The sequence below is a fragment of the Enterobacter asburiae genome (genome assembly GCF_024599655.1).
Classification (GTDB): Bacteria; Pseudomonadota; Gammaproteobacteria; order Enterobacterales; family Enterobacteriaceae; genus Enterobacter; species Enterobacter asburiae_D.
The window spans coordinates 3946883-4408255 of sequence record NZ_CP102247.1; the positions used below are offsets into that span (position 1 = coordinate 3946883).

Sequence of the window (461373 nt, forward strand, 5' to 3'; positions counted from 1 at the left end):
ACAGCATGGCGCCCGCTGAGGACCGAACCGGAAATCAGGCGGTTTTCCCCCTCTTTCGTTTCCCCCATCAGCAGTTCCGTGATGTCTGCGCCCAGCAGCGTTTTTACCAGGCGCGGGTTTGCGGCCTGCGGTCCGCCGATGGCGACGATCCGTTCAGCGCTGAGTTCACCCGTAGTAAAAAGCTTACCGATGGCGATGACGTCCTGATAATTAAGATGCCAGACCCGCTTCGTCAGGCTTACTGGCTCAAGGAAATGGATGTGCGTCCCGACCAGACCTGCCGGATGTGGACCAGCAAACTCATTAAACGTGACCTGCCCCTGCGGATGCCCGCCGAGCTTGCCGCCGCCGGCCTGGCAAACGTGGACTTTCCCGGACGTGAGGCGGGTTAAAACGGTCAGCCCGGCATCGAAGGCTTTTCGCTGTGCCAGGATAACCGGCTGCGGGTCCACGCTAAGCGGGTTGGTGTCGATTGCCGTGACGAAAACCGCGGCCGGTTCCGTGCCCGGAACAGGAGATTTGCTGAAGGGACGTGTACGAAGCGCGGTCCATAAACCGGACGACAGCAGTTGAGCCTGAACGGCGTCGCGGTTCAGCGACGCGAGCTCTGCGGCGTCGTAATGGGCAAATTCACGCTGTTCATCGCCTTCGATGCGGATAACCACGGATTGTAGAACGCGCCGTTCGCCGCGGTTGATCGCCACAACGGTGCCGCTCGCGGGTGCCGTGAACATCACGCCGGGATTTTTTTTGTCCTCGAAGAGCGCCTGTCCTTTGATAACGCGATCGCCCTCCTGTACCAGCATTGAAGGACGCATTCCCAGGTAGTCGTCGCCCAAAATGGCGACATGACGGACGATTGCGCCTGTCGAAACGTGCTGCGCTGGCACGCCTGCAATCGGCAGATTAAGTCCTTTTTTGATTTTAAACATGTGGTTAGCAGGTTTCCATGAACAACAATCCAGTGGGCGCAAAGTGTAACATTTTCACCTCCTCGCGGGCAGAGAATCCGCCGTCGCGCGCGCCAAATTGCGAGCTAATGCGCAAAGTTCCTGGAGCCATCGCAATTTTGATGGTTTATAAAGTAAAACTAATTTGTAAACTCACCGCCCGGCTCTTGCGAAAATCTATAGCGGTGCTAATGTGAGCGCTCCTAACAGAATAATCTGATTTCGGGTCTCTTTTGCCGTCCTGGCAAGTTGGTCATGGTTTTATCAAGGAACTAGTAGTATGCGTAAAATCGCATTGTTCATTGCGATGCTTCTGATTCCGTGCATGTCGTTTGCCGGACTGCTCAGCAGTAATAGCTCAACGACGCCGGTCAGCAAGGAATATAAACAGCAGTTAATGGGATCGCCGGTTTATATTCAAATCTTCAAGGAAGAACGCACTCTCGATCTGTTTGTGAAAATGGGCGAGACATATCAGCTGCTTGATAGTTACAAAATTTGTAACTACTCCGGCGGGCTGGGGCCAAAACAACGCCAGGGCGATTTCAAAAGTCCGGAAGGGTTCTACAACGTTCAGCGCAGCCAGCTCAAGCCTGACAGCCGCTTCTATAAAGCCATTAACATCGGCTTCCCGAATGCCTATGACCGTGCACACGGTTATGAAGGTAAATATCTGATGATCCACGGTGCCTGCGTGTCTATCGGCTGTTATGCGATGACCGACTCCGGCATTGATGAGATTTTCCAGTTCGTGACGGGCGCACTGGTCTTTGGGCAGCCTAACGTACAGGTCAGCATCTATCCGTTCCGCATGACGGACGCCAACATGGCGCGTCACAAGTACTCATACTACGCGGATTTCTGGAAACAGCTGAAGCCAGGTTACGACTACTTTGAGCAGACCCACAAGCCACCGGTGGTCTCTATCGTCGATGGCCGTTACGTGGTCAGCAAACCGCTGAGCCACGAAGTCGTCCACCCGCAGCTGGCGTCAAATTACACGGTCCCCGAGACAAAATAGCACCCACTCGCCTGGCATAATCTTTTGCCAGGTTTCGTTGCCCGTCAGCGGCTGCGTTGCGATAACAGTGACCACATCGTTCGGTGTGGTCTCCTTCTGAAAGTCTATTTCCACATCCTGATCCAGCAGCGTCGCAACGCCAAACGGTGCGCGGCGGGTGATCCAGAACAGATTCGTCGAGCAGAACGCCATCACGTAGCGCCCGTCAGAGAGCAGCATGTTGAACACGCCTTTTTCACGCAGTTCTGACGCCAGCGTCGCGATGTATTTGAATACGGCGGCCATGTTGCCGGGCGTGCGGGGATAGCGCTCCGTCAGCTTGTGCAGCAGCCAGCAGAAGGCTTTTTCACTGTCCGTTTCGCCGACCGGGCGGAAATTGCCCGTCTCCAGCGACTTATAGCCCGTGAGTTGCCCGTTGTGCGCGTATGTCCAGTTACGGCCCCACAGCTCGCGGGTAAACGGATGGGTATTTTCCAGCGCCACTTCGCCGCGGTTTGCCTGCCGGATGTGGGCGATCACCGAGCGGGACTTGATGGGGTAGTCCTGCACCAGTTTGGCAATCGGTGAGTTAAAGCTGGGCTGTGGATCTTTGAACGTGCGACACCCTTTGCCTTCGTAGAAGGTGATGCCCCAGCCGTCTTTATGCGGCCCGGTTCCTCCACCGCGCTGAACCAGCCCGGTGAAACTAAAGCAGATATCGGTTGGCACATTGGCGCTCATCCCGAGCAGTTCGCACATACGTCACCTCCACAACAGCGGGGGCAAGAGTGCCCCCAGCGAAGTCTTACTTAACCATCTCTTTTTCGATCAGCTGGATCAGGATGTGGATCACTTTGATGTGAATTTCCTGAATACGGTCAGCATAACCGAAGTGCGGAACGCGAATTTCGACATCCGCTGTACCGTCCATCTTACCGCCATCTTTACCGGTCAGGGTGATGACTTTCATCCCTTTTTCACGCGCGGCGGCGATCGCTTTGATCACGTTGCCGGAGTTGCCGGAGGTAGAAATCCCCAGCAGCACGTCGCCTTCGCGGCCTACCGCTTCAACGTAGCGGGAGAAGATGTGGTCGTAACCGAAGTCGTTGCCTACGCAGGAGATGTGGCTCACGTCGGAAATCGCAATCGCCGGGTAGCCCGGGCGGTTTTCGCGATAGCGTCCGGTCAGCTCTTCTGCGAAGTGCATAGCGTCACAGTGGGAACCGCCGTTACCGCAGGAGAGCACTTTGCCACCGGCTTTGAAGCTGTCGGCCAGCAGGACCGCTGCGCGCTGAATAGCGTGAATATTGGCATCATCTTTCAGAAAGTTCGCCAGCGTTTCCGCCGCTTCGTTCAGTTCGTTACGAATAAGATCCTGGTACATGAGGATAATCCTTCAGTATTGATGAAATAACACAGTGGAGTGTACCGGATAGCGGGAAAAGCGAGAAGCTAAAGCCATGCGAATCGTCCGGCGTTTTGATTTTTTGTGCCGGCTAAAACACGAACAATGTGAACCAGGTTGTAATTATTTTGTAAACACATTGCTAAAGGAATTCACATCAACTACAACCATAGCATCACAAGTGGTCAGACCTCCTACAAGCAAGGGAGCATTTCTTTATGATGATTTTGAGCATTCTCGCAACCGTTGTACTGCTCGGTGTGCTGTTCTATCACCGCGTAAGTTTATTCCTGAGCAGCCTGATTCTTCTGGCCTGGACGGCTGCGCTTGGCGTCGCAGGTCTCTGGAATATCTGGCTTTTAGTCCCTCTTGCCATCATTCTTCTGCCGTTTAACCTGGCGCCGATGCGTAAATCAATGATCTCTGCGCCGGTGTTCAAAGGCTTCCGCAAAGTGATGCCGCCCATGTCGCGTACCGAGAAAGAAGCGATTGACGCGGGTACCACCTGGTGGGAAGGCGATCTGTTCCAGGGCAACCCGGACTGGAAAAAGCTGCATAACTATCCGCAGCCGCGCCTGACCGCTGAAGAGCAGGCCTTTATTGACGGCCCGGTGGAAGAAGCGTGCCGCATGGCAAACGACTTTGCCATCACCCATGAAATGGCCGACCTGCCGCCAGAGCTGTGGGCGTATCTGAAAGAACATCGCTTCTTCGCGATGATCATCAAGAAAGAGTACGGCGGTCTGGAATTCTCCGCTTACGCTCAGGCTCGCGTCCTGCAAAAGCTGGCAGGCGTTTCCGGGATCCTGGCCATTACCGTTGGCGTGCCTAACTCCTTAGGCCCGGGCGAACTGCTGCAGCATTACGGTACCGAAGAGCAGAAAGATCACTACCTGCCGCGTCTGGCACGCGGTCAGGAAATCCCTTGCTTCGCGCTGACCAGCCCGGAAGCAGGCTCCGATGCGGGCGCGATCCCGGATACCGGCGTGGTCTGCATGGGTGAATGGCAGGGCGAGCAGGTACTGGGCATGCGCCTGACCTGGAACAAGCGTTATATCACCCTGGCGCCTATCGCCACCGTGCTGGGTCTGGCCTTTAAACTCTCTGACCCGGAAAAACTGCTGGGCGGCGATGAAGATCTGGGCATTACCTGTGCGCTGATCCCAACCTCTACCCCAGGCGTTGAAATTGGTCGCCGTCACTTCCCGCTGAACGTGCCGTTCCAGAACGGTCCGACCCGCGGTCAGGATATCTTTGTGCCGATTGATTACATCATCGGCGGTCCGAAAATGGCCGGCCAGGGCTGGCGTATGCTGGTGGAATGTCTGTCGGTCGGCCGCGGTATTACCCTGCCGTCGAACTCAACCGGCGGTCTGAAGTCGGTCGCGATGGGGATTGGTGCTTACGCTCACATCCGCCGTCAGTTCAAAATCTCCATCGGCAAGATGGAAGGTATCGAAGAGCCGCTGGCGCGTATCGCGGGCAACGCATACGTGATGGATGCCGCTGCTTCTCTGATTACCTACGGCATTATGCTGGGCGAAAAACCGGCCGTGCTGTCCGCGATTGTGAAGTACCACTGTACCCACCGCGCGCAGCAGTCGATCATTGACGCGATGGATATCGCAGGCGGTAAAGGCATTATGCTCGGCGAAGGCAACTTCCTGGCGCGCGGCTATCAGGGCGCACCGATTGCCATCACCGTGGAAGGGGCAAACATCCTGACCCGCAGCATGATGATCTTCGGTCAGGGCGCAATTCGCTGCCATCCGTACGTGCTGGAAGAGATGGCCGCTGCGCAGAACAACGACGTGGATGCCTTCGATAAGCTGCTGTTCAAGCATATCGGTCACGTGGGCAGCAACAAGGTGCGCAGCTTCTGGCTGGGCCTGACGCGCGGTCTTACCAGCGCGACGCCGACCGGCGATGCGACCAAACGTTATTACCAGCATCTGAACCGTCTGAGCGCCAACCTGGCTCTGCTGTCTGACGTCTCCATGGCGGTGCTGGGCGGCAGCCTGAAGCGTCGCGAGCGTATCTCTGCTCGTCTGGGCGATGTGCTGAGCCAGATCTTCCTGGCCTCTGCGGTCCTGAAGCGCTACGACGACGAAGGCCGTCAGGAAGCGGATCTGCCGCTGGTGCACTGGGGCGTTCAGGATGCGATGTATCAGGCTGAACAGGCGATTGACGACCTGCTGGCGAACTTCCCGAACCGCTTCGTGGCGGGCGCTCTGCGCGCGGTGATCTTCCCGACCGGTCGTCACCACCTGGCGCCGTCCGACAAGCTGGACCACAAGGTGGCGAAGATCCTGCAGGTACCGAGCGCAACCCGCTCCCGTATCGGTCGTGGTCAGTATCTGACGCCGACGCCGCATAACCCGGTGGGTCTGCTGGAAGAGGCGCTGCTGGACGTGATGGCTGCCGATCCGATTCACCAGAAGATCTGTAAACAGCTGGGCAAAAACCTGCCGTTTACCCGTCTGGACGAACTGGCACAACAGGCGCTGGCCGGTGGCATTATCAATAAAGATGAAGCCGCTCTGCTGGTGAAAGCCGAAGAGAGCCGTCTGCGCAGTATTAACGTGGATGATTTCGAACCGGACGAGCTGGCGACGCAGCCGGTAAAGCTGCCGGAGAAGCACCGCAAGCCTGAAGCGGCGTAACGCGTTTCGCTCTGACAAACCCCGCCCTGAGCGGGGTTTTTTATTGCCACATTTTCTCGTAATGACGTGCTACAGTGTCAAAAAGCGGTCGTTTGAGGAGTCTGAATTGTGCCTGGTCTGAAGATTTCTATTTTGCAGCAACCTTTAGTGTGGATGGATGGCCCCGCCAACCTGCGCCACTTCGATCGTCAACTGGAAGAGATTACCGGGCGTGATGTGATTGTCCTGCCGGAGATGTTCACGACCGGCTTCGCCATGGAAGCGGCACAACAGTCAATGCCGCAGGATGAGGTGGTCGCCTGGATGCATGCCAAAGCGCAGCAGACCAACGCGCTGATCGCGGGTAGCGCCGCCCTGCAAACGGAGCGCGGGCCGGTGAACCGCTTCCTGCTGGTGGAGCCCGACGGGAAAGTGCACTTTTACGATAAGCGCCACCTGTTCCGCATGGCGGATGAGCATCATCACTATGAAGCGGGTCACGAGCGCGTGGTGTTCGAGTGGCGCGGCTGGCGTATTCTGCCGCTGGTTTGCTACGACCTGCGCTTCCCGGTGTGGTCGCGCAACCGCAACGATTACGACCTGGCGCTGTATGTCGCCAACTGGCCTGCGCCGCGCTCCCTGCACTGGCAGTCGCTGCTGGTGGCGCGCGCGATTGAGAACCAGGCGTACGTGGTGGGCTGTAACCGCGTGGGAACGGACGGCAACGGACATCACTACCGCGGCGACAGCCGGGTGGTGAATCCGCAGGGCGAGATAATTGCCACCGCCGAGCCGCATCAGGCGACGCGCATTGATGCTGAGCTGTCGTTGACGGCGCTGAAGGAGTATCGGGAGAAGTTTCCGGCGTGGCAGGATGCGGATCCGTTTAGCATTGGGTGAATAAAAGCCGGGTGGCGGCTACGCCTTACCCGGCCTACAAAGAGCACAGAGTAGGCCCGGTAAGCGCAGCGCCACCGGGCGTTATTTAGCTCACCAACGCCTGCCCGTCTTTGCGGCTTTCCGTCGCGGCCACGTAGTGCCCTTCCGGCAGGCGGTAAATCACCTGCGCCCCGCCGAAGTTGTAATCCTGAAGCGGATCTTCCACCACGATCTGATGCCCGCGTTCGCGCAGCGCGGCAATCGTATTACGATCGAACGTCGATTCAACGATCACTTCCCTGCCCTGCACCACGCGCCAGCGCGGGGCGTCGATTGCCGCCTGCGGGTTTTGTCCGTGCAGCATAATGCGCAGCGCCATCTGCATGTGCCCCTGCGCCTGCATCGGGCCGCCCATCACGCCAAAGGACATCAGCGGCTGGCCGTTACCGTCCATCGCAAAGCCCGGAATGATGGTGTGGAACGGACGCTTGCTGCCCGCCAGCGCGTTCGGGTGATTGGGATCCAGCACAAACCCGCAACCCCGGTTTTGCAGGCTGATCCCCGTATCCGGCACCACGATGCCTGAACCGAAGCCCATATAGTTGGACTGAATAAACGAGACCATCATCCCGCTGGCGTCGGCGGTGCTGATGTAGACCGTGCCGCTCTGCGTCGGGGAACCGTAAACGAAGTCTGAGGCCTTATCGTGATCGATAAGCGCCGCACGCGACTCCAGATAGTGGTCGCTCAGCAGCTCTTTCGCCGCGAACGCCATGTGTTCTTCATCCGCCACGTAGCGGTCGAGATCCGCCAGCGCCAGCTTCATCGCCTCGATGGACAGGTGCAGGGACTGCACGGAATCCGGGTGATGCTTCTCAATACCGCACTGCTCCAGAATGCCGAGCGCAATCAGGGTGGCGATCCCCTGGCCGTTTGGCGGCAGCTCCTGCACCGAGCCGCCCGCGAAGTCGCGCGACAGCAGCTCTACCCAGTCCACGCGGTGGTTTGCCAGATCTTCAGCCGTCAGGTGCGCACCGTGTTCTTTGGCAAAAGCAGCAATTTTCTGCGCCAGCTCGCCGCGGTAAAAAGCGTCGCCGTTAGTTTTAGCAATCAGCTCCAGCGAGTTCGCCTGCGCCGGGTTACGGAAAATTTCCCCCACGCGCGGGGCGCGGCCTTCCGGCGCGAAGCAGGCGCTAAAGCCCGGCTGATCTTTCAGCTTGCTATAGCCGCGCTGCCACAGATGGCCGATCAGCGGGGAGACCGGGAAACCGTTGCGCGCGTAGTCTATGGCAGGCTGCGCCAGCGTGGTCAGCGGCAGCGTGCCGAAGCGTTCCGCCAGGGCGACCCAGCCGGAGACCGCGCCCGGCACGGTCACCGCGTCCCAGCCGATTTCCGGCACAGCCGTTTTACCGGCAAACAGATCCGCATGCCAGCTGGCAGGCGAACGGCCGGACGCGTTGAGGCCGTGCAGCTTTTCACCGTCCCAGACGATGGCAAAGGCGTCGCTGCCAATCCCGTTGCCGGTCGGCTCAACCACCGTTAGCGCCATCGCGGTGGCAATGGCCGCATCCACGGCATTCCCGCCAAGCTGCAGCATTTTCATGCCTGCCTGCGCCGCCAGTGGCTGCGACGTGGCAACGGCGTTATGGCCCAGCATCGGCGGGCGTCTAGAATCGTAACCGGACGTAAAATCAAGCGCTTTGGTCATCATGACTCCTTAGTCGTGGCGAGGATCGAGCGCGTCGCGCAGCCCGTCGCCGAGTAAATTAAAGCCCTGCACGGCGAGGAAAATCGCCACGCCGGGGAAAACGGACATCCACGACGCCTGCTCAAGAAACCCTTTCGCGGTGTTGAGCATGGAGCCCCAGGACGGATTGGGCGGCTGCTGTCCCAGCCCTAAAAACGACAGGCTGGCTTCGGCGATAATCGCCGAGGCAATCGCCAGCGTGGCCTGCACCAGGATCGGCGACATCACGTTCGGCAGGACGTATTTAATGATGATCCAGCGGTCCGGCAGGCCAATCGCCCGCGCGCCGTCGATGTACTCTTCGTTGCGAATGGCGATCACCTGGCCGCGCGTCAGGCGGGCGAAAATCGGCATTGCCGAAAGACCGATGGCGATCATTGCGTTGGTCAGGCTTGGGCCCAAAAATGCCCCCAGCGCGATCGCCATGATCAGGAACGGACAGGCCAGCAGCGCCTCAATAAAGCGCGAGATCACCCCGTCCCACATCTTCTGGAAGTAGCCCGCCACCAGCCCCAGCGGCACGCCGATAACCACCGCGATAACGACCGACATACAGCCCGCCATCAGCGAGGTACGGGCCCCCCAGATAATGCGGGATAAAATGTCGCGCCCCAGCTCGTCGGTGCCGAACCAGTACATCGCCGACGGCGCTTTGCGCACCGCCAGGAAGTTGGCTTTCACCGGGTCGAACGGGGCGATCCACGGCGCCAGCAGCGCCACCAGCACAAAGAAGCCCACCACCACCGCGCCAATCACCGCGCTTTTATTGCCGAGGAATTTCTTCAGCACCCGGTTCTGCGCGCGCGGCAGCGCGGGCGTAACGGTTTGCGTCGTCAGTTCCGCCATGGTTAACCTCGCATTTTCGGGTTGATAAGGACGTAGAGCACGTCGGCCAGCAGGTTGAGCATCAGGAAGCCAATCGCCACGATCAGCACCACGCCCTGCACCACCGCGTAGTCACGGTTAAATACCGAGTCGACGATCATCTTGCCGAAGCCCGGAATGGTGAAGACCTGCTCGGTCAGCACCGCGCCGCCCAGCAGCTCGCCAAACAGCAGCGTGGTGAGGGTGATGACCGGCACCAGCGCGTTGCGAAACGCGTGCTTCAGGATCACCGCTTTCGGCAGCAGCCCCTTAGCCCGCGCGGTACGGATGTAATCCGCCTTCAGGACCGCAATCATCGAGGCACGGGTGTGGCGCATCAGCGTTGCGGCGAGGCCGGTTCCGAGCACTGACGCGGGCAGCAGCAGCGTGCGCAGGTTCTGGATCGGATCTTCACTGAACGGCACGTAGCCGGAGGCGGGCAGCCACTGCAGGTTCACCGAAAAGACCAGAATCAGCAGGATCCCCAGCCAGAAGTGCGGGATCGAGATCCCCGAGATCGCCACGAAGTTCGCCCCGTGATCGACCCAGGTGTTTTTGTTCACCGCCGCGAGGATCCCCATGCTGATGCCAAACACCAGCGCGATAATCATCGCCAGCAGCGACAGCTCCAGCGTGACCGGCAGCTTGCTGGCAATCAGCTGCGTTACCGGTTCGTGCGTGCGTAAGGAGACGCCCAGATCGCCCTGCAGCGCCCGCGTCAGCCAGTGGAAATACTGCACGGGGATCGGCGCATCGAGGTTCAGCTCCGCGCGCAGCTGGGCGATGACCGCCGGATCGCGCTCCTCCCCGGCCATGGCAATCAGCGGGTCGCCGGGCAGCAGCTTTTGCAGCCCGAACACCATCATGCTCACCAGCAATAGCGTCGGGACGGCCAGCAGCAGACGTTTGCAAATCAGTTCCAGCATGGGTTCTCCTCAGGACGTTTATTTCGCCAGCGTCAAACCCGCCAGACGCACGATGCCGTCCGGGTACGGCTTAAAGCCCTGCACGCTTTTGTTCAGACCGAAAATGCGCGGCTCGAAGTAGAGGTAGGCAATCGGCATGTCGGTTTGCAACTGCTTCACCACCTTGTCGTACAGCGGCTGGCGTGCGGCCTGATCGGTGCTCTGGCGCGCCTGGGTCAGCCATTCGTCAACCTGCGCGTTGCTGTAGCGGCCGTCGTTAAGCGTGCCTTTGCTGTTGATAAAGCCGTAGATGCTGCCGTCCGGATCCGGGCGTCCCGACCAGCCAGAGAAGCTCAGCTGATAGTCACCGCTCTGCTGGCGATCGAGCAGCGTGGCGAATTCGGTCATCTGCAGGTTCAGGTTAAATCCGGCCTCAGCGACCATCGCCTGCAATACCTGGCCCACCTGCTGCGAGGTTGGGTTGTTCGGCACCAGCAGGTTGACGGTCAGCGGCGCGGTGACGCCTGCCGCCTTCAGCAGCGCTTTGGCTTTGTCGACGTCACGCGGCGGAACCGGCAGGTTAACGTGATACGGGCTGACCGGTGAAAACGCCTGGTTGGCCGGGGTGTAGAGCCCTTCAAAGACCACCTGGTTTAACGCATCGCGGTCAATGGCCTGAGAAAACGCCTCGCGCACGCGGGCGTCCTTGAACGGATCGTTGGCCGGCACTTTGCCGTTGTTGATGTTGAAGGTGATGCCCTGATAGCCCAGGCCGGTTACCTTCGCCAGCGCCAGCTTGCTGTCGGCTTCGACGGTTTTAACGTCACTGGCGGCGATGCCTTCGGTCAGGTCGAGATCGCCCGCGCGCAGGTTCGCGAGGCGCACGGAGGCATCCGGGATCGGCAGATAGATAATTTTGTCGAAGTGGTAGGCGTCTTTGTTCCAGTAGTTGTCGAAGCGGGTCAGCACGATGCGGTCCTGGGACACGCGGCTGTCGAACTTGTACGGGCCAGAGCAGACCGGGTGGGCGGCAAAGTCAGGCTTTTTCGCCGCCTCGGGGGCCATCATTGCGCCCGCGCGGTCGGTGAGCTGCATCAGCAGCGCGGCATCGGGCGTTTTCAGATGCAGGGCAATCTGCATCGGGCCGGTGACCTCGACCGATTCAACGGAGGAGATCTCGCTCTTACGCAGGGAGCCTTTCAGGGTCAGGGCGCGGTCGAGGTTGTATTTTGCCGCGGCGGCATCGAATTTCTCACCGTCGTGGAAGGTCACGCCGTCGCGCAGATTGAGCGTCAGGGTTTTACCGTCCTCACTCCACGCCCAGTCTTTAGCCAGACCGGGAACAACCTTCAGGTTTTCATCCACGTCCACCAGCCTGTCGCACAGGGAGGCAAACACGAAGCGGCCATAGTAGGTGCGCGCCAGATGCGGGTCGAGCATGTCCGGGTCAGCGCCGAGACCGATTCGCAGCACGCTTTCAGAATGGGCGGGCAGCGCCGCGCCAAGCAACATAACACTTCCCAGTACGGTCAAAAGAGAATTACGCATTGTCATTATCATGAGTTCCTTGAAGGAAGGGACGAGTGAGTGGCCGCGTGTTCAAACAGCGCGCGGCGGCGCAGAAAAGCGGCGGATGGCGGTGCTACCTGGATAACGCTGCGATCGCGGTTGATCTCCTGCCAGCGGTGGCAGACAACCTGACGTCCGCCGTCGAGCACCTGATTGATCGGCTCGACCTGGCGGCATTCATCGGTAACGTACGGGCAGCGGGTGTGGAAACGGCAGCCGGACGGCGGGCTGGCCGGGTTGGGTAGATCCCCCTGCAGCAGCGGCGCATCTCGCTCAACGCCCGGCTGCATCTGCGGCGCCGAGGCGATCAGCGCCTGGGTATAGGGGTGCAGCGGCGCGTCGAAGATCTCGTCGACGGTGGCAAGCTCGACGATTTGCCCGAGGTACATGACCGCCACGCGGTCGCTCATATGGCGGATCACCGCCAGACCGTGGGCGACAATCACCATCGTCAGCCCAAGCTGGTGCTTCAGGCTTTCCAGCAGGTTGACCACCTGCGCCTGAACGGACACATCCAGCGCGGAGACCGGCTCATCCCCCAGCAGCAGCTTCGGTCCCGAGGCCAGCGCGCGCGCAATGCCGATACGCTGGCGCTGCCCGCCGGAAAACTCGTGCGGATAGCGTCCGGCCCAGGCGGCAGGCAGGCCAACGGTTTTAAGCAGCTCGGCAACGCGGTACTGGCGATCCGCTTTTTTCATGTTCTGATGCAGCCACAGCGGCTCCCCGACGATCTGCTCCACCGTCATGCGCGGGTTGAGCGAGGCGAAGGGATCCTGAAAAATAATCTGCAGCTCGCGCCGGAGCTGGTTCAGGCGGGCACCGGAGGCATCGGTGATCTCCTCCCCCTGGTAAAACACGCGCCCTTCGCTGGCGGCCAGCAGGCGCAGCAGCAGACGACCGAGCGTAGATTTCCCGGAGCCGGACTCGCCGACGATCGCCAGCGTTTCGCCCGGCATCACGGAAAGCGAAACGCGATCGACCGCCGTGACAAACCGTGCCGGAGTAAAGAGCTTTTTGGGGCCGGGGAAAAGCTTGCTGAGGTCACGGGCTTCAAGAATGGGCGTGGTCATGCGATTTCTCCCAGGGCAATGTGCTGTTCGAGCGGCACGCGGAAGCAGGCGACCTGATGGCCCGCGCCGAGCGCGGTGAGCTGCGGTTTTTCATCATGGCAGCGGGACTGTGCAAACGGACAGCGGGTGGCAAAACGGCAGCCTTTCGGCATGGATTCCGGGAGCGGGACCGATCCGGGAATGGTGGAGAGCTGGCCCTTGCGTGCGCCAAGAGAAGGAATCGAGCCCATCAGGCCGATGGTGTACGGATGCTGCGGGTCGGCGAATATCGCCTCCACGCTCCCCTGCTCCACCACCTGCCCGGCATACATCACGGCGACCTGCTGAGCGACTTCCGCCACGACGCCTAAATCGTGGGTGATCATCAGCACCGCCGTGCCGGTTTCCTCTTTTAAGGCGTTGAGCAAGGCGAGGATTTGCGCCTGGATGGTGACGTCGAGCGCGGTGGTGGGTTCATCAGCAATCAGCAGTTTGGGATGGTTAATCAGCGCCATCGCAATCATCACGCGCTGGCGCATGCCGCCGGAAAGCTGGTGGGGATATGCTTTCAGGCGCATCTCTGCCGCGGGGATCTGTACCTTCTCGAGGATCTGCAGCGCGATCTTCATCGCCTCTGCGCGCGAGACGTTCTGGTGTCGCATCACCGCTTCGCTGAGCTGGTCCCCCAGCGTGAACGCCGGATTGAGCGAGGTCATCGGCTCCTGGAAAATCATCGCCAGCTCGCTGCCGCGCAGATCGGCATATTCGCGCGGTGAGAGCTTTCGCAGGTCGTGGCGGCGAAACTGCATCTCACCGCTGACAATCTGCGCGCTGGCAGGCAGTAACCCCATCAGCGCCAGTGAGGTGATACTTTTCCCGCAGCCGGACTCCCCCACCAGCGCCAGCGTTTCGCCCGCTCTGACGGTCAGAGAAATACCATCCAGCACGCTAACCGGCGAGCCAGCAAACGTAACGTTGAGGTTTTGCACTCGCAATACGGGCGTGGCGTCCTTAAAGGGTATTGTCGTCATGGCGTGAAGTCGTCCTCGAGGTGAATCGCCTGAATCAGGGCGGTTTGCAGGCTGAGCAGGTGTTCGCGCATGGCGGCCGCGGCTTCATTAGGCTGGCGATGGATAATCGCAGACATGATCTTATGGTGGTGGTCGTTATAGCTGTCGACGCGTTCGGGGGTGCGCGCCAGCTCGCGCAGATGCTGCCAGCCCGGTTCACGCCGCACGGCATCAATGGCATCAAACAGGCCGAGCATCAGACGGTTCCCCGCCGCCTCGGCAATCGCCCGGTGAAAGGCGCTATCCCAGAGTTCGTTGAGATCGCGGTCATCCGGGCTGACCTTATCGATGCGTTCCAGCATGCGCTGCATCAGCGCGAGGTTTTCCCTGGTGGCACGCAGTGCCGCAAGCCGGGCTAAGCCGGGTTCGAGCTGTAGACGAGCTTCCATCACTTCCAGAAGGTTGGTTTGCTGAACCAATCCCTGAAGGGCCAGCGGTTCAACAGGTGCCGCCGGGCCAATAAAGGTCCCTTTGCCCTGCTTACGCCAGATGCGCCCCTCTTCTTCCAGCACGTCCAGCGCGCGACGCACTTCACGTCGTCCTACGCCGAGAGTGTCCGACAGCTCACGTTCCGTGGGCAGCGGTATGCCTGGTGTTGACTCATGCTGGTTGATAAGCCCGCGCAGCTGCTCAAGCGCGGTGCTGGAATTTGCCAGAAACCGTGACGGTTTTTCCATATTGGTTCGCTCGCTTTCATCATTGCTTTATTTTTATTAACGATAAGTTATTGATATGGAATGAAGCTTATCGTGCTAATGATTAAGCAATAACCAAACCAATACGAAATTGGTTCGCTAATTTTTTGGAAAGCGGGAGATAACCAAATGATTCTGCGTGAATTATTTTTACAGAAAGAAACATTCTGACTTCGGTCTGAAGAGAGGAGTGGTGATGAAATGCACAATATCAGTGCAAATAACGCACTACAACCGTGCAATTGTTAATTAATTGCACCATATGTATTAACTTTTTGTTAACGATAGATGGGGGGAAGAGATTACAGCTCGCTGAAACGACGAAGGCCTGAATCATTTCTGATTCAGGCCTTCTGAATAGTGGCGGAACGGACGGGACTCGAACCCGCGACCCCCTGCGTGACAGGCAGGTATTCTAACCGACTGAACTACCGCTCCACTGTTCCCGTTTGGGGAACGAGGCGCATATTACGGTGCGCCTCCGATCTCGTCAACGCTTTTTCTCACGTTTTGAATCGTTTGCTGCAAAAATCGCCCAAACGATGATTTTACAGGCATTCAGGCGTTTTTTCAGGCGCGCCACATACAGCTGCCGCCCTTCTTCTGGACCAGATCAAGCCGGGATTCGTGGTTATGAAGCTCTTCATCACTGGCTAAAACAACCCGCAACCGGCTTGCCTGGCGGACAACACGCTGAATGCCCGCTTCGCCCTGCGTCTGCTGGGATTCATTTTCCATACTGAACTTCATTGACGTCTGCCCGCCGGTCATAGTCAGATAGACATCCGCCAGGATCTGGGCATCGAGCAACGCCCCGTGGAGCGTTCGCTTGGTATTGTCTATCTCGTAGCGCGAGCAGAGCGCATCAAGGCTGTTACGCTTGCCGGGAAACATCTTCCTTGCCAGCGCCAGGCTGTCCGTCACCTTACAGAAGGTGTTCGTCTTCGGGATATCACGATTTAGCTTGCTGAACTCATAATCCATAAAGCCGATATCGAACGATGCGTTATGGATGACAAGCTCGGCGCCCTTGATATATTCCAGGAACTCGTCAGCGACATCCGCAAAAGTCGGCTTATCCAGCAAGAACTCATCGGCAATCCCGTGAACGCCGAACGCTTCCGGATCCACCAGCCGATCGGGTTTGAGGTAGACGTGGAAGTTGTTCCCCGTAAGACGACGGTTCACCACTTCAACGGCGCCGATCTCGATGATCTTATGCCCTTCGTAGTGCGCGCCGATCTGGTTCATACCGGTGGTTTCGGTATCGAGGACAATCTGGCGAGTAATTGCAGTGCTCATAGCGGTCATTTATGTCAGACTTATCGTTTAACTGAACGTTTCGAATACAGGAAGTCTACCAGAGATGCGTAAACAGGTAGAAATTTTCACCGATGGATCTTGTCTCGGTAACCCAGGACCCGGCGGCTACGGCGCGATTATGCGCTATCGCCAGCACGAAAAAACTTTTAGCGAAGGCTATTTTCTGACCACCAACAACCGAATGGAGTTGATGGCGGCCATCGTGGCGCTGGAGGCGTTAAAAGAACATTGTGACGTGGTGCTAAGCACCGACAGCCAGTACGTGCGTCAGGGGATCACCCAGTGGATCCATAACTGGAAAAAACGCGGCTGGAAAACCGCCGATAAGAAGCCGGTCAAGAACGTCGATCTCTGGAAACGTCTTGATGCTGCGCTGGGCCAGCATCAGATTAAGTGGGAGTGGGTTAAAGGCCACGCAGGCCACCCGGAAAACGAACGCTGCGACGAACTGGCGCGTGCTGCGGCATCCAATCCCGCACATGAAGATGCGGGATATCAGCCCGACGTTTAATCTGTTTTTTTGTACTGCCGCGTGGCGCCGACGGTCTGGCGGATGGGCGTTTTCGACTTGCTCTGCTTCATGGGGTTAAGCGTAAGGGGAATGGTTCGCTTACGCGCGACGATAAACTGCAAACAGCCCAACGCCGGGAGATGGGTGCTCAACACGACGCCCCCCTGCCGCGCCCAGGGCAGCACCTGAAAACCTCCGTAGCAGAGCACCTCAAAGTTCAGCAGCGAAAGCCAGTCGAGCTGGCGCATCATGGTGAACATCCGGCTGTTGTAAGGTGGAGCCCGGCGTAGCACCGGTACTAGCTTACGCAGGCCCATCAGGCTTAGCGGATTGAATCCGCTAAGTACCAGCCAGCCGTCATCAATCAGCACGCGATCGGCTTCGCGAAGCAGACGGTGCGGATCGCTGCACCAGGGCAGCGTGTGGGCGAGCAAACACGCATCGACGGATTTTTCCGCAAACGGCAGATGCAACGGGTCTGCTTTTACCTGAACCGGCGATCCACCGAGAGAGACGTTGACCTGATGCGAGATAGCGCAGCTTTCGGTATTGATTTCCGCGCTGAGATTGCCAATCTTAAGCAGGTGAAAGCCATACATTTTCGCGAGCCAGGGCTTCAGCTGTTGTTCTAACGCTTCGCGATAGTATTCACCCCAGGGCAATTCCGCCCAACGTTCCGGTGCTGCGACAGTCTGAGGTATCCTTGCCGGTTTCATCAAAACACCCGCCACGCTATAAGAGGTAATGTATGAATCTTATCAGTATTCCAGCCTTTGAGGACAATTACATCTGGGTTTTGGTTGACGACGATCGTCGATGCGTCATTGTCGATCCCGGCGAATCGGCCCCTGTTCTGCGTGCCATAAAAGAGAACGGCTGGCAGCCAGAAGCCATTCTGTTGACGCATCACCATCACGATCATACTGGCGGCGTGCCTGAACTGCGCGCCCATTTTCCGCATCTGGTGGTTTACGGACCGGCAGAGGCACAAGATAAGGGCATCACGCAAGTAGTCGAAGAAGGCGAAACTATCCTCATACGCGAGTGGGAGTTTTCCGTATTTGCTACACCAGGTCACACTTTGGGACATCTGTGTTTCTACAGTAAGCCTTATCTTTTTTGCGGCGATACGCTGTTCTCCGGAGGCTGTGGAAGACTGTTTGAAGGTACGCCAGCTCAAATGTACCAGTCTTTACAGAAGATTAACGCACTGCCCGATGAAACAATCATTTGTTGCGCACATGAGTATACATTAGGAAATATGAAGTTTGCTGTGAGCCTCTTACCCGAGGATCGAGCGATTCAGGATTATTATCACAAAGTGAAGGAGTTACGTGCAAAAAACCAAAAAACACTACCCGTAATTCTGAAAAACGAGCGCCAGATTAATTTATTTTTACGAACAGATGATATTGATTTAATTAATAAAATTAACCAAGAAACAAATTTGCAACAACCAGAACAGCGATTTGCATGGTTAAGGTCAAAGAAAGATAACTTCAGATAATTGCGGGTTGCCTTTTCAAAATTTCGCCGTTATCATCGCTCGTCTTTTAAGCAACTATTGACACACACATGAAGGCAAAAGCGATATTACTCGCCTCTGTCCTGCTTGTAGGTTGCCAGTCGCAGAACGGCAGCAACGTACAACAGCACGCACAGAGCCTTTCTGCAGCTGGTCAAGGGGAAGCAGGGAAGTTTGCAAGTTCGGCGCGCTGGATGGACGATGGAACATCTTTCGCGCAGGATCAAGACTTGTGGACCTCTATTGGCGACGAGCTAAAGATGGGAATTCCGGAAAATACCCGGATTCGCGAACAGAAACAGAAGTATTTAAGTAATAAGAGCTATCTCCACGATGTAACGTTACGGGCAGAGCCGTATATGTACTGGATAGCCGGGCAAGTTAAGAAACGTAACATGCCTATGGAGCTGGTACTCCTACCCATAGTGGAGAGCGCTTTTGACCCACACGCGACGTCTGGCGCCAATGCCGCAGGCATTTGGCAGATCATTCCGAGCACCGGGCGAAACTATGGTCTGAAACAGACCCGCAACTATGATGCGCGTCGCGATGTTGTCGCTTCAACGACAGCCGCTCTCGACATGATGCAACGTCTGAACAAGATGTTTGACGGCGACTGGCTGTTAACGGTCGCAGCGTATAATAGCGGCGAAGGTCGTGTACTGAAGGCAATGAAAGCGAATAAAGCACGGGGTAAATCCACCGATTTTTGGTCGCTCTCACTGCCACAGGAAACAAAGATTTACGTACCGAAAATGCTGGCATTGAGCGATATTCTCAAGAACAGCAAGCGTTACGGTGTACAACTGCCAACACCAGACGAAAGTCGTGCACTGGCGCGCGTTCGCCTCAGCAACCCGGTTGATATTCAACGGGTCGCTGATATGACGGGTATGTCGGTAAGTAAATTGAAAACCTTTAATGCTGGCGTTAAAGGCTCAACCCTGGGGGCAAGTGGCCCGCAGTATGTAATGGTTCCGCAGAAACATGCTGAGCAGTTACGTGAGTCTTTAGCTTCTGGTGAAATCGCCGCCGTTCAGTCAACGCTGATCGCGGATGCATCATCAGTTAGCAGCCGCAGCTATAAGGTTCGTTCAGGTGATACGCTTTCGGGCATTGCTTCACGTCTTGGCGTGAATGCGAAAGATCTGCAGCAGTGGAATAATCTGCGCAGCTCCGGCTTGAAAGTGGGTCAGACTCTGACGGTAGGTGCAGGTAGCAGCGCACAGCGTCTCGCCCGCAATAGCGATAGCATTACCTATCGCGTGCGCAAGGGCGATTCACTGTCCAGTATCGCAAAACGACACGGCGTAAACATCAAGGATGTGATGCGCTGGAACAATGATACTGACAATCTGAAACCTGGCGACCAGCTGACGCTGTTTGTGAAGAACAGCGCTACGCCAGACTCCTGATAGCACGATCGAAAGATAAAAAGGCACCGATTCCCCTCGGTGCCTTTTTTGTTTATCCCGCTTTTTGCGCTTCAGCCATGATGGTATCGCTGGTAAACGAGCCGTCGTCCTGCAGTTCAAAGTACGCCTTCACCTCTGCGGACGCACTCTCCTGATACAGCCTGATCGCCTGGCTTAATGCTTCCGGGGTGCGCATACGCGCAATCCACGAGCTGAACTCCAGCGGTAAGCGGTCTGTTATTAATGAGCGCGCAATCAGGCCTGCTTCAGTGATAAATGACAACCACTCTCCGCTGGCGTAGTTTTGTACGTGCGAGGTATCGCGCAGCGCTTCGACCGTCTGCAGCCAGATATTGCGCACCGGATGTCCAGGGGACATCACATCCATAATAATGAAGATGCCACCCGGCTTCAGAACACGTTTGACTTCGCGTAATGCCTGGCCGACATCATGCCAGTGGTGCGCGGAGTAACGGCTGATAACCACCTCAAACGACGCATCGTCAAAAGGTAAGGATTCGGCATAGCCCTGGCGCGTATCAATGTTGTCCAGCCCCTTCGCTTTCGCCGCCTCGGCAACAACGTCCAACATCTGGCTGGATAAGTCATACGCGGTAACGTGCGCGACCTGCTGCGCAGCCGCAAAGCTGGCATGCCCTGCCCCGCAGCCTAAATCCAGCACGTGCGCCTGCGGAAACGCCGCCAGACGCTCACCGAGACGCACCAGATCGCGGCCAGAAGCATGCACGGCGCTGCTCAGATAGGCACTTGCCTGAGAACCAAACTGTTTTTCTACGTTGTCATGATGGGAATGTGCTGTTGTCATCGTACTGTCCTTTGTTGGTTAAAAATAAAAGGGCAGCACCCGCGCAGGTCTGCCCCACGGCAGACCTGACACACCATTATTTATCAGGTTTGCCGGGACTGAATTCAACTAGTAGAGGATTGTGATCGGAGGCGCGCGTCACCAGAACAGAGGCGTCATGCACGCTCAAACCACGATAGAAGACAAAATCGAGAGGACGACCAAAGGCTTTTTTGCGCTGGTCATCGCTAAAACGAACTTCACGCAGCGACATTTCGCGCGCAAAGCGATACAGCGCATTCATGCGCGGACGGCTCCAGGCATTGAAATCGCCTGCCATAATGATGGGGCCGCTGTGATGGGCAATCTGATCGCCAATCGGAAGTAACTGCTTACTGTAGACATCCACGCCCAGGCTGAAATTGACCGCGTGGATATTCACGACCATCAGCATTCGGGTATCCGGCAGCGGATAGACCGTCACCAGCGCCGATTTCGCCAGACGCAGGATAGGCTCACGTTCACGCAGAGGACAACAGTAGACCGGATGAGCTGCTGAAAGTGTCATCACACCTGAGGGGTGTTGTGGCAGGACAAATGCAGGCACCTGGTCGGCGGCAAGATAGTTCGTGGTGGCAAACCGTACCAGCTCAGGGGTGGTTTGCGCCTCCTGGAGCAGAACCAGGTGGGCATCTTTTCCAAAATTCTTGAGTACCGATAACCACTCGGCACGCTGCTGCTTAAAGATATTCCACACCAGTACACGGATTTTCTCGTCGCTGCTTAACGGTGTGCCGGCGGGTAATGCCTGGCTTATGCTCGCAAATGACCCCGGAGGCAAGATCCTCTCCGCGGGCATTCCGGCAACATAACGCATGGCATAGGTATTTTTTCGCACTTTTGGAAACAGCCTCTGTAACATGAACCAGCCCGGAAAACGGACTGGTTCTAATGTTATAGGGACTTTAGGTCATACTTTCAACGCAATTTCTGAGAAACCGCTTTCCAGTTTTGTAAGCAAGCACTTACTGATGTTAACCCAGCGCGACGCGAGCAGGTTTATCAAGGCGCCCACTCAGGCCAATCAGCAGGAAGGCCACCAGGACAATCACCGCGCCAATCCACGGAGTCTGGGTTAACCCAACATGCGCTACGGTTTGCCCGCCAATGATGGAGCCCAGCGCAATGCCAATATTAAATGCGGCAATGTTCAGACCCGATGCCACATCCACCGCATTTGGCGTATAGAGCTCGGCTTTCTGGACAACGTAGACCTGAAGCCCGGGCACATTACCAAAAGCAAAGATCCCCATGACCAGCACCGTGACCAGCGCGGCGTAGTGTAGCGAAGCCGTGAACTGGAAAATCATCAGCAGAACAACCAGGGCGGCGAAGATGAATTTCAGCGCCGGTACCGCACCATGCTTATCTGCAAGCTTGCCGCCCCAAATATTGCCAATAGCAACGGAAATACCGTATCCCAGCAAAATCCAGCTCACGGCATTAGGGGAAAAGCCCGCCAGGTCCTGCATCATCGGCGCCAGGAAGGTGAAAGCGGTGAATACGCCGCCATAGCCCAGTGCCGTGACCGTGTAGATGATCAGCAAACGCGGATGCGTGAGCACCTTCAGCTGATCGCGCAGGCTCGCGCTCGCCCGGCCCGGAATATTCGACGGTACCAGCAGCAGGCTGGTCACCAGGGCGATGACACCCAGCAAAGAGACGGCAAGGAACGTTTCGCGCCAGCCGAAGTGTTGAGCAATGAACGTTCCCAGCGGTACGCCCGTAACGAGTGCAACGGTCAGCCCACCAAACATGATCGCAATGGCTGAAGCCGCTTTCTCTTTAGGTACCAGACTGGTTGCAATAGTGGAACCAATCGAGAAGAACACACCGTGCGCAAGGCCGGTCAACAGACGAGCGATAACCAGCGTGGTGTAGTCCGGCGCCTGCCAGGCCAGCACGTTGCCGGCGGTGAACAGCACCATTAATGCAACTAACAGCTGCTTACGTGGGAAGCGTCCGGTCAGGGCCGTCAGCACGGGGGCACCGACGGCAACGCCCAGGGCATAGATGGACACCAGTAATCCGGCGGAGGGCAATGAGATTGCAAGCTGGTTAGCAATAGTGGGAACCAGACCCACGATAACAAATTCGGTCGTGCCAATTGCAAAGGCACTGATCGTCAGGGCAAGTAGCGCCAGTGGCATAAAATACTCCGTATCATCAGGATTAAGATGACAGGCAGTATGCGCCAGTGCTTAAATAACAAAAATGGTCAAAATCTCAATAGAATTTTGCAGGTGGTGCAACAGTGAAAGCAACATCAGAAGAGCTGACAATCTTTGTCGCCGTCGTTGAAAGCGGCAGCTTTAGCCGCGCGGCCGAACAGCTGGGTCAGGCTAATTCGGCCATCAGCCGTTCGGTAAAAAAACTGGAGATGAAGCTTGGAGTGAGTCTGCTCAACCGAACGACGCGGCAGCTGAGCCTGACGGAAGAAGGAGAGCGTTACTTCCGCCGCGTGCAGTCGGTACTGCAGGAGATGGCCGCAGCGGAGACGGAGATTATGGAGACCCGCAGCACGCCGCGTGGATTGCTGCGCATTGATGCGGCCACGCCGGTGGTGCTTCACTTTCTGATGCCGCTGATCAAACCTTTTCGCGAGCGCTATCCGGAGATGACGCTCTCGCTGGTCTCCTCAGAGACGTTTATCAACCTCATCGAGCGTAAAGTGGATGTGGCTATCCGGGCGGGAACCCTGACAGATTCAAGCTTGCGTGCCCGCCCTCTGTTTGCCAGCTACCGCAAAATTATCGCATCACCAGAGTATATTGCCGAGCATGGTAAACCGGAGACGGTTGAAGAATTGAAGCAGCATCTGTGCCTGGGTTTTACGGAGCCGGTGTCGCTAAACACCTGGCCTGTCGCCTGTCATGATGGTCAACTTCATGAAATTACCTGCGGATTATCCTCCAACAGCGGCGAAACGCTGAAGCAGCTGTGCCTTACCGGGAATGGCATCGCCTGTTTGTCGGATTACATGATTGATAAAGAAATTGCGCGCGGTGAGCTCGTGGAGTTAATGGCCGATAAGCGTCTACCGGTAGAGATGCCTTTTAGCGCGGTGTATTACAGTGACAGAGCGGTGAGTACGCGCATTCGTGCCTTTATTGACTTCCTGAGTGAACATATAAAAACAGCTCCCGGAGGAGCTGTGTGAGGGTTCAGGTTACAGAGGGTGGGTCAAACTTAATCCCAGTTAGGAGCTAAACCTTCCGGGCTTACCAGGCGATCGTTGCACTCCAGTGCTGCGATCGCTTTTTTATCGTCAGCATCCAGATGAAGATCCGTTGCCAACAGGTTGCTGGCCAGGTTTTCACGCTTAGTTGATGATGGGATAACGGCATAACCTTCACCCATTGCCCATGCCAGAATCACCTGCGCAGCAGTGGCGTTATGTTTCTCTGCGATACGCGTAATCACTTCATCTTTCAGCGCCTTACCGTAGGCCAGCGTCATGTATGAGGTGATGTGGATCCCGTGCTGTTTTGCCCAGTCCACGACTTTGCGGTTTTGCAGGTAGGGAGACAGCTCAATCTGGTTGGTCGCAATATTTTCTGCGCCAACAGCGGCAATGGCTTTTTCCATCAGCGGGACGGTGAAGTTGGAGATCCCAATTTCGCGGGTTAAGCCCTGCTTTTTCGCTTCCAGCAGCGCCTGCATGAATTCTTCTACTGAGACGGCATCATTCGGTGATGGCCAGTGGATCAGCGTCAGATCTACGTAGTCAGTACGCAGTTTTTTCAGGCTCTCTTTCAGGCTAGGGATCAGCTTATCTTTGCTGAGATTCTCAATCCAGATTTTCGTGGTAATAAACAGTTCGTTACGCGGTACGCCACTCTCTTCGAGAGCTTGTCCAACGGCAGCTTCGTTTTCATAGATCTGTGCCGTATCAACTGCACGATAGCCCAGTTCGAGTGCGGTTTTAACTGATGCGATAACAACGTCGTCTTTCAGGCGGAAGGTGCCCAGACCAAATGCAGGGAGAGTCATAATATTCCTCAATCGTTATGTTCGTAAACTGAGGAAGATTATCGCTGGCCTTGTTATAGAGAAAAAGATCGCAAAACGCAGAGGATTTTTGCTAATTTCGCAATAATTAAACGGCAGATAAGAAAAAAGCCCTGAGCGTTAGCTCAGGGCTTTTAATAAGTGGCGGAACGGACGGGACTCGAACCCGCGACCCCCTGCGTGACAGGCAGGTATTCTAACCGACTGAACTACCGCTCCACCGAAGACTGCTTGTAACCACCGGATTTATGCACCGGCTTACTACTTAATTTGATGCCTGGCAGTTCCCTACTCTCACATGGGGAGACCCCACACTACCATCGGCGCTACGGCGTTTCACTTCTGAGTTCGGCATGGGGTCAGGTGGGACCACCGCGCTAAAGCCGCCAGGCAAATTCTGTTAAATCTGTATCAGGCTGAAATTGATTGTCTGTCTCTTCGCCGAAACAGCTTCGGCGTTGTAAGGTTAAGCCTCACGGTTCATTAGTATCGGTTAGCTCAACGCATCGCTGCGCTTACACACCCGACCTATCAACGTCGTAGTCTTCAACGTTCCTTCAGGACTCTCAAGGAGTCAGGGAGAACTCATCTCGGGGCAAGTTTCGTGCTTAGATGCTTTCAGCACTTATCTTTTCCGCATTTAGCTACCGGGCAATGCCATTGGCATGACAACCCGAACACCAGTGATGCGTCCACTCCGGTCCTCTCGTACTAGGAGCAGCCCCCCTCAATTCTCCAGCGCCCACGGCAGATAGGGACCGAACTGTCTCACGACGTTCTAAACCCAGCTCGCGTACCACTTTAAATGGCGAACAGCCATACCCTTGGGACCTACTTCAGCCCCAGGATGTGATGAGCCGACATCGAGGTGCCAAACACCGCCGTCGATATGAACTCTTGGGCGGTATCAGCCTGTTATCCCCGGAGTACCTTTTATCCGTTGAGCGATGGCCCTTCCATTCAGAACCACCGGATCACTATGACCTGCTTTCGCACCTGCTCGAGCCGTCACTCTCGCAGTCAAGCTAGCTTATGCCATTGCACTAACCTCCTGATGTCCGACCAGGATTAGCTAACCTTCGTGCTCCTCCGTTACTCTTTGGGAGGAGACCGCCCCAGTCAAACTACCCACCAGACACTGTCCGCAACCCGGATTACGGGTCTACGTTAGAACACCAGCCATTAAAGGGTGGTATTTCAAGGGCGGCTCCACGCAGACTGGCGTCCACGCTTCAAAGCCTCCCACCTATCCTACACATCAAGGACCAGTGTTCAGTGTCAAGCTATAGTAAAGGTTCACGGGGTCTTTCCGTCTTGCCGCGGGTACACTGCATCTTCACAGCGAGTTCAATTTCACTGAGTCTCGGGTGGAGACAGCCTGGCCATCATTACGCCATTCGTGCAGGTCGGAACTTACCCGACAAGGAATTTCGCTACCTTAGGACCGTTATAGTTACGGCCGCCGTTTACCGGGGCTTCGATCAAGAGCTTCGCGTTGCCGCTAACCCCATCAATTAACCTTCCGGCACCGGGCAGGCGTCACACCGTATACGTCCACTTTCGTGTTTGCACAGTGCTGTGTTTTTAATAAACAGTTGCAGCCAGCTGGTATCTTCGACTGATTTCAGCTCCACCCGCAGGGGCTTCACCTACACATCAGCGTGCCTTCTCCCGAAGTTACGGCACCATTTTGCCTAGTTCCTTCACCCGAGTTCTCTCAAGCGCCTTGGTATTCTCTACCTGACCACCTGTGTCGGTTTGGGGTACGATTTGATGTTACCTGATGCTTAGAGGCTTTTCCTGGAAGCAGGGCATTTGTTACTTCAGCACCGTAGTGCCTCGTCATCACACCTCAGCGTTAAAAGAGTTCCGGATTTACCTAAAACTCCCGCCTACATGCTTAAACCGGGACAACCGTCGCCCGGCTAACATAGCCTTCTCCGTCCCCCCTTCGCAGTAACACCAAGTACAGGAATATTAACCTGTTTCCCATCGACTACGCCTTTCGGCCTCGCCTTAGGGGTCGACTCACCCTGCCCCGATTAACGTTGGACAGGAACCCTTGGTCTTCCGGCGTGCGGGCTTTTCACCCGCATTATCGTTACTTATGTCAGCATTCGCACTTCTGATACCTCCAGCACCCCTCACAGGACACCTTCAACGGCTTACAGAACGCTCCCCTACCCAACAACACATAGTGTCGCTGCCGCAGCTTCGGTGCATGGTTTAGCCCCGTTACATCTTCCGCGCAGGCCGACTCGACCAGTGAGCTATTACGCTTTCTTTAAATGATGGCTGCTTCTAAGCCAACATCCTGGCTGTCTGTGCCTTCCCACATCGTTTCCCACTTAACCATGACTTTGGGACCTTAGCTGGCGGTCTGGGTTGTTTCCCTCTTCACGACGGACGTTAGCACCCGCCGTGTGTCTCCCGTGATAACATTCTTCGGTATTCGTAGTTTGCATCGGGTTGGTAAGCCGGGATGGCCCCCTAGCCGAAACAGTGCTCTACCCCCGAAGATGAGTTCACGAGGCGCTACCTAAATAGCTTTCGGGGAGAACCAGCTATCTCCCGGTTTGATTGGCCTTTCACCCCCAGCCACAAGTCATCCGCTAATTTTTCAACATTAGTCGGTTCGGTCCTCCAGTTAGTGTTACCCAACCTTCAACCTGCCCATGGCTAGATCACCGGGTTTCGGGTCTATACCCTGCAACTTAACGCCCAGTTAAGACTCGGTTTCCCTTCGGCTCCCCTATACGGTTAACCTTGCTACAGAATATAAGTCGCTGACCCATTATACAAAAGGTACGCAGTCACACCACGAAGGTGCTCCCACTGCTTGTACGTACACGGTTTCAGGTTCTTTTTCACTCCCCTCGCCGGGGTTCTTTTCGCCTTTCCCTCACGGTACTGGTTCACTATCGGTCAGTCAGGAGTATTTAGCCTTGGAGGATGGTCCCCCCATATTCAGACAGGATACCACGTGTCCCGCCCTACTCTTCGAGTTCACAGCAAGTGTGCTTTCGTGTACGGGGCTGTCACCCTGTATCGCCGGACTTTCCAGACCGTTCCACTAACACACAAGCTGATTCAGACTCTGGGCTGCTCCCCGTTCGCTCGCCGCTACTGGGGGAATCTCGGTTGATTTCTTTTCCTCGGGGTACTTAGATGTTTCAGTTCCCCCGGTTCGCCTCGTTAACCTATGTATTCAGTTAACGATAGTGTGACGAATCACACTGGGTTTCCCCATTCGGACATCGCCGGGTCAAAGGTTCATATCACCTCGCCGGCGCTTTTCGCAGATTAGCACGTCCTTCATCGCCTCTGACTGCCAGGGCATCCACCGTGTACGCTTAGTCGCTTAACCTCACAACCCGAAGATGTTTCTTTCGATTCATCACCGACTTGCGAAAATTTGAGAGACTCGAACACACCATTAAAGATGTGTCGTTTCAATTTTCAGCTTGATCCAGATTTTTAAAGAGCAAAACTTCGCAGTGCACCTTTTCAGGTTCACTCTGAAGTTTTCTTGTGTTTGCAGTAAAAGATGGTGGAGCTATGCGGGATCGAACCGCAGACCTCCTGCGTGCAAAGCAGGCGCTCTCCCAGCTGAGCTATAGCCCCATCGTTTTGCCAACCTCTTCAAATTTGCTTCGCAAATTTGGTAGGCCTGAGTGGACTTGAACCACCGACCTCACCCTTATCAGGGGTGCGCTCTAACCACCTGAGCTACAAGCCTGTAGAGGTTTTTTACTGCTGTTTTTCATCAGACAATCTGTGTGAGCACTACAAAGGCAGGTTCTTTAAGGTAAGGAGGTGATCCAACCGCAGGTTCCCCTACGGTTACCTTGTTACGACTTCACCCCAGTCATGAATCACAAAGTGGTAAGCGCCCTCCCGAAGGTTAAGCTACCTACTTCTTTTGCAACCCACTCCCATGGTGTGACGGGCGGTGTGTACAAGGCCCGGGAACGTATTCACCGTAGCATTCTGATCTACGATTACTAGCGATTCCGACTTCATGGAGTCGAGTTGCAGACTCCAATCCGGACTACGACGCACTTTATGAGGTCCGCTTGCTCTCGCGAGGTCGCTTCTCTTTGTATGCGCCATTGTAGCACGTGTGTAGCCCTACTCGTAAGGGCCATGATGACTTGACGTCATCCCCACCTTCCTCCAGTTTATCACTGGCAGTCTCCTTTGAGTTCCCGGCCGGACCGCTGGCAACAAAGGATAAGGGTTGCGCTCGTTGCGGGACTTAACCCAACATTTCACAACACGAGCTGACGACAGCCATGCAGCACCTGTCTCAGAGTTCCCGAAGGCACCAATCCATCTCTGGAAAGTTCTCTGGATGTCAAGAGTAGGTAAGGTTCTTCGCGTTGCATCGAATTAAACCACATGCTCCACCGCTTGTGCGGGCCCCCGTCAATTCATTTGAGTTTTAACCTTGCGGCCGTACTCCCCAGGCGGTCGACTTAACGCGTTAGCTCCGGAAGCCACGCCTCAAGGGCACAACCTCCAAGTCGACATCGTTTACGGCGTGGACTACCAGGGTATCTAATCCTGTTTGCTCCCCACGCTTTCGCACCTGAGCGTCAGTCTTTGTCCAGGGGGCCGCCTTCGCCACCGGTATTCCTCCAGATCTCTACGCATTTCACCGCTACACCTGGAATTCTACCCCCCTCTACAAGACTCTAGCCTGCCAGTTTCGAATGCAGTTCCCAGGTTGAGCCCGGGGATTTCACATCCGACTTGACAGACCGCCTGCGTGCGCTTTACGCCCAGTAATTCCGATTAACGCTTGCACCCTCCGTATTACCGCGGCTGCTGGCACGGAGTTAGCCGGTGCTTCTTCTGCGGGTAACGTCAATTGCTGAGGTTATTAACCTCAACACCTTCCTCCCCGCTGAAAGTACTTTACAACCCGAAGGCCTTCTTCATACACGCGGCATGGCTGCATCAGGCTTGCGCCCATTGTGCAATATTCCCCACTGCTGCCTCCCGTAGGAGTCTGGACCGTGTCTCAGTTCCAGTGTGGCTGGTCATCCTCTCAGACCAGCTAGGGATCGTCGCCTAGGTGAGCCGTTACCCCACCTACTAGCTAATCCCATCTGGGCACATCTGATGGCAAGAGGCCCGAAGGTCCCCCTCTTTGGTCTTGCGACGTTATGCGGTATTAGCTACCGTTTCCAGTAGTTATCCCCCTCCATCAGGCAGTTTCCCAGACATTACTCACCCGTCCGCCGCTCGTCACCCAGGAGCAAGCTCCCTGTGCTACCGCTCGACTTGCATGTGTTAGGCCTGCCGCCAGCGTTCAATCTGAGCCATGATCAAACTCTTCAATTTAAGTTTGATGCTCGTGAATTAAACTTCGTAATGAATTACGTATGTTCACTCAGAGACTTGAGTATTCATTTATTGTCCGAAGACATTAAGAATCCATGTCACTTTGAGTGCCCACACAGATTGTCTGATAAATTGTTAAAGAGCAGTGCAACGCGGCTTTCACTCACCGTTGCGAGGTGGCGTATATTACGCTTTCCTCTTTCAGAGTCAACCCGTTATTTCAGAATTTTTTCTCTTCAACCGAACCGCTTGTTGTGTGAAGTGATTCACATCCGCCGTGTCGATGGAGGCGCATTATAGGGGGCCGCCGAGGAATGACAAGCGGAAAAATGCATTTTTATTTCAACCGCTCATCTTTTCGCCAAAAAGGCTATTTTTGGTACTTTTTAATCTCTTTTGGCAGATCGGCCAGACTATTAATCACCCAATCCGCTGCATTTTCTGCTTCTGGCGTCACTGGCTTACCGGTGCGAACTAATATTTTGGTCCCTACACCCGCTGCGGCGGCTGCCTGCATATCTTCCAGTTTATCGCCCACCATATAAGAAGCAGACATATCAATGTGCAGGAACTCCTGCGCAGAGATGAACATCCCCGGATGCGGTTTACGGCAGTCACAGGTCTGGCGATACGCTTCTACCGTTCCCTGCGGGTGGTGCGGACAATAGTAGATACCGTCGAGATCCACGCCGCGGTCGGCCAGCGACCAGTCCATCCATTCCGTAAGCGTTTCGAACTGCGCTTCGGTGAATTTACCGCGTGCAATACCAGACTGGTTCGTCACCACCACCAGCGCATAGCCCATCTCTTTCAGCTGGCGCATGGCATCTATTACGCCCTCGATAAACTCGAACTCATCAATCTCATGGACATAACCGTGATCCACATTAATAGTGCCGTCACGATCGAGAAAAATTGCGGGTACTGATTTTGCCACCGGTTTGCTCCTGAAAAAGGCATGTTCGACTAGTATCTCATGAATCGCAGCGCAATAAAGTGCTCATCGTACAGAGTTGGATTGATTTAGACGTCTGGATGCCTTAACATCCGTTTTGTTTACGGTCATCACCCGTATCTGGCAGAAGAAAATGCCACGGCTAACTTACATACGATAAAAATAATCTAATGATTAAACTTTCCAATATCACCAAAGTGTTCCAGCAGGGGAACCGAACCATTCAGGCGCTGAACAACGTCAGCCTGCATGTTCCTGCTGGTCAAATTTATGGCGTCATTGGCGCATCGGGTGCAGGTAAAAGCACGCTGATTCGTTGTGTTAACCTGCTTGAGCGCCCAACTCAGGGCAGCGTAGAAGTTGGCGGCCAGGAACTTACCGCCCTCTCAGAGAAAGAACTCACCAAAGCGCGTCGCCAGATTGGCATGATCTTCCAGCACTTTAACCTGCTGGCCTCCCGCACCGTGTTCGGCAACGTTGCCTTACCGCTTGAACTGGATAACACGCCAAAAGAAGAAGTGAAGCGTCGCGTCACCGAACTGCTCGACCTCGTGGGTCTGGGCGACAAACATGATAGCTACCCGGCAAATCTGTCCGGTGGACAAAAACAGCGTGTGGCCATTGCCCGCGCGTTGGCAAGCAATCCTAAGGTGCTGCTGTGTGATGAAGCCACCAGCGCACTCGATCCGGCAACCACGCGTTCGATTCTGGAACTGCTGAAAGACATTAACCGTCGCCTGGGCCTGACGATCCTCCTTATTACGCACGAGATGGACGTGGTGAAACGCATCTGCGACTGCGTGGCGGTCATCAGCAACGGTGAGCTGATCGAGCAGGACACGGTAAGTGAAGTGTTCTCGCATCCGAAGACGCCGCTGGCACAGCAGTTCATCCAGTCCACCCTGCATCTGGATATCCCGGAAGATTATCTGGAGCGTTTGAAAACCGAACCGACGGCAGACAGCGTCCCGATGCTGCGCATGGAGTTCACCGGTCAGTCCGTTGACGCTCCTCTGCTTTCCGAAACCGCGCGTCGCTTTAACGTGAACAACAACATTATCAGCGCGCAGATGGATTACGCCGGTGGCGTGAAGTTCGGCATCATGCTGACAGAAATGCACGGCACCCAAGAAGAAACCCAGGCCGCGATTGCCTGGCTGCAAGAACACCACGTAAAAGTAGAGGTACTGGGTTATGTCTGAGCCGATGATGTGGCTGCTGGTTCGCGGCGTTTGGGAAACGCTGGCAATGACCTTTGTCTCTGGCTTCTTTGGTTTTGTGATTGGCCTGCCGGTCGGCGTATTGCTGTACGTGACGCGTCCGGGTCAAATCATTGAGAACGCGAAGCTGTACCGTACGCTCTCTGCGCTGGTGAATATCTTCCGTTCCATCCCCTTCATTATTCTGCTGGTGTGGATGATTCCGTTTACCCGCGTGATCGTCGGAACGTCTATCGGTCTGCAGGCGGCCATCGTTCCGCTGACCGTAGGCGCAGCACCGTTTATCGCCCGTATGGTGGAAAACGCCCTGCTGGAAATCCCGACAGGTCTGATTGAAGCCTCCCGCGCAATGGGTGCCACGCCGATGCAGATCGTGCGCAAAGTCCTGCTCCCGGAAGCACTGCCAGGCCTGGTGAACGCGGCAACCATCACGCTCATCACGCTGGTCGGTTATTCCGCAATGGGCGGTGCTGTTGGCGCTGGCGGTTTAGGTCAGATTGGTTACCAGTACGGCTATATTGGATATAACGCTACCGTGATGAATACCGTTCTGGTATTGCTGGTTGTTCTGGTTTATTTAATCCAGTTCTCTGGCGATCGCATCGTCCGGACCGTTACTCACAAATAACGTTACACACAACACAAACTCTACGAGTTAAGGATAAAACATGGCGTTTAAATTAAAGACCTTTGCAGCAGTAGGCGCGCTGATCGGCTCTCTGGCACTGGTGGGTTGCGGTCAGGACGAAAAAGATCCAAACCACATTAAAGTGGGCGTTATCGTGGGTGCAGAACAACAGGTTGCTGAAGTTGCTCAGAAAGTGGCAAAAGAGAAGTATGGCCTGGACGTTGAGCTGGTGACCTTCAATGATTACGTTCTGCCGAACGAAGCGCTGAGCAAAGGCGATATCGACGCTAACGCCTTCCAGCATAAGCCATACCTGGATCAGCAGATCAAAGATCGCGGCTATAAACTGGTGGGCGTGGGTAACACCTTTGTCTACCCGATTGCTGGATACTCGAAGAAAATTAAATCGCTGGACGAACTGCAGCCGGGCTCTCAGGTTGCCGTGCCTAACGACCCAACCAACCTTGGTCGTTCCCTGCTGCTGCTGCAGAAAGTGGGCCTGATCAAACTGAAGGACGGTGTTGGCCTGCTGCCAACCGTTCTGGATGTCACCGAAAACCCGAAAAATCTGAAAATTGTTGAACTGGAAGCACCGCAGCTGCCACGCTCTCTGGACGATGCACAGATTGCTCTGGCCGTGATCAACACCACTTACGCCAGCCAGATTGGTCTGACGCCAGCCAAAGACGGTATCTTCGTTGAAGATAAAGACTCCCCGTACGTCAACCTGATCGTGACTCGCGAAGACAACAAAGACGCGGAAAACGTGAAGAAATTCGTTCAGGCTTATCAGTCTGATGAAGTTTACCAGGAAGCCAACAAAGTGTTTAACGGCGGCGCTGTTAAAGGCTGGTAATCTCACCTCAGTGTAATATCATCAGGACGGGCTTATGCCCGTCTTGTCATTTGTGCAGTCAACTGATTCAATATCTGACGTTTTGATTATCCATTGAGGAAATATTATGCGTGCTTTACCGATCTGTCTTTTAGCACTCATGCTGAGCGGCTGTTCTATGCTAAGCAGATCTCCCGTTGAACCTGTTCAAAGCACGGCAACCCCGCCAAAAACCGAGCCTGCGAAACCGAAAGTGGTTCGCCCTGCGCCGGTTCGCATTATCACGAAAGCAGACGAACTCGTCGGTAAACCGTTCCGTGAACTGGGCGAAGTGAGCGGTGAATCCTGTCAGGCGACCAATCAGGACTCACCACCGAATATTCCGACAGCGCGTAAACGTATGCAGATTAATGCCGCAAAAATGAAAGCCAACGCGGTCCTGCTGCACAGCTGTGGAGTCACCAGCGGCACGCCGGGCTGCTACCGTCAGGCGGTTTGCATCGGTTCTGCGCTGAACATCACGGCGAAATGAGTGCATTTCAGTTCGAGCAGATAGGCGTTATCCACTCTCCTTATAAAGAGAAGTTCGCCGTCCCCCGCCAGCCCGGTCTTGTGACCAGCGGAAGCGGTGAGCTTCACCTGATTGCGCCTTACAATCAGGCCGATGCGGTACGCGGGCTCGAGGCTTTCAGCCATTTATGGGTGGTGTTCGTATTTCACCAGACGATGGAAGGCGGCTGGCGTCCGACCGTGCGCCCTCCTCGTCTTGGCGGAAATGCGAGAATGGGCGTGTTTGCGACTCGCTCGACCTTCCGCCCAAACCCGGTTGGCATGTCGCTGGTTGAACTGAAAGGCATACGCTGCCAGAAAGATCGGGTGATACTGGAGTTAGGTAGCCTGGACCTGGTAGACGGCACGCCGGTAATCGACATCAAACCCTATTTGCCCTTCGCAGAAGCCCTCCCGGACGCGCGTGCAAGCTATGCTCAGGACGCGCCGCAGGCGGACATGCCGGTTTATTTTACGCCTGAGATAACCGCGCAGCTCGGTCAACTGGAGAAACGCTATCCTCGCTTACGGGATTTCATCACTGAAGTTCTGGCACAGGACCCTCGTCCAGCCTACCGTAAAGAAGAGGAAGCAGGAAAAACGTACGCCGTCTGGCTGATGGATTTTAACGTTCGCTGGCGCGTCACCGGGACAGGTTTTGAAGTGTTTGCCCTTGAACCCAGGTAATTTTGTTCTCCTCTCTTTTGGCATCTTTGCCACACTGGTAAACTAAACCACTTTTTTTGTGTCAGGCTGGTGTTTCAGCCTGTTCCAATCGTCGAAATGGAACCGTAACAACATGCGTACTAGCCAATATCTGCTCTCCACTCTGAAGGAGACGCCTGCCGACGCCGAAGTGATCAGCCATCAGCTGATGCTGCGCGCCGGGATGATCCGCAAGCTGGCCTCCGGGTTATATACCTGGCTGCCGACCGGCGTGCGCGTCCTGAAAAAAGTCGAAAACATCGTGCGTGAAGAGATGAACAACGCCGGTGCTATCGAGGTGTCCATGCCTGTGGTTCAGCCCGCTGACCTATGGCAGGAGAGTGGCCGTTGGGAACAATATGGTCCTGAACTGCTGCGCTTCGTCGATCGCGGCGAGCGTCCGTTCGTTCTTGGCCCAACGCATGAAGAAGTTATTACCGACCTGATTCGTAATGAGCTGAGCTCTTACAAACAGCTGCCGCTGAACTTCTTCCAGATCCAGACCAAGTTCCGTGACGAAGTTCGCCCACGTTTCGGCGTTATGCGCTCTCGCGAATTCCTGATGAAAGATGCCTACTCTTTCCATACCTCTCAGGAATCACTGCAAGAGACTTACGACGCAATGTACGCGGCTTACAGCAAAATCTTCTCCCGCATGGGTCTGGATTTCCGTGCTGTGCAGGCTGATACCGGCTCCATCGGCGGTAGCGCATCCCATGAGTTCCAGGTACTGGCGCAGAGCGGTGAAGACGATGTGATCTTCTCTGACTCTTCAGACTATGCGGCGAACATCGAATTTGCAGAAGCGCTGGCACCAAAAGAACCACGCGGCGCGGCAACGCAAGAGATGACGCTGGTTGATACGCCAAACGCGAAAACCATCGCCGAGCTGGTTGAGCAGTTCAATCTGCCAGTCGAAAAAACCGTGAAAACGCTGCTGGTGAAATCCGCCGAAGGTAGCGCTTACCCGCTGGTTGCCCTGCTGGTGCGTGGCGATCACGAGCTCAACGAAGTGAAAGCCGAGAAGCTGCCGCAGGTAGCCAGCCCGCTGACGTTCGCAACGGAAGCGGAAATCCGCGCCGTGGTGAATGCGGGTCCAGGTTCACTGGGTCCAGTCAACCTGCCGGTGCCGGTTGTTATTGACCGCACGGTTGCTGCAATGAGCGACTTCTCCGCAGGTGCGAACATCGACGGTAAACACTACTTCGGCATCAACTGGGATCGCGACGTGGCGACGCCGGAAGTGGCTGACATCCGTAACGTGGTTGCAGGCGATCCAAGCCCGGACGGTCAGGGTACCCTGATGATTAAGCGCGGCATCGAAGTCGGTCACATCTTCCAGCTGGGTGATAAATACTCTCGCGCGCTGAACGCCGCAGTTCAGGGTGAAGATGGCCGTAACCAGATCCTGACCATGGGCTGCTATGGTATCGGGGTGACGCGCGTGGTGGCTGCGGCAATTGAGCAGAACTACGACGAGCGCGGCATCGTCTGGCCGGACAATATTGCGCCGTTCCAGGTGGCTATTCTGCCAATGAACATGCACAAGTCTTACCGCGTGCAGGAGCTGGCCGAGAAGCTGTATGCCGAGCTGCGCGCTCAGGGTATCGAAGTGCTGATGGATGACCGTAAAGAGCGTCCAGGCGTGATGTTTGCCGATATGGAACTGATCGGTATCCCGCACACCGTCGTCATCGGCGACCGCAACCTCGACAGCGATGAGATTGAATACAAATACCGTCGCAGCGGCGAAAAACAGATGATCAAGACCGGCGACATTCTTGATTACCTGGTGAAAGCCATCAAAGGCTAAACAAAAAACCCCGCTCAGGCGGGGTTTTTTAATGGCTCAACGTCAGCTTATTTACTGCTACAGTCTTTACCCGCGACAAACTTCGCGTCTTTATCTGTCACCAGCGTTTTCACCATCTCTCCGCTATCCGGGTTTGGCTCCAGCGTAAAGTGACCGTCAACCGTCAGCAATACCGGCTTGCTGTCATTGCCGCGTGCCACAGCGTAATCACGTTCAAGCTGCGCATTGTTTGCCACGCTGACCTTCCTGCCGGTTGCGCAGTCGGTAAAGATCGCCGCATCCGCCATATAGAAGTACATCCCCCGCATTGCCATCGGCGTCGCGGGCAGAGCCGCTTTTACCGGCGCAAGCGTGTAGTTGAACTGGGATTCAATCGGGTTGCCTTCGCGGTCAAGCATCTCCATCCCCTCACCTTTGGCGCGGAAAAAGGTTTTCTCACCGGTGGTATCCGTCAGGACCAACTTCTCCGCCGTACGCGCCCATGTTCCATAAGTCGCAAAAGAAGAAGGCTCTTTAGCGCCCTGATAGCGCTGGTTCATCACCCAGGTGCCGTCTTTTTGCAGGAACAGAGACGTTTCAATGCCTTCGCAGTCTGCGCAAGGCAATACGCCGCGCCAGCTTTGCTGCATCGGTTTTAATTCTTCCGTTTGCGTGGGTTGTAAAACCTGCGTTTCAGAGCGGTTGTTACACCCAAAAAGCGCAAACAGCGTACTCGCTGCCAGCGCTGACCATAATACTTTTTTCACAATGAATTCCTTATGAAAAGTGTGTTCCCTTTCGTCACTCTGTCGGGCGACGAACTTTACCGCGTAGTGCTTTCACTGTGGATTTTTGGGCCTTCGAGGACAACCGACGCTCTTTCGATGCGCGGGTTGGTCGCGTTGCCCGGCGGCTTTTTTGTACTGCCGTTAACTCTTTAATGACCGCCACCAGCCTGGCTATCGCCGCTTCCCGGTTGAGCTCCTGGCTACGGTACTCCTGGGCTTTTATCACCATCACGCCATCGCTGGTGATCAGGTGATGGCTGGCGGCAAGCAGGCTTTCTTTATAATACTCTGGCAGGCTTGAGGCCCGAATGTCAAAACGCAAATGGATAGCCGTCGACGCCTTGTTGACGTGCTGCCCACCAGCACCCTGCGCACGAATGGCGGTGATCTCCAGCTCGTTGTCAGGAATGCTGACGTTTCGGGACAAGACGATCATGACGCGGGTTGCCACGCCGTTAAATGAATTTCCAGATTATTCTGAGAATCAGAGAGCCAGATGGCGCCGTCCTGAATCGTCGCCTGCAAAACCATGGTTCGGCTGGCAAACTCGCTCAACTGCGCCAGCTGCTCATCATCCAGATACCAGACCGTGAGATTTTTAAACTGTCCGCACTTGCTCTTGTTTTGCTGCCACCAGATCTCCGCAGCGCGCTGATTATACGCGAATAAGGCCACTTTAGCGGACTGGGTGCAGGCCTTCTTAATTCTGCGCTCGTCCGGCAGTCCGAGTTCGATCCACAAATCGATACCCAGATGATCGTTGCGCAGCCAGGCTTCAGGCTCGTCTTCTGCGCTTAACCCACGGGTAAACTGCAGACGCTCGTCGGCATACTTAATCCACGCCAGCAGGCGCAGCATCATGCGCTCCTGGGTTTCGGAGGGGTGGCGTGCCAGCGTAAGCGACGCGTCCAGGAACTGGTTGCGATCCAGATCGGCCACATTGACCACTGCTTTATAAATTGTCGCTTTCAGCGCCATGAGAGAACTCCATTCGAATCAGGCGCACATTGTAGCGAAAACCGCGGCAAAAGGCTGTTACAGGGTGTTAAATACACCGCTATCAAGGCTCTGATATTGCTTAAATGAGTATGGTATAGTCACCTTGCTAAACCGAGTTTATCTTCGTAGGCTTAATGATATCTCACAGTAAGTCAGTGCGCTGGCGGGAGGGGATGTGAATAATTATTGTGAGTTAATTCGCAAACGGTATGCGGAAATCGCCAGCGGAGATCTGGGGTATGTCCCGGACGCGCTGGGCTGTGTATTGAAGGTGCTTAATGAAGTGGCCTCTGATGAGAGCCTTTCAGAGTCGGTCAGGGAAAAAGCAGCGTATGCTGCGGCGAATTTACTGGTGAGCGATTATGTCGATGAATGATACTTATCAACCCATCAACTGTGATGACTATGACAACCTCGAACTCGCCTGCCAGCATCATTTATTACTGACGCTGGAGCTAAAAGATGGCGAAGTGTTGAAGGCGAAAGCCAGCGATCTGGTTTCACGAAAGAATGTGGAATATCTGATAGTGGAAGACGCCGGTGCGACGCGTGAGCTGCGTCTGGACAAAATAGCCAGCTTCAGCCACCCGCAAATCGGCACCGTCGTGGTGAGCGAATCCTGATGACACTAACGGGCAGCCTGGCTGCCCGTTACGCTTTCTGCCACTCGAAACGGACACCCTCTTCTGACCACCCCTCCTCCGTGATGAAAACCCCTGCCGCAGCGATAAGCGTTTCACCGTAGAACAGTAGCGGCGTGGTGTCGCGCAGCCACGGCGGCACGTTACACTCCTGCCATATTTTCTTCAGCTTCCGTCCCCCGTTGCGCCCGACGATATGCAGCATGCCGCCAGCCTTAAAGCGCACGGTGACCGGTTCACCGGGCTTCGGCAGCCGCACGTGACCAGACGGCAGGAGAGAGACGCGTCCTGCCTCACAGGGCAATGTCAGCGGTGCGTCAGGAGAAAGCCAGTCGAGCACCACATCGGTCAGTGAGGGCGTGGATTTTATCCACCAGAGTTCGCCTTTATAGCGTCTCACCTCAAAACCGTTCAGATGGACGCACGGGGAAGCATCATCCCGCGCCAGGGCGACTTCGTCCCAAATACGGCTCAGCATTGTCCGCGACGGCATCGCGGCGCGATGAAAGGCCAGCCAGCGTCGTAACAGCGCGGCGCGACGTACCGGGCTCATCGCTTTCATCGGTGCGATCGCCAACGCCCCGTCGGCAGAAATGAGTCCAGCCAGCTCGTCGCTCAGCAGCTCATCCAGCAACGACTCCTGTTCGGCGCACAGCATGGCGCTTCTTGCCGTCGCGTCGGCGAAATGCGGCCAGCGCTCGCCTAAAAGCGGGAGGACGCGCAGGCGCAGGAAGTTACGGTCATAGCCGTCATCCTGGTTACTCTCATCTTCGATCCAGTTCAGCTGATGTTCTCGCGCCCAGGCTTCCAGTGAGGCACGCGTCTCGCCAAGCAGCGGACGCAGTAGCGTTGTGCCGGCAAATTCAGAACGCGCTGGCATGGCAGAAAGCCCCGCCGGGCCGCTGCCCCGCTTAAGCGCCAGCAGAAAGGTTTCACACTGATCGTCCAGATGCTGGGCCGTGACCAGCGCTTCTCCAGTACGTAATGCCCCGGCAAATGCGGCATAGCGGGCTTTACGCGCCTGCGCCTCGATGCCCAGCCCTTCCTCCGCAAGCGTGACGCGCTCAACGATGAGCGGGATCGCCCAGGCCGCACACAAGGCTTCACAGTGCGCCACCCACTCCTCTGCGTGAGGACTTAATCCGTGGTGGATGTGTATAGCCCGAAGCTGGACGTCAGGTTCCCGATCGCGCCAGCGCTTAAGGCGATGCAGCAACACGGTGGAATCCAGGCCACCGCTAAACCCCACCAGCAGCTGGCGGTACGGTGAAACGGCTTGTGCGATAGCGGGTAAGGTCATAGGAGATTACACATAAAAAATGCCCGAACTGAGCGGGCATTATCACACAGGACAACCATTACTGCTGATAAAGCTCCAGCGGCAGGCTATCCGGGTCGTTGAAAAAGGTAAAACGCTTGTCAGTGAACGGATCGACGCGTATCGCTTCGCACGTCACGCCGTGCGCCTCCAGATGTTTTACCGCGCTATCCAGGTCATCGACGCTGAAGGCAAGATGACGCAGGCCACAGGCTTCCGGGCGGGACGGACGCGCAGGCGGAAAAGGAAAAGAGAACAGCTCAATCACATATTGCCCGTTTAACGCCAGGTCGCCCTTCCAGGAGTCACGCTCCTCGCGGTAGGCCTCGCTCATGAGCGTAAAGCCCAGGATGTCGCAGTAGAAGGCCTTACTTTTCGCGTAGTCGGTCGCAATGATCGCAATATGATGAACAGCTTTTAAACCCAGCATAGCTTCTCCTTTTTATGATGCCTGAACGTTACAACCGAAAACCCGCACCTGGCAAGCGGTCCCCCTTATTTTAGGACTCGCACCCAGTAAACGCCGTTCTCGTCGCGCTTCGCACCGTGGATATCGGTCTCAAAGCCCGGATAATGGCGCCCGACAGAGCAGAGCATCAGCAAGAAATCGAGCACGGCCCGACTCTCTTCGGTGATCATCTCTCCCGGCATCAGGAGCGGTACGCCCGGCGGATAAGGCAGGATCATGTTGGCCGATACGCGTCCGACCAGGTTTTCCAGCTCGACGGTTTCGACCTCCCCTTTCACCTGGCGCTGCCACGCCTTGTGCGGAGTAAATTTCATCTCCGGTAATACATCGAACGCCTGAAGCATCAAACGCGGCAGATCGTGCTGACGGATCAGCCTGTGGATCCCCTGAGCCAGATCCTGAATGCGCATATTTCGATAGAAGTCAGGATCCTCCGCGTAGAGATCCGGGAGCATATTCTTCACCCGCAGGTTGAGATCGTAGGCGCGCTTAAACTCCATCAGGCCGCGCAACAACCCCATCGCCCGGGTTTTATCAATGCCAATGCTGAACAGGAAAAGCAGGTTATAGGGACCGGTTTTCTCCACCACCACGCCACGTTCATCAAGGAATTTCGCCACCAGCGCGGCCGGAATACCTTCATCGCCCATCCTGCCCTGCTCATCCATGCCCGGCGTCAGGATCGTCACTTTGACCGGGTCGAGGAACATATGGTCGCTATCGGCATCCCGGAAGCCATGCCAGTCTTCGCCGGGCGAGACGGGCCAGCATTCGGCTTCATCAATCTCTTCCGGCTGCCAGATATCAAAGAACCAGCCGTCGGCTTCATCTTTCAGCCGCTGCACCTCTTTGCGGAAATGCAGCGCGCGCTCCACCGAACGATTGATGAGGCGTTTGCCCGGATTGCCGCGCAGCATCGCCGCGGCCGTTTCAATGGAGGCCACCAGCGGATAGCTCGGCGATGTGGTGGTATGCATCATAAAGGCTTCGTTGAACGTGTCTTCGTCGTACTCGCCTTTGATGTGAATAAGCGAAGCCTGGGAAAACGCCGCCAGCATTTTATGCGTCGACTGCGTTTCGAAGAACACTTTACCCGGCACGCGTTCACCGCTCATGCCACTTTTACCGGCGTAAATCGGGTGGAAATTGGTGTATGGCACCCATGCGGAATCGAAGTGGATCGACGGCACGTCCAGCGTCTTTTTGATCCAGTTCGTGTTGTACAGCAGACCGTCGTAGGTCGAGTTGGTGATGACCGCATGAACAGGCCAGCTTGCTCCAGGAGTTGCCGCGACCTTACTTTCAATAGCGTCATGGGTGAACTCCCGGCGCGGAATGCCGCCAAGAATACCGAGCGCGTTACGCGTGGGTGACAGCCAGATCGGTACGACGTCGCTCATCATCAGCAAGTGTGCCAGCGATTTATGGCAGTTACGGTCAATCAGCAAGGTGCTGCCAGCAGGCGCAGCGTACATCCCGACGATTTTGTTCGAGGTCGAGGTGCCGTTGGTCACCATATAGCTCTGCTCGGCGCCAAAGGTGCGGGCGATATACTCTTCAGCTTCCAGATGCGGGCCGGTGTGATCCAGCAGAGAGCCTAATTCGGTGACTGAAATTGACACGTCCGCTTTCAGGGTGTTGCCACCAAAAAAATCATAGAACAGGCAGCCCACCGGGCTTTTTTGATAAGCCGTTCCCGCCATATGACCCGGCGTACAGAAGGTATATTTGCCCTCCTTCACGTAGGTGAAGAGCGCGCGGGTAAACGGCGGCGTAATGTTGTCGAGGTACTCACCGGTATATTGCTGAATGCGGGTCGCAATATCATCCGCCACGCCGAGGGAATATTCAAAAAACCACAGCGCCATACGCATATCGTTGGCGCTGACGTCCATGGTGGAATGGGTATTAATAAACGCGTACAGCGGGAGATATTCGTTCAGCTTGTTGATATCGCTGCACAGTTCGAGATCGTATTCGTCCCAGTCGAAGATCACGCCGCAGATACGCGGATTATGCTCGATGAACTTCAGCAGGTCGGCGCTGTTGTGCGGCCAGATTAGCTGATACCCGCGCGACTGCAGGGATTGCTCCAGCTCCTTAATTGGCTCATCTTTATAAAAGACGCCGTGCGGCCCCATAATGGCAATGATATTCATGGGCTTCCTCCTTAAAAAACATTAGCTAAGCATAGTCCGGCTAAACCGCAGGTATAAAAAAAGCCGCAACAGTGTGCGGCTTTTCAGATAATTGTGAAGCTTACGCGTAACCGTAGGTCATCAGACGCTGGTAGCGGCGGTTGAGCAGATCGTCTTTGCTCAGCACGTCCAGATCCGCCAGGTCAGCCAGCAGCTGCGCTTTCAGGGAAGCCGCCATCACTTCCGGCTTACGATGCGCACCACCCAGCGGTTCCGGGATGATGGAATCGATCAGCTTAAGCTCTTTCAGGCGTGGCGCAATGATGCCCATTGCTTCTGCAGCCAGCGGCGCTTTGTCGGCGCTTTTCCACAGAATGGACGCGCAGCCTTCCGGGGAGATAACGGAATAGGTGCTGTACTGCAGCATATTCACTTTATCGCCCACGCCAATCGCCAGCGCACCGCCGGAACCACCCTCGCCGATAACGGTACAGATGACCGGCACCTTCAGACGAGACATCTCGCGCAGGTTGCGCGCGATGGCTTCAGACTGACCGCGCTCTTCCGCGCCCACGCCAGGGTATGCACCCGGGGTGTCGATGAAGGTGATGATTGGCATGTTGAAACGCTCAGCCATCTCCATCAGACGCAGGGCTTTACGGTAGCCTTCTGGTGCTGGCATACCAAAGTTACGACGGATTTTCTCTTTGGTTTCACGACCTTTCTGATGACCAATGATCATCACCGGGCGTCCGTCCAGACGCGCGATACCGCCAACGATAGCTTTATCGTCAGCGTATGCGCGATCGCCTGCCAGTTCGTCAAATTCGTCAAACGCCAGGCGGACATAATCCAGGGTGTACGGACGCTGTGGATGGCGAGCCAGCTGGGCCACCTGCCATGCGCCGAGATCGGCAAAGATTTTGCGCGTCAGCTCTACGCTTTTCTCGCGCAGACGATGCACTTCTTCGTCGATGTTAATATCCAGTTTTTCATCCTGACGGCTTACCGCTGTCAGAGAATCGATTTTCGCTTCCAGCTCAGCAATCGGCTGTTCGAAATCAAGGAAATTCAGACTCATAGTATTCCTGTATTAGTCAAACTCCAGTTCCACCTGCTCCGAACCAATGAGGCCACGGAGATCGTTCAGTAAACGATCGCTCGGAGAGACACGCCACGTTGCACCAAAGCGCAACCGCGCACGTGCATCCGCCCTCTGATAGTAGAGATGTACTGGAATTGTCCCCGAGCGGTGGGGTTCCAGAGACTGACGGAGTCGGTTTAAAAGCTGGTCATCAATTTGCCTGTCCGTCAGCGAGATAGCAAGCCCGCGAGCATATTTTTCCCGGGCTTCGTCAATGTCCATCACTTCGCGGGCGGTCATTTTAAGCCCCCCGCTGAAGTCATCAAAGCTGACCTGTCCGCTGACGATAAGTATGCGGTCTTTTTCCAGCAATTGCTGGTATTTATCCAGCGCGTCGGTGAACAACATCACCTCCAGGCGCCCGGAACGGTCATCCAACGTACAGATGCCGATACGATTGCCGCGCTTGGTGACCATAACCCTTGCGGCAATCACGAGCCCCGCAGCCGTGGTGATTTTACCACGTTCTGTCGGATGCATGTCTTTAAGCCTGTGGCCGCCGACATAGCGCTCAATTTCTTTGATGTACTGGTTGATCGGGTGCCCCGTCAGGTACAAGCCTAACGTCTCACGCTCCCCATCCAGTACCACCTGTTCTGGCCACGGCTGGCAGTTGGAATAAGACTGCTCGATCTGCTCCGGCTCTTCCGCCAGCACCCCGAACATATCCGCCTGACCAATGGCTTCCGCTTTTGCATGCTGATCCGCCGCTTTCAGCGCGTCGCCCAGCGAGTTCATCAGCGCGGCGCGGTGCGGCCCCAGCCTGTCAAACGCGCCGGACATGATCAGTTTTTCCAGCACGCGACGGTTCAGTTTTTTGGTGTCGGTACGGGCGCAAAGATCGAACAGCTCGCGGAAATACCCGCCGTTGTTACGCGCTTCGATGATCGCCTCGATCGGACCTTCACCTACGCCTTTGATCGCGCCGATCCCGTAAACGATCTCCCCGTCGTCGTTGACGTGGAAGTGATAGAGACCTGAGTTAATATCCGGCGGCAGGATCTTAAGCCCCATGCGCCAGCACTCGTCCACCAGGCCTACCACCTTCTCGGTGTTGTCCATATCGGCCGTCATTACCGCCGCCATAAATTCAGCAGGATAGTGCGCTTTCAGCCACAGCGTTTGATACGACACCAAAGCATAGGCGGCGGAGTGGGATTTGTTAAATCCGTACCCGGCGAATTTCTCTACCAGGTCAAAGATCTTAATCGCCAGCTCACCGTCAACGCCGTTTTTTCTCGCGCCTTCTTCGAAAGTGCCTCGCTGCTTGGCCATCTCTTCCGGCTTTTTCTTACCCATCGCACGACGCAGCATATCCGCGCCGCCGAGGGTATAGCCGGAAAGCACTTGGGCAATCTGCATGACCTGTTCCTGATACAGGATGATGCCGTAGGTTGGCTCCAGTACCGGCTTCAGGCTTTCATGCTGCCACTGAACGTCCGGGTAAGAAATCTCTTCGCGCCCGTGCTTACGGTCGATAAAGTTATCTACCATCCCTGACTGCAGCGGGCCCGGACGGAACAGGGCAACCAGTGCGATCATATCTTCGAAGCAGTCGGGCTGCAGACGTTTAATCAGATCTTTCATGCCGCGCGATTCAAGCTGGAAGACCGCGGTGGTCTCCGAGCGCTGCAGCATGTCGAAACTTTTCTTGTCATCCAGCGGGATGGCGGCAATGTCTATTGGCTCAAGGCCCTGCTTCTCCCGGCGCGGGTTGATCATCTTCAGCGCCCAGTCGATGATCGTCAGCGTACGCAGGCCGAGGAAGTCAAACTTCACCAGCCCGGCGTATTCCACGTCGTTCTTATCAAACTGAGTAACCGGATGCTCACCCGCTTCATCGCAGTAGAGCGGTGCGAAGTCGGTAATTTTGGTCGGCGCGATAACCACGCCCCCCGCATGCTTACCGGCGTTACGCGTGACGCCTTCCAGCTTGCGCGCCATGTCGATCAGCGCTTTAACTTCTTCGTCGGCTTCGTAGATTTCCGGCAGCTGAGGCTCGGCTTCAAACGCTTTTGCCAGCGTCATGCCCGGATCGGGCGGCACCAGCTTAGAAATACGATCGACAAACCCGTACGGGTGGCCCAGCACGCGGCCGACGTCACGGATTACCGCTTTTGCCGCCATCGTACCGAAGGTAATAATCTGCGATACCGCATCACGGCCGTACATATCGGCGACGTGCTCGATCACCTGGTCGCGTTTTTCCATGCAGAAGTCGACGTCAAAGTCAGGCATGGAAACACGTTCCGGGTTAAGGAAACGTTCAAACAGCAGGTCGAACTCCAGCGGATCGAGGTCGGTAATTTTAAGCGCATAGGCCACCAGCGATCCTGCACCGGAGCCACGCCCCGGTCCGACAGGTACGCCGTTATCCTTCGACCACTGGATAAACTCCATAACGATCAGGAAGTAGCCCGGGAAGCCCATCTGGTTGATGACCTGGAGTTCAATATCCAGACGTTCATCGTACGGCGGCCGCTTCTCTTTGCGAACGGCCTCATCCGGGAACAGGAATTCCAGACGCTCTTCAAGACCTTCTTTTGATTTCACGACCAGGAAATCTTCCGTGGTCATATCACCCGTCGGGAACTGCGGCAGGAAGTATTCGCCGAGGCGGACGGTAACGTTACAGCGCTTGGCGATCTCCACGCTGTTTTCCAGCGCTTCCGGGATATCGGAGAAGAGTTCACACATCTCCTCCTCGCTGCGCATGTACTGCTGAGCGGAGTAATTACGCGGCCGTTTGGGATCGTCCAGCGTGAAACCATCGTGGATCGCCACGCGAATTTCGTGGGCGTCAAAATCCCCCGGCTCGAGGAACCGCACATCGTTTGTCGCGACGACGGGCAGCCCGCGTTCTTCCGCAAGTGCGACCGCCGCATGCAGATAGCTCTCTTCATCCTGGCGACCGGTGCGGATCAGCTCCAGATAATAACGATCCGGGAAATACTCTTCATAGAACGAGACGCATTGATCCACCAGCGCGCTATTGCCGCGCAGCAGACATTTGCCGACATCACCCATACGGCCACCGGAGATCAGCAGCAGCCCTTCGTTCAGCTCAGCCAGCCAGTCCCTGTCGATCCACGGGCCCAGCGCACCGTATCCGCGCTGATAGGCTTTTGAGATAAGCAGAGTGAGGTTTTGGTAGCCCGTGTTGTTCATTGCCAGCACGGAGATTTGCGTCATTTCATCGCCGATGAGATCGCTCTGCACATGAAAATCTGCGCCGACGATAGGCTTCATCCCCGCGCCGTGCGCCGTTCCGTAGAACTTCACCAGGCCACACAGGTTGGTAAAATCGGTGATCGCCAGCGCGGGCATGCCAAGGGAGGCCGCCTTTTTTACCAGCGGCCCGGTCTTCGCCAGCCCATCGATCATGGAGTAGTCGCTATGCACCCGCAGGTGTACGAAACGTGGTTCAGCCATCTTCAGATTCCGCGTTACTTAATTGCTTGCGTATTGATTCAGGACACCCGTCCCAGCGCGCGCTTCACCGGGCCAAAGCTGCGACGGTGGTGTTCGGTTGCGCCATGTTCAGCCAGCCTTTCCAGATGGAAAGGTGTGGGATACCCCTTATGCTGGGCGAAACCATACTGAGGGTAAGTGAGGTCCAGCGCGGCCATTTCGGCGTCGCGCGTCACTTTGGCAATAATAGAAGCTGCGCTAATTTCTGCGACCCGGCTATCACCTTTGACGACCGCCATTGAAGGCATGGGCAATGCAGGACAGCGGTTGCCGTCAATCAGGACATATTCCGGGGAAATTTTCAAACCCGCTACCGCACGCTGCATCGCCAGCATCGTGGCATGCAAAATATTCAGTTCGTCTATTTCATGCGGTTCAGCGCGCCCCAGGCTCCAGGCCAGCGCCTTCTCCTGAATCTCATCAAACAGCGCCAGCCGGCGCTTTTCAGACAATTTTTTTGAGTCGTTCAGCCCGATTATCGGGCGAGCCGGATCGAGGATCACCGCGGCGGTCACCACGGCCCCGACTAACGGGCCACGGCCCACTTCGTCCACGCCCGCCACAAGACGAGTGTGAGGATAAACAAATTCCATCATTTTGCTAGCTCCAGCACCGCATCCGCCGCTTGCTCATCGGCATTACAGCGGATCAGTTGATGCAGTTCGCGGAAAGTATCGTGCATCTGGTGGCTGGTCTTGCCGTCGGCGAGCAGCGGCAGCAGTGCATCGGCAAGCGCCTGCGGCTGGCATTCGTCCTGCAACAGCTCTTTCACCAGCTCGCGCCCGGCAAGCAGGTTTGGCAGGGAGACATAATCCGTTTTCACCAGACGTTTTGCCAGCCAGAAGGTGAACGGCTTCATGCGATAACCGACCACCATCGGGCATTTCGCCAGCATACATTCCAGCGCCGCCGTGCCGGAGGCCAGCAGTGCGGCATCGCTCGCATACATCGCTTCCCGCCCTTTCCCGTCCAGAAGACGAACGTGGAGATCCGGGGCGACTTCCGCTTTGATGCGCTCAAACTGCTCGCGGCGTTTGGCATTCACCAGGGGAACAACCACTTCAAGGTCGGGATAGGTCTGGCGAAGAATTTGCGCTGTTTTGAGAAAATCGGCGCTCAGCATCTCCACTTCGGCACCGCGGCTGCCAGGCAGCAGTGCCAGACAGTGCACATCATGCGGGATGCCCAGCGCGTCGCGCGCCGCGTTTTTATCCGGATCCAATGGCATCGCATCCGCCATGGTATGACCGATAAAACGGCACGGCACATTAAATCTGTCGTAAAACGCTTTTTCGAAAGGCAGGAAAGCCAGCACCAGGTTGGTGGACCGTCCGATTTTGAAAACGCGTTTCTGTCGCCACGCCCAGACGGACGGACTGACGTAGTGAATGGTTTTAATGCCCTGCTTTTTCAGATTCCCTTCGAGGGTAATGTTGAAATCAGGTGCATCGATACCGACAAACACATCGGGTTTGAGTTCGGTAAAGCGGCGGGTGAGATCGGCACGGATGTGCAGCAAACGGCGTAACCGTCCCAGCACCTCAACGATGCCCATCACGGCGAGCTCTTCCATTTCATACCAGGCTTCACAGCCTTCGGCCTGCATCAGCGGGCCAGCAACGCCGACAAAGCGAGCATTGGGTACACGCGCCTTAAGCGCGCGGATGAGACCTGCACCAAGAATATCGCCGGAGGTTTCTCCGGCGACCAGGGCTATCGTAAGCGGACGACTGTCGACCATTAACGAATCAGACCCCTTGTTGAACGGTCAAAGAATTCCATGAACGCGTTCACTTCCGGGTGCTTATTCGCCAGCTCGGCAATTTCCGGCTTCGCCTCTTCCAGCGTTTTACCGCTACGGTACAGCTGTTTGTACGCGTTGCGGATGGCAGTAATCGCTTCGCGACTAAAACCACGACGCTTGAGGCCTTCGATGTTCACGCCAAACGGCGTGGCATGGTTGCCCTGCGCAATCACATACGGTGGAACGTCCTGCGCCACACCGGAGCATCCGCCAACCATCACGTGCGCACCAATGATGCAGAACTGATGGACTGCGGTCATGCCGCCAATAATTGCGAAGTCATCAACCGATACGTGTCCTGCCAGCGTTGCGTTGTTGGCAAGAATACAGCGGTCACCCACGGTACAGTCATGCGCGATATGCGCATTAACCATAAACAGGTTATCGCTGCCCACCTTCGTCAACCCACCACCTTGTACTGTTCCACGATGAATGGTGACGCTTTCGCGAATACGGTTACGATCGCCAATTTCCAGACGGGTCGACTCACCAGCATATTTCAGATCCTGGTTAACTTCGCCGATGGAGGCGAACTGATAGATCTCGTTATTGCAGCCAATGGTCGTGTGACCATTCACGACAACGTGAGATTTCAGTACTGTACCCTCACCAATTTCGACATGGGGTCCAACAATACAAAACGGGCCAATGTGGACGTTAGCGCCAATGATGGCACCGGTTTCCACAATAGCGGTAGGATGAATAAAGGCGGATTTATCAATCACGTATCAGGACTCCCGGCTACGAGCACACATCATAGTCGCTTCGCAAACAACTTTGCCGTCAACCAGCGCTACGCCTTTGAAGCGAGTCAGGCCACGACGCGTTTTTTCAAAAGTGACTTCCATGATCATCTGATCACCAGGCACGACAGGGCGCTTAAAGCGCGCTTCATCAATACCCGCGAAGTAATACAGCTCACCTGGCTCCAGTTTGCCGACGCTTTTAAACGCCAGAATACCGGTAGCCTGAGCCATCGCTTCCAGAATCAACACACCCGGGAAGATAGGCTTACCAGGGAAGTGCCCCTGGAAGAACGGCTCGTTCACGGAAACATTTTTCACTGCGCGCAGAAAACGACCTTCTTCAAAATCCAGCACACGGTCTACCAGCAGAAACGGGTAGCGGTGCGGCAGAAGTTCTAAAATCTCTTCAATATGCAGAGTATGAGTGTCAGTAGTCAAAATACTCTTCCTGTCAAAATGTACTGATAACAATAATAACACGGCCTGCCGGTTTATTAGAAAGCCGACAGGCCGGGAAAAATAGCGTTAAACGGATGACGCTTAATCTTGTTGATCGATCTTACGCTCAAGAGACTTGAGGCGCTTGCTCATATCATCAATGTTCATCACCAGAGCTGCTGTTTTACGCCATACCTTGTTGGGTTGTAGCGGAATGCCTGAGGAATAAACGCCAGGTTCAGTGATAGGACGCATTACCATGCCCATTCCCGTCACGGTCACCTTGTCGCAGATTTCCATATGGCCATTAATCACGCTCGCACCGCCAATCATGCAATAACGGCCAATTTTCAGGCTGCCCGCCATGATGACGCCACCCGCAACTGCGGTATTGTCGCCAATCACAACGTTATGCGCAATCTGGCACTGGTTATCGATGATAACACCATTGCCAATGATCGTGTCGTCAAGCGCGCCACGGTCAATGGTGGTACAGGCGCCGATCTCCACGCGATCGCCAATAATAACGCTACCAAGCTGCGGGATCTTCACCCAGTTACCGCGATCGTTAGCGTAACCAAAGCCGTCAGAACCAATTACGGTGCTGGACTGGACGAGGCAATTTTCGCCAATTTCAACGTCATGATAAACGGATACGTTGGCCCATAAACGGGTCCCGGCGCCGATTTTCGTATTTTTCCCAACGAAGCAACCAGGGCCAATGACGACGTTATCGCCCAGCACAACGCCGGATTCGATAACCGCATTCGCGCCAACGGCGACGTTGTTACCAAGCCGGGCCGTCGCATCAATCGCTGCACTGGCAGCAATGTTCTGGGCCGGCTGCGGCGTGGTATCGAGAATTTGAGCCATGCGTGCATACGTCAGGTAGGGGTTTTTCACTACCAGCGCGCTTACAGTGGCAAATGGAAGATCGTCCTGCGTCAGTACAACAGCTGACGCCTGGCATTGAGCCAGTTGCTCACGGTACTTAGGGCTTACCATGAAGGTAATCGTGCCAGCTTTAGCAGATTGCATGGACGCAACAGCGGTGATGACGATATCGCCATCACCGTGTAATTCTGCATCCAACTGCTGAGCTAAATCAGCCAGTCGAATTGAAGGCATTACTTATTTAACCTGTTTCAGAACATCAGCAGTGATGTCTTTAACATCTTTGCTGTTAAAAGCAACGGCGTTCGCATCTACAACCAGATCGATACTCTGATCGGCAGCCACTGCTTTAACAGCAGTCTGAATGCGAGTTACCAGCTTGCCGCGTTCTTCGTTAGAACGACGCTGACGATCCTGCTCGAAAGCCTGCGCTTTCTGGGAGAACGTCTGGCGCTGAGCCATTACGTCTTTTTCCAGCTTGCTACGGTCGCTTGCTTTCATGGTAGAACCATCACGCTGCAGACGCTGCATTTTGGACTGAAGATCGTTTTCCATACCCTGCAGTTCGCTTGCACGGCCTTTGAATTCGTTTTCCAGAGTCGCAGAAACACCTGTTTTCTGTGCAACCTGCTGGAACAAATTACCCATGTTGACGATTGCAATTTTGTCTGCTGCCTGAGCAGAAGTTGCCATCGCTAAACCGAGACCTGCAGCTAATAACCACTTTTTCACAATTAACTCCTTACCATCCCATTGGCACCAGAAGGTACCGTTCTTTGCGTGGCAAGGCGACCATTTTACCGATCGCCAGTTGTCAGCGCTACACTGCCAACGCATTCCTTTGCAGCGGATTATTACCAGGTTTTACCAATGTTAAACTGGAATTGCTCCGCTTTGTCTCCATCGTATTTCTTAAACGGCTGGGCGTAAGAGAAGACCAACGGCCCCAGCGGTGACATCCATTGTAATGCGATACCGGCAGACATGCGAATATTGCTCGGATCGCTGTAGTCTGGAACGCCCTCTGCGCGCATCTGGGCAGTATTCTGCCAGTTGGTATCCCACACGGTACCCGCATCCCAGAAGAAGGACGTACGGACCGAGTTCGCGTATTTATCACTGATAAACGGCGTTGGCGTGATGAACTCCAGGCTGGCAACGGCCATGGCGTTACCGCCCACCGCGTCATCAGAGCTACAGACCTCGGAAGAGGAGGCCTTATTACAGTTATCTTTGTCGTTCCCGCCGTAGTAAACCGCTTTCGGACCAATGTTGTTGGACTGGAAACCACGAACGGTGCTGGAGCCACCCGCATAGAAGTTTTCATAGAACGGCAGTTCTTTGCCACCCAGACCATCGCCATAGCCCCAACGGGTACGGCCCAGAACCACCCACTTATGATCGTCATCGATCGGGAAGTAGGACGCGGTATCCAGCGTGACCTTATAGAACTCGTTATCGGAACCCGGCACGGTCACTTTACCGTTCAGGTTGACGCGAGAACCTTCGGTTGGGAAGTAACCACGGTCGAGACGGTTATAGGTCCAGCCGTAGTTAAAGGTGAAGTCATCCGCCGCGAAGCCATTGTCATTACCATTTTTACTGGTTGACTGGCCGATAGAGTCCAGATAACGCCACATCGCCACCTGCGGTTGCATGTTTGACAGGTCGTTATGCACGTAACCTAAGCCCGCACGCAGGGTGTTGTATTCGTTGACCGGGAAGCCAAGCGTACCGTCTACACCGTAACTCTTGTTGGTGTATGAAGACAGGTCCGCGTCATCTGCTTTAAAGTCGTTATAGAAAATACGACCGCCCAGGCTTACACCGTCTACGGTGAAGTATGGGTTAGTCACTGAGAACTCAGAGTAGGTCTGGTAGTCGTTTTTGGTGCCGTTAATACCGACAGAATAACCCGTACCCAGCCAGTTATCCTGCTGCACGCCGACCTGGAAGCTCACGCCACTTTCAGTACCATAGCCCACACCGAAGTTGAAGCTACCGGTGTTGCGCTCTTTCACTTTATAAACGACATCAACCTGATCCGGGCTGCCCGGTACGCGCTGGGTATCGGTATCCACCGTTTCAAAATAGCCCAGACGGTTCAGACGCTCTTTACCCTGATCAACGAGATCGCTACCCAACCATGCGCCTTCCATCTGACGCATTTCGCGACGCAGAACGGAATCTTTGGAAGTGTCGTTACCGACGAAGCGGATCTTACGCACGTAGAAACGGTTGCCCGCATCAACATTCACATGCAGCTTAACGGTTTTATCCGCGTCATTGATTTCCGGCTGAGTCTGTACGCGCGGATAGGCATAACCATAGCGGCCGAGCAGCTTCTTAATGCTGTCTTCCATTTTGGTTACCTTGGAACCGCTATACAGGTCGCCTGGCTGAATTTTGGTCAGCGATTCGATTTCAGCAGAATGCCCCGCAAGGTTACCACTCACTTCAACACCCGAAAGCTTGTACTGCTCGCCTTCAGTGATGTTGACTGTAATGTAGATCCCTTTCTTGTCCGGCGTCAGGCTTACCTGAGTCGAGTCGATGTTGAAACGCGCATAGCCACGATCGAGATAGTAGCTGCGCAGGGTTTCAAGGTCGCCCGCCAGTTTCTGTTTCTGGTATTTGCGATCGCCTACCACGTTCCACCATGGCACTTCATCGCGCAGCTGGAAGGTGGAGATCAGTTCGTCGGTGCTGAACGCGTGGTTGCCGACAATGTTGATCTGCTGGATCTTCGCAGAAACACCTTCCTGGAAGACCAGCTTCAGGTCAACACGGTTGCGCGGCAGCGGAGTGACAACCGCTTTCACGCTGGCACTGTATTTACCGACGCTGTAGTAGAAATCTTCCAGACCTTTTTCAATGTCTGAAAGGGTTGTGCGGTCCAGGGATTCACCCACACGAACACCGGATGCTTCAAGGTTCTGCTTGAGCATGTCATCTTTCACCGACTTGTTCCCGGAGAAAGTGATACTGGCAATCGTTGGACGTTCTTTTACCTGTACCAGCAGCGTATCACCATCGCGCAGGACGCGAACGTCCTCAAAGTTGCCGGTGGCAAACAGAGCACGGATGGTGTTACTGATATCATCATCATTAACCGTATCGCCGGGGCGTACAGGCATACTGAGGAGGGCCGCACCAACGGCGACACGCTGGAGGCCTTCGAAATGAATGTCTTTCACTACGAACCCGTCAGCACCGTATACGGTGGCGCTGCTAAACAGCAGCGACGCTATGAGCAACTTTTTCATCGCCATCGTTATTATGCGTTCTTCCTAACACTCTCTTACAACCGAGAGAAATCATTGAAAAGTGCAAGCCCCATTAACAGCACCAGCAAAATCGAGCCAATGCGATAACTAAAGTCTTGAACTCGCTCGGATACCGGTCCGCCTTTTAGCTTTTCAATCGCCAAAAACAGCAGATGACCCCCGTCTAAAACGGGAAGCGGGAACAGGTTGATTATCCCAAGGTTCACGCTAATGAGCGCGAGGAACATGAGATAGTAAATCACCCCGAATTCCGCTGACATCCCAGCCCCCTGAGCAATCGAAATTGGCCCACTGAGGTTGTTCAGTTTCACATCACCGGTTATCAATTTCCCCAACATGTTGACCGTCAGCTTCATCAGTTGCCATGTTTTATCCGTGGCTTCAAGGATGGCGCTGAACGGCCCATACTGGCGTATTGTCTTGTACTCATCTGGCAGCGGGATCACTTTAGGCACAACGCCTGCGAACCCTTCTGCCTTTTTGCCGACCGACTTCGTATCCGGGATCAGCGTCAGCGAAAGCGGACTGCCTTGCCTTTCAACTTCCAGCGCGAGAGACGTTCCCGGATTATCGCGCACCAGAGTAACAAAGGTCATCCACTCTGTTAATGGTTGACCATCGACTTTAACGATCCTGTCGCCCGCTTGCAAACCCGCTTTGCTCGCCGCCGAATTTGCCTGTACTTCGGCCAATACCGGCTCGATCTGCGCGCCGCGTGGACGAATGCCCAGCGCAGCGACGGGATCTTCTTTGTCTGGCTCGAAACGCCAGTGACGTAAATCGAGTACTTTGTCCTGACGCGTATCTGAACCAAACGGCGATACGCTGATGGTGGTCTGCGGATCGCCGATTTTGGCTACCAGCTGCAGTCGCACGGCATCCCAATCAGGGGTTTCGATGCCATCAATCGCTTTAAGTTCCATCCCGGATGTAATTTGCGCACTCGCCGCGATGGAGTTGGGGGCAATTTCACCCACCACCGGACGCACGCCAGGGACGCCGATGATAAACACCAGCCAGTAAGCGAAAATCGCAAAGATGAAGTTGGCTACCGGTCCGGCAGCAATGATGGCGGCGCGTTGTCCAACGGTTTTATTGTTGAATGCGCTGTGTCGCAACTCAGGAGCGACAGGCTCGACGCGTTCGTCGAGCATTTTGACGTAGCCGCCCAGCGGGATAAGGGCGATGACAAATTCCGTGCCGTGACGGTCGGTGCGCGTCCAGAGTGATTTACCAAAACCAATGGAAAACCGCTCTACGCGCACGCCACAGCGGCGAGCAACCCAGAAATGGCCAAATTCATGCACGGTAATCAGTACACCCAGTGCAACAATGAACGCCGCCAGATTCCAGAGAATGCTCAGCATAAAACCTTCCGTTAAATCGTCCCGAATACCAGTAAAAGCAAACACGCAAACACTGGAACAGCCGCTGTCAGGCTATCAATGCGATCCAGTATACCGCCATGCCCTGGAATCAGGTGTCCGCTGTCCTTAATCCCTGCTTCACGCTTAAACATACTTTCGGTTAAATCACCGAGCACGGAGGCAAGCGCAGCAAAAATCGAGCACACCAGCAGTATTGACGGTGCCACTTCAAGATTCGCCCAGACGCCGTAGCCCCAGGAGATGATCGCTGCCGTAAACAGGCCGCCGATGAATCCTTGCCAGGTTTTGCCCGGAGAAACCTTCGGTGCCAGCTTATGTTTGCCAAACAGTTTACCAAACATATAGGCCCCGGAGTCAGCCCCCCAGACCAGAATCATCACATAAAGCAGCCAGATCGCACCGCTGTAGTGGTTTTCGTCGTAGTGCCAGGCTCGCAGCGCAACCATACCCCAGAAAAAAGGAATAATTGTGAGCAAACCAAAAATCAGTCGCAGCACTTTTGAATTGCGCCATAACGCCGCGGAGCCTGGATAAAAAAGAACCAGCAACAGCGCGGCAACCCACCAGGCCAACGATATCCACAAGGAACCGGCAACCAGGGGCTGATGAATATCATGGTGATATTCAGGCAACGTAAACAGCATTATGGCCAGAATAAAGCCACAAAGTACCGCAAGCCATACTCGCTGAGTACGCGAGGTAAAGCCGCTAAACTGTCCCCATTCCCACGCGGCGAGCATGCACACCACCAGCGTGATAATAGCGAATCCCACCGGGGGCAGTAAAAACAGCGCCGCAATGACAATGGGTATTAATACAAAAGCGGAAATCAGGCGATACTTCAGCAAAAGCTACCCCCATCAGGCTTTGTCGCCACCAGGCTCGGTGCCGCCGAAACGACGCTCTCGATTGGCAAAGGCATGCAGCGCACCTTCAAAGTCTTGTTCATCAAAATCGGGCCAAAGAACATCCGTAAAGTAAAGTTCGGCATAGGCAATTTGCCATATCAAAAAGTTACTTATGCGATGTTCCCCCCCTGTCCTAATTACCAAATCCACAGGCGCCTGTTCATTCATGCAGATTTGCTTGCTCAGCGCCTCTTCATCAATTTGGTCGGGTCTCAACAGCCCTTCCTGAACCTGTTCGGCCAGATGCCGAACGCCCTGGATAATATCCCAGCGTCCGCCGTAATTCGCCGCAATATTCAGCGTCAGACCGGTATTATTTTCCGTCAGCGCTTCTGCTTTGCGAATCCGTTCCTGCAAACGTGAGTTGAAACGACTGGTATCGCCAATGATACGCAGGCGGACGTTGTGGCGGTGCAGGCTTTTTACTTCGCTGTCTAGCGCCCACACAAACAATTCCATCAACGCAGTCACTTCCTGCAGAGGTCGATTCCAGTTTTCACTGCTAAAAGCATAGAGCGTTAACGCATCAATGCCGTTGTTGGCGGCAAAAGAAACGGCGCGACGAACGGATTTCGCCCCCGCTTTATGCCCAAAGGCTCGTATCTTCCCTTGTCTTTTCGCCCAGCGGCCATTGCCATCCATAATGATTGCTACATGACGGCAGCCATGAGCTGGCAAATTTTCGCTTATTGGTTGATTCGCAGACAACATAACGCGTTTTTTGTCCCTGAAAAGGATTTAACGGTACTCAGGAATACTGAAGCCTATACATAAAAAAGCCGTGTCAAACCACGGCTCACCTGACCACATAAAGTCAAATACCTGCGATCAGGTGGCGCAGACTATATCACTGAAGCCCAACGCTAACAAATAGCACGACGACTAGTGCTTGCTTTATCACCAGCTTGCGAGACGTGTCACCTGCTGGCGCGCAATATTACGCGCAGCTGCATCCACCGCCAGCACCTCTTCCACGCTTTGTGGTTCGCGCAAATCCATCATCTCCAGTACCGATAAATTTAACGACGCGATATCGGTAAAACGAATTTGCTGATTAAGAAATGCTTCAACGGTAATTTCATTGGCTGCATTAAGTGCCGTCGTCGCCGCCTGCCCCTGGTCGAAGGCATTCATCGCAAGCTTCAGACATGGATAGCGGTCGTAGTCTGGTTCACTGAACGTCAGGGAACTTAGCTTGCAGAAATCAAGCGGCTTCACGCCGGACTTCACTCGATTTGGCCACGCCATTGAATGGGCAATCGGCGTACGCATGTCCGGCTCGCCCAGCTGTGCCAGCACGCTGCCATCCTGATAACGCACCATCGAGTGAATCACCGATTGCGGGTGAATCAGTACTTCCATCTGTTTCGCTGACGCATTAAACAACCAGCGCGCTTCAATGTATTCCAGACCTTTGTTCATCATGGTGGCTGAGTCAACGGAGATTTTACGCCCCATCGACCAGTTCGGATGACGGCACGCCTGATCCGGCGTCATGGCGCGCAGTTCAGACAGTGGCGTTTCACGGAACGGGCCACCAGACCCGGTAAGCAGAATAGACACTACGCCATTCTGCTCCAGGTCAGCGTACCCCAGGTTCTGTTGAAAAGGTTGCGGTAAACTCTGAAAAATCGCGTTGTGCTCGCTATCGACCGGCAAAAGACGCGCGCCGCGCTGCTTCACCGCGTCCATAAACAGGCGTCCGCAGGTGACCAGAGACTCTTTGTTGGCCAGCAGCACATCCTTACCGGCATCAATCGCGGCAAGCGTGGGCAATAATCCTGCCGCCCCAACGATAGCCGCCATCACCTGATCCACCTCATCCAGCGCCGCCATCTGGCAGGCCGCCTGTTGGCCACTCAGCACCTCGGTTCGGCTGCCCTGTTCACGCAGCTGTGCTTTCAGCAGACGCGCGCTCTCTTCGTCATCCATTACCGCATAGCGGGGCGCAAACTCCAGGCACTGCTCGACCATTCGCTGCACATTCTTACCGGCCACCAGCGCTGTCACGGTGTAAAGTTCAGGATTATGGCGAACAACGTCGAGAGTGCTGCAACCGATAGAGCCGGTTGAGCCGAGGAGTGTTAAATGCTTCATGAGATGCCCGAAAAAAGTTAGACCAGATAAAAGCAAAACGCCGCCAGCAAGACCCCAAGTCCCTCTGAACGGCGTTTATCAGTGTACGACAGAAATCAGAACTGCATCAGTTCCGCTTCTTTATCTGCCAGCGCCGCATCAATTTTCTTGATGGCAGCGTCGGTCATTTTCTGAATGTCGTCCTGAGAACGACGATCGTCATCTTCACTGATCTCTTTTTCTTTCAGCAGCGCTTTTACTTTATCGTTCGCGTCGCGACGGACGTTACGCACGGATACACGACCCTGCTCAGCTTCGCCACGAACCACTTTGATCAAATCTTTACGACGCTCTTCCGTCAGTGGAGGCAGCGGAACGCGGATGTCAGCGCCCGCAGAGCTTGGGTTCAGTCCGAGGTCAGAGGCCATGATCGCTTTCTCAACGGCCGGGCTCATAGAACGATCGAACACGTTGATTTTCAGCGTACGGGTATCTTCTACCGTTACGCTCGCCAGCTGACGCAGAGGGGTTGGCGTACCGTAGTATTCTACGATGATGCCATCCAGCAGGCTTGGGGAAGCACGGCCAGTACGGATTTTGCTGATTTGGGTTTTGAACGCTTCTACGCATTTTTCCATGCGTACTTCAGCATCTTTTCTGATGTCGTTAATCACGTTACGAATCCTTGAAAACTTGTCTCAGGCAGACTATCCGCCAGCACAGCGCTACAGGTGTGCTAAGTATAGTCGCGTTTAATTCATGACAACGCCAAAGGCGCGCCCGGGTAAGATACCACTACAAAATAAAGCGGAATCTTACCTGTATTTGTCGTCAACGGAAATTATTCCGTGATCAAAGTGCCTTCTTTTTCGCCCATGACCACGCGACGCAGTGCGCCAGGCTTGTTCATGTTGAAGACACGGATCGGCAGTTTGTGGTCGCGAGCCAGCGTGAAGGCGGCAAGATCCATCACTTTCAGCTCTTTATCCAGCACTTCGCTGTAGCTCAGCTGATCGTACATGGTGGCAGAAGGATCTTTTGCCGGGTCGGCAGTAAACACGCCGTCTACTTTGGTCGCTTTCAGTACCACATCGGCTTCGATCTCGATACCGCGCAGGCAGGCAGCGGAATCGGTAGTAAAGAATGGGTTACCCGTACCGGCGGAGAGGATCACCACGCGGTTATTGCGCAGCAGGCTGATGGCTTCTGCCCAGCTGTAATTATCGCAAACGCCATTCAGCGGAATCGCGGACATCAGGCGGGCATTAACATAGGCGCGGTGCAGGGCATCACGCATTGCCAGGCCATTCATGACGGTTGCCAGCATACCCATGTGGTCGCCCACAACGCGGTTCATCCCCGCTTTCGCCAGACCAGCACCACGGAAAAGGTTGCCACCGCCAATGACCACGCCAACCTGGATACCCAGTTCGACCAGTTCTTTGATTTCCTGTGCCATGCGATCAAGGATGCTTGCGTCAATACCGAAGCCTTCCGATCCCTGCAGCGCTTCGCCACTCAGCTTAAGCAGAATGCGTTTGTACACGGGTTTTGCATTGGTAGCCATGTTTCTTTCCTGAGACTGTCAACGATTAAGATGGGGGTTAATTCTGGCGACATGATATGCCGCAAATCAGCACAGCGATACTGGAGCCTGTCTGATTTCCTGTGACGGGTGACAAAAAGAAGCCGCCCTCAGGCGGCTCCTTTTCAATCATTAAGACTGCTTAGACATTGCAGCAACTTCTGCTGCGAAGTCAGTCTCAACTTTCTCGATGCCTTCGCCCACTTCGAAGCGGATGAAGCCAGTTACGTCAGCGTTGTGCTCTTTCAGCAGCTGAGCAACAGACTTGCTTGGGTCCATTACGAATGGCTGGCCAGTCAGAGAAACTTCGCCGGTGAATTTCTTCATGCGGCCTTCAACCATTTTCTCTGCGATTTCTTTTGGCTTACCAGACTGCATCGCGATGTCCAGCTGAACCTGGTACTCTTTCTCTACCACTTCAGCAGACACGTCTTCTGGCTTAACGAATTCTGGTTTGCTTGCAGCGATGTGCATAGCCAGCTGTTTAACCAGCTCTTCGTCAGCGCCTTTAGCCGCAACCAGAACACCGATACGTGCACCGTGCTGGTAAGAGCCCAGAACGTCGCCTTCCAGAGAAGATACGCGACGGATGTTGATGTTCTCACCGATTTTAGCAACCAGCGCAACACGTTCTTCTTCGAACTGTGCTTTCAGAACTTCAACGTCAGTGATTTTACCAGCTACAGCTGCGTCCAGAACTTTGTTAGCAAATGCCTGGAAACCGCCATCTTTAGCAACGAAGTCAGTCTGGCAGTTAACTTCCAGAATGATGCCGTAGTTGCCGTCGATCTTAGTGATGATCACGCCGTCAGCAGCAACGTTGCCTGCTTTCTTAGCTGCTTTGATCGCACCGGATTTACGCATGTTTTCGATTGCCAGCTCGATGTCGCCGTTCGCTTCAGTCAGCGCTTTTTTGCAATCCATCATGCCTGCGCCAGTACGCTCGCGCAGCTCTTTTACCAGGGATGCGGTAATTTCAGCCATTCTTAAATCCTCGGGAGATGTGAACTGCCCGGCCGGGGGCCAAACAGTGTAAATTGAAAAAAGGGGCCGGTAATGGGCCCCTATTCATACACGGTACTAATAAGGGGTAAAACCTTATTATTCAGCTTCTACGAAGCTTTCTTCCGCCTGAGAAGCCAGATCCTGGGAACGGCCTTCACGAACGGTAGCAGCTACAGCGCTCAGGTACAGGCTAACAGCACGGATTGCGTCGTCGTTACCCGGGATAACGAAGTCAACACCGTCCGGATCGGAGTTGGTATCAACGATAGCGAATACCGGGATACCCAGGTTGTTAGCTTCTTTGATTGCGATGTGCTCGTGGTCTGCATCGATTACGAACAGCGCGTCTGGCAGGCCGCCCATATCTTTGATACCGCCCAGGCTGTTTTCCAGCTTGTCCAGTTCACGAGTGCGCATCAGCGCTTCTTTCTTAGTCAGCTTGTCGAAAGTACCGTCCTGAGACTGGGTTTCCAGATCTTTCAGGCGTTTGATGGACTGACGAACAGTTTTCCAGTTGGTCAGCATGCCGCCCAACCAGCGATGGTTCACGAAGAACTGGTCGCAGCTGTTAGCAGCATCTTTCACAGCTTCGCTTGCAGCGCGCTTAGTACCAACGAACAGAATCTTACCTTTACGGGAAGAGATCTTGTTCAGCTCAGCCAGGGCTTCGTTGAACATTGGTACAGTTTTCTCAAGGTTGATGATGTGAACTTTGTTACGTGCGCCGAAGATGAAAGGCTTCATTTTCGGGTTCCAGTAACGGGTCTGGTGACCAAAGTGAACACCAGCCTTGAGCATGTCGCGCATGGAAACAGTTGCCATGTTTAAAACCTCTATATTGAAAGTTGGGGTTATGCCTCCACGTATCCCATATTACCGACCCCGAAGGGCACCCCGGAATATGTGCCGATACGTGTGTGTTGTTACACAAAGTGAGATTTGTCGCTTCCGTCCAGCCTGTGTATCTGAAATGGATCGGAAGTCCGGCGCGCTTTATACCACAAAACACGACCAGAAACCAACAGTTGTTGGCGGAGTGTGCTGTTAATGATTCTCAATTTGGCACGGGGTGTGCCTGACTGATACCATTGACGACACTTAGACTAGTATTGTCGAAAAAATCGACACCGATGGACAGATTACATGGCTATCTCTATTAAGACACCTGAAGAAATTGAAAAGATGCGCGTCGCCGGTCGTCTGGCCGCGGAAGTGCTGGAAATGATCGAACCGTTCGTGAAGCCGGGCGTCAGCACCGGTGAACTGGACCGTATCTGTAACGACTATATCGTGAACGAGCAGCACGCGGTTTCCGCCTGCCTCGGCTACCACGGTTTCCCGAAATCCGTCTGCATCTCTATTAATGAAGTGGTTTGCCACGGCATCCCGGACGACGAAAAACTGCTGAAAGATGGCGACATCGTCAACATCGACGTGACCGTCATTAAAGACGAGTACCACGGTGACACCTCAAAAATGTTCATCGTTGGCAAGCCGACTATTCTTGGCGAGCGTCTATGCAAAGTGACGCAAGAGAGCCTCTACCTGGCGCTGAAAATGGTTAAACCGGGTATTCGCCTGCGTACCATCGGTGCGGCAATCCAGAAGTTTGTGGAAGCAGAAGGTTTCTCCGTGGTGCGCGAGTACTGCGGTCACGGCATTGGTCGCGTCTTCCATGAAGAGCCGCAGGTCCTGCACTATGATGCCGATGACGGCGGCGTGGTGCTGCAAAAAGGCATGACCTTTACCATTGAGCCGATGGTCAACGCGGGTGATTACCGCATCCGCACCATGAAAGACGGCTGGACGGTGAAAACCAAAGACAGAAGCTTGTCTGCGCAGTACGAGCATACTATTGTGGTAACGGACAACGGCTGCGAAATTATGACGTTGCGCAAGGATGACACCATCCCGGCGATACTGACGCACGATGAATGATAAAAAAGCCGGCAAATGCCGGCTTTTTTAATGGCTATAGCTTTTTCTTATGGGTGGCGCACGATGAGTAATCTTTTACCCGAACAGTATGCTAACACAGCACTTCCCACCCTTCCCGACCAGCCCGATAACCCGGGCGTCTGGCCGTCGCACGAGCTGACCTGCGCGCATATTAAAGCCCATATGGATGTTTTCCATCGCTGGCTGGGCAGCGCGTTCGACGCGGGCGTGTCGGCCGAGCAGCTCATTGAAGCGCGCACCGAATTTATCGACCAGCTCTTGCAGCGCCTGTGGATCGATTACGGGTTTGGGCAAATCAGTGATGTTGCGCTGGTTGCCGTCGGGGGCTATGGCCGCGGTGAGCTGCATCCGCTTTCCGATATCGATCTGCTGATCTTAAGCCGCAAAAAGCTGCCGGACGAACAGGCGCAAAAAATTGGCGAACTGCTGACGCTGCTCTGGGACGTGAAGCTGGAGGTCGGCCACAGCGTGCGCACCCTGGAAGAGTGTCTGCTGGAAGGGTTATCGGACCTGACCGTCGCCACCAACCTGATTGAAACCCGCCTGCTGATTGGCGACGTCGCCCTGTTTCTGGAGCTGCAAAAGCACATCTTCAGCGACGGCTTCTGGCCGTCAGAAAAGTTCTTCGCCGCGAAGGTCGAGGAGCAAAACCAGCGCCACCAGCGCTACCACGGCACCAGCTATAATCTTGAGCCCGATATTAAAAGCAGCCCCGGCGGCCTGCGCGACATCCACACCCTGCAGTGGGTCGCCCGCCGCCATTTTGGCGCCACCTCGATGGACGAGATGGTTGGCTTCGGCTTCTTAACCGAGGCCGAGCGTAACGAGCTGAACGAGTGCCTGCACCTGCTGTGGCGCATCCGTTTTGCCCTGCATCTGGAAGTCACCCGCTACGATAACCGTCTGCTGTTTGACCGCCAGCTCAGCGTGGCGCAGCGCCTGAATTATCAGGGCGAAGGCAACGAGCCGGTTGAGCACATGATGAAGGATTTCTTCCGCGTCACCCGCCGGGTGACCGAGCTGAACCAGATGCTGCTGCAGCTGTTCGATGAGGCCATTCTGGCCCTGACGGCGGACGAGAAACCGCGCCCGATTGATGACGAATTCCAGCTGCGCGGCACGCTTATCGATCTGCGCGACGAAACGCTGTTTATCCGCGAGCCGGAAGCGATTCTGAGGATGTTCTATACCATGGTGCGCAACAGCACCATCACCGGGATCTACTCCACCACCCTGCGCCATCTGCGCCATGCACGCCGTCATCTGACGCAGCCGCTGTGCTATATCCCGGAAGCGCGCTCGCTGTTCCTGAGCATGCTCCGCCACCCGGGCGCCGTCAGCCGCGGGCTGCTGCCGATGCACCGCCACAGCGTGCTGTGGGCCTATATGCCGCAGTGGTCGCACATTGTCGGGCAAATGCAGTTCGATCTGTTCCACGCCTACACGGTGGATGAACATACGATCCGCGTGATGCTCAAGCTGGAAAGCTTTGCGAAAGAAGAGACGCGCTCCCGCCACCCGCTGTGCGTGGAGCTGTGGCCGCGCCTGACCCATCCGGAACTGATCCTGATTGCCGCCCTGTTCCACGATATCGCCAAAGGTCGCGGCGGCGATCATTCGGTGCTGGGCGCGCAGGACGTGCTGAAATTTGCCGAACTGCACGGCCTGAACTCGCGTGAAACGCAGCTGGTGGCCTGGCTGGTGCGCCATCACCTGCTGATGTCGGTCACCGCGCAGCGTCGTGACATTCAGGATCCTGAGGTGATCAAGCAGTTCGCGGAAGTGGTTCAGACGGAAAACCGCCTGCGGTATCTGGTCTGCCTGACGGTGGCCGATATCTGCGCCACCAACGAAACGCTGTGGAACAGCTGGAAGCAGAGCCTGCTGCGCGAGCTGTACTTCGCGACCGAAAAACAGCTGCGTCGCGGGATGCAAAACACCCCGGACATGCGCGAGCGCGTGCGTCATCACCAGCTGCAGGCGCTGGCGCTGCTGCGGATGGACAACATTGATGAAGAGGCGCTGCATCAGATTTGGGCCCGCTGCCGCGCCAACTATTTTGTCCGCCACAGCCCAAACCAGCTTGCGTGGCACGCGCGGCACCTGTTGAAGCACGATCTGTCCCAGCCTATGATCCTCCTGAGCCCGCAGGCCACCCGCGGCGGGACGGAGATTTTCATCTGGAGCCCGGACCGGCCTTATCTGTTTGCTGCGGTCTGCGCCGAGCTGGACAGGCGTAACCTGAGCGTTCACGACGCGCAGATTTTCACTACCCGCGACGGCATGGCGATGGACACCTTTATCGTGCTTGAGCCGGACGGCAGTCCGCTCTCGTCGGACAGGCATGAAGGGATACGTTTTGGTCTGGAACAGGCGATTACCCAGCGCAGCTGGCAGCCTCCGCAGCCGCGTCGCCAGCCGGCAAAATTGCGCCACTTTACCGTCGATACCGAGGTCAATTTCCTGCCGACCCACACCGACCGTAAATCGTTCCTGGAGCTGATCGCGCTCGACCAGCCGGGGCTGCTCGCCCGCGTCGGCCAGGTTTTTGCCGATCTGGGAATTTCGCTCCATGGGGCCCGAATTACAACGATTGGCGAGCGAGTAGAAGATTTATTTATAATCGCGACAGCGGACCGGCGTGCCCTTAATAATGACCTGCAGCTTGAAGTGCAACAACGGTTGACAGCAGCCCTCAATCCAAACGATAAAGGGTGATATGTTTTTTAGTGAAATGGAAAGAGTAAACAATGCAGCAGTTACAGAACGTTATTGAGTCCGCTTTTGAGCGTCGCGCCGAGATTACCCCGGCAAATGTGGATACCGTGACCCGTGAAGCGGTAAACCAGGTGATTTCCCTTCTGGATTCCGGCGCGCTGCGCGTGGCAGAAAAAAACGACGGTCAGTGGGTCACTCATCAATGGCTGAAGAAAGCCGTGCTGCTCTCTTTCCGTATCAACGATAACCAGGTTATCGACGGAGCTGAAAGCCGCTACTTCGATAAAGTCCCTATGAAATTCGCTGACTACGACGAAGCGCGTTTCCAGAAAGAAGGTTTCCGCGTGGTACCGCCTGCGGCAGTGCGTCAGGGCGCATTCATCGCGCGCAACACCGTGCTGATGCCATCCTACGTGAACATCGGTGCCTACGTTGACGAAGGCACCATGGTTGACACCTGGGCGACTGTCGGTTCATGCGCGCAGATCGGTAAAAACGTTCACCTGTCCGGCGGCGTGGGCATCGGTGGTGTTCTGGAGCCACTGCAGGCCAACCCGACCATCATCGAAGACAACTGCTTCATCGGCGCGCGCTCTGAAGTGGTTGAAGGCGTGATCGTTGAAGAAGGCTCCGTGATCTCCATGGGCGTTTACATCGGTCAGAGCACCCGTATTTACGACCGCGAAACCGGCGAAGTTCACTACGGTCGCGTTCCGGCGGGCTCCGTGGTGGTTTCCGGCAACCTGCCGTCAAAAGATGGCAAATACAGCCTGTACTGTGCGGTTATCGTGAAGAAAGTGGATGCGAAAACGCGCGGTAAAGTGGGCATCAACGAATTGCTGCGCACCATCGATTAATCGGGTATAACAAAAAGCGGGGGCAACCCCGCTTTTTTTATATCTGAGGGTGGCGAAAATAGATTTTTTCGTTAATTATTCAAAGGTTATGTTGAGATCAAGGGTACCGCTATGTACGATAATCTGAAAAGTCTGGGCATTACCAATCCTGATGAAATTGATCGTTACAGCCTCCGTCAGGAAGCCAATAACGATATTCTGAAAATCTATTTTCACAAGGACAAAGGAGAGTTTTTCGCCAAAAGCGTGAAGTTTAAATATCCACGCCAGCGTAAGACCGTTGTCGCTGACGGTGTAGGACAGGGATACAAAGAAGTACAGGAAATCAGCCCTAACCTGCGCTACGTGATCGATGAACTCGATCAGATCTGCCAGCGCGACCGCACCGAAGTCGATCTCAAGCGTAAGATCCTTGACGATCTGCGTCACCTTGAAAACGTTGTAACGAATAAGATCAGCGAGATTGAAGCGGATCTTGAGAAATTAACGCGGAAATAAAAGCAAAACGGCAATCCTTGATTGCCGTTTTTAGTGTTTACGCCCTCTCCCCGTGGGCTGAGGGTTCCCCAGAAAAATGAAAAGCACGATGAAGTGTGATCTACTGGTTGCGCTAACAAATCAGAAGAGACCTCATCGTGCCTTTACAGACAGTCTGCCAGAAATTTTTCTCCGCGTCTTTACCTGACATTCACAGCTTCCGGGTCAATGTCCTTGTTTCCATGGCCGTCGCCCTCACGCACGGGGCCAACCTGACCCTGACCAGCCTTGGACGTACCCTTCCCGGCAGGGCGCACGTCAAAAATAAAATTAAACGTGTCGACCGTGCCCTGGGTAATACCGCCCTTCACCGTGATATTCCCCGTATTCAGCACCTGCTCACACATACCATCACCTCCCTGATGCCCTTCTGCATAATTGCTGTCGACTGGACAGGCTGGCATGACAGGAACTGGCATCTTCTGCGGGCAAGCCTGGTCTGTAATGGGCGTTCACTTCCGCTTATGAGTGAGGTTGTTCCCGCAGAGCTGGCACAGAACAGTGATGTCCAGTGCCGCTTCCTTGACCGCCTGCATGATGCCATCCCGAAAGATAAAGCCGTCACCATCATTACGGATGCAGGCTTCCGGACAGACTGGTTCCGGCATGTGAGCCTGCTGGGCTGGCGCTTCACCGGCAGGGTCAGGGGCTGTATCAGCTTCCGGCTGGAGGATGAGAAAAAGTGGATGAAAATCAGTGAGCTTGAGGCTACCGGACAACCGGTCTGCGTGGGTTACGGTGTCCTGTCCCGTAAACCACGAACGCCCTGTTACGGCCGGTTTTATCTGCACAGGCGCCCGGAAGCAGGGCGTCACGGAAAGGGAGGAATGCCAAAAACACAGCGGGAACACCGCAGCAGCGCCCGTGAGCCCTGGCTGCTGTTCAGTAATGCAGAGGGACTGGAGCCACACCAGATAATGGCGCTGTACAGCCGCCGAATGCAGATAGAACAGAACTTCCGGGACGACAAAAGTCCCCGCTTCGGGTTCGGTCTGAGGCTGAGCCGGAGTCAGGGAAAAGGGCGGCTGGAAGTGCTGAATATGGTCGCGGCAATGGCAAGTCTGGTGATGTGGCTGGCAGGTTACAGGGCAGAAAGACAGTGTTTACACTGGCACTATCAGGCAAGCAGCATCAGGCACAGGCGGGTGCTGTCATACCTGAGTCTGGCAGAAGAAGTCATCCGGCATGAGCCTGGAAAAGTGAGACGGCTAAATATAGGTAACGAGATGAAAAAGCTGGGAAAAGAGTACAGTAATATGGTCATGGTGGCATGACCATATTACTGGGGATCCCTCAGCCCCGTGGGAGAGGGATGGGATGAGGGCACCAGACCGCACTCAGCATGTAGGCCGGGTAAGGCGAAGCCGCCACCCGGCAAAAAGCATCATCTCTGCTCGTCCAGCTGCAGCGCCACATACAGCAGCAGCCTGTCGTCAAAATTCCCCAGGTCCAGCCCCGTCAGCTCCGAAATCCGATTTAACCGATACTCCAGGGTATTGCGGTGAATAAACAGCGCCTTCGAGGTCGCCAGCGGCTGCACGTTATGGCGGAACCACGCCTGCAGCGTCCGGCGCAGCAGGCCGTTATTATCCATGGCTTTCAGACGCGCTAATGGCCGCGCCAGCTCATTGGCCTGCCAGCCGCCGCGCAGGCTGTCGAGCAGCACCGGCAGCATCAGATCCTGATAGAAATAGCTGCGGCTCTCCGGCATCCGCTGCTTGCCCACCATCATGGTGGTGCGCGCGGTACGCCAGGAGCGGGCAATACTGCCCGGCCCGGTAAAGTAGTTGCCCAGCGCAACGCGAAAACGCAGCTGACCATTCTCCTTCATCCGGGAGATAAGCAGCTCCACGCGACGACGATGATCTTCCGCATCCCAGCGGCCGAACGCGTTAAGCGCCGGTTTGAGCACTACCATTTCCGTCAGAGATACGATCGCCACCAGGTTATCGCGTTCCGGCGTCGCCAGCGCATTTTGCAGCTGCTGCAGTTCGGCCATCGCGCTGTCTACGCCAAGCTGGCCGCTATCGACCTCAATGACCGCCACCACGCGCGGCTGGTTCAGATCGATCCCCAGACGCTGCGCCCATTCGCTGAGCGCCGGCGTATGCTCTTCCGCCTGAATAAGGTTCATCACCAGCTCTTCACGCAGGCGGCTGTCCTGGGCGAGCAGGTGCATCAGGCGCGACTGCTCCAGCATCATCTCTGCCGTCATACAGACCAGCTCACCGTATTTACGCAAGGACTCCGGCTCGCCGGTCAGGCCGATTACCCCCACAATCTCGCCTTCAAGGCGCAGCGGTAAATTGATGCCCTGACGGACGCCGTGCAGGTGTTTCGCTACCGCATCGTCGATATCGACGACCCGCCCCTGGGAAAGCACCAGCAGCGCACCTTCGTGCAATTCCCCAATACGCTCGCGATCGCCGCTGCCAATAATGCGCCCGCGGGCATCCATCACATTGATATTGGTATCAATGATGCGCATGGTGCGCGCCACGATATCCTGCGCCATTTTGGTATCAAGATGCCAGCCAGCCATAGAACCCTCCCGTGAGCAGAGCTCAAGCATAGGGAAGTTCAGCGACGGCTGCATTGTGCGAATGCACAAAGAGAGAGGGAGAAGTATGGAGTTGTGGCAAGAATCACAGAAAAGAGAAAGCCCCTGCGAACAGGGGCTTTAAAGGATTACTGCATCAGCAGATAAAGCGAGGTATCACCACGCTGAATATTCAGCGCCAGCACGGAAGGCTTGCTGTCGAGGATCTTGCGCAGTTCAGCGATGTTCTTCACCGGCTGCTGGTTAGCGCCCATGATCACATCGCCTTTTTTCAGGCCGATACGGGCTGCCGGTGAATTCGCTTTCACGTTATTCACCACCACGCCTTTGTCTGCGCCTTTATTGCTCATCTCGGCACCTTCAATACCGCTGAAGATCGTGCTGGAATCCACCTGATTCTGGCTGCTCTGCTGCAGCTCCAGGCTCACGTTAACCGGCTTACCGTCGCGCAGCAGGCCGAGGGTCACTTTGCTGCCAATCGGCATTGAGCCCACTTCGGCACGCAGGGCGGCAAAGCTGCTGATCGGCTTACCGTTCAGGGAGGTGATCACATCCCCCGCTTTAATGCCCGCTTTCGCCGCGGAGGAATTCGGCATCACCTGGCTGACGAATGCCCCGCGCTGGGCGTCAACTTTCATCGCCTTAGCCAGTTCGGAGTTCAGCTCAGTCCCGAGGATACCCAGCTCGCCGCGTTTCACCTGGCCATACTGCACCATCTGTGCGGTCAGGTTTTTCACCATGTTACTTGGGATAGCAAAGCCGATCCCGATGTTGCCGCCGTCCGGAGCCAGGATCGCGGTGTTGATACCGATCAGCTCACCGTTCAAGTTCACCAGCGCACCGCCGGAGTTACCGCGGTTGATCGCCGCATCCGTCTGGATGAAGTTTTCATAGTTCTCAGCATTCAGGCCGCTACGACCCAGCGCAGAGACGATACCGGATGTCACGGTTTCACCCAGACCGAACGGGTTACCGATCGCCACGGTGTAGTCGCCCACGCGCAGCGCGTCAGAGTCGGCAATTTTAATCGCCGTCAGGTTTTTCGGATCCTGGATCTGGATCAGCGCGATGTCGGAGCGCGGGTCTTTACCCACCACTTTGGCGTCGAACTTGCGGCCATCGCTCAGCTGAACCTTGATGCTGTTAGCGTTATCGACAACGTGGTTATTGGTGACGACATAGCCTTTCGCCGCATCAATAATCACACCCGAGCCAAGCGCCATGAATTTCTGCTGCTGGCCGCCGCCCTGGCTGTCATCCCCTGCACCACCGCCCTGACAGAACGGTGAACTCTGGAATGGCGAACCGTCCTGGCAGAACGGCGAGTTGTCGCCGAAGAACTGCTGGAAGTTACGCGGCATACGCGGCGTATTGACGGTCGTACTGCCCTCAACGTTAATACTCACCACCGATGGCATCACTTTTTCGAGCATCGGTGCCAGGCTTGGCATCTGCTGCGCGGTTGCTGCCGACGACGCGGTCTCGGCTGCAGTAGCAGTCAGAGGAGACAGCGCTAAACCTAAACTCAGAGCCAGTGCACTCATTGCTAATGTGGTTTTTTTCATGTTTCTCAATCTCGATTTACAGATAACGCAAAATTGCTGTGTAACTCAGATTCGTTTTATACCGCTTAGTTCCGGCGATAAGTTTATGGAAAAGGTAAAAATTTATTGGCCGTCTTTACAAAACTCCGGAATTATTCCACCGCCATCAGCTTGCGGTATTCATCCCAGGCATACAAATCCGTCATGCCGCTGATATAGTCCTGGATAAGACGGCAGCGATAATAATATTCCATCACCGGCCATTGGGAAGAGTGGCGATCCAGCTTGCCAATCGCTTCGACATACGCCAGACGGTGCCGGGTTGAGAGTTTCTGATAAAGCCGCGATTCGATAGGTATTCTGCGCACGCGCTCGTGTTCCACCAGCTCGCTGAAGTCGTCGACCGACAGCTGGAGCAACGGGGCATAAATTTCCAGTAACCCACTGATAACCCGATAGCCCTGCAGTTCCAGCTGCTCGACATCCGGATGGCTAAATACATGCCGCATCGCCACATGTTTATAAAGCTCAAGGAGTTGACTGAAACTGCTGTCATCTTCCAGCAGCGCGTGGTTGAATTCCCCGCTGAAGATGAGCGGCAAATTATCAATAAAGCGCGACGCCGCATACGGCACCAGTTTATTTAATGTATTGACCCGCAAATACATAAAAAACTGGTCTTCCGTACTGCGGCTTAATGTATTTGAGCGCGATTTTTCCCAGGCATTTTCGACAACCTGCGCAAACAGCGAGCCTTTTTCATGGGCACCCCAGGCCGCATGAAGATGCTGGTAAAGTTCCTCGACGCTGAAGATTCTTTTCTCAACGGCATCTTCCAGATCGGCCACGCAATAGGAAATATCATCGGCGGCTTCCATAATCCAGGTCAATGGAAAGCGGCCGTTTGGCGTCAATGAAAGTTCTTTACGTAGCCGTTCAATATAGGCCTCTTCGGAAAGGTAATAGCCCGGCTTTTTCATTAAATAACTGTGGGACGCGGGCGTCTCCCCCATCCACCACGCGGGGCGAGTATATTTCAGAATACAGCCGACCTGTGCCCAGGTCAGGTTCATGCGCATCAGGGAATGGACCAGCCGGATCCCCTGAGCGTTGCCCTCAAAGTGACACAAATCCTGGCGCACTTTGCGACGCAGATCGTTCAGCCCCTCTTCACCTTCACGCAGACGTAAATCGCGTACGATGCAGCGGTCATCGCTGAGGGGCTGGCTTACCGCATCCGAAGGATAAAGCCGCTGCTTAAACCAGTCATTGATCGCCGCCTCACCAAAGTGGCCGAAAGGCGGGTTGCCGATGTCATGCATCAGGCAGGCCATCTCAACGATGCTTTCAAACGGCCCGGTCAGTTCATCCAGACCATAGGTTTCCAGTAAACGCTGCTCTTTGAGGCGGCTCAAAATCTCTTTGGCAATGTAGCGCCCGACCTGCTGCACTTCCATGGAGTGGGTTAAACGGGTGCGCACCGCGGCGTTACGCTCCAGCGGGAACACCTGCGTCTTTTGCTGCAGACGCCGGATAGCGGGCGAGTTAATGATCCTCCCGCGATCGCTTTCGAAGATACGCAGGATCTCATGTTCGCTCTTGTCGCCCTGCGGCGAACGGAAACGTCGGTGCCAGTTAATTTTGGTGCGAAAATCGATTGGTGCCATGTGCTCCCCCGCGTGAGAATGCGTTTCCCCTTAACCGCATGATAGACTATGCATCTTAACAAGGCACATCGCGAGTAAATCTATGAAAATCGGCATTATTGGTGCAATGGAAGAAGAAGTTACGCTGCTGCGTGACAAAATTGAGAACCGTCAGACGCTCTCTCTGGGGGGTTGTGAGATCTACACCGGCCAGCTGAACGGTGTTGACGTGGCTCTGCTGAAATCAGGCATCGGTAAAGTGGCTGCTGCGCTGGGTGCAACCCTGCTGCTTGAGCGCTGCAAGCCGGACGTGATCGTGAATACCGGCTCTGCGGGCGGCCTGGCGCCGACGCTGAAAGTGGGTGATATCGTTGTCTCCGACGAAGCGCGCTACCACGACGCCGACGTCACCGCGTTCGGTTACGAGTACGGTCAGCTTCCGGGTTGCCCTGCTGGCTTTAAAGCTGACGACAAGCTGATTGCGGCGGCAGAGACCTGCATCGCAGAACTCAACCTCAACGCGGTACGCGGTCTGATTGTCAGCGGTGATGCGTTCATCAATGGTTCCGTGGGTCTGGCGAAAATCCGTCATAACTTCCCTCAGGCGGTTGCCGTTGAGATGGAAGCGACCGCGATCGCTCATGTTTGCCATAACTTCAGCGTACCGTTCGTGGTGGTTCGCGCCATCTCTGACGTGGCAGACCAGCAGTCCCACATCAGCTTCGACGAGTTCCTGACCGTTGCGGCAAAACAGTCCACCGTGATGGTGGAACGCCTGGTGCAGAATCTGGCACGTGGCTAAACATACCGTCAGGGCGCTGGCCGCCCTGCTTCTTCTCGCACCGCTGTGGCTCTATGCTGTACCGCGTGTGATTACGCTCTCTCCCGCGAATACGGAACTGGCATTTGCCGCCGGGATCGTGCCCGTTGGCGTGAGTAGCTATTCGGATTACCCACCGCAGGCCGCGGATATTGAACAAGTGGCAACCTGGCAGGGGATGAACCTTGAGCGCATCGTGGCGCTTAAACCGGATCTCGTGCTAGCCTGGCGCGGCGGTAACGCCGAGCGGCAGGTCAACCAGCTCACCTCGCTTGGCATAAAGGTCATGTGGATTGATGCCGTCAGCATTGAGCAGGTCGCTCAGGCGCTACGCGCCCTGGCACCCTATAGCCCTACCCCCAAAAAAGCCGAGGCTGCGGCGAAACAGATGCTGAGCGACTATGCCGCGCTTAAATCCCAATACGATACCCCTGTTAAAAAGCGCATCTTCCTGCAGTTTGGCAGCCAGCCGCTATTCACCACCGGCAAAGGGTCGATTCAGAACCAGGTGCTGGAAGTCTGCGGCGGTGAAAATATCTTTGCTGCCAGCCGGGTGCCCTGGCCTCAGGTCAGCCGTGAACAGGTCCTGGCGCGTCAGCCGCAGGCCATCGTCGTGGTCGGAAATGCGAGCGAAATTCCCAAAATTGAGCAATTCTGGCAAAAGCAGCTAAAAATTCCGGTAATACCCCTCAACAGCGACTGGTTTGAACGCGCCAGCCCGCGTATTATCCTCGCCGCAAAACAGCTCTGTGCCGCGCTGGCAGAGAGTCACTAACATAAGACCCTTTTCGAGGATTTAACGATGCTCGTTTATTGGCTGGATATTCTTGGCACAGCCGTTTTTGCTATCTCCGGCGTCCTGCTCGCCGGAAAACTACGCATGGATCCGTTTGGCGTGCTGGTGCTGGGCGTCGTGACCGCCGTCGGCGGCGGGACTATCCGCGATATGGCGCTGGCGAATGGCCCGGTGTTTTGGGTGAAAGATCCTACCGATCTGGTGGTCGCGATGGTCACCTGCCTGTTAACCATTGTACTGGTTCGCCAGCCCCGCAGATTACCTAAATGGATATTGCCGGTGCTGGATGCCGTCGGTCTGGCCGTGTTTGTCGGTATTGGCGTCAATAAGGCGTTTAATGCGGGTACCGGTCCAATGGTGGCAATCTGTATGGGTGTATTAACCGGCGTGGGCGGTGGGATCATTCGCGACATTCTGGCGCGTGAAGTGCCGATGATCCTGCGTACTGAAATTTACGCAACGGCCTGCATTGTGGGCGGGATTGTTCACGCGACCGCGTACTACACCTTTGCCCTCCCGCTGGAAAATGCCGCGATGCTGGGGATGGTCGTGACGCTGGTGATACGTTTAGCGGCGATACGCTGGCACCTGAAGCTGCCGACGTTTGCGCTGGATGAGAATGGCAGATAAATGCAAAACGGTAACCACCAGGTTACCGTTTTTAGCGTTTTGCCGGGGTGAGGGCATCAGCCCGCACCCTCTTAAATACTGAACGAAGAACCACACCCGCAGGTGCTTGTCGCATTCGGGTTAGTGACCACAAAGCGCGAACCTTCCAGACCTTCGGTGTAATCCACCGAACCACCCACCAGATACTGCAGGCTCATCGGGTCAACCACCAGCGCGACGCCCTGTTTCTCGATAGTCATATCGCCATCGTTAACCTGGTCGTCAAAGGTAAAACCATACTGGAAGCCGCTGCAGCCGCCACCGGTAATATAGACACGCAGTTTCAGATCCGGATTGTCTTCATCGGCAATCAGGACTTTCACTTTTTTGGCTGCTGCTTCGGTAAATTCGAGCGGTACAGCTACTACGTCATCACTCATCTTATGCTCCCATGAATACTGCTATTGGGTAAAATTCACCCAATTCTTTATCTCATTATCTAATACCCTGGTAATTCATTCAAGTATTCTGCGTGGCGGCCCGCTCAGCCTCTTGTTTTGCCAGGGTACGCGCAAGGATGGTGGAGTATAGCGGTTTTCCACCCAGGAACTGGGCTAATAGTGTCGCGCCGAGACAGGTAATGATCATTGGCAAAATGAGCTGGTAATTGTCCGTCATCTCCAGCACCAGCACGATCCCGGTCAACGGCGCACGCAGGGACGCGGCCAGCAGCGCCCCCATTCCGGCGATGGCAAAGGTCCCGGCGTCAAGATGATAGGCGGGAAACCCCGCTTCCGCCGCCATACCAAACGCGGTGCCGAGCAGCGTACCCAGCGCCAGCATCGGGGCGAAAATCCCGCCGGGCGCGCCGGAGGAGAAGCACAGCACCGTCGTGATGACTCTTGAAATAAACATAAACAGCAGCAGACCCACGCTGAAATTCCCCGCTGCCGCAATGGGAATCAGCCCGAACCCGCCGCCTGCGGCATTCGGCTCGATAAACCCGAGTACGCCGCACATTCCACCCAGCAAACCGCCCATCAGCACCCATTTCGTGGTGTTGCCGCCGTGAATGCGCTGGAACATATCCTGAGCTCGCAGGATAAAGGCGTTAAACAGCGGTCCCACCACGCCAAAAATCATACCGAGGATCAGGTAAAGCCACAGGGTGTTGACCGGCGCGTTGGTGAGTTTACCCACCTCAATGACCGCGCCCTCGCCATTAAAGAGGCGAAAGACGATGCTCGACATAATAACGCCGGTAAATACCGCTTTAATCGAGATCAGGTTGTAGCGAAACTGCGCGCGCATCTCTTCGATAATGAACAAAATGCCCGCCAGCGGCGCGTTAAACGCGGCGGAAAGCCCCGCCGCCGCACCGGTTGCCAGCAGCGTATGGCGCGCTTCGGCGCTTCGCATCCGAAACAGATCGCCCACCATGCGGCCGACGTTTCCCCCCAGCTGTACCGTGGGCCCTTCCCGGCCAAGCACCATACCCGCGCCCAGGGTCCCCATGCCGCCGATGAATTTAACCGGAATCACCCGCCACCAGCGCACCGGACGCAGCTCCTCCAGCGCACCTTCAATTTCCGGGATGCCCGACCCGCCCGCCTCCGGCGCGAATTTACGCACCAGAAAATACCCCACCATGGCAAACAGCGCAGACAGCCCGAATGCCCAAACCCAGACCAGCCATTCGCTATCGGCGAAACCGGCCACGGTGCCCACTCGCCAGTTGAGTACGGCATTAACCGCTTTTTCAAACGCCACGCCAACCAGACCCGCGAGCGTCCCCACCACGGCTGCGGCCAGCAGGATCGCCAGCGGCGTTTTATCGCGATTGAGCAGCCGCCGAATACTGATTCGGTGCTGGGCGCGCGTAAACTGTTGTTCTTCAAAAGACGGAGAATCTGATTTCATGTCCTGTTCTTATTCGTCATACAAAAAGCCGCAAGGATTTTACCAGAGACTGCCCTACCGTCTCCTGAAAATTACTTAACAAATCTTAAAGCATTACCCGGCTAAAAATTTCATAACCTTCCCCGAATCACTTAGAATAGTGGGCTTAATCATTTTATACGAACCAGGAACGACGCCATGAGCAAGTCTGAAAACCTCTACAGTGCAGCCCGCGAGCTTATTCCGGGTGGCGTGAACTCACCTGTGCGCGCCTTCACCGGCGTGGGCGGTACGCCGCTGTTTATCGAACGTGCTGACGGCGCGTATCTGTATGATGTCGATGGCAAAGCCTATATCGATTATGTGGGTTCCTGGGGTCCGATGGTGCTGGGCCACAACCACCCGGCGATTCGTAACGCGGTAATCGAAGCCGCGCAGCGCGGCCTGAGCTTCGGCGCGCCAACCGAAATGGAAGTGAAAATGGCGGAGCTGGTGACCGAACTGGTGCCTACCATGGACATGGTGCGCATGGTGAACTCCGGCACCGAAGCCACCATGAGCGCCATCCGCCTGGCGCGCGGTTTTACCGGTCGCGATAAAATCATCAAATTCGAAGGCTGCTACCACGGTCACGCCGACTGCCTGCTGGTGAAAGCCGGTTCCGGCGCGCTGACGCTCGGCCAGCCAAACTCACCTGGCGTACCGGCGGATTTCGCGAAGCACACCCTGACCTGCACCTACAACGATCTTGCTACCGTTCGCGCGGCGTTCGAGCAGTATCCGCAGGAGATCGCCTGCATCATCGTTGAGCCGGTTGCGGGCAACATGAACTGCATCCCACCGCAGCCTGAGTTCCTGCCGGGCCTGCGCGCCCTGTGCGACGAGTTCGGCGCGCTGCTGATCATTGACGAAGTCATGACCGGCTTCCGCGTGGCGCTGGCGGGTGCCCAGTCTTACTACGGCGTTGAGCCGGACCTGACCTGCCTCGGCAAAATCATCGGCGGCGGCATGCCGGTCGGCGCATTCGGTGGGCGTAAGGACGTGATGGAAGCCCTGGCACCAACCGGTCCGGTTTACCAGGCGGGCACGCTCTCCGGTAACCCTATCGCCATGGCTGCGGGCTTTGCCTGCCTGACCGAAGTGGCTCAGCCTGGCATTCATGAAACCCTGACCGACCTGACCACGCAGCTGGCAAACGGTCTGCTGGAAGCCGCAGAAGAGGCCGGTATCCCTCTGGTGGTTAACCACGTGGGCGGCATGTTCGGGATTTTCTTCACCGATGCGAAAACCGTGACCAGCTATCAGGACGTGGTGAAGTGCGACGTTGAACGCTTCAAGCGCTTCTTCCACCTGATGCTGGAAGAAGGCGTGTACCTGGCACCGTCCGCGTTCGAAGCGGGCTTTATGTCCGTGGCGCACAGCGAAGAAGATATCAATAACACCATCGACGCGGCGCGTAAGGTGTTCGCGAAGCTCTAAGATGTGCGGCTTGATGCCCTCACCCCAACCCTCTCCCACGGGGAGAGGGAGCAAACACTAAAACGGCAATCTAAGGATTGCCGTTTACTTTTATTACCGGCTCTGCTTCCTCAACAGATAAATAAAGTACGGCGCACCGATAAAGGTCGACAGCAGACCCGCCGGGATCTGATACGGGAACAGCACCATTCTTCCGCACCAGTCCGCGAACACCAGCATCACCCCGCCCGTCAGGGCCGACATGACAATATGCGGCATCGTCCGGCGGAATCCCATCATTCTGGCAATGTGCGGCGCCATTAATCCGACAAAACTCAGCGGTCCAATCGTCAGGGTTGCCACAGCCGTCAGGCACGCCGCAAGCAGCAGCAAGGCCACGCGCGCTGGCGTCAGCGCCATTCCCACCGCACGCGCGGTTTCGCCCCCGAGCGGCAGAATGGTCATCCAGCGGCGGCACAGCGGCACCATCGCCAGCAGCACGAGCATCACCATCCCGGACCAGATTACCTGGCTGCCGGTGGCGTTGTACGTTGAGCCGGAAATCCAGGTCAGGATCTTCGCCATACGCGGATCCCCGCTGGCCTGCAGCATCATCAGCAGCATCGTAAATGCGGTGCTGAGCGCCATCCCGGCCAGCAGCATGCGGTGCGGAGAAAACCCGCCGCGACCGGCGGCAATCAGGATAATCATCAGCGTAGCTGCCGCGCCGATACTGCCGGCAGGCATCAGCCAGCCAAACGCATTGCCCGGCACAAAGAACAGCATCAGCACCACGCCAAAGGCGGCGCCAGAGCTGATCCCAAGCACTTCGGGGCTCGCCATCGGGTTGCCGGTCAGACGCTGAATAATGCACCCCGCCACCGCCAGCATTACCCCTGCGATCAGCGCAGCGAAGATACGCGGCCAGCGCCACTGCAGCAGTTCATTGAGTAAATCACCCGTTGCCCAGTGCCAGCCCGAGGCATCGCGTCCGAATGAGAGCGCCGCGAACGAGGCGATCATCAGCACCGCCAGACCGGCAAGGCTAAACCACAGCACCGACCGACGTTCAGCGTAGACTTTATCGCCCGCGTCCATCGCCGGCGCGCTCATGCTGCGCAGGCGTGGGAGCAGCCACAGCAGCAGCGGCGCCCCGATAAGCGCGGTCACAGAGCCGGTGGAGACTTCCCTCCAGACCTGCGCCAGCCAGAGAATAAGCTGATCGGAAAGCCAGAGGATCAGCGCCCCAATCAGCGGCGCCAGCATCAGACGCGTCAGTAAACGACGCGCCCCGAGCATTTTCGCCAGCAGGGGCGCAAACAGGCCGATAAACCCGATGATGCCGACCGCGTTCACCAGCAGGGCGCTTAATACAATCGCCAGCGTGAGCGCCGCCAGCCGAGCCAGCGACAGCGCCAGCCCCAGGTTACGCGCCACGCCATCATCCAGCCCCATGAGCGTCAGAGGACGCAGCAGCAACAGCGTCAGCACAACACCGCCAGCCAACTGCGGCCACAGGCGCTGCACAATGCTCCAGTCGGTTTGGGTGAGCGTGCCGGTACTCCACAGGAACATGCTTTGCAGCTGATCGTGGTGGAACAGCACCAGCAGCTGGTTAATCGCGCCACAGTAGAGGCTCACCACCAGCCCGGCCAGGATAAGCGTTACCGGAGAAAGGCGCTTGCCCCAGGCCACGCCAAAGACCAGCGCGCCCACCACGCACGCCCCCGCGAGTGCCGCAAACTGCGAGGTTAACGCTCCCGGCAGCGCCCACAGCGTGGTGACGGTGATCCCAAGCTGCGCGCCGGTCGCGACGCCGAGCGTGGTTGGCTCTGCCAGCGGGTTACGCAAAACCTGCTGGAACAGCACGCCCACCAGCCCTAAACCGGCGCCGACTAAAAGGGAGATCGCCAGACGCGGCAGCAGGCTGTAGTGGAACAGCATCTGCTGAATATTGTCGATATCCGGCGAGGCCAGAGCGGCCCCCCACTGCGCGCGGGGTAACGCCGTCGAGAGGTTGAACCCGGTTAATACCAGCGCAACCAGAAAAAGCAGGGATAGCAGCAGCGCCGGGAAGCGGGCGATACGCGTACTCATGCTTTACCTCCCAGGGCGTTATCCAGCACGCGGGCAAAATGCATGGCCGACAGCGTCGCGCCGTAGAACCAGACCGCCGGGGCGCGCTGGAAGCGCTGCTCACGCACAAACGGCATCGCCTGCCAGAGCGGAGTCGCCATCAGGGTTTGCATGGCGCGTTCGTTGCCGTGGTCGAAACACAGCACATCGACGTCGCGAAACGCCGCCAGACGATCGATACCCACGGCGGTACTGCCCCAGAACGTCATCTCCCCTTCCCAGGCATTGCGAATGCCGAAGCTGTCGAGCACTTCCTGGAACAGGCAGTTTTTACCGAAGACCAGCATATGGCGGGCATCCAGCAGCGTCACCATCAGCAGCGGACGATCGCCCCGGTTGGCAAAGCGCGGCTTCAGGGAGTCGATCAGGGCATCAAATTCGTCGAGATGTTTTTTGGCCTCGACCTCGCGGTTGAGGAAACGCGCCATCTCGTTAATCGAGTTTTTTGCCATCGCCAGCGGTTTTTTACCGTCGCTGAAGGCGAATCCACGTCCCGGCGCAATGCGCGCCATGATCTCCTCTGACGGACCGTAGCCCGCGGACCAGAACATGAACGAGGGTTTCATCTGGGTGAGCAGTTCAAGGTTTGGCTCCGTACGCAGGCCGATGTCGATCACCGAGTCCGGCAGCTTCGGCTCGTTCACCCAGAGGTTATAGTTAGGAATGTCCGCCACGCCATAGGGCGTGACGCCAAGCGCCATCATCAGCTCGACCGGCAGCCACTCCAGGGCCACAATACGGTGCGGATCGACGGCGGCGGCACGCGCCGTATTCATTTTTAACAGCAGCGGTGAGAGCGCCATCGCCGTCAGCAGGCGACGGCGGCTAATGCGTGTGTTATCCAACATCAGTAGACAAAGCTCACCGGTGCAGCCCCGGCAGGGTGAGGCAGAATACCCATCGGAATACCGTAAATATGTTCCAGCGTCTCGCTGCGCATCAGCTCTGCCGGTGTGCCCTGGGCAATCATCTCGCCCCCGCGCAGCGCAACGAGGTAGTCACAATAACGCGCGGCCATGTTGATATCGTGCAGGACCGCAATGACCGTCAGACCACGCTGCTGGCTCAGGCGATGCACCAGCGCCAGGACGTCGACCTGATGCGCGATATCCAGCGCGGAGGTTGGTTCATCCAGCAGCAGACAGCGGCTGTCCTGCGCCACCAGCATCGCAATCCACGCGCGCTGACGTTCGCCGCCGGACAGGCTATCCACCAGACGGTGCGCCAGCGGTTTTAGCCCGACCAGCGCAATCGCCTCTTCCACCTTCTCTCTGTCGGCGACGCCGAAGCGCCCAAGCGCCCCGTGCCACGGATAACGGCCAATCGCCACCAGCTCACGCACCGTCATCCCTTCCGCCTGCGGCAGTTGCTGCGGCAGATAGGCCACTTTGCGGGCAAAGGCTTTACTGCTCCAGCTCTCCAGCGGTTGGTCATCCAGCAGAATATCGCCCTCTGAAGGCGGCTGATGGCGCCCCAGCATCTTGAGCAGCGTGGATTTACCGGAGCCGTTGTGACCAATCAGGCCCGTCACTTTACCGGCAGGGAACGTCAGAGAGAGCGGATGCAGCAGCGTGCGCCCGGGTACGCGAAAGGAGAGATGGTTGAGCGTAAAGGTGGTGTCGGGTTGCGTTTGAATATCCTGCATATCAGCCAACTTAAATAAAAAGGGCACGGCGAACCGTGCCCGAAGAGAGATTAGAAGCGGAAGGTCGCGGTGGCAACAACCTGACGTTCAGCACCCCAGAAGCAGCCGTAGGTATTGAAGCAGCTGGCAACGTACTCGCGATCGAACAGGTTGTTCACGTGCAGCGCCACGTTTGAGCCCGCCATGCCAACGCGTGCCAGATCGTATCTGACCAGCGCATCGACAACGGTGTAGCTGCCCACCTTGAAGGAGTTCGCCGGATCGCCATAGCTTGAGCCCGTGTAACGCACGCCAGTACCCAGCGTCAGGCCAGACAGCGCACCGTCAAACAGGGTGTAATCACCCCACAACGATGCCATGTGTTTTGGCACCTGGGCAGGCGTGTTGCCTTTGTAGGTGGTGTCCGTGGTGTATTCCGCATCGGTATAGGTATAAGAACCCACCAGGTTAACGCTCGCAGACAGGGCCGCTTTCGCTTCCACCTCCACGCCACGCGCGCGGATTTCACCGCCCTGAACCGAGAAGAAGGAGCCAGCCGGGTCCGCCATCAGGTTGTTGGTTTTGGTCAGCTGGTACAACGCGCCGGTGACGACGATCGGACGATCGTTCGGCACGTATTTCACGCCCGCTTCGTACTGTTTGCCTTTAGACGGCGCGAACAGCTTGCCCTGGGCATCGCTCTGCGAAGCCGGTTCAAACGATTCGCTGTAGCTAAAGTACGGGGTTACGCCGTTATCAAACAGATAGTTAACGCCACCGCGCCATGTGAACTGGGTATCATCACGTTTGGAGGTGGTGTTCGTCACGCGGTTGTAGGATTCCTGATCGGCCCAGTCATAACGACCGCCCAGGGTTACCAGGACTTTGTCCCACTCGATCTGATCCTGAGCGTAAACGCCGGTCTGTTTTTGCTTGTTCAGCACCTGATAGGCACCTGACGGTCCAGGATGTGAACCGAAATCGAAATCGCTGCGATCGAGGTTATAGATATCAGATGGCGCAACGGAACCGGCATAACCGAACCACGAGTCGATGTCATTACGCATGCGCATGAAATCCACACCCGTCAGCAGAGTATGATCGAGTGAACCCGTCGCGAACTTGCTCTGCAGTTGCGTATCAACAGTGAAATTTTCCAGCTTCTCGTTATCGATCACATACTGGCGAGTCAGCGTATGGCCCCACTGCGACTGAGGAACGCTCGCGCAAGGGCTGGATGCCGGATTACTCGAATAGAGCGGATCGGAACACATACCGTAGCCGTAAACGCTGTTTTGCGAGGTCTTATTCTGCGCATAGCGCAGGTTCTGACGCACGGTAAAGGTGTCGTTGAATTCGTGGTCGACGCTGTATCCCACCATTTTCTGGTTACGGGAATAGGTATTGTTCTTCGCGCCTTCGTTGAAGTTCGTCGGCAGACGATCGCCGTTCGGCAGCGGATCAACCGTCCCCTCTTTTGGCAGCCAGCCGTAATAGCCCGTTTCAGGCTCGTTCTGGAAGTAGGAGAGGAAGGTGAAGGTGGTTTTATCATCCGGACGCCAGGAGAAAGATGGCGCGATGGCGTAACGCTGCTCACCCTTACCTTCCTGCTGGGAATTATTCGAACGCGCCACGCCCGTTAAGCGGTAAGAGTAAACGCCGTCATCGTCGATTGCATCGCTAAAGTCGAATCCGGTCTGGAACAGGCTATCCGTGCCGACTTTAAACTGGATCTCTTTCAGCGGCTCGGTTGTTGGGCGCTTGCTGACCATGTTAAGCAAGCCGCCTGGGCTGCTTTTGCCGTACAGAACGGAAACCGGACCGCGCAAGATCTCGGCGCGCTCCAGCATGTAAGGATCAATCACCGCGTCGTTATAGAAGTTCCCCTGCATTTTCATGCCGTCGAGGTAGTTATTCTGCGTCTGACCATCGGCCGCAAAGCCGCGGATAATCAAATAGTCATAGGTGTTAGACGCGCCGCGTGTGCCTACCGCAACGCCAGGCGTGTAGCTCAGGGCTTCTTTTACCGAGCGCGGCTGATGCAGTGCCATCTCTTCGGCCGTGACCACAGAAATAGACTGAGGAACCTTCTGAATCGGGGTGTCCGTTTTGGTCCCGGTCGCGGATTGCCTTGCGGCGATGGTCGCAGCAGGCCCCCAGGCACTTTCCTGCGCCGCAGGTGCTGCTGTTACCGTAATGGTTTCTTCTTTTTTCGGGGCTTCGGCCGCATGCGCATAAGCAGACATACCGGCAACCGCTGTGGCAACGACGATCGCGATTTTACGTCGCGACGTGTTAATAGGCTGAGCTGTATTGAAAAGCGCCATGTTGTTCTCTGATGGAAAAGTGAATGATAACGTAAACGAGAATTATTATTATGAGCGCCAGAATAATATGCGAAACGCTGGTTGCATAGCAAGCAGTAAGCGGCCCTACAATATTTAAGGGTTTAAGAATTAACCAGATGAAAAGAGAGGGTTAATGAGGTTAGCGAAATGATCGCTAAAGCCCGCCGAAACGGGCAGAGGATTAACGGTAAAACACCTCGAACGTGGCGACGGAGTCGACTTTGCCCGCTTTAACCTCCCCCGTTTTGACATAGCGCGCCTTAAGGGGAATTTCGACAGGAACCTTGTCCTGCGTACTGGTTATCGCCGTGTAGTTCTGGTCAAACTGCAGCACCGTATTGTCCTTGTCGAGAATTTGGATGCCGACACCCGCGGCGGCGGAATCTCCGGCAGCGATGCCAAGGATATTGCCGTTCGTCACGCCCGTCGAACCCGCGCTGGTGAACTGATAATCGACCTTTGTCCCCGCCGCGCAGTCGGTGATTTCAATCTTAAAGCTGCCGTCGGTGAGAATGTCTGAGTACTGACCGTCAAAATCCTGCACGTTGACCGTTTTAAGAGGGACATAAATGTTGCGATCGACCAGATTACAGGTGTTGGTCGTTATGTGAACGCTGGTGGGAGAAAACCGCATTTCACCGATCACCGCGTTGCCCAGCATATCCACTGACGTTAATCGCGAGGTATCCAGATACCCCTCCTGGATATCACCTGTGACGACCAGCTGTGCGGCGGCGCGAAATACAGATGTACTCTGCGAAGAACCGTGTATCGATCCCAGATAGTATATGGGCCGGACAAGATCCGCTTCATTGTAGTTAGGGAAACGCTCGCTCGACGAAGCCGCACGGATGCCAATACCCGGTACGTTGGTTTGATAAACCCCGGGCATTACATCTTCGCGCGCATCGGTATCCGTCAAATACACATACCCACGACGAACTTGCGCGTCACCGTAACAATCCACCTTAACTTCTTTACTCTCGACGCTGGCATCATAAATCACGGTGCCGACGGGCGTATCGGGCTCAACCACGATCATTGGCGGAAGTTGAAACGTCACCACGGCGTCTACGTCAGAGCTGCCGTTAAAGGTACAGTCCGCATGGGCTGAATGGAAAAAGGCGCCCGCGAGCAAGAGCAGCAGTGGTGAGAGCAACGTTTTGGCTGAACAGCATTGACGCATGAAATACCTCTGTTAATGACAGTTGACCGTGGCTTTCACGATCCCTGCTGAACCCTGAGAGGGAAGATCCAGTACTCCCTGACACTGACGATCGCGTTCTTCCCCCCACTGCACGCTAAACGTTGTTTTGCCGGACAGCCCCGTGAGGTAAACCTCACCGTCATCCCCGACGATGGCGGAGGTACTCTCCAGCGCCACCACGGCTCCAAACGGAACGGGCTTGCCCGCATAGAGCAAGGTCACCAGCGCGCGTCGTCCAACGCGAGCGTCGAACGTAGCGTGCAGCGCCGCCCCTTTCGTCGGCACGAGATCCAACGTTGCCGCGTCGATATCAATGTCTTCCCGGTCCTGGGTATTTACGGTGATGACGTTGTGCCGATAGGCCGTCAGGGAGGGCACAATGGCGTTACCAAAACGGTCTGTAGAGATGCCGCGCCCGTTTTGCACTTTGACGTTATCGCCATCCTTAATGTGCACAATGGCAAACGCGTCGCGTACGGGTTGCCCCAGCGTCACGCCATGCTCGTGAGCCACGATCGACCCCTGCGCGCTGTAGTTCCACTGCCGATTATCGCCACCGTAGCTATACCCCATCCCGACCTCACCGGAAGCGCCACGGTAACGCCCGGACAGGCTGCCGCCGTAGCCGGTGTTCTGATTGGCATAGCTCTGCTGGAGGTTGTAGCTCAGCTTATTGTCCTCCAGCGCGGTGCCGCCGAGCCCGACCTGATGCGAAACAAACCCACCGCTGGCAGTGTTAGCGCTGTAGGTTGCCCATGAATCAGGCAGCCACTTTGATAAAGGAATGTTGACCGTCAACGCCATCTGCCGGTCGGTATCAGCGTCCGGCGTGCGGGTCAGGTTGTAGCTTATCGACCAGGTGATATCGCGCCAGCTGGAGCTCAGCCCCGCGCTGACGCTGCGCTCATGGCCGTCCATGTCCCAGTAATCCTGCTGATAGCCGTTGAGATAAGCCGAGCCCCAGTCTGAAATGCGCTGGGAAAGGTTTAGCTGCATGCGGCTACGCCGGTTGTTGGTTCTGCGGTAGGTATAGATACCGTCATCGATCTCGCTGTCCCGCTGATCGATAGCCTCCTGAAAGGTATAAAACCCTGAGGTGGAGTAGCGGTAGCTGGCAAGCGTGACGGTCGTATCCGTGTCAGGGATATCTTTGGAGTACTGGGCCCGCCACGATAAACCGCTGGCATCGTCACGCCCGTCATCAAACGCGGTACGCGCAGCCGTAAGATCGACAGATGCGGAGCCAAAGTGCCCCAGGTCGGCACCAAGCCCCAGCAGCAGCGCATGATACAGCGACGCTCCCAGCGCGCCGGTATAGGCCGTGACGCCGTAAGGCAGACCATAGATAGCCGTACCTTGCGCAAAGATGGGTTCATCTTCACCTTCGTTACCGCGATAGCGCCCTGCTGCCAGCGAGTACTTAAAACCGCCTTCTCGCTGTAGCACCGGCACTGACGCGCTGGCCTGTATAAAGCTGTGTTCGCTGCCATCCGCCTCTTCGACGGTCACTTCCAGATCGGCGCCGGAAGTCACCTGGCTCAAGTCGCGGATCTCAAAAGGCCCCGGCGAGACGTTTGTTTGATAGATGGTGTAGCCGTTTTGCTTGATGGTGACTTTCGCGTCGCTATTGGCAATACCCCGCACAACGGGCGCAAAGCCTTGCTGGCTGACGGGCAGCATAGCGGTGTCCGTTTCAAGCTTCACGCCGGTCATCTGGACGCTGTCAAAAAGCTCGCCATTGGTATACGTCTGCCCCATCTCAAGCTGGCTTTTCAACGTTTTAATGTCACGCTGTAACGTGCTGGCGATGGCCTCCCAGCCGGAAGCGTCGCTCCAGGTGCTGTTATTACGCAGTCGCCACGCGCCAAGATTCATCCCCGACTCCAGACCCAGCCAGGTCGAAGAGCTGTTGCCCGAGCTGTAGTGCTGCTGAGAGCCGCTGAACTGATAGCTTGTCCAGGCGGCAGGCGCGCCGTCATCCCAGAATTTCGGGTTAATCGCCCCGGCAACGGCGCAATCGCGGTAGATCTGCGGAATGACCAGCTTCAGGGTCTGGTTATCCTGATCGTAATCGTAGCGTGCGTTTTCAATGAAATGAGAGATATCCCGTACGTAAGCCTCATCGTCCAGTTCTTTCAAATCCGGGATCGTGTCGACCTTAACGCCGTATTCGCGCAGGTCCGCTTTGGTCAGCTCCGGCAGCAGATGCTGTTTGTCGTCAGAAAGCATGTAGGTGAGCGTACGGGTATCCAGCACGTCCCGATCCCACATAATCGTCGTGGGGTAGCTTCCTGCAAGTAAGCCATTATCATTGATGAAGTTTTTGAGCGTGGAGGTATTTTCGAGAGGGGTATCCAGCTCAAGGATCCGCAGGTTGAATTCGTCATCCGCACTTGCAGGCTGGATCGCGGCGAGCAGCGCCAGCGCGATCCCGGACAGTACCTGTTTGTGAAGTAAAGATGACGACATAACATACCAACATGATCGATTTAAAGAGCCTGCTTGCGTGGAGAGGTCTGGGCGCCGAAATCATTAATAGCCGTCCAGGTCACCGCGCCATTTGCCGCTTTTGGTAGCGCGAAACTCTGCTTGCTAAAGGGTGCAACCATCATTGAAATGGCACCCGGCGTGGTTTTGGTCTCTTTCACCGGCACACTTTTCCCGCCAACGGCCAGTTCGCCAAATGAGACGTAAAAAGGCGTGGGATTGTTTGCAATTAGCGTGTCACCCTGACGATGGAACGTGATTTTTTCATAGGCTCCCAGCGCATCGGCTTCCTTCAGCTGAGCGGGACGCCAGAAAAGCTTCAGGCGCGTTTTCATTGCGAACTGCAGCGTGTTTTTCTCTTTCAGATCGGGAGAGAGAGCAGAGACGGATTTCACATTCGCCAGAAACAGTGATTCGCGGTCTGCCGGCAGGCTGTTTTTATCGCCGGTAAAAATAACGTGTAACAGCGTCTGACGATTTTCCTGCAACTTATAGACAGGCGGCGTAATAATAAAGGGAGCCTTTGCATCATTGGGATAACTGACCCAGCTTTGCACCAGATAACGCGTATGAGGATCTTTATTTTTAAGTGCGATTTGTACTTCAGATTTATTCGATGGATAAATAATTCGCGTACCACCGAGAACAACGCTGGCCTGCACTGAACAAAAGGAAATAATTAAACAACCACATAACAATTTAAATAACGTCTTCATACAGCGTTCCAGAAGGCAGCCGTTCAGGCTGCCGATAATTGCTTAGCGATAGACAACCTCGAATGTTGCAGAGGAAGAGTAATGACCCGCGGTTGGCGCGGTATCACCGACCTGAATCACTTTCGCGGTGTAGTTAAAGACAGAAGCCGCTGCGCCGGTCGCATCGTTATCCACGTCGGTGCCTGCATCCGGTACTGAACCGTCAAAGAGCACATCGCCTTTGCCGCCGTTTTCATTGCTGACAGTGATGCCAACGTTAGTGGCATTGCCTGCGCCGGAGAGGTCGTTCTTCAAACGCTTGTATGCCGCGTCCGTCGTTGTGCCGCTGAACTTGAGGTTCAGTTTGGCGACCAGCGGGTCACATTTTTTCACTTCAATCTTGAAGGCTTTGGATGTTCCCACGGTACCGTCAGCGCCAAAGTCCGAAGGATAGGTATCCGCGAACGTGACGGTTGATGCGTTGGTACCTGAGCCATCAACGTTAATTTCGCAGGTATCGGCAACAATTTTTCCGGCGAAGTTCACCGTACCGGAATCGTTAGAAGCGAATACAGGCAGAGACACCGCAGCCATAAGACTTCCGGCCAGGAAAGAAGTAACAACATATTTATTCATGATAATATCCTTATATACAAATGTAGACATCCATTCCCGCTAAATAACGAGCGTCAGAATGTTATGCAAATTTTCACGCCACTCACGACCAAACATCTACCAATGAAATATTCTATGAGCGTTGTGGATTTCTTGAGGCGATTAAATCAGATTATTCTTCAGTGTGTCCAGCACGTGCAAAGCGGAATAAAAAACACTTTACTCCAACTGACTGTTTTGTTTGAAAAATACAACCACTTAAAAATTCTAAACTCTGAATTTAATTTTATTAATAAATTACAAACTGTAAAAAACAAAAAAGCCGCTTTATATTAAAGCGGCCTTTTATTCAGGAAACTAATTAGTTCCCGCCAAACATGTCCTTAATCCAGCCGGCTACGCCATCGCTGTCTTTCTTCTCATTCTGCTGCTGCTGCTGCTGCGGCTGCTGTGGCTGAGAAGACTGATCGAACGGGTTGCCCGTCGGCTGTTCAGGCTGGCTTTGCTGGCACAGCGAGTCCGGGTTGGCCGTCCAGACCGGCAGGGTACGCATTCCCCCGCCGCAGACGAAGTTACCGGAACTGTCCACGCCCATATCCACGATATCTTCCGGCGCAACCAGATTCAGCGGAACCGGAGACTGATTGGCCAGATAGCGCTGGTAAATCGACATCGCCCCGCTCGCCCCGTACAGTTTGGTCGGCTGGTTGTTGTCGCGCCCTACCCAGGTGATCACCACTTCACGGCCATCGATACCGGCAAACCAGGTATCGACGTTGTTGTTGGTGGTCCCGGTTTTACCCGCCAGATGCAGACCCGGATACTTCGCACCCAGCTGACGTCCGGTACCGCGCTGCACAACCTGCTGCATCGTCCACAGCGTCATATAGGCGGCCTGAGCAGGAACGGCACGCTCCGCCTGCGGGAAGCTCTGATACAGCACGGAGCCATCTTCGGCAATCACCGAACGCAGGGCAGACAGCGGTGCGCGGTTGCCCCCGCTGGCAATGGTCTGGAATGCCTGCGCCACTTCGATCGGCGTCAGGTTAAGCGCGCCGAGGATCATCGCTGGCACCGGGTGCAGCTGATCTTTCGACACACCCAGTTTTTGCCAGGTGTCGACAATCGCAGGCAGTCCCAGCGACATGCCCAGGTTCACCGTTGGTACGTTCATGGAACGCGTTAACGCATCCACCAGCATCACCTGACCGCTGAACTGTTTGTCATCGTTCTGCGGTGACCAGACCTGGCCGTTAGGCTGGCGCAGGGAGATCGGCGCATCCGCAATCCAGGTATTCAGGCGATACTGATTTGGCTGACTCAGGGCAGTCAGGTAGGTTGCCGGTTTTGCCAGAGAGCCGATTGAGCGACGCGCCTGCATGGCGCGGTTGTAGCCTGCAAACTGCGGCTCGGCACCGCCCACCATGGCGCGCACTTCACCGGAGTTACGGTCAACCACCACCATCGCGGTTTCAAGATCGGAGAGCTTACGCTGTTTCTTCAGCGCCGGAATGCCCTCAACGGCCGCTTTTTCCGCCGCATCCTGCGCCACGGAGTCAAAGGTGGTGAAGATCTTCACGCCGGAGAGATCTTTGACCTTATCGCCGAGCTTGCTTTGCAGCTCCTGACGCACCAGCTGCATAAACGCAGGCTGAGGCGAAATCACGCCGCCGCGCGGCTGAACGCCGAGCGGACGCGCGCTCAGCATGTCGTACAGCTCCTGGTCGATCACCTGCTGTTGCTGCAGCAGACGCAGAACGAGGTTACGACGCTCCAGCGCCAGTTTCGGGTTACGCCACGGGTTATAAATGGACGCCCCTTTCACCATGCCCACCAGCAGCGCCTGCTGGTCCAGGCTCAGCTCCTCCACCGGACGACCAAAGTAGTACAGGCTCGCCAGCGGGAAGCCGCGGATTTCGTTATCGCCGCTCTGACCGAGGTACACCTCGTTCATGTACAGCTCAAGGATACGATCCTTGCTGTAGCGCGCATCCATCAGCACGGCCATGTAGGCTTCGTTCGCTTTACGCCAGTAAGAGCGTTCGCTGGAGAGGAACAGGTTCTTCACCAGCTGCTGAGTCAGCGTACTCGCCCCCTGCACGGTGCGACCGGCCGTCAGGTTAGCCAGTACCGCACGACCAATCGAGTAGAGGCTGATGCCATCGTGCTCGTAGAAGTGACGGTCTTCGGTTGCCAGCAGGGTATCGACCAGCAGATCCGGGAAGCCGTTACGCGCCACGAACAGGCGCTGCTCGCCGTTTGCCGACGAAAGCATGGTGATCAGACGCGGATCGAGACGGAAGAAACCGAACTGGCGGTTGTTATCCATGTTCTCGATGGTGTCCAGACGATCGCCGTCAAAGGTCAGACGCGCGCGCACCTGCCCCTCTTTGCTGTCCGGGAAATCAAACGGACGACGGATCATCTCAATGCTGTTGGACTGCACGGTAAATTCGCCAGGCCGCGTCATTTTTGACACCTGACGATACTGGGTGGCTTCCAGCAGTTTAACCATCTCGTTCTTCGTGATGGACATATCTGGCTCAAGGTTCACCATACGGCCATACACTGCCGCAGGTAGCTGCCAGACTTTACCGTCGATACGGCTGCGGATCTTCTGATCCAGATACACGCCGTAAATCGCCATCAGCACGACAAAAACAATAAACAGCTTCAGCAGCAGCCAGAACCAGCCGCGTTTGCCCCGAGGCTTACGCCCTTTGCCTTTTCCATTACGCGGCATCGGTTCTTCATCCTCATAATCGTCTTCATAGTCATCGTCATAGTCCTCATCTCTGAGGCGACGACGGCTTACTTTTTCTTTCGCCGGACGCGTTGGTTTTCCCTTACGTCCTATTGGCTCGCGGTCATTCCCCGCCATGCTTTTTCTCCGCAACTTTCAGGCGCAAAGGCCAGATTTTCTTTTCTTTCACAGGCCTGTGAAAGAAGAAATCTCTCAAAATAAACAGTAAGACTTTCCTGACAGGAAAGTCTTTAGTGTTTTCTCCCTCTCCCCGTGGGAGAGGGCCGGGGTGAGGGCATCAGACCGCACTCATCTAGCCGCACTCCCCTTTCACGAATATTTCTTCGTTCGCCGCGTCGGCGCCGTATTCGCCGGATCGTCCGGCCAGACATGTTTGGGGTATCGCCCCTTCATCTCTTTCTGCACTTCACGGTAGCTTCCCGCCCAGAACGCCCCCAAATCTCGGGTGATTTGTAATGGACGATGCGCAGGCGACAGCAGCTCAAGCACTAACGGCACGCGCCCTTTCGCAATGGACGGCGTGGTGGCTTCACCAAACATCTCCTGCATCCGAACCGCCAGCGCTGGCGGATTATCCTCATGATAACGGATGGCAATCCGGCTTCCGGTCGGCACAGTGTAATGCCCTGGCAGTTCACTATCCAGACGTTGACGTAATGACCAGTCCAGTAAATTCTGTAACGCTGTCTTAACATCAAGCGCCTTAAGGGCTCGCAGGGAGTGCACGCCGCTCATTTGCGGCAGTAGCCAGCGCTCAAGCGAAGCAAGCAGCGTCTCGTCATCCACCGCGGGCCAACCGTATTCCGGTAGCCACTTCGCGGCGCAGTGCAGACGAATGCGGTACTGCTCGGCTTCCGGCGTCCAGTTCAGGGCGTTCAGCCCTTTTTCCCGAATGCCGTTCAGCATGGCCTGATGAAGCTCTTCTTCCGACGGCTTCGCCAGCGGCTTCGTCCCTAGCGTCAACTTACCAATCTGGCTGCGACGAAACGCCTTCAGCGTGCCCTGAGCGTCATCCCATTCCACGGTATCAGATTGCTGAAGCAGCTGCGGACAAGCACGCGTCAGGGCGTCAATCTCTACGGCAATCGCCTGCAGGATACGCGCATCCGGGGAATGGCTGCCCTGCAGTAATAGCGGTGCAATCAGCCATTCATGGCGCGTCAGGGCGTTATCGCTGTCCAGCATCGCCCCCATGCCGTTTGCCAGCTGATAACGTCCGTCCAGTCCGCGACGGCGGGCGATCCTGTCCGGGAAGGCCTGGGCCAGCAGGAAGACAATCTTATCGCTGTCAGGCGATCCTCCCCGGCTATTCAGGCGCTTGCACAGCTGCTGCGCCCGCTGCTGCCAGTTCCCCTGACTGCGCGAAAACGCCTGCCCCAGATCGCTGCTGCCACCGCGAGGCGGCTCCTCAAGAATAGCCGCCAGTTTTGCCGCCGTGGCAATTTCATCATCCCCTTGCGCGGCCACCAGCATCGCGGCCAGACGCGGATCGTTGCCCAGCGCCGCCATTTTCTGGCCGCGCGCCGTCAGACGCTCGCCTTCCAGCGCGCCGAGCTGGGTAAGCAACGTGCGCGCAGCGGTGAGGTTTACGACAGGGGGAGGATTAAGCCAGGTGAGCTGATCAGGGTTCGGGCAGCCCCACTGAAGCAGATCCATCACCAGGCCAGACAAATCGCTTTGTAAAATTTCCGGGGTGCTTTGCTGTGCAGCGCGTTCAGCCTGTTCCGCGCTGGTCAAATGCAGGCAGATACCCGGTTCAAGACGCCCCGCACGGCCCGCGCGCTGCACCATCGACGCCTGGCTAATGCGCTGCGTCAGGAGTTTAGTCAGCCCGGAACGCGGGTCAAAGCTTGCCACCCTCTCCTGCGCGCTATCCACCACCAGGCGAATGCCTTCAATGGTCAAACTGGTTTCAGCAATGTTGGTTGCCAGCACCACCTTGCGCTGCCCCACCGGGGCCGGAAGGATGGCTTTACGCTGATCCTGTAGCGACAACGCGCCGTAGAGCGGGCAAAGCAGCACCTCGCCGCCTACGCGGGTAGAAAGCTGCTCCTGCACGCGCTGGATTTCACCGACGCCCGGCAAAAACAGCAGCAGGGAACCGGGCTCCTGACGCAGCAGCTCAGCGGTGGCAATGGCGACGGCCTCGTCAAAACGCTGATGGGCGGGAAGCGGCTGATAGCGGCGATCAACCGGAAACGCCCGCCCTTCTGAGCTGATGACCGGCGCATCGGGTAATGCCTGTCGTAGCCGCTCGTTATCCAGCGTGGCCGACATGATAAGCAGCCGGAGATCGTCGCGCAGCCCCTGCTGCACATCCAGCAACAGGGCGAGGGCCAGATCCGCCTGCAGGCTGCGCTCGTGAAACTCATCGAGGATCACCAGCCCGACGCCGGTAAGCTCCGGATCGTTTTGCAGCATGCGGGTGAGAATCCCCTCGGTGACCACTTCAAGACGCGTGGTCGGGCCAACGCAGGTTTCGGCACGCATCCTGTAACCTACCGTTTCGCCCGGTTTTTCATTCAGCAGTTCCGCCAGACGCTGCGCCACGTTGCGCGCGGCCAGCCTGCGCGGCTCCAGCAGGATAATTTTCCCGCTGATGTTTCCGTCTTTCAGAATCTGCAGCGGCAGCCAGGTTGACTTGCCCGCGCCCGTAGGGGCATTCAGCAAAACCTGCGGGGCATGGTGTAAGGCAGCGAGAAGCTCAGGAAGAATGACGGCGACCGGCAATGAGGACACTAACAACTCCAGAGGGTTAACATTAGTCGGCGTACATTGTAGCATCGGCGCATATCATTACCGAGTCCTCCGTATGCCTGAGTCGAAACGGCTATTTTTTGCCATTGAATTGCCCACCGCGATACAGCGTCAAATTGTTCGCTGGCGCGCCGATTGCTTCCCGCCGGAGGCAGGCCGCCCTGTCGCGGCGGCCAACCTGCACCTGACGCTGGCCTTTTTGGGCGACGTCAGTGCTGAAAAGCAGCGGGCGTTAGCCGCAATGGCCGGGCGTATTGCCCAGCCGGAATTTACGCTGCACCTCGACGACGCGGGTCAGTGGCTGCGTTCGCGCGTGGTCTGGCTGGGCACGCGCCAGCCTCCGCGCGGATTATTGCAGCTGGCGAATATGCTGCGCGCGCAGGCGGCGCGCAGCGGCTGTTATCAGAGCCCACAGCCGTTTCATCCACATATCACGCTGCTGCGCGATGCCGGTCAGGCCGTTGCCATCCCGCCGCCGGGTTTTCACTGGGCCTTTCCGGTCAACGGATTCGCGCTTTACGAATCCGTCTTTGCACAGGGACGCACCCGCTATACGCCGCTACAGCGCTGGACGCTGGGCAACACCGAAAGGAATTCTGATGAAGTTTAGTCCTCTCCTGCAGCACGCTACGCTTATCCAACGCTACAAACGCTTCCTCGCCGACGTGATCACCCCCGAAGGGGTACAGCTCACCCTGCACTGTCCCAATACCGGTGCCATGACGGGCTGTGCGACGCCGGGTGACAGGGTCTGGTATTCCACATCAGAAAATACTAAACGCAAATATGCCCATACCTGGGAAATGACCGAAACCCAAAATGGGGCATTTATTTGCGTTAACACCCTGCGCGCAAATCAACTGGTTAAGGAAGCGCTGACCCACGGCACAATTCCTGAACTGGTAGGATACGGCACGCATAAAAGTGAAGTGAAATATGGCGATGAAGGCAGCAGAATTGACTTCATGTTACAGGCGGAAGACAGGCCGGAGTGCTATATTGAAGTGAAATCAGTGACGTTAGCGGAACAGGAAAATGGCTACTTCCCGGATGCGGTAACGCTACGTGGCCAGAAGCATCTGCGAGAGCTAATGAGTGTTGCGGCGGCGGGCAAACGCGCCGTATTGCTGTTTGCGGTGTTGCATTCAGCCATTGAACGTTTCTCCCCTGCCCGCCATATTGATCCTAAATACGCGCAATTGTTGAATGAGGCACAAAAGCAGGGGGTAGAGGTTTTCGCTTATAAAGCGGAACTTTCTGCCGATAATATGACTCTGAGATCCTCTCTTCCCATTGTCTTATAAGGGATTAGACGATTGACGATTAAGTGTTCTGGCCGCGTGCGCAAATACGCTTTTCCTCACAGGCTTGTCAAGTGTTACGTTTAGATAATTGCCATCCGGAAAAGCATCTGCTATTTATAGCGACCTGATTTTTCCCCCAACACGGGGATCGATAGTGCGTGTTAAGGAGAAGCAACATGCAAGAAGGGCAAAACCGTAAAACATCGTCCCTGAGTATTCTCGCCATCGCTGGGGTGGAGCCGTATCAAGAGAAGCCGGGCGAAGAGTATATGAACGAAGCCCAGCTGTCGCACTTCAAGCGTATTCTTGAAGCATGGCGTAATCAACTCAGGGATGAAGTCGATCGCACCGTTACTCATATGCAGGATGAAGCTGCTAACTTCCCGGATCCGGTAGACCGTGCCGCTCAGGAAGAAGAGTTCAGCCTCGAACTGCGTAACCGTGACCGCGAACGCAAACTGATCAAAAAGATCGAGAAAACGCTGAAAAAAGTCGAAGACGAAGATTTTGGCTACTGCGAATCCTGCGGTGTTGAAATTGGTATTCGTCGCCTGGAAGCGCGTCCAACCGCCGATCTGTGCATCGACTGTAAAACGCTGGCCGAAATCCGCGAAAAACAGATGGCCGGTTAACACCAGCGCTGTTTACACACTTCAAAGGCGGGAGTCTCTCCCGCCTTGTTACTGTTGATATGTCTGAATCACACTATATCGGGCGCTTCGCGCCATCTCCTTCCGGTGAATTACACTTCGGTTCATTAATTGCCGCGCTCGGCAGCTACCTGCAGGCTCGCGCCCGCCTGGGAAAATGGCTCGTACGCATTGAAGATATTGACCCTCCACGTGAAGTTCCCGGTGCTGCAGAGACGATTCTGCGTCAGCTGGAACATTACGGTCTTCACTGGGATGACGAGGTGCTCTGGCAGTCAACACGTCACGAGGCTTATCGGGAACGTCTGGCCTGGCTTCGCGATCGGGGGCTTTCCTATAACTGCACCTGCACCCGCGCGCGTATCCAGAGCGTGGGTGGCGTCTATGACGGCCACTGCCGCACGCTTAATCTTCCCCAGGAAAATGCCGCAGTACGTATAAAGCAGCGTGCCCCGGTGACGCGCTTTACCGATCTCCTCTCCGGTGAGATTCATGCCGATGAACGCCTGGCACGTGAGGATTTTATTATTCACCGCCGTGACGGCCTGTTTGCCTATAACCTGGCGGTGGTCGTCGACGATCGTTTCCAGGGCGTGACGGAAATTGTGCGCGGAGCAGACCTGGTCGAACCGACCGTGCGACAAATATCGCTCTATCATCAGTTTGGCTGGACGGCACCGGACTACATTCATCTCCCGCTGGCGGTCAATGCGCAGGGCTTTAAATTGTCAAAGCAGAACCACGCTCCGACCCTGCCAGACGGCGATCCGCGTCCTGTTTTGATCGACGCGCTGCGATTTCTCAACCAGAATGTAACCAACGAATGGCAGGATCTGCGTATTGACGAACTGCTGAAAATGGCCGTTGCCAACTGGACGCTCGCGGCAGTGCCAAAAATCCAGCATTCTCAAATGCGTTGCGCTGAGCTATGATTAGCCGCTTTTTTCATAACAAAACACACTACGAGGTGTACCATTTTTACCCGAGTCGCTAATTTTTGCCGTAAAGTGCTAAGCCGCGAAGAGAGCATGGCGAACGATGCTATTGCACAGCCACACATGTCGGTTATTCCGCGTGAGCAGCACACTATTTCCCGCAAAGATATCAGTGAAAATGCCCTCAAGGTGCTCTATCGTCTGAATAAAGCGGGCTACGAGGCCTACCTCGTGGGCGGTGGAGTGCGTGATTTACTGCTGGGCAAAAAACCAAAAGATTTCGACGTGACGACCAGCGCCACGCCTGAGCAGGTGCGCAAATTATTCCGTAACTGCCGTCTTGTTGGCCGCCGTTTCCGTCTGGCTCACGTGATGTTTGGGCCGGAAATCATCGAAGTGGCGACGTTCCGCGGCCACCACGAAGCGGGCGTATCGGATCGCACGACGTCCCAGCAGGGCCAGAACGGCATGCTGCTGCGGGATAACATCTTCGGCTCTATCGAAGAAGATGCCCAGCGCCGCGATTTCACCATCAACAGCCTTTACTACAGCGTGGCGGATTTCACCGTACGCGATTACGTCGGCGGCATGCAGGACCTGAAAGAAGGTCTGATCCGTCTGATCGGCACGCCGGAAACGCGCTATCGTGAAGATCCCGTGCGTATGCTGCGCGCCGTGCGTTTCGCCGCCAAGCTGGATATGCGCATCAGCCCGGAAACGGCAGAGCCGATTCCGCGTCTGGCGACGCTGATTAACGACGTGCCGCCTGCCCGCCTGTTCGAAGAGGCGCTGAAGCTGCTGCAGGCCGGCCACGGCTTTGAAACCTATAATCTGCTGCGCGAATACAACCTGTTCCAGCCGCTGTTCCCGACCATTACCCGCTACTTCACCGAAAGCGGTGACAGCCCAATGGAGCGGATGATTGCGCAGGTGCTGAAAAATACCGATACCCGTATTCGCAACGACATGCGCGTCAATCCGGCGTTCCTGTTTGCGGCGATGTTCTGGTATCCGCTGTTGGAAACGGCCCAGCGCATCACCCAGGAGAGCGGGCTAGCCTACTATGATGCCTTCGCGCTGGCCGCAAACGACGTGCTGGACGAAGGGTGCCGTACGCTCGCTATTCCGAAACGTATTACCACGCTGGTGCGCGATATCTGGCAGCTTCAGCTGCGCATGTCCCGTCGTCAGGGCAAACGCGCCTGGAAGCTGATGGAGCATCCAAAATTCCGCGCCGCTTTCGATCTGCTTTCGCTGCGTGCTGAAATTGAACGCAATCAGGAGCTGCAGCGCCTGTCCCAGTGGTGGGCCGAATTCCAGGTTTCCGCCCCACCGGAGCAAAAAGATATGCTTACCGGGCTGGATGAAGAGCCGGAACCGCGTCGCCGCCATCGTCGTCCGCGCAAACGCGCGCCGCGTCGTGAAGGGACAGCATGACCCTCGCGTATATCGCCATCGGCAGCAATTTAGCCTCTCCGCTGGAGCAGGTTAACGCTGCCGTACAGGCGCTAGGCGAGATCCCGCAGAGCCGGGTCGTGGCGGTCTCCTCTTTCTACCGTACCCCGCCGCTGGGTCCGCAGGATCAGCCTGATTACCTCAATGCCGCCGTGGTGCTTGAAACCGCTCTTAGTGCCGAAACGCTGCTGGACAATACCCAGCGCATCGAACTGCAGCAGGGCCGCGTACGTAAAGCCGAGCGCTGGGGACCGCGCACGCTGGACCTCGACATTATGCTGTTTGGTCACGAGACCATTAACACTGAACGTCTCACCGTTCCGCATTACGACATGAAAAATCGCGGGTTTATGCTCTGGCCGCTCTTTGAAGTCGCCCCCGATCTCCTCTTCCCGGACGGCACCCCACTTAAGTCCATTCTGGACGGCCTCAACGCCGAAAGACCCGCCCGCTGGTGATCCGGTTTCCCTGTCGATTAGCCCCAAAATAATTGTGGCTAATCGGTTGCCTAAAATCATTGTTCCCTCGAATGTTACTGTTAGAATGCGCAAAGATTCGCTTTTGGGCTATCAGGAAACAGTATGAAACCAACCACCATCTCCTTACTGCAGAAATGCAAACAGGAAAAAAAACGCTTCGCCACCATCACCGCGTATGACTACAGCTTCGCCAAACTCTTTGCCGAAGAGGGTATCAACGTCATGCTGGTCGGAGATTCGTTAGGGATGACGGTACAAGGACATGATTCCACCCTTCCGGTCACGGTTGAGGATATCGCTTACCATACCCGCGCCGTGCGCCGTGGTGCCCCAGCCTGCCTGCTGCTCTCCGATCTGCCGTTTATGGCCTACGCCACGCCGGAGCAGGCATTCGAAAACGCGGCAGCGGTGATGCGCGCCGGGGCCAATATGGTCAAAATTGAAGGCGGTGCCTGGCTGGTGGAGACGGTGAAGATGCTCACCGAACGCGCCGTGCCGGTGTGCGGCCATTTGGGCCTGACGCCGCAGTCCGTCAACATCTTTGGTGGCTATAAGGTGCAGGGCCGCGGTGACGCCGCCCAGACGCTGTTTGATGATGCCCTGGCGCTGGAAGCCGCAGGTGCACAGCTGCTGGTGCTGGAGTGCGTGCCGGTTGAGCTGGCGAAGCGTATTACTGAGGCACTGTCGATCCCGGTGATCGGTATTGGCGCGGGCAACGTAACCGACGGTCAGATTCTGGTGATGCACGACGCCTTTGGCATCACCGGCGGGCATATTCCGAAGTTTGCCAAAAATTTCCTCACCGAAGCGGGCGACATGCGCGCTGCGGTCAGGCAGTATATTGCCGACGTTGAATCCGGTGTTTACCCGGGTGAAGAACACAGTTTCCATTAAGGAGTCTCGTTGTGCTAATCATTGAAACCCTGCCGCTGCTGCGCCAGCATATCCGTCGTGCGCGTCAGGAAGGTAAACGTATCGCACTGGTCCCGACCATGGGCAACCTGCATGACGGCCATATGAAGCTGGTCGATGAAGCGAGAGCCCGTGCAGATATCGTGGTGGTCAGTATCTTCGTTAACCCAATGCAGTTTGACCGCGCCGACGATCTGGCACGCTATCCGCGCACCCTGCAGGAAGATTGCGAGAAGCTCAAAAAACGCCATGCGGATATTGTCTTCTCTCCGGCACCGTCGGACGTGTATCCGCAGGGTACGGAAGAGGCCACTTACGTTGACGTACCGGGCATTTCCACCATGCTGGAAGGCGCAAGCCGCCCGGGTCATTTCCGCGGCGTGTCGACCATCGTCAGCAAGCTCTTTAACCTGGTACAGCCAGACGTTGCCTGCTTCGGTGAGAAAGATTTCCAGCAGCTGGCGCTGATCCGCAAAATGGTCGCGGATATGGGGTACGATATTGAGATTGTCGGCGTGCCGATTGTACGTGCCAAAGACGGTCTGGCGCTCAGCTCGCGAAATGGCTACCTGACCGCTGAACAACGTAAAATCGCGCCGGGCTTAAGCAAGGTCATGAACGCCATGGCGGAGCAGGTTCTGGCAAAAGAGTTGACCGTCGAAGAGATCGTCGCCCTCGCCGAACAGGCGCTGAACGATAAAGGTCTTCGCGCTGACGACGTACAAATTCGTGATGCCGATACGCTGCTGGAATTTACTGAAACCAGCAAACGTGCGGTGATCCTGGTAGCGGCATGGCTTGGCCAGGCTCGTCTGATTGATAATAAAGTGGTTGAGCTGGCGTAGTTCTCGCCCTTGATAATGAAAGGTAAACGTAATGATTCGCAAAATGCTGCAAGGTAAGCTTCACCGTGTGAAAGTCACCCAGGCCGACCTGCACTATGAAGGCTCCTGCGCCATTGACCAGGATTTCCTTGATGCTGCGGGCATCCTTGAAAACGAAGCGATTGATATCTGGAACGTGAATAACGGTAAACGTTTCTCAACCTATGCCATTGCCGCCGAGCGCGGATCTAAAATCATCTCCGTTAACGGCGCGGCTGCACACTGCGCGGACGTGGGTGACATTGTGATTATCGCCAGCTTCGTGATGATGTCCGACGAAGAAGCGCGTCGCTGGCAGCCTAAAGTCGCCTACTTCGAAGGCGACAACGACATGAAACGTACTGCGAAGGCGATTCCGGTTCAGGTGGCTTGAGTCTCTATTGGGTTGAATGATTTATTCAGCCCAATAATTCACGTGCATTATCCTTTCCCGACATTAATTTAACTTACCTTCTAAAACATACCTCATTAATCATTCACTTCCCGTATCAAAGAAACCCTTACTTTCTTTTTTTTATCATAAATCATATCTCCACCAAATACATTTATATAAAAATACGCATAAAAATTCATGAGCAGATATCGCTTCACTCACAATTACTTCCTGCGTAATATTTACTAACAAAACCACACCTCCAATAGACAAATCGAACATTGCACTCAGTTACAAGCTGATATTAAAGACATTTTTCACAAGGATAATTACTTTCAATATCATCAAAAACAACGTTAGTTAAACTACAAAATCATTCAAGCACTTCTTAATATATTTTCCCGAAAAACAATATTATATTCACCTCGCTTTATTTCTAAGCGCAAAAATTGAAGATTTTTTTCTAATAACGAATAAATGGATGTTATAAATATGTTTAAGAAAACTATTCTGGCTACTGCTGTAGCTGTAATGGCAATGGGTTCTGTATCAGCAATGGCTACGGATGTTGGCCTGATCACCTTTGATGGGGCAGTAACTGACACCACGTGCGTTATTACAACGAATAATGGTATTGATGCAAACAATATCACTATTTCTCTGCCTGTTGTTAAAAAAGCCGATCTGGAAAAAACCACTGTAGATACCGGTATCGGTTCTAAAGAGTTCGCACTGCATATGAGCCAGTGCCCGGAAACCCTGACCAAAGCGTCAGCAAACTTCACCTCTCAGCAGTTTGCCGATCTGTCTAACGGTACCCTGAAATCTGATGCGACTGTTGCAGGCCACGCGGATAACGTCAACCTGGCGCTGTTCAACAACACTGCGACCAAGACTGACCGTATCAAAGTGGGCAACCCAAGCAACAACACTCAGGTTGCTGACCTGACCAGTGGCGAAGGTCAACTGTCTTACCGTGTTGCCTACGTTCCAAGCGCTGCCTGGGTTAAAGGTACCAACGACATTACTGCTGGTAAAGTCAGCAGCAACGTTACCTTTACCATGAGCTACGAGTAATCAATAGCTTTTGAATTTCTCATGCGCTCACAGTTGACGTGGGCGCATTTTGTTTAAGGATGAATAATATGCGCCTTTTTAAATCTGCTCTCGCGACATTCATGCTGAGTGCCACCCTGTCAGTTTCCCACTCCGTCTTCGCGGATATCGTTATTTCCGGAACCCGCGTCATTTATCCGGAGTCGGCAAAAGATGTCACCGTGAACATGGAAAACCGCGGTAATAAACCTCTGCTGGTACAAACCTGGCTGGATGATGGTCGTGACTCAACCGACCCACGCGAATTGAAAGTTCCTTTCGTTGTAACACCACCGGTTTCCCGTATCGATCCCGCAAAAGGGCAAACTGTACGCATCAGTTGGCTCGGCCAGACCATGCTCCAGGATAAAGAGACCATGTACTGGTTCAACGTTCTGGAGATCCCACCGAAAGCAAAAACGGAGTCTTCGGAAAATATCCTGCAGCTGGCCTTCCGTACCCGTATCAAAATGTTCTTCCGTCCAAAAGGACTGAAAGGCGATCCTGCCATCGCAGCAAAAGAACTAAAATGGACCCAAAACGGCAGCATGCTGGTGGCGCGCAATGATTCCCCTTATTACGTCTCCCTGGCGAAAATCGATGCAACTGTAGGCGGTAAACACATCGCCATCGATCCACATTATGTGGAACCGTTTGGCAGCCAGTCTTATGTACTTAAGGAGTCTGGTACCGCACACGTTAGCAAAGTAGCGTTCACGGCAATCAATGATTTTGGCGGTGCCGACATCCATGAAGTGACGCTCAAATAAAACAATAAGATTTTTATTTTAATTAGCAGCTAACGGATTAGTGATAGCAATGTTATTCAAGCGTTCAATACTCTGTATTATTATCAGTACCGCGCTTCAGTCGCCATCTTTTGCAAAAGATGGTGCTGTGCAAAATACGTCTGATGAAAGCGAGATAGAATTTAACGATCAATTTCTCTTTAACACCGGTGCGAAAATCGACGTTAGCCGCTTTGCAAAAGGTAACCCTATTGTTCCTGGCACGTTTAAAATGCAAATTGCGATAAACGGCCAGAAGAAATTGTTGACCGAATTTACATTCAAAGAGAATGGAACAACGCGTGCAACCCCCTGCTTTACGACTAAGCTCCTTTTACAGCTGGGCATAAAGCAAGAGGCCCTGAAAGATATTGGGGAAAAAAGCGAAGAGTGCCTTGATATCGCCAAATTATTACCAGGCGCATCATGGGATTTTGACTCTTCGAATCAGCAACTCGATCTCGTTGTACCACAAATTTATATTGAGCATCGTCCAGGGGGTTATGTCGATCCGTCCTTGTGGGATGATGGCATCACGGCGGGTTTGCTTTCTTACGATCTGAATGCCTGGCATTCAGATTCGCCGGGGTCAACCCATGAAAGTGCCTATGCTGGCCTGAAATATGGCCTGAATATGGGGGCGTGGCGCCTGCGTTCACGCGGCAACCTGAACTGGGATCAGGACAGCGGCAGCGAATATTCAAGCCAAGATATCTATTTACAGCGCGATATCACGCAGCTGCGCGCACAGCTGCTGTTAGGAGACTCCTACACGCGAGGTGACACGTTTGATGCAATCAGTCTCCGTGGCGCACGCATGTACAACGATGACCGTATGCTGCCTGGCGGTATTTCTACTTATGCGCCAGTGATCCGCGGCGTGGCCAAAAGTAACGCGAAAGTTACGATAAGCCAAAGTGGCAATAAGCTGTATGAAAGTACGGTGCCGCCGGGTGCGTTTGAAATCTCCGATCTCAGTACCACAGGCTACGGCAGCGATCTGGTTGTTACCATTGAAGAAACAGACGGCAGCATACGTACGTTTTCCATTCCTTACTCTTCTGTAAGCCAGATGCTCCGACCGGGTTACAGCCGCTGGGATATTGGCGCTGGCGAACTGAATGATAATGGGCTTCGCGATAAACCACGCCTGGGCTACGCCACGGGCTATTACGGTTTAAACAATACGTTCACGGGCTACTCCGGTATCGAGTATATGGATACCGGATATGTTTCCGGCTTGCTGGGTATTGCTATGAATACCGGCATTGGCGCATTCGCGCTGGATGTGACGCATTCCAACGCGGATATCGATGGCCTGGGTACGCTGACGGGTCAAAGTTATCGCGTGTCATGGAGTAAGCTGCTGGAAGATACCCGCACCTCCTTCAACGTCGCAGCCTATCGATTCTCAACGAAGGATTACCTGACGTTGAACGATGCGGCGTCGCTGGCTGAAGACATTAAATATCACGACCGGTCACGTAATCCCGATCACAACGGAAAAGATATTTATAGCACCTTCCAGCGCATGAAAAACCAGGTGCAGCTTAACGTGAGCCAGCCGATTTCTGAGGGCAAAAATAACTACGGCTCGTTATATGCAACCGGCAGTTGGCAGGACTACTGGACGCAGTCCAGCTCAACGTCTCAATACTCGGTGGGTTACAACAACAGCTTCTGGCTGGGAAGCTACAGCGTGTCCGTGCAGCGCAGTTACGACGAGTACGGTGAGAAGGATGACAGCATCTATCTGAGTCTGAGTATCCCTCTGGAAAACCTGTTTGGCCACACCAAACGTCCGGGGGGCTTCTCAAGCATTAACAGCAGCGTGAACTCAGACTTCAAGAACAACATGGCGGTGAATACCAGCGCTAACGGCAATACCGATGATTATCGGTTTAGCTACAGCGTGAATACCACCACAACGCACAGCGAATCCGGTGATGTCAATCAGATTGGCGGCTACGGTAGCTATAACAGCCCTTACGGTCCACTGAGCCTATCTGCCTCGGCGGCAGATGATAACAGCCAGCAATATTCACTGAGTTACAGCGGAGGAATGCTTGTGCACGCCGGCGGTGCCACCCTGGCACCGGGTAGTATTGGTGATACCGATACGCTGGCATTGGTCAGCGCGCCGGGCGCGAAAGGCGCGCATCTCTCGCTGGGTGATGGCGTGATTGGCGATTCTGGTTATGCCGTTATGCCTTATCTCTCTGCATACCGGGAAAACACCGTCGGCCTGGATATTTCCAAACTGGAGTCTGACGTAGAAGTCAAAAACACCAGCATGGTCGCCATTCCACGCAGCGGTGCCATTATCAAGGTGGATTTCGAAACCGATCAGGGTCGTTCTCTCCTGCTTGATCTTCATCGTTCAGATAATGGTTTTATTCCGCTTGGCGCTGATGTGCTCAACGAAAACAGCGTCAGCGTAGGGTCGGTTGGTCAGGCAGGACAGGCCTATGTTCGTGGTATCGAAAACAATGGAAAACTTCGTGTGGTGTGGGGAAATGGTGCCGACGGTGAGTGTACCGTAACGTATCAGATCTCCGATACAGCGAAGAAAGTAGGGTTAACCACCCTTCTCAATAATCAAGTTTGTCAGATGTAATATTTTTATAACAGGGAGTTATCTTTTAATGAAAAAGACAGTTCACGTGGCACGTCTTAGCGCACTGCTGGCGCTGGCGTTAAGCTCACAGGCAATGGCAGGATCAATCCCGCTTGATGTCACCTTCACCGCAACCCTTCGCGAAACAACCTGTGACATGAAGGTTGAGGGCGGGACTGGCGATGGCTCCAACAACACCATTCCTATCGGCACTGGCGGTGCCGTACAGCTGAGCGACATCGCTGGAGGTGCAGAGGCTGCCACCGCAAACTTTAAGCTGAAGATTACCGAATGTCCTTCCAGCTTAAGCGGACTGAAAACCACCGTTTCAGGAACGAAATCTAGCTACGCTAACACGGCGATTATCAACGCTGCAACCAGCGGAGCAGCAGATTACCTGGCAGTCACTATTGCCCGCTCTTCCGCGCCAACCGCGCCGTTTGAGATAAATTCAACGGATGACAGCAAACGCCTGGTCTGGACTGCAACTGAAATCAGCGCCAAAGAGGTTCCGCTTGTTGCTCGTCTGATTGAAACCCAGGCAGGCAAAGGAACCACTGGTGCCTTCAGCGCCACGGCCACTTTTAACTTTACCTACGAATAAGCGAAAGGACACGCAATAATGAAAACAATCGCCCACTCTACGCTCATTGCACTTGCCATCGCAGCAGGAGCGACATCCGGCTCCGCGAGCGCCATCACCGGCACCTCCAGTGTACAGGCAACATTTACCTCCACGGTGACTGCAGGGACCTGTACCGCTCAAATACAAAATACGGGCGGTCAGCCTATCAGCACCCTTGCTTTTGGTGACGTATTTAAATCAGACCTGGTGACGAACAGCCGAAGTGAGGCGTTCAAAATCGCGTTCAGCGGTTGCGCCGGGGTGAAAAGCGCTACGGTCCAGGCGACGCCTGGCACTGGAGGCGAGTGTACCGGCTCGGCCAAAGATGGTGACTCCTTCTCGGCAGGCCTGGGGGCAGGCTTTGAGGTCTGGAAAGGCGCAGCCGCCAGCGGTACCTTGCTGAGCTGTAAAACTAAACCGACGCAAACGGTGAACATTAGCGGCGCTACCGCCAAACTGGATTTGGCGGCACGTATCGTCCTCGGCAAAGGTAAGACTATTGCGGATGTCACCACTGGTGACGTCAGCGCACCAGTAACCTTCGTTGTAACATACCAATAATGCTTTGCAGGGGCAGAACGGTAATGTTAACGCCAAATAAAAATAATCGTCTGAAAGGGTCACTGATAGCCCTGGCAGCAATCATGAATTGGTGCTGGTCTGCCCCATGCCAGTCAGCTGACGCTGGCATGGATGTTACCTTTAACGCCAAAATTATTGAAAATACCTGCCAGATTTCCCTTGCTAACGACGGGAAAGTCTCAATACCAATGGTCAGCAAAAGCTGGTTTTATAACGCAGACGGCTCAACGCGCCTCCATCCCACGGATGACGCTGGCGGCACCCCGTTTGCTGTAAAAATAGAGAACTGCACCGTGGGCAGCCAGGCACCGCAGAAATTTATATTCAGCTTCCAGCCGCAAAATAAAGAATGGCCGACTTCGACGCGACAGGTCTTTATTAATGAAACCGACGAAGCCGCAGGCGGTGCCGCAAATACCGGAGTGGTTATTTTTTCTAAGACACTCAATACCAACGTGTTGAATAGCGACGGTAATTCGAGCGTTGAGCTTATTGCCAACGAAGAGTGGGGAACGGATTACCCCTTCTATGCGCGCCTGCAAAACACGGGTGTGGTGTCCGCAGGTAAAGTAACCAGCCACGTGGTGGTTAACGCAACGTATGAATAAACAGTGCAGGCAATACAGGATGAAAATGCATAAGAGAATAACAGGATGTTTAAATACGCTCTTTTTTGTTGGGCTAACTGCCGCTGGTTGCCTGGGCTATCAGGAGCAAGCCGCGGCCAGGGAGTGTCAGTTTGGCGATGGTTCCGGCGGTACCACGACGCTGGCAAACAGCACCTACGATACGGGCATCCGTTGGTATCCCAGAAGTAATAACAGCATGTGGTTGCTGGCCTCATTCGATGTGGATCTAAGCCCCTCTTTGACCTCGGATTGCAGCGCGGGAGATGATGGACGCCAGCTGGCCTACAAAAATGCAGAGGGTAATATGCTTGGCCGCGGTCCGCAGCCAGACGGCGGGATAGGAAACTATTACGTGACCAATATTCCCGGCATCTACTTTTCCGTTAAAATCTTCTCCAGCGCCGGAGGGGGATATTTTGGGGATGGTAATACGATGGATCAGAGTGGCTGGAGCGATCTCGTCAGCGACCCTGGCGAAGATATCTGGGCGGGTAAAACGTGGAAAGCACACGTCAACGTTTGGCAGGATACCGGTGAATTTTATAATCTCGGCGGCAATACCAATCAGGCGACCTTTATCTCCCCCAGCGGGGCTTATTCGCTGGGGCAGATGACCATAGGCAATCCGTCTGACAGCGATAACAGGCCCTGGACGTTTAACGTCACACCATCGTCGTTCCGAGTCCCGATTATTGCCTCAACCTGCGAATACGCGCAGCTGGACTCGGGCAGTAACACCGTGGATCTGGGCGAGTATATGCTCTCGGACTTTAACACCTCCCCCGTGAGCCATCAGTTCAGGGTTCAGTTGCTCGGCTGCAACAATGTGTATTCGGTGAAATACAAGATGACTGCCAGCAAACTCACCGGACCTGACAATAACTTACTGGGAAATATGTTAAATAATGGCGCTGAAGGTATCGGTGTGAAAATTTTAGGCGATCATAATCGTATGCAATTTGAGCAGATTAACCCTAACGAGGAGAGTGATGTGCTTTTTAGCCCAGATACCGGCTCAGGAGTAAATTTAGGCCTGATGAATTTTGAAGCTCAATTGGTTAAGGATGGCAATCCGCTTAAAGCCGGTAATTTCACCGGCATGACCACCTTCCAGATTAGCTATTACTAATTCATCCCTGCGGCTGATTGCTTATCAGCCGCGACATGGTCTCCAGCGAATCCGTTCTTAAAATATACAGGCGCTTCAATAAGAACGGATTATCCCCCGGCTTCACCTTTCCTTTCACCGTCGTCACCGCCAGATGAAAACCGGCGTCATTCGCCGCCTTTATCGCTTTATTGTCGTAGCCGCCAAACGGATAGGAAAGATAGAGCACGCGTGGATTAAACTGCGCCAGCGCGCGACGAGAACGCTCAAAATCAAACAGGATCACGTGATAGCTGCGGCTCAGTAAAATCGGATGCTTATTGCCATCCACGCGGTGCAGGAAATGGGTGTGAGACTGAATGTCGAACACGTCCTGAATACCCTTAATCTCCTGCACGCTCATAAACTGCAGCGATTTCGGGTCCCACTTCTGCGGATGGCCTTTTATGCGGGAAGAGATAATAAACGCCGTGGCCTTGAAGCCGTACTCCTTCAGCACAGGGTACGCATAGCGGCTGACCGATTTCAGGCCGTCGTCAAAGGTAATCACCACCGATTTTGCAGGCAGGTTCATCTTGTTACGCACGTACCCTTCAAGCTGGTACATCGTCAGGGTGGTATAGCCCTGATCGCGTAGCCACGCCATCTGGTTGTTGAACGCGCGTACGCTGGTGGTCGTGGAGGTATGTCGAAAACGGGTGTTCTCTTCATCACGCAGAATATGATGGTAGGTCAGAATCGGAAGTCCGTTATCTTCCTGCGCGTCCAGGCTGCTGATCCATGCCAGACGGTTGCCGATGCGGATCTGGAACCAGGTCTGATTCAGACGGTCTTTCAGTTTGCTCAGTATTGGATAGCGCAGATTGGCGCTTAACGTGCCGAACGGTGCGCTGCCGCTGGAAGGCGCGTTATAAACCGGCGTGTCTTTCCAGGTAATCAGGTTCTGATTGCTGAGGGGCTTATTGAGATCCCCGAGGCTGTCCTCGACGCGCTGTTTCCCCTGAACCGGCTCCAGGTGTCCCTTGTCGATAAACCCCGTACCAAAACCGAAGCGAAATTCGTAGTAGTCCGCCGCCGCGGGCACAACGGCCAGGATCTGCCCGGCGCGCACGTTACCCACGTTGATGACGCTGTTCCCCACCTGCGCCCAGATCGCCGCATCTTCGGTGGTTTGCATATACTGGGCAGGCAGCGTTTGCTGGCTGAGTAAACTGGCTGAGCTGACGCCGGAAATGAGCATCAATAGCAGGAAAAGAATACGCGGTAGCATGGTGTCTTAATCGGTGCGGGAAACTGCCGCTATTGTAACAAATGAGACATCAATACCAACGTTTAATTCTTATACAGGTCATGGAGCAGGACGAAGGGGGGATTTTTTTGCTGCTGATGCCACAAGCTGCTGACGCCCGGCACGCCCTGCGCCACGATGGCATGGCGAAACTCAGCGCTGCTTAATAATTCACGCTGTGGATACATTACCGCCAGCAGGGCGAAGTTGATTCCCGAGATGACTTCACAGCACGCATGCTTATGGCTCAGCAACGCGGCTGCGCGGTAAGGCGCCGCGCCCGATTTATCGGTCAAAAAAATCACGCCATCGCCGGTGTCCGTTTCATGCAGGGCATCGCACATCATGCGGCTCAGCATGTTGGTGCTCAGCCCGCGCCAGTAGTTTACCGCCCGGCACTGCGCCAGCGGGCCAAATTTGGCTTCAAGCTTATCCAGCATTTCCTGCGCTTGTTCATCGTGGCAGGTGATAACCCATCCCAGCATAACTCTCTCCTTAGCAGGCAAGTAGTTTAGCGGAGTGAAGGTTAGCTTTCGGTGATAACTGTCAAAGAAAGTGCCCGGCAAACAGAACGTCGCCGGGCAGAAGATTAGCTGCGCAGACCGCGTCCGCGCTGGATCAGATACCAGCACAGCAGGTAGAAGGCGATGATAAACACCACCAGCACCGCCACCGTGGTAAACAGCGGCACGTCAGTGATGCCGAGGAAACCAAAGCGGAAGCCGCTGATCATATAGACAATCGGGTTCAGGTGCGACAGCGCCTGCCAGAACGGTGGCAGCAGCGTCAGGGAGTAGAACACCCCGCCGAGATAGGTCAGCGGCGTCAGCACGAAGGTTGGGATCAGGCTAATATCGTCAAACGTTTTGGCGAACACGGCGTTCAGCAGACCGGCCAGCGAGAACAGGATCGCCGTCAGGAGCAGCGTCAGCGCGACAAACAGCCACGAGTGGACCTGGAACGGGACAAAGAACAGCGAAATCGCCGTGACCAGGATCCCCACGCACAGCCCGCGCGCCACGCCGCCGCCGACATAGCCCGCGATAATGACGTGCGTCGGCACCGGCGCGACCAGCAGCTCTTCAATATTGCGCTGGAACTTGGCGCTGAAGAATGACGACGCCACGTTGGCATAGGCGTTGGTGATCACCGCCATCATAATCAGGCCCGGCACGATAAACTGCATATAGGTAAAGCCGTGCATCTCACCAATCCGGGAACCAATCAGGTTACCGAAGATAATGAAATAGAGCGTCATCGTGATGACCGGCGGCACCAGGGTTTGCACCCAGATGCGCATAAAGCGGTTAATCTCTTTCGCCCAGATACTTTTCAGCGCGACCCAGTAAAGATGCGTCATGCCTTGTCTCCTTGTTTGTCATGTACCAGAGAGACAAACAGCTCTTCCAGTCGGTTCGCTTTGTTACGCATACTTAAAACCTGAATCCCCTGCGCGCTCAGCTGCGAGAACACGCTGTTAATCCCCTGCTCGCGCAGCACTTCCACTTCCAGCGTCGAGGTATCCACCAGACGATAGTTGTAACCTTCAAGTTTTGGCAGCGCGCTTTTCGCCGCCAGATCGAGAATGAAGGTTTCGGATTTCAGCTTGGAGAGCAGATTCTTCATCGAGGTGTTCTCCACCAGCTCACCGTGCTGAATGATGCCGATGTTGCGGCACAGCATTTCAGCCTCTTCAAGGTAGTGGGTGGTCAGAATAATGGTGGTGCCTTTGTCGTTGAGATCCTTCAGGAAGCCCCACATGGAACGGCGAAGTTCGATATCCACGCCCGCGGTCGGCTCATCGAGGATCAGCAGCTTTGGCTCGTGCATCAGCGCGCGGGCGATCATCAGGCGGCGCTTCATCCCGCCGGACAACATGCGCGCACGTTCGTTACGCTTTTCCCACAGATCAAGCTGCTTGAGGTATTTTTCGCTACGCTCCAGCGCCTCTTTACGCTCAACCCCGTAATACCCCGCCTGGTTAACGACAATCTGCTGCACCGTCTCGAACGGGTTGAAGTTGAACTCCTGCGGTACCAGCCCCAGCTGGCGCTTGGCGTTCACCACATCTTTTTGCAGGTCGTACCCAAAGACGCTCACCCGACCGGACGTTTTATTGACCAGCGAGCTGATAATCCCAATGGTGGTCGATTTCCCCGCCCCGTTCGGCCCCAGAAGCGCGTAAAAATCACCGGCCTCTACTTTAAGATCTATTCCGCGTAGCGCCTGAACGCCACCCGGATAGGTTTTTTTAAGCTGCTCAAGCTCCAGTGCAATTGCCATGAAATTAACTTACCTTCAGTTCTTACACACGTTGTGTGGTTTCATTAAAAGTCGGGTTACCCTATAGTAGCGCAACGCAATAACTCGGTTACAGGTCGCTAACCTCCATGAACAACATAGATACACTCATCAGCAACAATGCACTATGGTCAAAAATGCTGGTGGAGGAAGACCCCGGATTTTTTGGAAAACTCGCGCAGGCTCAGAACCCACGCTTTCTCTGGATTGGATGTTCCGACAGCCGCGTACCGGCGGAGCGCCTGACCGGCCTTGAACCCGGCGAACTGTTTGTTCACCGTAACGTCGCCAATCTCGTGATTCACACCGATCTCAACTGTCTTTCTGTTGTTCAGTATGCCGTGGACGTTCTGCAAGTCGAGCACATCATCATTTGCGGCCATTATGGCTGCGGCGGCGTGCAGGCGGCGGTTGAAAACACGGAACTGGGGCTCATTGATAACTGGCTACTGCACATCCGCGATATCTGGTTCAAACATAGCTCACTGCTGGGCGAAATGCCGCAGGAGCGTCGCATGGATACCCTTTGCGAACTCAACGTGATGGAGCAGGTGTATAACCTGGGCCACTCAACGATCATGCAATCAGCGTGGAAACGCGGACAGAAGGTCTCTGTCCACGGCTGGGCATACGGTATTCACGATGGTCTGCTGCGCAATCTGGAAGTGACCGCCACCAACCGCGAAACGCTGGAGCAGCGCTACCGTTCGGGGATTGCCAACCTTCAGCTTAAGCACGTCAATCATAAATAAGTGCCCGTTAAAAAGCCGGGTGGCGGCTGCGCCTTACCCGGCCTACATGTGCCCATTCGTAGGCCCGGTAAGCGTAGCGCCACCGGGCAACAAACAGCAACTACTCGTCCAGCAATACCACTTTCCCAACATACGGCAGATGACGATAACGCTGCGCGTAGTCAATGCCGTAACCGACGACGAATTCATCCGGAATCGAGAAGCCCACAAACTCTACCGGCACCTGCACTTCACGACGGTCAGGTTTATCCAGCAGCGTACAAATCGCCAGAGATTTTGGCTCACGCAGGCTCAGGATCTCGCGTACTTTAGAGAGCGTGTTGCCGGAGTCAATAATGTCTTCAACGATCAACACATCTTTGCCACGAATATCTTCATCCAGATCTTTCAGGATTTTCACATCACGGGTGGTGGACATGCCGCTGCCGTAGCTGGAGGCGGTCATAAAATCGACCTCATGGGGCACATGCACTTCACGGCACAGGTCTGCCATGAACATGAAAGAGCCGCGCAACAGACCGACCAGCACCATTTCGCTGCCGCTGTCCTTGTAATGTTCGGTGATTTGACGACCCAGTTCGGCGATACGCGCTTTGATCTCGGCTTCCGGGATCATCACTTCAACAGTATGTTTCATATTACTAACCAAATGATTTTAATGAAAATCTCTCAATGCAGGTGAATGTATTTCCGGCATCGATACGCAAGCCCGCCATTATATCAGCAAATGGATAACCCTGGCGTATGAGTTATAAAAAGCAAATATTGTGATTCCGATCACACTTGTTAATACCTATAATTAGTTGCTAGCAAATTATTAACAAAAACTGACGAGTACACTTTCTATGGCTGAAACAAACTCTAAACAGCCGCGTCTACTGGTGACATTAACAGCCGCATTCGCAGCCTTCTGCGCGCTGTATCTGTTAATCGGTGGCGTCTGGCTGGTCGCTTTAGGCGGCTCCTGGTACTACCCGATTGCGGGTCTGGTTATGGTTGCCGTAACCGTCCTGCTGTTGCGTAGAAAACAATCTGCACTGTGGCTGTATGCCGCCCTCCTTCTTGCCACCATGATCTGGGGCGTCTGGGAAGTCGGGTTCGACTTCTGGGCACTGACGCCGCGCAGCGACATCCTGGTCTTCTTTGGCATCTGGCTGATCCTGCCGTTCGTGTGGCGTCGACTGATTGTGCCTTCCAGCGGTGCGGTGGCGGGCCTGGTTGTTGTCCTGCTGATTACCGGCGGCATTCTGACCTGGGCAGGTTTTAACGACCCACAGGAGATCAACGGTACGCTGAACGCGGAATCCACGCCTGCTGCGGCTATCTCTCAGGTGGCGGACGGCGACTGGCCTGCGTATGGTCGTAACCAGGAAGGTCAACGCTACTCTCCGCTGAAGCAGATCAACGCGGACAACGTGAAGAACCTGAAAGAAGCCTGGGTATTCCGTACCGGCGATGTGAAGATGCCGAACGATCCGGGCGAGCTGACCAACGAAGTGACGCCAATTAAAGTTGGCAACATGCTTTATCTGTGTACGGCGCACCAGCGTCTGTTCGCGCTCGACGCGGCCACCGGTAAAGAGAAATGGCACTTCGATCCACAGCTGAACTCCAACCCGTCCTTCCAGCACGTCACCTGCCGTGGCGTCTCTTACCACGAAGCGCGTGCCGATAATGCCAGCCCGGAGGTCATTGCCGACTGTCCTCGCCGCATTATGCTGCCGGTGAACGATGGCCGTCTGTTCGCCATCAATGCCGAAACGGGCAAGCTGTGCGAAACCTTTGCTAACAAAGGTATCCTGAACCTGCAGACCAACATGCCGGACACCACGCCGGGTCTGTATGAGCCCACCTCACCGCCAATCATCACCGATAAAACTATCGTGATTGCCGGTTCGGTAACGGACAACTTCTCCACGCGTGAAACCTCCGGCGTTATCCGTGGTTTCGACGTAAACACCGGTAAACTGCTGTGGGCCTTCGACCCGGGCGCGAAAGATCCAAACGCGATCCCGTCGGACGAGCACACCTTTACCTTTAACTCGCCAAACTCCTGGGCACCAGCGGCGTATGACGCGAAGCTGGACCTGGTCTACCTGCCAATGGGCGTGACCACGCCAGATATCTGGGGCGGTAACCGCACGCCGGAGCAGGAACGCTATGCGAGTGCTATCGTGGCGCTGAACGCGACCACCGGTAAGCTGGCGTGGAGCTACCAGACCGTTCACCATGATCTGTGGGATATGGATATGCCGTCCCAGCCGACGCTGGCGGACATTACCGTTGACGGCAAAACCGTGCCGGTGATTTACGCCCCGGCCAAGACGGGTAACATCTTCGTGCTGGATCGCAGCAACGGTAAGCTGGTTGTCCCTGCCCCGGAAAAACCGGTTCCACAGGGTGCAGCGAAAGGCGATTACGTCAGCAAAACCCAGCCGTTCTCTGACCTGAGCTTCCGTCCGAAGAAAGACCTCAGCGGGGCAGACATGTGGGGGGCCACCATGTTTGACCAGCTGGTGTGCCGCGTGATGTTCCACCAGCTGCGCTATGAAGGCATTTTCACGCCGCCGTCTGAGCAGGGCACGCTGGTCTTCCCGGGTAACCTGGGGATGTTCGAGTGGGGCGGGATCTCCGTCGACCCGAACCGTCAGGTGGCGATTGCCAACCCAATGGCGCTGCCGTTCGTTTCCCGTCTGATCCCACGCGGTCCGGGCAACCCAATGGAGCAGCCGAAAGACGCGAAAGGCAGCGGTACCGAAGCCGGCATTCAGCCGCAGTACGGCGTACCGTTTGGCGTGACGCTGAACCCGTTCCTGTCTCCGTTTGGTCTGCCGTGTAAACAGCCGGCCTGGGGTTATATCTCCGGTCTGGATCTGAAAACTAACCAGATCGTGTGGAAAAAACGTATTGGTACGCCACAGGACAGCATGCCGTTCCCGATGCCGGTTCCTGTGCCGTTCAATATGGGTATGCCGATGCTGGGTGGCCCAATTTCCACCGCCGGTAACGTGCTGTTCATCGCGGCAACCGCAGATAACTACCTGCGCGCGTACAACATGACCAACGGTGAAAAACTGTGGCAAGGCCGTCTGCCGGCCGGTGGACAGGCCACACCGATGACCTATGAGGTGAATGGCAAGCAGTACGTTGTCATCTCTGCGGGCGGTCACGGTTCGTTTGGCACGAAGATGGGCGACTACATCGTCGCGTATGCGCTGCCTGACGAAAACAAGTAACTGAAAAAGCCGGGTGGCGGCTACGCCTTACCCGGCCTACGGAAAGATGCAAAACGGCAACCTCGGTTGCCGTTTTTGTGTTTATTCCCTCTCCCCGTGGGAGAGGGCCAGGGTGAGGGCATCAGGCCGCACTGTTTTAAACAGTGAACCCGAGCATCATCCCCGTATCCTCATGCTCCAGCAGGTGGCAGTGCGCCATATAGGCAAACTCCTTCGGCGCGTCGTGGTCAAACTTAACCAGCACCTCGCTGACGCTGCCTTCCACTCTCACCGTATCTTTCCAGCCCGCGCGATGCGCATCCGGCGCTTTGCCGTTCTCTGAAAGAATGCGGAACTGGGTGCCGTGGATGTGGAACGGGTGCAGCATCATGTCCCCTTCGCCTGAAATCACCCAGCGCTCAAACTGGCCCTTTGTCGCAGCAAACATCGGCGTGTTCATGTCGAACGCTTTGCCGTTGATCGTATTGGCGTTGTGGAAATCAAAGCCATGGTCGCCGTGATTCATATTCCCCATGCCGCCCATTTTCCCATGGTCCATATTCATATGGCCCATCATCTGCCCGTGGTGCATCCCCGCCATCGCCTTATCGCCATATTTCGCCATCAGCGCCTGCATGCCCATCATATCGAGCATCGGGTTCATGGAGAGCTGCAGCTTGCGCTGCGTAAGCCCGTCAAGCGACGGGAGCGCTGGCAGCGTGGTTAACGTATCAGGCAGCGTGCCGGAAGCGGCCACCAGCAATGGCTGAATACGCAGCACCGGATGCGGCTTATCAAACGGTGCGACCGCCATCCCCATCTGGCTTACCGGCAGGGTTACGAGGTCAAACGGCTTGCCGTCGCTGATGTCCACCAGCACCTCAAAGCGTTCGCCCATCAGCATCGGCAGCTCGCTCACCTTCACCGGCTCCGGCAGCAGGCCGCCGTCGCTCGCTACCACGTACAGCGGGCGCTTATCGCTGGCGGCGAAATTGAGAGAGCGGGCATTACAGCCGTTGAGCAGGCGCAGGCGCAGCCAGCCTTTCGGCGCGGCGTGCTGGGGGTAAATGGCGCCGTTGGTCAGCAGCGTGTCGCCAAACCAGCCTACCGCCGCGCTCATCACGTCCAGCTGATAGTCAATTTGCCCGTCAGCGTTGAATTTCTTGTCCTGCACAATCACCGGAACGTCGTCGATGCCCCACTGTTTCGGCAGGCGCAGCATGCGGCTTTCGTCGTCTTCAATCAGCACCAGCCCCGCCAGCCCCATCGCCACCTGATGGCCCGTTTTGCCATGCTGATGCGGGTGGAACCAGCAGGTCGCCGCGCGCTGGTCAGGCGTAAAGGTGACGCTGCGCGTGCCGCCCGCTTTGATGATGCCCTGCGGGCCCCCGTCCACCTCGCCCGGCACTTCCAGCCCGTGCCAGTGCAGCGTCGTCTCTTCCGACAGCGTGTTATGGATATCGACGGTAACGGTTTTTCCTTTGCGCAGCTGGAGCGCCGGGCCAAGGAGATTTCCGTTATAACCCCAGGTTGTGGCGGTATTTGCACCAAAGGTCGTTTTGCCCGATTGCATCACAAGCTGGATACGGCTTCGCGCATCAGCGGTCACTAAGTCAGGGATAGGTAAGGCAGGCCTGTCAGCCGCGAAAACCGCGCGGCTCCAGAGAGGTAATGCGCTGGCAGCCCCCAGCACAGCGGAATATTTTAAAAAATCACGACGTTGCATGTTCATTTCCTTATTTCCAGCAGGCGATCTTTTGAGCATAAACCCTCCCCTTACCGGAAGGTCAAGTCAAGCGGCAATAATAAAGATCGTCGCACCGGCATCAAGTATGCTAACGTTAATTTTCCGTGAAGAAGTGGTAGAAGCAATGAAGATGTTTTTCAGGACAATTTTGTTCGGTAGCCTGATGGCGATGTGTGCGAACAGCTATGCGCTAAGTGAAAATGAAGCGGAAGATATGGCCGATTTAACGGCGGTTTTTGTATTCCTGAAAAATGATTGTGGCTACCAGAATTTACCCAACGGGCAAATTCGCCGCGCGCTGGTCTTTTTTGCCCAGCAGAACCAGTGGGATCTCAGCAACTACGACAGCTTCGACATGAAGGCGCTCGGCGAAGACAGCTACCGTGACCTAAGCGGTATTGGTATTCCCACGGCCAAAAAATGCAAAGCGCTGGCTCGTGATTCACTCAGCCTGCTCGCCTACGTCAAATAACCTTCCCGACGCCTCCTGTTGAACCTCTGGCCGTGCAACCACGGTTAGAGTTAGCTATCATGTTTCGCTCATTTTTTGTGAGCGTAATGGATGTTTACACAGGAGGAGTTCGCTATGGCCGACCACACGTTGTGGCATGAAACACTGCATGACCAGTTTGGTCAGTACTTTGCCGTTGATAACGTGCTCTATCATGAGAAAACCGATCACCAGGATCTGATCATCTTCGAGAATGCCGCCTTTGGCCGCGTCATGGCGCTGGACGGCGTCGTGCAAACGACCGAGCGAGATGAGTTTATCTATCATGAGATGATGACCCACGTCCCGCTGCTGGCGCACGGTCACGCGAAGCATGTCCTGATTATCGGCGGTGGCGACGGCGCAATGCTGCGTGAAGTGTCCCGCCATCGTTCCATTGAAACCATCACCATGGTGGAAATCGACGCGGGTGTCGTCTCTTTCTGCCGCCAGTACCTGCCCAACCACAATGCCGGTAGCTATGACGATCCGCGCTTTAATCTGGTTATCGACGACGGCGTCAATTTTGTTAACCAGACCACGCAAACGTTTGACGTCATTATCTCCGACTGCACCGACCCTATCGGCCCCGGCGCGTCGCTGTTTACCTCATCCTTCTACGAAGGCTGCAAGCGCTGCCTGAACCCGGGCGGGATCTTCGTCGCACAAAATGGCGTCTGCTTCCTGCAGCAGGATGAAGCGCTCGACAGCCATCGTAAGTTAAGCACCTATTTCGATGATGTCAGCTTCTATCAGGCGGCCATTCCGACGTATTACGGCGGGATCATGACCTTTGCCTGGGCGACGGATAACGACGTATTACGCCATCTCTCCACCGAAATTATTCAGGCCCGCTTCCATCAGGCCGGTCTTCAGTGCCGATACTACAATCCGGCTATTCATACCGCAGCGTTTGCGCTGCCGCAGTACCTGCAAGACGCATTATCCACTAAGGGGGTGAGCTAATTGAAAAAGCTTAAACTGCATGGCTTTAACAACCTGACGAAAAGCCTGAGTTTTTGTATTTACGATATCTGCTATGCCAAAACAGCGGAAGAACGCGATGGTTACATCGCCTATATCGACGAACTCTACAACGCCAACCGTCTGACCGAGATCCTGTCAGAAACCTGTTCCATTATTGGCGCAAACATCCTGAACATCGCCCGGCAGGATTATGAACCCCAGGGCGCCAGCGTGACCATACTGGTCAGCGAAGAGCCGGTCGATCCTAAGCTTATCGACAAAACTGAACATCCGGGCCCGCTGCCGGAAGTGGTCGTGGCCCACCTGGATAAAAGCCATATCTGCGTACATACCTACCCGGAGAGTCACCCGGAAGGCGGGCTGTGTACGTTCCGCGCCGATATCGAAGTGTCGACCTGCGGCGTGATTTCCCCGCTGAACGCGCTGAACTATTTAATTCACCAGTTGGAATCGGATATCGTCACCATTGATTATCGCGTGCGTGGTTTCACCCGTGATATCAACGGCATGAAGCACTTCATCGACCACGAGATCAACTCCATCCAGAACTTTATGTCCGACGACATGAAATCGCTGTACGACATGATGGACGTGAACGTGTATCAGGAAAACATCTTCCATACCAAGATGTTACTTAAGGAATTCGACCTTAAGCACTATATGTTCCACACGAAGCCGGAAGATTTGAGCGAAGAAGAGCGTAAGGCAATTACTGACCTGCTCTGGAAAGAGATGCGCGAGATCTACTACGGCCGCAATATTCCGGCCGTGTAAAAGCAAACCGGAGCAGGGATGCTCCGGTCTGTTATTTCTGTTTCATGAAGTCACGGTAGGCATTTACCACCTGAAGGAAATCCTCTACGCCGCACATCGACAGGCTCTCTTCGTCGTAGTAGCTCATCCCCTCTTCCATCTCGTCACCTGAAAACTCGAGCTGGTTGGCACGCACCATGACCTCTTCACCGTCCATCCACAGCGTGTATTCATGCCCGGCGCGCTGCCAGGAGCGTTCACTGCCTTTCACCGTATTTGCCGCCTGTTCAACCTCATCAAGAAGTGCGAGATTTTCTTTCACCTCTTCGTTAAACCAGTGTCCAACGGCTTCGTGGCCCATCGACATACGCACTTTCACCACTCCGGTGATGTCGCGCAGAAATTCGTAATCCATAGTGTTTTCCTCTGCAAAGCCATTAGGGTAATTATCGCAGCAGCGAGGAAGAAAAAAAGCGTGAGAGGTGGGAGGAATGAAAATAAAAAAGCCCCTCACCTTAACCCTCTCCCCAAAGGGGAGAGGGAACTGGGCTCCCCTCGCCCCTTCGGGGAGAGGGGCTGGGGGTGAGGGGTTGGTTTTTATACTGCCGTCTGGAAGATAACCCCGTCGGCCTTCTCGGTGTACTGAGAGAGCTGGTCGAAGTTCAGATAGCGATAGGTATCCACCGCAGTCTTATCCACCTGAGCCACAAAGGTCTGGTACTCTTCCGGCGTTGGCAGTTTGCCAATCAGCGCCGCAACCGCCGCCAGCTCCGCAGAGGCCAGGAAGACGTTTGCACCGGTACCTAAACGGTTCGGGAAGTTACGGGTAGAGGTGGAGACCACCGTCGCACCGTCCGCTACGCGCGCCTGGTTGCCCATGCACAGGGAACAGCCAGGGATTTCGATACGCGCGCCGCTCTTACCAAACACGCTGTAGTAGCCCTCTTCGGTCAGCTGAGCCGCGTCCATACGGGTTGGCGGCGCCACCCACAGACGGGTTGGCAGCTGGCCTTTGTGGGTATCCAGAAGCTTACCGGCGGCACGGAAGTGACCGATGTTGGTCATGCAGGAACCGATAAACACTTCGTCGATCTTCTCGCCCTGCACTTCAGACAGCGGACGCGCGTCGTCCGGATCGTTCGGTGCACACAGGATTGGCTCTTTGATATCCGCCAGATCGATGTCGATCACCGCCGCGTAGTCTGCGTCAGCATCAGCTTCCAGCAGCTGCGGATCGGCCAGCCATTTTTCCATGCCCTGGATACGACGCTCCAGCGTACGACGGTCGCCGTAGCCTTCTGCAATCATCCACTTCAGCAGCACGATGTTAGAGTTCAGATACTCAATAATCGGCTCTTTGTTCAGCTTGATGGTACAGCCCGCCGCAGAACGCTCGGCGGAAGCATCGGTCAGCTCGAACGCCTGCTCCACTTTCAGATCCGGCAGACCTTCAATTTCCAGGATGCGGCCAGAGAAGATGTTTTTCTTCCCTTTCTTCTCAACGGTCAGCAGGCCCTGTTTAATCGCATACAGCGGGATCGCGTGAACCAGGTCGCGCAGGGTGATACCCGGCTGCATTTTACCTTTGAAGCGCACCAGCACCGATTCCGGCATATCCAGCGGCATCACGCCGGTCGCAGCAGCAAACGCCACCAGACCGGAGCCCGCCGGGAAAGAGATACCGATTGGGAAACGGGTATGGGAGTCACCGCCGGTACCCACGGTATCCGGCAGCAGCATGCGGTTCAGCCAGGAGTGGATGACGCCGTCACCCGGACGCAGAGACACGCCGCCGCGGTTCATGATGAAGTCTGGCAGCGTGTGGTGCGTGGTCACGTCAACCGGCTTCGGATAGGCCGCCGTGTGGCAGAAGGACTGCATCACCAGATCAGAAGAGAAGCCCAGGCACGCCAGGTCTTTCAGTTCGTCACGGGTCATTGGGCCAGTGGTGTCCTGAGAGCCTACGGAGGTCATTTTCGGTTCGCAGTATGCGCCCGGACGCACGCCGGCGACGCCGCATGCGCGACCGACCATTTTCTGCGCCAGAGAGTAGCCGCGGCTGCTTTCCGCCACATCTTTCGCCTGACGGAACACGTCGGAGTGCGGCAGACCGAGCGCTTCACGCGCTTTGGTAGTCAGGCCACGACCGATGATCAGCGGGATACGGCCACCGGCGCGCACTTCGTCGATCAGCACGTCGGTTTTCAGCTCGAAGCTTGCCAGCAGCTCGTTGGTTTCGTGGTTACGCACTTCACCTTTGTACGGGTAAACGTCAATCACGTCGCCCATGTTCAGGTTAGAAACATCCACTTCAATCGGCAGTGCGCCCGCATCTTCCATGGTGTTAAAGAAGATTGGTGCAATTTTGCCGCCAAGGCACAGGCCACCGCCGCGCTTGTTCGGCACGTGCGGAATGTCGTCGCCCATGAACCACAGCACGGAGTTGGTTGCGGACTTACGGGAAGAACCGGTACCCACAACGTCGCCCACGTAGGCCAGCGGGAACCCTTTTTTCTGCAGGGCTTCGATCTGCTTGATCGGGCCGACGCTGCCCGGCTGATCCGGCTCAATACCTTCACGGGCGTTTTTCAGCATCGCCAGGGCGTGCAGAGGGATATCCGGGCGAGACCACGCATCCGGCGCCGGAGAGAGGTCATCGGTGTTAGTTTCACCGGTCACTTTAAAGACGGTCACGGTGATTTTTTCAGCCAGAGCAGGACGGTTCAGGAACCATTCCGCATCAGCCCATGACTGCATCACCTGCTTTGCATAGACGTTACCTGCTTTGGCTTTTTCTTCTACGTCGTAGAAGTTATCGAACATCAGCAGCGTGGAAGAGAGCGCTTTAGCGGCAATCGGTGCCAGCTTGTCGTTATCCAGCGCGTCAATCAGCGGATGAATGTTGTAACCACCCTGCATGGTGCCGAGCAGTTCAATGGCTTTTTCAGGAGTAACCAGTGGGGAGGTGGCTTCGCCTTTGGCGATAGCAGCAAGGAATCCGGCTTTTACATAGGCAGCTTCATCTACGCCAGGCGGTACGCGGTTGATCAGCAGATCTAACAGGAATTCTTCTTCGCCCTTAGGCGGGTTCTTCAGCAGCTCGACGAGCGCGGCCATTTGGGTTGCATCTAAAGGTTTGGGTACAATTCCCTCGGCGGCACGTTCTGCTACGTGCTTACGGTATTCTTCTAGCACGACGGTTCTCCTCGCTCTCATTGTCATATGCGGCGGGCGTTCTCTTCACGCTCCTGTGAGACAGCAGTTTGTAGGGTAAATGCCCGATACCGCGTCGGGCAGCATAGCAGGATTTCTGCACAGTGTTAATCCGTTTACAAAAAAGCAACATTAAAATATTTGCTGAATCGTTAAGCATGGTGTAGCGGGGAGACAAGACGAATTTTGGGGACAAAAAAACCGCCTGATAGCGGTTTATTTGTTGCCTTGCGGTGGTAGCACACCGTGTTGGCAGATTTGCGGCAACATCAACGTGAAATATTGTGCATCACCGCCAGTGAGCTTGCAAGCCACTATCACGATTTTGCGTAGCGCCTTCCCATTTCGTATGAAAGCCCATGTAATTGCATTTTTTGCCTTCTTCAGAACCATTGAATTGACTATTCTTCTCCGCGGCCTGCTCCGCTGGTGTAGCAACCAGTCACCGGGCCCGGGAGCAGTTCCGTCATCTACGCGGCAACGTCAACTTGCCTGGTTCTGCCTTTCCCGGTGGAGAATGAACCCGCGTAGCCTGTACAGGAACGCACGCAATGGAGATGCGAATCACTGCGCTGATCGTTGTGACCGGTTTACTGCTAACCGCGCTGCACGGTGGCTGGAACATATCCGACATCACGGTGCTGTTTGTCGTCAACCTCGGCAACTAGCTGCTGGCCGCTCGTAAGAGCGGCCTTCTGAATCCCCTGCGGTTTTTCCCGCATCGCATATAATTGTGTAATAAATACTCACACTCTTTATCCGGGCGTCCCGGACGCTTCCCAATAAAAGTCAAAACAGTAAAAGACGGGTGAATAATACTCACGCCAACCGTAACGCCTCACGGCACAGCGCTTGTCTCGTTGGAGTCATTTTATGAAGTTGCCCTTTAAGCCACATCTGCTCGTCCTTCTGTGCAGTGCCGGGCTGTTTGCCGCCTCAGGCGTCATGTTTGTCAAAGGTCGCGCAACGGAGCCCGCTGCGCCGGCCCCCGTCGCACAACAGCCGGCTACACCGGCAGCGCCTGCCGCAGCCCAGCCCGCCCCTGCTGTCGCGCCAGCCTACACTGCCGCGCAAATCGATCAATGGGTTGCTCCCATCGCGCTCTACCCGGATGCCCTGCTGTCGCAAATTTTAATGGCGTCGACCTATCCGGCCAACGTGATCCAGGCGGCGCAGTGGTCTAAAGACAACCCTAAAATGGAAGGGGACGCCGCGATTCAGGCCGTTGCCAGCCAGCCCTGGGATCCCAGCGTAAAATCGCTGGTCGCGTTTCCTCAGCTTATGTCCCTGATGGGTGAAAACCCGCCGTGGGTACAAAATCTGGGTGATGCGTTTCTCGCGCAGCCGAAGGACGTGATGGATTCCGTGCAACGCCTGCGCGCGCTGGCACAGAAGACCGGCGCTTTACAATGCACGCCTCAGCAGACGGTCACCACCGTGACAAAACCGGCGCCAGCGAAAACCAGCACCGCTGAGACAACGACAGCCACGACGTCCGCCCCAACGGTAATCAAAATTGAATCTGCCGATCCGCAGGTTGTTTACGTCCCTACCTATAATCCCAATACGGTTTACGGGACCTGGCCAAACACCGCCTATCCGCCCACCTATCTCCCGCCTACACCCGGGGAGCAGTTTGGTAACAGCTTCGTAAACGGTTTAGGCTTCAGCCTGGGCGTCGCCACCACCTACGCCATCTTCAGCAATATCGACTGGGATGATGATGACGACTGGGATCATCACCATGACGACTGGGATAATCACGGCGGCTATAACCGCAACGGTGATAACAACATCAATATCAACGTTGAGAACTTCAATAAAATCAGCGGACAGCGCCTGACGGACGCCAACCGCACCTGGCAGCACAACCCGGCCTATCGGGAAGGCGTGCCCTACCCGACCAACCAGCTCAACACTCGCTTCCACGCCACCAACACGGCGACAGGGCTCAGCTCAGCGCAGCAAAAACCGGTTAACCGCGATAGCCAGCGTCAGGCCGCGCTGAGCCAGATGGAGAAATCCACGGGCAAAACCTTCCCCCAAACGGCGCGAACCGGAACGAAAGACGTGCAGCGTCAGGCCTCAAGCGAACAGCTGAAGCAGATTTCGCAGCGCAATAACTACCGTGGCTACGACACCAAACCACAGACGGCGAAACGTACCACCACGCAGCAGCGAGAAAATCGCCAGACCACCGCCCAGAGACAAGAGAAACGGGTTTCGCAGCAACGCCCTCTCCAGCAGCGAAACAGCCAGCCGCGGGCCAATGCGCTGAGCGGTAACGACAGCCGCTCCGCGAACTGGCAGGCGCAGCAGCAGCGCGGCGCGCAAAGCAGGCAGCTTGCTGCTCGCCAGCAGCAGCCGCGTCAGGCGTCTGGTGGACGTGCTGAACGCCGTGAAATTCGACATCGCTAAGGGAACCGACATGAAAAGTAAATTACTCAGTGGAATGGTGTTGTTCATGCTTTCGGCCTCGGTGATGGCGCAGCAGTCCTTTAGCACACCCGCTCAGGCAACCGATGCGCTAACCAAAGCCATCAGTGAGCAAAATGAGAGCGCGATGAGCAACCTGCTCGGAGAGAACTGGCGCGATTTTCTGCCCCCTGAAGGCGTTGATCCGGATGCTGTCGACCGCTTCCTGCGCGACTGGAACGTCCGTCACAACACGGTTGTCGAAGGGGATACGGCGCATCTGGTTGTGGGAGACAGCGGCTGGCAGCTACCCATCCCGGTGATCAAAACCTCTGCCGGCTGGCAGTTCGATATCAAAGAAGGGGCTGAGGAGATCCTGACCCGCGAAATCGGACGTAACGAGCTCGCCGCCATTGAAGCCTTACATGCCTATGTTGATGCGCAGCAAAGCTATTTTGCGATGAACCAGACATACGCGCAGAAGATTGTCAGCTCGAAAGGGAAAAAAGACGGTTTGTACTGGCCAGCCTCCCCCGGCGAAGCGCCCAGCCCGCTCGGCCCGGCGTTTAGCCCGAAAGAGCCGGGTACCGGCTATCACGGCTATCGCTTTCGAATTCTGCCGGATAATCACGGTTTCGCGATGGTTGCCTGGCCGGTCAGCTATGGTCAGACGGGCGTAATGAGCTTTGTGATAAATCAGGACGACAAGGTGTACCAGTCCGATCTCGGCAGCGATTCAGAGCAGAAAGCCCGGGCGCTAGCCGCCTATAACCCTGATAAAACCTGGCAGCCGGTGGCACCCTAAACGCAGCGCATAAAAAAAGCGGCCATTGGCCGCTTTTTTTTATCTGAAGAAACTTATTTCTTCTTCGCTTTCGCGTTTGGCAGGTCGGTGATGCTGCCTTCAAACACTTCTGCCGCCAGACCCACGGACTCGTGCAGAGTCGGGTGAGCGTGGATGGTCAGCGCGATGTCTTCAGCGTCACAGCCCATTTCGATAGCCAGACCGATTTCACCCAGCAGCTCGCCGCCGTTGGTACCGACAATCGCACCACCGATGACGCGGTGAGTCTCTTTGTCGAAGATCAGTTTGGTCATACCGTCAGCGCAGTCGGACGCGATAGCACGGCCAGAAGCAGCCCACGGGAAGGTGGCGGTTTCGTAGCTGATGCCTTTCTCTTTCGCTTCTTTCTCGGTCAGACCCACCCATGCCACTTCTGGCTCGGTGTACGCGATAGATGGAATGACTTTCGGATCGAAGTAGTGCTTCATGCCGGCGATAACTTCAGCGGCAACGTGACCTTCGTGAACACCTTTGTGCGCCAGCATTGGCTGACCGACGATATCGCCGATAGCAAAGATGTGCGGCACGTTAGTGCGCAGCTGTTTGTCAACGCGGATAAAGCCACGGTCGTCCACTTCCACGCCAGCTTTGCCCGCGTCGAGGTTTTTACCGTTCGGCACACGGCCGATAGCCACCAGCACGGCGTCGTAACGCTGTGGCTCGGATGGGGCTTTTTTGCCTTCCATGGAAACGTAAATACCGTCTTCTTTCGCTTCAACGGCAGTCACTTTAGTTTCCAGCATCAGGTTGAATTTCTTGCTGATGCGTTTGGTGAAGACTTTAACGATGTCTTTGTCGGCAGCCGGGATAACCTGGTCGAACATTTCAACCACGTCGATCTCTGAACCCAGCGCATGGTACACGGTACCCATTTCCAGACCGATGATACCGCCGCCCATGACCAGCAGACGCTTAGGAACGGTTTTCAGCTCCAGAGCATCGGTGGAATCCCACACGCGTGGATCTTCATGCGGAATGAATGGCAGTTCGATTGGACGAGAGCCTGCCGCGATGATCGCGTTGTCGAAGTTGATCACGGTTTTGCCGTTTTCGCCTTCTACTTCCAGGGTGTTCGCACCGGTGAATTTACCCAGACCGTTTACCACTTTCACCTTACGGCCTTTGGCCATACCCGCCAGACCGCCGGTCAGCTGAGTGATAACTTTCTCTTTCCAGGTACGAATTTTGTCGATATCGGTTTTCGGCTCGCCGAAGACGATACCGTGTTCAGCCAGCGCTTTGGCTTCTTCGATAACTTTCGCTACGTGCAGCAGCGCTTTAGAAGGGATACAGCCGACGTTCAGACAAACACCGCCGAGGGTGCTGTAACGTTCTACGATGACGGTTTCCAGACCTAAATCCGCTGCACGGAATGCTGCGGAGTAACCTGCCGGGCCTGCCCCAAGTACTACGACCTGAGTTTTGATTTCTGTGCTCATCATGACCTCTTAATTTATACCCGTCGTCCACCGGGTCGTTCTATCCGCCCGCAGTTTACAAAATTGTTAACAATTTTGAAACAACAAACGGCTCACGAATTGTCGCTTTCGCCAATAACCTCACAAATACCATGAGATTACCAGAAAAAAGCCGGCCGACTGGCCGGCTTTTCGATTACATCACCAGGCGGCGAATGTCGCTCAGGGTGTTGTTGATGATGGTGATGAAGCGCGCACCATCAGCACCGTCGATCACGCGGTGGTCGAAGGACAGAGAGATTGGCATCATCAGACGCGGCACGAACTCTTTGCCGTTCCACACCGGCTCCATCGCGGATTTGGACACACCGAGGATAGCCACTTCCGGCGCGTTCACGATCGGCGCGAAGTGGGTGGTACCCAGGCCGCCGATGCTGGAGATAGTGAAGCAGCCGCCCTGCATTTCGCCGGCAGTCAGCTTACCATCACGCGCTTTCTTGGAGATCACGGTCAATTCACGGGACAGCTCAGTGATGCTCTTCTTGTTCACGTCTTTGAAGACCGGAACAACCAGACCATTTGGCGTATCAACCGCAACACCGATGTTGATGTATTTCTTCAGCGTCAGCTTCTGACCGTCTTCGGACAGGGAGCTGTTGAAGCGTGGCATCTGCTCAAGGGCAGCGGCAACGGCTTTCATGATGAAGACCACTGGGGTGAATTTCACGTCCAGTTTGCGCTTCTCAGCTTCAGCGTTCTGCTGTTTACGGAACGCTTCCAGATCGGTGATATCGGTTTTGTCGAAGTGCGTAACGTGCGGGATCATCACCCAGTTACGGCTCAGGTTAGCACCAGAGATTTTCTGGATGCGGCCCAGCTCCACTTCTTCGATTTCGCCGAACTTGCTGAAGTCTACTTTTGGCCATGGCAGCATGCCCGGGATACCGCCGCCAGCGGCTGCAGCAGGTGCAGCTTCGGCGCGTTTCACCGCGTCTTTCACGTAGGTCTGAACGTCTTCGCGCAGGATACGACCCTTACGGCCGGTTCCTTTCACTTTCGCCAGGTTCACACCGAACTCGCGCGCCAGGCGACGAATCAGCGGGGTCGCGTGGACGTAAGCGTCGTTTTCAGCGAACTCAGATTTTTCTGCTTTAGCAGCAGGGGCAGCGGCTGGCTTAGCAGCCTGAGCCGGTGCAGCAGCAGGGGCTGGAGCAGCCGCGGCTGCCGGAGCTGCGGCAGGCGCAGCGCCTTCCACTTCGAAGACCATGATCAGAGAGCCGGTAGACACTTTGTCGCCGGTGCTGATTTTGATCTCTTTAACGGTACCCGCGAACGGCGCAGGGACTTCCATAGAAGCCTTGTCGCCTTCAACGGTGATCAGTGACTGTTCAGCGGCAACTTTGTCGCCCACTTTCACCATCACTTCGGTGACTTCAACTTCGTCACCGCCGATATCCGGTACGTTAACGTCTTTCGCGCCGCCAGCCGCTGCTGGTGCAGCAGCCGGAGCCGGAGCAGCGGCCTGTGCTGGCGCGGCGGCGCCTTCTGCACCCGCCACTTCGAAGATCATGATAAGCGACCCGGTAGACACTTTGTCACCAGTGTTGATCTTGATTTCTTTAACGGTACCCGCGAACGGAGCCGGCACTTCCATAGAGGCTTTGTCGCCTTCTACGGTGATCAGTGACTGCTCGGCCGCAACGGTGTCGCCCACTTTCACCAGGATTTCAGTGACTTCAACTTCGTCACCGCCGATGTCAGGCACGTTCACTTCTTTCGCGCTCGCGGCAGCTGCTGGAGCAGCGGCGGCCGGAGCGGCTTTCTTCTCTTCCTGCGCAGGTGCAGCAGCTGCTGCACCGTCGGCGGAATCGAAAATCATGATCAGTTTGCCGGTCTCGGTTTTATCGCCAACAGAGACTTTGATCTCTTTAACGATGCCAGCCTGAGGAGACGGGACTTCCATAGAGGCTTTGTCGCCTTCTACAGTGATCAGCGACTGTTCAGCTTCAACTTTGTCGCCTACTTTGACCAGGATCTCGGTGATTTCAACTTCATCAGCCCCGATGTCCGGTACATTGATTTCGATAGCCATTATTCTTTTACCTCTTACGCCAGACGCGGGTTAACTTTTTCTGCATCGATGTTGAATTTGGTGATTGCGTCCGCAACCACTTTCTTATCGATTTCGCCACGTTTAGCCAGTTCGCCCAGTGCTGCTACAACCACGTAAGAAGCATCAACTTCGAAGTGGTGACGCAGGTTTTCGCGGCTGTCAGAACGACCGAATCCGTCAGTACCCAGAACGCGATAATCATCAGCTGGAACGTAAGTACGAACCTGCTCAGCGAACAGTTTCATATAGTCAGTAGACGCCACCGCTGGCGCGTCGTTCATCACCTGAGCGATGTACGGAACGCGTGGAGTTTCCATTGGGTGCAGCATGTTCCAACGCTCACAATCCTGGCCATCACGCGCCAGTTCAGTGAAGGAAGTCACAGAGTACACGTCGGAACCCACACCGTAGTCTTTCGCCAGGATCTGCGCTGCTTCACGTACGTGACGCAGGATAGAGCCGGAGCCCAGCAGCTGAACTTTACCTTTGCTACCTTCGAGGGTTTCGAGTTTGTAGATACCTTTACGGATACCTTCCTCGGCACCTGCTGGCATTGCCGGCATGTGGTAGTTTTCGTTCAGGGTGGTGATGTAGTAGTAAATGTTCTCTTGCGCTTCACCGTACATGCGCTGCAGACCGTCATGCATGATGACTGCCACTTCGTACGCGTAAGACGGGTCGTAAGAGATACAGTTAGGGATAGTCAGAGACTGAATGTGGCTGTGGCCATCTTCGTGCTGCAGACCTTCACCGTTCAGAGTCGTACGACCGGAGGTACCGCCTACCAGGAAGCCGCGAGCCTGCTGGTCGCCTGCCTGCCAGCACAGGTCACCGATACGCTGGAACCCGAACATGGAGTAGTAGATGTAGAACGGGATCATCGGCAGGTTGTTGGTGCTGTAAGAGGTCGCAGCAGCCAGCCAGGATGCGCCTGCGCCCAGCTCGTTGATACCTTCCTGCAGGATCTGACCTTTCTCGTCTTCTTTGTAGTATGCAACCTGCTCACGGTCCTGCGGGGTGTACTGCTGGCCGTTCGGGCTGTAGATACCGATCTGACGGAACAGACCTTCCATACCGAAAGTACGCGCTTCGTCGGCGATGATTGGAACCAGACGATCTTTGATCGACTTGTTCTTCAGCATCACGTTCAGGGCACGAACGAAAGCGATAGTGGTAGAGATCTCTTTGTTCTGCTCTTCCAGCAGCTGAGAGAAGTCTTCCAGCGCTGGCAGTTCCAGCTTCTCGGTGAAGTTTGGCTGACGAGCTGGCAGGTAGCCTTTCAGCGCCTGACGACGTTCGTGCAGGTACTTGTGCTCTTCAGAACCTTCCGGGAAGGTGATGTAAGACAGGTTTTCTACCTGCTCATCGGTCACTGGAACGTTGAAACGGTCGCGGATATAACGCACGCCGTCCATGTTCATTTTCTTAACCTGGTGAGCGATGTTTTTACCTTCTGCGGTATCACCCATGCCGTAACCTTTGATGGTATGGGCCAGGATTACAGTCGCTTTACCTTTGGTTTCGCGCGCTTTTTTCAGTGCAGCGTAGACTTTCTTCGGATCGTGACCACCGCGGTTCAGAGCCCAGATCTGCTCATCAGTCCAGTCTGCAACCAGTGCTGCGGTTTCAGGATATTTACCGAAGAAGTGCTCACGAACATAGGCACCGTCTTTGGATTTGAAGGTCTGGTAGTCACCGTCAACGGTTTCGTTCATCAGCTGGATCAGTTTGCCGCTGGTGTCTTTACGCAGCAGCTCATCCCAACGACCGCCCCACATGACTTTGATCACGTTCCAGCCAGCACCAGCGAAGATGCCTTCCAGTTCGTTGATGATCTTGCCGTTACCGGTTACCGGACCATCCAGACGCTGCAGGTTACAGTTGATGATGAAGCACAGGTTGTCCAGCTTCTCACGGGTAGCGATGGTGATCGCACCTTTGGATTCTGGCTCATCCATTTCGCCGTCGCCCAGGAAGGCGTAAACGGTCTGCTCAGAGGTGTCTTTCAGACCACGGTGTTCCAGGTATTTCAGGAATTTAGCCTGATAGATCGCACCGATTGGGCCCAGACCCATAGATACGGTCGGGAACTGCCAGAATTCAGGCATCAGTTTAGGGTGCGGGTAAGAAGACAGACCTTTACCGTGAACTTCCTGACGGAAGTTGTTCATCTGCTCTTCAGTCAGACGACCTTCCAGGAATGCACGTGCGTAGATGCCCGGAGAGATGTGGCCCTGGAAGTACACCAGATCGCCGCCGTCTTTCTCGTTCGCTGCACGGAAGAAGTGGTTGAAGCACACTTCGTAAACGGTTGCAGAAGACTGGAAGGACGCCATGTGGCCACCCAGTTCCAGGTCTTTCTTGGATGCGCGCAGAACGGTCATGATGGCGTTCCAGCGGATTGCAGAACGGATACGACGTTCCAGATCCAGATTGCCCGGGTATTCCGGTTCGTCTTCGACGGCAATCGTGTTTACGTAGTTGCTAGCCCCTGCACCTGAAGCAACCTTCACACCGCCTTTGCGGGCTTCAGAAAGCAGCTGATCAATCAGATACTGAGCGCGCTCAACACCTTCTTCACGGATGACCGATTCGATCGCCTGTAGCCAGTCGCGAGTTTCGATCGGATCCACGTCATTTTGGAGACGTTCTGACATGGGGGTATTCCTTATCTATCTAATACGTTGATTTGTCTGGAACCTGTCCCATTGTGCTCTTGGGTAAGAACACAATAAGACAGGTTCTGCGTTTAGTTGCCGCGCTCTAAAAGTACCTGGCGCTTAATCCTTTCGTTGCTGTATGCGGCGTAATGAACGTTCGCGACGCGATTGTTCACGGCTGCGGTCCAGCAAGATTTCCTCAATGAAAGCCAGATGGCGGTGCGACGCTTCGCGCGCCTGCTCCGGTTCCCCGGCCATTATCGCCTCGAATACTCGGGTGCGATGGTTGCTTACCAGTGGGAGCATGTCCCGACGGGCATACAACAATTCAAAATTCTGACGAACGTTCTGGGCCAGCATGGGCTCCATGCAGCGTAGCAGATGGAGGAGCACCACGTTGTGGGCCGCTTCGGTGACGGCAATTTGATACTGGACGACGGCGCTGGACTCGGCGTCTAAGTCGCCGGACTGCTGTGCCCGTTCAATGGCCTGATGCAGCTCGCGGATACGCACGCGATCTTCATCAGTGCTGCGAAGGGCGGCGTAATAGGCCGCAATACCTTCAAGCGCGTGACGGGTCTCAAGCAGGTCAAACTGGGATTCTGGGTGGTCAGAGAGAAGTTCTACCAGCGGATCGCTGAAGCTCTGCCACAGGCTGTTTTGCACAAAGGTTCCGCCGCCCTGGCGACGAAGCAGCAAGCCCTTTGCTTCGAGACGTTGAATCGCCTCACGCAGAGAGGGACGTGAAACGTCGAACTGTTTTGCCAGCTCGCGTTCTGGCGGAAGTTTCTCACCCGGGCGCAGAGTCCCTTCGAGGATTAAAAACTCCAGCTGCTGCTCAATCACATCAGATAGTTTTGGTTGGCGAATTTTGCTGTAGGCCATATTCCCTGTCTTACGCCTTTTTGCCCGGAGTCAATTGGTCTTACCAATTTCTATTTCGTATCGCTAAAGTAACAAAGTATTCACCTTCTGTCCATATTGGTTTTGATTGAAATCAGTAAACCCTGCACATTTTAACAACCTTACAGAAATAACGTTTCAGAAATGTAACTTTGCACAAATGAGTTGATTACTCCTTAAGAGGGAGTTTTAACCATAATGAAACGAGGGTTTTTGCAATCTGAAGCGATTCAACAAGGCAAATAATGAAAATTCGCCCACTTATGGCGCATTTCTATTCTATAGGTTGGGTTAGGAAGAATAAGCGGGACGATTTACAAATGCTTTCTTTTTATTCAAGTCGTCATCACCCCTTCATAAAGCAGGTGCATTCACAGGCGCTTACCACTATTCTTTCGCTTACGGAAGTCATCTCCGCTTTTTTCGGTCTCGTTAACCGTAAAGAAATAAATACAGAATATGGATTTTCATAATTACACACGCACAGCGTGAATATAACAACCACACACGAGGTTTCAAATGGAAGCTCAACAGCACGGCGATCAGCTAAAGCGCGGGCTTAAAAACCGCCATATTCAGCTCATCGCACTGGGCGGTGCGATTGGTACCGGCCTGTTTCTGGGCAGCGCGTCCGTTATCCAGTCAGCCGGTCCCGGCATTATTTTGGGTTACGCGATAGCCGGTTTTATTGCCTTTCTGATTATGCGCCAACTGGGTGAAATGGTCGTTGAAGAGCCGGTCGCAGGCTCCTTCAGCCACTTTGCCTATAAATACTGGGGCAGCTTTGCCGGTTTCGCATCGGGCTGGAACTACTGGGTGCTGTACGTTCTGGTTGCCATGGCTGAGCTTACCGCCGTCGGGAAATACATTCAGTTCTGGTACCCCGAGATCCCAACCTGGGCCTCCGCAGCGGCTTTCTTCGTCATTATTAACGCCATTAACCTGACCAACGTAAAAGTATTCGGGGAAATGGAGTTCTGGTTTGCCATTATTAAGGTGATTGCCGTAGTGGCGATGATCATCTTCGGCGGCTGGCTGCTGTTCAGCGGCAACGGCGGCCCGCAGGCAACCGTGCGCAACCTCTGGGAACAGGGCGGATTCCTGCCTCACGGCATGACGGGCCTGGTGATGATGATGGCTATCATTATGTTCTCCTTCGGCGGCCTGGAGCTGGTGGGCATCACCGCCGCGGAAGCCGACAACCCGGAGCAGAGCATTCCAAAAGCCACTAACCAGGTTATCTACCGCATTCTGATCTTCTATGTGGGCTCGCTGGCCGTGCTGCTCTCCCTGCTGCCGTGGACCCGCGTGACCGCCGACACCAGCCCGTTTGTGCTGATCTTCCACGAGCTGGGCGACACCTTTGTCGCTAACGCCCTGAACATCGTGGTGCTGACCGCAGCGCTCTCCGTTTACAACAGCTGCGTGTACTGCAACAGCCGCATGCTCTTCGGCCTGGCCCAGCAGGGCAACGCGCCAAAAGCGCTGCTCAACGTCGATAAGCGCGGCGTGCCGGTAAACACCATTCTGGTTTCGGCAGTCGTGACCGCGCTGTGCGTGCTCATTAACTACCTGGCACCGGAATCGGCGTTTGGTCTGCTGATGGCGCTGGTGGTCTCAGCCCTGGTCATCAACTGGGCGATGATCAGCCTGGCGCACATGAAGTTCCGCCGCGCCAAGCAGCAGCAGGGCGTCACCACCCGCTTCCCTGCCCTGCTTTACCCGCTGGGCAACTGGGTGTGCCTGGTGTTCATGGCGGCCGTGCTGGTGATCATGCTGATCACCCCGGGTATGGCGATTTCCGTCTACCTGATCCCGGTCTGGATTGCGATCCTGGGCGTTGGCTATCTCTTCAGCCAGAAAAGCCGTAATGCCATGAAGGCCCACTAAGCCTCTCTCCGCGGCGCCTGCTTTTGCGGGTGCCGCGCGTTGTTACCTCCCTCACACTTTCACGCCCACAGCGCATTTATCCATATCACCGCCCTGATACTGCAACGCATATATTCCTTTGCCAGCAAATAATTCTCTCCATACCGTAAACCGGAGAGCTGTCGATGGATAACAACAAACTGTCTGTAAAAGAAAAGATCGGCTATGGAATGGGTGACGCGGGATGCAACATCATCTTCGGCGCCATCATGTTGTTTGTTAACTATTTCTATACGGATATTTTTGGCCTCGCGCCTGCGCTGGTCGGCGTGCTGCTGCTGTCCGTCCGCGTGATTGACGCCGTAACGGACCCGATTATGGGGGCGATTGCCGACCGTACCCGCAGTAAATATGGCCGGTTTCGTCCATGGCTGCTGTGGATTGCGTTCCCCTACGCGCTGTTCAGCATCCTGATGTTCACCACGCCAGAGTGGAGCTATAACAGCAAAGTTATCTATGCCTTTGTCACCTACTTCCTGTTGTCGCTGACCTACACGGCAATCAACATTCCCTACTGCTCGCTCGGCGGGGTGATCACCAACGATCCGAAAGAGCGCGTCGCCTGCCAGTCGTATCGCTTCGTGCTGGTCGGCATCGCCACGCTACTGCTGTCTCTGACGCTACTGCCAATGGCCGACTGGTTTGGTGGGGACAACAAGGCCAAAGGCTATCAGATGGCGATGACCGTGCTGGCGTTGATTGGAACCTGCATGTTCCTGTTCTGCTTCACCACCGTGCGCGAGCGCGTGCGCCCGGCGGTACAGACCAACGACGAGCTGAAAAACGATCTGAAAGACGTGTGGAAGAACGACCAGTGGGTACGCATTCTGCTCCTGACCCTGTGCAATGTCTGCCCGGGCTTTATCCGCATGGCGGCCACCATGTATTACGTCACCTGGGTGATGGGCCAGAGCACCCACTTCGCCACGCTGTTTATCAGCCTGGGCGTAGTCGGCATGATGCTCGGCAGCGTGCTGGCAAAAGTGCTGACCGACCGCTGGTGTAAGCTGAAGGTCTTCTTCTGGACCAACATCGTGCTGGCGATGTTCTCCTGCGCCTTCTACTTCTTCGACCCGAAAGCCACCGTCACCATCGTGGTGCTCTACTTCCTGCTGAACATCCTGCACCAGATCCCGTCACCGCTGCACTGGTCGCTGATGGCCGACGTGGACGACTACGGCGAGTGGAAGACCGGTAAACGCATCACCGGGATCAGCTTCTCCGGCAACATCTTCTTCCTGAAGCTGGGGCTGGCGATTGCCGGGGCGATGGTCGGCTTCCTGCTCTCCTGGTACGGCTATGACGCGGGCGCAAAAGCGCAAAGCGCGGACGCCATTAATGGGATCGTGCTGCTGTTTACCGTTATTCCCGGCGTTGGATACTTGATTACCGCGGGCGTGGTGCGCCTGCTGAAAGTGGACCGCGAAACCATGAAGCAGATCCAGTCCGATCTGGAAAAACGCCGCAGCAACTATCGCGAGCTGAACGACTATCAGGAACTTAAAGCCGCTGAGACTAAATAAGGAAAGCCGTATGCATAACTGGCCTAACCCGTTTATAGAACAACGCGCCGACCCGTACATTCTGCGTCATGAAGGGCAATATTATTTTATCGCCTCTGTGCCGCAGTACGACAGGCTAGCGATCCGCCGCGCCGACACGCTGGAAGGGCTACGCGACGCTGAAGAGATCGTTGTCTGGCGTAAACCCGAGAGCGGCCCGATGAGTCAGCTAATCTGGGCGCCGGAACTGCACCACATCGACGGGAAGTGGTACATCTATTTTGCCGCGACGCACACCCAGGCGCTCGACGCGCTCGGGATGTTCCAGCACCGTATGTTCGCCATTGAATGCGCGGACGGCGATCCGCTCACTGGCGCCTGGGTGGGAAAAGGGCAGATCAAAACGCCTTCCGACACCTTCGCCCTGGACGCCACCACCTTTGTTCATCAGGGGAAACGCTGGTATCTGTGGGCGCAAAAAGCACCGGATATCACCGGCAACTCCAATCTTTATCTGTGCGAAATGGAGAATCCCTGGACGCTGAAAGGCGAGCCGGTGATGCTCAGCAAGCCGGAGTATGACTGGGAGCGTCGTGGGTTCTGGGTTAACGAAGGCCCGGCGGTGCTGGTTCACGGCGATAAGCTGTTTATCAGCTATTCCGCCAGCGCCACCGACGAGAACTACTGCATGGGGCTACTGTGGATAGACCTGAATGCCGATCCGCAAAACCCGGCAAACTGGCACAAATTCCCGCGTCCAGTGTTCGTTACCAGCTATGAGAACCGCCAGTTCGGCCCGGGACACAACAGCTTTACGCAAACGCAGGAAGGGGAAGATGTGCTGGTGTATCACGCGCGCAATTACACCGAAATTGAGGGCGATCCGCTGTACGATCCGAATCGCCATACTCGCCTGAAGCTCGTCCGCTGGAATGAAAACGGGATGCCTGATTTCGGCATCCCGCCCGCGGATACGCTTTAGTTTTTGCGGCGCGCTGGCCTACACCAGCGTGCCGTAAATCGTCAGCAGTGCCACGATCACCACCACCACAAACGACGTTTTCTTCGCCATGGAGACAGCCGCTTTCGGCGTTACAATCTTGTCGGTATGCGGCTCACGCGCCAGCGAGAACTGCGCCAGACGCGTTAGCACCTGGTACTGCGACGTATGGCGATCGGCAAGAGACGCGAACCATGCGGGCAGCGCTTTTTCACCGTGACCAATTAACGCGTACACCACGCCCACCAGACGCACCGGAAGCCAGTCGAGCACGTGCAGGATGGCATCAATGCCTGACTGCAGGCGTTCATGCGGCGTCAGATAACGGGCAAGCCAGGTCTGCCAGGCGCGCAGGAATGCATACCCCATCAGCAGTACCGGCCCCCACGGGCCGCCCACCACGAACCAGAACAGCGGTGCCAGGTAGTAACGGAAGTTAATCCACAGCAGCGCGTTTTGCAGCTCGCGCAGAAATTCGCGTTCGTCGCAGTCCGGCGGCACGCCGTGGATCATGGTCAGTTCGCTCGCCATGGCACCGCGCGCATGGGCATCGTCACGGGAGGCGGCTTTCAGGTATGCGTGATAGTGCAAACGCACCTTGCCCGCACCAATGCACAGCACCCCAAGCAGGATCCACACCACCAGCAGCGGCACGTTGAAAAAGAGTCCGTACAGCGCGCGCAGGAGCAGGAACGTAATGACCATCACCCCTGCCATCATCAGCAGCGTGCGCAGCATAGAAAAGTGCTTAATCCGGCGGAATAACACCTCCAGCCGGTGATCCAGATGCCAGTGCTCACCGAGCTTGAACAGGCGTTCAGCGATGATAACCAGCAGCATGGTAAACAACGTCATGGTATCTCCTTATTCTGACGACGCGGTGAGCATGGCGCGAAACCGGGGCCAGTCAAAGGCCGGACCGGGATCGGTTTTTCTCTCCGGGGCGATATCACTGTGTCCCGTGATATTGTCGGCGATAGCCGGGTAGAGTCCAATAAGCGTGCGGGTTACAGCCGCCAGCTGTTGATACTGTGAATCGGTGTAGGGCGTCGTATCCGTGCCTTCCAATTCAATCCCGATGGAAAAATCGTTGCACCGTTCGCGCCCGTGATACATCGACACCCCGGCATGCCAGGCGCGCTTATCAAAGGGAACATACTGAACCACTTCACCATCGCGACGAATCAGGCAGTGAGCCGATACGCGCAGATGTGCAATTTCAGCAAAGAAAGGATGAGCATCGGGATCAATCGTTCCTGTGAATAACGCATCGATCCACGGGCCGCCAAATTCACCCGGCGGGAGACTAATATTATGAACCACCAGCAGTGTGGGCTTTTCATCCTCCGGGCGGCAATCGTGGTGCGGCGAGGGCACGTGCCGCGCATCCACCAGCCATCCGTTTTCTAACAACATGCTGGAACTCCTTCTGTATGGTGCAATGACTCGGTTCAGAGTAGCATGTTTCAATATTATGATTCGTTACCAATTTGGAGTTTTATCATGCCGCCTCGCCGCTACAACCCCGACCACCGACGTGAAGCGCTTCTGGAACGTATTAATATGGATATTCCGGCAAGCGTCTCCCATGCTTTGAAAGAAGATCTGGGCGGTGACGTTAACGCTGATAAGGATATTACCGCACAATTATTGCCAAAAGAGACACGCTCCCACGCGGTTATTATCACCCGTGAAGACGGCGTCTTTTGCGGCAAGCGTTGGGTTGAAGAGGTCTTTACCCAGCTGGCAGGCGATGATGTGCAGGTGACCTGGCACGTTGAAGACGGCGACGCAGTCACGGCCAACCAGCCGCTGTTCGAACTGGACGGTCCTTCCCGCGTCTTGCTGACCGGCGAACGTACCGCGCTCAATTTTGTACAAACGCTCTCAGGCGTGGCCAGTGAAGTGCGTCGCTACGTTGACCTGCTGGCCGGTACCCGAACCCAGCTGCTGGATACCCGCAAAACGCTGCCGGGCCTGCGCACCGCGCTGAAGTATGCCGTGCTCTGCGGCGGCGGCGCAAACCATCGCCTGGGCTTATCCGACGCCTTCCTGATTAAAGAGAACCACATTATTGCCTCTGGCTCCGTGCGTCAGGCGGTTGAGAAAGCCTTCTGGCTGCACCCGGACGTGCCTGTTGAGGTGGAAGTCGAAAGCCTGGAAGAGCTGGAGCAGGCGATTAAGGCCGGGGCCGATATCATCATGCTCGATAACTTCGAAACAGAGCAAATGCGCGAGGCGGTAAAACTGACAAACGGCCGGGCCCAGCTTGAAGTGTCCGGGAACGTCACTTTCGAAACGATCCGTGAATTCGCCGAAACCGGCGTGGATTACATCTCCGTCGGCGCGCTGACCAAACACGTTCGCGCTCTCGACCTCTCAATGCGCTTCAAATAACGCATTCTTCCCTCTCCACCCGGAGAGGGGAATTTCAGCCCCGCTCGCAGATCCGCTGCTCTTCCCTGCAACACTGAATAAATTCTCTGAAGACCCCTTCCCGTTTCCTTTCTTGCCTCTCGTTTCTGCTCTTTCCTGCTGACAAAGTAGCGCCACTTTGCATAAGGAGCAGATATGGACAGACAACAAGGTTTCACACTCATTGAGCTGATGGTGGTCATTGGCATCATTGCGATTCTGAGCGCCATCGGCGTTCCCGCCTATCAAAACTACATGCGCAAGGCGGCGCTGACCGATATGCTGCAAACCTTCGTTCCCTACCGCACGGCCATCGAGCTTTGCGCGCTGGATCACGGTGGCGTGGAGAGCTGCGATGCCGGCAGTAACGGTATCCCTTCCCCCACCACGACACGCTACGTTTCAGGAATGAGCGTGGCGAAAGGGATCGTGACCTTAACAGGACAGGAGAGTCTTAACGGGCTGACGGTAACCATGACGCCACGGTGGAGCGACGGCAACGGTATGACGGGCTGGACGCGCGACTGCAGCATCGGTGCTGACAGCCCCCTGAAACAGGCCTGCGAAGACGTTTTCCGCTTCGACAACAACTGAGGAGCGGATAATGAATACCGAACAACTCGTGGCGCTTTGCCTGCGCCATCACGCTCTGCTGCTCACCAGCGACAGTGACATGGTCAGCATCGCCGTCGTGGGCAGCCCCGCGGCTGAACTGATGGAGGCGCTGCGCTTCGCGACCCAGAAACGGATTGATATTGAGTGCTGGAGCGCCGAGCGCATGGAAAAACACCGGCAGCTAACGTCACAATCGCATCTGCCCGTTGTTTCACAAACGCACTCAACGGTGGATATTCTCAACCACACGCTGCAGCAGGCAGTCAACCAGCGCGCCTCCGACATTCATATCGAACCGATGGAGCACGCGTGCCAGATCCGTTTACGCATCGACGGGGTTCTTTGCCCCCAGCCTCCGCTTTCCGCCTCGCTGGCAAGCCTGTTCAGCGCACGTTTAAAAGTGCTGGGTAACCTGGATATTGCAGAACGTCGTTTGCCTCAGGACGGTCAGTTTACGATTGAGCTGGCAAACGCGCCGGTCTCGTTTCGAATCGCGACGCTTCCCTGCAGCGGCGGCGAGAAAATTGTGCTGCGTCTCCTGCATCAGGTTCAGCAGGCCCTTGAGCCAAACGCGCTTGGCATGAGTGCTGAACAGCTGGCCTGTTTTAATGGGGCCCTCCACCAGCCGCAGGGGCTGATTCTGGTCACCGGCCCTACCGGCAGCGGTAAAACCGTGACGCTGTATAGCGCACTGCAGGCGCGTAACACCCCTGACGTCAACATCTGTAGCGTGGAGGATCCCATTGAGATCCCCCTTGCGGGATTAAACCAGACGCAGATTAATCCCCGGGCGGGCTTAACATTCCAGAGCGTGCTGCGGGCGCTGCTGCGTCAGGATCCAGACATCATTATGGTCGGCGAAATCCGTGACGGTGAAACGGCAGACATTGCCATTAATGCCGCCCAGACCGGGCATCTGGTGCTGTCAACGCTGCACACCAACTCGACGACGGAAACCCTGGTTCGCCTGGAGCAGATGGGCGTCGCCCGCTGGATGATATCTTCCGCGCTGTCGATGGTGATTGCCCAGCGTCTGGTCCGGCGTCTGTGCCCACATTGTCGTCGGGAAGCCAGCGAGCATGCTGAACTACCGCGCGCCGTATGGTCCAGACCGCTTCCTCGCTGGCAGCCCATCGGCTGCGATCGTTGCTATCACGGTTTTTATGGCCGCGTGGCCATTTTTGAAGTACTCGCGATCGACAATGCCCTGCGGCAGGCCATTGCCAGCGGGGCGGGAACAGAAGTGATAGAGGCGAGCGCCCGGCAGGCGGGAATGATTTCTCTTTTCGAGCACGGCTGCATGGCCGTCGAACAAGGGCTGACCACGCTCGAAGAGCTGGTGCGCGTCCTGGGCATGCCCGATGGCTGCTAATCGGCTCTGGCGCTGGCGAGCGCTCACCCAGGAAGGAGAACCCCGAAGCGGAACGCTCTGGGCCACAGACCGCAATGCCGCCTTCACCAGGCTGATGCGCAGCAACCTCCATCCTCTGGCGTTGACCCGATGCGCTCAGCGACACCGCTGGCGGCCACATCACTGCTACGAGATGTTTCGCCAGCTCGCTACGCTTCTGCAGGCCGGGCTGACATTGTCCCACAGCCTGCAGATGCTGGCAGAGCAGCATCCGTTAAAACCGTGGCAGGCGCTGCTGCAAAGCATTGCCGATGAGCTCAGTGAGGGAGCCCCCTTTTCTGAGTCGCTAAAAAAGTGGCCAGCCGTTTTTAGCCCACTGCATGTCTCGATGGTGAAAACCGGTGAGCTCACAGGAAAGCTGGAGGAGTGCTGCCGTCAGCTCGCGCAGCAGCAAAAAGCGCAGCAGCAGCTCAGTGCGAAAGTGAAAAAGGCGCTGCGCTACCCGGCGATCGTCCTGACGCTGGCCGTGCTCGTGGTGCTTGCGATGGTCACCCTGGTATTGCCCGAGTTTGCCGCGATCTACAAAACGTTTAACACTCCGCTTCCGCTGCTGACGCAAATGGTCATGGGGATGGCCGCATTTATGCAGTCATATGCCCTTGCGTTGTTCGCCGCGTTATTAGCGCCCTTAGCCACCGCCTGGGCTCTGCGGCAGAACCCTCGCTTGCAGCGCATGCTAATGCACACTCCCGTGTTGGGCGCACTGGCAAAAGGTCAAAAACTGGGGCACATCTTTACCGTACTGTCGCTCACGCAGCAGGCCGGTATCCCCTTTTTACAGGGACTGGAGAGTGCGGAGGAGACCGTTGAAAGTCGCTACTGGCGGGGAATACTGCGCAGCGTTCGGGAGGACATTGAAAAAGGCCTTCCCGTCTGGTCATCCTTTCAGAAAGCGGCCATCTTTACCCCGCTGTGTATTCAGCTTTTACGCACCGGCGAAATGTCAGGTGCGCTGGACATCATGCTGGCAAACCTCGCCCGACACCACACGGAACAAACCTTTCAACGGGCAGATAATCTGGCGGCACTTCTCGAGCCGGTGCTTCTGATTGTGACAGGGGTCATCATCGGCACGCTGGTGGTGGCAATGTACCTGCCGATTTTCCATCTGGGAGATGCGATGAGCGCGGGCTAGTGCAGAGAACAGTGCTGGCGCACGGGCATGCGCCAGCCGAAGCCATTACAGGCTATTGAATACGCGGTTTTCCTGTTCCTGAACGCGAATAAACGTTGTACGTTTCGTCAGCTCTTTCAGGCGGGATGCCCCAACGTAGGTGCAGGCCGAGCGCAGGCCGCCGAGGATATCGCGCGCGGTGTGTTCAACCGGGCCGCGCAGAGGCAGCTTAACGGTTTTGCCTTCAGCCGCACGGTATTTTGCCACGCCACCGACGTGACGGGTCATCGCGGATTCAGAGCTCATGCCGTAGAACAGCATAAATTTCTCGCCGTTCTCTTCAACAACGGTACCACCGCTCTCTTCGTGGCCTGCCAGCATACCGCCGAGCATCACGAAGTCCGCGCCGCCGCCGAAGGCTTTCGCAACGTCGCCCGGCATGGTACAGCCGCCATCGCTGATGATCTGGCCGCCCAGACCATGCGCTGCATCGGCACATTCAATGACTGCGGAAAGCTGCGGATAACCGACGCCGGTTTTGACGCGTGTTGTGCACACGGAGCCAGGGCCAATACCCACTTTCACGATGTCTGCGCCGGAAAGGATCAGCTCTTCACACATTTCACCGGTCACCACGTTGCCCGCGATGATGGTTTTCGTCGGCCAGGCCTCGCGCGCCTTGCTGACGAACTGCACAAAGTGCTCGGAGTAACCGTTCGCCACGTCAATACAGACGAAGTTGAGCGCCGGGTTAGCGTTCAGGATCTGTTTGGTCTTCTCGAAATCCGCATCGGAGGTACCAGTGGAGACCATCACATGTTTCACCACGTCAGCAGACGCGGACGCAACAAACGCATTCCACTCTTCAGGGCTGTAATGTTTGTGAACGGCGGTGAGAATGTCGAACTGTGCCAGGGCGGTTGCCATCTCAAAGGTTCCCACAGTATCCATGTTGGCAGCGATGATCGGCACGCCAGACCAGGTCTGACCGGAATGCTTAAAGGTGAATTGACGTTCGAGTTCAACGTCTGAGCGACTTTTCAGTGTAGAGCGTTTAGGGCGGATAAGAACGTCTTTGAAACCTAACTTCAGATCTTCTTCGATACGCATGTGCGGATTCCTGGGGTTAGAGGCAAATATGTTAAAAGCACAACTCCAGTGACGTTATCATACGCACTAATACCTGCTCCGCAAGACTGCGAAATTCTCTTTTTTTACGCTACAATCCTATAAATTTACCTGGTAAAAAGCCGGTAAACGGGGCTAAACAGTTGCTGGCGCACCTAAGAGTTTTAATCAACTGATTTTAATAATGAATAATTCCCAGGATTTGATTTAATGGGGTATATCGTCGCATTAACCGGCGGCATCGGTAGTGGCAAAAGTACCGTTGCGGACGCGTTCTCACGTTTGGGTATCACGATTATTGATGCCGATATCATTGCCCGCCAGGTGGTAGAGCCCAATACACCCGCGCTAAAGGCTATCGCAGAACATTTTGGTCAGGCCATCATCAATGCCGATGGCACATTGAACCGCCGTCAGCTTCGCGAATGCATTTTTTCCGATTCTGCGGAAAAAGCCTGGCTTAATGCCCTGCTCCACCCCATCATCCACCAGGAAACTCAGCGTCAGATAGCCGCAGCCCGCTCGCCCTATGTCCTGTGGGTGGTTCCGCTACTGGTTGAAAATCAGCTGCATATGAAAGCCGATCGGGTGCTGGTGATTGATGTCTCTCCCGAAACGCAAATTCAGCGAACCATGACGCGCGATCGCGTTTCGCGGGAGCATGCTGAACACATTCTTGCCGCTCAGGCTACGCGCGCTCAGCGCCTTGCCGTGGCGGATGATGTCATTGATAATAACGGCGCACCAGATGCCATTGCATCGGATGTTGCCCGTCTGCACGCGCAGTATCTGACGTTCGCCGCGCAGGCCGTTGCACAGGAAAAACCATAATGTCGACACACATCCTTTTTGAGCATCCGCTCAACGAAAAAATGCGCACCTGGCTGCGCATCGAATTTCTTATTCAACAACTTTCACAACATCTGCCTGTTAACGATCATGCCACGGCGCTGCACTTCTTCCGCAACGTAGGCGATCTGCTGGATGTGATTGAACGCGGCGATGTCCGCACAGAATTACTCAAAGAGCTGGAGCGCCAGCAGCGTAAATTGCAGGCATGGACAGAAGTTCCCGGCGTAGACCAGAGCCGTATCGACGCGCTCCGCCAGCAGTTGAAAAGCAGTAGTGCCGTCCTGATGGCCGCGCCGCGCGTCGGGCAGTTTTTGCGTGAAGACCGCCTGATTGGCCTGGTGCGCCAGCGCCTGAGCATCCCTGGCGGCTGCTGTAGCTTCGACCTGCCGACGCTGCACATGTGGCTACATATGCCACAGGCGCAGCGTGACGCGCAGGTGAACAGCTGGCTGGCAAGCCTGGAGCCAATGCACCAGACGCTGTCGCTGATCCTCGATCTGATCCGTAACTCTGCGCCGTTCCGCAAGCAAACCAGCCTGAATGGTTTCTTCCAGGATAACGGTGATGATGCCGATCTTCTGCGTCTCAATCTGTCTCTCGGCGAACAGCTTTACCCGCAGATTTCCGGGCATAAGAGCCGCTTTGCGATTCGCTTTATGCCGCTGGACAGCGAAAATGGCACCGTGCCGGAACGTCTCGATTTTGAACTGGCCTGTTGTTAAGGAGTGCCGATGTCTGATGTCACCACCGTAAGCTGCCCAACCTGTGGCAAAACCGTTGTCTGGGGCGAAGTGAGTCCGTTCCGCCCATTCTGCTGCAAACGCTGTCAGCTTATTGACCTGGGCGAATGGGCGGCGGAAGAGAAACGCATTCCAAGCGAAGGCGATCTCTCGGACAGCGATGACTGGAGTGAAACCCAGCAGTAATCTGTAAAACCTGCTGGCGCTTCGCTCAGCAGGCCTACTGTTGTGCGACTAACCGCAGGATCACGGGCTCATTAGCTGGCGGGAATTTTTCGGCATCACTTGCCTGAAGCTCTACCCAGTTACCCGGCTGTCCCTCTTTTCCCCAGGGTTCACCTTCCCAGTTTTCCACCAGCCAGAACCACAGCGTGATGTGCCTGTCCGGAAACTGGTACTCAAGCTTATCAAACAGCGTTGCGCCAAGCGGAGTGATCCCCACCTCTTCCTGAAGCTCCCGAACCAGCGCCTCTTCCGGCGTTTCACCTGACTCGATTTTACCGCCCGGAAACTCCCACTTGTTCGCCATATGGGCGTCGGCAGCGCGCTGGGTGATGAAGATTTTGTTTTGCGGGTTGCGAATAATCCCGACGGCAATTTGCAGTATTTTCATATTGTCACTTCCATAAAAAAGGCGCAGAAATCTGCGCCTTTTTGTTTTTTTATGAACTTAGCTCAGACGGCCGTGGCACGCCTTGTACTTTTTACCGGAACCACACGGGCACGGATCGTTACGACCCACTTTACGATCGCCGGTCTGCGCGGCGATCGCCGCTGCGGCTTCGCTGTCGTCGGTCTGATGACTCAGCTGTTGCATCTGTGCCAGGCGCTCGGCTTCTTCACGACGCTGCTGCTCCATCGCTTCCACTTCTTCCGGCATACGCACCTGAACCTTGCTCAGGGTGCTGATCACTTCGTACTTCAGTGACTCCAGCATAGACGCAAACATGGAGAAGGATTCACGCTTGTATTCCTGCTTCGGATCTTTCTGCGCGTAGCCACGCAGGTGGATACCCTGACGCAGGTAGTCCATCGCCGCCAGGTGCTCTTTCCACAGGGAGTCCAGAGTCTGCAGCATCACGCCTTTTTCGAAGTGACGCATCATCTCTTCGCCTACGACTTCTTCCTTACGCTTGTAAACGTCCAGCGCGGTTTCGAAGATACGTTCACGCAGGGTCTCTTCGTGCAGCTCAGGCTCTTTGTCCAGCCACTCTTTGATTGGCAGATCGAGGTCAAAGTCATTTTTCAGACGTTCCTGCAGGCCTTCGATATCCCACATCTCTTCCAGAGACTGCGGTGGAATATGCGCGTCGATGGTGGCTTTAAACACATCTTCACGAATGCTGTTGATGGTTTCGCTCACGTCGGACACGTCCAGCAGTTCGTTACGCTGGGTGTAGATCGCACGACGCTGGTCGTTAGCCACATCATCATATTCCAGCAGCTGCTTACGAATATCAAAGTTGCGGCTTTCCACTTTACGCTGCGCGTTAGCAATCGCTTTAGTCACCCACGGGTGCTCAATCGCTTCGCCAGGCTTCATACCCAGCTTACGCATCATGCCGGACACGCGGTCGGAGGCGAAAATACGCATCAGCGCATCTTCCATAGACAGGTAGAAGCGGGATGAACCGGCATCACCCTGACGACCCGCACGGCCACGCAGCTGGTTATCGATACGACGGGATTCATGACGCTCAGTACCGATGATGTGCAGACCGCCGGAAGCCAGAACGGCGTCATGACGAACCTGCCAGTCGGCTTTGATCTGAGCAATCTGTTCTGGCGTTGGGTTTTCCAGCTCCGCCACTTCAGCCTGCCAGCTACCGCCCAGCATAATATCGGTACCACGACCCGCCATGTTGGTAGCGATGGTCACGGCAGCCGGATACCCCGCCTGCGCAACAATGTCCGCTTCTTTGGCGTGGAATTTGGCGTTAAGTACGTTGTGCTTGATGCCCGCTTTGGTCAGCTCGTGCGAAACCACTTCGGATTTCTCGATGGAGATGGTCCCCACCAGAACCGGCTGGCCATTGGCAGTACGATCGCGAATATCTTCGATGATTGCCTGAATTTTTTCTGCTTCGGTCATGTACACCAGGTCCGGCATATCCTTACGGATCATCGGACGGTTGGTTGGAACAACCACGGTATCCAGCTTGTAGATAGAGCTGAATTCAAACGCTTCGGTATCAGCAGTACCGGTCATGCCCGCCAGCTTCTCGTACAGACGGAAGTAGTTCTGGAAGGTGATAGACGCCAGCGTCTGGTTTTCATTCTGAATATCTACACCTTCTTTGGCTTCTACAGCCTGGTGCAGACCGTCAGACCAGCGACGTCCCTGCATGGTACGCCCGGTGTGTTCATCGACGATAATCACTTCGCCGTCTTTTACGATGTAATCGACGTCGCGGGTGAACAGCGCGTGGGCGCGCAGTGCAGCGGTCACGTGGTGCATCAGCATGATGTTGCTTGGGGAGTACAGGGACTCGCCCTCTTCCATGATGCCTTCAGCGACCAGCAGCTCTTCAATTTTCACCAGACCGCGTTCGGTCAGGTTCACCTGGCGCGCTTTTTCATCAACGGAGAAGTGGCCTTCACCCTGGAAGGTATCCGAGTCCTCTTTCTCCTGACGCAGCAGGTGTGGAATGATTTTGTCGACTTTACGGTACATCTCGGAGCTGTCTTCAGCCGGGCCGGAGATGATCAGCGGGGTACGCGCTTCATCGATCAGGATGGAGTCCACCTCATCCACCAGCGCATAGTGCAGTTTACGCTGTACGCGCTCTTCCGGGCTGAACGCCATGTTGTCACGCAGGTAGTCGAAGCCGTATTCGTTGTTGGTGCCGTAGGTGATGTCCGCGTTATACGCTTCGCGCTTGGCTGGCGCAGGCAGGCCGGACATGTTGATGCCGACGGTCATACCGAGGAATTCAAACAGTGGACGGTTGTTTTCGGCGTCACGCTGCGCCAGATAGTCGTTGACGGTAACCACGTGAACGCCTTTACCGGTCAGCGCGTTCAGGTAAGCCGGCAGCGTTGCGGTCAGGGTTTTACCTTCACCGGTACGCATTTCCGCGATGCAGCGCTCGTTAAGCACCATACCACCAAGCAGCTGAACGTCGAAGTGACGCATGCCGAATACGCGCTTACTTGCTTCACGCACGACAGCAAACGCTTCCGGGATCAGGCTTTCTAAGGTTTCACCTTTTTCCAGACGCGCGCGGAATTCCGCCGTTTTCGCTTTGAGCTCGTCATCAGAGAGCTTCTCCATCGCAGGTTCCATACCGTTGATGACGGCAACAGCTTTACGCATACGGCGCAGGGTACGATCGTTACGACTACCAAAAACTTTAGTTAACAATTTGATTAGCATAATAAATTCTCAAACGCCCCAGTGTGGGCAGATAAATTAAGGTATTGAAAAAGTTAATTTAGCTGAGGCGCAGCGGCCCGGCGCGAATGCCGTGGGCCTGGCTAATCCAGGTGGAAACAGAGAATGAAACCGGTGAAACCAACGCACGCTGTGTCGTCTGGCGAACCATGACCGGCGGCTGGCTGTCCTGCGTGAGCAGCGCGTTGAGCGTGTCCAGCAGGGCAAGATGCTGAGCCTGCACCGGCAGCGTCTCTTCCGCAACAGGCATGGCCTGCGGCGCCATCGCGAAGGACAGATGGCGGATAACCGTGCGGATAGCGTGCTGATGCCAGTAATCGACAGAGAAGTTTGGGCGGCGGTTGGCTTCAAGCCACGCGAGATTAGTAAAGTTAACCCGCGTGTTGAGATCGTGTTTGGTGGTAGAGGTTTTTGCGGGCGTCGCTGCTTCGGCACTGTTGCAGAGCGCAGGCAAGCCGAAACTCGCCGCGACCATCCCTAATAAGAGATGCGGCCAGAAGTAACGTCTGCCAAATTGTCGCCAGCGCGTCAGTATTCCGCTCACCTGCTCCACCCAATAAGCCAGCCTTGCAGAGGCTGAGTCAGTTATTCTTTTTAGCGCCCAGATAGTACCACTAATGCCAATATACATCAGCAGGAATGAGGTGCCGCCGCGGGGAAAAACGGTCAAGAATGCAGCTAACGCACACATTTTCTGCGTAAGACAAACGAGAGATAACGCTGGGGCAAACGAAGAAGGGTAAAAATAAAAACGACTGGTCTTCCTGGTCGGAGAGAGTACCAGGTTAACCAGTCGATTTTTTTACGAAACGGTTTGAACCGTTACGCCAGAACCATGCTTGGTGCTTTGAAAGCCAGCGGCAGTTCAGCTTCGTCTTCGAAGGTCACATATTCCCAGGCTTCCTGTTTTGCCAGGACGGCCTGCAACAGTTTGTTGTTCAGCGCATGACCGGATTTGAACGCGGTAAATGCACCAATGATGTTGTGACCACACATGAACAGGTCGCCGATCGCATCCAGCATTTTGTGACGAACGAATTCATCTTCGAAACGCAGGCCGTCTTCGTTCAGTACGCGATAATCGTCAACAACGATGGCACAATCGAAGCTGCCGCCCAGGCACAGGCCGCGGGACTGCAGATATTCGATATCACGCATGAAGCCAAATGTACGGGCTCGGCTGATCTGGCGCATAAACGCATCGGCAGAGAAGTTCATCGCATAGCGTTGGGTGCTGGAGTCAATCGCCGGATGGTTAAAGTCGATGGTAAAGTCCAACGAGAAACCATTGTACGGTTTGAATTCAGCCCACTTGTCGCCATCTTCGACGCGAACGGTCTCTTTGATGCGTACAAATTTCTTCGCGCAGTTCAGTTCTTCGATGCCGGCATCCAGCAACAGATAGACGAACGGTGCAGCACTGCCATCCATAATCGGGATTTCTGGCGCATCGACTTCAACAATAATGTTGTCGATACCCAGACCCGCCAGGGCGGCGTTCAGGTGCTCTACGGTAGAAATCCGCACGTCATGCTCGTTCACCAGACAAGTACAGAGCATAGTATCACGCACAGATTTGGCATCGGCCGGAAAATCTACCGGTGGATTCAAGTCGGTGCGACGATAGATGACCCCGGTATTGGCCGGCGCAGGGCGTAACGTCAGCGTGACTTTCTTGCCGGTATGTAAACCGACACCCGTCGCCTGAACGATACGTTTAAGTGTCCTTTGTTTGATCATCGTATAATCTCGCCAAATTAACTATCCAACCGAGAGTGTATATCACTAACGGTGGGCCAGTTTAGCACAAAGAGCGCAAATCCCCTAATTCCAGCCAATTCTTAGTCAGCTTGCTTACGCAGGAACGCCGGGATATCCAGATAATCTGGCTCTTTCGCCGTTTGCGGCGTTGGGTCGTTCACCACTTTTGCGGCCGGTTTCTGCTCCTGAGTCAGAGGAGACATACCGTGCTGCTGGTAACGGTCCATTACCGGTTGCTGAGTCTGCTTGTTGGTCACTAAGGTGATCTCAGGACGTTTGTCCATACCGATACCGGTCGCAACAACCGTCACACGCAGCTCGTCGTTCATTTCAGGGTCAAGGGAAGTACCGATTACCACGGTAGCGTTGTCAGAGGCGAACGCACGGATGGTGTTACCCACGGTTTCGAACTCATCCAGACGCAGGTCAAAGCCAGCGGTAATGTTGACCAGCACGCCGCGCGCACCAGACAGATCGATATCTTCCAGCAGTGGAGAAGAGATAGCCATTTCAGCCGCTTCTTCTGCACGGTCTTCACCGCTCGCCACGCCAGAGCCCATCATCGCGTAGCCCATTTCGGACATCACGGTGCGAACGTCTGCAAAGTCAACGTTCATCAGGCCAGGACGGGTAATCAGTTCAGCGATACCCTGAACAGCGCCTTTCAGCACGTCGTTTGCTGCACCGAATGCGTCCAGCAGGGAGATACCGCGACCCAGAACTTTCAACAGCTTGTCGTTCGGGATGGTGATCAGCGAGTCCACATGCTTGGACAGCTCGGTGATACCCTGCTCCGCGAACGCCATACGCTTCTTGCCTTCAAAGTTGAAAGGCTTGGTCACGACAGCAACGGTCAGGATACCTAAATCTTTTGCCACTTCAGCCACAACAGGTGCTGCGCCGGTACCGGTACCGCCACCCATACCTGCTGCGATGAAGACCATGTCCGCACCTTCCAGTGCAGCGCGCAGCGCTTCACGATCTTCTTCAGCCGCATTGCGACCCACTTCCGGGTTAGCCCCTGCTCCCAGCCCTTTGGTGATACCACCGCCGATCTGGATAGTCTGGCCTACAGCCGTCTTACGCAGTGCCTGTGCATCGGTGTTAACTGCGAAGAATTCAACACCTTCAATGCGTTCACGCACCATATGCTCTACGGCGTTACCGCCGCCGCCACCGACGCCGATGACTTTAATCACCGCGTCGTTGGTCAGTTCCATAGGTTCAAACATAATTTCTCTCTCCGTTGTGCCTGTCGCCCGAGACCGCTAATTCTCTCCGGTCTCTTAAAAAAATTAAAACTCTTTTCGCAACCAGTTGTTCAGTCGTTTGACCCACGACCCCACTGAGACGCGTTTTTCCACTTCTGCTTCACCACTGAGATGAGATTCCTTCCCGTAGTGGAGCAGGCCCACAGCCGTTGAATAATACGGCTCCTGAGCATAATCCGTTAAACCGGTGATATTCAGCGGCGCACCAATACGCACCTGCGTATGGAACACGCGCTGAGCACAGGCCGCAAGACCTTCAATTTGCGCTGCACCGCCGGTTAATACAATCCCCGCCGCAAGATGATGTTTAACGCCCTGCTGACGAAGCTGTTCCTGTAACTGTAAAATTTCTTCGTTGACCAGGTTGAGCAGCTCGGTATAGCGCGGCTCAATCACCTCTGCCAACGTCTGGCGCTGCAGGCTACGCGGTGGACGACCACCGACGCTCGGCACTTCAACGCTCTCATCTTTGCCAACGATAGACCCCAGCGCACAGCCGTGGCGCACTTTAATCGCTTCTGCATCGCTCGGCGGCGTACCAAAAGCGTAAGCAATATCGCTGGTCACCACGTTCCCGGCATAAGGGATCACTTTGGTGTGGCGTAACGCACCGCCGGTATACACGGCGATATCCATTGTACCACCACCAATATCGACCACACAGACACCCAGTTCACGTTCATCTTCGGTCAGCACGGAATAACTTGCCGCCAGACCCGCGAAAATAAGTTGGTCAACTTTCAGGCCACAACGTTCAACGGCTTTTACAATGTTCTTCGCCATATCGTTGTGACATGTGATCAGGTGCACTTTTGCCTGCATACGTACGCCAGAAAGACCGACCGGGTTCTTTATCCCTTCCTGGTAGTCAATCGCATATTCCTGCGGAATGACATGCAGCACGCGATGTTCGTCGCGGACACGCACGGATTTCGCCGTGTGCACGACGTTTTCAACGTCTTCCTGCGTCACTTCTTCTTCGGAAATCGGCACCATACCAATTTCGTTCTGGCAGCTAATGTGCTTACCAGAAAGGGCCAGATAGACAGAAGAAATCTGGCAATCTGCCATCAATTCAGCCTGATCGATGGCGCGCTGAACGCATTTCACCACCGATTCAAGATCGTTTACCCCACCTTTATCCATACCACGGGACGGGCAACTGCCTACGCCAATGATATTGACCATACCGTCGGGCAGAACTTCCCCTACTAAAGCGGCAACCTTCGCGGTGCCAATCTCCAGTCCAACTACCAGTTTTCTGTCCGTCGCCTTGATCATTGTTGTTCTGCCTGTACCTGTGCCTGATTCTGTTGCTGATTAGGTTCCTCGACCGGAGCCGGTACCCAACCGACTGCTGCGCCTGAGTCATAGCGCAAATCAACGTAGCTTATCCGTTTGCCGTCAGTCTGTGCCTGCTGCTGTAAAACCGGGTAAAGTTCGACAAAACGCGCCAGACGCTTCATTGTGTCTCCGCGTCCCAGGTTGAGCTTAATGCCGTTCGTTAACGTCAGCTGCCAGGAACGGCGCGCCGTCATGGCTGCATCTTTTAACGTAAACCTGTCCTTCGCCAGCACCTGACCCATTTCGCGAAAACCCTGTAACACTTCGTTTTCGCTGCCTTCAGGGCCATACAACATCGGTAAATTTTGCTTGTTGACACGATCGGCCGGGACGCTGAAGGAATTTCCGTCTACGTCAACCATGTGCTGATCATTCCAACGCGCAATGGGCACATATTCAACCAGATGAATCTTCAATTCATCAGGCCATTGCTTTCTTACGCTCGCCTGTTTTATCCATGGCAGACGCTCTATCTGACTCTGGATAATGTTGACGTCCTGCGTCATAAAGGTGCCAGGCGAGCCCAGCGCCAGTATTGACTGACGAATATCGTCGTTACGCGTGTAGTGACGCTCACCGGTGACCACCAGCTTAGAAAGCGGCAACCGCTGCGCATCTTCCATCCAGCCCAGGACCATCCAGCCGCTGATAAACACGGTGCACAGCACCCCGAGCAGGAAAATGATGCCTGCAAGACGCGTTCCATTACTGCGGCGTGAAGAGGTGTATTCGTCCTCGTCATCGCGGTTGCGCGTGTTCAATGCAGCCTGAGACATATCAGCCCGCCTGGTCCAGAATGCGTACGACTAACTGCGAGAAGCTCATCCCCGCCTGACGCGCGGCCATCGGCACAAGGCTGTGGCTGGTCATTCCCGGAGAGGTATTGGCTTCCAGCAGATAAAATTGTCCATCACTGTCCTGCATTACGTCGATGCGTCCCCAGCCGCGGCAACCCAGAACATACCAGGCTTTAAGCACCAGGGACTGTAAATCTGCTTCACGCTCAGCTTCAAGACCACAAGGGCAGAAATATTGCGTCTCATCAGAGAGATACTTCGCCTCATAATCATAGAAGGTTCCGGCCGGTTGGATACGGATTGACGGTAAAATTTCTTCGCCAAGCATCGCGACGGTAAATTCCGGCCCGCTGAGCCATTTTTCAATCAGAACTTCTTCATCATGTTGAAATGCCAGTGCTAAAGCGGAAGAAAGATCTTCAGCTTTGTCGACTTTGGACATTCCCACGCTGGAGCCTTCCCGGCTGGGCTTTACAATAACCGGTAAGCCCAGTTCAGCAATGCGTGCATTAACGCTATCCGGCAGGCCCAATTCAAATTCGCGACGCGTCAGCGCAACCCATGGCGCAACGGGCAACCCCGCACCCTGCCACAGAAGTTTGCTGCGCAGTTTATCCATAGAGATAGCGGAGGCCATCACGCCGCTGCCGGTGTACGGCATGCCGATCAAATCCAGAAGCCCCTGCAGGGTGCCGTCTTCACCGCCACGACCATGCAAAGCGATAAAGACTTTATCGAAGCCCATGGCTTTCAATTGCGTCACGTCGACCTCTTTTGGGTCAACCAGGTGCGCATTGACGCCACCTTCACGCAGGCCAGCCAGCACGGCCGCGCCGGAATTCAGGGAAACCTCGCGCTCGGCGGAGGTGCCGCCAGACAGGACAGCAATCTTATCAGCCATGATGCTCATCCTCCTGGGTTTGCGGCTTCAGTTTGATTTCAGCTAAGGTACGGGCGATTTTGCCGATATTTCCCGCACCCTGAATCAGAATCAGATCGTTACCAGTCAGGACCGGTGCCAGAATTTCCGCCACCTGTGCAGGATCAGAAACCAGAATAGGGTCAACTTTCCCGCGCCCACGGATGGTACGGCACAGAGAACGGCTGTCGGCCCCAGGAATCGGCGTCTCGCCTGCGGCGTACACATCCAGCATTAGCAGGGTGTCGACCTGTGACAGAACGCTGGCAAAATCGTCGTACAGATCGCGCGTACGCGTGAAGCGGTGCGGCTGGAAGACCATCACCAGATTTTTGTCAGGCCAGCCTGCACGCGCGGCTTTAATGGTGGCGTCCACTTCGGTCGGATGGTGGCCGTAGTCGTCCACCAGCATCGCTGTGCCAGCTTTACCGTTCACGGCGTCCAGCGGGAATTCACCGAGGAAGTCGAAGCGACGGCCGGTGCCCTGGAAGCTTTCCAGCGCGCGCAGAATCGCATCATCATCAATGCCTTCTTCCGTCGCGACGGCCACTGCCGCTGCGGCATTGAGGGCATTATGGCGCCCTGGCGCATTCAGCGTGACGTGCAGCAGCTCTTTGTCCTGACGCGCCAGCGTGAAATGCCCCTGCGCACCAATCTGTTTGTACTCTTCCACGCGGACGTCAGCGTCTTCGCTGAAGCCGTAAGTGGTGATTTGACGACCCACGCGCGGCAGCAGCTCGCGGATCACCGGATCGTCTACGCACATCACCGCGCGTCCATAGAACGGCAGGTTGTGCAGGAAGTTGATGAAGGTTTGCTTTAAGTTCTCGAAGTCACCCTGGTAGGTATCCATATGGTCAGCTTCGATGTTAGTGACAATCGCCACCATCGGCTGCAGGTGCAGGAACGACGCGTCGCTCTCATCCGCTTCGGCAATCAGATAACGGCTGTGGCCCAGACGCGCATGTACGCCTGCGGCTTTGACCAGACCGCCGTTGACGAACGTCGGGTCAAGGCCCGCTTCCGCATAAATACTGGAGACCATCGCCGTGGTCGTGGTTTTACCGTGGGTCCCGGCAATGGCGATGCCGTGACGGAAACGCATCAGTTCCGCCAGCATTTCTGCACGGCGGATCACCGGAATGCGCGCTTCGTGCGCGGCAACGATTTCCGGGTTGTCAGAGGAGATGGCGCTGGAGACCACCACCACGCTCGCATCGCGCACGTTTTCCGGACGATGGTTGAAATAGATAGTCGCCCCAAGCGACGCCAGCTGCTGCGTAACAGGGTTTGGCGCCAGGTCAGACCCGCTGATCTGATAGCCTTCGTTAGCTAACACTTCGGCAATACCGCCCATGCCAGCACCACCGATGCCAACAAAGTGAATGTGCCGGACGCGACGCATCTCGGGCACGATTGAACGCAGTTTTGCCAGTTGTTGTGTATTCATTCTCTAAACGCCATCGACTACTTAAAATTCGTGCCGCGCTTCACGCGCTGCGAGGGTTAAGCCTGGGCTGCCAGGCTCACTTCTTTTGCCACCCGTTCCGTCGCATCAGGGATAGCGGCCGCGCGCGCGCGTTGCGCCATCTCCAGCAGTGCGTCTCTGTTCCAGCCCGCCAGGGTGGTGGCGACCGCGTCGGCGGTAAATTGTGGCTGCTCAAATATCTTCGCGGCACCGGCTTTCTCAAGCGGCAGCGCATTCCAGTACTGCTGTCTGTCTTTGTGCTGGAACGGCACAAACAGGGCCGGCAGACCGGCGGCGGCGATCTCGCTCACCGTCAGCGCGCCTGAACGACAGACCACGACATCGGCCCAGGCATACGCTGCCGCCATGTCGTCGATAAACTCTGTGACTTTATGCTGCGGCTGACCTTCATCTGCATAAGCCTGCTCAACGGTCTGCTGAGCGCCTTTTCCGCTCTGGTGCCAGATCGTCACGGTATCCCCGAGCTTTGCGGCAACCTGCGGCATCGTCTGGTTTAAGATGCGCGCGCCCTGGGAGCCGCCGACGACCAGTACACGAACAGGCCCTTCACGGCCCGTCAGGCGAGCGTCCGGCAGCGGCAGCGCCAGCACGTCCACACGCACCGGGTTACCTACCACGTCCGCTTTCGGAAACGCGCCGGGAAACGCCTGCATAACTTTAGTGGCGATTTTCGCCAGCCATTTGTTGGTCAGACCGGCAATACCGTTCTGCTCATGCAGCACAACGGGAATACCTAACGACCACGCCGCCAGCCCGCCAGGACCCGAGACATAGCCGCCCATGCCCAGCACCACATCGGGCTTAAAGCGCTTCATGATGGTGCGAGCCTGACGCCAGGCGTTAAAAATACGCACCGGTGCCAGCAGCATTGCCTTGAGGCCTTTGCCCCGAAGGCCGGAAATACGAATAAAGTCGATCTCGATACCGTGCTTCGGTACCAGATCGGCTTCCATGCGGTCTGCGGTTCCCAGCCAGCGTACCTGCCAGCCCTGATCCATTAAATGGTGCGCAACCGCCAGTCCCGGGAACACGTGTCCGCCGGTACCGCCTGCCATCACCATTAACCGCTTCGGTTGATTCATCGTGAACCTCGTGTAAACGCCTGGGCTTTTTCCAGACGCGTTTCATAATCTATGCGCAACAAAAACATGATGGCCGTCGACATAATCAACAGACTCGAACCACCATAACTGATCAACGGCAACGTCAGACCTTTGGTCGGCAGCATACCCGCTGCGGCCCCGACGTTAACCAATGCCTGGAAGCTAAACCAGATACCAATTGAACAGGCTAAGAATCCTGAGAAGCGGTGATCGATCTCCAGCGCTTTCCGGCCGATGGACATGGCGCGGAAAGCGACGAAGAATACCATTAATAGCGCTAAGACCACACCGATATAACCCAGTTCTTCCGCAATAATGGAGAAGATGAAGTCAGTGTGCGCTTCCGGTAAATACTCCAGTTTCTGTACCGAGTTACCCAGCCCCTGTCCCCAGACTTCACCGCGACCAAAGGCCATCAGCGACTGTGTCAGCTGATAACCGCTGCCGAACGGATCTTCCCACGGGTTCCAGAACGAGGTCACACGGCGAATACGGTAAGGCTCGGCGAGGATCAGCAGCACAACCGCCGAAATCCCCATCCCGATGATAGCGATGAACTGCCACAGCTTCGCGCCCGCCAGGAACAGCATCGCCAGAGTGGTAACGAACAGCACGACAACGGTACCGAGGTCAGGCTGCGCCAGCAGTAATACCGCCAGCACCAGAATCACGCCCATCGGTTTTAAGAAGCCGCGCAGGTTGTTACGCACTTCGTCTACCTTACGCACCAGGTAGTTCGCCAGGTAGCAGAACAGGGAGAGCTTGGTAAATTCCGCAGGCTGAATACGCAGCGGGCCAAAGGCGATCCAGCGCGATGCCCCGTTAACAGAGCTCCCCACCACCAGTACGATCAGCAGCATAATAATCGAGGCGATCAGCATCGCCGTACTGTGCCGCTGCCAGAACTCCATCGGCAGACGCAGGGTCACCAGCGCCAGGCAGAACGCCAGGATGATGTAAAGACCATCACGCTTGGCAAACAGGAAAGGATCGTTCGCCAGACGCTGGCCGACAGGCATTGAGGCTGATGTCACCATAATGAAACCGACCGCCGCCAGCCCCATCGTGAGCCAGAACAGCGTGCGATCGTACATGACCAGGCTGTCGTTATCTTTTTGACGAGAGCCCATCACCCAGCCTTTGAGCGCCGCAAACACCCATGCCAGGATCCCAAATCCTGGCAGGCGCGGCATTTTCAGGCGAGGGAGAGATAAACGCATTAGCCTAACTCCTTCGCCAGACGGGTAAAGACATCACCACGCTGTTCGAAATTCTTGAATTGATCGAGGCTGGCACAGGCCGGAGAGAGCAGCACCATATCGCCTGGCTTCACGCGAGGAGCAATCAGCCGCATCGCCTGTTCCATGGTTTCGGTTTGCTCGGCAACCTCAGGGCGCAGTTCAGCCAGCTCGCTGCCGTCACGGCCGAAGCAGTACAGACGGACGTTATCTCCAGAGAGATATGGCTTCAGTGAGGAGAAATCAGCTGATTTACCGTCGCCGCCCAGCAGCAAATGCAGCGTGCCGTCAACATGCAGGCCGTTCAGCGCGGCCTCCGTGCTTCCCACGTTGGTGGCTTTGGAGTCGTTGATCCAGCGTACGCCGTTGTGCTCCAGCGCCAGCTGGAAGCGGTGTGCCAGGCCAGAAAACGTGGTTAACGCTTTCAGGCTGGAGGAGCGCGGCAGCCCTACTGCATCCGCCAGCGCCAGCGCCGCCAGGGCATTGGTATAGTTGTGCTGACCAGTGAGCTTCATCTCTTTCACGTTCAGCACTTTCTCACCCTTCACGCGCAGCCAGGTTTCGCCCAACTGGCGGTTCAGGTGGTAATCCCCCATCGTGATACCGAAGCTGATACAGCGATCGTCTGCACCGCGTACGGGCATGGTCAGCGCGTCATCGGCGTTTACAACGCAGACTTTGGCATTTTCATAAACGCGCAGCTTGGCAGCACGATACTGCTGCAGGCCAAATGGATACCTGTCCATATGATCTTCAGTCACGTTGAGGATCGTCGCAGCCGCAGCGTGCAGGCTGGAGGTCGTTTCCAGCTGGAAGCTGGAAAGCTCGAGAACATACAGTTCGCAGCCTTTATCCAGCAGCATCAGAGCGGGTAAACCAATGTTACCGCCAACGCCGACGTTCATGCCCGCCGCTTTCGCCATTTCACCCACGAGGGTAGTGACGGTGCTTTTACCATTAGAACCGGTAATGGCGATAACGGGCGCCTGCGCTTCCCGGCAGAACAGCTCGATATCGCCGACAATCTCAACGCCCGCATCCGCGGCAGCGCTCAGCGAAGGGTGCGCCAGCGCCATACCTGGGCTGGCGACAATCAGATCGGCTGCCAGCAGCCAGTCATCATTCAGACCACCAAGGTGGCGTTCAACCTGTTCCGGCAGTTTGTCCAGACCCGGCGGAGAGACACGCGTATCCATCACGCGTGGCGTCACGCCGCGTGCGAGGAAAAAGTCCACGCAGGAGAGCCCCGTGAGGCCCAACCCGATGATAACGACTTTTTTGCCCTGGTAATCTGCCATGATTAACGTACCTTCAGCGTTGCCAGGCCAATCAGCACCAGCATCAGCGAAATAATCCAGAAGCGCACAATCACGCGCGGCTCCGGCCAGCCTTTCAGTTCATAGTGGTGGTGGATCGGCGCCATACGGAAGATGCGCTGACCGCGCAGCTTGAAGGAACCGACCTGCAAAATCACCGACAGGGTTTCAACCACAAACACGCCGCCCATGATCACCAGCAGGAACTCCTGACGCAGCAGTACGGCGATAATGCCAAGCGCACCGCCCAAAGCCAGAGAACCGACGTCACCCATAAAGACCTGCGCCGGATAGGTGTTGAACCACAGGAATCCGAGCCCCGCACCGACAATCGCCGTACAGACGATCACCAGTTCACCCGCGTGGCGCAGATAAGGGATGTGCAGGTAGTTCGCAAAGTTCATGTTACCGGTCGCCCATGCCACCAGCGCAAAACCGGCGGCCACAAAGACGGTTGGCATAATGGCCAGGCCATCCAGACCGTCGGTCAGGTTAACGGCATTGCCGGTACCAACAATCACAAAGTAGGCCAGCAGGATGTAGAACAGCCCCAGCTGTGGCATCACGTCCTTAAAGAACGGCACGACCAGCTCGGTGGCTGGCGTATCTTTCCCGGCCAGATACAGCGCGAAGGCCACGCCCAGCGCGATCACCGACATCCAGAAATATTTCCAGCGCGCGATCAGGCCCTTAGTATCTTTGCGAACGACTTTGCGGTAATCATCCACAAAACCGATGATCCCGTAACCCACCAGTACCGTCAGAACGCACCAGACGTACGGGTTGGAGGGATACGCCCACAGCAGTACGGAAACGACGATGGCGGTCAGGATCATGATCCCGCCCATGGTCGGCGTGCCGCGCTTGCTGAAGTGCGATTCCGGACCGTCGTTACGTACAACCTGGCCGAAAGAGAGTTTTTGCAGACGGGCAATCATGCGCGGGCCCATCCACAGCGAGATGAACAGCGCAGTCAGCAGGCTGACGATGGCGCGAAACGTCAGATAGGAAAAGACGTTAAAGCCTGAATAATATTTGACCAAATGTTCGGCCAGCCAAACTAACATGTCCCGTTCTCCTGTAATGCGTGCACAACCTCTTCCATGGCGGCACTACGTGAACCTTTCACTAACACAGTCACAATTTGTTTTTCTGTCATCAGCGCCTTAAGGCGCTCTATCAACGCGGTTTTGTCAGCAAAATGCTCGCCAACGCCGCTGGCATGGCTAATTGCCTGGCTCAGTTTTCCTGCGCTCAGCACGCAGTCCAGCCCCGCCGCTTTCGCCGCTTCACCGACCTGGGTATGGCAGGCTTCGCTTTCGTCGCCCAGCTCGGCCATATCGCCAACCACCATGATGCGATAGCCCGGCATTTCAGATAACACCTGCACCGCCGCCGTCATCGAGCCAACGTTCGCGTTGTAGGAGTCATCCAGCAGCAGCTTGTTTTCCGAAAGCTGAATCGGGAACAGGCGTCCCGGTACGGCTTTCAGGTTCGCCAGCCCGGTTTTAATCGCTTCATGCGACGCGCCCACCGCCGTCGACAGCGCCGCCGCCGCAAGCGCATTGGCGATGTTATGGCGACCCGGCAGTGGCAGCAGCACATCGACGCCACCCGTTGGGGTGGTGAGGGTGAACTCCGTGCCGTGCGACGTCACATGGATATTGGTCGCGGTAAAATCACTGTTTGCCGCATTCGGCGAGAAACGCCAGGTTTTGCGCGAACCAATGATGCTCTGCCAGTTCAGCCAGTCGTTGTTGTCGGCGTTCAGGATGGCGATACCGTCATCCGGTAGACCGGTGTAAATCTCACCTTTGGCTTTCGCTACGCCTTCCAGCGAGCCAAAGCCTTCCAGATGCGCAGCCGCGAGGTTATTCACCAGCGCGGCTTCCGGGCGAGTCAGGCTCACGGTCCAGGCGATTTCGCCCTGGTGGTTTGCTCCTAACTCGATCACCGCAAACTCATGTTCTTTGGTCAGGCGGAGTAATGTCATCGGCACGCCGATGTCATTATTGAGGTTGCCCGCGGTATAAAGCGTATTGCCGCACTGGCTGAGGATCGCCGCCGTCATCTCTTTCACCGACGTCTTGCCTGATGATCCGGTCAAGGCGACAACGCGCGTAGGGACCTGCTGACGAACCCAGGCGGCCAGTTCACCGAACGCGAGACGCGTATCTTTCACCACCATTTGCGGCAGATCGATATCAAGCTTGCGGCTGACCAGCAGCGCACCGGCGCCGTTCTCTTTGGCCTGTTCAGCAAAATCATGCGCGTCAAAACGCTCGCCTTTCAGCGCCACAAACAGACAGCCTGCGGTGATTTTGCGGGTGTCCGTCGTTACGGCATCAATCGTCAGGTCTTGCCCGTGCAGGTCGCCCTGCAGGATGGCAGCGGCCTGGCTTAAGGTGATGCTAATCATGCCACGACTCCCAGCAGACGCGCTGCCGTTACGCGGTCCGAGTAGTCCAGACGGCGGTTGCCAACGATCTGATAATCTTCATGGCCTTTACCCGCCAGCAGGACAACATCATTCTCCCGCGCCTGCATGATGGTGTTCGTCACGGCTTCCGCACGGCCTTCCACCACGCGAGCGCGGCCCGCGTCCAGCATGCCCGCCAGAATGTCATTGATGATGGCACGCGGCTCTTCCGTACGCGGGTTGTCATCGGTGACTACCGGAATATCTGCGAACTGCTCGGCAATAGCCCCCATCAGCGGGCGTTTGCCTTTATCGCGATCGCCGCCGCAGCCAAACACGCACCAGAGCTTCCCTGTGCAGTGCAGGCGCGCCGCCTCCAGCGCTTTTTCCAGTGCATCCGGTGTGTGGGCATAATCAACCACAACGGTCGGCTTGCCCGGCGCGCTAAACACTTCCATACGGCCGCAAACCGGCTGCAGACGCGCTGAGGTTTTCAGCAGGTCAGCCATCGGATAACCCAGCGCCAGCAGCGTTGCCAGCGCCAGCAGCAGGTTGCTGACGTTAAAGGCGCCCATCAGGCGGCTTTCAATTTCGCCTTCACCCCAGGAAGAGGCAAAGCGGATTGTCGCCCCGCTGTCGTGGTAATTCACCGCAACCGCCTTCAGCCAGCGGCCCTGGCAGTTCGGATTGATATGGTCTTCCATCGACACCGCAACCGCATCCGGCAGCTTCGCCAGCCAGCGGCGGCCCACTTCGTCGTCGGCGTTGATGATGGCTTGTCCGTAGTGGTGAGTAGAGAACAGCAGCCATTTCGCGGCTTCGTAATGTTCCATATCACCATGATAATCAAGATGATCGCGGCTCAGATTGGTAAACACTGAAGCGGCAAATTTCAGCGCCGCGACGCGGTGCTGTACCAGACCGTGCGAAGAGACTTCCATTGCAGCAAAGGTTGCCCCCTGCCCTGCCAGACCGGCAAGCACGTGCTGTACGTCTACCGCCGAGCCGGTGGTGTTTTCCGTCGGGCTCACTTTGCCGAGCAGGCCGTTACCCACGGTCCCCATCACCGCACCGGTTTCACCCAGTAGCTGGGCCCACTGCGCCATCAGCTGCGTGGTGGTGGTTTTACCGTTGGTACCCGTCACGCCAACCAGGCGCAGCTGGTCGGAAGGTTCGTGATAAAAACGTCCCGCCAGCGCGGAAAGACGCTCGTTCAACTGGCTGAGATAGATAACCGGCACACCGTGCATTTCACGGATCTCACCGTCGGTTGCCTCATCTTTGGCCTCAGCAATAATGGCAGCCACACCTTGCGCAATCGCCTGCGGGATATAACGACGCCCGTCCGCCTGATGACCGACCACCGCCACAAAAAGATCGCCAGAAGCAGCCACGCGGCTGTCCAGTACCATCTCTCGCAGTGCTCGCTCCGGTGCATTTGGCACCCACGGAGCGAGAAGGTCGCGCAAATTACGATCTGCCACCTGTACCCTCGCCTTGATTAATTACAAATTCACTTTTTTCGCCCGTCGCCAGCGCATCCGGTTCAATGTTCATGGTGCGTAACACGCCGCCCATGATAGCCCCGAACACAGGCGCTGAGACGGCGCCGCCGTAGTATTTCCCCGCCTGTGGATCGTTTATTACGACCACCAGCGCAAAACGCGGATTGCTTGCAGGCGCAACGCCTGCGGTATAGGCAATGTATTTGTTGATATAGCGGCCGTCCGGCCCCACTTTTTTCGCCGTACCGGTCTTGATGGCGATGCGATAACCTTTGATTGCCGCCTTCACGCCGCCGCCGCCGGGCAGCGCCACGCTTTCCATCATATGAACAACAGTACGGACGGTCGATTCCGGGAAGATACGCTCGCCGGGAACCGGTGGATCAACTTTGGTAATCGACAGCGGACGATAAACGCCATAGCTGCCGATCGTTGCGTAGACTCGCGCTAACTGTAACGGTGTCACCATTAGCCCGTAGCCGAAAGAGAAGGTGGCCCTCTCTATGTCAGACCACCGTTGTTTTTGAGGATATAAGCCACTGCGTTCTCCGACCAACCCCAAATTGGTCGCCTTTCCAAGCCCAAAACGTGAGTAAGTCTCTACTAACGCTGAGGACGGCATCGCTAACGCCAGCTTTGAAACACCGACGTTACTCGACTTCTGTAACACCCCGGTCAGGGTCAATTCGCTGTAGCGCGCCACGTCTTTGATTTCGTGGCCGTTAATTCGGTAAGGAATGGTATTCAGTACGGTGTTTTCATTGACGATACCGCGCTGAAGTGCCGTCATGACCACCATCGGCTTAACGGTCGAACCCGGTTCGAACACGTCGGTGATGGTACGGTTACGCATAATATCCTTCTGCGTACCGGTAAGATTGTTAGGGTTGTAGGACGGACTATTGGCCATCGCCAGCACTTCCCCCGTGTTGACATCCACTAACACGGCGCTGCCCGATTCCGCTTTGTTAAAGGCCACGGCGTTGTTCAGCTCGCGGTAAACCAGCGCCTGTAAGCGCTCATCGATACTCAGCGCAAGGTTGTGTGCGGCCTGGCTGTCCGTTGAGGAAATATCCTCAATGACGCGACCATAGCGGTCTTTACGCACAATGCGCTCGCCGGGCTGGCCGGTCAGCCATTTATCGAAGCTTTTTTCAACGCCTTCAATCCCCTGGCTATCAACGTTAGTAAAGCCAATGAGGTGAGCGGTTACTTCGCCGGATGGATAGTAACGACGGGATTCTTCACGCAGGTGGATCCCCGGCAGCTTCAATTTTTTGATGTAGTCCGCCATGTCAGGGTTCACCTGACGCGCCAGATAGATAAAACGCCCTCTCGGGTTGCTATTCACGCGTGAAGCTAACTGGTCCAGCGGCATCTTCAGCGCATCCGCAAGAGCCTTCCAGCGGTTATCAAGCGTGATACCGCCAGCGTCGTGCAGCTCTTTCGGATCGGCCCAGATTGCCTTCACCGGCACGCTCACCGCCAGCGGACGACCCGAGCGGTCGGTGATCATCCCGCGAGATGTCGACACTTCCTGGACGCGCAGAGAGCGCATATCGCCCTGGCGTACCAGCATGTCAGGGGCGATGATTTGCAGCCAAGCCACGCGTCCCAGCAGGAAACCCAGCGCCAGTAAAATGCAGCCGCAAAGCAACGCAAAACGCCAACTGACAAAGTTGGCCTGTTCTTCCTGACGTTTTGGTTTTAGCGTTTTTGCCGCTGCTTTCATGCGTCGCGTTTTCCCTTATTTTTGTACTACGATATTTTCCTGCGAAGGATCAACATGCTGCAGTTGCAGCTTTTCCGTTGCGATCCGTTCAACCCGGCTGTGATCGCCGAGCGCGTTTTCTTCAAGGATCAAATTTCGCCATTCAATATCCAGCGCATCGCGTTCCAGTACCATCTGCTCGCGTTGCGCAGTCAATAAACGTGTATGGTGGGCGGTGGTCACCACCGTAACTGCCGTGACAATGATGCAAATGAACAGACAGAGTGGCAGTTTCCCAAACCGCAAAAGATCGTCGCCGATCACGCCAGGCAAGGCATGGCGCTCGTTGCTTCCTAACGAATCCTTAACTTTGCTTAGGGTCTCTGTCACTCTGCCGATCATGCGTTCGTCCTCTCTGCAACACGCAGCACTGAACTACGGGCGCGTGGATTCTCTGCCACTTCTTCTTCGCCCGGCATCAACTTGCCTAATGCTCGCAACTGACGGCCACCCAGCTTCCTGAGTTGTTCTTCCGTCATCGGCAACCCCGCTGGCACCTGAGGACCGCGGCTTTGTTCACGCATAAAGCGTTTCACAATACGGTCTTCCAGCGAATGGAAGCTGATGATGGATAACCGCCCACCCGGGGCCAGCACGTCGAGCGAGCTTTTTAGCGCCAGCTCTATTTCCTCCAGTTCACTGTTTACCCAGATGCGAACCGCCTGGAAGGTACGGGTCGCGGGATGTTTGTGCTTATCCTTCACCGGTGTCGCCGCCGCGATCACTTCGGCCAACTCTTTGGTGCGGGTCATCGGCTCAATGCGATTGCGCTCAACGATGGCGCGCGCAATACGTTTGCCAAAGCGCTCTTCGCCGAACGTTTTGATGACCCATGCAATATCGGCTTCGTCAGCGGTCTGTAACCACTCAGCGGCAGACTGACCGCGCGTCGGGTCCATCCGCATGTCCAGCGGACCGTCACGCATAAAGGAGAAACCACGTTCAGCATCATCAAGTTGAGGTGAAGAGACGCCAAGATCGAGAAGAATCCCGTCGATCTTGCCCGTCAGGCCGCGCTCAGCGACATAATCCGCGAGCGCAGAGAAAGGTCCATGCACGATGGAAAAGCGTGGGTCATTGATGGTCTGTGCAACGGCAATAGCCTGCGGATCGCGATCGATTGCCAGCAGGCGTCCTTCCTCTCCAAGCTGGGAGAGAATCAAACGCGAGTGACCACCGCGACCAAACGTGCCATCAATGTAGATGCCATCCGGACGAATATTCAGGCCGTTAACGGCCTCGTCCAGTAACACCGTTTTATGTTTATAATTTTCCATCATATTTATAGAGACAAGTCCTGCAGCCGTTCCGATAATGTCGCGGAATCAGACTGCTCAGCGTCGATATCTTCCTTGACCTGTTGATACCAGGTCGTTTCATCCCACAGTTCAAACTTGTTGAACTGCCCGACCAGCATCACTTCTTTGGTCAGACCGGCATGTTGCCGCAACACAGGGGCAATCAGTAATCGCCCTGCGTTATCCATCTGACATTCACTGGCATGTCCCAATAACAAACGCTGCACGCGGCGTTCCTGCGGGTTCATGCTCGACAGTCGCGACAGCTTTTGCTCAATAATTTCCCATTCAGGCAAGGGGTAAAGCAGCAGGCAGGGGGAGTTAATGTCAATGGTGCAAACCATTTGACCCGCAGCGTTCTCAATCAGCCGATCGCGGTATCGGGTTGGTACCGATAAACGCCCTTTGCTGTCGAGATTGACTAACGTAGCTCCACGGAACATGCCAGTCTCACCCCTCCTCACCACTTTAACCCACAAATTCCCACCTAAAGGAGTTTACGGAGCGAGGGAAAAGCTTGTCAAGCCAGGACTCTCCCTATAAGGACTCGGAAGCCCTCTATTTACAGAGATAAACAGTCCTGGTTAATAACTGCACAACTGGCGAGGCAAAATTAACGTTATGAATATTTGTAAGAAAAAAACCGAATATGCACACTAGCGTTAAAGCTCACTCAATATCATCGCAGATAAATATAAAGTGTCAGTTTGCGACGCGGGCAGCATTTTATGACAGATTCTCAGGGGATAACAGCGCCAGATTCATCCAGGCACCCGGTAAGCGCGGCGGTTGCCACGTAAGCTGGCAAAGGAGGAGGAAAAACGTCTGAATATTCATCGACCGAAGAGGGTTTGTAACAAAGTAATACAAAGAATGCCGTTTAAAATCGCTCAGACGTTCTTTAAAAGTACAATTTAAAAGCCAGAATGAATTAAGAAAAATAGGTGATTAGGATCCCTCAAGAATTATCCTAATTTCTCTCCGGGAATTATCTGCACGAATTATCGCAGCAAAATGGGGCAGATTTCGCCGCCCCGGTCATTTCATTTTTGGCGGCTTAAAATTCCGCGATGGTAGAGATTACGTTTGATACGCGTCAGGCCCGGCTTCGGCTTGCGCGGCTCATCCAGGCTTGCCAGCACAATCTCAAGCACGCGTTCAGCCACATCGCGGTGACGCTGTGCTACCGCCAGCACCGGGCACTGGAGGAAGTCGAGCAGCTCGTTATCCCCGAACGTGGCAATCGCCAGGTCGGAAGGCAGTTTACCTTCACGGCGTAAGGTCACATCCATGACGCCCTGCAACAGCGCGAAGGACGTGGTGAACAGCGCCTGAGGCATCGGATGCGTTTCCAGCCATTTCTCGAACAGCTGCGCCGCGGCTTCACGCTCGTAGCTATTGGCATAGAGGTAGTGAACCTCGCGCGGATCGTCTTTCCAGGCGGTTCTGAACCCCTGCTCACGCAGGAAGCTCACGGAGAGTTCGGGCAGCGCGCCAAGATACAGCACCGTTTCAGCGGGGAATGTTCTAAGCTCTGCGGCCAGCATTTCTGCATCATCCTGATCCGCACCCACGACGCTGGTGAAATGCTCACGATCGAGCGCACGATCCAGCGCAACGATTGGGAACGGGTCGTTCGCCCAGCGCTGGTAGAACGGATGCTCTGGCGGCAGGGAGGTCGACACGATGATGGCATCCACCTGGCGCTGGAGAAGATGCTCAATGCAGCGCATCTCGTTGTCGGGCTGGTCTTCCGAGCAGGCAATCAGCAGTTGATAGCCGCGCTGGCGCGCCTGACGTTCTAGATAGTTGGCGATACGGGTATAGCTGGTGTTTTCCAGGTCAGGGATCACCAGACCAATAGAGCGGGTTCGCCCGGCACGCAGACCGGCTGCGACAGCATTCGGATGGTAGTTATGCTCACGAACGACCGCCATAACTTTTTCAACGGTCTTGTCGCTGACACGGTACTGCTTTGCTTTACCGTTAATCACATAGCTGGCCGTTGTTCGTGACACGCCGGCTAGCCGGGCGATTTCATCCAGTTTCACAATTGCCCCTTAAAAAAAGAAAAGAGTCCATGGCCCTGTCAAGGTTATGGTTAAATCTTTTAACATCTAAACGCAGAAAAGCCTTCGCGGCAACCGCTTTTATCTGCGTTGTCGGCTGATTACGCAAAAAAAAGCCCGGCTTTGGTGACCGGGCAGAAAGAGGCGAACCTTTTTGACAACTAACGCATGATTTTCTCGCCGCGTGACAGACCTACTACACCCGATCTCGCCACCTCGACAATTTTTGCGACGTCCCGCACGGACGCCAGGAAAGCATCCAGCTTGTCGCTTGTCCCGACCAGCTGAACCGTATAAAGAGAAGGCGTGACGTCGATAATCTGTCCGCGGAAAATATCCGCATTGCGTTTGACCTCATCACGCCCGTAGCCGCTGGCCTGGATTTTCACCAGCATGACCTCACGCTCAACGTAGGCTCCCTGCCCCAGCTCGCTCACGCGCAGTACATCGACCAGCTTATGCAGCTGTTTCTCAATCTGCTCAAGCACTTTGGCATCGCCGACGGTTTGGATCGTCATGCGCGACAGCGTGGGGTCTTCCGTCGGGGCGACAGTCAGGCTTTCAATGTTATAGCCGCGCTGCGCAAAAAGGCCAATGACGCGCGACAGTGCGCCAGACTCGTTTTCCAGTAAAACAGATAATATCCGGCGCATATCAGGTTCTCTCCGTTTTGCTTAACCACATTTCATCCATACCACCACCACGAATATGCATCGGATAAACGTGCTCGGTTCCATCAACAATCACATCCATAAAGACGAGGCGGTTGTTTTTAACGTGCTCAAGCGCCTGTGCGAGCTTCGTTTCCAGCTCGGCCGGATCGGTCACCCGCATGCCTACATGGCCGTAAGCTTCAGCAAGACGAACAAAGTCCGGCAGCGATTTCATGTAGGACTGAGAATGACGGCCAGAGTAGATCATATCCTGCCATTGCTTCACCATACCGAGATAGCCGTTATTCAGGTTCAGCACCAGTACCGGCAGTTCATACTGCAGGGCGGTAGACAGCTCCTGAATGTTCATCTGAATACTGCCATCTCCCGTCACGCAGACGACGGTTTCATTCGGCAGCGCCAGCTTCACGCCCAGCGCGGCAGGCAGACCAAAGCCCATCGTTCCTAAACCACCGGAGTTGATCCAGTGTCGCGGTTTATCAAACGGGTAATAGAGGGCGGCAAACATCTGGTGCTGCCCCACGTCTGAGGTCACGTACGCCTCACCTTTCGTCAGTCGCCACACCGCTTCAATGACCGCCTGCGGCTTAATGTTTTCACTCTGCGTGTCATATTTCAGGCACTGACGCGCGCGCCACTGTTCAATCTGCTGCCACCAGTCGCGGATCTCATCCAGCGGCTGGGTTGCACTCTCCTGGGCCAGCAGGTCCAGCATTTGCTCCAGAACCTGACGGGCATCGCCGACGATCGGCACATCAGCCGACACCGTTTTTGAAATTGACGTTGGATCGATATCAATGTGCAGCACGGTGGCGTTCGGGCAATACTTCGCCAGGTTGTTGGTGGTGCGATCGTCAAAGCGCACGCCAACGGCAAAGATGACATCGGAATGATGCATCGTCATGTTGGCTTCATAGGTACCGTGCATACCCAGCATCCCCAGCGCCTGACGATGGGTGGCAGGAAACGCCCCCAGCCCCATCAGTGATGACGCAACGGGAAGGTTAAGCTTTTCAATCAGTTCACGAAGCTGAACTTCGCAGGCGGAGTTGATCGCCCCGCCACCAACATAGACCACCGGTTTTTTGGCTGCCAGCAGCGTTTGCAACGCTCGCTTGATCTGGCCTTTATGCCCCTGCGTTGTTGGGTTATAAGAGCGCATGCTGACCGACTCCGGCCAGACATAGGGCAGCTTGTTTGCCGGGTTCAGGATATCTTTAGGCAGATCGACCACCACCGGTCCGGGACGTCCGCTCGCCGCCAGCCAGAAGGCTTTTTTCAGTACGCCGGGAATGTCTTCTGTTTGCTTGACCAGGAAGCTGTGCTTCACAACGGGACGCGAAATCCCGACCATGTCGCACTCCTGAAACGCATCGTAGCCAATCAGTGAGGTTGCTACCTGCCCGGAGAGGATCACCAGCGGGATAGAGTCCATGTAGGCCGTCGCAATGCCGGTAATGGCGTTTGTCGCGCCGGGGCCGGACGTGACTAACACCACGCCCACTTCACCCGTCGCACGCGCCAGGCCGTCAGCCATGTGCACCGCCGCCTGCTCGTGACGTACCAGAACATGGTCAATGCCCCCTACCGTATGCAGCGCATCATAAATATCGAGGACCGCACCGCCAGGGTAGCCGAACACTTGCTTTACGCCCTGATCGATCAGCGACCGAACGACCATTTCCGCGCCAGACAACATCTCCATGCTTTGCCTCCAGGCATTTTGTTATAGACGGACTGCCGAATTCATTTCCGCACCGTCTTACGATTGGGATAAACCAATCTTATATATTGCAGAGTGTTCTTTACCTTAACCGCTCGTTATGAGGCAGGCAATTAGCAAACCTGGGGAGATAAACGGCGCGTAAAGCAGAAAAAGCAGCCGTTAACAGAAGATATGGTTAATTCCTCTGGGAATAGAGGATGGGGTGATAAATCATCGCTGAAAAGCGCGACAATGCAGGAAATCATCTATTTTTGCGTGCCGCAGAGCAGCCCGAAAAAAATACCACAGAACAAAATAGCAATTATCTAAAAGAACTCAGGATAAATCACATGAACCGATGCGATTTACCCTGATGCGTTTACCGGCGACAGATGCCAACCAGCAGCTCTTCCATCCACTGATGTCCTTTATCCCGGCCCGCCGCTTCATGCCATGAAAGATAACAGGTACGGCTATTTAACTTGAGCGGCAGAGGCAAAATTTGCAGATTTAAAGGGTCAGAAAACTCTTCTGCCAGCCAGCGCGGCGCAATCGCCACCAGCTGCGTCTGGGAGACCACGTTTAATACGCTGACCATGGCCATGCCCTGATAAGCCACGCTCGCCTGTTTATCCGCAGTGTCATACCACGGCAGGCTAAAGGACGCATATCTGTCGAGTGCTACAACGGCGTGTTGCTCGTTATAAACATCGCTTTCTCGCAGCGGAGAATTCAGGCGCGGATGCTTTTTACTGGCGACCAGAACCATTTCATCTTTAAACAGCGGCACGCAGGAAAATTCTGGACGACGAAACTCTTCATATCCCAGAACGAATTCGATTTCCTGATAGCGTAACTGATGTTCGGTGTTTTGATTCAGGGATGATTTAAAAACAAGATTGATATTGGGTGCGATCTCTTCAACTTTATTATAAATAATCGACGTTAAATAATTATCCAGTGGGCTACAGACGCAAAGATGGAATACGCGCTCGCTGCTTAAGGGTTCAAAGCCCGAGCCCGGCAGCTCGTTCTGGACCAGTTGCAACGCCTGGCGGATGGAGCCAAACAGCTGGAATGCGCGCGCCGTAGGCTGGATCCCTCTCCCGTAGCGAACAAATAATTCGTCGTTAAACATGACCTTAAGTCTGGCAACGGCATTACTCACGGCAGGTTGCGACATCCCCAGCGTTTGGGCCGCGCGGGTGATATTCTGTTCCTGCATGACAGCATCAAACACCGTCAGAAGATTAAGATCCACCGTGCGTAACTGCGGTTTAATCCCATCAGTAGCTTGAGGTTGTTTAATATTATTTTCTGGCACTTCTGACTCCACTGTCACGCTACACTCCCTTTGCCATCGTACGGTAATAATCTCGAAAAATATGATTTATCATGCAAATACGATCAGCGAAAGAGAATTATTTAAAATTCGGAATATATAAAGACTCTATATAAACGAAAATTAATGAACGCGAATGATATGTTTGACTTTAGGATTTGAATGAAACCATAAACCAAACAAATATACAATTGGCATCAGGTTAATGATGACTTAAGTATTATTAAACTGTTATTGCTATCGCCCTACAGTTAGTTAACAACCTGTTATCTCTGTTCGCTTTTTAGCATTATGGAATAGATTCACAGCATTTATAACTTAATGATATCAAAACCTTTTAATCAGAAGGCCTCCTCTTCAGTACATTTCACTCATTTTAAACAATTATATTTATTTATTTCTGCAACTCTTTTCTTAAGTCCAAAATTAGACAATTAGTCGGGTCGCGAAAGCTAAAACCAGCACAATTAGCTAAAGTGAATACCCGGTAGATTCCGTCTGTCGGGTCCGTTTTCATCGTCAGGGGTTGACATGAACGGCCGTATCCAGTACCACTAAAAGCATATTGAATTTAACGGAGCACGATTCATGATTCGCACCATTCGTTTCACCGGTCTACTACTACTAAACGCATTCACTGTGCGCGGTAGACTGGCGGGCGAAATTCAGCGTTGAATCGTCACCAGTAAGACTAAAAACCCGCGCCACTGCGCGGGTTTTTTTATGCTCGTAGCAAGGCGCCCTAAGACTGACAAGGACCTAACCCATGAGCCAGCAAGTCATTATTTTCGATACTACTTTACGTGACGGTGAACAGGCATTGCAGGCAAGCCTGAGTGTAAAAGAGAAACTGCAGATCGCGCTGGCTCTCGAACGTATGGGTGTCGACGTGATGGAGGTCGGTTTCCCGGTCTCGTCTCCGGGTGATTTCGAATCCGTCCAGACTATCGCTCGCACCATTAAAAACAGCCGCGTGTGTGCCCTGGCGCGCTGCGTAGAGAAAGACATCGACGTTGCCGCCGAGTCATTGAAAGTCGCCGAAGCGTTCCGTATCCACACCTTTATTGCGACCTCGCCTATGCACATCGCAACCAAGCTGCGCAGCACGCTGGATGAGGTGATTGAGCGCGCAGTCTATATGGTTAAGCGCGCACGCAACTATACCGATGACGTTGAATTCTCCTGTGAAGATGCGGGCCGTACGCCAATCGAAGACCTGGCGCGCGTTGTGGAAGCCGCCATCAACGCGGGCGCGAAAACCATTAACATCCCGGACACCGTCGGCTACACCATGCCGTTTGAGTTCTCTAACATCATCACCGGCCTGTATGACCGCGTACCGAATATTGATAAGGCAATTATCTCCGTCCACACCCACGATGACTTGGGTCTGGCCGTGGGCAATGCCATCGCCGCCGTCCACGCCGGGGCGCGTCAGGTTGAAGGCGCGATGAACGGTATCGGCGAACGCGCGGGCAACTGTTCGCTGGAAGAAGTGATCATGGCGATCAAAGTGCGCAAAGACATCATGGACGTGCACACCCGCATCAATCACAACGAAATCTGGCGCACCAGCCAGACCGTCAGCCAGATTTGCAACATGCCCATTCCGGCTAACAAAGCGATTGTCGGCACTGGCGCCTTCGCACACTCCTCCGGTATTCACCAGGATGGCGTCCTGAAGAACCGCGAAAACTACGAAATCATGACCCCGGAATCTATCGGCCTGAATCAGGTGCAGCTGAACCTGACCTCCCGTTCCGGCCGCGCGGCGGTTAAGCACCGTATGGAAGAGATGGGTTACAAGGACAGCGATTACAACATGGATCAGCTGTACGACGCATTCCTGAAGCTGGCCGACAAAAAAGGTCAGGTGTTCGACTATGACCTGGAAGCGCTGGCCTTTATTAACAAGCAGCAGGAAGAGCCAGAGCACTTCCGTCTGGATTACTTCAACGTGCAGTCCGGCTCCAGCAACATCGCCACCGCCTCGGTCAAACTGGCCTGCGGTGATGAAATTAAAGCAGAGGCCGCGAACGGTAACGGCCCTGTCGATGCCATCTACCAGGCGATTAACCGCGTCACCGAGTACGACGTTGAGCTGGTGAAGTATGACCTGACGGCCAAGGGCCACGGCAAAGATGCACTGGGTCAGGTCGACATTGTTGTTACCCACAATGGCCGCCGCTTCCATGGCGTGGGCCTGGCGACCGATATCGTTGAATCCTCCGCGAAAGCGATGGTGCACGTTCTGAACAACATCTGGCGCGCCGCCGAAGTCGAAAAAGAGTTGCAACGCAAAGCTCAGAATAAAGAGAACAACAAGGAAACCGTGTAATGTCGAAGAATTACCATATTGCTGTGTTACCGGGCGACGGTATTGGTCCGGAAGTGATGGCACAGGCGCTGAAAGTACTGGAAGCCGTTCGTGCGCGTTTTGCGATGAAAATCACTACCAGCCACTACGACGTGGGCGGTATTGCGATTGATAACCACGGTACGCCACTGCCGAAAGCGACCGTGGAAGGCTGCGAAAATGCCGATGCCGTGCTGTTTGGTTCCGTCGGTGGCCCGAAATGGGAACACCTGCCGCCGGCAGAGCAGCCAGAGCGCGGCGCGCTGCTGCCGCTGCGTAAACATTTCAAGCTGTTCAGCAACCTGCGTCCGGCGAAGCTGTATCAGGGTCTGGAAGAGTTCTGCCCGCTGCGCGCGGATATCGCCGCCAACGGTTTCGACATTCTGTGCGTGCGTGAACTGACCGGCGGGATCTATTTCGGTCAGCCAAAAGGGCGCGAAGGCAGCGGACAACACGAGAAAGCGTTCGACACCGAGGTGTATCACCGTTTCGAAATCGAACGTATCGCCCACATCGCGTTCGAGTCGGCACGCAAACGCCGCCATAAAGTGACCTCCATTGATAAAGCGAACGTGCTGCAGTCTTCCATTTTGTGGCGCGAGATCGTCAGTGAAGTGGCTAAGCAGTACCCGGACGTCGCGCTGTCGCACATGTACATCGACAACGCGACCATGCAGCTGATTAAGGATCCGTCCCAGTTTGACGTGCTGCTGTGCTCCAACCTGTTCGGCGATATCCTCTCTGACGAGTGCGCGATGATCACAGGCTCCATGGGCATGCTGCCCTCCGCAAGCCTGAATGAAGAAGGCTTTGGCCTGTACGAGCCTGCGGGCGGCTCCGCGCCGGATATCGCAGGCAAGAACATTGCCAACCCGATTGCGCAGATCCTCTCCCTGGCCCTGCTGCTGCGCTACAGCCTGGATGCAGGCGATGCGGCAACCGCAATTGAGAACGCCATTAACCGGGCGTTAGAAGAAGGCGTCCGTACCGGCGATTTAGCTCGCGGCACGGCGGCAGTCAGTACCGATGAAATGGGCGACATTATTGCCCGCTATGTCGCTGAAGGGGTGTAATCATGGCTAAGACGTTATATGAAAAGTTGTTTGATGCGCACGTTGTTTACGAGGCACCAAACGAAACCCCGCTGCTGTACATTGATCGTCATCTGGTGCACGAAGTGACCTCTCCTCAGGCATTTGACGGCCTGCGCGCGCACAAGCGTCCGGTACGTCAGCCGGGTAAAACCTTCGCGACGATGGATCACAACGTATCCACCCAGACCAAAGACATTAATGCCTCGGGTGAGATGGCGCGTATCCAGATGCAGGAGCTGATTAAGAACTGCAACGAGTTTGGCGTTGAGCTGTACGACCTGAACCATCCGTATCAGGGCATCGTCCACGTGATGGGGCCTGAGCAAGGGATCACCCTGCCGGGCATGACCATCGTCTGCGGTGACTCCCATACCGCGACCCACGGCGCGTTTGGCGCGCTGGCGTTCGGTATCGGCACGTCTGAAGTGGAACATGTGCTGGCAACGCAGACCCTGAAACAGGGCCGCGCCAAAACCATGAAGATTGAAGTGAAGGGTAAAGCCGCACCGGGTATTACCGCAAAAGACATCGTGCTGGCCATCATCGGTAAAACCGGCAGCGCGGGCGGCACCGGTCATGTTGTTGAATTCTGCGGTGAAGCCATCCAGGCGCTGAGCATGGAGGGACGCATGACCCTGTGCAATATGGCCATTGAGATGGGCGCAAAAGCCGGTCTGGTCGCGCCGGACGACACCACCTTTAACTATGTGAAGGGTCGTCTGCACGCGCCGAAAGGTCAGAATTTTGACGACGCGGTCGCGTACTGGAAAACCCTGAAAACCGACGATGGGGCAACGTTTGATACCGTTGTCACGCTGCAGGCTGAAGAGATTGCGCCTCAGGTGACCTGGGGCACCAACCCGGGTCAGGTGATTTCCGTCAACGACGCCATTCCCGATCCGGCCTCCTTCGCCGATCCGGTCGAGCGCGCCAGTGCGGAAAAAGCGCTGGCCTATATGGGGCTGAAACCCGGCGTGCCGTTGACCGACGTAACCATTGATAAGGTCTTTATCGGTTCCTGCACCAACTCCCGTATCGAAGATTTGCGTGCCGCCGCCGAGATTGCCAAAGGCCGCAAAGTGGCACCGGGCGTGCAGGCGCTGGTGGTTCCTGGCTCCGGTCCGGTGAAAGCCCAGGCGGAAGCCGAAGGTCTGGATAAGATCTTTATCGAAGCGGGCTTCGAGTGGCGCCTGCCTGGCTGCTCCATGTGTCTGGCCATGAACAACGATCGCCTGAATCCGGGTGAGCGCTGCGCCTCTACCAGCAACCGTAACTTTGAAGGCCGTCAGGGCCGCGGTGGGCGCACCCATCTGGTCAGTCCGGCAATGGCCGCCGCTGCGGCAGTCACCGGCCATTTCGCCGATATTCGCAGCCTGAAATAAGGAGACAATCATGGCAGAGAAATTTACCCAACATACGGGCCGTGTTGTCCCGCTGGACGCCGCCAACGTCGATACTGACGCTATTATTCCGAAACAGTTTCTGCAGAAGGTGACGCGTACCGGTTTTGGCGCACATCTGTTTAACGACTGGCGATTCCTGGACGATAAGGGCGAAGTGCCTAATCCGGAATTCGTTCTGAACTTCCCGGAATACAAAGGCGCCTCCATTTTGCTGGCGCGGGAAAACTTTGGCTGCGGCTCATCCCGTGAACACGCGCCGTGGGCGCTCACCGACTACGGCTTTAAAGTGGTCATTGCCCCAAGCTTCGCGGATATCTTCTACGGTAACAGCTTCAACAACCAGCTGCTGCCGGTGACGCTGAGCGATGAACAGGTCGATGAATTGTTCGCGCTGGTTAAGGCGAATCCGGGCATTTCGTTTGAAGTGGATCTGGAAGCCGAAGTGGTGAAAGCCGGGGATAAGACCTACAGCTTCAGCATCGATGCCTTCCGCCGTCACTGCATGCTGAACGGTCTGGACAGCATTGGTTTGACGCTCCAGCACGAAGACGCCATCTCAGCGTACGAGAAAAAACAGCCTGCGTTTATGGGCTAAAGGCAATGGCCCGCAAAAAGCGGGCCATTGATAAGGGTGCGTTGAGGCTCAACCACTCTGGAGAGGCGAGGAAATTTCCCCCGCCAATACCGCTAACGTTTTGCTTCGTAAGCCAACACTGCCGCCAGCTCTGTTTTCTCCTGTCTGAAGTGCAGCTCGCACAGCGAGTCGCGCACCATCCAGGTGAAGATCAACAGCGTCGTACAGATCAGAAACAAACCTAACAGCAGAGTACGTTTTGGCATTCCAGCCTCCTTATTGCTTTTCGGCAATGAAGAGACTAACCTCGCAATGTTGGTTGTGAAGTTGGTCTCCCCATCAGTTTTTTTGATGTGGGACTCTCCACTGTTTGCCTCTTGCGAAAGCCTGAGGCAAACAGCCTCAAGCACCCGCCACGCACTCTATTCTCCTTCCAGGTACCTGTCAGAAAGTCGTTTCATTTCGTGAAGCCGCCTTCCAGAATCAGACATCCTTAACCCGGCAGGTCAGCCCAAGCGTAACCACCGAAATCGCGGCAATCATCCAGTAAACTGAGCCATGCCCATAGCTTTGCGCCAGCGCCCCCTGAATGACGCCTGCCAGAATCACTCCGGTTGAAATACTGTTGGTAAAAAGCGTGGTCGCCGAGCCGGCACGACCGGGCATGAGATCCTGAAACCAGAGCATGCCGATCCCGGCAACAATCCCGATAAACACGGCGTTAAACAGCTGCAGCGCCAGCAACGCTTCACGCGAATGGAAAAGGATCAGCCCCGCGTAGAACAGCACCCCGGCCGCCACGGCGACGATCATCATCCGACGCTTTCCAAAGCGCTTAACGTAGTAACCCGCCAGAATCATCGCCGGAATTTCCAGACCGGCAGCGGTCCCCATTAAGATCCCCGCGAGTTTGTCCGGTAAACCCAGATCGCTGCTGATCCACAGCGGCATATCGATGATGTACATGGTGTTGCAGGTCCACATCAGCGTGGAGGCAATAAACAGCATGCGGACGTTTTTGTCCTGCCAGCCGCTCACCTGGGTGACAGGTTTATCCGTCGCCTGTTCGACGCGCGCCACGGACGGCAGCGCGAAGGCAATCAATACCAGGCTGATGACAAAAATCCCGGCGGCGATGGAGAACATGGCGGTAAAGCCGTAGTTCAACGCCAGCATGAAGGCCAGCGGCGGGCCAATGACCCACGCCAGCGAGAGCTGGGCACGCATCACCGAGCTGAACATCACCACTTCCCGCGCCGAGTTATCCGCGTATTCACGGGCCAGCGCGAACAGCTGCGGCATGGCGGTGTTCGCCAGCGACGCCAGCAGCACGCCGCAGGTAATGAGCGTCAGGTAATGGCGGTTAAAGGCAAAGAGCAGCGCGTTGCCCACGGCCATGGCGCAGCAAAAGAGGATCAGCCTGCGGCGATCGCCCTGGCTGTCCGATCGTTTCGCCAGCGCGAGGCTGACCAGGATCCCGGCAATGGCGTTGACGGTATAAAACAGGCCGACCCAAAACGGCTGTGCCCCCACCTCGCGGCTGAGAAACAGGCTCAGCGTCGGTGCCTGCAGCGCCCCCGCCACGCCCATCATAAAGGCCACCAGCATAAAAGCGGCATATACGCCGTTCAGGCGTCGCCCCATCGTCATCAACCACAGCATGCGCAAGTCCTTGTGAAAGCGAATCGAAATTGGGTGAATAGTAAACGAAAAAAGCCAGCAAAAACATTTTGCTGGCGGGTGATAAGCACCAATACTCAGTCACACATGATCGAGGCGAGTCAGCGGGAAGAGGCCGGTTCCGTAACGTCCCACTGCATCAGTTCTTCTAACATTTTCAGCCGTTGCTCGGCACACTGGCGGGCCAGCCAGGACGATCCCTTCGTCGCTGAAAAGTACTGCTGATAAAACTGACGTGCGGTAGACCTCTTCATAATTTACCTCCTCGCTTCATCGAGGAGAATTATTGGCCTAATATAGGGATAAATAAATTGCTGGTTTTTTGTCAGGAGTTCCCCTTTTATGCCTTCCGGTCGTCTGCAACAACAGTTTATCCGCCTCTGGCAGTGCTGCGAGGGGCAATCGCAGGAGACCACGCTCAACGAGCTGGCGGACCTGCTTAGCTGTTCCCGCCGCCATATGCGCACGCTGCTCAACACCATGCAGCAGCAGGGTTGGTTAAGCTGGGAAGCGGAGGCGGGACGCGGCAAACGCTCGCGACTGACCTTTCTCTATACCGGGCTGGCGTTGCAGCAGCAGCGCGCGGAAGACCTGCTGGAGCAGGACCGCATCGATCAGCTGGTCCAGTTGGTGGGCGACAAGGCCGCCGTGCGCCAGATGCTGGTTTCCCATCTCGGGCGCAGCTTTCGTCAGGGCCGACACATCCTGCGGGTGCTCTACTATCGCCCAATGAAAAATCTGTTGCCAGGCACGGCCTTACGCCGCTCTGAAACCCACATGGCCCGGCAAATCTTCAGCGGCCTGACGCGGATAAATGAGGAAAACGGGGAACTGGAAGCAGATATCGCGCACCACTGGCAGCAGGTTTCCCCGCTTCACTGGCGCTTCTTCTTACGCCCCGGCATCCACTTTCACCACGGCCGCGAGCTGGAAATGCACGACGTCATCGCCTCTCTGGAACGCGTCCGCAAGCTCCCGCTCTACTCCCATATCTCCCGCGTCCACTCCCCCACGGCCTGGACGCTGGATATCGAGCTGTCGCAGCAGGATAAGTGGCTTCCCTGGCTGCTGGGCTATGTGCCGTCGATGATTTTGCCCGGCGAGTGGGAATCGTTGAACAACTTTGCCAGCCAGCCGATTGGCACCGGGCCCTACTCCGTCTCCCGCAATAACAGCAACCAGCTGAAAATCCGCGCGTTCGACGACTACTTTGGCTATCGGGCGCTGATCGACGAAGTGAACGTGTGGGTATTACCGGATCTCAATGAAGACCTGAGCTGCGGGCTGACGCTGGAAGGCCCCACCACGGGAGAAAAAGCCGTAGAGAGTCGCCTGGAAGAGGGATGTTACTATCTCCTCTTTGACCGCCGCACCCACCGTGGGGCAAATCAGGCCGTGCGCAAGTGGGTCAGCCACGTTTTGTCCCCTTCCAATCTGATCTACCATGCGGAAGAGCAGTACCAGACATACTGGTTCCCGGCGTACGGCCTGCTTCCGCGCTGGCACCACGCCCGCCCGGTGCACTGCGACAAACCCGCCGGGCTGGAGTCCATCACCCTGACCTACTACCGCGAGCACGTGGAGCATCGTTTTATCGCCAGAATCATGACCCGACTGCTGGCAGCCGAGGGGGTCACGTTAGACGTCAGAGAAGTGGACTATGACGAATGGCATCAGGGTGAGATCGCCAGTGATATCTGGCTCAACAGCGCCAACTTTACCCTGCCGCTCGATTTTTCCCTTTTCTCGCATCTGTATGAAGTGCCTCTCATCCAGCACTGTATCGACCGTGACTGGCAGCAGGACGCCGCCCAGTGGCGCGCGGGCGAAATGAATCTTGCGGCGTGGTGCCAGCAACTGCTGGGCGAGCAGGCGATCGTGCCGTTGATCCACCACTGGCTGATGATCCAGGGCCAGCGCAGCATGCGCGGCCTGCGGATGAATACCCTGGGCTGGTTTGATTTTAAATCCGCCTGGTTTGCGCCGCCGGAGCCATAACGCTTCCGTAATATTCACCAAATCATTACAATAGCGCCGTTCTCAACGGGGTGCTGCATCACAGATGTGCGCTGAGATAATACCCGTCGAACCTGATCCGGATAACGCCGGCGAAGGGATTTGAGGCTGTCGCTCAAAATCCTTTGCCACTCAACTTTGAGGTGCAAAGTGTTAAAAAAAGTTCTCCCCCTGCTGGCGCTGTTTGCGCTGCCTGCTTTTGCGAAGCCCGTCCTGACGGTCTACACCTATGACTCCTTCTCTGCCGACTGGGGCCCTGGCCCGGTGGTCAAAAAAGCCTTCGAAGCGGACTGTAACTGCGAGCTGAAGTTCGTGGCGCTGGAAGATGGCGTTTCTCTGCTCAATCGTCTGCGCATGGAAGGGAAAAACAGCAAGGCCGACGTGGTACTCGGGCTGGATAACAACCTGCTGGAAGCCGCCTCGCAAACCAAACTGTTTGCCAAAAGCGGCGTTGCGGCAGATGCCGTTAACGTGCCGGGCGGCTGGAAAAACGACACCTTTGTGCCGTTCGACTACGGCTACTTTGCGTTCGTGTATGACAAAAACAAGCTGAAAAACCCGCCGAAGAGCCTGAAAGAGCTGGTGGAAAGTGACCAGAAATGGCGCGTGATTTATGAAGATCCGCGTACCAGCACGCCGGGCCTGGGCCTGCTGCTGTGGATGCAGAAGGTCTACGGGGATAAAGCGCCGGAAGCGTGGCAGAAGCTGGCCGCCAAAACCGTCACCGTGACCAAGGGCTGGAGCGAAGCCTATGGCCTGTTCCTGAAAGGCGAAAGCGATCTGGTGCTGAGCTACACCACCTCTCCGGCCTACCACATTATCGCCGAGAAGAAAGATAACTATGCTGCCGCTAATTTTGCTGAAGGGCACTATATGCAGGTGGAAGTCGCCGCGCGTACCGCCACCAGCAAACAGCCGGAGCTGGCCGAGAAGTTCCTGAAGTTCATGGTTTCACCGGCGTTCCAGAATGCGATTCCCGCAGGCAACTGGATGTATCCGGTCACTAACGTTACCCTGCCCGCAGGTTTCGAGCAGCTGACCAAACCAAACACCTCGCTGGAGTTTACGCCGCAGCAGGTCGCCGCGCAGCGTGCAGCATGGGTAAGTGAATGGCAACGCGCCGTCAGCCGTTGATTCCCGGCTGGTTACTTCCCGGGCTGCTCGCCGCCATAGTGATGGTAGTGGTCAGCCTGGGGGCTTTTCTTGCACTGTGGTTCAACGCGCCAGAGAGTGACCTGCTCGCCCTCTGGCACGACAGCTATCTCTGGCACGTGATCCGGTTCTCCTTCTGGCAGGCGTTTCTTTCTGCCCTGCTGTCGGCGATCCCGGCCATTTTTCTTGCGCGCGCCCTGTATCGTCGGCGTTTCCCCGGCAGGCTGGCACTGCTGCGCCTGTGCGCCATGACGCTGATCCTGCCCGTGCTGGTGGCGGTATTTGGTATTCTGAGTGTCTACGGCCGCCAGGGCTGGCTGGCTACGCTGTTCGGCCTGTTTGGTCTGGAATGGTCATTCTCTCCCTACGGCCTGCAGGGCATTCTGCTGGCGCACGTCTTTTTCAATATGCCGATGGCAACGCGCCTCTTCTTGCAGGCGCTGGAAAACATTCCCGGCGAACAGCGTCAGGTTGCCGCCCAGCTCGGCATGCGCGGCTGGTCATTCTTCCGCTTCGTCGAATGGCCGTGGCTGCGCCGCCAGCTTCCCCCCGTCGCGGCGTTAATCTTCATGCTCTGCTTTGCCAGCTTTGCCACCGTGCTGTCGCTCGGCGGCGGGCCGCAGGCCACCACCATTGAGCTGGCGATTTACCAGGCGCTAAGTTACGACTACGATCCCGGTCGCGCCGCGCTGCTGGCGATGGTGCAGATGGCGTGCTGTCTTGCGCTGGTGCTGCTGAGCCAGCGGCTGAGTAAAGCCATTCCCGCGGGCAGCAATCAAATAACCGGCTGGCGCGATCCGCAGGACAGCCTGCACAGCCGCGTCACCGATTTTATCCTGATTGCGCTGGCGCTCCTGCTGCTGCTGCCGCCGCTGATGGCCGTTATCGTTGACGGACTGAACCGCAATCTCATATCCGTCCTGCAACAGCCCGTGCTCTGGCAGGCCACCTGGACCTCGCTGCGTATCGCCCTGGCGGCTGGGTTACTGTGCGTCATGCTGACCATGATGCTGCTGTGGAGCAGCCGTGAACTCTATGCCCGGCGGGCCCAAAAGGCCGGACAGGCGCTGGAGCTGACGGGCATGCTGATTCTGGCGATGCCGGGCATCGTGCTGGCGACGGGCTTCTTTTTACTGTTCAACAGCACCATCGGTCTGCCGCAAAGCGCCGACGGCATTGTGATTTTCACTAACGCTCTGATGGCCATTCCCTACGCGCTCAAAGTGCTGGAAAACCCGATGCGCGACGTCAACAGCCGCTACGGTTTGCTGTGCCAGTCGCTGGGCATGCAGGGCTGGCAGCGGCTGAAGGTGGTCGAACTGCGCGCGCTAAAACGCCCGCTGGCGCAGGCGCTGGCGTTTGCCTGCGTGCTGTCGATTGGGGATTTTGGCGTGGTGGCTCTCTTTGGCAATGACGATTTCCGCACGCTGCCATACTGGCTCTATCAGCAAATCGGCTCTTATCGCAGTCAGGACGGCGCGGTCACCGCGCTGTTACTGCTTCTGCTGTGCTTTGCCTTATTTACCGCTATCGAAAAACTTCCGGGGCGTGATGTTAAAACTGACTGATGTAACCTGGCTTTACCAGCATCTGCCGATGCGCTTCACACTCTCCGTGCGCCAGGGGGAGATGATCGCCGTACTTGGCCCAAGCGGCGCGGGAAAAAGCACGCTGCTTAACTTGATTGCGGGTTTTCTGCAGCCAGCAAGCGGCGCGATCGTCATTGAAAATCACGATCATACCTACACGCCGCCCGCAAAACGTCCGGTCTCAATGCTGTTTCAGGAAAACAACCTGTTTACCCACCTGACGGTGCGGCAAAACATCGCGCTGGGAATGCATCCGGGACTCAGGCTGAACGATGCCCAGCGCCAGAAGCTGGAGATTATCGCCGCACAGATGGGGATCGCTGAATTCATCGACAGGCTGCCAGGCGAGCTTTCCGGCGGCCAGCGTCAGCGCGTGGCGCTGGCGCGTTGTCTGGTGCGCGAGCAGCCAATCCTGCTGCTGGATGAGCCGTTCTCGGCGCTCGATCCCGCACTGCGTCAGGAGATGCTAGCGCTGGTGCAGGACGTCTGTCAGCGCCAGCAGCTGACGATGCTGATGGTGTCGCACAGTATCGAAGATGCCGCCCGCATCGCGCCGCGATCGGTGGTGATTGCCGAAGGGCGTATTTTGTGGGATGGACGTACAGAAGAACTGCTGAGTGGTAAAGCGGGGGCGTCTTCGCTGTTGGGCATTCGTGCGGTCTGATGCCCTCTCCCACGGGGCTGAGGGTTCCCCACAAATTAAAGCGAGCAGTGAACAATCCCCTCGCCCCTCCGGGGAGAGGGTGTACGGTCCGGGGACATAGTGAACACTTGTTCGGGGACATGGTAGACACTTACAACTAAGGCATAAGAACCCGTTTATGGAGTCGCTTATGCCCTGGGATGCGAGAGATACCATGTCATTACGTACCGAGTTTGTTTTGTTCGCCTCGCAGGACGGGGCGAACATCCGTTCCCTCTGCCGTCACTACGGCATTTCACCTGCCACCGCCTACAAGTGGCTTCGCCGCTGGGCGGAGAAAGGTGCCGCCGGCCTTCAGGACCGGCCCCGTATACCGCACCATTCCCCGAACCGCTCATCTGACGACATCACCGCCCTGCTGCGCATGGCACATGACCGCCATGAACGCTGGGGAGCCCGCAAGATAAAGCGCTGGCTCGAGGACCGGGGGCACCGCATGCCCGCCTTCAGCACCGTCCATAACCTGATGGCCCGCCATGGCCTGCTGCCGGGCGCTTCACCGGGTATTTCCCCCACGGGACGGTTCGAACATGATGCGCCGAACCGCCTCTGGCAGATGGATTTTAAGGGCCACTTTCCCTTTGGCGGCGGCCGCTGCCATCCGCTCACCCTGCTGGACGACCACTCCCGTTTTTCCCTGTGCCTGGCGCACTGTACTGATGAACGGCGCGAGACCGTGCAGCAGCAGCTTGTCAGCGTGTTTGAGCGTTACGGCCTGCCGGACCGGATGACGATGGATAACGGCTCACCGTGGGGCGATACCACCGGCACCTGGACGGCGCTGGAGCTGTGGCTGATGCGCCACGGTATCCGGGTGGGGCACTCCCGGCCTTATCATCCGCAGACGCAGGGCAAGCTGGAGCGTTTTCACCGCAGCCTGAAGGCGGAAGTGCTGCAGGGAAAATGGTTCGCAGACAGCGGTGAGCTGCAGCGCGCCTTCGACCACTGGCGCACGGTGTACAACCTTGAACGCCCGCACGAGGCGCTGGATATGGCGGTACCGGGCTCGCGGTATCAGCCGTCAGCGCGGCAGTACAGCGGCAACACAACGCCCCCGGAATACGACGAGGGCGTGATGGTCAGGAAGGTGGATATCAGCGGAAAGCTGAGCGTGAAAGGGGTAAGTCTGAGCGCAGGCAAGGCGTTCAGGGGAGAACGGGTCGGGCTGAAGGAGATGCGGGAAGACGGCAGCTACGAGGTGTGGTGGTACAGCACGAAAGTGGGGGTGATCGACCTGAGGAAAAAGTCGATCACCATGGGTAAAGGATGTTAAAAAGTGTTCACCATGTCCCCGAACACCTGTCTACCATGTCCCCAGACCGTACAGAGGGTTAGGGTGAGGGGAACATACGGCTAAGGTGGTATTTCCGTTCACTTCAATTTTCTTGCTACTCTGTAACGCCATAACCGGTGAACGTGCCAGGGTGGCTCAGTCGCCACCACCCTGGCAACCCGGGCTCCCGGCGGTAAATCGCCGCTACGCGGTGCCTTCGGCTTATTCCTTCCGGCTTATCGGGTACGGGCGGAGGTAACATCCCTGTAAAGCCCGCCCTCTCGGCGCATCCATGCGCCTCGCCCCGGCCTACAGGAAACGCCTCAGCGATTTACAGCCGGACCAAGATATCGCTGTAAGCCATTCATTTTACTGATGAAAATATAATCTCTTCCAGTTTAAAAAATTACTGGGGAACCCTCAGCCCACGGGGAGAGGGAAAAAAGTCCTTAACGGCTGACCACTTTTAATAAAATCTCGCCGTATACCGGCATCAGCGGGTGACGAATCAGCGCGACCAGGGCTACCACGGCCACACCCAGCGTCAGCGGGGCCAGCCAGAGCAGGCGAGTACGCGGGAGGTAGCGCGTCAGGCGATCGATATTCGCTTTCGCGCTGCGCCACAGCCGCCAGCAGAGCCATGCCGCCAGCCACAGCAGCACAGCCGTGCCCAGCAGCAGCCACTTAAACTCACCGCTTTGCATACCGTCAGGAATATCAATCGCAGCACCCGCGAGGATCCCCGGCAGGAAGTAGAACGGCGGCCAGAAGACGCAGCCGATAATGTTCGGCACCACGAATTTCGCGACGGGCAGATCCAGCATTCCCGCCACCATCGGCACCAGCGGACGCGTTGGTCCGACAAAGCGGCCGACGAGGATAGTAAACATGCTGTGCTGATGCAGCGCATGCTCGGTTTTATCCAGCAGGGCTTTGTTCTTTTTCATGAACGACCAGCGGTGCAGCGGCTTCTTAAAGCGCCAGCCCAGCCAGAAGGAGATCCAGTCGCCCAGCAGGCAGCCGATAATCCCGGCCAGCCACGCCTGCCAGAAATTAACCTCTCCGCTGCCAATCAGCGCCCCAAGCCCGGCCATCATGACGGTGCCGGGCAGGATCAGCCCAACCAGCGCCAGCGATTCCAGAAACGCCACCAGCGCCACGGCGATGAGCGAGTACATAACGGACTGGGTAATAAAGTGTTCCAGCAATGCCTGCATAACTATTCCGGTCAGAAAACGAATCAGCGATTCTGCTTAGCGCCCCGCACCGCGTCAAGGCATCAATTGTCTGAATAGTTTACAAGATGCTCCTGAAGTTCACCTGAATGTTTACCGTTTATTCACATCCCGCACGGAATTCGCTCGGGCTGGCACCGGTACATTTTTTAAATACCCGGGAGAAATAGAGCTGATCCTCAAAGCCCACGTTGCGCCCCACGGTGGCGATCGGCATCCGGGTGGTGCTGAGCAGAAGTTTCGCCTGGCTGATGCGCTGATCCTCGCGCCAGCTCAATACGCTGACGCCCAGCTGCTGGCGGAACAGATGCGACAGCCGCGACGGCGACAGGCAGACGTGCTGGGCAACGCTGGCGATATCAAACTGGCTATCGGCCAGGTGGTCGCTGATGTACTGGCAGGCGTCGCGGACGCGGTTATCCAGCGGCGGGTTAAGCGACTCGTTAATCGCCTCCATTCGTCGCAGCAGCAGCTGCTCGAGCAGGTTAATGGCCAGCAGCTCAGCGTAACGACCACCGGCCTGTCCCGCCTCGATAATCTGCGCGAACAGCTCGCGAAACTGCGCCAGATGAACCTCATCCGGGCGATAAAAACCGGTGTGCGCAAAAATAGCTGGCCAGGAAAGCCACTCCTGCCAGTAGGCGCGCGGACGGAAGTAGACCCACTGGTGATACCACTCTTTGGCATCCGGATGACGGCCATAGTGGTGGATCTCCCCCGGCGGGAACAGCAGGATATCGCCGGGGCGGCAGACAAACTGCTGGTCGCCGTTCTTGATGATCCCTTCCCCCCGCACGGTCAGGTTGAGGATATACCCTTTCATTCCGAGCGGTCGGTCGACGTAAAAGTCGAGATATCCCTCAGCCTCGATAGGGGTCAGTCCCGCCACAAGGTGCGCGTTAAACGAGTATCCCGGCAGCAGGGGATCGTTTTGCGTTTCGGCCATAGATTCAGTTCTCCCAAGGGTCCTGAAGGAAACCAATTGTCCATATCACTAAAAGCAGGTTAAAAATGGCCAGCGAAAAGATCCAAAAAGCATCACGCCGCTTTTACGTCCGCCATGTTTCAGCCTTTCCCCCTGATTTCTCCGCCACAGCAGGTAGATAACCAGTAACAAAAGTGTCTATAAGTGCGGCAGAAATGTCCACATTGAATATTTGCACGGCGTCACACTTTCCGTTGTAACAGCAATTTAGTCCATAAGATTAGCGGATCCTGCCTGACGACTTTTGTCCCCAGTCTCTAATGTTCTTCCATACCTGTTTTTTCGATGGAGCAACACCATGGCAATTGCGATTGGCCTCGATTTTGGCAGCGATTCAGTTCGCGCGCTGGCAGTGGACTGTACGTCCGGCCAGGAGATAGCAACCAGCGTTGAGTGGTACCCGCGCTGGCAAGAGGGGCGCTACTGCGATGCGCCAAACAACCAGTTCCGCCACCACCCGCGTGACTATATCGAGTCGATGGAAGCGGCGATCAAAACCGTCCTGGCTGAACTGACTGATGCCCAGCAGGCTGAGATTGTCGGGATTGGCGTCGACAGCACCGGCTCCACGCCAGCCCCTGTGGATGCCGAAGGCCGCGTGCTGGCGCTGCGCCCGGAGTTTGCCGACAACCCGAACGCCATGTTCGTATTGTGGAAAGACCACACCGCCGTGGAAGAAGCCGAAGCCATCACGCGGCTGTGCCATCAGCCGGGCAAAACAGACTACTCACGCTATATCGGCGGGATTTATTCCAGCGAATGGTTCTGGGCCAAGATCCTCCACGTCACCCGTGCCGACGCCTCCGTCGCACAGGCTGCGGCGTCATGGGTTGAGCTGTGCGACTGGGTGCCTGCCCTGCTCTCCGGGACCACGCGCCCGCAGGACATCCGCCGCGGTCGCTGCAGCGCCGGGCATAAATCCCTGTGGCATGAAAGCTGGGGCGGCCTGCCTCCGGCCGCGTTCTTCGATGAACTCGACCCGATCCTCAACAAGAGCCTGACATACCCGCTGTTTACCGACACCTTCACCGCCGATATTCCGGTCGGCACGCTGTGCGAAGAGTGGGCAAAACGCCTGGGGCTTCCGCAAAACGTGGCCATCTCCGGCGGCGCCTTTGACTGCCATATGGGCGCCGTGGGCGCGGGCGCGCAGCCAAACACGCTGGTCAAAGTTATCGGCACCTCCACCTGCGACATCCTGACGGCGGATAAAGCCACCGTCGGCGACCGCGCGGTGAAAGGCATCTGCGGCCAGGTGGACGGCAGCGTGGTGCCGGACTTCATCGGCCTCGAAGCCGGTCAGTCCGCGTTTGGCGATATCTACGCCTGGTTTGGCCGCGTGCTCGGCTGGCCGCTGGACCAGCTGGCGGCGGCGCATCCTGAACTGAAAACCCAGATAGCCGAGAGCAAAAAGCAGCTTCTGCCGCAGCTCACCGAAGCCTGGGCAAAAAATCCGTCTCTCGAACACCTGCCGGTGGTGCTGGACTGGTTTAACGGCCGCCGCACGCCGTTTGCCAACCAGCGTCTGAAAGGGGTGATTGCGGATCTCAACCTGGCGACCGACGCGCCTGCACTGTTCGGCGGTCTGATTGCCGCAACGGCTTTCGGTGCCCGCGCCATTATGGAGTGCTTCACCGGGCAGGGCATCGACGTGAACAACGTGATGGCGCTGGGCGGCATCGCCCGTAAAAACCCGGTGATCATGCAGGCCTGCTGCGACGTGCTGAACCGTCCGCTGCAGATTGTGGCCTCCGATCAGTGCTGCGCGCTGGGCGCGGCGATTTTCGCCGCCGTGGCCGCAGGCATTCACGCCGACATTCCGACCGCGCAGCAGCATATGGCGAGCGCCGTCGAAAACACGCTCCAGCCGCGCGTCCAGCAGGCACAACGCTTTGAACAGCTTTATCAGCGCTACCAGCAATGGGCAAAAAGCGCCGAACTTCACTATCTCCCTGTCGCCGCCCCGGCCAAAAGCACCGCGGACACTACGGCAACCCTGACCCATTAAGGACACGATGATGACCATTTTTAATAACTATGAAGTGTGGTTTGTGATTGGCAGCCAGCATCTGTACGGACCGGAAGCGCTGCAGCAGGTGACGAAACATGCGGAGCACGTCGTTAACGCGCTGAACGCGGAAGCCAAACTGCCGTGCAAGCTGGTGCTGAAACCGCTGGGCACCACGCCGGACGAAATCACCCACATCTGCCGCGACGCCAACTACGACGATAAATGCGCCGGTCTGGTGGTGTGGCTGCACACCTTCTCGCCAGCAAAAATGTGGATCAACGGCCTCTCTATCCTCAACAAACCGCTGCTGCAGTTCCATACCCAGTTCAACGCCTCACTGCCGTGGGACAGCATCGACATGGACTTTATGAACCTGAACCAGACCGCGCACGGCGGCCGGGAGTTCGGCTTCATCGGCGCGCGTATGCGTCAGCAGCACGCGGTGGTGACCGGCCACTGGCAGGATGGTAAAGCGCAACAGCGCATCGGCTCCTGGATGCGTCAGGCCGTCTCTAAGCAGGACACCCGCCACCTGAAAGTGGTGCGTTTCGGCGACAACATGCGTGAAGTGGCGGTCACCGACGGCGACAAAGTGGCCGCGCAGATCAAGTTCGGCTTCTCCGTGAATACCTGGGCCGTGGGCGACCTGGTGCAGGTGGTGAATGAAATCAGCGACGGCGACGTGAGCGCGCTGGTAGACGAGTACGAAAGCAGCTACCGCCTGACGCCTGCGGCACAAATCAACGGCGACAAGCGCCAGAACGTGCTGGACGCGGCGCGCATCGAGCTGGGCATGAAGCGCTTCCTGGAACAGGGCGGCTTCCACGCCTTTACCACCACCTTTGAAGACCTCCACGGCCTGAAACAGCTGCCGGGCCTGGCGGTACAGCGTCTGATGCAGCAGGGCTATGGCTTTGCGGGCGAAGGCGACTGGAAAACTGCCGCTCTGCTTCGCATCATGAAGGTGATGTCGACCGGTCTGCAGGGCGGCACCTCCTTTATGGAGGACTACACCTACCACTTCGAAAACGGCAACGACCTGGTGCTCGGCTCCCACATGCTGGAAGTGTGTCCGACAATCGCCGTCGAAGAGAAACCGATCCTCGACGTGCAGTATCTCGGCATCGGCGGTAAAGCCGATCCGGCGCGGCTGATCTTCAACACCCGTACGGGCCCGGCCATCAACGCCAGCCTGATCGATCTGGGCGATCGTTTCCGCCTGCTGGTGAACTGCGTCGATGCGGTTGAAACGCCGCACTCCCTGCCGAAACTGCCGGTCGCCAACGCCCTGTGGAAAGCACAGCCTGACCTGCCAACCGCCTCAGAGGCCTGGATCCTGGCCGGCGGCGCGCACCATACGGTGTTCAGCCACGCGCTGGATCTGAACGACATGCGTCAGTTCGCCGAGCTGCACGATATCGAGCTGACCGTCATTGATAACGATACCCGCCTGCCCGCCTTCAAAGACGCGCTGCGCTGGAACGAAGTCTATTACGGTTCAAAACGCTAAGCCCTGAATGCCCGGTGGCACTGCGTTTACCGGGCCTACGGTTCCGTAGGCCGGATAAGCGAAGCGCCATCCGGCAGGAGACAACTATGTTAGACGATCTCAAACGTCAGGTGCTCGAAGCCAACCTGGCGCTGCCGAAACATAATCTGGTGACCCTGACCTGGGGCAACGTCAGCGCCGTTGACCGTGAAAAAGGCGTGTTCGTGATTAAGCCTTCCGGCGTGGATTACACGGTAATGACCGCAGACGATATGGTCGTTGTCAGCCTCGAGACCGGCGAAGTGGTGGAAGGTAAGAAAAAACCCTCCTCCGATACGCCGACTCACCGCCTGCTCTACCGGTCATTCCCGACCATCGGCGGCATTGTGCATACCCATTCGCGCCATGCGACCATCTGGGCGCAGGCGGGCCAGTCCATCCCGGCGACCGGCACCACCCACGCGGACTACTTTTACGGCACCATTCCCTGCACGCGTCTGATGACCGATGCGGAGATTAACGGTGAGTACGAGTGGGAAACGGGCAACGTGATTGTCGAAACCTTCGAAAAACAGGGGATCGACGCGGCGCAGATGCCCGGCGTGCTGGTGCACTCCCACGGCCCGTTTGCCTGGGGTAAAAACGCAGAAGACGCGGTGCATAACGCCATCGTGCTGGAAGAGGTCGCCTATATGGGGATCTTCTGCCGCCAGCTGGCGCCGCAGCTGCCGGATATGCAGCAAACCCTGCTGGATAAGCATTACCTGCGCAAGCACGGCGCGAAGGCCTACTACGGGCAGTAAACCCTTGCCCGGTGGCGCTGCGCTTACCGGGCCTACGGAACCTGTAGGCCGGATAAGCTCAGCGCCATCCGGCGAAACAGGCACTGTATAAAACCCCAGCAAACCTACCTTAACCAGGCTATAATCAGGCCTGGTTTTGTTTTCTGGGATAACGGCGTGGCGCAGGCGCAAGAAGGCTTTTTACTAACCCGACACTGGCGGGATACCCCTCAGGGCACCGAGGTCGCGTTCTGGCTGGCAACCAATAACGGTCCGCTACACGTTACGCTGCCCCCGCAGGAATCCGTGGCCTTTATTCCTGAAGCCCACGTCGAAAAAGTGAAACAGCTGCTGCGCGGCGAAAACGGCTGGCGCATCACCCCGCTTGAGCTGAAAGATTTCCACCGCCAGCCGGTTTACGGCCTCTATTGTCGCGCCCATCGACAGCTGATGCGCTATGAAAAACTGCTCCGCGAAGCGGGCGTGACGCTCTACGAAGCAGATATCCGCCCGCCGGAACGTTTTCTGATGGAGCGGTTCATCACCGCCCCCGTCTGGGTTGATGGCATCGAACAAAACGGCGGCGTCGTTAACGCGCGCCTGAAGCCTAACCCACACTATCGCCCGCCGCTGAAGTGGGCCTCCCTGGATATCGAAACCACCCGCCACGGCGAGCTGTACTGCATTGGCCTGGAAGGGTGCGGCGATCGGGTTGTCTATATGCTCGGGCCGCCGAATGGCGATGCGTCCGCGCTGGATTTCCGGCTTGAGTATGTCAACAGCCGTCCGCAGCTGCTGGAGAAGCTTAACCAGTGGTTTGCCGACTACGATCCCGATGTTCTGATCGGCTGGAACGTGGTGCAGTTCGACCTGCGCGTGCTGCAAAAACACGCCGAGCGCTACCGCATCCCGCTGATGCTGGGGCGCGGAAACAGCGAGCTGGAATGGCGCGAACACGGTTTTAAGAACGGCGTTTTCTTCGCGCAGGCTAACGGTCGCCTGATTATCGACGGCATCGAGGCGCTAAAATCCGCCTTCTGGAACTTCTCTTCATTCTCCCTCGAAGCCGTCGCGCAGGAGCTGCTTGGCGAAGGCAAATCCATCGACAACCCATGGGACAGAATGGACGAGATCGACCGGCGCTTTAACGAAGATAAACCCGCGCTCGCCACCTATAACCTGAAAGACTGCGAGCTGGTCACGCAAATATTCCACAAAACCGAGATCATGCCGTTCCTGCTGGAGCGCGCGACGGTGAACGGCCTTGCGGTCGACAGGCACGGCGGCTCGGTTGCCGCCTTTAGCCACCTCTATTTTCCGCGGATGCACCGGGCAGGATACGTCGCCCCCAACCTCGGAGACGTGCCGCCGCAGGCAAGCCCCGGCGGATACGTCATGGACTCCCGACCAGGATTGTATGACTCCGTTCTGGTCCTGGATTACAAAAGCCTGTACCCGTCGATTATCCGCACCTTCCTGATCGATCCCGTCGGGCTGGTTGAGGGCATGGCCCAGCCGGATGATGAGCACAGCACCGAAGGCTTCCTCGGCGCACGCTTCTCGCGGGAAAAACACTGTCTGCCTGAAATCGTGGGAAACATCTGGCACGGCCGCGACGAGGCCAAGCACCACGGTAACAAACCCCTTTCTCAGGCGCTGAAAATCATTATGAACGCCTTTTACGGCGTGCTGGGCACCAGCGCCTGCCGCTTCTTTGATCCGCGTCTGGCCTCCTCGATCACCATGCGCGGGCACGAGATCATGCGCCAGACCAAAGCGCTGATTGAGTCCCGGGGCTATGACGTCATCTACGGCGACACGGACTCCACCTTTGTGTGGCTTAAGGGCGCGCATTCAGAAGACGACGCCGCGCAAATCGGCAAAGCGCTGGTCGCCTTCGTGAACGACTGGTGGCAGGAACATTTGCAGAAAGAGCGGTTAACCAGCGCGCTGGAGCTGGAATTTGAAACCCATTTCGCCCGCTTTTTAATGCCCACCATTCGCGGCACCGATCAGGGCAGCAAGAAGCGCTACGCCGGGCTGATTCAGGAAGGCGACACGCAGCGGATGGTTTTTAAAGGGCTGGAAACGGTGCGCACCGACTGGACGCCGCTGGCGCAGCAGTTCCAGCAGACGCTCTATCTGCGGGTGTTCCGCAATGAGCCGTATCAGGACTACGTGCGTGAGACGATAGCCAGCCTGATGGCGGGCGAACTTGACGCGCAACTGGTATATCGCAAGCGCCTGCGCCGCCCGCTGGCGGAGTACCAGCGTAACGTTCCTCCTCACGTACGCGCCGCGCGTCTGGCGGATGAAGAAAACGTACGCCGTGGCCGCGCGCCGCAGTATCAAAACCGGGGAACCATCAAATACGTCTGGACCACTAGCGGCCCGGAACCCGTGGATTATCAGCATTCTCCTCTGGATTACGAACACTATCTGACGCGTCAGCTTCAGCCGGTTGCCGACGGAATTTTGCCCTTCATCGACGATGATTTTGCTACACTAGTGACAGGGCAACTTGGCCTATTTTGACGCGTGACGAAATGGCTGCCATCCAGTACCATAGCGCCCTTTCCATTCCCGGACCCATTTTTCGATGACCGTCTTTTTTGACGGGGGTCGAACTATTGCCTGCAATTAAAGATTAGAGCCGAACAACTATGCCTTTTACACTTGGTCAACGCTGGATCAGCGATACAGAAAGCGAACTTGGATTAGGAACCGTCGTAGCTATCGATACGCGTATGGTTACCCTCCTCTTCCCTGCCACCGGTGAAAACCGTCTGTACGCTCGCAATGACTCCCCTGTAACCCGCGTGATGTTTAATCCGGGTGACACCGTGACCAGCCATGACGGCTGGCAGCTCAAGATTGAAGACGTAAAAGAAGAGAATGGACTGCTCGCCTACATCGGGACTCGTCTGGACACCGACGAGACCAATGTCGTCCTGCGCGAAGTGCTGCTCGACAGCAAGCTGGTGTTCAGTAAGCCGCAGGACCGCCTGTTTGCCGGGCAAATCGACCGTATGGATCGCTTCTCCCTGCGCTATCGCGCGCGTAAGTTCCAGAGTGAACAGTACCGCATGCCGTGGAGCGGCCTGCGCGGCCAGCGCACCAGCCTGATCCCCCACCAGCTGAACATCGCCCATGACGTGGGCCGTCGCCACGCGCCGCGCGTGCTGCTGGCAGATGAAGTGGGTCTGGGTAAAACCATCGAAGCGGGCATGATCCTGCATCAACAGCTGCTTTCCGGCGCTGCCGAACGCGTGCTGATTGTGGTGCCAGAAACCCTGCAGCACCAGTGGCTGGTTGAGATGCTGCGCCGCTTTAACCTGCGTTTCTCCCTGTTCGATGACGAACGCTATGCCGAAGCGCAGCACGACGCCGACAACCCGTTTGAAACCGAGCAGCTGGTCATTTGCTCCCTGGATTTCGTGCGCCGCAGCAAGCAGCGTCTTGAGCACCTGTGCGATGCCGAGTGGGACATTATGGTCGTTGACGAAGCGCACCATCTGGTCTGGAGTGAAGACGCGCCGAGCCGCGAATACATGGCTATCGAGCAGCTTGCCGAGCGCGTGCCTGGCGTTCTGCTGCTGACCGCAACGCCGGAGCAGCTGGGTCTGGAAAGCCACTTCGCCCGCTTGCGCCTGCTCGATCCAAACCGTTTCCACGATTTTGCGCAGTTCGTGGAAGAACAGAATAACTACCGTCCGGTCGCGGATGCCGTCGCTATGCTGCTGGCGGGCAAGCGTCTGTCAAATGACGAACTCAACACCCTGAGCGATCTGATTGGCGAGCAGGACATCGAGCCGCTTTTGCAGGCTGCGAACAGCGAAAGCGATAACGCGGAATCCGCGCGTAAAGAGCTGATCGACATGCTGATGGACCGCCACGGCACCAGTCGCGTGCTGTTCCGAAACACCCGTAACGGCGTCAAAGGCTTCCCGAAACGCGAGCTGCACACCATCAAGCTCCCGCTGCCGACGCAGTATCAGACGGCGATTAAAGTCTCCGGCATTATGGGTGCGCGCAAAACTCAGGAAGAGCGCGCCCGCGACATGCTTTATCCGGAACAAATCTACCAGGAATTTGAAGGCGATACCGGCACCTGGTGGAACTTCGATCCGCGCGTGGAGTGGCTGATGGGCTATCTGACCGCGCACCGCTCCCAGAAAGTGCTGGTGATCTGCGCCAAAGCGGCCACTGCGCTGCAGCTGGAGCAGGTCCTGCGCGAGCGCGAAGGTATTCGTGCCGCCGTGTTCCACGAAGGCATGTCCATCGTCGAGCGCGACCGCGCCGCGGCGTGGTTCGGAGAAGAGGACAGCGGCGCACAGGTTCTGCTGTGCTCGGAAATCGGCTCTGAAGGCCGTAACTTCCAGTTCGCCAGCAACCTGGTGATGTTCGATCTGCCGTTTAACCCGGATCTGCTGGAGCAGCGTATTGGCCGTCTGGATCGTATCGGTCAGGCGCATGATATTCAGATCCACGTTCCTTACCTGGAAAAAACCGCCCAGTCCGTGCTGGTGCGCTGGTTCCACGAAGGTCTGGACGCGTTTGAACATACCTGCCCGACGGGCCGCACCATTTATGATCAAGTGCATGGCGATCTGATCGGCTACCTGGCCGCGCCGGAAAACACGGAAGGGTTTGATGAGCTGATCAAGTCCTGCCGTGAGAAGCACGATGCGCTGAAAGCGCAGCTGGAGCAGGGCCGCGACCGCCTGCTGGAGATCCACTCCAACGGCGGTGAAAAAGCGCAGGCGCTTGCCGAGAGCATTGAAGAGCAAGATGATGACACCAGCCTGATAAGCTTCTCCATGAACCTGTTCGACATCGTCGGCATCAACCAGGACGATCGCGGCGAGAACCTGATTGTCCTGACCCCGTCCGATCACATGCTGGTTCCGGATTTCCCGGGCCTGCCGGAAGATGGCTGTACCATCACCTTTGAGCGTGATGTGGCGCTGTCCCGCGAAGATGCCCAGTTTATCACCTGGGAACACCCGCTGATCCGCAACGGGCTGGATCTGATCCTGTCCGGCGATACCGGCAGCAGCACCATCTCCCTGTTGAAAAACAAGGCGCTGCCGGTGGGCACCCTGCTGGTGGAGCTGATCTACGTTGTGGAAGCACAGGCGCCGAAACAGCTGCAGCTCACCCGCTTCCTGCCGCCAACGCCCGTCCGCCTGCTGCTGGACAAAAACGGCACGAACCTGGCGGGACAGGTGGAATTCGAGAGTTTCAACCGACAGTTGAGCGCGGTAAACCGCCATACGGGCAGCAAGCTGGTGAACGCGGTACAGCAGGACGTGCACGCCATTCTGCAACTGGGCGAAACCCAGATTGAAAATGCGGCCAGAGCGCTGATTGACGCCGCGCGCAGCGAAGCCGACGAGAAACTGTCTGCGGAGCTGTCCCGTCTGGAGGCGTTAAAAGCCGTCAACCCGAACATCCGTGACGACGAGCTGGCAGCGATTGAAAGCAACCGTCAGCAGGTGATGGAAAGCCTGAATCAGGCTGGCTGGCGTCTGGATGCCCTGCGTCTTATCGTTGTGACGCATCAGTAAACGGAGCGCAAGATGGTGATGGAGCCTTACAATCCGCCGCAGGATCCCTGGCTGGTCATTCTGTATCAGGATGAACACATTATGGTGGTCAACAAGCCCAGCGGCCTGTTGTCCGTGCCGGGGCGTCTGGACGAGCACAAAGACAGCGTGATGACGCGCATTCAGCGCGATTATCCGCAGGCGGAGTCAGTCCATCGCCTGGATATGGCCACCAGCGGCGTGATTGTGGTGGCGCTGAATAAAGCGGCGGAACGCGAGTTAAAGCGTCAGTTCCGCGAGCGCGAGCCGAAAAAGCAGTATGTCGCCCGCGTCTGGGGACACCCCGCGCAGGCGGAAGGCCTGGTGGATTTACCGCTGATCTGCGACTGGCCGAACCGGCCTAAGCAGAAGGTGTGTTACGAAACCGGCAAGGCCGCGCAGACCGAGTATGAAGTGCTGGAGTACGCGCCGGATAATACCGCGCGCGTCCTGCTTAAGCCGATTACCGGACGTTCACACCAGCTGCGCGTGCATATGCTCGCCCTGGGTCATCCGATTCTGGGCGACCGGTTTTACGCACCGCCTGAAGCGCTGGCCTTAGCGCCACGTCTGCAGCTGCACGCGCAGACGCTCACCATTACCCATCCGGCCTTCGGTAACGCGATGACGTTTAAAGCCCCGGTGGACTTCTAAAAAAAAGCCCGACATCGTCGGGCTTTTTTTATTTGAAACCTTTCTTCTCTTTTATGAGCTCGTACGCCTTCTGGATTTCCTGCGCTTTTTGCTTCGCCATCTCCATCATTTCTGGCGGCAGGCCTTTCGCGACCAGTTTGTCGGGATGATGCTCGCTCATGAGCTTACGATAGGCACGTTTAATCGTGGTCTGATCGTCAGAGGGCTTTACACCCAGCACGTTGCAGGCATCTTCCAGCGTCGGACCACGCTGCGCCTGCTGCCAGGCTCCGCCGGACGACTGCTGGTGATAGCCGCCGCCAAACTGCGCCCCGCCCTGCATCATGCGCAGGAACTGGTCGAACTGCATGCGGGAGATGCCCAGCTCTTCCGCAATGACGTACAGCACATCACGTTCATTAGGGTGAAGCGAACCGTCGGCGAAGGCCGCCTGGATTTGAATTTCCAGAAACATCCGAATTAAATCAAAACGTCCAAAACAGATGCTGCGGAACTGACGCATTTTTTCGCGAAGCGGATAATTATCCGATTTACCGATGCGAAACGCATTTTGCGCTTCCAGACGGGAGTCGCCGTGCAGGTTCATGCGATCCATAAAGACGCTGGCAATCTGAATGTCGGCTTCTGTGACACGCCCTTTGGATTTGGTTAAGTGCCCCATCACCTCAAAGGTGGTGGAGAAAAAGAGTGACTGACGCTCGCGCTGATTGGCAAACCAGGCCATTTTGCGGCTGCGCGCCTTATCAAACATATGGCCGATAATAAGCCCAAGCACAATCCCCCAGAACCCGGCACCCATGATGATGGCGAACGCAACGCCGATTATTTTACCCCAATACTGCATATACTCCCCGGATAGTCATATTCCTGGCCGACGCAACGTCATCATCACTGTGTTCAAGTCACGGTCAATTGAAGGACATCGCCTATAATTTGCTTTATCATACTCGTCATTCGATAGCGAGCCTAACACTCTGGCACGCAAACGGGCAGGATTAACGCTGGTACTGCGCAGATGAGTAAGATAGTCTCTGAGCGTTTGTAAGCCGTAGCCACTGATGACGGAACAATAAAATACAACGTATGAAAAAACGTATCCCCACCCTCCTGGCCACAATGATTGGCACCGCCCTGTACAGTCAACAGGGGCTGGCGGCCGATCTCGCCTCGCAGTGTATGCTTGGCGTCCCAAGTTATAATCGCCCACTGGTGAGTGGCGATACAAATAGCTTGCCGGTAACCATTACTGCCGACAGTTCGAAAGGGACTTACCCTGACAATGCCACGTTTACGGGCAATGTAGATATTAACCAGGGCAATAGCCGCCTGCAGGCAGACGAAGTGCAGCTGCACCAGAAGCAGCCGGAAGGTGCGGCCGAGCCGGTACGAACGGTGGATGCGCTGGGTAATGTGCACTATGACGACAACCAGGTCATCCTGAAAGGTCCGAAAGCCTGGTCAAACCTGAATACGAAAGATACTAACGTCTGGGAAGGTGATTACCAGATGGTGGGTCGCCAGGGGCGCGGTGACGCAGACCTGATGAAACAGCGCGGTGAAAACCGCTATACGATCCTGGAAAACGGTACGTTCACGTCATGTCTGCCGGGTTCAAATACCTGGAGCGTAGTCGGGAGCGAGGTTATCCATGACCGCGAAGAACAGGTCGCAGAGATCTGGAACGCCCGCTTCAAGCTGGGTCCGGTACCGATATTTTACAGCCCTTATCTGCAGCTTCCCGTGGGTGACAAACGTCGCTCCGGTTTCCTGATCCCGAATGCCAAATACAGCACCACGAACTACTTTGAGTTCTACCTGCCGTATTACTGGAACATCGCGCCAAACATGGATGCGACGATCACGCCGCACTATATCCACAAGCGCGGCAACATCATGTGGGAGAACGAGTTCCGCTACCTGACCCACGCCGGTGCGGGTCTGATGGAACTGGATTATCTGCCGTCGGATAAAGTCTTCCAGGACGAGCATCCGACCGAAGGTGATAAGCACCGCTGGTTATTCTACTGGCAGCATGCCGGGGTGATGGATCAGGTGTGGCGCTTTAATGTTGACTACACCAAAGTTAGCGATTCGTCTTATTTTAACGATTTCTCGTCCAAATACGGCTCGAGTACCGATGGCTATGCCACGCAGAAATTCAGCGTAGGCTATGCGGTAGAGAACTTTGACGCAACCGTCTCGACGAAGCAATTCCAGGTATTTTCTGACCAGTCCACGCCTACCTATGGGGCAGAGCCACAGCTGGACGTTAACTGGTATCAGAATGATGTAGGTCCATTCGATACCCGTGTTTACGCTCAGGCGGTGCATTTCGTTAACACGGATTCGGACATGCCTGAAGCCACGCGTGTTCACCTTGAGCCGACGATCAATCTGCCGTGGTCTAACGACTGGGCAAGCCTGAATACCGAAGCCAAGCTGATGGCGACTCACTATCAGCAAAAAAATGTTGATAACTACAACGCAACTAACAATGCTCATCTGGAAGAGTCGGTCAACCGAACGCTCCCGCAGTTCAAAATGGACGGCAAGCTGATCTTCGAACGTGATATGGCCTTGTTGGCAGATGGTTATACCCAGACGCTTGAACCGCGTATGCAGTATCTGTACGTGCCGTATCGTGATCAGAGCAAAATTCAGAACTACGATTCTGCTTTACTGCAATCTGACTACAGCGGTCTGTTCCGTGACCGTACTTACGGCGGTCTTGACCGCATCGCGTCCGCTAACCAGTTAACGACCGGCGTCACAACACGTGTTTATGATGATGCTGCCGTTGAACGTTTTAACGTTTCTGTTGGTCAAATCTACTATTTCACCGAGTCTCGCACGGGCGATGACAACATTCAGTGGGAGAAAGACAACAAAACGGGATCGATAGTTTGGGCGGGAGATACCTACTGGCGTATGACTGACCGTTGGGGCCTGCGTGGCGGTGTGCAATATGACACTCGTCTCGACAATGTTGCTAACAGTAGTGCGGCCATAGAGTATCGTCGTGATGAAGATCGTATGATTCAGGTTAGTTATCGTTATGCTAGCCCAGAATACATTCAGGCAACGCTACCGAAAAGCAATGACCAGAACAGCATCAACTACTGGAAATTACCACAATATTCGGATGGTATTTCTCAGGTCGGTGCGGCAGCGAGTTGGCCAATCGCCGACCGCTGGTCAATCGTAGGCGCGTACTACTTCGACACTAACGCCAATAAAGCTGCTGACCAGATGGTAGGTCTGCAATATAACTCCTGCTGTTACGCGCTGCGTGTCGGTTACGAACGTAAGCTTAACGGCTGGGAAAACAATCAGAGCAAATACGATAACGTGATTGGCTTTAACTTCGAGTTACGCGGCCTGAGTTCCAACTACGGTCTGGGTACGCAGAAAATGCTGCGCTCGAATATTCTGCCGTACAGTAGCGCCTTGTAATGTGCTTGATTTGCAACGTAATCCGCTTTGCGGTTAATTGAAATGGAAAAAGTATGAAGAACTGGAAAACGCTGCTGCTCGGTGTCGCTATGGTTGCGAATACCAGCTTCGCGGCCCCCCAGGTTGTTGATAAAGTCGCTGCTGTGGTTAACAACGGCGTCGTGCTTGAAAGTGACGTTGACGGTCTGATGAAATCGGTGAAGCTCAATTCGGGCGAAGCCGGTCAACAGCTTCCGGATGACGCCACGCTGCGCCACCAGATCCTGGAGCGTCTGATCATGGATCAGATCGTTCTGCAGATGGGGCAGAAAATGGGTGTGAAGGTCACTGACGAGCAGCTCGATCAGGCGATCGCTAACATCGCGAAGCAGAACAATATGTCTTTAGACCAGATGCGCAGCCGTCTGGCCTATGACGGCATCAGCTACGCCACCTACCGTAACCAGATCCGTAAAGAGATGCTGATTTCGGAAGTGCGTAACAACGAAGTGCGTCGCCGCGTCACGATCCTGCCTCAGGAAGTGGAGGCGCTGGCAAAACAGGTGGGTAACCAGAACGATGCGAGCACAGAGCTGAACCTGAGCCACATTCTGATCCCACTGCCGGAGAACCCAACGTCCGATCAGGCTGCGGAAGCAGAAAGCCAGGCGCGTTCTATTGTTGAACAGGCGCGTAACGGCGGCGACTTTGGCAAGCTGGCAATCACCTACTCCGCTGACCAACAGGCGCTGAAAGGCGGCCAGATGGGCTGGGGACGTATTCAGGAATTGCCATCCATCTTTGCCCAGGCGCTGAGCACGGCGAAGAAAGGGGATATCGTCGGTCCTATCCGTTCAGGCGTGGGCTTCCACATTCTGAAGGTGAACGATCTGCGCGGCCAGAGCCAAAATATCTCCGTCACCGAAGTTCACGCTCGCCACATTCTTCTGAAACCGTCACCGATCATGACTGACGATCAGGCGCGGGCGAAGCTGGAACAGATCGCAGCAGACATTAAGAGCGGCAAAACCTCGTTTGCGAAGGCTGCAAAAGAGTTCTCTCAGGATCCAGGCTCTGCTAACCAGGGCGGCGATCTGGGCTGGGCGGCTGCGGATATTTACGATCCTGCCTTCCGCGACGCATTGATGAAGCTGAACAAAGGCCAGATTAGCACGCCGGTCCACTCTTCGTTTGGCTGGCATCTGATCGAGCTGATGGACACCCGTAACGTTGATAAAACGGATGCGGCACAGAAAGACAGAGCCTACCGTATGCTGTTTAACCGTAAGTTCTCTGAAGAAGCAGCAACCTGGATGCAGGAACAACGCGCCAGTGCTTACGTGAAAATTCTGAGCAACTAATGAAACAGCATCGTGTTGTTATCACGCCCGGCGAACCCGCCGGGATTGGGCCTGACCTCGTTGTCCAGCTCGCCCAGCGCAGCTGGCCGGTAGAACTGGTTGTCTGCGCCGATGCAACACTGTTACAAGACCGGGCAACGCTGCTCGGTCTGCCTTTAACGCTCATCCCTTACGTTGAAGGCCAACAGCCTGCACCGCAGCAAGCCGGTACGCTCACCCTTCTTTCAGTTCCCCTTCGTACGCCGGTCATCCCGGGCCAGCTCAGTACGGAAAACGGTCATTATGTCGTTGAAACCCTGGCGCGCGCCTGCGACGGTTGCCTGAAGGGCGAATTTGCCGCCCTGATCACTGGCCCCGTCCACAAAGGCGTCATCAACGAAGCGGGTATACCGTTTACCGGGCATACGGAGTTCTTCGAAGAGCGCTCGCACAGCCCGAAAGTGGTGATGATGCTGGCGACGGAGGAGATGCGCGTTGCGCTGGTGACCACCCATCTGCCGATCAAAGCCATTCCTGATGCGATCACCCCTGAACTCCTGCGCGAGATCATCGGGATTTTGCACCACGATCTGCAGACTAAATTTGGGATCCCGCAGCCGCACGTGCTGGTCTGCGGCCTGAATCCGCACGCCGGAGAAGGCGGGCACATGGGCACCGAAGAGATCGACACCATTATTCCGGTGCTCAACGAAATGCGGGCGAAAGGGATGAATCTCAGCGGGCCGCTGCCTGCAGATACCCTTTTCCAGCCGAAATACCTGGATAATGCCGACGCCGTGCTCGCGATGTACCACGATCAGGGCCTGCCCGTGCTAAAATACCAGGGCTTTGGCCGCGGAGTGAATATCACCCTCGGTTTACCCTTTATTCGAACGTCCGTTGACCACGGTACTGCGCTGGATCTGGCAGGCCAGGGGAAAGCGGATGTCGGCAGTTTTATTACGGCGCTTAATCTCGCCATCAAAATGATTGTTAATACTCAATGACTAATCGAGTCCATCAGGGCCACTTAGCCCGTAAACGTTTCGGGCAAAACTTCCTTAACGATCAGTTCGTGATCGAAAGCATTGTCTCGGCTATTAATCCGCAAAAAGGTCAGGCGATGGTCGAAATCGGCCCGGGCCTTGCCGCGCTGACCGAGCCGGTAGGCGAACGCCTCGACGAGCTGACCGTCATCGAACTGGACCGCGATCTGGCCGCACGCCTGCAAACGCACCCGTTCCTCGGGCCGAAGCTGACCATCTATCAGCAGGACGCCATGACCATGAACTTTGGCGAGCTGTCGGAAAAAATGGGCCAGCCGCTGCGCGTCTTCGGCAACCTGCCGTACAACATCTCTACGCCGCTCATGTTCCACCTCTTTAGCTATACTGATGCCATTGCCGACATGCACTTCATGTTGCAAAAAGAGGTTGTTAACCGTCTGGTTGCAGGCCCGAACAGTAAAGCGTATGGTCGTTTAAGCGTGATGGCACAATATTACTGCAACGTGATCCCGGTACTCGAAGTACCGCCGTCAGCGTTCACACCACCACCGAAAGTGGATTCAGCGGTTGTGCGCCTTGTGCCGCACAAAACGAAACCGTATCCGGTTAAAGATCTGCGCGTACTGAGCCGCATTACCACAGAAGCCTTTAACCAGCGCCGTAAAACGATCCGTAACAGCCTGAGCAATTCGTTTACCGTTGAGGTGTTAGCCGAGCTGGGGATCGACCCGGCAATGCGTGCGGAGAACATTTCCGTAGAGCAGTACTGCAAGCTGGCTAATTACATCAGCGATAATGCGCCGCCGAAGGAGAGTTAAGCCATGATTGATTCGCCCCGCGTATGTGTCCATGTACAAAGCGTCTATGTTGAATCACAGTCCTCCCCGGACGAAGAACGTTTTGTTTTCGCTTATACCGTGACCATTCGCAATCTGGGGCGGATGCCCGTGCAGCTGCGCGGGCGCTACTGGCTTATCACTAACGGCAATGGCCGCGAAATCGAAGTTCAGGGCGAAGGTGTGGTCGGTGAACAGCCCCACATCGCCCCTGGCGAAGAGTACCAGTACACCAGCGGCGCGGTGATTGAAACGCCGATGGGTACCATGCAAGGCCATTATGAAATGGTCGACGTCGATGGCAATGGATTCCGCGTTGCCATTCCTGTGTTCCGTCTCGCCGTAACCACACTCATTCATTAACCTAATGTCTACATATCTGATTGGCGACGTTCACGGTTGCTACGATGAACTGATCGCATTATTAAAACAGGTCGACTTTACGCCAGGACAGGACACGCTCTGGCTGACGGGCGATTTAGTCGCGCGTGGCCCCGGCTCCCTTGAAGTATTACGTTTCGTCAAATCGCTGGGCGACAGCGTGCGCATGGTGCTGGGCAATCACGATCTGCATCTGCTGGCGGTTTTCGCCGGGATCAGCCGCAACAAACCTAAAGATCGCCTCACCCCGCTGCTGGAAGCGCCGGACGCGGACGATCTGATTAACTGGCTGCGCCGTCAGCCCCTGCTGCAGATCGACGAAGAGAAAAAGCTGGTCATGGCGCATGCCGGGATCACGCCACAATGGGATCTTGAGACGGCGAAAACCTGCGCGCGTGACGTTGAGGCGGTGCTGGCGAGCGACTCCTATCCTTTCTTCCTCGATGCCATGTACGGCGATATGCCGAACCACTGGAGCGAAGAACTCAGCGGTCTGGCACGCCTGCGCTTTATCACCAACGCGTTCACCCGCATGCGCTTCTGCTTCCCGAACGGACAGCTGGACATGTATTCCAAAGAGACGCCGGAAAGCGCGCCCGCTCCGCTGAAACCGTGGTTTGCCATTCCGGGACCGGTGACCAGCGAGTACAGCGTGGTCTTTGGTCACTGGGCTGCGCTGGAAGGAAAAGGAACACCGGAAGGGATTTACGGCCTGGATACCGGATGCTGCTGGGGCGGAGAGTTAACCTGCTTACGCTGGGAAGATAAAGCTTACTTTGTGCAGCCGTCCAACCGACAGCTGGACTTAGGTGAAAGTGAGGCCGTTGCCTCCTGACTATTGCCCCCTCCCCAAAAGACCGCACCGAACAGTCCCCTCTCCCCTTTGGGGAGAGGGTTAGGGTGAGGGGGACATCACTTAACGACGTTCCAGAATCTCGAAGCAGTAGCTGTGGGAGTTCTGTGCATCCGCGTCGTGGAATTCGCTGAATACCGATTCCCACTCGTCCGGATCGTAGTCCGGGAAATGGGTATCCCCTTCCACTTCTGCATCAATGTGGGTCAGATACAGCTTCTGCGCTTTTGGCAGGAACTGTTCGTACACGCGCCCACCGCCAATCACCATGATCTCTTCGGCATTGCCGCATGCAGCAATCGCCTCGTCTACTGATTTTACCCATTCGACGCGATCGTCAGTGCCCGGCTGGCTGCTGATAACGATATTCTTACGGCCCGGCAATGGACGACCAATCGACTCCCAGGTCAGGCGGCCCATCACTACCGGCTTGTTTAACGTAGTACGTTTAAACCATGCGAGATCGGCAGGCAGGTTCCACGGCATGGCATTTTCCATACCGATAACGCGGTCCACCGCCAGCGCTGCAATCAGACTGATCATTGAAAATTTCCCGGATGCAAAAAATTGCCGCCACTATACGGAAAGCTTAATCTTTCGTCGACTGGCGGCAGGGTAAAGATAAAGAAATTTTTTAATATTGCTGGCAACTCCACTTCACGCGGAAGGTTTACTCTCGGGCTCGTCAGCCGGATCGCCGGTATGCTTGCCCTCTTCCGTGCCCTGCCAGCCATGGCGCTGGGTAAGCGACAGGTGGTTACGGTCCTCGTTAATGATTTCCGTCAGCATCGCGCTGGTGCGTTTAAACACCGCCGCGCGCTCGGTGGCCGTACTGCCGGCCATCGCTGCCATCTCTTCAACCATCTCGGTATTAAAGCGGCGGAACAGGTCCGCGCGTTCGCGCGCTTCATACGCGCCGAGCCCCAGGTTTTCAAGCGCCACACGGCCAGACTTCAGCGCACCTTCGAACGTTTCACGCTCCGGCGCGTCTACGCCCGCCTGCCGCAGCCGGATGTAGTGATCCACATCGCGCGCGCGGGAAATAATGGTCAGCGCCGGGAAATGTTCTTTTACCAGCTCCACCATCTGCATGCTGGTTTCCGGATCGTCAATGGCGTTAATCAATACCTCGGCTTTTGCCGCCCCGGCGGATTCCAGCAGATCGACGCGAGTCGCATCCCCGTAAAACACCTTCATATCGAATTTACGCAGGGTATCGACATGGTCGGGATCGTGATCGAGGATAACCATCTTCACTCCGCTAGAGAGCAGTAAACGACCGACGATCTGCCCGTAGCGGCCAAACCCGGCGATGATGACGCGCGGCTGCTCCTCGTCGATCTCGTCGGCCTCGCGCTCCTGCCCGCTGTCTGATTTTTCCAGGCGCGTCAGCACCACCAGCAGCACAGGCGTCGCCGCCATCGACAGTGCGACCGCCAGCGTCAGCGCTTTCGCCCACTCGGGATCGAGCACGTTTGCCATCTGCGCGGCGCCAAAGACCACGAACGCAAATTCACTCCCCTGCCCCAGCAGCACGGCAAACCAGCGGCGCTGCCTGCCCGGCACGTTCAATGGACGCGCAATCAGCCACAGCATCACCATTTTAATGACCAGGAAGCCGACGAGCAGGATGACGATCCGCAGCGGGTGCGTCACCAGCGTGCCGAAGTCGACGGACATCCCGACGCCGATGAAAAACAGTCCCAGCAGCAACCCTTTGAACGGCTCGATATCGCTTTCCAGCGCGTGACGGTATTCAGAGCTCGCCAGCAGAACGCCTGCGAGGAACGCCCCCATCGCCATCGACAGCCCGGCCTCTTCCAGCAGCAGACCGAAGCCAAACACCAGGAACAGCGCCACGGCGCTGAACACTTCGCGCAGGCCAGAACGGGCAACAAACCGCAGCAGCGGGCGGGTCACGTAGCGGCCAAGCAGCACCACCAGCGCCAGCGCGCCCGCCACCTTCAGCGCCGACAGCGCGAAAGCGCCCAGCGTGGTAGAGGAACCGCTGGCCGCCAGCAGCGGGATCATCGCCACCAGCGGGATAGCGGCAATGTCCTGGAACAGCAGCACCGAGAACGCGCTGCGTCCCATCTGGGATACCGTCAGATTTCGCTCGTTCATCGCCTGCATGGCAATGGCCGTTGAGGAGAGCGCCAGCGTCATGCCGATGAGCTCAGCCACTTTCCAGTCCATGCCCAACAGGATACAGAACCCGCCCAACAGCAGGCCGCAGGCCACCATCTGCAGCGCCCCACCGCCAAATACCGAGGCGCGAAGCTTCCACAGCCGCTGCGGGTCGAGCTCCAGGCCAATCACGAACAGCATCAGGACCACGCCAATTTCAGCGAAATGCAGTATCGCTTCGGCATCGGTGACTAAACGAAAGCCCCACGGCCCAATGACGCAGCCCGCAATCAGGTAGCCGAGAACAGAGCCCAGCCCCAGGCGTACCGCCACGGGCACAATCAGCGCCGCCGCGCCGAGGTAAATCAGCGCCTGTATCAGCGTATGGCTATCCATGGTGCGCCTCCTGCCACTCAAGTAAGCGTTGTTTATAATGGCGAGCCTGCACCTGCAGCGTTTCATCGTCGCAAACGAACGTGCAGTGCATCGCAAACGGCGGGAGCCAGTTCAGACCGCAATAGAGCGCAGTCGCCTGCAGCGGCTGCGCCAGGACGTCAAAACCCGGGAAGGAACCGATATCAAAGTGGCTTTCCCCTCCGCCGGTAGTGACCGCCCACATCAGGCTTTTTCCTTTTAACGCATTGCCGTTGTGGCCGTACGCCCAGCCATGGGAGAAGACTTTATCAATCCACAGCTTCAGGAGCGGGGGCGTGCTGTACCACTGCATGGGATGCTGCCAGATAATCAGATCGGCACGGGAAAGCGCCTCCTGCTCGGCGGTGATATCGATATTAAAATCGGGATAGAGTTGATAGAGGGAACGTATCTCTACGTTATCAAGCGTCCTTACCTGCTCAAGCATCCGCTTATTCGCATGCGAGTGCTGCGGATAAGGATGTGCATAAATTATCAGAATCATTGATTAGCCTGTTGTTACTGCTTTCTTTTAACAAAAGAGTGTAGTCAGTAATTCAACAGGCTAATAGTGAATATTATTGACGGGCTTACGTCAGAATTCTGAATTAGTTATCCAGCTCGCCCATGGATTTCACCTGGTCACGGTTGATCTGCTCGGTTTGACCGGTTTCGGCGTTTTTGTACGACACTAGTCCGGTATCGTCATCCACCTGCGGTTTGCCGTCGGTGACAATGGTTTTGCCATCGGTGGTTTTTACGGCCTGATTAGACGAACAGCCCGCAACGGTGAACATTGTCGTGGCAGCCAGAACGGAAGCGATCAGTAATTTATTTTGCATGGTGTTTTCCCCTGCTCTCAGTTGAATTTCGTTATCGACCTAACCATTTTAGGCTAACTGACTGAAAGCGGATGAAAAACCAGAAGGTTCTGAAGATGGGGAGAATGCCCGGCAACCGAACGGCACCGGGCATTTTGACTTACTTGCTAATCTGCGCGTGCATTTCCTGCACTGAAATCACCTTCTCGGTGGCATCCGCGTTCAGCGCCATGGCCGTTGCGAAACCGCCGTTCAGGGTGGTGTCGTAGTGCACTTTGTACTGCAGCGCGCTGCGGCGAATCAGCTTGGAGTCTTCAATCGCCTGGCGGCCTGCGGTGGTGTTGATGATGTAGGTGTATTCGCCATTCTTGATACGGTCCTGAATGTGCGGACGACCTTCATGCACCTTGTTCACCAGACGCGGGTTGATGCCGGCTTCGCCCAGCACAATCGCCGTACCGTGGGTTGCATCCAGCTCGAAGCCCTGTTTCAGCAGCTTGGCGGCCAGGTCAACCACGCGCTCTTTGTCGCCTTCACGAACGGAGAGCAGCGCACGGCCTGATTTTCTCATGGTGGAGCTACTGCCCAGCTGCGCCTTCGCGAACGCTTCTGCGAAGGTGCGGCCCACGCCCATCACTTCCCCGGTAGAGCGCATTTCTGGCCCTAACAGCGGGTCAACGCCCGGGAATTTGTTGAACGGCAGCACCACTTCTTTCACCGAGTAGTACGGTGGAATGATCTCTTTGGTCACGCCCTGCTGCGCCAGCGTCTGGCCCGCCATCACGCGCGCCGCCACTTTCGCCAGCGGAACGCCGGTGGCTTTGGAGACGAACGGTACGGTACGTGCCGCACGCGGGTTGACTTCAATCAGGTAGACTTCGTTGTCTTTCACCGCGAACTGGACGTTCATCAGACCGCGAACCTGCAGCTCGAAGGCCAGCTTCTGCACCTGCTGGCGCATCACGTCCTGAATCTCCTGGCTCAGCGTGTACGCTGGCAGAGAACAGGCGGAGTCGCCGGAGTGCACGCCCGCCTGCTCGATGTGCTCCATGATGCCGCCAATCAGCACCATTTCGCCGTCGCAGATGGCGTCAACGTCCACTTCAACCGCGTCGTCGAGGAAGCGGTCGAGCAGCACTGGCGCATCGTTGGAAACGCTCACCGCAGTCTGGAAGTAGCGACGCAGGTCGGCCTCGTCATAAACGATTTCCATCGCGCGGCCGCCCAGCACGTAGGAAGGACGCACCACCAGCGGGTAGCCAATCTCTTTCGCCTTCTCAACGGCCATTTCGATGGCGGTGACGGTGGCGTTCGCCGGCTGTTTCAGCTTCAGACGGTCAACCGCCTGCTGGAAACGCTCGCGGTCTTCCGCACGGTCAATCGCGTCCGGGCTGGTGCCGATAACCGGCACGCCTGCTGCTTCCAGCGCGCGCGCCAGCTTCAGCGGGGTCTGGCCGCCGTACTGCACGATAACGCCTTTTGGCTTCTCGATGCGCACGATTTCCAGCACGTCTTCCAGCGTCACCGGCTCGAAGTAGAGGCGGTCAGAGGTGTCGTAGTCGGTCGATACGGTTTCCGGGTTACAGTTGACCATAATGGTCTCGTAACCGTCTTCACGCAGCGCCAGTGAGGCGTGTACGCAGCAGTAGTCGAACTCGATGCCCTGGCCGATACGGTTTGGACCGCCGCCCAGCACCATAATCTTGTCGCGGTCGACGGACGGGTTCGCTTCGCACTCGTCTTCATAGGTGGAGTACATGTAGGCGGTGTCGGTCGAGAATTCAGCCGCACAGGTGTCCACGCGCTTATAGACCGGGTGCAGGTCGTACTGGTCGCGCAGCTTGCGGATTTCCGCTTCACGCACGCCCGCCAGCTTAGCCAGACGCGCATCGGCGAAGCCTTTACGCTTCAGCACGCGCAGGAAATCAGCGTCCAGGCCGGTGATGCCCAGCTCAGCGACCTGCTCTTCCAGACGCACCAGCTCTTCAATCTGCACCAAGAACCAGCGGTCGATGTTGGTCAGGTTGAACACACCGTCGACGGACAGGCCCGCACGGAAGGCATCGGCGATGTACCAGATACGCTCTGCGCCCGCGTCTTTCAGCTCGCGGCGGATTTTCGTCAGCGCTTCCGGGTCGTCCAGGCTCACTTTCGGGTCGAAGCCGGTCGCGCCCACTTCGAGGCCGCGCAGCGCTTTCTGCAGGGATTCCTGCTGCGTGCGACCAATCGCCATCACTTCACCGACAGATTTCATCTGGGTGGTGAGACGGTCGTTCGCGCCTGCGAATTTCTCGAAGTTGAAGCGAGGAATTTTGGTGACAACGTAGTCGATGGACGGCTCGAAGGACGCAGGCGTGCGGCCACCGGTGATGTCGTTCATCAGCTCGTCGAGGGTATAACCCACCGCCAGCTTCGCCGCCACTTTCGCAATCGGGAAGCCGGTCGCTTTAGAGGCCAGCGCGGAGGAACGGGACACGCGCGGGTTCATTTCGATAACAATCAGACGGCCGGTTTTCGGGTTAACGGAGAACTGCACGTTAGAACCGCCGGTTTCCACGCCGATCTCACGCAGTACCGCCATCGAGGCGTTACGCATGATTTGATACTCTTTGTCGGTCAGGGTCTGGGCTGGCGCAACGGTGATGGAGTCACCGGTGTGGATACCCATCGCATCGAAGTTTTCGATAGAGCAGACGATGATGCAGTTGTCGTTTTTATCACGCACCACTTCCATCTCGTACTCTTTCCAGCCAATCAGCGATTCATCAATCAGCAGCTCTTTGGTTGGAGAGAGATCCAGACCGCGTTCGCAAATCTCTTCGAACTCTTCGCGGTTGTAGGCGATGCCGCCGCCGGTGCCGCCCATGGTGAACGATGGGCGGATGATGCACGGATAGCCCACGTCAGCCGCGACGGCCAGCGCTTCTTCCATGTTGTGTGCGATACCGGAACGCGCGGTGTCGAGGCCGATTTTCTTCATCGCCACGTCGAAGCGGCGACGGTCTTCTGCTTTATCAATCGCGTCGGCGGTCGCACCAATCATGGTCACGCCGAACTCGGCCAGCACGCCCTGACGCTCCAGCTCCAGCGCACAGTTCAGCGCCGTCTGGCCGCCCATGGTTGGCAGCACCGCGTCCGGACGCTCTTTCTCGATGATTTTACGCACCACTTCCCAGTGAATCGGCTCGATGTAGGTTGCATCGGCCATTTCCGGGTCGGTCATGATGGTTGCCGGGTTAGAGTTCACCAGGATAACGCGGTAACCCTCTTCACGCAGGGCTTTACACGCCTGCGCGCCGGAGTAGTCGAATTCGCAGGCCTGGCCGATGACGATCGGGCCAGCGCCAAGGATCAGGATGCTTTTTATGTCTGTACGTTTTGGCATTGTCTTCTCGGCTCCTGATTATTTAGCGGTCTTACGGTATTGCTCGATAAGTTCGATGAAGTGATCGAACAGCGGCGCGGCATCGTGTGGGCCCGGGCTGGCTTCCGGGTGGCCCTGGAAGCTGAACGCTGGCTTATCGGTACGATGAATCCCCTGCAGAGTGCCATCGAACAGTGACTTATGGGTTACGCGCAGGTTAGCCGGCATCGAGGCTTCATCGACGGCAAAGCCGTGGTTCTGCGCGGTGATCATCACCGTGTTGTTATCGATGTCTTTCACCGGGTGGTTACCACCGTGGTGGCCGAACTTCATCTTAACGGTGTTCGCACCGCTCGCCAGCGCCAGCAGCTGATGGCCAAGACAGATGCCGAATACCGGGATGTCGGTTTCCAGGAAGGACTTGATGGCGGCGATGGCGTAATCGCACGGCGCCGGGTCGCCAGGGCCGTTGGACAGGAAAATACCGTCCGGATTCATCTTCAGCACGTCTTCGGCAGAGGTCTGTGCCGGAACCACCGTCAGGCGGCAGCCGCGGTCAACCAGCATGCGCAGGATGTTGCGCTTGGCACCGAAATCGTAGGCCACCACGTGGAACGGCAGCTCGATCTCTTTTTTCGCTTCCGGCAGGTCGCCTTCCAGCGTCCAGCTTCCCTGCGTCCAGCTGTAGGCTTCAGCAGTAGTCACTTCTTTCGCCAGGTCCATGCCGTTCAGGCCCGGGAAGGCTTTCGCTTTTTCCAGCGCCAGCGTCGCATCGAGGTTATCACCCGCGATGATGCAGCCGTTCTGTGCACCCTTCTCGCGCAGCAGACGCGTTAACTTACGGGTATCGATATCGGCAATCGCCACGATGTTATGGCGCTTCAGATAAGAAGAGAGGTCTTCGGTATTGCGGAAGTTGCTGGCAATCAGCGGCAGGTCGCGGATGACCAGGCCTTGCGCATGTACCTGAGAAGATTCTTCGTCAGCCGCATTGGTGCCGACATTGCCGATATGAGGATAAGTAAGAGTAACGATTTGGCGAGAATAGGAAGGATCAGTGAGGATTTCTTGATAACCGGTCATTGAAGTATTGAAAACGACTTCCCCAACCGCCGAACCCGTTGCCCCTATGGCCCGACCGATAAACTGGGTTCCGTCTTCCAGAACCAATAGCGCTGACTTAATCAAAACACCCTCCAGAGAATATTCACTCACTTTATTTGCATATTAATTCATAGCATGTCATGGATCAATGCAAATGTGTTGCCAGCGGATTTTTGGCAAACGGCGGCATTCTGGGGATTTGGTGGGTAAAAGTCAACTTAAAACGGATATTTTGTTTAGTCTTTTGCAAGCCTGGCGAGAGGAATGCGGCTTAAGCGACAAAAAGATCAGGTAAATCACTGCGGAAAACGCTTGCGCGCCTGGTTTTATAAAAAATAACGCGACGGAGCAGAATAAAGTGGACCAAACGGTCAAAATTTACATTTCAGTAACGCAAAAATGCAACTTCAGATAGATATTTGTGCCATTGGAGTAAAATACGCCATGAAATAGATAAAATAAAAGGGCAATAAAATATTGCCCTATGCAATCAAACAATTACGACTGCAATAACCACATCACGATGGGTAATAATGCTTACAAATTGTTGAGATCGAGCACATCTCGCATATCAAAAAGGCCATCTTTCTTGTTTTTAAGCCATAAGGCGGAACGTACGGCGCCGTTGGCGAACGTCATTCGGCTGGAGGCTTTATGCGTAATTTCGACACGTTCGCCAATATCGGCGAACATCGCCGTGTGTTCGCCGACGATGTCACCCGCTCGCACGGTTGCGAAGCCAATGGTGCCAGGAACGCGTTCGCCGGTGTAACCTTCACGGGTATAGACCGCGCAGTCTTTTAAATCTTTATCGAGTGCATGAGCAATCGCTTCGCCCATCGCCAGCGCCGTACCCGATGGCGCATCAACTTTGTAACGGTGGTGAGCTTCTACGATCTCGATATCGGTATAGTTGCCCATCACCTTCGCGGCCTTCTCCAGCAGCTTCAGCATGACGTTAACGCCTACGCTGAAGTTCGCCGCGAAGACAATCGCAATCTCTTTTGATGCATCCTGGATAGCCTGCTTGCCCGCATCGTCAAAACCGGTGGTGCCGATCACCATCCCCTTGCCGTGCTGACGGCAAAACGCCAGATGCGCGAGCGTCCCTTCCGGGCGGGTAAAATCGATGAATACATCGAAGTCCTCTTTTACCGCCTCCAGGCTGCTTTGCACGGTAACGCCCGTGTGGCCTGCGCCCGCCAGCTCACCGGCATCGGTCCCCAGAAGCGAAGAACCTTCACGCTCCAGTGCCGCGCCAAGCGAGACGCCATCCATCTGAAGTGCCGCCTGAATAAGCTGACGGCCCATACGTCCACCCGCGCCCGCAATGGCGACACGGATCTGTGCATCATGCATAGTTATTCTCTTACGTTAAAATGATGTAAACCGTTTTCAGATTAACCAGCCTTGAGAAGCACTGCCAACTGAAAACACCGATAATTAGAATTTAACGTGAAACCGACTTAAATATCAGTAAAAGACATGATTTTGTCGTCACGATAAAGTAACGGGTAAAAAAAAGGCCAGCACAGGAGGTGCTGGCCTTTCATCAGAAAAAGGACTATTCGACTTCGCGGGCGTCGATGCGCAGTTCTTTCGGGACTTCGAAAACGATGTTCTCTTCACGTCCTTCCAGCGGCACCGCTTCGCCACCGCCCAGCTCCTGCAAACGGGAAATGACGTTCTGTACCAGAATATCTGGCGCAGACGCCCCGGCCGTCACGCCGACACAGGCCGCGTGTTTAACCCACTCTTCCTGAATATCCGACGCGTCATCAATCAGAAAAGCCATTTTCCCCATACGCTGCGCCAGTTCGGCCAGACGGTTGGAGTTAGACGAGTTTTTGGAGCCGACCACCAGCACCACGTCCGCCTGTTCAGCCAGTGCGCGCACCGCTTCCTGACGGTTAGTGGTCGCGTAGCAGATATCATCCTTACGCGGACCGACGATTTTCGGGAAGCGCTGGCGCAGGGCGTCAATCACGTCTGAGGTATCGTCTACGGAGAGCGTCGTCTGGGTCATAAACGACAGACGGGCTTCATTTTTCACGTTCAGCGTAAAGACATCTTCCGGAGACTCAACCAGATACATACCCCCTTCCGGGTTGCTGTACTGGCCCATGGTGCCTTCGACTTCCGGATGCCCGGCATGGCCAATCAGAATCGACTCTTCACCACGACGGCTGGCGCGCGCCACTTCCATATGCACTTTTGTCACCAGCGGACAGGTGGCATCGAATACGGTCAGGTCGCGGCTTTTCGCCTCGTTGCGTACCGCCTGCGAGACGCCGTGCGCGGAGAAGATCAGGATCGCACCGTCCGGCACTTCGCTGATCTGCTCAATAAAGATGGCGCCGCGCTCGCGCAGGCTGTCGACCACGTAGCGGTTATGCACCACTTCGTGACGCACATAAATCGGCGCGCCGTAAATCTCCAGCGCGTTTTCAACAATGCTGATAGCGCGGTCTACACCGGCGCAGAAGCCGCGCGGGTTAGCCAACAGGATCTGCATTTCAGGCCTCCAGTGCAGGATCGATTTCCAGCACTTCAACATCAAAATGAACGGTACGCCCGGCAAGCGGATGGTTGAAGTCAACGGTAATAGAGTCGCCGTTGATTTCGCGGATCACGCCAGGCATTTCGCTGCCGTCCATAGCGGTAAAGAGCATAATCGCCCCGATTTCCGGTTCACCCGCGTTCATAAACTCGCGGCGCGAGAAATACTGGATCAGGTCCGGACTCGGCACGCCAAACGCGGCATCCGGCTCCAGCGAAAAGGCTTTTTTCTCACCCTCTTTCAGACCGAGAAGCTGCTGCTCAAGACCTTCAGAAAGTGAGGTATCGCCAAGACGAAACAGGGCCGGTTTGCCGTTGTTGCGGGTGGATTCGGCCGTGGAGCCGTCATCCAGCTTCAGCGTGAAGTGAACGAGAACCGCGCTGTTGCTCTGTACGGATTTAGACATGCAAATTGCTCGCTTGTTTTGGGTCACCTGTTGCCCGGTGGCGCTGCGCTTACCGGGCCTACGGGAGGCCACAAATTCTGTAGGCCGGGTAAGCGCAGCGCCACCCGGCATTGACAATTAAGACTGCTCTTTCGCGGCCGGTTTAGGCAAGAAGCCTTCCAGCACGATTAACGCCGCACCGATACAAATTGCCGTATCGGCCAGGTTAAAGGTCGCGAAGTGCCAGTCGCCGACGTAGAAGTCGATCATATCGACCACAAAGCCGTGCCACAGGCGGTCAAACAGGTTGCCCAGCGCGCCGCCAATGATCAGCGCGTAGGCGATGTTATTCAGCTTTTGCGTGGCCTTCGAGCGGTACATCAGCACCGCGAGGATCACGCAGATACCAAGAGCGATACCCGCAAAGAACCAGCGCTGCCAGCCACCGCTGTCGGCAAGGAAACTAAACGCTGCGCCGTAGTTACGTGCGTAGTGCAGGTTAAGCGACGGGAACAGCGGGACCGTATCCCCCAGAGCGAAATTCTGGAGGATCAGGAACTTGCTGCCCAGATCAATAATCAGCACCACCACAACCAGCCACAGCCAGCGCAGTCCTGTTGAACAGAGAGTTTTACTCATCAGGCAAACTTACGTTTTTCGCCGTCACCGGCGACGTTGCTTACACAGCGTCCGCAGATGTCTGCGTGTTCCGCCACCTGGCCAACATCGGTGGTGTAATGCCAGCAGCGCGGGCATTTCTCACCGTCGGCTTTGCTCAGCGCGACTTTCAGTCCTTTGAGCAGCTCGCTCTGCTGAGCATCAGCAGAAGCATCGGCATAATCCGCAACTTTCGCACCGGAGGTCAACAGGACAAATCGTAATTCATCGCCCAGCGCCGTCAGTTTGGCCGCCAGCTCCGGTTCGGCGTACAGGGTCACTGCCGCTTCCAGAGAGCCGCCGACTTTCTTGTCCGCACGCGCCTGCTCGATAACCTTGTTCACTTCGCCACGCACTTTCAGCAGTTCGTCCCAGAAGGCATCGTTCATCGCTTCAGTGCTGGAGAGATCGAACAGACCTTCGTACCACTCACCCGTGAAGACATACTTCTCACGATCGCCCGGCAGATAGCCCCAGATTTCATCCGCGGTGAAGGACATGATCGGCGCCATCCAGCGTACCAGCGCTTCTGCGATGTGGAACAGCGCGGTCTGGCAGCTACGACGCGCCACGCTGTCCGCTTTCGCGGTGTACTGGCGGTCTTTGATGATATCGAGGTAGAACGAGCCCATCTCGATGGAGCAGAAACGCATCAGGCGCTGCACCACTTCGTGGAAGTCGTAAGACTCATAGGCTTTCAGGATATCGTCCTGCGCTGCTTTCGCACAGCCTACCGCCCAGCGGTCCAGCACCACCATCTCTTCCGGTTTCACCATGTCTTTTGCCGGATCGAACCCGTTCAGGTTCGCCAGCAGGAAGCGCGCGGTGTTACGGATACGACGATAGCTGTCGGCAGCACGCTTCAGGATCTCGTCAGACACCGCCATTTCGCCGGTGTAGTCAGTGGATGCCACCCACAGACGCAGAATGTCTGCGCCCAGCTTGTTCATCACATCCTGCGGAGAAACGGTGTTACCGATAGATTTGGACATCTTACGGCCCTGACCATCCACGGTGAAGCCGTGAGTCAGTACCTGACGGTAAGGTGCTTTACCCTTCATAGCGGTGGAGATCATCAGAGATGACATGAACCAGCCGCGGTGTTGGTCAGACCCTTCCAGATACATATCGGCAGCGTGACCGGCAAACTCCGGGCGCACGTCAACCACGGAGGAGTGGGTAGACCCGGAGTCGAACCACACGTCCAGGGTATCCGGCACTTTCTCGTAGCTGTCTGCGTCAGCGCCCAGGATGTCGCGGGAGTCGAGATCCCACCACGCCTGAATGCCGTCAACTTCGACGCGCTTCGCCACTTCTTCCATCAGTTCCAGGGTGTTCGGGTGCAGCTCCTGCGTCTCTTTATGTACGAACAGAGACATCGGCACGCCCCAGGTACGCTGACGGGAGATACACCAGTCAGGACGGTTAGCTACCATGGATTCGATACGCGCCTGGCCCCAGTCAGGGATCCACTGCACGCCTTTGATCTCTTTCAGAGACTGCTCGCGCAGGCCTTTCTGATCCATGCTGATGAACCACTGCGGGGTCGCACGGAAGATGATCGGGGTTTTGTGACGCCAGCAGCACGGATAGCTGTGCTGCATTTTTTCTACGTGCAGCAGCGCGCCGCTGGTGCGCAGCATGTCGACGATGATGTCGTTCGCTTTGAAGACGTTGATACCGTCCAGCGCCGGATAGGTGCCAGGCAGGTAAGAGCCGTCCGGGCCAACCGGGTTAGCGATTTCCAGACCGTACTTCAGGCTGATGTTGTAGTCGTCAGGGCCGTGGCCACCGGCGGTATGCACCGCACCGGTACCCGCTTCCAGCGTCACGTGGTCGCCCAGGATCGCCGGAACGTCGAAGTCCAGGAACGGGTGCTTGAAGCGCATCAGCTCCAGCGCGTCACCTTTCACGGTGCCCAGCACGGTGTAGTCGGTGATATGTGCGCGCTTCAGCACGCTCTCAACCAGATCTTTCGCCAGGATAACCGCCTGACCTTCAACCTGAACCAGCGCGTATTCGAACTCACCGGACAGGGAGATCGCGCGGTTGGCTGGCAGGGTCCACGGGGTGGTGGTCCAGATAACCAAAGAGATTGGGCCGTTAACGGACGACACGCCAAATTTGGCTTTCACCGCATCCTGATCGACGGCATGGAACGCCACGTCAATAGAAGGAGAGGTTTTGTCGTAATACTCCACTTCCGCTTCTGCCAGCGCAGAGCGGCAGTCCACGCACCAGTGCACCGGCTTAGCGCCTTTGTGCAGGTGGCCGTTACCGATGATTTTACCCAGCGCACGGATGATGTTGGCTTCAGTTTTGAAGTCCATGGTCAGGTACGGGTGCGACCAGTCGCCCAGCACGCCCAGACGGATGAAGTCAGCGCGCTGACCGTCAACCTGCGTCGCGGCGTATTCGCGGCACTTCGCACGGAACTCGGCGGCGGTGAACTTCTCACCCGGCTTGCCGAACTCCTGCTCCACTTTCAGCTCGATTGGCAGACCGTGGCAGTCCCAGCCCGGAACGTAAGGCGAGTCATATCCCGTGAGGCCTTTGGACTTCACGATAATGTCTTTCAGAATCTTGTTAACCGAGTGACCAATATGAATGCTGCCATTCGCATATGGAGGGCCATCATGCAGAATGAAGGATTTTTTGCCTTTTTTGGCTGCACGAATGATGCCGTACAGGTCATCATCGGTCCAACGCGCCAGCATTCCCGGTTCGCGCTTGGCGAGATCGCCGCGCATCGGGAACCCTGTTTCCGGCAAATTCAGGGTTGATTTATAGTCACTCATCAGATTCTCGGTTCCGTATTTATCACGTAGGCAGTTAAGCCGGGTTCAAAGCCCAAAAAACTCGCGGGCCGTCAATTCATCTCGCGCAATTTGCGCTTTTAGTTCATCCAGCGAACCAAATCGCTGCTCGTTGCGTATTTTTTTACGCAGTATCACATCTATATGGCGACCATAGAGGTCCATTACAACGTCCAGCAGGTGCACTTCTAGCTGTTGACGCACACCGGCGACGGTCGGACGCGTGCCAATGTTGGCGACGCCGTAAAACGGCTTATCGCCCAGTCCTGCCACTTCCACCGCATACACCCCTTTAACCGGGGAAACCTGACGACGCAGCGGTATATTCGCCGTCGGGAAGCCTATCGTGCGGCCCAGCGCATCGCCATGGACCACGCGGCCAGAGATAGTGAACGGATGCCCCAGTAGGGTTTCCGCCGTATCCAGTTCGTCATCGGCCAGTGCCCGACGAACCGCCGTGCTGCTGACGCGCACGCCGCCTTCGCAGAAGGTCATCGCGCTGGTGACGTCAAATCCGTACTCCAGACCAGCCTTCTGTAATAGCAAGAAATCGCCCTGACGACCAGCGCCAAAGCGGAAATCATCGCCCACGGCGAGAAACTGCACGCCAAGACGCTTAACCAGCAGGTCACTGACGAAATTTTGTGCTGTCAGCGCGGCAAAGCGACGATCGAAACGTACACACAATACATAGTCCACGCCGGACTCCGCCAGATAGCGCAACTTCTCACGCAGGCGAGTGAGGCGGGCGGGAGATTTATCGCCCGCGAACAGCTCCAGCGGCTGCGGCTCGAAAATCATCACTACAACGGGCAGGCCACGGGCCTCCCCTTCTTTACGCAATCCCTGCAACAGCGCCTGATGACCACGATGCACGCCGTCGAAATTACCAATGGTCAGCACGCACCCGTGTGGCGCGCTGCTGAGATTATGTATGCCGCGTATCAGCTTCATGTCTGGCTCAAAACAGTGAAAATCGCCAAAGTATACCTTGTACAGCGGTTAAGGTTAACCGGCGATTGTTCGCGCAAAACAGAAAGCCGTAATGATTTCATCAGGCTGACCTTTCGCAGCGAAAAAATCTGCTCGTGAACTGCGATTTTTATGCCGAAAGGCTGTATTCAGGGAAGACAAGCTGGTAGAATCCTGCGCCATCACTACGTAACGTAGCGTCGCTAATTAACGGCGCTTATTTGCACAAATCCATTGACAAAAGAAGGCAAAGAGGGCATATTCCTCGGCCTTTGAATTGTCCACATAGAACATATTTGGGAGTTGGACTTGGCTAATATCAAATCAGCTAAGAAACGTGCCGTTCAGTCTGAAAAGGCTCGTAAGCACAACGCAAGCCGTCGCTCTATGATGCGTACTTTCATCAAGAAAGTATACGCAGCAATCGAAGCAGGCGACAAAGCTGCAGCGCAGAACGCATTTAACGAAATGCAACCAATCGTGGATCGTCAGGCTGCTAAAGGTCTGATCCACAAAAACAAAGCAGCGCGTCATAAAGCAAACCTGACCGCGCAGATCAACAAACTGGCTTAATCGCTACTTGTTGTTGCTTGTTTAAAGAACCCGCTTAACGCGGGTTTTTTTATGCCTTCAGATTGCCGGTGCCGTAAACAGCGCCGCGTAGTCACGGTTACAGATTCGCTGCACCGCCGGGTGCTGAATCATCCGTTCGGCAAATATAGCGTGATACTCCTCCATCACGTTATCCACTCTGCCTATCTCCGTAATCTTATCGTCCGAATAGAGATCGTGCGCGTACAGCGTCGGCGCAACGAAGATCGCATTATGCGCTTCGCCAAAGGCTTTCATCAGCGCCGCATCGTCGAACTCACCGAGGATTTCTACCTTTAGCCCCTGCGAGTTAAACCAGTTCAGCAGCTTGCGTCCGAGCATGGAACGCCTTCCCGGTACCAGCAGGCGGCGCTCTTCCAGGCACGCGGGGAACGGTTTTTCCGGCGGCGGGTTAATGCACCAGAAGCTGACACCGCATTCGCCAATCTTCACCGAGAACAGCCCTTCCTGCTGGGTGGAGTCAATCGGGCAGTCCGAGATAATCATGTCCAGCTTGTGCTGGCTCAGCTGTTCCAACAGCATTTCATGGGTGGATTCAAAGCAGCGCAGATGGATTTGCTCATCTTCTACCACCGCCGCATCCAGCACGCCGCTCACCAGCCGCTTGGACAGCGCATCCGCCACGCCCACGTCAAAGAGCAGGTTCGACTCTTTGCGGTAGTTGACGATATCCAGCATCTCCTGGCTCAGGGTGAACATTTTGTCCGCATAGCGGAACACCAGTTCGCCCAGTTCGCTGGGTTCAATCCCACGACCTTTACGCTTAAACAACTTGCCCTGCAGACGCTCTTCAAGGGCCTTGATTTGCCCGGTGATGGTTTGCGGCGTCAGGTAGAGCGCCTCTGCCGCCCCCACCACCGAGCCCTGTTTATAGACGTGCCAGAAGTAGTACAGATGGTTGTAATTTAAATGAGACATCGCGTCTTCTCTCCCTGAGTGTGTATCGGGAGAAGGATCGCCTCCTCCCGGTGTTCCGTTATGCCTGGACGGCCTGTCCGGGCAATTTCACCTTCAACAAGGTATAACCGATTACCGCGGCCAGTAATGACCCGATGAGAATGCCGAGTTTAGCCCAGACGATAAGCTCAGGCGCATGCGCACCAAACGCCAGCGTCGAGATAAAGATCGACATCGTAAACCCGATGCCACACAGCACGCCGACGGCCATAATCTGCTTAAACGTGGTGCCGTGCGGCAAAGACGCCAGCTTCAGCTTCGTCGCCAGCCAGCAGAAGAGGCTAATGCCCAGCGGCTTACCGATAAACAGCCCGGCAATGATGCCCAGCGGCAGCACGGACGTCAGCCCGTCCAGCGTCACGCCGCCGAGGGAAACGCCCGCATTGGCAAACGCAAACAGCGGCAGGATCATAAAGGCGACCCACGGGTGCAACACGTGCTCCAGCTGTTTAGCGGGTGATTTGCCCTCCTGCGGCTTAAGCGGCACGAAGAAACCGACGATTACTCCTGCCAGCGTGGCGTGCACGCCCGATTTGAGCACCGCCGTCCACAGCACCATCCCCACCAGGATATAGATACCGATGCGGCGAACATTGAAGATGTTCAGCAGCGCCAGCACGGCAATCGCCCCAGCGGCCACGCTCAGGGACAGGATCGACAGATCGCTGGTGTAGAACAGCGCGATAATCACAATGGCGCCCAGGTCATCGATGATCGCCAGCGCCATCAGGAAGATTTTCAGGGCCACCGGCACGCGGCTTCCCAGCAATGCCAGCACCCCGAGCGCAAAGGCGATATCCGTCGCGGCCGGGATCGCCCAGCCGTCACGCGCAACAGGATCCTGCCAGGTGAACGCCAGGAAGAGCAGCGCCGGCACCACCATCCCACCGAGCGCGGCAATCACCGGGAACGCCGCGCGCTGGCGGCTGGCAAGCGAGCCCAGTACCAGCTCACGCTTTACCTCAAGCCCGACGAGCAGGAAGAACACCGCCATCAGCGCATCGTTGATCCACAGCAGCATGTTCTTGTTAATCTCGAGCGCCCCGACCTTCAGCTCAACGGGCGTTTCCAGAAATGCATGGTAGAGTTCCTGCGTGATACCAAGGTTAGCCAGCACCATCGCGGCCGCAGCGGCAATAATCAGGATCACGCCGCCGGACGCCTCACTGCTAAAAAAACGGTGTAGTAATTTCACTTTAATTCTCTCTGTTACAACAATACCTCGATAAAACCATAATACCTAGCCAGATAGCTCGGCAAAAACAGATTAATATTGAGTATAGATTCAGTTTTACCGAGCAATACCCATAAACAGAAAAAGCCCGGAATCGCTTCCGGGCCTTTGCAGATGAAAACCTGAGAACAGATTAACGGGTCAAATCATCGAAGAATTTTTTGACGCCATCGAAGAAGCTTTTGGAGCGCGGGCTGTTTTTCTCACCCGTCGGACCGCCAAAGCTCTCCTGCAACTCTTTCAGCAGCTGTTTCTGCTTGTCGTTCAGGCCAACCGGCGTTTCCACGACGACGCGGCACAGCAGGTCGCCCTGCGCACCACCGCGAACGGATTTAACGCCTTTCCCGCGCATGCGGAACAGCTTACCGGTCTGGGTTTCGCCCGGCACTTTCAGGTTCACGCGACCATCCAGCGTCGGTACTTCGATTTCACCGCCCAGCGCCGCCATCGCGAAGTTGATCGGCACTTCACAGTACAGGTTATTGCCTTCACGCTCGAAGATGGCGTGCTGCTTCACCTGCACCTGAACGTACAGATCGCCTGCCGGTGCGCCGTGCTCGCCTGCTTCGCCCTCACCTGCCAGACGGATGCGGTCGCCCGTATCGACGCCAGCCGGGATTTTAACGGACAGGGTCTTGGTTTTCTCAACGCGACCGTGGCCGTGGCATTTGGTGCACGGATCTTTAATCAGCGTACCGCGACCGTGACAGTGCGGACAGGCCTGCTGTACCGCGAAGAAGCCCTGACGCATCTGCACCTGACCAGAGCCGTGGCAGGTTGGACAGGTCTGAGGCTGCGTACCCGCTTTCGCGCCGCTGCCGTGGCAAACGTCACACTCTTCCAGCGTCGGAATGCGGATCTCTTTGGTGACACCGCGAACGGCCTCTTCCAGCGTCAGCTCCATGTTGTAGCGCAGGTCCGCGCCGCGCGCCGCGCGCTGACGACCACGACCGCCGCCGAAGATGTCGCCAAATACGTCGCCAAAGATATCGCTGAAGTCAGCGCCGCCGCCAAAGCCGCCGCCACCGAATCCACCGCCGCCCATGCCGCCCTGTTCAAAGGCTGCGTGACCGTACTGGTCATAGGCCGCACGTTTTTGTGCATCGGTCAGGACTTCGTAGGCTTCTTTGATCTCTTTAAATTTGGCTTCAGCCTCTTTGTCACCCTGGTTACGGTCCGGGTGGAATTTCATGGCCAGGCGCTTGTACGCCTTTTTGATTTCACGCTCTTCCGCAGTTTTCGGAACGCCTAAAATCTCGTAATAGTCTTGCTTTGCCATTGGTTTTTTTAAGCCCCTTAACATGCGAGCACGGGCGTGGAGAGTTCTCCTACGCCCGTGCCGATTAATTACCCTGCATCAGGGCGATTATTTTTTATCTTTAACTTCTTCGAACTCAGCGTCGACAACGTCGTCGTCTTTCGCGTTGTTCGCTGAAGCGTCAGCGCCCGCCTGCTGTTGAGCGTGCTGCTGCTGAGCGATTTCCATCAGCTTCTGAGAAGCCTGCGCCAGCTCCTGCATCTTCGCTTCGATGTCCGCTTTGTCTTCACCTTTCAGTGAGGATTCCAGCGCACTCAGTGCAGCTTCGATAGCAGTTTTGTCTTCCGCTGGCAGTTTATCGCCTGCTTCTTCAACCTGCTTACGGGTGCTGTGCAGCAGATGGTCACCCTGGTTACGGGTCTGAACCAGCTCTTCGAACTTACGGTCGGATTCCGCGTTAGCTTCGGCATCGCGAACCATTTTTTCGATTTCTGCTTCGTTCAGGCCAGAAGATGCCTTGATGGTGATCTTCTGCTCTTTACCGCTGTTTTTGTCTTTCGCAGACACGTGCAGGATACCGTCAGCATCGATGTCGAAGGTCACTTCGATCTGCGGCATGCCGCGCGGTGCCGGGTTGATACCATCCAGGTTGAACTGACCCAGAGATTTGTTATCCGCCGCACGCTTACGCTCACCCTGAATCACATGGATGGTTACCGCAGACTGGTTGTCTTCAGCGGTAGAGAACACCTGGCTGTGTTTCGTAGGGATGGTGGTGTTTTTGTTGATGAGCGCAGTCATCACACCGCCCATGGTTTCGATACCCAGAGACAGCGGGGTAACGTCCAGCAGCAGTACGTCTTTAACTTCACCGGTCAGTACGCCACCCTGAACCGCAGCGCCGATTGCAACTGCTTCGTCCGGGTTAACGTCTTTACGTGGCTCTTTACCAAAGAACTCAGCCACTTTCTTCTGAACCATTGGCATACGGGTCTGACCACCGACCAGGATAACGTCCTGGATATCGGATACGGACAGGCCAGCGTCCTGCAGAGCAACTTTCAGCGGCTCGATTGAACGGTTCACCAGGTCTTCTACCAGGCTTTCCAGTTTCGCACGGGTCACTTTGATGTTCATGTGTTTAGGACCGGTCGCGTCTGCAGTGATGTACGGCAGGTTCACGTCGGTCTGCTGAGCGGAAGACAGCTCGATCTTCGCTTTCTCAGCGGCTTCTTTCAGGCGCTGCATCGCCAGCGGGTCGTTACGCAGGTCAATGCCCTGATCTTTCTTAAACTCGTCAACGAGGTAGTTGATCAGACGGGTATCGAAGTCTTCACCACCCAGGTGGGTATCACCATTGGTTGCCAGAACTTCGAAGGTTTTTTCGCCGTCAACTTCGTCGATTTCGATAATAGAGATATCGAAGGTACCACCACCCAGGTCGTAAACCGCGATAGTACGGTTACCAACTTCTTTATCCAGACCGTAAGCCAGTGCAGCAGCGGTTGGTTCGTTGATGATACGTTTTACTTCCAGACCTGCGATACGGCCAGCATCTTTGGTTGCCTGACGCTGAGCATCGTTGAAGTATGCAGGTACGGTGATAACAGCTTCAGTTACCGGCTCACCCAGGTAATCTTCAGCGGTTTTCTTCATTTTTTTCAGCACTTCAGCAGAAATCTGCGGTGGTGCAGTTTTAGCGCCTTTCACATCAAGCCATGCATCGCCGTTATCTGCCGCGATGATTTTGTAAGGCATGATGGAAACGTCACGCTGAACTTCTTCGTCCTGGAAGCGGCGACCGATCAGGCGTTTAATCGCAAACAGGGTGTTTTGCGGGTTTGTCACTGCCTGACGTTTAGCCGGCTGACCAACCAGAGTTTCACCATCCTGGGTATAAGCAATGATAGAAGGCGTGGTGCGATCGCCCTCGGCGTTCTCCAGCACGCGTGCAGTAGTGCCATCCATAATCGCTACACAAGAGTTGGTAGTACCCAGGTCGATACCAATAATTTTACCCATCTAAACGTCTCCACTAAAAATTCAGTCAACATGTGGTTGTGTACCTGTAATAAGGGCAGAACGTGCTTTTTCAACTGCCCAGATTTGATTTTTTTCAGGTCCACACACTGCGGTTGACTACAAGATGGGGTCGCGACGGCATCCATCAAGGGGCAAGCATAAAAAAAATTTTAATTTCACCCTGATGAGATCATAGACGCCATCGATTGCGCCCATTATGATGCCGCGCCCAGTCAGGGAGTACTGACGCGGGTTTAACCATTTCACCATATTAATGATGATTTTTTTGAGGACTTATGGGCAACACTAAGTTGGCTAATCCGGCTCCGCTGGGCCTGATGGGTTTTGGCATGACCACTATCCTGCTGAACCTGCACAATATCGGGATGTTCCCGATGGATGGCATCATCCTGGCGATGGGCATTTTTTACGGCGGTATCGCGCAAATCTTCGCGGGCCTGCTGGAATATAAGAAAGGCAATACCTTCGGCTTAACCGCCTTCACCTCTTACGGTTCTTTCTGGCTGACCCTGGTTGCCATTCTGCTGCTGCCTAAAATGGGCATGGCGGACGCGGCAAACGCCCACTTCCTGGGCGTCTACCTGGGCCTGTGGGGCGTCTTCACCCTGTTCATGTTCTTCGGTACCCTGAAAGGTAACCGCATGCTGCAGTTCGTTTTCCTGAGCCTGACCGTGCTGTTCGCCCTGCTGGCGATTGGTCACCTGGTGGATAACGAAGGCATCGTTCATGTTGCAGGCTGGATTGGTCTGGTTTGCGGCGCAAGCGCTATCTACCTGGCAATGGGCGAAGTGCTGAACGAGCAGTTTGACCGCACCATTCTACCTATTGGTGAAAAACACTGATCCCTCTGTCGTGTCCGCCTCGCGGGCACGACATCCCCCCGCCTGACGAAGCCAAAATCCTAATACCAGCCCCATCAGCGAAAGCGCGAGTACATACCAGGCTGGCGCCATCGGCGACACGCCCATCAGTACGGTAACCGCAATAGGCGTCAGCCCGCCGAAAATGGCATATGAGACGTTGTAAGAGAACGAGATCCCGGTGAAACGAACTTCCGGCGGGAAAGCGCGTACCATGACGTAAGGCACAGCACCCACTACGCCCACGCACAGCCCTACCACGCCGTACAGCAGGAACAGCTGTTCAGGATGGCTGCCCGCCAGATGGTAAAACGCCCAGCTTGACGCGGCCAGTAGCAGGCTGCCGACGATAAAGGTAACGCTGGCACCGAAACGATCTGCTGCCAGCCCGGCGGCCAGACAGCCAAAGCAGAGCATGATTGTCGCGATACTGTTCGCCTGAAGCGTCACGGCAGGGGCAAAGCCGTACTGCTTTTGCAGCCACACCGGGGACATCAATATCACCACCACAATGCCCGCCGAGAGCAGCCAGGTGAGCAGCATCGACACCACCACCGCTTTTTTATGGCGAACCACGACCGCCTTCACCGGCAGCTCCTGCGCCAGCGCTTTGCGCTGCTGCATCTCGAGGAAAATCGGCGTCTCCTGCAGCCAGCGGCGCAGGTACATCGCGACCAGACCAAACGCCCCGCCCAGCAGGAACGGAATACGCCAGCCCCAGTCATGCACGGCCTGCTGCGTCATGCTGGTGTTCACAATCGTTGCGACCACCGAGCCGAGCAGGATTCCGACGGTCAGCCCCGCCGTTAAGGTTCCGCAGGCGATACCAATGCGGCGCGCCGGAACATGCTCCGCGACAAACACCCACGCGCCCGGCACTTCACCGCCAATCGCCGCGCCCTGAAGGACGCGCATCAGCAACAGCAGCAGCGGAGCAAGAATGCCCATCGAGGCATAGGTGGGCAGCAGACCAATGGCCAGCGTCGGCACGGCCATCAGCAGGATGCTAAGGGTAAACATCTTCTTGCGCCCGACCAGATCGCCAAAGTGGGCCATGATAATGCCGCCCAGCGGACGCGCCAGATACCCGGCGGCAAAAATGCCGAAGGTTTGCACCTGACGCAGCCATTCCGGGATATCCGCCGGGAAGAAGAGTTCTCCCACCACGGCGGCGAAGAAGACGAAGATGATAAAGTCGTAAAACTCCAGCGCGCCGCCTAAGGCCGCGAGCGTGAGGGTTTTGTAGTCCTGTCGATTCAGAGGTCGGGTGTTATGTGACATAGCGAACCATTATGCGTGTGTTGTGGATTTATTTTTACAGCAATCGTAAAGAAAAAATTACTATACCGTAAAAGCGTTACCACGCTATCGCCGCTTCAGCTAATGTCACATATTGATTAATTTCAGGAGATTGTTTCGCGACGTGCGTTTTTCGGGCGAAAAGCTGCTACCACTTTCTCATCAGTTTCCACATACGGACCGTCAAGAAGCTGTATACAATACGGTACACTTGCAAAGATGCCGTGCACGATGACGCTGCCATCTTCTGATTTCAGCCCTTCCAGCGTCTCTTTAATCGACTTCGGCTGCCCCGGCAGGTTAAGGATCAACGCCTGCTTGCGGATTACCCCCACCTGGCGGGAGAGAATGGCCGTCGGAACAAAGTGTAGACTGATCTGGCGCATCTGTTCACCGAAGCCCGGCATTTCACGATCGGCAATCGCCAGCGTTGCGTCCGGCGTCACGTCGCGGCGCGCGGGGCCGGTTCCGCCCGTCGTCAGAACAAGGTGGCAGCTCATCTCATCCACCAGCTCACACAGGGTCTGCTCGATGATCGGCTGCTCGTCCGGGATCAGGCGGGTCTGGATCTCGAACGGGGTGGTCAGCGCGCTGCCAAGCCACTCTTCCAGAGCGGGGATGCCTTTATCCTGGTAAACACCGCTGGAGGCGCGGTCAGAAATCGACACTAAGCCGATGCGTAGGGTATTCATATCCATTCCATTCAAAGAGTACTGATTAAAGGGAATGATACACGCAGAGAGGAAATTCAGACAGAGGCGGGGGTAAGACGCGTGACCGGGAGCCCGGTCACGCAGAATGATTACAGCAGGTCGCCGATCATTTTTTCCAGTTTGCCCTGGTCAACAGCAAACTTACGGATACCGTCCGCCAGTTTGTCTACAGCCATTGGATCCTGGTTGTGCTGCCACAGGAACTCGGATTCAGTGATGCGCTCTGGGCGTGCTTTCACTTCACCGGTGTAGGACAGTTTACGCTCCAGGGTACCTTCGCTTTCAGCCAGCTCTTTCAGCAGTGCAGGCGCGATGGTCAGACGGTCACAGCCAGCCAGCTCGATGATTTCACCGACGTTACGGAAGCTTGCGCCCATAACCACGGTCTCATAGCCGTGCTGTTTGTAGTATTCGTAGATTTCAGTAACAGAAACTACGCCTGGATCTTCAGCCGGTGCGTACTCTTTCTTGTCGGTGTTGGCTTTGTACCAGTCCAGAATACGGCCCACGAACGGAGAAATCAGGTATACGCCTGCTTCTGCACATGCACGCGCCTGCGCGAAGGAGAACAGCAGGGTCAGGTTACAGTTGATACCGTCTTTTTCCAGCTGCTCTGCCGCGCGGATACCCTGCCAGGTGGAAGCCAGTTTGATCAGGATACGGTCGTTGCTGATGCCAGCGTCGTTGTACATTTTGATCAGACGTTTCGCTTTGGCGATAGACGCTTCGGTGTCGTAGGAGAGACGCGCATCCACTTCGGTAGAGATACGGCCAGGAACCAGTTTCAGGATTTCCAGACCGATGTTCACTGCCAGCTTGTCGGTGGCATCCACAACCTGCTGCGCGCGGTCGTTGCTCTGTGCTTTCGCCCAGGTCACTGCGTCGTCAATCAGTTTGCGATACTCAGGGATCTGTGCGGCGTTAAGGATCAGAGAAGGGTTAGTTGTGGCATCCTGCGGCTGGTACAGCTTCATTGCCGCGATATCTCCGGTGTCAGCTACGACAGTGGTGAACTGACGAAGGGAGGTCAATTTATCCGTCATGATAGTGTTTCTCTTTTAACGTGCCCTGGATAATTCACGCTACCGACAGCATGCCTGCAGCGGAAAAATGACAGGTTTACTTGTTAGGGGGATGTAACCGGTCTGCCCTGATGATAACACGACGGAGGGGTAGCGCAACCGCAGACAGTGCGCTTAGGCAGAGTATGGTAAACTGGGAAGATTAACAGGCTGCTAAGCAACAGCATGCCCAATCAGTGGTAGCGCTTACATATTCACATTGGCATCAACAAGAGGGACGTTAATGCCTGATTTCTTTTTCTTTATTAACGAAGTCCTCTGGGGTTCGATAATGATTTACCTGCTTCTGGGAGCAGGTATTTGGTTTACGCTACGCAGTGGGTTTATCCAGTTTCGTTATATTCGCAAGTTTGGCAGAAGTCTGAAAAACAGCGTTACGCCCCAGCCGGGCGGATTAACGTCGTTCCAGGCCCTCTGTACCAGCCTGGCGGCACGACTCGGCAGCGGCAATCTGGCGGGCGTTGCGCTGGCCATCAGCGCGGGCGGGCCTGGCGCGGTCTTCTGGATGTGGGTGACGGCGCTACTCGGGATGGCCACCTCCTTTGCCGAAAGTTCGCTCGCCCAGCTTTATAAAGAGAAAGATAAAAATGGCCAGTTTCGCGGTGGTCCCGCCTGGTACATGGCGCGTGGCTTAGGGATGCGCTGGATGGGCGTCCTGTTCTCGCTTTTTTTACTGCTCGCGTACGGTCTTATTTTTAATACCGTCCAGGCAAATTCTGTCGCCAATGCCCTGAGCTACGCCTTCTCCTGCCCGGAGTGGGTCGCCGGTCTTGCTTTAGCCCTCGTCGTTCTGCTCACCATTTCTGCCGGTCTCAAGGGCATCGCCCGCCTGATGCAGTGGCTGGTTCCCATTATGGCGCTGCTCTGGGTTGCCGCGAGTCTGTTCGTCGCCGCACTGCATATCGACCTGGTACCGGGCGTGATTGCGACCATCGTCAAAAGCGCGTTTGGCTGGCGCGAGGTGGCCTCCGGGGCACTGGGCTACACCTTCAGCCAGGCGCTGATGGCGGGTTTTCAGCGGGGAATGTTCTCCAATGAAGCCGGTATGGGATCAACCCCCAACGCGGCAGCCGCCGCCTCTTCCTGGCCGCCGCACCCGGCCGCTCAGGGCATTGTGCAGATGATTGGCGTCTTTACCGATACCATTATCATCTGTTCCGCCAGCGCCATGATTTTGCTGCTGGCAGGCCCCGTACCGCATTCGTCGGGAACCGCCGGGATACAGCTTCTCCAGCAGGCGCTGGTGAACCTGACCGGCGGCTGGGGTGCAGGGTTTGTCTCGCTCATCCTGATCCTGTTTGCCTTCAGCTCGATTGTGGTGAATTACCTCTACGCCGAAAATAACCTTATTTTCCTGAAACTCGACTCCCGTGCCGCAATCGGAACCCTGCGCCTGGGGGTCATACTGATGGTGATAGCAGGCTCCCTGCTCAGTATGCCGCTGGTCTGGCAGCTGGCCGATATCATTATGGCGCTGATGGCGATCACCAACCTCACGGCGATCCTGCTGCTCTCGCCGGTTGTGACCCTGATTGCCAGAGACTATCTGCGTCAGCGCAAACTCGGCGTTCCACCGGTATTTGACCCCGCCCGCTATCCCGACATTAAGGCGCAGCTTGCCCCTGGAACGTGGGATGATTTGCCGCGGCAATAACAGCTATCGATCAATTCAGGGCGATTTTTTGCTAAAGTCGCTCTAAATTTCCTGCAAGGACTGGATATGCTGATTCTGATTTCACCTGCAAAAACGCTCGACTACCAGAGCCCCCTCGCCACCGAGCGCTATACCCAGCCTGAGCTGCTGGACTACTCGCAGCAGCTGATCCGCGAAGCGCGTAAGCTCTCTGCGCCGCAAATCGCCTCGCTGATGAGCATCAGCGACAAGCTGGCCGATCTTAACGCGACCCGCTTTCACGAGTGGCACCCGGATTTCACCCCGGCTAACGCTCGCCAGGCGATTCTGGCGTTTAAAGGCGATGTCTATACCGGCCTGCAGGCGGAAGATTTTAGCGAAGCCGATTTCGATTTTGCTCAGAAGCATCTGCGCATGCTGTCGGGCCTGTACGGCGTACTGCGCCCGCTGGATCTGATGCAGCCGTATCGTCTGGAGATGGGTATTCGCCTGGAAAACGCCAAAGGCAAAGACCTGTACCATTTCTGGGGCGATATCATTACCGACAAGCTGAACGCGGCGCTGCGCGCGCAGGGCGATAACGTGGTGATTAACCTGGCATCCGACGAATACTACAAGTCCGTGAAGCCGAAAAAGCTGGATGCAGAGATTATCAAACCGGTGTTCCTCGACGAGAAGAACGGTAAGTTCAAAGTGATCAGCTTCTACGCCAAGAAAGCGCGCGGTCTTATGAGCCGCTACATCATCCAGAACCGCCTGACGAAGCCGGAGCAGCTGACCGCCTTTAACAGCGAAGGCTATTTCTTTGACGAGGCGTCGTCGGGGAAAGGCGAGCTGGTGTTTAAGCGCCACGAGCAGTAAAAACAAACCCCGCCAGATGGCGGGGTTTTGCATTAATGGTGTTTCCAGTCCGGGCCGCGATCGTCACGGTGGTCATCGTGGTGATGGTCATCATGGCGATCGTCATGTTTACGATGCTCATCATGTGGACGCCAGTGGTTATCACGCCAGTCATAGTGCGCTTTCCACCAGTCGTGGTCGCGCCAGCGGCCGCCGTCCCAGTAGTGCCCGTTGTTATCTTGGTCGCCAATCTGCAGTTTTACCGCAGGTACGAGGGTAATTTCAGATGCCTGAACCGCCATGGGGGCGGCCAGCACCAGTGAAAGCGCGATGAGTGCAGGTTTCAGTGTAGACACAGGTGACTCCTTATTCTTCTTGCCCAACGTGGGCCGATGTAAGGAGAGTACGCGAGGGGAACGGGGGATGTTATTCTCTGCAATCCTAAACGCTAAGTGACCGCATTTATTGGGAATTTCTGCTTTTTTCCTGCTTTATTTCTCCTTAATTTCTTCACAAAAAAAGCCGGGTGGCGCTGTGCTTACCCGGCCTACACGTTGGTGCCGTTATTGCCGGGTGGCGCTGCGCTTACCCGGCCTACGAATTGGTACCGTTATTGCCGGGTGACGCTGCGCTTACCCGGCCTACGTTCTGAGCCGTTGTAGGTCGGGTAAGGCGTAGCCGCCACCCGACAAAATCACGCTCGAGCCATCATCAGCTTACGCAGCGCGGCAAAATCTGCCGGCAGTTCATGAGACAGCAGCGGCAGGTCGGCACGCTCGGCCAGCTCTTTCGGCAGCGGCAGCGTTTCGCCCAGGATCGCTTCCACGCTCTCTTTGAACTTCGCCGGATGCGCGGTGCCCAGGAACAGGCCGTATTCACCCGGGTTAAGCTGGTCGCGCAGCGCGCGGTAGGCAATCGCCGCATGCGGTTCAGAGGTATACCCCACCGCCTTCAGCTCGCGCATGGTCGCTTTGGTGGTTTCATCCGTCACCGCGGCGTAGCCCAGATCGCCCAGACGCCAGATCTTACGGCGGAACAGCTCTTCCACGCGCGGCCAGTTGTTCGGCTGTGACACATCCATTGCGTTGGAGAGCGTTGCCTGCGTGGCGTTCGGCGCCCACTTCCCGTCTTTCAGGAAGCGCGGCACGGTGTCGTTGGCGTTGGTGGCGGCGATAAAGCGTTTCACCGGCAGACCCAGGGATTTCGCCAGCAGACCCGCCGTAAGGTCACCGAAGTTACCGCTCGGCACGGAGATCACCAGCTGGTTGCGCGCTTCCTGCGGCAGCTGCGCCACCGCTTCGAAGTAGTAGCAAATCTGTGCCAGCAGACGGCTGATGTTGATGGAGTTAGCGGAGTTCAGACCCAGGGCCACCTTCAGCTCTTCATCGTCGAAGGCCTGCTTGACCAGCGCCTGGCAGGCATCGAAATCGCCGTCGATCGCCACGGTTTCAATGTTGCCGCCGAGCGTACAGAACAGTTTTTCCTGCAGCGGGCTGATTTTGCCTTTCGGATAGAGGATCACCACGCGGACGTTTTTCAGGCCGTAGAACGCGTGCGCCACCGCCGCACCGGTATCGCCGGAGGTCGCGGTCAGGATGGTCACCGGTTTGTCGCCGCTGATGTGGGTCAGCATCTGCGCCATAAAGCGGCCGCCGAAGTCTTTAAACGCCAGGGTTGGGCCGTGGAACAGCTCCAGGCAGCCAACGTCAGGCTCAACCTGCTTCACCGGCGCCGGGAAAGCGAACGCCGCACGCACGCGCTCTTCCAGCAGCTCCTGCGGGATTTCGTCGCCGATAAACGCCGAAAGGATTTTGGTGCTGCGGGTGACAAAGTCCTGCTTCAGCAGTTCGTCGATGTCGGTCAGCTGAAATTCCGGCAGGTCATGCGGGAAAAACAGCCCCTGATTTTTGCCCAGCCCCTGAGTTACCGCCTGCGCGAAGCTGACCTGCTCGTTATGATCTTTAAGGTTGTAGAGTTTCATTGATTATCCCAGTACTCGTGCGCCAGCCGTGTCCAGACGGCAAATATGAACAAAGCCTTCCTGATTTTGCAGGTAGTGTTTAGAGAGCCAGTCCGCCACGCGCTGCGCGGTGTCAGGCTTGTCGCACAGGGCGAACAGCGTCGGGCCGGAGCCGGAAATGCCGCACGCCTGCGCGCCGATATCCATTGAGGCCTGTCGCGCCTCGTTAAAGCCGGGCAGCAGCTTCGTGCGGTAAGGCTCGGCAATGACGTCCTTCATCAGCTTCGCCGCCAGCTGCGGCTGACGGGTGTAGCAGGCGTGAATAAAGCCCGCCAGATGACGCCCGTGGGCGATACAGTCCTGACGACGATACTGCGCGGGCAGGATCGCACGCGCTTCCGCGGTAGAGACCTTAATGCCCGGATAGGCCAGCACCCACAGCCACTCATCAAACCCTGGCACCTGCTGGCTGATGATGCCATTTTCTTCGATCATCAGCTGCATGCCGCCGAGGAAGCACGGCGCCACGTTGTCATAGTGAATGCTGCCGGAGATGCGCCCTTCCAGCTCGCCCATCAACCCCAGCAGGCGGTTGTTGTTTAGCGGCTTGCCGCAGTGCTCGTTCATCGCCACCAACGCGGCGACCACCGAGCAGGCGCTGGAGCCCAGGCCCGAGCCAATCGGCATGCTTTTTTCCAGCGTCATGGCGACCGGCACGTTTTTGCCGATCTCCTGACAGAAGCGTTCCCAGCACTGATAGACGATATTTTCGCGCGGCTCAGACGGCAGTTTGCTGGCGAAGCGGCCCACGTTATTCAGGCTGAAGCTGTCTGCCGCTTCCACCGTGACCGTATCGCCCAGCAGCGAACCATCCACCGGCGTCACCGCCGCACCCAGCACGTCAAATCCGACGCTCATATTCGCGCTGGAAGCCGGGGCATAAACTTTGACCATGTTAAACTCCTAACTTCCATGACAGGGTACGCAGCAGATCGGCAAACACACCCGCCGCCGTAACATCGTTCCCTGCGCCATAGCCGCGAAGCACCAGCGGCAATGGCTGATAATAGTGGCTGTAAAACGCGAGGGCGTTTTCGCCGTTTTTGACTTTGTACAGCGGGTCGTTGCCATCCACTTCGGCAATCTTCACCCGGCACACGCCATCTTCTTCAATGTTGCCAACATAGCGCAATACCTTACCTTCATCACGGGCTTTCGCAACGCGCGCGGCAAAAGCGTCGTCAAGCTGCGGCAAACTGGCCATAAAGGCAGCGACATCACCGCTGCTGTCAAATTCTGCCGGCAGGACAGGCTCAATCACGATATCCGAAAGCTCAAGCTCGCGGCCCGTTTCACGCGCGAGGATCAGCAGCTTGCGCGCCACGTCCATCCCGGAAAGGTCGTCACGCGGATCCGGCTCGGTATAGCCCAGCTCGCGCGCGGCGCGGGTCGCTTCCGACAGGCTCATCCCTTCATCCAGCTTGCCGAAGATAAACGACAGCGAGCCGGAGAGAATACCGGAGAAACGCTGCAGTTCATCGCCCGCGTTCAGCAGGTTTTGCAGGTTCTCGATAACCGGCAGCCCCGCGCCCACGTTGGTGTCGTACAGGAACTTGCGGCGCGACTTGCTCGCCGCCAGACGCAGCTGGTGATAGTAATCCATCGACGAGGTGTTGGCCTTTTTGTTTGGCGTCACCACGTGGAAACCTTCGCGCAGGAAGTCTGCGTACTGATCGGCCACCGCCTGGTTGGAGGTACAGTCGACGATCACCGGGTTGAGCAGGTGGTACTCTTTCACCAGACGGATCAGGCGGCCCAGGTTGAACGGCTCTTTCGCCTCATTCATCTCGGCCTGCCAGTTCTCCAGGTTCAGACCGTGAACGTTGGTGAGTAGCGCTCTGGAGTTGGCAATCCCGCAGACGCGCAGATCGATATGTTTCTTCTTCAGCCATTCCTGCTGACGCTTCACCTGCTCCAGCAGCGCGCCGCCCACGCCGCCCACGCCAATCAGGAACAGCTCGATAACCTGATCGGTGTTGAACAGCATCTGGTGAACCACGCGTACGCCGGTGGTGGCGTCATCGTTGTCCACAACAACAGAAATTGAACGCTCTGACGAGCCCTGGGCAATCGCCACGATATTGATATTGGCGCGCGCCAGCGCGGCAAAGAACTTGGCGGAGATACCGCGCAGCGTGCGCATGCCGTCGCCTACCACGGAGATGATCGCCAGACGCTCCTGAATGGAGAGCGGCTCCAGCAGCTCTTCTTTCAGCTCCAGATAGAACTCTTCCTCCAGCGCGCGGCGGGCGCGCAGGCAGTCGGCCTGCGGCACGCAGAAGCTGATGCTGTACTCGGAAGAGGACTGGGTGATCAGCACCACCGAAATACCGTTGCGTGACATGGCCGCAAACACGCGCGCCGCCATGCCGACCATTCCCTTCATCCCCGGACCGGAGACGCTGAACATCGCCATGTTGTTGAGGTTGGAGATGCCTTTCACCGGCAGACCGTCCTCATCGGTACTCGCGCCAATCAGCGTACCCGGCGCCTGCGGGTTACCGGTATTTTTAATCAGGCAGGGGATCTGGAACTGGGCAATCGGGGAGATGGTACGCGGGTGAAGCACTTTGGCGCCGAAGTAGGAAAGCTCCATTGCCTCCTGGTACGACATCGACTTCAGCAGCCTGGCGTCCGGAACCTGGCGCGGGTCGCAGGTATAGACGCCGTCGACGTCGGTCCAGATCTCACAACAGTCCGCGCGTAAACAGGCGGCCAGCACGGCGGCGGAGTAGTCGGAGCCGTTACGGCCCAGCACCACCAGCTCGCCCTTCTCGTTACCGGCGGTGAAGCCTGCCATCAGGATCATGTGGTCAGCGGGAATTTTGCTTGCGGCGATACGGCGGGTTGATTCGGCAATATCAACGGTGGATTCGAGGTAGTGGCCCACCGCCAGCAGTTTTTCAACCGGGTCGATCACGGTCACGCTATGGCCGCGCGCTTCCAGCACGCCCGCCATGATGGCGATTGAGAGTTTTTCGCCCCGGCAGATCAGCGCCGCGTTGATGCTGTCCGGGCACTGGCCGAGGAGGCTGATGCCGTGCAGGACGTGTTTGATTTGCGCGAATTCCTGCTCAACGAAGGACTTCAGCTGAGCGTGCGGGAAGCCAGGCAGCGCCTCTGCCAGCCCCTGCAGTAAGTCAGCGAAGATACGCTCTGCGTCGCTGATGTTCGGGAGTGCATCCTGGCCACCGATGGTTTTTTCAATCATCGCCACCAGATGGTTCGTGATTTTTGCCGGGGCAGAGAGCACGGTCGCAACCTGCCCCTGCCTGGCGTTGCTTTCCAGGATATCGGCAACACGCAGAAAACGTTCTGCATTTGCCACTGATGTACCGCCGAACTTCAACACTCGCATGGTTCTACCTCGTTTCCTTTAGCCGAAAAAAAAGCCCGCACTGTCTAGGTGCGGGCTTTTTTTTGTTTTTCCTGTACGCGTCAGCCCGCATCGTTACCTGTGGTAATGATGATGGTTGTAGTAATGGTGGTGATGCTGATGCGTTTCATGGATGTTGTGTACTCTGTAATTATTATCTGTCTGTGCTGTATTCTTTTAGGGTTAAAGGATCGGGCACCTTAAGTCAACGAATTTTTAATTTGATCACAATTCGGGAGACTCTCACGTCCCGCTGCTTGCAGATTTATTTTCATCCGATTCGCCCAAGTGCAACCCTTCTGGACAGACTTATTCGCCATAGTAAAAACTTATGGCAGTATTTTACTCGGCCAGTTTTTTTTCAATATCGTGCAGCAAACGGTGCAGCATTGCGGTGTCCCGCTGCTCAAGACGCCCCAACCGCTGCTGCAGCCAGTCAGCCATTTTTTGATCGTCGGCCACCCCCAGCTGAGATAACAGCTGCTCGACGCGTGCCCGCAGCGCAGCCAGCTGATTTTCATTTGCCCCTTCTGCCGGAGGCTGGGGGATTTGTATTAGGGAGGCTAATTGATAGCAGTAGACCATAACCGCCTGGCCTAAATTCAGAGAGGGGTAATCGGCTACCATCGGTGCACCGGTAAGAACGTCCGCCAGCTCCAGCTCTTCGTTGGTTAATCCGGAATCCTCGCGCCCAAACACCAGCGCCGCCTTATCCAGCCACTGGCTTTTCTCGCTCAGCATCGGCACCAGCTCCGCTGGCGTGGCATAGTAATGGAACTTCGCCCGGCTGCGCGCGGTGGTGGCAACGGTAAACGAAATGTCGTGCAGCGCATCAGCAAGCGTCGCGTAAGTAGTTATATTATCGAGAATATCACCTGAACCATGTGCCACCCAACGTGCCGCAGGCTCCAGGTGGGCCGTGCTGTCCACGATACGTAAATCGGTAAAACCCATGGTCTTCATGGCACGCGCGGCAGCACCTATATTTTCTGCTCTGGCTGGGGCAACCAATACAATCGACAGATGCATTTATGCTCTCTTTTTAATCAGTTAGCGGGTAGAAATGTGATGCGCCTCAACATATTACGCAGCGCGAATTTACAAAATTGCAACACAAATCACCGAAATAGCGTTTCATAACAAATTAAAAACGCTAAACTATTCCTTGTCTGAACAATCAGTTAGAATGTTAACAGAACACTATTATCCCTATGTTTTATAATGATAATAGCGACATGAATACCCTATTCTGATTGGATTCGCTTCGTTTATAAATCAATGTCCGCAACTAGTTGGTTTATTGAAAAATTGTGACAAAGGCTAGCATTCGGCTACGATGATTTCATCAAACTGTTAACGTGCTACAATTGAACTTGATATATGTCAACGAAGCGTAGTTTTATTGGGTGTCTGGTGTCACTTAGCCTGTTATGTTGCTGTTAAAATGGTTAGGATGACAGCCGTTTTTGACACTGTCGGGTCCAAAGGGAAAGTACCCAAGACCAAGCTAATGATGTTGTTGACGTTGATGGAAAGTGCATCAAGAACGCAATTACGTACTTTAGTCACGTTAAGCCGATCATGTTAATTTGCGACATGCATCAGGCAGGTCAGGGACTTTTGTACTTCCTGTTTCGATTTAGTTGGCAATTTAGGTAGCAAACATGCAGACCCCGCACATTCTTATCGTTGAAGACGAGTTGGTAACACGCAACACGTTAAAGAGCATTTTCGAAGCAGAAGGCTACGATGTCTTTGAAGCGACCGATGGCGCAGAGATGCATCAGATCCTTTCTGAAAATGATATCAACCTGGTGATCATGGATATTAACCTGCCGGGCAAAAACGGTCTTCTTCTGGCGCGCGAACTGCGCGAGCAGGCGAACGTCGCGTTAATGTTCCTGACGGGCCGTGATAACGAAGTTGATAAAATTCTTGGCCTGGAAATCGGTGCGGATGACTACATCACCAAGCCGTTCAATCCTCGCGAGTTAACCATTCGTGCACGCAACCTGCTGTCCCGCACCATGAACCTGGGTACGGTCAGCGAAGAGCGTCGTAGCGTAGACAGCTACAAATTCAACGGCTGGGAACTTGATATCAATAGCCGTTCGCTGATTAGCCCGAACGGTGAGCAGTATAAACTGCCGCGCAGTGAATTCCGCGCGATGCTGCACTTCTGCGAAAACCCGGGCAAAATTCAGTCCCGTGCAGAGCTGCTGAAGAAAATGACCGGCCGTGAGCTGAAACCGCACGACCGTACCGTAGACGTGACCATCCGTCGTATTCGTAAGCATTTCGAATCTACACCGGATACGCCGGAAATCATCGCCACGATCCACGGCGAAGGGTACCGTTTCTGCGGCGATCTGCAGGAGTAATCCCGCAGTTAACGCATTAAAAAACGGCGCATTTGCGCCGTTTTTTTTATTTCCAGATCCGCATCGTATCGTCATCCGGTGCTGCGGGTGGCTCAGGTCGCTTCGGCTGAGAGAGCGAGTACCAGTCGAAATGCCGGGTCAGGTACATCACGGCGAACAGCGCCAGCGCGAGAACCGCTGACCCCAACAGCAGCGCGCTGTCCTCCGAGCGCAGCAGGAACCACATCACCACATCCAGCCCGAGCAGCGCCAGCACAAACAGCCCGCTGCGCTTCCAGCTTTTCAGCACGGCCTGCAGGTACATTCCGTTCATCGCTGCGCCAACCAGGCTTGCAACAACCCAGGCTGGCGTAAACCCGACGTGTTCAGACAGCGCCAGCAGCACCAGATAGAACAGGACCAGCGACAGCCCCACCAGCAGATACTGCATCGGGTGAAGGCGTAATCCGGTTAAGGTTTCGAAGACGAAGAAGGCCATAAACGTCAGCGCAATCAGCAAAATAGCGTACTTGATCGCACGGTCGGTCAGCTGATACTGATCGGCGGGCGTGGCTACCGTGACGCTAAAGGCCGGGAGTGCCTCCCACTCCGGAGACTCCTTGTCGTAGAACCAGCTTTCAAGGTTATTTGCAAACCAGCTGCTCTGCCAGTTCGCCTGGAAACCGGACTCGCCAATCTGATGCTTAACAGGGAGATAATCGCCCATAAAACCCGGATGCGGCCAGTTGCTGTTGAGCGTCATTTCGCTATTACGCCCTACCGGCACCACCGCAAAACTGCCGGTTCCCGCCAGGCTGAGGGACATCTCAAGCGCAAACGTTTTGGCTTCCAGCGCTTTGTCGGTCAGCGGGATGTGGATCCCTGCAAGCGCCCCGTAGACGCCTGAGCCGGGTTCCACGCTTAGCGTCTCACCGTTGATTTTAGAGATACTGACCGTGCCAATGCCCCGCGCGTCGCCAACGCCCGTCACGATAAACGGCTGCCCTGTCGCGATCGTTTCCCCTTTCAGCTGCTTCAGCTCTTCGGTATTAAACTGCGCTTTTATCTTCAGGTCAGTGTTCCAGATTTGCCCGTCGTAGATGCCAATATTGCGGGACTCCACGCGCTGGTTCCCTTCCACAACCAGAGATTCCGGCAGGATGAAGTGCATATAGCTTTTCTTGTACTCGACCTTCTTCTCGTCCTCTATCTTGTAAAAGATCTCCGTCATCGGAATCGCAATCATCGGACCGACCAGCTTTTGCGGTCCGCTGGTGCTCTGACGAAGCGTATTTTCGACATCGTTGCGGTAGCTCTCCCGCTCTGATATCAGGTTACTGACCATAAAAAGCGGGACTAACAGCAGCAGGATGCACCCCAGCAGGGTGCTTACTTTCCAGAACAGGGGGGATTTCATCATTACGTCTCCTTTGTGATGAGGAGAGCGTAACCAGGCCGTGTGGGGTCAGTTTGAAGCTATGTGAAGGGACGGTGAAGCGTCAGCGTGGCTATCACGCCGCCTTCATCACGATTACGCAACGTAATCTCTCCCTGATGCAGACGCGCCACCTCCTGGACAAACGCCAGCCCGAGTCCGCTGCTCTTCAACCCGTTCTCGCGCGGCAGGGAATAGAAGCGCTCAAAAATACGCTCCAGCGCGTAATCCGGGATCCCGCTTCCGCTGTCGGTGACGAGAAGCTGTATCTGCCCCTGCTCTTCCCGGGCCGCCAGTTCAATGGCGCCACCCTGCGGCGTAAAATCGATAGCGTTATCCAGCAAGTTACCGAGCGCCTGTTCGAGCAGGTCGGGATCGCCTTCAACATGAAGCGAAGCGGGCTGGAGGGTCAGCCCGATCTCTTTTGCCGCCAGCAGCGCCGAGCGGGCGTCGGCAAGACGCGTAAACAGCAGGTCGACGCGAACGGTCTGAGGCATAATCTCGACCCGATTTTCAAGCCGCGCCTGGGTGAGCAGTTTTTCAACCAGCGACTGCATGCGCGCGTTTTGCACCAGAATATTATCGATAAACCGCGCGGCTACCTGCGGCGGCGGCTGCTCGGCGAGAATTTCCGCCGCGCCGCGTATAGCGGCGATGGGGCTTTTCAGCTCGTGGGTCAGCGCATGGACATAGTGTTCAATGTAGTTTTTCCCTTCCAGGCGAATGCGCATATTATCCAGCGCCAGGGCCAGCTTGTGCAGTTCGCTGCTGCCAGGATTAGGCAGCGGGAGAGGCGTATCCGTGGTCACCGAGTCGGCATAGCGCGATAACGTACTGATAGAACGATTGATCCACCAGGCGACGAGAAGGCCGATCAGCAGGGCAATGCCGAGCAGCGCCCCGCCTGCCCACAGGATCCGCCGCTCGCTGCGATGGATAACCGGGGCCATCGCGCTGTTAGGTTTCCCGACCGACAGCACGCCGATAATCTTGCCCTGATCCACAACCGGCGCGGCAACATACATCACCGTGCTCTCCGGATCGTCAGGATGGCTCTGGGTACTGCGCGCACCGTATTCACCGCGAAGCGTCAGCCAGACATCGTTCCAGCGCGAGTAATCTTTCCCCACGGCCAGACCGGCGGAATCAAACACGACGCGGCCATGCGCATCGGTCATGTAGACGTGGTACTCGTTACGCACTTTATGAATCCCGCCGATATTGGCGCGGAAGGGGCGCTGATGAAGCTGAGAAAAGGCCTGCGCCAGTTTGCCCTGCTGCGCATGACCCGAAAGCAAATCATCACGTCCAATTTCCGCCAGCAGGGTCGCGGTGTCGATCAACGTGCCCTCGGTTGCCCTGCGCACGCCGGGCTTTACTTCCTGAACAAAGATCGACAGCACAAACCATGCGGCGATGGCCACGATCAGAAAGTATCCCAGCAATAGCCGCATCCCAATGCGCATCAGTAAAGGCCCAGACTGTAGCCCATGCCGCGATGGGTGCTGATGGGTGAGAGTTCCTCGTTCACCGCCCGCAGCTTGGCGCGCAGGGTTTTGATGTGTGTGTCCACGGTACGGTCGAAACTGTCGCCGTCTTCACCCCACACCTTGTCCATGAGCTGCTGGCGAGAAAACACCCGCCCGGGGGCCTGCAACAAGGTTTTGAGCAGCAAGAACTCGTAGCGGGTCAGGGGCAGTGCTTCACCGCACCAGCTGATTCGCGCGGCAGGCTCGTTCAGTTCAAACTGCCCGATACGCAACGTTTCTGATGGTGCGGCGGATTTTTGCATGCGCCGTAAAATCGTTCTTACCCGGGCGCAGACTTCACGAGGGGAGAAAGGTTTCGCAACGTAGTCATCAGCCCCCATTTCCAGGCCAAGCAGCTTGTCTACCTCATCACTGCGCGCCGTCAGAAACAGCACGGGCAGTGAGGGATGCTGCGCCAGCAGCTGGCGGCAAAGCTCAAATCCACTGATGTCCGGCAGCCCGACGTCCAGAATAGCGAGCGCCGGAACCTGCCGCCGCGCCTCCTCCAGCACGGGTAAACCGCGTTCAAACGCCTTTACCGCGAATCCTTCCTGCTGAAGCATGTAGATCAGCGTATCGGCGATACTGGTTTCGTCTTCAACCAGCCAGACCACAGGTTGTTGCATGGTTCATCCCTGAATTAATGCCACGGCATAATCGGCACCGCGCTGATCGCGTTTTTCGGCGAGCCTTCCACCACTTTGTCAGAATAGGCAAGGTAGGCCAGGGTGTTGCGTTTTGCATCATAGAAACGCACCACCTGCAGCTTTTTAAACACCAGCGAGGTCCGTTTCTGGAATACCACGTCGCCCTGCGCTTTACCGTTTTTAATTTTATCGCTCAACTCAACCGGCCCCACCTGCTGACAGGAAATCGCCGCATCGGAGGTATCTTCCGCCAGCCCCAGCCCGCCTTTGATACCGCCCGTTTTCGCACGGCTGACGTAGCAGGTGACGTTTTTCACGTCCGGATCGTCAAACGCCTCCACCACGATTTTGTGGTCCGGGCCAAACATTTTGAACACGGTATCGACGGAGCCAATCTGTTCTGCCTGCGCCGCGTGCCCGACCATCAGCATCAACGCGGTGAAGATCAAAGTCTTGTATTTCATATTGTTACCATTCTTTAAAATTACACTGAGCGATTATTCAACACTTTAGACAAAAATGTAGCAAGATCACAGGATTAGAATATATCTGCCTGTAATGTGCTCTAAAAAGCATGAATGCGCAAAAAAAACACTGAATGCTAAAACATCAAAAAATGCTATTATCCGCTAACCTGTTATCAGGCACCTGCTGTTTTAAGGATGAGGATAGTATATGGATCAGGCTGGAATTATTCGCGACCTGCTCACCTGGCTGGAAGGTCATCTCGACCAGCCTTTGTCACTGGATAATGTGGCGGCTAAAGCAGGCTATTCCAAGTGGCATCTGCAAAGGATGTTCAAGGATGTCACCGGTCATGCTATCGGGGCCTATATTCGCGCACGTCGTTTATCTAAATCTGCGGTGGCACTGCGCCTGACCGCGCGGCCGATTCTGGATATTGCCCTGCAATATCGTTTCGATTCGCAGCAGACTTTCACCCGCGCCTTTAAAAAACAGTTCTCGTTGACGCCAGCGCTTTATCGTCGCTCGCCTGACTGGAGCTCGTTTGGCATGCGTCCGCCGCTGCGTCTGGGCGAGTTCACGATGCCGAAATATGAAATTGTCGCGCTGCCGGAAACCCATCTGATCGGCACAACCCAGAGCTACTCCTGTTCACTGGAGCAGATTTCTGAGTTCCGTCATCAGATGCGCGTCCAGTTCTGGCGCGACTTCCTGAGCCACGCACCGGCGATCCCGCCAATTCTGTATGGCCTCAACGAAACGCACCCAAGCCAGGAAAAAGACGACGAGCAGGAGGTGTTCTATACCACCGCGCTGACGCCAGAGATGGCCAATGGCTACATTCAGGGTTCGAAGCCTGTTGTGCTGGAAGGCGGCGAATACGTGATGTTCGCCTATGAAGGGCTGGGAACGGGGGTTCAGGAGTTTATCCTGACCGTTTACGGAACCTGCATGCCGATGCTGAATCTGAATCGCCGTAAGGGTCAGGACATTGAGCGCTACTACCCGGCGCAGGATGCCAAACCGGAAGAAGGCCCAATCAATCTGCGTATGGAATTCTTGATTCCGATACGTCGTTAACGCTGCAGTTCGTCAAGCGCAGGGGCATCAAGATGCGAAATGTCCCCTGCCATCTCCACTACCCAGCCCGACGCCAGCCACGCGCTTTCCTGATAATCAATTCGGGAAATGGAGCAGTTGCGCAGACGCAAACGGCGCTCGGCGTAAGCCGGTAACCCCAGAATGGTGCTCACCAGGCAACCCAACGCAATCCCGTGACTCACCAGCAGCGGACGGCTTCCTGCCGGGAGCTTCAGGCATTCCGCCAGTGCGGCATGCATGCGTACGCTGAGCTCCTGCATGGATTCCCCTTCAGGAATACGGCCATCTTCGGTACCGTTCACCAGCGTGCGGCGCCAGCCCTCTTCCGCTTCCGTCAGCGTATCGATATGGCGTTTTTCCAGCACGCCCATATCCAGCTCGCGCAGGCGCGGCTCCAGCGTGACGTCACAGCCGCAGGCATCTGCGATGATGCGCGCCGTCTGCTGTGTGCGACCTAAATCGCTGGTGATCACGTGGGTAATGCCCAGCGTTCTGGCGCGTTCCGCCACCTGCCACGCTTGCTGCACACCCTTCTCAGTGAGAGGACTGTCTGACTGGCCTTGAATACGTCGCTCGGCGTTCCACTGCGTTTCACCGTGGCGAACAAGGTATACCTGTAACATGCTTTTTTTCCGTTATACTGCGATGAGTTTTTTTTGAATCGAGCTTAATTATGCACCATGTTGTCTCTGCTACCACTAATCCTGCCAAAATTCAGGCAATTCTAAGGGCATTTGACGAGATCTTCGGCGCAGGATCCTGCCATATTGAGGCCATCGGCGTCGAGAGCGGCGTACCTGAACAGCCGTTTGGCAGCGAGGAAACGCGCGCTGGCGCACGAAATCGCGTGGCAAACGCTAAGGCCGCGGCACCGAATGCTGACTTTTGGGTAGCGATTGAAGCAGGTATCGACGAGGGAGCAACCTTTAGCTGGGTGGTCATCGAAAGCCGCGAGCAGCGCGGTGAAGCGCGCTCGGCCACCCTGCCGCTGCCGGAGATCATTCTGGAAAAAGTCCGTGCGGGTGAAGCGCTCGGGCCGGTGATGTCGCAGTACACCGGCATCGATGAGATTGGTCGTAAAGAAGGGGCGATTGGCGTCTTTACCGCAGGCGCGCTGACGCGTTCAGGCGTTTACCATCAGGCCGTGATTCTGGCGTTAAGCCCGTTCCATAACGCGATTTATCGGTAAGTTTCCAGGCCGGATAAGGCGTAGCCGTCATCCGGCGTTTTTCAGCAATACCGCTTCCAGCCACTGGCGCAGCTCAACCGGCGCAGACTTCAGGCTGTTCGAGCCGCGGGTGATGGTTGCTATGCCCGCCCCGAGCTCATTTTTCAGCTCGCGCTGGCTCATCTCGCCGCGCAGCAGCTCTTCAATGATCCGCACGCGCGTGCCCAGCGCCTCACGCTCGTCCGGCGTGAGCATCAGCTGCATAAGGGGCAAGTGCAAATCCTGCTCGTAAGACTGACGCAGCAGCTCCACAAAACGAAGCCACTCCTGATGACGTTGTTCGGCCATTGCCGAGGAATACGGGGAATGCTGGGTCATGTTATGCTGCCTCTTGTACTCATTAGCGAGTACAGCATAACACAACCCACGCCGATCAGTAACGTCTCTGCCACTCGGCATCGCTCATCAGGGTATCTTTCTGCCCCATGAAGTAGCGATAGTACGCATCATAGGCCAGCACGTTCTTCACGTAGCCGCGCGTTTCCGAGAACGGGATGCTCTCGACAAACGCCACGGCGTCGATGCGTCCGGCGCTGTTGCCGAGCCAGGTACGCACGCGTCCAGGCCCCGCGTTATACGCCGCCGAAGAGAAGATGCGGTTATTGCCGAACTGCTGATACACGTACTGGAGATAGCTGGTACCGATGTTGATATTGGTATCCGGATCCAGGAGCTGTGACGGGCTGCTGTACCCCGGAATATTAAACATCTTCACCGTGTGCGTCGCCGTGCCCGGCATAATCTGCATCAGGCCGCTGGCGCCTACCGGGGAACGGACTTTCGGGTTCCAGGCGCTCTCCTGACGGGCGATCGCCATCGCGTAGCTTTGCGGGATATCTTTGCCGCTGGTATAGCGATCGAAAAGATCTTTATACGCCAGCGGGAAACGCTCTTCGAGATGATCCCAGAGCTTGCCGGCGATCGTCGCCTGCACGCTGAGATCCCACCAGTGATTATCAAACGCATAGCGGGCAAGCTGGGCTTTCTCGTCGGTGGTGCGGCTGGTCACCAGATTCGCCCACTCGCTGCGCGCGGTGTTATCCATATTCCAGTACATCAGCTCGCGAACGCGCGCCATTTCTGGCCCCTGCGTCAGCGCCGGGTTCGCGTTAGCGGGCGCTTTATCAATGCGGAAGGTGTACTCCTCGCCCAGACGCTGCGCGGCGGCCATCGGGTAGAACCCGCGCTGCTGCATCAGCGTATGTAGGATCTCTTTGGCTTCATCATCACGACCGCGCTCCATCAGCAGGTCAGCCTGCCAGTAGCGCCATTCGTCTTTCTCTTTGGCCTCCATTGGCAAGCGCGCGAGCCAGGTATTCAGCCCACGGCGATCGCCCGAGCCCAGCGCCATGCGCACGCGGCGCTCCACCAGCGACGTGGAGTTCGAACGCATAATGGCATCGTCACGCCAGCGCGCCTGTTCATCGGTCACATCGGTGCCCATCAGTCGCCACGCCACGATATCGCGCAGCTCCTGGGTTTGCTCCTCATTGAGCTGCTGCGCCTGCACCAACTGCGGGATCATCAGCCGCGCGTTTTCCACATCGTCACGCGCCACGCTGGCAAAGGCCACCGCCGCCATCTGGCGGGTAAAATCTGTCGCGCCCGTACTGCGGGCAAAGGTCAGCACGCTGTTTGGATCGTTAGCCAGCGAGATAACCGCGGTGGAGATCGTCTGGTAATCGGACGGCATCTGCCCCGCCAGCGTGGTCACCAGACGCGTGTTACCGGCTTTCATCGCCAGACGGATGCGCTCAAGGTAGGACAGCGGATCCTGCTTGCCGGAAGCGCGCCATGCGCCGAACAGGGAATCACAGGCGTTCGGCTGGCTTTTCCCGGTCAGCCAGAGCTCTTTCGCCCCGGCCCAGGCCTCTTCCTGCTGGCCGGTCGCCCATTTCGCGTAGTAATAGTTACACTGGGCTTCGGTGGCGTTCGGCTTTTCAGGGCTAAACGCCAGCAGTCCGCGCCAGTCTTCGCGACGCGCCAGCTCATTCACAAAGCGAGACTGGAGATTTCGGGCAGGCGGCAGGGTTGGGTTCGCCTGAATGAAGTTATTCACGGTGACGGTAGGCTGGTTCATCAGATCGTCGGTTATCTGGCGATACTCCAGATACGGATACAGCGGATAATCCTTTAGCGTCGGCATCAGCGCCTGCACGGTATCCATCTGCTTGTTGTCCCACGCCTGTTTAATCTGGGCGTAGCGGTTACGTTGTTCATCCAGTGAATCGGCATGCACCGCCTGGCTTACCGCCATTACGCATACGCTGGCAGCCAGCAGACGCCAGACCACCCGTTTGGCTTTTTCCACAAGCTCTTCCTCATTGTTTTTTCGTCAATTGCAGCGTCTTGCCACGTCAAAGTCTAATTAACTTATGCTAACCAGGCATCCTTCAACGCGCCACGTCATGGACACTTTTTTACCTTTCTTGCGCGTTTTAACACTCCCGACGTTCCTGGCTGGGATTAGGACGTGAAAAAGGCTACACTTCGAGGCTGAAATTCCTTCTCATTACGATAAAAGAGGCGAAGTCCAACGTGGCTCAATTCGTTTATACCATGCATCGTGTCGGCAAAGTTGTCCCGCCGAAACGTCATATTCTTAAAAATATCTCGCTGAGCTTCTTCCCGGGCGCAAAAATCGGTGTTCTGGGTCTCAACGGTGCCGGTAAGTCCACCCTGCTGCGCATCATGGCCGGGATTGATACAGACATCGAAGGTGAAGCCCGTCCGCAGCCTGGCATCAAGATTGGTTACCTACCGCAGGAACCTCAGCTGAACCCGGAACACACCGTTCGCGAATCCGTTGAAGAAGCGGTTTCCGAAGTGGTTAACGCCCTGAAAGGTCTGGATGAAGTGTATGCCAAATACGCCGAACCGGATGCGGACTTCGACAAGCTGGCCGCGCAGCAGGGCAAGTATGAAGAGATCATCCAGGCGCACGACGGTCACAACCTGAACGTGCAGCTGGAGCGCGCGGCTGACGCCCTGCGTCTGCCGGACTGGGATGCGAAAATCGCTAACCTCTCCGGGGGTGAACGCCGCCGCGTGGCGCTGTGCCGCCTGCTGCTGGAAAAACCAGACATGCTGCTGCTCGACGAACCAACTAACCACCTGGATGCGGAATCCGTGGCGTGGCTGGAGCGCTTCCTGCACGACTTCGAAGGCACCGTTGTGGCGATTACCCACGACCGTTACTTCCTCGACAACGTCGCTGGCTGGATCCTCGAGCTGGACCGCGGCGAAGGTATTCCGTGGGAAGGCAACTACTCCTCCTGGCTGGAGCAGAAAGATCAGCGTCTGGCGCAGGAAGCTTCCCAGGAAGCGGCGCGTCGCAAGTCTATTGAGAAAGAGCTGGAGTGGGTTCGTCAGGGCGCGAAAGGCCGTCAGTCTAAGGGCAAAGCCCGTCTGGCACGCTTCGAAGAGCTGAACAACACCGAATACCAGAAACGTAACGAAACCAACGAACTGTTTATTCCGCCTGGAGCACGTCTGGGGGATAAAGTGGTTGAAGTCAGCAACCTGCGCAAGTCCTACGGCGACCGTCTGCTGATCGACGACCTGAGCTTCTCCGTACCGAAAGGCGCTATCGTTGGCATCATCGGTCCGAACGGCGCGGGTAAATCAACCCTGTTCCGCATGATGTCCGGTCAGGAACAGCCTGACAGCGGCTCTATCACCCTGGGTGAAACCGTGAAGCTGGCCTCCGTTGACCAGTTCCGTGACGCGATGGATAACAGCAAAACCGTGTGGGAAGAAGTCTCCGGCGGTCTGGATATCATGCGTATCGGCAACACCGAGATGCCAAGCCGCGCCTATGTTGGCCGCTTTAACTTCAAAGGCACCGACCAGGGCAAACGCGTGGGCGAGCTGTCCGGCGGCGAGCGTGGTCGTCTGCACCTGGCGAAGCTGCTGCAGGTGGGCGGTAACGTTCTGCTGCTCGATGAACCAACAAACGACCTGGATATCGAAACCCTGCGCGCGCTGGAAAACGCCCTGCTGGAGTTCCCGGGCTGCGCGATGGTTATCTCGCACGACCGCTGGTTCCTGGACCGTATCGCGACCCACATCCTGGACTATCAGGACGAAGGCAAAGTGGAGTTCTTCGAAGGTAACTTCACCGAATACGAAGAGTACAAGAAACGCACGCTGGGCGCCGACGCGCTGGAGCCGAAGCGTATTAAGTACAAGCGTATTTCGAAATAAAAGCAAAACGGCAACTTCGGTTGCCGTTTTTTATGTTTGTACCCTCTCCCCGTGGGAGAGGGTCAGGGTGAGGGCATCAGGCCGCACACTTTGTAGGCCGGGTAAGGCGAAGCCGCCACCCGGCTTTTTTATTTGCCCACGTAATACCGCTTCACCTCATCGAACTGCATCGCAAACTCGATATAGCTCATCAGCGCGGGCGAGTTCAGCTTGCGGCTCGGGTAGGCCAGCCACAGATCGTTACCTTCAACATTCCACTCCGGCAGCACCTGAACCAGCGCACCTTTTTCGATCTTATCCTCCAGCAGAAACGCGGGTAAGAGCGTGATCCCCGCACCGGCAATCGCACACTCGCGGGCGTATACCAGATTATCGGTCATGTGTGCGTTATCCGGCAGGTAGCGGTAATCCTCGCTTTCGCTTCGCAGAAGCCACTCCGACCACGCCCGGTGCGTAATGCAACGATGATCCACCAGTTGACGGGGATGAATTAACGGCTCCCGACGCGCCAGATAGTCCGGCGAGGCCAGCATATAGCGCGGGCAGTGCCCGATCATTCGGCCAATCAGGGAAGAGTCCTGCGGCTTGCCGGTACGCAGCGCAACGTCAAACCCGGCCTCGACCAGATCCACCACGTCATCAGAAATCGACACGTCCAGCGACACGTCAGGATAGCGAAGCTGGAACTCGGCGTTCATATGCGCCAGCAGCGTCGCCCCTATCCCCGCCGGACAGGTGATCCGCAGCCGCCCGCTGGGGTTTTCGCGCAGGCGCTGAATGGCATACTCGGCCCGCTCGCTGGCCGCCAGCATCTCACGACAGTGCACCAGATAGTGCTCGCCCGCAAACGTGAGGCTGATCCTGCGCGTGGTGCGGTTGAGCAGGCGGATCCCCACCTGCTGCTCCAGCTGGCTAATTCGCTGGCTAACGCTCGATTTCGGCAGTTCGGCCTTCTGCGCCGCTGCGGTAAAGCTGCCCATCTCCGCCACCAGCGCGAACAGCGCCATATCCTGCAGCTGTTTAAACATGATTGTTCATCCTGTACGAACGCTGAGTTCTTGATTGTCCATCTTATCATGCAGCTGGCCACTTAATAGACTAGCATCAACAAAACGCATTCCATTGAGGAGCACACCATGTCTGTTAAAGCCATCGCCGTTAACCCAGAAAATCCGTCCACCTTCATTGAAATCACCCCGCCTATGCCGCAACCCGGCGAGCACGATCTGCTGGTGGAGGTGAAGGCCGTTTCCATTAACCCGGTCGATACCAAAGTCCACGCGGGCATTGCCAAAAGCGGGCTGAAAGATCCGCGCATTCTCGGGTGGGACGCCAGCGGGATCGTCAAAGCCGTTGGGGCTGGCGTCACCGGATTCAAACCGGGTGACGAAGTATGGTACGCGGGCGACATCACCCGCCCGGGCAGCAATACCACGCATCAGCTGATCGATGCGCGCATTGTCGGGCGCAAGCCTGCCAGTCTCGGCTGGGCGGCTGCCGCTGCACTGCCCTTAACCGCGCTCACCGCGTGGGAAGGCCTGTTTGAACGGCTGAACATTCAGGATGCCGGGGCGGATAAAACGCTGCTGATCATCGGCGGCGCGGGCGGCGTAGGATCGCTGGCGATCCCCTTTGCGAAGCACAACAGCAAGGTGAAAATCATCGCGACAGCATCAAGAGAAGATTCCGCCCGGTGGTGCCGCGATCGCGGGGCTGACGTTGTCGTCAACTACCGCGACCTGAAAGGCGAGCTGGCGAAACACGGGCTGACCTTTGTGGATTACATTTTCATCCTCAACGACACCGACGGGCACTGGGATGCGGTCAGCGAACTGATTGCGCCGCAGGGGCATATCTGCTCCATCGTTGAGAATGAACGTCCGCTGAACCAGGACAAGCTGAAGTCCAAATCCGCCGCGCTGCACTGGGAGTTTATGTATACCCGCAGCATGTACCAGACGGCAGATATGGCGCGTCAGGGGGAGATCCTCAATGAGGTGGCCAAGCTGGTGGATAACGGTGTGGTGGAAAGTTCGCTGAGTGAAACGCTGCACGGGCTGAGCGTGGAAAGCATTACCGAGGCGCACCGTAAGGTGCTGGAGGGGCATATGCGGGGGAAAGTGGTGGTTGAGTATTGAGTGGTTTGTTTCCCCTCACCCTAACCCTCTCCCCATAGGGGAGAGGGGATAGCACGGAGCCGTCTTTAACCCTGCTCCCCCATCATCTCCTTCACCAGCTCGACGCAGCGCAGGAAACGGGAGTCGTAGTCCGACTCTTCCACATGCACAAACTCAACGTTGTTCTCATTGAGCATCTCCACCAGCATGGTCTGAAACTCTCGCCTGTCCACCGAGCTGCCGAGGCTGCGCATGCCGTCAGCCACCCACGGGGTGTTGTTCTCCAGCAGGATCACCAGGTCAAAGCGGTATTCGTCAATCAGCGCCTGCACGAACGGGTGCTCGCGCCCTTCGTATTTTTTACAGAACGCCTGCGTGGTGACGAAATCGGTATCGATAAACGCCACTTTATTAGCGTATTTCACCGCAAAATCAATGTACTGGGCGTGTCCGAGCGCAATTTTGTCATAGTCGGAATACTGCAGTGCCATCTCGTCGCCGCCGAGGTGCGAGAAGACATAATCGCGGCCATACTCCCACGCGCTGGTGGTGTTGAAGATGTTCGCAAGCTTGTTGACCAGCGTCGATTTACCACTCGACTCGCCGCCCAGAATAGCTACCGTGCGCACGAAGAACGGCTTCACTTCGGTCGGAATGTAATCCCAGTAGCGGAACGGGTTTTCGCGGATCTGCGCCCCGCTGATGTTCATAAAGGTGCGTTTCGGATCGATCAGCACCGTCTCGATGCCCAGATGCTCGCGGAACTGCGGCGCGTCGGACTCTTCAGAGGTGTAGATCCAGTTCGGCGCAATGCCCTTCTCTTCCATAAACGCTTTGATGCCGTTGCTCCACACGTCCCAGCCGTGCGGATACGGCTCCATGCCCTCTTCGTTAAAGGCATGAATACGAATATTTTTCTGATACTTAAAGGTCTGGAGCAGCCAGCGCAGGCGGTCCGGCACGGTCGGCTGTTGCGACATGGCGCTGTCTTCGAACAGCTGGCGGTCGCGGGTTTCGTCGTAGCCCATGATGATGTGCAGCTCGTCAACCTGGCTACAGGCGCGCTGGATCAGATAGATATGCCCGGTATGCAGCGGGTAAAACTTGCCGAACACCACGCCGATGTTCTTTTGCATACGCGGGAATTCCAGCCCCAGAAAGCGGTGCAGCGCTTCGAGCTTCTGCGCGCTGGGGCTTTTGATTTTGGCGTTCAGCAGCTGGCTCAGGTAGCCTTTGGTCATGCCGCTGGCGTCCGCCACCTGCTGCAGCGTGCAGCCCTTCTGGCGGATTGCGGTCTTGATATAGTCAAATGATGACATAAATTACGGTGCCTCCTGCAAAATCAATTTTACGTAATTATAAGTCGTCAAAGACATTTAACGCATCTGCGAGTTTCTTCACGCCAAATACCTGCATCCCTTCCGGGATTTTTTTCGGCACGTTGGCGGCGGGAACGATCGCCCGGCGGAAGCCGTGTTTTGCTGCCTCGGAGATACGCTCCTGACCGCTGGGCACCGGACGGATCTCCCCGGCGAGGCCCACTTCGCCGAAGACGACAAGATCCTGCGGCAGCGGTCTGTCGCGCAGGCTGGAGACCATCGCCAGCAGCAGCGCCAGGTCTGCGCTGGTTTCAGTGACTTTGACGCCGCCGACCACGTTAACGAAGACGTCCTGATCCGCCATCTGCAGCCCGCCGTGACGGTGCAGCACCGCCAGCAGGATCGCCAGACGGTTCTGTTCCAGACCAACCGCCACGCGCCGCGGGTTGCCCATCATCGACACGTCCACCAGCGCCTGAATTTCGACAAGCAGCGGGCGCGTCCCTTCCCACAGCACCATCACCGAGCTGCCGGAGGTGATCTCATCTCCCCGGCTCAGGAAGATAGCCGACGGGTTGCTGACTTCGCGCAGCCCCTGTTCGGTCATGGCAAACACGCCCAGTTCGTTCACCGCGCCAAAGCGGTTCTTATGGCTGCGCAGGGTACGGAAGCGGGAATCCGCGTCGCCGTCGAGCATCACGGAGCAGTCGATACAGTGTTCAAGCACCTTCGGTCCGGCCAGCGAGCCGTCTTTGGTCACATGGCCGACCATCACAATCGCCACGCCGCGCGTTTTGGCAAAGCGCGTCAGGTAAGCTGCGGTTTCACGCACCTGCGCGACGCTGCCCGGCGAGGACTGAATGTCCGCCATGTGCATCACCTGGATGGAGTCGATCACCATCAGCTTCGGCTGCTCTTCTTCGGCGATCATGCAGATCTGCTCGATGCTGGTTTCCGACAGCATATTCAGGTTGCCGGTCGGCAGGCCCAGACGGTGCGCGCGCATCGCCACCTGCTGCAAAGATTCTTCGCCCGTGACGTACAGGGTTTTCATCTGTTCGGCGAGCTTGCAGAGCGTTTGCAGCAGCAGGGTCGATTTACCCGCCCCCGGGTTACCGCCGATCAGAATGGCGCTGCCCGGAACCACGCCGCCGCCGAGCACGCGGTCAAACTCTTTGAACCCGGTGGAGAAGCGCGGCAGCTCTTCGAGGCTAATGTCCGAGAGTTTTTGCACCTTCGCCACGCCCGCGTTACCGGCATAGCCGCTCAGGCGCTCGTTGCGGGCCACGCTCGGCGAAGCCGCCACACCACGCACTTCGGTGATGGTGTTCCAGGCATGGCAGGCGCTGCATTGCCCCTGCCAGCGCGGATAATCCGCACCACATTCATTACAGACAAATGCGCGTTTTGGAGCTTTCGCCACGGTTTACCTCGTTATTTCTGTGCGGCCTGCGTGCCGGGTGGCGCTTAGGCTTACCCGGCCTACAAAGCAGACCGTTATTTCTGATTAAGGCTGCCGGAGAGAATGCAGAACACCCCCATCAGGTCAGCGTGACGGATAGTGACTTCCGTCTTTTCATTCACTTTTGGCTTGGCGTGGTAGGCAATGCCCAGTCCGGCCGCTTTGATCATCGGCAGGTCGTTCGCGCCGTCCCCGATGGCGACGGTCTGGACAACCGGAATTTCATATTTTTCCGCCAGACGCGTCAGCGTATTGGCTTTGTACTGGGCATCCACGATATCGCCGATCACCTGGCCGGTCAGCTTGCCGTCCATGATCTCCAGCTCATTGGCCACCACGGTGGTCAGATGCAGTTTTTCCCGCAGGTAATCCGCGAAGAAGGTGAAACCACCGGAGGCGATCGCCACTTTCCAGCCGAGGGACTGCAGCTTCAGCACCAGCTGCGTCAGCCCTGGCATCAGCGGCAGCACGTCGCGCACCTGGCGCAGGATGTTGGCATCGGCCCCTTTCAGTGTCGCCACGCGCTGGCGCAGGCTGGCGGTGAAGTCCAGCTCGCCGCGCATCGCACGTTCGGTGACTTCCGCCACCAGTTCGCCGCTGCCCGCCAGCTTCGCAATCTCGTCAATACACTCGATCTGAATGGCGGTTGAGTCCATGTCCATGACCAGCAGGCCAGGGGTTTTCAGGTGTGGGATTTTACCCAGCGGCGCGACGTCCAGCCCGGCGTCATGCGCCAGACGCGTTGCGCGCTGCGTCAGGGAACCCGCCAGGCGAATCACCTGGTAGTCTTCCACGCACCAGGCGGCGACGATGACCATTGCCGCACCCAGCTTGCTTTGATACTGGGTCAGGCGTTGCTTATCCAGACCGCGTCCGTAGAGGAGCCAGCCGCTACGACCGGCGTGGTAATCCAGAGGCATCACCTCATCGCCACTTAAAGAGAGCGGCAATCCTGGCCATAAAGAGACATCCGTTGGCAGGTCACACCAGGTAATGTTCGGCATTAAAGCTCCTGTAATTTCGTTCGCGCCGGAAGGTTGCAGAGGGAAAATAACGCATGAGGCTACCCTGTAACCATCACTTCTGGCAACATTAAGCCGTAAATTTTCAGCAGGTGGAATATGGCTCGCGCAAAACTGAAATTCCGGCTTCATCGCGCCGTGATTGTCCTTTCCTGTCTCGCACTATTAGTGGTGCTGATGCAAGGAGCATCGTGGTTTAGCCAGAACCATCAACGGCAACGTAACCCGCAGTTTGAAGAGCTGGCCCGCACGCTGGCGCGCCAGGTGACGCTCAACGTCGCGCCGTCCATGCGTACCGAAACGCCGGACGATAAGCGGATAGGCCAGGTTTTACGCCTGCTCACGGAGAACAGCCGCATTCTTGATGCCGGCGTCTATGATGAGCAAGGCAACCTGATTGCCCGCGCGGGCGAGCACGTCGACGTGCGCGACAGGCTGGCGCTGGACGGTAAAAAAGCCGGGGGCTATTTTAACCAGCAGATCGTCGAACCTATTCAGGGGAAGAATGGTCCGCTGGGCTATCTGCGCCTGACCCTCGATACCCACACCCTGCCTACTGAAGCCAAACAGGTCGATAATACCACCAATATTCTGCGCCTGATGCTGCTGCTTTCACTCGCCATCGGCGTTGTGCTGGCACGTACCCTGCTTCGCGGCAAGCGCTCGCGCTGGCAGCAATCCCCGTTCCTGCTGACCGCCAGCAAATCCGTCCCCGAAGACGAAGAGAGCGAGAAGAAAGAATAGTGATAAAGTAGGCGAACGATTCGGAAAAGGAACTTTGCCATGACGACGTTACGCCTGCTTATCTCTGACTCTTACGATCCCTGGTTTAATCTCGCGGTAGAAGAGTGCATCTTCCGCCAGATGCCCGCTACCCAGCGCGTACTGTTTCTCTGGCGTAACGCCGATACGGTGGTCATTGGCCGCGCGCAAAACCCGTGGAAAGAGTGCAATACGCGGCGCATGGAAGAGGACAACGTCCGTCTGGCACGCCGCAGCAGCGGCGGCGGCGCGGTGTTTCACGATCTGGGCAATACCTGCTTCACCTTTATGGCGGGCAAACCGGAATACGACAAAACCATCTCAACGTCCATCGTCCTCAACGCGCTCAATTCACTCGGCGTGACGGCGGAAGCGTCCGGGCGTAACGACCTGGTGGTGAAAACCCCGGAGGGCGACCGGAAGGTCTCCGGCTCCGCCTACCGCGAAACGATGGATCGCGGCTTCCATCACGGCACCCTGCTGCTGAACGCTGACCTGAGCCGTCTGGCGAACTACCTGAATCCGGACAAGAAAAAGCTCCAGGCTAAAGGGATTACCTCCGTGCGCGGGCGCGTGGCGAATCTGGTGGAGCTGCTGCCGGGCATTACTCACGAGCAGATTTGCGATGCGATCCGTGACGCGTTCTTTGAATATTACGGCGAGCGCGTGGAGGCAGAAGTGATCTCCCCTGACAAAACCCCGGACCTGCCCAACTTCGCCGACACCTTCGCCCGCCAGAGCAGCTGGGAGTGGAACTTCGGCCAGGCACCTGCGTTTTCCCATCTGCTGGATGAGCGTTTTACCTGGGGCGGCGTGGAGCTGCATTTTGACGTGGAGAAAGGCCATATCACCCGCACGCAGGTGTTTACCGATAGCCTGAACCCGGCGCCGCTGGAAGCACTCGCGGCACGTTTGCAGGGCTGTTTGTACCGGGCGGATATGCTGCAGCAGGAATGCGACGCGTTGATTGGGGATTTCCCGGGGCAGGAAAAAGAGTTAAGAGATTTGTCAGCATGGATTGCGCAGGCCGTGCGCTAGTTAAAAAGCCCGCTGGCGCTGCGCTTAGCGGGCCTACAAAACCATAGGCCGGGTCAGACGAAGCCGCCACCCGGCTCAACAGCTCTTACTCTTTATCGCCCAGCAGAACGGATTCCAGCGCGATTTTGATCATGTCGTTGAAGGTCGTCTGACGCTCGGCAGCGGTGGTCTGCTCGTGGGTACGGATGTGATCGGATACGGTGCAGATGGTCAGCGCTTTCGCACCGAACTCAGCCGCAACGCCGTAGATACCCGCCGCTTCCATTTCCACGCCCAGGATGCCGTATTTTTCCATCACGTCGAACATCTCGCCGCCGTCCGGTGCATAGAACAGGTCAGCAGAGAAGATGTTACCCACGCGCGCTTCAACGCCCAGCGCTTTTGCCGCGTCAACCGCGTCGCGCACCATACCGAAGTCAGCAATCGCCGCGAAGTCATGGTCTTTAAAACGCATGCGGTTAACTTTGGAATCGGTGCAGGCGCCCATACCGATAACGATGTCGCGCAGCTTAACGTCCATGCGCACCGCGCCGCAGGAGCCAACGCGGATGATTTTCTTCACGCCGAAGTCAGTGATCAGCTCTTTGGTGTAGATGGAGCAGGATGGGATACCCATGCCGTGGCCCATCACGGAGATTTTGCGGCCTTTATAGGTACCGGTGAAGCCCAGCATGCCGCGAACGTTGTTCACTTCACGCACGTCTTCCAGGAAGGTTTCAGCAATGTGCTTCGCGCGCAGCGGGTCGCCCGGCATCAATACGACGTCAGCGAAATCACCCATTTCTGCATTAATGTGAGGAGTTGCCATCTTCAGTTCCTTTTCATTTGAATTTTTTTTGCCCGGTGGCGCTTCGCTTACCGGGCCTACATTCTGTTCTCCCTCTCCCTGTGGGAGAGGGCCGGGGTGAGGGCATCAGGCCGCACCCAATCCGTTCAGAACATGGCCTTGCCATATTCCATGTCAGACGTACCAAAGTATTTCGCGATAGTCTGGCCGATGTCCGCGAAGGTTTCACGGTGACCAAGCGAGCCCGGCTTCACTTTCGGGCCGTACACCAGCACCGGAATGTGCTCACGGGTGTGGTCGGTACCGGTCCAGGTTGGGTCACAGCCGTGGTCCGCGGTCAGGATCAGAATGTCATCTTCACCCACCAGCTCCATCAGCTCCGGCAGACGACGGTCGAACAGTTCCAGACCGGCCGCATAGCCTGCGACGTCGCGACGGTGGCCCCAGGAGGAGTCGAAGTCCACGAAGTTGGTGAAGACAATGGTCTTGTCGCCCGCGTCTTTCATCTCTTTGATGGTGGCATCGAACAGCGCATCCAGACCGGTGGCTTTCACTTTTTTGGTGATGCCGCAGTTGGCGTAGATATCCGCGATTTTACCCACGGAAACCACGTGGCCGTCTTTCTCTTCAACCAGCTTCTGCAGCACGGTTGGCGCCGGTGGCTCAACGGCCAGGTCGTGACGGTTACCGGTACGCTGGAAGTTACCCGCTTTGTCGCCGATAAACGGACGCGCGATCACGCGGCCAATGTTGTAGCCGCCTTCGGTCAGCTCTTCACGGGCGATTTCGCACAGCTCGTAGAGTTTATCCAGGCCGTAGGTCTCTTCGTGGCAGGCAATCTGGAACACGGAGTCAGCGGAGGTGTAGAAAATCGGCTTGCCGGTTTTCATGTGCTCTTCGCCGAGCTCATCCAGAATTACGGTCCCGGAAGAGTGGCAGTTGCCGAGGTAGCCCGGCAGATTGGCGCGCTTCACCAGCTTATCGAGCAGCTCCTGCGGGAAGCTGTTCTCGTGATCGGAGAAATAACCCCAGTCGAACAGCACCGGCACACCGGCGATTTCCCAGTGGCCAGACGGGGTGTCTTTACCGGAGGAGAGCTCGTGAGCCCAGCCGTAGGCGCCCACGACTTCCGCGTTGCCGTCCATACCGGCTGCGATTTTACCGGTAGAACCTTCATGCGCTTTCACCAGACCGAGGCGGGTCAGGTTGGGTAGAGTCAGAGGGCCTTTACGACCGTTGTCCGCTTCGCCTTTCGCACAGGCTTCCGCGATGTGACCCATGGTATCGGAACCCACGTCACCAAAACGTTCTGCATCTTCGGTTGCGCCGATGCCGAATGAGTCCAGCACCATAATAAATGCACGTTTCATAATTGTTCTCCGTACGTAGTGCTTAAAAATGATTGATCAGATCAGTATACCGCTATTCGGTGATACGGCGATAGACAGTCGGTGTGGTTTCCGGCGCTTTATCGTCAAGCGTAATGGCTGCCTTCACCGCTTTCGCCGCTTCCTGCCAGCTGGCTTCGTCTTTGGCGTGGATCACCGCCAGTGGACGCTGACCGTCAACGCTGTCGCCCAGACGGGCCATATCGGTAAAGCCGACGCTGTAATCAATGGTGTCCGATGCCTGACGGCGTCCGCCGCCCATCGAGACCACCGCCATGCCGAGCGCGCGGGTGTCCATTGCGGAAACGAAGCCTTCGGAATCTGCGTAAACGGCTTTGCTGAGCATCGCGGTTGGCAGGTATTTCGCGTAGTTTTCGACGAAATCGGTCGGGCCTTTCTGCGCCGCAACCATGCGGCCAAAGATCTCCGCCGCTTTGCCGTTGTCCAGCACCGCCTGCAGCTTCGCGCGCGCTTCTGCATCGTCTTTGGCCAGCTTGCCGGAGATTAACATCTCAACGCACAGCGCCATGGTGACGTCGAACAGACGCGGGTTACGGTATTCGCCGGTGAGGAACTGTACCGCCTCACGCACTTCGACCGCGTTACCGGCGCTGGAGGCCAGCACCTGGTTCATGTCGGTGAGCAGTGCGGTGGTGCGCACGCCCGCGCCGTTGGAGACGCCAACGATCGCTTCGGCAAGCGCAGCAGAAAGTTCATAGGTCGGCATAAACGCACCGCTGCCCACCTTCACGTCCATCACCAGCGCGTCCAGCCCTTCAGCCAGTTTTTTCGCCAGGATAGAGGCGGTGATCAGCGGGATGGAGTCAACGGTCGCGGTGATATCGCGGGTCGCGTAGAAACGCTTGTCTGCCGGAGCAAGAGAGCTGGTCTGGCCGATAATCGCCACACCAACGTCTTTAATAATGTCGCGGAAGCGGCTGTCATCCGGGAAGATATCGAAGCCCGGAATGGCTTCAAGTTTGTCGAGCGTACCGCCGGTGTGGCCCAGGCCGCGCCCGGAGATCATCGGGATGTAACCGCCACAGGCTGCCACCATTGGGCCGAGCATCAGAGACGTCACGTCGCCCACGCCGCCGGTGGAGTGTTTGTCCACAATCGGGCCGTTAAGGTTGAGGCTTTTCCAGTCCAGAACGGTTCCTGAATCTCGCATCGCCATGGTCAGCGACACGCGCTCAGGCATCGACATATCGTGGAAGAAAATGGTCATCGCCAGAGCCGCAATCTGCCCTTCAGAGACGGTGTTATCACGAATGCCGTTGATAAAGAAGCGGATCTCTTCGTCGCTTAATGCATGACCATCACGTTTTTTACGAATAATTTCTTGTGCGAGAAACACGGTAACCTCCATGCGGAATCGGGGGAGTTGTGGCGGGTGGCGCTACGCTTACCCGCCCTACGATCCTGTAGGCCGGATAAGCGAAGCGTCATCCGGCATTATCTGGCAATCAGTAGCTGCTTGCGCTCTTACCGTCGCCGTGACCCAGCGCTTTCAGCAGGCTGGCCAGCAGGCTGGACGCGCCGAAGCGGTAGTGGCGGGAATCGGCCCAGTCGGCGCCAAACAGCTCGTCGGCAATCGCCAGGAACTGCTGCGCGTCTTCGGCAGTACGCACGCCGCCCGCAGGTTTGAAACCAACGGTTTTGGACACGCCCATGTCGCGGATCACTTCCATCATGATGCGCGCGCTTTCTGGAGTCGCATTCACCGGCACTTTACCAGTAGAGGTTTTAATGAAATCCGCACCGGCTTTGATGGAAATTTCAGACGCCTTACGAATCAGCGCCTCTTCTTTCAGCTCGCCGGTTTCGATGATTACTTTCAGCAGCACGTTTGCCGCCGCGCAGGCCTCTTTACAGGCTTTCACCAGGTCAAAACCAACCTGCTCGTTGCCGGCGATCAGCGCGCGGTACGGGAATACCACGTCAACTTCGTCTGCGCCGTAGGCAATCGCCGCGCGGGTTTCTGCCAGCGCAATCTCGATATCGTCGTTGCCATGCGGGAAGTTAGTTACGGTTGCAATACGCACGTCCGGCGTGCCCTGCTCTTTCAGCGTCTTACGGGCAATCGGGATAAAGCGCGGGTAGATACAGATGGCTGCGGTGTTACCCACCGGCGTTTTCGCCTGATGGCACAGGGCGATGACTTTTTCATTGGTGTCGTCATCGTTCAGGGTGGTCAGATCCATCAGTTTCAACGCGCGCAGGCTGCTTGCAGTTAAATCGGTCATAACATTCTCCAACGGCAGTGCCGTATAAATTTTACCTTGCGGGTCTGTGAGTATTCTAACATTCACCCGCATCCACACTTCGACATTCATCACAGTTAATGAAAACTGCGTACAATTTTGCATTACTGTAATGAGATCTTCTTCAAACTTTAGCGCCTAAATTGCCGACTAAAGCAGCGATACCCCCTGTCGGATCAAAAGCCCCGACAGGCTGGCTTCCTACAATCCGTTCATCATCCGCAGAACACTCAAGGAAGCGAATATGCCCCACTCCAGCCCCGACGCCCTGCAACAACGTTGCCAGCACATTGTGACAAGCCCGGTGTTAACCCCGGAACAAAAACGTCATTTTCTGGCGCTGGAAGCGGAAAACAACCTGCCTTATCCGGCACTTCCTGAGGCCGCGCGAGCCGCGCTGGACGAAGGGTTTATCTGCGACATGTTCGAAGGTCACGCGCCTTACAAACCCCGTTACGTTCTGCCGGATTACGCAAAATTTCTGGCTAACGGTTCAGAGTGGCTGGAGCTGGAAGGGGCGAAAGATCTCGACGACGCCCTCTCGCTGTTAACCATCCTCTACCACCATGTTCCGTCCGTCACATCGATGCCGGTCTATCTCGGTCAGCTTGATGCGATATTAACTCCATATGTTAGAATTCTAACACAAGAAGAGATCGATAGCAGAATAAAACGTTTCTGGCGCTATCTCGACCGTACGCTGCCGGATGCGTTTATGCACGCAAACATCGGGCCTGCCGACGGCCCCATCACACGCGCCATTCTGCGTGCCGACGCAGAGCTGAAGCAGGTCGCACCGAACCTGACCTTCATCTACGATCCCGATATCACTCCGGACGACCTGCTGCTTGAGGTGGCAAAAAACATATGTGAATGCAACAAACCGCACATTTCTAATGGCCCGATGAATGATAAAATTTTCACAAAAGGCCGTTACGGCGTGGTGAGTTGTTACAACTCCCTGCCGCTTGCAGGCGGTGGCAGCACCCTGGTACGCCTTAACCTCAAAGCCATTGCGGAACGCAGCACATCCATTGAAGACTTCTTTACCCGCGCGCTCCCGCACTACTGCCAGCAGCAAATTGCCATCATCGATGCGCGCTGCGATTTTCTGTACGGGCAATCTGGCTTCTTTGAGAATAGCTTCCTGGTCAAAGAGGGGCTCATTGATGCCGATCGGTTTGTGCCGATGTTTGGCATGTACGGCCTGGCGGAAGCGGTGAACGTGCTCTGCGAGAAGGAAGGCATCGAGGGGCGTTACGGTAAAGACGAACAGGCTAACGCGCTGGGGTATCGCATCAGCGAGCAGCTCGCGGCATTCGTTGAAAACACGCCGGTAAAGCACGGCTGGAAGCATCGCGCGATGCTGCATGCACAGTCGGGGATCAGTTCTGACTCGGGCACCACGCCGGGCGCACGTCTGCCTTACGGCGACGAGCCGGATCCCATCAGCCATCTGCTGGCCGTTGCGCCGCATCACCAGCACTATCACGCCGGGATCAGCGATATTCTCACTCTGGATGAGACGGTAAAACGCAACCCGCAGGCGGTGGTTCAGCTGTGCCTCGGCGCCTTCAGAGCGGGTATGCGGGAATTTACGGCTAACGTAGCGGGTAACGATCTGGTCCGCGTGACCGGCTATATGGTGCGATTATCGGATCTGGAGAAATACCGGGAAGCGGGTTCGAGAACCAACACCACGTGGCTGGGTGAAGAGGCCGCACGCAATACCCGTATCCTGGAACGTCAGCCACGCGTGATAAGCCATGAACAGCAGATGCGCTTTAGTTAGTCAGGTCATTCCTTTTTCCTGCGTGGACGGACCGGGCAGCCGCCTGGCCCTGTTCCTGCAGGGCTGCAACCTGCGCTGCAAAACCTGCCACAACCCGTGGACGATCGGCCGCTGCAACGACTGCGGGGACTGTGTGCCCCACTGTCCGCACGACGCGCTGACCATTCAGGCCGGACGCGTCTGGTGGCAGGAGAGTGACTGCCAGCAGTGCGACACCTGCCTGCACCTGTGCCAGCAGCAGGCAACGCCTATGGCGCACCGCTTCAGCGTGGATGAGATCCTCACCCAGATCCGCAAATCCGCACCGTTTATCGAAGGGATCACCGTGAGCGGCGGTGAAGCCACAACGCAATTGCCGTTTTTGATAGCCCTGTTCAACGCGATCAAAGCCGATCCCGCCCTGCGTCACCTCACCTGCCTGGTAGACAGCAACGGTCTGTTAAGCGAAACCGGCTGGCAAAAGCTGCTGCCGGTACTGGATGGCGCGATGCTGGATCTGAAGGCGTGGGGGAACGAGCATCACCGCTTCCTGACCGGGCGCGAAAACCCGCAGATTAAGCAGAGCATCCGCTGGCTGGCAGATCGTCGCCGTTTGACGGAACTCCGCCTGCTGGTTATTCCGGAGCAGTGTGATTATCTGGAACATCTCAAACCGCTAACGACCTTTATCCACGGGCTTGGAAATGTGCCGGTGCGCATCAACGCATTTCATGCGCATGGCGTTTACGGTGAGGCGGCATCATGGCGTAGCGCCACGCCCGAGGACGTTGAACCGCTGGCGCTGGCGCTGGAAAAACAGAAGATAACGGTGATCCGCCCGGCGCTTTACCTATAGCGTGATGCCAAATACCGAACGGGTATTTTCAAGCAGCGCGTCGGCAATCACCTCTTCAGGCTCCTTTCGCAGTTCACACAGGGTGGTAAACACGCGCGCTGCCTGTTCCGGACGATTCGGCTGACCCTGAAAACCATTCAGCGGCATATCCGGCGCGTCGGTTTCCAGCAGCAGCGCCGACAGCGGCAGCTGTGCCATCACGTCACGGGTTTTACTGGCGCGCGGATAGGTGATGGTGCCCCCGACGCCGATTTTATAGCCCAGCGCGATAAAACGCTGCGCCTGCTGCAGGCTGCCGGAGAAACCGTGCACGACGCCCATGCGCGGCAGACCGATGCGTTTCAGGTGCATCGCCAGCTTATCGTGCGTGCGTCTTGAATGGAGGATAACCGGCAGATCGTGGCGCTTCGCCAGCCTGAGCTGCGCGTCGAGGATCGTCTGCTGGCGCTCAAACTGCGGATCCTCGCGATAAAGATCGAGGCCGATCTCACCGATGGCGACAAGTTTGTCTCCTGCGGTCAGCACTACCTCATCAAGCCTCTCAATGTGCTCATCAAGATGCCGCTCAATCACAATCGGATGCAGGCCGAGCGCGGCATAGAGCGCGGGGTACCGCATGGAAAGATCCAGCACCCGGGAAAAATAGGCCGCTTCCACTGACGGCACAATGATGGCCTGAACGCCTGCCTCGGCAGCTTTCGCAATGCTTTGCGCTTCATCCCCCGTAAACGGCGGGAAATCAAAGTGGCAGTGGGTATCGACAAAGCGGTGCGTCACGCCAGATCCTCGTTATCCAGTGGAACATCGTTCGCCTGGGGAATATCCACCAGCGGCATGGTCAGCGGGTCGTTGGCGACAATCGCAGGCGGCATAATAATGCGTTTATGGCGATGAAGCGGCGGTTGCTCCGCGAGCATTTTGCCTACCGTCGCCAGGAAATAGCGCCCGCACAGCCGCCCCGTTTTGTAATCCATGCGCAGTGCAGGAACGCGGCTGCCCAGGGCCATGCTCAGCAGCGGCTTAGGCGGATAGATTTCAAAAATACGCAGCTTACCCGGCGGTTTTTCAATGAAGCGCTGCATCGCGCCGTAGGTGGTTTCATGCTGCTTCGCGATGTTCACCAGCGGCTGCAGGCTGCTGTCGCCCAGCCAGCGCTCCATCCGTTTAAACCACTGCGGGGTGTAATACATTTGCGACGGCACGGTACGGATCACCACAATGGTTTTCGCCCCGCGCCGGGCGGCTTCCTGCACCGGCACCGCGTCACTGATCCCGCCGTCCAGATAGCTAATGCCGTCCAGCAGGGCGCCGGTACGATAAAAGCCGGGGATCGCGCTGGAGGCGCGGATGATGTCCAGCCAGTTCTCCTTCTGAGGAGAAAAATAGCCCGGCGAATAGTCATCGCCCCGGCTGGCGCACATCCAGAATTCTTTGCCGCTATCAAACAGACGGGCGGCAGTATCCATGGCCAGCGGCATCTGGCTGGAGGTCGACTCCAGCAGCCAGTCGAGATCGATCAGGTTGCCGCCGCGCACAAAGCGCACCGGATTAAAAAATTCTTTCGCCGTGGTGTAGCGCATAATGACCTTTCGCGCGTAGCCGGGCTGGTTACAGACATAGGCAGAGAGGTTCTGCGCGCCGGCAGAGGTGCCGAAGTAAAGGTCAAACGGGTTGAACTGCGCGCGCATAAATTCATCCAGCACGCCGGCGGTGAAAATGCCGCGCTGTCCTCCACCTTCGCAGACCAGCGCGAGTTGACCTGCGCGAAACGGCTTTAACGTCAGCGGCGCAATATTGCCGAGCGTAACGGGAATTCGTTGCCCCACCTCTGCTTTCCTGTTTTGATTATTTTATAACACCACAGTAACGCACCCGACCTGTTCCGCAAATAAGAAAAAGCCAGTCACAGTGACTGGCTTTATTTTGTTGAAGGAATATTGCGTTTGCTACGGACGTCTGCGACCCGTAAACAGGCTGACCAGGAACAGAATAATACCCACAACGAAGACAATTTTAGCTGCCCATGCCGCTGTACCTGCCAGTCCACCAAAGCCCAATGCGGCGGCAATTAACGCGATAACCAGAAATATAATGCCCCAACGAAACATAAGCTTCTCCTTTACCATAGTTAATGTCGGCCGCTAAACGTGAGCGCTCAGGTCACTCACCGGCGTTTTTCCAGAGTCGTTCTTATTTCGCCCGCAGGTGTAAGCCAGGCGGGCGAATGGTCCAGATTTACTTCGTTTTCAGATCGTTTTTAACGCTTTTCACACCGTCAATCGCTTTCGCGATGGACTCGGCGCGTTCACTTTGCGCCTGCGAATCTACCGTACCGGAAAGCTGAACCACACCATCGGTGGTTTCCACTTTCACCTTACGAGACGGCACGATGTCATCTGCTAAAAGTTTAGCTTTGATTTCGCTGGTGGTAGCGGCATCACCGGCATAACCTTTCACCGACGCGTTTTTGCCGTCACGTACGTGCAGCTTATCGCTGACGGAGGCAACACCTTCGACGCCCTTCGCGACTTTCACCGCCTGTTCGGCCTGAGCCTGGCTTTCCACGAAGCCGCTCAGCGTGACCACTTTCTTGTCGGTCTTAACGGAAATATCGGTGCTTTTGATGGATTCATCATCCACCAGTGCGGCTTTCACTTTTGCTGTGATTGAGCTGTCATCCATGAAGTTGCCGACTTTATTCATAGAGCTATCGATTTTTTGCCCTGCGGTATCGGCAGTGGACTGTGCTTTATCCATGGTGGTGCTTTCCGCCAGGGCGGAACCGCTCACCAGAACGCTACCCAGGGTTACAGCCAGCAGAGTTTTCGAAATCTTCAGTCTTGTCATATTCATCGATCTATTCCTGTGTTGACCCGTTATTCGGGCTACATACTTCCTTAGTAGTTTTATATATTGCGAATAAACACGCGGGCAAAATGGACAACCTAAAGTCATGCATTGAACAGTTAATTTATCCACGCCCGGTGTTAAACACTGAGTTAAATATAGATCACTCTCACAGAGCCGCTTTCAGAATTGAGTAAAAAACGCGCGAATAGCGTGAAATTGCGTTGAATTAAGAACATTCCGCAAGGGATTAATAAGACAGGAATTAAAGAAGAGCACGGCGGCAGCCGTGCTCTGAGAGGGGATTAGTGCTCGCGGGTTTTACGGAACTGAACGTCAGGATAACGTTCCTGCGTCAGGTTCAGGTTCACCATGGTTGGTGCGATATAGGTCAGGTTATCGCCACCATCCAGCGCCAGCTGAATTTCGTTCTTACGCTTAAATTCTTCGAATTTCTTCACGTCAGAACACTCAACCCAGCGCGCGGTCGCGACGTTCACAGACTCGTAAATCGCTTCCACGTTGTACTCGCTCTTCAGACGGGCAACAACCACGTCGAACTGCAGCACACCGACTGCGCCAACGATCAGATCGTTGTTCGCGATAGGGCGGAACACCTGCACGGCGCCCTCTTCGGAGAGCTGAACCAAGCCTTTCAGCAGCTGTTTCTGCTTCAGCGGATCGCGCAGACGAATACGACGGAACAGCTCCGGTGCGAAGTTCGGAATACCGGTGAACTTCATCATTTCACCCTGGGTGAAGGTATCGCCGATCTGAATAGTGCCGTGGTTGTGCAGACCGATGATGTCGCCCGGATACGCCTCTTCAACGTGCGAACGGTCGCCCGCCATAAAGGTCAGGGCGTCAGAAATCACCACGTCTTTACCGGTACGCACCTGACGCAGCTTCATGCCCTTTTCATACTTACCGGACACCACGCGCATAAAGGCCACGCGGTCGCGGTGTTTCGGGTCCATGTTGGCCTGAATTTTGAAGACGAATCCGGTGAATTTCTCTTCTTTTGCTTCCACTTCACGGGTGTCGGTTTTACGCGGCATTGGGCGTGGCGCCCACTCCACCAGACCGTCCAGCATGTGGTCAACGCCGAAGTTACCCAGCGCGGTACCGAAGAAGACCGGGGTGATTTCACCGCTCAGGAACAGCTCTTTGTCGAACTCGTGAGACGCACCCTTCACCAGCTCCAGCTCGTCGCGCAGCTGCTCGGCCAGCTCTTCGCCGACTGCCACGTCCAGCTCAGGGTTATCCAGACCTTTCACCACGCGAACGTCCTGAATGGTGTGGCCTTTACCGGTCTGATACAGGTAGGTTTCGTCTTTATAGAGGTGATACACCCCTTTGAACAGCTTACCGCAGCCAATTGGCCAGGTGATGGGCGCACAGGCGATTTTCAGCTCGCTTTCCACTTCGTCCATCACTTCCATCGGGTCACGGATGTCACGGTCGAGTTTGTTCATAAAGGTGAGGATCGGCGTATCGCGCAGACGGGTAACTTCCATCAGCTTACGAGTCCGATCTTCTACACCTTTCGCGGCATCGATCACCATCAGACAGCAGTCCACCGCCGTCAGGGTACGGTAGGTATCTTCGGAGAAGTCTTCGTGGCCCGGGGTGTCCAGCAGGTTCACGAGGCAGTCGTGATACGGGAACTGCATCACGGAGGTGGTAATCGAAATACCACGCTGCTTTTCCATCTCCATCCAGTCAGATTTTGCATGCTGGCTGGAGCCACGGCCTTTAACGGTACCCGCAGTCTGGATCGCCTGTCCGAACAGCAACACCTTCTCAGTGATGGTCGTTTTACCGGCATCCGGGTGCGAGATAATGGCAAAAGTGCGGCGCTTGGCCACCTCTTGCAGATAAGGAGACAACGTCATAATTAAATCTTCTTTTATAAGCGCGGCAGCACGACACGCATCATGGAATACAAAATTGCGGCTATTTTACCCATCAATGGGGGGCAGGCAATCATTGTTTACACAGGAGTTGCTCCAGTTCGTTCAACGACGTTACGGTCCAGGTCGGCTCGATGCCTTCAGGCTTCACGCGGCCATGCGCGTTGAGCCAGACAGTCGACAGACCGGCATTCATGCCGCCCAGGATATCTGACTCTGCCGTATCACCCACCATCAGTACGCGATCGCGGTCAGGATTACCTGCCTGCGACAGCGCATAATCGAAGATCCGCGGATCCGGTTTAGGTACACCCACCTCTTCGGAGATCACCAGAGCGTCGAAATGATCGCGCAGGCCGGTGCGCTCGAGGCGGATCTGCTGCAGGGCGGTAAAACCGTTGGTGATGATCCCCAGTTTCACCTTGCCTTTCAATGCATTCAGCAGGGAAACCGCGCCCGGCAGTGGCGCACAGATATCGGCCATCGCGTTCAGGAACGCCTCGTTCAGCGTCCCCGGACTGACCTTTAAGCGTTCCGCCCAGACGTCAAAGCGCTGGTGCTGAAGCTGTAACGCGGTGATGGCACCGTTCTGGTAATCCACCCACAGCGGCTTGTTTACCGCCTGATAGTCCTGAAAATCTTCAGCGGTGAAGGTCACGCTATAGTCGAGAAACATCCGCTGTAGTCCGCCGAACGAATCGAACGTAAACAGCGTTTCGTCGGCATCAAAGAAAATCCAGTCCCATTTCATCGTTACAACCTTATTTTTTATTATCCAATCGGCAGAGCCATTATGATGGCGTCTTCACGTCCCTCTGCGGTGGGGTAGTAGTTACGGCGGATTGTCGCCTCGTTAAAGCCTAAGCTTTCATAGAGCGCGATGGCGGCGACATTCGACGCGCGCACCTCCAGCCACAGGGTGAAAACGTCACGGGTTTCGAGCTCACGGATGAGGTGCTCGAGCAGTTCTCTTCCCAGCCCACGGCGCTGGAACGCGGGATCAACCGCGATATTAAACAGCGTCGCTTCATCAAGAACAACCTGCGTGATTGCGAAGGCGGCCATGGTGCCGTCGACGTCCAGGCGGTAGTTCAGATACCGTTCGCCCTGATTGCTGGCGAAGGTTTTTTCGCTCCACGGAAAGGCGTGGGCGCGTGTTTCAATCGCAAACGCGGTGGTCAGGTCAGTCGTCGTGAGGGAAGAAATCGTGTTCATATTCGCAGATTTGTTGCCATAGCGCGCTGCGCGCCTTTGGGTTGGCTTTCAGTTCGTCCAGCGCTGGCGTGGAGATCTGGCTCCCCTGGAGGGGGATCTCGTTTGTCTCTCCGATACGCCAGCTGTTACAGCGGCTATCAGGAGGAAGCATCGCGACACGCTCTGGCGTCAGCTGTAAAACCTGGTCGGCCGTCATCTTCAGGCTGCGAAGGACATCATCGATCAGGGGTTCATTCAGGGCAGGCAGTTCTTCCGCCACCATCACCAGGCGTACGTGCGCAGGGATGGAAATGGCGATTTCGCCCTGCAACGCCGTCGGGCGACGCAAAGCCCACTGGGTAATGCCCAGCTGCTGCAACTGCCAGTCTCGTCGGGATGTCATAGGGAAAACTCCTGTCTCTCAGGCGCGCAAATATAGCAAATGTGTCGAAAGTGCGCCATCTACCTACTATAATCCCCGCCTGAGTTTATTGAGGAACAATTCATGTCTGCATTTACCCCGGCAAGTGAAGTCTTGCTGCGTCACAGTGATGATTTCGAAGAAAGCCGTATTCTGTTTGCCGGAGATATGCAGGATGACCTGCCTGCGCGTTTCGACTGTGCTGAAAGCCGTGCCCATACCCAATACTACCACCACTGGCAGGTGCTGAGCCGCCAGATGGGCGAGCGCGCGCGCTTTAGCATGGTGGCGGAGCAGAGCGATATCGCCGACTGCGATACGCTGATTTACTACTGGCCGAAGAACAAACCGGAAGCCCAGTTCCAGCTGATGAATCTGCTCTCCCTGCTGCCGGTCGGCTGCGATATTTTCGTGGTGGGTGAGAACCGCAGCGGCGTGCGCAGTGCAGAACAGATGCTGGAAGCTTACGCCCCGCTGAACAAAGTCGACAGCGCTCGCCGCTGTGGTCTGTACCATGGCCGTCTGGAAAAACAGACAACGTTTGACCCACAGGCTTACTGGGACGAGTACCAGCTTGACGGCCTGACCATCAAAACCCTGCCGGGCGTGTTCAGCCGTGACGCGCTGGATACGGGCAGCAAGCTGCTGCTCTCCACCCTGACGCCGCACACCAAAGGCAAAGTGCTGGACGTGGGCTGCGGCGCGGGCGTGCTCTCTACCGTGCTCGCCAGCCATTCACCAAAAGTCCGTTTAACCCTGTGTGACGTAAGCGCCCCGGCGGTAGAAGCCAGCCGCGCAACGCTTGCCGCAAACGGCATTGAAGGCGAGGTGATTGCCAGCAACGTCTTCTCTGACGTCACCGGTCGTTTCGACATGATCATCTCCAACCCGCCGTTCCACGACGGCATGGAGACCAGCCTTGAAGCGGCACAAACGCTGATCCGTGGCGCAACCCGTCACCTTAACAGCGGCGGCGAGCTGCGTATCGTTGCGAACGCCTTCCTGGCGTACCCGAAAGTGCTGGACGAAACCTTCGGCTTCCACGAAGTGATCGCCCAGACCGGCCGCTTTAAGGTCTACCGTACCGTGATGACACGTCAGGCCAAAAAGTAATCTCCACTCCTGCAGGTCGGATAAGCGCAATCGTCATCCGGCAAGCAGGCGTCTCCGTTCCGGCCATTTTTGCAGCAATCAATAAAAGGTGAGCACTTTTCAGTTGACGTAAAGCTGAAAACATCTAGAATGCGCCTCCGTGGTTACGATACTTTTACAGTATCGATGGTATGCGAAGGTGGCGGAATTGGTAGACGCGCTAGCTTCAGGTGTTAGTGTCCTTACGGATGTGGGGGTTCGAGTCCCCCCCCTCGCACCATAAATCACAATGATATTGCTCGCACTGGGCGAAGGTGGCGGAATTGGTAGACGCGCTAGCTTCAGGTGTTAGTGTCCTTACGGATGTGGGGGTTCGAGTCCCCCCCCTCGCACCAACGAGGCGATATCAACAATAGTAAGATGACTGTGCGAAGGTGGCGGAATTGGTAGACGCGCTAGCTTCAGGTGTTAGTGTCCTTAGGATGTGGGGGTTCGAGTCCCCCCCCTCGCACCAATTATCTTACATCCCTTCTGAAGTTCCTCTTGTTTTCCCTGTTATTTCAAACTCATCAGTATCACCAGAATTCCACTGACCAGTGCTACGCAGGATGGCAGTAAAACAAAGTGGCGCAGTTGCTTATGCCAGATCATGCCTGACGTGACTAACAGGCCTGACACAATGATCGCTTTCCAGGTATCAAGGGAGAGATCGGCAAACATCAAACCGCCGAGAATGGCTCCCGGTAGCAATACCCCCCAACCACTTCCCAGCGCCCTGTTCAACATGATCTGCCCTCTCACAACGATAATGATAACCAATATCATATGACAGAGATTATCATTTGTCAGCTGAATGAATCAAAATCCAGCGACCTTTACCTTTCCCGTAATGACAGGAATTGCCTAAGGTGATAAATTGCACACCTGTTAACAACACCTAAAGATTTTCTGATAATTACTCTTTGAGTTTTTTGCATATTTTATTGCGAAACAACACCTACTTATTTGTTTTAATTAAATTTTAATAAAAACGCACGACTATGACATCACAATCCTGGCGGTCTTTGGTTCACAGAAAATATCAATTGTCGTTACGTTTGTTTTTATTTCTGAACGCAACCTCGGCAGTGTTCTCGGTAACAAACCCGCTCAATTCCGTACGCCTGTTATCTGCACCACTTATTGCTATTTTCTCCATCAGCACAGGGCTGTTCGTCTGGCACTGGAGAAAGCGCGCGCGGAAGATAAATATTCCTGTTGTTTCAGGGATCTTCGGTATTTTATGGGCCTGGCAAATTGTGTCGAAATTCGCCTTAATTTCCCACGACCATGCGACGTATTTGCTAATTGCCCTGTTGACGGTGCTTTTTATCGGAACGCTTGCATTCGCCAGTAATATCAAAGCATTTACGCTGCACTCATTGCCCACCTTTATTGTCTGCCTGTGGCTAAGCGATCACGATATATGGCTGAGAATGACCTATTCTTTCGCACTTCCTGTGGTGGCAATTGCTATTCATAACATTTTGCAAAGACGTAACGATCGTTTCGCTCAGGAATTGCTCTCTCGCCTGCTGGAAGAGCGAGAAACCCTTACCGATCTCAGCATGATGGACCCGCTTACCGGGCTCTATAATCGTCGCGGTCTGCAAAGCCGTCTGGAGAACCTGCCGACGGTAGAAAATGGCGAGCACTTTGTCCTGCTGATGGATATCGACCACTTCAAAGCCTATAACGACCATTATGGCCATATGATGGGCGACCAGGCGCTGAAGCGCGTCTCTGCGGCAATCCGCGACGCCGTGCGTTCTCGCGATATTGTGGCGCGCTTTGGCGGGGAAGAGTTTATGGTGCTGCTGACCAATATTTCACTCGAGCATGCTCGCCAGACGGCCGAGCGGATCCGTCAGAAAGTCTACGATTTGAAAATACCGCATCTGTTTAACGAGAGCGTCGCGACAAACGTCACCATCAGCATTGGTATTGCTATTTTCGAGGATGAAGACGTGGAAGGCGCGCTGGAAAAAGCGGACAAAGCCCTCTACGAAGCAAAGCATATGGGGCGCAATAACATTCTGTTGAGCGAAGAGCTGCAGACGGCGTAAACATCACGGCGATGTCACCAGGACAAAAGTCTTGCCATTGGTATGAGCAATAGTTAGGATTGGCAATCATTATCATTTAGATTTCTATCTATACTATGGCTACGCAAACCGCACACATCGTCGAACCCCTCCTCTGGCGAGCGCCCCTCACCAGCGGGAATGCTTCGCTTGCGGATGCCATACGGGATAAGATTGCGGAGACGCGCGCCCACCTGCTGGACTTTATCCGGCTTGATGAAGCGCACCCGAACCACGCCATGACGCTCGCAGAGTGGCGCCAGCCGACAAAACTGCAATCGCTGCTGGCCACCTATTCCGACCATATCTATCGCAATCAGCCCACCCTTACGCGGGAAAATAAACCTCTGCTTTCACTCTGGGCGCAGTGGTATATCGGGCTGATGGTGCCTCCCCTCATGCTGGCGCTGTTAACGCAAAAGAGCATGCTGGAACTCTCGCCGGATAATTTCCACGTCGAGTTCCACGAAACCGGGCGTGCAGCCTGCTTCTGGATCGATCTTCACGAAGACCAGAACGCGGAACGCCTGACGGCTCAGGAACGCATGGAGCAGCTTATCACGCAGGCCCTGATCCCGGTGGTGGAAGCGCTTGAAGCGACGGGGGAGATTAATGGGAAGCTTATCTGGAGCAATACGGGGTATTTAATCCACTGGTATTTAACGGAAATGAAGCCTCTGCTTGGTGATGAGAACGTTGACGCCCTGCGTCAGTCCTGTTTCTTTGCAAAACAGCTTTCCGATGGCCGCGACAACCCGTTATTCCGTACCGTCGTGCTCCGTGATGGGCTTCTGGTTCGCCGCACCTGCTGCCAGCGCTACCGCCTGCCGGACGTTAAGCAGTGCGGGGATTGCACGCTGAAGTAGTGCAGTGAATTGCCCGGTGGCGCTTCGCTTACACTGGCCCGGCCTGAGGCCTTCCCCCTCTCCCACAGGGCTGAGGGTTCCCCACAAAATAATGCCGGCACGGAACAGTCCCCTCGCCCCTCCGGGGAGAGGGTTAGGGTGAGGGGAACATACAGCTGTAGTGGTCATTCCGTTCACTTTATGTTCCTTGCTACTCTGTAACCCCATAACCGGTGAACGTGCCAGGGTGGCTCAGTCGCCACCACCCTGGCGACCCGGGCTCCCGGCGGTAAATCGCCGCTACGCGGTGCCCTCGGCTTATTCCTTCCGGCTTATCGGGGACGGGCGGAAGGCAAACGCCTCAGCGATTTACAGCCGGACCAGGGCATCGCTGAAAGGCCTCAGTCGTTCTTAAACAACGTTATTGCTGCTTAAAAATTACTGGGGATCCCTCAGCCCACAGGGAGAGGGAACAAACACTAAAAACGGCAACATGCGTTGCCGTTTTGCTTTTACCTAGGCCACCTGCTGATTGTCCTCTTCCGCGTTACGCTGCGCTTCTTCCGCTTCCTGCTCCAGCAGCTGCTTCTCGTACACTTTGAAGAACGGGTAATAGATGATTGCCGATACGCAGGCCAGAACCACAACCAGAATAGCCGCGCGGAAATCCCAGCCCAGAGCCCACGCTGCGCCTATCGGAGCCGGTGCCGTCCAGGGGACCACTGAGATGACGCGGCCAATCAGGTCAAAGGTCATCGCCGCCCAGGCCAGCACGGCATTTACCATCGGTGCCAGCAGGAACGGAATAAAGAACACCGGGTTCATCACAATCGGCGTACCGAAAATGACGGGTTCGTTGATGTTAAAGAAGCTGGGTACCACGCTCAAACGCCCGATAGAGCGTAAATGCGCTGAACGGCTACGCAGATAGCAAATCACCAGCCCCATCGTGGCGCCCGACCCACCAATCACGATAAAGAACGTCCAGAACGCCTCCATAAAAATATGCGGCAGAGGCTGGCTGGCGGCCAGCGCGGTCTGGTTAGCGCCCAGGTTAGTCAGCCAGAACATCTGCAGCATCCCGGAGACGATGGCGGCGCCGTGGATCCCGGCGAACCACAGCAGATGGCCAATCAACACGGCCAGCAGGATCGCAGGCAGCGAATCCGCCGCGGACACCAGCGGTTTAAAGACCGACATAATGGCCTGCGGGATCAGCATGCCGAACTGAGACTGAATGAGCAGGCTCAGAGGATAGAGCGTTAACACCACCACCAGCACCGGGATCAGCAGATCAAAAGAGTTTTTGATCATCGGCGGAACCTGGTCTGGGAGGCGAATACCGATGTTATGCGCCTTGAGGAAACGCATCATCTCAACGCAGTAGATCGCCACCAGAATCGCGGTAAAAATCCCCGTGCCACCCAGGCTGTCGACAGGAAGCGTGCCTTTGGTTTTCGGAGCCGCGACCAGCAGAAACGCCATCAGCGACAGCATGGCGCACATGAACGGATCTAACTGGTGCGATTTGACATAGTGTTTGCCAAGGTTATAGGCAATCGCCGCACAGATATAAATGGACATAATGCCCATCGTCATATCAAACGGCGTCAGGATCTGGCCTTCAAACTGCTTCGCCATATCCAGCCAGGCGCGGGCGAAACCCCAGGTGGTATCAGGCGAAAAAGGTGGGTAAGCGAACACTAACAAAAATGAACCCACAATCATAAATGGCATCGCGGAGATGAACCCATCACGAATAGCCATGACATGACGCTGGGAAGAGATCCGCCCGGCAATCGGGCTCACGTAATTTTCAACGAAACGGAATATCAGGTTAAACGCAGCATGGTTGGCAGACATGGCAGATCTCCTGTCAGACGTTTGTTACGGGCACATTCGCGCCGCACGTTGTTCCATAAATCAGCTTCACAACCTTGCTGGCTTGTGTACCAGTGGTACTGCTCAGACGAAATGGTTTCATAATTTGCTCTTATTATTGGATACAGGGGACGTTACGTACTCAGTATTAATCGACGCATCACGCTCTGCAACCGGTTACTGTAACCGGTTTCTGTGAATGTGAAGAGGATCCAGAAATCAGCCGTTCGGGATATTTGTTACTTAAGAGATATTTACAGAGCATAAATTCTTATGACAGATTACGCAGGATATTTGTCAGGAGGAAACAATGAGTTTGCAGTCTGTACAGCAGTTTTTTGCCGACAACGCGCCGGATATAGACGTAATTGAACTTAGTCAGAGTACCGCTACCGTTGCGTTGGCTGCTGCCGCCCATCGTGTTGAACCGGGACAAATCGCCAAGACCTTGTCATTAAAGGTGAAAAATGAGGTGATTCTGGTGGTAGCGAAAGGCGATGCGCGCCTGGATAACAAAAAGCTGAAAGATACGTTTGGTGCGAAAGCGCGCATGCTCAGCAGTGATGAAGTGGTGACCATCACCGGTCATCCCGTTGGCGGCGTGTGCCCGTTCGGGCTGGAAAACCCACTCGCGGTTTACTGCGATATCTCATTAAAGCAGTACGCCGAAGTCCTGCCCGCCGCAGGCGCAATTCACAGTGCCGTGCGTATTTCACCAGACAGAATGGCAGAGCTGACTTCCGCAAAGTGGGTTGATGTTTGCATCTGATTGATGCGCCAGAGCCTGTCTGGCGCGCAACGGGCAGGTTATAAAAAGGTTGGCTTGCCGAGTGCCGAACTTCGCGGTTCTCTTGCTGGAAGGTGAGTAATTATATCCGCCGCATCCAGCAACCCGACGTCAGAGTTCACCCCCAGCTTCACCATCGCATTAAACTTATGCGCCCGGATGGTCTTAATATTGCGTTCAAGCTGTGCCGCGATTTGAGGAATAGAATAGCCGCAAGACATATAACGTAATATTGCCCGTTCCGTTGGGCTTAACATTCTGTTTTGACTCCGGTACCAGTGATTCATCATATTGTCATTGATGCGCACCGTTTCACCCAACAACACCATGAGTTCCTGCTGCAGGTGCTCAAGCGTCAGCGATTTACTGACCACGCCGTGAAGGCGTGACGGCGAAAGATGGCTAATTAACCGTGCTTCCGTCTCATCAGCAACCAGGATAATGCGCTGTATATGACCATGCGTAAACGCGAGGTCCCGCAGGTGTGCCAGACAGTTACGACGTTCCTCTCGCGCATCGGAAAGTGAATAGATCAGCGAGAAAAAATTGACGTTCTGAAGTGCTTTCTTAAAGCTGTCAAATTCGCTAAACAGATGCAGCTGATAATGATTCAGGCCGGGCATTGCAAAAAGATGCTGTAGCCCAACGGCACTCATCGTGCAATTTTCGACGATGGCGATATGTCTTGTTGAATCGGTTTTTTCCATTCCTCGAACTCTCCATAGGCTGACATCAAACTCAGCTCTCTCATTCCCTGCGTACTGTTGATCCAGGCGTACATATCGGCATTACTGCGTAAGGACAGCCGTCGCATCGCACTGTTTTTCTGCGCACTGATGGTTTTATTGCTCTTCTTGAGCAGGGTGGCGATTTGGTTAATCCCCCATCCTTTACCTAGCAGACGCAGTACCTTGCGTTCCGAGTGCGTGAGCGCGATAACGTGTTCGTCTTCATCCTCCGTACTTTGAGGTTCCGGGGTTAATAACGTCTGGCTTATCCGCTCTGCCCGCTCGCTACCTGCCCGAATAGCGTTCACCACGCCTTCAATGGGCTCCATATCAGACAGCAACGTACTTTCCGGGCGCATAAGCAACTCAACCGCAATAGGATAAAGCGGCCGCGAAACTAAAAAGATCCAGTGAATGTCCCGGTATTGATTCAATAAACCGTAATACTCTTCGAGGGTGCCCCGAGGATTCCTGTATTCACCTGAAACATCGGCAATAATGACATCCGCGCGGCGTAACTGGAGCAGCGTTAGCTCCTGCAGTGAGCGGCAATAGGTAAGTTCAAAATCGGGGAAATGGCGTGCCATCACCCCCCCTAACCCGTTTTGCATCACGGGTATCCGGCTAATGACCACGCCGCGCTTACCATGCAATGACAACATAGACCCTCCGTGTCCATTCTTCATTTGATGAGTCACGTTAAAACGCATCAATGTATGAGTATTTTCGTCCCTGAGTGTAAAACTGATTAATACAAGCAGAAGATGAGATAAGTTCTTAGTTTAAGAAATGCCTAAAACAGCGGTAATATCTCATAAAGCGCAAATAAATTTAATTGCGGAGCCATTAAAATAACGACAATATAAAATTAGAATAACTAAATACAAATATTCTATATTTCCATATTAATAATTCACCGCACTGATAAATTAATCCCACTCCCCTTTCGCGATACGGGCGGAAACTGTTTGCATAAACCTTGATCTGGCCCACAGCAAGAGGCACTGCTCTTTGTGCTAAAAGTAATCACTATGGGCCAACCGGCAACTTTCCATCTTCTTCAGGACAATACATGCAGGCAGATCGGTCAACGCAGCGTGCTATCACGCGGCTATGTATTCAGTGCGGTCTTTTTCTGCTCCAGCACGGCGCGGAAAGCGCGCTGGTTGAGGAGCTTTCAACCCGGCTGGGAGTGGCACTGGGTATGGATAGCGTTGAAAGCGCTATCTCATCCAACGCCATTGTGCTGACCACCATCAAAGACGGTCAGTGCCTGACCTCCACCCGCAAAAACCATGACCGCGGCATTAACATGCACGTCGTGACCGAAGTGCAGCACATCGTGATCCTTGCTGAACACAAGCTTCTCGATCTCCATGAAATTGAAAAGCGGTTCAACCAAATTAAGCCGTTACGTTATCCGCGCTGGCTTGTCGTGCTGATGGTAGGCCTGTCGTGCGCCTGCTTTTGTAAGCTCAATAAAGGTGGCTGGGACGGTGCGATCGTCACCTTTTTTGCCAGCAGTATCGCCATGTATGTTCGCCAGTTGCTGACGCACCGGCAGCTGCATCCGCAAATTAACTTCTGCATTACCGCGTTTGTCGCCACCACGGTTTCCGGCCTGCTTCTGCGCCTGCCGCAGTTTGCTAACACCCCGACGATTGCCATGGCCGCCAGCGTGCTTCTGCTGGTCCCGGGCTTCCCGTTGATCAACGCCGTCGCCGACATGTTTAAAGGGCACATTAATACCGGTCTGGCACGCTGGGCTATCGCCAGCCTGCTGACGCTGGCGACCTGCATCGGCGTTGTTATGGCTATGACACTCTGGGGGTTGCGCGGATGGGCGTGATAGATTTTCTGCTGGCGCTGGCGCAGGACATGCTTCTGGCCGCCATACCTGCCGTCGGCTTTGCGATGGTATTTAACGTTCCGCAACGCGCGCTGCCGTGGTGTGCGCTGCTGGGCGCGATTGGCCATGGCTCGCGAATGGTGATGATGACCGCCGGTTTTAACATCGAATGGTCAACGTTCATGGCGTCCATGCTGGTCGGCAGTATCGGCATCCAGTGGTCGCGCTGGTATCTGGCGCATCCCAAAGTGTTCACCGTCGCCGCCGTGATCCCGATGTTCCCGGGCATATCTGCGTATACGGCGATGATTTCCGCGGTGAAAATCAGCCATTTTGGCTACACCGAGCCCCAGATGATCCTCCTCCTGAGCAACTTTCTTAAGGCCTCGTCCATCGTCGGCGCGCTCTCTATCGGACTGTCGATCCCCGGACTGTGGCTGTACCGCAAACGCCCACGCGTTTGATATTTGTGTTATTTCGCTGCCATGGAGATAATCCTTCTGGTCCGTTTGGTGAAAATAAGGAAAGGATGTGGCTAACCCTGGCAGCGAACACCCCGAGCACAGTGAAGAATCCAGCCTGAAAGAGAAAATTTTTCAGAGCGCCATCGCGCTTTTTGCCGAGTATGGATTGAACGGTGCCCGCATGGAGCAAATTGCGGAGAAAGCGGGTACCACCAAACGCATGGTGGTTTACCATTTCAAAAATAAAGAGAATCTCTATCTCCTGGTGCTGGAACACGTTTATACCCAGATTCGCGCCAGTGAAAAAGCACTAAGCCTGGCGGGAATGCCCCCTGTTGAAGCGCTGGTCGACCTGGTTGAAGCCACCTTTGACTATCATGCCGACCATCCCGACTACATCCGGATTATCTGCATGGAAAACATGCAGCGTGGCCGCTTTATGCAGCAGTCGAGCTATCTTCGCCAGGTCAACCGCAGCGCGCTCGACCTGCTGGAGGAAATCCTGCGCCGGGGCAAAGAAAAGCAGCTCTTCAGCCAGACGGTTGACGCCCGCGATCTTCACCGCCTGATAAGCAGCTTCAGCTTTCACTACGTTGCCAACAGCTACACCTTCACACTCCTGTTTGAAGACGGTGCGGACGAACAGGCCCAGCGCCAGCACTACCGCAAAATGGCCGTTCAGGTAGCGCTCCGCTACACCTGCCCATAAAATTGCTTGCAATTAAATCGTGCACTATCTATATTCATTTCATGAACGCGAAAACGAACGACGCAACCGCTGCGCTCAAGCTGGATAACCAGCTCTGCTTTGCCCTCTATTCGGCAAATCTGGCGCTTAATAAGCTGTACCGGCAACTGCTGGCACCGCTGAACCTGACCTATCCGCAATACCTGGTGATGCTGGTGCTGTGGGAGCAGGATGACATGACGGTATCGGACATCGGCGAACGGCTGTTTCTGGACTCAGCGACCCTTACGCCGCTGTTGAAGCGGCTGGAAAGTGCCGGGTTAATCAACCGTCACCGTTCCCGCAAAGATGAACGTCAGGTCGCCGTCACCCTGAGCGAAGCGGGACGTGAACTGCAGCAGCAGGCATTGGGTATCCCCCATGCGGTGGGTTGCGCAGCGCAGTGTGATACCGACACCCTGCTGGCGCTCAAACAGCAGCTCGAATTTTTGCGACAACAGCTACACCGCGCGTAAGGCTATACTTTACGCGTGATTATTACCCATATATATCGCACGCTATTTAATAGCACACATTAAAGCAAGATGAGGAACCTGCCATGTCTTTAGAAAAAGTCGTTTATACCGCCAAAGCCAAAGCAACCGGTGGCCGTGACGGTCGTGCCACCTCTTCCGATGGCGTACTGGACGTAAAACTGGGCGTGCCAAAAGAGATGGGCGGCATGGGGGGAGAAGTAACGAACCCTGAGCAGCTTTTTGCTGCCGGCTACTCTGCCTGCTTCCTGGGCGCGATGAAGTTCGTGGCGGCGCGCGACAAATTTGCCCTGCCAAAAGAGGCCTTTATTGAAGGCGAAGTGGGTATTGGCCCGCTGCCAACCGGTTTTGGTATCGAAGCGAAACTGAACATCCACGTTGAGGGTATGGATCCCGCGGAAGCCAAAAAGCTGGTCGACGCGGCGCACATTGTTTGCCCGTACTCTAACGCGACCCGCGGCAACATCGACGTGACTCTGAACATCATCGCGTGATAAATACCTGATGGCGCTGCGCTTATCAGGCCTACGACCGTAGCCCCGGTAAGCGCAGCGCCACCGGGGAAATCCCCTCCTTCCCTTTCCTCTCTCTGTGCTACCATAAGCCCATATCACGCCCGTAGTAATCAGTAGAGTAAGCGTTATGTCCTCCAGAATTCTGACCACCAGCATTGCTGGCATTGATGCCTTTATGCGCGACCCACGCGGTGTGTTGACCCACGCCGAAGGCGGCACGGTTGCGGTTTTTGCCGACAACGCGCCGGCGTTTTACGCAATCACGCCGGAACGTCTGGCACAGCTTCTGGAGATCGAAGCGCAACTGTCACGCCCGGCGAGCGATGTCGCGCTGGACAACCAGTTCTTTGATGAACCGGTCAACGTCCCCGTGACCGTTCCAATGGGAAAATTTGCCCTGTACGCGGGCTGGCAGCCGGATGCGGATTTTCAGCGGCAGGCGGCGCTGTGGGGCATCGCGTTAACCCAGCCGGCCACCGCCGAAGAGCTCGCCGCGTTTACCGCCTGGTGGCAGGCGGAAGGGAAAGTCTTCACCCACATTCAGTGGCAGCAAAAGCTTGCGCGTCATCTTCAAATTACCCGCGCCGGCAACAACGGCCAGCCCAAACGCGATATCAACGCGTTTTCAGAACCGGATAAACAGATCCCCAGCGGATTCCGAGGTGCGAAATGAAGAACGTCGGCGACCTGATGAAACGTCTGCAAAAAATGATGCCTGCCAACGTGAAGCCCGCTTTCACCACGGGTGAAGAGCTGCTGGCGTGGCAAAAAGAGCAAGGAGAGATCCGCGCCGCCGCGCTCGCCAGGGAAAACCGGGCGATGAAAATGCAGCGCACCTTTAACCGTTCCGGTATCCGCCCCCTGCACCAGAACTGCTCGTTCGATAACTATAAAGTCGAAACCAACGGGCAGATGAACGCCCTTGCCGCCGCCCGTCAGTACGTGGATGAATTCGACGGCAATATCGCCAGCTTCATCTTTAGCGGCAAGCCGGGCACCGGAAAAAACCACCTGGCAGCCGCCATCTGCAACGAGCTGCTTCTGCGGGGTAAATCGGTTCTTATCATCACCGTGGCCGATATCATGTCCGCGATGAAAGACACCTTCAGCAACCGCGAAACCAGCGAAGAACAGCTGCTTAACGATCTGAGCAATGTCGATTTGCTGGTCATCGACGAGATTGGCGTTCAGACAGAATCCCGCTATGAAAAAGTGATCATCAACCAGATTGTCGATCGCCGCTCCTCGTCCAAGCGCCCCACCGGCATGCTGACGAACCACAATATTGACGAGATGACCCGCCTGCTGGGGGAACGCGTCATGGACCGCATGAAGCTGGGTAACAGCCTCTATGTCATCTTCGACTGGGAAAGTTACCGCAGCCGCGTTACCGGCAAAGAGTATTAAGACAGTTCCAGGAATCGCCGCCAGGGCATAGGTATATACTGGAACCCCCTCGGCCCAAAACGGACCTTTTTGAGAGAGCCATGATGAAAAAACAAATTCTAATCAGCACCTTTTTAGGCGCGCTGCTGGTGACTGGCGCAGCGCAAGCGGCGTCCTGGCAGGAGTCCCTGTCAAGCGCAGCAAATGAGCTGACCAAAGAGAGCAGCAGCTCTCAGGGTGGACTCTCCGCCTCCTCCCTCACCAGCCTGTTGGGCAACAGCTCTCAGAGCCTCAGCGCGGGCACGATGAACAATGCGGCGGGGATTCTGGAATATTGCGCGAAGCAAAAGCTGGCCTCCGTGACCGACGCGCAAAACGTGAAAAACCAGGTGCTGGGTAAACTGGGTCTGGATACCCAGGAGCAGAAAGCGGACACCAACTATATGGACGGCATTCAGGGCCTGCTTAACGCGCAAAACGGCCAGCAGCTGAACCTGAGCACCCTCGGCAACTCTTCTCTGGCAAAACAGGTGAAAACCAAAGCCTGCGATCTGGTGCTGAAACAAGGCGTTAATTTCCTCTCCTGATCCACCCCATTTTCTGCCACAACACGCCGCGTTTAATGCGATAGTCTTGCAGCGCGGCGCTAAACGAGCGTTTTTCCCACCTGCCACCGTCTCAGCGTCCGTTTGTCAGGATGTGTCCGTCTTCATAAAAACGATTTTCTAAACCAAATCCTAACAACAGCACACTTTCGTGACACTAAAATTGCAGCTTAACGACATCGCAATTACATTGTATGACCCAAAAAATAAACAGTTAGCCAGCGAACCATCTGGCGTCATGAGGATATGCTGTTGTCTGAATTCATGTCTCTTATCCTTTTTCTGGCTTCCGTCGGCATTTACGCCTGGAAAGCTGGCCGTCACACCTGGTGGTTTATCGCCACGCTGGTGGTGCTCGGCATTTTTATTATTTTAAACATTACCTTATACGCCAGCGATTACTTTACCGGTGACGGTATTAACGATGCGGTGCTCTACACGCTGACGAACAGCCTGACGGGCGCGGGTGTGGGCAAGTACATTCTTCCGGGGCTCGGCATTATTGTCGCGCTGGTGACGATTTTTGGCGCGCTGGCCTGGGTGCTGCGTCGTCGCCGCCATCTTCCGCACCATCATGGCTACAGCCTGTTGGCGTTATTCCTGGCGCTGGCCTCCGTCGACGCCAGCCCGGCGTTCCATCAGATCACCGAGCTGGTGAAATCCCAGTCGCGCGAAGGCGATCCTGATTTCGTGGCTTACTATAAAGAACCGTCGAAAACGATCGCCAACCCGAAGCTCAACCTGGTCTACATCTACGGTGAAAGCCTGGAACGCACGTACTTTGATAACGACGCGTTCCCGAACCTGACGCCAGACCTGGGCGCGCTGAAAAATGAAGGTCTCGATTTCAGCCACACCATGCAGCTGCCCGGCACGGATTATACGATTGCCGGGATGGTTGCCTCCCAGTGCGGTATCCCGCTGTTTGCGCCTTTTGAAGGTAACGCCTCAGCCTCGATGTCGACGTTTTTTCCACAGAATATTTGCCTCGGCGATATCCTGAAAAACTCCGGCTACGAAAACTATTTTATGCAGGGGGCAAACCTGCGCTTTGCCGGAAAAGACGTGTTCCTGAGATCCCACGGTTTTGACCACCTGTATGGCTCGGAAGAGTTAAAAACGACGGTTGCCGATCCGAGCTACCGTAACGACTGGGGCTTCTATGATGATACGGTACTCGACGAAACCTGGAAGAAATTCGAGGAGCTTTCCCGCTCGGGCAAGCGCTTCTCCCTCTTTGCGCTGACGGTGGACACCCACCATCCGGACGGGTTCGTCTCGCGCAGCTGCAAACGCAAAAGCTATGACGTTGACGGCAAAAACAACAAGTCTTTCAGCGCCGTTACCTGCAGCCAGGAGCACATTGCCGCGCTGGTCGAGAAAATCAAAGCCTCGCCCTGGTTTAAAAACACCGTCATCGTCGTTTCGTCTGACCATCTGGCGATGAAAAACAGCGCCTGGGATCAGCTCAACAAGCAGGATCGCAGCAACCTGTTCTTCGTCCTGCGCGGCGACCAGCCGCAGCAGGAGACGATCGCCACCAAACGCAACTCCATGGATAACGGCGCAACCGTGCTGGACATTCTGGGCGGCGACAACTTTATTGGCCTTGGGCGCAGCACGCTGTCGGGGCAATCCCTGTCGGAAGTGTTCCTCAACATGAAGGAAAAAATCCTCGCCTGGAAGCCAGACATCATCCGCCTGTGGAACTTCCCGAAAGAGATGAAGGACTTCACCGTCGATCGGGATAAAAACACGATTGCCTTCTCGGGCAGTAGCTTCCGTCTGCCGCTGCTGGTGCGCGTGTCGGAGGGTCGCGTCGAGCCGCTGCCGGAAAGCGAATATTCCGCGCCGCTGCGCTATCAGCTGGCTGATTTTGCGCCACGCGATAATTTTGTCTGGGTCGACCGGTGCTACAAAATGGGCCAGCTCTGGTCGCAGACGCTTGCGCTCTCTACGGACTGGTGCGTCTCTCAGGGACAGCTTGGCGGGGAGCAAACCGTGCAGCACGTTGATAAAGCCCAGTGGAAAGGCAAAACCGCGTTTAAAGATACGGTGATTGATACCGCGCGCTATCAGCACAACATCGACATGCTGAAGGTCAGCGATAACGATATTCGCTATAAGGCAGACAGCTTTATCTTTAACGTGGCCGGCGCGCCCGAGGAAGTGAAGCAGTTTAGCGGCATCTCGCGTCCGGAGTCCTGGGGACGTTGGTCAAACGCGCAGCTGGGCAACGAGGTGAAAATTGAGTACGCCCATCCGCTGCCGGAACAGTTCGACCTGGTGATCACCGCCAGAGCGTATGGCCCTAACGCTAACAGGCCCGTACCGGTGCGCGTGGGCGATCGGGAGCAGACCCTGACGCTCGGGAACGAGGTGAGCACGCACACGCTGCATTTTGAGAACCCATCGCGCAGCAATACCCTGGTGATTGTGCCGCCGGACCCGCAGTCGACCAATGAAGGGAATATCCTTGGACACTCACCGCGCGAGATCGGGATTGGCATGGTCGAAATTAAAATTGTGAGTCGCGCAGGCTAATGGTCGATCTTAACCTCACCGTTCGCCCCACGCGTCCCGTCGACGTTACCGTCCTGCCCGCTATTGAACGCGCGGCGGGCGAGCGCTTTCGTGAAGACCCGGAGCTCGCCTGGCTTGCCGACGGTGAGGTCATTTCCGCTGAGCAGCACCTTGAGTATGCCGAACGTGGGCTAAGCTGGCTGGCGCTGGCGAACGACCGCCCCGTAGGGTTTATCCTCACCGAAGCGCACTCTTCGTCGCTGTTTATCGTGGAGCTCTCGGTCGATCTGGACTGGCAGGGAAAAGGAATAGGTCGGCAGCTCATCTCCCGTGCGGCTGACCATGCCCGCAGGCTGGGGCTGGCGTCGCTGACGTTGACAACGTTTCGGGACGTACCGTGGAACGCGCCTTTCTATGCAAAGCTGGGGTTTGAATACGTAACTGAACTCACGCCTGAACTGCGTGAAAAACGTGAAGAAGAGACAGCGCACGGCTTAGCGTATGAAACGCGCTGCGCCATGCGCCTGCCTCTGTAATATCGCCCGGTGGCGCTGCGCTTACCGGGCCTACAAAACCCTGCCCCGTAGGCCGGGTAAGGCACAGCCGCCACCCGGCAAAAACCATGAACCGTAGGCCGGGTAAGGCGCAGCCGCCACCCGGCACAACGCGCAGAGTTAGAACGTTTCCCAGTTATCGCCTGAATCGGCCGTCACGGTTTTACGCGCCATCACCGGCGTGGAAACCGCTTTAGCCGCAGCGAACTCGCGCGCTTTCATCTGCTCCTGCTGAATGCGGAACACCGCCACGGCCTGCGTCAGACGGCTCGCCTGCTCTTCCAGGGCGGCGGCGGCTGCGGCAGATTCCTCAACCAGCGAGGCGTTCTGCTGGGTCACGCGATCCATCTCAGCTACCGCCAGACCCACCTGGTCGATACCGCGGCTCTGCTCGTCAGACGCAGAGGCGATTTCCCCCATGATGTCCGTTACGCGGGTCACCGCATTCACGATCTCACCCATGGTTTCACCGGCGCTTTCTACCAGCGTTGAACCCACTTCCACGCGGCCAACGGAGTCTTCGATCAGGCTCTTGATCTCGCGGGCCGCCTGGGCGCTGCGCTGGGCCAGGTTACGTACTTCACCTGCCACCACCGCAAAACCACGCCCCTGCTCGCCCGCACGCGCCGCTTCTACCGCCGCGTTCAGTGCCAGAATGTTGGTCTGGAAAGCAATGCCGTCGATCACGCTGATAATGTCGGCAATTTTCTGCGAACTGCCCGCGATATCGCGCATGGTCTGCACCACGTTATCCACCACTTTGCCGCCTTTCTGCGCGGTTTCCGAGGCGCTCAGGGCAAGATGGCTCGCCTGACGGGCGTTTTCGGCGTTCTGCTTAACGGTCGCCGTCAGCTGCTCCATGCTGGCCGCGGTCTCTTCCAGGGAAGCGGCCTGCTGTTCAGTACGGGAGGAGAGGTCGTTGTTGCCCATCGCAATTTCGCTCGCGCCGCTGTAGATAGCGTTCGCGCCGTTACGCACGTCGCCGACGGTACGCACCAGCTCACCCTGCATATGACGCAGCGAGTCGGCCAGCTCACCCATCTCGTTAGTGCCCTGAACCTCAATGCGCTTCACCAGGTCACCGCTGGCGATATGGCGAATGTTGTCGATCAAACGATTCAGCGGAGAGATCAGCGTCTGCTTGATGTTGAGCCAGACGGCCACGATCACCACCAGCACGGCAATCAGGACGCTGATCAGCACCCAGATAGCCTGGCTGAAGGAGCTGTTGCTGTCTTCGACCGCCGTCTGGTACAGCTTGTCGTTCTGCTGCAGGTAGCTCACATACTGCTTCTCAAAACCGTCCTGATAGCTCTGGGTCGGCTGGTCGAAGAAGGCGTTGATTTTGCCCGCGCCCAGCAGCTGAATCAGCTCCGCCAGCGCGCCGTGGTAAATATCATAGTTACGCTTGATCTCCATGGCATCCGCATCGCTTTGACGCGGATCGCGCGGCAGGGCTTCGTAGGCAGCCCAGTTTTTTTCCGCCTGTTTCAGAGACGTAGACGCGATTTGCATCAAATCGTTAACGGTCGCGCCGCTGCCGATATTGCTCTGATCCATCATGTAGCGGATACCCGCGCGGTTCAGGGTATTACGGGTTTGCAGCAACGCGACCCAGCTGGCGTTCAGCGTGGATTGTTGCTGGCGAATGGTTTGCAGGACGGTGAAATTCTCTTTGTCATTCTTAAGGGCATTAAAGAAAAGACCACCGGACGTGAGTTGTAAAAGGCCAAATATCGCTAAAACCAGCATTAAGCTGGTGACAATCTTGATACGGTTTAACATGTTTTCTCTTTCCTCAGACAGATACAGAATTTTCGGCCTGGAAAGGGAAAACTTTACGAAAATCATCCTGGAATTTGTGGTTTTTACTCTTCTTCCCGCGCTGCGTTATGCCGGTTTCCGAGTTCAATAAACTCTTCCAGCAGCGCCGTCAGCTGTTTCATCTTCTCCGGCGTGTATTCCGCCTCAATTTGCTGATACGCCTCTTCGACCTGCGCCTGGGCGTGTTCGTACAGCGCATTCCCCTCTTTGGTCAGCGACACGTACAGCTTGCGCTGGTCGTTCACCGGCTTTAGGCGCAGCACCAGGCCGTCACGCTCCATGCGCGTCAGGATGCCGGTCAGGCTCGGGCGCAAAATGCAGGTGCGAAACGCCAGATCGTGAAAATCCATCGACGGATGCTCAGCCAGCACGCGCACAATGCGCCACTGCTGCTCGGTCAGATTATGGCGCTTTACGATCGGGCGGAAGTACGACATCGCCGCTTCCCGCGCCTGCAGCAGCGCGATGGTTAATGAGTCATGCATAGCCTCTCCCTTCACATCATTAACAAGTAAACAATCACTAAAAGTTGCTTTTATAAACAACACGTTTTCCGTCAAAAAGTCTAACAGAAACCATTCAGTTTTATTAACAACCTGATTTAACTATAAATAAAAACCAATATGTAAATTTATTGTTATTCATATCACAAATTTTTCACTTCTGATTGCGAAATAAACAGCAAAAGCATAAAACCAGATCATTAACATATTAATGAAATCATAACCCGGACCGCCGGGGTGAGGAGTATGTGAATGAAAGGTACCGTTTTTGCCGTCGCCCTCAACCATCAAAGCCAGCGTGACGCCTGGCGCGAGGCGTTTGAAAAAGCCCCTTACAATACGCCGCCGAAAACAGCCGTGTGGTTTATCAAACCGCATAACACGGTGATCCGCGCGGGCGAGCCGATCCCCTTCCCGCAGGGGGAAACGGTGCTGAGCGGCGCGACGGTGGCGCTGGTCGTGGGCAAAACCGCCAGCAGGGTGAGCGTGGAAAATGCGGCGGAATACATCGCCGGATACGCGCTGGCCAACGAGGTGAGCCTGCCGGAAGAGAGCTTCTACCGCCCGGCCATCAAGGCCAAATGCCGGGACGGATTTTGCCCGCTGGGCGAACTTGTCGCCGTTGATAGCGTGGATAACCTGACCATCATCACCGAGATCAACGGCCGCGAAGCGGACCACTGGAACACCGCCGATCTTCAGCGCAGCGCTGCCGAACTGCTGAGCGCCCTGAGCGAGTTCGCCACCCTCAATCCCGGCGATGCGATCCTGCTCGGCACCCCGCAAAGCCGCGTGGAGATCCGCCCGGGCGATCGCCTGCGTATTCTGGCGGCAGGCTTTCCGCCGCTGGAAAACCCGGTGGTGGATGAGCGCAACGTCACTATTGCCCACAGCACGCCGCCGCACGCCACGCTGTTTGCCCTCGGTCTGAACTATGCCGACCACGCCAGCGAGCTGGACTTCAAGCCGCCCACCGAGCCGCTGGTATTTATCAAAGCGCCAAACACGTTCAACGGCGACAACCAGACGTCGGTGCGCCCGAACAATATCGAATACATGCACTACGAGGCGGAGCTGGTGGTGGTCATCGGTAAAACCGCGCGCAGAGTGAGCGAAACCGAGGCGATGGACTACGTGGCGGGCTACACGGTCTGCAACGACTACGCCATACGCGACTACCTGGAAAACTACTACCGCCCGAACCTGCGGGTAAAAAGCCGCGACGGGCTGACGCCTATTTCTCCCCACATCGTGCCGAAAGCGGCGATTCCCGACCCGCACAACCTCGCCCTGCGCACCTTCGTCAACGGCGAGCTGCGCCAGGAAGGCACCACGGCGGATCTGATCTTCAGCATTCCGTTCCTGATTGCGTACCTGAGCGATTTTATGACCCTGCAGCCAGGCGACATGATTGCCACCGGCACGCCAAAAGGGCTGTCCGACGTGGTGCCGGGCGATGAGGTGGTGGTGGAAGTGGAGGGCGTCGGACGCCTGGTGAACCGAATTGTCAGCGAGGAGACTGCAAAATGAAAAAGATTAACCACTGGATCAACGGTAAAAACGTCGCCGGAAGCGAGTACTTCCACACCACCAACCCCGCCTCCGGCGAGGTGCTGGCAGAAGTCGCCTCCGGCGGTGAAGCTGAAATTCACCAGGCCGTCGCCGCCGCCAAAGAGGCGTTCCCGAAGTGGGCTAACCTGCCGATGAAGGAGCGCGCGCGCCTGATGCGCCGTTTGGGCGATCTGATCGACCAGAACGTGCCTGAGATCGCCGCTATGGAAACCGCCGACACCGGCCTGCCGATCCACCAGACCAAAAACGTGCTCATCCCGCGCGCCTCGCACAACTTCGAGTTCTTCGCCGAAGTGTGCCAGCAGATGAACGGCAAAACCTACCCGGTTGACGATAAGATGCTCAACTACACGCTGGTGCAGCCGGTGGGCGTCTGCGCGCTGGTCTCGCCGTGGAACGTGCCGTTTATGACCGCCACCTGGAAGGTCGCGCCCTGCCTGGCGCTGGGCAACACCGCGGTGCTGAAGATGTCTGAACTCTCCCCGCTGACCGCCGACCGTCTGGGCGAGCTGGCGCTAGAGGCGGGCATTCCGGCGGGCGTGCTGAACGTGGTGCAGGGCTACGGCGCGACGGCAGGCGACGCGCTAGTGCGCCATCACGACGTGCGCGCCGTCTCCTTCACCGGCGGCACCGCCACCGGGCGCAACATCATGAAAAACGCCGGGCTGAAGAAATACTCCATGGAGCTGGGCGGCAAATCCCCGGTGCTGATTTTTGAAGATGCCGACATCGAGCGCGCGCTGGACGCCGCCCTGTTCACCATCTTCTCCATCAACGGCGAGCGTTGCACCGCGGGCTCGCGCATCTTTATCCAGCAGAGCATCTACCCGGAATTCGTCAAGCGCTTTGCCGAGCGCGCCAACCGCCTGCGCGTTGGGGATCCAAACGATCCGAATACCCAGATTGGCGCACTCATCAGCAAGCAGCACTGGGAGAAGGTTTCCGGCTACATCCGTCTCGGCATTGAGGAGGGCGCAACCCTGCTGGCAGGCGGCCCGGACAAACCGACCGATCTGCCTGCGCACCTGAAGGGCGGCAACTTCCTGCGCCCGACCGTGCTGGCGGACGTCGACAACCGCATGCGCGTGGCGCAGGAGGAGATCTTCGGGCCGGTGGCCTGCCTGCTGCCGTTCAAGGACGAAGCGGAAGGCCTGCGCCTGGCGAATGACGTGGAGTACGGCCTGGCGTCGTACATCTGGACCCAGGACGTCAGCAAAGTGCTGCGCCTGGCGCGCAGCATCGAGGCGGGCATGGTGTTCGTGAACACCCAAAACGTGCGCGACCTGCGCCAGCCGTTTGGCGGCGTAAAGGCCTCCGGCACCGGCCGCGAGGGCGGCGAGTACAGCTTTGAAGTGTTCGCGGAGATGAAGAACGTCTGCATCTCCATGGGCGACCATCCGATTCCAAAGTGGGGGATCTGACCATGGGTAAATTAGCGTTAGCGGCGAAGATCACGCACGTTCCGTCGATGTACCTCTCCGAGCTGCCGGGGAAAAACCACGGCTGCCGCCAGTCGGCCATCGACGGGCATAAAGAGATCAGCAAGCGCTGCCGCGAGCTGGGCGTGGATACCATCATCGTGTTCGACACCCACTGGCTGGTGAACAGCGCGTACCACATCAACTGTGCGGACCATTTTGCGGGCGTCTACACCAGCAACGAGCTGCCGCACTTTATCCGCGACATGACCTACGACTACGACGGCAACCCGGAACTCGGCCAGCTGATTGCCGACGAGGCGGTGAAGCTCGGCGTGCGCGCCAAAGCGCACAACATCCCGAGCCTCAAGCTGGAGTACGGCACGCTGGTGCCGATGCGCTATATGAACGCGGATAAGCACTTCAGGGTGATCTCCATCTCGGCGTTCTGCACGGTTCACGACTTTGCCGACAGCCGCAGACTGGGAGAGGCCATCGTCAGCGCCATCGAAAAATACGACGGCACCGTGGCGGTGCTCGCCAGCGGCTCGCTGTCGCACCGCTTTATCGACGACCAGCGCGCGGAGGAAGGGATGAACAGCTACACCCGCGAGTTTGACCGTCAGATGGACGAGCGCGTGGTGAAGCTGTGGCGCGAGGGCCAGTTCAAAGAATTCTGCAGCATGCTGCCGGAGTACGCCGACTACTGCTATGGCGAGGGCAACATGCACGACACCGTGATGCTGCTGGGCATGCTCGGCTGGGACCAGTACGACGGCAAGGTGGAGTTCCTCACCGAGCTGTTCGCCAGCTCCGGCACCGGCCAGGTTAACGCCGTTTTCCCGCTGCCCGCGTAAGGAGCCACCATGCCGCACTTTATTGCTGAATGTACCGACAATATCCGCGAGCAGGCCGACCTGCCGGGGCTGTTCGCCAAAGTCAACGAGGCGCTCGCCGCCACAGGCATCTTCCCCATCGGCGGTATCCGCAGCCGCGCCCACTGGCTGGACACCTGGCAGATGGCCGACGGCAAGCACGATTACGCCTTTGTGCATATGACGCTGAAGATTGGTGCCGGGCGCAGCCTGGAGAGCCGGGAAGCCGTGGGGGAGATGCTGTTTGCGTTGATTAAAGATCATTTCGCAGCGCTGATGAACAGCCGGTATCTGGCGCTGTCGTTCGAGCTCGACGAGCTGCACCCGACGCTCAATTACAAACAAAACAACGTGCACGCGTTGTTTAAGTAGCCGTCTGCTCGCCCGGTGGCGCTGCGCTTACCGGGCCTACAACGGCTCCGAACGTAGGCCGGGTAAGCGCAGCGCCACCCGGCAACAGCCGCACAAAGGATATCGCCATGCTCGACAAACATACCCATACCCTGATCGCCCATCGCCTGCATCAGGCGGAACAATCCCGGGAGCAGATCCGCGCGATCTCGCTGGACTACCCGGAGATCACGATTGAAGACGCCTACGCCGTCCAGCGCGAATGGGTCAGCCTGAAAATCGCCGAAGGCCGCGTGCTGAAGGGCCACAAGATCGGCCTCACCTCCAAAGCGATGCAGGCCAGCTCCCAGATAAGCGAGCCGGACTACGGCGCGCTGCTGGACGACATGTTCTTCCACGACGGCAGCGACATTCCCGTCGATCGCTTTATCGTTCCGCGTATCGAAGTGGAGCTGGCCTTTGTGCTGGCAAAACCGCTGCGCGGCCCGAACTGCACCATCTTCGACGTCTACAACGCTACGGACTACGTCATCCCCGCGCTGGAGCTGATCGACGCCCGCTGCCACAACGTTGACCCGGAAACCCAGCGCCCGCGCAAGGTGTTCGACACCATCTCCGATAACGCCGCTAACGCGGGGGTGATCCTCGGCGGCCGTCCGATTAAGCCCGACGCGCTGGATCTGCGCTGGATCTCCGCCCTGCTCTACCGCAACGGTGTGATCGAAGAGACCGGTGTTGCCGCAGGCGTGCTTAACCACCCGGCGAACGGCGTGGCGTGGCTGGCGAACAAGCTGGCGCCGTACGACGTGCAGCTTGAGCCGGGGCAAATCATCCTCGGCGGCTCCTTTACCCGCCCGGTGCCCGCCAGCAGAGGCGACACCTTCCACGTGGACTACGGCAATATGGGCTCCATCAGCTGCCGCTTTGTTTAGGAGAGGACCATGCAAAACGCATTCAAAGCGGCGCTGCAGGCAGGCCGCCCGCAAATTGGATTATGGCTGGGGCTGACCAGCAGCTACAGCGCCGAGCTGCTGGCGGGGGCAGGCTTCGACTGGCTGCTGATCGACGGCGAGCACGCGCCGAACAGCGTGCAAACCGTGTTAACCCAATTACAGGCCATCGCGCCGTATCCCAGCCAGCCGGTAGTGCGCCCGTCGTGGAACGACCCGGTGCAGATCAAGCAGCTGCTGGACGTGGGGGCACAAACCCTGCTGGTGCCGATGGTGCAAAACGCCGACGAAGCGCGGCTGGCGGTACGTGCCACCCGCTACCCGCCCGCAGGCATTCGCGGCGTCGGCAGCGCCCTGGCGCGCGCCTCGCGCTGGAACCGCATCCCGGACTACCTGCAGCAGGCCAACGACGCCATGTGCGTGCTGGTGCAGATTGAAACCCGTGAGGCGCTGAAAAACCTGCCGCAGATCCTGGACGTGGAAGGCGTCGACGGCGTGTTTATCGGCCCGGCGGATCTGAGCGCCGACATGGGCTTTGCCGGCAATCCGCAGCACCCGGAGGTGCAGGCCGCCATCGAGCAGGCGATCGCGCAGATCCGTGCGGCGGGTAAAGCGCCCGGCATCCTGATGGCGAACGAGCAGCTGGCGAAACGCTACCTTGAACTCGGCGCGCTGTTTGTTGCCGTCGGCGTCGACACCACCCTGCTCGCCCGCAGCGCGGAAGCGCTGGCGGCACGCTTTATCGAACAACCGGTTACGTCAGTTAATAACAATAAATCCGTCTACTAAACGTAAGATCTGGAGCGCACCATGACGACCTCTACCCTGCAAACCCATGATAATAAAGCTGTTGAACATCGCGCCATTAACAAGCTGTTCCGACGCCTGATCGTCTTTCTCTTTATCCTGTTTGTCTTTTCGTTTCTCGATCGCATCAACATCGGCTTTGCCGGGCTGACGATGGGCAAAGATCTGGGCCTCACATCGACCATGTTTGGCCTGGCCGCGACGCTGTTTTACGTCACCTACGTGCTGTGCGGGATCCCGAGCAACATCATGCTGGCGAAGATCGGCGCGCGGCGCTGGATCGCCGGGATCATGGTGGTGTGGGGCATCGCCTCCACCTGCACCATGTTCGCCACCAGCCCTGAAACGCTTTACGTTTTACGCATGCTGGTGGGCATTGCCGAAGCGGGCTTCCTGCCGGGGATCCTGGTTTACCTCACCTGGTGGTTCCCGGCCTATCACCGCGCCCGCGCCAATGCGCTGTTTATGATCGCCATGCCGGTGACCATGATGCTCGGCTCGATCCTCTCCGGCTACATTCTGGCGATGGACGGGCTGTGGAATCTGAAGGGCTGGCAGTGGCTGTTCCTGCTGGAGGGGCTGCCGTCGGTGGTGCTCGGCGTGGTGACCTGGTTTTACCTCAACGACACGCCGGATCAGGCCACCTGGCTCGACGACGACGAAAAGCAGGCGCTGAAAACGATGATCGCCCGCGAGCAGGAGGTCGCCATTGCCCGGTCCGTCACGCCGAAATCAACGCTTCGCGAAGTGCTGACCCCGGCGGTGCTGCTTTACACGCTGGCCTACTTCTGCCTGACCAACACGCTCAGCGCCATCAACATCTGGACGCCGCAGATCCTGCAAAGCTTTAACACGGGGAGCAGCAATATCGTCATCGGCCTGCTGGCGGCGATCCCGCAGTTTTGCACCATCCTCGGGATGATCTGGTGGAGCCGCCGCTCCGACAGGCTGAAAGAGCGAAAAAAGCACACCATCCTGCCGTACCTGTTCGCCGCGGCGGGATGGATGCTGGCCTCGGCCACCGATCACAGCCTGATCCAGCTGCTTGGCATCATTATGGCCTCAACCGGATCCTTTACCGCCATGGCCATATTCTGGACCACGCCGGACCAGGTGATTAGCCTGCAGTCACGCGCGGTGGCGCTGGCGGTGATCAACGCCATCGGCAACGTCGGATCCGCCGTCAGCCCGTTGCTGATTGGGATCCTGCGCGACGCCACCGGCAGCTTCAGCTCCGGGCTGTGGTTTGTGGCCGGGCTGCTGGTGGTCGGCGCGCTGGTGCTGACGCGCATTCCGATGACGCAGCGGGATCAACAGAGGAACGAGCATGTGCCAGAGCCCCATCGCCAACATTGATATCAGCAAGGAGTACGACGAAAGTCTGGGCACCGACGATGTGCACTACCAGTCGTTCGCCCGCATGGCGGCCTTTTTTGGCCGCGACATGCAGGCGCATCGTCACGACCAGTATTTTCAGATGCACTTTCTCGATACCGGGCAGATTGAGCTCCAGCTCGACGATCACCGCTACTCGGTGCAGGCCCCGCTGTTCGTCCTCACGCCGCCGTCGGTGCCGCACGCGTTTATCACCGAATCCGACAGCGACGGGCACGTGCTGACGGTGCGCGAGGATCTGATCTGGCCGCTGCTTGAAGTGCTCTACCCCGGCACGCGGGAAGCGTTTGGCCTGCCGGGGATCTGCCTCTCGCTGGCCGACAGGCCGGACGAGCTGGCGGCGCTGAAGCACTACTGGCAGCTGATTGCCCGGGAATCCACGGAACAGCTGCCGGGGCGCGAGCATACCCTGGTCCTGCTGGCGCAGGCGGTCTTCACCCTGCTGCTGCGCAACGCGAAGCTCGACGACCACGCTTCGGGCGGCATGCGCGGCGAGCTGAAGCTGTTCCAGCGCTTTACCCAGCTGATAGATGCCCACTACCACCAGCACTGGACGGTGCCGGAATACGCCAGCGAACTGCACCTGACCGAATCCCGCCTGACAGATATCTGCCGCCGCTTCGCCAACCGCCCGCCGAAGCGGCTGATCTTCGACCGGCAGCTTCGCGAAGCCAGGCGGCTGCTGCTCTTCTCCGACAGCGCGGTGAGCGAGATTGCCTGGCAGCTGGGGTTTAAGGATCCGGCCTATTTTGCCCGGTTTTTTAACCGCTTAGTGGGGTGCTCGCCGAGCGCGTATCGGGCGCAGAAAGTACCGGTTTCCTGAACGCATCACGTTTTGTAGGGCGGGTAAGCGTAGCGCCACCCGCCGAAAAGCCGCACAGATCACAAATCCCAATCCCGCCCGAAAAGTACCCGCCGTTGTCCCAATCGTCCCTTCACGTTACGCCCCTCTCAGGCTTCAATTAAACAACAAAAACAAAACATAAATTTAACAACCCTATTCCGATACGAGGTCCCTATGAAGCCTGAAGATTTCCGCGCTGATGCCAAACGTCCGTTAACCGGCGAAGAGTATTTAAAAAGCCTGCAGGACGGCCGTGAGATTTATATCTACGGCGAGCGCGTCAAAGACGTCACCACCCATCCGGCGTTTCGCAACGCGGCGGCCTCTATCGCGCAGATGTACGACGCGCTGCACAAGCCGGACATGCAGGACACCCTCTGCTGGGGCACCGACACCGGCAGCGGCGGCTATACCCACAAGTTCTTCCGCGTGGCGAAAAGCGCCGACGACCTGCGCCAGCAGCGCGACGCTATCGCCGAGTGGTCGCGCCTGAGCTACGGCTGGATGGGCCGCACGCCGGACTACAAGGCCGCGTTCGGCTGCGCGCTCGGCGCCAACCCGGGCTTCTACGGCCAGTTCGAGCAGAACGCCCGCAGCTGGTACACGCGCATTCAGGAAACCGGCCTGTACTTCAACCACGCCATCGTTAACCCGCCGATCGACCGCCACAAGCCGGCGGACGAGGTGAAAGACGTCTACATCAAGCTGGAGAAAGAGACCGACGCCGGGATCATCGTCAGCGGCGCGAAAGTGGTGGCAACCAACTCGGCGCTGACCCACTACAACATGATCGGCTTCGGCTCCGCGCAGGTGATGGGTGAAAACCCGGACTTTGCGCTGATGTTCGTCGCGCCGATGGACGCCGAGGGCGTGAAGCTGATCTCCCGCGCCTCTTACGAGATGGTGGCAGGCGCAACCGGATCCCCGTACGACTACCCGCTCTCCAGCCGCTTCGACGAGAACGACGCGATCCTGGTGATGGATCACGTGCTGATCCCGTGGGAAAACGTGCTGATCTACCGCGATTTCGACCGCTGCCGTCGCTGGACGATGGAAGGTGGATTTGCGCGGATGTACCCGCTGCAGGCCTGCGTGCGTCTGGCGGTGAAGCTCGACTTCATCACCGCCCTGCTGAAGAAATCCCTTGAGTGCACCGGTACCCTGGAGTTCCGCGGCGTGCAGGCGGATCTCGGCGAAGTGGTGGCCTGGCGCAACATGTTCTGGGCGCTGAGCGACTCCATGTGCTCCGAAGCCACCCCGTGGGTCAACGGCGCGTATCTGCCGGATCACGCCGCGCTGCAAACCTACCGCGTGATGGCGCCGATGGCCTACGCGAAGATCAAGAACATCATCGAGCGTAACGTGACGTCCGGTCTGATCTACCTCCCGTCCAGCGCCCGGGATCTGAACAACCCGCAGATCGACCAGTATCTGGCGAAATACGTGCGCGGCTCCAACGGCATGGACCACGTCGAACGCATCAAGATTTTGAAGCTGATGTGGGACGCCATCGGCAGCGAGTTCGGCGGCCGCCACGAGCTGTACGAAATCAACTACTCCGGCAGTCAGGATGAGATCCGCCTGCAGTGTCTGCGCCAGGCGCAGAGCTCCGGCAACATGGACAAGATGATGGCGATGGTCGACCGCTGCATGTCCGAATACGACCAACACGGCTGGACGGTGCCGCACCTGCACAACAACAGCGATATCAACATGCTGGATAAGCTGCTGAAATAATGCAGCGGGAGGTTTTCATGCAATCAGAACAACGCCTGCGTTTTCGCGACGCGATGAGCAGCCTGTCGGCGGCAGTCAATGTGGTCACCACCGAGGGCGAGGCGGGCCGCTGCGGCATTACCGCTACAGCCGTCTGTTCGGTGACTGACACCCCACCGTCGGTCATGGTTTGCATCAACGCCAACAGCGCCATGAACCCGGTATTTCAGGGCAACGGCAGGCTGTGCGTTAACGTACTGAACCACGAGCAGGAGATCATGGCTCGCCATTTCGCCGGGATGACCGGAATGACGATGGAGGAGCGCTTTGCCCTCTCCTGCTGGCAGAAAGGCCCGCTGGGGCAGCCGGTGCTCAAGGGCGCGCTGGCCAGCCTTGAAGGCGAGATTAGCCAGGTGCAAACCATCGGCACGCATCTTGTCTACCTTGTTGAAGTTAAGAACATCATTCTGAGTGACGCGGGACACGGCCTGATCTACTTCAAGCGCCGTTTCCACCCGGTCATGCTGGAGGCGGAAGCCGCCGTGTGATCCCCCCTCGCGCTGGCCTTTTTCTTCGGCCAGCGCCGCTTTCTACAAAAACTCCTAAGGTTTCCGCTAAATCACGCCGTTATATACCCATAAGAGAAATTTTCTGTGCCTGAATACTGACGCCGCCTGTCAGTGCATCCGCATCATTCAGCGCATACCTAAATATACAGGATGACCTTATGGCTAAAACGACGCGGAGCCGCTCGGCTGAACGTCTGGTCGATATTCTGGTTGAGCTACATTTAAACGGTGTGGTAAACCGCAGTGCGCTAATGGAGAAATTTAAAATTACCGAGCGTACCGTCTACCGGGATTTAAATGCCCTCTCTCCCATTGTTGAACATACCGGTAACGGGCTATATAGGCTGATCCATTCCGCACAATCGCCCGGCGGACAAGGCCTACACCACACCCTTGCTAACTTCCTGAATGCCGACAGCTTTTTCCCTGAAAGAAATACGGAATTCTGGCAAAATCTTGAAGCGCGCGTTGACGAAAACCATATTCTTATTCTTGCGAATGAAGCCGAACACACGGTCCAGCGCGATATTCGCCGTCATTTAACGAAAATCGAGAGATCGATTAAAAACCATAATGTTTGTCAGATTGTTTATAAAGGGAAAACCCGTCTGATTAATCCCTATAAACTCATTAACAAAAAAAATATATGGTATTTACAAGCCACCGAAAATAGCCGCCTGAAATCCTTCTCATTGAGCCAGATTAGCTGGTTTGATATTCAGAAAACGACCTTCACCCCGGAAGAAAATGTCCTTGAGCTGCTGGAAAAAAGCCTCGACCCTTGGGTATCTGAAAATACTTTCGCGGTGAAAATATTCATCAAAGATAATATTTCGCATTACTTCCTGCGCCGCGATCTTCTGCCGGAACAAGAGCTGCTGGAGGAGCAACAGGGCGGCGTCACGCTGCGCTGCCAGGCGGCGCACGAGAACCAGATCCTGCCGCTGCTGTTCTACTGGCTGCCCCATATTCAGATTCTGGAGCCGAGCTGGCTGAAGGAAAAACTGATCGGAACGCTGGAGAACTATCTGGCGGTGGAACGCAACCCGAATAATCAAGTGATCTCAATCACATAATTTCGCCCCCTGGCGGCGAGCCGGAACCGCTCGTCGCCCCCTTTGACCGCTCACCCGGCACTTTCAACCACTCATTCATTTACCGTCCTTTACACGCGCGAGGATCTGGCACGATTGCTCCAGCATTAATCAATACCTCCTCACAACGAACCCTGACCCTTTTTTCTTTACATAAAAAACCAGGTCTTACTATGGATACTAAAAAACTACTGAAGCACGTGCCCTGGGCCTTACTCGGGATCCTCGGCGCTTTTTGTCTGGCGGTTGTCGCATTACGCCGGGGCGAACACGTAAGCGCCCTGTGGATCGTGGTCGCGTCCGTTTCCGTCTATCTTGTTGCTTATCGCTACTACAGCTTGTACATCGCGCAGAAGGTCATGAAGCTCGACCCGACGCGCGCCACTCCGGCGGTCATTAACAATGACGGCCTGAACTACGTGCCAACCAACCGCTACGTGCTGTTTGGTCACCACTTTGCCGCTATCGCCGGTGCAGGCCCGCTGGTCGGCCCGGTGCTGGCCGCGCAGATGGGCTACCTGCCGGGTACCCTGTGGCTGCTCGCAGGCGTCGTGCTGGCGGGTGCGGTGCAGGACTTTATGGTGCTGTTTATCTCTTCTCGCCGTAACGGCGCCTCTCTGGGTGAGATGGTCAAAGAAGAGATGGGCCGCGTGCCGGGGACCATCGCCCTGTTCGGCTGCTTCCTGATTATGATCATCATCCTCGCGGTGCTGGCCCTGATCGTGGTGAAAGCGCTGGCCGAAAGCCCGTGGGGTGTCTTCACCGTCTGCTCAACCGTGCCGATTGCGCTGTTCATGGGTATCTACATGCGCTTCCTGCGTCCGGGACGCGTGGGTGAAGTATCGGTGATTGGTATCGTGCTGCTGGTGGCCTCCATCTACTTCGGCGGCGTGATTGCGCACGACCCGTACTGGGGCCCGGCGCTGACCTTCAAGGACACCACCATTACCTTCGCGCTGATTGGCTATGCGTTTATCTCCGCGCTGCTGCCGGTCTGGCTGATTCTGGCCCCGCGCGACTACCTGGCGACCTTCCTGAAAATCGGCGTTATCGTCGGTCTGGCGATCGGCATCCTGGTGATTAACCCGGATCTGAAAATGCCTGCGATAACGCAGTACATCGACGGTACCGGCCCGCTGTGGAAAGGCGCCCTGTTCCCGTTCCTGTTCATCACCATCGCCTGCGGTGCGGTCTCTGGCTTCCACGCCCTGATTGCGTCCGGCACCACGCCTAAGCTGCTGGCGAACGAGAAAGACGCGCGTCTGATCGGCTACGGCGCGATGCTGATGGAGTCCTTCGTGGCGATCATGGCGCTGGTTGCAGCCTCCATTATCGAACCGGGTCTGTACTTCGCGATGAACACCCCGCCTGCTGGCCTCGGCATTACCATGCCAAACCTGCACGAGATGGGCGGCGATAACGCGGCGCTGATTATGGCGCAGTTGAAGGACGCGAGCGCACACGCCGCGGCGACCGTCAGCTCCTGGGGCTTCGTGATTTCGCCTGAGCAGATCATGCAGACCGCGAAGGACATCGGCGAACCGTCCGTGCTGAACCGCGCAGGCGGTGCACCTACGCTTGCCGTCGGTATCGCACACGTGTTCCACAAAGTGCTGCCGTGGGCGGACATGGGCTTCTGGTACCACTTCGGTATTCTGTTCGAAGCGCTGTTCATCCTGACCGCGCTGGACGCAGGTACCCGTGCGGGCCGCTTCATGCTGCAGGACCTGCTCGGTAACTTCGTGCCGTTCCTGAAGAAAACCGACTCTCTGGTGGCGGGCATTCTGGGTACTGCCGGCTGCGTCGGCCTGTGGGGCTACCTCCTGTATCAGGGCGTTGTCGACCCGCTCGGCGGCGTGAAGAGCCTGTGGCCGCTGTTCGGTATCTCTAACCAGATGCTGGCAGCCGTTGCTCTGGTGCTCGGTACCGTGGTCCTCGTGAAGATGAAACGCACCAAATACATCTGGGTAACGGTTGTTCCTGCGCTGTGGCTGCTGCTCTGCACCACCTGGGCGCTTGGCCTGAAGCTGTTCAGCGCCAACCCGCAGCTGGAAGGCTTCTTCTTCATGGCTAACCAGTACAAAGAGAAGATTGCCGCAGGCGGCGCGGATCTGACCGCGCAGCAGATTGCCAACATGAACCATATCGTGGTGAACAACTACACCAACGCGGGTCTGAGCATTCTGTTCCTGGTGGTGGTGTACAGCATCATCTTCTACGGCATCAAAACCTGGCTGAACGTGCGCAACGCCGACGGTCGTACGGATAAAGAAACTCCGTACGTGCCGGTGCCGGAGGGCGGCGTGAAGACCTCTTCACACCATTAAAAAAATGGCGGGTGGCGCTACGCTGACCCGCCCTACACAGAAACTGTAGGCCCGGTAAGCGTAGCGCCACCGGGCTTTTTCTGTCTGGAACCCACAATGTTTGGTAACTTAGGCGAAGCAAAAAAATACCTCGGTCAGGCGGCGAAAATGCTGATTGGCATTCCGGACTATGACAACTACGTTGAGCATATGAAGACCAACCATCCGGATAAGCCGTACATGACCTACACCGAATTCTTCCGCGAGCGTCAGGAAGCGCGCTACGGCGGAAGTGGAGAAGGCGGCGTCCGCTGCTGCTAAAGGAGAGACCATGACCCCGATTGCCGTTACCCTGCTGACCGGTTTTCTCGGCGCCGGCAAAACCACCCTGCTGCGCCACATCCTGAATGAACAGCACGGCTTCAAAATCGCCGTCATCGAAAACGAATTTGGTGAGGTCTCGGTAGACGATCAGCTGATTGGCGATCGCGCCACCCAGATCAAAACCCTCACCAACGGCTGCATCTGCTGCACCCGCTCTAACGAATTAGAAGACGCCCTGCTGGACCTGCTCGACAGCCGCGACCGCGGTGAAATCGATTTTGACCGTCTGGTGATCGAGTGCACCGGCATGGCCGACCCCGGCCCGATTATTCAGACCTTTTTCTCTCACGAGATCCTCTGCCAGCGCTACCTGCTTGACGGCGTGATTGCCCTGGTGGATGCGGTTCACGCTGACGATCAGATGAACCAGTTCACCATCGCCCAGTCTCAGGTGGGCTACGCCGACCGCATCCTGCTGACCAAAACCGACGTGGCGGGCGAAAGCGTTAAGCTGCGCGAGCGTCTGACGCGCATTAACTCCCGCGCGCCGATTTACACGGTGACGCATGGCGATATCGATCTGTCTCAGCTGTTCAACACCAACGGCTTTATGCTGGAAGAGAACGTCACCGCGAAACCGCGCTTCCACTTTATATCCGACAAGCAAAACGACGTGGCGTCGATTGTGGTCGAGCTGGACTACCCGGTGGACATCAGCGAGGTCTCGCGCGTGATGGAGAACCTGCTGCTGTCGTTTGCCGACAAGCTGCTGCGCTACAAAGGTATGCTGTGGATTGACGGCGAGCCGAACCGCCTGCTGTTCCAGGGCGTGCAGCGCCTGTACAGCGCCGACTGGGACAGACCCTGGGGCGATGAAGCGCCGCGCAGCGTGATGGTGTTTATAGGTATCCAACTCCCGGAAGAAGAAATTCGAGCGGCGTTTGCGGGTCTGAAAAAATAACCGCCTTGCATCCCCTCTCCCCTATGGGGAGAGGGTTAGGGTGAGGGGTAAACTTATTTCACCGCTTCCGGCAGCGTTATAATCCACAGCTCGCTGTCCGACTCTGGCTTCTTCAGCGGCTTCACGCTGAGCGTGGTTTCCACCGGTTTATCATCCAGCGTCAGCTTGCCTTCCGCGTTCACCCGATAATCCTTGAGCTTCTTGCCCTCGACCGGGTTTTGCATCGCCACCTTCACGCCAAAGTCGTTATCGTTCGCCACCGCAAGCCGTTTGCTGTCAATTAGCGCCAGCCCTTCGGCCTTCTCCTGCTGCCAGCCCAGCGCGCGCAGATCCACGACCTGCGTTTTAGCCGCAAGCGTTATGCCGCGCTGCGCCAGGGTTTTCTCATCATCAAACTCCGGGTACTCGCCCGGCTTGTCAAAGGCGGAAAGGTCGCTCGCCTTGCTGAGATCCACCTTGTAAATCAGGTTACGCATGCCGTCGTTTTTATCGCTTCCCTGCTCAATCAGCAGGATGTGCTGGTCATCGAGCGCCACAATGTCGCCGATTTTGGCGTCGCTGTTTTTACCGTAGGCCGCGCTGTCGATTGGGTAACCGTACATCGCTGTTTTCCCGGTCGCTGGGTCGAAGCTCACCAGACGCGTAAACAGCGCCTGCTTTTTGCTCTTACCGTCGATATCCAGCGTGCTTTGCACGGCGGCGATAATCCGCCCGTCCGGCATCCGGGTCAGGCCTTCAAAGCCCCGATTCGCCTGGCGCCATTTGATAATGTTTGGCAGACCGCCCGCGATGGACTTCTCCCCTTCCGCCGCCTGAGGCCCGTGGATCGCCAGGATCTTCCCTTTGCCGTCGACGTTAATCAGGAACGGACCATACTCGTCGCACAGCCAGTAGCCGCCTTTCCCGTCCGGCGTGATGCCTTCCGTGTCCAGCCCGCGGTTGTCGCCCTTCAGAATTTTTAGCGTGTCGCTGAACGCCACTTCATTGGTCGAGCCAATCACGCCGCTTTGCAGTGGCAGACCGTTAATCTCGCCTTTGTCATCATGCAGCGGGCGGGCATCCGTTGCCTCTGCTTTGCCGTTCTGAACGCGGATGGTCATCAGCAGGGGGGCGAAATCTGGCGTGACAAATATTTTGGCTTCGTTTTTACCCATTTTTGGCGCATCGGCGTTTGGACCGCGATCGGTCACGGTCGCAAAGGTCAGGGCATCGCCCTGCTTGCCCGTAAACAGCAGGCCAGAACCGATTCCCACGGGCAGTCCGTTCGGAAACGCGCTGGCAAACGCGCCGCTGTAGCTCACGTGGGAGCCTTCAGGGAAGCTGACGACATAGCGCTCAGCAGTAGGCTGCGCCGCCAGGCCAGAGAAAGAGAGCGCACAACCGATTAGCACAGGAATAATTTTTCTTTTCATATTGTTAGCATCCAGTTAGTGAAGCCAACAACGTAAAGAATAAACGTGTCAGAAAAATGACATGAAAAGGAAACCGACCTGCGCGATTGAACGTATATTCATCACTCGAAATGTAAGGCTTTGTTGTTTAGTGTGACAGCTGAAACACTTTCGGAAATTATTAGAAACCCAATTAATTCATCTCAAACCACTATCCCCGCCTCGTTCAGTTTATGTTTAGTCAAAAAACTAAACGGTTCCTAAACGCTAAAACATCACCCGTTGACACCCCGGCAATAAAACATCACCGCAACAATCGCAATAAAAAATTTAACAATATCAGTATAAAAGCGCGATTTACATCACATTTGCAGTCATAAACATCGCTTGTTAAGGTGTCCTCAGATTAATTTGAAGACGAGGAAATACTCATGAAAAAGCTTAACATTCTTATCCTTTCTGCTTTGACCGCGGTATCGGGCTCCGCTTTGGCCATGGGCGGCAGCATCGAGCAGGGTAAAAACTTCACCAACCTGAATGTGGAAATGGGTAAATCCTCATCCGGCCTGTATACCGAAGGTAACTGGCTCAAAAATACCGATGATGGCACCCAGACCGGCGGCGTGGGCGCAGGCTACAACCTGGAAGTGGGCCCGGTGATGCTGAATGCAGGCGCGAAAGCCATCTACATCGGCCCGAAAAAAGGCGATAACGGCGTAGCGTTCCCAATCGGTGGCGGCGTGAATGTTGCCCTGACTGACAGCATTAACGTATTTGGTGAAGGATACGTTGCACCAGACGGACTAAACAACAGCGTGAAAAACTACGTTGAAGCTAACGGCGGCGTAAGCTGGACCCCAATCAAACCGGTTACGCTGAAAGTGGGCTACCGCCACGTAAGCGTCGACGGCAAAGATGGTCGTCCAAACCACACCCTGATTGACGGTGCGTACGTGGGCGGCGGCGTTAGCTTCTAAGCCTGTATTGCGCCCGGCGGCGCTACGCTTGCACGGGCCTACAAAAACTGTGCAATCTATTGATGCTGTTGCAGATTGTAGGCCGGGTAAGCGTAGCGCCACCCGGCAAGAAAGGCGATGACACTATTCATGGAAAACCTGCCGGTTGGCAGGTTTTTTATTATCTCTTACTTACGCACCACCACCAGCTTCTGGTTCACAAACTCTTTGATCCCCAGATCCGACAGCTCGCGCCCGTAGCCGGAGCGCTTCACGCCGCCAAACGGCAGCTCTGGCGCGGTATCGGTGAGCCAGTTGATGTACACCATCCCGGTCTCAATCCGTGACGCCATTTTCTTCGCGCGCTCGATATTCTGACTAAATACCGCCCCGCCCAGGCCGTAGTGGGAGTCGTTCGCCAGCGCGACCGCCTCGTCGTCACTTTTCACCACGTAAATCTGCGCTACAGGGCCGAAGAACTCCTCGAAATACGCCGGGTTGTCGCGGGAGATATTCGTCAGGATCGTCGGTTCGAAGAAACTCCCGTCGCGCTGTACCGGTTTGCCGCCATAGTGCAGCGTCGCGCCGTTTTTCACCGCCTCGTTAACCTGTTTGGTCAGCGTTTCGAGCGCATCTTTAGACGACAGCGGCCCCAGCGTGGTGCTTTCGTCCAGCGGATCGCCAATCTTCACCTGCTTAAACGCCTCGGTGAATTTGCTCAGGAAGGCATCCGCAATTTTTTCATGCAGAATAAAGCGCTTCGCCGCGGTGCAGACCTGTCCGGCATTGTTGAGCCGCGCATTCACACCAATCTTCACGGCTTTATCAAGGTCGGCATCGTCCAGCACCACGAAGACGTCGTTACCGCCCAGCTCCAGCGTGGATTTCTTAATGTGCTTCGCCGCCTGTGCGGCCACCACGCTACCCGCCTTTTCGGAGCCGGTTAATGCGGCACCCTGTACGCGATCGTCAGCGATAATTTTTGCCACCTGCTCGGACGAGATAAACAGGTTGGTCCACGCCCCTTCCGGCGCACCCGCTTCGCGCACCAGATGCGCAAAGGTCTCGGCGCAGTGCGGCACGATGCTGGCATGCTTGGCGATCACCGGGTTCCCCGCCGCCAGGTTTGGCGCCAGAACGCGCATCAACTGGTAGTACGGGAAGTTCCACGGCTCAACGGCCATCAGCACGCCGATGGGGTGATGCTCCACCCACGCTTCCCCGAGCTCAGACGGATACTTCACCGGGGCCAGGAACTGCTTCGCGTTATCGGCGTAGTAGCGGGCGATCTGCGCGCACAGCTTTACCTCGCCGCGGCTCTGTTCGATGAGCTTACCCATCTCCTGGCTGGCGATTTTCGCCAGATCCTCCGCGCGCTCGTCGATCAGGTCTGCGAGCTTATGCAGCACCGGCAGGCGCTGGCTGATGTCGCCTTTCGCCCAGTCCGAATGATAAAGCGCATCGGCCGCCTTGAGCGCCGCTTCGATATCCGCGTCGGTATGTGAGGGGTATTCTTTGATGAGCTGGTTAGTGGCAGGATTTACTGTCTGATAAGCCATGTCGAATCTCCTTGTTTTACCGCTTAGGGTATTAAGGGTAGTCAACATGACTGGCTGTGGACGTAAAGTTGGGTATATCCGGAAGGTTCTTAATGAAGCGCTGCCAGACGGTTCGCTGACGTGGTATAAAAAACCTTCAGAAGGAGCGCCCATGACCGATACCCGACACGTCCGCCAGACTTTTCACCGTGCCTCAGGCCTTGAGCTGCGCAGCACCTGGCAGAGCACGCAGGCGTACAAACGCCATAGCCACCCTCAACTCTCCATCGGCGCGATTGTGGAGGGCCAGACCTGCTGCGTGTGTTTTGACAGAGAGTACATCCTTAGCCCCGGGGACCTCATCGTGATCCCGGCCTGTGCGCCGCACAGCTGCAACCCCGTCGCCGGGAATCCGCGCAGCTACCATATGCTCTATATCGACACCGAGCTTCCTCTGGCGCTACAGGTGATTCGTAGCCCTGACCTGTTTGCCCACTACCTGGACGTCGTCAAGACAATGTCTCCAGCGTCTGTGGAAACGCTGCTTTCTGCCCTTCCCCACGGCGCGGATAGCGCAGACGCGCTTCGCTCAACCAGCCGGCAGGTTCAGGAGGCATTTCTTTCCGATCTCACCTGCCCGCCTTCCCTCGACGAGCTTGCCCAACGCTTCTCGCTGCGCAAGGAGACGCTGATTCGCACCTTCAGGCAGGACACCGGCCTGACGCCGGGCAGCTTCCTCAACATCTCCCGCGTGGAGTACGCCAAGGCGCGGCTGCGCGACGGGGATGATATTGCCGACGTCGGCTACCAGAGCGGCTTTGCCGACCAGAGCCATTTTCATAAGACCTTCGTCAACTATACCGCCGCCACGCCGCGCCAGTACGCCACGGGCCGATCAATATCAGACAATAAATAGGTTCTGCAGCGCCGTACTCTGGCCTCGGATTGTTAACCGAGGTCGCTATGGAACTGTTCTTCCCTTCCGCTTTTCTCGCCCTGGCGCTGGCGCATTTTGTTGCCCTGCTAAGCCCGGGCCCGGATTTCTTCCTGCTGGTGGGCTACGCCGCGCGCTATCGGCTGCGCGGCAGCGCCGGGCTGTGCCTCGGCATCGCCGCGGGTAACGGGCTCTATATTGTTCTGGTGATTATCGGCTGGAGCGCGCTGCGCCAGTTTACGTGGCTGTTTACGCTTATCGAGCTTTGCGGGGCGCTGTATCTGCTGTGGATCGGCTCGCATCTGGTGCGCAGCCGACCTCAGGCGCTGGCACTGAATGAAACCCATCAGCGCTTTCCCTCGCGGCGTAAGCAGATCCTGCTGGGGCTCGGTTCGGCGCTGTTAAACCCGAAGAATGCGCTGTTCTATCTGGCGCTGATGACGGCGCTGCTGGGGCCGGACGTGACGCTGCTTCAGCAGGCGACCTGCGGCGTCTGGATGGTGATGGTGGTGCTTGCGTGGGATCTGGCGCTGGTATCGCTGATGGGGTTGAGGGCGGTTCAACGCAAGCTCAGCCGTTCGCTGTGGTGGATTGAGCGCACGGCAGGGGTGGTGCTGATGGGGTTTGGGGGATGGGTGCTGTGGCGGCTACTAGAAATTATACGCTGAGATAGCGGGCAGCCTGACGCCGCCCGTTGCTTATTTTTTATTTTGATCGCGCAGCATTGCTTCACGCAAAATGGCATTGAGCCTCGTCTGGTAACCTTTTCCAGGCCGTTTAAGCCACTCCATCACGTCAGCGTCGATACGTACAGATGCCTGAGTTTTGAGTGGCCGATAGAACTTCCCTCGCACCGCCCCTGACCACTGTTCATCCGCCGTGGCAGGGATATCGCTGTAATCAATCTCTGCTTCCGATTTTTCGGCGAGTGCTTTGAGCTCAGCCTCACGACGAGCACTAACCTCAGGCGCACTACCGCGTTTATGTTTAACCATGCTCATAACGGCTCCTCTCTTTACGGTCCGCCTTTCGTGCGCTAATGATTCGAATGACTTCGTCACCACTTTCAAAACGTACCGTGTGTGCGACCATAATGACAATTAGACCATGTACAAGGCCAATGGTCTGCCAACGGAACTCTCCATTTTCATGACGATCCTGCAGAGATAAATGGTAAGGATCGTCAAAAACCAGAACAGCCTCTTCAAAGCGGATCCCATGCTTAATGAGATTACTCTTCGCTTTGTTGGTATCCCATTCAAACTCCGTTGGCATAGTGTACCCTTCCCTTATTGTATATACAAAAAAGCATATACAAAACGTTCGTAAATTGAACCGGTCGACATCGTTCAATTTCATTTTCTGAAGGCGCATTCCAGAAACTGAAACGCGAAGGTCCTTCTCCTTCTTTGCACTTTCCCCTCGCTTCCCTCTATCCTTAACCCATGGAAAAAATAGCTGAACTCAAACGCGCCAAGCTGCTGGCGCTGTCGCTGCTGCTGATTGCCGCCGCGGCCTTTATCACCACCCTGTTCCTGCCGCAGACCTTCTGGGTGCGCGGCGTAAAGGCCATTGCCGAGGCGGCGATGGTCGGCGCGCTGGCAGACTGGTTTGCCGTGGTTGCGCTGTTCCGCCGGGTGCCCATTCCGTTTATCTCGCGCCATACCGCGATCATTCCGCGCAATAAAGACCGAATCGGCGACAATCTCGGCCAGTTTGTGCAGGAGAAGTTTCTCGACACGCAATCGCTGGTGGCGTTGATCCGCCGCTATGAACCTGCCCAGATGATCGGCGCCTGGTTCAGCAAGCCCGACAACGCCCAGCGCGTCGGGCTGCATTTGATGCAGGTGATGAGCGGTTTTCTCGAACTCACCGACGACGGACGCATTCAGCGCCTGCTCAAACGGGCGGTGCATAAGGCCATCGACAAGGTAGACTTCACCGAAACCAGCGCAGTGATGCTGGAGAGCATGACCAAAAACAACCGCCACCAGGTGCTGCTGGACGCCATCATCAACCGTCTGATTACCCTGATTCAGCGGGAAAGCACGCGGGAGTTTATCTCTGACCAGATAGTCCACTGGCTGAAGACCGAACACCCGCGCAAGGCAATGGTGCTGCCCACCGAGTGGCTGGGCGATCAAAGCGCGGAGATGGTGTCGAACGCGGTGAACACGCTGCTGGACGATATCAGCCACGACCGCACGCACCAGATCCGCCAGGCGTTCGACCGCGCCACGCTGAAGCTTATCGACAACCTGAAAAACGATCCGGAGATGGCGGCGAAAGCCGACAACATCAAGCACTACCTGAAAAACGATGAGGCGTTTAACCGCTATCTGGGAGAGATGTGGGCTGACCTGCGCCAGTGGCTGAAAGCGGATATGCAAAGCGAGGACTCGCGCGTGAAGCAACGCATCGCCAACGCCGGGCTGTGGTTTGGCGAAACGCTGTCTAACGACGCCAGCCTGCGGGCGTCGCTGAACGAGCATCTGGAGCAGGCCGCGCACCGCCTCGCGCCGGATTTCGCGACGTTTCTGACCCGCCACATCAGCGACACTGTCAAAAGCTGGGACGCCAAAGACATGTCCCGCCAGATTGAGCTTAACATCGGTAAAGATCTGCAGTTCATCCGCGTCAACGGCACGCTGGTCGGCGGGACGATTGGCCTGATCCTGTTTTTACTCTCGCAGCTGCCTGCCGTGCTGGGGCATTAATCTACTTTGGGCGGCGCGATGACGTAGCGCGTCGCCTCAAAGCGGTTGAGGATCAGGTGCACCAGGAAGACCATCGTCAGCGTTGCCACCAGCGAAAAGGTGACGGAGGTGATGCGGTAAAGATCGCTGAACACCAGGTCAGTGTCCGGGTGCATATTTTGCCCGAACATAATGCCGATGGTGGTGATGCTGGAAAACCCCACGCCTGCACCGACTTTTTCCATCACGTGCAGGCGCGCGCCAAACGCCAGCCCGAGGCCGATCAGCGGCATCATCAGCAGCATATGGCTGCTGTGATCGTAGAGGATCAGCTGCACCACCAGAATATAGAGGCAACCCAGCACCACGCCGACCACGCGCCAGATAGAGCTCATCACCGAACCGCGGTAGTGCATCGGGAACAGAATTAAAATCCCCGCCATCAGCGCCGAAAGCGAATCGCTTAAGTCGCTAATCTGAAACACCACGAATATCAGCGTCGCGACGGTGCCGGAGAGCAGCGACTCGTGGCGCACCCGGGCGTCGTCTTTCTCAATTAGCGGCGGCGGCCTGCGGGGCTCCACGTCCGGCAGGAGGTAGTTCATCAGCGCGCTCAGGCACACCGCCATCACGCTCGCTTCGATGTTGGAAAACAGTAGCGTGTGCCAGTTGGTAGAGGGGTAGCTCATAAAGTTGAGCATCACGCTCTGGCACACCACGCCCATTGAGCCAAACAGGAACAGCGGCCCCTTGCTCATAAAGCGAAAACGCATCACGTACAGGGCAAACACCACCAGCGTCATGATGACCGGCCATTGCGACAGATAGCCGATAATGAAGATCATTTCGACGCAGTTAAGCGCGGCGCTGAAGATAAACTGCTTCGCCACGTGGCGATTAAAGACCGGCACCAGCGACAGCAGCATGATCGGATAGACCACAAAAAACACGCCGTAGCTGGTGTTGTAAAAGCTGGAGATGCTCAGCGCAATCATCCCGGCAAAGACGATGCGCAGGGTCTGGCGAAAGTCGTTTGCCGTGTAGACGATGTTGCCGTGCGGGGTAAACACCCGCGCCAGGGTGCTAATAGACATAGTGAAGCAGGCTCACCAGGTGGATTTGCATCCCGGAGAAGAAGCGCGCAAACGGCCCCTCGCTGTTGTAGAGCTGCACGGTGGCGCGTGCGCCGGTCGGCAGATGCTTCGGCAATTCTTCGTCCAGCGCGACGTGAATACGCATGCGTTGGGCATCGCGCACCCAGCGGTTGGAGGTTTCCGGTTCGGACAGCTGACCGTTAACGGCCTCCTGACCGGCCAGTATCCCCGCGTCGCTGCTAGTCACGTGGGCGCGGAAAACGTGCCCCGGGAAGGCGTCGAACACCACGGCGGCGTCGGTGCCCTGATGGGTATGGCGCAGGCTTTTTTCACGAAAATCGGCGACGATATCGGTCTGGTTGTTCACCAGCGCCAGCGCGGCTGAACCCGAGGAGGCGTAAAAGCCCGGGCTTAACTGCAGGTTACTGACCGTGCCGTCCGCCTGGGCGTAGACCTTCGTCCAGCCGAGATTCAGCTCTGCTTCATCCAGCGCGTTGCGGTATTTTTGCAGCGTCACGTTGCGGTGCTCGTCCCGCTCGCCGCGCTGAATGCGCAGGTTATGGATGTTGGCCTGGATGGAGCTGACGGACTGCTCGCTGCTCTGCCAGGTGGTGCGAACCTTATCCAGATCCGCCTGCGAAACGTTCTGCAGCGTGCTCAGCTTCTGGTAGCGGTCGAAGGTCACTTTGTCGTTACGCGCGGTCAGCACGGCGGTTTTCAGGCTGGCCTGCGCGGCGGCGATCTGCGCGTCCAGCTGTTCGTTGGAAAGGCGTGCCTGCTCGAGCGCGATTTGCGCCGCTTCCACTTTATTGCGAAACGGCGTGTCGTCGAGCTCAAACAGCAGATCGCCTTTCCTCACCTGGCTGTTGTTGTGGACATGTACCGCCGCCACGTAGCCGGAGACGCGCGGAGAAACCGGCGTCACCACGCGCATCACGGTGGAGTCCGGCGTCAGCGGGATCCAGATATCCGCAACGATAAAGTAGACAAACATCAGCAGGAAAGAGGCAATACTCACCCTTACCCAGCGGGCAAACTTTTGTTCAGGAGTCATTATTTTTCGGTCTTGTTATCTTCTTCGCGGATTATCCGCAAATTGCAGGCGATTTGATTCAACGTGGCGCTGAAAATGTCGATATGTTCCGGCGCGATGTTTTGCGATACACGCGCCTGATAGGTCTCAATCACCTGAGTGAGCCGTTTTAATATGGCTTTTCCCTCGGGTGTCAGCGTCAGAAGCCGAATGCGCTTGTCATAAGGCGATACGGCGCGCAGCAGGTAACCCTGCTTTTCCAGCTGTGTCAGGGTGCGCATCAGCGGCGGCAGTTCAATACCCTGCACCTCCGCCAGCTCACTCACCGAGACGTTATCCCCGAGCTGATGAAGCTGCATCATCACCGTCCAGCTCGACTGGGTTAACCCGGTATCGAGAATGGCATCGTCGATCACGGCACGCCACTGGCGCACGATCATCGCCATCCGCATACCCATCGGCCTGCGGCTGAACAGTTCTTCTTCACTCATGGGGGAAACCTCTCGTCACACGCGGTCAAGATAATAGTTATCAGGGTAAGTATCAAGAAACGAGAGGCAAAAGTGCAGGAATTGCGAAAACGATGTTCTCCCTCTCCCCGTGGGCTGAGGGTTCCCCACAAATTAAAGCGAGCAGTGAACAATCCCCTCGCCCCTCCGGGGTGTACGGTCTGGGGACATGGTAGACAGGTGTTCGGGGACATGGTGAACACTTTTTAACATCCTTTACCCATGGTGATCGACTTTTTCCTCAGGTCGATCACCCCCACTTTCGTGCTGTACCACCACACCTCGTAGCTGCCGTCTTCCCGCATCTCCTTCAGCCCGACCCGTTCTCCCCTGAACGCCTTGCCTGCGCTCAGACTTACCCCTTTCACGCTCAGCTTTCCGCTGATATCCACCTTCCTGACCATCACGCCCTCGTCGTATTCCGGGGGCGTTGTGTTGCCGCTGTACTGCCGCGCTGACGGCTGATACCGCGAGCCCGGTACCGCCATATCCAGCGCCTCGTGCGGGCGTTCAAGGTTGTACACCGTGCGCCAGTGGTCGAAGGCGCGCTGCAGCTCACCGCTGTCTGCGAACCATTTTCCCTGCAGCACTTCCGCCTTCAGGCTGCGGTGAAAACGCTCCAGCTTGCCCTGCGTCTGCGGATGATAAGGCCGGGAGTGCCCCACCCGGATACCGTGGCGCATCAGCCACAGCTCCAGCGCCGTCCAGGTGCCGGTGGTGTCGCCCCACGGTGAGCCGTTATCCATCGTCATCCGGTCCGGCAGGCCGTAACGCTCAAACACGCTGACAAGCTGCTGCTGCACGGTCTCGCGGCGTTCATCAGTACAGTGCGCCAGGCACAGGGAAAAACGGGAGTGGTCGTCCAGCAGGGTGAGCGGATGGCAGCGGCCGCCGCCAAAGGGAAAGTGGCCCTTAAAATCCATCTGCCAGAGGCGGTTCGGCGCATCATGTTCGAACCGTCCCGTGGGGGAAATACCCGGTGAAGCGCCCGGCAGCAGGCCATGGCGGGCCATCAGGTTATGGACGGTGCTGAAGGCGGGCATGCGGTGCCCCCGGTCCTCGAGCCAGCGCTTTATCTTGCGGGCTCCCCAGCGTTCATGGCGGTCATGTGCCATGCGCAGCAGGGCGGTGATGTCGTCAGATGAGCGGTTCGGGGAATGGTGCGGTATACGGGGCCGGTCCTGAAGGCCGGCGGCACCTTTCTCCGCCCAGCGGCGAAGCCACTTGTAGGCGGTGGCAGGTGAAATGCCGTAGTGACGGCAGAGGGAACGGATGTTCGCCCCGTCCTGCGAGGCGAACAAAACAAACTCGGTACGTAATGACATGGTATCTCTCGCATCCCAGGGCATAAGCGACTCCATAAACGGGTTCTTATGCCTTAGTTGTAAGTGTCTACCATGTCCCCGAACAAGTGTTCACTATGTCCCCGGACCGTACACGGGGAGAGGGTTAGGGTGAGGGGAACATACGGCTAAGGTGGTATTTCCGTTCACTTCAATTTTCTTGCTACTCTGTAACGCCATAACCGGTGAACGTGCCAGGGTGGCTCAATCGCCACCACCCTGGCAACCCGGGCTCCCGGCGGTAAATCGCCGCTACGCGGTGCCTTCGGCTTATTCCTTCCGGCTTATCGGGTACGGGCGGAGGTAACATCCCTGTAAAGCCCGCCCTCTCGGCGCATCCATGCGCCTCGCCCCGGCCTACAGGAAACGCCTCAGCGATTTACAGCCGGACCAAGATATCGCTGTAAGCTATTCATTTTACTGATGAAACTCTAATCGCTTCCAGTTTAAAAAATTACTGGGGAACCCTCAGCCCCGTGGGAGAGGGTCGGGGTGAGGGCACCAGCCCGCAGCAGAGTTTAGCGGCTAAAAAGTCTCTGAACGGCACTTTTCCCCGACGCCGTCATCACCACCTCCCTGTACCCCGCCACCCGCTGGATCCACCCTTTGTTTTCCAGATGAATAAGCAGCGCCGCACCCGCCTCGCCGCCAAGGTGAAACCGCCGCTCGCTCCAGTCCAGGCAGGCGCAGCAGGCCTTTCGACGGGGGTGAGGCGTTAACGGAATACCGAGCTTCAGGAACTGCTCCCGGCCATACGGCGTGAGCGCAGAACCGTCTGCCTCCAGCCAGGCTTCCGCCTGCATAAAATCATAGATTTGGACCGCGACCGTTCCGGCAAGATGGTCGTAGCAGGTTCGCGCTTCGCGCATGGCTTTCGGCGCGGTGCTTTCCGGCGGGGTGATGCGGCTCCAGGAGATCCCCATCATCTGCTCGACCAGCGCCGCCACGTCGTGCCCCGCCAGGCGATAGTAGCGATGCCGCCCCTGAGACAGGCAGGTAATCAGCTTTCCCTCCACCAGCCGGGCGAGATGCCCGCTGGCGGTCGACGGCGCAACGTCTGCCGCCGCGCTCAGCTCGGTAGCGGTCCACACCCGCCCGTCCATCAGCGCGCACAGCATCTTCACGCGCGACGGATCGGCCATTGCCGCCGCCACAGCCGCAACGGCCTGTTCCAGCGCCGCGCTGTTATCTGGAGGTATGCTCGTTTTTAACATATGTCGCCCAGGGTTCGGTGATCTCTGCGGCCAGCTTATCATCATCCGTCAGCAGAATAAGGTGATTCGCGTGGTCGCTGTACTGGGTCAGGATAGACACGCCCTTTGCGGCCAGCGCGGCCGCTAGCTCGCCCAGCTCGCCGGGCCGCTCCTGTTTCAGTTTTCTGATTACCGGCTTGCGTACGGCCTGCACGTTGAACCCGGCTTCCACCAGCACGCGATGGGCTTTTTTCCCCTCTTCCACCAGGAAGTGGGCATTCGTGCCAAATACGCCACCGCCTTCCAGCCCCACGCCGTTGTGCCCCAGCAGCTGTCCAAAGCGCGCCAGTTCACCGGGGATATCGCTAAAAATCACATGAACGTCATACATCCGCGCACCCTCCGGTTTCGGAACTGTACTCCCGCACCAGCTGCGCCACCCGAATACGGTAAAAAGAAAAAATCGACTCCCGCCCTTCGGCCTGCGCGGCCTGATGGAAGACGTTCTGCTTCCAGCTGCGGACGGCCTCTTCATCCCGCCACCAGGAAAGGGAAAGAATTTTGCCGTCGGTGGTCAGGCTCTGGAACCGTTCGATATCGATAAAGCCGTCGATGTCGGCCAGCAAAGGCTTAAGCTCTGCGGCAAGCTGAAGATAGCGCGCCTGATGGGCAGGCGCGGCTTTGGCTTCGAAAAGGACTGCAATCATGGGTGTCTCTCCGTTGTGAGGGTGAGGAGAGAATGTAGGGTAGAGAGGAACAATGCTTCGGTAAGGAGCGAAGTGTTGTGCCGGATGGCGCTGCGCTTATCCGGCCTACGGGCTCCTGTAGGCCCGGTAAGCGCAGCGCCACCGGGCGGGTCTTAACCCAGAATCGACCTCGGCTCCATAAACGCCCTAATCCCCCACTCGCCCATCTCGCGCCCCACGCCGGAGTGCTTAAACCCGCCGAACGGCGCTTTCGGTTCATGGGCAAGCGTATTCACCAGCACGCGACCGGAAACAATCTGCTGCGCCACGCGGCGCGCGCGGTCCGCATCGCCGCCCAGCACCATCGCGCTCAGCCCGTATTCTGTGTCATTGGCAATGGCCACGGCCTCCGCCTCGTCACGATAGGGGATCGCGCACAGTACCGGGCCAAAAATCTCGTCACGGGCAACCGCCATCCGGTTGTTCACGTCGGCAAACAGCGTCGGGCGCACAAACCAGCCATCTCGCGTCCCGTCCGGTCTCCCTTCACCACCCGCCAACAGACGCGCCCCCTCTTCGGTGCCTTTACGGATATAGCCCTGTACCCGCTGCCACTGCTTTTCACTGACCATCGGGCCGACGTCCGTCGCGCTATCGCGCGGGTCGCCGGATTTCACCGCCGCCACGGCCTGCGCCAGCGCGGTTTCGATCTCCGCCTTACGCGCCTGCGGCACCAGAATGCGCGTCCCGGCCACGCACGCCTGCCCGCTGTTCATAAACCCGGCCTGAATCACCAGCGGGATCGCCTGCGCCAGATCCACATCATCCAGCAGGATCGTCGGCGATTTGCCGCCTAATTCCAGGGTCACGCGCTTAAAGCTCTCCGCCGCGTTGCGCAGGATCGCCTTGCCGGTATTCGTGGAGCCGGTAAACGAGATTTTTGCCACGTCCGGATGGCGGCTGATGGTCTCACCTACCGTCTCGCCGCGCCCGGTGACGATGTTAAACACGCCCGGCGGCAGCGCGGCATCGCGCAGCGCTTCGGTGACAATCCGGGTTTGCAGGGCGCTCATTTCGCTCGGCTTGATGACTGCCGTACAGCCCGCCGCCAGCGCGGCCGCCAGCTTGCCGCAGATAAAGCCCGCGTCGCTGTTCCACGGCGTGATAAGCCCGGCCACCCCAAGCGGCGTCATCTGCACCGTTGCCGCGCCTGCGGGAGTGACGAACTCAAACGCCTCCAGCGCCTCAATGGCCTGAGCAATCACCTCCGCCGGATAGCTGGCCATCCACGCCGAGCGCGAGGCGGGCGCGCCGTACTCTTCAACGATCGCTTCCAGGAGATCGTCGTGGCGAGCGGCCACGGCGGCGTGCATACGTTTAAGCGCCGCGATGCGTTCCTGCTTTGTGGTCTGCGACCACGCCGGAAACGCCGCTTTTGCCGCCGCAACGGCGCGCTCCGCGTCAACCTCATCCGCCAGACGAACCTGGCCGATGACCTTCGCCGTCGCCGGGTTGTACAAATCAAACCACTCGGTGCCGTGCGGGGTAACAAATTCGCCGTTAATAAAGATCTGTTCGATGGTGTGCATATAAACCTCCTCAGGCTGTGTGAGCACAGTCTGGCACGGCTTTTCCGTTGCGATAATCCACGCTATGCTGCAAGGGTTGTTTCGATTTTCAGGATAATCTATGCATCGTTCAGGTCTGACAGAGCTGGAAGTGGTGATGGCGGTAGTGCGGCGCGGCAGCTTTCGCGCCGCGGCGCAGGAGCTGGGCATGTCCGCCACGGCGGTAAGCAACGCCATCGCCGGGCTGGAGAGCCGCCTTGATACCCGCCTCTTTAACCGCACCACCCGCAGCGTGGCACTCACCGACGCCGGACAGCGCTACGTGGCGCGTATCGGCCCGGCCCTGCAGGAGATCCGTCTCGCCAGCGAGGAGATCCACAGCGACACCGGGGAACCTGCTGGCACGCTACGGCTGAACGTGCCGAACCATATCGGCACCCTGTTTCTGGACCAGCTGCTGATCGACTTTATGATCCGCTACCCGAAGATGCGCGTAGAGACCGTCAGCGAAGCGCGAATGATCGACATCGTCGCGGAAGGCTTTGACGCGGGGATCCGCCTTGAGGAGTCCGTGCCGCAGGACATGATCGCCGTGCCGCTGACCGGGGAGATCCGCCAGCTGGTCACCGCCACGCCGGACTATTTTGCACGCCACGGCATTCCGCAGACGCCGGACGATCTGCTTTCACATCAGGGGATCGGCATGCGCATGGCCCACGGCGGGATCTACCGCTGGGAGCTGGCGCGTCGGGGGGAAACGTACGCCCTTGCCGTGCCGCCGCGCTTTGCGACGTCCGATCTTTTTGCCTCGATCCGCGCCGTGAAAGCGGGATTAGGGGTGGGATTTTTGCCGGAACTGTATATCCGTGAAGAGCTTGAGCGGGGAGAACTGGTGAGCGTCTTAAACGACTGGGCGCAGCCCTTTGCCGGGCTACGCCTGTATTACCCCGGCCATCGCCACGTTCCGCCAGGGCTACGGGCGCTGGTGGCGACGATCCGCGAGCGCGGGATTATTCCAGGTTAGCCTTATTCAGCCCGTAAGCCGCGTCCAGCGAGCCCGGCGCCATGCGGGAGGTGATCCCCAGACGGTTCCAGGCGTTGATCGCCACGATGGCGAAGTTCAGCTCTGAAATCTCAACGTCCGAGAAGTGCTCCGCCACGCTGCGGTACAGCGCGTCGCTCACGCCGTGAACGCCAATCTGGGTCAGCGCTTCAGTGAAGGCCAGCGCGGCTTTCTCACGGGCGCTGAACAGCGGGGACTCGCGCCAGGCCGCCAGATGGTACAGGCGCAGCTCGCGCTCGCCGCCGATTTTGGCCTCTTTCGAGTGCATATCCAGGCAGAAGGTGCAGCCGTTCAGCTGCGATACGCGAATGTCGATCAGGTGCTTCAGCGCCGGGTCGATGGAGGTTTTTGCCACTTCCATGCTCAGGGCGGACAGGGCGTTGGCGAGGGCAGGTGTAACTTTATGGTGGTTAACGCGAGTGCTCATTGTCTTTCCTCTTTTTTGTGCGGCATATGTCATGCAATGCAGCAAATCTACGCCGTTAATGACATAGTAAAAAGATACAAAAAGCGTGAAACGAGGTAGGACATGAAGCCGGGCTATCACGAGATTTATTCCCGCTATCGCGACAACATCACGCGCGGCGTGCTGAAGCCGGGCGATAAGGTGCCCGCCATCCGCGTGCTGGCGGAAGAGCTGAAGGTGGCGCGTAAAACCGTCGAAACGGCGTACGCCATTCTGACGGGTGAAGGGTATCTGGTGAGCCAGGGCGCGCGCGGCACGCGGGTCAATCCGGATTTACTGTTGCCGGATAACAATGCCCCTGCGGAACAGCCCACCGGCACGCTTCCAGCATCGCTCATCAGCCAGCGCGAGCGGGCGGGGTTTCTGCGCCCCGGCATCCCGGCCCTCGACAGCTTTCCCTATAAAAAATGGCTGCTGCTGGCGGGCCAGGCGACGCGCGCCATGCGTCAGGAGGAGATGCTCAACCCGCCCGTTCTGGGCTGGTATCCGCTGCGCCAGGCCATCGCCAGCTATCTCAATATTTCACGCGGGCTGTCCTGCAGTGCCGAACAGGTGCTGATCACCAGCGGCTACAGCGGCAGCCTGCGGCTGATCCTCGACACCCTTGCCAGCCGCAGCGACAAGGTGGTGTTTGAAGATCCGGGCTATTTTATGGGCCAGCAGCTGCTCAAGCGGATCGTGCCGCGCCTGCACACGGTGCCGGTCGATCGCTGCGGCATCGATACGGAATACCTGCTCCGTCACCATCGCGACGCCCGTTTTGCCATCGTCACCCCGTCGCACCAGAGCCCTCTGGCGGTCACCCTCTCGCTGCCGCGCAAGCAGCAGCTGCTCGACTGGGCCAGCCAGAACGAGACGTGGATCGTTGAAGACGATTACGACGGGGAGTTTCACTACACCCGCAAGGTGCTGCCGTCGCTGAAAAGCCTCGACCAACACGACCGTGTAATTTTTATGGGCACCTTCAGTAAAACCATCATGCCGTCGCTGCGCATGGGCTACGTGGTGATGCCCGCCAGCACCGTCGGGGCCTTTACCGACTGCGCGGACATTACCACCAGCGGCCAGCCGGTGCTGACGCAAAAGATCCTCACCGCGTTTCTCAACGAAGGGCATTTTTTCCGTCATTTGAAAAAGATGCGAGCGCTGTATCAGACCCGTCGCGACTGGATGATTGCCGCCCTGCGCGAGGTGTATGGCGATCTGTTTTTCACCGAGCAAAACGACGGCGGGATGCATATCGTGGCGTTTCTAACCAGAGGAAGCGGTGACCGGGAAGTGGCGCGCTGCTGGCAGGAACAGCAGCTGCAGGTGAATGCGCTTTCGGAGTGGTATCGCGGGTCGGGCAAACGCTACGGGCTGGTGATGGGATATAACAACGTGCGGTCGTATCAGGAGGCGGTGGATTTGCTGGAAAGACCGAAGCGGCAGACACTTGCGCTGTTGAGCTGAAAATCGCCGGGTGGCGGCTACGCCTTACCCGGCCTACAGGATCGGCGCTGAATATCGCCGGGTGACGGCTACGCCTTACCCGGCCTACTCGATCCCGTAGGCCCGGTAAGCGTAGCGCCACCGGGCGATAAATGCCTCACACGTCATACCGCGACAATCCAACGTCCTTGAGCTGCTCGTCGCTCATCTGGCTCAGGATGCGGCGGGTACGGTTGATGCGATACCAGTTGCAGATCGTTTTGCCGATCCAGACAAACACAATAAACGGACGTTTTGAACGATTCTCGTAGAATTCCATGATGCTCTCCTCGCTGTGTCAGTGGGGTTATCATCATGGAAAACGGTCTGTACAATACAGATTCAAAAACTGCTTTTGTTTACCATACAGATCCGCTAAAACAGTATCTGCATGCCAATTTTTACGGCAATCTGTACTGGTTTTACAATCTGTATGGTGATAACAAAGGATACAGCATGACGCGCTATCAACATCTCGCCAACCTTCTGGCAGAACGCATTGAACAAGGGCTGTATCGCAGCGGCGAACGTCTGCCGTCGGTACGCACGCTGAGCCAGGAGCACGGCGTGAGTATCAGCACCATACAGCAGGCCTATCAGATCCTCGAAAATCTCCAGCTGATCACCCCTCAGCCGCGATCCGGTTATTTTGTTTCGCAGCGCAAAGCCCAGCCGCCGGTTCCGGCCATGACGCGCCCGGTGCAGCGCCCCGTGGACGTCACCCAGTGGGATGAGGTGATGATGCTGCTGGACGCCCGCGCCGACAAAGAGATGATCTCCTTTGGCGGCGGCTCGCCGGATATTAACCAGCCGAGCCTGAAGCCCCTGTGGCGCGAGATGAGCCGCATCGCGCAGCATAATCCGGGTGAAATGCTGAGCTATGACGTGCTCGACGGCCGACTGGAGCTGCGCGAGCAGATCGCCCGCCTGATGCTGGACGGCGGCTCGACCGTGGCAGCGAACGAGATTGTCATCACCAACGGCTGCCACGGCGCGCTGTCGATCGCCCTACTCTCGGTGTGCAAGCCGGGGGACATCGTGGCGGTGGAGTCGCCGTCGTTTCACGGCACCATGCAGATGCTGCGCGGGTTTGACATCAAGGCGATTGAAATTCCCACCGATCCCGAGACCGGGATCAGCATCGAGGCGTTAGAGCTGGCGCTGGAACAGTGGCCGATCAAGGCGGTGATCCTGGTGCCCAACTGCAATAACCCACTCGGGTTTATCATGCCGGAAGCGCGGAAAAAGCAGGTGTTAGCCCTGGCCCAGCGGCACGATATCGTGATCGTGGAGGATGACATTTACGGCGAGCTGGCGGCGGAGTACCCGCGCCCGCGCACCATTCATTCGATGGATATCGACGGCCGCGTGATCCTCTGCAGCTCGTTTACCAAAACCGTGGCGCCGGGTCTGCGCGTCGGCTGGATTGTGCCGGGGCGCTATTACGACCGGGTGATGCACATGAAATACGCCGCGGGCGGGTTTAACGTGCCGGGCACGCAGATGGCGGTGGCGGCGTTTATTCGCGACGGCCATTACCATCGTCACGTGCGCCGTATGCGCCAGATTTATCAGCAGAATATGGAAACCTACACCTGCTGGGTGCGGCAGTATTTTCCTGCAGAGATTTGCGTCACGCGCCCGCAGGGCAGCTTCCTGCTGTGGATTGAGCTGCCGGAGAAGGTCGACATGGTGTGCGTCAGCAAGCAGCTGTGTCGGCTGAAGATCCAGGCCGCGGCCGGGTCGCTGTTTTCCGCCTCCGGGAAGTACCGCAACTGTCTGAGGATCAACGTGGCGCTTCCGCCGACGGAGAAGAATCGCGAGGCGTTGAAGAAGATGGGCGAAGCGATTGTGATTGCGATGGAGGAGGGCTAGTGCGGCCTGATGCCCTCACCCCGACCCTCTCCCACAGGGAGAGGGAGAAAACCGCCGTTGTAGGCCCGGTAAGCGCAGCGCCACCGGGCAACAGGCCGCACTATTCGTCGAAGTACCAGTACCCCTGGTTAATCAGCCCGGTAAGCTCTTCAACAAACGCCGGATTATTCAACGCATCGCCCAGCTCGGCCTGGCCGAGTTCGGTGTAGCGGCACAGCGCATCCGCCGCCTTCGCGTCTACCGTCTCCAGCTGTTCGCTGTTGATGAAGAAGCTGCCGTTAACGTTCAGCACGCGCAGGCCGCTCAGGCGAGACAGCGTTTCGCCTCCCTGCAGCGCGTCCAGCACCTCTTCCGGCGCGTACGGCGGCTCGGCGGCGGCGATATCCAGCTCGTGGCGCGGCGTCGAGACAAAGCTGCCGAACCATTTTGTGAAATCATCCGGCTTGCCGATCATGTCGATCATCATCTGACGAATGCGATCGAGCTCGTACTGCTCCACGCGGCCCGGGTGTTCGCGGCAGGTCAGATCCGGATCGCTGTAGTGCTCGCCGCCCAGATCGTTTTCCAGCGCATAATCGGCGAAGCTGCTGATCAGATCGCGACCGTTCGGCCCGCGGAAGCCGACGGAGTAGTTGAGCGCCGTCTCGTGGGTAAAGCCGTCGTGCGGGAATCCAGGCGGGATGTAGAGGATGTCGCCCGGGGCCAGATCTTCGTCGATGATCGGCTCAAACGGATCCACATGCAGCAGAGCCGGATGCGGGCAGAACTGACGCATCGGCAGCTTGTCGCCCACGCGCCAGCGGCGGCTGCCCATCCCCTGAATGATAAACACGTCGTACTGATCGATATGCGGACCCACGCCGCCGCCGGGGACGGAGAAGGAGATCATCAGGTCATCCAGACGCCAGTCCGGCAGGACGCGGAACGGACGCACCAGCTCCGCGGCGGGCATATGCCAGTGGTTCACCGCCTGCGCCAGCAGCGACCAGCCGGTTTCACCCAGATCGTCAAAGTGCTCAAACGGACCATTGCTGGCCTGCCATTTGCCGTTGAAATGGCTCACCAGACGGCTATCGACTTCCGGCTCCATCGCCAGCCCTGCCAGCTCGTCCGGGGTAATCGGGTCGACAAAATTCGGGAAGGCATTTTTCAGCACTACGGGTTGTTTTTGCCAGTATTTCTCAAGAAATTCCGGCCAGTTCAGGTTCAGTTGATACGCCATGGGTAGCACCAGTGAGAGGGGAAACAGGCGCGATTATAGGCAAGAAGGCAGAGGGGGAACTTGTCATGGGTCAAACGAGGGCGTGTAGGTCGGGTAAGGCGAGGCCGCCACCCGACACGTACACGACGTAAATCTTAATCCAGCTTCAGCTCGTCATAATGGGTAATCAGCTTGCCTACGATGCCGTAGTCCAGCGCTTCTGCCGGAGACATCCAGAAGTTGCGGTCGGTGTCTTTTTTCACTTTTTCCAGCGGCTGGCCGGTGGCATCGGCGATCAGCTTGTTCACGCGATCCAGCATGCGGATGATCTCGCGCGCTTCGATCTCAATATCCGTTGCCTGACCGCGCACGCCGCCCAGCGGTTGGTGGATCATAAAGCGGGTATTTGGCAGCGAGTAGCGGTGCTCTTTCTTCGCCGCCAGGAAGATGGTGATCCCGGCGCTCGCCACCCAGCCGGTGCCGATGACGTGAACTTCCGGGCGGATGAACTTGATGAAGTCGTGGATGGTATCGCCCGCTTCCACGTGGCCGCCCTGGCTGTTGATGTACAACTTGATCGGATCGTTGCTGACGCTTTGCAGCAGGATCATCTGGGTGATGACCTTCTGCGCCAGCTCCTGGTTGATCTCACCGGAGATCACAATCGAACGGGACTCCAGCAGTTTTTGCTGCAGAGCGCCCGCGCCGTTTGACCCTTCCGCTTTATCCTTGTCGCTTTCTTTCAGTGTGTAGTGCATTGTTATTTCCTCAGCTTGTAGCGCTCAAAACCAGAGTGTAGCCTGTTTTACCGATCAAAGTCCTCACAGACAAATAACGAGGGAGCATATGAATATTGCACATGTCGCACTCTGGACCCGCAGCCTGAACGCCCAGGTTGAGTTCTGGGAAACGGTGTTTAATGGCCGCAGAAACGAACGCTACGTCAGTAAAAATCGTCCCGGTTTCGAATCTCACTTTATTACGCTGGATAACGGGCCGACCATCGAGCTGATGACGCTCCCGAATCTGCCCGACGCCCCTGCGCACCCGGAGTTTATCGGCTGGGCGCATATCGCCATCAACGTCGGCAGCAAAGCAAAGGTCGACAGCATGGCCGAGCGGGCGCAGGCAAACGGCACGCTGCTCAGCGCCCCGCGCATGACCGGGGACGGCTTCTATGAAGCGGTGATCGCGGATCCGGACGGCAACCGCATCGAACTTGTGGGTGCATAAAATCAGCGTTTCGTTGCTTAACCGCCCCGGCCACGTATCGCTATACTTCATCTTCATACGGTTATCATATTGTGAAATGATAATGATAGTTAATGTGTTAAGATGAAAGTCAGCATAAACAGTCCCTTACGTAACCGTCGGGATTGTTTGCATCCTCGACATGTCAATCAGCACCGGGGCGGTGAATGGAACACATTGTGTATGTGGTAGATGACGATGACGCCGTCAGGCAGTCCGTGATCGGGCTGCTGGATTCGGCAGACCTGAACGCCGTCGGCTTTTCATCGGCAGAAGCGTTTCTTCAACACCGGTTTGAGGAGCTGCCGTCGTGCGTGGTCCTCGATATGCAAATGCCCGCCATCTCAGGATTTGAGGTGGCTGACGCGCTCAAGGACAGCGGGCGCGAGATCCCGATTATTTTTCTTACCGGCCACGGCACTATCCCGATGTCGGTGCGCGCCATTAAAGGCGGCGCGTACGAATTTCTCACCAAGCCCGTCGAATCCACCGCGCTTATCGACGCCATCGAGTCCGCACTTCAGCTGGCGGAACACAACGCCGCGCGCAATAAAGAGCACTACGCCCTGAAGCAGCGCCACATGACCCTCACCCCGCGCGAACACGAGGTGCTCACGCTGGCGATAACCGGCATGCTGAACAAGCAGATTGCCGCCGAGCTGGGCGTCAGCGAGATCACGGTTAAGGTGCACCGTCGCCGGGTGATGGAGAAAATGCAGGTGCGCTCCGTGGCGGAGCTGGTCAGGGCCGTTGAGCGCCTGACCTAAAGCCTGCCCGCGGAGTAACCTTTACCCTTCCTGCGCCGCCAGCGGCAGCGCAAACGCAAACACCGTGCCGTACGGCTTCCGGCGGCGCGCGCTCAGCTTCCCGCAGTGGCGCTCGATGATGCTGGCGCTGATGGTCAGCCCCATCCCCATCCCCTGCGCTTTGGTGGAGTAGAACGAGTCAAAAATCTGCTCCAGCCGCTCGGGCTCAATGCCGCTCCCGGTATCGGCGATCTCGACGATCACCTTCCCGTCCGCGTTGGCGGTGCTGAGGGTAATGGTGCTGGCGCGATCCTTCACCTCGGCCATCGCCTCAACCGCATTCATCACCAGATTGAGCAGCACCTGCTGGATCTGCACGCTATCGCCGGTGATAAAGCTGTCCTGCGCCCTTAACAGATAATCAACGCTAATGTGTCGCTGCTCCAGCTCGCTGCGCGAAAGCGTGATGATATGGTGGATCAGGTAGTGCATGTCGATGCGCGAGAAGGTGGGATCCTGCTTGCGCGTCAGGGACTGGATGCTGCGAATGATCTCTCCCGCCCGCGCGCCTTCCGCGGCGATCTCCTCCAGCCCTTCGCGCACTTTATCCAGCCGGGCGGGCTCGCGGTTGAGCCAGCGCAGGCTCGCCCCGGCGTTCGAGACGATCGACATCAGCGGCTGATTGATCTCATGGGCGATGGAGGAGGTCAGCTGCCCGACGGTGGTGGCCCGGGAGACCCGCGCCAGATCCGCCTGCGCGACCCGCATCGCATCCTCCGCAGCGCGCTGGCTGGTGATGTCGGTGATAATGCCGTAATACTCGTTCACCTCGCTGCCCACGCCTACCGGATCGCCAATCCCGAGGAGGTAGCGCGTTGAGCCGTCGGTACGCTTAACGCGGAACTCCGCGCGCATGGAGAGCCCGTCGCGCACGCTCTCGGTGACGATGGCGCTGATGCGGACGTAATCGTCCTCATGAACGAAAGTCAAAAACTCCGCCATGGAGATCATCTTTTGCCGCTCGGGCAGGCCGAGAATGCGGGCGTACTCTTCCGAGACAAACATCAGATCCTGCTCCAGCTCCCAGCGCCAGCTGCCGGTGTGGCTGATCTGCTCGCCGAGCATCAGCGAGGTCTGGCTGGATCGCAGCTCTTTCTCCACCCGCCGACGCTGGATGTTCTCCGCCAGCAGCTCGGCGTACAGCCGCGCCGTCTCCAGGGATACCGCGGCCTGCGCGCCCAGCAGGCTCACCACGCGCGAGTGCTCGGCGGTGAAAACCTCCGGCATCAGGCGGTTTTCCAGGTAGAGCACGCCCACCAGCCGCGCCTGCTTGAACATCGGGACGCACATCACCGCCGCCCCCGAGGTCACCAGATAGGGATCCTGACTGAAGGGATGGAACTCCTCCGGCCTGCCGGTGCGGATCTCCTGCCCGGTGCGGATCACCGCCGCCAGCACCGACAGCGGCAGGTCGGTCGCCGTCGGCACGTCTTTCAGGATCCGCACCCGCACGCCCTCGGTGCTGGTCCAGGCGCTGGCCTCGATCTCCGGAATGAGGCTCTCGCTCACGCGCAGCAGCAGGCCGCGCTGCGCCCCGGCGCGTTCGAGCAGGATGGTCATCAGGTTTTCGATTAAGCGCTCAAGGTTAATCTCTTCCGACAGCGCGCGGGAGGCTTTGATCACGCTTTGCAGATCGCGGATCGTCTCGTTCTGGGCGAACGCCACCGTGTCGTAGGCGCTGGCCTGCCCGGAGGCCAGCAGGTGCGGGAAATCCTGCTCCAGCTGGCGCACCTTGGCCTGCGCGCCCGCGCGGCCCCAGGCGGCAATCGAGCCGCGGAAGTGCGCGTCCGAGGCGGTCGGGTAACCGCAGGCCAGCGAAAAGCGCCCCGCCAGCTCGTGGGCCAGGGCGTTGATCGGGTTAAACCCGCCCTCGCGGGAGAGCCGGACCGCCTTCTCATACTGCTCGAGCGCAATGCTGTTCATCCCGTCCAGCCGCACGATTTCGGCGTAGATCAGCGCCTCTTTATCGGCAAACGTGCCGGGATTAACGCGCGCCCAGAGGGCAATTTTGTCGTAGTGGGCGTGAATGCTGCGGCGGTGATTCGCCGAGAAGGTCTCCGGCGTCAGCTGACGCGACAGCGCCAGGGCGCTGTAGAGATGGTAATCCAGCAGATGGATGTGCCCCGGCGCAGACCACGCGTACCAGCCCGCCATCTCGAGATCCGCCTGCGCGTCGGCATATTCGCCGCAGGTAAAGTGCGCCATGCCGCGATAGAGCCAGTACCAGAACAGCATGGTGGAATTCTTCTCCGGCGCCTGCTCCGGCGACGCGGGAAGCAGCGCCTCCGGCAGCACCTGCGACGCGGTCCAGGTGCCGATGACCGGCGTGCGCAGAAACTCAACGTAGCCGCGCTGGACCATCAAAATGGTTTCCACGTCCTGGAAGTGGGTTTTACGCACGAACGCCAGGCCGCGATCGATGCTGGTCAGCACCCCGTCCAGGTGATCGCCCCGCGAGAGGAAGTTAATCACCTGGTGGCAGGCCGCAAAGCAGGCCATCGTCATATCCCCGTGGGTGACCGCCGAGGTGAAGCAGGCCTTCGCGCACTCGATGGTAAACGATAAAGACTGGGTCCAGACGCTGAGCTGGTCGAGCGGCAACAGGGTTTTGGCTTCGAACGCGTCGTAGCCGTGGCGATTGACCAGCTCGCGGGCCAGGGTGCCGTACTGGAACCCGAGGCGGTACTCGGCGTAGCGGTGGCCAATCAGCACGCCAAACCAGGCCATCGCCGTGGTGGACGCGCCGGTAATGCCGTGGTCGAGGGTCAGGTGCATCATGCGGCAGAGCAGCAAAAAGTGCAGGCGCGGGCAGATGAAGCTGGCGCAGATGCTAGCGCTGTAGAGCAGGTTCATCACCGCTTCGGTTTCCGGGTTATCCATCCGCGAAAGCTGAGCATAGCGGCTTTGCGGCGCGTCGGCCGTGCGGTTGCAAAACAGCGCCCAGGCCTCGTCGCAGTCGGCATCTTCCGGATAGCGGCTAATCTGGATCCCGAAAATCCCCAGCCAGCAGAGCGCCGCCTCCAGCGCCAGACGGCTGTCCGACTGGCGAATGTACACCTCCACCAGCAGGTTGGCCGCCAGCGCCTTTTCGGTCAGCCCGCCGGGGCAGCCGAGAATGGCGTCACACAGCTCGCGGGTTCGCTCCAGGTGCCCCAGCGCAAACTCGCAGCCCGCCTCTTCGATATCGAGCATAAAGTCCGACACCGTCCCGGCGTTGCCCAGCGCTCTGGCGGTCTGGATATAGCCGAGCGCCGAAAGATAATCCCCCGAACGCTTCGCGCGTCGCGCGGCCAGCAGGCTCAGCTCGCGGAACATCTGCCGCTGCGGCGCGGGCTGGATGCTGTCCAGCGCGGCCGTGACGTGGTGAACGGCGCGGAACAGCAGCTCGTTCCCCGCCGCCTGACGCGCGGCGTCGGCCAGCAGGCTGGCGGTCGTCAGGTGAATATGGCTTTTCTCATGCCGTTCGAGCAGCGCAAAGGCCGCCTCCTGCACCCGGTCGTGGGTGAAGGCGTACTTTTTTTCCGTCAGCACGATGAGCTGGGCCATCACCGCCGGGTGCAGCGCATAGCGCATTTCCGCCATCGACAGGCCAACCACGCGGCAGATCATCTCCATCTCGCCCGTGCCGCCGAGGCAGGCGATGCTGCCCAGCAGGCGACGCGTCTCGTCGGGCAGCTCTTCAAGCTGCTCCAGCACCAGGGTGACGACGTTTTCGGTGTAATGCCTGGCGCGGATCGCCTGCAGATCGTAGTGCCACTTGTCCTGATATTTGTTGTGCACCACCAGGCCGTCATCGACGATGCGGCGGAAAAACTCGTGCACAAAGAGCGGGTTGCCGCCCGTCTTCTCGTGGATCAGCGTGGCGAGGTCGGTCGTCGCCGCGCTGCGGGTGCGAAATACCGTCGCCAGCCAGCGCGCCACCGCTTTTACGGAAAGCGCCTGCGGGACAATCTCGCTCGCGTTTTGCGCCGCTTCCGGCAGGCTCGCCAGCAGCGCCTGCAGGGCGGCGTCGGACACAGCGCTGATATCCCGGTGGGCCGCGACCACCAGCAGCGGAACAGCGCCGCAGTTCATCAGCAGATATTTGAGGGTGTGCAGGCTGGCGGCGTCGCTCCACTGGAGATCGTCGAGCACCAGCACCAGCGGACAGCCCTGAGAAGCAAAGGTTTTTACCAGCGCCAGCACCATATGGCTGAAGCGCGCCCGGGCATCAATGGAAAACGTATCCGCCGAGAAGCGCGGCTTGCTCTCCAGCAGCAGGCCCAGCTCGGGCACCAGGCTGACGGCCAGCGCCTCGTGCCCCTCCAGGGCGCGAGACAGGCGGATTTTCCACTTCGCCACGTCCTCTGCGGGCAGCCCCAACAGGTGCAGCGTCAGGGTGCGGAACGCGGAGCTTAATACGCCGTAGGGCAGCGACGGTGAAAACTGGTCGACTTTGCCCACCGCCAGCAGCACCGTACGCTGCTGCAGCGTTTTGAGCGCCGTCGCGATAATTGAGGATTTGCCGATCCCCGACGGCCCGCCGATCGTCACCAGCTCCGGCGCCAGGCTCTGCCCCACCCGCTCAAACGCGGCAATGACGTCGTTCGCCTGCGGATGCGTCGCGAACAGGGAGTCCGCCAGATGGATCGCCGGGGTGCGGTCCTGCTGGCCGGGGGTAAAGGCGACGATCTCGCCCTCGCAGGTCAGCGTCGCCTGGCAGCGGCGGAGGTCGGCAATCAGCCCGTCGACCGTCTGGTAGCGGTTATCGGGGTGCTTTTCCAGCAGCTTCAGAATGATGGTCGACAGCATTTCCGGCACGTCCGGGCGGATCGCGTCCGGGGCCAGCGGCGCGGAGGCAATATGGTAGTGCGCCCAGTTGGTCTGTTCGTCCTCCCCCAGCTCAAACGGCAGGCGTCCGGTCAGGAGCTCATACAGCACCATGCCGAGGCTGTAGAGATCGCTGCGGCCGTCGACGGGGCGCTGGGTGCGGGTGGTGTGCTCCGGCGACATATACGCGGGCGTACCGCCTGAAACGGCAAGCCGGGCCTGGGTGACGGCATCGGAGAGACTGCTGGAAAGGCCAAAGCTGCCCAGACGGCAGGTGGCATCGTGATGAACAAAAATACTGCCGGGCTTGATATCGCCGTGGATCAGGTTTTGCAGATGCATCTGGCGCAGGGGAGCGCAGATCTGGATCGCCATCTCGATAAAGCGCGCGATCCCCGAGATCGCCCTGCCCGCGCGCCGCGCCAGCAGCTCAAACGCAAACGGGGCATACACCAGCGCGAAGCGCCCCCGGTACTGGGTGGAGGCAACGGCGCGGATGGCCCAGCTGTCCTGCAGCGCGTCGCGCAGCGCAAACTCGTTTTTGAGCAGCCGGGTGGCCCGCTCTTCCTCTTCGTCGCTCACCGCGGTGGCGATAATGAACGAGCCGCCAGAATGGGGATGTCGCGCGTGCATCCAGGCGATACCGCCCTCCTGCGCCAGCACGGTAAAAATCACATCCTCTTTAAGGACAAAAACCCGCCCCTGGTGAAGATTCCCCTGGGCGGGCCAGAATGCAGGCTGCTCGTGTTCGTTCATCCGCGATCCTTATTGTCGGCGGGCCATCTCCCGCTGAATATGATCCAGCAGAATATCGATGTTAATAGGCTTACGCAAAAATGCAGCGGCGCCCAGATTAAGAGCGTACCGCTGCATATTTTCATCAGCATGACCGGAGATAAAGATTACGGGCGGAGGCGGTACGGCCAGCAGCCGGAGCTTCTCAAACAGCTCCAGGCCGCTCATGCCCCGCAGCTTGATATCGGCGATCACCAGCGCCGCGCCGGACAGGGCGAGCGGATGGCTGAGAAATACCTCTGCCGAATCAAACGTATCGGCGGCATAGCCCTCCGACTCCAGGAGATTACTCAACCCGCTGCGGACGGAACGTTCGTCATCAATGATGGCAATGCGCCACGGCAGCGTCATGCTGTCTTTCCTCTGGTAAATCATTAAACGTCGCGATCGTCCTTCGCGGGCGCAGGAGGCGCCGTGCCGCTGATTTTCGGTACGCATTCGTGACGAAACCAGGCGAGGGTAAGCGGTTCGCGACTCAGTAAACGCCGTCCCACCGGGATGAGCTGTTCGCCCACCAGCATGCCAAACAGGCCAAGCAGGGCGACAACCGGCGGTGCCGGGGAATGGACGTCGAGCAGAGCGTAAATTACCCCAGCAACCACGCCGCACACCAGCGAAATTATCCATGCTTTCATGACGACGCTCCCGTCTGCGAGTTGGCCTGCGGAACGGTCGCCTGAGTAGGAGGGGCAGCGTCGCGGGATAACAGATGGCGCGTTGCCTGCTCACCCGCCAGCATCCCGAGCAGGCCAATCAGCGCCAGCGCGGGCGGCGCGGGGGAGCGCACCTTCAGCACGGCATACATCAGGCCAATCAACACGCCTGCGGCAAGGGATATCAGCCCAGTACTCATTGTGAACTCCAGAGAAAGAGGCAGCGGCGAGCCGGATGAGGGACCAGCCCGCCAGCGGAACTTAGCGAGCCGGGACCGGCGCTAAGGTGCGGTGCTCGCTCTTCTGGCGAGACGGCGCTTTGTGCACCATGGTGTAGGCGTAATCGACGCCCATGCCGTACGCGCCGGAGTGCTCGCGCACGATATCCATCACCGCGGTGTAGGTCTCTTTACGCGCCCAGTCGCGCTGCCACTCCAGCATCACCTGCTGCCAGGTCACCGGGATCACGCCCGCCTGGATCATGCGCTGCATCGCGTAGTCGTGGGCTTCTTTGGAGGTGCCGCCGGACGCGTCAGCCACCATATAAATTTCGTAGTCGCCTTCCAGCATCGCGCACAGGGCAAAGCTGTTGTTGCACACTTCGGTCCACAGGCCGGCCACCACCACCTTCTTCTTGCCGTTAGCCTTCAGCGCGTCGCGCACCTTCTGGTCGTCCCAGGAGTTCATGGAGGTACGCTCCAGGATGTCCTGACCCGGGAACACGTCCAGCAGCTCCGGATAGGTGTTACCGGAGAAGCTTTCGGTCTCAACGGTGGTGATGATGGTCGGGATGTTGAACACTTTGGCCGCTTTCGCCAGCGCCACGGTGTTGTTTTTCAGCACCTGACGGTCAATAGACTGCACGCCAAACGCCATCTGAGGCTGGTGATCGATAAAGATGATCTGACAGTTCGCAGGGGTTAACACTTCGAGCTTTGAAGAGGTCATAGCATTTTCCAGTGGTTAAGGGTGAAATCGCCGCGAGCGCCGCGACGATAAAATCCCCCTCATCCTGCGGTTTTCCGTCCCTGGGCGTAATTATCTCTTCGTATAGTTAACCTTAGGTATAGTTATACTTTGGTATACCTATCCTATTGTATAACTGGATCTTTGCCGAAACCGGTTCCCATAATCCTGACCATTCCCCTCTCAGTCAGGAGCAGTTTATGGTTACCCTCGGTAAAGCCGATCTCATTCTGGTTAACGGCCAGTTTCACACCGTCGATCGCGAGAACCCCGTCGCTGAAGCCGTTGCCGTGCGCGACGGAAAATTTCTGGAAGTGGGTACCGTCGCCGAGGTGATGCAACACCACTGCGACGGCACCAAGGTGGTGGATTTGAAAGGCCACACCGCCATCCCCGGCCTGAACGACTCGCACCTGCACCTGATCCGCGGCGGGCTGAACTACAACCTCGAGCTGCGCTGGGAAGGCGTACCGTCGCTGGCCGACGCCCTGCGGATGCTGAAAGAGCAGGCCCTGCGCACGCCGTCGCCCCAGTGGGTGCGCGTGGTGGGCGGCTGGACCGAGTTCCAGTTTGCCGAGCGCCGCATGCCGACCCTCGATGAAATCAACGACGCCGCGCCGGACACCCCGGTCTTCATCCTGCACCTGTACGACCGCGCCCTGCTCAACCGCGCCGCGCTGAAGGTGGTCGGCTACACCAAAGACACGCCAAACCCGCCGGGCGGGGAGATCCAGCGCGACGCCAACGGCAACCCGACCGGGATGCTGATTGCCCGTCCGAACGCCATGATCCTCTACGCCACGCTGGCCAAAGGGCCGAAGCTGCCGCTGGAGCAGCAGGTCAACTCCACGCGCCAGTTCATGCGCGAGCTGAACCGTCTGGGGCTGACCAGCGCCATCGACGCGGGCGGCGGCTTTCAGAACTACCCGGAAGATTACGAGGTGATTGCCGAGCTGCACGAGAAAAAGCAGATGACCATCCGCATCGCCTACAACCTGTTTACCCAGCGTCCGGGCCACGAGCTGGAAGACTTTGAAAAATGGACCGACATGCTCACGCCGGGCCAGGGCAGCGACTTCTTCCGCCACAACGGCGCGGGCGAGATGCTGGTCTTCTCCGCCGCCGATTTTGAAGATTTCCTCGAGCCGCGCCCGGACCTCGCGCCGGGCATGGAGGACGAGCTGGAGCGCGTGGTGCGCCATCTGGTGGAGCACCGCTGGCCGTTCCGCCTGCACGCCACCTACAACGAATCCATCAGCCGCATGCTGGACGTGTTCGAGAAGGTGAACCGCGACATTCCGTTCAACGGCCTGCACTGGTTCTTCGACCATGCGGAAACCGTTACCCAGGCCAACATCGACCGCATCAAAGAACTGGGCGGCGGCATTGCCGTCCAGCACCGCATGGCCTTCCAGGGCGAATACTTCGCCGAGCGCTACGGCATCGAAGCCACCCGCCACACGCCGCCGGTGGCGAAAATGCTCGAGACCGGCGTGCCGGTGGGCTTGGGGACGGATGCCACCCGCGTGGCGAGCTACAACCCGTGGACCGCGCTCTACTGGCTGGTCTCCGGCCGCACCGTCGGCGGGATGCAGATGTACGATCACAGCGCCCGTCTGGACCGCGATACCGCCCTGATGCTCTGGACCCAGGGCAGCGCGTGGTTCTCCAGCGAGCAGAACCAGAAGGGGCAGATCAAGGTCGGCCAGCTTGCCGACCTGGCGGTGCTCAGCAAAGACTACTTCCGCGTGCCGGAAGAGGAGATCAAGGGCATCGAGTCCGTCCTGACGGTGGTCAACGGCGATATCGTTTACGCCGCAGGCAGCTTTGGCCCGCTCGCGCCACCTGCCATTCCGGTTCTGCCCGAGTGGTCCCCGGTGGTCAAGGTGCCGGGCCACTACCGCAGCGCGCCGCCGCAGGCCGCCCGCGTCGGCATGAGCGCCGTCCACCACTGCAGCGGCCCGTGCGGGGTTCACAGCCACCAGCATGATTTCGCCCGCACGTCAGAGATGCCGGTGTCCGACGATAACGCTTTCTGGGGGGCGCTGGGCTGCAGCTGCTTTGCATTCTGATGAAAAACACCTTTACCCCACCCCGGATCGACCTGGGGCTATTCTTCCTGCGCCTGACCGGCAGCCTGCTGCTGCTGTACGTGCACGGTCTGCCGAAGGTGCTGCACTTCAGCGAAGAGCTGACGCGCATTGAGGATCCGTTCGGCTTCGGGCCCTGGGCGAGCCTGATCCCGGCGATTGTCGCCGAGGTGGTCTGCCCGCTGTTTATCATTGCGGGGGTTTACACCCGCCTGGCGTGCCTGCCGATTATCGCCGTGCTGCTGGTGGCGATGCTGGCGGTCCACCCGAACTGGTCGATTGCCGAAGGGCAGTTTGGCTGGCTGCTGCTGATTATCTTCACCACCCTTGCCCTCACCGGGCCGGGCCAGTGGCGGCTGCAGCGTAAGGTAACGGAGAGATTCGCATGACCCAGGTTAACGACGTTCGCGACGCACACGTCGAGACGACGCCCGCATCGACGGTTTCGCCCTGGCAGCCGCTGAGCCAGCCGGTGTTCCGCATGCTGTGGATCGCCACGGTGGTCTCTAACGTCGGCTCATGGATGAGCGACGTCGGCATCAACTGGAGCATGCTGACTCTGAGCGCCGATCCTTTGGATATCGCGCTGGTGCAGGCGGCAAGCAGCCTGCCGATGTTCCTCTTCGCCCTGCCGTCCGGGGTGATGGCGGACATCGTCGACCGACGTAAATACCTGCTCTTCTCCCAGCTGTGGGTGTTCATCGCCGCCGCCGGGTTGACGGTGCTCTCCTTCACCGGACACGTCACCCCCACCGTTCTGCTGGTGGCGACGTTTCTGCTGAGCGTGGGCGCGGCGATGAGCTCGCCGCCGTTCCAGGCCGTGGTGCCCGATCTGGTGAGCAAGCCGGAGCTGGGTGCCGCCGTGGCGCTGAACTCGCTCGGGGTGAACATCAGCCGGGCGATTGGCCCCGCGCTGGGCGGTTTTCTGCTGTCGCTCGCCGGGCCGTGGATGGTGTTTGCCCTCAACGCGCTGTCCGTGGTGGGCGTGGCGTGGGTGCTGTGGCGCTGGCGTCCGGCCCCGTCCATTCAGCGTCTGCCGCCAGAGCACTTCTTCTCGGCGGTGCGCTCCGGCATTCGCTACGTGCACGCCGCGCCGGTGCTGCGCAACGTGCTGGTGCGCACCGTGGCCTTCTTCGTTTTCGGCAGCGCGGGCTGGGCGCTGCTGCCGCTGGTGGCGCGCCGCGAGCTGGGCTTAGGCCCGGCGGGCTATGGCGTGATGCTGGCGTGCATTGGCCTGGGGGCGATTGCCGGGGCGATCCTGCTGCCGCGCCTGCGCCAGCGGCTGAACGCCGACCGTCTGATGGTGGCCGCCAGCCTGACGTTTGCCCTCACCATGCTGGCGCTGGCGTTCGTGCGCCACGTCTGGCTGCTCAACCTGTTTGAGTTCTTCACCGGCTTCGCGTGGATTGCGGTGCTGTCGACCCTCAACCTCGGCGCGCAGCGCAGCGCCGCCCGCTGGGTGAAGGCCCGCGCGCTGGCGGTCTATCTGACGGTGTTCTTCGGCTCGATGACCACCGGCAGCGCCATCTGGGGGCAGATCGCCTCCCGGTTCGGCACGCCGACCTCGCTGGTGGTCGCCACGCTGGGGATGGTGCTGGCAAGCGCGACGGTGTTCCGCTGGAAGCTGGGCAAAGATCCGGACCTGAACCTCGACCTCAGCGGCCAGCCGCTGGACGGCGTGGAGATTGACCTGCCGAACGAGCGCGGCCCGGTGCTGGTCTCGCACGAGTACATCATCGACCCGCACAACGCGAAGGCCTTCCTGGAGGCGGTACACGAGCTGCGCCGGGTGCGACGCCGCGCCGGGGCGATGAGCTGGGCGGTGTACGAGGATATTGAGCGCCCCGGCCTGTTTATCGAGACCTTCCTGATGGGCTCCTGGATTGAGCATCTGCGCCAGCAGGAGCGCCACACCATGAATGACCTCCTGCTGCAGAGCCGCGTTCTGGCTTTTCATCAGGGCACAACATCACCGGCTATTCGCTACCTGGTCGCGCCGGTATAACCATAATCATCACCTGCACAGGAACACACTATGGCAACGTTTAAGGCAAAAGACGGCACGCAGATTTACTACAAAGATTGCGGCGCGGGCAAACCGGTTCTTTTCAGCCACGGCTGGCCGCTGGACGGCGACATGTGGGACAGCCAGCTGAACTATCTGGCCGAACGCGGCTTCCGCGCCATCGCCTTTGACCGTCGCGGGTTTGGCCGCTCGGATCAGCCGTGGAACGGCTACGACTACGACACCTTTGCGTCCGACATTAACGACCTGATTACCACCCTTGACCTGCAGGACGTGACGCTGGTGGGCTTCTCCATGGGCGGCGGCGACGTAACCCGCTACATCAACAACTACGGCAGCGCGCGCGTCGCCGGTCTGGCGCTGCTGGGCGCGGTGACGCCGATCTTCGGCAAATCCGACTCCTTCCCGCAGGGTGTCGATCAGAGCGTGTTCGACGGCATTCGCGACGGGCTGCGTAAAGATCGCGCTCAGTTCATCAGCGACTTCGCAACGCCGTTCTACGGCATCAACGCCGGGCAGACCGTCTCTGCCGGAGCCCTGACCCAAACGCTGAACATCGCCCTGCTGGCGTCGCTGAAGGGCACCATCGACTGCGTGACCGCGTTCGGCGAAACCGACTTCCGCCCGGATATGGCGAAAATCGACGTGCCGACGCTGGTGATCCACGGCAGTAACGACCAGATCGTGCCGTTTGAAAGCACCGGCAAGCTGGCGGCAGAGATGATCAAAAACGCCACGCTGAAGGTGTACGACAACGCGCCGCACGGCTTCGCGCTGACCCACCAGGACCAGCTCAACGAAGATCTGCTGGCGTTTGTGAAGTCGCTGTAAGTCATTACGCGAAGCCTGATGGCGCTTCGCTTATCAGGCCTACAAGGGTTGGTCCTGTAGGCCGGGTAAGGCGCAGCCGCCACCCGGCGCTTTCGCAGACGCGTTCCGCTCCGCCAGCAGCCGACAAATCTCCGCATGCTTCTCCTCGGTAAAGGTAAAGCGCGACATAAACACGATGCGGATCACCGACCCAATCGCCGGTAACAAACAAACCCCGAAGAACAGCCCCGACAGCACGCCTTCGCTCTGAATTTGCGCCTGCGGCACGTAGCCGATCATCGTCAGGAACACGCCGATTAACCCGCCGCCCACCGCCACCGACATCTTGCCGGTAAAAGTCTGCCCGGAGAAGGTGATCGCCGCGCAGCGCTTGTGAGTGTGGTACTCCGCGTACTCGATGGTGTCGGCAATCATCGACGAGGTGAGGATGTTGGTCATCATCACGAACAGCGTGCTCAGGCCGAGCAGAATAAACAGCATCGTCACCTGCTGATACCCGACAAACCACATCACCACACGCACCGCCACGTCCAGCCCGCAGAGGATCATAAACAGCTTCCGCTTCTGCATCCGGCGCGTCAGCATCGGGGCGACCAGGCACAGCACCGCCGCCACAATCCCCATTACGCCAATCGCCATCTGCAGGCTGCCGTCGCCCAGGTTATTGATAAAGAAGTAGATATACAGCCCGCCCGCCACGTTGTGGAACACACAGAAAAAGAACGACAGTAGGACGATAAACAGCGGCTTGTTCTGGCGCAGATTGTGGAAGGTGTCGCGGATGGTCACCTTTTCCGGGCTCGGCGGCACGCGCTCTTTGATCTGCATAAAGCCGTTGAGCATCAGCGGCAGGCCCACCAGCATCATCACCAGCGCCGCCATAAAGTAGCCTTTATCGTTGCTGTACTGGGCGAAGAACGCCGCCAGCTTCGGGAAGAAGATGTTGGCGCAGGCAATGCCCGCGTTCACCCCGAGCATCGCCGCCGTCACCGCGCGGGTGCGCTGGGCGGAGTCGTTGGTCATCACCGACGACATCGACCAGAACGGGATATCAGAGATGGCGTACAGCGTCCCCCACAGGATGTAGGTCACCCCGGCGTAGAGGATTTTGGTGGTCATGTCCGCTTCGATTTTATAGAACGACAGCAGCGTGACGCCGGTGATCAGCAGCGGCGCGATCAGCAAAAAGTGGCGAAATTTGCCGAACCGGCTGTTAATGGTGTCCATAATGCTGGCAAACAGCGGATCGTGAACCGCGTCCCACGCGCGGGCAATCAGGAAGATGGTACTGGCCGCCAGTGCCGAGATCCCCAGCACGTCGGTGTAAAAATAGTTAATAAACGAACCCACTAAACCAAAGCTAAAACACTGACCTAAACCATAGCCAAAATAAGACCACAACTCGCGAGACGGTATTTTCATTGTCGTTGCCATTGATATATGCCTGCCTGGTTGCCCGGCGGTCGGCCGCCGGGTCGATATTATTAGCCTTGTGCCTTCGGGGCGATCTTGCGCAGCTGCTGCATCAGGGCGATTTCACGGCGCGAGAACGGAATGCCGTTCTCCTCGAACACGTCGTGGAACCAGAGGCGGCAGTAGTCCGTGGACTCCTTCATCACCACCGGCCACGGCAGCCACGTCTGGGTTTTGCCGCGCACCAGCCCCCACTGGTACGGCGCGACCTTCGCCGCGTACATCAGCGGAAGCTGCTCTTCGACAGTGCTGCCGACGTGGCGCGCCAGCCATTCGGTGCAGAACAGCGGGCGAGCGAGTTCCTGCAGCTGCTGGATAATCGCCGTCATGCGCCCGGTGTGGGTGTAGGCGTGGAAGCTCACCACGTCCGAGAGCGCCAGCGCGGTCTGATCCAGCGGATGCTGAAAGAACGTCTCGCCCTCCTCTTCCGGCGGCAGACGCCACGCGCAGACGGTGAGCGGCTGGGTTGGATCTTCTTCGCGCACCCACTGGAACGCCAGCTTCATCAACTCGTGCGCGCAGGTCTCCAGCTTCGCGTCGTACTGCACCTCCTGCGTGCCGGTCGCGAAAATGCCGCGGTTGCCCGGCTCGTTATAGAGATCCCACAGCAGCACGCGCTTATCCTCGCGGAACTGGCGCACAACGTCGCGGATATAGCACTCAATCTGCGGCCAGCAGTCCGGATCGCACACCTTGTCGCGCCCCGGGCTCGCCGCCGCCTGGCTGTTGTGCTTGCCCGGCACGGGCGGCTTTTGCGGGCCGAGGTACGGCTCGTCGCCGGAGAAGCCGCAGTCGTCCATCAGGGTCAGCATGGTGCTGAACCCGCGACCGTCGGCAATCGTCAAAAAGCGGTCGATGCGTGCCATCAGCCCGTCGCGATCGTGCTCCCAGACGATAAACGGCAGGTTGATGCGCAGGGTGTTATAGCCCGCGTCCGCCGCCCAGCCCAACTCGCGCTCGATGGTGGCGGCATCGAAGGTCTCTTCCTGCCAGATATCGGTCCAGTTCACCGCCGTCGACGGCAGATAGTTAAACCCGCACAGCCAGCCTTTTTGCTGATACCACGCCTGTGCCTGCTCCCTGCTCCACTGCTCTTTCATTACGCGTCCTCTTACTGATAATGTTTAGCTAATAAATATTAGTTGCGGGATAAATGCGCAAATCACGGCGTTGAGAAAAGCGATGCCCCTCACAAAGTTCACGCTTCGATGAATGAGAAACGTGATCGACGGCGCTAAAGCGTGCGGTTAGGGTATGATGCGAAGTCGCGAAAGGGAGAGGACGGATGAAGCGAAAAACGAAAGTGACGATGAACGATATTGCGCGGGCTGCGGGCGTGTCGCAGGCGACGGTATCGCTGGTGCTTAACCAGTCCCGCAACATCAAGCTCAGCGACGACACCCGCCAGCGGGTGATTGGCGTCGCTACCGAACTCGGCTACGACCGCCTCCCCGCCGTTCACGCCCCGCGCAACCAGGAAGAGATCGCCCTGCTGGTCAGCTCCATGCAGAGCTTCGACCCGTTTATCGACGCCATCAGCCAGGCGCGGGAAGCCGCGTGGCGCAACGAGACCCTGCTCACCGTCTACGACTACGGCGACGATATCGAGCTGGCCCTGAACATCATCCGCCAGCTGGAGAAGCGCAACTGCATCGGGATTATTCTCGCGTCCCCGGTCACCACGCTGGTGGACATGACGGCCTTCCAGGACTGCACCCGCATCCCGCTGGTGCTGCTCAACCAGCGCGACCCCGGCTCCCCGCTGCTGCCGTCGTTTATCCCGGACGACTACGCCAACGCTTTTCAGGTGACTAAACATCTCATCGCCTGCGGGGCCACGCGCATCGCCCACATCACCGGGGAGAGCTGGATGGAGGCCTCGCGCCAGCGTCTGGCGGGCTACCGGGCGGCGCTGCAGCAGGCCGGACTCGCGTGCGACGACGGACTGGTGCGCCAGACCAACTGGCAGTTCAGCGAGTCTTTTACCGCCACCACCTCCCTGCTGGAACTGGCCGAGCGCCCGGACGCCATCTTCTGCGCCAGCGACTGGCTGGCGATCGGCTGCTATCAGGCGCTGGCGGTGAACGGCGTGCGCATCCCGCAGGACATGCTGCTGGCGGGCTACGACGACCAGAAGATTTCCGAGCAGCTCACCCCGCCGCTGACCAGCATCCAGTTGCCTTACAGCGAGCTGGGACGGCTGGCGGTGGAGTACCTGTGCAATCAGGAAGATGCCGCCACGCACGTGACGCTGGCGGGCAGGCTGAAGGTGCGCGCCTCAAGCCTCGTCTGAGGTAAACACCATGCCCGCGTAGGGCTTCTCGCGACACGCCGCCAGCCGCGCGGCGAGGCTGCCGACGTGCAGCTCCAGCTTGTGCCCGTCCGGGTCGAGAAAATAGAACGATGCCCCCTCGCTTTTGTTCTGCTTCCAGACGGTGACGCCCGCCTGCTCAAGCCTTTGCGAGAACGGTTCAAAGTCCTCTTCCGCTACGGTAAACGCGTAATGGGTGTAGTCGCTCTCCTGCGGCGACACGTACTGGCGCGCCTCGTCGTACGACAGGCAGACCCACAGATCGCCGCAGGTGAGGTAGGCCCCGGTATTCCAACGGGCGTGCAGCGCAAGCCCCAGCAGCTCGTGCCAGAAGGTGACGCTTTTTTGCAGGTCGCTGACCGCGAGGGTCAGATGGTTGAGTGATTGCAGCATGACGTGCCCTTTTGTTTTTCGCGCCGGACGTGGTACGGTAAAGAGATGAACATAAACCACGCCGTGCTCACCGTAAACCGCTGGTGGCTGCCTTCTTAAAGGCGGCACGGAGTAGTTTTCCCCATTTTCAGATAGCCGCCGAAAGGCGGCTTTCACATTTTTAAGACCCCTTTCGGCAACTGCACATTAAGGAGTCTTTATGAACGCACCCACCATCCTCACCGGCGACCGCCCAACCGGCCCGCTGCACCTTGGCCACTTCGTCGGATCGCTGCGTCAGCGCGTGGCGCTCCAGCAAACGCACAACCAGTTTGTGCTGATTGCCGACCTGCAGGGGCTGACCGACAACGGCAGCAACCCGCAGAAGATCCGCGACAACATCCCCGAAGTACTGGCCGACTACCTCGCCGCCGGCATCGACCCGAACCTGACCACGATCTGCCTGCAGTCCGCCCTGCCCGCCCTCGCCGAGCTGACGATGCTGTATATGAACATCGTCACCGTCGCCCGCGTGGAGCGTAACCCGACGGTGAAAAACGAGATTGCGCAGAAGGGCTTTGCCCGCTCGCTGCCGGTCGGGTTTATGGCCTACCCCATCAGCCAGGCGGCGGACATCACCGCGTTTAAGGCCGAGTGCGTGCCCGTCGGCGACGACCAGCTGCCGATGATTGAGCAGACCAACGAGATTGTGCACAAGATGAACAGCCTGCTGCCCGCCCCGGTGCTGCGCCACTGCAAGGCGATGCTGAGCGACACCAGCCGCCTGCCCGGCATCGACGGCAGCGCCAAGATGTCGAAATCGCTGGGCAACACGCTGCACCTTTCGGCCAGCGAAGAGACCATTCACCGTGCGGTCAGCGCGATGTACACCGACCCGAACCATCTGAAGGTGAGCGACCCGGGGCAGATTGAGGGGAACGTGGTGTTTACCTACCTGGACGCGTTTCATCCGGACAAGGAGAAAGTGGCGACGATGAAGGCGCACTATCAGGCGGGCGGGCTGGGCGACCGGGTTTGCAAGAACGAGCTGGAGGGGTGTTTGCAGGAGCTGATTGCGCCGATGCGGGAACGGAGGGCGATGTACATTCAGGATAAGGGCGAGCTGATGGCGATGCTGAAGCGCGGGACGGAACGGGCGCAGGGGGTGACGCAGGAGACGTTGAGGGAGGTGAAGGTTGGGCTGGGGGTGCCGGTGTTTTGAAATAACGTCATGCAGCGTATGTATTCAAATAATACATGCGCTTCATAATATTATTTACCGGCAATTCAGCGAATATTACATTTATAATTAACAGGAACCATTACTATCGCTTCTTTAAAAGATGACTAATATCAATCTGGATATTTATTTCGGATTTTAGCCCGGTTTAATAACCACTTTATGTATATTCGCCATACAGTCTAAAACCTAGCATTGCTGCATTTACTCTTCTGCCCCAACAAGGAATTGTCATGCAGTTTTATACCAATGAATTTACCGCTGAGTTAAAAGCGGAAATAGATCGTTCGCCGTTTTCCGTTGAAGAACTGGCCGCCATGCCTGATGACGCGCGCGCCATCATTGCCGAACAGGAAGCCTTTCATCGACAACATCCCGTCACCGCCATCTGGCGGATCGCCACGGCTGGCAGCCAGACCCGAATGGGCGGCGTGGTTCTTCCCGTCGATCGCGAAACCACAGTGCTCATAGACGATGGCAGTTACACCAGCCTGATTGTCGAAGGAGACTGTGTGGCCTATCCGGATGGAACGCTCGCCAAGATTATGACCTCATCAGGAACCGCTTTTACGTGGAAAGGACACGGCGTTGCCCTTGTAGGTAGCCTCCTTGATAACGATGACGAGATTATCAGCACACCGCTCGGCAGTATTTATCTGGTCACCCGCGAAGGTATTCCACCTCAAGAGGACTTCTTAACCTGGCCCGGAGAATAGGCCATGGGCTACCGTTCCGATAACCATGGACGCGGTCAGGCTCTGCACGGCGACAGAACAACCACAGGCGCAATATGCTGCACCACTCTGCCCAACTGCACCGAGCACGGTCGCGGCATCGTTCGTGTTGGGGATAAAACCACGGCATGCCCTAAATGCGGCAAACAGGGCGTGATTGCCAACGGTGAGCCACGCGTCAACTGGATGGGGCAATCCTCAGCCGTCGATGGTTCTCTCGTCATTTGTGGCTGCCCGCACGGAACCAACCGCGTGATTGCCCCATCGGGAGAGTGGCTAGGATCCGGTCCCTCTCCTGAACAGATCGCACAGGAAAAGCATCAGGCCATGCTCGCAGCACGCCGAAAAGAGGAAGAGGCCGAAGCGCTGCGACAAGCAGAAGAACGCGATCGCAACCGGGTCTTTGCGAAATCCTGCCTGCGCGGTGAAGGCTGTAACGATGCAGGCACCGGAAGTGAGCCACACACCAACTTCGCCGAGATGGCATTTTACCAGGCCATACCCAACGACGCCGCGCAGCACGCTCAGGCGGCAAAGCGTAAGGCGCTCCCAAAGCCGAAGCAACGCAGCGCGCTTTATCTTTGGTGGAATGGGCATCACGAGGAGATGGACTATCAGGCTGCCGTTGCAGCCGAAGAAAGGGCCTGGACCGCGCGGAACGCGATAGCCGATGCCAGCGAACTCGTACTGGTTGGCGGGCGTACTGTCATTTCCGGCACATGGGCCGTGCGCGGCGCTGCACTTGGCGAGATAGCCACGGGAGGCCTTGGTGCACCTGTCGCAGGGCTGCTGATAGGGATGTATCCCGGCAAGCTGAACGACGGCGAGCAGGATTTTATCGATCGGATGCGCGCCGAACAAATGCGGGAAGCCCCTACCCGCGTTCGCTTCACCTGGGAGAACGACACCAGCGGCAACCCGACACCGCGCGGCTGGCATACGCCGCCGGGCAAGGACAGCGTGCGCGTTCGCAGGATGGAGTGGGATAGCCAACGCCAGGCGTACACCTTTACCACCGAAGAAGACCCGGGTATCACCCTCATCTGGACACCGGACCGCACCGGAGAGAGTAAGCCGTGGGATACGGGCAACCACAACCCGGTACGGATACCGAACCCGGTTGTGGTTGATCCGCTGCCGGAGGATACGGGGATTGGTGTGACGACCAGCCCGACACCGGAAGAAAAGACGTTTGCGGATTATATTCTGATTCTACCGGTAGGCGGGGTGCCGCCGATTTATGTCTATCTCAGCGGGAAACGTCGCAGTGGATTACCTGAAGATGGACATGATTATCAGCAAGCACCAAAAACCAGCGAAATTACAGGATTAAGTGGTTTAAGAGAGGTGAAAGCGAAAACGCCCAAACAAGGTGGTAGTGGTAAAAGGGCAAGATGGGTTGATTCGAAAGGACGAAGAATATATGAATGGGATTCTCAGCATGGCGAACTCGAAGAATACAGAGCTAGTGACGGCGAGCATCTCGGCTCCATTGATTATAAAACTGGTGAAATTTTGAAACCTGCCGTAAAAGGTAGAAATATTAAATCTTATTTATGAGGCTTATTATGGGATTAAGATTAAGATTACAGTGGTATGATAAAGAAACTGAGCTAGGTGAAGGAAATGAATTTTCTTTAGATTTTGGCGATGATGCTCAGATCATGACAAAAGATCTTGGCCTACCAACAAAGGGGAACGTTAATAATGGTTTTTTTGATGTTGAACCCGAATGGATACCCATTCTCCAACCCCACTTCTTACATAAAATAACCCCCGCTATTTATGACTATCAGGTTTCTTTTGACTATAGGGATAAATGGTGAGAGGCATTGCCCGATAATCGTATCGGGCAAACTAAAAATCTCCATCAAGATGAAAAAGATCAATCAAAAAATCAGAGGAGAGCCTCTTCCCTTATCCCTACAATATATGGAGTCGGTAAAAAAACGGTATGAGACACATCGCATTAATCCTATAAAACAGGGCGGCGCTGTATATGATCTAGATAATATGAGCATAACAACACCTAAACATCATATTGATATACATCGAGGAAATTAGGATGAAAACCATCAGCCATTATACTGAAAGTGAATTTCTATCCTTAGTACAAAAAATATGCTCTGCCAATTGTGAAACAGAGGAAAATGGTAATTGTCAGGTTAGAGAGTTCGAACGGCTTGCAGAGCATCCCTCAGGTGCAGATCTTATTTTTTATCCCGAAGATGCAAAAGATGATAGCCCAGAAGGCGTTGTCCATGAAGTAAAAGAGTGGCGTCAGCGTCGTGATAAACCTTGCTTCAAGTCTGAGTGATTCTTTAGGATTAAAACAATGATCGTTTACTCTATAGATGTATACAGTAAAACAGATGAACTTTTACTTTATGAAATCATAATCTCTCAGCGAAATGTAGCTGCGCTGTATGACATTATGGGTATTTCAGATGAAGATGAAGCCGACTTCACGTATGGCATAGGTGTTTATAATATAAATGAAAAACAGGCACATCTTTTAGAAAAACTCATAGGTAAAACATTCTACTCGGACGATTTAATTTTTCAGCTTTCAGGAGGAGATCTTTAAATGAAGATTAAATATACAATGCCCTTTTTCTCATTTCGAAAACCTAAGAATTTACATCTGGACGGTACTTTATAGCTCTAAATCCTGAAACGAGAAAAAAAGCTTACGTTTAAACTATAGGGCGGACTTATACAGATGATTACAAACATGAGGCAATGATTGTTTATTTAGGGAAAAGTCATAACGAATTGGTAGATGCAGGATTTATTTCATGGAAAACATATCCAAAGGGACATTCAGGCTCTATGAACCAACACCTGGAAATGGCAAAAGAAGGCATCAATTTAAGTTTTTTGAGAGAAGCTCAAGCCCTTGTTGTGATAAACCATAAATTGAAGCCGATTTGCATATTTGTGGTATGGACGGCGAAGACCTACAGGAAGACTGCGAAGAAGCGTTTGGCGTTCAGCTTGCCACGCAAGAAGATGGCTATGTGAAAACATTCTCTCTTGCTGAGAATGAGTATCTGTTTACGGGCGAGGGTAGAGATTTTTTTGGTATCTGTCGGTTTATGCGCTGGATACGTGGCATACCCGAACCTGTTATATGCGATTTAACCGTTGGCGAACTTCACGCTGTGCTGGTTAAGGCTGTGAAAGAGCAGGTAAAGCACGAGTGATTTCTGAAGATTACGGGCATGGGATAACATGCCCGTATCGTTTTATTGCTTCAAGGATTACATGAGGTGGGAAACACAGTTACTCCGACATCGCCTTCCCTGTTCCACGTTTAACAGCCGGTATATCACCTGTATCATTCAGCGCTCCCGGAAACGTCTTCAACCACTGCGCGACTTTCTGCTTATTTATATTCACCACACTCATACCTTCCAGGCATCCCCATAATTCTCTTGTATGCTGTGGCGTAATCACAATGCAGTCTTTCATGGCACGGATTTTTACGGGCATACCGTTGATAAAGCCAGCGCGGGTTAACCAGTCCCCGCCGAGGAGAAGGTATTTCATGTCTATGCGTGCATACAGTTCGCAGCAGGCGGCACTGTCCTGAGGCGTTTCCGCGCGGGGATGAATGGGTGCCGCATTGGGCTGGTTGCCATGAAGGCGGCGGGCGCTGTTTTTGCGTACCAGCTCGCGGTTTTCAATCATGCCGGTGAAAGCGTCTGATTCTGTTTTGCAAACAGTAAACTCTGGCTTAAAATTCGTCGCAGCCATTTTCAACTCCATCTTAGTTGTTTGTGGTTAGCGGTATGAGGGTGTTGCAGCACCTTCATATCGCGAATTCTTCGTTAAATATTCCTTGATACTTCCTTCGCCGTTCGGCGTAATTTCTGGTGCTTATTATACAGGACTGAATATAAATACAGCGGTTTGGCATGAGGTAATTTTTGAATTTGCGAGGGAGATTCAGGAAATAACGGTAGGTATTTTTTAATTCGAGAAACAACAACGCTTCGGCCTGAAAATCACTTCAACTCACCTCCTCCAGATATCTGTTCGTTCGCAAACCTGGCGCTAATGCCGCATCGGTTGCCTCCACACCTTTCTCACATATCTCTCAAAAATTCATCAAACCTATAGATTAACGATTTACATCACCCTGATTTTGTTATGTGATCCTGTTACAGGCTTTAGTAACGCCCTGCCCAGCCAACCGTAACAGGACTTCATCGATGGAATTTTATCAGGCCGATCCGACGCTTGAGAACTACTGGCGTGGTGTGATCCTCTTTGGAAGGAACGTCGCATCTTACAAGTTCGCGCTGGCGTCAGCGTTGTATGAAGTGGATAAGACGGGCAGCGATTTGATTACGCTCGACCAGCTTGCCGTGCCGTTCAGCCGCTATCTTTGCGAGCACCTGAAACATGCGCCAAAACAGATCACCTCCCGCAGCAGTCAATTTCTGGATACCTGTCTGAAGTTCAACAGAGGCGAAATCACCCATGCTCAGCTCATTGAAGCGACGGTGCGCCTTGGCTTTAACAACGTGATCGATGCCTTTCACTACGTGAACCAGGGCGAAATCGATAAACGTTTTTTCCTTGATGAGCGCAAACCCCACAACGGGATCCGCCTGACGGATAACTTCTATTTACTGGGCGAACGCCTGCAGTATAAAAACCTCGCCTTTGAAACCAATGCACGCTGGAACCTGGTGGAACAGGCCTGGTCGATGGGGGTTTCACGTAACCTTGTGGGCGTGGAGTTCGACGAAGATAATCAGCTGTTGTTCACGAGGGTGAACGCGCGTCGCGTAGACATCACCAGCTGCCGCGACAGCCTGAACGGTTACCAGAAAGGACGATGTTTTTACTGCTTTAAACCCATCAGTCTGGTAACGGGAGACGCAGAACTGGCGGACGTTGATCACTTTATTCCCTGGGCTGCTCGCCATGAAGTGAGCAATATTAACGGCGTATGGAACATAGTGCTGGCCTGTCGGTGCTGTAACCGTGGCGTCGAAGGCAAGTCAGCCCGCATTCCCGACCTTAGGCTCCTGCAGCGGTTACACACCCGCAATGAGTATTTTATTCAGAGCAAACTGCCGTTACATGAGACAATTGTTCTACAGACAGGGCAACGTCCTGAAGCACGTAAAAGCTTTCTCCAGCGTAACTGGCAGGCCGCACTGGACAAACTTATCCATACCTGGAAACCCAACGCGGAAGGCGAGGCAACGTTTTAATGACACTTCACTACTATCAGAAGCACGCGCAGGATTTCTTCGATGGCACAGTCAATGTCGATATGACCTCGCTCTACGAGGCCTTCACCCAACATCTGCCTCACGGTGCCCAGGTTCTGGATGCGGGCTGCGGTTCAGGGCGGGACGCAAAGGCATTTCATGAGATGGGTTATCAGGTGAATGCTTTTGATGCTTCTTCCGCGATGGTGGAACTGGCAAGGCAACATACCGGGTTACCCGTGCAGTTGATGACGTTTTCAGAGATTGAGGGTAAAGCGCAGTACGATGGGATCTGGTGCTGTGCCTCTTTGTTGCATGTCCCCTCTTCTGGGTTGCCTGCAGTGATGCAGAGGCTTGCGGATGCGCTTAAACCTGGCGGCGTCTGGTATGTGTCCTTTAAGTATGGCAACGGTGAACGCGTGCAGGGTGAAAGACGGTTTACGGATCTGGATGAAGAGGGGTTGCAGGAGTTGCTGAAGGCGATTCCGGGGATGGAGATAGCTTCGCTGTGGGCGACTCAGGATAACCGCCCGGACAGGGATGAGACATGGCTGAATGGGATATTACGAAAAACCGCCGCTTGATCATCAGGCGGTGCTAATCGACAGGGAGTAGGTTAACTCAGTAATTCATCACTTTAGTCAGCTCAACACACGGTTAGTTAGTCTGTGATCGCATGACCTGCGAACCACTGAGCTTGAAAAGCTCTTAGCCGAGATATCAGAAACGGTCAGAAATGGTTTATAAGGTTTTCCGGAATCTGAGCTAAATCCGGGAGAATGAATAAAATAACAACATCAAATAAAACGGCATAGTGAGTATTCACTAAAGCAGAGCTGTGGCAGGATAACCGTTTAAAAATCAGCGATATTTTTACAGCGAGGAAGTGATGATGTCGGGGCTACATTCATGGCTGTTAGATAAATCAACCAGTGACACCTATATGTTCATCAAGCGCTTGTCAGCCAACGACACCGGCGCGACGGGCGGACATCAGGTTGGTATTTACATACCCTCTGGAATTGTTGGACATCTTTTCCCTTCAATTAATCATACAAGGGATCCTAACCCGTCCGTAAGGCTGAATGCGCATACCTCCTCGCACAGCTGCCCGGACAGCGAGGCTAGGGCCATTTATTACAATGGTCGTTTTTTTGGTAAGACCCGAAATGAAAAGCGTATCACTCGATGGGGGGGAGGAAAGAATCCTCTGCAAGACCCGGAGAATACGGGAGCGCTGGCATTATTGGCGTTTGATCACCATCAGGGATCTGATAGCCAATTTGTTGATATTTGGGTGTGTCATGACGCAGAAGAAGAAGATATCGTTGAGTCATCGCTCGGAGAAATTGTTCCTGGATCGTTGGTCTATGGCCCCGCAAATGAGATTCTGGGCGGCTTGGCCTTAAAAGAACCAGTTTCCAATGGGTATCGTCTCCCTGAGGAGTGGAGAACAAATTTCCCTTCAGGTAAGGAAATTATCCAGTATGCAGCAGCTCACTATTCACCAAATGTCGTAGGTCCGGATAAGCAACTGATTGAACGTCGTCGTGTTGAGTATGAAATTTTCCTACTGGTGGAGGAAATGCATGTGCTAGGCATAGTTCAGTCTGGGTTTGGTTCCGTTAATGAATTTATTGCACTGGCGAATTCCGTGAGCAACAGACGAAAATCACGAGCCGGTAAATCACTTGAGCTGCATCTTGAACAACTTTTTAATGAGCATGGGCTGAAAACTTTTGAGACTCAGGCCGTTACAGAAGGAAATAAGAAGCCAGATTTTTTATTCCCCTCTGCGCAAGCTTATCACGATGAGACGTTCCCTGAGCAGAAGCTTCGCATGTTGGCAGTAAAAACGACATGTAAAGATCGCTGGCGGCAAATATTAAATGAAGCGGATAGAATTCAGGACATTTACCTCTTTACCCTTCAGGAAGGTGTTTCCGTTGCTCAATTTCAGGAGATGCAGCAGGAAAGAGTCAGGTTGGTTGTACCAATTAGTCTTCATGATAAGTACCCGAAAGCTATCCGGGAATATCTTATTTCTTTAGATACATTTATCAATGAAACTAAATCATTGTATGTCGATTAAATAATTTTATACTGTTATCCCCCGGATAAATTCCGGGGGATCTGTTTATATTATTTATTTGTCGCCTTGTTTGCTGCGGCTTTAATAATATAAGGTTGAAGCAGTTTCGCCACGGCTTCAAAAACGGGAACGACCACTGAATTCCCAAACTGGCGATAGGCCTGGGTATCGGAAACGGGGATCCGGAATGGCTTGCCTCCGGGTTGCTCAAAACCCATCAATCTGGCGCATTCATGAGGCGTCAGTCTTCTTGGTCTTTGTTCCTGATTCACTGGATTTGAGAAATCGATTTCGCCGAGTTCTTTATCCCATCCTCTGTCGATGAGAATTTCAGATCCATCTTTATGGTAACGAGCGGATAATGTTCTCGCAACGCTATTTTCATTATTCGGATCAACCAGACCAAAACCGAACCCATTACCTTTGGCAGCATGCTTTTTAGCATAGTTATAGAGATACTCCCATAACTTAGGGCTCAGGATATATTTACTGTCAACCGCAGGGTCCAGAAGCTGAGCAAATGTTGGTCTTTTCTCAGGGTAGAATTTATGAATATCCTTTAAAGTGAATCCCTGATGGATATTGAGGTCACGGCGGAATCCGACCAGAACAATACGCTCACGATGTTGTGGCAGGAAATTTTTACCATCAATAATTTTAGGATCATCTTTCCCTGTAATATTGGCATCAGCGACTTCATAGCCTAATTCATCAAGGGTATCCATAATAACTTTAAACGTTTTTCCTTTGTCATGGCTCTTAAGGTTTTTCACGTTTTCCAGCACAAAAATGGCTGGTTGCTTAGCCTTGATTATGCGGGCAACATCGAAAAACAGAGTACCCTGCGCTTCACATTCGAATCCATGTGCACGTCCGAGAGAGTTTTTCTTACTTACACCCGCCAGACTGAATGGCTGGCAGGGAAAACCGGCCAGCAGGACGTCATGATCCGGGATGTGTTGATCGATATGGGCGTAGGCTTTCTCTTCTGAGATGCCTTCTTCTCCGCTTAGCGTGACTTCGCGGATATCCAGATTGAATGTGTGTGCGTCTTCATCGTTGTACCAGTTTGCTTTGTAGGTACGTACCGCTTCTTTATTCCATTCGCTGGTAAAAACGCATTGCCCGCCGATGGCCTCGAATCCTTTACGTATACCACCAATACCAGCAAACAGGTCAATAAAGCGGAAATCATAGTCAGGATGATGAGCGGGTTGTTCCGGCAGCATTTTCCGTAACAGCGCTTCTTCTGCCATGGTGAGCGATTTTGGTTCACACTTGCCATTTATCCAGCGGTTAAGAGTTTCGCGACTCCACTCGTTTTTACCTATTTTTCTTAGCAGTTCTGCGACATACTTCTGGTCGTAAATTTCAAGTACCCGATCAATCAGCTTCCTGTCGCGCTCTTGTTGTTGTTTTTCTTCAGCTTCTGCTTTTTCGAGCAGTTCCTGAGCAAATAAATCGAATTCAGACATAACGCCTCCTAGGGGTTTATGGGTGAAAATATATCACTCATTTGACCCAGATGAAACGATTTATTCTGGATATTTGATCAGTATATGGATTTAACAGAGAGTAGTAATTATGAGATTTAGCTAATGATGTTTCCAAGTGGTATACATGCAGCATGCGTAGTGAATATCACGGTATAGCGCATAATAAATAATAAACAAATCAATTAGTTAAGATTTAAAACCCGGTAGCTCCATCCAACTTTCCCTAAAGAAATACCGGTAAGAGGCTTATAAAATCGCTGTCCTAAACCTGACGCTTCTCAAGGCTATTATAAATAGAGTCAATCTCGCCCTTCAGCTCATCATCGCTGTAAACCATCGATGGATCGTATCGTTCATTTCGTCATTTACATGGCGCACTAAACCAGTTGAGCGACCCCACGCACAGCAAACCATATCACCAATAACAATTTTGTATAAACACGATCGACTAGTTTTGTAGCAATACCAAGGGCATTCGGTTTCTCGAACGCAGCCATTGCTTGTACCATAATGCTGATGTTTCTACCTACCGCCTTATGGTTTGGATGACGGTCTGGATGGCTGCAAGGAGTTATAAACGGTGATTATAAGTTATTAACATCCCCTGTTGTATTGTGAGTTTTTTATCGAAAAGGAACTGCCATAAAGCTGTCTTATATTTAGTTTATAATATTCATATGTATGAACCATTCTAGAAATTTTTAACTTATTTATTTTTATCCATAAATATTTCCCATCTTTCTTCTAATGCATCTTGTGACAATTTGTGGGAAATACTAAGAACACTACCTTCATAAATCGAATACTCACTTTTTTTAAGTTTTCCATTAATGTGAACAGTGAAGTTCTTAGGCTCAATAGCTATTAAATCAAGATCAAAAAGTGTATGTATATCAGCCCTAAGTAAAATACCGTTACTTATATGGTTATGTGATTTATTTCTATATGGATAGATATGAGCGGCTTCAAGAATATCTAAAACCGCACATTTAGTTATAGCGCAATGATTATTTTTTTTGAGAAGTTTTTCCCTAAACGAACGTTGTCCTCGTCTTTGTTTAATCGAACGATTAACTACCTCTCTCAAATCCTCCTTATTGAATAGGGCTTCAGGTTCACTAGCCTCCATGCTTTCTAAATTATCGATATAACGCCCATTTCCTTCCCATAGATCTTTTGCCCATTCAAATTTTACTTCCTGGATAGATAGTTGTTTGTTATGGTTTATTATTTTACCCTCCAGCTCAAGATAATTCATTTTTAGTATTTTGAAGTTATTAGAATAGAATGCCGTAGATTTTATTACAGGTATGGTTTTTTTTAATGGTTTTTCGAATTCATGGCCATTACTACATCTCCATTCGGGTTTTTTGCTAGTTCTGGTTCTTATTTTCTCTGCCTTACAGTTATTTATAGGGCATTGATTTATTTCTTTTTGAGAATCTTCTTTGATAAGAGAGGTTATTACCGCCACACCAATAACATGCTTTCTGTTATATATTACAACAATATCCCCAGATTCAACTTGCTTATGATTAGCAACCAAATTATCATAAGAATACGACTCAAATGGATTATCATCATAACCATCATTACCACGATAAACTAGTTCTTTTTTACTGATTGTTTTAAAGGCCCAAGCCCTTTTATTTTTCATACCTATATCCTAGTTGAATATTTCACAATCTCGACCCATTATAACAAATTAATTTATACAATAAAAATAATTCACCATCCCACACATAAATATCATTACATTATTTTTACGATTTAGCGCAGAAATTGATACGTTTTTCTCACTCTCAAAATAGATAGTATAAAACTAGGCCAACTGGAGAAAATATTTTTATTCACAAACGAATACTTTGCAGAATATTGACCTGCCCTTGTTCTGCCCTGCCCTGAACAAGCTTGTTTAGACTATTATCATGAGTTAAAGCTCACCATTTCTGTTACTGGCTTTGCTCACAGTGCCGCAAGCCTTAGCCACTCAAAAATCCACCTAGCTCGCCCTAGCTAGGAAACAACACGACGACGTGAGAACGTTATGGAACACGCCCGGATCACCGTCAGTCCATGAGCATCAAGTGTTCGGCAACCTTCCGTACGCTTGAATCCGTTGACGGGATTATCCCTTCACCGATTACTGAGCCGGTTATCCCTGTACCCGCACCGGCGGTCCCCCTTAAACGTGCCGGTGCGTGAGCAAGGCCAGACATCAGGAGAAACATACGTGACCACACTGACGCTACAGAAAGCCTTTGAGGCCTGTTAGGCAAACAAATCCACCTGGCTTCAACGCCGGGATGAACTGACGCAGTCCGAAAAGGCATACCGCGAACAGCTTGCCGGCAGCGGGCATAGCGGCCGGAGCCTGCAAACGCTGCGCGAGATTATCGACGTGAAAAATTCACACCTGCACAGAACCTGAATTACACCCGCCGCCGTGCAGAACTGGCTGCGCAGTAGTCCTTACAAAAATCTCCGAAAATCCCGCCATTATTTTGAGTAAAAAAGCCATGCATGCATAAGGTGCATGGTTTTGCATGCGTTTTACCGACACTGAATCCCCCGCCAGCGCCAGCACTGGCACGCTATGAGACCATTCATGCACCTGCATTAAAAGCGCCCCTTAAGCGGGCAGGCGTGGCGGGGAGAGCATTGCGCGCTGGAAGTGAAATGCTTCTTTATTCTTTGGCACGCTGCGTTGCTCTCTTTAGTAAGCAACATCAGATAATTGAATGATACTAGTTAATGTGGATGGCAACTCTCACGCGACCTCCAGAACTTAACTTAAATTTACCTATAATGGATGAGCAGAGTATTTATGTGATCCTTTTCACAAAGCGGCTTGCAGCATCTTCACTTGCAGAGAGAGTCCGATTGCAAAGATCCCTACTTCTTTGAAGATTTTTTGCTAGTATGTTCATTACTAAATGTCGGTCAATATGGAAGGGAGTCGTAACAAGTGATTCTTATACAAAAAATAGAAATTAACGGCTTCAAAAGCCCAACATCAAAATTAAGTGTATTGCTTTCTGGTAGTAATATCTCTGTTATTTATGGAGATAATGGTAGTGGAAAAACTACTTTTTTAAAAATATTGCATTCTATTTTAGAAAAAGATGAGTCCATTTTAATCCAGAATAAAGTTTCAAGTGTCGTTTTATACTATAGTTATCCAGATGGTAATTACGACAGAACCACAATAAAAAGAAAGTACGAATCCAGCAAACGAAGTGATTCACTTAAAAAAAACGAGAGTTCTGAATACAATTGGACAGACTTTTTGAATTCTCCTCTTGCTGAATTATCTTCCTTGTCGCTAGGCGTCGAACGCGGTGTAATAAATCAAGCATCACGTATTGAACCAAGGCAGATTTATGATTATTTTGTTAGGCATAGAGAAATTTTAATTAAAGAAGTTGACTTATTCTCTATAGCTCATGAGATGTCTACGTTTTTAAGAGTCACTCACAACAAATATAAGTCAAGGTCAGACCAAAATCAATTTGAGATGGTAAAGAAAAACCTTCACCTCCAATCTGTTAAAATTGAAAACATTGAAAGCCTTTTGCTTGAAAAATATAAAATGGCAAGAATTACAGCCACAAAAAGAATCCAAAGTGCTTTATTTGATACCTTATCTATAGCAATTACCTTAAACGAAACATCTGTAGACAGAAACCATAGAACAAGTCTTCCAAACGACTTCGAACGTAGATTAATAGAAAATAAAGAAAGGATTATCGAAGCGCTTGATGATGGTGAAGAAAATAAGTTCAAAAACAAAGTAATACAAATACTTTCTGATGATAATATAGAAGAGGAGGTTTCTCGCTATAGGCACCATGAAATCCTCGGGCAATTATTTATGAATATGATGAACGAACTTGAGTTAGAAAAACAGATGTTAAGTTCAATAAACCTTCTAATTGACACGTTCAATCGTTTTTTAATACAAGGAAAAGAATTAATAATCAAAAACGAACACATCTATGTGAAAGTAGGTAGGATCACACATAGCATCAGCGAATTATCAAGTGGTGAACGACATATTCTCACCTTTCTATGCTTAGTTTTATTTGAAGGTGGCAAAAGAAACATCCTGATCATTGATGAGCCTGAAATCTCCCTAAACATAAAATGGCAACGAGAACTACTTTCACTTTTTTCAGAACTAATCCCACAAACACAAATAATAGTGGCATCACACAGTCCTTCGCTAGCAAATCGCAATCCTCAATTCCTTTGCGAGCTTAATTTGTCCGTAGGTTGAAAATGAAATACGAAATTAGTGAAATTTTAAACACAGCTCTTATGACTAGAACGATAAGTATCATCGTAGAAGGTGTGGATGATATACAAGTATATGACAGCATAGCTAAAAGCGTTGATAAAACTGCTGAAATCTTTCCTATTGAAACGATTGAAGGATATTTCCCAGGATGTAATCACGTTATTAAGGCAATGGATGATTTACTTGAACTCCCAGCATCCAATGTTAGCTATGATAACTATATTTTAGGCATCATTGATAAAGATATAAAGGATTATAGAGGTGAATTACCCATTAACCCGCTAATTTTAACTTTAAAATATTACTCAATGGAGTCTCATTTTGTACATAAAGAGGTTCTACCCAGCCTATTCGAATTAATAACTAAAACACCACATTCGCTGATCACAGGGGAGTTTATAGATCACTTGTATGATCTTATTGCCTTAAATAATGAAGACTTCTTTTTAATCTGCCTTGAATCTTTGAAAAATTCTTTAGATCCTGATTATGAAAGTGATTTCGCCTATAGCTATTCTGAAGGCAGAATTTTTTCGGAAGAAGATGTTAGCAAAGTAAGGTTAAAAAGAGATGAGCTATTGACGTTCGCGGATAGTTTATCCATATCCAGAAACATTAATGACCTCAAAAAAATATCTAAAGGAAAATGGTTACTCCATTTCTTCTGTGTAAAAACTTTGAGTGCATCTCAACAGTTCAAAGATTTGTGTGGCACACCACCAATACGACAATGTGTTATGTGTAGCGGAAATGGCCATTCACCGAACCATTGCCTTTATAAATTAAAAGACTCGATAACGTCAAAAAACTTAAAGCCATTATTAATGCGTAATATTTGGCTTAATGACTTCGACTACATAAGAAACAAAATCAGCTCGATGATTTAAAAAAAACAGCAAGAGAGAATTCTCTTGCTGTTTTTTAGAGATCGATTTTTTTAACACCTTTAAAATTAAATTCAACAACATTATTTCCCGTGTTTTTTTCCATAATCGTATGGTGTTATATACTCTAGTTTATTTTCATCAAAGTAATCTGCCCACCACTGAACCATATAACGTCTTTCATCTAAGTGTTCTGAAGTATGAATATAAGCCGCACGCACATTATTACACTCTGGGTGGCTCAACTGACGTTCTATTGCATCCTCGCTCCATAACCCTGATTCCCCCAGCGCACCACGAGCCATCGTGCTAAAACCATGCCCGCAAACCTCGGTTTTTGTGTCATAACCCATCGCACGCAATGCGCTATTTACCGTGTTTTCGCTCATAACCTTAGTTGCGTCGTGATCCCCCGGAAACAGCAGTTCTTTATCACCACTAATCTGCTTAAGCTGCTCTAACAAAACCATCGCCTGCCGACTCAGAGGAACGATATGCTCTTCTTTCATCTTCATGCCACGGTACGAATAACGCACACCCTTAATTTCTTCTCGTTTTGCCGGTACGCGCCGAAGAGATTTGTCGAAATCTAATTCATCCCACCGAGCGAAACGTAACTCACTGGAACGCACAAAAGTTAGTAAGGAAAGCTCGACCGCGATCCGTGTCATTACGCGGCCACGATATGCAGCAAGACGTGCAAGAAACTCAGGGAAGCGGTTAGATGGTAAAGCTGGATAGTGTCGTGCTTTGGTTGTAGATAACGCACCGGCCATGTCACTGACTGGATTAGAGTCGATGTAATCGTTCTGTACGGCATAACGCATAATGGCCGTAACACGCTGTTGCAGACGCTGAGCGACGTCGTGTTTACCAGTGGCATCAACTTTTTTAATCGGGGTTAACAGGTGGCTGGTTTTGAGCTGGCGAATGTCGGACGAACCGATGTGGGGGAAGATATAAAGCTCAAGATAGCGAAGAACGCGCGATCGATGGTCTTCACTCCAGCGCTTGTTGCTGGCATGCCATTCACGAGCAATTGTTTCGAAAGTGTATGCCCCCGAACTCTCAGCCTGAGCTTCTCTCTGTTCGGCTTTTGGGTCAATGCCCTGTACTAAGAGCTTTTTAGCCTCGTCACGCTTTGCTCTTGCCTGAGCAAGCGTCACAGTAGGCCAAACACCAAAGGCAAGGCGATCCTCTTTTTTGTCAGAGGGACGTCGGTATTTCATGCGCCAGTATTTAGAGCACTTGGCCAAAACCTCAAGATACAAACCGCCGCCTTCGGCCATTTGTAGGTTTTATCTTTTGGCTTTGCGGTATCGACCTGCCTGGCGATGAGCTTCATTTGAGGCACACTTCTAATCGAAGTTAAGCTGCCCCCAATGACATGCGGATTTCAACGGACAACCTCGGACGACTCAGGACGTAAAAAACGCTGCAAGCATTGATTTTTAAGGGATAATTGGACTTTCTCGGATGGTCTTGGAAGAACTAATGGTGCCGAAGGCCGGACTCGAACCGGCACGTATTTCTACGGTTGATTTTGAATCAACTGCGTCTACCGATTTCGCCACTTCGGCACTGAAGGGGATGCGGAAACGTTGTGGATTATACCTGTCGCGCGCCGCCATGCAAGCGACGACGCGCTAAACCCGCGCTAAGTGCCCAAAAAACCAGCGCCCTTCGTCACTCCAGTTCAGACACCGCCAGCCGAATCACCCCCGCCGCCTTCTGCTCCGGCAGCGCCAGCACCTTCGCCCACATCTCCTGTACCATATCGCAGGAGAGCTTCTCTTTGCCCGCCGCCTTCTCCGGCATCTGCAGCAGCTGGATGTCCTCGCCGTACTTATCGGCAAGTGCCTTCATAATCGGCCGCACGTCCTCGACAGCCGCCTCGCGTTCAGCCTGGGTCACGGTGTGGCGGTTTTTGCCGTAGGCCGCGCGCATCATGTCGGCGTCGGCCTGCATGCGCCGCGCCATCAGGTCTTTATCCAGCATGCGCATCGGGTTGATGCCGCCCTTCACCATCGGGTAGAGGAAGCGGAAGCAGGCGTCATCGCTCACCTTCTGGATGGCGGCGGTCTGCTCCATATTGATGGTCATGTAGTTCACCACGTTGGCGTCCGGGGCGTTCTGCAGGCGCGACATCTGCAGATGCAGGATCTGCGGCTGGATGGTGTCGATAATCTGCTGCTCCGGCTCGCCCGCTTTTTGCAGGGCGGCCATCTGGTCGAGGATGCGCTGATGCAGCGCGGGCTCCTGCTCCTTAATCACCTGCCAGGCTGGCATCGCGTTGAGGGCGGAATCCATCTGCCGTTCCGGAACGCGCTGCCTGTCGAAGAACACCCAGAACGCCACGGCGGCGGCCACCACAACAACCATCACGGTACGGGTCCACGTTTTATTCATCTCGCATCCTTATCCTTGAGTTGTGCCGGTTTACACCGGCACGCCGCTGTGGAAGCGAAACTCGTTGTCCGGTGTCGAGATAAGTGTGGCTTCAATTTCGCCAAAATGCTGTATGCGCGGTGAGATATCGTCGTCGCTCACCTGCTGTGCCAGCGTCAGGTAGTCCTGATAGTGGCGCGCTTCCGAGCGCAGCAGCGAGAGATAGAACTTCTGCAGGTCGTCGTCGAGGAACGGGGCCAGCGCGGCGAAGCGTTCGCAGGAGCGGGCTTCGATGTAGGCGCCGCAGATGAGCTTGTCGATCAGCGTCAGCGGTTCGTGGGTGCGCACTTCCTTCAGCATCCCTTTGGCGTAGCGGCTGGCGGTGATTTTGACGTACGGAATGTCGCGGGCCAGCATCGCCTCGCGCACCTGCCAGAAGTGGTGCAACTCCTCTTTAATCAGCAGCACCATGCTGTCGATGAGCGCCTGGCCCCACGGGTCGTCGGTTTTGGGCATCACGCTTTTACCAATCTGCCTGTGCAGGGCGATGAAGTCCGGCTCCGGGCCGTAGCGGAAGGTGAACAGTTCGTAGGGCTTGAGCCAGTCGAGCAGCGCGTCGGCACCGCTTTCGTCGGCGACGTATTTACGCACCAGCAGCAGCGCGGTCTGGGCGGCCTTGAGTTCGCACACCATGTGGTCGGTGAGCAGCAGCGGCAGGTTCGCCGGGTCGCGGGCTTTATCAATCCATGCTTGCGGGGTCGGGCACTGGAGGAAGTTGAGTACGGGGGCGAGTATCTGCGGGTAATCCATGGTTCTGCCTTGAAAAAGCGGTGGCGTGCGCCACCGCCTGAAACGCTTAGTGACGCACGCCGTCGTCGTCTTCGTCGACGTAATCTTCGTCGTCGCCTTCTTCGCCGTCTTCACCGTTCGGATCTTCGAAGTAGGTTCCCCAGCCGTCGTATTCCACTTCAAACTTTTCGGCCAGGTTCATCAGCTGTTCTACCTGCGCGTCGATAAGCTCCGCCTTCAGCGCGCCTTCGCTCAGGATGTCGCAGCAGATGACGGTGTCGCCCTCTTCCACTTCCAGCTCTTCCGGCTCGGTCACTTCGTAACCCAGCTTGAAGGCTTCCACGGCCAGTTTTTCCAGCGCGTCGAAATCATCCGCAGAGAAATGGTGCTCGATGGTGTACAGCGCGTCCGGATCGCTACCGTCTTCCAGCAGTTCTTCAATAATCAGACGCGTCTCTTCGCGTTGCTCTTCCAGGTGTTCCGGGTTTGCCATGGCTCAATCCTCTTTAAAGTGCGGCAGATACTTCTATTTTCACACACGGACGGGTTTGCCTCCACCTTTGTAAGAAAGAATTGTGAAACGGGGTTGCAAATGAATAATTACACATATAAAGTGAATTTTAATTCAATAAGTGGCGTTCGCCATGCGAGGATAAAATGTCCGATTTATACAAAAAACACTTTCTGAAACTGCTCGACTTTACCCCTGCACAGTTCACTTCTCTGCTGACCCTTGCCGCACAGCTCAAAGCCGATAAAAAAAATGGCAAGGAAGTACAAAAGCTTACCGGTAAAAACATCGCGCTCATCTTCGAAAAAGACTCGACCCGTACACGTTGCTCTTTCGAAGTTGCCGCATTTGACCAGGGCGCGCGCGTCACCTATTTAGGGCCGAGCGGCAGCCAGATTGGGCATAAAGAGTCAATTAAAGACACCGCACGGGTGCTCGGGCGGATGTATGACGGCATTCAGTATCGCGGCCACGGCCAGGAAGTGGTCGAGACGCTGGCGCAGTACGCGGGCGTGCCGGTGTGGAACGGGCTGACCAACGAGTTCCACCCGACGCAGCTGCTGGCGGACCTGCTGACCATGCAGGAGCACCTGCCGGGCAAGGCGTTTAACGAGATGACGCTGGTCTACGCGGGCGACGCGCGCAACAACATGGGCAACTCGATGCTGGAAGCGGCGGCGCTGACCGGGCTGGATCTGCGCCTGGTGGCCCCGAAAGCCTGCTGGCCGGAAGAGAGCCTGGTGGCGGAGTGCAGCGCGCTGGCGGAGAAGCATGGCGGGAAGATCACGCTGACGGAAGACGTGGCGGCGGGCGTGAAGGGCGCGGACTTTATCTATACCGACGTCTGGGTGTCGATGGGCGAAGCCAAAGAGAAGTGGGCGGAGCGGATTGCGCTGCTGCGCGGGTATCAGGTGAACGCGAATATGATGGCGCTGACCGGCAACCCGAACGTGAAGTTCCTGCACTGTCTGCCGGCGTTCCATGACGACCAGACCACGCTCGGCAAGCAGATGGCGAAAGAGTTCGATCTGCACGGCGGAATGGAAGTGACGGACGAGGTGTTTGAGTCAGCGGCGAGCATCGTGTTCGACCAGGCGGAAAACCGGATGCATACGATTAAGGCGGTGATGGTGGCGACGCTTGGGGAATAATCCCCTCTCCCACTTTGAGATGGTGATTATCTGCTGAATTATTTTTCAGCAGATAATCATTTCCAGTTTACGCGCAGAAAAAATCATTTTACTGACGCTTCCTCAGATAAGCATCAACCATAATATGTATTTATGATATTATTAACCATTATTTATCAGATAGATGATGGTTAATATTAGATCATTATCAATTACAAAATATTGTATATATTCGGTGTAATGTTTCCTTATTACTACGTTCCGTTAATAAGGATTATTTTATGTCATGGAATAAGCATGAAGCTGTGTCTTATGCCCGCAGCCACGCACATCATAACAGCACGGGTTACTGCGCCCGCGCCGTTGCGGCAGCTATTCGCGCCGGAGGATTGAAAATTGATGGTGCTGATGCAAAAAACTTCTGGCGCTCTCTTGAGAAGGCAGGATTCAGCAAGGTGTATGGCACCCCCATTGAGGGTGATGTCGCAGTCATTGACGCATTACCAGGTGCGCATCAAAACGGGCATGCATGTATCTACGACGGATCGGGTACCTGGTATTCAGATTTTAAACAGAACAGCCTTTATCCCGGCCAGACATATCGGAAGATACAGCCAAAAATCACCATTTACAGGCACTACTGATATGAAAAATATCTTACTACTTCTCTTCATATTTTCTTCCTCTGCAATGGCCGACCATTCTGATCCGATTGAGCGGGCGACAGAATTCAACAAATGGTACGTTAATCAAATCAACAAAGATGCATTTCCCATTACTGATGGCAACGAAATAGATAAATATGTCACAGCATCAACAATGAAAAAACTCCGACGCACTCAGGATCCTCGCTATGCAGACGAAGAGTTTTACGAGGCTGATATATTTTTAAAAGCGCAATACGTCGGCGATGACTGGCCCCAGAATGTTACAGCCATAGCGGGGGATACCGATCCAGTTTGTGTCAACGTATACATTGCATTTGGTAAAAAGCAGGACCACGTAGTCATAGATTGCATGGTTAAAGAAGACAACTTATGGAAGGTGCAGTCGGTTTCTGCTGTTGAATTTTCAAGAAACCTGACTATACCGAACTGAGCCAAACAACGTACTGACAATGATATTGAATCGGTGCGCTCTTCTTGCCGGGTGTCGCTTCGCTTACCCGGCCTACAAAACCCGTAGGCCCGTGCAAGCGAAGCGCCGCCGGGCAAACCGGCTCCATTTCATTGATTTTTCCCCCCGAAAAAGGTACGTTTTCGCCTTAATTCCAGCGTGGACATACCAGCATTATGCCGATTATTCAGTCTGTTGAACGTGCGTTGCAGATCCTCGACCTGTTCAACGAGCAGGCCACCGAGCTTAAGATCACCGACATCAGCAAACTGATGGGGCTAAGCAAGAGTACCCTCCACTCGCTGCTGAAAACCCTGCAGCTTCACGGCTATATCGATCAGAACCCGGAGAACGGCAAATATCGCCTCGGCATGAAGCTGGTCGAGCGTGGTCATTTTGTCGTGGGCTCCATCGATATTCGTCAGAAGGCGAAAGGCTGGCTGATGGAGCTGTCCCGGCGGACCGGGCAGACCACCCATCTGGGGATCCTGGATGGGCGTGAAGGGGTCTATATCGAGAAGATTGAAGGCAAGCTGGCCGCCATCGCCTATTCGCGCATCGGCCGCCGCCTGCCGGTTCACGCCACCGCTATCGGCAAGGTGTTGATTGCCTGGCTGGGCGAACCCGAGCTGAACGCCCTGCTGGAGGGCTATCAGTACACCACCTTTACGCCCGCCACCCTCGCGTCTCGCGAAGCCTTAATGAGCGCCCTGGCGCAGACCCGTGAGCAGGGCTACGCCCTGGACAGCGAAGAGAACGAGCAGGGCGTGCGCTGCGTGGCGGTGCCGGTGTGGAACCACGAGTCCCGCGTCATTGCCGCCCTGAGCCTGTCGACGCTGACCTCCCGCGTGGACGACGCTGAGCTGGCTAATTTCCGCGAGCAGCTTCAGCAGGCCGGGCTCGAGCTCTCACGCGCGCTGGGCTATGCCGGCTCGTAGGTGAAGTAGTCGAAGTCTGCGTGGCAGCCGTCGCCGCTGATGTCCTCGCAATGCAGCCCCACAAACGCGCCGGTGAAGAAGCCGCGCCCGCCGATGTAGTCGTCCGACAGCTTCCACGCCTCATACGTCACCGGCACGGCGTGCCACGTCTCGCCGTCGAACGAGTAGCTGTAGCGGTAAACCAGCGTATCCACATCCACGCGCAGCCAGACGCTCTCCGCGCTCTCCGGCACCGGAATCGGCTGCTCGTGCAGCGGCCATGACGGCACATTATGGTCGAGCTGGATCACCTTGATCGTTCTGCCCTGCCCCTCCTCGTAGTCCACAAAGCAGTAGCTCCAGTTTTTGCTGTTGTAGTAGCAGGTCAGCCCCGCGCTCTGCTGGAAGTGGACCGGCGAAAACTGCATCCGCGTCTCGGCCCGGAAGGCGAAGTGCTGCCAGCGGCGCGCCACGGTCGATTGGGTAAAGGTCGAGTTGAGCGAGTCGTTGCCGTAGAGCCGTAAATAGCCGGGCCGCGCGGTGAGCGAGCCGAGGGTGTCGTCGAACGGAATGCGCAGGGTCTGCAGCTCCGGGTCAAGCGAACTGGCGTCGAAATCGTCCCGCCAGCTGCTCTGAACGGCAGCGGGCTGCTCGGCCACCTGCGGGCCTTTCACGGTCATCTGCGCGTGCTTGCCGCCTTCCACGTACGGCCAGCCGTCGCGCCATTCAATGCGGGCGATGCCGGTCTCGCGCCCCAGCGGGCAGTAGCCGCGCCCGCCGGAGGCCAGCAGCGGCACGCCGGGCAGGCGCTGCGGGCGGCTGGTGAGGTAGGCCATGTACCACTCTCCGGTATGCGTCTGCAGCAGCGAGCCGTGGCCGCTCTTCTGCAGCGGGTTCTCCGGCAGGTGCCAGCTGGTCATCATCGTCACGTCCGGGTGCAGCTCGTACGGCCCGTCGATATTTTTGGAACGCAGCACCACGACGGCGTGCTCGTAGCTGGTGCCGCCCTCGGCGACCATCAGGTAGTACCATCCCGCGTGGCGGTACAGGTGCGCGCCTTCGGTGTAGCAGAGCGGCGTGCCGGTAAACAGCGTTTTGCGCTCGGGCGAGAGCGTGCCGGTCTGCGGGTCAAACGCCTGCATCACGATGGTGTTGTGCGGGTTGCTGTGGTGGCGCGGCCCCCACGGGCGGTAGATATAGTATTTGCGGCCATCGTCGTCGTGAAACAGGGACGGGTCAAATCCGCCGTTGCCCATCGGGATCGGCTCGCTCCACGGCCCCTCGATGGAGGGCGCGGTAACAAGAAAGTTGCGGCCGTTTTTCCACGGCGAGTCGACAATCTTCACGTCGGTGTAGAGCAGCCAGAATTTACCGTCGGCGTAGCTCAGGCACGGCGCCCAGATGCCGCCGGAGTCCGGGTTGCCCTTCATGTCCAGCATCGACACGCGGTCCAGCGGCGTGCTGACCAACGACCAGTTTTTCAGGTCGCGGGAGTGGTAGATACGCACGCCCGGGAACCACTCGAAGGTCGAGGTGGCGATGTAGTAGTCCTCGCCCTGGCGGCACAGGGACGGGTCCGGGTTAAAGCCGGTGAGTATCGGGTTAGTGATTTGCATAGTGCCTCCGGTTAATGGGATGCGGCTGTCGCGGCGTCGGGAACGGCCTCGCCCTGCGCCGCGCGGTGCTTAATCAGTTGCTGGCTGATGGCCTCCACGCGGGCATCGGTGAGCCTGTAGAACGACAGCATGATGAACATGCCCGCGTAGAGCACCACCGGCACCACGCAGAACAGAATTTTGATGGTGGTGAGCACCTCGACCGGCTGCACGCTGCTGCTGGCGGAGTAGTTCACGTACGCGAGGATCCAGCCCACCACCGCCCCGCCAATCGCCAGGCCAATCTTCAGGCTGAACAGGTAGGTGGAGAACACCAGCCCGTCGAGGCGTCGCCCGCTGCGGCTCTCTTCGTAATCCACCACGTCAGAGGCCATCAGCCACTGCAGCGGCGTGGTGGTGTTAAAGACGAACAGGAACAGGATGTTGAGGGCAAAAATGAGCGCGATATGCTCCGCCGGGGTGACGAAAATCAGCAGGCTGATCAGCGAGTAGGCGACGATGATCCACTTGAAGGCGGTAACGCGGTCGAAGCGGCCCAGCAGGCGGGAGGAGCAGAGCGAGCCGAACATGGTGGCGAGGCTGCCGTAGAGTAAGAACTGGGTCGCCATCTCTGGGTGATCCATCACGTATTTCACGAAGTAGAGCGTCGCCCCGCCGCGCACCACGTTGGAACAGGTCGCCATCATCTTGAACGCGCACATGATGCGCCACTGGCCGTTGCCCAGCAGCAGCTTAAGGTCTTTCGCCACCGACGAGCCCGGCTGCACCTCAAAGGTGTAGCGCTCTTTGGTAGTGAAGAAGCAGACGTAGAGCAGCACCACGCCGCTCAGCCCGAGCACGCACATGGCGCCAAAATAGCCCACCTGCTCGTCCCCTTTGCCGATGATGCTCACCAGCGGCAGCGCGATGCCGCTGATGGCGAGCGAGCCCGCCGCCGCCAGGAAGAAGCGCCAGGACTGCAGGGCGTGACGCTCTTTCGGGTCGGCGGTGATGACGCCCGGCATGGCGCAGTACGGCACGTTAACGAAGGTGTAGACCAGGGTCAGGAGAATGTAGGTCACGCAGGCGTAGATGATCTTGCCCTGCGCGGAGAAGTCCGGCGTGTAGAAGGTCAGCACGCAGACGATGCCGAACGGGATGGCCCCCCACAGCAGGAACGGGCGGAACTGGCCGTGCCGCGTGCGGGTGCGGTCTACCAGCAGCCCCATCAGCGGGTCGGTGACGGCGTCGAGCACGCGGGAGACCAAAAACAGCGTGCCCATAATCCCCGCCGACAGGCCGAAGACGTCGGTGTAGAAATAGGCCAGCAGGAACATCGTGGCCTGCCAGACGAAGCCGCAGGCGGTGTCACCCAGCCCGTAGCCAATTTTGTCTTTCATGGTTAATTGCGTCATCAGAATTACACCCTTATGTAGTGTGCTGAATTACAACATCGTGTTAATGGAGTGTAATGAGCTGTTCAATTAACCAGCAATGGTCATATCTTATTTCTTAATTACGTTATTTTGCTTTTGTGACGCCGACGATATATCTCAACTTATTGTTTATATTATTAAATAACAGAAATGACAAAGCCGTCCGCGGAATATTTCCCGCAGACGGTTTTATCTCTGAAAATAATTAAATGCCGAGCGCTTTTTTACCGGCGTTAATTACCTCAATGATTTTATCGGTGTCATAAATACAGCCTTTCCAGGTACCGCCGCTCACCGACTGCAGTGCCGCCCACAGCCGGGTGTCGTCCGGCAAAAAGTCGTGGGCGTGCAGGTCCGGGTGCGTCTGCCGCCGCGCCAGCTCGCGCGCGCCCTCCTCCGGCGTCAGCGGGTTATCCGCCGTGCCGATAAAGTTCACGCTGCCTGTTAACGTCAGGCGGTCGACGGCAATCTCGATGATGTCGTTATCGCGCAGCTTGCCAATCGGCCCGCCCGCCAGCGCCTCCGGCGACACGTGGCCGAAGCAGGCGCCCGTCGACACGCCCGAGAAACGCGCATCGGTGATGAGCGACACCGTCTTGCCCCACGAAATATGCTTCAGTGCGGAGGTGAGCTGGTAGGTCTCTTCCATGCCGGTGCCGGACGGCCCGCCGCCGATCACCACCATAATATCGCCCTGCTCAATCTCTTCCCGCTTGATCGCCTTGATCGCCTGCGCTTCCGAGACAAACACCCGCGCCCGGCCGGTGTGACGGTATACGCCATCTTCACCCACCACCGACGGGTCAATCGCCGTGGCCTTGATCACCGAACCTTCCGGCGCGATGTTGCCCGTCGGGAAGCAGACCGTCGAGGTCAGCCCTTTCGCTTTTGCCTTCTCCGGCGGCAGGATCACGTCATCCGGATCCACGCCGTCCTGCTCGCGCAGGCACTGGCGGAAGCGCGCCCGGCGCTCGGACCCCTGCCACCAGTCGAGGTTCTCGCCCACCGTCTGGCCGGTCACGGTCATGGCGTCCAGATGCAGCAGGCCGAGGTCGCGCAGGTGGAGCATCACCTCCGGCACACCGCCCGCGAGGAACGCGCGCACGGTCGGGTGATAGTCCGGGCCGTTGGGCAGCACGCTGACCAGACGCGGCACTTTACGGTTGACGCGCGTCCAGTGCTCAACGTCCGGGATCGTGCAGCCCGCCGCGTGGGCGATGGCCGGAATGTGCAGCAGCAAATTGGTGGAGCCGCCGAACGCCGCGTGGATCACCATCGCGTTTTCGATGGCTTTGTCGGTGAGGATAGCGCGCGTGGTGATGCCGCGGTTATCCAGCTCGCTGACCGCGCGCGCCGACTGGCGGGCGATCTCCAGCCACACCGCCTGCCCGGACGGGGCCAGCGCGGAGTGCGGCAGCGCCAGGCCCAGCGCTTCCGCGACCACCTGAGAGGTGCCCGCCGTGCCGAGAAACTGACACCCGCCGCCCGGCGACGCGCAGGCGCGACAGCCCAGCTCGGCGGCCTCCTGCAGGGAGAGTTCGTGGTTGGCAAAGCGTGCGCCGATGGTCTGGACCTTGCCCGCGTCTTCCCCGACGGTCGGCGGCAACGTCGCCCCGCCCGGCACCAGAATAGTCGGCAGGTCGTGCATTGCGGCCAGCGCAATCATGGTAGCGGGCAGCCCTTTATCGCAGGTTGCCACGCCGATCACCGCCCGGCGCGTCGGCAGGGAGCGGATCAGGCGGCGAAAGACGATCGCCGCGTCGTTGCGGTACGGCAGGGAATCAAACATGCCGTGCGTGCCCTGCGAGCGCCCGTCGCACGGATCGCTGACGAAGGCCGCAAACGGGATCCCGCCGTTGCGGGTAATCTCCTTCGCCGCCGCCTGCATCTGCATGCCGATCTCCCAGTGCCCGGTGTGGTAGCCCAGCGCAACCGGGCGTCCGTCTCCGGCGCGGATGCCGCCCTGGGTGCCGATAATCAGCACCTCTTTGCCAGTGAGCTTGTTAGCGTCCCAGCCCATCCCAGCGTTCTGCGTCATGCCGAACAGGTTGCCGCTGGGGGATTCCATCAGCATCTGCGGGGTCAGCGGCAGCGCGCCCTGCGGCCCCGCCGCGTGGGTGATCACCGCATAAAACGCGTCGTCCTGCGGGGTGAAAATTTTCTCAATGGTCATCGTTATCGTCCGGCTCAGCAAAGCTTGAGCTGTTGCAGCAGGGTTTTCAGCTGCGCCCTGCGCGGCTCGTCCAGCGGCGAGGCGGGCGGCAGCACGTGCGTGGAGACAGGGCGACCACAGAGCACGATCGCCTCTTTAATCACGTTCACAAACGGCGTATCTAGCTGATACATCTGCGGTATTTGCAGCAGGGTCTGATGATACTCAGCCGCTTTCGCCACGTCTTTATCCCGCCAGGCTTTCAGAAGATTCACCGACACCTGCGGGGCAAAGTTGCCGCTGGCCGAGATCGCCCCGTCGCCGCCGAGCAGCAGGGTATTAAACAGATGATCGTCGTAGCCGCACAGCACGGTGAAGTGCGGATGGGCGGCTTTGACGGTGTGGATCATGCTGCGCAGATGGGCCACGGAGTCGATGGTGTCTTTGATGCCGACGATGTTGCTGCGCGAGTCGGCCAGGGTTTTCACCAGCGCCGGGGTCAGATCCTGCCCGGTCAGCGCCGGGAAGTTGTAGAGCATCACCGGCAGCGTGACGCTGTCGGCCACCTGCTCGAAGTAGCGGATCAGGTTCGCTTCCGACACTTTCCAGTAGTAGGGGTTGATCACCACGATGCCGTCCGCGCCCGCCTGCTGCGCGTGCTGGCTGAGTTCGATGGTTTCCCGGGCGTTAGTGCCGCCGGTGCCGATCAGCACCGGCACGCGACGATCGACATGATCGATAGCAAAGCGCGCAATGGTTTTACGCTCTTCGGCGCTGAGCTGGGAGAACTCGCCGCCGCTGCCCAGGAAGAACAGGCCGTCAACGCCTGCCTTGATCAGATCGTCGATCAGCGCGGCGGTGCCTGACTTATCTAGCTGGCCGTCGGCGGTAAAGATGGTGGAGACAGGGGGAATGATCCCCGTGAACAACGCGGACTGCGGCATGAGATCTCCTTGCTGAATCATTTTGTTCTACATTATAGAACAGCGTTCATTAATTTAACGATCATACTATGACGCAGAAAAAGGAGAGGTAAATGGGAAGGGAAGAGGGAGTGCGGGAAATTTAAGCTGGATCACATATTGCCCCTCACCCCGGCCCTCTCCCCAAAGGGGCGAGGGGGAAAAGATGGCTCGGTGCAGTTCCCTCTCCCCTTTGGGGAGAGGGTTAGGGTGAGGGGTAAGGGGTAAGGGGTAAGGGTTACTCTACCAGCATCTTCACCACAACCTTGCGCACCTTAGCAGGCGCCCCAACCGCGCACAGCGGCTTATGCACTTCACCCGGCCAGAACACCACAAAATCCCCTTCGCTCAGCACCACGGTTTTCTCCTGCTCGCCTTCCGGCAGAAACGCGATGTCTTTGTCCGCCAGCCAGTCGGTGTCCGGCGTGCCGTGCGGCAGGGTGCTGAAGGTCATCCCTTCCTGGCCCTTCATCACGATCTGGATATCCAGATAGCGCGCGTGGTACTCGGCGCGGCGCTCGGCGAACGGCTGGGTCATGTCTTCCGAGACCAGATAAAACAGGCTGTTACCGTTGATGTCGTGTTTCCCGAGCGGCGTGGCGTCGGTGACGTGGGCTTTAACGTGCTCAATCGCCTGGCGCAACTCGTCAGGCAGCCAGGACTGCAAATGGTGGATATTGCCGATAATCATGTTTCAACCCTCAATATAAAACAATGTTTCATTTTTATCTTTTATACGAGAATCCCGGCTGCCATACCAGCCCTTTTTGGACGAGGTTTGCGCGAGCGCATGTTTATCGGGAAAGGTGTTAATTTGCTGTTAACCCTGCCCAGGCATTTATGCAGGGGTTATGCATAACCTCGATCCGCGCTTATCGCGCGGCTGTTCTAACCTCTTGATCATACTCTCTATTTAACAAAACCCGTTGCCGCCTCACACTTTACTGTTTTGATAATTTGTTCTAAAAATCCATAATTATTTATTGATTTTTCTTAAGTCAAAAATAGTTAATTACGTTAATTGCATAGCCATTCTTGAACATGATTTTTATCATTTAAATTCAGCCATATAACAAATTATTTCAAAAGATTAAAATCTACAAAATAATAACAACCTCAAATAATGCCACCGAATCCTGCTTAGCTATTCACCCTTCAATAATATGAAATTAATCATTATCTGATGCGAATCATGCAAATGAAAACAAACCCCTTAATATCCGTTTTCGCGTGAGCAACATCACAATACGGATTATTTAACTGCCTAGTATGAATCACGAAATCAATTGAGCTTAGCCGCCATGCAATTAAATACATCACATGGCGCATGCCCTTTTTATTCTGAAAAACAGTTAAAGGAATAATTATGGAAAAGCATTACGTCGGTTCTGAAATTGGTCAATTGCGTAGCGTTATGCTGCACCGCCCAAATTTAAGTCTGAAACGTTTAACGCCATCGAATTGTCAGGAGCTGCTTTTCGATGACGTGCTCTCGGTTGAGCGGGCGGGTGAGGAGCATGACATCTTCGCAAACACGCTGCGCGAGCAGGGTGTGGAAGTCCTGCTGTTGACCGACCTCCTGACACAAACCCTTGATATTGCAGAAGCGAAAGCCTGGCTGCTGGATACGCAAATCTCTGATTACCGCCTCGGCCCAACCTTTGCTGGCGACGTCCGCGGCTGGCTGGCGGATATGCCGCACCGCGAACTGGCGCGCAGGCTGAGCGGCGGATTAACCTACGGCGAAATTCCGGCGGCCATTAAAAATATGGTGGTGGATACCCACACGGCGAATGATTTTATTATGAAGCCGCTGCCGAACCATTTATTTACCCGCGATACCTCGTGCTGGATTTATAACGGCGTCTCTATTAACCCCATGGCCAAACCGGCCCGTCAGCGTGAAACCAATAACCTGCGGGCAATATATCGCTGGCACCCGGCGTTTGCCGACGGCGATTTTATTAAGTATTTCGGCGACGAGAATATTAATTACGACCACGCCACCTTAGAAGGCGGCGACGTATTAGTGATTGGCCGCGGGGCGGTACTGATCGGCATGTCCGAGCGCACGACGCCGCAGGGCGTGGAGTTCCTCGCCAACAGCCTGTTCAAACACCGCCAGGCCGAGCGCGTGATCGCCGTTGAGCTGCCGAAACACCGCTCCTGCATGCACCTCGACACCGTCATGACCCACATCGACGTGGACACCTTCTCCGTCTACCCGGAGGTGGTGCGCAAGGACGCCCAGTGCTGGACGCTCACCCCGGACGGACGCGGCGGCCTGCTGCGCACCCAGGAAACCGACCTGCTGCACGCCATCGAGAAAGCGCTCGGCATAAACCAGGTGCGCCTGATCACCACCGGCGGCGACGCCTTTGAAGCCGAACGCGAGCAGTGGAACGACGCCAACAACGTGCTGACCCTCCGCCCGGGCGTGGTGATTGGCTACGAGCGCAACGTCTGGACCAACGAGAAGTACGACAAAGCGGGCATCACCGTGCTGCCCATCCCTGGTGACGAACTTGGACGCGGCCGCGGCGGCGCGCGCTGCATGAGCTGCCCGCTGGAACGCGACGGAATTTAAAGGAGCCATCATGGAACGAAAACCCACTCTGGTTGTGGCCCTGGGCGGCAACGCGCTGCTCAAGCGCGGCGAGCCGCTGGAAGCGGAGATCCAGCGTCACAACATCGAGCAGGCCGCCCGCACCATCGCCGGGCTGACGGAACAGTGGCGCGTTGTGCTGGTGCACGGCAACGGGCCGCAGGTCGGGCTGCTGGCGCTGCAGAACAGCGCCTATGACAAAGTCACACCCTACCCGCTGGACGTTCTCGGTGCCGAAAGCCAGGGAATGATCGGCTACATGCTTCAGCAGGCGCTGAAAAACAATCTGCCGCAGCGGGAGGTGAGCGTTCTGCTCACGCAGGTAGAAGTGGACGCCGCCGACCCGGCCTTCCGCAACCCGACCAAGTACATCGGCCCGGTTTACAGCGAAGCCCAGGCGAAAGCGCTGGCAGCGGAAAAAGGCTGGGTGTTCAAGGCCGACGGGAAGTACTTCCGCCGCGTGGTGCCGTCGCCGCAGCCGAAGCGCATCGTCGAGAGCGACGCCATCACGGCGCTGATTCAGCGCGACCACCTGGTGATCTGCAACGGCGGCGGCGGCGTGCCGGTGGTGGAGAACGCCAACGGCTATCGCGGGATTGAGGCGGTGATCGACAAAGACCTCTCCGCCGCCCTGCTGGCGAGGCAAATCGAGGCTGACGCCCTGCTGATTTTGACCGATGCCGACGCGGTGTACCTCGACTGGGGCAAGCCGACCCAGCGCCCGCTGGCGCAGGTCACGCCGGAGCTGCTCAGAGGCATGCAGTTCGACGCCGGATCAATGGGGCCGAAAGTGGCCGCCTGCCGCGAGTTTGTTGAAGCCTGCAACGGCATTGCCGGGATCGGCGCGCTGGCCGACGGCGCGGAGATCCTCGCGGGCGAGAAAGGCACGTTGATTCGTAATTGAGCACACTCTCCCCTCACCCCAACCCTCTCCCCAAAGGGGAGAGGGGACGATTACACCCTCTCCCCTTTGGGGAGAGGGTTGGGGTGAGGGGTAAGGTTTTAGACACTAATTTTAAAAAGGATTTACCCATGACCATCAACCTGAAAAACCGCAACTTCCTGAAACTACTGGACTACACCCCGGCGGAGATCGAGTACCTGATCGACCTCGCCATCGAGCTGAAGGCCGCCAAAAAAGCCGGGCGCGAAAAGCAAACCCTGGTCGGGAAAAACATCGCCCTGATCTTTGAAAAAACCTCCACCCGCACCCGCTGCGCCTTTGAAGTGGGCGCGTTTGACCAGGGCGCGCAGGTCACCTACCTCGGCCCAAGCGGATCGCAGATCGGCCATAAAGAGTCGATGAAAGACACCGCCCGCGTGCTGGGCCGCATGTATGACGGCATCGAATACCGCGGCTACGGTCAGGCCATCGTTGAAGAGCTGGGCGAGTACGCGGGCGTGCCGGTGTGGAACGGTCTGACCGACGAGTTCCACCCGACGCAAATCCTCGCCGACCTGATGACCATGCTGGAGCACGCGCCGGGCAAAACCCTGCCGGAGCTGAGCTTTGCCTACCTCGGGGATGCGCGTAACAACATGGGCAACTCGCTGATGGTCGGTGCGGCCAAGATGGGCATGGATATCCGCCTCGTCGCGCCGAAATCCTTCTGGCCGGAAGCCGGGCTGGTTGAGCAGTGCCGCGCCATCGCCAAAGAGACGGGCGCGCGCATCACCCTCACCGACGACGTGGAAGAAGGCGTGCGGGGCACCGATTTCCTCTACACCGACGTGTGGGTCTCCATGGGCGAGCCGAAGGAGGCCTGGGCCGAGCGCGTCAGCCTGATGAAGCCATATCAGATTAACGCGCAGGTGATGAAGGCCACCGGCAACCCGAACGTCAAGTTTATGCACTGCCTGCCGGCGTTCCACAACGAGCACACCAAAGTGGGCCGCGAGATCGAGATGGCGTACGGCCTGAAGGGGCTGGAGGTGACGGAAGAGGTCTTCGAATCACCGAACTCCATCGTCTTCGACGAAGCAGAGAACCGCATGCACACCATTAAAGCGGTCATGGTGGCGACACTCGGCGACTAATCACCGCCCGGCGCGCCATGGGGTGCGCCGGGTTTAAGGAGCACATCATGGGCAAGTTTAAGTTTCCCTCCGCTTACACCATTCTCTTTTTTCTGATTGCCGTTGTGGCGGCGCTGAGCTGGGTCGTTCCCGCCGGTCAGTACCAGATGGCGATGAACGAGACCCTCGGTAAAGAAGTCCCGATTGCCGGAACGTACGCCCACGTGGCGGCGCATCCGCAGGGGCTGGTTTCCGTCCTGATGGCGCCCATCGCCGGGCTGTACGATCCGGTCTCCGGCCAGGCCGGGGCGATCGACGTGGCGCTGTTTATCCTGATCATCGGGGGATTTCTCGGGATCGTCACCAAAACCGGGGCGATTGACGCCGGGATCGAGCGCGTCACCACCCGGCTGCGCGGCCGCGAGGAGTGGATGATCCCGATCCTGATGGCGCTGTTTGCCGCAGGCGGCACGATTTACGGCATGGCCGAAGAGTCGCTGCCGTTCTACACCCTGCTGGTGCCGGTGATGCTGGCCGCGCGGTTCGATCCGGTTGTTGCCGCCTCCACGGTGCTGCTCGGGGCGGGGATCGGCACGCTCGGCTCCACCATCAACCCGTTCGCCACGGTGATCGCCGCCAACGCCGCCGGGATCCCCTTCACCAACGGCATCGCCCTGCGCGTGGCGCTGCTGGTCATCGGCTGGATCATCTGCGTGGCGTGGGTGATGCGCTACGCCCGTAAGGTGCGCCAGGATCCGTCGCTGTCGATCGTCGCGGATAAGCAGGAAGAGAACCGCGCCCATTTCCTCGGCGACAAGGGCGAACAGTCGCTGGAATTTACCCCGGTGCGCAAAATCATCCTGGTGATTTTCGCCCTCGCCTTCGCGGTGATGATCTACGGCGTGGCGGTGCTGGGCTGGTGGATGGCGGAGATCTCGGCGGTGTTTCTCGCCAGCGCGATTATCGTCGGCCTGATTGCCCGCATGAGCGAAGAGGAGCTGACGTCGACGTTTATCAACGGCGCGCGAGATTTGCTGGGCGTCGCGCTGATTATCGGCATCGCGCGCGGTATCGTAGTCATCATGGATAAGGGCATGATTACCCACACCATTTTGCACAGCGCCGAGGGAATGGTTACCGGGTTGTCGACGGTGGCGTTCATCAACGTGATGTACTGGCTCGAAGTGGTGCTGTCGTTTCTTGTGCCTTCTTCGTCCGGCCTGGCCGTTCTGACGATGCCGATCATGGCGCCTCTTGCCGATTTCGCTAACGTCAACCGCGACCTGGTGGTCACGGCTTACCAGTCAGCGTCCGGCATCGTTAACCTGGTCACTCCCACCTCTGCCGTCGTGATGGGCGGGCTGGCTATCGCCCGCGTGCCCTACGTGCGTTATCTGAAATGGGTCGCGCCGCTGCTGGGGATATTAACGGTGGTGATTATGGTGGCGTTAAGCCTGGGGGCGATGTTGTGATGTTTTGAAGTTGTAGGCCCGGTAAGCGTAGCGCCACCGGGCGTTTTGTTTCAGCCACTTACATGGGAAATAGTTATGACGGAATATGGTGATTACTCTCCAAAAGAACAGCTTCAGCTGACGGTCTGTCAGCGCCTGATCGCAGAAAAGAGTTATCTCTCTCAGGAGGAGATCCGCCGGGATTTGCAGGAGCGTGGTTTTGAGACCATCAGCCAGTCCACCGTTTCACGTCTGCTTAAATTGCTCGGTGTCATAAAAATTCGAAATGCCAAAGGGCTAAAGATTTATTCGCTGAATCCCCAGCTGCGCCCTGCCCCCGACGCCGCGCGTACCGTGTCCGAAATGGTGGTCAGCGTCGAGCATAATAGCGAGTTTATCCTTGTTCATACCGTCGCCGGATATGGCCGCGCGGTGGCGCGTATTCTGGATTATCACCAGCTGCCGGAAATTTTAGGCGTGGTGGCTGGCAGCAGTATCGTCTGGGTCGCGCCCCGGGTCGTGAAGCGCACCGCGCTGGTGCATAAGCAAATTAATTATTTACTCAGAACGCATTAATATTCATAAAGAACCGTTTGCATTGAGTAAAGCGTGCATTAAATCGCTTGATCCGAAAAGCGAGCTGCGTATAATGCCCGACAATTTGCCGGGAGGAAGCATGGTCAAGCGTGTACGACATAACGTCTTACCGCGTCTGAAATCAGACGCTGGCCTGCCGTTTTTCTTCCCGTTGCTAAACCTATTCCCAGAGCCCCTCATTTGAGGGGCTTTTTTTTGCCCGGCGTCAGGAGATAAACATGAATCCGCTTTATCAAAAACACATCATTTCCATAAACGACCTCAGCCGCGAAGAGCTGGAACTGGTTCTGGAAACCGCGGCAAAACTGAAGGCCAATCCACAACCGGAGCTGCTGAAGCACAAGGTGATTGCGAGCTGCTTCTTCGAAGCCTCGACCCGCACCCGCCTCTCCTTTGAAACCTCCATGCACCGCCTGGGCGCGAGCGTGGTGGGCTTCTCGGACAGCAGCAACACGTCGCTGGGTAAAAAAGGCGAGACCCTGGCGGATACCATTTCAGTGATCAGCACCTACGTCGACGCGATTGTGATGCGTCACCCGCAGGAGGGCGCTGCGCGTCTGGCGACCGAGTTTTCCGGCGGCATTCCGGTACTGAACGCCGGTGACGGTGCCAACCAGCACCCGACGCAGACCCTGCTGGATCTGTTCACCATTCAGGAGACGCAGGGCAAGCTCGAGAACCTGAATATCGCCATGGTCGGCGACCTGAAGTACGGCCGCACCGTCCACTCCCTGACTCAGGCGCTGGCGAAATTTAACGGCAACCGCTTCTTCTTCATCGCGCCTGACGCGCTGGCGATGCCGCAGTACATTCTCGACATGCTGGACGAGAAAGGCATTCAGTGGAGCCTGCACGCCAGCATCGAAGAGGTGATGAGCCACGTGGATATTCTCTACATGACCCGCGTGCAGAAAGAGCGTCTGGACCCGTCCGAATACGCCAATGTGAAGGCGCAGTTCGTGCTGCGCGCCAGCGACCTCGAGGGCGCGCGCGACAACATGAAGGTGCTGCACCCGCTGCCGCGCATCGATGAGATCACCACAGACGTGGACAAAACGCCGCACGCCTGGTACTTCCAGCAGGCCGGAAACGGCATCTTCGCCCGCCAGGCGTTACTGGCACTGGTTCTGAATCGCGAATTGGCACTGTAAGGGGAAACGAGCATGACACACGATAACAAACTCCAGGTTGAAGCCATCAAGCGTGGCACCGTGATTGACCACATCCCTGCGCAGGTGGGCTTTAAGCTGCTGACGCTGTTCAAACTGACCGAAACCGACCAGCGCATCACCATCGGTCTGAACCTGCCGTCCGGCGAGATGGGCCGCAAAGACCTGATTAAAATCGAGAACACCTTCCTGACCGACGAGCAGGTTAACCAGCTGTCGCTGTACGCGCCCGATGCCACCGTCAACCGCATCGACGAGTATGAAGTGGTCGGCAAATCCCGCCCGAGCCTGCCGGATCGCATCGAAAGCGTGCTGGTCTGCCCGAACAGCAACTGCATCAGCCACGCTGAGCCGGTTTCCTCCAGCTTTGCAGTGAAAAAACGCGCCGATGACATCGCGCTCAAATGCAAATACTGTGAAAAAGAGTTTTCTCATTATGTGGTGCTGGCCAACTAATTGAGGTTGGTAAAGGATCCCGGCCTCCCTATAATGGCCGGGACTCTTAAATCAGCTGTTATTCTGGAGAAATCATGACCAAAGTACTCGCGACGGAAAATGCACCAGCGGCTATCGGCCCATACGTTCAGGGCGTTGATCTGGGCAGCATGATCATCACTTCGGGCCAGATCCCGGTGAACCCAAAAACCGGTGAAGTACCGGCCGACGTGGCGGCACAGGCGCGTCAGTCGCTGGAAAACGTGCAGGCTATCGTTGAATCTGCCGGCCTGAAAGTGGGCGACATCGTCAAAACCACCGTTTTCGTGAAAGATCTGAACGACTTCGCGACCGTTAACGCCACTTACGAAGCCTTCTTCACCGAGCACAACGCGACTTTCCCGGCACGCTCCTGCGTGGAAGTGGCCCGTCTGCCAAAAGACGTGAAAATTGAAATTGAAGCGATTGCCGTACGTCGTTAATTTATTTCAATAAAGAGAAGGCAGCTCCGGCTGCCTTTTTTATTTCGACTATTTTTACTCCCGGCATTCAATGACGTCGGGTGCCGTCCATTAATAGACTGCTGCTGTTTTATTACCTTCTATTAAAATGGACTAAGAATGAGAATCTCTAAAATTGCGCTGGCGGTAGCGACATTCGCCGTCGCCTCTTCTGCGCTTGCACACGGATATATTGAGTCACCCGCCAGCCGCGCCTATATGTGTAAGCTCGGCCAGAATATTGACTGCGGCTCCGTTCAGTACGAACCGCAGAGCGTAGAAAAATCCTCCGGATTCCCGACAGGGGCAGAGCCAGCAGACGGACACCTCGCCAGCGCGGGTATTGCCAATTACTCCCAGCTTGATAAGCAGAGTCTGAACGCGTGGACCAAAAATCCCATGACGGCAGGCCCGCATGAATTTGTCTGGCACCATACCGCGCCGCATAAAACCACCAACTGGCGTTATTACATCACTAAACAAAACTGGGACCCAAATAAACCGCTGACCCGCGACCAGTTTGAATTAACGCCGTTCTGTACCATTAACGGGAATGGTCAGGCACCGGCCATGACAAAATCCATGACCTGTAATGTGCCCGAGCGTACGGGCTACCAGGTTATTTACGGCGTATGGGAAATTGCGGATACCGCAAATAGCTTCTATCAGGCCATTGACGTTGATTTCGGTAACGGCGGCAACGTTACGCCGGACGAAACGCCAGCGGTTGTTTCCCAGTGGAGCAAAACCCTGAGCGGCCAGATCGCGGGTAACAACCTGAACGCGGGCGATAAGGTCATTGCACGCTTCTTCGACGCGAACGGCGAAGTGACCTCCATGCGTACCGAAATGACCATCGGCTCAGCCGAGCAAGGCGACGCTAACCAGTGGTCTTACGATCTGGCGCAGAAAATCAACACCGCCCAGAGCGACGTGCGCGTCGGCGTGAAGGATGAAGCGGGTGAAATCAGCCCGGTTCACGGCGCGAACAGCGTCTTCGTGAAAGACGGCAGCACGCTGCAGTCCGTGGCCGTCTCTTATGAAGAGCAGAAAGCGGAAGTGAATGAAACCATTGCGGTTTCTAACCTGCAGTACAGCAAAATCGAACATGGCAACGCGACCGTGACCTTCCACGTCAACACCAAAGGCGACGTGAATATGGAAGCACACGTGATGAACCACAGCGGTGCGGAAAAAGGCTACCTGAAGCAGGACATGAACAACGCCAATCAGGACGTGACCATGACCCTGAATGACGTGACGCCGGGCCACCACATGCTGAAATACTATGCGACCAACAAAGACGGCACGATGTTCGCCCAGGACGTGCTGAACCTGATGCTGGAAGGCGACGCCGCGGCGGACAGCACCGGTCATCACGACTTCACCTTCCCGGACAATATCGCGTCCTACAAGGCGGGTACCGTGGTGCTGCAGCCGAAAGACGGTAAGACCTACGAATGTAAGCCTTTCCCGTACAGCGGCTACTGCGTGCAGTACAGCCCAACCGCCAACCAGTATGAGCCAGGCGTTGGCGCACACTGGAAAGAGGCGTGGGTGTTGAAGAACTAAGTAGTCTTTTCCCCTCACCCTAACCCTCTCCCCATAGGGGAGAGGGAACCGATCGAGCCCCTCGCCCCTTTGGGGAGAGGGGTTGGGGTGAGGGGCTACTGATTCCGCGTCGCTCGCAGCAGCGTCTCCAGCGGATACACCGCCGCAATCACCACCTCGTCCTGAACCTTCGCCGCGTTATCCAGCTCGCTCTGAATCGACGCAATCTCTTTATCATCCAGCGTGCCCTGGCGCGCCACCAGATCCGTCAGCCTCAGGCCAATCGAGGCCAGCTTATCCACCTCCTGAATCACCGGCTTCATGGCCTTCAGCTGATAGCTGTTTTCGCTTAGCGCCAGCGCGTCGCTGGTGTTGCTCTGCCAGCGGTTAAAGACGTGGCGCAGCGCGTCGGCGCTTTCCGTGTCTTCCGCGTCGCTTACCAGGCGGTCCGCCCATTTATTCATCTGGCGCACGGTGGCGCTTTCGGCGTTCAGCGCATCCGCGAAGCGGTTGAGCGGTTCAAACTGATGGTAGTTTCCGGCCTGGAACTTCAGGTGCTGACGGGTGTAATACTGCGCGGGCTCTACCGCCTGCGCGAGGATTTGCAGCGGCAGGGTATCGGCATTGTTCGCCAGGCGCGTGAACTGCACCTGCTGCTGGGTATGCTGCTGCAGCCCGACAGACACCGTCGACCAGCTGTCCATCGCCTGCAGGCGGGTGTACATGTTGTCGACGTCGCTGACGTCCTTCGCCGACCACAGCCGCTCCGCCACCGCAAAGGCGCGCGGCCACAGGCGGATATCCAGCACCGGCGCCACCACGTTCTCCGCCCACAGCGCGGCTTCACCGCCGAGCAGGTTGGCCTGATTCGCCACGTCCGGCACGACCGGCGGAATGCCTTTCGGCACCTCGTCCAGACGCGTGCCGCTGATTGGGTAGCGCGTGTTCCCCACCAGGAAATAGCCGGTGAGTTTGTCATTATCGACGGAGACCACCGGTCGCGTTTCGCCCATCCAGGTGTCGACGGTAAACGTGACCTGATTGTCGTCGCGCCATTCAATATCCTGCACCGCACGGCGGGATTTTCCGGCAAAATCAATAAATCCACGCCAGCCAGCATCCCCTTTCACCAGCGTGAAGCTCCCCTCCACCGGCTTGCCCTTCAGGCGCGGCATGGTGAAGGCCCAGCTCTGGGCGCTGTCGGTGTCTGCAATCACATCCACGCCGTTCAGCCCCTGCGGGACAATTTCGTTGCGATAGTGATAGGCGGTGGACTGGGGCTGGTCGAGATAGAAGCCCGTCGAGAGAATCCCTTTGTAGCCGTTCTGCGCGACCTGCCCCAGCGCGTCCTGCCCCTGCCAGGACTGGATCAGAATGCTTTTCGGCAGGTCGGGATGGTAGATCTCGTCCCAGCCGACCATCTGCCGGCGGTGTTTCTCGAGGATCGTCTCCAGCCTGCGGTTGAAATACGCCTGCAGCGCGTGGCTGTCCGCCAGCCTGTTGTCGCGCATGAAATTCTGGATCGCGGCGTTCGCTTTCCACTGGCTGTCGTCCACCTCGTCACCGCCGATGTGCAGATACGGATCGGGGAAGATCGCCGCCAGTTCGCTGACCATCGCGTCGGCAAAGGCATAGGTTGCGTCTTTTGTCGGATCCAGCACCGGCTTCAGCACGCCCCAGTGGCGCTCCATAGCGTACGGCCCCGGGGCGCTCATCAGCTCCGGATAGGCCACGGCAATCGCCGAGGCGTGGCCCGGCATGTCAATTTCAGGCACCACGCGAATGCCGCGCTCGGTAGCGTAACGCACCACCTCACGCATCTGCTCCGGCGTGTAGAACAGCCCGTCGCTGGCAAGCTGCGTCAGCTTAGGGTAGCGCTTCGAGCTGAAGCGCCAGCCCTGATCGTCGGTCAGGTGCCAGTGCAGAACGTTGAGCTTCGCCGCGGCCATGCCGTCGATTTGACGTTTGATATCCGGCAGCGGGATAAAGTGGCGCGCCGAGTCCAGCAGCAGCCCACGCCACGGGAAGCGCGGCGAATCTTCAATGGTGACCCACGGCAGCGAGGTGTTTTCCGCTCCGTTCTGCATCAGCTGGAGCAGGGTTTCCATGGCGCGCAGCGCGCCGAAGCGGGTGTTGGCGGAGATATCGACGCCGTTGGCGTCCACCGTGAGCTTATAGCTTTCATCGCTGTCCGGCAGCGGCTGCGGCTTGACCTTTTTGGCGATGGCGATGCGGATGGTCGGTTTGTCTGGCTTTTCAGCCTGCGGCTGCAGCGTCCAGCCGGTTTGCAGGGCAATGCGCTGGCGCAGCCGGTTGACGGCGTCGCCGAGATCGTCGCCGCTGACGCTGACGGAGATTTTATCGTTAAGCACCAGCGCGCCCTGGGTTGTCGGGCGTTCAACCTTCGCAGGCCAGGGCATCAAAGGGAGATCGCCTGCCGGAGCGGCAAAGGCAGAGGCGCCGAGCATCAGCCCGGCGGTTAAGAGACTGTACCGTAACATGAATGTTCCTTATCTGACGGGCCAAATAAAGGCAAAACATTCTGTTAACATGCGCTCAATTTGTCGTCAAGCGAATGCGCCGACGGAGATCACAGGTTGTTGAATTTGGGAGGAAAGCCAGCTGCCGGGTGGCGGCTTCGCCTTACCCGGCCTACGTTGGGATCGTAGGCCCGGTAAGCGCAGCGCCACCGGGCTTGCCGTTACTGCCACCCGTACCGACGCGCATAAAACCCTTTCACCATCTGCGTCAGCACCATATAGCCCGCGAGGATCGCCACCAGCCACGGGAAGTAGCTCAGCGGCAGCGCCTGGAGCTGCAGGTAGCTCGCCAGCGGCGAGAACGGCAGCGCGATGCCGAGCGCCATCACAATCCCCGTCATCACAATCAGCGGCCACGCGGCACGGCTCTGGATGAACGGAATGCGGCGGGTGCGGATCATATGCACAATCAGCGTCTGCGACAGCAGACCTACCACGAACCAGCCGGACTGGAACAGCGTCTGATGTTCCGGGGTGTTGGCGTGGAACACGAACCACATCAGGCAGAAGGTCAGGATGTCAAAGATGGAGCTGATCGGGCCAAAGAACAGCATAAAGCGCCCCAGATCCGCCGGGTTCCAGTGCTGCGGCTTCTGGATCTGCTCGTCGTCTACGTTATCAAACGGGATCGCCACCTGAGACACGTCGTACATCAGGTTCTGGATCAGCAGATGCAGCGGCAGCATCGGCAGGAACGGCAGAAACGCGCTCGCCACCAGCACGCTAAAGACGTTACCGAAGTTGGAGCTGGCGGTCATTTTGATGTACTTGAGCATGTTGGCAAAGGTACGGCGACCTTCGATCACGCCCTCCTCCAGCACCATCAGGCTCTTTTCCAGCAGGATAATATCCGCCGCTTCGCGGGCGATATCCACCGCACCGTCCACGGAGATACCGATGTCCGCCGCACGCAGCGCGGGCGCGTCGTTGATGCCGTCGCCCATAAAGCCCACCACGTGCCCTTCGCGCTTGAGCAGAGTGACAATGCGCTCTTTGTGCATCGGCGTCAGGCGGGCAAACAGCGTGGTACGCTGGGCAAGCCTAGCCAGCTCGTCATCAGAGAGATGTTCAATATCGCTCCCCACCACCACGTCGCCCGCGTCCAGCCCCACTTCATGGCACACTTTGGCCGCCACCAGCTCGCTGTCGCCGGTGAGGATTTTGACCGTGATGCCGCTCGCCTTCAGCGCCTTCAGCGCCGGTGCGGTGGTCTCTTTCGGCGGATCGAGGAATGCGATGTAACCCTCAAGGATCAGATCGGATTCGTCGATACGCTGATAGTCACCCTCGCGCGCGGGCAGGAACTTGCTCGCGACCGCCACGACGCGCAGCCCCTGACGGTTCAGGTTGTCGGTGACGCGCTTGATGCGGCGCAGCATGGTGTCGTCCAGCGGCACGATGTCGCCGTTATAGCGAACCTGCGTCGACACGTTGAGGATCTCCTGCAGCGCGCCTTTGCAGATCAGCTGGTGGACGTCCGTCTGCTCGCTCACCACCACCGACATGCGGCGGCGCTCGAAGTCAAACGGGATCTCATCCACCTTCTGCCAGCGGCCGGAGAGCGTGCGGGCGGACTCTTCGTCTACCCCTTCCAGCACCGCAACGTCGAGCAGGTTTTTCAGCCCGGTCTGGTAATGGCTGTTCAGCCACGCGCTGTGCAGGACGCGCTCACTGGTTTTGCCGGAGATATCGGTGTGGTTCTCCAGCACGATTTTATCCTGCGTCAGGGTGCCGGTTTTATCGGTGCAGAGGATGTCCATCGCGCCAAAGTTCTGAATGGCGTCGAGGTGTTTGACGATCACTTTCTGCTTAGAGAGCTTCACCGCCCCGCGCGCCAGCGTGGAGGTGACGATCATCGGCAGCATTTCCGGCGTCAGGCCAACGGCCACGGAGAGCGCGAACAGCGCCGCTTCCCACCAGTCGCCTTTGGTGTAGCCGTTGATCAGCAGCACGATCGGCGTCATCACCATCATAAAGCGGATCAGCAGCATGCTGACGCGGCCAATCCCTTTCTGGAAGGCGTTCGGCTCGCTCTCCTGCTCGCTGACGCGCCCGGCAAGCTGACCAAACCAGGTGTTGCCCCCGGTGGCGGTGACAATCGCCTGCGCGGTGCCGCTGACCACCGTGGTGCCCATAAAGCACAGAGTGTCGCACTCGAGCGGGTTCATCTGCTGCGGGTCGCGGCTGCGCGCCACTTTTTCAACGGGCAGGGATTCCCCGGTCAGGGAGGCCTGCGCCACGAACAGATCCCGCGCCTGGATGATGCGTAAATCCGCCGGGATCATGTCCCCTGCCGCCAGCTTCACCAGATCGCCCGGCACCAGCTGGTCGATAGGCAGCTCCACCCAGGCGTTTTCGCCGAGATCGTTAATCACGCGCGAGACGGTCGCGGTGTTGCTGACCATCGCCTTCAGGGCATCCGCCGCCCTGGTGGAGCGGGCTTCCTGAATGAAGTTCAGCAGCGTGGAGATGCCGACCATCAGGGCAATGACGCCTGCGGCAAACAGATCTTCCGTCGCGTAAGAGATGAGGCCGAGCACCGTCAGCAGCAGGTTGAACGGGTTGCGGTAGCAGAGCCACAGGTGTACCCACCACGGAGACGGCTTCTGCGCCGGGATCTGGTTATCGCCGTGCACGGCGCGGATTTTTTCCACTTCGGCCGCGTTTAGCCCTTCCGGGTGTCCGCCGAACGCGCGCCAGACTTCGTTTTCATCCATCGCCGCCACGTTCAGGCAGCGTTCGGTCAGAGACGCGGGGATCGCCGCCCCCGCCATGTTTTTGGCGTTTGGCAGCGGGTCGCGCTGAACAAGACGGTGTGGCAGGTGGCGGCTCAGCAGGGCCTGCAGCTGCCGGGTGATATTTTTAAACATAGTCATTCCTCCACATCCGCGAATGCGGACGCAGCATTTCCTTCAGGCGTGGCAAGGCCGTACCTGAGAGGCACTCAATTTTTCAAGCAGGAACGTTTAAGACGCTACTGCCTCACGCCGGTGAGACAGCAACAAGGCTGGCTTACCGGAAAGAACGTTTTCTCCCGCTCAGGAGAGGTGTGGGATCGGGATCCATGTGGCCTCCGGTAAGTAAAAAGTAGGGTGTCGCCGCGCAGTATAGGGATTTAAGCGTACCCTTTGTGACGATTCGGGCGGTATTATACCCCCCTGCAAATAAACCGAACGTAAACCAGACTTTGCCCATAGCGAAATCGCGCTATAGCATTAGGCTCAATTCACTACATCGTCGTTGTTACAGGGAATACAGCATGCAGAACCGCCTAACGATTAAAGACATCGCACGTTTAAGCGGCGTGGGGAAATCGACCGTCTCACGCGTGCTGAACAACGAAAGCGGCGTCAGCGAACGCACCCGCGAGCGCGTTGAGGCGGTCATGAATCAGCACGGTTTTTCCCCTTCCCGCTCCGCGCGCGCCATGCGCGGGCAGAGTGACAAAGTCGTCGCCATTATTGTCTCGCGTCTGGACTCTCTGTCTGAAAACCTCGCCGTGCAGACCATGCTGCCCGCCTTCTACGAGCAGGGGTATGATCCGATCATGATGGAGAGTCAGTTCTCAGTACAGTTGGTTGAAGAGCATCTGGGCATGCTCCAGCGGCGCAACATTGATGGCGTGGTGCTGTTCGGTTTTACCGGCATTAAAGACGAGATGCTGAAACCCTGGCAGCCTTCGCTGGTGCTGCTGGCGCGCGATGCCCACGGCTTTGCCTCCGTCTGCTATGACGACGAGGGCGCGATCATCACCCTGATGCAGCGACTGTTTGACGAAGGCCATCGCCACATCAGCTTCCTCGGGGTACCGCACGCGGACGTCACCACCGGCAAGCGCCGTCACGAGGCCTACCTGGCCTTTTGCAAAAGCCACAATCTCTCCGCCGTGGCCTCACTGCCGGGGCTGGGCATGAAGCAGGGCTACGAGCAGGTCGCCAGCGTCCTGACGCCGCAGACCACCGCGCTGGTGTGCGCCACGGATACCCTTGCGCTGGGTGCCAGCAAATATCTGCAGGAGCAGCGCATCGATAACCTGCAGGTGGCGAGCGTCGGCAGCACGCCGCTGATGAAGTTCCTGCACCCGGAGATCATCACCGTCGACCCGGGCTACGCCGAGTCCGGCAGACAGGCCGCCGCGCAGCTGATCGAGCAGATCAACGGGCGTTCAGAGCCCCGTCAGATCGTTATTCCTGCTCGCCTTTCTTAGCTCGTTAGTTATCATCTGCAACAGAGATCGTTCCAGGAATCACGGTAGACAATATTGCCTTCCGTGTACTTCCAGGTAATCGCTTCATAACGCAGTTCAAGCGTTTCAAGATGGGTACTACTCATCCCGACAGGAGAAAGGTATGGCGCTACCGTTGTGAACTTGACGTTTTCCAGAATGATATTGAAATACTCGGCCTCAATTCCTGCCTCCAGAATACGGTACATTTTAATTGTCGCTTTCTTCATGGTTCGCCCTTCACACACCGCACGATATAAAAGTGGCGTTGTTTGATCGAATTCTTTGATTATTGTGATAGGTCGATGAACGCGCGTACCGGTGAGTTTCCCCAAGTTTGGGTCAACCGGAATAGTCACACCATGAGAAAATGATTTTAACTCAATAGAGCCCAGGCGAAGTGGCATTATACAGCTACCCACTACCGGTGAGCCGTTCTCATCTTCAAGCCACAAATGTGCGGGAGTAGACATGTCATATCCTTATTGGTGGGTATCGATAGTAGGAAGCTCAGCATTTACCATTTCACATAACGACCAAAAATAATCATTACGGCAATGAAGAAAACCCCAATGGGCCAGACTGGGCTTCCTGGGAAGAAATGAGCCTGAATCAGGGCAAATAGAATTGTTAATGCAGTTGGGCCGTAGATGGAAAAAAAGATTCGCCCCTGCCAGCGTAAAAAACGTTTGATGTAATTCATCATGGTTATTGGATCATCCTGCTGATGATATCCGCAATGTCGCCATCAGATGCCCACTGTGCGTCCATCGCTCGCGACTTTTGGAACACAGGCTCAATAAGGAAGTAGAGCATTTCAAGCTCTTGTGCATAAAGAGCAGAGTACAAGGCGGGAAATTCGACATGCAGGCGGTGTGCACTGTCAGCGGCTTTCTGCACTATTCCATAAAGACCAATAAGGGCAATACCACGGGAAGCTCTGGTACCTACAAGGGCGCTCAATTCAAGGCTGACGTTTAATCCAAGGCGAACGCAGGTGGCGACGGCTAATGTAAATCCAGCGTTGGTCAGAGTAACGGCAGCGACATGAACATTTACAGCCATCAGGCGCTGCTTGATATGCTCTAATTGATCCGATGTTTTATGTCTGAAAATTTCCTCAAAGTAGATTCGAAGCATGTTATTGACCACATCAACATCGCTTACTACCTGATAAACAGCATCCCTGAAACGGATATCCTCGGTCTGTTGTCTCTGGCAAACATCATAATATTCATCGGTGAAGCATGAGGTGTAATACAACAGTCGAGTCGCTCCATTCCCTATGGTATCCACCTGTTTTTTGACCTGTTGCCCAACAGCCGTAACAGCATGGTCGAGTTTAAGCGCAAGTATTTTATTAGCCTGTAGATAACGGATAATTTCGTTGTTTCCGTACATAATCGCTCCATGCTTATACATCAAATTGAAGGCAAGCCTATGCCTGAATCCAGTATTGATGTTCCCGTCAGATCACGTTTAAAAGCTGTAACTTTCTTTTTAAGACAATGACTCGATATTTTTTAAACAGCACTAAGAAAGCATTCCAGTAGACGGTTTATTGTGATCTTCGCCCGATTTCGGGAACGTTCCCATTTTCGCCGTCACGCTTAAGGAGTAGGCTTGCGCTCAGGTCATTACCCCCCTCACCATCTGTCATGAGGTTTCATGATGAGTAAAGTCAAACAAGCAGATATTGATCAGTTGATCGTCCTGGTCGGCGGCCGCGAGAACATCGCCACCGTCAGCCATTGCATTACCCGCCTGCGCTTCGTGCTGAACGATCCGGCCAAAGCCAATCCGAAGGCCATTGAAGAACTTTCCATGGTCAAAGGCTGCTTCACCAACGCCGGGCAGTTCCAGGTCGTTATTGGTACCGAAGTGGGCGATTACTATCAGGCTCTGCTGGCAACCACCGGGCACTCCTCCGCCGATAAAGAGCAGGCGAAGAAGGCCGCGCGCCAGAACATGAAGTGGCACGAGCAGCTAATTTCCCACTTCGCGGAGATTTTCTTCCCGCTGCTGCCGGCGCTGATCAGCGGGGGCTTAATTTTAGGCTTCCGTAACGTCATCGGCGATGTGCCGATGAGCGACGGCAAAACGCTGGCGCAGATGTACCCGGCGCTGCAAAGCATCTACGACTTCCTGTGGCTGATTGGCGAAGCCATCTTCTTCTATCTGCCGGTCGGGATTTGCTGGTCCGCGGTGCGCAAAATGGGCGGCACGCCGATTCTCGGTATCGTGCTGGGCGTCACGCTGGTCTCTCCACAGTTAATGAACGCTTACTTACTTGGTCAGCAGGTGCCTGAGGTGTGGAACTTCGGTCTGTTTACCATCGCCAAAGTGGGCTATCAGGCGCAGGTTATCCCGGCATTGCTGGCCGGTCTGGCGCTCGGCTTTATTGAAACGCGCCTGAAGCGCATCGTGCCGGATTACCTCTACCTGGTGGTGGTGCCGGTCTGCTCGCTGATTCTTGCCGTGTTCCTGGCGCACGCCTTTATCGGTCCGTTTGGCCGCATGATCGGCGACGGCGTGGCCTTCGCGGTGCGCCACCTGATGACCGGCAGCTTCGCGCCAGTCGGTGCCGCGCTGTTTGGCTTCCTGTACGCCCCGCTGGTCATCACCGGCGTGCACCAGACCACGCTGGCTATCGACATGCAGATGATTCAAAGCCTCGGCGGCACGCCGGTCTGGCCGATTATCGCCCTGTCTAACATTGCGCAGGCATCGGCGGTGACCGGCATCATCATCGTCAGCCGTAAGCACAACGAGCGTGAGATCTCCGTTCCGGCAGCCATCTCTGCCTACCTCGGCGTCACCGAACCGGCGATGTACGGTATCAACCTGAAATACCGCTTCCCGATGCTCTGCGCGATGATCGGTTCCGGTCTGGCGGGCCTGGTGTGCGGTCTGAACGGCGTGATGGCGAACGGGATTGGCGTCGGCGGCCTGCCGGGCATCCTCTCCATCCAGCCCGCTTACTGGCAGGTGTTTGCCCTGGCGATGGCCATCGCGATTATCGTCCCAATGGCGCTCACCACCGTGGTTTACCAGCGCAAGTTCCGTCAGGGCTCGCTGCAGATTGTTTAATTCTCTCTTTCGGGGCGCAGTTGCGCCCCTTCGCATTTGCAGGAACGCACTATGAATACCCTTCCTCACTGGTGGCAAAACGGCGTCATCTATCAGATTTACCCAAAGAGCTTCCAGGACACCACCGGCAGCGGCACCGGCGATTTACGCGGCGTGACGCAGCGTCTGGACTACCTGAAAACCCTCGGCATCGACGCCATCTGGCTGACGCCGTTTTATATCTCCCCGCAGGTGGATAACGGCTACGACGTGGCGAATTACACCGCCATCGACCCGGCCTACGGCACGCTGGATGATTTCGACGAGCTGGTTGCCAGGGCGCACGAGCGCGGCATCCGCATTGTGCTGGACATGGTGTTTAACCACACCTCCACGCAGCACGCCTGGTTCCGCGAGTCGCTGAACAAAGCGAGCCCGTACCGCCAGTTCTACATCTGGCGCGACGGCACCCCGGAGCAGCTTCCCAACAACTGGCGATCCAAGTTTGGCGGCAACGCCTGGCGCTGGCACGCCGAGAGCGAGCAGTACTATCTGCACCTGTTTGCACCGGAGCAGGCGGATCTCAACTGGGAAAACCCGGCGGTGCGCGCCGAGCTGAAAAAGGTGTGCGAGTTCTGGGCCGATCGCGGCGTGGACGGCCTGCGTCTGGACGTGATTAACCTGATTTCAAAAGACCAGGATTTCCCGGACGACAACATCGGAGACGGCCGCCGCTTCTACACGGACGGGCCGCGCGTTCACGAGTATCTGCAGGAGATGAGCCGCGACGTCTTCACCCCGCGCAACCTGATGACGGTGGGCGAGATGTCCTCGACCTCGCTGGAGAACTGCCAGCAGTACGCGTCGCTCGACGGAAGCGAACTGTCGATGACCTTTAACTTCCACCACCTGAAGGTGGACTACCCCGGCGGCGAAAAGTGGACGAAGGCGAAGCCGGACTTCGTGGCGCTGAAAACCCTTTTCCGCCACTGGCAGCAGGGGATGCACAACAAAGCCTGGAACGCGCTTTTCTGGTGTAACCACGATCAGCCGCGCATCGTGTCGCGCTTTGGTGACGAAGGGGAATACCGCGTTCAGGCCGCGAAGATGCTCGGCATGGTGCTGCACGGCATGCAGGGCACGCCGTATATCTACCAGGGCGAAGAGCTGGGGATGACCAACCCGCACTTCAGCCGCATCACCGACTATCGCGACGTGGAAAGCCTGAACATGTTCGCGGAACTGCGGGCCAACGGCCGCGAGCCGGATGAACTGCTGGCGATTCTGGCGAGTAAGTCCCGTGATAACGGACGAACCCCAATGCAGTGGGACGCGTCGCACAATGCGGGCTTTACCGAGGGCGAGCCGTGGATTGGCGTCTGCGATAACTACGAAACCGTGAACGCCCGCGCGGCGCTCGACGACCCGGATTCGGTGTTTTACACCTACCAGTCGCTGATTAGCCTGCGCAAAACCCTGCCGGTGCTGACGTGGGGAGATTATGAAGATCTCCTGCCGGAACATCCTTCCCTGTGGTGTTACCGCCGTCAGTGGCAGGGGCAGACGCTGATAGTGGCGGCAAACCTGAGCCATACGCCTCAGGAATGGCAGACAGACGCTCTCAGCGGTCAGCCGCAGGTGCTGATAAGTAACTACCCGGCACCGCAAACGACGTCGCTCCGTCCGTTTGAAGCGGTCTGGTGGCTGCAGCAGTAACGTTCCCTGCCGGGTGCCGCCCAGCACCCGGCTTATTTTACTGTTTTTGTTGAATAATTAATCAGATTTTTCTCGCACGCCTTTACAATCGCTGAAGCGCCCGCCGTTTGTACTCTCGTCTTTTTACTTTGTCCTGCATCAAATAAATCGCAAACATGTTTGATGCAAATCACTATATGTAGCACTTAAAATGCACGCCGACCCAACATCTTGTATTTATCGTCTACTATTCCAACAACAAGACGGCGCTTACGCTGGCCGGAATTGTGGATAACACGAGCTGGGAACGCGGGAAGTCTTTGGCCCGGCGGGGAATACGCCCGGTGAATACTTCTCCACCTTTGTGGATAACCTGTTTTCAAAAAATGGAGTGATCATGACACCGCATGTGATGAAACGTGATGGCTGTAAAGTGCCGTTTAAATCAGAGCGCATCCAGGAAGCCATTCTGCGTGCAGCTAAAGCAGCGGGAGTCGATGACGCAGATTACTGCGCCACCGTCGCAGAAGTCGTTAGCAGCCAGATGAACGAACGCAGCCAGGTCGATATCAACGAGATCCAGACCGCGGTTGAGAACCAGCTGATGGCGGGTCCTTACAAGCAGCTGGCGCGCGCCTATATTGAGTACCGTCACGATCGTGACGTGCAGCGTGAGAAGCGCGGTCGTCTGAACCAGGAGATCCGTGGCCTGGTGGAGCAGACCAACTCCGCCCTGCTCAATGAAAACGCCAACAAAGACAGTAAGGTGATCCCGACTCAGCGCGACCTGCTGGCCGGTATCGTCGCCAAACACTATGCCCGCCAGCACCTGCTGCCGCGCGACGTGGTGTCGGCGCACGAGCGCGGTGAGATCCACTACCACGACCTCGACTATTCGCCGTTCTTCCCGATGTTCAACTGCATGCTGATCGACCTGAAAGGCATGCTGACCCACGGTTTCAAAATGGGTAACGCCGAGATTGAACCGCCTAAGTCGATCTCCACGGCCACCGCCGTCACCGCGCAGATTATCGCCCAGGTCGCCAGCCACATTTATGGCGGCACCACCATTAACCGCATTGATGAAGTGCTGGCCCCGTTCGTGACGGCAAGCTTCAATAAGCACCGTAAAACGGCCGAAGAGTGGCAGATCCCGGACGCTGACGGCTACGCGCACTCCCGCACCGAGAAAGAGTGCTACGACGCCTTCCAGTCGCTGGAATATGAAGTGAACACGCTGCACACCGCCAACGGCCAGACGCCGTTTGTGACCTTCGGTTTTGGTCTGGGCACCAGCTGGGAATCACGCCTGATCCAGCAGTCCATCCTGCGCAACCGTATTTCCGGCCTCGGCAAAAACCGCAAAACGGCGGTGTTCCCGAAACTGGTGTTCGCCATCCGCGACGGCCTGAACCACAAGTTTGGCGATCCGAACTACGACATCAAACAGCTGGCGCTGGAGTGCGCGAGCAAGCGCATGTACCCGGACATCCTGAACTACGATCAGGTCGTCAAAGTGACCGGTTCGTTTAAAACGCCTATGGGCTGCCGCAGCTTCCTCGGCGTGTACGAAGATGAAAACGGCGAGCAGATCCACGACGGGCGTAACAACCTGGGCGTCATCAGCCTGAACCTGCCGCGCATCGCGCTGGAGGCCAAAGGCAATGAAGCTGAATTCTGGAAACTGCTGGACGAACGCCTGCAGCTGGCGCGTAAAGCGCTGATGACCCGCATTGCGCGTCTGGAAGGGGTCAAGGCCCGCGTGGCGCCGATCCTCTATATGGAAGGGGCCTGCGGCGTGCGCCTGAAGGCGGACGATGACGTGTCGGAGATCTTCAAAAACGGTCGCGCGTCCATTTCGCTGGGCTATATCGGTATTCACGAGACCATCAACGCCCTGGCGGGCGATACGCATATGTACGACAGCGAGGCCCTGCGCGAAAAAGGCATCGCCATCGTTCAGCGCCTGCGCGACGCGGTTGACCAGTGGAAAGAGGAAACCGGCTACGGGTTTAGCCTCTACAGCACGCCGAGCGAGAACCTGTGTGATCGCTTCTGCCGTCTGGACACCGCCGAGTTCGGGATTGTGGAAGGCGTGACCGACAAAGGGTATTACACCAACAGCTTCCACCTCGACGTGGAGAAAAAGGTGAACCCGTATGACAAGATCGACTTCGAAGCGGCCTATCCGCCGATCGCCAGCGGCGGTTTCATCTGCTACGGCGAGTACCCGAACATTCAGCACAACCTGAAGGCGCTGGAAGACGTGTGGGATTACAGCTATCAGCACGTGCCGTATTACGGGACCAACACGCCAATCGACGAGTGCTACGAGTGCGGCTTTACCGGTGAGTTCGAATGTACGAGCAAAGGCTTCACCTGCCCGAAATGCGGCAACCACGACGCGGCTCGCGTCTCCGTGACCCGTCGCGTGTGCGGCTATCTCGGCAGCCCGGACGCGCGTCCGTTTAACGCCGGCAAGCAGGAAGAGGTGAAGCGCCGCGTGAAGCATTTGGGGAATGGGCAGATCGGGTAACCCTCTGCCACATTTATGCCCGGTGGCGCTACGCTTACCGGGCCTACAATCCGCATTCACACTGTAGGCCGGGTAAGCGCAGCGCCACCCGGCTTGGTTATCCGCTATGAACTTTCATCAATACTACCCCGTCGACATCGTCAACGGCCCCGGCACCCGCTGCACCCTGTTTGTTTCAGGCTGCGTCCACGAATGCCCCGGCTGCTACAACAAAAGCACCTGGCGTCTGAACTCCGGCATGCCGTTTACCGCTGAGATGGAAGACAAGATCGTCAACGACCTGAACGACACGCGCATTCACCGTCAGGGGATCTCACTTTCCGGTGGCGACCCCCTGCACCCGCAAAACGTGCCGGATATCCTGAAGCTGGTGAAGCGCATTCGGGCAGAGTGTACGGGAAAAGATATCTGGGTCTGGACAGGCTATAAGCTGGAAGAGCTGAACGCGCAGCAAATGGAAGTGGTGGATCAGATTAACGTCCTGGTCGACGGCAAGTTCGTGCAGGATTTAAAAGACCCGGCGCTGATTTGGCGCGGCAGCAGCAACCAGGTTGTGCATCATCTGCGTTGAACAAAGGCGGATGTTATCCGTCCGCCCTTATCTCAAAACCGACTCAAACTCTCCATCGCCACCGCCTTAAACTCGGCAAAATCTCCGCAGCTACAGAGCCGCGACATCGCCCGTTCACGCAGGAAGGTGACGAAAATATCGTAAATCGCCATCGCCTCTTCGTATTCGCTTTTGCTGATGGCGAGCAGGAAGATGACGTGCGCGGTTTCATCGCCCCACTGGACGCCGTGCGGGGCGAGCACGGTATAGACTACCGTTTTCTGCGCCAGCAGGCCGAGGGAGTGCGGGAGCGCAATACCGTCGCCGAGCATGGTGCTGACGATGGCTTCACGCTCGACGACAGAATCCAGGAACTCCGCGCCGACAAACCCCTCGCCTTCAAGCTGCGCGCACAGTTCCCGGAACAGCGTTTGCTGGTCAACGGGCTTGTCGATAATGCGGAAATGGGCCGCGTCGAAGTATTTATCCAGCATCCACGGGCGGGTGCGGTCCACCAGCACCAGCTTGCCGATCTGCTCTAACTGATAGTCGGTCGGGAACGGGGCGATCGTCACCACCGGTTTCGACTTTTCGCTGACGCGGGCGGTGGCGATCACAAAGTCTTCGCCAATCGTTTCCGCCAGCTCGTACTCGCGCAGGGTGAGCGTGCGCGTGACCTCAATTTGCGGGTATTTACGCTGCAGCACCGCTTCAATCATGCGGACCATGGCATTACCGGCGTCGCACACCAGCAGCACCCGCGGCTGGCGCTGGTAGCCGATGTTGTAGTGGCGCTCCAGCCCGACGCCGATGTGCAGCACCAGGAAGCCAATCTCGTTTTCGCTGATCACATACGGCGTGTATTTGCCCCAGCTCGACACCGCCGCGAGGGTCATATCCCACGCCATCGGGTAGTGCTGCTTGATGTTATCCAGCAGCGGATTGGGGATCATGATTTGATACCGCACGCGGGTGATCATGGTTTTGATGTGCGTGAGCAGGTCAGCGTGCAGCTGCGCGTCGCTGAGCAGATTGTAGTTATAGTGGGTGTTGATATAGCGCAGGATGTAGTTGACCAGCGCTTCGTCGTCATCCGCGTTAATGGCGCTCGGGGCAATCTCCTGGATCTGCCGCGCCGCAATGTGCACGCAGAGCCAGCTCTCCTCCGAAGGTGAAAGCGCTTTGCCCGCCAGCTGCTGGATAGTGACGGCGATATCCTTCGCCGCCTCGCGCACGTTCTCTTCCACGTCTTCGGCGTGGAATTCCGGCAGCGGATAGCCCTCGCTGATGCGCCGCACCGACACCGCGCAGTACAGGCGCAGGAACAGCTCGCCTTCATCGGTCAGACGGATGTGATGACGCGTCAGCGCCTCGTGCAGCACGGGCACCATCTGCTCCGCTACGCCTGCATTCAGCGCCACGTCGGTCACCAGCGGGTTCAGGCTGTCCTGCTGCGCCAGCTCCCAGAGCAGATCGGTCAGGCAGGCGCGGGTCGACATCTCGCTGCCAAACAGCTTCATGCCGTGGCGCGGACGCGTTTCCAGCGTCAGGTTATAGCGATGGAACCACTCGCGGACTTCCGCCATGTCGCTTTGCAGCGTGGCGCGGCTGACGAACCACTCGTCCGCCAGGTCCTCGAGCTTAAGAGAAAATGCCGAGGTGAGAAAACGCACCACCAGATAGTGCACGCGCTCCGGCCCGGTCCGGGGAATACGCAGCGCGCGCGGGTGGGATGCCTGCAGCTGCTGGTAGCGCTGGGCATCATCAATTTTGAGCTGATAGCCGTTACCCCGGCTCAATATAAACTGCGCGCCGTGGCCTGCCAGCAGCGCGTTCAGGGCGGTGATATCGGCACGGACGGTTCGCGTGGAAACCGACAGCCGCTGCGCCAGCTCGTCCTGCGGCAGCGTCTCGTTTTGCAACAGATCGAACAGTTGCGCTAAACGTTGGTTCGGAAATCGCACGAGTTTGTCCTCTTACGGCTTAAGGTGAAATGACCATCTGGGATGGGCTGCCGACCGGTGTGTAGTCCGGCTCGAAGCTTAATTTCCCGTCCTGCGCCACGCGGAAACGGGTAATGTTGTCGCTGCGCTGGTTCATGACGTAGAGCCAGTGCCCCTGCTTATCGAGCGTCAGGGTGCGCGGATAGTCGCCCCGCGTCCACACGTCGTCCTGATGCGTCAGCGTGCCCTCCGCTGTTACGGTAAAGTGCCCGATGCTGTTATGCAAACGGTTAGCCACATACAGCTGTTTACCGTCGGCGCTTAATGCCAGCCCGGCGGCAAAGCTGGTGCCTTTATAACCTTCCGGCAGGGCTGAAAGCGTTTTGCCCTCTTTCAGGGTGCCGTTGGCGTTCACGGTATAATGGGTGAGCGTAGACGCCTCTTCGTTAATCAGCCACAGGGCATCGCCTTTGGGCGTAAAGACGAAGTGGCGCGGCCCGGCGCCTTTTGAGGAGGCGCTGATAAACGGCGGATCGTTCGGCGTCAGCTTCCCTGTTCGATCGTCAAAACGGTACTGGTAGAGGCGATCCAGCCCAAGATCGGTGGAAAAGACGTATTTCCCGCTCGGATCGGCGGCGATCATGTGCGCGTGGGGGCCGTTATGATCGCTGATGGCAAAGCTGCCCTCCGCTGCCGCTTCCGGCTTCGCCGCGCCCGCTTCGCCTTGATCCTGATGAGTGTCCGTGGCCTCACCCAGGCTGCCGTCCGCGTTGACCGGTAAAACGGCAATCGATCCGCTGACGTAGTTCGCCACCAGCAGATGCTTACCGTTTGGCGTCAGGGAGAGATACACCGGCCCCGCGCCGCCGGAGGCCACCTGATTCAGCTCGCTCAGCGCGCCGTTATCCCCCACCCGCAGCGCCTGCACCACGCCCTGCTCCACCTCGCTTGCCAGATAGAGCGTTTTGCCGTCGTGCGAGACGGCCAGCTGCGCGGCGTTCGGCAGCTTGCTCACCAGCGTTTTATTCGCCAGCGCGCCGCTTTGCGGGTCAACGGTAAAGCGGTACAGCCCTTCGCCGTTGGGGTTGTAGGTGCCGACCCAGGCGTACTGCGTCTGGGCGATGGCGGTGGTGGCGAACATTGAGAGTGAAGCAACAAGCAGGGTACGGGTGTGCATGGTGGCTCCTTTGGGTATGTGCGGTGTTTGCCCCCTCACCCTAACCCTCTCCCCAAAGGGGAGAGGGAACGATTACACCCTCTCCCCTTTGGGGAGAGGGCTGGGGTGAGGGGTGTTGTTTTTGTTACTTCACCAGCTTCTTCGTCATCGCAAGCAGCGTACGCACGTCTTCCGGGCGCGTATCGCCGCTGGCCTTGTCGATAATCGAGCTGTAGATATGCGGGATGATTTTGCTCACGCCCGCGTCGAGGGCGATCTGCAGGATCTCCTCATAGTTTTCCAGATCGATACCTCCGGTCGGCTCGAGCCAGAAGTCGTGACGGGCGCAGGCTTCCGCCACCGCTTTGTACTCGTCACGGCACTTCAGGCCACCCATCGGGAAGTATTTGATGGAGCTGCCGCCGAAATCTTTCAGCAGGGCAATCGCGGTTTCAACCGGTACGATGCCGTCAGGCGCGTTGCTGCTCAGCGGTCCGGTGGAGATTTTGACCATCCCGACGGTGCCGGTCGGCGAGACCAGACCGTTGACCACAGACTCATTCTGCCCCAGCAGCGCGCGGCTGGTGGCCACGCCGGTGAACACCTGGTTGACGTGCTGCGGCTGCACCTGACGGGAGATTTCGCTCACCATCGCCGACTGGTTCGGATCGCCCGCGCCGAGGCCGACGGAGAGCGCGTTATCAATCAGCGCGGCATATTCACGCATATCGGCAACGGCGCTCGCCACGTCCGGGTAATTTTTGGAGAGCACGCCCACCAGCACGTGACCTTCCGCCGCCTCGTAAATGGCGCTGGCGTTGGCTTTCGATCCTGCCAGCACGTTCAGGCAGACGCGGTCACGGTAAAAGTTGGGGGTCAGTTTCATGCTTTTTTCTCCTGTCCTAATACTTCGCTAATGCGGCGGTAGACGATGTTCAGCTGGTCAGCATTCACGCTGCGCACGTCCGCCTCGATAATCCCTTCGTTGGCCTTGTAGCCACGGAAGTAAATGGCGTATTCACCCTGTTTCAGCTTCGCCACCAGATCGCCCGTGCCGACGCCCGTTGCGGCTTCGTCGAACTTAATCTCGGTGCGCGCGATATCGCGACCGGCGCTGTCCCAGACCACGCGCGCGGTGACGCCGTTCAGGGTATTGAGCGCGTCGATAAACGGCGTCATCTTCGCCACCATCTCGGCCCCGCTCTCTTTGGTCGCCGTCAGATAATGTTCGATGGCGCAGGTCAGGCCAAGAATGCCCTCTTTGCCCACCTTCATGGCGCGGCCAATGCCCGCGGTCTGACGCTTCACCCACTCAACGTACTGGGTTTTGCCGATCACCAGACCGCTGGTTGGGCCTTCAATCGCCTTCGCGCCGCTGTAGATCACCAGATCGGCACCGGATCGGTAGTACGCGTGCAGATCTTCTTCTGCCGCCGCATCGACGATCAGCGGGAGATCGTGCTTGCGCGCCACCACCGCCGCCTGCTCGACGCTGAGCATGCTTTTCTGCACGCAGTGGTGCGATTTGATGTAAAGGATCGCCGCCGTGCGAGGGGTGATCGCCGCCGCCAGCTGATCGGCGGAGCATTCGTTGGCGTAGCCCGCTTCCACCAGCTTACCGCCGCCCAGCGCCACCATGGTGCCCACCGGCGCGCCGAAGTTCACGTTGTGGCCTTTCGGCAGGACGATTTCGTTGCACTCAATCGGAGTCACGTGCAGATTTTCCAGCAGCCAGTCGCTGTCTTTCACCAGCACCGCCGCCACGGACTGGGCAATGCCCGCCGACGCGCAGGACACTACCGTCGCGCCTTCCACATCCAACAGCTTCGCGATGTATTCCCCGGTTTTGTTGACCAGATCCTTCATCTCGAAATAGTGGTTCATGCCGTCCATTGCCGCCTGCACCACTTCCGGGCGCGGCGTGGAAACGCCCAGCGCCGTCATGCGGCCAGAGGTATTGATCACCTGCTTTAAGTTGTACTTCTCATAAATCGAAGGCATGTTCCGTGCTCCCTTGTTCGGTCATGTAGCCCTTGCCCGCGCGGATCGCGGCAAGCGGCACCAGAATGTGTTCAGCCTGCAGGCTGTCGTTTTCGGCATCCGTCAGCACCGTCGGCTGGCGCTTAAGCGTAAACAGCGTCAGGTCGGCGTCGAGACCCGGCTGAATGCGGCCCTTGCGCGCCAGGCGCAGGCCGTCGGCGGCGTTCGCGGTCACGCAGTCAATCACCTGCGGCAGCGACATGCCGATGGCGAGGAATTTCGACATCACGCTTGCCAGCGAGCCGACCGGGCCGTTGATGCGGTTGCGGCAGTAGATGTCCGAGCTGATGGTGTGCGGCAGAATGCCCATCGCGATGGCGCGTTTCGCCACTTCGAAGCTGAAGCTCGCCGTACCGTGGCCGACGTCCAGGCGCACGCCGCGCTTAAGGGCGGAGGTGATGGAGGCACGCAGCTCGCCGGAGGGCGTCAGAATGCGGTTGGGTTTGCCGTTGTAGCAGTGGGTGATGATATCGCCGGAGCTCAGCAGCTCGGCAATTTCGTCGAGGTTCGGCGGGTTATTGCCAATGTGCACCATCAGCGGCAGGTCGCCGTTCTCTTTCTGAATGGCCTTGGCGCGCTCCAGCGGCGTAATGCCGTTTTCACCGACCACGCTGCTGCTCATGCGCGCCTTCAGGCCGACGATAAAATCAGGGTGGCGCTTCACCGCCTGCTTCACCGCGTCGGCGTCAATATTCGCCATGTTGGCCAGCTCGTTCTGGGCGATCAGCCCCACGCGGGAGATGTTCAGCAGGGCAAACACCTCGGTAGAGGCCCTGCGGGTGATTTCGTAGAAATCGTCCACGTCGTCGGCGCCGGTGCTGCCCGCGTCCACCACGGTGGTCACGCCGGTGGTAATGCCCACGCTGTCCGGCTCGTCGTGGTAAATCGGGGAGTTCGGGTAGCAGTGAACGTGGGAGTCAATCCAGCCTGCGCTGACGAACACGTCGCCGTTCAGCTCAACCGTTTTATGCGCGGGGGCGTCAATGTCGCCCAGCGCCGCGATCTTCCCGTCCTGAATGGCGATATCGGTCAGGGTATCGTCGGCAAGGCGCGCACGGCGCAGGAGTAAATCAAACATGAGGATCTCCTGATAAGGCGGGCGCCTGAGCGCCCGCGGGTATTAAAGGGCGACCGGGAACAGCCAGCCCAACAGCATTGCACCGAGGATCGCACCGCCTGTAATTGGCTTCTGCCAGATATAGAACACCAGCGCACCCAGCAGGGAACCGACGCCGATAGGAATGGAGGCGGTCATGGCGCTGAGGATAATCAACGGCCCGAGGAAGCGGCCGGAGGCGTTACCCGCGCCCATCATCACGTCTGCACCGTAGGTGGAGTTGCTCTGGTTGATGGTGAACTTACGCGCCAGGATAATGACGTAGCCAATCGCCAGACCAATCACCAGGCCGGTAATCAGCGCGGCAATGAAGTTGGTCACCGGGAACATGATGCCCGCGCCCAGCAGCAGCGCCGGAACGCCGAGGCCCACGCCGGTCTGGATGGCACCGCCGATATCGAGAATACCCACCAGCGATCCTTCGATAATGCGGGCGAACAGGAAGCTTGCGCCGAACGCCGCCACCGCGCCGTAGACGCCGGTGTCCATCCCCGCTTTCAGCATCGCCACGAAGGCCACTTCGTTAAACGCGCCGATGCCGTAGAGGTAGTACATGTGCGTCCCGGCGAAGACGCCGGAGGAGAGCAGGCCAACGAAGATCGGGAACGACCAGTCGGCATACCAAAAACCTTTATTCTGTTCCATGTAGAGGCTCCTGTTATTTACCGCTGAGCGAGTTGTGGATCATGTCGAGCCAGTTCGGCACGGTCAGATGGAAGGATTCGATCATCTTCATGTCGAAGCCGCGGAAGAAGCCGCTCAGCACGAAGAGCAGGACGATCGCCGCCATCATCACTTTGGTGACGTGGTTCCAGCCGCTCTCTTCCACGCCTTTACCGATCAGGATCCCCAGCACCAGGCCCGGTACGGCGTTGCCCATGATCAGCTGCGCCGCGCCGCCAAAGATGGTGGCCCAGAAGCCCGATTTTTTACCCGCGTCGATGGCCGCCAGCCAGAAGATCACCGGCATGACGGTGTTCACCAGCAGGTTAGCCGCAGGCACCAGCACCTTGACGGCGGTGACCTGAAGCGCAGCCGGAACGGAGGAGGCGGTCAGGTTCAGGAAGGTCACGACGAGCATGCCAATTACCCCGCAGGCAATTGCCATTTTGCGGGGATCGTGCAGCGTTTCGCCGACGTTACGGTTTTTGATCATCAGTGCAGCAGCACCCCAGTTCGGGATGATGCGGTGGTCAACGTCCTGTGTGAAGGCACCTGCGGCCACGGAAGAGGCCCAGGCGTTAAAGAAGAAGCCTAACCCAAAGGAGAAGTGGGATGCCGGATCCCCTTCACAGGAGTTCAGTTCCCCCAACGTACGAAACGCGCCCATACCCTGTGTGGTAGGCGCATGAAACATGCGTGCAGCCCCGGCTCCGACACCGACGCCAACCAGGCCGCCAATGATGAGCGATTTTATTAATATAATTAAGAACATCAGTCTGCCCTTTTATGAATAATCAGCGTTGCGTGACGAAATCCACCTGGTCAAGATTGATAGCGGTCACGTTGACGGTCACATCCAGCTCCACGCTGTAGGTGCGTCTTTCCCGGCGCAGAAAGAAGAACAGAAACGCTTCTTTACGCACCGCTTCTTGCGCCTGAACGACCTGCACATCCTGTGGCTCAATACGCAGTAAGATATGCGGTGAGGCTTTCATCACCGCGGCCTGAACGTGGTTGAGCGCGTCGGCAAAGGCGCGCGCTTTGGCGTCGCCTTTCCCCTTCACTCTCACCGTGGTTGTGAACTGTTCTTTCATGCTTATGCGCCGTATTTCTTCTGCCACGCCTGTACCAGACGCTCGCCCAGCTCTTCTTTATCCATAAAGCCAAAGCCCAGCACGTTGCAGCCTTCGTTGATGGCGGTCACGCCCTCTTCCACGGAACGCATGCCGTATTTGGCCTTATAGCCATATTTGGTTTGGGCCGTGATGGCCCCCGCGCCGCCGCTGCCGCAGAAGGAGATGCCGAAGGTGGCGTTTTCCGCCTTCATCATGTCACCTAGCTTCATGTCCGCCGCCATGCCCGGCACAACCACCGCGCGTCCACCTGCTTTTTCCACACCGGCAGCCACTTTCTGGCCTTTGCCCAGGCGATCGCCAATCACGACTGTAATCTGTTCCATGTGTTGCTCCTTAAAGGTTGTCTTTCGCGACTTCGAAGTGAACGGAGAGCAGCCAGGCTTCTTCATCAGGAAGGTTGCCGAACTGCGCTACCACTTCACGGGCAAGTTGCATTGAATCGGGTGAAATTTCGTCAAACAGCTCTGCTTCAACCTCCGGCAGCGGCTCGCCGGTCACGGACCGGTGCGCCATTGCGCGCACGTGGGAAGTGAGCATCTGCTCCTGTACCGCATTGGGGATGATGTTGTTCCGCGCCAGCAGGGCATAAACCTGCTGCAGCATGGTGTTCGCGAGCTGTTCTGTTTGCTCCGCCTGTTCCCCAACGTCGTTCATTACCGCTCCGTTAATCACTGGTCTTACCCCGTTAATGGCTCTGGAATAAAACTAACGTTGGGGGGGAATTGTTTGTAGCGAGTTGTTTTCCACTTCGAAGTGGAAAGGCGAGCCGCAGCAGTGATCTGTGCCACATAAATGCGGTGAATCTGGATTAATAACGGTATTTACGTGATGAATATCACGTATTCCAGCGGCAAAACGCGCGCCGGGGAAACGAAAACGTTCAGGCGTGGTGACGCAAAAATGTGATGGCGATAGGGTTTACTTATTACCGCGTAAAAAAAACGGGAGCCACTGGCCCCCGCTGATTGTTTGTCAGATGCGCGATCGGTTAACGGTACTTCTGGTGATACGTGTTGCGGGTCGTCGCAAACTGCTCGGCCGCCGCCTGGGCTTCCTTCACTTTGCCTTCGTTAGCCAGCTTCAGCGCGCCGTCGATCTGGCCGACCAGCACGTCAAAGCCGTGGCGGTAGTCTTTCATCTCTGCGCTGTCTGCCGCTTTGCTTTCCAGCTTCGGTGGCGTCGCTTTTTGTGCGTCCAGCGCCGCTTCACGCATTTTGGTCAGCGCGTCTTTCATTTCAGCCGCATTGTCCGTCTTCTGCACCACCTTCAGGTTTTGACCGAGGATGCCCATGTCGTCTTCAAGATCGGCAGCAAACGCAGAAGAGCCAAGAACCAGCGTTGAAGCCGCGACGATCGCTAACAGATGTTTACGCATTGCTCACTTCCTTTTTTATTATTAAAACGCCTTTACGGGTATTACTGGCCGGCGATTTTCATCTCCGGCAGAAGTACAGAACCACACTGTATATTGCTACGTGTTTCAATATCGTTACCGACCGTAACGATATTGCGCCACATGTCCTTCAGGTTGCCGGCAATCGTGATCTCGCTCACCGGATACTGGATTTCGCCGTTTTCCACCCAGAAGCCCGCCGCGCCGCGCGAGTAGTCGCCGGTGATGCCGCTTACGCCCTGGCCCATCAGTTCCGTGACGACCAGGCCGGTGCCCATCTCTTTCAGCATCTGCTCAAAGCTCAGGCCCTGACCGGCAATGCGCCAGTTGTGGATGCCGCCCGCGTGTCCGGTGCTTTTCAGCCCCAGCTTGCGCGCGGAGTAGTTGGTCAGCAGCCACTGGGTCAGAATACCGTCTTTGATGATATCGCGACGTTCGGTGCGCACGCCTTCGCTGTCGAACGGCGTGGAGGCTAGCCCTTTCAGCAGGTGCGGATGTTCTTCAATCGTCAGCCATTCCGGCAGGATTTGCTTGCCCAGCGAGTCGAGCAGGAAGGTCGATTTACGGTAAACCGAGCCGCCCGCGATAGCGCCCACCAGATGGCCAAACAGGCCGGTCGCCACTTCGTTGGCAAAAATGACCGGGGCCTTCATGGTGGAGAGTTTACGCGGCGACAGGCGCGACAGCGTGCGTTCGGCACACTCTTTACCCACCCACTCAGGAGACTGTAAATCCCCCAGCGCGCGGCCAATGGTGTAGGCGTAGTCGCGCTCCATGTCACCGTTCTCTTCGGCGATCACGCAGCTGGAGAGCGAATGACGGGTAGAGCAGTAGCCCTGCAGCATGCCGTGGCTGTTGCCGAAGACTTTGATGCCGTAGTGGCTGTTGAAGCTGCCGCCTTCGGTATTGGTGATGCGCTTATCAGCCTGCAGGGAAGCCTGCTCGGCGCGCGCGGCCAGCTCGATCGCTTCGTCCGGGGTTACCTCCGCCGGGTGGAAAAGATCGAGATCCGGCGCATCAAACGCCAGCAGCTCTTTATCCGCCACGCCTGCGTAAGGATCCGGCGAGGTATAACGGGCGATATCCAGCGCCGCCTGCACCGTACGGGCAATGGCATCCGGGCTGAGATCGGTGGATGACGCGCTGCCTTTGCGATTCTGGTGATACACCGTGATCCCAAGCGCGCCATCGCTGTTGAATTCGACGTTCTCCACTTCACCATAGCGGGTACTCACGCTGATGCCGGTGGTTTTGCTGACCGCCACTTCGGCGCCATCTGATTTTTCTGAAGCAAGCATCAGCGCGGTGGAGACGGCTTCTTCAAGAATCTTACGCTGCGCTTCAACTTGTGAGGTTACTTTCATCGCAAATGCCATACTGTAAGAGAGAGTTATCTGAAGTCTAACAGAGAACCGTTTTTCAGTGCGCGTCTTAACTGGTAACATTAGCCTCTTTTTTTAAGGAGCCTGACATGACTAAGCAGCCCGAAGACTGGCTCGACGACGTTCCCGGTGATGACATCGAAGACGAAGATGATGAGATCATCTGGGTCAGTAAAAGTGAAATTAAACGTGACGCCGAAGAGTTAAAACAGCTTGGCGCAGAAATGGTAGAACTGGGTAAAAACGCGCTGGACAAGATCCCGCTCGACCAGGATCTGCGTGATGCCATTGAACTGGCACAGAAAATCAAAAAAGAAGGCCGTCGTCGCCAGCTTCAGCTTATCGGGAAAATGCTGCGTCAGCGCGACGTCGATCCGATCCGCCAGGCGCTGGACAAGCTGAAAAACCGCCACAACCAGCAGGTTGCGTTTTTCCACAAGCTTGAGCAGATCCGCGATCGCCTGATTGAACAGGGTGATGAGGCCGTACCGGAAGTGCTGAACCTGTGGCCGGATGCCGACCGCCAGCAACTGCGTTCCTTGATCCGCAACGCGAAGAAAGAGAAAGAAGGGAATAAGCCGCCGAAGTCTGCGCGCCTGATTTTCCAGTATCTGCGCGAGCTGTCTGAGAACGACGAGTAATCTCTTCCCCTCACCCCGGCCCTCTCCCCGGAGGGGCGAGGGAGAAAACACGGGAAAGTAGGCCCGGTAAGCGCAAGCGCCACCGGGCTTTTTTTTACTCTGCGGCTACCGCTTCCGCTTTCTTCGCCAGACCGTCCAGCAGCTTCTGATGGATCCCACCAAAACCGCCGTTGCTCATCACCAGAATATGGTCACCGGGCTGAGCGGCTTTCACCACCATATCCGCAAGCGCATCTACATCCGCGCTCCAGTGCGCAGGCTGAATGCAGGCGTCGGCCACTTCGGCCACCTGCCACGGAATATGCTGCGGCTGCAGCAGGAAGACCTCGTCGGCACGCCCTAACGACGGCGCAAGGTCATCTTTGCAGATGCCCATCTTCATGGTGTTCGAGCGCGGTTCCAGCACCGCCAGAATGCGGGCAGTGCCGCCGACCTTGCCACGCAGGGCGGCAAGCGTGGCCAGAATAGCCGTTGGGTGGTGCGCGAAATCGTCATATACGGTAACGCCGTGGGCTTCACCGCGCAGTTCCAGACGGCGACGGGCATTGATAAACGAGCCCAGCGCATTAGCCGCATCCGCAGGCAGAACGCCCACGTGACGCGCCGCAGCAATGGCCATCAGGCCGTTGTGCATGTTGTGCTCGCCCACCAGGCCCCACTTCACCTCACCCACTTTTTCACCGTCGAGCAGCACCTCCCACTCGGAGGCGTCGGCGTTGAGTTTCTTCGCCTGCCAGTGACCCTGCTCGCCCACCAGCTCCTGCTCGCTCCAGCAGCCCATTGCCAGGGTCTGCTTCAGGTTGATGTCGTTCTCCGGCAGGATGATGCGCCCCTGGCCCGGAACAATGCGCACCAGGTGGTGGAACTGTTTCTGAATCGCTTTCAGATCGTCAAAGATATCCGCGTGGTCAAACTCAAGGTTGTTGAGGATCAGCGTGCGCGGGCAGTAATGCACGAACTTAGAACGCTTGTCGAAGAACGCGCAGTCGTATTCGTCGGCTTCGATCACAAAGAACGGGCTGTCGCCCAGACGTGCAGAAACGTCGAAATTACCCGGTACGCCGCCAATCACGAAGCCCGGCTTGTAGCCGCAGGCTTCGAGGATCCAGGTCGCCATTCCGGCGGTGGTGGTTTTGCCGTGGGTACCGGCAACGGCAACCACCCAGCGGTCGCGCAGGACGAAGTCATGCAGCCACTGCGGGCCGGACATGAACGGAATATTGCGTTCCAGTACCGCCTCGACGCACGGATTGCCGCGGGTCATGGCGTTGCCAATGATCACCAGGTCCGGCTCGGGATCCAGCTGGCTGGCATCGTAGCCCTGAATTAACGAGATGCCCTGTTTCTCCAGAAGTGTGCTCATTGGCGGATACACATTGGCGTCCGAACCTGTCACTTCATGGCCCAGCGAGCGCGCCAGCATTGCCAGTCCGCCCATGAAAGTGCCACAAATCCCCAATATATGAATGCGCATACGTCACTATCCTTCTTCAATGTGGCGCACATTTTACTCACATGTTAGCGGCTGTGAAACGCATTTCAGGTAAATCCGTATGTTGCTGGCGCGATTCACCTCTGCGCTAATATTTGAATGTTTGTTAAGATTGTTGGGCTTTAGTCGTTTTAGTGAACATACAATCGCTCTACTCACAAAGATGCAGGGAAAGTGTTATGAAAACGTTAGGTGAATTTATTGTCGAAAAGCAGCACGAGTTCTCTCATGCTACCGGTGAACTCACTGCTTTGCTGTCGGCAATAAAGCTGGGCGCTAAGATCATCCACCGTGATATCAACAAGGCCGGTCTGGTCGATATCCTGGGTGCCAGCGGTGCCGAGAACGTTCAGGGCGAGGTTCAACAGAAGCTCGATCTGTTCGCAAATGAAAAATTGAAAGCTGCACTGCGCGCGCGCGACATCGTTGCGGGTATCGCCTCTGAAGAAGAAGATGAAATTGTTGTTTTCGAAGGGTGTGAACACGCTAAATACGTTGTTCTGATGGATCCGCTCGACGGTTCCTCAAACATCGACGTTAACGTTTCTGTCGGTACCATTTTCTCCATCTACCGCCGCGTCACGCCAGTTGGCACGCCGGTGACCGAAGAAGATTTCCTGCAGCCGGGCATTAATCAGGTGGCTGCCGGTTACGTCGTTTATGGCTCCTCCACCATGCTGGTGTATACCACCGGGTGCGGGGTTCACGCCTTTACGTACGATCCGTCACTGGGCGTTTTCTGCCTGAGCCAGGAACGCATGCGCTTCCCGGAGAAGGGCAACACCTACTCCATCAACGAAGGCAACTACATCCGCTTCCCGAACGGCGTGAAGAAGTACATTAAATTCTGCCAGGAAGAAGATAAAGCGACCCAGCGCCCGTACACGTCCCGCTATATTGGCTCTCTGGTCGCGGATTTCCACCGTAACCTGCTGAAAGGCGGTATCTACCTCTACCCAAGCACCGCCAGCCACCCGGACGGGAAGCTGCGCCTGCTGTACGAGTGCAACCCGATGGCGTTTCTCGCCGAACAGGCGGGCGGCAAGGCGAGCGACGGTAAAGAGCGTATTCTGGATATCGTGCCGGAAAGCCTTCACCAGCGCCGTTCATTCTTCGTCGGCAACAACCACATGGTTGAAGACGTTGAACGTTTTATCCGTGAGTATCCGGACGCGTAATACCTCTCTTCAGGGGAGCCGTTCTGGCTCCCCTGGTCATTTATATATTTTACCGTATAAGTGTTTATAAAAAACATGCTTTAATATTCACCACTGCTCCTGCATTATTTCCATAACAGTTTGACAGATATTTCGTGGAGCAGAATCGCAATGAAAAATTATTCCCGTGCTAATACCGGCATTGATTTAAATCTTATCCCTGTATTTATTGAAATCGTTCGCTGCGGCAGCATGGCAAAGGCCTCTTTGCGTCTGGATATGTCCCGCCCCGCGGTAAGCCTGGCATTAAAGCGCTTTAATCAACTCTTTGATGAGCCGTTATTTTTCCGCAAAGGTTTATATCTTGAACCGACGGAAAAGGCGTTAGCCTTAACCAGCTCACTGGAAATATTAATGGGTGATATTCACGATAATATTGCGGCAGCTAATTCCGGGAAAAATAAAACCCCGGCACAGAGCGTACCGGGGCTGGGTAATATTATGCAGCGGTCTGAGTCGTCACTTTGAATGATGACATGGCTTCCATCAGCTGACGCGACTGCTCCTCAAGGGAGCGGGTCGCGGCGGAGGATTGCTGCACCAGCGCCGCATTCTGCTGCGCGGTTTCGTCCATCTGATTCACCGCAATATTCACCTGCTCAATGCCGCGGCTCTGCTCCTGAGACGCGGTCGCAATCTCACGCATCAGCCTGGTCATGCGCAGCACTTCTGTTGCGATCTCATCCATCGTTTCACCAGCCTGCTGGGCCAGCTCGCTGCCCTCATTCACGTGGGTCTGTGAATCACTGATAAGCGTTCGGATCTCTTTCGCCGCGTCGGCGCTGCGGCTGGCGAGGTTTCGCACTTCGCCCGCGACGACGGCAAACCCGCGCCCCTGCTCGCCCGCGCGCGCCGCTTCCACGGAGGCGTTAAGCGCCAGGATATTGGTCTGGAAGGCAATACCGTCGATCACGCTCAGGATGTCGGCGATGCGCGCCGAGCTGCCGGAGATATCGCGCATTTTTTCAATCACGTAGCAGACCATCTCGCTGCCGTGATCGGCCGTGTCGGACACCGACTTCGCCAGCTGGTGCGCCTGCTCGGCGTTATCGGCGTTGAGCTTCACCGTGGCGGTGATCTGTTCCATGCTGGCCGCCGTCTGCTCAAGCGACGTGGCGGTGGATTCCGTACGCTCGGCAAGATCGCGGTTTCCCAGCGTCAGCTCGCGGCTGCCGGTGTCAATTTGCGAGCTGGCATCGCGTACCCGCATAACCGAGTTCATCAGCGACTGGCGCATCTCCTCTATCACCGCGTTGAGGCGGTTAAACTCCTGGCTCGCGGGGGCATTCAGCGTATGGGTTAAATCCCCCGCCGCCACGTTCTCCAGCTGCGCAATGGAGGCCGAGAGCGGCTTGAGCAGCATATGGCGCAGCACCAGCCAGGCGAGCACGATAATGCCCGCCGTCAGCAGCGCGGCGACGATAATCAGGATCAGTACGCGGGTTTTACTCGCCTGCACGGCACTCACTTCCGCCTGACCACGCGCTTCGCTCCATTTCTGAAACGCCTGCATATCGTTATCAAACTGCTTCGCCACCGGTATCAGCGTCTTTTCCAGAAGATCGTAGTACCCGTCCGCGCTCTGGTCATTCAGGGTTTTCAGCATCGGGTTGATCCCCTGCTGGCTATACGTCGCCAGGCTGGCCGCCACTTTATCGAGCAGCTGTTGCCCCTGCTCGTCAGCCACGCCGCCGTCGATCACGCCTTTCAGCGTTTTCTGGGCCAGGGCAACTTCCTGATTAATGTTTTTTACCGCTTTGGCCGCATCGTCCAGCATGCCGATTTCCATCATGCGGACGGCCTGGCCCGCCTCATTGCGCGCGCGCAGGATCAGCGTATAGCCTGAATTAAGCTGCACCATCTGCTCACCCTGAAGGTGATTAATACGCTGCAGTGAAGAAGAGCTCTGTGTGAGGGCATAAATGCCAATGCCGCTGACAATCAGCAGCAGAAGGGTCATAACGGCCAGTAAAGAGAGCAAGCCGGTACGAATCGATAGCGTTTTAAGCATGATATTATTTCCGGTAGCGAGATATTTCTGGGCATAAAAAAAGAGTATCGGCCGCTACCGGAAAATGTTTAGACTTTAAGCAAATTCAGCGTGTTATCGCTCTGTTACCGATGTGTTTACGCGGGTAACAGGCGAGCTTTGACGGTTCTCCCAGAGCACCGTCAGCCCCCGCTGCAGGGCAATAAAAATAAACAGCAGAATGCCGATGGCGATCTTCGTCCACCAGGAGCTGAGCGTGCCGTCAAAGTTGATATAGGTTTGTATCAGCCCCTGGATGGCCACGCCGAACAGCGTCCCCAGCACCGTGCCCACCCCGCCGCTGAGCAGCGTGCCGCCAATGACCACAGAAGCAATCGCATCCAGCTCAACGCCCACGCCTGCAAGGGCATAGCCCGCCTGGGTATACACCGAGAAGACGATACCCGCCAGCGTCGCCAGGCCGGTCGAGAGCATATAGATGCGGATAGTGGTGCTGCGGGTTGAGATCCCCATCAGGTTTGCCGACGTGGCGTTACCGCCGATGGCGTAAACCTGATTGCCAAACCGGGTACGATGGGCGAGGAAGATGCCAATCACGACCACGCCCAGCATCAGCAGTCCCATCGCGCTCAGGCGGCCTCCGCCAGGAATTTTCCACGCCAGGCTGGAGAGCGTGTCGTACACCGGATGGTTAATCGGAATCGACTCTTCCGACACCAGATAGCTCACCCCGCGCAGGAAGAACATCCCCGCGAGGGTGATGATAAAGGCCGGGATTTTTAACGCGTCGATCAGCAGCCCCATAAAGGCGCCAAACGCGCAGCCCATCGCCAGCACCAGCGGAAACGCCACCAGCGGAGAGATCCCCCAGAAGCCGATCGCCTTCGCGAGGAACACGCCGGTAAACGCGATCACCGACCCGACGGAGAGATCGATCCCGCCGGAGAGGATCACAAAGGTCATCCCAACGGCGATGATGCCTAAAAAGGCGTTATCGGTCAGGATATTGCAGATCACGCGCGTGGAGGCAAAACCGGGGAACTGCGTCAGACAGTAGAGATACCCCAGCACAAACACGCCCAGCGTGATCATCAACGGTAAATTACGTTTTATCATGGCCACGGATCCCCTTAATGATGCTGACAAAGCGCGGCGACTGGACGATCAGCACGCAGAGCACGACCACCGCCTTCACCACCTGGTTAAGCTCCGGCTGGAATCCCGAAAGCAGGATCCCGGTGTTCATGCCCTGAATGATCAGGGCACCTATCACCGAGAGCAGCAGGTTAAAGCGCCCGCCCATCAGCGATCCTCCGCCGATCACCACCGCGAGGATCGCGTCCAGCTCCAGCCAGAGTCCCGCGTTGTTGGCGTCGGCCCCGCGAATATCCGCCGCGACGATGATCCCGGCAATGGCGGCGCACACGCCGCTCAGCACGTAGGTCAGCATCACCATCAGCCGGGTGTTGACCCCGGCGTTGCGCGCGGCGCGGATGTTGATCCCGACGGCCTCAATGAACATGCCCAGCGCCGTTTTGCGGGTGAAGAGCCAAAAGACAACGAGCGTGGCCAGGGCAATAATTACCGGCGTCGGGAAGAACAGAAGGTTGCCGCTACCGAGCCACGCCAGGCTCGGGGAGTTAAAGGTGACAATTTGTCCGGAGGTAATCAGCTGCGCCACGCCGCGCCCGGCCACCATTAAGATAAGGGTGGCGACAAAGGGCTGAATTTTCAGCACCGCCACCAGAATGCCGTTCCATAATCCAGCCAGCACGCCGGTGCCTAAGGCCGCCAGCAGGACCACCGGCAGGCTGTGTCCGGCCACGGTCATGGAGGCGGCCGTAGCCCCGGCAATAGCCATCACCGCGCCGACGGAGAGGTCAATCCCACCGGTGGCGATGACCAGCGTCATCCCGATGGCCAGCAGCGCCACCGGCGCGGCACGGTTCAGGATGTCTATCGGGCTGCCAAACAGGCGGCCATCCTGCACGATAATCTGGAAAAAATGCGGCGCGACCAGGCTATCCACCAGCAGCACCACCAGCAGCGCCGCGATTTGCGGCGTGCCGGTCGGCCAGCTAAAGCGGCGCTTTGACTCACCGGTTTGCGAAAGCGAACGGGGCATCACGATTCACTCCTTACGCCGCGATGGCATTCATGATTGCCGGAACGGACAGCTTATCCAGCGGGATCTCTGCCACCTGTTTGCGATCGCGCATGATGATGACGCGATCGGCATAGCCCACCAGCTCTTCCAGCTCGGACGAAATGACCAGCAGCGCCAGACCGTCCGCGCACAGCGTTTCGATCAGACGAATAATTTCAGCGTGCGCACCCACGTCAATGCCGCGCGTTGGTTCGTCGAGGATCAGGAACTGGGGTTTGGTCAGCAGCCAGCGCGAGAGGAGAACCTTCTGCTGGTTACCGCCGGAAAGAAATTCAATAGGCTGTTCCGCGCTCGGCGTGCGGATGCCGAGCTGGCGGATAAAGCGCTCGGCTATGGCGTTTTGCTCTTTTCGTGGGATAGGCCTTAACCAGCCGCGCTGCGCCTGCAGCGCCAGAATGATATTTTCCCGCACCGAGGCCGCGGCGATAATGCCGTCCGTTTTCCGGTCTTCCGGGCAGAAGCCGACGCCCAGACACGATGCCTGATGCGGCGATCGCAGGGTTTGCGGTTTGCCCTTGATCAGCGCGCTGCCGCTGTCGGCTGGCTTGATCCCGAAGATCACCTCAGCGGTTTCGGTCCGGCCGGATCCCAGCAGGCCCGCCAGGCCGACAATTTCGCCCGGGCGGACTTCCAGGTTAAACGGGGAAATCACCCCTTTCTTGCCGTAATCGCTGAAGGCGGCGACCGGTTTCTCGCTCAGCAGCGTGCGCCCTGCGCGCTGGAGGGCGTTGGTTTCCAGCTCGCGGCCCAGCATCATTTTGACCAGCTCAATCTGCGGCAGCTCGCGGGTTTCGCGGCAGCCGACAAAGCTGCCGTTGCGCAGCACCGTAATGCGATCGCTTACCTCATAAACCTGATCGAGGAAGTGGGTAACGAAGATCAGGCTGACGCCCTGATCGCGCAGCTGGCGCATCAGGGTAAAGAGCATCTCCACTTCCTGGGTATCGAGGCTGGCGGTGGGTTCGTCGAGGATGAGGACCTTCGCGGAGAGATCGATCGCGCGACAAATGGCGACGATCTGCTGCATCGCCACGGAAAAGCGGTTCAGCGGCTCGCGGACGTCGAGGGAGAAGCCGTACGATTCCATCAGCTTTGTCGCCCGCGCTTCCATCTCTTTGCGGCGCAGCAGGCCAAAACGGCGTGGCTCACGGCCAATAAACAGGTTATCCGCCACCGACATGTTCGGCAGCAGGTTCACTTCCTGGTACACCGTCCCGATCCCCAGCTGTTGGGCATGGGCGGTATTTTTTGGCGAAATGGCGTTGCCTTCCAGCCAGATGGTGCCGCGATCGGCGTGATAAACGCCGGTGAGGGATTTAATCAGCGTCGATTTTCCCGCGCCGTTCTCGCCCAGCAGCGCCATAATCTCACCGCGCCGGAGGCTGAAATCAACGCTATCCAGCGCCTTTACGCCGGGAAAGAATTTACTCAAGCCCTCTGTGCGGAGGATTTCCTGGTGTTGTTCAGTTTTCATATGTCCTCCCCTCACCCTGACCCTCTCCCCGGAGGGGAGAGGGGACTATTCGTGCCAGTCTATAAATTTCTGCCCAAACCGCCCTTTTCCCTCTCCCCTCCGGGGAGAGGGCTAGGGTGAGGGGTGAGGGGCGCGAGTCTTAGTAGCCCATATTTTTCTTCTTCTCTAACTCTTCTTTCGCCGTGTCAGGCAGGTAGAGCGTGGACTTGGTGACCGTCACCTTCTCAGGCATCGTGCCGTCTTTCTTGAATTTCTCCAGCGCGTCGAATGCCGGGCCCGCCATGTTTGGCGTCAGCTCCACGCTGGCGTTGGCTTCGCCGTCGATCATCGCTTTATAGATGTCCGGCACGCCGTCGATAGAGCCGGTGAGGATATCTTTGCCCGGCTTCAGGCCCGCTTCTTTAATCGCCTGAATCGCACCGATCACCATGTCATCGTTGTGGGCGTAAACCATGCAGATGTTCTTGCCGTTGTTTTCAGCCTTAATGAAGCTCTCCATGACCTCTTTACCTTTACTACGCGTAAAGTCGCCGGACTGAGAGCGGATGATCTTGATGTTTGGCGCTTTAGCGATGGCTTCAGCAAAGCCTTTTTTACGGTCGATGGCCACGCTCGCGCCGACGGTGCCCTGCAGCTCAACGACGTTACACGGCTTGCCGTCAACCTGCTTCACCAGCCAGTCGCCAATCAATTGCCCTTCAAGCACGTTGTTGGCGGTGACGGTGGTCATATAGAGGGATTTGTCTTTGACGTCGATGGAACGGTCGAGCAGGAAGACCGGGATCTCAGCGTCTTTCGCTTCCTTCAGGACGGGTTCCCAGCCGGTCGCCACGACGGGTGCAATAAAGATGGCATCCACGCCCTGGGCGATAAAGGAGCGCACGGCTTTGATCTGATTCTCTTGTTTTTGCTGACCATCGGCGATTTTCAGGGTAATGCCGCGTTTCTGAGCCTCGCTTTTCGCCACGTTGGTTTCTGCCGCTCGCCAGCCAGATTCAGAGCCGACTTGCGAAAAACCTACGGTTAAGGGAGCGGCCATCGCCATAGACGACATGGCTGCCGAAACTGCTGTGACCAGGAGTAAGCGCTTCCACATATGAACGTCCTCGTAGGGTGAGTTATTGTTGGTTAAAAGATGTTCTGCGGAATGACTATAGCCCATGAAATATGTAACGAATTGCGTTACATCACACTTCAGAAAAGTGAATAAAACGTTAATCACAAGTTTGTAATCGCTTTCATTTCGCCATGAAAAAAGCGGCTGAGTTTATGGATTTTCCTGTCATGGAATCGGTCTGAAAAGTGGAGAAAGCTGGGAGAGAAAGCGAAAACAGGCGGAGACATTCAGCGCGAGTTGGCTATAATACCTGCCACTTGTTTACCATCCATTTTAAAGGACACCGACATGAGCTTACTCAACGTCCCAGCGGGTAAAGAACTGCCAGAAGACATCTACGTAGTTATCGAAATCCCGGCTAACGCAGATCCGATCAAATACGAAGTGGACAAAGAGAGCGGCGCCCTGTTCGTAGACCGTTTCATGTCTACCGCGATGTTCTATCCGTGCAACTACGGTTACATCAACCACACCCTGTCTCTGGACGGTGACCCGGTTGACGTGCTGGTCCCAACGCCATACCCACTGGAGCCAGGCTCCGTCATTCGCTGCCGTCCAGTTGGCGTGCTGAAAATGACCGACGAATCCGGTGAAGATGCGAAGCTGGTTGCGGTACCGCACACCAAGCTGAGCAAAGAATACGATCACATCAAAGATGTGAACGACCTGCCAGAGCTGCTGAAAGCGCAGATCACTCACTTCTTCGAGCACTACAAAGACCTCGAAAAAGGCAAGTGGGTTAAAGTTGACGGCTGGGACAACGCAGAAGCGGCGAAAGCAGAAATCATCGCCTCTTTCGAACGCGCTGCTAAGAAGTAATTCTTACTGCCGATCAAAAAAAGCCCCGCGAGTCGGGGCTTTTTTGTGGCTGGAGCGCAGCGCCACCCGGCAAGAGGCGCAAAAAAACAACGCCACCTCACGGTGGCGTTGTTTTTTTTCAGTACTGGTCTCTGTCTAACCAGTTACCGCTTACAATCCGCGTTAACCCTTCGACCGGACGCTGATAGACATACATCCACGCACTTCCGTACGGCGTCTGGATCAACTGGCGTGCGTATTCACCGCCCCTGGTGCGCAAGGCATCAAGTTCGGCAAGCGTCGCGTTATCAATACGATAGACTTCACCCTGTACTGTTCCTTCGCCCGGAACCGCGCCTGGATAGTGGCCCAGGCTGTACAACTGGTAGTTCTCGATATTGTAATTCCCCAGCAGCAGGGCATTGGTCATCCAGTGACTGTTGCCTTGCTTGGTTCGTAAACTGCCGTAGACAAATATTCGCATTGCTAAAACTCAAACTGATAGAGCAGATCAAGTGCCTGGTCTACGCCGGACACTGCTTCCAGATATAGCTTAGGCATCAGGCGATAGCGTAACGTGAGTGTTGCCAGTGAGTCAAAGATCCCCACACCATATTTTACCTGCAGACCCGGCAGCACATAGCCGCTGACCACCACCTGCGAGGAGTCACCCACGCCCTCGGTGTCCAGCGCCAGATTGCTTACGCCGAACGTCTCGCCGATTTTACCCACAACCTGCCCACTTTGTGCAACCCCCAGACCCACTAACATCGAGGTCATCGCCGCGCTGTCGCTTTGTCCGCTGTTCAGACCTTGTCCACGCAGCAGATAAGAGAGAGCTTCCTGCTGCGACATCGCCGGGTCAGAGAAGATCTCCGCCTTCGGCTCGTCAGCAGAACCGGTGACGCGAACGCCAGCAATGACGTCGTCTTCCGTCGCTTCCGGGTTACGAATCGCTTCGATGTTCAACAGGGGCTGATCCGGTGGACCGGAGAATAAAAGCTCGCCTTTGCGCACAATCAGATCCTGACCATAGGCGTGGAAACGCCCTTGAGGGATAGTGATCTGCCCGTTCAGGCCAAGCCCTTGTTTATCCTGCGCCACCTTCAGGTCGCCCGTGAGCCTCGCCTTCAGCCCAAACGCATCCAACCGCACGTTATTCCCCACGTGCACGATAAGGTTACTATTAATCGGTATGCCAGCGCTCTTCTGTTCGACAGGTTTCAGATTTTCATTGAGCATAACTTCATCACTTGAGACGCCGACCGCACTTTCCGGCACGTCGTGAACCACGATGCGCGCCCACGGTACGTCGACGCGTCCGTCAAGCGTGAAGAGGCTTGGCGTGGCTTCAAAGACCACATCAGGCGAGACGTCCAGGCGCACCATCGGCGGTACGGTGATGCGTACCCGGCTCCCCTTCGCCGCGATGCGGGCGCGCCAGTTATCGATCTGGCTCCAGTCCGCGTCGCCGCTCAGGTTGATTTGCCCCTGCTGGGTGAGCACCGAGCCGCTCAGCGTCGAGCTCATGCCGTTGAAGTTCATCGCAATCTGGCTGGGCTGCATATCGAACGGCATGAAGTTGCCGTCGATATCCACGCCGCTGAGGCGCAGCTGGCCGAACAGCTGCGGGCTTTGCACGTTGCCGGCCAGGCGCAGGTTAGCGTTCACCATGCCCTCTGCTTTTTCCCCGCGCGCGAAAATCGGGTTCACCATCGCCAGGTTGAAGTTACGAATGTTGACGTTGCCGCCCAGATTACGCCGTCCCTGCGGATCGGTAATCTGGACCTGCCCGTCCAGCTGACCGTTGTTGGTCAGGCGGATTGTCCACCCCAGCTGTGCGCGATTGTTATGCAGGTCAGCACTCAGGTTCAGGGTGTCGAACGCTACCGGAAGCGGCGCATCGTTGACCTCCTGCGTCACCTTCACGTTACGCCCGGACAGCGTGACGCTGCCCTGCGGCAGCCCCTCTTTGGTGGTGTCCCAGGCCACATCGGCCTTCCCGCTGAAGACGCCGCTGGCCTGGGTCGTGTCCGGCATAAACGGCTTCAGCATCGCCAGATCGAAGCGGTTGAGGTTGATCTGCGCGCGTCCTTCCGCACCCGCATCAATGGTCTGCGGCACGCACAGCTCCGCATTCGGGTTGGTCCAGCAGTGTGGCCCAATGCTGATCTTCTGCTCGGCGTTGCGGTAGTCCAGCGCGATGGAGCGCGACAGCGCCAGCGGCCCGACCGGGGTGTTGAAGCGGGTGTTGTCCAGCGTTCCTTTCCAGCGTTCTTCCTTGCGGTCAAAGCTGCCGGTCAGGTGCAGCTGGCCGGAGACCGGCTCGCCCTGCACGCGCAGCTGGAGATCGTGCTGCTTCTCGTTCCCTTTGGCGTCCAGGGTGACCAGGTTAATGTTCACGTCCGGCTGAGAAATGCGCTCCACGCGCAGGTTCAGGTTACCGCCGATCTGATCGGTGGATTTCACATCCCCTTCCACGCGAACGCGGGCCACGCTCAGCTCCTGCCAGCGCAGGTTATTGGCGGTAATGTCCGCCAGCAGCTGCGGCGCGTCGACCGTGCCGCGCACCTTCACCAGCCCTTTCGCGGTGCCGCCCAGACCCGGCAGGGCGTTATCCAGATTCGGCGCGTCGATGGTGGCGTCAAGATTGAGATCTTTTACCCCCAGCTCGCCTTTGATATCCGCCGTGTTGCGGCCCAACGCCACGTGCAGACCCGGGATAACCCACTGCAGATAGCTGTTGCCTTTCACCGAACCTTCAACGTTAACCTTGTTCTGCTTCACGTTGCCGGTGAGCTTAATTTCCGGCACGTCCATCTGCCACGTGCCGCCGTACAGGCTGCCGCGGGTTTTGATCAGGCCATCCAGTTTTGACGGCCAGTCCGGCACCTCTTTGGCGGTGTTAATGCCCGTCAGCTTCAGCTCGCCGCGCCAGCTGATCGCCTGCTGCCAGTCGAGCAGCGCGGTCAGCTCGGTTTTGCCCTCCAGCGCCGCGACGGTCAGCTTGTCGAGGTTGACCTGCTGTTCGTTGCCCTTCGCATCCAGCGTGATGTTCGCGGGCGGTACGCCCTGCCCCTTCACCGCGGTGCGGAACGAAAGCGTGTAGTCGGTCATCTTGCCGCTCAGCTTTAGCTTCAGGTCATCGGCCTGGAACTGCTTTTCGCCGGTGAACGGCCAGGAAAGCTGCTTGCTGACAACCTCAAGATTGAGCGGTAGCCCGGCTTCCGCCAGCTGCGTTTGCGCGCGCAGGACCATGTCCACCGGGCCGGAGAGATTGACCCCGACGTCCAGCTTCTCGCGCAGCGCCCCGCCCACTTTGACCTTCACCTTTTCGCCTTTCAGCGGATCGATGTTTAGCGCGCTGTTCAGCGTAATATCCACGGGCCAGCTGTCGCGCAGCAGCGCATTCCCCGATGCATTCACCGAGCCCTGATTGGTGTCGATATCCAGCGCGTCGAGCTTCATGCTGCCGTCAATGCTGCTGACTTTCAGCAGCATTGTGTAGACCGTCAGATCGGTATCGCCGGTCAGGCGCAGCTGCTCGCCTTTGAACTCCTCAATGTTGAGGTTCAGCGGCAGGTGAACGTCGGTCATTTCCGGCAGGACAGGCTTCGAGAAGAGATCTTTCAGCGTTTCGCCCAGCGGCTTCTCTTCCGGCTGCGGGTTCTGGATCTTCGGCTCGACGATCTCCTCCTGCGCCACGTCGGCCACCTTCGGCAGCGCGATCAGCAAGCCCTGCAGGGACGTAGGCGTCAGGGTGAGGTTTTTCTCCTGCCAGCGCAGGCCGGAGGTGAAATCCATCACGGACACGGTGGTGTCGTCGATTTTGATATTGACGTTATCCAGCGCCACCCGATAGAGCGCGATCGGGTACGGCGTGGAGAGATTCAGAGGGCCGCTGTCCTCTTCCTCGACCGGCGCAGACTTCGGCATTTTTTTCGAATCTATCGCCACGTTGACGTCTTTAAGCGACAGATCGTTGACGCAGAGCTTGCTGTCACGCAGGCAGCCCAGCTTCACCGCGAGATGGAACTCCCCGGCGTTCACCGCCACGCCCGGCTGCTCGTAGCGGATGTTCTTCAGACGCAGATCGCGCCAGCCGCCCGTCACCTGACCAATCTCCAGCCCCGGCACCCAGCGGTTCGCAGCGTTAAACAGCAGATGCAGCCCGGTCGTCGTTCCCACCAGAAACGCCACCGTACCGAGCAGCAGCACGATAAAAATCAGCACCCCGAGGCTTATTTTCTTCCATAAACTCATAATTCAGGCCCCAGACCGATGTAAAACTGTAATCCGTGTTCTTCTTTATCGCCGACAGGCACGGCGAAATCGAGCTTGATGGGCCCGACGGGTGACTGCCAGCGTACGCCCACGCCCGCGCCGGTTTTAAAGTCGCTGCGGCGGATATCGTTCACCGCTTCACCGCCGTCAACAAACATGGCACCCCACCACTTTCCGCTGACGTTGTACTGATACTCCAGCGATCCCGTCGCCAGTTTTGACGCACCGGTTAGCTGGCCCTTTTCGTTCTCAGGCGAGATCGATTTGTACTTATACCCACGAATGCTGCGGTCGCCCCCGGCGAAGAAGCGCAGATCCGGCGGAACGCGCTCGAAGTCTCCCGTTTCAATCCAGCCGAGATTGCCGCGCATCACAAAGCGGTGTTTGTCATACAGCGTGCGGATCCAGACGTTTTGCGCCTGCAGGACGGAGAAGTCCACGTCGGAGCCCCAGGCGGAGTTGGAATAATCGATGGAGTAGCGCTGCGAGTCGCCCCAGGTCGGCATCAGGCCCCCACGCGAGCGGGTGCGGCTGATCATCACGCCCGGATAAAGCAGCATGGTGGTGTTGGTGACGTTGGCCTGGGTAAAGTGGTCCAGGCTCCAGCGCAGGTTAATGGCGCGCTGCCAGCCGCTGGAGAGATCCCAGAAGCGGGAGACCGCAAGCGTCGTAGAGTCCTGCTTGGTATCGTTCAAGTCGGTGCGCTTAAAACCGCCCTGCACAAGGTAATATTGCTCAAGCGGATTTTTCAGCAGCGGCATTTTGTAGCTGAAATCCAGTTGCTGCTCGGGCGCAGAGAGGCTCAGGCTGGTGGTCAGGCTGTGACCGTACGAGTTCATCCACGGCTTTTTCCACGAGGTTTTCACGCGTGGTCCGACATCCGTCGAGTAGCCAACACCGGTCTCAATGGTGTTCTCGGTGCGCGGCGAGACAACGCCATGCAGCGGCAACACCTTGGTTTTGCGAGACTTCTCAAATTCCGGTGCGACAACCACGGAGTTAAACCAGCCGGTAGCGGAAAGACGACGGTTCAGTTCCGCCAGGTCCCTCGACTGGTAGTAATCCCCTTTTTTAAACGGCACGAGGTTTTGCAGGTACTCTTCACGAATCTGCGAACCTTCAAACGTCACATCGCCAAAGCGGTAGCGTTCCCCGCTGTCGTAGTCGATATCCCAGAAGGCCTGACGTCGATCCAGCGCAATGCCCAGCTGGCTTTTATTGAACTGGCTGTCGAAGTAGCCCTTGCGCAGGGAAACGCTCGTCAGCTCTTTTTTGAAATGGTCGTAGTCGCCGTGGTTAAGCACGGTACCGACTTTCGGACGCGTGCTGAGCAGATCCAGGTAATCCCGGTCGGTACGCGCCCCGCCGCGCAGGATGACGTTCGTACCGCCAATCAGTACCGGCTCACCCGGCGAAACGCGGGCAATAAGAACCTGGCGCCCCTTCTTTGGCGGCGGACGGAGATCGAAATCAATGGTGGGTTCGTAATACCCCAGCGCTTTCAGCCCTTCACGGATGGCGTCATCGACGCGCGCGCGAAAACGCCGGTCCGGCGTCACCTCATCACTCTGGATGGTCGATAGCTGCGCACGCACGTTTTTTTCCAGCGCCCCGGATAACCCCTCAACCTGCAAACGGACATTCGCCGCGCTGGCAATCCCGCTTGTCAGCAACACACTGACCAAACATAACTGGCGGATTTTTGTCACGTTTTCTCCTGAATATCCCTGTTTCCACCCTGGAAGCAAATGAAGTGCCGCTCCGCGGCAAAACACGGCCTGTTGGCCAAAAACCCGAATCGCGGGTTGAAAATGGGTGTAACACCCAAATATTTCTTATGATTAAATCTAGACTCATTCAGCGCATTTATTGTGTTCAATTAAACGCTTCGTGACAACCTTAACTGAAACATCGCACCCCGGGAGGCCCCATCGTGAGTTTATTCGACAAAAAGCATCTGGTTTCACAAACCGATGCATTACCGGGACGCAACACCCCTATGCCTGTGGCGACCTTACACGCCGTCAATAACCATTCCATGACCAACGTGCCGGAGGGAATGGAAATCGCCCTGTTCGCCATGGGCTGTTTCTGGGGCGTTGAGCGCCTCTTCTGGCAACTGCCCGGCGTTTACAGCACGGCGGCGGGCTACACGGGCGGTTACACGCCGAATCCGACCTATCGCGAAGTCTGCTCCGGCGAAACCGGGCATGCGGAAGCGGTACGTGTGGTCTATGACCCTGCGGTGATTAGCTACGAGCAGCTCCTGCAGGTCTTCTGGGAAAACCACGACCCGGCGCAGGGCATGCGTCAGGGCAACGATCACGGCACCCAGTACCGCTCGGCCATTTATCCGCTCACGCCTGAGCAGGACGCCGCCGCGCGCGCCAGCCTTGAGCGCTTCCAGCAGGCCATGCGTGAAGCGGGCGATACGCGCGAGGTAACGACGGAAATCACCACCGCGAAACCGTTCTACTATGCAGAGGACGACCACCAGCAGTATCTGCATAAAAACCCGTACGGCTACTGCGGTATCGGGGGCATCGGCGTATGCCTGCCGCCACAGCTAGCCTGATTACCGATCCAGCGCCACGCGCGCCGCGTGGCGCGTGGCGTTACTGACTGAACCGTAATCCATCACTTTGCCCTGCAGCAGCAGGTTAAAGACCGGCGCCTGCGGCCGGTTAAGCCGCGTTTGCAGCAGATGAACGGCCTCAATCCCCAGCTCCCGGCAGGGCACCGTGACGCCCGTGACCGGTTTTTCCAGACGGTGCGCTAAATTCCATGCAAAATCGGTGGTAATCAGCGAAACATCTTCCGGAATACGCAGCCCGTGGCGCGTTAACGCTCTGACCACGCCTTCCACCATGCTGGTACTGTTCGGGAAAATGACCTCCGGCCACTGGGAACGGTCATGACTCAACAGCCACGCATCCAGCGCCTGCTCGGCCTCTTCAGCGGTAAACCACTCCGTCACGAGCAAATCGCGCTGCGGGTCAAAAGCCACATGAAAATGGCGGTACGCCTCTTTGATGCCGTCCAGACGCGCATACAGCGTATCCCGCCGCAGGCAGGTGAGCGTCAACACCCGGCGATGCCCCTGCTCAAAAAGGTACTGCATGGCGGTAAAGCCAATCGCCCGGTGATCGGGCGACACGGCATCCAGCACCCGATCCCGATCGACGGAATTAATCAAAACGCAGGGCTTATTCAGCGTGCTCGCCAGTTTAAATATGGTGGAATCATCAGTCCCAATAATAATTATCGCGTTGATATTCTTATGACTGGCCTTTTCCATAAAGACTTTCACATCGGCGTGCTGCTCTTCTAAACCACAGCAGCTGACCCACACGTTGTGCCGCGAGCAGGCTTCAGCGATCCCTTTCGTCACTTCCAGATAAAAAATATCCCCGCGTCCCTGAAAGGTTCTTTCCGGCGCAAAAACAGCGATACCGTTAATTAGTAGTCTTCCGCTCGCCATTGACTCCAGCACCCCTAATTCTCGCGCGGTGCGAACAATCGCCTCTCTGGCTTTATCGCTGGTATAAGACTTGCCGCTTAATACCCGCGAAACCGTGCTGACGGAATAGCCCGTCAGGGCCGCAATTTCCTCCATTTTCAACCTGCCCGGCATAGTGTGACCTCGCTCTCATTCAGTTTTTGCAAATATTTGCAGAAACAGTCCGTTGATTTTAAAACTAAATTTCAGGAAGCCTGGAGATTACTTAATCACCTTGCGAGTATTCTCACAAAAACACATTGTCGCTACTGCTCCCCTTTCCTATTTTCCGGTCATCACTCATTTCAACTGAAATTAAGGTGTGACATGGAAAAGGTACGTTTTGGCATTATTGGAATAGGTAATATCGGTACGGTCCATGCGCGTTATTTACTGGCGGGTACGGTCAGTGACGCCTGCCTGGCGGCGGTTTGCGATAATGCACCGGAAAAGCACCCCGCTATCCGCCAGCTGGTCGGCACCCTCCCGTTATTCAGCGATGCGCAGGAGATGCTCCAGAGCGGGCTTATCGACGCGGTGATTATCGCCACGCCGCACTACGAGCATCCACGGCTTTCGATGCTGGCGATGCGCAACGGCATCCATACCCTGTGTGAAAAACCAGCGGGCGTGTATACGGCGCAGGTGCAGGAGATGAACGCCTGCGCCCAGGCGTGCGACGTGGTGTTCGGCATCATGTACAACCAGCGCCCGAATCCGCTCTACCAGAAAGTGAAAGATCTTATCGACAGCGGCGAGCTGGGTGAGATCCGCCGCTCCAACTGGATCATCACCAACTGGTATCGCTCGCAGAGCTACTACAACTCCGGCGGCTGGCGCGCTACCTGGAAAGGAGAAGGCGGCGGCGTACTGCTCAACCAGGACCCGCATCAGCTCGATCTCTGGCAGTGGCTGGTCGGCATGCCGGTCCGCCTGCGCGCGTTCTGCCAGTTCGGCAAGCATCGTCAAATCGAAGTTGAAGACGAGGTCACCGCCTACGCCGAGTACGCCAGCGGCGCGACGGGCGTGTTTATCACCACCGTGGCGGAAACGCCGGGCACCAACCGGCTGGAAATCGTCGGCGATCGCGGCAAGGTGGTCGTCGAAGAGGGCAAGCTGCGCTACTGGCGGCTGCGTGAGTCTGAAACTGCCTTCAACGCCCGCTGGCAAAACGGTTTTGGTGAACCCGAATGCTGGGAGGTCACGCTTCCCGTCGCCCCGGAATGCAGCGAACACCACGTCATTACCGCCAACTTCTGTGCCGCCATCCTGCGCGGTGAGCCGCTCATTGCGCCAGGCCTGGAAGGGATCCGCGGGTTGACGCTCTCCAACGCCATGCACCTCTCCACCTGGACGGACGACTGGGTCGAACTCCCGCTCAACGAAAAACAGTATCTGCGCCTGCTTCAGCAGCGCATCAGCACCTCAGTGGCTAAAGAGACAGCCAGCGTCACGCTGGATGCCTCCGGCACCTGGTAACTCCGGAGAAGAATCGATGTTAAATGTCGCTATTGTGGGAACAGGGAATATCTCGCATAACCATATTCAGGGCTATTTGCAGTTTGGCCAGCGCTGCCGGATCGTCGCGCTGGTGGATATCTACCCGGAAAAAGCGGAAGAGAAAAAAGCACGCTACGGCCTGACGGAAGCACGCGTGTATGACAGCCACCAGCAGATGCTGGCCTCAGAGCCGGATATCGACATCGTCGACGTCTGCACGCCGCCCTACGTCCACGCAGAAATCAGCATAGACGCGCTCAAGGCCGGCTGTCACGTACTGTGCGAAAAACCGATGGCCGCCTCGCTGGAGGAGTGCGACGCGATGATCGCCGCACAAAAGGCCAGCGGTAAAACGCTCGCCATCATTGCCCAGAACCGCTTTACCGATGCCTTCTGGCGTCTGAAAGCCGCGCTCGACTCCGGCCTCGCGGGAAAAGTCTGCCACGCGCAGGTGGATTCGTTCTGGTGGCGCGGACACTGCTACTACGACCTGTGGTGGCGCGGCACCTGGGAAAAAGAGGGAGGCGGCTGCACCCTAAACCACGCGGTTCACCACATCGACGCCATTCAGTGGATGCTCGGCTTCCCGTCCGAGGTGGTGGCGATGATGACCAACGTGGCGCACGACAACGCCGAGGTGGAAGACCTCAGCGCCGCGATCTTCAAATACCCCAGCGGCGCGCTCACGCAGTTGACCGCCTCGGTCGTGCACCACGGCGAAGATCAGAAAATTATCATTCAGGGCGACAAGGCGCGCATCTCCGCGCCGTGGCAGGCCTTTGCCAGCGTCAGCGCCGATAACGGCTTCCCGCAGGAGACTAACGACCTGACGCGAGAAGCGCAGCTCAACGCCGTTTTTCAGGAGACGCCGAAGCTCGAGTGGACGCTGCACACCGGGCAGATCGATGACCTGCTTTATGCCATCGAGCACGGCACCGCGCCGTTAGTGGATGGCCTGCAGGGCAAACGCTCGCTGGAGCTGATTACCGCGATCTATAAATCCGCCATTACCCGCAGCGTGGTCTCGCTGCCGATTCAGCGCGATGACCCGTTTTACCGTACCGGCGGGACCAACGCCCTGGCCCCCCGTTTTTATGAAAAATCCGCAAGCGTCGCCAACTTCAGCGAAGTGGGTGCGATTCCCCTTGGCAAAGATCTGGATTAAGGAGTGACACCATGAACAAGCATGATGGAATGAACTACGCCCCGGTGGGCAAACCGCAGCCGGTTGTCCGCGAGGGTGAATTCGTCTTCGCCGCCGCCGCGCTCGACCACGGCCATATCTACGGGATGAGTAACGGCCTGATAGAAGCCGGAGCCACCCTGAAATGGGTGTACGACACCGATCCGGCCAAAGTGGATAAATTTATCCAGCAGTACCCGCAGGCAAAAGTGGCTGAGTCGCTGGAGGCGATCCTCAACGACGACGAGGTGCGGCTGGTTGCGGGTGCGGCCATCCCGTCCGAGCGCTGCGCGCTGGGGCTGAAAGCCATGGCCGCAGGCAAGGACTACTTCACGGATAAAGCGCCGCTCACCACCCTTGAACAGCTGGCCGATGCCAAAGCGATGGTGGAAAAAACCGGGCGGAAATACGCGGTGTACTACAGCGAACGCCTGCACGTTGAGAGCGCGGTGTTTGCCGGACAGCTGGTGCAGCAGGGCGCGATTGGTCGCGTGGTGCAAACCCTGGGAACCGGCCCGCACCGGGAAGGTACGGGCCGCCCGGACTGGTTCTACGATCGTCGCTACTTCGGCGGCATTCTGTGCGATATCGGCAGCCACCAGATCGAGCAATTTCTGTTTTACACGGGCAACAGTGAGGCATGCGTGGTCGCCAGCCAGGCACGCAATTTCAACCATCCGCAGCATCCGGCATTTGAAGATTTCGGCGACGCGACGCTCAGAGGCGAAAACGGCGCCAGCGGCTATTTCCGCTGCGACTGGTTCACCCCGGACGGACTCTCAACCTGGGGTGATGGCCGTCTGACCCTGCTCGGCACCGAAGGCTATATCGAAATCCGCAAATATGTCGATCTCACCCGCGGCGAGCAGGACGTGGTGTATCTCGTCAATAAAGAGGGGGAATTCCGTTATCCGGTCGCCGGAGAGGTCGGGTTCCCGTTCTTTGGCGAACTGATCCTCGACTGTCTGCACCGCACCGAAAACGCCATGACGCAGGCGCACGCCTTCAAAGCGGCGGAGCTCTGCGTGAAGGCTCAGATGCTGGCGAACGCGACGGAATAACGGGAGGCGATAATGACGATCCTGAACACGGCGGTTATCGGTGCCGGAGCAATTCACGGCTGCCACGTGAACGCGTTGCGCCAGATGCCCAACGTCGCGCTGCGCGCGCTGGTAGACATCGACAGCGTCAAAGGGCTGAAGCTGGCGATGGGCTATGAGTGTCGCTTTTATCAGGATTACCGGGAAATGCTGCTGGATGACGCCATCGACGTGGTCCATATCTGCACCCCGCATTTCGAGCATAAAACCATGATCCTGGCGGCGCTCGCCGCCGGGAAGCATGTTTTCTGCGAAAAACCGGTGGGGATGAACAGCAGCGAGCTCGTGGAGATCACCCGCGCCGCAGAGCAGGCGCCGGGGCTGCTCGGCGTGTGCTATCAGAACCGGCTCAACCCCACCAGCCAGGGCATTCTCCAGGCGCTGGACGACGGCGAGCTGGGGAAAATGCTCAGCATCAAAGCGGTGCTGACGTGGTCACGCTCGGGCGCGTACTACACCGAAAGCCCGTGGCGCGGGCGGCTGGCAACGGAAGGCGGCAGCCTGCTGATCAACCAGGCCATCCATACCCTCGACCTGATGCAGTGGTTCGCTGGCGGCGTGACGCGGGTGAAAGGCGTGGTGGACCGCGGCGAGCTGGCGGACGTGACCGAGGGGGAAGACAGCGCGATGGCAACGCTGCATTTTGCCAACGGCGCGCGCGGCCTGTTTTATGCCAGCAACTGCAATACCGCGGACTCCCCCCTCTGGCTTGAAATCCACTGCGAACGGGGCTCTCTGCTGCTGAGTGACAACGTGCTCTGGCGCATTACTCCCGGCGAGCGCCTCAGGCTAGCCAGCGATAACTCCCCTGACGGCTCGGTCAAAAGCTACTGGGGGCTGGGGCATGAGCAGGCGATCCGCCGTTTTTATCATGCCATTTCTCATTCCGGAGACGCGAATTACACCGACATCCGCGAAGCCGGGAAATCACTCACCCTTGTGGAGGCTATTTATCGCTCATCTCAGTTAAGACAATGGATAGAAATCAATAAGTAGAACGTAATGTGTCGTCCAGATTTGAATAAAAAAACGACCTGAAAAACAGGTTAATCATTACCCTACACTGGATATTATTATGGTCAAACCTACTGAACGTAGAGTAGGTTACGGCGTGGCGCTTGGCTACGGCGTAACCGATCTGTTTGGCGGAGGGGCTTTCGCCATTATCGGCACCTGGCTGCTCTTTTTTTACACCACCTATTGCGGGCTCTCGGTTATTGAAGCGGGCTCTATATTTGCCATTGCCCGCGTGATTGATGCGTTATTAAGCCCGATTATGGGCTATATCACCGATAATTTCGGCGATACCTGGCTCGGGCGTAAATTTGGCCGTCGCCGCTTCTTTTTATTACTCAGCTCGCCGCTCATGTTTTTGTATGCCCTGCTGTGGCTGACGGACATGGGCTACTGGTATTACCTGGGGACCTATCTCTCTATTGAGCTGCTGTCGGCAATGGTGCTGGTGCCCTGGGAGACGCTGGCGGCGGAGATGACAAACCGCTATGAAGAGCGTAGCCGCCTCTCCGGCGTGCGTATGATCTGCTCTCAGCTGGGCGGTTTTCTTGCGGTTTCCGTTCCCGGCGTGATTATGCAGTTCACGGGAAAAGATAATCCGTTTACCTATACCCTCACCGGGCTGATATTTTCCTGCGTGTTCTGCATCGCGGTATTTATTACCTGGTACACCACCTGGGAAGCAAAGGATGTGCATCAAGAGTCCGATTTTAAAGTGGACAACCAGCGCAGCAGCGGGATACTCAATCACCTGAAATACCTGGTGCTGGATCTCTTTTCCTCCTTCCGCATTCGCGCGTTTCGCCTGCATATCATTATTTACATCTTTTCATTCACGGCGATGGACGTATTCGGCTCGGTCTTTACCTATTACGTCGTGTATTGCCTGAGCCAGGATGCCTCGGCGGTTTCCGGCTGGCTGAGTATTGCCGCCTTTGCCTCAGTACCGGGTACCTATGGGTTTATGCTGCTATTGAACCGTCTGAACATGACGCCGTCTGCCGCCCTGCGGCTCTCGTACGGCTGCATCCTCCTGGTGCTGGCGTTCCTGTTTACGGTCTACCTGACCAAAACGCAGGTGCCGACGCTGCTGTTCTCGGCGGTCTTTATCCTGTTGGGCGCCGCCCGCGCGGGCCTCTATTATATTCCGTGGAACATTTACAGCTTCATTCCGGATATCGATGAGATGGTGACGCAGCAGCGCCGCGAAGGGATTTTTGCCGGGGTGATGGTCCTGACCCGCAAAAGCACCGTGGCGATTGCCATTATGATTATCGGCCTAGTGCTGCAGGAGTCCGGATTTGTGAAGGGCAGCGGTGCGCAGCCTGAAAGCGCGCTGGGTGCCATTATCGGGCTGATGATCTTCGCCACGGCAGCCCTGCTGGCGGTCAGCTTCTTCACGACATACAAATTCAAGCTGACCCGTGAGACACACAAGCTGCTGCTCAAAGAAATTGCCCGCCGCAAGCTGGGTGGCGATTATCGCGACTGCGACGAGAAGACCCGCGTGGTAATCAAGCAACTGACGGGCTACGAGTATGACCAGGTGTGGGGAGGCGATGCAACGCGCCGTGCAGTGGGTAACGTCCCGCTGTCGACCGTCAAATAGCGACATATGCCGGGCAGGCTCCCCGCCTGCCCGGCCTTTTTTTGCCCAAAATGTGACCTCTGGCAGATTTACATCTCTTTACGCTATACTACCCGCTGAAATAATCGGCTCAACGCTACGAGCTGACGTTCAATGTGTCTTCACACAAATGGTATCAACTCCCCTTCAGAGGATCTGGCGAGAAGCCGGATAAACTATGTTAAACAGTATTTTAGTAATACTTTGCCTTATTGCCGTCAGTGCATTTTTCTCGATATCTGAGATCTCGCTGGCCGCCTCCCGTAAAATCAAACTTAAGCTGCTTGCCGATGAAGGCAACATCAATGCTACCCGCATCCTGAAAATGCAGGAAAACCCCGGCATGTTCTTCACCGTGGTGCAGATTGGCCTCAACGCGGTCGCCATTCTCGGCGGTATCGTGGGCGATGCGGCGTTTTCCCCGGCGTTTTATAGTCTGTTTGTTAAGTACATGTCCGTTGAGCTGGCCGAACAGCTGAGCTTTATCCTCTCCTTCTCGCTGGTAACCGGCCTGTTCATCCTCTTTGCAGACCTGACCCCGAAACGCATCGGTATGATTGCGCCAGAAGCTGTGGCTTTGCGTATCATCAACCCGATGCGCTTCTGTCTGTACGTGTTTCGTCCGCTGGTGTGGTTCTTCAACGGCCTGGCGAACGTCATTTTCCGCATCTTTAAGCTGCCGATGGTGCGTAAAGACGACATCACGTCTGACGACATTTATGCGGTCGTGGAAGCCGGCGCGCTGGCCGGGGTGCTGCGCAAGCAGGAACACGAGCTGATTGAGAACGTATTCGAACTGGAATCCCGTACCGTGCCCTCTTCCATGACGGGCCGTGAGAACATTATCTGGTTCGATTTACATGAAGATGAGCAGAGCCTGAAGAACAAAGTGGCGCAGCATCCGCACTCTAAGTTCCTGGTCTGTAATGAAGATATTGACCACATCATCGGTTACGTCGACTCCAAAGACCTGCTGAACCGCGTGCTGGCAAACCAGAGCCTGGCGCTCAACAGCGGCGTGCAGATCCGCAATACCCTGATTGTGCCGGACACTCTGACGCTCTCAGAAGCGCTGGAAAGTTTCAAAACCGCCGGGGAAGACTTCGCGGTGATCATGAACGAATACGCGCTGGTGGTGGGTATTATCACCCTGAACGACGTGATGACCACGCTGATGGGCGACCTGGTTGGCCAGGGGCTGGAAGAGCAGATTGTTCAGCGTGACGATAATTCATGGCTGATTGATGGCGGCACGCCGATTGAAGACGTGATGCGCGTGCTGGATATCGACGAGTTCCCGCAGTCCGGCAACTACGAGACCATCGGCGGCTTTATGATGTTTATGCTGCGTAAAATCCCGAAACGTACCGACTCGGTGAAGTTCTCCGGCTACAAGTTTGAGGTGGTGGATATTGATAACTACCGCATCGACCAGCTGCTGGTGACGCGCATCGACAACAAACCGACCGTACTGGTGCCGAAGCTGCCGGACGCGGAAGAGAAGGTTTCCGCGTAAAGTACCTGCCCCACATACATCAACGGCTCCCATTGGGAGCCGTCTTTTTAACTACTGCATAGCACGTTGGTTAAGCCATCTCAGTCTGCAGACGCATAACCTGACGGTTGACTTCGGACATCACAGACAGGTGCTGCTTGTCCTTCACTTTTGGGACAAGGATCTTGCCCTTATCAAACTCAAAAGCGCCAACATCCTTGATATACAACCGTCCACGGAACAGGATCTTCACGTACTTCGCCACCTGAAGCGGGTTGTAGCGTTGGAAAATTTTCATTCTTGTATCTCCTGCGAATCATACGCTCTTGCGGTGCCACAATCGGCCCGACTGTCCTGAGCGCAAATTTTGATGCCCAATGACTATAGACCAGAACTTAGGTGTTACCCAGTGTGCATAAGTTTATTTACCGTTTGATTACAATTATTCAGAATAATCTTTGCAAAGCGTGACTGAGAGCAGTATAAGCCGTCGTTTTTTCATGGATATGTGCGTTCACCCGCAAACTGGCATCGGGATTGCGGGAAAACCTCATTGATCGCACTTATGATTAAAAGCGCAAGACCAAGTGGTCGGATCACCTGCAAACAATAAGGAAACGCCATGACCCTACGTAATATCCTTGCAGCAGCCTGCCTGCTGCTGCCCCTGTGGGCTTCCGCTCACAACATTGAAAAAGGACAACGTGTACCGCCAGTCGGCATTGCTGACCGGGGAGAATTGATTCTCGACAATGATAAGTTTAGCTACAAACCCTGGAATAGCGCGCAGCTCGCGGGCAAAGTGAGAGTTGTACAACATATTGCCGGTCGTACATCCGCAAAAGAGAAAAATGCCAACCTGGTGGAAGCGATCAAGGCCGCAAAATTCCCTCACGACCGCTACCAGACCACCACGATCGTGAATACCGACGACGCCATCCCGGGCTCCGGGATGTTTGTGCGCTCAAGCCTTGAGAGCAATAAAAAGCTCTACCCGTGGTCGCAGTTTATCGTCGACAGCAACGGCGTAACCCGTAAGGCCTGGCAGCTTGAGGAAGAGAGCTCCGCGATTGTCGTGCTGGATAAAGAGGGCCGCGTACAGTGGGCGAAAGACGGCGCGTTAACCCAGCAAGAGGTGCAGCAGGTTGTCGACCTGCTGCATAAGCTGCTGGCTCAATAAATAGAGACGCGGAAGCCGGGGTTGAGGAAGGATTCGCGCGGGGTATAGTCTAGCGGCTTGCCCTGCCAGTCATGAACATGCGCCCCGGCGGCCGCGGCAACGGCATGACCTGCCGCGGTATCCCAGACGTTGGTTGGCCCAAAGCGAGGGTATAGCTGCGCATGGCCTTCTGCCACCAGGCAGAATTTCAGCGATGAGCCAATCGACGTGGTCTGGTGTTCACCCAGCTGCTGCAGGTACTCCTGCAGCTCGCTGTCGCTGTGCGAGCGGCTAATCACCACCAGCGGTGGACGCGCATCGCGCACCTGGATCTGCTTGCGCACGCCGCACTCTTCCTTCCACGCCTTTCCTTCTGCGGCGCTGTACATCACCTTCATTACCGGCGCGTAGACCACGCCCAGCACCGCTTTGCCCTTCTCAATCAGGGCGATATTGACGGTGAATTCACCGTTGCGCTTGATGAACTCTTTTGTCCCGTCGAGCGGATCGACCAGCCAGTAGCGCTGCCAGTGCTGGCGTTCTTCCCAGCTTTGCGGCGCTTCTTCTGACAGAACGGGGATGTCCGGCGTTAAGGCCTGTAACCCTTCCAGGATCACCTTATGCGCCGCAATATCCGCCGCCGTGACCGGAGAGTCGTCGGCTTTGCTGACCACCTCCATAGGTTTACTGCCGTCATACACCTGCATGATGGCATCTCCCGCATCCCGTGCGAGCTGACAAATTTTATCTAGCATTTTCCACCTCTTTGTTAACGCAGTGAGGTTAACTCTTTGTTTTAGTTATATCGTAATGTGAACAATTCCGCTATCTGTGAAGCAATTCCGGTTTCAGGTTACTTTTTTCTGTCAGGATTCACATTTCTGTAAGCAACAAGTTATAGATACATACTCTTTTGTGGTCTGCATCGAAAAAAGGACTCCTCTGATGATTAAGTTTAGTGCAACGCTTCTGGCGACGCTGATTGCAGCAAGCGTGCAGGCGGCGACGGTAGATCTGCGTATTCTGGAAACGACCGATCTGCACAGCAACATGATGGACTTCGATTACTACAAAGATACCCCGACGGAAAAATTCGGACTGGTACGCACGGCAAGTTTGATCGATGCGGCGCGTGGCGAAGTGAAAAACAGCGTGCTGGTCGACAATGGCGATCTCATTCAGGGCAGTCCGCTCGGGGATTACATGGCGACCAGGGGCCTGAAAAAAGGCGAGGTTCATCCGGTATATAAGGCGATGAACACCCTGGACTATACCGTCGGCAACCTTGGCAACCACGAATTCAACTACGGTCTGACATACCTGCATGACGCGCTGGCCGGTGCGAAATTCCCGTACGTTAACGCCAATATCATCGACGTTAAGACCCAAAAGCCGCTCTTTACCCCTTATCTGATTAAAGAGACAAACGTCGTCGACAAGGACGGCAAAAAACAGACGCTGAAAATCGGCTATATCGGTTTTGTCCCGCCGCAGATCATGACGTGGGATAAGACTAACCTCGACGGCAAAGTGACCGTGAACGACATCACCGAAACCGCGCGCAAATACGTGCCGGAAATGCGCGAAAAAGGTGCCGATCTGGTGGTCGTTGTCGCCCACTCGGGTCTCTCCGCCGATCCGTACCAGGCCATGGCAGAAAACTCCGTTTACTATCTGAGTGAAGTCCCTGGCGTCGACGCGATCCTGTTCGGCCACGCCCACGCGGTCTTCCCGGGCAAAGATTTCGCCAGCATCAAAGGGGCGGACATTGAGAAAGGGACGCTCAACGGCGTGCCGTCGGTGATGCCGGGCATGTGGGGCGACCACCTTGGCGTGGTGGATCTGGTGCTGAATAACGACAGCGGCAGTTGGAAGGTGACGCAGTCAAAAGCAGAGGCACGCCCGATTTACGACGCTGCGGCTAAAAAATCTCTGGCGGCTGAAGATAAAAAGCTGGTCGACGTGCTGAAGCACGATCACGACGCCACGCGCGAATTCGTCAGCAAGCCGATCGGCAAATCCGCCGACAACATGTACAGCTTCCTGGCGCTGGTTCAGGACGACCCGACCGTTCAGGTCGTCAACATGGCGCAGAAAGCCTATGCCGAACACTTTGTGCAGGGCGATCCGGATCTGGCAAAACTGCCGGTCCTGTCAGCCGCTGCGCCATTCAAGGTGGGCGGGCGTAAGAATGACCCGGCAAGCTATGTTGAAGTCGAAAAGGGCCAGCTGACCTTCCGTAACGCCGCCGATCTCTACCTCTACCCGAACACGCTGGTGGTGGTAAAAGCGACGGGCCAGGAGGTGAAAGAGTGGCTGGAGTGCTCTGCCGGACAGTTTAACCAGATTGACCCGCACAGCAGTAAGCCGCAGTCGCTGATTAACTGGGACGGCTTCCGGACCTATAACTTCGACGTGATCGACGGCGTGAACTACCAGATTGACGTCACCCAGCCGGCGAAATATGACGGCGAGTGTCAGGCGATTAACCCGCAGGCGGAGCGCATCAAAAACCTGACCTTCAACGGCAAGGCCATTGACCCGAATGCCACCTTCCTGGTGGTTACCAATAACTACCGCGCCTACGGCGGCAAGTTTGCCGGGACGGGAGATAGCCACATCGCCTTTGCCTCGCCGGACGAGAACCGCTCGGTGCTGGCGGCGTGGATCAGCGCGGAGTCGAAAAAGGCGGGCGAAATTCATCCGGCAGTGGACAACAACTGGCGTCTCGCGCCGATCCACAGCGATACGAAACTGGATATCCGCTTCGAAACGTCACCGTCCGATAAAGCTGCCGCGTTCATTAAGGACAAGGCGCAGTATCCGATGAAGCAGGTCGCAACGGATGATATCGGGTTCGCGATTTATCAGGTGGATTTGAGCAGGTAAAAGCAAAACGGCAACACACGTTGCCGTTTTTGGTGTTTGTTCCCTCTCCCTGTGGGAGAGGGTCAGGGTGAGGGCATCAGGCCGCACATACCCGGCTTTTACGCCGCACGATCGTCCCTGTTCGCCATCACCTTCGGCGTATTCACCTCAATCCAGTCCGCCAGCGCGGCGACCTTCTCGCTCACCTCAACACCCAGCGGCGTCAGGCTATACTCTACGTGCGGCGGCACCACCGGATACGACACGCGATCGACAAACCCGTCCAGCTCCAGCGCCTGGAGTGACTGGGACAGCATTTTTTCGCTCACCCCGCCCATTTTACGGCGCAGATCGCTAAAGCGATGCGTTCCCTGGCGCAGGGCCAGCAGAATCAGAACACCCCAGCGGCTCGTCACGTGTTTGAGTACCTCGCGTGAAGGGCACTGCTCCGCGAAAAGATTGCCATCGCGCATTTGTTCGCTGAGCGTTGGTATCGTTGTTTTCATACTTACCTTTTTGTACGTACTTACTAAAAGTTAGCTATGGTGCTAGTGTGCCACAACACCAGACAAACACGAAGGAGATTCATCATGATCGCGATTACCGGCGCTACCGGCCAGCTTGGCCATCTCGTTATTGAACAGCTGTTGAAAACCGTACCGGCCAACCAGATTGTAGCCATCGTACGTAACCCGGCGAAAGCGCAGGCCTTAAGCCAGCAGGGAATTGTGGTTCGTCAGGCGGACTATACGGATGAAGCCACATTCACCGCCGCGCTGAGCGGCGTGGATAAGCTGCTGCTGATCTCTTCCAGCGAAGTCGGCCAGCGCGCAACCCAGCACCAGAACGTGATTAACGCCGCCAAAACGGCAGGCGTGAAATTTATCGCCTACACCAGCCTGCTGCATGCGGACAACTCCCCGCTGGGTCTGCACGTTGAACACGTTGCCACTGAAAAAGCGCTGGCGGCGTCCGGCATTCCTTATGCCCTGCTGCGCAATGGCTGGTATACCGAAAACTACCTGGCGAGCGCGCCGCCTGCGCTGGAACACGGCGTGTTTATTGGTGCGGCAGGCGACGGCAAAATTGCCGCTGCGACCCGTGCTGACTATGCCGCGGCGGCAGCCAAAGTGATCGCTGAAGAAGGCCATGCAGGCAAGGTCTATGAACTGGCGGGCGACCACGGCTGGACGCTGAGCGAACTGGCGGCTGAACTCAGCAAGCAGAGCGGGAAGCCGGTAACCTATCAGAACCTCAGTGAAGCGGATTTTGCCGCCGCGCTGAAAAGCGTCGGCCTGCCTGCCGGACTGGCAGATATGCTGGCGGACTCCGATGTGGGTGCGTCCAAAGGGGGACTCTTTGACGATAGCCATACGCTGAGCAAACTGATCGGGCGCGCGACTACGCCGCTGGCGCAGAGCATTAAAGCCATTCTGTAACGGCCAGGCCGTTTTTTCCTGTGGCCGGGTCATTCCCCTTACCCGGCCCGCACTTATATGGCATTCTGTTCCCCCGACAGATACCGATACCCCGCTATGTTTACTGCAATAAACACAGATTCAGCACCCCCTTTTTTTCACTCCGTTGAGATGGGCAACGTCGACCCTTTTCCCGCACTGCGCTACTGCCTGGTCTCATTCACCGCGCGTGATTACCATGACGGACTCTTTGATAATTGGGGCATCCCCTTTCCCGGTCAGCTCGATAGCGCCGTGGTCAAACGCAGGGCGGAGTATCTTGCGGCACGTTACGCCGCGCAGCGGGTGCTGAGATCCTGGGGCTGTGACGCTACGCCGGGCAGTAAGCCGGACCGTTCTCCGGTGTGGCCTTCCGGCTGGCGGGGAAGCCTGTCACATTCTCAGGAATGGGCGCTGGCGGTCGTTGCCCCAGAGGCGTCGGGCCTGACGCCGGGCGTCGACATTGAGTTTTTTGCCCCCGGGATGATGCAGCGGACAGCGCACCTGTTTACCACACCGCAGGAGCGGGAGTGCCTTGCCGCCAGCCCGTTCGACGAAGCCAGCGCGCTATTGATGACCTTTTCCGCGAAGGAGAGTCTCTATAAAGCGCTCTATCCTGACGTTGGCCGCGTCCTCGATTTTGACGCGGCCCGCGTGTGCCACATCGCGCCTGAACAGCAGAGGATCACCCTGGAGCTGACCCGGACGCTTTCCCCCCAACGCCTAAAGGGCAGCCGGATCCAGGGCTATTATCGGTTCTCAGGCGACAGGGTTATCACGATCATTGCCTGACGTCAGCAAGGGGGCCAGATAGGTCATCACCATGTCGATCCCCTCCCCCGGACGGCGCAGCGGATTATGCCCCTGGCCGTGGGTCTCTGCCAGCCTCGCGCCAGGCCAGGCGTTGACCAGGCATTCAGCTTCGACCCGCAATACGATGTCATCGCTGCTGTCGTGAATAACAAGGGCGGGCTGATCGACCTGCTGCAGCCCCTCATAGGCGTTAAAGCGCTGCCAGACCGCCTCGCCAATGCCAAAGTACCCTTCAATATACCGACGCAGTCTCTGCTGCTGGCGTGCCGGGAGGTTCAGGATCGCGGCATATTTGGTGACCAGCCCGCTAAAGTGCGTCGGTGCCCCTACGATAACCAGCGCGCGGGTCCGCAATCCCGCTTTTACCGCATTAATGACGGATAAACCGCCAAAAGAGTGCGCCACAATCGCGTCAAAACCCTCTTCCTGCTGCGCCAGCTGTTCAATGATTTCAATGAACTCGACGATGCTGCTCTGGCGTCCAGCCGCGTTGCCATGTGCGGGGGCGTCAAACCCGATGACCTGAAAGCCCTTTTCGACCAGCGTCTGGATCAGCCTGCCAAAGTGGGAAGCCCTCGACTCCCAGCCGTGGGCTAACAGCACGGTAGGTCCCTCGCTGCCCCAGCGGTACACCACCGCATGTTTACCATTACTCAAAGGGAGAGATTCAATGCGGCTCGCCAGCGCCGTCATTTCTTTATCGCCTGCACGCGTCGGCACCCGGCGCGGCGTAAAAAACCGATTGCCCAGCCAGTCGGCGGTCGCCCCCGGCACAACCCGATCCATCAGGCGGATACCGGCCTTCACGCATGAAACCATCGGAGAGCGCAGGTAGGCGGGTCCACGATACTGCTGGTAGGCTTGCTCAATCAGTCGATCAAATTGCTCACTCATGGGACTCTCCAGAAACACAGGGAACAGTGGACTGAACCGCGGATGATTCAGACTGGCGGATCAAGGCACGCTCTGCGTCACTGGCAACGTGTTCGTCCCAGTACGCGAGTTTTGCTTCCATTCGTTTAAACCACAGTGGCGGTATCAGCGCGTAAAAAATATGGGCGACATACCCTTTTTCTATTCCCACCGCGTAGCTGTGCGCCTGCAAATTCCAGTATTCACGACGGGGATGGGTGTGATGATCGGAGTGGCGCGTCAGGTTCAACAGACCGGCCGACGAGGCCCGGTTATTGCAATCCCAGCTGTGTCGCGGCTCCACGCGCGTGCCGGGAAGGCGGACCAGACCGTAGTGCTGGATGTAATTCACCGTTTCAAACAGGAATTTAGACACCAGCATGGTCACCAGACACGCCAGCGCGCCCCTGACGCCCGCCGCCGTGAAGCAGACCGCCACGATAAGCAGGCTCATCAGCACGCCGCGCATCACCCGGTTCGCCAGCATGGCGCCGCGCCGGTTCTGCTGCGACAGCCGCTGCGCTTCCACCTGCCAGGATTCAACATACTGCGACAGAGAAGAACGGATAAAGAAGCGATACACAGTCTCTCCACGACGCGCCGTCGCGCCGTCCGCCGGGGTCGCCACGTTAGGATGATGCGAATAGACGTGTGAAATCGAAAACTGCGCATCGCCGACCAGCGCCAGAAGCCAGCGCCCGACCACCATCGCCGTCAGACTGTGGGTTTTGTGGATAAGCTCATGGGCCACCACGGTATTGGTGCTCATGGTATAGCCGGTGGATGCCGCCGCAAGCAGCAGCTCCGGCAGGGCAAGGTTATGCAGCGCCATGACGTTATGACCCGTCAGGGCGGAAAGCCATGCGCCAAACCCGAGCAGATCGCCCGGCGCGGCCTGCCAGATAAGGGTGAACAACGCCAGCAGCGCGGCCGGAAGTTGTAAATACGGGATGATCTCCAGCAGCGCCGGAAGACGGTAGTGGCGATCGGCGGTGTCGTGCGTGGTTGCGTTATCGAAAAAGACATAGCTCAGCGTCACGCAGAGCATGGAAACGACGATCCACACGCCGCCGAGCAGGGTGGTTAGCGCGGTTAGCGGTAAAAAAACGCAGGGGACAAGGGCAAATCTCAGGTAACTCAACATACGGGCTCCTTATTGTTATGACTGTTTTTTGCACCGACCGGCGGGGAGAAGCAGTCCATTTCAAGCTGGTGGCTCATCACCCCTCCGGCAAGCAGCCTTTGCCGGCACGCCTGCGCCAGCGCTGGATTGCCGCAAATCACGACGCGCCATTCGGCTACCGCCGTCCGGCGGGGATAGAGGGCACGCCAGTCGTCCAGCCAGCAGGTAATACGGCCTGCCAGCTCCAGCTCCTGAACCTCGCGCTCCCGGGATAACGCGTGCAGAAAGTGAAAACCGGGATAGTGCTGACGCAGACGCTGCAGCTCAGGCAGGTCGAATGTGTCCTGCCGCCTGCGAACCGCGTGGATCAGCATGACCTCGCGGTGGGGATGACGCGCCAGCGCGGCGCGGACCAGACCCAGCGTCGTTCCCAGTCCCGATCCACTGGCGATGGCCAGCAGCGGACCGTTACCGTCATCCTGCTGGCCGAACTGCCCCCGGCAATCTGAGAGCCACACCTTCCGGCCAGCCCCCCGTTCATCACACAGCAGCGGGGATAGCCGCCCCTCTTCACGGCGCGTGATATCCAGAACAATCTCTCGCCCCCGGCTCGGCCAGCTGACGGAGAAGCTCCGGATATCCTTATCCTTTTCGAGACCGACCTGAACGTATTGCCCTGGCAGAAAGGGCAGCGCCTGCTCCGCCAGCAGCGTCACGCGCCATACCGTTGATGAGAGCGCGACAGCCTGCGTAATTTGCGCAGACGTCCAGGGCGTGGATGCCGCGGCCAGCGTTACATCCGATTCCGGCAGGCACTGGCATGCCAGCACGTGGCCAGCGGCAATCTCCTCCTGGCTGAGCAAATAGCTCAGGTCGACAAGCGAACGCACCTTGCCGCTCGTTACCCGGCAAAGGCAGGATTTACACGAGCCGACCTGGCAGTTATACGGCAGGGAAACACCGGCGTTGAGCGCGCTTTCGAGGAGCGTATGGCCGGACGTCAGGGGGAATACCCGTCCCTCAAGCGTCCCCTGAAAATGACCGCGTCGGGAAAACCATCTCTTCAGCATTTTATTGCTCCCCGCACAGCAGCAGCCCGTCGTCAAAGACGCTGCCCATCATCACCTTTCCGCCCACTGGCGCGGCGACGCTGACCGCCGCCAGCGCCTCGCCGTGGCTCTGATAGAGCATACTGGCCTGATCGATCTCCCCCTGAGCGCCGGTTGTCAGCCGCCACACCATGGACGGTGAACGCGCCTGTGCATCTTTCTGATAGGCGGCCAGCTTCAGAAGCTGCGGGTGCGACGCCACCAGCATTCCCTGCCCGTCCGGCAGGATATTGTCGACGCCATGTAGACCGCTGAAGCGCCCCAGCAGGACGGGCGCAGCCTCGTTCGGCTGCCACGCCCAGCTGCTCACCGCGCCGCGGGTAGTTTCCGCCACGTACAGACGCCCCCGCGCTCGGCTGTAGTAAATGCCGTTCGCAAAATGCAGGCCATCAATCAGAGTATGCAGCCCCGCCTCGTCTGCCAGCAGAACGCTGGACAGCGGCAGCCGCAGATAGTCCTCCACGCGTCCCGCGAAGCCCTTCCACCGGTGGTCCCGCGTCAGCAGCCAGCGGGTTTTATCAATGACGCTGATATCATTGATATTGTTTCCGACCGCGCGCGACAGGGCGGGCTGATACTCGAGACGCATCTGCGCGCGATTAAAGCGAAACACATCAATGCTGTCCTCCTGCGGGCGGTGGTTCACCACGTAGATCCACGTCTCGCCCTCCTGCTGCCAGACATCGATGCCGTGCGGGAAGAAGGTATCCGGATAGTCGCCAGCCAACCGCTGCGGCTTGTCGCTGCCGTTGAGGTAATACAGCGCCCCGGGCGCGCTGCCGTGTCGGTTGAGGCTACTGGCTATCGCCCCGCCGTCCGATAAGGGAGCGATATCCTCCGCGCCCTTAATGCCCGTTATTTTTTGGCACTGTAACCCGCCGCTCTCCTGCACCCGATAAAACAGTCCGGCATCGATCAGCAGGTTTACGGCGAACGCCAGCACGGCACCCGCGAGGACGATAATCGTCAGCTTTTTCATGATGCGGCCAGCGCCTCTGACGACGAGAATAATGCTTCGGCGGCCTCTTCTCCCTGCTCGGCCAGCACGGTTATCGCCTTCAGGAAATGCGCCAGTAACGCGCGGGCACGTTCCTCGGTGAAATAGCGCATCTGGTAATCCAGCTCGACGGACAGCCCCTCTTTCGTCTCGAGAATGTTAACCATCAGCGGGAATTCGACGGCGCCGATCGGGAGCAGCGACAGGCTGGCCTCCCACTGCCGCATTTCTGCCAGCGGAGCATGCGGCTCGACGTTAAAGGTCGCCAGCAGCGGAAGCGGCGCATCCTGACCGTGGAAGCAGCGTGACGGCATTGCGGGCTCGCCGCGCAGGGCGAGGATACCGTCATGGATTGCCCTGGCGACCCCGGACACCGACGCGCAGACAGCGCTGTCGATACACAGCGGCAACAGCCTGACGCACTGGCCGACAAGCGCGTCGCCCTGCCCGAAATCCCGCCCGGCATCCGGCACGCCGACCGGCACCGGAGCCTGGCCGAACGCCTTCTCCAGGGTCAGGGTAAAGAGCGCATTCAGCATCGCGAAGCGGGTCACCCGCAGCTCGGCAGAGGCTTTGCGCAGCTGCCCGGTCAGGCCCGGATACGACAGGCGCTGTACCAGCCGCTGCCCCTGATACGTCCGGGAGGGGGCCAGCACGGTAAGAGCATCTGGCGTTGCCCGGCGCACAGGAAGCGCCGCAATACGCGCAGATAGCTCCGCCTCACTGACGATGTTCTGCGCACGGATGACCTGCAGATAGCTTGCCGCAGCCGCCAGCTCAGGACGTTTACCCGACGCCAGGGCATCGTAAAGATGCAGCAGCTCGCGCAGCATCACCATAAACGACCAGCCATCCGCCACCGAATGATGTGCCGAGATGGCGAGCGTGGTTTTCCCCTCATGGCGGACCAGCAGCAGGCGAGCCAGCGGCGCGGCGGTAAGATCAAAAGGACGCGCGGCAAAATCAGCGAGACAGGCGGCAGGCGCAGCGTATTCCTCGCAGACGTCGACGGTGGGCGCCAGGGCCACCTGAAGTTCGCCTGCGTCAGTGAACTGCATCCGCAGCGCGTCATGGCGCTCACACAGCAGTTTCCAGGCGGCGCGCATGATGTCGCTGTCTACATTGCGCGGCGTTTCAATGACGCCGCCGATCGTCCCGGCCAACAGTCCGCTTTCATCCTGCGCGGCCAGCTGCAGAAAACGCTGCTGGCTGTCCGCAGCGGCATAACGCGTGTCGGGGCGCAATCCCGCCTCCCCAAAGAAGCCGTCCACGCGCATGGCGCTAACGCTCTCTTTCACTGCCGCAATAAACCGATCGATATCCTCGTCCGCGTGTGCGACCGAGACAAAACAGTTACGCCCTTCCCAGATGAAAATGCCGCGCAGCATCAGGTGGTGGAAGAGGATGTCGTAGTTGCCGTTGAATTTGAAACGGAACAGGCTGCCGGCAGAGACGATCTCAATCGGCGTACCGGTTGCAGAGAACCAGGTATTTAGCGACATCGTCAGACGCGCGGTTTTTTGGTTGATGTCGTCATAGAGCGCCGGATGGGCTTTGATGTACTCCAGCACGGCTTTGCTTGCCGCCATGGTCAGCGGATGCTTGGAGAACGTACCGGCAAAGAAGATCAGTTCAGCCTGCGGCCAGGAGTCATCGCCATACTGCCAGAATCCGCCGTCGATACTGTCCATAAAGCGGGCAGAGCCTGCAATCACGCCGATAGGCATACCGCCGCCGACAATCTTTCCGTAGGAAGCGATATCCGCCTGAACGCCGTAATACGCCTGCGCGCCACCGGCCGCCAGACGGAAACCGGTGATCACCTCGTCAAACATCAGCGCAATGTTGTGGGCTGTCGTCAGTTCACGCAGGGTATGCAGGTATTCGCGCGGCTGATGATCGGGATAACGGCTCTGCACCGGCTCAACGATCACCACCGCCAGCTCGGCGGCATAGCGGGCGATAAGCGCCAGGCTCTCTTCGCTGCCGTAGTCGAGCACCAGCAGGTCGTCTACCAGCGATGGCGGCGTGCCTGCGGCAATCGGCGTGGCGCGCTCGGGGGTTTCGCCCCCCTGCTGTCGCCCAAGAATGCCGTCAAACACGCCATGATACGAGCCGCTAAACAGCGCGACTTTATTTTTCCCCGTCACGGCGCGCGCCAGGCGCACGGCGCTCATTACCGCTTCAGAGCCGGAGTTACAAAATGCCACGCGCTGCTGGCCGGTCAGTTCGCTGATAAGCGTTGCCACCTCGCCCGCCAGCGCGCTTTGCGGCCCAATCTGCATGCCCTGTGCCAGCTGGTCGGCTACCGCCTGCTGTACACAGTCCGGGGCATGCCCCAGCAGGTTAGCGCCAAACCCCATCGTAAAATCAATATACTCGTTGCCATCGACATCCCAGATGCGCGATCCCTGAGAGCGTTCCCCCACTAAGGGGTAAAGCATCTCTTTGGTGGATAAACGAAAGCCCGCAGAGGCCCGGTTATCCGCCAGCACTGCGCGGTATTGCTGGGCATTGCGTTTCGACCCGCCCGTTTTATCGACAAACCGCTGCGTGAGTTGCGCCAGATGCTGGTCTCGCTCAGCGCCCAGGGATACCTTTTTCGTCTCTTTTTTAAACCAGCTGTTGTGCGCGCTGGCCTTCACCGGTGCGGCCGGGGTCGCGACAGGCGCAGGCGCGATAACGTCCGGCGTCGCGGGTGCGGCTGGCATCGGGAGAGCCTTCGCCGTGCCGTTGAGCAGCGTGAGCTGCTGGGACATAAGCTCCAGCTGGCGGGCAATCAGATCCTGAACCGTATCAGGCACCGGCCTGCTGGCGCCCTGCTGCGCCACGACAGGCGGTGTCGCCTGACCGGCGGTTTCCGGGGTGCTGAGCAAAGCCGCAGACGCCGCTGGCTGCGCGTGCTCCACCACATAACCGATCACCGCATCCAGCGTATTGAGCTCTTCAAACAGCGCCCGCACCGGGATGGCCACGCCGTAGCGGTCTTTAATGGTATTGATGGCATCCAGCAGCACCAGCGAGTCCGCCCCCATTTCCAGGAAGGGCAGAGAGTCGTCAAGCGCGGCGGGATCCGCCTCAAGAAAACCGGCAATAATCGCTTTTATTTCAGCGGCTAAATGGTGTTGATTTGACATAGCGTCCTCTTTTGCAGATGGGGTCTGCGCTGGCGTCTCACCCGCCAGCCAGTAACGTTTGCGGCAGAACTGGATTGCGGGCAGGGCTAGCGCCTCCCGCGTGGTCGCGTGGTAAAGCCCGCTCCAGTTGATGTCGTGCCCTTGCTGCCACAGCGTACCCAGCAGCGTCAGCAGTGATTTGTACTCATGTCGCCGATCGCCTGCGGCCAGCACCCGGTGACGGCGGTCGGTTGCGGTCACAAATTTGCCCAGCGAACTGTCCGCGCTCAGATCGATAAAGGTGAACTCCCCCTGCGCAAGCACGTTTTGCACGCCCTGTAGGAAACTCACGGGCTGGCGAATTTGCCGGGTCCAGTAGTCGGCGTCGGTGCAGTCGCACGCCTCGCCGTTCAGGTTGCTGTAAAACGGGATCATCCCGCGGGTGAAGGTGACGTTGTTGACCAGCCACTCGCGCCAGGCACCGAGGATCGGATCCATCATCGAGGAGTGAAATGCGCTGGCGGTTTTAATTTTTCTGGCGTGACCACCCTGAGAAGAAATGGCCTGAAGGCAGGCGTCAATCGCCGTCTGGCTGCCTGCTATGGTGGTCAGCGTCGGCGTATTGAATGCGGCAATATCAATGTCGCCCGCCCAGGGGGAAATCATCTGACGGACGTCGGCTTCGCCGCTGAAGACGACCGCCATCGCCCCTTCCTGCGTCAGGGCTGACATCAGCAGCGCGCGCTGATGAACCATTGCCAGCCCGTCGTCCAGCGAGAGATAGCCGGCGATAACCGCCGCGCAGTACTCTCCCAGGCTGTGGCCCATCACGGCTGCCGGACGCGGGCCGAACTGCATCACGCTCTGAGCAAGCGCGTAGCTACAGGCAAATAAGGAGAGCTGACACGTTCTGGCGCAGCGCTGCCAGCTATCGTCTCGGGCAAACAACGCCTGCGTGATATCAATCTGATAGCGCTGCTGGATGGTCGTCGCCAGCGCGTCAAACTGGGTGCGATAGTGCGGCAGATGGTGATACAGCTCGGCACCCATGCCGATTTGCTGGGTGCCCTGCCCCGGGAAGAGCCAGACCTGGGGCTGGGCTTTACCCGCCTTGCAGGCCGTGAGCTGCGCAAGGCTTTCCGCCAGCTGGGCGCGATCCGCGCCGTACACCACGCCGCGATAGCGGGCCGCGTCGTAGCGGGTATTCACCAGCCGACACCAGGTGGCGATATCGCTCTCCCGGCATTTAGATAACCCTTTTTTGACCGCCTCCCGCTGAAGGGTAAACGCCCCTTCATCATGTGAACCGATCAGAAGCAGGCCGTGCGGCGCAGCGGGCTCCTGGCGTTTTTCCACCGCTGGTGCGCTGCGCAAAATCACGTGACCGTTGGTACCGCCGAAGCCAAAGCTGCTTACGCCCGCGTAGCGTGCTTCGCCATCGGCATGCCATGAGGCAGGCTGCGCGCCACTCACCTCAACATGACGGCTAATCGCCGCTATATGCGGGTTTTTATGCTGGAAATTGAGGTGAGGAACGAATTGCCGGTAGTGCAACATCAGGGACGCTTTCACCACACCCAGCACGCCCGCCGCCGCCTCCAGGTGGCCAATGTTGGTTTTGATCGAGCCCACCAGGACAGGTGCGGTTTTTTTCCGGTCCGCAAACACCGCTTCCAGCGCCTGATATTCGATCAGATCGCCAAGCGCCGTTCCCGTACCGTGCGCTTCGATATAGTCAATCTTATCGCTATCCACCCCGGCGTCCGCCATCGCCTGCCGGATGACGGCCTGCTGCGATGGGCCATTTGGCGCGGTAATGCCGTTGCTGCGGCCATCCTGATTCAGGGCGCTCGCCACCAGCGTGGCATAAACCCGATCGCCATCCGCCAGCGCCTGGGTCAGCGGCTTGAGCACCACGACGCCGCACCCTTCACCGCGGACATAGCCATCCGCGCGGGCGTCAAAGGTTTTACACTGGCCGTCGGGGGCCAGCATTTGTGCTTCGGTGAAGACTTTTTGCAAATGCGGCGTCAGCGCCAGATTAACGCCACCGGCAATGGCCAGGGCGCAACGTCCGCTCCGCAGGCTCTGCATTGCCCCCTCAATCGCCACCAGCGAGGAAGAACAGGCCGTGTCGACGGCGACGCTTGGCCCTTTTAAATCATAAAGATAAGAAATTCGGTTGGCCGCGATACTGTGCGCGTTGCCTAAGCCGCTATAGGCCGAGACGTTATCGCCGCAGGCCAGCGCGTAGTCGCTGGCGCTGATCCCGACAAAGACCGCCGTATCGCTACCGCGCAGGGATGACGCCTTAAGACCGGCATCGGTTAGCGCCTGTTGAACGGTTTCTAGCAGCAGACGATGCTGCGGATCGATATAGACGGCTTCACGGGGAGAGATGCCAAAGTAGCCTGCGTCGAACGCGTCGACCTCGTCAAAAAAACTGCCTTTACGGTTAAAACCGTCAAGGGACGAGGTACGCCAGCGGTGCGCCGGGATCTCGCCGGTCGTGCTGTGGCCCTGCTGCAGCAGCGACCACAGCGCCTCTACGCCGCTATGCCCCGGTAGTTCCACGCCGATGCCGATCACCGCAATGGCGCTCTCTGCGACGGCTGAGCTGACCGGCCGGGCCGCAGCGGGTTGTCCCAGCGCGGCCGCCAGCTGATTGATGGTGGGGTAGTCATAAATCAGCGCCGGAGAGAGCTCGCGGCCCAGCCGCTGTTCGAGCTCGCCAATAACGCCCACGGCCTGCAGAGAGCTCATGCCAAAGCGGGTAAACGCGTCATCCCACTGGGATTCGCCGATCGTCGTATTCATCGCGCTGCTGATTATCCCGGCAATCAGCGCCGCCAGAGCGGGTGGGGTTTCCCCCTCGGTTACGGCAGGTTTAGACGCGGCCTGGCGGCTGCGCCACGCCACGTCCAGGATCCCCTGCTGATACATCACTTTTGCGCGGGTGCGCTGTAATTTCCCGCTGGTGGTGCGGGGGATTGCCCTTCGCTCGACAAGGAGCAGTTCATCCAGCGTAATGCCGTGACGCTCTGCTACCGCCGCGGTAATACGCGGAGCAAGCGCCGCCATATCGAGGTCATTTTTATGACGCGTCATCAGCTCAAGCAGCGCAACCGGGCGTTCGGCTTCGCTGGCAAACACGCAAACCGTCGCTTCCGCCAGCGCGGGATCGGCCTGACGGATGGTCTCTTCTATATCCGTCGGATAGTGGTTCTGACCGTTGATAATCAGCAGCTCTTTGAGCCGTCCGGTGACGTACAAATGACCGGACTGGAGAAACCCCATATCGCCGCTGCGCAGCCACGGGTGCGGATGGCCAGCCAGAGACGCCTGAAAGGTTTCGCGCGTGGCGGCGTCATTGTCCCAGTATCCTGCGGCAACGCTCGGACCACGCAGCCATATTTCGCCGCTCTCACCGTCAGCAAGCGGCTGATGGTGGTCAGGATCGACGATACGCACCTCGGTATCAGTCAGAGCCTGCCCGCAGCTCACCGCACCGGCCTCGTCGGAAACGCGGAGCCCCTGCCCTTTGTCCATTCCGGTGACGATGAGCGTGGTTTCCGCCATGCCGTAGCAGGGCAGGAACGCGCCGGGCCGAAACCCTGCGGGCGCAAAGTGTTCGCTAAACTGCTGGAGCGTGGCGGGCCGAATCGGCTCTGCGCCGCAAAAGGCCACATCCCAGTGAGAAAGATCCAATGCCTCAACCTGCTCCCGGCCAATCTTGCGCACGCACAGCTCGTAGGCGAAATTAGGGCCGCCGGAGGTCGTCGCCTGATAGTCGGAAATCTGCTTGAGCCAGTTAAGGGGGTTTTTCATTAGCATCATGGGCGACATCACTCGGCAGGGGAATGCGCCAAACACGGGCTGCAGTAGCCCGCCAATAAGCCCCATATCATGAAAATGCGGCAGCCAGATCGTGCCCCGGCTTTCGCTGTGGTGGCCGAAAAAGCGGTGAATGGCATGCGAGTTAGCCCACAGGTTACCATGGGTCACCATCACGCCTTTCGGAGAGCCCGTCGAGCCCGAGGTGTACTGTAAAAAAGCCAGATCGTTTTCTGCTACCGGAACGGGGTGAAATGCCCCGGAGAACGTGCGCTCAAGATGATGCAGACGATAGCCCGCAGGTAGCGCGGCTGTTTCTGGTTTGTCGAAGGTAAAAATAAGCGGGGATAACGGAAGTGATAGCTGGCCTAGCGTTTCTGCTCCCTTTGCTGTCGTAACAATACATTCCGTTTGCGCATTACGTAATACTCCGGCGAAACGCTCCCACGCGCTTCCTGACGATTTTGCGGGCATCGGGACTGGAACCGCCACCCTGCCGGCATAAAGACATCCAAAAAAAGCGCCAATAAAATCTTCGCCATCCGGATAAAGCAATATTACCCGGTCGCCCCGCTGCCCGTATTGCATTAAAGCTTGTGCAAGCGACGCGGCGCGCTGGTGTAACTGGTCATAGCTTTGGCTGTGAATATCTCTGGCGCTGCGGACGAATTCAAATGCCGTCTGAGTAGTCTGTTGAACAGCAAGTTCGGGCAAAAGCTGGTTGAAGGAATGATATCCCCTGTTAAACAACTGATGAGACGGCATCATAATTCGCTCTATATTTTCAAATGTAATGAGGGTGAAAAGATTATTTTCCGGCGCGGCCAGCCAGCAGGTCGTTACAGAAGTCGTTCCATACCTTCAGCCAGAGATCGACGCGCTGTTCCATCTCGGCATAGCGGTCTTCAGTCAGCGCCTGGCAGAACAGGATCCATGCATCTTCGGAGTGACCATCTTCAATGGACTCTCCCGTTTCGCTTTCTACATGGATGCTGTGATAGCCCTTGGTGACGTCAATATCCGTCGCTTTATCAACGCCTTTGGCCCACGGCGTGGCGAAGTCATGGAAGACGGTCTCGGCCACCGCCAGCAAACCCACCAGCTGGGTATAGTCGCCATAGGCGTTTTCAAACGTTGCGCGACAGGCCAGGGAGCTGGACATCGGCAGCCAGGATTTCACCTCGTGTTCCGTCATCCCCAGCTGCTGGATGGTCGTAAAGAACTGCACGTAGTGCGCCAGCGCGGGCTGGCCGTTGTAATTACCCTCGGCGTCTTCGCCAGGGTGGAAGCCCAGCTCATCCAGCAGGTTGATTTGCAGCAGAAAACGGGCCGCCATTTTCGCCTGCGCGCCCAGCGGAGCTTCCAGCTGTTTCGCCGCGCTTAACGCTTCAATAACGGCATCGGTAAAGACTTGCGCAAAAGCGTGATAAAACTCCAGATGGAATACGCGCATCTGTTGAAGATCGACTTCACCGCTGTTCATTTTTGACAATATAGGGCTGCGCATCAGCGGATGGGATTCAATCCGGTCAATAAGCCTGTTGGCAAATGCGCGGTTTTCTGTATAAACGTGCTTATCTACGGTCGCGACAATAGCGTCCCGACCCAGCTGGCGGGTATTCAGTAACGTTTTCATTTTTATATCTCAGGTAGGTGATAGTTTACAGGGCTGAAACCCTGCCAATTGCCATTACGACTAACGCATACATTCCACAGCTAAACGGTATAACCTGCACATATTTAAATGGCAGATAAAAACACGATGCAATCAGGAGAACCGGAATACCTACCGAAAGTATCATCATGCAAATAACGGCATAATATTTATAGGTATAAGACACGGCGAGGTCATCAATACACATGCCATAGAGCATGGATATTAACGGCAGCATAATAAAGGCAATATGTGCCAGCCTTAACATTCTGCGGTTTAAATCGGTATAGTTTTCATGTCCTTTGGGGGCACGAAACGGTCCCTTAAACGCATACATCCCCATTAATCCGCCCATCATTATGCCAACGACAATACCGCTCCAGCCAAAGGCAATCAGTATTGCACTGAGATTAGCCACTCTCTTTCTCCTGTTTAGTGGTGCACAAAGGTAAGGCGCCTGAGAAAATACAAGCACCTTTATTTATTAATAATAAAATCAGATATAACGATTAAAAGTCCGGGTATTCTTTATCCGTCGCGTACGTTATC

General features: G+C 56.5%; 410 protein-coding genes, 8 tRNA genes, 3 rRNA genes, 5 pseudogenes, 1 riboswitch and 1 other annotated feature (2 of these 428 only partly in view). Of the genes and pseudogenes, 187 read left to right on the forward strand and 239 right to left on the reverse strand.

Features of this window, described 5'->3' with window-relative positions; all coding sequences use genetic code 11:
* A protein-coding gene (locus NQ230_RS18815; RefSeq protein WP_257258631.1) for a Na(+)-translocating NADH-quinone reductase subunit A crosses the window boundary here: on the reverse strand, window positions 1–932 show its 5' portion. It extends 412 nt beyond the left edge of the window; the window shows 932 of its 1344 coding nt (coding positions 1–932); its start codon is at window positions 930–932; the stop codon falls past the left edge of the window.
* A gap of 298 nt (window positions 933–1230) precedes the next feature.
* Between NQ230_RS18815 and dpaA the strand changes: the two genes are divergently transcribed.
* Window positions 1231–1971: a peptidoglycan meso-diaminopimelic acid protein amidase gene (gene dpaA / locus NQ230_RS18820; protein WP_111965861.1), complete on the forward strand. Its 741-nt coding sequence runs from the start codon at window positions 1231–1233 to the stop codon at window positions 1969–1971.
* On the opposite strand, the gene NQ230_RS18825 is transcribed toward dpaA, so the two are convergent.
* Entirely contained in the window at window positions 1942–2709 is a 768-nt protein-coding gene (locus NQ230_RS18825) for a class II glutamine amidotransferase (protein ID WP_010427885.1), read from the reverse strand. The two genes, dpaA and NQ230_RS18825, sit on opposite strands and share 30 nt — an antisense overlap.
* A 46-nt stretch (window positions 2710–2755) precedes the next feature.
* Complete coding sequence (gene lpcA, locus NQ230_RS18830) at window positions 2756–3334, reverse strand: D-sedoheptulose 7-phosphate isomerase (protein ID WP_010427884.1); 579 nt, start codon at window positions 3332–3334, stop codon at window positions 2756–2758.
* Between the two features lie 239 nt (window positions 3335–3573).
* Here lpcA and fadE point away from each other — a divergent pair, with 239 nt between their 5' ends.
* Window positions 3574–6018, forward strand: coding sequence for an acyl-CoA dehydrogenase FadE (fadE, locus tag NQ230_RS18835; protein ID WP_257258633.1), 2445 nt, complete (start codon window positions 3574–3576; stop codon window positions 6016–6018).
* Between the two features lie 108 nt (window positions 6019–6126).
* A complete protein-coding gene (locus NQ230_RS18840; RefSeq protein WP_121425642.1) occupies window positions 6127–6897 on the forward strand; it encodes an amidohydrolase in 771 nt (256 codons plus the stop codon).
* A gap of 85 nt (window positions 6898–6982) precedes the next feature.
* On the opposite strand, the gene NQ230_RS18845 is transcribed toward NQ230_RS18840, so the two are convergent.
* The 9 genes from NQ230_RS18845 to dnaQ all read right to left on the reverse strand — a co-directional run bounded on the left by NQ230_RS18845 (window position 6983) and on the right by dnaQ (window position 16077).
* A complete protein-coding gene (locus tag NQ230_RS18845) occupies window positions 6983–8584 on the reverse strand; it encodes a gamma-glutamyltransferase family protein (RefSeq protein ID WP_257261353.1) in 1602 nt (533 codons plus the stop codon).
* Between the two features lie 9 nt (window positions 8585–8593).
* On the reverse strand, window positions 8594–9469 hold the full coding sequence (locus NQ230_RS18850) for an ABC transporter permease (RefSeq protein ID WP_257258636.1): 876 nt from the start codon (window positions 9467–9469) through the stop codon (window positions 8594–8596).
* A gap of 2 nt (window positions 9470–9471) precedes the next feature.
* On the reverse strand, window positions 9472–10413 hold the full coding sequence (locus NQ230_RS18855) for an ABC transporter permease (RefSeq protein ID WP_159515565.1): 942 nt from the start codon (window positions 10411–10413) through the stop codon (window positions 9472–9474).
* An 18-nt stretch (window positions 10414–10431) separates the two neighbouring features.
* Window positions 10432–11946 (reverse strand): ABC transporter substrate-binding protein, encoded by a 1515-nt coding sequence (locus NQ230_RS18860; protein ID WP_201283089.1) that lies wholly within the window; start codon window positions 11944–11946, stop codon window positions 10432–10434.
* A 2-nt stretch (window positions 11947–11948) separates the two neighbouring features.
* Window positions 11949–13031 carry an ABC transporter ATP-binding protein gene (locus NQ230_RS18865; RefSeq protein ID WP_257258638.1) on the reverse strand — a complete coding sequence of 361 codons (1083 nt, stop codon included), beginning with the start codon at window positions 13029–13031 and terminating at the stop codon, window positions 11949–11951.
* Window positions 13028–14041 carry an ABC transporter ATP-binding protein gene (locus NQ230_RS18870; RefSeq protein ID WP_257258640.1) on the reverse strand — a complete coding sequence of 338 codons (1014 nt, stop codon included), beginning with the start codon at window positions 14039–14041 and terminating at the stop codon, window positions 13028–13030. Before NQ230_RS18870 ends, NQ230_RS18865 begins: the two co-directional genes overlap by 4 nt.
* A complete protein-coding gene (locus NQ230_RS18875; RefSeq protein WP_023334601.1) occupies window positions 14038–14757 on the reverse strand; it encodes a FadR/GntR family transcriptional regulator in 720 nt (239 codons plus the stop codon). The genes NQ230_RS18870 and NQ230_RS18875 overlap by 4 nt, the downstream gene beginning before the upstream one ends.
* Before the next feature lie 379 nt (window positions 14758–15136).
* Window positions 15137–15213: transfer RNA gene (locus NQ230_RS18880), tRNA-Asp, on the reverse strand.
* Between the two features lie 132 nt (window positions 15214–15345).
* The gene (gene dnaQ, locus NQ230_RS18885) at window positions 15346–16077 is read right to left on the reverse strand and encodes a DNA polymerase III subunit epsilon (RefSeq protein ID WP_055726119.1); all 732 of its coding nucleotides are present in this window, start codon (window positions 16075–16077) and stop codon (window positions 15346–15348) included.
* A gap of 64 nt (window positions 16078–16141) precedes the next feature.
* On the opposite strand from dnaQ, the gene rnhA reads away from it, so the two are divergent.
* Window positions 16142–16609: a ribonuclease HI gene (gene rnhA, locus NQ230_RS18890; RefSeq protein WP_023334599.1), complete on the forward strand. Its 468-nt coding sequence runs from the start codon at window positions 16142–16144 to the stop codon at window positions 16607–16609.
* On the opposite strand, the gene NQ230_RS18895 is transcribed toward rnhA, so the two are convergent.
* Entirely contained in the window at window positions 16606–17325 is a 720-nt protein-coding gene (locus tag NQ230_RS18895; RefSeq protein ID WP_121425648.1) for a class I SAM-dependent methyltransferase, read from the reverse strand. The genes rnhA and NQ230_RS18895 overlap by 4 nt on opposite strands.
* 32 nt (window positions 17326–17357) lie before the next feature.
* Here NQ230_RS18895 and gloB point away from each other — a divergent pair, with 32 nt between their 5' ends.
* Window positions 17358–18116 (forward strand): hydroxyacylglutathione hydrolase, encoded by a 759-nt coding sequence (gloB, locus tag NQ230_RS18900; RefSeq protein WP_257258643.1) that lies wholly within the window; start codon window positions 17358–17360, stop codon window positions 18114–18116.
* A gap of 68 nt (window positions 18117–18184) precedes the next feature.
* Window positions 18185–19549 (forward strand): murein transglycosylase D, encoded by a 1365-nt coding sequence (mltD, locus tag NQ230_RS18905; protein ID WP_257258645.1) that lies wholly within the window; start codon window positions 18185–18187, stop codon window positions 19547–19549.
* A 52-nt stretch (window positions 19550–19601) separates the two neighbouring features.
* On the opposite strand, the gene NQ230_RS18910 is transcribed toward mltD, so the two are convergent.
* From NQ230_RS18910 to NQ230_RS18920, 3 genes are all read right to left on the reverse strand, one after another.
* Entirely contained in the window at window positions 19602–20375 is a 774-nt protein-coding gene (locus tag NQ230_RS18910) for a class I SAM-dependent methyltransferase (protein WP_213823126.1), read from the reverse strand.
* A 76-nt stretch (window positions 20376–20451) separates the two neighbouring features.
* A complete protein-coding gene (locus tag NQ230_RS18915; RefSeq protein WP_024909448.1) occupies window positions 20452–21252 on the reverse strand; it encodes an endonuclease/exonuclease/phosphatase family protein in 801 nt (266 codons plus the stop codon).
* Between the two features lie 136 nt (window positions 21253–21388).
* Window positions 21389–22564 (reverse strand): MFS transporter, encoded by a 1176-nt coding sequence (locus NQ230_RS18920; RefSeq protein ID WP_257258648.1) that lies wholly within the window; start codon window positions 22562–22564, stop codon window positions 21389–21391.
* Between the two features lie 104 nt (window positions 22565–22668).
* On the opposite strand from NQ230_RS18920, the gene yafC reads away from it, so the two are divergent.
* Window positions 22669–23574, forward strand: a complete 906-nt coding sequence (gene yafC / locus NQ230_RS18925; protein ID WP_032646938.1) for a DNA-binding transcriptional regulator YafC — start codon at window positions 22669–22671, stop codon at window positions 23572–23574.
* A 29-nt stretch (window positions 23575–23603) separates the two neighbouring features.
* Here yafC and dkgB read toward each other — a convergent pair whose 3' ends face one another.
* The 8 genes from dkgB to gmhB form a co-directional block, all read right to left on the reverse strand.
* A complete protein-coding gene (dkgB, locus tag NQ230_RS18930; protein ID WP_121425653.1) occupies window positions 23604–24407 on the reverse strand; it encodes a 2,5-didehydrogluconate reductase DkgB in 804 nt (267 codons plus the stop codon).
* A gap of 160 nt (window positions 24408–24567) precedes the next feature.
* A tRNA-Asp gene (locus NQ230_RS18935) sits at window positions 24568–24644 on the reverse strand.
* A gap of 56 nt (window positions 24645–24700) precedes the next feature.
* Window positions 24701–24816: ribosomal RNA gene (gene rrf, locus NQ230_RS18940) — 5S ribosomal RNA — on the reverse strand.
* Between the two features lie 71 nt (window positions 24817–24887).
* Window positions 24888–27792 (reverse strand): 23S ribosomal RNA (locus NQ230_RS18945).
* Between the two features lie 181 nt (window positions 27793–27973).
* Window positions 27974–28049: transfer RNA gene (locus tag NQ230_RS18950), tRNA-Ala, on the reverse strand.
* Between the two features lie 38 nt (window positions 28050–28087).
* Window positions 28088–28164 (reverse strand) — tRNA-Ile (locus NQ230_RS18955).
* A 70-nt stretch (window positions 28165–28234) separates the two neighbouring features.
* Window positions 28235–29774, reverse strand: a 16S ribosomal RNA gene (locus NQ230_RS18960).
* Together the 16S, 23S and 5S rRNA genes with 3 tRNA genes alongside form the textbook arrangement of a ribosomal RNA operon.
* A 370-nt stretch (window positions 29775–30144) precedes the next feature.
* Window positions 30145–30711: a D-glycero-beta-D-manno-heptose 1,7-bisphosphate 7-phosphatase gene (gmhB, locus tag NQ230_RS18965; protein WP_121425071.1), complete on the reverse strand. Its 567-nt coding sequence runs from the start codon at window positions 30709–30711 to the stop codon at window positions 30145–30147.
* 188 nt (window positions 30712–30899) lie between these two features.
* Between gmhB and metN the strand changes: the two genes are divergently transcribed.
* The 6 genes from metN to proS all read left to right on the forward strand — a co-directional run bounded on the left by metN (window position 30900) and on the right by proS (window position 36479).
* A complete protein-coding gene (metN, locus tag NQ230_RS18970; protein WP_023334590.1) occupies window positions 30900–31931 on the forward strand; it encodes a methionine ABC transporter ATP-binding protein MetN in 1032 nt (343 codons plus the stop codon).
* A complete protein-coding gene (locus NQ230_RS18975) occupies window positions 31924–32577 on the forward strand; it encodes a methionine ABC transporter permease MetI (RefSeq protein WP_014168730.1) in 654 nt (217 codons plus the stop codon). Before metN ends, NQ230_RS18975 begins: the two co-directional genes overlap by 8 nt.
* 40 nt (window positions 32578–32617) lie before the next feature.
* Window positions 32618–33433, forward strand: a complete 816-nt coding sequence (gene metQ, locus NQ230_RS18980; protein ID WP_014168729.1) for a methionine ABC transporter substrate-binding lipoprotein MetQ — start codon at window positions 32618–32620, stop codon at window positions 33431–33433.
* 106 nt (window positions 33434–33539) lie between these two features.
* Complete coding sequence (gene rcsF, locus NQ230_RS18985) at window positions 33540–33944, forward strand: envelope stress sensor lipoprotein RcsF (protein WP_257258650.1); 405 nt, start codon at window positions 33540–33542, stop codon at window positions 33942–33944.
* Window positions 33941–34648, forward strand: a complete 708-nt coding sequence (gene tsaA, locus NQ230_RS18990; protein WP_159515558.1) for a tRNA (N6-threonylcarbamoyladenosine(37)-N6)-methyltransferase TrmO — start codon at window positions 33941–33943, stop codon at window positions 34646–34648. The genes rcsF and tsaA overlap by 4 nt, the downstream gene beginning before the upstream one ends.
* 112 nt (window positions 34649–34760) lie before the next feature.
* Window positions 34761–36479, forward strand: coding sequence for a proline--tRNA ligase (gene proS, locus NQ230_RS18995; RefSeq protein WP_023334587.1), 1719 nt, complete (start codon window positions 34761–34763; stop codon window positions 36477–36479).
* A 47-nt stretch (window positions 36480–36526) separates the two neighbouring features.
* Here the strand turns inward: proS and nlpE are convergent, their stop codons facing one another.
* From nlpE to NQ230_RS19010, 3 genes are read right to left on the reverse strand one after another with little or no spacing between them, the layout of a single operon-like run.
* Window positions 36527–37225: an envelope stress response activation lipoprotein NlpE gene (gene nlpE, locus NQ230_RS19000; RefSeq protein ID WP_121425069.1), complete on the reverse strand. Its 699-nt coding sequence runs from the start codon at window positions 37223–37225 to the stop codon at window positions 36527–36529.
* Window positions 37226–37259: 34 nt separating this feature from the next.
* A complete protein-coding gene (gene arfB, locus NQ230_RS19005) occupies window positions 37260–37682 on the reverse strand; it encodes an alternative ribosome rescue aminoacyl-tRNA hydrolase ArfB (protein WP_028018285.1) in 423 nt (140 codons plus the stop codon).
* The gene (locus NQ230_RS19010) at window positions 37679–38224 is read right to left on the reverse strand and encodes a YaeQ family protein (RefSeq protein ID WP_063145198.1); all 546 of its coding nucleotides are present in this window, start codon (window positions 38222–38224) and stop codon (window positions 37679–37681) included. The genes arfB and NQ230_RS19010 overlap by 4 nt, the downstream gene beginning before the upstream one ends.
* 196 nt (window positions 38225–38420) lie before the next feature.
* On the opposite strand from NQ230_RS19010, the gene NQ230_RS19015 reads away from it, so the two are divergent.
* Together NQ230_RS19015 and rof are read left to right on the forward strand one after the other, a co-directional pair.
* A complete protein-coding gene (locus tag NQ230_RS19015; RefSeq protein ID WP_008501889.1) occupies window positions 38421–38621 on the forward strand; it encodes a YaeP family protein in 201 nt (66 codons plus the stop codon).
* On the forward strand, window positions 38608–38868 hold the full coding sequence (gene rof / locus NQ230_RS19020; RefSeq protein WP_008501890.1) for a Rho-binding antiterminator: 261 nt from the start codon (window positions 38608–38610) through the stop codon (window positions 38866–38868). The genes NQ230_RS19015 and rof overlap by 14 nt, the downstream gene beginning before the upstream one ends.
* Window positions 38869–38896: 28 nt before the next feature.
* Here rof and tilS read toward each other — a convergent pair whose 3' ends face one another.
* From tilS to rpsB, 20 genes are all read right to left on the reverse strand, one after another.
* The gene (gene tilS, locus NQ230_RS19025; protein WP_257258654.1) at window positions 38897–40186 is read right to left on the reverse strand and encodes a tRNA lysidine(34) synthetase TilS; all 1290 of its coding nucleotides are present in this window, start codon (window positions 40184–40186) and stop codon (window positions 38897–38899) included.
* Between the two features lie 58 nt (window positions 40187–40244).
* Complete coding sequence (locus NQ230_RS19030) at window positions 40245–40634, reverse strand: VOC family protein (RefSeq protein ID WP_121425067.1); 390 nt, start codon at window positions 40632–40634, stop codon at window positions 40245–40247.
* Window positions 40635–40699: 65 nt separating this feature from the next.
* Window positions 40700–42832 carry a lysine decarboxylase LdcC gene (locus tag NQ230_RS19035; RefSeq protein WP_252032894.1) on the reverse strand — a complete coding sequence of 711 codons (2133 nt, stop codon included), beginning with the start codon at window positions 42830–42832 and terminating at the stop codon, window positions 40700–40702.
* Between the two features lie 100 nt (window positions 42833–42932).
* Window positions 42933–43892 (reverse strand): acetyl-CoA carboxylase carboxyl transferase subunit alpha, encoded by a 960-nt coding sequence (gene accA, locus NQ230_RS19040; protein WP_023310466.1) that lies wholly within the window; start codon window positions 43890–43892, stop codon window positions 42933–42935.
* Window positions 43893–43904: 12 nt separating this feature from the next.
* Window positions 43905–47387, reverse strand: a complete 3483-nt coding sequence (gene dnaE / locus NQ230_RS19045) for a DNA polymerase III subunit alpha (RefSeq protein WP_257258661.1) — start codon at window positions 47385–47387, stop codon at window positions 43905–43907.
* A 38-nt stretch (window positions 47388–47425) separates the two neighbouring features.
* Window positions 47426–48022: a ribonuclease HII gene (gene rnhB, locus NQ230_RS19050; protein WP_257258663.1), complete on the reverse strand. Its 597-nt coding sequence runs from the start codon at window positions 48020–48022 to the stop codon at window positions 47426–47428.
* On the reverse strand, window positions 48019–49167 hold the full coding sequence (gene lpxB / locus NQ230_RS19055; protein WP_121425064.1) for a lipid-A-disaccharide synthase: 1149 nt from the start codon (window positions 49165–49167) through the stop codon (window positions 48019–48021). The genes rnhB and lpxB overlap by 4 nt, the downstream gene beginning before the upstream one ends.
* Window positions 49167–49955 (reverse strand): acyl-ACP--UDP-N-acetylglucosamine O-acyltransferase, encoded by a 789-nt coding sequence (gene lpxA / locus NQ230_RS19060; RefSeq protein ID WP_063145192.1) that lies wholly within the window; start codon window positions 49953–49955, stop codon window positions 49167–49169. Before lpxA ends, lpxB begins: the two co-directional genes overlap by 1 nt.
* Window positions 49956–49958: 3 nt before the next feature.
* Complete coding sequence (fabZ, locus tag NQ230_RS19065) at window positions 49959–50414, reverse strand: 3-hydroxyacyl-ACP dehydratase FabZ (protein WP_010426706.1); 456 nt, start codon at window positions 50412–50414, stop codon at window positions 49959–49961.
* Between the two features lie 102 nt (window positions 50415–50516).
* Window positions 50517–51542: a UDP-3-O-(3-hydroxymyristoyl)glucosamine N-acyltransferase gene (gene lpxD, locus NQ230_RS19070; RefSeq protein ID WP_257258665.1), complete on the reverse strand. Its 1026-nt coding sequence runs from the start codon at window positions 51540–51542 to the stop codon at window positions 50517–50519.
* 3 nt (window positions 51543–51545) lie between these two features.
* Window positions 51546–52040 (reverse strand): molecular chaperone Skp, encoded by a 495-nt coding sequence (skp, locus tag NQ230_RS19075; protein ID WP_045907838.1) that lies wholly within the window; start codon window positions 52038–52040, stop codon window positions 51546–51548.
* 122 nt (window positions 52041–52162) lie between these two features.
* Window positions 52163–54580: an outer membrane protein assembly factor BamA gene (gene bamA / locus NQ230_RS19080; protein WP_193941863.1), complete on the reverse strand. Its 2418-nt coding sequence runs from the start codon at window positions 54578–54580 to the stop codon at window positions 52163–52165.
* A 29-nt stretch (window positions 54581–54609) separates the two neighbouring features.
* Window positions 54610–55962 carry a sigma E protease regulator RseP gene (gene rseP / locus NQ230_RS19085; protein WP_023310458.1) on the reverse strand — a complete coding sequence of 451 codons (1353 nt, stop codon included), beginning with the start codon at window positions 55960–55962 and terminating at the stop codon, window positions 54610–54612.
* A gap of 11 nt (window positions 55963–55973) precedes the next feature.
* On the reverse strand, window positions 55974–56831 hold the full coding sequence (gene cdsA, locus NQ230_RS19090) for a phosphatidate cytidylyltransferase (protein ID WP_257258669.1): 858 nt from the start codon (window positions 56829–56831) through the stop codon (window positions 55974–55976).
* Between the two features lie 12 nt (window positions 56832–56843).
* Entirely contained in the window at window positions 56844–57602 is a 759-nt protein-coding gene (ispU, locus tag NQ230_RS19095; RefSeq protein WP_024907522.1) for a (2E,6E)-farnesyl-diphosphate-specific ditrans,polycis-undecaprenyl-diphosphate synthase, read from the reverse strand.
* Between the two features lie 186 nt (window positions 57603–57788).
* On the reverse strand, window positions 57789–58988 hold the full coding sequence (ispC, locus tag NQ230_RS19100) for a 1-deoxy-D-xylulose-5-phosphate reductoisomerase (protein WP_121425062.1): 1200 nt from the start codon (window positions 58986–58988) through the stop codon (window positions 57789–57791).
* Window positions 58989–59083: 95 nt separating this feature from the next.
* Window positions 59084–59641, reverse strand: coding sequence for a ribosome recycling factor (gene frr / locus NQ230_RS19105; protein WP_023334573.1), 558 nt, complete (start codon window positions 59639–59641; stop codon window positions 59084–59086).
* Between the two features lie 167 nt (window positions 59642–59808).
* Window positions 59809–60534 carry a UMP kinase gene (gene pyrH / locus NQ230_RS19110; protein WP_008501910.1) on the reverse strand — a complete coding sequence of 242 codons (726 nt, stop codon included), beginning with the start codon at window positions 60532–60534 and terminating at the stop codon, window positions 59809–59811.
* Between the two features lie 150 nt (window positions 60535–60684).
* On the reverse strand, window positions 60685–61536 hold the full coding sequence (gene tsf / locus NQ230_RS19115) for a translation elongation factor Ts (RefSeq protein ID WP_014882627.1): 852 nt from the start codon (window positions 61534–61536) through the stop codon (window positions 60685–60687).
* Window positions 61537–61653: 117 nt separating this feature from the next.
* Window positions 61654–62379 carry a 30S ribosomal protein S2 gene (rpsB, locus tag NQ230_RS19120; protein WP_003856207.1) on the reverse strand — a complete coding sequence of 242 codons (726 nt, stop codon included), beginning with the start codon at window positions 62377–62379 and terminating at the stop codon, window positions 61654–61656.
* 321 nt (window positions 62380–62700) lie between these two features.
* Here rpsB and map point away from each other — a divergent pair, with 321 nt between their 5' ends.
* From map to NQ230_RS19145, 5 genes are all read left to right on the forward strand, one after another.
* Complete coding sequence (map, locus tag NQ230_RS19125) at window positions 62701–63495, forward strand: type I methionyl aminopeptidase (RefSeq protein ID WP_023310454.1); 795 nt, start codon at window positions 62701–62703, stop codon at window positions 63493–63495.
* A 63-nt stretch (window positions 63496–63558) separates the two neighbouring features.
* Window positions 63559–66234 (forward strand): bifunctional uridylyltransferase/uridylyl-removing protein GlnD, encoded by a 2676-nt coding sequence (gene glnD / locus NQ230_RS19130; RefSeq protein ID WP_121425061.1) that lies wholly within the window; start codon window positions 63559–63561, stop codon window positions 66232–66234.
* A gap of 32 nt (window positions 66235–66266) precedes the next feature.
* Window positions 66267–67091 (forward strand): 2,3,4,5-tetrahydropyridine-2,6-dicarboxylate N-succinyltransferase, encoded by an 825-nt coding sequence (gene dapD, locus NQ230_RS19135; RefSeq protein WP_257258674.1) that lies wholly within the window; start codon window positions 66267–66269, stop codon window positions 67089–67091.
* 111 nt (window positions 67092–67202) lie between these two features.
* A complete protein-coding gene (locus NQ230_RS19140) occupies window positions 67203–67589 on the forward strand; it encodes a DUF3461 family protein (protein WP_257258675.1) in 387 nt (128 codons plus the stop codon).
* Between the two features lie 137 nt (window positions 67590–67726).
* Window positions 67727–68902 (forward strand): IS4 family transposase, encoded by a 1176-nt coding sequence (locus tag NQ230_RS19145; RefSeq protein WP_257258676.1) that lies wholly within the window; start codon window positions 67727–67729, stop codon window positions 68900–68902.
* A gap of 110 nt (window positions 68903–69012) precedes the next feature.
* Here NQ230_RS19145 and cdaR read toward each other — a convergent pair whose 3' ends face one another.
* The 3 genes from cdaR to dgt all read right to left on the reverse strand — a co-directional run bounded on the left by cdaR (window position 69013) and on the right by dgt (window position 73399).
* Window positions 69013–70170, reverse strand: a complete 1158-nt coding sequence (gene cdaR, locus NQ230_RS19150; protein ID WP_023334570.1) for a DNA-binding transcriptional regulator CdaR — start codon at window positions 70168–70170, stop codon at window positions 69013–69015.
* A gap of 146 nt (window positions 70171–70316) precedes the next feature.
* Complete coding sequence (degP, locus tag NQ230_RS19155) at window positions 70317–71753, reverse strand: serine endoprotease DegP (RefSeq protein WP_024907518.1); 1437 nt, start codon at window positions 71751–71753, stop codon at window positions 70317–70319.
* Between the two features lie 131 nt (window positions 71754–71884).
* Window positions 71885–73399, reverse strand: a complete 1515-nt coding sequence (dgt, locus tag NQ230_RS19160) for a dGTPase (protein WP_121425060.1) — start codon at window positions 73397–73399, stop codon at window positions 71885–71887.
* 82 nt (window positions 73400–73481) lie between these two features.
* Here dgt and mtnN point away from each other — a divergent pair, with 82 nt between their 5' ends.
* Genes mtnN through NQ230_RS19175 form a run of 3 tightly spaced genes read left to right on the forward strand, consistent with a single transcriptional unit; the run spans window position 73482 to window position 75624 of the window.
* On the forward strand, window positions 73482–74180 hold the full coding sequence (mtnN, locus tag NQ230_RS19165; RefSeq protein WP_014882620.1) for a 5'-methylthioadenosine/S-adenosylhomocysteine nucleosidase: 699 nt from the start codon (window positions 73482–73484) through the stop codon (window positions 74178–74180).
* Window positions 74173–74973: a vitamin B12 ABC transporter substrate-binding protein BtuF gene (gene btuF, locus NQ230_RS19170; protein WP_257258678.1), complete on the forward strand. Its 801-nt coding sequence runs from the start codon at window positions 74173–74175 to the stop codon at window positions 74971–74973. Before mtnN ends, btuF begins: the two co-directional genes overlap by 8 nt.
* A 27-nt stretch (window positions 74974–75000) precedes the next feature.
* The gene (locus NQ230_RS19175) at window positions 75001–75624 is read left to right on the forward strand and encodes a TRIC cation channel family protein (protein WP_023334566.1); all 624 of its coding nucleotides are present in this window, start codon (window positions 75001–75003) and stop codon (window positions 75622–75624) included.
* Window positions 75625–75695: 71 nt separating this feature from the next.
* Here the strand turns inward: NQ230_RS19175 and erpA are convergent, their stop codons facing one another.
* Window positions 75696–76043 (reverse strand): iron-sulfur cluster insertion protein ErpA, encoded by a 348-nt coding sequence (erpA, locus tag NQ230_RS19180; RefSeq protein WP_063145182.1) that lies wholly within the window; start codon window positions 76041–76043, stop codon window positions 75696–75698.
* Window positions 76044–76122: 79 nt separating this feature from the next.
* On the reverse strand, window positions 76123–77523 hold the full coding sequence (clcA, locus tag NQ230_RS19185) for a H(+)/Cl(-) exchange transporter ClcA (protein WP_257258681.1): 1401 nt from the start codon (window positions 77521–77523) through the stop codon (window positions 76123–76125).
* Between the two features lie 177 nt (window positions 77524–77700).
* Between clcA and hemL the strand changes: the two genes are divergently transcribed.
* Complete coding sequence (hemL, locus tag NQ230_RS19190) at window positions 77701–78981, forward strand: glutamate-1-semialdehyde 2,1-aminomutase (RefSeq protein WP_121425057.1); 1281 nt, start codon at window positions 77701–77703, stop codon at window positions 78979–78981.
* A gap of 93 nt (window positions 78982–79074) precedes the next feature.
* On the opposite strand, the gene fhuB is transcribed toward hemL, so the two are convergent.
* The 10 genes from fhuB to hrpB all read right to left on the reverse strand — a co-directional run bounded on the left by fhuB (window position 79075) and on the right by hrpB (window position 95575).
* Window positions 79075–81057 (reverse strand): Fe(3+)-hydroxamate ABC transporter permease FhuB, encoded by a 1983-nt coding sequence (gene fhuB / locus NQ230_RS19195; RefSeq protein WP_193941147.1) that lies wholly within the window; start codon window positions 81055–81057, stop codon window positions 79075–79077.
* A complete protein-coding gene (gene fhuD, locus NQ230_RS19200; RefSeq protein WP_121425055.1) occupies window positions 81054–81944 on the reverse strand; it encodes a Fe(3+)-hydroxamate ABC transporter substrate-binding protein FhuD in 891 nt (296 codons plus the stop codon). Before fhuD ends, fhuB begins: the two co-directional genes overlap by 4 nt.
* Window positions 81944–82741: a Fe3+-hydroxamate ABC transporter ATP-binding protein FhuC gene (gene fhuC / locus NQ230_RS19205; RefSeq protein WP_033144663.1), complete on the reverse strand. Its 798-nt coding sequence runs from the start codon at window positions 82739–82741 to the stop codon at window positions 81944–81946. The genes fhuD and fhuC overlap by 1 nt, the downstream gene beginning before the upstream one ends.
* Before the next feature lie 50 nt (window positions 82742–82791).
* Window positions 82792–85047, reverse strand: a complete 2256-nt coding sequence (gene fhuA / locus NQ230_RS19210; protein ID WP_121425053.1) for a ferrichrome porin FhuA — start codon at window positions 85045–85047, stop codon at window positions 82792–82794.
* A gap of 202 nt (window positions 85048–85249) precedes the next feature.
* Window positions 85250–86254: a fimbrial protein gene (locus NQ230_RS19215; RefSeq protein WP_257258683.1), complete on the reverse strand. Its 1005-nt coding sequence runs from the start codon at window positions 86252–86254 to the stop codon at window positions 85250–85252.
* A gap of 12 nt (window positions 86255–86266) precedes the next feature.
* Complete coding sequence (locus NQ230_RS19220; protein ID WP_257258685.1) at window positions 86267–88744, reverse strand: fimbria/pilus outer membrane usher protein; 2478 nt, start codon at window positions 88742–88744, stop codon at window positions 86267–86269.
* Window positions 88745–88764: 20 nt separating this feature from the next.
* Window positions 88765–89478 (reverse strand): fimbrial biogenesis chaperone, encoded by a 714-nt coding sequence (locus tag NQ230_RS19225; RefSeq protein ID WP_257258686.1) that lies wholly within the window; start codon window positions 89476–89478, stop codon window positions 88765–88767.
* A 42-nt stretch (window positions 89479–89520) separates the two neighbouring features.
* Window positions 89521–90093, reverse strand: a complete 573-nt coding sequence (locus NQ230_RS19230) for a fimbrial protein (RefSeq protein WP_121425050.1) — start codon at window positions 90091–90093, stop codon at window positions 89521–89523.
* 340 nt (window positions 90094–90433) lie between these two features.
* The gene (gene mrcB, locus NQ230_RS19235) at window positions 90434–92953 is read right to left on the reverse strand and encodes a bifunctional glycosyl transferase/transpeptidase (protein WP_257258688.1); all 2520 of its coding nucleotides are present in this window, start codon (window positions 92951–92953) and stop codon (window positions 90434–90436) included.
* 192 nt (window positions 92954–93145) lie between these two features.
* On the reverse strand, window positions 93146–95575 hold the full coding sequence (gene hrpB / locus NQ230_RS19240) for an ATP-dependent helicase HrpB (RefSeq protein WP_257258689.1): 2430 nt from the start codon (window positions 95573–95575) through the stop codon (window positions 93146–93148).
* A 73-nt stretch (window positions 95576–95648) separates the two neighbouring features.
* On the opposite strand from hrpB, the gene thpR reads away from it, so the two are divergent.
* The 16 genes from thpR to NQ230_RS19320 all read left to right on the forward strand — a co-directional run bounded on the left by thpR (window position 95649) and on the right by NQ230_RS19320 (window position 110050).
* Entirely contained in the window at window positions 95649–96203 is a 555-nt protein-coding gene (thpR, locus tag NQ230_RS19245; RefSeq protein WP_213329183.1) for an RNA 2',3'-cyclic phosphodiesterase, read from the forward strand.
* Window positions 96193–96897: a DNA/RNA nuclease SfsA gene (gene sfsA, locus NQ230_RS19250; protein ID WP_257258691.1), complete on the forward strand. Its 705-nt coding sequence runs from the start codon at window positions 96193–96195 to the stop codon at window positions 96895–96897. Before thpR ends, sfsA begins: the two co-directional genes overlap by 11 nt.
* Window positions 96898–97073: 176 nt before the next feature.
* Window positions 97074–97529, forward strand: a complete 456-nt coding sequence (dksA, locus tag NQ230_RS19255; RefSeq protein ID WP_001155232.1) for an RNA polymerase-binding protein DksA — start codon at window positions 97074–97076, stop codon at window positions 97527–97529.
* Between the two features lie 59 nt (window positions 97530–97588).
* Window positions 97589–98479, forward strand: a complete 891-nt coding sequence (gene gluQRS / locus NQ230_RS19260) for a tRNA glutamyl-Q(34) synthetase GluQRS (RefSeq protein WP_257258692.1) — start codon at window positions 97589–97591, stop codon at window positions 98477–98479.
* 42 nt (window positions 98480–98521) lie between these two features.
* Window positions 98522–99919, forward strand: coding sequence for a polynucleotide adenylyltransferase PcnB (gene pcnB, locus NQ230_RS19265; protein ID WP_071789389.1), 1398 nt, complete (start codon window positions 98522–98524; stop codon window positions 99917–99919).
* Window positions 99916–100395 carry a 2-amino-4-hydroxy-6-hydroxymethyldihydropteridine diphosphokinase gene (folK, locus tag NQ230_RS19270; protein WP_257258693.1) on the forward strand — a complete coding sequence of 160 codons (480 nt, stop codon included), beginning with the start codon at window positions 99916–99918 and terminating at the stop codon, window positions 100393–100395. Before pcnB ends, folK begins: the two co-directional genes overlap by 4 nt.
* 123 nt (window positions 100396–100518) lie before the next feature.
* The gene (gene panB / locus NQ230_RS19275) at window positions 100519–101310 is read left to right on the forward strand and encodes a 3-methyl-2-oxobutanoate hydroxymethyltransferase (protein WP_023334548.1); all 792 of its coding nucleotides are present in this window, start codon (window positions 100519–100521) and stop codon (window positions 101308–101310) included.
* An 11-nt stretch (window positions 101311–101321) separates the two neighbouring features.
* The gene (gene panC, locus NQ230_RS19280) at window positions 101322–102173 is read left to right on the forward strand and encodes a pantoate--beta-alanine ligase (protein WP_257258696.1); all 852 of its coding nucleotides are present in this window, start codon (window positions 101322–101324) and stop codon (window positions 102171–102173) included.
* Window positions 102174–102204: 31 nt separating this feature from the next.
* Window positions 102205–102585: an aspartate 1-decarboxylase gene (gene panD, locus NQ230_RS19285; protein ID WP_006810068.1), complete on the forward strand. Its 381-nt coding sequence runs from the start codon at window positions 102205–102207 to the stop codon at window positions 102583–102585.
* Window positions 102586–103077: 492 nt separating this feature from the next.
* The gene (locus NQ230_RS19290) at window positions 103078–103662 is read left to right on the forward strand and encodes a fimbrial protein (protein WP_257258698.1); all 585 of its coding nucleotides are present in this window, start codon (window positions 103078–103080) and stop codon (window positions 103660–103662) included.
* 101 nt (window positions 103663–103763) lie between these two features.
* Window positions 103764–104450 carry a fimbrial chaperone gene (locus tag NQ230_RS19295; protein ID WP_371745460.1) on the forward strand — a complete coding sequence of 229 codons (687 nt, stop codon included), beginning with the start codon at window positions 103764–103766 and terminating at the stop codon, window positions 104448–104450.
* Window positions 104451–104499: 49 nt separating this feature from the next.
* Window positions 104500–107085 carry an outer membrane usher protein gene (locus tag NQ230_RS19300; RefSeq protein ID WP_257258701.1) on the forward strand — a complete coding sequence of 862 codons (2586 nt, stop codon included), beginning with the start codon at window positions 104500–104502 and terminating at the stop codon, window positions 107083–107085.
* Between the two features lie 28 nt (window positions 107086–107113).
* Entirely contained in the window at window positions 107114–107689 is a 576-nt protein-coding gene (locus NQ230_RS19305) for a fimbrial protein (RefSeq protein WP_257258703.1), read from the forward strand.
* Between the two features lie 18 nt (window positions 107690–107707).
* A complete protein-coding gene (locus tag NQ230_RS19310) occupies window positions 107708–108271 on the forward strand; it encodes a fimbrial protein (protein ID WP_257258705.1) in 564 nt (187 codons plus the stop codon).
* A gap of 23 nt (window positions 108272–108294) precedes the next feature.
* Window positions 108295–108900 (forward strand): fimbrial-like protein, encoded by a 606-nt coding sequence (locus NQ230_RS19315; RefSeq protein WP_257258707.1) that lies wholly within the window; start codon window positions 108295–108297, stop codon window positions 108898–108900.
* 19 nt (window positions 108901–108919) lie between these two features.
* Window positions 108920–110050 (forward strand): fimbrial protein, encoded by a 1131-nt coding sequence (locus NQ230_RS19320; RefSeq protein ID WP_257258709.1) that lies wholly within the window; start codon window positions 108920–108922, stop codon window positions 110048–110050.
* A 1-nt stretch (window position 110051) separates the two neighbouring features.
* Here the strand turns inward: NQ230_RS19320 and NQ230_RS19325 are convergent, their stop codons facing one another.
* From NQ230_RS19325 to NQ230_RS19340, 4 genes are all read right to left on the reverse strand, one after another.
* Complete coding sequence (locus tag NQ230_RS19325; RefSeq protein ID WP_257258711.1) at window positions 110052–111299, reverse strand: polysaccharide deacetylase family protein; 1248 nt, start codon at window positions 111297–111299, stop codon at window positions 110052–110054.
* A 62-nt stretch (window positions 111300–111361) separates the two neighbouring features.
* Window positions 111362–111802, reverse strand: coding sequence for a PTS sugar transporter subunit IIA (locus NQ230_RS19330; protein WP_257258712.1), 441 nt, complete (start codon window positions 111800–111802; stop codon window positions 111362–111364).
* 104 nt (window positions 111803–111906) lie between these two features.
* Entirely contained in the window at window positions 111907–112677 is a 771-nt protein-coding gene (locus NQ230_RS19335) for an ABC transporter permease (protein WP_023334536.1), read from the reverse strand.
* Window positions 112674–113600, reverse strand: coding sequence for an ABC transporter ATP-binding protein (locus NQ230_RS19340; RefSeq protein WP_003856300.1), 927 nt, complete (start codon window positions 113598–113600; stop codon window positions 112674–112676). The genes NQ230_RS19335 and NQ230_RS19340 overlap by 4 nt, the downstream gene beginning before the upstream one ends.
* Window positions 113601–113707: 107 nt before the next feature.
* Between NQ230_RS19340 and can the strand changes: the two genes are divergently transcribed.
* Window positions 113708–114370, forward strand: coding sequence for a carbonate dehydratase (gene can / locus NQ230_RS19345; protein WP_080328661.1), 663 nt, complete (start codon window positions 113708–113710; stop codon window positions 114368–114370).
* Between the two features lie 100 nt (window positions 114371–114470).
* On the opposite strand, the gene hpt is transcribed toward can, so the two are convergent.
* The gene (hpt, locus tag NQ230_RS19350; RefSeq protein ID WP_008501948.1) at window positions 114471–115007 is read right to left on the reverse strand and encodes a hypoxanthine phosphoribosyltransferase; all 537 of its coding nucleotides are present in this window, start codon (window positions 115005–115007) and stop codon (window positions 114471–114473) included.
* A 208-nt stretch (window positions 115008–115215) separates the two neighbouring features.
* Here hpt and NQ230_RS19355 point away from each other — a divergent pair, with 208 nt between their 5' ends.
* Window positions 115216–117606, forward strand: coding sequence for a glucose/quinate/shikimate family membrane-bound PQQ-dependent dehydrogenase (locus NQ230_RS19355; protein ID WP_257258714.1), 2391 nt, complete (start codon window positions 115216–115218; stop codon window positions 117604–117606).
* A gap of 136 nt (window positions 117607–117742) precedes the next feature.
* Here NQ230_RS19355 and cueO read toward each other — a convergent pair whose 3' ends face one another.
* Window positions 117743–119311 carry a multicopper oxidase CueO gene (cueO, locus tag NQ230_RS19360; protein ID WP_257258716.1) on the reverse strand — a complete coding sequence of 523 codons (1569 nt, stop codon included), beginning with the start codon at window positions 119309–119311 and terminating at the stop codon, window positions 117743–117745.
* Between the two features lie 145 nt (window positions 119312–119456).
* Between cueO and NQ230_RS19365 the strand changes: the two genes are divergently transcribed.
* The 3 genes from NQ230_RS19365 to speD all read left to right on the forward strand — a co-directional run bounded on the left by NQ230_RS19365 (window position 119457) and on the right by speD (window position 121583).
* Window positions 119457–119804, forward strand: coding sequence for a YacC family pilotin-like protein (locus tag NQ230_RS19365; protein WP_121425082.1), 348 nt, complete (start codon window positions 119457–119459; stop codon window positions 119802–119804).
* Between the two features lie 114 nt (window positions 119805–119918).
* The gene (gene speE / locus NQ230_RS19370; protein WP_047071009.1) at window positions 119919–120788 is read left to right on the forward strand and encodes a polyamine aminopropyltransferase; all 870 of its coding nucleotides are present in this window, start codon (window positions 119919–119921) and stop codon (window positions 120786–120788) included.
* Window positions 120789–121583, forward strand: coding sequence for an adenosylmethionine decarboxylase (speD, locus tag NQ230_RS19375; RefSeq protein WP_023334531.1), 795 nt, complete (start codon window positions 120789–120791; stop codon window positions 121581–121583). It abuts the gene before it with no gap.
* 31 nt (window positions 121584–121614) lie between these two features.
* Here the strand turns inward: speD and yacL are convergent, their stop codons facing one another.
* The gene (yacL, locus tag NQ230_RS19380) at window positions 121615–121977 is read right to left on the reverse strand and encodes a protein YacL (RefSeq protein WP_023310423.1); all 363 of its coding nucleotides are present in this window, start codon (window positions 121975–121977) and stop codon (window positions 121615–121617) included.
* Window positions 121978–122159: 182 nt separating this feature from the next.
* Complete coding sequence (gene acnB / locus NQ230_RS19385; RefSeq protein ID WP_023334530.1) at window positions 122160–124757, reverse strand: bifunctional aconitate hydratase 2/2-methylisocitrate dehydratase; 2598 nt, start codon at window positions 124755–124757, stop codon at window positions 122160–122162.
* 891 nt (window positions 124758–125648) lie between these two features.
* Here acnB and NQ230_RS19390 point away from each other — a divergent pair.
* Window positions 125649–127193 (forward strand): DUF3300 domain-containing protein, encoded by a 1545-nt coding sequence (locus tag NQ230_RS19390; RefSeq protein ID WP_257258720.1) that lies wholly within the window; start codon window positions 125649–125651, stop codon window positions 127191–127193.
* 10 nt (window positions 127194–127203) lie between these two features.
* A complete protein-coding gene (locus NQ230_RS19395; protein ID WP_193941193.1) occupies window positions 127204–127995 on the forward strand; it encodes a DUF2950 family protein in 792 nt (263 codons plus the stop codon).
* Between the two features lie 53 nt (window positions 127996–128048).
* Here the strand turns inward: NQ230_RS19395 and lpdA are convergent, their stop codons facing one another.
* The 4 genes from lpdA to pdhR form a co-directional block, all read right to left on the reverse strand.
* Complete coding sequence (gene lpdA, locus NQ230_RS19400) at window positions 128049–129473, reverse strand: dihydrolipoyl dehydrogenase (RefSeq protein ID WP_003856313.1); 1425 nt, start codon at window positions 129471–129473, stop codon at window positions 128049–128051.
* A gap of 175 nt (window positions 129474–129648) precedes the next feature.
* Window positions 129649–131544, reverse strand: coding sequence for a pyruvate dehydrogenase complex dihydrolipoyllysine-residue acetyltransferase (aceF, locus tag NQ230_RS19405; RefSeq protein WP_159515525.1), 1896 nt, complete (start codon window positions 131542–131544; stop codon window positions 129649–129651).
* A 14-nt stretch (window positions 131545–131558) separates the two neighbouring features.
* Window positions 131559–134222, reverse strand: a complete 2664-nt coding sequence (gene aceE / locus NQ230_RS19410) for a pyruvate dehydrogenase (acetyl-transferring), homodimeric type (protein WP_257258722.1) — start codon at window positions 134220–134222, stop codon at window positions 131559–131561.
* Between the two features lie 123 nt (window positions 134223–134345).
* On the reverse strand, window positions 134346–135110 hold the full coding sequence (gene pdhR / locus NQ230_RS19415; RefSeq protein WP_008501960.1) for a pyruvate dehydrogenase complex transcriptional repressor PdhR: 765 nt from the start codon (window positions 135108–135110) through the stop codon (window positions 134346–134348).
* Window positions 135111–135647: 537 nt separating this feature from the next.
* Between pdhR and aroP the strand changes: the two genes are divergently transcribed.
* The 3 genes from aroP (at window position 135648) to NQ230_RS19430 (ending at window position 139541) form a co-directional block, all read left to right on the forward strand.
* Entirely contained in the window at window positions 135648–137018 is a 1371-nt protein-coding gene (gene aroP / locus NQ230_RS19420; protein WP_121425028.1) for an aromatic amino acid transporter AroP, read from the forward strand.
* Between the two features lie 164 nt (window positions 137019–137182).
* Window positions 137183–138580, forward strand: a complete 1398-nt coding sequence (locus NQ230_RS19425; protein ID WP_257258724.1) for a glycoside-pentoside-hexuronide (GPH):cation symporter — start codon at window positions 137183–137185, stop codon at window positions 138578–138580.
* A 10-nt stretch (window positions 138581–138590) separates the two neighbouring features.
* Window positions 138591–139541: a glycoside hydrolase family 43 protein gene (locus NQ230_RS19430; protein WP_257258725.1), complete on the forward strand. Its 951-nt coding sequence runs from the start codon at window positions 138591–138593 to the stop codon at window positions 139539–139541.
* Window positions 139542–139559: 18 nt separating this feature from the next.
* On the opposite strand, the gene ampE is transcribed toward NQ230_RS19430, so the two are convergent.
* The gene (ampE, locus tag NQ230_RS19435) at window positions 139560–140414 is read right to left on the reverse strand and encodes a beta-lactamase regulator AmpE (protein WP_213821429.1); all 855 of its coding nucleotides are present in this window, start codon (window positions 140412–140414) and stop codon (window positions 139560–139562) included.
* Window positions 140415–140423: 9 nt separating this feature from the next.
* Window positions 140424–140975 carry a 1,6-anhydro-N-acetylmuramyl-L-alanine amidase AmpD gene (gene ampD, locus NQ230_RS19440; protein ID WP_024907473.1) on the reverse strand — a complete coding sequence of 184 codons (552 nt, stop codon included), beginning with the start codon at window positions 140973–140975 and terminating at the stop codon, window positions 140424–140426.
* Window positions 140976–141062: 87 nt separating this feature from the next.
* Between ampD and nadC the strand changes: the two genes are divergently transcribed.
* From nadC to hofC, 4 genes are all read left to right on the forward strand, one after another.
* Complete coding sequence (gene nadC, locus NQ230_RS19445; RefSeq protein ID WP_032660661.1) at window positions 141063–141956, forward strand: carboxylating nicotinate-nucleotide diphosphorylase; 894 nt, start codon at window positions 141063–141065, stop codon at window positions 141954–141956.
* Between the two features lie 174 nt (window positions 141957–142130).
* The gene (gene ppdD, locus NQ230_RS19450; RefSeq protein WP_257258728.1) at window positions 142131–142568 is read left to right on the forward strand and encodes a prepilin peptidase-dependent pilin; all 438 of its coding nucleotides are present in this window, start codon (window positions 142131–142133) and stop codon (window positions 142566–142568) included.
* 10 nt (window positions 142569–142578) lie between these two features.
* Window positions 142579–143961, forward strand: a complete 1383-nt coding sequence (gene gspE / locus NQ230_RS19455; protein ID WP_257258729.1) for a type II secretion system protein GspE — start codon at window positions 142579–142581, stop codon at window positions 143959–143961.
* Window positions 143951–145135 carry a protein transport protein HofC gene (hofC, locus tag NQ230_RS19460; RefSeq protein WP_257258731.1) on the forward strand — a complete coding sequence of 395 codons (1185 nt, stop codon included), beginning with the start codon at window positions 143951–143953 and terminating at the stop codon, window positions 145133–145135. Before gspE ends, hofC begins: the two co-directional genes overlap by 11 nt.
* A 45-nt stretch (window positions 145136–145180) precedes the next feature.
* Here the strand turns inward: hofC and NQ230_RS19465 are convergent, their stop codons facing one another.
* A complete protein-coding gene (locus NQ230_RS19465) occupies window positions 145181–146224 on the reverse strand; it encodes a GMP reductase (RefSeq protein ID WP_257258732.1) in 1044 nt (347 codons plus the stop codon).
* Window positions 146225–146452: 228 nt separating this feature from the next.
* Here NQ230_RS19465 and coaE point away from each other — a divergent pair, with 228 nt between their 5' ends.
* Genes coaE through yacG form a run of 3 tightly spaced genes read left to right on the forward strand, consistent with a single transcriptional unit; the run spans window position 146453 to window position 148020 of the window.
* Entirely contained in the window at window positions 146453–147073 is a 621-nt protein-coding gene (gene coaE / locus NQ230_RS19470) for a dephospho-CoA kinase (protein ID WP_121425022.1), read from the forward strand.
* Window positions 147073–147816, forward strand: a complete 744-nt coding sequence (gene zapD / locus NQ230_RS19475) for a cell division protein ZapD (protein WP_023310405.1) — start codon at window positions 147073–147075, stop codon at window positions 147814–147816. Before coaE ends, zapD begins: the two co-directional genes overlap by 1 nt.
* Before the next feature lie 9 nt (window positions 147817–147825).
* Complete coding sequence (gene yacG, locus NQ230_RS19480; RefSeq protein ID WP_023310404.1) at window positions 147826–148020, forward strand: DNA gyrase inhibitor YacG; 195 nt, start codon at window positions 147826–147828, stop codon at window positions 148018–148020.
* A 34-nt stretch (window positions 148021–148054) separates the two neighbouring features.
* Here yacG and mutT read toward each other — a convergent pair whose 3' ends face one another.
* The 23 genes from mutT to leuO form a co-directional block, all read right to left on the reverse strand.
* On the reverse strand, window positions 148055–148447 hold the full coding sequence (gene mutT / locus NQ230_RS19485) for an 8-oxo-dGTP diphosphatase MutT (protein WP_257258734.1): 393 nt from the start codon (window positions 148445–148447) through the stop codon (window positions 148055–148057).
* 57 nt (window positions 148448–148504) lie between these two features.
* Window positions 148505–151210, reverse strand: coding sequence for a preprotein translocase subunit SecA (gene secA, locus NQ230_RS19490; RefSeq protein WP_032660674.1), 2706 nt, complete (start codon window positions 151208–151210; stop codon window positions 148505–148507).
* Between the two features lie 58 nt (window positions 151211–151268).
* Window positions 151269–151772 (reverse strand): secA translation cis-regulator SecM, encoded by a 504-nt coding sequence (gene secM, locus NQ230_RS19495; RefSeq protein ID WP_183078922.1) that lies wholly within the window; start codon window positions 151770–151772, stop codon window positions 151269–151271.
* 278 nt (window positions 151773–152050) lie between these two features.
* Window positions 152051–152968, reverse strand: coding sequence for a UDP-3-O-acyl-N-acetylglucosamine deacetylase (gene lpxC, locus NQ230_RS19500; protein WP_008501977.1), 918 nt, complete (start codon window positions 152966–152968; stop codon window positions 152051–152053).
* A gap of 101 nt (window positions 152969–153069) precedes the next feature.
* Window positions 153070–154221: a cell division protein FtsZ gene (gene ftsZ, locus NQ230_RS19505; protein ID WP_008501978.1), complete on the reverse strand. Its 1152-nt coding sequence runs from the start codon at window positions 154219–154221 to the stop codon at window positions 153070–153072.
* A 63-nt stretch (window positions 154222–154284) separates the two neighbouring features.
* Window positions 154285–155541 (reverse strand): cell division protein FtsA, encoded by a 1257-nt coding sequence (gene ftsA, locus NQ230_RS19510; protein WP_023334508.1) that lies wholly within the window; start codon window positions 155539–155541, stop codon window positions 154285–154287.
* Complete coding sequence (ftsQ, locus tag NQ230_RS19515; RefSeq protein WP_023334507.1) at window positions 155538–156380, reverse strand: cell division protein FtsQ; 843 nt, start codon at window positions 156378–156380, stop codon at window positions 155538–155540. The genes ftsA and ftsQ overlap by 4 nt, the downstream gene beginning before the upstream one ends.
* Before the next feature lies 1 nt (window position 156381).
* Window positions 156382–157302 (reverse strand): D-alanine--D-alanine ligase, encoded by a 921-nt coding sequence (locus NQ230_RS19520; protein ID WP_257258736.1) that lies wholly within the window; start codon window positions 157300–157302, stop codon window positions 156382–156384.
* Window positions 157295–158770 (reverse strand): UDP-N-acetylmuramate--L-alanine ligase, encoded by a 1476-nt coding sequence (gene murC, locus NQ230_RS19525; protein ID WP_033144631.1) that lies wholly within the window; start codon window positions 158768–158770, stop codon window positions 157295–157297. The genes NQ230_RS19520 and murC overlap by 8 nt, the downstream gene beginning before the upstream one ends.
* 56 nt (window positions 158771–158826) lie before the next feature.
* A complete protein-coding gene (gene murG / locus NQ230_RS19530; protein ID WP_039260813.1) occupies window positions 158827–159891 on the reverse strand; it encodes an undecaprenyldiphospho-muramoylpentapeptide beta-N-acetylglucosaminyltransferase in 1065 nt (354 codons plus the stop codon).
* Window positions 159888–161132, reverse strand: a complete 1245-nt coding sequence (gene ftsW / locus NQ230_RS19535; RefSeq protein ID WP_023310395.1) for a cell division protein FtsW — start codon at window positions 161130–161132, stop codon at window positions 159888–159890. Before ftsW ends, murG begins: the two co-directional genes overlap by 4 nt.
* Entirely contained in the window at window positions 161132–162448 is a 1317-nt protein-coding gene (gene murD, locus NQ230_RS19540) for a UDP-N-acetylmuramoyl-L-alanine--D-glutamate ligase (protein WP_032660687.1), read from the reverse strand. Before murD ends, ftsW begins: the two co-directional genes overlap by 1 nt.
* A gap of 2 nt (window positions 162449–162450) precedes the next feature.
* On the reverse strand, window positions 162451–163533 hold the full coding sequence (gene mraY / locus NQ230_RS19545) for a phospho-N-acetylmuramoyl-pentapeptide-transferase (RefSeq protein ID WP_008501985.1): 1083 nt from the start codon (window positions 163531–163533) through the stop codon (window positions 162451–162453).
* Window positions 163527–164885 (reverse strand): UDP-N-acetylmuramoyl-tripeptide--D-alanyl-D-alanine ligase, encoded by a 1359-nt coding sequence (gene murF / locus NQ230_RS19550; protein WP_257258741.1) that lies wholly within the window; start codon window positions 164883–164885, stop codon window positions 163527–163529. Before murF ends, mraY begins: the two co-directional genes overlap by 7 nt.
* Window positions 164882–166369 carry a UDP-N-acetylmuramoyl-L-alanyl-D-glutamate--2,6-diaminopimelate ligase gene (gene murE / locus NQ230_RS19555; RefSeq protein WP_257258743.1) on the reverse strand — a complete coding sequence of 496 codons (1488 nt, stop codon included), beginning with the start codon at window positions 166367–166369 and terminating at the stop codon, window positions 164882–164884. Before murE ends, murF begins: the two co-directional genes overlap by 4 nt.
* Window positions 166356–168122 (reverse strand): peptidoglycan DD-transpeptidase PBP3, encoded by a 1767-nt coding sequence (gene ftsI / locus NQ230_RS19560; protein ID WP_032660695.1) that lies wholly within the window; start codon window positions 168120–168122, stop codon window positions 166356–166358. The genes murE and ftsI overlap by 14 nt, the downstream gene beginning before the upstream one ends.
* A gap of 15 nt (window positions 168123–168137) precedes the next feature.
* On the reverse strand, window positions 168138–168503 hold the full coding sequence (ftsL, locus tag NQ230_RS19565) for a cell division protein FtsL (protein WP_008501989.1): 366 nt from the start codon (window positions 168501–168503) through the stop codon (window positions 168138–168140).
* Complete coding sequence (gene rsmH / locus NQ230_RS19570) at window positions 168500–169441, reverse strand: 16S rRNA (cytosine(1402)-N(4))-methyltransferase RsmH (RefSeq protein ID WP_021240527.1); 942 nt, start codon at window positions 169439–169441, stop codon at window positions 168500–168502. Before rsmH ends, ftsL begins: the two co-directional genes overlap by 4 nt.
* A gap of 2 nt (window positions 169442–169443) precedes the next feature.
* The gene (gene mraZ, locus NQ230_RS19575) at window positions 169444–169902 is read right to left on the reverse strand and encodes a division/cell wall cluster transcriptional repressor MraZ (protein WP_032642561.1); all 459 of its coding nucleotides are present in this window, start codon (window positions 169900–169902) and stop codon (window positions 169444–169446) included.
* 600 nt (window positions 169903–170502) lie between these two features.
* The gene (gene cra, locus NQ230_RS19580; RefSeq protein WP_008501993.1) at window positions 170503–171510 is read right to left on the reverse strand and encodes a catabolite repressor/activator; all 1008 of its coding nucleotides are present in this window, start codon (window positions 171508–171510) and stop codon (window positions 170503–170505) included.
* A gap of 179 nt (window positions 171511–171689) precedes the next feature.
* Window positions 171690–172181 carry an acetolactate synthase small subunit gene (gene ilvN / locus NQ230_RS19585; protein WP_023310389.1) on the reverse strand — a complete coding sequence of 164 codons (492 nt, stop codon included), beginning with the start codon at window positions 172179–172181 and terminating at the stop codon, window positions 171690–171692.
* Between the two features lies 1 nt (window position 172182).
* Window positions 172183–173907, reverse strand: a complete 1725-nt coding sequence (gene ilvI, locus NQ230_RS19590; RefSeq protein ID WP_159515510.1) for an acetolactate synthase 3 large subunit — start codon at window positions 173905–173907, stop codon at window positions 172183–172185.
* A gap of 379 nt (window positions 173908–174286) precedes the next feature.
* A complete protein-coding gene (leuO, locus tag NQ230_RS19595; RefSeq protein ID WP_306671190.1) occupies window positions 174287–175249 on the reverse strand; it encodes a transcriptional regulator LeuO in 963 nt (320 codons plus the stop codon).
* Window positions 175250–175837: 588 nt separating this feature from the next.
* Here leuO and leuL point away from each other — a divergent pair.
* From leuL to leuD, 5 genes are all read left to right on the forward strand, one after another.
* Window positions 175838–175924, forward strand: a complete 87-nt coding sequence (gene leuL / locus NQ230_RS23015; RefSeq protein ID WP_071787438.1) for a leu operon leader peptide — start codon at window positions 175838–175840, stop codon at window positions 175922–175924.
* 91 nt (window positions 175925–176015) lie between these two features.
* The gene (leuA, locus tag NQ230_RS19600) at window positions 176016–177587 is read left to right on the forward strand and encodes a 2-isopropylmalate synthase (protein ID WP_024907451.1); all 1572 of its coding nucleotides are present in this window, start codon (window positions 176016–176018) and stop codon (window positions 177585–177587) included.
* Window positions 177587–178678: a 3-isopropylmalate dehydrogenase gene (leuB, locus tag NQ230_RS19605; protein ID WP_023310385.1), complete on the forward strand. Its 1092-nt coding sequence runs from the start codon at window positions 177587–177589 to the stop codon at window positions 178676–178678. The genes leuA and leuB overlap by 1 nt, the downstream gene beginning before the upstream one ends.
* Window positions 178679–178680: 2 nt before the next feature.
* Window positions 178681–180081 (forward strand): 3-isopropylmalate dehydratase large subunit, encoded by a 1401-nt coding sequence (gene leuC, locus NQ230_RS19610; RefSeq protein WP_121425012.1) that lies wholly within the window; start codon window positions 178681–178683, stop codon window positions 180079–180081.
* 10 nt (window positions 180082–180091) lie between these two features.
* Complete coding sequence (gene leuD / locus NQ230_RS19615) at window positions 180092–180697, forward strand: 3-isopropylmalate dehydratase small subunit (protein WP_159515507.1); 606 nt, start codon at window positions 180092–180094, stop codon at window positions 180695–180697.
* A 92-nt stretch (window positions 180698–180789) separates the two neighbouring features.
* On the opposite strand, the gene NQ230_RS19620 is transcribed toward leuD, so the two are convergent.
* From NQ230_RS19620 to sgrT, 3 genes are all read right to left on the reverse strand, one after another.
* A complete protein-coding gene (locus NQ230_RS19620) occupies window positions 180790–180942 on the reverse strand; it encodes a Hok/Gef family protein (protein WP_010427008.1) in 153 nt (50 codons plus the stop codon).
* A gap of 217 nt (window positions 180943–181159) precedes the next feature.
* Window positions 181160–182338: a sugar efflux transporter gene (locus NQ230_RS19625; protein WP_159515506.1), complete on the reverse strand. Its 1179-nt coding sequence runs from the start codon at window positions 182336–182338 to the stop codon at window positions 181160–181162.
* 119 nt (window positions 182339–182457) lie between these two features.
* A complete protein-coding gene (sgrT, locus tag NQ230_RS19630; protein WP_159515505.1) occupies window positions 182458–182610 on the reverse strand; it encodes a glucose uptake inhibitor SgrT in 153 nt (50 codons plus the stop codon).
* An 88-nt stretch (window positions 182611–182698) separates the two neighbouring features.
* Between sgrT and sgrR the strand changes: the two genes are divergently transcribed.
* The 5 genes from sgrR (at window position 182699) to NQ230_RS19655 (ending at window position 189089) form a co-directional block, all read left to right on the forward strand.
* Complete coding sequence (gene sgrR / locus NQ230_RS19635; protein WP_257258755.1) at window positions 182699–184354, forward strand: HTH-type transcriptional regulator SgrR; 1656 nt, start codon at window positions 182699–182701, stop codon at window positions 184352–184354.
* A gap of 36 nt (window positions 184355–184390) precedes the next feature.
* Window positions 184391–184491, forward strand: a riboswitch (TPP riboswitch).
* Window positions 184492–184522: 31 nt separating this feature from the next.
* Window positions 184523–185506, forward strand: coding sequence for a thiamine ABC transporter substrate binding subunit (gene thiB / locus NQ230_RS19640; protein WP_257258757.1), 984 nt, complete (start codon window positions 184523–184525; stop codon window positions 185504–185506).
* Window positions 185482–187092 (forward strand): thiamine/thiamine pyrophosphate ABC transporter permease ThiP, encoded by a 1611-nt coding sequence (gene thiP / locus NQ230_RS19645; protein WP_257258758.1) that lies wholly within the window; start codon window positions 185482–185484, stop codon window positions 187090–187092. Before thiB ends, thiP begins: the two co-directional genes overlap by 25 nt.
* Complete coding sequence (gene thiQ / locus NQ230_RS19650; RefSeq protein ID WP_193941231.1) at window positions 187076–187777, forward strand: thiamine ABC transporter ATP-binding protein ThiQ; 702 nt, start codon at window positions 187076–187078, stop codon at window positions 187775–187777. The genes thiP and thiQ overlap by 17 nt, the downstream gene beginning before the upstream one ends.
* 169 nt (window positions 187778–187946) lie before the next feature.
* On the forward strand, window positions 187947–189089 hold the full coding sequence (locus tag NQ230_RS19655; protein ID WP_442778909.1) for an IS481 family transposase: 1143 nt from the start codon (window positions 187947–187949) through the stop codon (window positions 189087–189089).
* 449 nt (window positions 189090–189538) lie between these two features.
* Here the strand turns inward: NQ230_RS19655 and NQ230_RS19660 are convergent, their stop codons facing one another.
* Together NQ230_RS19660 and araC are read right to left on the reverse strand one after the other, a co-directional pair.
* Window positions 189539–190306, reverse strand: a complete 768-nt coding sequence (locus tag NQ230_RS19660; RefSeq protein WP_121425004.1) for a DedA family protein — start codon at window positions 190304–190306, stop codon at window positions 189539–189541.
* Between the two features lie 118 nt (window positions 190307–190424).
* Window positions 190425–191270 (reverse strand): arabinose operon transcriptional regulator AraC, encoded by an 846-nt coding sequence (araC, locus tag NQ230_RS19665; RefSeq protein WP_023310373.1) that lies wholly within the window; start codon window positions 191268–191270, stop codon window positions 190425–190427.
* 337 nt (window positions 191271–191607) lie between these two features.
* On the opposite strand from araC, the gene araB reads away from it, so the two are divergent.
* From araB to rluA, 6 genes are all read left to right on the forward strand, one after another.
* Entirely contained in the window at window positions 191608–193317 is a 1710-nt protein-coding gene (gene araB / locus NQ230_RS19670; RefSeq protein ID WP_257258760.1) for a ribulokinase, read from the forward strand.
* Between the two features lie 10 nt (window positions 193318–193327).
* Window positions 193328–194830 carry an L-arabinose isomerase gene (araA, locus tag NQ230_RS19675; RefSeq protein WP_023310371.1) on the forward strand — a complete coding sequence of 501 codons (1503 nt, stop codon included), beginning with the start codon at window positions 193328–193330 and terminating at the stop codon, window positions 194828–194830.
* Between the two features lie 86 nt (window positions 194831–194916).
* A complete protein-coding gene (araD, locus tag NQ230_RS19680) occupies window positions 194917–195612 on the forward strand; it encodes an L-ribulose-5-phosphate 4-epimerase (RefSeq protein WP_039260840.1) in 696 nt (231 codons plus the stop codon).
* 156 nt (window positions 195613–195768) lie between these two features.
* Window positions 195769–198126: a DNA polymerase II gene (polB, locus tag NQ230_RS19685; RefSeq protein WP_213821456.1), complete on the forward strand. Its 2358-nt coding sequence runs from the start codon at window positions 195769–195771 to the stop codon at window positions 198124–198126.
* A gap of 128 nt (window positions 198127–198254) precedes the next feature.
* Window positions 198255–201161, forward strand: a complete 2907-nt coding sequence (gene rapA, locus NQ230_RS19690) for an RNA polymerase-associated protein RapA (protein ID WP_257258763.1) — start codon at window positions 198255–198257, stop codon at window positions 201159–201161.
* A gap of 12 nt (window positions 201162–201173) precedes the next feature.
* Window positions 201174–201833: a bifunctional tRNA pseudouridine(32) synthase/23S rRNA pseudouridine(746) synthase RluA gene (gene rluA / locus NQ230_RS19695; protein WP_008502014.1), complete on the forward strand. Its 660-nt coding sequence runs from the start codon at window positions 201174–201176 to the stop codon at window positions 201831–201833.
* A 28-nt stretch (window positions 201834–201861) separates the two neighbouring features.
* On the opposite strand, the gene djlA is transcribed toward rluA, so the two are convergent.
* A complete protein-coding gene (gene djlA, locus NQ230_RS19700) occupies window positions 201862–202677 on the reverse strand; it encodes a co-chaperone DjlA (protein WP_008502016.1) in 816 nt (271 codons plus the stop codon).
* Between the two features lie 239 nt (window positions 202678–202916).
* Between djlA and lptD the strand changes: the two genes are divergently transcribed.
* From lptD to apaH, 6 genes are read left to right on the forward strand one after another with little or no spacing between them, the layout of a single operon-like run.
* Window positions 202917–205286, forward strand: coding sequence for an LPS assembly protein LptD (gene lptD, locus NQ230_RS19705; RefSeq protein ID WP_257258766.1), 2370 nt, complete (start codon window positions 202917–202919; stop codon window positions 205284–205286).
* Window positions 205287–205339: 53 nt separating this feature from the next.
* The gene (gene surA / locus NQ230_RS19710) at window positions 205340–206626 is read left to right on the forward strand and encodes a peptidylprolyl isomerase SurA (protein WP_257258768.1); all 1287 of its coding nucleotides are present in this window, start codon (window positions 205340–205342) and stop codon (window positions 206624–206626) included.
* Window positions 206626–207612 carry a 4-hydroxythreonine-4-phosphate dehydrogenase PdxA gene (pdxA, locus tag NQ230_RS19715; RefSeq protein ID WP_029740873.1) on the forward strand — a complete coding sequence of 329 codons (987 nt, stop codon included), beginning with the start codon at window positions 206626–206628 and terminating at the stop codon, window positions 207610–207612. Before surA ends, pdxA begins: the two co-directional genes overlap by 1 nt.
* Window positions 207609–208430 carry a 16S rRNA (adenine(1518)-N(6)/adenine(1519)-N(6))-dimethyltransferase RsmA gene (gene rsmA, locus NQ230_RS19720; protein ID WP_023310362.1) on the forward strand — a complete coding sequence of 274 codons (822 nt, stop codon included), beginning with the start codon at window positions 207609–207611 and terminating at the stop codon, window positions 208428–208430. The genes pdxA and rsmA overlap by 4 nt, the downstream gene beginning before the upstream one ends.
* Before the next feature lie 3 nt (window positions 208431–208433).
* Complete coding sequence (gene apaG, locus NQ230_RS19725) at window positions 208434–208811, forward strand: Co2+/Mg2+ efflux facilitator ApaG/CorD (RefSeq protein WP_148243653.1); 378 nt, start codon at window positions 208434–208436, stop codon at window positions 208809–208811.
* A gap of 4 nt (window positions 208812–208815) precedes the next feature.
* On the forward strand, window positions 208816–209664 hold the full coding sequence (apaH, locus tag NQ230_RS19730; protein ID WP_023334473.1) for a bis(5'-nucleosyl)-tetraphosphatase (symmetrical) ApaH: 849 nt from the start codon (window positions 208816–208818) through the stop codon (window positions 209662–209664).
* Window positions 209665–209745: 81 nt separating this feature from the next.
* Here the strand turns inward: apaH and folA are convergent, their stop codons facing one another.
* The 13 genes and pseudogenes from folA to NQ230_RS19795 form a co-directional block, all read right to left on the reverse strand.
* Window positions 209746–210225: a type 3 dihydrofolate reductase gene (gene folA / locus NQ230_RS19735; RefSeq protein WP_008502023.1), complete on the reverse strand. Its 480-nt coding sequence runs from the start codon at window positions 210223–210225 to the stop codon at window positions 209746–209748.
* A 114-nt stretch (window positions 210226–210339) separates the two neighbouring features.
* Complete coding sequence (gene kefC, locus NQ230_RS19740; RefSeq protein WP_193940871.1) at window positions 210340–212205, reverse strand: glutathione-regulated potassium-efflux system protein KefC; 1866 nt, start codon at window positions 212203–212205, stop codon at window positions 210340–210342.
* Window positions 212198–212728: a glutathione-regulated potassium-efflux system oxidoreductase KefF gene (gene kefF / locus NQ230_RS19745; RefSeq protein WP_257258775.1), complete on the reverse strand. Its 531-nt coding sequence runs from the start codon at window positions 212726–212728 to the stop codon at window positions 212198–212200. The genes kefC and kefF overlap by 8 nt, the downstream gene beginning before the upstream one ends.
* A 103-nt stretch (window positions 212729–212831) precedes the next feature.
* Window positions 212832–213065, reverse strand: coding sequence for a YgdI/YgdR family lipoprotein (locus NQ230_RS19750; protein ID WP_023310357.1), 234 nt, complete (start codon window positions 213063–213065; stop codon window positions 212832–212834).
* Window positions 213066–213204: 139 nt separating this feature from the next.
* Window positions 213205–216429, reverse strand: coding sequence for a carbamoyl-phosphate synthase large subunit (carB, locus tag NQ230_RS19755; protein WP_024907428.1), 3225 nt, complete (start codon window positions 216427–216429; stop codon window positions 213205–213207).
* An 18-nt stretch (window positions 216430–216447) separates the two neighbouring features.
* A complete protein-coding gene (gene carA / locus NQ230_RS19760) occupies window positions 216448–217596 on the reverse strand; it encodes a glutamine-hydrolyzing carbamoyl-phosphate synthase small subunit (protein WP_257258778.1) in 1149 nt (382 codons plus the stop codon).
* Between the two features lie 453 nt (window positions 217597–218049).
* On the reverse strand, window positions 218050–218871 hold the full coding sequence (gene dapB / locus NQ230_RS19765) for a 4-hydroxy-tetrahydrodipicolinate reductase (RefSeq protein WP_257258780.1): 822 nt from the start codon (window positions 218869–218871) through the stop codon (window positions 218050–218052).
* 205 nt (window positions 218872–219076) lie between these two features.
* Entirely contained in the window at window positions 219077–220027 is a 951-nt protein-coding gene (ispH, locus tag NQ230_RS19770) for a 4-hydroxy-3-methylbut-2-enyl diphosphate reductase (protein WP_023334467.1), read from the reverse strand.
* A gap of 1 nt (window position 220028) precedes the next feature.
* Window positions 220029–220478: an FKBP-type peptidyl-prolyl cis-trans isomerase gene (gene fkpB / locus NQ230_RS19775; RefSeq protein ID WP_257258782.1), complete on the reverse strand. Its 450-nt coding sequence runs from the start codon at window positions 220476–220478 to the stop codon at window positions 220029–220031.
* A gap of 117 nt (window positions 220479–220595) precedes the next feature.
* Window positions 220596–221096, reverse strand: coding sequence for a signal peptidase II (gene lspA, locus NQ230_RS19780; RefSeq protein WP_257258784.1), 501 nt, complete (start codon window positions 221094–221096; stop codon window positions 220596–220598).
* Entirely contained in the window at window positions 221096–223912 is a 2817-nt protein-coding gene (gene ileS / locus NQ230_RS19785) for an isoleucine--tRNA ligase (protein WP_063143315.1), read from the reverse strand. Before ileS ends, lspA begins: the two co-directional genes overlap by 1 nt.
* A 45-nt stretch (window positions 223913–223957) precedes the next feature.
* On the reverse strand, window positions 223958–224884 hold the full coding sequence (gene ribF / locus NQ230_RS19790; RefSeq protein ID WP_032644021.1) for a bifunctional riboflavin kinase/FAD synthetase: 927 nt from the start codon (window positions 224882–224884) through the stop codon (window positions 223958–223960).
* Between the two features lie 7 nt (window positions 224885–224891).
* A pseudogene (locus NQ230_RS19795) lies at window positions 224892–225110 on the reverse strand (DUF2575 domain-containing protein).
* Between the two features lie 101 nt (window positions 225111–225211).
* On the opposite strand from NQ230_RS19795, the gene rpsT reads away from it, so the two are divergent.
* Window positions 225212–225475, forward strand: coding sequence for a 30S ribosomal protein S20 (gene rpsT, locus NQ230_RS19800; RefSeq protein WP_003856458.1), 264 nt, complete (start codon window positions 225212–225214; stop codon window positions 225473–225475).
* A 57-nt stretch (window positions 225476–225532) separates the two neighbouring features.
* On the opposite strand, the gene nhaR is transcribed toward rpsT, so the two are convergent.
* From nhaR to dnaK, 4 genes are all read right to left on the reverse strand, one after another.
* A complete protein-coding gene (gene nhaR / locus NQ230_RS19805) occupies window positions 225533–226432 on the reverse strand; it encodes a transcriptional activator NhaR (protein ID WP_121424993.1) in 900 nt (299 codons plus the stop codon).
* Window positions 226433–226490: 58 nt separating this feature from the next.
* A complete protein-coding gene (gene nhaA / locus NQ230_RS19810; RefSeq protein ID WP_213821466.1) occupies window positions 226491–227666 on the reverse strand; it encodes a Na+/H+ antiporter NhaA in 1176 nt (391 codons plus the stop codon).
* A 172-nt stretch (window positions 227667–227838) separates the two neighbouring features.
* A complete protein-coding gene (gene dnaJ, locus NQ230_RS19815; protein WP_023310347.1) occupies window positions 227839–228984 on the reverse strand; it encodes a molecular chaperone DnaJ in 1146 nt (381 codons plus the stop codon).
* Between the two features lie 87 nt (window positions 228985–229071).
* Complete coding sequence (dnaK, locus tag NQ230_RS19820) at window positions 229072–230985, reverse strand: molecular chaperone DnaK (protein WP_024907421.1); 1914 nt, start codon at window positions 230983–230985, stop codon at window positions 229072–229074.
* A 296-nt stretch (window positions 230986–231281) separates the two neighbouring features.
* Between dnaK and satP the strand changes: the two genes are divergently transcribed.
* Entirely contained in the window at window positions 231282–231848 is a 567-nt protein-coding gene (gene satP / locus NQ230_RS19825; RefSeq protein WP_023334461.1) for an acetate uptake transporter, read from the forward strand.
* Here the strand turns inward: satP and NQ230_RS19830 are convergent.
* The 3 genes from NQ230_RS19830 to tal form a co-directional block, all read right to left on the reverse strand.
* Window positions 231825–233147: an MFS transporter gene (locus tag NQ230_RS19830; RefSeq protein WP_029740862.1), complete on the reverse strand. Its 1323-nt coding sequence runs from the start codon at window positions 233145–233147 to the stop codon at window positions 231825–231827. The two genes, satP and NQ230_RS19830, sit on opposite strands and share 24 nt — an antisense overlap.
* Before the next feature lie 122 nt (window positions 233148–233269).
* On the reverse strand, window positions 233270–233857 hold the full coding sequence (mog, locus tag NQ230_RS19835) for a molybdopterin adenylyltransferase (protein ID WP_121424991.1): 588 nt from the start codon (window positions 233855–233857) through the stop codon (window positions 233270–233272).
* 110 nt (window positions 233858–233967) lie between these two features.
* Entirely contained in the window at window positions 233968–234921 is a 954-nt protein-coding gene (gene tal / locus NQ230_RS19840; protein ID WP_023334458.1) for a transaldolase, read from the reverse strand.
* Window positions 234922–235183: 262 nt separating this feature from the next.
* Here tal and NQ230_RS19845 point away from each other — a divergent pair, with 262 nt between their 5' ends.
* Both NQ230_RS19845 and yaaA read left to right on the forward strand, forming a co-directional pair.
* Window positions 235184–236614: an alanine/glycine:cation symporter family protein gene (locus tag NQ230_RS19845; protein ID WP_121424990.1), complete on the forward strand. Its 1431-nt coding sequence runs from the start codon at window positions 235184–235186 to the stop codon at window positions 236612–236614.
* Between the two features lie 66 nt (window positions 236615–236680).
* Window positions 236681–237454: a peroxide stress protein YaaA gene (yaaA, locus tag NQ230_RS19850; RefSeq protein WP_257258791.1), complete on the forward strand. Its 774-nt coding sequence runs from the start codon at window positions 236681–236683 to the stop codon at window positions 237452–237454.
* A gap of 32 nt (window positions 237455–237486) precedes the next feature.
* On the opposite strand, the gene NQ230_RS19855 is transcribed toward yaaA, so the two are convergent.
* From NQ230_RS19855 to yjjY, 7 genes are all read right to left on the reverse strand, one after another.
* Window positions 237487–237789, reverse strand: a complete 303-nt coding sequence (locus NQ230_RS19855) for a DUF2502 domain-containing protein (protein ID WP_023310339.1) — start codon at window positions 237787–237789, stop codon at window positions 237487–237489.
* A 338-nt stretch (window positions 237790–238127) separates the two neighbouring features.
* Window positions 238128–239414 carry a threonine synthase gene (gene thrC, locus NQ230_RS19860; protein ID WP_159515485.1) on the reverse strand — a complete coding sequence of 429 codons (1287 nt, stop codon included), beginning with the start codon at window positions 239412–239414 and terminating at the stop codon, window positions 238128–238130.
* Between the two features lie 3 nt (window positions 239415–239417).
* A complete protein-coding gene (gene thrB, locus NQ230_RS19865) occupies window positions 239418–240347 on the reverse strand; it encodes a homoserine kinase (protein ID WP_032660770.1) in 930 nt (309 codons plus the stop codon).
* 1 nt (window position 240348) lies between these two features.
* Complete coding sequence (gene thrA / locus NQ230_RS19870; RefSeq protein ID WP_213821470.1) at window positions 240349–242811, reverse strand: bifunctional aspartate kinase/homoserine dehydrogenase I; 2463 nt, start codon at window positions 242809–242811, stop codon at window positions 240349–240351.
* A gap of 24 nt (window positions 242812–242835) precedes the next feature.
* Window positions 242836–242953: a sequence feature (Thr leader region), on the reverse strand.
* Window positions 242892–242960, reverse strand: a complete 69-nt coding sequence (gene thrL, locus NQ230_RS19875) for a thr operon leader peptide (protein WP_015572623.1) — start codon at window positions 242958–242960, stop codon at window positions 242892–242894. It overlaps the preceding feature by 62 nt.
* 211 nt (window positions 242961–243171) lie before the next feature.
* Window positions 243172–243858 carry a tRNA/rRNA methyltransferase gene (locus NQ230_RS19880; protein ID WP_029740855.1) on the reverse strand — a complete coding sequence of 229 codons (687 nt, stop codon included), beginning with the start codon at window positions 243856–243858 and terminating at the stop codon, window positions 243172–243174.
* 399 nt (window positions 243859–244257) lie between these two features.
* Window positions 244258–244398: a YjjY family protein gene (yjjY, locus tag NQ230_RS19885; protein ID WP_085928893.1), complete on the reverse strand. Its 141-nt coding sequence runs from the start codon at window positions 244396–244398 to the stop codon at window positions 244258–244260.
* 95 nt (window positions 244399–244493) lie between these two features.
* On the opposite strand from yjjY, the gene arcA (NQ230_RS19890) reads away from it, so the two are divergent.
* The gene (arcA, locus tag NQ230_RS19890; protein ID WP_003856501.1) at window positions 244494–245210 is read left to right on the forward strand and encodes a two-component system response regulator ArcA; all 717 of its coding nucleotides are present in this window, start codon (window positions 244494–244496) and stop codon (window positions 245208–245210) included.
* Window positions 245211–245256: 46 nt separating this feature from the next.
* Here the strand turns inward: arcA (NQ230_RS19890) and creD are convergent, their stop codons facing one another.
* From creD to creA, 4 genes are read right to left on the reverse strand one after another with little or no spacing between them, the layout of a single operon-like run.
* The gene (gene creD, locus NQ230_RS19895) at window positions 245257–246609 is read right to left on the reverse strand and encodes a cell envelope integrity protein CreD (protein ID WP_059347196.1); all 1353 of its coding nucleotides are present in this window, start codon (window positions 246607–246609) and stop codon (window positions 245257–245259) included.
* A 56-nt stretch (window positions 246610–246665) separates the two neighbouring features.
* Window positions 246666–248090: a two-component system sensor histidine kinase CreC gene (creC, locus tag NQ230_RS19900; protein ID WP_213821474.1), complete on the reverse strand. Its 1425-nt coding sequence runs from the start codon at window positions 248088–248090 to the stop codon at window positions 246666–246668.
* Window positions 248090–248779, reverse strand: coding sequence for a two-component system response regulator CreB (gene creB / locus NQ230_RS19905; RefSeq protein ID WP_024907408.1), 690 nt, complete (start codon window positions 248777–248779; stop codon window positions 248090–248092). The genes creC and creB overlap by 1 nt, the downstream gene beginning before the upstream one ends.
* A gap of 14 nt (window positions 248780–248793) precedes the next feature.
* A complete protein-coding gene (gene creA / locus NQ230_RS19910) occupies window positions 248794–249264 on the reverse strand; it encodes a protein CreA (RefSeq protein WP_121424986.1) in 471 nt (156 codons plus the stop codon).
* 211 nt (window positions 249265–249475) lie between these two features.
* On the opposite strand from creA, the gene robA reads away from it, so the two are divergent.
* Entirely contained in the window at window positions 249476–250345 is an 870-nt protein-coding gene (gene robA / locus NQ230_RS19915; protein WP_257258799.1) for an MDR efflux pump AcrAB transcriptional activator RobA, read from the forward strand.
* On the opposite strand, the gene gpmB is transcribed toward robA, so the two are convergent.
* Entirely contained in the window at window positions 250342–250989 is a 648-nt protein-coding gene (gene gpmB / locus NQ230_RS19920; protein ID WP_252033033.1) for a 2,3-diphosphoglycerate-dependent phosphoglycerate mutase GpmB, read from the reverse strand. The two genes, robA and gpmB, sit on opposite strands and share 4 nt — an antisense overlap.
* 50 nt (window positions 250990–251039) lie before the next feature.
* Here gpmB and yjjX point away from each other — a divergent pair, with 50 nt between their 5' ends.
* Entirely contained in the window at window positions 251040–251555 is a 516-nt protein-coding gene (yjjX, locus tag NQ230_RS19925; protein ID WP_023334447.1) for an inosine/xanthosine triphosphatase, read from the forward strand.
* A 27-nt stretch (window positions 251556–251582) separates the two neighbouring features.
* On the opposite strand, the gene trpR is transcribed toward yjjX, so the two are convergent.
* Both trpR and sltY read right to left on the reverse strand, forming a co-directional pair.
* Window positions 251583–251912 (reverse strand): trp operon repressor, encoded by a 330-nt coding sequence (gene trpR, locus NQ230_RS19930; RefSeq protein ID WP_010427104.1) that lies wholly within the window; start codon window positions 251910–251912, stop codon window positions 251583–251585.
* A gap of 55 nt (window positions 251913–251967) precedes the next feature.
* The gene (gene sltY, locus NQ230_RS19935) at window positions 251968–253905 is read right to left on the reverse strand and encodes a murein transglycosylase (RefSeq protein WP_257258802.1); all 1938 of its coding nucleotides are present in this window, start codon (window positions 253903–253905) and stop codon (window positions 251968–251970) included.
* A gap of 227 nt (window positions 253906–254132) precedes the next feature.
* On the opposite strand from sltY, the gene ettA reads away from it, so the two are divergent.
* Window positions 254133–255800, forward strand: a complete 1668-nt coding sequence (ettA, locus tag NQ230_RS19940) for an energy-dependent translational throttle protein EttA (protein WP_023334445.1) — start codon at window positions 254133–254135, stop codon at window positions 255798–255800.
* Window positions 255801–255928: 128 nt separating this feature from the next.
* On the opposite strand, the gene NQ230_RS19945 is transcribed toward ettA, so the two are convergent.
* Window positions 255929–256828: a LysR family transcriptional regulator gene (locus NQ230_RS19945; protein WP_121424983.1), complete on the reverse strand. Its 900-nt coding sequence runs from the start codon at window positions 256826–256828 to the stop codon at window positions 255929–255931.
* Between the two features lie 108 nt (window positions 256829–256936).
* Here NQ230_RS19945 and NQ230_RS19950 point away from each other — a divergent pair, with 108 nt between their 5' ends.
* Window positions 256937–257938, forward strand: a complete 1002-nt coding sequence (locus NQ230_RS19950) for a zinc-binding alcohol dehydrogenase family protein (RefSeq protein WP_257258803.1) — start codon at window positions 256937–256939, stop codon at window positions 257936–257938.
* 65 nt (window positions 257939–258003) lie between these two features.
* On the opposite strand, the gene nadR is transcribed toward NQ230_RS19950, so the two are convergent.
* The 3 genes from nadR to serB form a co-directional block, all read right to left on the reverse strand.
* On the reverse strand, window positions 258004–259236 hold the full coding sequence (gene nadR, locus NQ230_RS19955) for a multifunctional transcriptional regulator/nicotinamide-nucleotide adenylyltransferase/ribosylnicotinamide kinase NadR (protein WP_015572616.1): 1233 nt from the start codon (window positions 259234–259236) through the stop codon (window positions 258004–258006).
* 37 nt (window positions 259237–259273) lie between these two features.
* Entirely contained in the window at window positions 259274–260659 is a 1386-nt protein-coding gene (gene radA / locus NQ230_RS19960; protein WP_014068810.1) for a DNA repair protein RadA, read from the reverse strand.
* Between the two features lie 74 nt (window positions 260660–260733).
* Window positions 260734–261702, reverse strand: a complete 969-nt coding sequence (gene serB / locus NQ230_RS19965) for a phosphoserine phosphatase (RefSeq protein WP_025757501.1) — start codon at window positions 261700–261702, stop codon at window positions 260734–260736.
* 117 nt (window positions 261703–261819) lie between these two features.
* Between serB and NQ230_RS19970 the strand changes: the two genes are divergently transcribed.
* On the forward strand, window positions 261820–262464 hold the full coding sequence (locus NQ230_RS19970) for a YtjB family periplasmic protein (RefSeq protein ID WP_121424980.1): 645 nt from the start codon (window positions 261820–261822) through the stop codon (window positions 262462–262464).
* Between the two features lie 39 nt (window positions 262465–262503).
* Window positions 262504–263520, forward strand: coding sequence for a lipoate--protein ligase (gene lplA / locus NQ230_RS19975; RefSeq protein WP_159515476.1), 1017 nt, complete (start codon window positions 262504–262506; stop codon window positions 263518–263520).
* A gap of 85 nt (window positions 263521–263605) precedes the next feature.
* Here the strand turns inward: lplA and deoD are convergent, their stop codons facing one another.
* The 4 genes from deoD to deoC form a co-directional block, all read right to left on the reverse strand.
* A complete protein-coding gene (gene deoD / locus NQ230_RS19980) occupies window positions 263606–264328 on the reverse strand; it encodes a purine-nucleoside phosphorylase (protein WP_010427122.1) in 723 nt (240 codons plus the stop codon).
* Window positions 264329–264453: 125 nt separating this feature from the next.
* Window positions 264454–265677 carry a phosphopentomutase gene (gene deoB / locus NQ230_RS19985; protein ID WP_257258807.1) on the reverse strand — a complete coding sequence of 408 codons (1224 nt, stop codon included), beginning with the start codon at window positions 265675–265677 and terminating at the stop codon, window positions 264454–264456.
* Window positions 265678–265729: 52 nt separating this feature from the next.
* Window positions 265730–267052: a thymidine phosphorylase gene (gene deoA, locus NQ230_RS19990; RefSeq protein ID WP_257258809.1), complete on the reverse strand. Its 1323-nt coding sequence runs from the start codon at window positions 267050–267052 to the stop codon at window positions 265730–265732.
* 109 nt (window positions 267053–267161) lie between these two features.
* Entirely contained in the window at window positions 267162–267941 is a 780-nt protein-coding gene (gene deoC, locus NQ230_RS19995; protein ID WP_201283086.1) for a deoxyribose-phosphate aldolase, read from the reverse strand.
* Window positions 267942–268203: 262 nt separating this feature from the next.
* Here deoC and NQ230_RS20000 point away from each other — a divergent pair, with 262 nt between their 5' ends.
* Together NQ230_RS20000 and NQ230_RS20005 are read left to right on the forward strand one after the other, a co-directional pair.
* Window positions 268204–269751 carry a YjjI family glycine radical enzyme gene (locus NQ230_RS20000; protein WP_257258811.1) on the forward strand — a complete coding sequence of 516 codons (1548 nt, stop codon included), beginning with the start codon at window positions 268204–268206 and terminating at the stop codon, window positions 269749–269751.
* On the forward strand, window positions 269726–270586 hold the full coding sequence (locus NQ230_RS20005) for a YjjW family glycine radical enzyme activase (RefSeq protein WP_159515473.1): 861 nt from the start codon (window positions 269726–269728) through the stop codon (window positions 270584–270586). The genes NQ230_RS20000 and NQ230_RS20005 overlap by 26 nt, the downstream gene beginning before the upstream one ends.
* Here NQ230_RS20005 and NQ230_RS20010 read toward each other — a convergent pair.
* From NQ230_RS20010 to NQ230_RS20045, 8 genes are all read right to left on the reverse strand, one after another.
* Window positions 270581–271363: a TatD family hydrolase gene (locus tag NQ230_RS20010; RefSeq protein WP_257258813.1), complete on the reverse strand. Its 783-nt coding sequence runs from the start codon at window positions 271361–271363 to the stop codon at window positions 270581–270583. The two genes, NQ230_RS20005 and NQ230_RS20010, sit on opposite strands and share 6 nt — an antisense overlap.
* On the reverse strand, window positions 271360–272412 hold the full coding sequence (locus tag NQ230_RS20015; protein ID WP_121424969.1) for a patatin-like phospholipase family protein: 1053 nt from the start codon (window positions 272410–272412) through the stop codon (window positions 271360–271362). The genes NQ230_RS20010 and NQ230_RS20015 overlap by 4 nt, the downstream gene beginning before the upstream one ends.
* Window positions 272413–272532: 120 nt before the next feature.
* Window positions 272533–272694 (reverse strand): DUF1328 domain-containing protein, encoded by a 162-nt coding sequence (locus NQ230_RS20020; RefSeq protein ID WP_003856556.1) that lies wholly within the window; start codon window positions 272692–272694, stop codon window positions 272533–272535.
* Between the two features lie 127 nt (window positions 272695–272821).
* Window positions 272822–273439, reverse strand: coding sequence for a molecular chaperone OsmY (osmY, locus tag NQ230_RS20025; protein WP_032660819.1), 618 nt, complete (start codon window positions 273437–273439; stop codon window positions 272822–272824).
* Between the two features lie 299 nt (window positions 273440–273738).
* Window positions 273739–275328 carry a peptide chain release factor 3 gene (prfC, locus tag NQ230_RS20030; RefSeq protein WP_257258816.1) on the reverse strand — a complete coding sequence of 530 codons (1590 nt, stop codon included), beginning with the start codon at window positions 275326–275328 and terminating at the stop codon, window positions 273739–273741.
* A gap of 91 nt (window positions 275329–275419) precedes the next feature.
* Window positions 275420–276097: a pyrimidine 5'-nucleotidase gene (gene yjjG, locus NQ230_RS20035; RefSeq protein ID WP_032660825.1), complete on the reverse strand. Its 678-nt coding sequence runs from the start codon at window positions 276095–276097 to the stop codon at window positions 275420–275422.
* Window positions 276098–276117: 20 nt separating this feature from the next.
* Window positions 276118–276561, reverse strand: coding sequence for a ribosomal protein S18-alanine N-acetyltransferase (rimI, locus tag NQ230_RS20040; protein WP_063143284.1), 444 nt, complete (start codon window positions 276559–276561; stop codon window positions 276118–276120).
* Complete coding sequence (locus tag NQ230_RS20045; RefSeq protein WP_063143283.1) at window positions 276530–276943, reverse strand: DNA polymerase III subunit psi; 414 nt, start codon at window positions 276941–276943, stop codon at window positions 276530–276532. The genes rimI and NQ230_RS20045 overlap by 32 nt, the downstream gene beginning before the upstream one ends.
* Window positions 276944–277045: 102 nt before the next feature.
* Here NQ230_RS20045 and rsmC point away from each other — a divergent pair, with 102 nt between their 5' ends.
* From rsmC to NQ230_RS20065, 4 genes are all read left to right on the forward strand, one after another.
* The gene (rsmC, locus tag NQ230_RS20050; RefSeq protein WP_257258818.1) at window positions 277046–278074 is read left to right on the forward strand and encodes a 16S rRNA (guanine(1207)-N(2))-methyltransferase RsmC; all 1029 of its coding nucleotides are present in this window, start codon (window positions 277046–277048) and stop codon (window positions 278072–278074) included.
* A gap of 172 nt (window positions 278075–278246) precedes the next feature.
* Window positions 278247–278333 (forward strand) — tRNA-Leu (locus NQ230_RS20055).
* A gap of 28 nt (window positions 278334–278361) precedes the next feature.
* Window positions 278362–278448: transfer RNA gene (locus NQ230_RS20060), tRNA-Leu, on the forward strand.
* Window positions 278449–278481: 33 nt separating this feature from the next.
* Window positions 278482–278567, forward strand: a tRNA-Leu gene (locus NQ230_RS20065).
* 41 nt (window positions 278568–278608) lie between these two features.
* Here the strand turns inward: NQ230_RS20065 and NQ230_RS20070 are convergent.
* A complete protein-coding gene (locus NQ230_RS20070; protein ID WP_032660829.1) occupies window positions 278609–278878 on the reverse strand; it encodes a DUF1435 domain-containing protein in 270 nt (89 codons plus the stop codon).
* A gap of 215 nt (window positions 278879–279093) precedes the next feature.
* Between NQ230_RS20070 and NQ230_RS20075 the strand changes: the two genes are divergently transcribed.
* Both NQ230_RS20075 and fhuF read left to right on the forward strand, forming a co-directional pair.
* Complete coding sequence (locus tag NQ230_RS20075; protein WP_213329920.1) at window positions 279094–280158, forward strand: GGDEF domain-containing protein; 1065 nt, start codon at window positions 279094–279096, stop codon at window positions 280156–280158.
* A gap of 95 nt (window positions 280159–280253) precedes the next feature.
* Window positions 280254–281042 (forward strand): siderophore-iron reductase FhuF, encoded by a 789-nt coding sequence (gene fhuF / locus NQ230_RS20080; protein ID WP_257258822.1) that lies wholly within the window; start codon window positions 280254–280256, stop codon window positions 281040–281042.
* Window positions 281043–281537: 495 nt separating this feature from the next.
* Here the strand turns inward: fhuF and NQ230_RS20085 are convergent, their stop codons facing one another.
* Window positions 281538–282884 (reverse strand): PTS sugar transporter subunit IIC, encoded by a 1347-nt coding sequence (locus tag NQ230_RS20085; protein WP_159515468.1) that lies wholly within the window; start codon window positions 282882–282884, stop codon window positions 281538–281540.
* Window positions 282885–283212: 328 nt separating this feature from the next.
* On the opposite strand from NQ230_RS20085, the gene NQ230_RS20090 reads away from it, so the two are divergent.
* The gene (locus tag NQ230_RS20090) at window positions 283213–283671 is read left to right on the forward strand and encodes a YbaK/EbsC family protein (RefSeq protein WP_008502085.1); all 459 of its coding nucleotides are present in this window, start codon (window positions 283213–283215) and stop codon (window positions 283669–283671) included.
* Between the two features lie 38 nt (window positions 283672–283709).
* On the opposite strand, the gene bglJ is transcribed toward NQ230_RS20090, so the two are convergent.
* Window positions 283710–284345 carry a DNA-binding transcriptional activator BglJ gene (gene bglJ / locus NQ230_RS20095; protein WP_257261354.1) on the reverse strand — a complete coding sequence of 212 codons (636 nt, stop codon included), beginning with the start codon at window positions 284343–284345 and terminating at the stop codon, window positions 283710–283712.
* A complete protein-coding gene (locus NQ230_RS20100; RefSeq protein ID WP_213821492.1) occupies window positions 284342–285079 on the reverse strand; it encodes a helix-turn-helix transcriptional regulator in 738 nt (245 codons plus the stop codon). Before NQ230_RS20100 ends, bglJ begins: the two co-directional genes overlap by 4 nt.
* Before the next feature lie 410 nt (window positions 285080–285489).
* Here NQ230_RS20100 and NQ230_RS20105 point away from each other — a divergent pair, with 410 nt between their 5' ends.
* The 10 genes from NQ230_RS20105 to NQ230_RS20150 all read left to right on the forward strand — a co-directional run bounded on the left by NQ230_RS20105 (window position 285490) and on the right by NQ230_RS20150 (window position 293516).
* The gene (locus NQ230_RS20105) at window positions 285490–286266 is read left to right on the forward strand and encodes a threonine/serine exporter family protein (protein WP_023334415.1); all 777 of its coding nucleotides are present in this window, start codon (window positions 285490–285492) and stop codon (window positions 286264–286266) included.
* The gene (locus tag NQ230_RS20110) at window positions 286257–286730 is read left to right on the forward strand and encodes a threonine/serine exporter (protein ID WP_020885295.1); all 474 of its coding nucleotides are present in this window, start codon (window positions 286257–286259) and stop codon (window positions 286728–286730) included. The genes NQ230_RS20105 and NQ230_RS20110 overlap by 10 nt, the downstream gene beginning before the upstream one ends.
* A 67-nt stretch (window positions 286731–286797) precedes the next feature.
* A complete protein-coding gene (locus NQ230_RS20115; RefSeq protein ID WP_029740024.1) occupies window positions 286798–287439 on the forward strand; it encodes a TetR/AcrR family transcriptional regulator in 642 nt (213 codons plus the stop codon).
* Between the two features lie 41 nt (window positions 287440–287480).
* Window positions 287481–287933, forward strand: coding sequence for a MarR family winged helix-turn-helix transcriptional regulator (locus NQ230_RS20120; RefSeq protein ID WP_121425078.1), 453 nt, complete (start codon window positions 287481–287483; stop codon window positions 287931–287933).
* An 83-nt stretch (window positions 287934–288016) separates the two neighbouring features.
* Window positions 288017–288445 (forward strand): organic hydroperoxide resistance protein, encoded by a 429-nt coding sequence (locus NQ230_RS20125; RefSeq protein ID WP_010427173.1) that lies wholly within the window; start codon window positions 288017–288019, stop codon window positions 288443–288445.
* 148 nt (window positions 288446–288593) lie between these two features.
* Window positions 288594–289139 carry a primosomal protein DnaT gene (gene dnaT, locus NQ230_RS20130; protein WP_063143277.1) on the forward strand — a complete coding sequence of 182 codons (546 nt, stop codon included), beginning with the start codon at window positions 288594–288596 and terminating at the stop codon, window positions 289137–289139.
* A complete protein-coding gene (dnaC, locus tag NQ230_RS20135; protein ID WP_023334409.1) occupies window positions 289136–289873 on the forward strand; it encodes a replicative helicase loader DnaC in 738 nt (245 codons plus the stop codon). The genes dnaT and dnaC overlap by 4 nt, the downstream gene beginning before the upstream one ends.
* Before the next feature lie 83 nt (window positions 289874–289956).
* Window positions 289957–290439 (forward strand): YjjA family protein, encoded by a 483-nt coding sequence (locus NQ230_RS20140; RefSeq protein ID WP_121425077.1) that lies wholly within the window; start codon window positions 289957–289959, stop codon window positions 290437–290439.
* 270 nt (window positions 290440–290709) lie between these two features.
* Window positions 290710–293001 (forward strand): phosphatidylglycerol--membrane-oligosaccharide glycerophosphotransferase, encoded by a 2292-nt coding sequence (gene opgB / locus NQ230_RS20145; protein ID WP_257258827.1) that lies wholly within the window; start codon window positions 290710–290712, stop codon window positions 292999–293001.
* Complete coding sequence (locus NQ230_RS20150; protein ID WP_213821503.1) at window positions 293001–293516, forward strand: GNAT family N-acetyltransferase; 516 nt, start codon at window positions 293001–293003, stop codon at window positions 293514–293516. The genes opgB and NQ230_RS20150 overlap by 1 nt, the downstream gene beginning before the upstream one ends.
* A gap of 138 nt (window positions 293517–293654) precedes the next feature.
* Here NQ230_RS20150 and tsr read toward each other — a convergent pair whose 3' ends face one another.
* Window positions 293655–295319 (reverse strand): methyl-accepting chemotaxis protein, encoded by a 1665-nt coding sequence (gene tsr, locus NQ230_RS20155; RefSeq protein ID WP_193940845.1) that lies wholly within the window; start codon window positions 295317–295319, stop codon window positions 293655–293657.
* A gap of 83 nt (window positions 295320–295402) precedes the next feature.
* Entirely contained in the window at window positions 295403–295843 is a 441-nt protein-coding gene (gene hpaR / locus NQ230_RS20160; protein WP_023334396.1) for a homoprotocatechuate degradation operon regulator HpaR, read from the reverse strand.
* Between the two features lie 270 nt (window positions 295844–296113).
* Between hpaR and hpaG the strand changes: the two genes are divergently transcribed.
* The 14 genes from hpaG (at window position 296114) to yjiA (ending at window position 311043) form a co-directional block, all read left to right on the forward strand.
* A complete protein-coding gene (gene hpaG, locus NQ230_RS20165) occupies window positions 296114–297391 on the forward strand; it encodes a 4-hydroxyphenylacetate degradation bifunctional isomerase/decarboxylase (RefSeq protein WP_257258830.1) in 1278 nt (425 codons plus the stop codon).
* Entirely contained in the window at window positions 297388–298854 is a 1467-nt protein-coding gene (hpaE, locus tag NQ230_RS20170; protein WP_108417164.1) for a 5-carboxymethyl-2-hydroxymuconate semialdehyde dehydrogenase, read from the forward strand. The genes hpaG and hpaE overlap by 4 nt, the downstream gene beginning before the upstream one ends.
* 2 nt (window positions 298855–298856) lie before the next feature.
* Window positions 298857–299708 carry a 3,4-dihydroxyphenylacetate 2,3-dioxygenase gene (gene hpaD / locus NQ230_RS20175; RefSeq protein WP_257258832.1) on the forward strand — a complete coding sequence of 284 codons (852 nt, stop codon included), beginning with the start codon at window positions 298857–298859 and terminating at the stop codon, window positions 299706–299708.
* Between the two features lie 9 nt (window positions 299709–299717).
* Window positions 299718–300098: a 5-carboxymethyl-2-hydroxymuconate Delta-isomerase gene (locus tag NQ230_RS20180; protein ID WP_159515463.1), complete on the forward strand. Its 381-nt coding sequence runs from the start codon at window positions 299718–299720 to the stop codon at window positions 300096–300098.
* A 107-nt stretch (window positions 300099–300205) separates the two neighbouring features.
* A complete protein-coding gene (gene hpaH / locus NQ230_RS20185; RefSeq protein WP_104949458.1) occupies window positions 300206–301009 on the forward strand; it encodes a 2-oxo-hept-4-ene-1,7-dioate hydratase in 804 nt (267 codons plus the stop codon).
* A 9-nt stretch (window positions 301010–301018) separates the two neighbouring features.
* Window positions 301019–301816 (forward strand): 4-hydroxy-2-oxoheptanedioate aldolase, encoded by a 798-nt coding sequence (gene hpaI / locus NQ230_RS20190; protein ID WP_193940840.1) that lies wholly within the window; start codon window positions 301019–301021, stop codon window positions 301814–301816.
* Between the two features lie 21 nt (window positions 301817–301837).
* Window positions 301838–303190: a 4-hydroxyphenylacetate permease gene (gene hpaX, locus NQ230_RS20195; protein WP_257258834.1), complete on the forward strand. Its 1353-nt coding sequence runs from the start codon at window positions 301838–301840 to the stop codon at window positions 303188–303190.
* Entirely contained in the window at window positions 303162–304052 is an 891-nt protein-coding gene (gene hpaA, locus NQ230_RS20200; protein WP_042717310.1) for a 4-hydroxyphenylacetate catabolism regulatory protein HpaA, read from the forward strand. Before hpaX ends, hpaA begins: the two co-directional genes overlap by 29 nt.
* A gap of 195 nt (window positions 304053–304247) precedes the next feature.
* Window positions 304248–305810 (forward strand): 4-hydroxyphenylacetate 3-monooxygenase, oxygenase component, encoded by a 1563-nt coding sequence (hpaB, locus tag NQ230_RS20205; protein ID WP_121424951.1) that lies wholly within the window; start codon window positions 304248–304250, stop codon window positions 305808–305810.
* 17 nt (window positions 305811–305827) lie between these two features.
* Window positions 305828–306337 (forward strand): 4-hydroxyphenylacetate 3-monooxygenase reductase subunit, encoded by a 510-nt coding sequence (locus NQ230_RS20210; protein ID WP_257258837.1) that lies wholly within the window; start codon window positions 305828–305830, stop codon window positions 306335–306337.
* Window positions 306338–306516: 179 nt separating this feature from the next.
* The gene (locus NQ230_RS20215; RefSeq protein WP_257258838.1) at window positions 306517–307434 is read left to right on the forward strand and encodes a helix-turn-helix transcriptional regulator; all 918 of its coding nucleotides are present in this window, start codon (window positions 306517–306519) and stop codon (window positions 307432–307434) included.
* 191 nt (window positions 307435–307625) lie between these two features.
* The gene (locus NQ230_RS20220; RefSeq protein ID WP_257258840.1) at window positions 307626–309779 is read left to right on the forward strand and encodes a carbon starvation CstA family protein; all 2154 of its coding nucleotides are present in this window, start codon (window positions 307626–307628) and stop codon (window positions 309777–309779) included.
* Between the two features lie 96 nt (window positions 309780–309875).
* Window positions 309876–310079, forward strand: coding sequence for a YbdD/YjiX family protein (locus tag NQ230_RS20225; protein WP_003856610.1), 204 nt, complete (start codon window positions 309876–309878; stop codon window positions 310077–310079).
* A 10-nt stretch (window positions 310080–310089) separates the two neighbouring features.
* Entirely contained in the window at window positions 310090–311043 is a 954-nt protein-coding gene (gene yjiA / locus NQ230_RS20230; protein ID WP_121424948.1) for a GTPase, read from the forward strand.
* 53 nt (window positions 311044–311096) lie between these two features.
* Here the strand turns inward: yjiA and NQ230_RS20235 are convergent, their stop codons facing one another.
* Complete coding sequence (locus NQ230_RS20235; RefSeq protein WP_213821523.1) at window positions 311097–312455, reverse strand: esterase-like activity of phytase family protein; 1359 nt, start codon at window positions 312453–312455, stop codon at window positions 311097–311099.
* Between the two features lie 410 nt (window positions 312456–312865).
* Between NQ230_RS20235 and NQ230_RS20240 the strand changes: the two genes are divergently transcribed.
* Window positions 312866–313411, forward strand: a complete 546-nt coding sequence (locus NQ230_RS20240; protein ID WP_063143257.1) for a YfaZ family outer membrane protein — start codon at window positions 312866–312868, stop codon at window positions 313409–313411.
* Window positions 313412–313578: 167 nt separating this feature from the next.
* Here NQ230_RS20240 and NQ230_RS20245 read toward each other — a convergent pair whose 3' ends face one another.
* Complete coding sequence (locus tag NQ230_RS20245; protein WP_257258844.1) at window positions 313579–314949, reverse strand: NAD-dependent succinate-semialdehyde dehydrogenase; 1371 nt, start codon at window positions 314947–314949, stop codon at window positions 313579–313581.
* A gap of 151 nt (window positions 314950–315100) precedes the next feature.
* Between NQ230_RS20245 and NQ230_RS20250 the strand changes: the two genes are divergently transcribed.
* Entirely contained in the window at window positions 315101–315844 is a 744-nt protein-coding gene (locus NQ230_RS20250) for an AraC family transcriptional regulator (RefSeq protein ID WP_257258845.1), read from the forward strand.
* A gap of 47 nt (window positions 315845–315891) precedes the next feature.
* Window positions 315892–316530, forward strand: coding sequence for a LysE family translocator (locus NQ230_RS20255; RefSeq protein ID WP_257258847.1), 639 nt, complete (start codon window positions 315892–315894; stop codon window positions 316528–316530).
* Between the two features lie 30 nt (window positions 316531–316560).
* Here the strand turns inward: NQ230_RS20255 and NQ230_RS20260 are convergent, their stop codons facing one another.
* Together NQ230_RS20260 and NQ230_RS20265 are read right to left on the reverse strand one after the other, a co-directional pair.
* Window positions 316561–316863, reverse strand: coding sequence for a BrnA antitoxin family protein (locus NQ230_RS20260; RefSeq protein WP_257258848.1), 303 nt, complete (start codon window positions 316861–316863; stop codon window positions 316561–316563).
* Complete coding sequence (locus NQ230_RS20265; RefSeq protein ID WP_010427219.1) at window positions 316850–317137, reverse strand: BrnT family toxin; 288 nt, start codon at window positions 317135–317137, stop codon at window positions 316850–316852. The genes NQ230_RS20260 and NQ230_RS20265 overlap by 14 nt, the downstream gene beginning before the upstream one ends.
* Before the next feature lie 170 nt (window positions 317138–317307).
* Between NQ230_RS20265 and NQ230_RS20270 the strand changes: the two genes are divergently transcribed.
* Window positions 317308–318579, forward strand: coding sequence for a DUF445 domain-containing protein (locus NQ230_RS20270; protein WP_257258849.1), 1272 nt, complete (start codon window positions 317308–317310; stop codon window positions 318577–318579).
* On the opposite strand, the gene NQ230_RS20275 is transcribed toward NQ230_RS20270, so the two are convergent.
* The 8 genes from NQ230_RS20275 to NQ230_RS20310 all read right to left on the reverse strand — a co-directional run bounded on the left by NQ230_RS20275 (window position 318576) and on the right by NQ230_RS20310 (window position 326005).
* On the reverse strand, window positions 318576–319652 hold the full coding sequence (locus tag NQ230_RS20275; RefSeq protein WP_257258850.1) for a DUF2955 domain-containing protein: 1077 nt from the start codon (window positions 319650–319652) through the stop codon (window positions 318576–318578). The two genes, NQ230_RS20270 and NQ230_RS20275, sit on opposite strands and share 4 nt — an antisense overlap.
* The gene (locus NQ230_RS20280) at window positions 319642–320709 is read right to left on the reverse strand and encodes an HlyD family secretion protein (RefSeq protein WP_121424942.1); all 1068 of its coding nucleotides are present in this window, start codon (window positions 320707–320709) and stop codon (window positions 319642–319644) included. Before NQ230_RS20280 ends, NQ230_RS20275 begins: the two co-directional genes overlap by 11 nt.
* The gene (locus NQ230_RS20285; RefSeq protein WP_257258851.1) at window positions 320706–321176 is read right to left on the reverse strand and encodes a MarR family winged helix-turn-helix transcriptional regulator; all 471 of its coding nucleotides are present in this window, start codon (window positions 321174–321176) and stop codon (window positions 320706–320708) included. Before NQ230_RS20285 ends, NQ230_RS20280 begins: the two co-directional genes overlap by 4 nt.
* Before the next feature lie 224 nt (window positions 321177–321400).
* A complete protein-coding gene (locus tag NQ230_RS20290; RefSeq protein WP_442778909.1) occupies window positions 321401–322543 on the reverse strand; it encodes an IS481 family transposase in 1143 nt (380 codons plus the stop codon).
* 512 nt (window positions 322544–323055) lie between these two features.
* Window positions 323056–323751 (reverse strand): ArsR/SmtB family transcription factor, encoded by a 696-nt coding sequence (locus NQ230_RS20295; RefSeq protein WP_257258853.1) that lies wholly within the window; start codon window positions 323749–323751, stop codon window positions 323056–323058.
* Complete coding sequence (locus NQ230_RS20300; protein WP_257258855.1) at window positions 323723–324121, reverse strand: amino acid-binding protein; 399 nt, start codon at window positions 324119–324121, stop codon at window positions 323723–323725. The genes NQ230_RS20295 and NQ230_RS20300 overlap by 29 nt, the downstream gene beginning before the upstream one ends.
* Window positions 324114–324437, reverse strand: coding sequence for an antibiotic biosynthesis monooxygenase family protein (locus NQ230_RS20305; protein ID WP_257258856.1), 324 nt, complete (start codon window positions 324435–324437; stop codon window positions 324114–324116). The genes NQ230_RS20300 and NQ230_RS20305 overlap by 8 nt, the downstream gene beginning before the upstream one ends.
* 152 nt (window positions 324438–324589) lie before the next feature.
* On the reverse strand, window positions 324590–326005 hold the full coding sequence (locus NQ230_RS20310; RefSeq protein WP_257258857.1) for an aldehyde dehydrogenase family protein: 1416 nt from the start codon (window positions 326003–326005) through the stop codon (window positions 324590–324592).
* A 100-nt stretch (window positions 326006–326105) separates the two neighbouring features.
* On the opposite strand from NQ230_RS20310, the gene NQ230_RS20315 reads away from it, so the two are divergent.
* Entirely contained in the window at window positions 326106–327008 is a 903-nt protein-coding gene (locus NQ230_RS20315; RefSeq protein ID WP_257258858.1) for a LysR family transcriptional regulator, read from the forward strand.
* Here the strand turns inward: NQ230_RS20315 and NQ230_RS20320 are convergent.
* Window positions 326995–327474 carry a carboxymuconolactone decarboxylase family protein gene (locus NQ230_RS20320; protein ID WP_213823157.1) on the reverse strand — a complete coding sequence of 160 codons (480 nt, stop codon included), beginning with the start codon at window positions 327472–327474 and terminating at the stop codon, window positions 326995–326997. The genes NQ230_RS20315 and NQ230_RS20320 overlap by 14 nt on opposite strands.
* A 102-nt stretch (window positions 327475–327576) precedes the next feature.
* Between NQ230_RS20320 and pdxR the strand changes: the two genes are divergently transcribed.
* Window positions 327577–328965, forward strand: a complete 1389-nt coding sequence (pdxR, locus tag NQ230_RS20325) for a MocR-like pyridoxine biosynthesis transcription factor PdxR (protein WP_257258860.1) — start codon at window positions 327577–327579, stop codon at window positions 328963–328965.
* A gap of 136 nt (window positions 328966–329101) precedes the next feature.
* On the opposite strand, the gene NQ230_RS20330 is transcribed toward pdxR, so the two are convergent.
* Window positions 329102–329263 (reverse strand): DUF1127 domain-containing protein, encoded by a 162-nt coding sequence (locus tag NQ230_RS20330; protein ID WP_013095422.1) that lies wholly within the window; start codon window positions 329261–329263, stop codon window positions 329102–329104.
* Between the two features lie 176 nt (window positions 329264–329439).
* Here NQ230_RS20330 and NQ230_RS20335 point away from each other — a divergent pair, with 176 nt between their 5' ends.
* On the forward strand, window positions 329440–330858 hold the full coding sequence (locus NQ230_RS20335) for an aminotransferase-like domain-containing protein (RefSeq protein ID WP_047646554.1): 1419 nt from the start codon (window positions 329440–329442) through the stop codon (window positions 330856–330858).
* 100 nt (window positions 330859–330958) lie between these two features.
* Here the strand turns inward: NQ230_RS20335 and NQ230_RS20340 are convergent, their stop codons facing one another.
* Together NQ230_RS20340 and NQ230_RS20345 are read right to left on the reverse strand one after the other, a co-directional pair.
* Window positions 330959–332080 carry a ribosomal protein uL16 3-hydroxylase gene (locus tag NQ230_RS20340; protein ID WP_163330742.1) on the reverse strand — a complete coding sequence of 374 codons (1122 nt, stop codon included), beginning with the start codon at window positions 332078–332080 and terminating at the stop codon, window positions 330959–330961.
* A gap of 134 nt (window positions 332081–332214) precedes the next feature.
* Window positions 332215–332817 (reverse strand): ATP-dependent Clp protease proteolytic subunit, encoded by a 603-nt coding sequence (locus tag NQ230_RS20345; RefSeq protein WP_008501342.1) that lies wholly within the window; start codon window positions 332815–332817, stop codon window positions 332215–332217.
* A gap of 88 nt (window positions 332818–332905) precedes the next feature.
* Here NQ230_RS20345 and NQ230_RS20350 point away from each other — a divergent pair, with 88 nt between their 5' ends.
* Window positions 332906–333292: a VOC family protein gene (locus tag NQ230_RS20350; RefSeq protein WP_257258863.1), complete on the forward strand. Its 387-nt coding sequence runs from the start codon at window positions 332906–332908 to the stop codon at window positions 333290–333292.
* A 185-nt stretch (window positions 333293–333477) separates the two neighbouring features.
* Complete coding sequence (locus NQ230_RS20355; RefSeq protein ID WP_257258864.1) at window positions 333478–334077, forward strand: response regulator transcription factor; 600 nt, start codon at window positions 333478–333480, stop codon at window positions 334075–334077.
* A gap of 21 nt (window positions 334078–334098) precedes the next feature.
* Here NQ230_RS20355 and NQ230_RS20360 read toward each other — a convergent pair whose 3' ends face one another.
* The 5 genes from NQ230_RS20360 to NQ230_RS20380 form a co-directional block, all read right to left on the reverse strand.
* The gene (locus NQ230_RS20360) at window positions 334099–339681 is read right to left on the reverse strand and encodes an ATP-binding protein (RefSeq protein WP_257258865.1); all 5583 of its coding nucleotides are present in this window, start codon (window positions 339679–339681) and stop codon (window positions 334099–334101) included.
* A 9-nt stretch (window positions 339682–339690) separates the two neighbouring features.
* Complete coding sequence (locus NQ230_RS20365; RefSeq protein WP_121424928.1) at window positions 339691–340071, reverse strand: response regulator transcription factor; 381 nt, start codon at window positions 340069–340071, stop codon at window positions 339691–339693.
* A 23-nt stretch (window positions 340072–340094) separates the two neighbouring features.
* Complete coding sequence (locus NQ230_RS20370) at window positions 340095–340355, reverse strand: XapX domain-containing protein (RefSeq protein ID WP_010427264.1); 261 nt, start codon at window positions 340353–340355, stop codon at window positions 340095–340097.
* A complete protein-coding gene (locus tag NQ230_RS20375) occupies window positions 340352–340573 on the reverse strand; it encodes a DUF1427 family protein (RefSeq protein ID WP_257258866.1) in 222 nt (73 codons plus the stop codon). The genes NQ230_RS20370 and NQ230_RS20375 overlap by 4 nt, the downstream gene beginning before the upstream one ends.
* A 61-nt stretch (window positions 340574–340634) precedes the next feature.
* Complete coding sequence (locus NQ230_RS20380; protein ID WP_008501349.1) at window positions 340635–341321, reverse strand: hydrolase; 687 nt, start codon at window positions 341319–341321, stop codon at window positions 340635–340637.
* A gap of 218 nt (window positions 341322–341539) precedes the next feature.
* Between NQ230_RS20380 and NQ230_RS20385 the strand changes: the two genes are divergently transcribed.
* Genes NQ230_RS20385 through NQ230_RS20400 form a run of 4 tightly spaced genes read left to right on the forward strand, consistent with a single transcriptional unit; the run spans window position 341540 to window position 346286 of the window.
* Entirely contained in the window at window positions 341540–343411 is a 1872-nt protein-coding gene (locus NQ230_RS20385; RefSeq protein ID WP_257258867.1) for an amidohydrolase, read from the forward strand.
* Window positions 343411–343818 (forward strand): DoxX family protein, encoded by a 408-nt coding sequence (locus NQ230_RS20390; protein WP_257258868.1) that lies wholly within the window; start codon window positions 343411–343413, stop codon window positions 343816–343818. Before NQ230_RS20385 ends, NQ230_RS20390 begins: the two co-directional genes overlap by 1 nt.
* The gene (locus tag NQ230_RS20395) at window positions 343815–345434 is read left to right on the forward strand and encodes an MFS transporter (RefSeq protein WP_257258869.1); all 1620 of its coding nucleotides are present in this window, start codon (window positions 343815–343817) and stop codon (window positions 345432–345434) included. The genes NQ230_RS20390 and NQ230_RS20395 overlap by 4 nt, the downstream gene beginning before the upstream one ends.
* A 30-nt stretch (window positions 345435–345464) precedes the next feature.
* Window positions 345465–346286, forward strand: a complete 822-nt coding sequence (locus NQ230_RS20400; RefSeq protein WP_023293378.1) for an alpha/beta fold hydrolase — start codon at window positions 345465–345467, stop codon at window positions 346284–346286.
* Window positions 346287–346325: 39 nt separating this feature from the next.
* On the opposite strand, the gene NQ230_RS20405 is transcribed toward NQ230_RS20400, so the two are convergent.
* Both NQ230_RS20405 and NQ230_RS20410 read right to left on the reverse strand, forming a co-directional pair.
* A complete protein-coding gene (locus NQ230_RS20405; RefSeq protein ID WP_257258870.1) occupies window positions 346326–347720 on the reverse strand; it encodes an MFS transporter in 1395 nt (464 codons plus the stop codon).
* A 50-nt stretch (window positions 347721–347770) separates the two neighbouring features.
* A complete protein-coding gene (locus tag NQ230_RS20410; RefSeq protein ID WP_257258872.1) occupies window positions 347771–348859 on the reverse strand; it encodes a cellulase family glycosylhydrolase in 1089 nt (362 codons plus the stop codon).
* 185 nt (window positions 348860–349044) lie between these two features.
* Here NQ230_RS20410 and NQ230_RS20415 point away from each other — a divergent pair, with 185 nt between their 5' ends.
* Window positions 349045–350052: a LacI family DNA-binding transcriptional regulator gene (locus tag NQ230_RS20415; RefSeq protein ID WP_089598060.1), complete on the forward strand. Its 1008-nt coding sequence runs from the start codon at window positions 349045–349047 to the stop codon at window positions 350050–350052.
* Here NQ230_RS20415 and fosA read toward each other — a convergent pair.
* Window positions 350038–350463, reverse strand: a complete 426-nt coding sequence (gene fosA, locus NQ230_RS20420; protein WP_257258873.1) for a FosA/FosA2 family fosfomycin resistance glutathione transferase — start codon at window positions 350461–350463, stop codon at window positions 350038–350040. The two genes, NQ230_RS20415 and fosA, sit on opposite strands and share 15 nt — an antisense overlap.
* Before the next feature lie 199 nt (window positions 350464–350662).
* On the opposite strand from fosA, the gene trpS reads away from it, so the two are divergent.
* The 8 genes from trpS to NQ230_RS20455 all read left to right on the forward strand — a co-directional run bounded on the left by trpS (window position 350663) and on the right by NQ230_RS20455 (window position 355440).
* Window positions 350663–351664 (forward strand): tryptophan--tRNA ligase, encoded by a 1002-nt coding sequence (gene trpS / locus NQ230_RS20425; RefSeq protein WP_257258876.1) that lies wholly within the window; start codon window positions 350663–350665, stop codon window positions 351662–351664.
* Between the two features lie 251 nt (window positions 351665–351915).
* On the forward strand, window positions 351916–352398 hold the full coding sequence (locus tag NQ230_RS20430) for a hypothetical protein (RefSeq protein ID WP_257258877.1): 483 nt from the start codon (window positions 351916–351918) through the stop codon (window positions 352396–352398).
* A 3-nt stretch (window positions 352399–352401) separates the two neighbouring features.
* Window positions 352402–353976 carry an S-type pyocin domain-containing protein gene (locus tag NQ230_RS20435; RefSeq protein WP_257258879.1) on the forward strand — a complete coding sequence of 525 codons (1575 nt, stop codon included), beginning with the start codon at window positions 352402–352404 and terminating at the stop codon, window positions 353974–353976.
* Window positions 353977–353984: 8 nt separating this feature from the next.
* Window positions 353985–354242 carry a colicin E3-like toxin immunity protein gene (locus tag NQ230_RS20440; protein WP_028016520.1) on the forward strand — a complete coding sequence of 86 codons (258 nt, stop codon included), beginning with the start codon at window positions 353985–353987 and terminating at the stop codon, window positions 354240–354242.
* Between the two features lie 106 nt (window positions 354243–354348).
* Window positions 354349–354480: an HNH endonuclease signature motif containing protein gene (locus NQ230_RS23020; protein WP_328756039.1), complete on the forward strand. Its 132-nt coding sequence runs from the start codon at window positions 354349–354351 to the stop codon at window positions 354478–354480.
* A gap of 1 nt (window position 354481) precedes the next feature.
* On the forward strand, window positions 354482–354733 hold the full coding sequence (locus NQ230_RS20445) for a bacteriocin immunity protein (protein ID WP_257258882.1): 252 nt from the start codon (window positions 354482–354484) through the stop codon (window positions 354731–354733).
* A gap of 18 nt (window positions 354734–354751) precedes the next feature.
* Window positions 354752–355003: a DUF7683 domain-containing protein gene (locus NQ230_RS20450; protein ID WP_045350134.1), complete on the forward strand. Its 252-nt coding sequence runs from the start codon at window positions 354752–354754 to the stop codon at window positions 355001–355003.
* Between the two features lie 155 nt (window positions 355004–355158).
* A complete protein-coding gene (locus NQ230_RS20455; RefSeq protein ID WP_257258883.1) occupies window positions 355159–355440 on the forward strand; it encodes a DUF6392 family protein in 282 nt (93 codons plus the stop codon).
* Window positions 355441–355701: 261 nt separating this feature from the next.
* Here the strand turns inward: NQ230_RS20455 and NQ230_RS20460 are convergent, their stop codons facing one another.
* On the reverse strand, window positions 355702–356175 hold the full coding sequence (locus tag NQ230_RS20460; protein ID WP_134708493.1) for a SymE family type I addiction module toxin: 474 nt from the start codon (window positions 356173–356175) through the stop codon (window positions 355702–355704).
* A gap of 458 nt (window positions 356176–356633) precedes the next feature.
* Here NQ230_RS20460 and NQ230_RS20465 point away from each other — a divergent pair, with 458 nt between their 5' ends.
* From NQ230_RS20465 to NQ230_RS20475, 3 genes are all read left to right on the forward strand, one after another.
* Window positions 356634–357647: an HNH endonuclease family protein gene (locus NQ230_RS20465; protein ID WP_257258885.1), complete on the forward strand. Its 1014-nt coding sequence runs from the start codon at window positions 356634–356636 to the stop codon at window positions 357645–357647.
* The gene (locus NQ230_RS20470) at window positions 357647–358231 is read left to right on the forward strand and encodes a class I SAM-dependent methyltransferase (protein ID WP_257258887.1); all 585 of its coding nucleotides are present in this window, start codon (window positions 357647–357649) and stop codon (window positions 358229–358231) included. The genes NQ230_RS20465 and NQ230_RS20470 overlap by 1 nt, the downstream gene beginning before the upstream one ends.
* A 308-nt stretch (window positions 358232–358539) precedes the next feature.
* Window positions 358540–359739 carry a type II restriction endonuclease gene (locus NQ230_RS20475; protein ID WP_047343934.1) on the forward strand — a complete coding sequence of 400 codons (1200 nt, stop codon included), beginning with the start codon at window positions 358540–358542 and terminating at the stop codon, window positions 359737–359739.
* A 50-nt stretch (window positions 359740–359789) separates the two neighbouring features.
* Here the strand turns inward: NQ230_RS20475 and NQ230_RS20480 are convergent, their stop codons facing one another.
* The 3 genes and pseudogenes from NQ230_RS20480 to NQ230_RS20490 form a co-directional block, all read right to left on the reverse strand.
* Window positions 359790–361214: a DNA cytosine methyltransferase gene (locus tag NQ230_RS20480; protein ID WP_257258890.1), complete on the reverse strand. Its 1425-nt coding sequence runs from the start codon at window positions 361212–361214 to the stop codon at window positions 359790–359792.
* A gap of 283 nt (window positions 361215–361497) precedes the next feature.
* Window positions 361498–361729 (reverse strand): annotated as a pseudogene (locus tag NQ230_RS20485) (phospholipase D-like domain-containing protein); the annotation flags it as partial.
* A gap of 212 nt (window positions 361730–361941) precedes the next feature.
* Window positions 361942–362892 (reverse strand): HNH endonuclease, encoded by a 951-nt coding sequence (locus NQ230_RS20490; RefSeq protein ID WP_257258892.1) that lies wholly within the window; start codon window positions 362890–362892, stop codon window positions 361942–361944.
* 419 nt (window positions 362893–363311) lie between these two features.
* Here NQ230_RS20490 and NQ230_RS20495 point away from each other — a divergent pair, with 419 nt between their 5' ends.
* From NQ230_RS20495 to NQ230_RS20515, 4 genes and pseudogenes are all read left to right on the forward strand, one after another.
* A complete protein-coding gene (locus NQ230_RS20495; protein WP_257258893.1) occupies window positions 363312–363440 on the forward strand; it encodes a hypothetical protein in 129 nt (42 codons plus the stop codon).
* 183 nt (window positions 363441–363623) lie between these two features.
* Window positions 363624–363704 (forward strand): annotated as a pseudogene (locus NQ230_RS20505) (phage polarity suppression protein); the annotation flags it as partial.
* 499 nt (window positions 363705–364203) lie between these two features.
* Window positions 364204–365514, forward strand: a complete 1311-nt coding sequence (locus NQ230_RS20510) for an AAA family ATPase (protein ID WP_072059355.1) — start codon at window positions 364204–364206, stop codon at window positions 365512–365514.
* A gap of 2 nt (window positions 365515–365516) precedes the next feature.
* Complete coding sequence (locus NQ230_RS20515; RefSeq protein WP_257258895.1) at window positions 365517–366422, forward strand: DUF4435 domain-containing protein; 906 nt, start codon at window positions 365517–365519, stop codon at window positions 366420–366422.
* Between the two features lie 80 nt (window positions 366423–366502).
* Here NQ230_RS20515 and NQ230_RS20520 read toward each other — a convergent pair.
* The 5 genes and pseudogenes from NQ230_RS20520 to rraB all read right to left on the reverse strand — a co-directional run bounded on the left by NQ230_RS20520 (window position 366503) and on the right by rraB (window position 370089).
* Window positions 366503–367764 (reverse strand): annotated as a pseudogene (locus NQ230_RS20520) (tyrosine-type recombinase/integrase).
* A gap of 150 nt (window positions 367765–367914) precedes the next feature.
* Window positions 367915–367999 (reverse strand) — tRNA-Leu (locus NQ230_RS20525).
* Window positions 368000–368105: 106 nt separating this feature from the next.
* The gene (locus tag NQ230_RS20530; RefSeq protein WP_257258897.1) at window positions 368106–368828 is read right to left on the reverse strand and encodes a topoisomerase II; all 723 of its coding nucleotides are present in this window, start codon (window positions 368826–368828) and stop codon (window positions 368106–368108) included.
* 30 nt (window positions 368829–368858) lie between these two features.
* Complete coding sequence (miaE, locus tag NQ230_RS20535; protein ID WP_257258898.1) at window positions 368859–369617, reverse strand: tRNA isopentenyl-2-thiomethyl-A-37 hydroxylase MiaE; 759 nt, start codon at window positions 369615–369617, stop codon at window positions 368859–368861.
* Window positions 369618–369663: 46 nt separating this feature from the next.
* Window positions 369664–370089, reverse strand: a complete 426-nt coding sequence (gene rraB / locus NQ230_RS20540; protein WP_029739283.1) for a ribonuclease E inhibitor RraB — start codon at window positions 370087–370089, stop codon at window positions 369664–369666.
* Window positions 370090–370188: 99 nt separating this feature from the next.
* Here rraB and argL point away from each other — a divergent pair, with 99 nt between their 5' ends.
* From argL to xynR, 5 genes are all read left to right on the forward strand, one after another.
* The gene (argL, locus tag NQ230_RS20545; RefSeq protein ID WP_211180486.1) at window positions 370189–370284 is read left to right on the forward strand and encodes a putative translational regulatory protein ArgL; all 96 of its coding nucleotides are present in this window, start codon (window positions 370189–370191) and stop codon (window positions 370282–370284) included.
* On the forward strand, window positions 370254–371258 hold the full coding sequence (gene argF / locus NQ230_RS20550; protein ID WP_059357798.1) for an ornithine carbamoyltransferase: 1005 nt from the start codon (window positions 370254–370256) through the stop codon (window positions 371256–371258). Before argL ends, argF (NQ230_RS20550) begins: the two co-directional genes overlap by 31 nt.
* 260 nt (window positions 371259–371518) lie before the next feature.
* Window positions 371519–371881 carry a CHAP domain-containing protein gene (locus NQ230_RS20555; RefSeq protein WP_257258899.1) on the forward strand — a complete coding sequence of 121 codons (363 nt, stop codon included), beginning with the start codon at window positions 371519–371521 and terminating at the stop codon, window positions 371879–371881.
* Between the two features lies 1 nt (window position 371882).
* Complete coding sequence (locus tag NQ230_RS20560) at window positions 371883–372335, forward strand: DUF3828 domain-containing protein (RefSeq protein ID WP_257258901.1); 453 nt, start codon at window positions 371883–371885, stop codon at window positions 372333–372335.
* A gap of 194 nt (window positions 372336–372529) precedes the next feature.
* The gene (xynR, locus tag NQ230_RS20565; RefSeq protein ID WP_257258903.1) at window positions 372530–373291 is read left to right on the forward strand and encodes a DNA-binding transcriptional repressor XynR; all 762 of its coding nucleotides are present in this window, start codon (window positions 372530–372532) and stop codon (window positions 373289–373291) included.
* Here xynR and NQ230_RS20570 read toward each other — a convergent pair.
* From NQ230_RS20570 to NQ230_RS20590, 5 genes are all read right to left on the reverse strand, one after another.
* Entirely contained in the window at window positions 373276–374886 is a 1611-nt protein-coding gene (locus tag NQ230_RS20570; protein ID WP_257258904.1) for a glycoside hydrolase family 43 protein, read from the reverse strand. The two genes, xynR and NQ230_RS20570, sit on opposite strands and share 16 nt — an antisense overlap.
* Before the next feature lie 11 nt (window positions 374887–374897).
* A complete protein-coding gene (locus NQ230_RS20575) occupies window positions 374898–376280 on the reverse strand; it encodes an MFS transporter (protein ID WP_193940795.1) in 1383 nt (460 codons plus the stop codon).
* A 226-nt stretch (window positions 376281–376506) separates the two neighbouring features.
* Complete coding sequence (gene yagF, locus NQ230_RS20580) at window positions 376507–378474, reverse strand: xylonate dehydratase YagF (protein ID WP_257258907.1); 1968 nt, start codon at window positions 378472–378474, stop codon at window positions 376507–376509.
* Window positions 378475–378488: 14 nt separating this feature from the next.
* Entirely contained in the window at window positions 378489–379397 is a 909-nt protein-coding gene (gene yagE / locus NQ230_RS20585; RefSeq protein ID WP_257258908.1) for a 2-keto-3-deoxygluconate aldolase, read from the reverse strand.
* A gap of 256 nt (window positions 379398–379653) precedes the next feature.
* Complete coding sequence (locus tag NQ230_RS20590; protein WP_257258909.1) at window positions 379654–380106, reverse strand: YhcH/YjgK/YiaL family protein; 453 nt, start codon at window positions 380104–380106, stop codon at window positions 379654–379656.
* 675 nt (window positions 380107–380781) lie between these two features.
* On the opposite strand from NQ230_RS20590, the gene arcA (NQ230_RS20595) reads away from it, so the two are divergent.
* The 5 genes from arcA (NQ230_RS20595) to NQ230_RS20615 all read left to right on the forward strand — a co-directional run bounded on the left by arcA (NQ230_RS20595) (window position 380782) and on the right by NQ230_RS20615 (window position 386063).
* Window positions 380782–382002 carry an arginine deiminase gene (arcA, locus tag NQ230_RS20595; RefSeq protein ID WP_159515416.1) on the forward strand — a complete coding sequence of 407 codons (1221 nt, stop codon included), beginning with the start codon at window positions 380782–380784 and terminating at the stop codon, window positions 382000–382002.
* Between the two features lie 10 nt (window positions 382003–382012).
* Window positions 382013–382924, forward strand: coding sequence for a carbamate kinase (locus NQ230_RS20600; RefSeq protein ID WP_257258912.1), 912 nt, complete (start codon window positions 382013–382015; stop codon window positions 382922–382924).
* Between the two features lie 128 nt (window positions 382925–383052).
* Window positions 383053–384057 (forward strand): ornithine carbamoyltransferase, encoded by a 1005-nt coding sequence (argF, locus tag NQ230_RS20605; RefSeq protein WP_257258914.1) that lies wholly within the window; start codon window positions 383053–383055, stop codon window positions 384055–384057.
* A 47-nt stretch (window positions 384058–384104) separates the two neighbouring features.
* Window positions 384105–385508 carry a YfcC family protein gene (locus NQ230_RS20610; protein ID WP_121424897.1) on the forward strand — a complete coding sequence of 468 codons (1404 nt, stop codon included), beginning with the start codon at window positions 384105–384107 and terminating at the stop codon, window positions 385506–385508.
* A 75-nt stretch (window positions 385509–385583) separates the two neighbouring features.
* Window positions 385584–386063 (forward strand): arginine repressor, encoded by a 480-nt coding sequence (locus tag NQ230_RS20615; RefSeq protein ID WP_023334317.1) that lies wholly within the window; start codon window positions 385584–385586, stop codon window positions 386061–386063.
* A 3-nt stretch (window positions 386064–386066) separates the two neighbouring features.
* On the opposite strand, the pseudogene NQ230_RS20620 reads toward NQ230_RS20615, so the two are convergent.
* A pseudogene (locus tag NQ230_RS20620) lies at window positions 386067–386184 on the reverse strand (hypothetical protein).
* Between NQ230_RS20620 and NQ230_RS20625 the strand changes: the two are divergent.
* From NQ230_RS20625 to gbpA, 5 genes are all read left to right on the forward strand, one after another.
* Window positions 386164–386268 (forward strand): pyrBI operon leader peptide, encoded by a 105-nt coding sequence (locus tag NQ230_RS20625; protein WP_022646880.1) that lies wholly within the window; start codon window positions 386164–386166, stop codon window positions 386266–386268. The pseudogene NQ230_RS20620 and the gene NQ230_RS20625 sit on opposite strands and share 21 nt — an antisense overlap.
* 34 nt (window positions 386269–386302) lie before the next feature.
* Complete coding sequence (gene pyrB, locus NQ230_RS20630; RefSeq protein WP_023310198.1) at window positions 386303–387235, forward strand: aspartate carbamoyltransferase; 933 nt, start codon at window positions 386303–386305, stop codon at window positions 387233–387235.
* A gap of 12 nt (window positions 387236–387247) precedes the next feature.
* Window positions 387248–387709 (forward strand): aspartate carbamoyltransferase regulatory subunit, encoded by a 462-nt coding sequence (gene pyrI, locus NQ230_RS20635; RefSeq protein ID WP_023310197.1) that lies wholly within the window; start codon window positions 387248–387250, stop codon window positions 387707–387709.
* 74 nt (window positions 387710–387783) lie between these two features.
* On the forward strand, window positions 387784–388170 hold the full coding sequence (ridA, locus tag NQ230_RS20640) for a 2-iminobutanoate/2-iminopropanoate deaminase (protein WP_014882305.1): 387 nt from the start codon (window positions 387784–387786) through the stop codon (window positions 388168–388170).
* A 138-nt stretch (window positions 388171–388308) separates the two neighbouring features.
* Window positions 388309–389760, forward strand: coding sequence for an N-acetylglucosamine-binding protein GbpA (gbpA, locus tag NQ230_RS20645; protein WP_257258918.1), 1452 nt, complete (start codon window positions 388309–388311; stop codon window positions 389758–389760).
* Between the two features lie 95 nt (window positions 389761–389855).
* Here gbpA and NQ230_RS20650 read toward each other — a convergent pair whose 3' ends face one another.
* On the reverse strand, window positions 389856–392240 hold the full coding sequence (locus NQ230_RS20650; RefSeq protein WP_257258920.1) for a beta-N-acetylhexosaminidase: 2385 nt from the start codon (window positions 392238–392240) through the stop codon (window positions 389856–389858).
* Window positions 392241–392440: 200 nt separating this feature from the next.
* Window positions 392441–395149 carry a magnesium-translocating P-type ATPase gene (gene mgtA, locus NQ230_RS20655; protein WP_121424894.1) on the reverse strand — a complete coding sequence of 903 codons (2709 nt, stop codon included), beginning with the start codon at window positions 395147–395149 and terminating at the stop codon, window positions 392441–392443.
* A 389-nt stretch (window positions 395150–395538) separates the two neighbouring features.
* Between mgtA and treR the strand changes: the two genes are divergently transcribed.
* Window positions 395539–396486 carry a trehalose operon repressor TreR gene (gene treR, locus NQ230_RS20660; protein WP_121424893.1) on the forward strand — a complete coding sequence of 316 codons (948 nt, stop codon included), beginning with the start codon at window positions 395539–395541 and terminating at the stop codon, window positions 396484–396486.
* An 11-nt stretch (window positions 396487–396497) separates the two neighbouring features.
* On the opposite strand, the gene NQ230_RS20665 is transcribed toward treR, so the two are convergent.
* From NQ230_RS20665 to NQ230_RS20675, 3 genes are read right to left on the reverse strand one after another with little or no spacing between them, the layout of a single operon-like run.
* Entirely contained in the window at window positions 396498–396977 is a 480-nt protein-coding gene (locus NQ230_RS20665; protein ID WP_257258922.1) for an Hcp family type VI secretion system effector, read from the reverse strand.
* Between the two features lie 44 nt (window positions 396978–397021).
* Window positions 397022–397210, reverse strand: a complete 189-nt coding sequence (locus tag NQ230_RS20670; RefSeq protein ID WP_257258923.1) for a hypothetical protein — start codon at window positions 397208–397210, stop codon at window positions 397022–397024.
* 2 nt (window positions 397211–397212) lie between these two features.
* On the reverse strand, window positions 397213–397905 hold the full coding sequence (locus NQ230_RS20675) for a hypothetical protein (RefSeq protein ID WP_257258924.1): 693 nt from the start codon (window positions 397903–397905) through the stop codon (window positions 397213–397215).
* A gap of 270 nt (window positions 397906–398175) precedes the next feature.
* On the opposite strand from NQ230_RS20675, the gene treB reads away from it, so the two are divergent.
* From treB to nrdG, 4 genes are all read left to right on the forward strand, one after another.
* Window positions 398176–399594, forward strand: a complete 1419-nt coding sequence (gene treB / locus NQ230_RS20680; protein ID WP_213822788.1) for a PTS trehalose transporter subunit IIBC — start codon at window positions 398176–398178, stop codon at window positions 399592–399594.
* A 51-nt stretch (window positions 399595–399645) separates the two neighbouring features.
* On the forward strand, window positions 399646–401289 hold the full coding sequence (treC, locus tag NQ230_RS20685) for an alpha,alpha-phosphotrehalase (RefSeq protein ID WP_257258926.1): 1644 nt from the start codon (window positions 399646–399648) through the stop codon (window positions 401287–401289).
* 376 nt (window positions 401290–401665) lie between these two features.
* The gene (gene nrdD, locus NQ230_RS20690) at window positions 401666–403804 is read left to right on the forward strand and encodes an anaerobic ribonucleoside-triphosphate reductase (RefSeq protein WP_106106458.1); all 2139 of its coding nucleotides are present in this window, start codon (window positions 401666–401668) and stop codon (window positions 403802–403804) included.
* 106 nt (window positions 403805–403910) lie between these two features.
* Complete coding sequence (gene nrdG, locus NQ230_RS20695; protein WP_213822779.1) at window positions 403911–404375, forward strand: anaerobic ribonucleoside-triphosphate reductase-activating protein; 465 nt, start codon at window positions 403911–403913, stop codon at window positions 404373–404375.
* Between the two features lie 32 nt (window positions 404376–404407).
* On the opposite strand, the gene NQ230_RS20700 is transcribed toward nrdG, so the two are convergent.
* The 12 genes from NQ230_RS20700 to pmbA form a co-directional block, all read right to left on the reverse strand.
* Window positions 404408–406318: a BglG family transcription antiterminator gene (locus tag NQ230_RS20700; RefSeq protein ID WP_257258930.1), complete on the reverse strand. Its 1911-nt coding sequence runs from the start codon at window positions 406316–406318 to the stop codon at window positions 404408–404410.
* Between the two features lie 19 nt (window positions 406319–406337).
* Window positions 406338–407474 (reverse strand): lactonase family protein, encoded by a 1137-nt coding sequence (locus NQ230_RS20705; protein WP_121424889.1) that lies wholly within the window; start codon window positions 407472–407474, stop codon window positions 406338–406340.
* Between the two features lie 124 nt (window positions 407475–407598).
* Complete coding sequence (gene dagF / locus NQ230_RS20710; RefSeq protein ID WP_029739262.1) at window positions 407599–408339, reverse strand: 2-dehydro-3-deoxy-phosphogluconate aldolase; 741 nt, start codon at window positions 408337–408339, stop codon at window positions 407599–407601.
* On the reverse strand, window positions 408336–409454 hold the full coding sequence (locus NQ230_RS20715) for a DgaE family pyridoxal phosphate-dependent ammonia lyase (protein ID WP_257258935.1): 1119 nt from the start codon (window positions 409452–409454) through the stop codon (window positions 408336–408338). The genes dagF and NQ230_RS20715 overlap by 4 nt, the downstream gene beginning before the upstream one ends.
* The gene (locus tag NQ230_RS20720; protein ID WP_257258937.1) at window positions 409438–410571 is read right to left on the reverse strand and encodes an amidohydrolase/deacetylase family metallohydrolase; all 1134 of its coding nucleotides are present in this window, start codon (window positions 410569–410571) and stop codon (window positions 409438–409440) included. The genes NQ230_RS20715 and NQ230_RS20720 overlap by 17 nt, the downstream gene beginning before the upstream one ends.
* A 42-nt stretch (window positions 410572–410613) precedes the next feature.
* Complete coding sequence (locus NQ230_RS20725) at window positions 410614–411255, reverse strand: DUF4310 family protein (protein WP_010427370.1); 642 nt, start codon at window positions 411253–411255, stop codon at window positions 410614–410616.
* A gap of 13 nt (window positions 411256–411268) precedes the next feature.
* Window positions 411269–412045, reverse strand: coding sequence for a DUF4311 domain-containing protein (locus tag NQ230_RS20730; RefSeq protein ID WP_023310182.1), 777 nt, complete (start codon window positions 412043–412045; stop codon window positions 411269–411271).
* 22 nt (window positions 412046–412067) lie between these two features.
* Window positions 412068–412367, reverse strand: coding sequence for a DUF4312 family protein (locus NQ230_RS20735; RefSeq protein ID WP_006810338.1), 300 nt, complete (start codon window positions 412365–412367; stop codon window positions 412068–412070).
* 2 nt (window positions 412368–412369) lie between these two features.
* The gene (locus NQ230_RS20740; protein WP_010427372.1) at window positions 412370–412732 is read right to left on the reverse strand and encodes an SFCGS family glycine-rich protein; all 363 of its coding nucleotides are present in this window, start codon (window positions 412730–412732) and stop codon (window positions 412370–412372) included.
* Window positions 412733–412742: 10 nt separating this feature from the next.
* Window positions 412743–413081: a glycine dehydrogenase gene (locus tag NQ230_RS20745; protein ID WP_121424885.1), complete on the reverse strand. Its 339-nt coding sequence runs from the start codon at window positions 413079–413081 to the stop codon at window positions 412743–412745.
* A 316-nt stretch (window positions 413082–413397) separates the two neighbouring features.
* Window positions 413398–413784 (reverse strand): cytochrome b562, encoded by a 387-nt coding sequence (cybC, locus tag NQ230_RS20750; protein WP_032651443.1) that lies wholly within the window; start codon window positions 413782–413784, stop codon window positions 413398–413400.
* Window positions 413785–413825: 41 nt separating this feature from the next.
* The gene (gene pmbA, locus NQ230_RS20755) at window positions 413826–415178 is read right to left on the reverse strand and encodes a metalloprotease PmbA (RefSeq protein WP_041951344.1); all 1353 of its coding nucleotides are present in this window, start codon (window positions 415176–415178) and stop codon (window positions 413826–413828) included.
* 95 nt (window positions 415179–415273) lie between these two features.
* Here pmbA and yjgA point away from each other — a divergent pair, with 95 nt between their 5' ends.
* Entirely contained in the window at window positions 415274–415825 is a 552-nt protein-coding gene (yjgA, locus tag NQ230_RS20760) for a ribosome biogenesis factor YjgA (protein WP_257258941.1), read from the forward strand.
* Between the two features lie 94 nt (window positions 415826–415919).
* On the opposite strand, the gene mpl is transcribed toward yjgA, so the two are convergent.
* A complete protein-coding gene (gene mpl, locus NQ230_RS20765; protein WP_159515401.1) occupies window positions 415920–417299 on the reverse strand; it encodes a UDP-N-acetylmuramate:L-alanyl-gamma-D-glutamyl-meso-diaminopimelate ligase in 1380 nt (459 codons plus the stop codon).
* A 197-nt stretch (window positions 417300–417496) separates the two neighbouring features.
* Between mpl and fbp the strand changes: the two genes are divergently transcribed.
* Both fbp and NQ230_RS20775 read left to right on the forward strand, forming a co-directional pair.
* The gene (fbp, locus tag NQ230_RS20770) at window positions 417497–418495 is read left to right on the forward strand and encodes a class 1 fructose-bisphosphatase (protein ID WP_023310178.1); all 999 of its coding nucleotides are present in this window, start codon (window positions 417497–417499) and stop codon (window positions 418493–418495) included.
* A gap of 150 nt (window positions 418496–418645) precedes the next feature.
* On the forward strand, window positions 418646–419002 hold the full coding sequence (locus NQ230_RS20775) for a helix-turn-helix domain-containing protein (RefSeq protein ID WP_219324351.1): 357 nt from the start codon (window positions 418646–418648) through the stop codon (window positions 419000–419002).
* Here the strand turns inward: NQ230_RS20775 and NQ230_RS20780 are convergent.
* The 5 genes from NQ230_RS20780 to ytfQ form a co-directional block, all read right to left on the reverse strand.
* Window positions 418974–420545: a methyl-accepting chemotaxis protein gene (locus NQ230_RS20780; protein ID WP_257258942.1), complete on the reverse strand. Its 1572-nt coding sequence runs from the start codon at window positions 420543–420545 to the stop codon at window positions 418974–418976. The genes NQ230_RS20775 and NQ230_RS20780 overlap by 29 nt on opposite strands.
* 93 nt (window positions 420546–420638) lie before the next feature.
* Complete coding sequence (gene yjfF / locus NQ230_RS20785) at window positions 420639–421640, reverse strand: galactofuranose ABC transporter, permease protein YjfF (RefSeq protein WP_023293434.1); 1002 nt, start codon at window positions 421638–421640, stop codon at window positions 420639–420641.
* Complete coding sequence (gene ytfT, locus NQ230_RS20790; RefSeq protein WP_257258943.1) at window positions 421627–422652, reverse strand: galactofuranose ABC transporter, ATP-binding protein YtfT; 1026 nt, start codon at window positions 422650–422652, stop codon at window positions 421627–421629. The genes yjfF and ytfT overlap by 14 nt, the downstream gene beginning before the upstream one ends.
* A gap of 10 nt (window positions 422653–422662) precedes the next feature.
* Window positions 422663–424165, reverse strand: a complete 1503-nt coding sequence (gene ytfR / locus NQ230_RS20795; RefSeq protein ID WP_121424879.1) for a galactofuranose ABC transporter, ATP-binding protein YtfR — start codon at window positions 424163–424165, stop codon at window positions 422663–422665.
* Between the two features lie 139 nt (window positions 424166–424304).
* Window positions 424305–425261 carry a galactofuranose ABC transporter substrate-binding protein YtfQ gene (gene ytfQ, locus NQ230_RS20800; RefSeq protein ID WP_014882271.1) on the reverse strand — a complete coding sequence of 319 codons (957 nt, stop codon included), beginning with the start codon at window positions 425259–425261 and terminating at the stop codon, window positions 424305–424307.
* Between the two features lie 309 nt (window positions 425262–425570).
* On the opposite strand from ytfQ, the gene ppa reads away from it, so the two are divergent.
* On the forward strand, window positions 425571–426101 hold the full coding sequence (gene ppa, locus NQ230_RS20805; protein ID WP_010427397.1) for an inorganic diphosphatase: 531 nt from the start codon (window positions 425571–425573) through the stop codon (window positions 426099–426101).
* A gap of 118 nt (window positions 426102–426219) precedes the next feature.
* On the opposite strand, the gene NQ230_RS20810 is transcribed toward ppa, so the two are convergent.
* Genes NQ230_RS20810 through tamA form a run of 3 tightly spaced genes read right to left on the reverse strand, consistent with a single transcriptional unit; the run spans window position 426220 to window position 432073 of the window.
* Complete coding sequence (locus tag NQ230_RS20810) at window positions 426220–426564, reverse strand: gamma-glutamylcyclotransferase family protein (protein WP_014830431.1); 345 nt, start codon at window positions 426562–426564, stop codon at window positions 426220–426222.
* Between the two features lie 2 nt (window positions 426565–426566).
* Window positions 426567–430343, reverse strand: coding sequence for an autotransporter assembly complex protein TamB (gene tamB, locus NQ230_RS20815; protein ID WP_257258945.1), 3777 nt, complete (start codon window positions 430341–430343; stop codon window positions 426567–426569).
* Window positions 430340–432073 (reverse strand): autotransporter assembly complex protein TamA, encoded by a 1734-nt coding sequence (gene tamA, locus NQ230_RS20820; protein ID WP_121424877.1) that lies wholly within the window; start codon window positions 432071–432073, stop codon window positions 430340–430342. Before tamA ends, tamB begins: the two co-directional genes overlap by 4 nt.
* A 224-nt stretch (window positions 432074–432297) precedes the next feature.
* On the opposite strand from tamA, the gene msrA reads away from it, so the two are divergent.
* Window positions 432298–432939 (forward strand): peptide-methionine (S)-S-oxide reductase MsrA, encoded by a 642-nt coding sequence (gene msrA / locus NQ230_RS20825; protein WP_029741954.1) that lies wholly within the window; start codon window positions 432298–432300, stop codon window positions 432937–432939.
* Here msrA and NQ230_RS20830 read toward each other — a convergent pair whose 3' ends face one another.
* Window positions 432940–433998 carry a LacI family DNA-binding transcriptional regulator gene (locus tag NQ230_RS20830; protein ID WP_257258946.1) on the reverse strand — a complete coding sequence of 353 codons (1059 nt, stop codon included), beginning with the start codon at window positions 433996–433998 and terminating at the stop codon, window positions 432940–432942.
* 192 nt (window positions 433999–434190) lie between these two features.
* On the opposite strand from NQ230_RS20830, the gene NQ230_RS20835 reads away from it, so the two are divergent.
* From NQ230_RS20835 to paeA, 6 genes are all read left to right on the forward strand, one after another.
* Complete coding sequence (locus NQ230_RS20835) at window positions 434191–435342, forward strand: Gfo/Idh/MocA family protein (RefSeq protein ID WP_121424875.1); 1152 nt, start codon at window positions 434191–434193, stop codon at window positions 435340–435342.
* A 16-nt stretch (window positions 435343–435358) separates the two neighbouring features.
* Window positions 435359–436528, forward strand: coding sequence for a Gfo/Idh/MocA family protein (locus NQ230_RS20840; RefSeq protein ID WP_252033220.1), 1170 nt, complete (start codon window positions 435359–435361; stop codon window positions 436526–436528).
* 11 nt (window positions 436529–436539) lie between these two features.
* Window positions 436540–437607: a Gfo/Idh/MocA family protein gene (locus tag NQ230_RS20845; RefSeq protein WP_257258948.1), complete on the forward strand. Its 1068-nt coding sequence runs from the start codon at window positions 436540–436542 to the stop codon at window positions 437605–437607.
* 12 nt (window positions 437608–437619) lie between these two features.
* Complete coding sequence (locus NQ230_RS20850; protein WP_257258950.1) at window positions 437620–438642, forward strand: Gfo/Idh/MocA family protein; 1023 nt, start codon at window positions 437620–437622, stop codon at window positions 438640–438642.
* Window positions 438643–438721: 79 nt separating this feature from the next.
* Window positions 438722–440269, forward strand: coding sequence for an MFS transporter (locus NQ230_RS20855; protein ID WP_159515391.1), 1548 nt, complete (start codon window positions 438722–438724; stop codon window positions 440267–440269).
* 196 nt (window positions 440270–440465) lie between these two features.
* Complete coding sequence (gene paeA, locus NQ230_RS20860; protein ID WP_032662457.1) at window positions 440466–441803, forward strand: polyamine export protein PaeA; 1338 nt, start codon at window positions 440466–440468, stop codon at window positions 441801–441803.
* A gap of 70 nt (window positions 441804–441873) precedes the next feature.
* Here the strand turns inward: paeA and NQ230_RS20865 are convergent, their stop codons facing one another.
* Complete coding sequence (locus NQ230_RS20865) at window positions 441874–442080, reverse strand: DUF1107 domain-containing protein (protein ID WP_008501430.1); 207 nt, start codon at window positions 442078–442080, stop codon at window positions 441874–441876.
* A gap of 324 nt (window positions 442081–442404) precedes the next feature.
* Here NQ230_RS20865 and NQ230_RS20870 point away from each other — a divergent pair, with 324 nt between their 5' ends.
* Window positions 442405–442962 (forward strand): YtfJ family protein, encoded by a 558-nt coding sequence (locus tag NQ230_RS20870; protein WP_213822763.1) that lies wholly within the window; start codon window positions 442405–442407, stop codon window positions 442960–442962.
* Here the strand turns inward: NQ230_RS20870 and cysQ are convergent.
* A complete protein-coding gene (gene cysQ, locus NQ230_RS20875) occupies window positions 442956–443696 on the reverse strand; it encodes a 3'(2'),5'-bisphosphate nucleotidase CysQ (RefSeq protein WP_257258958.1) in 741 nt (246 codons plus the stop codon). The two genes, NQ230_RS20870 and cysQ, sit on opposite strands and share 7 nt — an antisense overlap.
* A gap of 190 nt (window positions 443697–443886) precedes the next feature.
* Between cysQ and NQ230_RS20880 the strand changes: the two genes are divergently transcribed.
* Window positions 443887–445830 (forward strand): bifunctional 2',3'-cyclic-nucleotide 2'-phosphodiesterase/3'-nucleotidase, encoded by a 1944-nt coding sequence (locus NQ230_RS20880; protein ID WP_121424868.1) that lies wholly within the window; start codon window positions 443887–443889, stop codon window positions 445828–445830.
* 98 nt (window positions 445831–445928) lie between these two features.
* On the opposite strand, the gene NQ230_RS20885 is transcribed toward NQ230_RS20880, so the two are convergent.
* Complete coding sequence (locus tag NQ230_RS20885) at window positions 445929–446315, reverse strand: winged helix-turn-helix transcriptional regulator (protein WP_023334278.1); 387 nt, start codon at window positions 446313–446315, stop codon at window positions 445929–445931.
* A gap of 84 nt (window positions 446316–446399) precedes the next feature.
* Between NQ230_RS20885 and NQ230_RS20890 the strand changes: the two genes are divergently transcribed.
* Window positions 446400–447248 (forward strand): SDR family oxidoreductase, encoded by an 849-nt coding sequence (locus tag NQ230_RS20890; RefSeq protein WP_257258965.1) that lies wholly within the window; start codon window positions 446400–446402, stop codon window positions 447246–447248.
* A gap of 150 nt (window positions 447249–447398) precedes the next feature.
* Window positions 447399–448058: a 4'-phosphopantetheinyl transferase family protein gene (locus tag NQ230_RS20895; protein WP_257258966.1), complete on the forward strand. Its 660-nt coding sequence runs from the start codon at window positions 447399–447401 to the stop codon at window positions 448056–448058.
* Here the strand turns inward: NQ230_RS20895 and NQ230_RS20900 are convergent.
* From NQ230_RS20900 to NQ230_RS20935, 8 genes are all read right to left on the reverse strand, one after another.
* Window positions 448026–448973 (reverse strand): alpha/beta fold hydrolase, encoded by a 948-nt coding sequence (locus tag NQ230_RS20900; protein ID WP_257258968.1) that lies wholly within the window; start codon window positions 448971–448973, stop codon window positions 448026–448028. The genes NQ230_RS20895 and NQ230_RS20900 overlap by 33 nt on opposite strands.
* Window positions 448966–450135, reverse strand: coding sequence for an alkane 1-monooxygenase (locus tag NQ230_RS20905; RefSeq protein ID WP_213822757.1), 1170 nt, complete (start codon window positions 450133–450135; stop codon window positions 448966–448968). Before NQ230_RS20905 ends, NQ230_RS20900 begins: the two co-directional genes overlap by 8 nt.
* Window positions 450129–451184 (reverse strand): 2Fe-2S iron-sulfur cluster binding domain-containing protein, encoded by a 1056-nt coding sequence (locus NQ230_RS20910; protein WP_257258969.1) that lies wholly within the window; start codon window positions 451182–451184, stop codon window positions 450129–450131. The genes NQ230_RS20905 and NQ230_RS20910 overlap by 7 nt, the downstream gene beginning before the upstream one ends.
* A gap of 1 nt (window position 451185) precedes the next feature.
* Entirely contained in the window at window positions 451186–452202 is a 1017-nt protein-coding gene (locus tag NQ230_RS20915; protein ID WP_257258971.1) for an arylesterase, read from the reverse strand.
* Window positions 452199–459935 (reverse strand): type I polyketide synthase, encoded by a 7737-nt coding sequence (locus tag NQ230_RS20920; protein ID WP_257261356.1) that lies wholly within the window; start codon window positions 459933–459935, stop codon window positions 452199–452201. Before NQ230_RS20920 ends, NQ230_RS20915 begins: the two co-directional genes overlap by 4 nt.
* Window positions 459936–459978: 43 nt before the next feature.
* On the reverse strand, window positions 459979–460806 hold the full coding sequence (locus NQ230_RS20925) for a hypothetical protein (protein ID WP_104949582.1): 828 nt from the start codon (window positions 460804–460806) through the stop codon (window positions 459979–459981).
* A gap of 25 nt (window positions 460807–460831) precedes the next feature.
* Window positions 460832–461242 (reverse strand): membrane protein, encoded by a 411-nt coding sequence (locus NQ230_RS20930; RefSeq protein ID WP_024907308.1) that lies wholly within the window; start codon window positions 461240–461242, stop codon window positions 460832–460834.
* Window positions 461243–461333: 91 nt separating this feature from the next.
* Window positions 461334–461373, reverse strand: partial view of a beta-ketoacyl synthase gene (locus NQ230_RS20935; protein ID WP_257258973.1) — the end only. Its footprint extends 1859 nt past the window's final position; only the last 40 of its 1899 coding nucleotides appear in the window; its start codon lies beyond the right edge, outside the window; its stop codon occupies window positions 461334–461336.

What these genes read in the sequence shown, in the direction of transcription:
- paeA (WP_032662457.1), top strand. Translation starts at nt 440,466, where the DNA reads ATGTTAAACAGTATTTTAGTAATACTTTGCCTTATTGCCGTCAGTGCA.
- fhuC (WP_033144663.1), bottom strand. Translation starts at nt 82,741, where the DNA reads ATGCAGGATATTCAAACGCAACCCGACACCACCTTTACGCTCAACCAT.
- NQ230_RS20270 (WP_257258849.1), top strand. Translation starts at nt 317,308, where the DNA reads ATGGAAAAAATAGCTGAACTCAAACGCGCCAAGCTGCTGGCGCTGTCG.
- pdxA (WP_029740873.1), top strand. Translation starts at nt 206,626, where the DNA reads ATGAAACAGCATCGTGTTGTTATCACGCCCGGCGAACCCGCCGGGATT.
- gspE (WP_257258729.1), top strand. Translation starts at nt 142,579, where the DNA reads ATGAATACCGAACAACTCGTGGCGCTTTGCCTGCGCCATCACGCTCTG.
- NQ230_RS20070 (WP_032660829.1), bottom strand. Translation starts at nt 278,878, where the DNA reads ATGATATTGGTTATCATTATCGTTGTGAGAGGGCAGATCATGTTGAAC.
- NQ230_RS20260 (WP_257258848.1), bottom strand. Translation starts at nt 316,863, where the DNA reads ATGAGCATGGTTAAACATAAACGCGGTAGTGCGCCTGAGGTTAGTGCT.
- NQ230_RS19330 (WP_257258712.1), bottom strand. Translation starts at nt 111,802, where the DNA reads ATGCTGGGATGGGTTATCACCTGCCACGATGAACAAGCGCAGGAAATG.
- NQ230_RS19230 (WP_121425050.1), bottom strand. Translation starts at nt 90,093, where the DNA reads ATGAATAAATATGTTGTTACTTCTTTCCTGGCCGGAAGTCTTATGGCT.
- NQ230_RS20470 (WP_257258887.1), top strand. Translation starts at nt 357,647, where the DNA reads ATGACACTTCACTACTATCAGAAGCACGCGCAGGATTTCTTCGATGGC.
- NQ230_RS20415 (WP_089598060.1), top strand. Translation starts at nt 349,045, where the DNA reads ATGAAGCGAAAAACGAAAGTGACGATGAACGATATTGCGCGGGCTGCG.
- ribF (WP_032644021.1), bottom strand. Translation starts at nt 224,884, where the DNA reads ATGAAGCTGATACGCGGCATACATAATCTCAGCAGCGCGCCACACGGG.
- NQ230_RS20920 (WP_257261356.1), bottom strand. Translation starts at nt 459,935, where the DNA reads ATGCCGTCTCATCAGTTGTTTAACAGGGGATATCATTCCTTCAACCAG.
- NQ230_RS20900 (WP_257258968.1), bottom strand. Translation starts at nt 448,973, where the DNA reads ATGAGTGAGCAATTTGATCGACTGATTGAGCAAGCCTACCAGCAGTAT.
- NQ230_RS18850 (WP_257258636.1), bottom strand. Translation starts at nt 9,469, where the DNA reads ATGGCGGAACTGACGACGCAAACCGTTACGCCCGCGCTGCCGCGCGCG.
- hpaG (WP_257258830.1), top strand. Translation starts at nt 296,114, where the DNA reads ATGAAAGGTACCGTTTTTGCCGTCGCCCTCAACCATCAAAGCCAGCGT.
- NQ230_RS18865 (WP_257258638.1), bottom strand. Translation starts at nt 13,031, where the DNA reads ATGACCACGCCCATTCTTGAAGCCCGTGACCTCAGCAAGCTTTTCCCC.
- surA (WP_257258768.1), top strand. Translation starts at nt 205,340, where the DNA reads ATGAAGAACTGGAAAACGCTGCTGCTCGGTGTCGCTATGGTTGCGAAT.
- NQ230_RS20905 (WP_213822757.1), bottom strand. Translation starts at nt 450,135, where the DNA reads ATGTTGAGTTACCTGAGATTTGCCCTTGTCCCCTGCGTTTTTTTACCG.
- yaaA (WP_257258791.1), top strand. Translation starts at nt 236,681, where the DNA reads ATGCTGATTCTGATTTCACCTGCAAAAACGCTCGACTACCAGAGCCCC.
- gpmB (WP_252033033.1), bottom strand. Translation starts at nt 250,989, where the DNA reads ATGTTACAGGTATACCTTGTTCGCCACGGTGAAACGCAGTGGAACGCC.
- NQ230_RS19335 (WP_023334536.1), bottom strand. Translation starts at nt 112,677, where the DNA reads ATGACGCATCTTTACTGGGTCGCGCTGAAAAGTATCTGGGCGAAAGAG.
- NQ230_RS20345 (WP_008501342.1), bottom strand. Translation starts at nt 332,817, where the DNA reads ATGCACTACACACTGAAAGAAAGCGACAAGGATAAAGCGGAAGGGTCA.
- tal (WP_023334458.1), bottom strand. Translation starts at nt 234,921, where the DNA reads ATGACGGATAAATTGACCTCCCTTCGTCAGTTCACCACTGTCGTAGCT.
- NQ230_RS19355 (WP_257258714.1), top strand. Translation starts at nt 115,216, where the DNA reads ATGGCTGAAACAAACTCTAAACAGCCGCGTCTACTGGTGACATTAACA.
- NQ230_RS20255 (WP_257258847.1), top strand. Translation starts at nt 315,892, where the DNA reads ATGGAACTGTTCTTCCCTTCCGCTTTTCTCGCCCTGGCGCTGGCGCAT.
- aceE (WP_257258722.1), bottom strand. Translation starts at nt 134,222, where the DNA reads ATGTCAGAACGTCTCCAAAATGACGTGGATCCGATCGAAACTCGCGAC.
- fhuB (WP_193941147.1), bottom strand. Translation starts at nt 81,057, where the DNA reads ATGAGTACGCGTATCGCCCGCTTCCCGGCGCTGCTGCTATCCCTGCTT.
- thiP (WP_257258758.1), top strand. Translation starts at nt 185,482, where the DNA reads ATGGCAACGCGCCGTCAGCCGTTGATTCCCGGCTGGTTACTTCCCGGG.
- NQ230_RS20340 (WP_163330742.1), bottom strand. Translation starts at nt 332,080, where the DNA reads ATGGCGTATCAACTGAACCTGAACTGGCCGGAATTTCTTGAGAAATAC.
- osmY (WP_032660819.1), bottom strand. Translation starts at nt 273,439, where the DNA reads ATGAATATGACAAGACTGAAGATTTCGAAAACTCTGCTGGCTGTAACC.
- NQ230_RS20735 (WP_006810338.1), bottom strand. Translation starts at nt 412,367, where the DNA reads ATGAAAGAACAGTTCACAACCACGGTGAGAGTGAAGGGGAAAGGCGAC.
- NQ230_RS20290 (WP_442778909.1), bottom strand. Translation starts at nt 322,543, where the DNA reads ATGCCCTGGGATGCGAGAGATACCATGTCATTACGTACCGAGTTTGTT.
- leuB (WP_023310385.1), top strand. Translation starts at nt 177,587, where the DNA reads ATGTCGAAGAATTACCATATTGCTGTGTTACCGGGCGACGGTATTGGT.
- folA (WP_008502023.1), bottom strand. Translation starts at nt 210,225, where the DNA reads ATGATCAGTCTGATTGCAGCGCTGGCGGTGGACCGCGTTATCGGTATG.
- NQ230_RS20665 (WP_257258922.1), bottom strand. Translation starts at nt 396,977, where the DNA reads ATGTCTACTCCCGCACATTTGTGGCTTGAAGATGAGAACGGCTCACCG.
- NQ230_RS19315 (WP_257258707.1), top strand. Translation starts at nt 108,295, where the DNA reads ATGTTAACGCCAAATAAAAATAATCGTCTGAAAGGGTCACTGATAGCC.
- NQ230_RS20775 (WP_219324351.1), top strand. Translation starts at nt 418,646, where the DNA reads ATGAAAAATTATTCCCGTGCTAATACCGGCATTGATTTAAATCTTATC.
- dnaJ (WP_023310347.1), bottom strand. Translation starts at nt 228,984, where the DNA reads ATGGCAAAGCAAGACTATTACGAGATTTTAGGCGTTCCGAAAACTGCG.
- NQ230_RS20490 (WP_257258892.1), bottom strand. Translation starts at nt 362,892, where the DNA reads ATGAAAAATAAAAGGGCTTGGGCCTTTAAAACAATCAGTAAAAAAGAA.
- map (WP_023310454.1), top strand. Translation starts at nt 62,701, where the DNA reads ATGGCTATCTCTATTAAGACACCTGAAGAAATTGAAAAGATGCGCGTC.
- treR (WP_121424893.1), top strand. Translation starts at nt 395,539, where the DNA reads ATGCAGAACCGCCTAACGATTAAAGACATCGCACGTTTAAGCGGCGTG.
- rcsF (WP_257258650.1), top strand. Translation starts at nt 33,540, where the DNA reads ATGCGTGCTTTACCGATCTGTCTTTTAGCACTCATGCTGAGCGGCTGT.
- NQ230_RS20320 (WP_213823157.1), bottom strand. Translation starts at nt 327,474, where the DNA reads ATGAGCACTCGCGTTAACCACCATAAAGTTACACCTGCCCTCGCCAAC.
- NQ230_RS20405 (WP_257258870.1), bottom strand. Translation starts at nt 347,720, where the DNA reads ATGGCAACGACAATGAAAATACCGTCTCGCGAGTTGTGGTCTTATTTT.
- dnaC (WP_023334409.1), top strand. Translation starts at nt 289,136, where the DNA reads ATGAAGAACGTCGGCGACCTGATGAAACGTCTGCAAAAAATGATGCCT.
- rpsB (WP_003856207.1), bottom strand. Translation starts at nt 62,379, where the DNA reads ATGGCAACTGTTTCCATGCGCGACATGCTCAAGGCTGGTGTTCACTTT.
- treC (WP_257258926.1), top strand. Translation starts at nt 399,646, where the DNA reads ATGAATACCCTTCCTCACTGGTGGCAAAACGGCGTCATCTATCAGATT.
- NQ230_RS18855 (WP_159515565.1), bottom strand. Translation starts at nt 10,413, where the DNA reads ATGCTGGAACTGATTTGCAAACGTCTGCTGCTGGCCGTCCCGACGCTA.
- glnD (WP_121425061.1), top strand. Translation starts at nt 63,559, where the DNA reads ATGAGTAATCTTTTACCCGAACAGTATGCTAACACAGCACTTCCCACC.
- NQ230_RS20725 (WP_010427370.1), bottom strand. Translation starts at nt 411,255, where the DNA reads ATGGAACAGAATAAAGGTTTTTGGTATGCCGACTGGTCGTTCCCGATC.
- NQ230_RS20310 (WP_257258857.1), bottom strand. Translation starts at nt 326,005, where the DNA reads ATGCACACCATCGAACAGATCTTTATTAACGGCGAATTTGTTACCCCG.
- NQ230_RS18870 (WP_257258640.1), bottom strand. Translation starts at nt 14,041, where the DNA reads ATGACGACAATACCCTTTAAGGACGCCACGCCCGTATTGCGAGTGCAA.
- NQ230_RS19035 (WP_252032894.1), bottom strand. Translation starts at nt 42,832, where the DNA reads ATGAATATCATTGCCATTATGGGGCCGCACGGCGTCTTTTATAAAGAT.
- creB (WP_024907408.1), bottom strand. Translation starts at nt 248,779, where the DNA reads ATGCAACAACCTGTGGTCTGGCTGGTTGAAGACGAAACCAGTATCGCC.
- hemL (WP_121425057.1), top strand. Translation starts at nt 77,701, where the DNA reads ATGAGCAAGTCTGAAAACCTCTACAGTGCAGCCCGCGAGCTTATTCCG.
- thpR (WP_213329183.1), top strand. Translation starts at nt 95,649, where the DNA reads ATGCCTGAGTCGAAACGGCTATTTTTTGCCATTGAATTGCCCACCGCG.
- NQ230_RS20625 (WP_022646880.1), top strand. Translation starts at nt 386,164, where the DNA reads ATGGTCAAGCGTGTACGACATAACGTCTTACCGCGTCTGAAATCAGAC.
- NQ230_RS20720 (WP_257258937.1), bottom strand. Translation starts at nt 410,571, where the DNA reads ATGTTTGATTTACTCCTGCGCCGTGCGCGCCTTGCCGACGATACCCTG.
- ispC (WP_121425062.1), bottom strand. Translation starts at nt 58,988, where the DNA reads ATGAAGCATTTAACACTCCTCGGCTCAACCGGCTCTATCGGTTGCAGC.
- metN (WP_023334590.1), top strand. Translation starts at nt 30,900, where the DNA reads ATGATTAAACTTTCCAATATCACCAAAGTGTTCCAGCAGGGGAACCGA.
- NQ230_RS20615 (WP_023334317.1), top strand. Translation starts at nt 385,584, where the DNA reads ATGACGGAATATGGTGATTACTCTCCAAAAGAACAGCTTCAGCTGACG.
- argL (WP_211180486.1), top strand. Translation starts at nt 370,189, where the DNA reads ATGAATAATTACACATATAAAGTGAATTTTAATTCAATAAGTGGCGTT.
- ilvI (WP_159515510.1), bottom strand. Translation starts at nt 173,907, where the DNA reads ATGGAGATGTTGTCTGGCGCGGAAATGGTCGTTCGGTCGCTGATCGAT.
- NQ230_RS20045 (WP_063143283.1), bottom strand. Translation starts at nt 276,943, where the DNA reads ATGACATCCCGACGAGACTGGCAGTTGCAGCAGCTGGGCATTACCCAG.
- sfsA (WP_257258691.1), top strand. Translation starts at nt 96,193, where the DNA reads ATGAAGTTTAGTCCTCTCCTGCAGCACGCTACGCTTATCCAACGCTAC.
- hpaR (WP_023334396.1), bottom strand. Translation starts at nt 295,843, where the DNA reads ATGCATGACTCATTAACCATCGCGCTGCTGCAGGCGCGGGAAGCGGCG.
- yjiA (WP_121424948.1), top strand. Translation starts at nt 310,090, where the DNA reads ATGACCCCGATTGCCGTTACCCTGCTGACCGGTTTTCTCGGCGCCGGC.
- NQ230_RS20830 (WP_257258946.1), bottom strand. Translation starts at nt 433,998, where the DNA reads ATGCCGGGCAGGTTGAAAATGGAGGAAATTGCGGCCCTGACGGGCTAT.
- NQ230_RS20850 (WP_257258950.1), top strand. Translation starts at nt 437,620, where the DNA reads ATGACGATCCTGAACACGGCGGTTATCGGTGCCGGAGCAATTCACGGC.
- serB (WP_025757501.1), bottom strand. Translation starts at nt 261,702, where the DNA reads ATGCCGAACATTACCTGGTGTGACCTGCCAACGGATGTCTCTTTATGG.
- NQ230_RS20240 (WP_063143257.1), top strand. Translation starts at nt 312,866, where the DNA reads ATGAAAAAGCTTAACATTCTTATCCTTTCTGCTTTGACCGCGGTATCG.
- tsf (WP_014882627.1), bottom strand. Translation starts at nt 61,536, where the DNA reads ATGGCTGAAATTACCGCATCCCTGGTAAAAGAGCTGCGCGAGCGTACT.
- ispU (WP_024907522.1), bottom strand. Translation starts at nt 57,602, where the DNA reads ATGTTGTCTGCGAATCAACCAATAAGCGAAAATTTGCCAGCTCATGGC.
- deoC (WP_201283086.1), bottom strand. Translation starts at nt 267,941, where the DNA reads ATGACCGATTTAACTGCAAGCAGCCTGCGCGCGTTGAAACTGATGGAT.
- NQ230_RS19225 (WP_257258686.1), bottom strand. Translation starts at nt 89,478, where the DNA reads ATGAAGACGTTATTTAAATTGTTATGTGGTTGTTTAATTATTTCCTTT.
- NQ230_RS20715 (WP_257258935.1), bottom strand. Translation starts at nt 409,454, where the DNA reads ATGCCTTCGATTTATGAGAAGTACAACTTAAAGCAGGTGATCAATACC.
- nadC (WP_032660661.1), top strand. Translation starts at nt 141,063, where the DNA reads ATGCCGCCTCGCCGCTACAACCCCGACCACCGACGTGAAGCGCTTCTG.
- NQ230_RS19465 (WP_257258732.1), bottom strand. Translation starts at nt 146,224, where the DNA reads ATGCGTATCGAAGAAGATCTGAAGTTAGGTTTCAAAGACGTTCTTATC.
- pyrI (WP_023310197.1), top strand. Translation starts at nt 387,248, where the DNA reads ATGACACACGATAACAAACTCCAGGTTGAAGCCATCAAGCGTGGCACC.
- NQ230_RS20090 (WP_008502085.1), top strand. Translation starts at nt 283,213, where the DNA reads ATGAGTTTGCAGTCTGTACAGCAGTTTTTTGCCGACAACGCGCCGGAT.
- hpaH (WP_104949458.1), top strand. Translation starts at nt 300,206, where the DNA reads ATGCTCGACAAACATACCCATACCCTGATCGCCCATCGCCTGCATCAG.
- ileS (WP_063143315.1), bottom strand. Translation starts at nt 223,912, where the DNA reads ATGAGTGACTATAAATCAACCCTGAATTTGCCGGAAACAGGGTTCCCG.
- proS (WP_023334587.1), top strand. Translation starts at nt 34,761, where the DNA reads ATGCGTACTAGCCAATATCTGCTCTCCACTCTGAAGGAGACGCCTGCC.
- NQ230_RS18975 (WP_014168730.1), top strand. Translation starts at nt 31,924, where the DNA reads ATGTCTGAGCCGATGATGTGGCTGCTGGTTCGCGGCGTTTGGGAAACG.
- rapA (WP_257258763.1), top strand. Translation starts at nt 198,255, where the DNA reads ATGCCTTTTACACTTGGTCAACGCTGGATCAGCGATACAGAAAGCGAA.
- hpt (WP_008501948.1), bottom strand. Translation starts at nt 115,007, where the DNA reads ATGAAACATACTGTTGAAGTGATGATCCCGGAAGCCGAGATCAAAGCG.
- NQ230_RS19290 (WP_257258698.1), top strand. Translation starts at nt 103,078, where the DNA reads ATGTTTAAGAAAACTATTCTGGCTACTGCTGTAGCTGTAATGGCAATG.
- NQ230_RS19880 (WP_029740855.1), bottom strand. Translation starts at nt 243,858, where the DNA reads ATGCATCTGTCGATTGTATTGGTTGCCCCAGCCAGAGCAGAAAATATA.
- NQ230_RS18895 (WP_121425648.1), bottom strand. Translation starts at nt 17,325, where the DNA reads ATGAAACCGGCAAGGATACCTCAGACTGTCGCAGCACCGGAACGTTGG.
- NQ230_RS19520 (WP_257258736.1), bottom strand. Translation starts at nt 157,302, where the DNA reads ATGGCTGATAAGATTGCTGTCCTGTCTGGCGGCACCTCCGCCGAGCGC.
- yjjG (WP_032660825.1), bottom strand. Translation starts at nt 276,097, where the DNA reads ATGAAATGGGACTGGATTTTCTTTGATGCCGACGAAACGCTGTTTACG.
- hpaD (WP_257258832.1), top strand. Translation starts at nt 298,857, where the DNA reads ATGGGTAAATTAGCGTTAGCGGCGAAGATCACGCACGTTCCGTCGATG.
- NQ230_RS20650 (WP_257258920.1), bottom strand. Translation starts at nt 392,240, where the DNA reads ATGTTACGGTACAGTCTCTTAACCGCCGGGCTGATGCTCGGCGCCTCT.
- bglJ (WP_257261354.1), bottom strand. Translation starts at nt 284,345, where the DNA reads ATGAGTGCCGTTGGGCTACAGCATCTTTTTGCAATGCCCGGCCTGAAT.
- accA (WP_023310466.1), bottom strand. Translation starts at nt 43,892, where the DNA reads ATGAGTCTGAATTTCCTTGATTTCGAACAGCCGATTGCTGAGCTGGAA.
- NQ230_RS19175 (WP_023334566.1), top strand. Translation starts at nt 75,001, where the DNA reads ATGCTCGTTTATTGGCTGGATATTCTTGGCACAGCCGTTTTTGCTATC.
- NQ230_RS20365 (WP_121424928.1), bottom strand. Translation starts at nt 340,071, where the DNA reads ATGACGCTGCCGTGGCGCATTGCCATCATTGATGACGAACGTTCCGTC.
- hpaB (WP_121424951.1), top strand. Translation starts at nt 304,248, where the DNA reads ATGAAGCCTGAAGATTTCCGCGCTGATGCCAAACGTCCGTTAACCGGC.
- NQ230_RS20915 (WP_257258971.1), bottom strand. Translation starts at nt 452,202, where the DNA reads ATGAAAAAGCTGACGATTATCGTCCTCGCGGGTGCCGTGCTGGCGTTC.
- dkgB (WP_121425653.1), bottom strand. Translation starts at nt 24,407, where the DNA reads ATGACTCTCCCTGCATTTGGTCTGGGCACCTTCCGCCTGAAAGACGAC.
- NQ230_RS20610 (WP_121424897.1), top strand. Translation starts at nt 384,105, where the DNA reads ATGGGCAAGTTTAAGTTTCCCTCCGCTTACACCATTCTCTTTTTTCTG.
- yjgA (WP_257258941.1), top strand. Translation starts at nt 415,274, where the DNA reads ATGACTAAGCAGCCCGAAGACTGGCTCGACGACGTTCCCGGTGATGAC.
- NQ230_RS20855 (WP_159515391.1), top strand. Translation starts at nt 438,722, where the DNA reads ATGGTCAAACCTACTGAACGTAGAGTAGGTTACGGCGTGGCGCTTGGC.
- ispH (WP_023334467.1), bottom strand. Translation starts at nt 220,027, where the DNA reads ATGCAGATCCTGTTGGCTAACCCGCGCGGCTTCTGCGCCGGTGTAGAC.
- NQ230_RS20460 (WP_134708493.1), bottom strand. Translation starts at nt 356,175, where the DNA reads ATGGCTGCGACGAATTTTAAGCCAGAGTTTACTGTTTGCAAAACAGAA.
- NQ230_RS20495 (WP_257258893.1), top strand. Translation starts at nt 363,312, where the DNA reads ATGAGCATCAAGTGTTCGGCAACCTTCCGTACGCTTGAATCCGTTGAC.
- NQ230_RS20590 (WP_257258909.1), bottom strand. Translation starts at nt 380,106, where the DNA reads ATGATTATCGGCAATATCCACCATTTGCAGTCCTGGCTGCCTGACGAG.
- yjfF (WP_023293434.1), bottom strand. Translation starts at nt 421,640, where the DNA reads ATGATAAAACGTAATTTACCGTTGATGATCACGCTGGGCGTGTTTGTG.
- NQ230_RS20360 (WP_257258865.1), bottom strand. Translation starts at nt 339,681, where the DNA reads ATGAACGAACACGAGCAGCCTGCATTCTGGCCCGCCCAGGGGAATCTT.
- fkpB (WP_257258782.1), bottom strand. Translation starts at nt 220,478, where the DNA reads ATGTCTAAATCCGTACAGAGCAACAGCGCGGTTCTCGTTCACTTCACG.
- lpxD (WP_257258665.1), bottom strand. Translation starts at nt 51,542, where the DNA reads ATGCCTTCAATTCGACTGGCTGATTTAGCTCAGCAGTTGGATGCAGAA.
- thrA (WP_213821470.1), bottom strand. Translation starts at nt 242,811, where the DNA reads ATGCGAGTGTTGAAGTTCGGCGGTACATCAGTGGCAAATGCAGAACGT.
- NQ230_RS20100 (WP_213821492.1), bottom strand. Translation starts at nt 285,079, where the DNA reads ATGTTGTCATTGCATGGTAAGCGCGGCGTGGTCATTAGCCGGATACCC.
- NQ230_RS20705 (WP_121424889.1), bottom strand. Translation starts at nt 407,474, where the DNA reads ATGCACACCCGTACCCTGCTTGTTGCTTCACTCTCAATGTTCGCCACC.
- satP (WP_023334461.1), top strand. Translation starts at nt 231,282, where the DNA reads ATGGGCAACACTAAGTTGGCTAATCCGGCTCCGCTGGGCCTGATGGGT.
- robA (WP_257258799.1), top strand. Translation starts at nt 249,476, where the DNA reads ATGGATCAGGCTGGAATTATTCGCGACCTGCTCACCTGGCTGGAAGGT.
- NQ230_RS19220 (WP_257258685.1), bottom strand. Translation starts at nt 88,744, where the DNA reads ATGTCGTCATCTTTACTTCACAAACAGGTACTGTCCGGGATCGCGCTG.
- NQ230_RS20555 (WP_257258899.1), top strand. Translation starts at nt 371,519, where the DNA reads ATGTCATGGAATAAGCATGAAGCTGTGTCTTATGCCCGCAGCCACGCA.
- NQ230_RS20395 (WP_257258869.1), top strand. Translation starts at nt 343,815, where the DNA reads ATGACCCAGGTTAACGACGTTCGCGACGCACACGTCGAGACGACGCCC.
- NQ230_RS20250 (WP_257258845.1), top strand. Translation starts at nt 315,101, where the DNA reads ATGACCGATACCCGACACGTCCGCCAGACTTTTCACCGTGCCTCAGGC.
- nhaR (WP_121424993.1), bottom strand. Translation starts at nt 226,432, where the DNA reads ATGTCTCATTTAAATTACAACCATCTGTACTACTTCTGGCACGTCTAT.
- NQ230_RS20120 (WP_121425078.1), top strand. Translation starts at nt 287,481, where the DNA reads ATGAACGCGAAAACGAACGACGCAACCGCTGCGCTCAAGCTGGATAAC.
- NQ230_RS20445 (WP_257258882.1), top strand. Translation starts at nt 354,482, where the DNA reads ATGAAAACCATCAGCCATTATACTGAAAGTGAATTTCTATCCTTAGTA.
- argF (WP_257258914.1), top strand. Translation starts at nt 383,053, where the DNA reads ATGACCATCAACCTGAAAAACCGCAACTTCCTGAAACTACTGGACTAC.
- NQ230_RS20005 (WP_159515473.1), top strand. Translation starts at nt 269,726, where the DNA reads ATGAACAGCAGATGCGCTTTAGTTAGTCAGGTCATTCCTTTTTCCTGC.
- NQ230_RS20180 (WP_159515463.1), top strand. Translation starts at nt 299,718, where the DNA reads ATGCCGCACTTTATTGCTGAATGTACCGACAATATCCGCGAGCAGGCC.
- NQ230_RS19970 (WP_121424980.1), top strand. Translation starts at nt 261,820, where the DNA reads ATGGCTCGCGCAAAACTGAAATTCCGGCTTCATCGCGCCGTGATTGTC.
- ilvN (WP_023310389.1), bottom strand. Translation starts at nt 172,181, where the DNA reads ATGCGCCGGATATTATCTGTTTTACTGGAAAACGAGTCTGGCGCACTG.
- pyrH (WP_008501910.1), bottom strand. Translation starts at nt 60,534, where the DNA reads ATGGCTACCAATGCAAAACCCGTGTACAAACGCATTCTGCTTAAGCTG.
- NQ230_RS20910 (WP_257258969.1), bottom strand. Translation starts at nt 451,184, where the DNA reads ATGCTGAAGAGATGGTTTTCCCGACGCGGTCATTTTCAGGGGACGCTT.
- coaE (WP_121425022.1), top strand. Translation starts at nt 146,453, where the DNA reads ATGGGGTATATCGTCGCATTAACCGGCGGCATCGGTAGTGGCAAAAGT.
- lspA (WP_257258784.1), bottom strand. Translation starts at nt 221,096, where the DNA reads ATGAGTAAAACTCTCTGTTCAACAGGACTGCGCTGGCTGTGGCTGGTT.
- pdxR (WP_257258860.1), top strand. Translation starts at nt 327,577, where the DNA reads ATGAAGCCGGGCTATCACGAGATTTATTCCCGCTATCGCGACAACATC.
- NQ230_RS20330 (WP_013095422.1), bottom strand. Translation starts at nt 329,263, where the DNA reads ATGGAATTCTACGAGAATCGTTCAAAACGTCCGTTTATTGTGTTTGTC.
- nrdG (WP_213822779.1), top strand. Translation starts at nt 403,911, where the DNA reads ATGAACTTTCATCAATACTACCCCGTCGACATCGTCAACGGCCCCGGC.
- ampE (WP_213821429.1), bottom strand. Translation starts at nt 140,414, where the DNA reads ATGACGTTGTTTACCATGCTGCTGGTTATCATCGCTGAACGCCTGTTC.
- yjjX (WP_023334447.1), top strand. Translation starts at nt 251,040, where the DNA reads ATGCACCATGTTGTCTCTGCTACCACTAATCCTGCCAAAATTCAGGCA.
- mutT (WP_257258734.1), bottom strand. Translation starts at nt 148,447, where the DNA reads ATGAAAATACTGCAAATTGCCGTCGGGATTATTCGCAACCCGCAAAAC.
- NQ230_RS20845 (WP_257258948.1), top strand. Translation starts at nt 436,540, where the DNA reads ATGAACAAGCATGATGGAATGAACTACGCCCCGGTGGGCAAACCGCAG.
- bamA (WP_193941863.1), bottom strand. Translation starts at nt 54,580, where the DNA reads ATGGCGATGAAAAAGTTGCTCATAGCGTCGCTGCTGTTTAGCAGCGCC.
- NQ230_RS20390 (WP_257258868.1), top strand. Translation starts at nt 343,411, where the DNA reads ATGAAAAACACCTTTACCCCACCCCGGATCGACCTGGGGCTATTCTTC.
- NQ230_RS18920 (WP_257258648.1), bottom strand. Translation starts at nt 22,564, where the DNA reads ATGCCACTGGCGCTACTTGCCCTGACGATCAGTGCCTTTGCAATTGGC.
- rsmC (WP_257258818.1), top strand. Translation starts at nt 277,046, where the DNA reads ATGTCTGCATTTACCCCGGCAAGTGAAGTCTTGCTGCGTCACAGTGAT.
- rof (WP_008501890.1), top strand. Translation starts at nt 38,608, where the DNA reads ATGTCGATGAATGATACTTATCAACCCATCAACTGTGATGACTATGAC.
- NQ230_RS18845 (WP_257261353.1), bottom strand. Translation starts at nt 8,584, where the DNA reads ATGACCAAAGCGCTTGATTTTACGTCCGGTTACGATTCTAGACGCCCG.
- NQ230_RS20455 (WP_257258883.1), top strand. Translation starts at nt 355,159, where the DNA reads ATGATTGTTTATTTAGGGAAAAGTCATAACGAATTGGTAGATGCAGGA.
- dapB (WP_257258780.1), bottom strand. Translation starts at nt 218,871, where the DNA reads ATGCATGATGCACAGATCCGTGTCGCCATTGCGGGCGCGGGTGGACGT.
- NQ230_RS20300 (WP_257258855.1), bottom strand. Translation starts at nt 324,121, where the DNA reads ATGTATGACGTTCATGTGATTTTTAGCGATATCCCCGGTGAACTGGCG.
- murG (WP_039260813.1), bottom strand. Translation starts at nt 159,891, where the DNA reads ATGAATCAACCGAAGCGGTTAATGGTGATGGCAGGCGGTACCGGCGGA.
- nrdD (WP_106106458.1), top strand. Translation starts at nt 401,666, where the DNA reads ATGACACCGCATGTGATGAAACGTGATGGCTGTAAAGTGCCGTTTAAA.
- argF (WP_059357798.1), top strand. Translation starts at nt 370,254, where the DNA reads ATGTCCGATTTATACAAAAAACACTTTCTGAAACTGCTCGACTTTACC.
- NQ230_RS20215 (WP_257258838.1), top strand. Translation starts at nt 306,517, where the DNA reads ATGGCTAAAACGACGCGGAGCCGCTCGGCTGAACGTCTGGTCGATATT.
- leuD (WP_159515507.1), top strand. Translation starts at nt 180,092, where the DNA reads ATGGCAGAGAAATTTACCCAACATACGGGCCGTGTTGTCCCGCTGGAC.
- cysQ (WP_257258958.1), bottom strand. Translation starts at nt 443,696, where the DNA reads ATGCTAGATAAAATTTGTCAGCTCGCACGGGATGCGGGAGATGCCATC.
- tsr (WP_193940845.1), bottom strand. Translation starts at nt 295,319, where the DNA reads ATGTTAAACCGTATCAAGATTGTCACCAGCTTAATGCTGGTTTTAGCG.
- araC (WP_023310373.1), bottom strand. Translation starts at nt 191,270, where the DNA reads ATGGCCGAAACGCAAAACGATCCCCTGCTGCCGGGATACTCGTTTAAC.
- NQ230_RS19390 (WP_257258720.1), top strand. Translation starts at nt 125,649, where the DNA reads ATGAAGTTGCCCTTTAAGCCACATCTGCTCGTCCTTCTGTGCAGTGCC.
- NQ230_RS20295 (WP_257258853.1), bottom strand. Translation starts at nt 323,751, where the DNA reads ATGTTAAAAACGAGCATACCTCCAGATAACAGCGCGGCGCTGGAACAG.
- NQ230_RS20275 (WP_257258850.1), bottom strand. Translation starts at nt 319,652, where the DNA reads ATGTCTATTAGCACCCTGGCGCGGGTGTTTACCCCGCACGGCAACATC.
- NQ230_RS19655 (WP_442778909.1), top strand. Translation starts at nt 187,947, where the DNA reads ATGCCCTGGGATGCGAGAGATACCATGTCATTACGTACCGAGTTTGTT.
- NQ230_RS19365 (WP_121425082.1), top strand. Translation starts at nt 119,457, where the DNA reads ATGAAGATGTTTTTCAGGACAATTTTGTTCGGTAGCCTGATGGCGATG.
- dpaA (WP_111965861.1), top strand. Translation starts at nt 1,231, where the DNA reads ATGCGTAAAATCGCATTGTTCATTGCGATGCTTCTGATTCCGTGCATG.
- miaE (WP_257258898.1), bottom strand. Translation starts at nt 369,617, where the DNA reads ATGGATTACCCGCAGATACTCGCCCCCGTACTCAACTTCCTCCAGTGC.
- NQ230_RS20465 (WP_257258885.1), top strand. Translation starts at nt 356,634, where the DNA reads ATGGAATTTTATCAGGCCGATCCGACGCTTGAGAACTACTGGCGTGGT.
- clcA (WP_257258681.1), bottom strand. Translation starts at nt 77,523, where the DNA reads ATGAAATCAGATTCTCCGTCTTTTGAAGAACAACAGTTTACGCGCGCC.
- rseP (WP_023310458.1), bottom strand. Translation starts at nt 55,962, where the DNA reads ATGCTGAGCATTCTCTGGAATCTGGCGGCGTTCATTGTTGCACTGGGT.
- can (WP_080328661.1), top strand. Translation starts at nt 113,708, where the DNA reads ATGAACAACATAGATACACTCATCAGCAACAATGCACTATGGTCAAAA.
- gluQRS (WP_257258692.1), top strand. Translation starts at nt 97,589, where the DNA reads ATGTCTGAATCACACTATATCGGGCGCTTCGCGCCATCTCCTTCCGGT.
- deoD (WP_010427122.1), bottom strand. Translation starts at nt 264,328, where the DNA reads ATGGCAACTCCTCACATTAATGCAGAAATGGGTGATTTCGCTGACGTC.
- NQ230_RS20140 (WP_121425077.1), top strand. Translation starts at nt 289,957, where the DNA reads ATGAAAAAACAAATTCTAATCAGCACCTTTTTAGGCGCGCTGCTGGTG.
- lpdA (WP_003856313.1), bottom strand. Translation starts at nt 129,473, where the DNA reads ATGAGCACAGAAATCAAAACTCAGGTCGTAGTACTTGGGGCAGGCCCG.
- folK (WP_257258693.1), top strand. Translation starts at nt 99,916, where the DNA reads ATGACCCTCGCGTATATCGCCATCGGCAGCAATTTAGCCTCTCCGCTG.
- pmbA (WP_041951344.1), bottom strand. Translation starts at nt 415,178, where the DNA reads ATGGCATTTGCGATGAAAGTAACCTCACAAGTTGAAGCGCAGCGTAAG.
- kefF (WP_257258775.1), bottom strand. Translation starts at nt 212,728, where the DNA reads ATGATTCTGATAATTTATGCACATCCTTATCCGCAGCACTCGCATGCG.
- gloB (WP_257258643.1), top strand. Translation starts at nt 17,358, where the DNA reads ATGAATCTTATCAGTATTCCAGCCTTTGAGGACAATTACATCTGGGTT.
- tilS (WP_257258654.1), bottom strand. Translation starts at nt 40,186, where the DNA reads ATGACCTTACCCGCTATCGCACAAGCCGTTTCACCGTACCGCCAGCTG.
- trpR (WP_010427104.1), bottom strand. Translation starts at nt 251,912, where the DNA reads ATGACCCAGCATTCCCCGTATTCCTCGGCAATGGCCGAACAACGTCAT.
- hofC (WP_257258731.1), top strand. Translation starts at nt 143,951, where the DNA reads ATGGCTGCTAATCGGCTCTGGCGCTGGCGAGCGCTCACCCAGGAAGGA.
- mgtA (WP_121424894.1), bottom strand. Translation starts at nt 395,149, where the DNA reads ATGTTTAAAAATATCACCCGGCAGCTGCAGGCCCTGCTGAGCCGCCAC.
- NQ230_RS20895 (WP_257258966.1), top strand. Translation starts at nt 447,399, where the DNA reads ATGGGCAACGTCGACCCTTTTCCCGCACTGCGCTACTGCCTGGTCTCA.
- dgt (WP_121425060.1), bottom strand. Translation starts at nt 73,399, where the DNA reads ATGGCACCAATCGATTTTCGCACCAAAATTAACTGGCACCGACGTTTC.
- hpaA (WP_042717310.1), top strand. Translation starts at nt 303,162, where the DNA reads ATGTGCCAGAGCCCCATCGCCAACATTGATATCAGCAAGGAGTACGAC.
- NQ230_RS19945 (WP_121424983.1), bottom strand. Translation starts at nt 256,828, where the DNA reads ATGTTTAAACAGCTGCAGGATATGGCGCTGTTCGCGCTGGTGGCGGAG.
- NQ230_RS20515 (WP_257258895.1), top strand. Translation starts at nt 365,517, where the DNA reads ATGAAATACGAAATTAGTGAAATTTTAAACACAGCTCTTATGACTAGA.
- panB (WP_023334548.1), top strand. Translation starts at nt 100,519, where the DNA reads ATGAAACCAACCACCATCTCCTTACTGCAGAAATGCAAACAGGAAAAA.
- deoB (WP_257258807.1), bottom strand. Translation starts at nt 265,677, where the DNA reads ATGAAACGTGCATTTATTATGGTGCTGGACTCATTCGGCATCGGCGCA.
- ftsZ (WP_008501978.1), bottom strand. Translation starts at nt 154,221, where the DNA reads ATGTTTGAACCTATGGAACTGACCAACGACGCGGTGATTAAAGTCATC.
- NQ230_RS20110 (WP_020885295.1), top strand. Translation starts at nt 286,257, where the DNA reads ATGGGCGTGATAGATTTTCTGCTGGCGCTGGCGCAGGACATGCTTCTG.
- dnaE (WP_257258661.1), bottom strand. Translation starts at nt 47,387, where the DNA reads ATGGCTGAACCACGTTTCGTACACCTGCGGGTGCATAGCGACTACTCC.
- cybC (WP_032651443.1), bottom strand. Translation starts at nt 413,784, where the DNA reads ATGCGTAAACATCTGTTAGCGATCGTCGCGGCTTCAACGCTGGTTCTT.
- aroP (WP_121425028.1), top strand. Translation starts at nt 135,648, where the DNA reads ATGGAAGCTCAACAGCACGGCGATCAGCTAAAGCGCGGGCTTAAAAAC.
- NQ230_RS20150 (WP_213821503.1), top strand. Translation starts at nt 293,001, where the DNA reads ATGGTCGATCTTAACCTCACCGTTCGCCCCACGCGTCCCGTCGACGTT.
- NQ230_RS18825 (WP_010427885.1), bottom strand. Translation starts at nt 2,709, where the DNA reads ATGTGCGAACTGCTCGGGATGAGCGCCAATGTGCCAACCGATATCTGC.
- NQ230_RS20865 (WP_008501430.1), bottom strand. Translation starts at nt 442,080, where the DNA reads ATGAAAATTTTCCAACGCTACAACCCGCTTCAGGTGGCGAAGTACGTG.
- NQ230_RS20480 (WP_257258890.1), bottom strand. Translation starts at nt 361,214, where the DNA reads ATGTCTGAATTCGATTTATTTGCTCAGGAACTGCTCGAAAAAGCAGAA.
- fhuD (WP_121425055.1), bottom strand. Translation starts at nt 81,944, where the DNA reads ATGTTGGATAACACACGCATTAGCCGCCGTCGCCTGCTGACGGCGATG.
- mpl (WP_159515401.1), bottom strand. Translation starts at nt 417,299, where the DNA reads ATGCGCATTCATATATTGGGGATTTGTGGCACTTTCATGGGCGGACTG.
- NQ230_RS20400 (WP_023293378.1), top strand. Translation starts at nt 345,465, where the DNA reads ATGGCAACGTTTAAGGCAAAAGACGGCACGCAGATTTACTACAAAGAT.
- murC (WP_033144631.1), bottom strand. Translation starts at nt 158,770, where the DNA reads ATGAATACACAACAACTGGCAAAACTGCGTTCAATCGTGCCCGAGATG.
- tamB (WP_257258945.1), bottom strand. Translation starts at nt 430,343, where the DNA reads ATGAGTTTATGGAAGAAAATAAGCCTCGGGGTGCTGATTTTTATCGTG.
- hpaX (WP_257258834.1), top strand. Translation starts at nt 301,838, where the DNA reads ATGACGACCTCTACCCTGCAAACCCATGATAATAAAGCTGTTGAACAT.
- rnhA (WP_023334599.1), top strand. Translation starts at nt 16,142, where the DNA reads ATGCGTAAACAGGTAGAAATTTTCACCGATGGATCTTGTCTCGGTAAC.
- thrB (WP_032660770.1), bottom strand. Translation starts at nt 240,347, where the DNA reads ATGGTCAAAGTTTATGCCCCGGCTTCCAGCGCGAATATGAGCGTCGGA.
- NQ230_RS19310 (WP_257258705.1), top strand. Translation starts at nt 107,708, where the DNA reads ATGAAAACAATCGCCCACTCTACGCTCATTGCACTTGCCATCGCAGCA.
- NQ230_RS19300 (WP_257258701.1), top strand. Translation starts at nt 104,500, where the DNA reads ATGTTATTCAAGCGTTCAATACTCTGTATTATTATCAGTACCGCGCTT.
- leuC (WP_121425012.1), top strand. Translation starts at nt 178,681, where the DNA reads ATGGCTAAGACGTTATATGAAAAGTTGTTTGATGCGCACGTTGTTTAC.
- pyrB (WP_023310198.1), top strand. Translation starts at nt 386,303, where the DNA reads ATGAATCCGCTTTATCAAAAACACATCATTTCCATAAACGACCTCAGC.
- NQ230_RS19295 (WP_371745460.1), top strand. Translation starts at nt 103,764, where the DNA reads ATGCTGAGTGCCACCCTGTCAGTTTCCCACTCCGTCTTCGCGGATATC.
- NQ230_RS20315 (WP_257258858.1), top strand. Translation starts at nt 326,106, where the DNA reads ATGCATCGTTCAGGTCTGACAGAGCTGGAAGTGGTGATGGCGGTAGTG.
- ftsW (WP_023310395.1), bottom strand. Translation starts at nt 161,132, where the DNA reads ATGCGTTTATCTCTCCCTCGCCTGAAAATGCCGCGCCTGCCAGGATTT.
- dnaQ (WP_055726119.1), bottom strand. Translation starts at nt 16,077, where the DNA reads ATGAGCACTGCAATTACTCGCCAGATTGTCCTCGATACCGAAACCACC.
- mrcB (WP_257258688.1), bottom strand. Translation starts at nt 92,953, where the DNA reads ATGGCGGGGAATGACCGCGAGCCAATAGGACGTAAGGGAAAACCAACG.
- NQ230_RS20780 (WP_257258942.1), bottom strand. Translation starts at nt 420,545, where the DNA reads ATGCTTAAAACGCTATCGATTCGTACCGGCTTGCTCTCTTTACTGGCC.
- rsmH (WP_021240527.1), bottom strand. Translation starts at nt 169,441, where the DNA reads ATGATGGAAAATTATAAACATAAAACGGTGTTACTGGACGAGGCCGTT.
- NQ230_RS19845 (WP_121424990.1), top strand. Translation starts at nt 235,184, where the DNA reads ATGCCTGATTTCTTTTTCTTTATTAACGAAGTCCTCTGGGGTTCGATA.
- nadR (WP_015572616.1), bottom strand. Translation starts at nt 259,236, where the DNA reads ATGTCATCATTTGACTATATCAAGACCGCAATCCGCCAGAAGGGCTGC.
- yagF (WP_257258907.1), bottom strand. Translation starts at nt 378,474, where the DNA reads ATGACCATTGAGAAAATTTTCACCCCGCAGGACGACGCGTTTTATGCG.
- NQ230_RS20335 (WP_047646554.1), top strand. Translation starts at nt 329,440, where the DNA reads ATGACGCGCTATCAACATCTCGCCAACCTTCTGGCAGAACGCATTGAA.
- NQ230_RS20000 (WP_257258811.1), top strand. Translation starts at nt 268,204, where the DNA reads ATGCCCCACTCCAGCCCCGACGCCCTGCAACAACGTTGCCAGCACATT.
- NQ230_RS19395 (WP_193941193.1), top strand. Translation starts at nt 127,204, where the DNA reads ATGAAAAGTAAATTACTCAGTGGAATGGTGTTGTTCATGCTTTCGGCC.
- carB (WP_024907428.1), bottom strand. Translation starts at nt 216,429, where the DNA reads ATGCCAAAACGTACAGACATAAAAAGCATCCTGATCCTTGGCGCTGGC.
- gbpA (WP_257258918.1), top strand. Translation starts at nt 388,309, where the DNA reads ATGAGAATCTCTAAAATTGCGCTGGCGGTAGCGACATTCGCCGTCGCC.
- NQ230_RS20430 (WP_257258877.1), top strand. Translation starts at nt 351,916, where the DNA reads ATGCAGTTTTATACCAATGAATTTACCGCTGAGTTAAAAGCGGAAATA.
- NQ230_RS19325 (WP_257258711.1), bottom strand. Translation starts at nt 111,299, where the DNA reads ATGCTACCGCGTATTCTTTTCCTGCTATTGATGCTCATTTCCGGCGTC.
- creD (WP_059347196.1), bottom strand. Translation starts at nt 246,609, where the DNA reads ATGATGAAATCCCCCCTGTTCTGGAAAGTAAGCACCCTGCTGGGGTGC.
- NQ230_RS20740 (WP_010427372.1), bottom strand. Translation starts at nt 412,732, where the DNA reads ATGGAACAGATTACAGTCGTGATTGGCGATCGCCTGGGCAAAGGCCAG.
- yacG (WP_023310404.1), top strand. Translation starts at nt 147,826, where the DNA reads ATGTCTGATGTCACCACCGTAAGCTGCCCAACCTGTGGCAAAACCGTT.
- leuL (WP_071787438.1), top strand. Translation starts at nt 175,838, where the DNA reads ATGATTCGCACCATTCGTTTCACCGGTCTACTACTACTAAACGCATTC.
- fadE (WP_257258633.1), top strand. Translation starts at nt 3,574, where the DNA reads ATGATGATTTTGAGCATTCTCGCAACCGTTGTACTGCTCGGTGTGCTG.
- mtnN (WP_014882620.1), top strand. Translation starts at nt 73,482, where the DNA reads ATGAAAATCGGCATTATTGGTGCAATGGAAGAAGAAGTTACGCTGCTG.
- rluA (WP_008502014.1), top strand. Translation starts at nt 201,174, where the DNA reads ATGGTGATGGAGCCTTACAATCCGCCGCAGGATCCCTGGCTGGTCATT.
- pdhR (WP_008501960.1), bottom strand. Translation starts at nt 135,110, where the DNA reads ATGGCCTACAGCAAAATTCGCCAACCAAAACTATCTGATGTGATTGAG.
- NQ230_RS19030 (WP_121425067.1), bottom strand. Translation starts at nt 40,634, where the DNA reads ATGCTGGGTTTAAAAGCTGTTCATCATATTGCGATCATTGCGACCGAC.
- NQ230_RS20570 (WP_257258904.1), bottom strand. Translation starts at nt 374,886, where the DNA reads ATGCAAATCACTAACCCGATACTCACCGGCTTTAACCCGGACCCGTCC.
- kefC (WP_193940871.1), bottom strand. Translation starts at nt 212,205, where the DNA reads ATGGATAGCCATACGCTGATACAGGCGCTGATTTACCTCGGCGCGGCG.
- lpxC (WP_008501977.1), bottom strand. Translation starts at nt 152,968, where the DNA reads ATGATCAAACAAAGGACACTTAAACGTATCGTTCAGGCGACGGGTGTC.
- zapD (WP_023310405.1), top strand. Translation starts at nt 147,073, where the DNA reads ATGTCGACACACATCCTTTTTGAGCATCCGCTCAACGAAAAAATGCGC.
- NQ230_RS20925 (WP_104949582.1), bottom strand. Translation starts at nt 460,806, where the DNA reads ATGAAAACGTTACTGAATACCCGCCAGCTGGGTCGGGACGCTATTGTC.
- NQ230_RS19215 (WP_257258683.1), bottom strand. Translation starts at nt 86,254, where the DNA reads ATGCGTCAATGCTGTTCAGCCAAAACGTTGCTCTCACCACTGCTGCTC.
- NQ230_RS18860 (WP_201283089.1), bottom strand. Translation starts at nt 11,946, where the DNA reads ATGACAATGCGTAATTCTCTTTTGACCGTACTGGGAAGTGTTATGTTG.
- NQ230_RS19010 (WP_063145198.1), bottom strand. Translation starts at nt 38,224, where the DNA reads ATGGCGCTGAAAGCGACAATTTATAAAGCAGTGGTCAATGTGGCCGAT.
- NQ230_RS19340 (WP_003856300.1), bottom strand. Translation starts at nt 113,600, where the DNA reads ATGGCAATTGCACTGGAGCTTGAGCAGCTTAAAAAAACCTATCCGGGT.
- dagF (WP_029739262.1), bottom strand. Translation starts at nt 408,339, where the DNA reads ATGAAACTGACCCCCAACTTTTACCGTGACCGCGTCTGCCTGAACGTG.
- araA (WP_023310371.1), top strand. Translation starts at nt 193,328, where the DNA reads ATGACCATTTTTAATAACTATGAAGTGTGGTTTGTGATTGGCAGCCAG.
- fosA (WP_257258873.1), bottom strand. Translation starts at nt 350,463, where the DNA reads ATGCTGCAATCACTCAACCATCTGACCCTCGCGGTCAGCGACCTGCAA.
- NQ230_RS20475 (WP_047343934.1), top strand. Translation starts at nt 358,540, where the DNA reads ATGTCGGGGCTACATTCATGGCTGTTAGATAAATCAACCAGTGACACC.
- araB (WP_257258760.1), top strand. Translation starts at nt 191,608, where the DNA reads ATGGCAATTGCGATTGGCCTCGATTTTGGCAGCGATTCAGTTCGCGCG.
- rimI (WP_063143284.1), bottom strand. Translation starts at nt 276,561, where the DNA reads ATGAACACGATTTCTTCCCTCACGACGACTGACCTGACCACCGCGTTT.
- ampD (WP_024907473.1), bottom strand. Translation starts at nt 140,975, where the DNA reads ATGTTGTTAGAAAACGGATGGCTGGTGGATGCGCGGCACGTGCCCTCG.
- ytfQ (WP_014882271.1), bottom strand. Translation starts at nt 425,261, where the DNA reads ATGTGGAAGCGCTTACTCCTGGTCACAGCAGTTTCGGCAGCCATGTCG.
- lplA (WP_159515476.1), top strand. Translation starts at nt 262,504, where the DNA reads ATGACGACGTTACGCCTGCTTATCTCTGACTCTTACGATCCCTGGTTT.
- NQ230_RS19620 (WP_010427008.1), bottom strand. Translation starts at nt 180,942, where the DNA reads ATGCCAAAACGTACTCTGCTGTTAGGTTTGTTTCTGATCTGTACGACG.
- rnhB (WP_257258663.1), bottom strand. Translation starts at nt 48,022, where the DNA reads ATGATGGAATTTGTTTATCCTCACACTCGTCTTGTGGCGGGCGTGGAC.
- NQ230_RS20305 (WP_257258856.1), bottom strand. Translation starts at nt 324,437, where the DNA reads ATGATTGCAGTCCTTTTCGAAGCCAAAGCCGCGCCTGCCCATCAGGCG.
- NQ230_RS19625 (WP_159515506.1), bottom strand. Translation starts at nt 182,338, where the DNA reads ATGCTGTGGTTGATGACGATGGGGCGACGCCTGAACGGCGTATATGCC.
- NQ230_RS23020 (WP_328756039.1), top strand. Translation starts at nt 354,349, where the DNA reads ATGGAGTCGGTAAAAAAACGGTATGAGACACATCGCATTAATCCTATA.
- NQ230_RS20085 (WP_159515468.1), bottom strand. Translation starts at nt 282,884, where the DNA reads ATGTCTGCCAACCATGCTGCGTTTAACCTGATATTCCGTTTCGTTGAA.
- NQ230_RS20450 (WP_045350134.1), top strand. Translation starts at nt 354,752, where the DNA reads ATGATCGTTTACTCTATAGATGTATACAGTAAAACAGATGAACTTTTA.
- ftsQ (WP_023334507.1), bottom strand. Translation starts at nt 156,380, where the DNA reads ATGTCTCAGGCTGCATTGAACACGCGCAACCGCGATGACGAGGACGAA.
- treB (WP_213822788.1), top strand. Translation starts at nt 398,176, where the DNA reads ATGAGTAAAGTCAAACAAGCAGATATTGATCAGTTGATCGTCCTGGTC.
- NQ230_RS20285 (WP_257258851.1), bottom strand. Translation starts at nt 321,176, where the DNA reads ATGAGTGAAGAAGAACTGTTCAGCCGCAGGCCGATGGGTATGCGGATG.
- NQ230_RS20435 (WP_257258879.1), top strand. Translation starts at nt 352,402, where the DNA reads ATGGGCTACCGTTCCGATAACCATGGACGCGGTCAGGCTCTGCACGGC.
- degP (WP_024907518.1), bottom strand. Translation starts at nt 71,753, where the DNA reads ATGAAAAAAACCACATTAGCAATGAGTGCACTGGCTCTGAGTTTAGGT.
- NQ230_RS20375 (WP_257258866.1), bottom strand. Translation starts at nt 340,573, where the DNA reads ATGAGTACTGGGCTGATATCCCTTGCCGCAGGCGTGTTGATTGGCCTG.
- dksA (WP_001155232.1), top strand. Translation starts at nt 97,074, where the DNA reads ATGCAAGAAGGGCAAAACCGTAAAACATCGTCCCTGAGTATTCTCGCC.
- erpA (WP_063145182.1), bottom strand. Translation starts at nt 76,043, where the DNA reads ATGAGTGATGACGTAGTAGCTGTACCGCTCGAATTTACCGAAGCAGCA.
- ppdD (WP_257258728.1), top strand. Translation starts at nt 142,131, where the DNA reads ATGGACAGACAACAAGGTTTCACACTCATTGAGCTGATGGTGGTCATT.
- apaG (WP_148243653.1), top strand. Translation starts at nt 208,434, where the DNA reads ATGATTGATTCGCCCCGCGTATGTGTCCATGTACAAAGCGTCTATGTT.
- NQ230_RS20890 (WP_257258965.1), top strand. Translation starts at nt 446,400, where the DNA reads ATGATCGCGATTACCGGCGCTACCGGCCAGCTTGGCCATCTCGTTATT.
- NQ230_RS20105 (WP_023334415.1), top strand. Translation starts at nt 285,490, where the DNA reads ATGCAGGCAGATCGGTCAACGCAGCGTGCTATCACGCGGCTATGTATT.
- NQ230_RS20265 (WP_010427219.1), bottom strand. Translation starts at nt 317,137, where the DNA reads ATGCCAACGGAGTTTGAATGGGATACCAACAAAGCGAAGAGTAATCTC.
- ytfR (WP_121424879.1), bottom strand. Translation starts at nt 424,165, where the DNA reads ATGAAAACTGAACAACACCAGGAAATCCTCCGCACAGAGGGCTTGAGT.
- NQ230_RS20380 (WP_008501349.1), bottom strand. Translation starts at nt 341,321, where the DNA reads ATGACCTCTTCAAAGCTCGAAGTGTTAACCCCTGCGAACTGTCAGATC.
- fbp (WP_023310178.1), top strand. Translation starts at nt 417,497, where the DNA reads ATGAAAACGTTAGGTGAATTTATTGTCGAAAAGCAGCACGAGTTCTCT.
- NQ230_RS20880 (WP_121424868.1), top strand. Translation starts at nt 443,887, where the DNA reads ATGATTAAGTTTAGTGCAACGCTTCTGGCGACGCTGATTGCAGCAAGC.
- fhuA (WP_121425053.1), bottom strand. Translation starts at nt 85,047, where the DNA reads ATGGCGCTTTTCAATACAGCTCAGCCTATTAACACGTCGCGACGTAAA.
- NQ230_RS19140 (WP_257258675.1), top strand. Translation starts at nt 67,203, where the DNA reads ATGTACGATAATCTGAAAAGTCTGGGCATTACCAATCCTGATGAAATT.
- NQ230_RS20210 (WP_257258837.1), top strand. Translation starts at nt 305,828, where the DNA reads ATGCAATCAGAACAACGCCTGCGTTTTCGCGACGCGATGAGCAGCCTG.
- NQ230_RS20730 (WP_023310182.1), bottom strand. Translation starts at nt 412,045, where the DNA reads ATGTTCTTAATTATATTAATAAAATCGCTCATCATTGGCGGCCTGGTT.
- lpcA (WP_010427884.1), bottom strand. Translation starts at nt 3,334, where the DNA reads ATGTACCAGGATCTTATTCGTAACGAACTGAACGAAGCGGCGGAAACG.
- murD (WP_032660687.1), bottom strand. Translation starts at nt 162,448, where the DNA reads ATGGCAGATTACCAGGGCAAAAAAGTCGTTATCATCGGGTTGGGCCTC.
- NQ230_RS20670 (WP_257258923.1), bottom strand. Translation starts at nt 397,210, where the DNA reads ATGATGAATTACATCAAACGTTTTTTACGCTGGCAGGGGCGAATCTTT.
- thrC (WP_159515485.1), bottom strand. Translation starts at nt 239,414, where the DNA reads ATGAAACTCTACAACCTTAAAGATCATAACGAGCAGGTCAGCTTCGCG.
- thiQ (WP_193941231.1), top strand. Translation starts at nt 187,076, where the DNA reads ATGTTAAAACTGACTGATGTAACCTGGCTTTACCAGCATCTGCCGATG.
- yagE (WP_257258908.1), bottom strand. Translation starts at nt 379,397, where the DNA reads ATGCCGCAGTCCGCGTTGTTCACGGGGATCATTCCCCCTGTCTCCACC.
- NQ230_RS20600 (WP_257258912.1), top strand. Translation starts at nt 382,013, where the DNA reads ATGGAACGAAAACCCACTCTGGTTGTGGCCCTGGGCGGCAACGCGCTG.
- aceF (WP_159515525.1), bottom strand. Translation starts at nt 131,544, where the DNA reads ATGGCTATCGAAATCAATGTACCGGACATCGGGGCTGATGAAGTTGAA.
- ppa (WP_010427397.1), top strand. Translation starts at nt 425,571, where the DNA reads ATGAGCTTACTCAACGTCCCAGCGGGTAAAGAACTGCCAGAAGACATC.
- tsaA (WP_159515558.1), top strand. Translation starts at nt 33,941, where the DNA reads ATGAGTGCATTTCAGTTCGAGCAGATAGGCGTTATCCACTCTCCTTAT.
- panD (WP_006810068.1), top strand. Translation starts at nt 102,205, where the DNA reads ATGATTCGCAAAATGCTGCAAGGTAAGCTTCACCGTGTGAAAGTCACC.
- fhuF (WP_257258822.1), top strand. Translation starts at nt 280,254, where the DNA reads ATGGCTACGCAAACCGCACACATCGTCGAACCCCTCCTCTGGCGAGCG.
- NQ230_RS20020 (WP_003856556.1), bottom strand. Translation starts at nt 272,694, where the DNA reads ATGTTTCGTTGGGGCATTATATTTCTGGTTATCGCGTTAATTGCCGCC.
- NQ230_RS19660 (WP_121425004.1), bottom strand. Translation starts at nt 190,306, where the DNA reads ATGCAGGCATTGCTGGAACACTTTATTACCCAGTCCGTTATGTACTCG.
- creC (WP_213821474.1), bottom strand. Translation starts at nt 248,090, where the DNA reads ATGCGCATTGGGATGCGGCTATTGCTGGGATACTTTCTGATCGTGGCC.
- leuA (WP_024907451.1), top strand. Translation starts at nt 176,016, where the DNA reads ATGAGCCAGCAAGTCATTATTTTCGATACTACTTTACGTGACGGTGAA.
- NQ230_RS20385 (WP_257258867.1), top strand. Translation starts at nt 341,540, where the DNA reads ATGGTTACCCTCGGTAAAGCCGATCTCATTCTGGTTAACGGCCAGTTT.
- metQ (WP_014168729.1), top strand. Translation starts at nt 32,618, where the DNA reads ATGGCGTTTAAATTAAAGACCTTTGCAGCAGTAGGCGCGCTGATCGGC.
- hpaI (WP_193940840.1), top strand. Translation starts at nt 301,019, where the DNA reads ATGCAAAACGCATTCAAAGCGGCGCTGCAGGCAGGCCGCCCGCAAATT.
- prfC (WP_257258816.1), bottom strand. Translation starts at nt 275,328, where the DNA reads ATGACGTTGTCTCCTTATCTGCAAGAGGTGGCCAAGCGCCGCACTTTT.
- ridA (WP_014882305.1), top strand. Translation starts at nt 387,784, where the DNA reads ATGACCAAAGTACTCGCGACGGAAAATGCACCAGCGGCTATCGGCCCA.
- NQ230_RS20410 (WP_257258872.1), bottom strand. Translation starts at nt 348,859, where the DNA reads ATGAAAGAGCAGTGGAGCAGGGAGCAGGCACAGGCGTGGTATCAGCAA.
- NQ230_RS20810 (WP_014830431.1), bottom strand. Translation starts at nt 426,564, where the DNA reads ATGCGAATATTTGTCTACGGCAGTTTACGAACCAAGCAAGGCAACAGT.
- djlA (WP_008502016.1), bottom strand. Translation starts at nt 202,677, where the DNA reads ATGCAGTATTGGGGTAAAATAATCGGCGTTGCGTTCGCCATCATCATG.
- sgrR (WP_257258755.1), top strand. Translation starts at nt 182,699, where the DNA reads ATGCCTTCCGGTCGTCTGCAACAACAGTTTATCCGCCTCTGGCAGTGC.
- dapD (WP_257258674.1), top strand. Translation starts at nt 66,267, where the DNA reads ATGCAGCAGTTACAGAACGTTATTGAGTCCGCTTTTGAGCGTCGCGCC.
- NQ230_RS20675 (WP_257258924.1), bottom strand. Translation starts at nt 397,905, where the DNA reads ATGTACGGAAACAACGAAATTATCCGTTATCTACAGGCTAATAAAATA.
- araD (WP_039260840.1), top strand. Translation starts at nt 194,917, where the DNA reads ATGTTAGACGATCTCAAACGTCAGGTGCTCGAAGCCAACCTGGCGCTG.
- dnaK (WP_024907421.1), bottom strand. Translation starts at nt 230,985, where the DNA reads ATGGGTAAAATTATTGGTATCGACCTGGGTACTACCAACTCTTGTGTA.
- NQ230_RS20885 (WP_023334278.1), bottom strand. Translation starts at nt 446,315, where the DNA reads ATGAAAACAACGATACCAACGCTCAGCGAACAAATGCGCGATGGCAAT.
- rraB (WP_029739283.1), bottom strand. Translation starts at nt 370,089, where the DNA reads ATGGCAAACCCGGAACACCTGGAAGAGCAACGCGAAGAGACGCGTCTG.
- NQ230_RS20125 (WP_010427173.1), top strand. Translation starts at nt 288,017, where the DNA reads ATGTCTTTAGAAAAAGTCGTTTATACCGCCAAAGCCAAAGCAACCGGT.
- NQ230_RS20560 (WP_257258901.1), top strand. Translation starts at nt 371,883, where the DNA reads ATGAAAAATATCTTACTACTTCTCTTCATATTTTCTTCCTCTGCAATG.
- trpS (WP_257258876.1), top strand. Translation starts at nt 350,663, where the DNA reads ATGAACGCACCCACCATCCTCACCGGCGACCGCCCAACCGGCCCGCTG.
- NQ230_RS19320 (WP_257258709.1), top strand. Translation starts at nt 108,920, where the DNA reads ATGAAAATGCATAAGAGAATAACAGGATGTTTAAATACGCTCTTTTTT.
- NQ230_RS19430 (WP_257258725.1), top strand. Translation starts at nt 138,591, where the DNA reads ATGCATAACTGGCCTAACCCGTTTATAGAACAACGCGCCGACCCGTAC.
- NQ230_RS18875 (WP_023334601.1), bottom strand. Translation starts at nt 14,757, where the DNA reads ATGGAAAAACCGTCACGGTTTCTGGCAAATTCCAGCACCGCGCTTGAG.
- cdaR (WP_023334570.1), bottom strand. Translation starts at nt 70,170, where the DNA reads ATGGCTGGCTGGCATCTTGATACCAAAATGGCGCAGGATATCGTGGCG.
- NQ230_RS20835 (WP_121424875.1), top strand. Translation starts at nt 434,191, where the DNA reads ATGGAAAAGGTACGTTTTGGCATTATTGGAATAGGTAATATCGGTACG.
- mraY (WP_008501985.1), bottom strand. Translation starts at nt 163,533, where the DNA reads ATGTTAGTTTGGCTGGCCGAACATTTGGTCAAATATTATTCAGGCTTT.
- xynR (WP_257258903.1), top strand. Translation starts at nt 372,530, where the DNA reads ATGCCGATTATTCAGTCTGTTGAACGTGCGTTGCAGATCCTCGACCTG.
- NQ230_RS19305 (WP_257258703.1), top strand. Translation starts at nt 107,114, where the DNA reads ATGAAAAAGACAGTTCACGTGGCACGTCTTAGCGCACTGCTGGCGCTG.
- NQ230_RS20350 (WP_257258863.1), top strand. Translation starts at nt 332,906, where the DNA reads ATGAATATTGCACATGTCGCACTCTGGACCCGCAGCCTGAACGCCCAG.
- ftsI (WP_032660695.1), bottom strand. Translation starts at nt 168,122, where the DNA reads ATGAAAGCAGCGGCAAAAACGCTAAAACCAAAACGTCAGGAAGAACAG.
- rsmA (WP_023310362.1), top strand. Translation starts at nt 207,609, where the DNA reads ATGACTAATCGAGTCCATCAGGGCCACTTAGCCCGTAAACGTTTCGGG.
- NQ230_RS20870 (WP_213822763.1), top strand. Translation starts at nt 442,405, where the DNA reads ATGACCCTACGTAATATCCTTGCAGCAGCCTGCCTGCTGCTGCCCCTG.
- murF (WP_257258741.1), bottom strand. Translation starts at nt 164,885, where the DNA reads ATGATTAGCATCACCTTAAGCCAGGCCGCTGCCATCCTGCAGGGCGAC.
- secA (WP_032660674.1), bottom strand. Translation starts at nt 151,210, where the DNA reads ATGCTAATCAAATTGTTAACTAAAGTTTTTGGTAGTCGTAACGATCGT.
- NQ230_RS19950 (WP_257258803.1), top strand. Translation starts at nt 256,937, where the DNA reads ATGTCTGTTAAAGCCATCGCCGTTAACCCAGAAAATCCGTCCACCTTC.
- sgrT (WP_159515505.1), bottom strand. Translation starts at nt 182,610, where the DNA reads ATGAAGAGGTCTACCGCACGTCAGTTTTATCAGCAGTACTTTTCAGCG.
- dnaT (WP_063143277.1), top strand. Translation starts at nt 288,594, where the DNA reads ATGTCCTCCAGAATTCTGACCACCAGCATTGCTGGCATTGATGCCTTT.
- lpxB (WP_121425064.1), bottom strand. Translation starts at nt 49,167, where the DNA reads ATGGTCGACAGTCGTCCGCTTACGATAGCCCTGGTCGCCGGAGAAACC.
- NQ230_RS18910 (WP_213823126.1), bottom strand. Translation starts at nt 20,375, where the DNA reads ATGACAACAGCACATTCCCATCATGACAACGTAGAAAAACAGTTTGGT.
- NQ230_RS20245 (WP_257258844.1), bottom strand. Translation starts at nt 314,949, where the DNA reads ATGGCTTATCAGACAGTAAATCCTGCCACTAACCAGCTCATCAAAGAA.
- NQ230_RS19750 (WP_023310357.1), bottom strand. Translation starts at nt 213,065, where the DNA reads ATGCAAAATAAATTACTGATCGCTTCCGTTCTGGCTGCCACGACAATG.
- NQ230_RS20235 (WP_213821523.1), bottom strand. Translation starts at nt 312,455, where the DNA reads ATGAAAAGAAAAATTATTCCTGTGCTAATCGGTTGTGCGCTCTCTTTC.
- hpaE (WP_108417164.1), top strand. Translation starts at nt 297,388, where the DNA reads ATGAAAAAGATTAACCACTGGATCAACGGTAAAAACGTCGCCGGAAGC.
- lptD (WP_257258766.1), top strand. Translation starts at nt 202,917, where the DNA reads ATGAAAAAACGTATCCCCACCCTCCTGGCCACAATGATTGGCACCGCC.
- mltD (WP_257258645.1), top strand. Translation starts at nt 18,185, where the DNA reads ATGAAGGCAAAAGCGATATTACTCGCCTCTGTCCTGCTTGTAGGTTGC.
- NQ230_RS20220 (WP_257258840.1), top strand. Translation starts at nt 307,626, where the DNA reads ATGGATACTAAAAAACTACTGAAGCACGTGCCCTGGGCCTTACTCGGG.
- ftsA (WP_023334508.1), bottom strand. Translation starts at nt 155,541, where the DNA reads ATGATCAAGGCGACGGACAGAAAACTGGTAGTTGGACTGGAGATTGGC.
- NQ230_RS20840 (WP_252033220.1), top strand. Translation starts at nt 435,359, where the DNA reads ATGTTAAATGTCGCTATTGTGGGAACAGGGAATATCTCGCATAACCAT.
- arfB (WP_028018285.1), bottom strand. Translation starts at nt 37,682, where the DNA reads ATGATCGTCTTGTCCCGAAACGTCAGCATTCCTGACAACGAGCTGGAG.
- NQ230_RS20440 (WP_028016520.1), top strand. Translation starts at nt 353,985, where the DNA reads ATGGGATTAAGATTAAGATTACAGTGGTATGATAAAGAAACTGAGCTA.
- NQ230_RS19425 (WP_257258724.1), top strand. Translation starts at nt 137,183, where the DNA reads ATGGATAACAACAAACTGTCTGTAAAAGAAAAGATCGGCTATGGAATG.
- arcA (WP_003856501.1), top strand. Translation starts at nt 244,494, where the DNA reads ATGCAGACCCCGCACATTCTTATCGTTGAAGACGAGTTGGTAACACGC.
- speE (WP_047071009.1), top strand. Translation starts at nt 119,919, where the DNA reads ATGGCCGACCACACGTTGTGGCATGAAACACTGCATGACCAGTTTGGT.
- mog (WP_121424991.1), bottom strand. Translation starts at nt 233,857, where the DNA reads ATGAATACCCTACGCATCGGCTTAGTGTCGATTTCTGACCGCGCCTCC.
- arcA (WP_159515416.1), top strand. Translation starts at nt 380,782, where the DNA reads ATGGAAAAGCATTACGTCGGTTCTGAAATTGGTCAATTGCGTAGCGTT.
- ftsL (WP_008501989.1), bottom strand. Translation starts at nt 168,503, where the DNA reads ATGATCGGCAGAGTGACAGAGACCCTAAGCAAAGTTAAGGATTCGTTA.
- NQ230_RS20225 (WP_003856610.1), top strand. Translation starts at nt 309,876, where the DNA reads ATGTTTGGTAACTTAGGCGAAGCAAAAAAATACCTCGGTCAGGCGGCG.
- NQ230_RS20530 (WP_257258897.1), bottom strand. Translation starts at nt 368,828, where the DNA reads ATGAATAAAACGTGGACCCGTACCGTGATGGTTGTTGTGGTGGCCGCC.
- NQ230_RS20575 (WP_193940795.1), bottom strand. Translation starts at nt 376,280, where the DNA reads ATGACGCAATTAACCATGAAAGACAAAATTGGCTACGGGCTGGGTGAC.
- yacL (WP_023310423.1), bottom strand. Translation starts at nt 121,977, where the DNA reads ATGGATTACGAATTTCTGCGCGACATCACCGGAGTGGTGAAAGTGCGT.
- apaH (WP_023334473.1), top strand. Translation starts at nt 208,816, where the DNA reads ATGTCTACATATCTGATTGGCGACGTTCACGGTTGCTACGATGAACTG.
- NQ230_RS20355 (WP_257258864.1), top strand. Translation starts at nt 333,478, where the DNA reads ATGGAACACATTGTGTATGTGGTAGATGACGATGACGCCGTCAGGCAG.
- creA (WP_121424986.1), bottom strand. Translation starts at nt 249,264, where the DNA reads ATGAAATACAAGACTTTGATCTTCACCGCGTTGATGCTGATGGTCGGG.
- NQ230_RS19830 (WP_029740862.1), bottom strand. Translation starts at nt 233,147, where the DNA reads ATGTCACATAACACCCGACCTCTGAATCGACAGGACTACAAAACCCTC.
- NQ230_RS20075 (WP_213329920.1), top strand. Translation starts at nt 279,094, where the DNA reads ATGACATCACAATCCTGGCGGTCTTTGGTTCACAGAAAATATCAATTG.
- NQ230_RS20370 (WP_010427264.1), bottom strand. Translation starts at nt 340,355, where the DNA reads ATGAAAGCATGGATAATTTCGCTGGTGTGCGGCGTGGTTGCTGGGGTA.
- cueO (WP_257258716.1), bottom strand. Translation starts at nt 119,311, where the DNA reads ATGCAACGTCGTGATTTTTTAAAATATTCCGCTGTGCTGGGGGCTGCC.
- mraZ (WP_032642561.1), bottom strand. Translation starts at nt 169,902, where the DNA reads ATGTTCCGTGGAGCTACGTTAGTCAATCTCGACAGCAAAGGGCGTTTA.